The organism is Sorangium sp. So ce406 (assembly GCF_051474675.1).
Lineage (GTDB): Bacteria > Myxococcota_A > Polyangia > Polyangiales > Polyangiaceae > Sorangium > Sorangium cellulosum_G.
In genome coordinates this window covers 2,017,941-2,479,313 of record NZ_CP150340.1, presented here as the reverse complement: position 1 = coordinate 2,479,313, position 461,373 = coordinate 2,017,941, and the positions used below count along the sequence as shown (strand labels likewise).

At 72.3% G+C, this 461,373-nt stretch carries 368 protein-coding genes, 1 tRNA gene and 1 pseudogene (2 of these 370 running past the window's edge); 140 read left to right on the top strand and 230 right to left on the bottom strand.

What is annotated here, in order from left to right:
• A protein-coding gene (locus WME96_RS09290) for a PQQ-dependent sugar dehydrogenase (protein ID WP_437289785.1) crosses the window boundary here: on the bottom strand, positions 1-596 show its 5' portion. It extends 769 nt beyond the left edge of the window; only the first 596 of its 1,365 coding nucleotides appear in the window; it begins with the start codon at positions 594-596; the stop codon falls past the left edge of the window.
• Here WME96_RS09290 and WME96_RS09285 point away from each other — a divergent pair.
• Both WME96_RS09285 and WME96_RS09280 read left to right on the top strand, forming a co-directional pair.
• Positions 573-1,865 carry a hypothetical protein gene (locus WME96_RS09285; protein ID WP_437289784.1) on the top strand — a complete coding sequence of 431 codons (1,293 nt, stop codon included), beginning with the start codon at positions 573-575 and terminating at the stop codon, positions 1,863-1,865. The two genes, WME96_RS09290 and WME96_RS09285, sit on opposite strands and share 24 nt — an antisense overlap.
• 270 nt (positions 1,866-2,135) lie before the next feature.
• Positions 2,136-3,449, top strand: coding sequence for an inositol-3-phosphate synthase (locus WME96_RS09280; RefSeq protein WP_437289783.1), 1,314 nt, complete (start codon positions 2,136-2,138; stop codon positions 3,447-3,449).
• 84 nt (positions 3,450-3,533) lie between these two features.
• On the opposite strand, the gene WME96_RS09275 is transcribed toward WME96_RS09280, so the two are convergent.
• The 5 genes from WME96_RS09275 to WME96_RS09255 form a co-directional block, all read right to left on the bottom strand.
• Positions 3,534-5,492, bottom strand: a complete 1,959-nt coding sequence (locus WME96_RS09275; protein WP_437289782.1) for a DUF4215 domain-containing protein — start codon at positions 5,490-5,492, stop codon at positions 3,534-3,536.
• Between the two features lie 179 nt (positions 5,493-5,671).
• Positions 5,672-6,475: a calcium-binding protein gene (locus WME96_RS09270; protein WP_437289781.1), complete on the bottom strand. Its 804-nt coding sequence runs from the start codon at positions 6,473-6,475 to the stop codon at positions 5,672-5,674.
• Positions 6,476-6,710: 235 nt separating this feature from the next.
• Entirely contained in the window at positions 6,711-7,826 is a 1,116-nt protein-coding gene (locus WME96_RS09265) for a diacylglycerol/lipid kinase family protein (RefSeq protein ID WP_437289780.1), read from the bottom strand.
• A gap of 596 nt (positions 7,827-8,422) precedes the next feature.
• Positions 8,423-8,800 carry a hypothetical protein gene (locus tag WME96_RS09260; RefSeq protein ID WP_437289779.1) on the bottom strand — a complete coding sequence of 126 codons (378 nt, stop codon included), beginning with the start codon at positions 8,798-8,800 and terminating at the stop codon, positions 8,423-8,425.
• Positions 8,801-8,988: 188 nt separating this feature from the next.
• A complete protein-coding gene (locus WME96_RS09255; protein ID WP_437289778.1) occupies positions 8,989-10,506 on the bottom strand; it encodes an ATP-binding protein in 1,518 nt (505 codons plus the stop codon).
• Between the two features lie 99 nt (positions 10,507-10,605).
• Here WME96_RS09255 and obgE point away from each other — a divergent pair, with 99 nt between their 5' ends.
• Together obgE and WME96_RS09245 are read left to right on the top strand one after the other, a co-directional pair.
• Positions 10,606-11,628, top strand: a complete 1,023-nt coding sequence (gene obgE, locus WME96_RS09250) for a GTPase ObgE (RefSeq protein WP_437289777.1) — start codon at positions 10,606-10,608, stop codon at positions 11,626-11,628.
• Between the two features lie 414 nt (positions 11,629-12,042).
• The gene (locus tag WME96_RS09245) at positions 12,043-13,797 is read left to right on the top strand and encodes a hypothetical protein (protein WP_437289776.1); all 1,755 of its coding nucleotides are present in this window, start codon (positions 12,043-12,045) and stop codon (positions 13,795-13,797) included.
• Between the two features lie 49 nt (positions 13,798-13,846).
• On the opposite strand, the gene WME96_RS09240 is transcribed toward WME96_RS09245, so the two are convergent.
• On the bottom strand, positions 13,847-15,106 hold the full coding sequence (locus WME96_RS09240) for a S1 family peptidase (protein WP_437289775.1): 1,260 nt from the start codon (positions 15,104-15,106) through the stop codon (positions 13,847-13,849).
• 275 nt (positions 15,107-15,381) lie between these two features.
• Positions 15,382-17,436: a CotH kinase family protein gene (locus WME96_RS09235; RefSeq protein ID WP_437289774.1), complete on the bottom strand. Its 2,055-nt coding sequence runs from the start codon at positions 17,434-17,436 to the stop codon at positions 15,382-15,384.
• A 282-nt stretch (positions 17,437-17,718) separates the two neighbouring features.
• Between WME96_RS09235 and WME96_RS09230 the strand changes: the two genes are divergently transcribed.
• Both WME96_RS09230 and WME96_RS09225 read left to right on the top strand, forming a co-directional pair.
• Positions 17,719-19,011, top strand: a complete 1,293-nt coding sequence (locus WME96_RS09230; protein WP_437289773.1) for a hypothetical protein — start codon at positions 17,719-17,721, stop codon at positions 19,009-19,011.
• 152 nt (positions 19,012-19,163) lie between these two features.
• Entirely contained in the window at positions 19,164-19,802 is a 639-nt protein-coding gene (locus WME96_RS09225) for a Uma2 family endonuclease (RefSeq protein WP_437289772.1), read from the top strand.
• 52 nt (positions 19,803-19,854) lie between these two features.
• Here WME96_RS09225 and WME96_RS09220 read toward each other — a convergent pair whose 3' ends face one another.
• Entirely contained in the window at positions 19,855-20,736 is an 882-nt protein-coding gene (locus tag WME96_RS09220; RefSeq protein ID WP_437289771.1) for an NAD-dependent epimerase/dehydratase family protein, read from the bottom strand.
• 365 nt (positions 20,737-21,101) lie between these two features.
• On the opposite strand from WME96_RS09220, the gene WME96_RS09215 reads away from it, so the two are divergent.
• Entirely contained in the window at positions 21,102-22,493 is a 1,392-nt protein-coding gene (locus tag WME96_RS09215; protein WP_437289770.1) for a YecA family protein, read from the top strand.
• 120 nt (positions 22,494-22,613) lie between these two features.
• A complete protein-coding gene (locus WME96_RS09210) occupies positions 22,614-24,158 on the top strand; it encodes a protein kinase domain-containing protein (RefSeq protein ID WP_437289769.1) in 1,545 nt (514 codons plus the stop codon).
• A 101-nt stretch (positions 24,159-24,259) separates the two neighbouring features.
• Here the strand turns inward: WME96_RS09210 and WME96_RS09205 are convergent, their stop codons facing one another.
• On the bottom strand, positions 24,260-25,777 hold the full coding sequence (locus WME96_RS09205) for a phenylacetate--CoA ligase family protein (RefSeq protein WP_437289768.1): 1,518 nt from the start codon (positions 25,775-25,777) through the stop codon (positions 24,260-24,262).
• A gap of 95 nt (positions 25,778-25,872) precedes the next feature.
• Complete coding sequence (locus tag WME96_RS09200) at positions 25,873-26,910, bottom strand: NAD-dependent epimerase/dehydratase family protein (protein WP_437289767.1); 1,038 nt, start codon at positions 26,908-26,910, stop codon at positions 25,873-25,875.
• A 136-nt stretch (positions 26,911-27,046) separates the two neighbouring features.
• On the opposite strand from WME96_RS09200, the gene WME96_RS09195 reads away from it, so the two are divergent.
• The gene (locus WME96_RS09195; protein ID WP_437289766.1) at positions 27,047-28,042 is read left to right on the top strand and encodes an ATP-binding protein; all 996 of its coding nucleotides are present in this window, start codon (positions 27,047-27,049) and stop codon (positions 28,040-28,042) included.
• Positions 28,043-28,071: 29 nt separating this feature from the next.
• Here WME96_RS09195 and WME96_RS09190 read toward each other — a convergent pair whose 3' ends face one another.
• Both WME96_RS09190 and WME96_RS09185 read right to left on the bottom strand, forming a co-directional pair.
• Complete coding sequence (locus WME96_RS09190) at positions 28,072-28,677, bottom strand: hypothetical protein (RefSeq protein WP_437289765.1); 606 nt, start codon at positions 28,675-28,677, stop codon at positions 28,072-28,074.
• Positions 28,674-29,399: a thiamine phosphate synthase gene (locus tag WME96_RS09185; protein WP_437289764.1), complete on the bottom strand. Its 726-nt coding sequence runs from the start codon at positions 29,397-29,399 to the stop codon at positions 28,674-28,676. The genes WME96_RS09190 and WME96_RS09185 overlap by 4 nt, the downstream gene beginning before the upstream one ends.
• Before the next feature lie 122 nt (positions 29,400-29,521).
• Here WME96_RS09185 and WME96_RS09180 point away from each other — a divergent pair, with 122 nt between their 5' ends.
• Complete coding sequence (locus WME96_RS09180; protein ID WP_437289763.1) at positions 29,522-31,042, top strand: hypothetical protein; 1,521 nt, start codon at positions 29,522-29,524, stop codon at positions 31,040-31,042.
• Here WME96_RS09180 and WME96_RS09175 read toward each other — a convergent pair whose 3' ends face one another.
• From WME96_RS09175 to WME96_RS09105, 15 genes are all read right to left on the bottom strand, one after another.
• Complete coding sequence (locus WME96_RS09175; protein ID WP_437292293.1) at positions 31,043-32,605, bottom strand: acyl-CoA carboxylase subunit beta; 1,563 nt, start codon at positions 32,603-32,605, stop codon at positions 31,043-31,045. It lies immediately after the preceding gene.
• Between the two features lie 48 nt (positions 32,606-32,653).
• Positions 32,654-33,439 carry an enoyl-CoA hydratase/isomerase family protein gene (locus WME96_RS09170; RefSeq protein WP_437289762.1) on the bottom strand — a complete coding sequence of 262 codons (786 nt, stop codon included), beginning with the start codon at positions 33,437-33,439 and terminating at the stop codon, positions 32,654-32,656.
• Positions 33,436-34,374, bottom strand: a complete 939-nt coding sequence (locus WME96_RS09165) for a 3-keto-5-aminohexanoate cleavage protein (RefSeq protein ID WP_433934846.1) — start codon at positions 34,372-34,374, stop codon at positions 33,436-33,438. Before WME96_RS09165 ends, WME96_RS09170 begins: the two co-directional genes overlap by 4 nt.
• A 17-nt stretch (positions 34,375-34,391) precedes the next feature.
• On the bottom strand, positions 34,392-34,886 hold the full coding sequence (locus WME96_RS09160; protein ID WP_437289761.1) for a MarR family winged helix-turn-helix transcriptional regulator: 495 nt from the start codon (positions 34,884-34,886) through the stop codon (positions 34,392-34,394).
• Between the two features lie 279 nt (positions 34,887-35,165).
• A complete protein-coding gene (locus WME96_RS09155) occupies positions 35,166-36,509 on the bottom strand; it encodes an STAS domain-containing protein (RefSeq protein ID WP_437289760.1) in 1,344 nt (447 codons plus the stop codon).
• 68 nt (positions 36,510-36,577) lie between these two features.
• Positions 36,578-36,988: a hypothetical protein gene (locus tag WME96_RS09150; protein ID WP_020734190.1), complete on the bottom strand. Its 411-nt coding sequence runs from the start codon at positions 36,986-36,988 to the stop codon at positions 36,578-36,580.
• 34 nt (positions 36,989-37,022) lie between these two features.
• Entirely contained in the window at positions 37,023-37,514 is a 492-nt protein-coding gene (locus WME96_RS09145) for an ATP-binding protein (protein ID WP_233561296.1), read from the bottom strand.
• Positions 37,514-38,503: a PP2C family protein-serine/threonine phosphatase gene (locus WME96_RS09140; RefSeq protein ID WP_437289759.1), complete on the bottom strand. Its 990-nt coding sequence runs from the start codon at positions 38,501-38,503 to the stop codon at positions 37,514-37,516. The genes WME96_RS09145 and WME96_RS09140 overlap by 1 nt, the downstream gene beginning before the upstream one ends.
• A 48-nt stretch (positions 38,504-38,551) precedes the next feature.
• A complete protein-coding gene (locus tag WME96_RS09135; RefSeq protein ID WP_012234413.1) occupies positions 38,552-39,469 on the bottom strand; it encodes a slr1658 superfamily regulator in 918 nt (305 codons plus the stop codon).
• A gap of 24 nt (positions 39,470-39,493) precedes the next feature.
• On the bottom strand, positions 39,494-41,881 hold the full coding sequence (locus tag WME96_RS09130; protein ID WP_437289758.1) for a SpoIIE family protein phosphatase: 2,388 nt from the start codon (positions 41,879-41,881) through the stop codon (positions 39,494-39,496).
• Positions 41,882-41,927: 46 nt separating this feature from the next.
• Positions 41,928-43,037, bottom strand: coding sequence for a methyltransferase domain-containing protein (locus WME96_RS09125; protein WP_433934842.1), 1,110 nt, complete (start codon positions 43,035-43,037; stop codon positions 41,928-41,930).
• Positions 43,038-43,162: 125 nt separating this feature from the next.
• Positions 43,163-43,720, bottom strand: a complete 558-nt coding sequence (locus tag WME96_RS09120; RefSeq protein ID WP_433934841.1) for a hypothetical protein — start codon at positions 43,718-43,720, stop codon at positions 43,163-43,165.
• Positions 43,721-44,755: 1,035 nt separating this feature from the next.
• Positions 44,756-45,985, bottom strand: a complete 1,230-nt coding sequence (locus WME96_RS09115; RefSeq protein WP_437289757.1) for a tetratricopeptide repeat protein — start codon at positions 45,983-45,985, stop codon at positions 44,756-44,758.
• Entirely contained in the window at positions 45,982-47,544 is a 1,563-nt protein-coding gene (locus tag WME96_RS09110; RefSeq protein ID WP_437289756.1) for a SpoVR family protein, read from the bottom strand. Before WME96_RS09110 ends, WME96_RS09115 begins: the two co-directional genes overlap by 4 nt.
• A 6-nt stretch (positions 47,545-47,550) precedes the next feature.
• Complete coding sequence (locus tag WME96_RS09105) at positions 47,551-48,660, bottom strand: DUF444 family protein (protein ID WP_061605397.1); 1,110 nt, start codon at positions 48,658-48,660, stop codon at positions 47,551-47,553.
• Positions 48,661-49,024: 364 nt separating this feature from the next.
• On the opposite strand from WME96_RS09105, the gene WME96_RS09100 reads away from it, so the two are divergent.
• Together WME96_RS09100 and WME96_RS09095 are read left to right on the top strand one after the other, a co-directional pair.
• Complete coding sequence (locus WME96_RS09100) at positions 49,025-50,035, top strand: hypothetical protein (protein ID WP_437289755.1); 1,011 nt, start codon at positions 49,025-49,027, stop codon at positions 50,033-50,035.
• Positions 50,036-50,231: 196 nt separating this feature from the next.
• Positions 50,232-50,843, top strand: coding sequence for a hypothetical protein (locus WME96_RS09095; protein WP_437289754.1), 612 nt, complete (start codon positions 50,232-50,234; stop codon positions 50,841-50,843).
• A 156-nt stretch (positions 50,844-50,999) separates the two neighbouring features.
• Here the strand turns inward: WME96_RS09095 and WME96_RS09090 are convergent, their stop codons facing one another.
• The 4 genes from WME96_RS09090 to WME96_RS09075 all read right to left on the bottom strand — a co-directional run bounded on the left by WME96_RS09090 (position 51,000) and on the right by WME96_RS09075 (position 57,543).
• Positions 51,000-51,227 (bottom strand): hypothetical protein, encoded by a 228-nt coding sequence (locus WME96_RS09090; protein ID WP_437289753.1) that lies wholly within the window; start codon positions 51,225-51,227, stop codon positions 51,000-51,002.
• Between the two features lie 700 nt (positions 51,228-51,927).
• Positions 51,928-53,367 (bottom strand): carboxypeptidase regulatory-like domain-containing protein, encoded by a 1,440-nt coding sequence (locus WME96_RS09085; RefSeq protein WP_437289752.1) that lies wholly within the window; start codon positions 53,365-53,367, stop codon positions 51,928-51,930.
• A 391-nt stretch (positions 53,368-53,758) separates the two neighbouring features.
• Positions 53,759-54,301 (bottom strand): hypothetical protein, encoded by a 543-nt coding sequence (locus WME96_RS09080; RefSeq protein ID WP_437289751.1) that lies wholly within the window; start codon positions 54,299-54,301, stop codon positions 53,759-53,761.
• A 50-nt stretch (positions 54,302-54,351) separates the two neighbouring features.
• A complete protein-coding gene (locus WME96_RS09075; protein ID WP_437289750.1) occupies positions 54,352-57,543 on the bottom strand; it encodes a bifunctional [glutamate--ammonia ligase]-adenylyl-L-tyrosine phosphorylase/[glutamate--ammonia-ligase] adenylyltransferase in 3,192 nt (1,063 codons plus the stop codon).
• Positions 57,544-57,668: 125 nt separating this feature from the next.
• Here WME96_RS09075 and WME96_RS09070 point away from each other — a divergent pair, with 125 nt between their 5' ends.
• Both WME96_RS09070 and WME96_RS09065 read left to right on the top strand, forming a co-directional pair.
• Positions 57,669-58,409 carry a metallophosphoesterase family protein gene (locus WME96_RS09070; protein WP_437289749.1) on the top strand — a complete coding sequence of 247 codons (741 nt, stop codon included), beginning with the start codon at positions 57,669-57,671 and terminating at the stop codon, positions 58,407-58,409.
• 185 nt (positions 58,410-58,594) lie between these two features.
• Positions 58,595-59,527, top strand: a complete 933-nt coding sequence (locus tag WME96_RS09065; RefSeq protein WP_437289748.1) for a diguanylate cyclase — start codon at positions 58,595-58,597, stop codon at positions 59,525-59,527.
• Positions 59,528-59,669: 142 nt separating this feature from the next.
• On the opposite strand, the gene WME96_RS09060 is transcribed toward WME96_RS09065, so the two are convergent.
• The 3 genes from WME96_RS09060 to fni all read right to left on the bottom strand — a co-directional run bounded on the left by WME96_RS09060 (position 59,670) and on the right by fni (position 62,199).
• Positions 59,670-60,047, bottom strand: coding sequence for a response regulator (locus tag WME96_RS09060; protein WP_012234398.1), 378 nt, complete (start codon positions 60,045-60,047; stop codon positions 59,670-59,672).
• Positions 60,048-60,049: 2 nt separating this feature from the next.
• Positions 60,050-60,895, bottom strand: a complete 846-nt coding sequence (locus WME96_RS09055) for a GAF domain-containing protein (protein ID WP_433934827.1) — start codon at positions 60,893-60,895, stop codon at positions 60,050-60,052.
• Positions 60,896-61,119: 224 nt separating this feature from the next.
• Positions 61,120-62,199: a type 2 isopentenyl-diphosphate Delta-isomerase gene (fni, locus tag WME96_RS09050; protein WP_437289747.1), complete on the bottom strand. Its 1,080-nt coding sequence runs from the start codon at positions 62,197-62,199 to the stop codon at positions 61,120-61,122.
• Between the two features lie 195 nt (positions 62,200-62,394).
• On the opposite strand from fni, the gene WME96_RS09045 reads away from it, so the two are divergent.
• Both WME96_RS09045 and argH read left to right on the top strand, forming a co-directional pair.
• The gene (locus tag WME96_RS09045; protein ID WP_437289746.1) at positions 62,395-63,354 is read left to right on the top strand and encodes a hypothetical protein; all 960 of its coding nucleotides are present in this window, start codon (positions 62,395-62,397) and stop codon (positions 63,352-63,354) included.
• Between the two features lie 18 nt (positions 63,355-63,372).
• Entirely contained in the window at positions 63,373-64,665 is a 1,293-nt protein-coding gene (argH, locus tag WME96_RS09040; RefSeq protein WP_437289745.1) for an argininosuccinate lyase, read from the top strand.
• A 62-nt stretch (positions 64,666-64,727) separates the two neighbouring features.
• Here argH and rpiA read toward each other — a convergent pair whose 3' ends face one another.
• The 7 genes from rpiA to WME96_RS09005 form a co-directional block, all read right to left on the bottom strand.
• The gene (gene rpiA, locus WME96_RS09035; protein WP_437289744.1) at positions 64,728-65,426 is read right to left on the bottom strand and encodes a ribose-5-phosphate isomerase RpiA; all 699 of its coding nucleotides are present in this window, start codon (positions 65,424-65,426) and stop codon (positions 64,728-64,730) included.
• Between the two features lie 26 nt (positions 65,427-65,452).
• Positions 65,453-66,097: a phospholipase D family protein gene (locus WME96_RS09030; protein ID WP_437289743.1), complete on the bottom strand. Its 645-nt coding sequence runs from the start codon at positions 66,095-66,097 to the stop codon at positions 65,453-65,455.
• A complete protein-coding gene (locus WME96_RS09025) occupies positions 66,094-66,537 on the bottom strand; it encodes an acyl-CoA thioesterase (RefSeq protein WP_437289742.1) in 444 nt (147 codons plus the stop codon). Before WME96_RS09025 ends, WME96_RS09030 begins: the two co-directional genes overlap by 4 nt.
• A 6-nt stretch (positions 66,538-66,543) precedes the next feature.
• Positions 66,544-67,119 (bottom strand): DUF3501 family protein, encoded by a 576-nt coding sequence (locus tag WME96_RS09020; protein WP_061615957.1) that lies wholly within the window; start codon positions 67,117-67,119, stop codon positions 66,544-66,546.
• A gap of 27 nt (positions 67,120-67,146) precedes the next feature.
• Positions 67,147-68,523, bottom strand: coding sequence for a hypothetical protein (locus WME96_RS09015; RefSeq protein WP_433934818.1), 1,377 nt, complete (start codon positions 68,521-68,523; stop codon positions 67,147-67,149).
• Positions 68,524-68,671: 148 nt separating this feature from the next.
• Positions 68,672-69,100: a rubrerythrin family protein gene (locus tag WME96_RS09010; RefSeq protein WP_061615959.1), complete on the bottom strand. Its 429-nt coding sequence runs from the start codon at positions 69,098-69,100 to the stop codon at positions 68,672-68,674.
• Positions 69,101-69,183: 83 nt separating this feature from the next.
• Complete coding sequence (locus tag WME96_RS09005) at positions 69,184-69,732, bottom strand: Fur family transcriptional regulator (protein WP_437289741.1); 549 nt, start codon at positions 69,730-69,732, stop codon at positions 69,184-69,186.
• A gap of 368 nt (positions 69,733-70,100) precedes the next feature.
• Here WME96_RS09005 and rpsU point away from each other — a divergent pair, with 368 nt between their 5' ends.
• The 3 genes from rpsU (at position 70,101) to WME96_RS08990 (ending at position 71,902) form a co-directional block, all read left to right on the top strand.
• Entirely contained in the window at positions 70,101-70,325 is a 225-nt protein-coding gene (rpsU, locus tag WME96_RS09000; RefSeq protein ID WP_012234386.1) for a 30S ribosomal protein S21, read from the top strand.
• 214 nt (positions 70,326-70,539) lie between these two features.
• Positions 70,540-71,658 (top strand): glycosyltransferase, encoded by a 1,119-nt coding sequence (locus WME96_RS08995; RefSeq protein WP_437289740.1) that lies wholly within the window; start codon positions 70,540-70,542, stop codon positions 71,656-71,658.
• A 169-nt stretch (positions 71,659-71,827) separates the two neighbouring features.
• Positions 71,828-71,902 (top strand) — tRNA-Pro (locus WME96_RS08990).
• A 149-nt stretch (positions 71,903-72,051) separates the two neighbouring features.
• Here WME96_RS08990 and WME96_RS08985 read toward each other — a convergent pair.
• A complete protein-coding gene (locus WME96_RS08985) occupies positions 72,052-73,644 on the bottom strand; it encodes an amidase (RefSeq protein WP_437289739.1) in 1,593 nt (530 codons plus the stop codon).
• 86 nt (positions 73,645-73,730) lie between these two features.
• Between WME96_RS08985 and WME96_RS08980 the strand changes: the two genes are divergently transcribed.
• Complete coding sequence (locus WME96_RS08980) at positions 73,731-76,454, top strand: ATP-dependent RNA helicase (RefSeq protein ID WP_437289738.1); 2,724 nt, start codon at positions 73,731-73,733, stop codon at positions 76,452-76,454.
• Position 76,455: 1 nt separating this feature from the next.
• Here WME96_RS08980 and WME96_RS08975 read toward each other — a convergent pair whose 3' ends face one another.
• The 3 genes from WME96_RS08975 to WME96_RS08965 all read right to left on the bottom strand — a co-directional run bounded on the left by WME96_RS08975 (position 76,456) and on the right by WME96_RS08965 (position 79,058).
• Entirely contained in the window at positions 76,456-77,496 is a 1,041-nt protein-coding gene (locus WME96_RS08975) for a hypothetical protein (protein WP_437289737.1), read from the bottom strand.
• Positions 77,493-78,590, bottom strand: coding sequence for a bifunctional chorismate mutase/prephenate dehydratase (locus tag WME96_RS08970; protein WP_437289736.1), 1,098 nt, complete (start codon positions 78,588-78,590; stop codon positions 77,493-77,495). Before WME96_RS08970 ends, WME96_RS08975 begins: the two co-directional genes overlap by 4 nt.
• Positions 78,591-78,722: 132 nt before the next feature.
• Entirely contained in the window at positions 78,723-79,058 is a 336-nt protein-coding gene (locus tag WME96_RS08965) for an FmdB family zinc ribbon protein (protein WP_437289735.1), read from the bottom strand.
• Positions 79,059-79,348: 290 nt separating this feature from the next.
• Between WME96_RS08965 and smc the strand changes: the two genes are divergently transcribed.
• The 3 genes from smc (at position 79,349) to WME96_RS08950 (ending at position 85,325) form a co-directional block, all read left to right on the top strand.
• Positions 79,349-82,954 (top strand): chromosome segregation protein SMC, encoded by a 3,606-nt coding sequence (gene smc / locus WME96_RS08960; RefSeq protein ID WP_437289734.1) that lies wholly within the window; start codon positions 79,349-79,351, stop codon positions 82,952-82,954.
• Complete coding sequence (locus tag WME96_RS08955; RefSeq protein ID WP_437289733.1) at positions 82,951-83,532, top strand: hypothetical protein; 582 nt, start codon at positions 82,951-82,953, stop codon at positions 83,530-83,532. The genes smc and WME96_RS08955 overlap by 4 nt, the downstream gene beginning before the upstream one ends.
• A gap of 137 nt (positions 83,533-83,669) precedes the next feature.
• Positions 83,670-85,325, top strand: coding sequence for a hybrid sensor histidine kinase/response regulator (locus tag WME96_RS08950; RefSeq protein ID WP_437289732.1), 1,656 nt, complete (start codon positions 83,670-83,672; stop codon positions 85,323-85,325).
• 132 nt (positions 85,326-85,457) lie between these two features.
• Here WME96_RS08950 and dnaE read toward each other — a convergent pair whose 3' ends face one another.
• The 4 genes from dnaE to WME96_RS08930 all read right to left on the bottom strand — a co-directional run bounded on the left by dnaE (position 85,458) and on the right by WME96_RS08930 (position 93,012).
• Positions 85,458-88,805: a DNA polymerase III subunit alpha gene (gene dnaE, locus WME96_RS08945; protein ID WP_437289731.1), complete on the bottom strand. Its 3,348-nt coding sequence runs from the start codon at positions 88,803-88,805 to the stop codon at positions 85,458-85,460.
• Positions 88,802-90,682: a DinB/UmuC family translesion DNA polymerase gene (locus WME96_RS08940; RefSeq protein ID WP_437289730.1), complete on the bottom strand. Its 1,881-nt coding sequence runs from the start codon at positions 90,680-90,682 to the stop codon at positions 88,802-88,804. The genes dnaE and WME96_RS08940 overlap by 4 nt, the downstream gene beginning before the upstream one ends.
• Positions 90,683-90,695: 13 nt before the next feature.
• Entirely contained in the window at positions 90,696-91,490 is a 795-nt protein-coding gene (locus tag WME96_RS08935) for a recombinase A (protein WP_437289729.1), read from the bottom strand.
• 337 nt (positions 91,491-91,827) lie between these two features.
• A complete protein-coding gene (locus tag WME96_RS08930) occupies positions 91,828-93,012 on the bottom strand; it encodes a citrate synthase (RefSeq protein WP_437289728.1) in 1,185 nt (394 codons plus the stop codon).
• A gap of 275 nt (positions 93,013-93,287) precedes the next feature.
• Here WME96_RS08930 and WME96_RS08925 point away from each other — a divergent pair, with 275 nt between their 5' ends.
• Complete coding sequence (locus WME96_RS08925) at positions 93,288-94,577, top strand: citrate synthase family protein (RefSeq protein ID WP_437289727.1); 1,290 nt, start codon at positions 93,288-93,290, stop codon at positions 94,575-94,577.
• Between the two features lie 21 nt (positions 94,578-94,598).
• Here WME96_RS08925 and WME96_RS08920 read toward each other — a convergent pair whose 3' ends face one another.
• Both WME96_RS08920 and WME96_RS08915 read right to left on the bottom strand, forming a co-directional pair.
• Entirely contained in the window at positions 94,599-96,536 is a 1,938-nt protein-coding gene (locus WME96_RS08920) for a potassium transporter Kup (protein ID WP_437289726.1), read from the bottom strand.
• A gap of 67 nt (positions 96,537-96,603) precedes the next feature.
• Positions 96,604-97,272, bottom strand: a complete 669-nt coding sequence (locus WME96_RS08915; RefSeq protein WP_437292292.1) for a UdgX family uracil-DNA binding protein — start codon at positions 97,270-97,272, stop codon at positions 96,604-96,606.
• A gap of 154 nt (positions 97,273-97,426) precedes the next feature.
• On the opposite strand from WME96_RS08915, the gene WME96_RS08910 reads away from it, so the two are divergent.
• The 4 genes from WME96_RS08910 to WME96_RS08895 all read left to right on the top strand — a co-directional run bounded on the left by WME96_RS08910 (position 97,427) and on the right by WME96_RS08895 (position 103,125).
• Positions 97,427-98,173 carry a TetR/AcrR family transcriptional regulator gene (locus tag WME96_RS08910; protein WP_437289725.1) on the top strand — a complete coding sequence of 249 codons (747 nt, stop codon included), beginning with the start codon at positions 97,427-97,429 and terminating at the stop codon, positions 98,171-98,173.
• Between the two features lie 410 nt (positions 98,174-98,583).
• A complete protein-coding gene (locus WME96_RS08905) occupies positions 98,584-98,967 on the top strand; it encodes a hypothetical protein (RefSeq protein ID WP_437289724.1) in 384 nt (127 codons plus the stop codon).
• A 182-nt stretch (positions 98,968-99,149) separates the two neighbouring features.
• A complete protein-coding gene (locus WME96_RS08900; protein WP_437289723.1) occupies positions 99,150-99,815 on the top strand; it encodes a hypothetical protein in 666 nt (221 codons plus the stop codon).
• A gap of 223 nt (positions 99,816-100,038) precedes the next feature.
• Positions 100,039-103,125: a CheR family methyltransferase gene (locus WME96_RS08895; RefSeq protein ID WP_437289722.1), complete on the top strand. Its 3,087-nt coding sequence runs from the start codon at positions 100,039-100,041 to the stop codon at positions 103,123-103,125.
• Between the two features lie 5 nt (positions 103,126-103,130).
• Here the strand turns inward: WME96_RS08895 and WME96_RS08890 are convergent, their stop codons facing one another.
• The 3 genes from WME96_RS08890 to WME96_RS08880 all read right to left on the bottom strand — a co-directional run bounded on the left by WME96_RS08890 (position 103,131) and on the right by WME96_RS08880 (position 104,741).
• Positions 103,131-103,535 carry a gamma-glutamylcyclotransferase family protein gene (locus tag WME96_RS08890; protein ID WP_437289721.1) on the bottom strand — a complete coding sequence of 135 codons (405 nt, stop codon included), beginning with the start codon at positions 103,533-103,535 and terminating at the stop codon, positions 103,131-103,133.
• Positions 103,495-103,851 (bottom strand): response regulator, encoded by a 357-nt coding sequence (locus WME96_RS08885; protein WP_061619727.1) that lies wholly within the window; start codon positions 103,849-103,851, stop codon positions 103,495-103,497. Before WME96_RS08885 ends, WME96_RS08890 begins: the two co-directional genes overlap by 41 nt.
• A gap of 503 nt (positions 103,852-104,354) precedes the next feature.
• Positions 104,355-104,741, bottom strand: coding sequence for a response regulator (locus WME96_RS08880; RefSeq protein WP_437289720.1), 387 nt, complete (start codon positions 104,739-104,741; stop codon positions 104,355-104,357).
• A 506-nt stretch (positions 104,742-105,247) separates the two neighbouring features.
• Between WME96_RS08880 and WME96_RS08875 the strand changes: the two genes are divergently transcribed.
• Positions 105,248-106,900: a B12-binding domain-containing radical SAM protein gene (locus tag WME96_RS08875; RefSeq protein ID WP_437289719.1), complete on the top strand. Its 1,653-nt coding sequence runs from the start codon at positions 105,248-105,250 to the stop codon at positions 106,898-106,900.
• A gap of 28 nt (positions 106,901-106,928) precedes the next feature.
• Here WME96_RS08875 and WME96_RS08870 read toward each other — a convergent pair whose 3' ends face one another.
• From WME96_RS08870 to WME96_RS08855, 4 genes are all read right to left on the bottom strand, one after another.
• Positions 106,929-108,368, bottom strand: a complete 1,440-nt coding sequence (locus WME96_RS08870) for an adenylate/guanylate cyclase domain-containing protein (protein ID WP_437289718.1) — start codon at positions 108,366-108,368, stop codon at positions 106,929-106,931.
• Positions 108,365-110,395, bottom strand: coding sequence for a hypothetical protein (locus WME96_RS08865; protein WP_437289717.1), 2,031 nt, complete (start codon positions 110,393-110,395; stop codon positions 108,365-108,367). Before WME96_RS08865 ends, WME96_RS08870 begins: the two co-directional genes overlap by 4 nt.
• Positions 110,392-110,613: a Franean1_4349 family RiPP gene (locus WME96_RS08860; protein WP_437289716.1), complete on the bottom strand. Its 222-nt coding sequence runs from the start codon at positions 110,611-110,613 to the stop codon at positions 110,392-110,394. Before WME96_RS08860 ends, WME96_RS08865 begins: the two co-directional genes overlap by 4 nt.
• 128 nt (positions 110,614-110,741) lie before the next feature.
• The gene (locus WME96_RS08855; RefSeq protein ID WP_437289715.1) at positions 110,742-111,836 is read right to left on the bottom strand and encodes a geranylgeranyl pyrophosphate synthase; all 1,095 of its coding nucleotides are present in this window, start codon (positions 111,834-111,836) and stop codon (positions 110,742-110,744) included.
• Positions 111,837-111,973: 137 nt separating this feature from the next.
• Between WME96_RS08855 and WME96_RS08850 the strand changes: the two genes are divergently transcribed.
• A complete protein-coding gene (locus tag WME96_RS08850; protein WP_437289714.1) occupies positions 111,974-113,977 on the top strand; it encodes a C1 family peptidase in 2,004 nt (667 codons plus the stop codon).
• Positions 113,978-113,988: 11 nt separating this feature from the next.
• On the opposite strand, the gene WME96_RS08845 is transcribed toward WME96_RS08850, so the two are convergent.
• From WME96_RS08845 to WME96_RS08825, 5 genes are all read right to left on the bottom strand, one after another.
• The gene (locus WME96_RS08845; RefSeq protein WP_437292291.1) at positions 113,989-114,558 is read right to left on the bottom strand and encodes a TetR/AcrR family transcriptional regulator; all 570 of its coding nucleotides are present in this window, start codon (positions 114,556-114,558) and stop codon (positions 113,989-113,991) included.
• A gap of 593 nt (positions 114,559-115,151) precedes the next feature.
• Complete coding sequence (locus WME96_RS08840) at positions 115,152-115,598, bottom strand: NUDIX hydrolase (protein ID WP_437289713.1); 447 nt, start codon at positions 115,596-115,598, stop codon at positions 115,152-115,154.
• Positions 115,595-117,250: a transglutaminase-like domain-containing protein gene (locus tag WME96_RS08835; RefSeq protein ID WP_437289712.1), complete on the bottom strand. Its 1,656-nt coding sequence runs from the start codon at positions 117,248-117,250 to the stop codon at positions 115,595-115,597. Before WME96_RS08835 ends, WME96_RS08840 begins: the two co-directional genes overlap by 4 nt.
• Before the next feature lie 110 nt (positions 117,251-117,360).
• The gene (pcnB, locus tag WME96_RS08830; RefSeq protein ID WP_437289711.1) at positions 117,361-118,611 is read right to left on the bottom strand and encodes a polynucleotide adenylyltransferase PcnB; all 1,251 of its coding nucleotides are present in this window, start codon (positions 118,609-118,611) and stop codon (positions 117,361-117,363) included.
• 405 nt (positions 118,612-119,016) lie between these two features.
• Entirely contained in the window at positions 119,017-119,979 is a 963-nt protein-coding gene (locus WME96_RS08825; RefSeq protein WP_437289710.1) for a serine/threonine-protein kinase, read from the bottom strand.
• Positions 119,980-120,406: 427 nt separating this feature from the next.
• Here WME96_RS08825 and WME96_RS08820 point away from each other — a divergent pair, with 427 nt between their 5' ends.
• Complete coding sequence (locus WME96_RS08820) at positions 120,407-121,441, top strand: site-2 protease family protein (protein ID WP_437289709.1); 1,035 nt, start codon at positions 120,407-120,409, stop codon at positions 121,439-121,441.
• Positions 121,442-121,457: 16 nt separating this feature from the next.
• Here WME96_RS08820 and coaD read toward each other — a convergent pair whose 3' ends face one another.
• From coaD to WME96_RS08805, 3 genes are all read right to left on the bottom strand, one after another.
• The gene (gene coaD, locus WME96_RS08815; RefSeq protein ID WP_437289708.1) at positions 121,458-121,955 is read right to left on the bottom strand and encodes a pantetheine-phosphate adenylyltransferase; all 498 of its coding nucleotides are present in this window, start codon (positions 121,953-121,955) and stop codon (positions 121,458-121,460) included.
• Between the two features lie 5 nt (positions 121,956-121,960).
• The gene (locus tag WME96_RS08810; protein WP_437289707.1) at positions 121,961-123,319 is read right to left on the bottom strand and encodes a tetratricopeptide repeat protein; all 1,359 of its coding nucleotides are present in this window, start codon (positions 123,317-123,319) and stop codon (positions 121,961-121,963) included.
• Between the two features lie 109 nt (positions 123,320-123,428).
• A complete protein-coding gene (locus WME96_RS08805) occupies positions 123,429-124,325 on the bottom strand; it encodes a 3'-5' exonuclease (protein ID WP_437289706.1) in 897 nt (298 codons plus the stop codon).
• 332 nt (positions 124,326-124,657) lie between these two features.
• Here WME96_RS08805 and WME96_RS08800 point away from each other — a divergent pair, with 332 nt between their 5' ends.
• Entirely contained in the window at positions 124,658-125,323 is a 666-nt protein-coding gene (locus tag WME96_RS08800) for an HNH endonuclease (RefSeq protein WP_433934775.1), read from the top strand.
• Between the two features lie 68 nt (positions 125,324-125,391).
• On the opposite strand, the gene WME96_RS08795 is transcribed toward WME96_RS08800, so the two are convergent.
• Positions 125,392-125,841, bottom strand: coding sequence for a hypothetical protein (locus tag WME96_RS08795; RefSeq protein WP_437289705.1), 450 nt, complete (start codon positions 125,839-125,841; stop codon positions 125,392-125,394).
• Positions 125,842-125,957: 116 nt separating this feature from the next.
• Here WME96_RS08795 and WME96_RS08790 point away from each other — a divergent pair, with 116 nt between their 5' ends.
• Together WME96_RS08790 and WME96_RS08785 are read left to right on the top strand one after the other, a co-directional pair.
• On the top strand, positions 125,958-126,608 hold the full coding sequence (locus tag WME96_RS08790) for an AgmX/PglI C-terminal domain-containing protein (RefSeq protein ID WP_437289704.1): 651 nt from the start codon (positions 125,958-125,960) through the stop codon (positions 126,606-126,608).
• 28 nt (positions 126,609-126,636) lie between these two features.
• Positions 126,637-128,247: a hypothetical protein gene (locus WME96_RS08785; protein WP_437289703.1), complete on the top strand. Its 1,611-nt coding sequence runs from the start codon at positions 126,637-126,639 to the stop codon at positions 128,245-128,247.
• A gap of 370 nt (positions 128,248-128,617) precedes the next feature.
• On the opposite strand, the gene WME96_RS08780 is transcribed toward WME96_RS08785, so the two are convergent.
• Positions 128,618-128,998, bottom strand: coding sequence for a histone H1 (locus WME96_RS08780; RefSeq protein ID WP_129574168.1), 381 nt, complete (start codon positions 128,996-128,998; stop codon positions 128,618-128,620).
• Positions 128,999-129,484: 486 nt separating this feature from the next.
• Between WME96_RS08780 and WME96_RS08775 the strand changes: the two genes are divergently transcribed.
• The 3 genes from WME96_RS08775 to WME96_RS08765 all read left to right on the top strand — a co-directional run bounded on the left by WME96_RS08775 (position 129,485) and on the right by WME96_RS08765 (position 132,380).
• Complete coding sequence (locus WME96_RS08775) at positions 129,485-130,309, top strand: OmpA/MotB family protein (protein WP_061619936.1); 825 nt, start codon at positions 129,485-129,487, stop codon at positions 130,307-130,309.
• A gap of 10 nt (positions 130,310-130,319) precedes the next feature.
• Positions 130,320-131,255, top strand: a complete 936-nt coding sequence (locus WME96_RS08770) for a Ppx/GppA phosphatase family protein (protein ID WP_437289702.1) — start codon at positions 130,320-130,322, stop codon at positions 131,253-131,255.
• A gap of 618 nt (positions 131,256-131,873) precedes the next feature.
• Positions 131,874-132,380, top strand: coding sequence for a CarD family transcriptional regulator (locus tag WME96_RS08765; protein WP_012234339.1), 507 nt, complete (start codon positions 131,874-131,876; stop codon positions 132,378-132,380).
• Positions 132,381-132,543: 163 nt separating this feature from the next.
• Here the strand turns inward: WME96_RS08765 and WME96_RS08760 are convergent, their stop codons facing one another.
• Together WME96_RS08760 and WME96_RS08755 are read right to left on the bottom strand one after the other, a co-directional pair.
• Positions 132,544-133,053: a hypothetical protein gene (locus WME96_RS08760; RefSeq protein WP_433934767.1), complete on the bottom strand. Its 510-nt coding sequence runs from the start codon at positions 133,051-133,053 to the stop codon at positions 132,544-132,546.
• A gap of 86 nt (positions 133,054-133,139) precedes the next feature.
• The gene (locus WME96_RS08755; protein ID WP_437289701.1) at positions 133,140-133,658 is read right to left on the bottom strand and encodes a tRNA (cytidine(34)-2'-O)-methyltransferase; all 519 of its coding nucleotides are present in this window, start codon (positions 133,656-133,658) and stop codon (positions 133,140-133,142) included.
• Between the two features lie 304 nt (positions 133,659-133,962).
• Here WME96_RS08755 and WME96_RS08750 point away from each other — a divergent pair, with 304 nt between their 5' ends.
• Positions 133,963-135,027 carry a hypothetical protein gene (locus WME96_RS08750; RefSeq protein WP_437289700.1) on the top strand — a complete coding sequence of 355 codons (1,065 nt, stop codon included), beginning with the start codon at positions 133,963-133,965 and terminating at the stop codon, positions 135,025-135,027.
• Positions 135,028-135,118: 91 nt separating this feature from the next.
• On the opposite strand, the gene WME96_RS08745 is transcribed toward WME96_RS08750, so the two are convergent.
• The 3 genes from WME96_RS08745 to WME96_RS08735 are packed head-to-tail and all read right to left on the bottom strand — an operon-like array spanning position 135,119 to position 136,681.
• Entirely contained in the window at positions 135,119-135,538 is a 420-nt protein-coding gene (locus tag WME96_RS08745; RefSeq protein ID WP_437289699.1) for a hypothetical protein, read from the bottom strand.
• A complete protein-coding gene (rnc, locus tag WME96_RS08740) occupies positions 135,535-136,377 on the bottom strand; it encodes a ribonuclease III (protein WP_437289698.1) in 843 nt (280 codons plus the stop codon). The genes WME96_RS08745 and rnc overlap by 4 nt, the downstream gene beginning before the upstream one ends.
• Positions 136,378-136,387: 10 nt before the next feature.
• Positions 136,388-136,681 (bottom strand): 4a-hydroxytetrahydrobiopterin dehydratase, encoded by a 294-nt coding sequence (locus tag WME96_RS08735; protein ID WP_061620881.1) that lies wholly within the window; start codon positions 136,679-136,681, stop codon positions 136,388-136,390.
• 111 nt (positions 136,682-136,792) lie between these two features.
• Between WME96_RS08735 and WME96_RS08730 the strand changes: the two genes are divergently transcribed.
• Together WME96_RS08730 and WME96_RS08725 are read left to right on the top strand one after the other, a co-directional pair.
• Positions 136,793-137,422: a hypothetical protein gene (locus WME96_RS08730; RefSeq protein ID WP_437289697.1), complete on the top strand. Its 630-nt coding sequence runs from the start codon at positions 136,793-136,795 to the stop codon at positions 137,420-137,422.
• Positions 137,423-137,693: 271 nt separating this feature from the next.
• Entirely contained in the window at positions 137,694-138,500 is an 807-nt protein-coding gene (locus tag WME96_RS08725) for a hypothetical protein (protein WP_061620880.1), read from the top strand.
• A 76-nt stretch (positions 138,501-138,576) separates the two neighbouring features.
• Here the strand turns inward: WME96_RS08725 and WME96_RS08720 are convergent, their stop codons facing one another.
• From WME96_RS08720 to WME96_RS08705, 4 genes are all read right to left on the bottom strand, one after another.
• Positions 138,577-139,605 (bottom strand): peptidyl-prolyl cis-trans isomerase, encoded by a 1,029-nt coding sequence (locus tag WME96_RS08720; RefSeq protein ID WP_437289696.1) that lies wholly within the window; start codon positions 139,603-139,605, stop codon positions 138,577-138,579.
• A 33-nt stretch (positions 139,606-139,638) separates the two neighbouring features.
• Positions 139,639-140,172 carry a hypothetical protein gene (locus tag WME96_RS08715; protein ID WP_437289695.1) on the bottom strand — a complete coding sequence of 178 codons (534 nt, stop codon included), beginning with the start codon at positions 140,170-140,172 and terminating at the stop codon, positions 139,639-139,641.
• 145 nt (positions 140,173-140,317) lie between these two features.
• The gene (locus WME96_RS08710; protein ID WP_437289694.1) at positions 140,318-141,691 is read right to left on the bottom strand and encodes a metallopeptidase family protein; all 1,374 of its coding nucleotides are present in this window, start codon (positions 141,689-141,691) and stop codon (positions 140,318-140,320) included.
• Positions 141,692-141,780: 89 nt separating this feature from the next.
• Positions 141,781-142,914: a hypothetical protein gene (locus WME96_RS08705; RefSeq protein WP_437289693.1), complete on the bottom strand. Its 1,134-nt coding sequence runs from the start codon at positions 142,912-142,914 to the stop codon at positions 141,781-141,783.
• Positions 142,915-143,175: 261 nt separating this feature from the next.
• On the opposite strand from WME96_RS08705, the gene WME96_RS08700 reads away from it, so the two are divergent.
• From WME96_RS08700 to WME96_RS08690, 3 genes are all read left to right on the top strand, one after another.
• Entirely contained in the window at positions 143,176-144,558 is a 1,383-nt protein-coding gene (locus tag WME96_RS08700) for a sigma-54-dependent transcriptional regulator (RefSeq protein ID WP_437289692.1), read from the top strand.
• Positions 144,559-144,909: 351 nt separating this feature from the next.
• Positions 144,910-146,250, top strand: coding sequence for an AAA family ATPase (locus WME96_RS08695; RefSeq protein ID WP_437289691.1), 1,341 nt, complete (start codon positions 144,910-144,912; stop codon positions 146,248-146,250).
• Positions 146,247-146,885: a hypothetical protein gene (locus WME96_RS08690; RefSeq protein ID WP_437289690.1), complete on the top strand. Its 639-nt coding sequence runs from the start codon at positions 146,247-146,249 to the stop codon at positions 146,883-146,885. Before WME96_RS08695 ends, WME96_RS08690 begins: the two co-directional genes overlap by 4 nt.
• Before the next feature lie 941 nt (positions 146,886-147,826).
• Here the strand turns inward: WME96_RS08690 and WME96_RS08685 are convergent.
• Positions 147,827-150,640: a tetratricopeptide repeat protein gene (locus tag WME96_RS08685; protein ID WP_437289689.1), complete on the bottom strand. Its 2,814-nt coding sequence runs from the start codon at positions 150,638-150,640 to the stop codon at positions 147,827-147,829.
• 201 nt (positions 150,641-150,841) lie between these two features.
• Between WME96_RS08685 and WME96_RS08680 the strand changes: the two genes are divergently transcribed.
• Positions 150,842-151,657, top strand: coding sequence for an SDR family oxidoreductase (locus WME96_RS08680; RefSeq protein WP_437289688.1), 816 nt, complete (start codon positions 150,842-150,844; stop codon positions 151,655-151,657).
• Between the two features lie 10 nt (positions 151,658-151,667).
• Here the strand turns inward: WME96_RS08680 and hemH are convergent, their stop codons facing one another.
• Both hemH and WME96_RS08670 read right to left on the bottom strand, forming a co-directional pair.
• On the bottom strand, positions 151,668-152,570 hold the full coding sequence (hemH, locus tag WME96_RS08675; RefSeq protein WP_437289687.1) for a ferrochelatase: 903 nt from the start codon (positions 152,568-152,570) through the stop codon (positions 151,668-151,670).
• Between the two features lie 83 nt (positions 152,571-152,653).
• Positions 152,654-153,073, bottom strand: coding sequence for a hypothetical protein (locus WME96_RS08670; RefSeq protein WP_437289686.1), 420 nt, complete (start codon positions 153,071-153,073; stop codon positions 152,654-152,656).
• A gap of 172 nt (positions 153,074-153,245) precedes the next feature.
• On the opposite strand from WME96_RS08670, the gene WME96_RS08665 reads away from it, so the two are divergent.
• Positions 153,246-154,418 carry a hypothetical protein gene (locus WME96_RS08665; RefSeq protein WP_437289685.1) on the top strand — a complete coding sequence of 391 codons (1,173 nt, stop codon included), beginning with the start codon at positions 153,246-153,248 and terminating at the stop codon, positions 154,416-154,418.
• 24 nt (positions 154,419-154,442) lie between these two features.
• Here the strand turns inward: WME96_RS08665 and recO are convergent, their stop codons facing one another.
• The 5 genes from recO to tsaB all read right to left on the bottom strand — a co-directional run bounded on the left by recO (position 154,443) and on the right by tsaB (position 158,480).
• Positions 154,443-155,165, bottom strand: coding sequence for a DNA repair protein RecO (recO, locus tag WME96_RS08660; RefSeq protein ID WP_437289684.1), 723 nt, complete (start codon positions 155,163-155,165; stop codon positions 154,443-154,445).
• Positions 155,166-155,222: 57 nt separating this feature from the next.
• A complete protein-coding gene (locus WME96_RS08655) occupies positions 155,223-155,657 on the bottom strand; it encodes a helix-turn-helix domain-containing protein (RefSeq protein WP_061608668.1) in 435 nt (144 codons plus the stop codon).
• A 107-nt stretch (positions 155,658-155,764) separates the two neighbouring features.
• Positions 155,765-156,604, bottom strand: a complete 840-nt coding sequence (locus WME96_RS08650; protein WP_437289683.1) for a tetratricopeptide repeat protein — start codon at positions 156,602-156,604, stop codon at positions 155,765-155,767.
• A gap of 233 nt (positions 156,605-156,837) precedes the next feature.
• Positions 156,838-157,665, bottom strand: coding sequence for a Crp/Fnr family transcriptional regulator (locus WME96_RS08645; RefSeq protein WP_437289682.1), 828 nt, complete (start codon positions 157,663-157,665; stop codon positions 156,838-156,840).
• Positions 157,662-158,480, bottom strand: coding sequence for a tRNA (adenosine(37)-N6)-threonylcarbamoyltransferase complex dimerization subunit type 1 TsaB (tsaB, locus tag WME96_RS08640; protein WP_437289681.1), 819 nt, complete (start codon positions 158,478-158,480; stop codon positions 157,662-157,664). Before tsaB ends, WME96_RS08645 begins: the two co-directional genes overlap by 4 nt.
• A gap of 125 nt (positions 158,481-158,605) precedes the next feature.
• On the opposite strand from tsaB, the gene WME96_RS08635 reads away from it, so the two are divergent.
• From WME96_RS08635 to WME96_RS08615, 5 genes are all read left to right on the top strand, one after another.
• Positions 158,606-159,550 (top strand): hypothetical protein, encoded by a 945-nt coding sequence (locus tag WME96_RS08635; RefSeq protein WP_437289680.1) that lies wholly within the window; start codon positions 158,606-158,608, stop codon positions 159,548-159,550.
• A 120-nt stretch (positions 159,551-159,670) separates the two neighbouring features.
• Positions 159,671-161,080: a trypsin-like peptidase domain-containing protein gene (locus WME96_RS08630; RefSeq protein ID WP_437289679.1), complete on the top strand. Its 1,410-nt coding sequence runs from the start codon at positions 159,671-159,673 to the stop codon at positions 161,078-161,080.
• Positions 161,081-161,129: 49 nt separating this feature from the next.
• On the top strand, positions 161,130-161,402 hold the full coding sequence (locus tag WME96_RS08625) for a DNA gyrase inhibitor YacG (protein ID WP_433934740.1): 273 nt from the start codon (positions 161,130-161,132) through the stop codon (positions 161,400-161,402).
• Positions 161,399-162,274 (top strand): hypothetical protein, encoded by an 876-nt coding sequence (locus WME96_RS08620; protein WP_437289678.1) that lies wholly within the window; start codon positions 161,399-161,401, stop codon positions 162,272-162,274. Before WME96_RS08625 ends, WME96_RS08620 begins: the two co-directional genes overlap by 4 nt.
• Before the next feature lie 40 nt (positions 162,275-162,314).
• Complete coding sequence (locus WME96_RS08615; RefSeq protein WP_437289677.1) at positions 162,315-163,481, top strand: PrsW family intramembrane metalloprotease; 1,167 nt, start codon at positions 162,315-162,317, stop codon at positions 163,479-163,481.
• Between the two features lie 144 nt (positions 163,482-163,625).
• Here the strand turns inward: WME96_RS08615 and dnaJ are convergent, their stop codons facing one another.
• From dnaJ to WME96_RS08495, 24 genes are all read right to left on the bottom strand, one after another.
• Entirely contained in the window at positions 163,626-164,711 is a 1,086-nt protein-coding gene (gene dnaJ, locus WME96_RS08610) for a molecular chaperone DnaJ (RefSeq protein ID WP_063827017.1), read from the bottom strand.
• A gap of 153 nt (positions 164,712-164,864) precedes the next feature.
• Positions 164,865-166,127 carry a cell division protein FtsZ gene (gene ftsZ, locus WME96_RS08605; RefSeq protein WP_437289676.1) on the bottom strand — a complete coding sequence of 421 codons (1,263 nt, stop codon included), beginning with the start codon at positions 166,125-166,127 and terminating at the stop codon, positions 164,865-164,867.
• Between the two features lie 244 nt (positions 166,128-166,371).
• Entirely contained in the window at positions 166,372-167,691 is a 1,320-nt protein-coding gene (gene ftsA / locus WME96_RS08600) for a cell division protein FtsA (protein ID WP_437289675.1), read from the bottom strand.
• Positions 167,692-167,832: 141 nt separating this feature from the next.
• Positions 167,833-168,852, bottom strand: a complete 1,020-nt coding sequence (locus tag WME96_RS08595) for an FtsQ-type POTRA domain-containing protein (RefSeq protein WP_437289674.1) — start codon at positions 168,850-168,852, stop codon at positions 167,833-167,835.
• Positions 168,849-170,261 (bottom strand): UDP-N-acetylmuramate--L-alanine ligase, encoded by a 1,413-nt coding sequence (gene murC, locus WME96_RS08590; RefSeq protein ID WP_437289673.1) that lies wholly within the window; start codon positions 170,259-170,261, stop codon positions 168,849-168,851. Before murC ends, WME96_RS08595 begins: the two co-directional genes overlap by 4 nt.
• On the bottom strand, positions 170,261-171,475 hold the full coding sequence (gene murG, locus WME96_RS08585; RefSeq protein ID WP_437289672.1) for an undecaprenyldiphospho-muramoylpentapeptide beta-N-acetylglucosaminyltransferase: 1,215 nt from the start codon (positions 171,473-171,475) through the stop codon (positions 170,261-170,263). Before murG ends, murC begins: the two co-directional genes overlap by 1 nt.
• Positions 171,472-172,791, bottom strand: coding sequence for a putative lipid II flippase FtsW (ftsW, locus tag WME96_RS08580; protein WP_437292290.1), 1,320 nt, complete (start codon positions 172,789-172,791; stop codon positions 171,472-171,474). The genes murG and ftsW overlap by 4 nt, the downstream gene beginning before the upstream one ends.
• Positions 172,791-174,161, bottom strand: a complete 1,371-nt coding sequence (gene murD, locus WME96_RS08575; RefSeq protein ID WP_437289671.1) for a UDP-N-acetylmuramoyl-L-alanine--D-glutamate ligase — start codon at positions 174,159-174,161, stop codon at positions 172,791-172,793. The genes ftsW and murD overlap by 1 nt, the downstream gene beginning before the upstream one ends.
• Positions 174,162-174,165: 4 nt before the next feature.
• The gene (gene mraY, locus WME96_RS08570; protein ID WP_061609423.1) at positions 174,166-175,296 is read right to left on the bottom strand and encodes a phospho-N-acetylmuramoyl-pentapeptide-transferase; all 1,131 of its coding nucleotides are present in this window, start codon (positions 175,294-175,296) and stop codon (positions 174,166-174,168) included.
• A complete protein-coding gene (locus tag WME96_RS08565) occupies positions 175,293-176,891 on the bottom strand; it encodes a UDP-N-acetylmuramoyl-L-alanyl-D-glutamate--2,6-diaminopimelate ligase (RefSeq protein ID WP_437289670.1) in 1,599 nt (532 codons plus the stop codon). Before WME96_RS08565 ends, mraY begins: the two co-directional genes overlap by 4 nt.
• The gene (locus WME96_RS08560; protein ID WP_437289669.1) at positions 176,888-178,975 is read right to left on the bottom strand and encodes a penicillin-binding protein; all 2,088 of its coding nucleotides are present in this window, start codon (positions 178,973-178,975) and stop codon (positions 176,888-176,890) included. The genes WME96_RS08565 and WME96_RS08560 overlap by 4 nt, the downstream gene beginning before the upstream one ends.
• The gene (locus WME96_RS08555; RefSeq protein WP_437289668.1) at positions 178,972-179,325 is read right to left on the bottom strand and encodes a hypothetical protein; all 354 of its coding nucleotides are present in this window, start codon (positions 179,323-179,325) and stop codon (positions 178,972-178,974) included. Before WME96_RS08555 ends, WME96_RS08560 begins: the two co-directional genes overlap by 4 nt.
• On the bottom strand, positions 179,322-180,245 hold the full coding sequence (rsmH, locus tag WME96_RS08550) for a 16S rRNA (cytosine(1402)-N(4))-methyltransferase RsmH (RefSeq protein WP_437289667.1): 924 nt from the start codon (positions 180,243-180,245) through the stop codon (positions 179,322-179,324). Before rsmH ends, WME96_RS08555 begins: the two co-directional genes overlap by 4 nt.
• Before the next feature lie 20 nt (positions 180,246-180,265).
• Positions 180,266-180,724 (bottom strand): division/cell wall cluster transcriptional repressor MraZ, encoded by a 459-nt coding sequence (gene mraZ / locus WME96_RS08545; protein WP_437289666.1) that lies wholly within the window; start codon positions 180,722-180,724, stop codon positions 180,266-180,268.
• A 552-nt stretch (positions 180,725-181,276) separates the two neighbouring features.
• Positions 181,277-181,681, bottom strand: coding sequence for a cobalamin B12-binding domain-containing protein (locus WME96_RS08540; RefSeq protein ID WP_437289665.1), 405 nt, complete (start codon positions 181,679-181,681; stop codon positions 181,277-181,279).
• Positions 181,682-181,777: 96 nt separating this feature from the next.
• On the bottom strand, positions 181,778-183,946 hold the full coding sequence (locus WME96_RS08535) for a GYF domain-containing protein (RefSeq protein WP_437289664.1): 2,169 nt from the start codon (positions 183,944-183,946) through the stop codon (positions 181,778-181,780).
• Between the two features lie 75 nt (positions 183,947-184,021).
• Positions 184,022-185,689: a response regulator gene (locus tag WME96_RS08530; RefSeq protein ID WP_437289663.1), complete on the bottom strand. Its 1,668-nt coding sequence runs from the start codon at positions 185,687-185,689 to the stop codon at positions 184,022-184,024.
• A gap of 322 nt (positions 185,690-186,011) precedes the next feature.
• Positions 186,012-187,133 carry a tRNA guanosine(34) transglycosylase Tgt gene (gene tgt, locus WME96_RS08525; protein WP_437289662.1) on the bottom strand — a complete coding sequence of 374 codons (1,122 nt, stop codon included), beginning with the start codon at positions 187,131-187,133 and terminating at the stop codon, positions 186,012-186,014.
• Positions 187,130-188,251: a tRNA preQ1(34) S-adenosylmethionine ribosyltransferase-isomerase QueA gene (gene queA, locus WME96_RS08520; RefSeq protein WP_437289661.1), complete on the bottom strand. Its 1,122-nt coding sequence runs from the start codon at positions 188,249-188,251 to the stop codon at positions 187,130-187,132. Before queA ends, tgt begins: the two co-directional genes overlap by 4 nt.
• Positions 188,252-188,260: 9 nt before the next feature.
• The gene (locus WME96_RS08515; RefSeq protein ID WP_437289660.1) at positions 188,261-188,629 is read right to left on the bottom strand and encodes a response regulator; all 369 of its coding nucleotides are present in this window, start codon (positions 188,627-188,629) and stop codon (positions 188,261-188,263) included.
• A gap of 477 nt (positions 188,630-189,106) precedes the next feature.
• Complete coding sequence (locus WME96_RS08510; protein WP_061614168.1) at positions 189,107-190,462, bottom strand: sigma-54-dependent transcriptional regulator; 1,356 nt, start codon at positions 190,460-190,462, stop codon at positions 189,107-189,109.
• Positions 190,463-190,670: 208 nt separating this feature from the next.
• Positions 190,671-191,141, bottom strand: a complete 471-nt coding sequence (bfr, locus tag WME96_RS08505) for a bacterioferritin (RefSeq protein WP_433934716.1) — start codon at positions 191,139-191,141, stop codon at positions 190,671-190,673.
• Positions 191,142-191,333: 192 nt separating this feature from the next.
• Positions 191,334-191,546 carry a (2Fe-2S)-binding protein gene (locus WME96_RS08500; protein WP_081426611.1) on the bottom strand — a complete coding sequence of 71 codons (213 nt, stop codon included), beginning with the start codon at positions 191,544-191,546 and terminating at the stop codon, positions 191,334-191,336.
• 192 nt (positions 191,547-191,738) lie between these two features.
• Positions 191,739-192,503 (bottom strand): SDR family oxidoreductase, encoded by a 765-nt coding sequence (locus WME96_RS08495; RefSeq protein ID WP_437289659.1) that lies wholly within the window; start codon positions 192,501-192,503, stop codon positions 191,739-191,741.
• Positions 192,504-192,655: 152 nt separating this feature from the next.
• On the opposite strand from WME96_RS08495, the gene WME96_RS08490 reads away from it, so the two are divergent.
• Positions 192,656-193,078, top strand: a complete 423-nt coding sequence (locus WME96_RS08490; protein ID WP_437289658.1) for a hypothetical protein — start codon at positions 192,656-192,658, stop codon at positions 193,076-193,078.
• Between the two features lie 38 nt (positions 193,079-193,116).
• On the opposite strand, the gene WME96_RS08485 is transcribed toward WME96_RS08490, so the two are convergent.
• The 3 genes from WME96_RS08485 to WME96_RS08475 form a co-directional block, all read right to left on the bottom strand.
• Positions 193,117-193,785 carry a sigma-70 family RNA polymerase sigma factor gene (locus tag WME96_RS08485; RefSeq protein WP_437289657.1) on the bottom strand — a complete coding sequence of 223 codons (669 nt, stop codon included), beginning with the start codon at positions 193,783-193,785 and terminating at the stop codon, positions 193,117-193,119.
• Position 193,786: 1 nt separating this feature from the next.
• Positions 193,787-194,038 (bottom strand): hypothetical protein, encoded by a 252-nt coding sequence (locus WME96_RS08480; protein ID WP_061614075.1) that lies wholly within the window; start codon positions 194,036-194,038, stop codon positions 193,787-193,789.
• 84 nt (positions 194,039-194,122) lie between these two features.
• A complete protein-coding gene (locus tag WME96_RS08475; RefSeq protein WP_437289656.1) occupies positions 194,123-194,617 on the bottom strand; it encodes a hypothetical protein in 495 nt (164 codons plus the stop codon).
• Between the two features lie 262 nt (positions 194,618-194,879).
• On the opposite strand from WME96_RS08475, the gene ftsH reads away from it, so the two are divergent.
• The gene (gene ftsH / locus WME96_RS08470) at positions 194,880-196,700 is read left to right on the top strand and encodes an ATP-dependent zinc metalloprotease FtsH (protein ID WP_437289655.1); all 1,821 of its coding nucleotides are present in this window, start codon (positions 194,880-194,882) and stop codon (positions 196,698-196,700) included.
• A gap of 13 nt (positions 196,701-196,713) precedes the next feature.
• Here the strand turns inward: ftsH and lepB are convergent, their stop codons facing one another.
• Positions 196,714-197,448 (bottom strand): signal peptidase I, encoded by a 735-nt coding sequence (gene lepB, locus WME96_RS08465; RefSeq protein WP_437289654.1) that lies wholly within the window; start codon positions 197,446-197,448, stop codon positions 196,714-196,716.
• Positions 197,449-197,564: 116 nt separating this feature from the next.
• Here lepB and WME96_RS08460 point away from each other — a divergent pair, with 116 nt between their 5' ends.
• The 3 genes from WME96_RS08460 (at position 197,565) to WME96_RS08450 (ending at position 201,746) form a co-directional block, all read left to right on the top strand.
• Complete coding sequence (locus WME96_RS08460) at positions 197,565-198,341, top strand: shikimate dehydrogenase (protein WP_437289653.1); 777 nt, start codon at positions 197,565-197,567, stop codon at positions 198,339-198,341.
• 148 nt (positions 198,342-198,489) lie between these two features.
• Entirely contained in the window at positions 198,490-199,533 is a 1,044-nt protein-coding gene (locus WME96_RS08455; protein ID WP_437289652.1) for an arginine N-succinyltransferase, read from the top strand.
• A 125-nt stretch (positions 199,534-199,658) separates the two neighbouring features.
• Positions 199,659-201,746 (top strand): FAD-dependent oxidoreductase, encoded by a 2,088-nt coding sequence (locus WME96_RS08450; RefSeq protein ID WP_437289651.1) that lies wholly within the window; start codon positions 199,659-199,661, stop codon positions 201,744-201,746.
• Here the strand turns inward: WME96_RS08450 and WME96_RS08445 are convergent.
• The 7 genes from WME96_RS08445 to WME96_RS08415 all read right to left on the bottom strand — a co-directional run bounded on the left by WME96_RS08445 (position 201,735) and on the right by WME96_RS08415 (position 210,457).
• On the bottom strand, positions 201,735-202,469 hold the full coding sequence (locus WME96_RS08445; RefSeq protein ID WP_437289650.1) for an ABC transporter ATP-binding protein: 735 nt from the start codon (positions 202,467-202,469) through the stop codon (positions 201,735-201,737). The genes WME96_RS08450 and WME96_RS08445 overlap by 12 nt on opposite strands.
• Positions 202,470-202,476: 7 nt before the next feature.
• On the bottom strand, positions 202,477-204,204 hold the full coding sequence (locus WME96_RS08440) for an FtsX-like permease family protein (RefSeq protein ID WP_437289649.1): 1,728 nt from the start codon (positions 204,202-204,204) through the stop codon (positions 202,477-202,479).
• The gene (gene lysS / locus WME96_RS08435) at positions 204,188-205,870 is read right to left on the bottom strand and encodes a lysine--tRNA ligase (protein ID WP_437292289.1); all 1,683 of its coding nucleotides are present in this window, start codon (positions 205,868-205,870) and stop codon (positions 204,188-204,190) included. Before lysS ends, WME96_RS08440 begins: the two co-directional genes overlap by 17 nt.
• A 44-nt stretch (positions 205,871-205,914) precedes the next feature.
• A protein-coding gene (prfB, locus tag WME96_RS08430; protein ID WP_433937730.1) for a peptide chain release factor 2 occupies positions 205,915-207,058 on the bottom strand; the annotation gives its coding sequence in 2 pieces (ribosomal slippage) (positions 205,915-206,988 and positions 206,990-207,058; 1,143 coding nt in all).
• Positions 207,059-207,320: 262 nt separating this feature from the next.
• Positions 207,321-207,785, bottom strand: a complete 465-nt coding sequence (locus tag WME96_RS08425) for a hypothetical protein (protein ID WP_437289648.1) — start codon at positions 207,783-207,785, stop codon at positions 207,321-207,323.
• A gap of 284 nt (positions 207,786-208,069) precedes the next feature.
• Positions 208,070-208,606 carry a hypothetical protein gene (locus WME96_RS08420; protein WP_433934702.1) on the bottom strand — a complete coding sequence of 179 codons (537 nt, stop codon included), beginning with the start codon at positions 208,604-208,606 and terminating at the stop codon, positions 208,070-208,072.
• 108 nt (positions 208,607-208,714) lie between these two features.
• Positions 208,715-210,457, bottom strand: coding sequence for a DUF885 domain-containing protein (locus tag WME96_RS08415; protein WP_437289647.1), 1,743 nt, complete (start codon positions 210,455-210,457; stop codon positions 208,715-208,717).
• 95 nt (positions 210,458-210,552) lie between these two features.
• Between WME96_RS08415 and WME96_RS08410 the strand changes: the two genes are divergently transcribed.
• The gene (locus WME96_RS08410) at positions 210,553-211,710 is read left to right on the top strand and encodes a S1C family serine protease (RefSeq protein ID WP_437289646.1); all 1,158 of its coding nucleotides are present in this window, start codon (positions 210,553-210,555) and stop codon (positions 211,708-211,710) included.
• A 75-nt stretch (positions 211,711-211,785) separates the two neighbouring features.
• Here the strand turns inward: WME96_RS08410 and WME96_RS08405 are convergent, their stop codons facing one another.
• From WME96_RS08405 to WME96_RS08350, 12 genes are all read right to left on the bottom strand, one after another.
• Entirely contained in the window at positions 211,786-215,007 is a 3,222-nt protein-coding gene (locus tag WME96_RS08405) for an efflux RND transporter permease subunit (RefSeq protein ID WP_437289645.1), read from the bottom strand.
• Positions 215,008-215,050: 43 nt separating this feature from the next.
• The gene (locus WME96_RS08400) at positions 215,051-216,232 is read right to left on the bottom strand and encodes an efflux RND transporter periplasmic adaptor subunit (RefSeq protein ID WP_437289644.1); all 1,182 of its coding nucleotides are present in this window, start codon (positions 216,230-216,232) and stop codon (positions 215,051-215,053) included.
• Between the two features lie 594 nt (positions 216,233-216,826).
• Entirely contained in the window at positions 216,827-218,425 is a 1,599-nt protein-coding gene (locus WME96_RS08395) for a glycoside hydrolase family 57 protein (protein ID WP_437289643.1), read from the bottom strand.
• 112 nt (positions 218,426-218,537) lie between these two features.
• Positions 218,538-219,434: a hydroxymethylbilane synthase gene (gene hemC, locus WME96_RS08390; protein WP_437289642.1), complete on the bottom strand. Its 897-nt coding sequence runs from the start codon at positions 219,432-219,434 to the stop codon at positions 218,538-218,540.
• Between the two features lie 5 nt (positions 219,435-219,439).
• A complete protein-coding gene (hemA, locus tag WME96_RS08385) occupies positions 219,440-221,038 on the bottom strand; it encodes a glutamyl-tRNA reductase (RefSeq protein ID WP_437289641.1) in 1,599 nt (532 codons plus the stop codon).
• Positions 221,039-221,044: 6 nt separating this feature from the next.
• A complete protein-coding gene (locus WME96_RS08380) occupies positions 221,045-221,947 on the bottom strand; it encodes a cytochrome C assembly family protein (protein ID WP_433934694.1) in 903 nt (300 codons plus the stop codon).
• 187 nt (positions 221,948-222,134) lie between these two features.
• Positions 222,135-222,536, bottom strand: a complete 402-nt coding sequence (locus tag WME96_RS08375; RefSeq protein ID WP_061609196.1) for a hypothetical protein — start codon at positions 222,534-222,536, stop codon at positions 222,135-222,137.
• Positions 222,537-222,605: 69 nt separating this feature from the next.
• The gene (pssA, locus tag WME96_RS08370) at positions 222,606-223,424 is read right to left on the bottom strand and encodes a CDP-diacylglycerol--serine O-phosphatidyltransferase (protein WP_061614979.1); all 819 of its coding nucleotides are present in this window, start codon (positions 223,422-223,424) and stop codon (positions 222,606-222,608) included.
• 237 nt (positions 223,425-223,661) lie between these two features.
• Positions 223,662-227,189, bottom strand: coding sequence for a hypothetical protein (locus WME96_RS08365; RefSeq protein ID WP_437289640.1), 3,528 nt, complete (start codon positions 227,187-227,189; stop codon positions 223,662-223,664).
• Positions 227,186-228,358 (bottom strand): hypothetical protein, encoded by a 1,173-nt coding sequence (locus WME96_RS08360; RefSeq protein ID WP_437289639.1) that lies wholly within the window; start codon positions 228,356-228,358, stop codon positions 227,186-227,188. The genes WME96_RS08365 and WME96_RS08360 overlap by 4 nt, the downstream gene beginning before the upstream one ends.
• A 60-nt stretch (positions 228,359-228,418) precedes the next feature.
• Positions 228,419-229,213 carry a hypothetical protein gene (locus tag WME96_RS08355; protein ID WP_437289638.1) on the bottom strand — a complete coding sequence of 265 codons (795 nt, stop codon included), beginning with the start codon at positions 229,211-229,213 and terminating at the stop codon, positions 228,419-228,421.
• A gap of 192 nt (positions 229,214-229,405) precedes the next feature.
• The gene (locus WME96_RS08350) at positions 229,406-233,413 is read right to left on the bottom strand and encodes a protein kinase domain-containing protein (RefSeq protein WP_437289637.1); all 4,008 of its coding nucleotides are present in this window, start codon (positions 233,411-233,413) and stop codon (positions 229,406-229,408) included.
• A 384-nt stretch (positions 233,414-233,797) separates the two neighbouring features.
• On the opposite strand from WME96_RS08350, the gene WME96_RS08345 reads away from it, so the two are divergent.
• From WME96_RS08345 to WME96_RS08305, 9 genes are all read left to right on the top strand, one after another.
• Positions 233,798-238,138: a tetratricopeptide repeat protein gene (locus WME96_RS08345; RefSeq protein WP_437289636.1), complete on the top strand. Its 4,341-nt coding sequence runs from the start codon at positions 233,798-233,800 to the stop codon at positions 238,136-238,138.
• Positions 238,135-238,731, top strand: coding sequence for a hypothetical protein (locus WME96_RS08340; RefSeq protein WP_437289635.1), 597 nt, complete (start codon positions 238,135-238,137; stop codon positions 238,729-238,731). Before WME96_RS08345 ends, WME96_RS08340 begins: the two co-directional genes overlap by 4 nt.
• Positions 238,719-239,783: a tRNA (adenosine(37)-N6)-threonylcarbamoyltransferase complex transferase subunit TsaD gene (gene tsaD, locus WME96_RS08335; protein WP_433934683.1), complete on the top strand. Its 1,065-nt coding sequence runs from the start codon at positions 238,719-238,721 to the stop codon at positions 239,781-239,783. Before WME96_RS08340 ends, tsaD begins: the two co-directional genes overlap by 13 nt.
• Positions 239,784-240,089: 306 nt before the next feature.
• The gene (locus tag WME96_RS08330; RefSeq protein WP_437289634.1) at positions 240,090-241,121 is read left to right on the top strand and encodes a hypothetical protein; all 1,032 of its coding nucleotides are present in this window, start codon (positions 240,090-240,092) and stop codon (positions 241,119-241,121) included.
• Positions 241,111-243,060, top strand: a complete 1,950-nt coding sequence (locus tag WME96_RS08325) for a hypothetical protein (protein ID WP_437289633.1) — start codon at positions 241,111-241,113, stop codon at positions 243,058-243,060. Before WME96_RS08330 ends, WME96_RS08325 begins: the two co-directional genes overlap by 11 nt.
• Positions 243,061-243,071: 11 nt before the next feature.
• Complete coding sequence (locus tag WME96_RS08320; RefSeq protein ID WP_437289632.1) at positions 243,072-244,112, top strand: PEGA domain-containing protein; 1,041 nt, start codon at positions 243,072-243,074, stop codon at positions 244,110-244,112.
• 60 nt (positions 244,113-244,172) lie between these two features.
• On the top strand, positions 244,173-245,735 hold the full coding sequence (locus WME96_RS08315) for a PGRS family protein (protein WP_437289631.1): 1,563 nt from the start codon (positions 244,173-244,175) through the stop codon (positions 245,733-245,735).
• A 1,204-nt stretch (positions 245,736-246,939) separates the two neighbouring features.
• Positions 246,940-247,950 carry a PEGA domain-containing protein gene (locus tag WME96_RS08310; protein ID WP_437289630.1) on the top strand — a complete coding sequence of 337 codons (1,011 nt, stop codon included), beginning with the start codon at positions 246,940-246,942 and terminating at the stop codon, positions 247,948-247,950.
• A gap of 396 nt (positions 247,951-248,346) precedes the next feature.
• Complete coding sequence (locus tag WME96_RS08305; RefSeq protein WP_437289629.1) at positions 248,347-249,660, top strand: hypothetical protein; 1,314 nt, start codon at positions 248,347-248,349, stop codon at positions 249,658-249,660.
• Here the strand turns inward: WME96_RS08305 and WME96_RS08300 are convergent.
• The 4 genes from WME96_RS08300 to WME96_RS08285 all read right to left on the bottom strand — a co-directional run bounded on the left by WME96_RS08300 (position 249,655) and on the right by WME96_RS08285 (position 256,400).
• A complete protein-coding gene (locus WME96_RS08300; RefSeq protein WP_437289628.1) occupies positions 249,655-249,921 on the bottom strand; it encodes a hypothetical protein in 267 nt (88 codons plus the stop codon). The two genes, WME96_RS08305 and WME96_RS08300, sit on opposite strands and share 6 nt — an antisense overlap.
• 129 nt (positions 249,922-250,050) lie before the next feature.
• Entirely contained in the window at positions 250,051-252,306 is a 2,256-nt protein-coding gene (locus WME96_RS08295) for a protein kinase domain-containing protein (protein ID WP_437289627.1), read from the bottom strand.
• Between the two features lie 5 nt (positions 252,307-252,311).
• Positions 252,312-253,847 carry a protein kinase domain-containing protein gene (locus tag WME96_RS08290; RefSeq protein WP_437289626.1) on the bottom strand — a complete coding sequence of 512 codons (1,536 nt, stop codon included), beginning with the start codon at positions 253,845-253,847 and terminating at the stop codon, positions 252,312-252,314.
• Positions 253,848-254,075: 228 nt separating this feature from the next.
• Positions 254,076-256,400, bottom strand: a complete 2,325-nt coding sequence (locus tag WME96_RS08285; RefSeq protein WP_437289625.1) for a protein kinase domain-containing protein — start codon at positions 256,398-256,400, stop codon at positions 254,076-254,078.
• A gap of 417 nt (positions 256,401-256,817) precedes the next feature.
• Between WME96_RS08285 and WME96_RS08280 the strand changes: the two genes are divergently transcribed.
• Positions 256,818-257,159, top strand: coding sequence for a cupin domain-containing protein (locus WME96_RS08280; protein ID WP_437289624.1), 342 nt, complete (start codon positions 256,818-256,820; stop codon positions 257,157-257,159).
• A gap of 109 nt (positions 257,160-257,268) precedes the next feature.
• Here WME96_RS08280 and WME96_RS08275 read toward each other — a convergent pair whose 3' ends face one another.
• The 8 genes from WME96_RS08275 to WME96_RS08240 all read right to left on the bottom strand — a co-directional run bounded on the left by WME96_RS08275 (position 257,269) and on the right by WME96_RS08240 (position 268,739).
• Positions 257,269-260,205: a transglycosylase SLT domain-containing protein gene (locus WME96_RS08275; RefSeq protein WP_437289623.1), complete on the bottom strand. Its 2,937-nt coding sequence runs from the start codon at positions 260,203-260,205 to the stop codon at positions 257,269-257,271.
• A gap of 353 nt (positions 260,206-260,558) precedes the next feature.
• Positions 260,559-261,641: a chemotaxis-specific protein-glutamate methyltransferase CheB gene (gene cheB, locus WME96_RS08270; RefSeq protein ID WP_061605839.1), complete on the bottom strand. Its 1,083-nt coding sequence runs from the start codon at positions 261,639-261,641 to the stop codon at positions 260,559-260,561.
• A 93-nt stretch (positions 261,642-261,734) separates the two neighbouring features.
• Positions 261,735-262,676 carry a CheR family methyltransferase gene (locus WME96_RS08265; RefSeq protein WP_437289622.1) on the bottom strand — a complete coding sequence of 314 codons (942 nt, stop codon included), beginning with the start codon at positions 262,674-262,676 and terminating at the stop codon, positions 261,735-261,737.
• Positions 262,673-264,862 carry a HEAT repeat domain-containing protein gene (locus tag WME96_RS08260; protein WP_437289621.1) on the bottom strand — a complete coding sequence of 730 codons (2,190 nt, stop codon included), beginning with the start codon at positions 264,860-264,862 and terminating at the stop codon, positions 262,673-262,675. Before WME96_RS08260 ends, WME96_RS08265 begins: the two co-directional genes overlap by 4 nt.
• On the bottom strand, positions 264,859-265,350 hold the full coding sequence (locus WME96_RS08255; RefSeq protein WP_433934670.1) for a chemotaxis protein CheW: 492 nt from the start codon (positions 265,348-265,350) through the stop codon (positions 264,859-264,861). Before WME96_RS08255 ends, WME96_RS08260 begins: the two co-directional genes overlap by 4 nt.
• 56 nt (positions 265,351-265,406) lie before the next feature.
• Positions 265,407-265,943, bottom strand: a complete 537-nt coding sequence (locus WME96_RS08250; protein WP_433934669.1) for a chemotaxis protein CheW — start codon at positions 265,941-265,943, stop codon at positions 265,407-265,409.
• Positions 265,936-268,194, bottom strand: coding sequence for a chemotaxis protein CheA (locus tag WME96_RS08245; protein WP_437289620.1), 2,259 nt, complete (start codon positions 268,192-268,194; stop codon positions 265,936-265,938). Before WME96_RS08245 ends, WME96_RS08250 begins: the two co-directional genes overlap by 8 nt.
• Entirely contained in the window at positions 268,194-268,739 is a 546-nt protein-coding gene (locus WME96_RS08240; protein ID WP_437289619.1) for a response regulator, read from the bottom strand. Before WME96_RS08240 ends, WME96_RS08245 begins: the two co-directional genes overlap by 1 nt.
• Before the next feature lie 308 nt (positions 268,740-269,047).
• Here WME96_RS08240 and WME96_RS08235 point away from each other — a divergent pair, with 308 nt between their 5' ends.
• Complete coding sequence (locus tag WME96_RS08235) at positions 269,048-270,160, top strand: VWA domain-containing protein (RefSeq protein WP_437289618.1); 1,113 nt, start codon at positions 269,048-269,050, stop codon at positions 270,158-270,160.
• A gap of 139 nt (positions 270,161-270,299) precedes the next feature.
• On the opposite strand, the gene WME96_RS08230 is transcribed toward WME96_RS08235, so the two are convergent.
• From WME96_RS08230 to WME96_RS08220, 3 genes are all read right to left on the bottom strand, one after another.
• Positions 270,300-271,154: a DMT family transporter gene (locus WME96_RS08230; RefSeq protein ID WP_437289617.1), complete on the bottom strand. Its 855-nt coding sequence runs from the start codon at positions 271,152-271,154 to the stop codon at positions 270,300-270,302.
• Between the two features lie 126 nt (positions 271,155-271,280).
• A complete protein-coding gene (locus tag WME96_RS08225; RefSeq protein ID WP_437289616.1) occupies positions 271,281-272,135 on the bottom strand; it encodes a hypothetical protein in 855 nt (284 codons plus the stop codon).
• Positions 272,136-272,263: 128 nt separating this feature from the next.
• Positions 272,264-273,316, bottom strand: coding sequence for a hypothetical protein (locus WME96_RS08220; protein ID WP_437289615.1), 1,053 nt, complete (start codon positions 273,314-273,316; stop codon positions 272,264-272,266).
• Positions 273,317-273,538: 222 nt separating this feature from the next.
• On the opposite strand from WME96_RS08220, the gene WME96_RS08215 reads away from it, so the two are divergent.
• The 3 genes from WME96_RS08215 (at position 273,539) to WME96_RS08205 (ending at position 276,856) form a co-directional block, all read left to right on the top strand.
• The gene (locus tag WME96_RS08215) at positions 273,539-274,786 is read left to right on the top strand and encodes a putative DNA modification/repair radical SAM protein (protein ID WP_437289614.1); all 1,248 of its coding nucleotides are present in this window, start codon (positions 273,539-273,541) and stop codon (positions 274,784-274,786) included.
• Positions 274,783-276,267, top strand: coding sequence for a UdgX family uracil-DNA binding protein (locus WME96_RS08210; protein WP_437289613.1), 1,485 nt, complete (start codon positions 274,783-274,785; stop codon positions 276,265-276,267). The genes WME96_RS08215 and WME96_RS08210 overlap by 4 nt, the downstream gene beginning before the upstream one ends.
• A gap of 319 nt (positions 276,268-276,586) precedes the next feature.
• On the top strand, positions 276,587-276,856 hold the full coding sequence (locus WME96_RS08205) for a CVNH domain-containing protein (protein ID WP_437289612.1): 270 nt from the start codon (positions 276,587-276,589) through the stop codon (positions 276,854-276,856).
• 45 nt (positions 276,857-276,901) lie between these two features.
• Here the strand turns inward: WME96_RS08205 and WME96_RS08200 are convergent, their stop codons facing one another.
• Positions 276,902-277,867: a serine/threonine-protein kinase gene (locus WME96_RS08200; protein WP_437289611.1), complete on the bottom strand. Its 966-nt coding sequence runs from the start codon at positions 277,865-277,867 to the stop codon at positions 276,902-276,904.
• A gap of 100 nt (positions 277,868-277,967) precedes the next feature.
• The gene (locus WME96_RS08195) at positions 277,968-281,441 is read right to left on the bottom strand and encodes a nitric oxide synthase oxygenase (RefSeq protein ID WP_437289610.1); all 3,474 of its coding nucleotides are present in this window, start codon (positions 281,439-281,441) and stop codon (positions 277,968-277,970) included.
• Between the two features lie 566 nt (positions 281,442-282,007).
• Between WME96_RS08195 and WME96_RS08190 the strand changes: the two genes are divergently transcribed.
• A complete protein-coding gene (locus tag WME96_RS08190) occupies positions 282,008-282,913 on the top strand; it encodes a DUF5995 family protein (RefSeq protein WP_437289609.1) in 906 nt (301 codons plus the stop codon).
• On the opposite strand, the gene rlmN is transcribed toward WME96_RS08190, so the two are convergent.
• Positions 282,891-284,093: a 23S rRNA (adenine(2503)-C(2))-methyltransferase RlmN gene (gene rlmN / locus WME96_RS08185; protein WP_437289608.1), complete on the bottom strand. Its 1,203-nt coding sequence runs from the start codon at positions 284,091-284,093 to the stop codon at positions 282,891-282,893. The genes WME96_RS08190 and rlmN overlap by 23 nt on opposite strands.
• Positions 284,094-284,677: 584 nt before the next feature.
• Here rlmN and WME96_RS08180 point away from each other — a divergent pair.
• On the top strand, positions 284,678-286,330 hold the full coding sequence (locus WME96_RS08180; RefSeq protein ID WP_437289607.1) for a hypothetical protein: 1,653 nt from the start codon (positions 284,678-284,680) through the stop codon (positions 286,328-286,330).
• Positions 286,331-287,350 (top strand): hypothetical protein, encoded by a 1,020-nt coding sequence (locus WME96_RS08175; RefSeq protein ID WP_437289606.1) that lies wholly within the window; start codon positions 286,331-286,333, stop codon positions 287,348-287,350.
• Between the two features lie 125 nt (positions 287,351-287,475).
• Here WME96_RS08175 and WME96_RS08170 read toward each other — a convergent pair whose 3' ends face one another.
• From WME96_RS08170 to WME96_RS08155, 4 genes are all read right to left on the bottom strand, one after another.
• On the bottom strand, positions 287,476-288,012 hold the full coding sequence (locus WME96_RS08170) for a hypothetical protein (RefSeq protein WP_437289605.1): 537 nt from the start codon (positions 288,010-288,012) through the stop codon (positions 287,476-287,478).
• 254 nt (positions 288,013-288,266) lie between these two features.
• Complete coding sequence (locus WME96_RS08165) at positions 288,267-289,382, bottom strand: AAA family ATPase (protein ID WP_437289604.1); 1,116 nt, start codon at positions 289,380-289,382, stop codon at positions 288,267-288,269.
• 74 nt (positions 289,383-289,456) lie between these two features.
• Positions 289,457-290,266, bottom strand: coding sequence for an alpha/beta hydrolase (locus WME96_RS08160; protein ID WP_437289603.1), 810 nt, complete (start codon positions 290,264-290,266; stop codon positions 289,457-289,459).
• Positions 290,267-290,437: 171 nt separating this feature from the next.
• Positions 290,438-291,487 carry a CAP domain-containing protein gene (locus tag WME96_RS08155; RefSeq protein WP_437289602.1) on the bottom strand — a complete coding sequence of 350 codons (1,050 nt, stop codon included), beginning with the start codon at positions 291,485-291,487 and terminating at the stop codon, positions 290,438-290,440.
• A gap of 793 nt (positions 291,488-292,280) precedes the next feature.
• On the opposite strand from WME96_RS08155, the gene WME96_RS08150 reads away from it, so the two are divergent.
• The 8 genes from WME96_RS08150 to WME96_RS08115 all read left to right on the top strand — a co-directional run bounded on the left by WME96_RS08150 (position 292,281) and on the right by WME96_RS08115 (position 300,848).
• Complete coding sequence (locus WME96_RS08150; protein WP_437289601.1) at positions 292,281-293,120, top strand: SDR family oxidoreductase; 840 nt, start codon at positions 292,281-292,283, stop codon at positions 293,118-293,120.
• 10 nt (positions 293,121-293,130) lie between these two features.
• Positions 293,131-293,463: a hypothetical protein gene (locus WME96_RS08145; RefSeq protein WP_437289600.1), complete on the top strand. Its 333-nt coding sequence runs from the start codon at positions 293,131-293,133 to the stop codon at positions 293,461-293,463.
• Positions 293,464-294,600, top strand: coding sequence for an S-methyl-5-thioribose-1-phosphate isomerase (mtnA, locus tag WME96_RS08140; protein WP_437289599.1), 1,137 nt, complete (start codon positions 293,464-293,466; stop codon positions 294,598-294,600).
• 237 nt (positions 294,601-294,837) lie between these two features.
• Positions 294,838-295,974, top strand: a complete 1,137-nt coding sequence (gene lipA / locus WME96_RS08135; protein ID WP_437289598.1) for a lipoyl synthase — start codon at positions 294,838-294,840, stop codon at positions 295,972-295,974.
• Positions 295,975-296,120: 146 nt separating this feature from the next.
• Positions 296,121-296,690: a tellurite resistance TerB family protein gene (locus WME96_RS08130; protein ID WP_437289597.1), complete on the top strand. Its 570-nt coding sequence runs from the start codon at positions 296,121-296,123 to the stop codon at positions 296,688-296,690.
• A 191-nt stretch (positions 296,691-296,881) separates the two neighbouring features.
• On the top strand, positions 296,882-298,072 hold the full coding sequence (locus WME96_RS08125; RefSeq protein WP_437289596.1) for a thiamine pyrophosphate-dependent dehydrogenase E1 component subunit alpha: 1,191 nt from the start codon (positions 296,882-296,884) through the stop codon (positions 298,070-298,072).
• Positions 298,073-298,244: 172 nt separating this feature from the next.
• The gene (locus tag WME96_RS08120; RefSeq protein WP_437289595.1) at positions 298,245-299,219 is read left to right on the top strand and encodes an alpha-ketoacid dehydrogenase subunit beta; all 975 of its coding nucleotides are present in this window, start codon (positions 298,245-298,247) and stop codon (positions 299,217-299,219) included.
• 3 nt (positions 299,220-299,222) lie between these two features.
• Positions 299,223-300,848 (top strand): dihydrolipoamide acetyltransferase family protein, encoded by a 1,626-nt coding sequence (locus tag WME96_RS08115; RefSeq protein WP_437289594.1) that lies wholly within the window; start codon positions 299,223-299,225, stop codon positions 300,846-300,848.
• Between the two features lie 253 nt (positions 300,849-301,101).
• Here the strand turns inward: WME96_RS08115 and WME96_RS08110 are convergent, their stop codons facing one another.
• Complete coding sequence (locus WME96_RS08110; protein ID WP_437289593.1) at positions 301,102-302,004, bottom strand: leucine-rich repeat domain-containing protein; 903 nt, start codon at positions 302,002-302,004, stop codon at positions 301,102-301,104.
• Between the two features lie 1,553 nt (positions 302,005-303,557).
• The gene (locus WME96_RS08105; protein ID WP_437292288.1) at positions 303,558-304,685 is read right to left on the bottom strand and encodes an RNA polymerase sigma factor; all 1,128 of its coding nucleotides are present in this window, start codon (positions 304,683-304,685) and stop codon (positions 303,558-303,560) included.
• Positions 304,686-305,220: 535 nt separating this feature from the next.
• On the opposite strand from WME96_RS08105, the gene WME96_RS08100 reads away from it, so the two are divergent.
• From WME96_RS08100 to WME96_RS08090, 3 genes and pseudogenes are all read left to right on the top strand, one after another.
• Complete coding sequence (locus WME96_RS08100) at positions 305,221-305,397, top strand: hypothetical protein (protein ID WP_437289592.1); 177 nt, start codon at positions 305,221-305,223, stop codon at positions 305,395-305,397.
• A 226-nt stretch (positions 305,398-305,623) separates the two neighbouring features.
• Entirely contained in the window at positions 305,624-305,956 is a 333-nt protein-coding gene (locus WME96_RS08095) for a tetratricopeptide repeat protein (protein ID WP_437292287.1), read from the top strand.
• Positions 305,877-306,113 (top strand): annotated as a pseudogene (locus WME96_RS08090) (IS66 family transposase); the annotation flags it as partial. The gene WME96_RS08095 and the pseudogene WME96_RS08090, both read left to right, overlap by 80 nt.
• A gap of 143 nt (positions 306,114-306,256) precedes the next feature.
• Here the strand turns inward: WME96_RS08090 and WME96_RS08085 are convergent.
• Positions 306,257-307,276, bottom strand: coding sequence for an NADPH:quinone reductase (locus WME96_RS08085; protein ID WP_437289591.1), 1,020 nt, complete (start codon positions 307,274-307,276; stop codon positions 306,257-306,259).
• Positions 307,277-307,367: 91 nt separating this feature from the next.
• On the bottom strand, positions 307,368-308,348 hold the full coding sequence (locus tag WME96_RS08080) for an aldo/keto reductase (protein WP_437289590.1): 981 nt from the start codon (positions 308,346-308,348) through the stop codon (positions 307,368-307,370).
• Between the two features lie 60 nt (positions 308,349-308,408).
• On the opposite strand from WME96_RS08080, the gene WME96_RS08075 reads away from it, so the two are divergent.
• On the top strand, positions 308,409-308,999 hold the full coding sequence (locus tag WME96_RS08075) for a TetR/AcrR family transcriptional regulator (RefSeq protein WP_437289589.1): 591 nt from the start codon (positions 308,409-308,411) through the stop codon (positions 308,997-308,999).
• Positions 309,000-309,108: 109 nt separating this feature from the next.
• Here the strand turns inward: WME96_RS08075 and WME96_RS08070 are convergent, their stop codons facing one another.
• Positions 309,109-309,546, bottom strand: a complete 438-nt coding sequence (locus WME96_RS08070) for a hypothetical protein (RefSeq protein ID WP_437289588.1) — start codon at positions 309,544-309,546, stop codon at positions 309,109-309,111.
• A 591-nt stretch (positions 309,547-310,137) separates the two neighbouring features.
• Between WME96_RS08070 and WME96_RS08065 the strand changes: the two genes are divergently transcribed.
• Entirely contained in the window at positions 310,138-311,760 is a 1,623-nt protein-coding gene (locus WME96_RS08065; protein WP_437289587.1) for a DUF1552 domain-containing protein, read from the top strand.
• Positions 311,761-311,867: 107 nt separating this feature from the next.
• Complete coding sequence (locus tag WME96_RS08060; protein ID WP_437289586.1) at positions 311,868-313,034, top strand: hypothetical protein; 1,167 nt, start codon at positions 311,868-311,870, stop codon at positions 313,032-313,034.
• A 135-nt stretch (positions 313,035-313,169) separates the two neighbouring features.
• Here WME96_RS08060 and WME96_RS08055 read toward each other — a convergent pair whose 3' ends face one another.
• The 4 genes from WME96_RS08055 to WME96_RS08040 form a co-directional block, all read right to left on the bottom strand.
• Positions 313,170-313,922 (bottom strand): SDR family oxidoreductase, encoded by a 753-nt coding sequence (locus WME96_RS08055; RefSeq protein WP_437289585.1) that lies wholly within the window; start codon positions 313,920-313,922, stop codon positions 313,170-313,172.
• A 98-nt stretch (positions 313,923-314,020) separates the two neighbouring features.
• Positions 314,021-314,605 carry a TetR/AcrR family transcriptional regulator gene (locus WME96_RS08050; protein ID WP_437289584.1) on the bottom strand — a complete coding sequence of 195 codons (585 nt, stop codon included), beginning with the start codon at positions 314,603-314,605 and terminating at the stop codon, positions 314,021-314,023.
• A gap of 88 nt (positions 314,606-314,693) precedes the next feature.
• Positions 314,694-315,185 (bottom strand): SRPBCC family protein, encoded by a 492-nt coding sequence (locus tag WME96_RS08045; RefSeq protein WP_437289583.1) that lies wholly within the window; start codon positions 315,183-315,185, stop codon positions 314,694-314,696.
• Between the two features lie 83 nt (positions 315,186-315,268).
• Positions 315,269-315,757 (bottom strand): ArsR/SmtB family transcription factor, encoded by a 489-nt coding sequence (locus WME96_RS08040; protein ID WP_437289582.1) that lies wholly within the window; start codon positions 315,755-315,757, stop codon positions 315,269-315,271.
• Between WME96_RS08040 and WME96_RS08035 the strand changes: the two genes are divergently transcribed.
• The 3 genes from WME96_RS08035 to WME96_RS08025 all read left to right on the top strand — a co-directional run bounded on the left by WME96_RS08035 (position 315,756) and on the right by WME96_RS08025 (position 319,981).
• A complete protein-coding gene (locus WME96_RS08035; RefSeq protein ID WP_437289581.1) occupies positions 315,756-316,400 on the top strand; it encodes a glutathione S-transferase family protein in 645 nt (214 codons plus the stop codon). The genes WME96_RS08040 and WME96_RS08035 overlap by 2 nt on opposite strands.
• 354 nt (positions 316,401-316,754) lie before the next feature.
• A complete protein-coding gene (locus WME96_RS08030) occupies positions 316,755-318,179 on the top strand; it encodes a hypothetical protein (protein ID WP_437289580.1) in 1,425 nt (474 codons plus the stop codon).
• Positions 318,176-319,981, top strand: coding sequence for a prolipoprotein diacylglyceryl transferase (locus WME96_RS08025; protein ID WP_437289579.1), 1,806 nt, complete (start codon positions 318,176-318,178; stop codon positions 319,979-319,981). Before WME96_RS08030 ends, WME96_RS08025 begins: the two co-directional genes overlap by 4 nt.
• 96 nt (positions 319,982-320,077) lie before the next feature.
• Here WME96_RS08025 and WME96_RS08020 read toward each other — a convergent pair whose 3' ends face one another.
• From WME96_RS08020 to WME96_RS07990, 7 genes are all read right to left on the bottom strand, one after another.
• Entirely contained in the window at positions 320,078-320,662 is a 585-nt protein-coding gene (locus tag WME96_RS08020; RefSeq protein WP_437289578.1) for an O-methyltransferase, read from the bottom strand.
• A gap of 270 nt (positions 320,663-320,932) precedes the next feature.
• Complete coding sequence (mtnC, locus tag WME96_RS08015; protein ID WP_437289577.1) at positions 320,933-321,640, bottom strand: acireductone synthase; 708 nt, start codon at positions 321,638-321,640, stop codon at positions 320,933-320,935.
• Between the two features lie 7 nt (positions 321,641-321,647).
• The gene (locus tag WME96_RS08010) at positions 321,648-322,190 is read right to left on the bottom strand and encodes a 1,2-dihydroxy-3-keto-5-methylthiopentene dioxygenase (protein ID WP_437289576.1); all 543 of its coding nucleotides are present in this window, start codon (positions 322,188-322,190) and stop codon (positions 321,648-321,650) included.
• Positions 322,187-322,825, bottom strand: coding sequence for a methylthioribulose 1-phosphate dehydratase (locus tag WME96_RS08005; RefSeq protein ID WP_061619690.1), 639 nt, complete (start codon positions 322,823-322,825; stop codon positions 322,187-322,189). The genes WME96_RS08010 and WME96_RS08005 overlap by 4 nt, the downstream gene beginning before the upstream one ends.
• Positions 322,826-322,928: 103 nt before the next feature.
• A complete protein-coding gene (locus WME96_RS08000; protein ID WP_437289575.1) occupies positions 322,929-324,005 on the bottom strand; it encodes a glycosyltransferase family 2 protein in 1,077 nt (358 codons plus the stop codon).
• A 427-nt stretch (positions 324,006-324,432) separates the two neighbouring features.
• Positions 324,433-325,959 (bottom strand): protein kinase domain-containing protein, encoded by a 1,527-nt coding sequence (locus tag WME96_RS07995; RefSeq protein ID WP_437289574.1) that lies wholly within the window; start codon positions 325,957-325,959, stop codon positions 324,433-324,435.
• Positions 325,956-328,424 (bottom strand): FecR domain-containing protein, encoded by a 2,469-nt coding sequence (locus WME96_RS07990; RefSeq protein WP_437289573.1) that lies wholly within the window; start codon positions 328,422-328,424, stop codon positions 325,956-325,958. Before WME96_RS07990 ends, WME96_RS07995 begins: the two co-directional genes overlap by 4 nt.
• Positions 328,425-328,492: 68 nt before the next feature.
• On the opposite strand from WME96_RS07990, the gene WME96_RS07985 reads away from it, so the two are divergent.
• Together WME96_RS07985 and WME96_RS07980 are read left to right on the top strand one after the other, a co-directional pair.
• A complete protein-coding gene (locus WME96_RS07985; RefSeq protein ID WP_437289572.1) occupies positions 328,493-330,352 on the top strand; it encodes an OmpA family protein in 1,860 nt (619 codons plus the stop codon).
• Positions 330,345-332,264 (top strand): adenylate/guanylate cyclase domain-containing protein, encoded by a 1,920-nt coding sequence (locus WME96_RS07980; protein ID WP_437289571.1) that lies wholly within the window; start codon positions 330,345-330,347, stop codon positions 332,262-332,264. Before WME96_RS07985 ends, WME96_RS07980 begins: the two co-directional genes overlap by 8 nt.
• Before the next feature lie 99 nt (positions 332,265-332,363).
• Here the strand turns inward: WME96_RS07980 and WME96_RS07975 are convergent, their stop codons facing one another.
• A complete protein-coding gene (locus WME96_RS07975) occupies positions 332,364-333,647 on the bottom strand; it encodes a serine hydrolase domain-containing protein (protein ID WP_437289570.1) in 1,284 nt (427 codons plus the stop codon).
• Between the two features lie 1,973 nt (positions 333,648-335,620).
• Here WME96_RS07975 and WME96_RS07970 point away from each other — a divergent pair.
• The 6 genes from WME96_RS07970 to WME96_RS07945 all read left to right on the top strand — a co-directional run bounded on the left by WME96_RS07970 (position 335,621) and on the right by WME96_RS07945 (position 344,533).
• Positions 335,621-335,983: a hypothetical protein gene (locus tag WME96_RS07970; protein ID WP_437289569.1), complete on the top strand. Its 363-nt coding sequence runs from the start codon at positions 335,621-335,623 to the stop codon at positions 335,981-335,983.
• 600 nt (positions 335,984-336,583) lie between these two features.
• Positions 336,584-337,831 (top strand): hypothetical protein, encoded by a 1,248-nt coding sequence (locus tag WME96_RS07965; RefSeq protein WP_437289568.1) that lies wholly within the window; start codon positions 336,584-336,586, stop codon positions 337,829-337,831.
• A gap of 347 nt (positions 337,832-338,178) precedes the next feature.
• Positions 338,179-338,790: a GTP-binding protein gene (locus tag WME96_RS07960; protein ID WP_437289567.1), complete on the top strand. Its 612-nt coding sequence runs from the start codon at positions 338,179-338,181 to the stop codon at positions 338,788-338,790.
• A 439-nt stretch (positions 338,791-339,229) separates the two neighbouring features.
• Positions 339,230-341,020: a hypothetical protein gene (locus tag WME96_RS07955; protein WP_437289566.1), complete on the top strand. Its 1,791-nt coding sequence runs from the start codon at positions 339,230-339,232 to the stop codon at positions 341,018-341,020.
• A gap of 87 nt (positions 341,021-341,107) precedes the next feature.
• Positions 341,108-341,476, top strand: coding sequence for a molecular chaperone DnaJ (locus tag WME96_RS07950; RefSeq protein ID WP_437289565.1), 369 nt, complete (start codon positions 341,108-341,110; stop codon positions 341,474-341,476).
• A gap of 570 nt (positions 341,477-342,046) precedes the next feature.
• Complete coding sequence (locus tag WME96_RS07945) at positions 342,047-344,533, top strand: cellulose binding domain-containing protein (protein WP_437289564.1); 2,487 nt, start codon at positions 342,047-342,049, stop codon at positions 344,531-344,533.
• Positions 344,534-344,623: 90 nt separating this feature from the next.
• On the opposite strand, the gene WME96_RS07940 is transcribed toward WME96_RS07945, so the two are convergent.
• From WME96_RS07940 to ligD, 8 genes are all read right to left on the bottom strand, one after another.
• Positions 344,624-345,607, bottom strand: coding sequence for a rhamnogalacturonan acetylesterase (locus tag WME96_RS07940; protein WP_437289563.1), 984 nt, complete (start codon positions 345,605-345,607; stop codon positions 344,624-344,626).
• 131 nt (positions 345,608-345,738) lie between these two features.
• Positions 345,739-346,890, bottom strand: a complete 1,152-nt coding sequence (locus tag WME96_RS07935; RefSeq protein ID WP_437289562.1) for a hypothetical protein — start codon at positions 346,888-346,890, stop codon at positions 345,739-345,741.
• Positions 346,887-348,011: a tetratricopeptide repeat protein gene (locus tag WME96_RS07930; protein WP_437289561.1), complete on the bottom strand. Its 1,125-nt coding sequence runs from the start codon at positions 348,009-348,011 to the stop codon at positions 346,887-346,889. Before WME96_RS07930 ends, WME96_RS07935 begins: the two co-directional genes overlap by 4 nt.
• Positions 348,008-348,646: an RNA polymerase sigma factor gene (locus WME96_RS07925; protein ID WP_437289560.1), complete on the bottom strand. Its 639-nt coding sequence runs from the start codon at positions 348,644-348,646 to the stop codon at positions 348,008-348,010. Before WME96_RS07925 ends, WME96_RS07930 begins: the two co-directional genes overlap by 4 nt.
• A gap of 58 nt (positions 348,647-348,704) precedes the next feature.
• Entirely contained in the window at positions 348,705-349,937 is a 1,233-nt protein-coding gene (locus WME96_RS07920; protein ID WP_437289559.1) for an arabinan endo-1,5-alpha-L-arabinosidase, read from the bottom strand.
• A 287-nt stretch (positions 349,938-350,224) separates the two neighbouring features.
• The gene (locus WME96_RS07915; RefSeq protein WP_437289558.1) at positions 350,225-351,145 is read right to left on the bottom strand and encodes a hypothetical protein; all 921 of its coding nucleotides are present in this window, start codon (positions 351,143-351,145) and stop codon (positions 350,225-350,227) included.
• 83 nt (positions 351,146-351,228) lie between these two features.
• Complete coding sequence (locus WME96_RS07910) at positions 351,229-352,716, bottom strand: MDR family MFS transporter (RefSeq protein WP_437289557.1); 1,488 nt, start codon at positions 352,714-352,716, stop codon at positions 351,229-351,231.
• Positions 352,717-352,833: 117 nt separating this feature from the next.
• Positions 352,834-355,227, bottom strand: coding sequence for a non-homologous end-joining DNA ligase (ligD, locus tag WME96_RS07905; protein WP_437289556.1), 2,394 nt, complete (start codon positions 355,225-355,227; stop codon positions 352,834-352,836).
• Between the two features lie 340 nt (positions 355,228-355,567).
• On the opposite strand from ligD, the gene WME96_RS07900 reads away from it, so the two are divergent.
• A complete protein-coding gene (locus tag WME96_RS07900) occupies positions 355,568-356,821 on the top strand; it encodes a GAF domain-containing sensor histidine kinase (RefSeq protein WP_437289555.1) in 1,254 nt (417 codons plus the stop codon).
• A 67-nt stretch (positions 356,822-356,888) separates the two neighbouring features.
• Here WME96_RS07900 and WME96_RS07895 read toward each other — a convergent pair whose 3' ends face one another.
• Together WME96_RS07895 and WME96_RS07890 are read right to left on the bottom strand one after the other, a co-directional pair.
• Entirely contained in the window at positions 356,889-357,692 is an 804-nt protein-coding gene (locus WME96_RS07895) for an SDR family NAD(P)-dependent oxidoreductase (RefSeq protein ID WP_437289554.1), read from the bottom strand.
• Positions 357,671-358,246: a PadR family transcriptional regulator gene (locus WME96_RS07890; RefSeq protein ID WP_437289553.1), complete on the bottom strand. Its 576-nt coding sequence runs from the start codon at positions 358,244-358,246 to the stop codon at positions 357,671-357,673. The genes WME96_RS07895 and WME96_RS07890 overlap by 22 nt, the downstream gene beginning before the upstream one ends.
• A gap of 122 nt (positions 358,247-358,368) precedes the next feature.
• On the opposite strand from WME96_RS07890, the gene WME96_RS07885 reads away from it, so the two are divergent.
• The 3 genes from WME96_RS07885 (at position 358,369) to WME96_RS07875 (ending at position 360,993) form a co-directional block, all read left to right on the top strand.
• Complete coding sequence (locus tag WME96_RS07885; RefSeq protein ID WP_437289552.1) at positions 358,369-358,776, top strand: Smr/MutS family protein; 408 nt, start codon at positions 358,369-358,371, stop codon at positions 358,774-358,776.
• A 58-nt stretch (positions 358,777-358,834) separates the two neighbouring features.
• Positions 358,835-360,241: a sigma 54-interacting transcriptional regulator gene (locus WME96_RS07880; RefSeq protein ID WP_437289551.1), complete on the top strand. Its 1,407-nt coding sequence runs from the start codon at positions 358,835-358,837 to the stop codon at positions 360,239-360,241.
• Positions 360,242-360,354: 113 nt separating this feature from the next.
• Entirely contained in the window at positions 360,355-360,993 is a 639-nt protein-coding gene (locus WME96_RS07875) for a hypothetical protein (RefSeq protein ID WP_437289550.1), read from the top strand.
• A gap of 114 nt (positions 360,994-361,107) precedes the next feature.
• Here the strand turns inward: WME96_RS07875 and WME96_RS07870 are convergent, their stop codons facing one another.
• Together WME96_RS07870 and WME96_RS07865 are read right to left on the bottom strand one after the other, a co-directional pair.
• The gene (locus WME96_RS07870; protein ID WP_437289549.1) at positions 361,108-361,482 is read right to left on the bottom strand and encodes a hypothetical protein; all 375 of its coding nucleotides are present in this window, start codon (positions 361,480-361,482) and stop codon (positions 361,108-361,110) included.
• A 98-nt stretch (positions 361,483-361,580) separates the two neighbouring features.
• Positions 361,581-362,966 (bottom strand): MATE family efflux transporter, encoded by a 1,386-nt coding sequence (locus WME96_RS07865; protein ID WP_437289548.1) that lies wholly within the window; start codon positions 362,964-362,966, stop codon positions 361,581-361,583.
• A 432-nt stretch (positions 362,967-363,398) separates the two neighbouring features.
• Between WME96_RS07865 and WME96_RS07860 the strand changes: the two genes are divergently transcribed.
• Positions 363,399-364,895: a carboxypeptidase regulatory-like domain-containing protein gene (locus WME96_RS07860; protein ID WP_437289547.1), complete on the top strand. Its 1,497-nt coding sequence runs from the start codon at positions 363,399-363,401 to the stop codon at positions 364,893-364,895.
• Positions 364,896-365,242: 347 nt separating this feature from the next.
• Here WME96_RS07860 and WME96_RS07855 read toward each other — a convergent pair whose 3' ends face one another.
• Positions 365,243-365,611 carry a hypothetical protein gene (locus WME96_RS07855; protein ID WP_437289546.1) on the bottom strand — a complete coding sequence of 123 codons (369 nt, stop codon included), beginning with the start codon at positions 365,609-365,611 and terminating at the stop codon, positions 365,243-365,245.
• On the opposite strand from WME96_RS07855, the gene WME96_RS07850 reads away from it, so the two are divergent.
• Positions 365,592-366,527: a glycoside hydrolase family 5 protein gene (locus WME96_RS07850; RefSeq protein WP_437289545.1), complete on the top strand. Its 936-nt coding sequence runs from the start codon at positions 365,592-365,594 to the stop codon at positions 366,525-366,527. The two genes, WME96_RS07855 and WME96_RS07850, sit on opposite strands and share 20 nt — an antisense overlap.
• Before the next feature lie 94 nt (positions 366,528-366,621).
• Here the strand turns inward: WME96_RS07850 and WME96_RS07845 are convergent, their stop codons facing one another.
• The 9 genes from WME96_RS07845 to WME96_RS07805 all read right to left on the bottom strand — a co-directional run bounded on the left by WME96_RS07845 (position 366,622) and on the right by WME96_RS07805 (position 375,222).
• A complete protein-coding gene (locus WME96_RS07845) occupies positions 366,622-366,807 on the bottom strand; it encodes a hypothetical protein (protein WP_437289544.1) in 186 nt (61 codons plus the stop codon).
• A 190-nt stretch (positions 366,808-366,997) separates the two neighbouring features.
• Positions 366,998-368,665, bottom strand: a complete 1,668-nt coding sequence (locus tag WME96_RS07840; RefSeq protein ID WP_437289543.1) for an AMP-binding protein — start codon at positions 368,663-368,665, stop codon at positions 366,998-367,000.
• Complete coding sequence (locus WME96_RS07835) at positions 368,662-369,606, bottom strand: SAM-dependent methyltransferase (RefSeq protein ID WP_437289542.1); 945 nt, start codon at positions 369,604-369,606, stop codon at positions 368,662-368,664. The genes WME96_RS07840 and WME96_RS07835 overlap by 4 nt, the downstream gene beginning before the upstream one ends.
• Positions 369,603-369,929: an acyl carrier protein gene (locus WME96_RS07830; protein ID WP_061615764.1), complete on the bottom strand. Its 327-nt coding sequence runs from the start codon at positions 369,927-369,929 to the stop codon at positions 369,603-369,605. The genes WME96_RS07835 and WME96_RS07830 overlap by 4 nt, the downstream gene beginning before the upstream one ends.
• 216 nt (positions 369,930-370,145) lie before the next feature.
• On the bottom strand, positions 370,146-371,153 hold the full coding sequence (locus WME96_RS07825; protein ID WP_437289541.1) for a hypothetical protein: 1,008 nt from the start codon (positions 371,151-371,153) through the stop codon (positions 370,146-370,148).
• 110 nt (positions 371,154-371,263) lie between these two features.
• The gene (locus WME96_RS07820) at positions 371,264-372,310 is read right to left on the bottom strand and encodes a polysaccharide deacetylase family protein (protein WP_437289540.1); all 1,047 of its coding nucleotides are present in this window, start codon (positions 372,308-372,310) and stop codon (positions 371,264-371,266) included.
• A complete protein-coding gene (locus WME96_RS07815) occupies positions 372,303-373,151 on the bottom strand; it encodes a class I SAM-dependent methyltransferase (RefSeq protein ID WP_437289539.1) in 849 nt (282 codons plus the stop codon). The genes WME96_RS07820 and WME96_RS07815 overlap by 8 nt, the downstream gene beginning before the upstream one ends.
• Before the next feature lie 8 nt (positions 373,152-373,159).
• Positions 373,160-373,924, bottom strand: coding sequence for a class I SAM-dependent methyltransferase (locus WME96_RS07810; RefSeq protein ID WP_437289538.1), 765 nt, complete (start codon positions 373,922-373,924; stop codon positions 373,160-373,162).
• Positions 373,925-374,232: 308 nt separating this feature from the next.
• Positions 374,233-375,222, bottom strand: a complete 990-nt coding sequence (locus WME96_RS07805) for a transaldolase (protein WP_437289537.1) — start codon at positions 375,220-375,222, stop codon at positions 374,233-374,235.
• Positions 375,223-375,336: 114 nt separating this feature from the next.
• On the opposite strand from WME96_RS07805, the gene WME96_RS07800 reads away from it, so the two are divergent.
• Positions 375,337-377,292 (top strand): MutS family DNA mismatch repair protein, encoded by a 1,956-nt coding sequence (locus tag WME96_RS07800; RefSeq protein WP_437289536.1) that lies wholly within the window; start codon positions 375,337-375,339, stop codon positions 377,290-377,292.
• A gap of 80 nt (positions 377,293-377,372) precedes the next feature.
• Here the strand turns inward: WME96_RS07800 and WME96_RS07795 are convergent, their stop codons facing one another.
• Entirely contained in the window at positions 377,373-378,335 is a 963-nt protein-coding gene (locus WME96_RS07795; protein WP_437289535.1) for an alpha/beta fold hydrolase, read from the bottom strand.
• Between the two features lie 150 nt (positions 378,336-378,485).
• Here WME96_RS07795 and WME96_RS07790 point away from each other — a divergent pair, with 150 nt between their 5' ends.
• Positions 378,486-378,977 (top strand): LEA type 2 family protein, encoded by a 492-nt coding sequence (locus tag WME96_RS07790; protein ID WP_437289534.1) that lies wholly within the window; start codon positions 378,486-378,488, stop codon positions 378,975-378,977.
• 121 nt (positions 378,978-379,098) lie between these two features.
• Complete coding sequence (locus WME96_RS07785) at positions 379,099-380,136, top strand: M28 family metallopeptidase (protein WP_437289533.1); 1,038 nt, start codon at positions 379,099-379,101, stop codon at positions 380,134-380,136.
• A gap of 106 nt (positions 380,137-380,242) precedes the next feature.
• Here WME96_RS07785 and WME96_RS07780 read toward each other — a convergent pair whose 3' ends face one another.
• The 3 genes from WME96_RS07780 to WME96_RS07770 form a co-directional block, all read right to left on the bottom strand.
• The gene (locus WME96_RS07780) at positions 380,243-380,932 is read right to left on the bottom strand and encodes a nucleotidyl transferase AbiEii/AbiGii toxin family protein (protein ID WP_437289532.1); all 690 of its coding nucleotides are present in this window, start codon (positions 380,930-380,932) and stop codon (positions 380,243-380,245) included.
• Positions 380,925-381,122 carry a hypothetical protein gene (locus WME96_RS07775; protein WP_437289531.1) on the bottom strand — a complete coding sequence of 66 codons (198 nt, stop codon included), beginning with the start codon at positions 381,120-381,122 and terminating at the stop codon, positions 380,925-380,927. The genes WME96_RS07780 and WME96_RS07775 overlap by 8 nt, the downstream gene beginning before the upstream one ends.
• Before the next feature lie 388 nt (positions 381,123-381,510).
• Positions 381,511-382,215, bottom strand: coding sequence for a Uma2 family endonuclease (locus tag WME96_RS07770; protein ID WP_437289530.1), 705 nt, complete (start codon positions 382,213-382,215; stop codon positions 381,511-381,513).
• A 244-nt stretch (positions 382,216-382,459) separates the two neighbouring features.
• Between WME96_RS07770 and WME96_RS07765 the strand changes: the two genes are divergently transcribed.
• From WME96_RS07765 to WME96_RS07725, 9 genes are all read left to right on the top strand, one after another.
• Positions 382,460-382,750: a hypothetical protein gene (locus tag WME96_RS07765; RefSeq protein WP_437289529.1), complete on the top strand. Its 291-nt coding sequence runs from the start codon at positions 382,460-382,462 to the stop codon at positions 382,748-382,750.
• A 16-nt stretch (positions 382,751-382,766) separates the two neighbouring features.
• Entirely contained in the window at positions 382,767-383,648 is an 882-nt protein-coding gene (locus WME96_RS07760) for a galactose mutarotase (protein WP_437289528.1), read from the top strand.
• Positions 383,649-384,009: 361 nt separating this feature from the next.
• Positions 384,010-384,165: a hypothetical protein gene (locus tag WME96_RS07755; RefSeq protein WP_437289527.1), complete on the top strand. Its 156-nt coding sequence runs from the start codon at positions 384,010-384,012 to the stop codon at positions 384,163-384,165.
• 132 nt (positions 384,166-384,297) lie between these two features.
• On the top strand, positions 384,298-385,173 hold the full coding sequence (locus WME96_RS07750) for a HEAT repeat domain-containing protein (RefSeq protein ID WP_437289526.1): 876 nt from the start codon (positions 384,298-384,300) through the stop codon (positions 385,171-385,173).
• 84 nt (positions 385,174-385,257) lie between these two features.
• A complete protein-coding gene (locus WME96_RS07745; protein WP_437289525.1) occupies positions 385,258-386,145 on the top strand; it encodes a transposase in 888 nt (295 codons plus the stop codon).
• Between the two features lie 268 nt (positions 386,146-386,413).
• Positions 386,414-387,454 (top strand): polysaccharide lyase, encoded by a 1,041-nt coding sequence (locus WME96_RS07740; protein ID WP_437289524.1) that lies wholly within the window; start codon positions 386,414-386,416, stop codon positions 387,452-387,454.
• A 153-nt stretch (positions 387,455-387,607) separates the two neighbouring features.
• Positions 387,608-387,973: a DUF2089 domain-containing protein gene (locus WME96_RS07735; protein ID WP_061613587.1), complete on the top strand. Its 366-nt coding sequence runs from the start codon at positions 387,608-387,610 to the stop codon at positions 387,971-387,973.
• Between the two features lie 2 nt (positions 387,974-387,975).
• Positions 387,976-388,626 carry a YIP1 family protein gene (locus WME96_RS07730; RefSeq protein WP_437289523.1) on the top strand — a complete coding sequence of 217 codons (651 nt, stop codon included), beginning with the start codon at positions 387,976-387,978 and terminating at the stop codon, positions 388,624-388,626.
• A 172-nt stretch (positions 388,627-388,798) separates the two neighbouring features.
• Positions 388,799-389,881, top strand: coding sequence for an alpha/beta hydrolase (locus tag WME96_RS07725; RefSeq protein WP_437289522.1), 1,083 nt, complete (start codon positions 388,799-388,801; stop codon positions 389,879-389,881).
• A 353-nt stretch (positions 389,882-390,234) separates the two neighbouring features.
• Here the strand turns inward: WME96_RS07725 and WME96_RS07720 are convergent, their stop codons facing one another.
• Positions 390,235-390,666, bottom strand: coding sequence for a VOC family protein (locus WME96_RS07720; RefSeq protein ID WP_437289521.1), 432 nt, complete (start codon positions 390,664-390,666; stop codon positions 390,235-390,237).
• An 80-nt stretch (positions 390,667-390,746) separates the two neighbouring features.
• Between WME96_RS07720 and WME96_RS07715 the strand changes: the two genes are divergently transcribed.
• A complete protein-coding gene (locus WME96_RS07715) occupies positions 390,747-391,922 on the top strand; it encodes a peptide-N-glycosidase F-related protein (protein WP_437289520.1) in 1,176 nt (391 codons plus the stop codon).
• 12 nt (positions 391,923-391,934) lie between these two features.
• On the opposite strand, the gene WME96_RS07710 is transcribed toward WME96_RS07715, so the two are convergent.
• Complete coding sequence (locus WME96_RS07710; protein WP_437289519.1) at positions 391,935-392,471, bottom strand: hypothetical protein; 537 nt, start codon at positions 392,469-392,471, stop codon at positions 391,935-391,937.
• A gap of 121 nt (positions 392,472-392,592) precedes the next feature.
• Positions 392,593-393,837 (bottom strand): MFS transporter, encoded by a 1,245-nt coding sequence (locus WME96_RS07705; protein WP_061616390.1) that lies wholly within the window; start codon positions 393,835-393,837, stop codon positions 392,593-392,595.
• Positions 393,838-394,157: 320 nt separating this feature from the next.
• Between WME96_RS07705 and nrfH the strand changes: the two genes are divergently transcribed.
• The 5 genes from nrfH (at position 394,158) to WME96_RS07680 (ending at position 400,101) form a co-directional block, all read left to right on the top strand.
• On the top strand, positions 394,158-394,712 hold the full coding sequence (gene nrfH / locus WME96_RS07700) for a cytochrome c nitrite reductase small subunit (RefSeq protein ID WP_437289518.1): 555 nt from the start codon (positions 394,158-394,160) through the stop codon (positions 394,710-394,712).
• Between the two features lie 30 nt (positions 394,713-394,742).
• The gene (locus tag WME96_RS07695; RefSeq protein ID WP_437289517.1) at positions 394,743-396,281 is read left to right on the top strand and encodes an ammonia-forming cytochrome c nitrite reductase subunit c552; all 1,539 of its coding nucleotides are present in this window, start codon (positions 394,743-394,745) and stop codon (positions 396,279-396,281) included.
• 384 nt (positions 396,282-396,665) lie between these two features.
• Positions 396,666-397,982: a M28 family peptidase gene (locus tag WME96_RS07690; protein WP_437289516.1), complete on the top strand. Its 1,317-nt coding sequence runs from the start codon at positions 396,666-396,668 to the stop codon at positions 397,980-397,982.
• A 161-nt stretch (positions 397,983-398,143) separates the two neighbouring features.
• A complete protein-coding gene (locus WME96_RS07685) occupies positions 398,144-399,112 on the top strand; it encodes a TIGR03885 family FMN-dependent LLM class oxidoreductase (protein ID WP_437289515.1) in 969 nt (322 codons plus the stop codon).
• A gap of 146 nt (positions 399,113-399,258) precedes the next feature.
• The gene (locus WME96_RS07680; protein ID WP_437289514.1) at positions 399,259-400,101 is read left to right on the top strand and encodes an alpha/beta fold hydrolase; all 843 of its coding nucleotides are present in this window, start codon (positions 399,259-399,261) and stop codon (positions 400,099-400,101) included.
• A 227-nt stretch (positions 400,102-400,328) separates the two neighbouring features.
• Here the strand turns inward: WME96_RS07680 and speB are convergent, their stop codons facing one another.
• The 5 genes from speB to WME96_RS07655 form a co-directional block, all read right to left on the bottom strand.
• Positions 400,329-401,306 (bottom strand): agmatinase, encoded by a 978-nt coding sequence (gene speB / locus WME96_RS07675; protein WP_437289513.1) that lies wholly within the window; start codon positions 401,304-401,306, stop codon positions 400,329-400,331.
• Positions 401,307-401,323: 17 nt separating this feature from the next.
• Positions 401,324-403,444 carry a substrate-binding domain-containing protein gene (locus WME96_RS07670; protein ID WP_437289512.1) on the bottom strand — a complete coding sequence of 707 codons (2,121 nt, stop codon included), beginning with the start codon at positions 403,442-403,444 and terminating at the stop codon, positions 401,324-401,326.
• Positions 403,441-405,567 (bottom strand): substrate-binding domain-containing protein, encoded by a 2,127-nt coding sequence (locus tag WME96_RS07665; protein ID WP_437289511.1) that lies wholly within the window; start codon positions 405,565-405,567, stop codon positions 403,441-403,443. The genes WME96_RS07670 and WME96_RS07665 overlap by 4 nt, the downstream gene beginning before the upstream one ends.
• Positions 405,568-405,772: 205 nt before the next feature.
• Positions 405,773-406,744 carry a hypothetical protein gene (locus WME96_RS07660; RefSeq protein ID WP_437289510.1) on the bottom strand — a complete coding sequence of 324 codons (972 nt, stop codon included), beginning with the start codon at positions 406,742-406,744 and terminating at the stop codon, positions 405,773-405,775.
• Positions 406,745-406,850: 106 nt separating this feature from the next.
• Positions 406,851-407,543 (bottom strand): hypothetical protein, encoded by a 693-nt coding sequence (locus tag WME96_RS07655; RefSeq protein ID WP_437292286.1) that lies wholly within the window; start codon positions 407,541-407,543, stop codon positions 406,851-406,853.
• A 99-nt stretch (positions 407,544-407,642) separates the two neighbouring features.
• Between WME96_RS07655 and WME96_RS07650 the strand changes: the two genes are divergently transcribed.
• Positions 407,643-412,679, top strand: a complete 5,037-nt coding sequence (locus WME96_RS07650) for a sigma 54-interacting transcriptional regulator (protein ID WP_437289509.1) — start codon at positions 407,643-407,645, stop codon at positions 412,677-412,679.
• Between the two features lie 405 nt (positions 412,680-413,084).
• Here the strand turns inward: WME96_RS07650 and WME96_RS07645 are convergent, their stop codons facing one another.
• Positions 413,085-414,764, bottom strand: coding sequence for a hypothetical protein (locus tag WME96_RS07645; RefSeq protein WP_437289508.1), 1,680 nt, complete (start codon positions 414,762-414,764; stop codon positions 413,085-413,087).
• Between the two features lie 278 nt (positions 414,765-415,042).
• On the opposite strand from WME96_RS07645, the gene WME96_RS07640 reads away from it, so the two are divergent.
• The 3 genes from WME96_RS07640 to WME96_RS07630 all read left to right on the top strand — a co-directional run bounded on the left by WME96_RS07640 (position 415,043) and on the right by WME96_RS07630 (position 419,193).
• Positions 415,043-415,666 (top strand): hypothetical protein, encoded by a 624-nt coding sequence (locus tag WME96_RS07640; protein WP_437289507.1) that lies wholly within the window; start codon positions 415,043-415,045, stop codon positions 415,664-415,666.
• Positions 415,667-415,726: 60 nt separating this feature from the next.
• On the top strand, positions 415,727-416,728 hold the full coding sequence (locus WME96_RS07635) for a hypothetical protein (protein WP_437289506.1): 1,002 nt from the start codon (positions 415,727-415,729) through the stop codon (positions 416,726-416,728).
• 308 nt (positions 416,729-417,036) lie between these two features.
• Entirely contained in the window at positions 417,037-419,193 is a 2,157-nt protein-coding gene (locus WME96_RS07630; protein ID WP_437289505.1) for a substrate-binding domain-containing protein, read from the top strand.
• On the opposite strand, the gene WME96_RS07625 is transcribed toward WME96_RS07630, so the two are convergent.
• Both WME96_RS07625 and WME96_RS07620 read right to left on the bottom strand, forming a co-directional pair.
• Complete coding sequence (locus tag WME96_RS07625) at positions 419,144-420,217, bottom strand: hypothetical protein (RefSeq protein ID WP_437289504.1); 1,074 nt, start codon at positions 420,215-420,217, stop codon at positions 419,144-419,146. The two genes, WME96_RS07630 and WME96_RS07625, sit on opposite strands and share 50 nt — an antisense overlap.
• 94 nt (positions 420,218-420,311) lie before the next feature.
• On the bottom strand, positions 420,312-421,280 hold the full coding sequence (locus tag WME96_RS07620) for a LysR substrate-binding domain-containing protein (protein ID WP_437289503.1): 969 nt from the start codon (positions 421,278-421,280) through the stop codon (positions 420,312-420,314).
• 125 nt (positions 421,281-421,405) lie between these two features.
• Between WME96_RS07620 and WME96_RS07615 the strand changes: the two genes are divergently transcribed.
• Positions 421,406-424,579 (top strand): efflux RND transporter permease subunit, encoded by a 3,174-nt coding sequence (locus WME96_RS07615; RefSeq protein WP_437289502.1) that lies wholly within the window; start codon positions 421,406-421,408, stop codon positions 424,577-424,579.
• Positions 424,576-425,826: an efflux RND transporter periplasmic adaptor subunit gene (locus tag WME96_RS07610; protein ID WP_437289501.1), complete on the top strand. Its 1,251-nt coding sequence runs from the start codon at positions 424,576-424,578 to the stop codon at positions 425,824-425,826. The genes WME96_RS07615 and WME96_RS07610 overlap by 4 nt, the downstream gene beginning before the upstream one ends.
• 214 nt (positions 425,827-426,040) lie before the next feature.
• On the opposite strand, the gene WME96_RS07605 is transcribed toward WME96_RS07610, so the two are convergent.
• Positions 426,041-426,643, bottom strand: coding sequence for a hypothetical protein (locus WME96_RS07605; protein ID WP_437289500.1), 603 nt, complete (start codon positions 426,641-426,643; stop codon positions 426,041-426,043).
• A 390-nt stretch (positions 426,644-427,033) separates the two neighbouring features.
• Between WME96_RS07605 and WME96_RS07600 the strand changes: the two genes are divergently transcribed.
• Positions 427,034-427,999, top strand: a complete 966-nt coding sequence (locus tag WME96_RS07600; RefSeq protein ID WP_437289499.1) for an STAS domain-containing protein — start codon at positions 427,034-427,036, stop codon at positions 427,997-427,999.
• A gap of 75 nt (positions 428,000-428,074) precedes the next feature.
• Complete coding sequence (gene cynS, locus WME96_RS07595; protein WP_061617598.1) at positions 428,075-428,518, top strand: cyanase; 444 nt, start codon at positions 428,075-428,077, stop codon at positions 428,516-428,518.
• A gap of 30 nt (positions 428,519-428,548) precedes the next feature.
• Here cynS and WME96_RS07590 read toward each other — a convergent pair whose 3' ends face one another.
• Both WME96_RS07590 and WME96_RS07585 read right to left on the bottom strand, forming a co-directional pair.
• On the bottom strand, positions 428,549-429,619 hold the full coding sequence (locus tag WME96_RS07590; RefSeq protein ID WP_437289498.1) for an ABC transporter substrate-binding protein: 1,071 nt from the start codon (positions 429,617-429,619) through the stop codon (positions 428,549-428,551).
• Positions 429,620-429,657: 38 nt separating this feature from the next.
• The gene (locus WME96_RS07585) at positions 429,658-431,151 is read right to left on the bottom strand and encodes an MFS transporter (protein WP_437289497.1); all 1,494 of its coding nucleotides are present in this window, start codon (positions 431,149-431,151) and stop codon (positions 429,658-429,660) included.
• A gap of 184 nt (positions 431,152-431,335) precedes the next feature.
• Between WME96_RS07585 and WME96_RS07580 the strand changes: the two genes are divergently transcribed.
• From WME96_RS07580 to WME96_RS07570, 3 genes are all read left to right on the top strand, one after another.
• Positions 431,336-431,818, top strand: coding sequence for a hypothetical protein (locus tag WME96_RS07580; protein WP_437289496.1), 483 nt, complete (start codon positions 431,336-431,338; stop codon positions 431,816-431,818).
• Positions 431,819-431,994: 176 nt separating this feature from the next.
• On the top strand, positions 431,995-432,804 hold the full coding sequence (gene otsB, locus WME96_RS07575) for a trehalose-phosphatase (RefSeq protein WP_437289495.1): 810 nt from the start codon (positions 431,995-431,997) through the stop codon (positions 432,802-432,804).
• A gap of 97 nt (positions 432,805-432,901) precedes the next feature.
• Complete coding sequence (locus tag WME96_RS07570; protein ID WP_437289494.1) at positions 432,902-433,747, top strand: PPK2 family polyphosphate kinase; 846 nt, start codon at positions 432,902-432,904, stop codon at positions 433,745-433,747.
• 57 nt (positions 433,748-433,804) lie between these two features.
• Here WME96_RS07570 and WME96_RS07565 read toward each other — a convergent pair whose 3' ends face one another.
• Together WME96_RS07565 and WME96_RS07560 are read right to left on the bottom strand one after the other, a co-directional pair.
• Positions 433,805-434,692, bottom strand: coding sequence for an SDR family oxidoreductase (locus tag WME96_RS07565; protein ID WP_437289493.1), 888 nt, complete (start codon positions 434,690-434,692; stop codon positions 433,805-433,807).
• Positions 434,689-435,123 carry a GNAT family N-acetyltransferase gene (locus WME96_RS07560; RefSeq protein WP_437289492.1) on the bottom strand — a complete coding sequence of 145 codons (435 nt, stop codon included), beginning with the start codon at positions 435,121-435,123 and terminating at the stop codon, positions 434,689-434,691. The genes WME96_RS07565 and WME96_RS07560 overlap by 4 nt, the downstream gene beginning before the upstream one ends.
• A gap of 173 nt (positions 435,124-435,296) precedes the next feature.
• Between WME96_RS07560 and WME96_RS07555 the strand changes: the two genes are divergently transcribed.
• The 5 genes from WME96_RS07555 to ylqF all read left to right on the top strand — a co-directional run bounded on the left by WME96_RS07555 (position 435,297) and on the right by ylqF (position 441,767).
• Entirely contained in the window at positions 435,297-436,082 is a 786-nt protein-coding gene (locus WME96_RS07555) for an endonuclease/exonuclease/phosphatase family protein (protein WP_437289491.1), read from the top strand.
• A 274-nt stretch (positions 436,083-436,356) separates the two neighbouring features.
• Positions 436,357-438,108, top strand: a complete 1,752-nt coding sequence (locus WME96_RS07550) for a serine/threonine-protein kinase (RefSeq protein WP_437289490.1) — start codon at positions 436,357-436,359, stop codon at positions 438,106-438,108.
• Positions 438,109-438,270: 162 nt separating this feature from the next.
• Positions 438,271-439,965, top strand: coding sequence for a rhomboid family intramembrane serine protease (locus tag WME96_RS07545; protein WP_437289489.1), 1,695 nt, complete (start codon positions 438,271-438,273; stop codon positions 439,963-439,965).
• A 156-nt stretch (positions 439,966-440,121) separates the two neighbouring features.
• On the top strand, positions 440,122-440,832 hold the full coding sequence (locus WME96_RS07540) for a DsbA family oxidoreductase (RefSeq protein WP_437289488.1): 711 nt from the start codon (positions 440,122-440,124) through the stop codon (positions 440,830-440,832).
• Between the two features lie 35 nt (positions 440,833-440,867).
• Positions 440,868-441,767 (top strand): ribosome biogenesis GTPase YlqF, encoded by a 900-nt coding sequence (ylqF, locus tag WME96_RS07535; protein ID WP_437289487.1) that lies wholly within the window; start codon positions 440,868-440,870, stop codon positions 441,765-441,767.
• A gap of 58 nt (positions 441,768-441,825) precedes the next feature.
• Here ylqF and WME96_RS07530 read toward each other — a convergent pair whose 3' ends face one another.
• Positions 441,826-442,398, bottom strand: a complete 573-nt coding sequence (locus WME96_RS07530; RefSeq protein ID WP_437289486.1) for an NADPH-dependent FMN reductase — start codon at positions 442,396-442,398, stop codon at positions 441,826-441,828.
• Positions 442,399-442,804: 406 nt separating this feature from the next.
• Here WME96_RS07530 and WME96_RS07525 point away from each other — a divergent pair, with 406 nt between their 5' ends.
• A complete protein-coding gene (locus WME96_RS07525) occupies positions 442,805-443,728 on the top strand; it encodes a DUF808 domain-containing protein (protein ID WP_437289485.1) in 924 nt (307 codons plus the stop codon).
• A 25-nt stretch (positions 443,729-443,753) separates the two neighbouring features.
• Here WME96_RS07525 and WME96_RS07520 read toward each other — a convergent pair whose 3' ends face one another.
• The 8 genes from WME96_RS07520 to WME96_RS07485 all read right to left on the bottom strand — a co-directional run bounded on the left by WME96_RS07520 (position 443,754) and on the right by WME96_RS07485 (position 451,629).
• Positions 443,754-444,176 (bottom strand): DUF3037 domain-containing protein, encoded by a 423-nt coding sequence (locus WME96_RS07520; RefSeq protein WP_437289484.1) that lies wholly within the window; start codon positions 444,174-444,176, stop codon positions 443,754-443,756.
• Entirely contained in the window at positions 444,157-445,020 is an 864-nt protein-coding gene (locus tag WME96_RS07515; protein ID WP_437289483.1) for a HipA family kinase, read from the bottom strand. The genes WME96_RS07520 and WME96_RS07515 overlap by 20 nt, the downstream gene beginning before the upstream one ends.
• A 389-nt stretch (positions 445,021-445,409) precedes the next feature.
• Positions 445,410-446,501, bottom strand: a complete 1,092-nt coding sequence (locus tag WME96_RS07510; RefSeq protein ID WP_437289482.1) for a hypothetical protein — start codon at positions 446,499-446,501, stop codon at positions 445,410-445,412.
• A 329-nt stretch (positions 446,502-446,830) separates the two neighbouring features.
• Complete coding sequence (locus WME96_RS07505; RefSeq protein ID WP_437289481.1) at positions 446,831-447,271, bottom strand: hypothetical protein; 441 nt, start codon at positions 447,269-447,271, stop codon at positions 446,831-446,833.
• Positions 447,272-447,601: 330 nt separating this feature from the next.
• Positions 447,602-448,084 (bottom strand): hypothetical protein, encoded by a 483-nt coding sequence (locus WME96_RS07500; protein WP_437289480.1) that lies wholly within the window; start codon positions 448,082-448,084, stop codon positions 447,602-447,604.
• A 198-nt stretch (positions 448,085-448,282) separates the two neighbouring features.
• Complete coding sequence (locus WME96_RS07495) at positions 448,283-449,482, bottom strand: MFS transporter (RefSeq protein WP_437289479.1); 1,200 nt, start codon at positions 449,480-449,482, stop codon at positions 448,283-448,285.
• A gap of 72 nt (positions 449,483-449,554) precedes the next feature.
• A complete protein-coding gene (locus WME96_RS07490) occupies positions 449,555-450,634 on the bottom strand; it encodes a hypothetical protein (protein WP_437289478.1) in 1,080 nt (359 codons plus the stop codon).
• A gap of 449 nt (positions 450,635-451,083) precedes the next feature.
• The gene (locus WME96_RS07485; RefSeq protein WP_437289477.1) at positions 451,084-451,629 is read right to left on the bottom strand and encodes a dihydrofolate reductase family protein; all 546 of its coding nucleotides are present in this window, start codon (positions 451,627-451,629) and stop codon (positions 451,084-451,086) included.
• A gap of 411 nt (positions 451,630-452,040) precedes the next feature.
• On the opposite strand from WME96_RS07485, the gene WME96_RS07480 reads away from it, so the two are divergent.
• A complete protein-coding gene (locus WME96_RS07480) occupies positions 452,041-453,066 on the top strand; it encodes an NADP-dependent oxidoreductase (RefSeq protein ID WP_437289476.1) in 1,026 nt (341 codons plus the stop codon).
• A gap of 15 nt (positions 453,067-453,081) precedes the next feature.
• On the opposite strand, the gene WME96_RS07475 is transcribed toward WME96_RS07480, so the two are convergent.
• The 7 genes from WME96_RS07475 to WME96_RS07445 form a co-directional block, all read right to left on the bottom strand.
• Positions 453,082-454,335, bottom strand: a complete 1,254-nt coding sequence (locus WME96_RS07475; protein WP_437289475.1) for an outer membrane protein assembly factor BamB family protein — start codon at positions 454,333-454,335, stop codon at positions 453,082-453,084.
• A 27-nt stretch (positions 454,336-454,362) separates the two neighbouring features.
• The gene (dinB, locus tag WME96_RS07470; RefSeq protein WP_437289474.1) at positions 454,363-455,589 is read right to left on the bottom strand and encodes a DNA polymerase IV; all 1,227 of its coding nucleotides are present in this window, start codon (positions 455,587-455,589) and stop codon (positions 454,363-454,365) included.
• 67 nt (positions 455,590-455,656) lie between these two features.
• Positions 455,657-456,598, bottom strand: a complete 942-nt coding sequence (locus WME96_RS07465) for an alpha/beta hydrolase family esterase (protein WP_437289473.1) — start codon at positions 456,596-456,598, stop codon at positions 455,657-455,659.
• 686 nt (positions 456,599-457,284) lie between these two features.
• Positions 457,285-457,527: a hypothetical protein gene (locus WME96_RS07460; RefSeq protein ID WP_437289472.1), complete on the bottom strand. Its 243-nt coding sequence runs from the start codon at positions 457,525-457,527 to the stop codon at positions 457,285-457,287.
• 16 nt (positions 457,528-457,543) lie between these two features.
• On the bottom strand, positions 457,544-458,257 hold the full coding sequence (locus WME96_RS07455; protein WP_437289471.1) for a DUF1775 domain-containing protein: 714 nt from the start codon (positions 458,255-458,257) through the stop codon (positions 457,544-457,546).
• Positions 458,258-458,392: 135 nt separating this feature from the next.
• Positions 458,393-459,097: a response regulator gene (locus WME96_RS07450; RefSeq protein ID WP_061616861.1), complete on the bottom strand. Its 705-nt coding sequence runs from the start codon at positions 459,095-459,097 to the stop codon at positions 458,393-458,395.
• 16 nt (positions 459,098-459,113) lie between these two features.
• A protein-coding gene (locus tag WME96_RS07445) for a DUF4118 domain-containing protein (protein ID WP_437289470.1) crosses the window boundary here: on the bottom strand, positions 459,114-461,373 show its 3' portion. It continues 473 nt past the right edge of the window; the window shows 2,260 of its 2,733 coding nt (coding positions 474-2,733); its start codon lies off the right edge, out of view; it ends in the stop codon at positions 459,114-459,116.

The window sequence follows — 461,373 nt, the reverse complement described above, 5'->3', positions numbered from 1 at the left end:
ACGTTGCCGCGAGGGGCCGACGAGTAGTGGATCCAGAAGCGCCCGTTCCTCGCGTAGTCCGGGTGGAACGCGAGCCCGAGCAGCCCGCCCTCCGCGTTCGGCGCCGGGAAGAACACGCGCGATCGCGCGTCGAGGAACGGCGCCGGCTGGATGGCGCCGTCCTTGAGGAGCCGGATGGTCCCCGTCTTCTCGAGCACCAGGAGGCGCGCCGGATCGCCGGGCGGCCCGGCCACGTACGTCGGCTGCTCGAGCCCGCTCGCGACCAGCGTGAGCTTCAGCGGCGGAACGCCGCCGCACTTCGCCGGGCGAGCGAGCTCCGCGCCGGACGCGGCCAGCGCCGCGGGCGCGCCGCCCGTCGCCGCGGGCGCCGCAGGCCCGCCTTCCGGCGCCGCGGGCGCCGCGGGCGCCGCGCCGGTCGTCGCGGCACCCGCTTTGGCCGGCGACGCCGCGCCCCCTGCCGCGACCTGGCCGGTGGGGCCGCCCTCGCGCGATGCATCGGGCGGCCCCGCGACCTGCACGCGCCGCTCGCAGGCGGCTACACTGCCCGCGAGCAGGAGGCAGCAGGCGGCCCGATGGAACGCGCACGCTCTCGTCACGCAGGCAGCGCGCCCGACGGCGCGCCGCGGAATCCGTCTCTCGATCAAGCGGACACCTCCGTCTCCTCCTCCATCACGAGCGGCCGGCTCTGGCAAGCCGCCATCGCGTCGCTGCTGTTCGCGAGCGGCGGCTGCAGCGCGAAGGAGACGCCCCGGACCGAGCCCGTCCCCGCGCCCGACCGGCTCGACATGACGGCGCCCGCGGCCGCGCGCGGCGCCCGCGCGAGCGAGCGCCCCGGCGCCGGCTCGGCCGAGGCCCCCCCGGAGCTTCCGCCCTGCAAGGACGGCGACACCGATCCTCACGATCTCCGCTGCACCGGCCTGTACAGCGACTTCGGCGCGCGCACGCTCGCGGCGGGCGTCCGCGAGTTCAAGCCGGCCTTCGAGCTCTGGAGCGACGGCGCCGAGAAGACGCGCTGGATCTACCTCCCTCCTGGCTCGACCATCGATGTCTCCCGGATGAACGACTGGAGCTTCCCCGTCGGCACCAGGCTATGGAAGGAGTTCCGGGTGCCCGTCGCCGGCGCGGCCCGCCGGGTCGAGACGAGGCTCCTCTGGAAGACCGCGGAGGACCGCTGGACGCGCGCCACCTACGCCTGGTCGGAGGACGGCGCCCGCGCGCTCCAGGTGAAGGCCGGCGTCTCCCAGGTGCCCGGCACCGACGGCTACGCGATCCCCGCGCAGGTCGACTGCATCCGCTGCCATGCGGGCAAGACCGACAACCCGCTCGGCTTCGAGGCCATCCAGCTCGCCGCGCCGGAGGCCAGCGGCCTCACCTACGCCGAGCTCGTCCAGCGCGGCCTGCTCTCGACGGCCTCCGGCGGCGCGCTCCCCGACCCGGGCGCGCTCGACGTGCCCGGGAGCGCGACGGAGCGGCGCGCCCTCGGCCTGCTCCACGCCAACTGCGGGGTGTCGTGCCACCACCCGCTCGGCGTCGCGACGCATTTCGAGATGCGCCTCAACATCGACGCTGCCGGCCGGGTCGGCGACGCGCGCGGGACGCGCGTCTACCAGACGGCGATCAACCAGCCATCGAAGGTCCGCCCGCCCGGGGCGCCGCCGGAAGCGCGCTATTACCGGATAAGGCCCCTCGATCCGGATCGCAGCACCTTGCTCCGCGCCATGTCCCGGCGCGACGCGCCCGGCGCGCCGCCCGAGCAGATGCCGCCGCTCGCGACCCGCCGCGTCGACGAGGCGGGCGTCGCCGCCATCCGCGCGTGGATCGAGGCCATGACCCCCGCCGCCGGCTACCCGCCAGCCGCGCCCTGAAGACCCTCCCGCGCGCTGCGCCTCGCGCCCTACCGCCGCCGTCCGAGGCGCCGGGCTGAAGGGCGCGCAGGAAGCTGGCGAAGGGAGCGCGCAGGAAACGCTGTCGCGCGCGCGCCGCGCCGTGGTGATCACGCGCGCCTGGCCTCATGCTCCCGGCGGTCGCAGCGCCGCGCGACCGCGGCCGACGTCGCTCGCCGGGCGCACGGCACCGGCGGATGCGCCGCCTTGCCCGAGGAGCGCCCACGACCGCGACCGGGGGGAACACGTCACGTGAAGCAGCCGAAAGAGATCAAGAAGGCGGAGGGCAAGCTCGGGGTCCTGCTGCCGGGCCTGGGCGCCGTCTCCACGACGACCATCGCGGGCACCCTGCTCGCGCGTCGCGGCCTCGCGGCGCCGATCGGGTCGCTCACGCAGCTCGGCACGATCCGGCTCGGCCGGCGGACCGACGACCGCGCGCCCAGGATCAAGGATTTCCTGCCGCTCGCGACGCTCGATCAGCTCGTGTTCGGCGCGTGGGACATCTTCCCCGACAACGCCTACGAGTCGGCGCGCCACGCGGACGTGCTCGAGCGACGCCACCTCGACGCCGTCCGCGACGAGCTCGAGCGGATCCGGCCGATGCCCGCTGTGTTCTACCCGCAATACGTGCGGCGGCTCCACGGCAACCACGTGAAGAAGGGCGCGAGCAAGGCCGAGATGGTCGAGCAGGTCCGGGAGGATCTCCGCGCCTTCCTCCGCGGAAGCGGCGCGACGCGCGCCGTCGCCGTCTGGTGCGGCTCGACCGAGGTGCACATCGCGCCCGCCGAGGTCCACGCCTCGATCGCGCGCTTCGAGGCGGGCCTCGCCGAGGATCACCCGGCCATCTCGAGCTCCCAGATCTACGCCTGGGCGTGCCTCAAGGAGCGCATCCCGTTCGCGAACGGCGCCCCGAACCTGACGGTCGACTTCCCGGCCGCCTGGGAGCTCGCGAGGAAGCAGGAGGTGCCGATCGCCGGCAAGGACTTCAAGACCGGCCAGACGCTCATGAAGACGGTGATCGCCCCGGGGCTCAAGGCGAGGATGCTCGGCGTCGCCGGGTGGTTCTCGACGAACATCCTCGGCAACCGCGACGGCGAGGTGCTCGACGACCCGGAGTCGTTCAAGTCCAAGGAGGTCTCGAAGCTCGGGGTGCTCGAGCACATCCTCCAGCCGCACGCGCACGGCGAGCTCTATGGCAAGCTCTTTCACAAGGTGCGGATCGAGTACTACCCTCCTCGGGGCGACGCCAAGGAGGGTTGGGACAACATCGATCTCGTCGGCTGGCTCGGCTACCCGATGCAGATGAAGATCAACTTCCTCTGCCGCGACTCGATCCTCGCCGCGCCCATCGTGCTCGACCTGGCGCTCCTCCTGGATCTCGCGCAGCGCGCCGGGCTGCGCGGCACGCAGGAGTGGCTGAGCTTCTACTGGAAGAGCCCGATGACGGCGCCGGAGCTGTACCCGGAGCACGACCTCTTCATCCAGTCGATGAAGCTCAAGAACACGATGCGCTGGCTCATGGGGGAGGACCTCATCACCCACCTGGGCAACGAGTATTACGACTGATCGCGGGGCGACCGGGACCTCACGCCCCGCCGCGACGCCGCGCGTCGCGCAGGCGGGGTGGGATACCGGCGCTCGCGCCGGCGTTCACGGCGCGAAGGAGACGTCGAGCGTGTACGGTCCGGCGTCGGCCAGCGACCAGAAGCCGTCCACGAAGATGAACAGCGGGACGCCGCCGGTCACGTCGAGCACGAGCCGCTCGTCGACGCCGCCGGACTGGCGGTCCACGCACGCGAGCTCGGTGGTCGTGTCCAGGCAGCTCGACCGCACGTACAGCGCCTGGTCGGTGTCGGACGACAGCACCAGCGTGAGCGTGCCGTCGGCCGGGGGCGTGAACCGGTACACGTCCTCGCGCGCGTCCGGCTCGAGGCACTCGCCCCTGAAGGCGACCGTCCCGGTCAGCGTGTCGCCCGTGTTCACGCCGAGGACCGCCTCCCGCGCGCCCTCGCAGAACGCGGCGCAGTCGCTGGCGCAGCCGTCGGGCTCCTCGACCGCGTTGCACTGCTCGGGCCGGGTGAGGACGCCGTCGCCGCAGACCGCCTGCGTGAACGTGGAGCGCAGGGTGTAGGGGCCCTCGTCTCCCGGCAGCGCGGCGTCGACGACGAGGCTGACCGACTCGCCCGCGCCGAGGACGACCTCGATCGACTCGGGGAGCCCGCCGGGGCTGTCGTTCGCGCAGGCGATCTCGGCTCCCGGATCCGCGCACGCGCTGCGCGCGTGGAGCCCGTGGTTCGAGTCCGACTCGAGCACGACCGAGAGCGTGCCCGACTGTCCTTCGGGCGGCGTGAACAGGTACACGTCCTCGCGGCCGGCGCCCGCGCAGTCGCCCTCGAACGCGCTCGTCCCGAGCGAGGAGTCGCCCGAGACCTCCGGCAGCGCGGGCGGCGCTGCCGCGCACGCCGCTGCGGCGAGCACCGCGCAGGTGTCACGGCAATCGTCGTCGCTGCAATCGATGGCGGCGTCGCGGTCGTTGTCCTCGCCGTCCTCGCAGCTCGCCTCGTAGATCCTGCACAGGCCGGTGCGCAGGTTGCACCTGCCGCGCGTCGGGCACTGCGCGTCCTCGGTGCATGCCGGGCGGCAGCTCAGCGTCCCGTCGGCGGCGGGGACGCAGGCATAGCCAGGCCGGCAATCGCTCGACGTGCTGCACCCTCCGTAGCAGAGGTCGCCGTTGCTGCCGGTCGCGATGCAGACGCCATCGCCGGGGCAGACGCCGCCGGTGTACGCGCACGAGCTGATGCAGTAGCCGCCGGGCCACCCGTTCGTGGCCTCCCGGTTGCAGAAGTTGCCCGCGCACTGCGCGTCCTCGGTGCACGCCGCGCCGTCGGGCCGGTCGGTGCTTGCGCCCGCGCCCCCGGCGCCGCCCGAGCCTCCGGTGCCGCCCGCGCTCGCTGAGCCGCCGACGCCCTCCGAGCCGCCGACGCCGCCCGAGGCGCCAGCGTCGCTCGTGCCGCCCGCGCCCCCTGAGCCGCCGACGCCTCCTGAGGCGCCAGCGTCGCTCGTACCGCCTGAGCCGCCGACTCCACCCGTACTGCCTGAGCCGCCGACTCCACCCGTACTGCCTGAGCCGCCGACTCCACCCGTACCGCCTGAGCCGCCGACTCCACCCGTACCGCCTGAGCCGCCGACTCCACCCGTACCGCCTGAGCCGCCGACTCCACCCGTACCGCCTGAGCCGTCGACTCCACCCGTACCACCTGAGCCGCCGATTCCACCCGTACTGCCTGAGCCGCCGATTCCACCCGTACCGCCTGAGCCATCGACGCCGCCGGCTCCACCACTACCCCCCGTGCCCCCGGCACCACCCGCGCCCCCGGCACCACCCGCGCCCCCGGCACCCCCCGCGCCCCCGGCCCCCCCCGTGCCCCCGACACCGCTCGTGCCACCGCCGCCGCCGCCCGTCGCGCCGCCGTCGCCTCCCTGCCCTCCTCCCCCTGTCGCGTCCGCGCCGCCGTTGCCGCCCGTCCCTGTGCTCGCGCTCGGGGCGCCGTCATCGTCTCCGCATGCCGCGGCGCTCGCCGTCAGCCCCAGCATGAGAAGGCACGTCATCCATCGCAGATTCATCCGTCACTCCAGGCAAAAGGGGAGACTCGAATGTCGAGGGCGCAGAATGGTTGACCCCCTGCGCGGCGACATCTTCCGTGCAATTGCCTTTCGTGTGAACCCCCACCTCCGTCTTATTCGAGCTCCGTGGGTCCCTCACGGCGCCGCCCCCCCGGGCCGCCGCCTCACTGCCATCGCAGGTGCACGTCCACGACCGCGCCGGTCCGTGTCACCGCGCCGTCCGAGAACGTGAACGCGGCGCGCTCGACCTCGCAGTTGCCGCGCCCGTCGCAGCGCCGCTCGCGCCCGTACGAGAGCTCGATGGCGACGAGCCCGCGCGACGCGATCGGCTCGAGCTCGCCGGCGCTCGAGGCGCGGTTCGCGTCGCGGTCGCTCCAGAGCACGAGCCGCGACCATGCCTCGTCCCGCGCCGTGATCCGGCCGTCGCCGTCGGTGTCGAGCTCGCGCAGCGCGGTGAACCCGTTGTCCGCGCGGGCGCCGCTCGAGAGCACCGTCGCCGAGCCGAACAGCTCCTCACCGCCGTCGATCGCGCCGTTGCCGTCCCGATCGATCGCGAGCCACGGCGTCGCCGCGGTGGGCCAGTCGGTGGCGACCGTGGCCCCGAGCCCGGTCAGATCGAACGCGCCCGTCATCGCGGTCAGGTACTCGATCGGCCGCTGATCGAACGAGAGCACGAGCGGCGTGCTGCTGCTGCTCGACTGACACCCGGTCCAGGTCGGCACCCCCTCGACGTCCTCGCACTGCTCGAAGCCGCCCCCGCCGTTCGCGGTGCAGCTCCGGCTATCGCCGATCTTGCACGCCGCCTCGGCCTCTTCCTCGCCCTCTCCGCCCTCCTCGCTCCCCTCACCCTCCTCGCCTTCGAGCGCGCTCCCATCCGTCCCCTCGCCCGCCACGGAGGTCACTTCTGCGACGCACCCGACGCCGAAGGACATCGCCGCCAGGAGGAGCGAGAGGGAGAGAGTTCTCACGGAAACAGAATGAGCCATCAAGGATGTCGTGTTCATGGCACATCCCTTTGGCAAGCCGCACGCCAGCCGCTCGACGACGGCTAACTCGTTGAGAACACGTCAAACCGTCGATGGTGACCGCCTGCCCACACCGACAGGTCGTGCCGCTTTGTGCCAATCACACGGCGACCACGGACCAGCGTGTCTCACGAGCGTCAGATCGTGCCACTGGCCGCTGAGCCAGGCGAGCTCGCCGCTACCCCCGCGGCGGCGCGTAGAAATCCACGATCCGTATCGGCTCGGTCAGCCGCACCCGCACGCGCGAGCGCTCCCCGCGGACGTCGCCGCCGATCTGGAAGCTCGTCGCCGGGTCCATCTCGATCGTGACCTCGTCGACGAAGTAGTCGAACACCGTCTCCAGGTCGTCGAACTCCCCGTTCCAGATGCTCGAGAAGTTCCGCACGAACGTGAACGGCGAGATCATCGACACGCGGAGCTGCATCCGGTCCTGACGGTCGTCCGCGTAGGGGAACATCCGGAAGCCGAAGCCGTAATAAGGGATCGTCGACAGCGCCGCGATCTTCGCCGGCCCCTCGTAGATGACGCCGCCCTTCTTGATCGGCGCGCCGAGGATCGCCCCCTTCTCGCCGACGCGGATCGCGTCATTGCCCTCGTTGATGATGCGGCAGTGCGGCGTGCGCCGCACGAGGTAGCTCGGGATCGTCCGCGTCGTCGCCGCGACCGCGTACGCCACCGGCCCCGGCGCGAGCCGCTTCAGCGGGCCGCGCGCGAGCGCCGACTTCACCGCGTTGTAGTCGCGCAGCATCACCGCGTCGATCCCGAAGCCGCAGAACGGAGACAGGATGTCCTCGGCCTCCACGAGCCGCAGGTTCCGGCTGCCGGCCTCGGCGCGCAGCCGCTGGAGGTCGACCGCGAGCCCGGGCTTCGCGCCCGCGCCCCCCGACGCGCCGAGCACCCACGCCAGCGAGTTGCCCGTCCCGAGGCGCAGCAGCCCGAACCGCGGCAGCGGCAGCCCGCGCCGCTTCGCCTCGTTCACGACCGCCGTCACCACCACCGTGAACGTCCCGTCGCCGCCGCCCGTGAGGATCGTGCCGTAGCCCCGGTCGACCAGGATCCGCGCGATGCCCTCGCTCTCCTCCACCCGCCGCGACACGAACAGGTCGCCCGTGTCGAGGATCTGGTCGAGCGTCTCGATCACCTCCGCCGTCACGCTCTTGGCGTTGCCGTTCACCACCACAGCAATCCGGCTGCTCGCCAGGCCCCGCGGGATCTCGCTCGCTCGACGCGGCGCATCAGCAGGCGCGGCCTGGGGTACGTCATCGGGGCCGCGACCGGCGGGCGGAGAGCTCATGGACCGCGATCTACCACGACCGCCCCCCGCGCTTGCAGGCCGCGCGGGAGGGCGCGCGCCGGCGACGGGACGTCGCGAACGACGGGGACGACTGCCCGACGGCCGACGGGGCCGCACGCGGCCCTCACGGGACCACCGCGTCAGCCCCCGACGGGCCGTCGCTGTGGGCAAACCTGCTCCGTGCACCGCTCGTCCGGTGACCCACTTTTCGACAGACCCCATAGCGTGCGATGCTCGCTGGTTTTGGCTCTCGGGCCGATCTTGGGTCATGCTGGCATCGGGAAAGCGAAAAGCCTCCCCGAAACTTAGTGGACGGGGAGGTCGATTTTTTGGTAAGGCGACGACCTGTCGATCCAATTGGACTTGACAGCCGTGCGGGTCTTCCCCCGCGCGGGCGGCGCGCGCTTGTGGCGAAGGGCCGCGATGATCTCGTACCCAGCGGGGGACGCAGCGACATGCCGAAGATCACAAAGCAGGGCAGCTCCGACAAGGCGACGGGCACGAAGAAGAAGTCCTCTTCGAGCGCCAAGGGGGGCGCAGAAGCTCAGCTTGCGAAACCCGTGAATCCGGTAATCAAGGAAGACTCGAAATCTTCGTCAAGCGCCTCCAAGCGTAAGCTCGGCCTCCGCGGCGCCGCGCCGTGGGCGGCCCGGCACGCCGCGAAGCACGCCGCCGAGGCCCGGGCTCGGGCCGCCGAGCCGGCGCCCCCCGGCAGCGCGCGCGCGACCATCCGGGTGCCGAGCGGCGCGGAGGAGATCAAGGCGAAGATCGCCGAGCTCCACAACCAGACCCAGAAGATCCGCACGCTGCGCAAGCGGCTCGACAAGGGGTTCTTCGATATCGGGGTGGTGCTCGCCGAGATCCAGCAGCAGGAGCTGTATCAGGCGAAGGGGTACGGCTCGTTCGAGGCGTTCCTCGAGCGCGAGATCGATCTCGGCAAGCAGACGTCGTTGCGCCTCATCAAGGTCGCCCACGTCTTCCAGCGCGAGGTGGCGCTCGACTACGGCATGGACCGCCTCTTCGTCGCGCTCGCCGCCCTCGAGGGCGAGGCGGTGCCGAAGCCCGCGCCCTCCGCCATCCCCTCCGCCCCCGGCTCCAAGCCCCCCCCTCCCCCTGAAGCCCCCCATGCGCATCGTCGGCTGAGCGGCGCTCTCCCGCCCCATCAGATACCGGCGCCCCGAGGCGGGGTCGAGCCGGTGGGGGGGCGGGAGACGGGCTCGGCAACGAAGCGGGGGAGCCGCACGCGGACCGTGGTGCCCTCGGCCGCGCGCGTGTTCACCTCCACCCGACCCGCGTGCTGGTCGACGATCTTCCGGACGATCGCGAGCCCGAGGCCGGTGCCCGCCGCCTTCGTGGTGAAGAACGGATCGAAGATCTCGGCGAGGATCGTCGGATCGATCCCGGGGCCCGTGTCCGAGATCGACAGCCACACCTCGGTCGCGTCCCCCGACGCGCACGCGCGCAGGACCCCGCCGTCGGACATGACGTCCAGAGCGTTGACGACGAGGTTCAGGACCACCTGCTTGAGCTTCTCCACGTCGCCGAGCGCGAAGCAGTCGTCCCCGAGGTCGCGGACGACCTCGACGCGGTGGCTCGCGAGCGTCTCCGCCTCCAGGTCGAGCACGTCGCGCACGACGCGGGACAGGTCGACGGGCTCGCGGTGGGGGGCGCGCGGACGGGCGAGCTCGAGGAACTCGCCGAGGAGGCGGCCCAGGCGGGCGATCTCGGCCTCGACGATGCCGACGCGCCGCTTCATGGGCTCGCGGATCGCCTCGTCGGAGAGGCGGTCGATGCCGCGGCTGAGCAGGTGGAGCTCCAGGACCGCGGCGTTCAAGGGGTTCCTGATCTCGTGCGCGAGCCCGAGGGCGAGCGGGGCCATGGCGTTCAGGGCCTCGGCGTCGGCGGCGCGCCGCTCCAGGGCGCGGCGCTCGGTCACGTCGATGCCGATGCCATACACGAGGTCGGTCCTGCCGCCGCGCCCGCCGCTGCGGACGCCGGAGAGGTGCCAGCGGACCCGGCGGATCGCGCCCACAGCGTCCCGGACGCCGACCTCGACCTCGGCGGCGGCGTCGCCCTCGACGACGCCAAGGAACGACTGGTTGAACCGGCGCTGCTCGGACTCGTCGACGAGCGTCTCGCAGAACGGCATGCCGAGCGCGGCGTCGCCGCCCACGCCGGTCAGCGCGGACAGGCGCGGGTTGAAGAGGGCGACGCGGCCCTCGGCGTTCAGGCCGAGGATGAGCACGTCTGCCGCGTCGACGATCGCCCTGTAGCGCCGCTCGAGCTCCTCGCGCTCCCGCTTCAGCGAGATCTTCTCGATCGCCTGGGCCACCGTGGAGATGAGCTCCTCCGGCCGGAACGACTTGAGGATGAAGGCGAAGGCGCCGGCGCGGAGCGCGGCCATCGCGGTGTCGACCGTGGCGAAGCCGGTCACGAGGACGATCTCGCCGTGGGGGGCGGCGGCGCGGAGGGGGGCGATCAGCTCGAGGCCGCTCGCGTCCGGGAGCTTGACGTCGACCACCGCGACGTCGAAGCCGTCGCGGCGGGCGGCCGCGAGCCCCTGCTTGCCCGTGGGCGCGAGGGCGACCTCCACGTCGAGCTCGCGCGCGCCCTCGAGGACGTCGCGCAGATTTGCGGCCAGGCTCGTGTTGTCGTCGACGATCAGGATTCGAGCGCGCACCTGGGATCTCCTGGTCGAGCGGTCCGGCGGCCGACCCGAGGCGAGGGGCGGCCTTCCGCTGTGGGGTCTTTTCTGAATTTTATGCTATGAGCCGCCGTCATGCGGTTCGTCGATCGGTGCCGTCTGAAGGTGATCGCCGGGGATGGCGGCAATGGAGCGATCGCGTTCCGCCGCGAGAAGTACATCCCGTTCGGCGGCCCCGCGGGCGGCGACGGCGGCCGCGGCGGGGATGTCGTCTTCGTGGGCGACGAAGGCCTGTCCACGCTACTCGACTTCACGTACGCGCGCACGCTCGAGGCGGATCGAGGCGAGCACGGGATGGGCAGCGACTGCCACGGGCGCGCCGGCGCCGACCGCGTCGAGAAGCTCCCGGTGGGGACGCAGATCTTCGACGCCGAGAGCGACGAGCTGCTCGCCGACCTGACCGAGCACGGCCAGCGGGTCGTGGTCGCCCGCGGCGGCAAGGGGGGCCGGGGCAACCTGCACTTCAAGTCGCCGCACGACCGGGCGCCCCGGCGCGCCGAGCCGGGGGAGCCCGGGGAGGCGCGCGAGCTGCGCCTCGAGCTGAAGGTGCTCGCCGACGTCGGGCTGCTCGGCTTCCCCAACGCCGGCAAGAGCACGTTCGTCGCGGCCGTCTCCGCGGCCCGGCCGAAGATCGGCGACTACCCGTTCACGACCCTCACCCCGACCCTGGGCATGGTCGAGATCGGCGGCGGCGTGCGGTCGGGCGGGTCGAGCTTCGTGATCGCGGACATCCCGGGGCTGATCCCGGGCGCGAGCGAGGGGGTGGGGCTCGGCATGCAGTTCCTGAGGCACGTGGAGCGGACGCGCGTGCTCCTCCACCTCGTGACGATCGATCCCGGCGAGGACCGCGAGCCGCTCGCGGACTACCGGGCGCTCCGCAAGGAGCTCAAGAAGTTCAGCCCGGCGCTCGCGGAGCGCCCCGAGATCGTGGCGCTGACGAAGGCCGACCTGACCGACGTGCGCGAGGCCTACCCGAAGCTCAAGGCGCGGTTCGCGAAGGCGAAGGTGAAGCTCCACCTGGTCAGCGCCGCGACGGGCGAGGGCGTCCCCGAGCTGATCAACGAGCTCGCGGCGATCGTGCGCAAGCGCGAGGCGTGAGCGCCTGAAGGCCTCGCCCGGGCGCCCGGCCCGCGGCGAGGGGGGTCTCCGCGCGGGGTGGGGGCCCCGCCGAACTCGCCTGAGCCCTCACGCCTCCGGCAGAGCCGGAGGCGTGAGGGCTCAGGCTCAAACATCGGCCCATCCCCCACCCCGCGCGGAGACCCCCCTCGCCGCGGGCCTACCGCTCTACCTCGTCGTTCGATTTCATACGGCATCGGGCAGATATCCATCGGATATCGGCCCATCCCCACCCCCGCGCGGAGGCAGACACACCGTGTTGTCTCGTACGCGGACAGCCCACATCGCCTTTGGTTTTGCGGCCGAGCGGGCGCGCGCGCTGCCTGGACAAGCGAGGGAAGTTCGCGTCCACTTTTCCTTTCGGACTCTCGCGTCCTGTCAGGAGAGGAAGCCCCGATGCGCTGGTCGATCTTCAGCAAACCGTCTGCTCTCGCGTGGTGGTTGGCCCTCCCGGCGGTGCTCGGCGCCAGCGGGGCGGCGCGCGCCGATGTCGTGCAGCCGAACGGCACCGTCATCCCCGTGGTCCGTGAACGGTTGAGCGACCTGCTCAACGGATCGGCGAACAACGACGACATCGACGAGGGGATCGACGTCGTCGCCGACGCCGCGGTGGAGCCCCAGGTGTTCTCGCCGCTCTGCGAGTTCAGCGGCAGGTACATCGCCAAGGGGGGCGGCGCCAACTTCGCCGTCGGCTGGTACAACGTCGACGATGCCCGCAGCAACGACGACCCGCCGCTCTACATCTCCGTGGACAACGGGGCCAACCTCAACACGGCGGCGGCGGAGAGCGATATCCAGATCCTCTTTCCGTTCTCCACCTCTCTGCCGCCCGCCGAGACGCGCGAGCTGACGGCCGTGTCGATCCGGGAGAGCCCCGCGTACGCCGGCGGTCTGATCGGCTTCGTGCTGATCCCCAACCCGAACGGCACCGGCAACGGGAATGCCACGCAGTACCATTACACCGAGCACCGGTTCAACGTGATGTGCACGGAGTGCGAGACCCCGGGCCCCTGGTATTCGGATCTCATCTACCGGTCGAATGAGCTGCTCAACACCTTCTATCTCGGGTTCGAGGATCTCGACTTCCGGAACGCGGCAGGCGCCGCTGGGGTCAACGGCAACGATCTCGATTACGAAGACTTCCTGTTCCGCTTCTCGGGAATCACCTGCCCCGAGGCCGGCCAGCCGTGCGAGGTCGACGAGAACGTGGGCGCTTGCCGCCTCGGGATCTCCGATTGCGACGCGCAGGGCGCGGTGATCTGCACGCCGTTCGTGCAGCCCGGCAGCCAGGCAGAGCAGTGCGACGGCCTCGACAACGACTGCGATGACGTGATCGACGAGGAGGCGCCCTGTCCGGAGGACCAGGTGTGCAGCCGCGGCCGCTGCGTGAACCGCTGCGGCTCTGCGGAGTTCCCCTGCGAGGACGGGCTCGTGTGCGTCGAGGGCCTGTGCGTCGAGAGGGCGTGCGTGGACGTGATGTGCGAGGCGGGCGAGGTGTGCCATCAGGGCGAGTGCCGCGGCGCGTGCGACGGCGTTGTGTGCCCGCACGATCAGGTGTGCCGCGGCGGGCGCTGCCTCGATCCGTGCGAGGGCGTCCAGTGCAACGACGGCCAGGTGTGCGAGGGGGGCGTCTGCGTGCTCCAGTGCAACTGCCGCGGGTGTCCCACGAACGAGGGTTGCGACATGGAGTCCGGCCGGTGCGTCGAGACGGCGTGCGTGGGCGTCGCGTGCGAGGCCGGCACCTACTGCCGCGACGGGAGCTGCGTCGACGCCTGCGATGGGGTCGCGTGCCCCGCGGGCGAGCGGTGCGAGGCGGGCGCGTGCGTCGCCGAGCCGCCGGCGCCCACCACCGCCACGTCGGTCGGCGCGGGGCTCGACACCGTCACGTCGTCCGGCGCGGGCAACGCCGGGTCGGGAGCGGGCTCCGCGTCGGGCGCGGGCGGGGCGCCGGCCACGGGGTCCGGGGCGGGCGGCGGTGGCGAGGGCAGCGGCGAGTCGTCGGGCTGCGGCTGCCGCCTCGGCGCCGACACGCCCTCCGCGGGCGGCCTCACCGCGCTGCTCCTCGCCGCCGGCCTCGGGCTGCGCCGCGGGGCACGCCGCCGGCCGGCTCGCGGGCAGCGCCGCGCGCCCGGCGGTGGCGAGATGCGCTGAGGAGCCGCCGGGGCGCGCGGTTCGGCGAGCCGCGCGCGCGCGCTCGCTCCTACGGGCGCGCGACGGCGAGGCTCCGGGCCTTGTCGTCGAAGCCGTGGGAAGCGAGGTTCGCGTCTGCCGTGAAGACGCGCGACTGGGCCGAGTATTGCCAGAGCCCGTCGTAGAGCGTCAGCGTGAAGCCGGAGGGGACGCGGACGGAGCTGACCCTCTGGTCCCATGGGCTGCTGTAAAGGAGGGAGGAGCCGACGCCGTACAGGACCGAGGCGCCCGAGAACCCGGCGTTCTCGTACAAGGTGACAACGTCGAGCTGCGGGTCCGAGGCGTTCGCGACGACGAGGCTCGAGATGGTGTTGTCGAAGCCGGCGGCCACGAGATCCGTGTCCGAGGTGAACACGCGCGCCTCGCGCCCGAAGTTGTGGTCGATGAAGACAGTGACCCGGAGCCCAGCGGGGATCTTGATGGCGCTCGCGCGGTTGTCGCCGATGATCGTCGAGTTCCAGAGGTTGTGGCGGCCGAGCCCGAAGCCCTGCGAGATGCCGGAGAAGTTCGAGAGATCGTGGAGCACGACCTGGCCGCTGGGGTGGACGGTGGGGCCGCCGGCGATCGTCGCGTCGATCCACGCGCGGTGGCGCGCGACGTCGACGCCGAGGTGCCTCGCGTGCAGGTTCGTGCCGTCCTGCCCGTTCACGCCCGAGAACACGGCGACCTGACGCCCGTCGACGAACCACGGGCCGCCGGAGTCGCCGCTCCAGCCAGAGCCCGTCACGCCGGTCGCCAGGAGCTCCTCGTCGGAGTACCGGCTGTCGATGTGGAGGGTCGCCTTCTTGAGCGACGGCGCCATCACCAGCGGCGTGCCCTCGCTCCCCCAGCCGTAGGCCGTCGCGTCGCTCCCGATCGCGGTCGACGTCGCCTCGGCGAGCTGGACGAACGGGCCATCGGCGTCCTCGGTCAGGTGGAGCAGCGCGATATCGGCTGCGGCCGAGGGCACCTCGACGGCGTCGACAGCGACGCGCTGGCCCGCGAGGTACGTGTTGCTGCCGAAGCGAACCGCCGACGTCTCGCCCTCGTCCGCGATGCAGTGCTGCGCCGTGAGCACCCAGCGCGGCGCGACCAGGGTGCCGGTGCACTGGTAGAAGTCGCCCGTGCTCCCGCGCACGTCGAAGACCTGGACGGCCCAGGGGCTCGCCTCCGCGAGCTCACCACCGATGATCTCGGACGCGTGCGACGCGACCGGCTCGTCCGGCTCGTCGGCGCCCGAGCAGGCCGTGGAGAGGCTGAACGCAACACCGGCGCAGACCGCGAGACGCAATTGATGATTGATAAGCGCTTTTTTATTCATCGTATCTCCGCGTCGTGACGTCCAGAGTGTGCGCGATGCCTGGGGCGATACAAGGCGGCGTTCTGGAACGGCCGCGTTCGAGGAGTGGAACATCGAGAGGGCCCGATGCTCTGTTTGGTGTATCGGTACTTGTGCACCCGCCGCGGCGGCGCGCGGCGGTGAGGTCGCCCGGGCGGAGATAGAAGCTCACGCGCTGACCGTCTCGGTTCCTCGGGACGCTCGTCCCGTGCGCTCGCGTCAGCCGGTCACGGATCGCCGGACGTCGGGCCGAAGAGCTCGACGTCGTCGATCTCGATGGTGCCCGAGTCGACCTGGCCCCGGCCGAGGAAGCCGTTCGCGCCGACGCGGTTCATCTGCGGGCCAAAGGAGAGGCCGATGATCGACCTGAGCACGTCGTTCACGTCATCGCCCGGGTCGCGGCCGTCGTCGATGGCCCAGCCGGGGAGCGCCATGTCGGCGAACTTCAGCTCGATGAGCTGAGGCTCCGCGCTGAGCCGCACGTCCCACCCGTGACGGATGCCGGAGATCCCCTCGCTCTGCGCGGGGCTCTCGACGTCGAAGCGCAGCCAGCGCGCCCCGTCGGCGCGCGCCCGGAAGCGGACGCCCTCGAGCGACGTCACGTCGATGGGGCTCTCGGCGAGGGGCACCGCGAAGTACACGTACTGACCCCAGGCGTAGCCCTCGTCGCGGAAGTCGAAGCGGAGGAGCAGGCTCTGCGCGCCGTTCAGCGGATCTTCCTGTGTCAGCGACTGCACGGCGCCGGACGCGTTGTTCGTGGCGAGCAGCGTCCCGACGTACAGCCCGAGCGTGTCCGCGGCCTCGAAATCGTTGATCCCCGTCGCGGTGAACGAGAAGGGCACGAGGGGCGTGTCGCTGGCGAAGCGCGCCAGGCGCTCTCGCAGGATCGGCACCTCCTGCCTGAGCCGCTCGACCGCCGGCTCCCAGCCGGCGAGGCCCGGCCCGAGCGGGTCTTCCTCGACGGCATCGCGGATCAGCGCAGCGTACCTGTCGACCTGCTCCTCGATCCGCCCCTCGCTGAACGGCCCCTCGAGCAGCTCCTGGAGCGCAGCCCGATATCCCGCCGAGTCCTGGAGCAGGGCGCTGAACAGCGGGTCGCAGCTCGGCTGGCGCACCTTCTCGTTGCCCATGAACACCAGGAGGTCCGTGGGGCAGGTCGCCGGCGCCTCCGTCCAGCGCGGCACCTGGCCGAAATAGGTGCTGGGGCTGAGGGTCTGGTCGAGATCCCACGGGATGAGGCGGAATTTGCCCGAGGAGGGATCGTCGTAGATGAAGAAGTTGTGGTTGCCCGCGCCGCCCGCGTCGTCGACATAGAAGGTGGTGACGCCATCCCAGTTCACGATGGCCTCGTCGACGGCCATGTACCGCTGCAGTTGCTCGATGTCCGCCCACTGCGACAGCGCGGCGAGGCGCTCCGCGCCCTCGGCGGACGCGAGGTCGCTCGCGAACGCCACGAAGCGCTCGTGCGTCGCCTCGTCCTCGTTCGTCTCGAGGCGCTCCGCGTAGTAGCTGGCGTCGTCCGTGACCGGCCACGCCTCCTTGTAAAGAGCGCCCTCCGGCCCCTCGGGGAAGTTGCTCTCGAGGAAGGGGCCGTCGACGTCCTCGACCATCGAGAAGAGCCCTTGCGACTCGCCGTTCACGTGCAGCGTGGCCCACGAGCTCCTCGGGGCCGGAACGCCCATCTCCCGGTACAGGCCATAGGCGATCCGCTCGTGGAGCCTGGTGGGGTCCCAGGTCATCGAATGGAAGTTCAGGCGCTTCTGCTCGTGGAAGCGCTGCCCGTCGACGTACTCGTCGAACTTCACCTTCATGCTGAGCTTCGGGCAGGTGAGCCTTCCCTGCTCGTCGAAGCACATCTGCAGGGTGCCGTAGCCGCCCTTGAAGCGCAGGCCCACGACGCCCAGGCTCTTGCCCTTGTAGCAGGCCTCGGCCTCCACGTACTCCTCGTCGCGGGCGTTCGCCTTGAGCTCCGCCCAGCGCTCTTCCGGAAGGTGGAAGTCGAAGCGCGGGATCTCGTCCGCCGCGTACAGCTCGTCCGCGTCGCGGTCGGCCAGCGTGGGGTCCGCCGGCTCGCACGGCGGCGTCGAGACCTGCCCGCCGGCCCCGCCTTCGCCCGCGCCACCTTCCCCGCCAGCCCCGGCCCCCCCGGCGCTTTGTCCGCCGGCCCCGTCCCCGCCCGAGCCTCCCGTCCCAGCACCGCCGCCGGCGCCCTCGTCATCCCCGCAGCCCGCGCCCACCGCGGCAGCCGCCAGCACAAGCAACGTCCAAGTACCAAGCCTCATGCAACGCTCCTTCACCGGCCGCGACAGTAGTCGTGTCGTTCGCGCGCGTCGACGCTCGACATGCGCGCATGCGCCGACGCGCCGCCGCAGCGTCGCTTTCGTGCGCCGTCCGTGACATCGGCTCGGGGATGCGCAGCCCGCGCCCTCGCCGCGCCGCGGAGGAAAGTCCGAGCAGCGCCGCGCGATCCGGTTGACAAAACGGCGCGGAATGGCGTGTTGCGCTCGGGCATTTCGCGTTCGATGACAGACAGCAAGGGGCGCCTCCGCGGGAGGCTGAAGCGTGTGAGTGTCGGGCTCGCGGCGACAGCCGCGCTCCTCATCGTCGTCCGGACCGGGGCGTCGGGTTGGGGTCAGTCCCGGCTCCGGGAGTACCTGGATGCCACCCAGGCCGAATGGGACGCGGAGCGCGCGCAGATCCGCGAGCGCTCGCGGCCCGCCGGCGAGGGCGGCGCGCAGCAACGTTGCGGGGCGAGCTACGCGAGCCTGTCGGGCATCGAGATGCAGGCCCATCCCGAGAAGATAAAGCGAGCGATCGAGGCTGGGCCGGGCGCGCGGCCGTCCCCCGAGCTCCTCGCCGAGATCGAGCGGCACCGTCCGGAGATGGACGCATTCCGGCAGGCGGCGAGGTGCTCTCACTACGAGCTGACGGAGGACAGCGCGTGGGTCGAGTACGGCCCGGTGTGGCGGTTCATGTCCGTGAGCCGACTGGCCCTGATCGAGGGGCACGAGCTCGCGGCCAAGGGGGATGTGCGCGGCGCGCTGGACCGCTATCTCACCGTGGCCAAGGTCGGCGCGGACATGTCCGCGGGGTCGCTCATCGCTGGCCTTGTCGGCATGCAAAACGCGACGCACGCCTACCGCGCCGTCGCCGCGCTCGTGGCCGGCGCGCCCCGGCTCCACGCGGCGGAGCTCGCGGATCTGAATCAGGCGCTCGCGGAGCGAGGGCGCGACCTGCCGCTGCTCGCCGACGCGCTCCGGAAGGAGCGCCTGCGCCTCCGAAGAGCGGTGATGAGCCTGATCGATACGGGCGCCCTCCCCGAGCAGCTTCCTCCTGAGGTGCGGCGACCCATCGGCACGATCGCGCTCACGACGGTGCTCCCGGAGAGCGCCCTCGTAGGTCATGCCCTTCCCCGGATGGACGCGTGGCTGCGCGGCGCAGAGCAGATCGCGCGCGACGCGCAGCGTGATGTCTCCCGGTCCGCGCGGTTTCAGGAGATCGCGATCGACTCCCTCGCTGTCGACGCCACGGAGCTCAACCCCGCGATGAGCGCCGACGTTCTCCAGGACCTCGCGGGGCGCGATTGCGCCTTGCGGGCGTCGTATCTCATGGCGCGCGCCACCGTCGAGGCAGAGCGGGCGTATGCGGACGGCGTCTATCCGGAGGCGCTGCGGTCGCTGGCGCAGGATCCTTGTGGGACAGGCCCTCTCGTGTACCGCAGGAGCCCGAACGGCGAGGGCTACACGCTGTCCAGCGTCGGCGGCAACGGCAACGAGGACGGTCCGCGCGCCGCCGGCGGCATCCCGCGCGAGAGCGGCGGCATCGTGATCACCCGACGGGGAGCCAGCGTCCTGTAGCGCGCGACCTGGGCGGCATCCGGCCGCCGGCCGACACGTCCTGCGCGTCGGGTCGGCGCGTGAGCGCGGCACCGCGGCGCCTCCTGCCCGGGTGAGCCGACGCGCCCTCTCCTGACCAGGCGCACGGCGCGCGGGGGTGGTACCCTCCCGGCGTGAGCCAGCGCCCGTACCCGGAACCCCAGGCAGCGCGCCTCCTGTCCGTCGCGGAGTGGGCAGCGCTGCCGGAGGACGAGGCCGGTGAGCTCATCGATGGCCGGCTCGTCGAGGAAGAGATGCCCGACTGCGTCCATGAGCTGGCCGTCGCCTGGCTCATCCACACCCTGCGGGCATGGCTGTTCCCGCGCGGCGGCTTCGTCTTCGGCTCCGAGGTGAAGTACGCGCTCAAGCCGCGGCGCGGGCGCAAATCCGACGTGTCGGTGTTCCTCCCGACCTCCCGGAAGCCCCCGGCCCGCGGCGCCGTGGCGATCCCGCCGGACATCATGGTCGAGATCGTCTCGCCCTCGCCGCGGGACGGCCGTCGCGACCGCATCGAGAAGCTGGAAGAGTACGCGGCGTTCGGGGTGCGCTGGTACTGGCTGCTCGATCCGCAGCTCCGCACCCTCGAGATCTTCGAGCTCACGCGCGACGGGGTCTACGCGCCTCGCCTCGGCGTGAACGGGGGTCTGCTCCAGGAGGTGCCGGGCTGCGACGGTCTGACGCTCGACCTCGACGGGCTCTTCCGCGAGATCGATCAGCTCGACGCGGCGGAGGAGCAGGAGCCGCCGCAGGGCATCGTCGAGCGCGGGGAGTAGCAGCGAGGGCGGCGATGGGCGCTGCGCGGGCGGCGCGCACCTCACCCGTGCGTCAGCCGCGCTCGCGCGGGGCGCGCGCCGCGGCGACCGGAGACGGCGCCTGGGCCTCGACGGCCAGGCACGCCTCGAACCCCTCGCGGTAGCTCGGATAGAGCAGCGCCATGCCGAGGGCGCGCTTGATCTTCGCGTTGTCCACGGCGCGGTCGTGGCGGAGCGTCTCGTGCAGGTCCTCCCGCGGCGCGCCCGCCGGCATCTCCAGGCCGAGCCGCGCGCACAGCCAGCGGACGACCTCGATCTGCGGTACGGGCGCGTCGTCCGCGATCGGGAAGGCCTCGCCGGGCGCGGCGCGCTCCAGGGCCGCGAGCGCGAGGCGCGCGAGGTCCTCGACGTGGATGCGCGAGACGACGTTCCTGCCCTGCTGGTCGCCCTCGCCCGTCATGCGGAAGTCGCCGCGCAGCAGCCGCTGGTGCAGGCCGCGGCCGGGGCCATAGATGCCCGCCGCGCGCAGCACCACCGCGCCGCGCTCGCGGTACACGGCCTCGGCGGCGAGGCGCGCCGCGGCGCGGGGACCGTCGGCCGAGGTGGGCGTCGCCTCGTCGATGCGCCCGGTCGCGCCGCCGTAGACGGCGGTCGACGAGACGTACGCGACGGCGCGCGCCCGGCCGAGCGAAGGCGCGATCGCGGCGTCCGTGGCGCCGTCGGGCGGGAAGGCGACGAGCACGTCCGCGCCGTCGGGCACGAGCCGGTCGACGGCCTCGGCCGTGAGCGCCGGCAGGACGCGCACGTCGATGCCCGCCTGCGCGAGCTCGGCCGCGCGCTCGGAGGAGCGCGTCGTCGCGACGACGCGGCCGCCGGACGCCCTCCGCAGGCCGGCGACCACCGCGCCGGTGAAGCCGCAGCCGAGGACGAGGAGCGGGGGAGGACGATCTGTCATGGTCTTGGCGCTCTTCTACCAGCAAGAGGAGCCGACACGCAGCCTCGCGCGCGGGCCCCGCGCATGGAAGCTCGGCTCTCGTGTCCGAGGTGGAGCTCTCAAGCCCTGAAAGCGGCTGCTCGAGGCCCGAGCGGGCACTTTCAAGGCTTGAGGCGGGGTTCCGGGGCTCCCGGCGGGCGCCTTCAAGCCTTGAAAGCGGCTGCTTGCGCGCCGAGTCGGGATGTTCAAGCGTTGAAATCGCCGACTCGGCCTCCGGGTCGGCGATTTCAACGCTTGCAGCAAGCGTTGCGACGACCCGACCGCAGGAATCAAGCGCTCGCCGGCGCCGCCCCGGACGTCGTCCGCGGTAGGATCCGCCCGCGACCGTGGGACATCAACACCACTTCCTGTCCAGGCTCGATCGCGTCTCGCTCCCTCACGTCGAGCTCGCGCTCACGCTCTACCGCGATCACGGCCTCGTCCAGTACCTCCTCCGCTGCGCCAGGCTCCCCGACGGCGCTGAGCGGGTCGCGATCTCGCTCGACGATGCCGCGCACGGGCCGTTCCTCGTCGTCACGCGCGAGGGTCGCTTCGTGACCTGCCTCGGCGCCGGGATGCGCGCGGGCGACCTCCCTGTCATCACCCGCGGGCAGCTCGATGCGCTCATCGAGAAGGTCGCGGATCTGCGCGCGCGCATGGCCGCGGCGAGCGCGCTCGCCGGGCCGAAGGGGCACACGGCGCAGCTCGTCGACCGCATCTTCCACGCCGGCCCGGACCTGTCGCGCGAGGAGTTCGTGGGCATCTCGGCCTTCCAGCCGCTCTTCGGCTTCGAGTTCCTGCGCGCCTACTTCGGCGCGGTGACCGAGCTCGACGAGCTGCGCGGCGCGCTCCTCCGCGTCGAGCATCCGAAGCGAGCGCTGACGCCCGTGCTACGGCGGTACTGGGACCTGTTCTGGGCCATCGGGCACCTCGCGGTCCTCGCGTTCATGGACGGTCGGGCGCTCGTCGAGTCGCTCCCGGAGGAGCTCGATCTCTCGAGCTCCTGCCTCGCGTGGGGCGCCTCGCGCCAGGGGAGCGTCGCCCTCGCCCTGCGCGGCTTCTGGGGCGTCGCGAAGGTCGGCAAGGCGCAGCTCCGCGCCTGCAAGACGGCATTCGACGAGGCCGCGTCGCAGCTCCGGCTCGTGACGAGCGTCGGGAGCCTCATCGCGCTCGGCGCGGGTCACGCCAGGCTCCGCGCCGAGGTGCGCAAGGTGCTATCGGCGCGGCGGGATCTCTCGGGGGCCCATTTCCCGGAGTCGCTCCTCACCCTCTTCCAGACCACCGCCGAGGCGGCGCTCGACGAGCCCGAGTCAACGGCGATCGTGCAGCGGAGCCTCGGGGCGCGGATGGCCGTCTCGCTCAGCCGCGGGCTCGCCGCGGGCGACCCGCTGCGCTTCGAGCGCGAGGAAGACGTGCCCGAGGCGCTGGCGATGGCCCTCCCGGTGAACACCCGACAGGCGTTCGTCGACGACGCGGAGGTCATGGGCCTGATGATGCTCTTCATTCCCTGGACGGCGCGCGCCGAGCCGGAGCAGCTCTTCCTTCCGCGCGAGTTCATCCGCCTCGTCCATGCCCGCTGGTCGCCGGAGGACACGGTGCGGCTGCTCGCGCCGCTCCGCGAGCACTATCACCCGAAGATCCAGGCGCCCCGCCCGGAAGGACCGCCCCGCAAGGGCCCTTGCCCGTGCGGGAGCGGCGAGAAGTACAAGCGGTGCTGCGGGAAGACCGCGCTGCCCTGATGTGAATCCTCCGTGGACCGCCTGCGTGGTCGAGCCTCAGCGCCGCCTCTGGTAGCCTGGTCGGCGCGGAGCGGGCGGCGAGACGCAGCATGCTCGCCGCCGCAGCGACGCCCCCAGCGCATGGCGGTCAACGTCTTCATCTCCTACGCCCCCGCGGACCGGTCGCACCTCGAGGCGCTAGAGGCGCACCTCGCTGCCCTCAAGCGGCAGGGCCTGGTGAGCACGTGGCACCGCGGCCGGATCGGGGCCGGCGCGGCGCGCGACGAGTCGATCGCGGCGGAGCTCGCCGCCGCCGAGGTCGTGGTGCTGCTGGTGAGCGAGGCGTTCCTCGCCTCGGACAGCTGCTACGAGCGGGAGCTCGGCGGCGCGCTGGAGCGGCATCGCCGGGGGGCGGCGCGCGTGGTGCCCATCCTGGTGCGCGCGTGCGACCGGGAGGGCACCGCCCTGGCGGAGCTCCAGGCGCTGCCGCAGAACGGCGCGGCGGTGACGAGCTGGGCCAACCCGGATGAAGCGTGGCGGGACGTGGTCCGGGGCATCCGCGTGGCGGTGGAGGAGGCCGCCGTGAGCGCGCGATCGGTGGCGGGGCCCGGCGGGGCGTCGCTGACGAGCGCGCTCGCGGCGACCCTGCGCGAGGCCGACGAGTCGATCCGCGCGCTCGACAGGCAGATCGCCGCGGCGCAGAAGCGGCGGGTGCGGCTGCAGGCCGCGGGCGCGAGCACCGCGGAGGTGGACCAGGAGATCGTGGACCTCCGGCGCAAGCGCCGGGAAGGCGGCCAGCTCCACGTGGGCGAGGAGCTCAGCGACGGCCGGTACCTGCTGCTGGAGCGGATCGGCCGCGGGGGGTTCGCGACCGTGTGGCGCGCGCTCGACGCGGGGCGGGGCGACCAGCCGGTGGCGATCAAGGTGCTGCACCCGAACCTCGCGGGCGACGAGAGCCGGCGAGAGCGGTTCTTCCGGGGAGCGCGCGCAATGGCGGAGCTCGACCACCCCGGCGTGGTGCGCATCCTGGAGCCGAAGGGCGAGGACGGCGGCTGGCACTACTTCGTGATGGAGCTCGTCGAGGGCGAGGACGTGTACAGCGCGGTGATCGGGAAGGGGCTGCCGGCGGAGCGGGTCGTGCCGATGCTCCTCCGCGCTGGAGAGGCGCTCTCGTTCGCGCACGGGCGAGGCCTCGTGCACCGGGATGTTAAGCCGGCGAACATCCTGCTCGATGGAGAGGGGCTGCCTCGGATCACGGATTTCGACCTGGTCTGGGCGCGCGACACGACGGGGGGCACGAGGAGCGGCGCGCTGGGGACGTTCCTGTATGCGGCGCCGGAGCTGATGCACCGCCCGCAGGACGCGGATGTGCGGGCCGACGTGTACGGGCTCGGGATGACGGCGGTGTTCTGCCTGCACGGCGCGGAGCTGCCGCCGATCATGATGCGCTTCCCGGGGCGGGTGCTCGAGCGGCTGCCGTGCAACGAAGCGGTGCGGAAGGTGCTGGAGCGGGCGATCGAGTTCGAGGCGTCGGAGCGGTTCCCCGATGTGGCGGCGTTCTGCGCGGCGCTCAGAGGCGCGGCGGGGGGTGGGGGGGACGCGGAGCGGGAAGGCTCGAGCGGCGCAGGGGTGCTCCAGGGCGAGAGTTCAACGCCAAGGCGCAAAGACGCCAAGGCGCAAGAATAGAAATCCATTATTGCGCCTTGGCGCCTTGGCGCCTTGTCAAATCTCTCCTCTCGCGAGGCAGATCCCTGGCAGGATTTCTGCCCACGGAACCAGGTTTGGCGCTAATCCGCCTCACCCCCCGGCTTGCGCGTATACCGGTGCTTCACCCCCAGCGGGAAGTACTCCGGATCGCCCGCCGCCCTCAGCGTCACCCGCGGCGCGCGCTTCCCCGCCGGCACGTAGCTCCTGAACTCGCTGTTCAGCCGGACGAGGTGCTCCTCGATCGACCTCGCCGCCGCCTCGCGCCGCGCCTCGCTCTCCGCCTCTCCGGGCGCGAGCTCGACCACCACCGAGAGGTACGCATCCCTGTCCGCCCCCTCGCGGACCTCCAGCACGAACTTCCCGGTCACCCACTCCTTCACGCCGGGCTGCTCGATGCCCACGACCACGTTCTCCGGATAGATGTTGGCGCCGAAATAAGACACCGTGAAATCCGAGCGCCCGAACACGTAGACGAACGGCAGCTCGCGGGCGCCGCGCTCCCCGTCGAGCTCCCGCCGCGGGTCGAAGCCGAAGCGCGCGAGCGCCGCCATCATGTCCGCGTGCGCGTAGACGCCCCCGCTGTCGAGGATCGAATAGCGGACGAGCGGAACGCCGTTCTCGCCCGAGAAGAGAAGCATCCCCTCGCGCTGCTCGAAGAACCGCACGGCCGGGTCGTACTGCACCAGCGTCGGCAGCCGGTCCTGACCGAAGAGGGCGCGCGCGGCCTCCGGGTTGCCCGCGAGGAACCTGCGGATCGCGATGCTCAGCGGCGTCTCGTTGCCCAGCACGCCGGCGTCCGCCGTCCCGTAAAGAGAAGCCGAGTCGTGGCAGGGCGAGGTGGACCCGACGCGCTCGCCGACCAGCGTCCGCCACTCCTCGCTGAACACCTCCCCGGCCAACACGAGCTTGATCCGCAGCGGCGCCCAGTCGATCCCCCGCGCCCGGCCCGTGTCGATCACGTCCTTCAGGAAGGGCGGATAGCCGAGCAGGACGACCTGATCGAACGCCGGCCCCAGTTCGAGGACGACACCGTAGATCTCGTCCTTGTTGTTGCCCGGCGTGACCACCGTGATCGGATACCCCTTCGCCGCGAGGTGACGGCAGCACGCGGCCGTGTACATGCCGCCGACCCATGAGCCGAGCGCGAAGCACACGACCGCGAGCGTGCGGCGCGCGTCCGCCCGGAAGCTGTCGTGAAACACCTGCTCGAAGCGCCGCGCGACCGGGAGCTCGTCCGTGACGGAGCGAGGCCAGAACGTCGGCTTGCCCGTCGATCCCGACGAGACGGCGACCATGTCGCAGGACTCGACGCGTCCGCCGCGGCACAGGTCCGCGATCGGATGCCGGAGCACGTAGTTCTGCTTCGTGATCACCGGGAGCGCCGCGAAGTCCGCGGGGGTCCGGACAGCCGCGGGATCGACGCCGTGCTCGTCGAGGAAGCGGCGGTACGCCGGGACGGTCGCGGCGACCTCGTGGAACAACGCGAGCGCGCCGGCCGCCGGATCCGCCTCGCGGTGCCGCGACAGCGCCGCGTCGAGCGGCGTGCTCAGGAAGGCGTCGATGGCCGCCAGGACCCGCCTGGGCTCTACATCCTGCATCGCGAGATCTCCCCTCCTCCGGATGGTTCACGGCGAAGCGCGAGGACGGCGCGCGACCTCCCGGCCCTCCCGCCTTCCCGCAGGCCCAGCTTACCTCACGCTGGGTCGGCGTCCCCCACCCTGGCCTCACCGGGCAGCGCCGCCGCGAGCGAGCGCTCCTCGGCGCGCCGCTCGTACCCCGGCGGCGGATCGGACGGCGGGTTCGCGAGCAGCGACGTGATCACCGTCTCCAGCCAGCGCCGGAGCGGCGTGTGCTGGAAGCCGAGCTCCGCCCTCGCCTTCGCGGGATCCAGCATCGACATCCAGGGGTCGCTGAACGGCGACATCGCGACCGGGTCGATGCCGCGCGCCCGGAGCGCGGCCCGGTCGACCCGCGCGAGCCGCGCCGGCGCCCCGAGCAGCTCGGCGACGAGCGCGAGCAGCTCCGGGAGCGTCGGCGTCTCGTCCATGCAGAGGTTGTACGCCTGGCCGAACGTCGAGGGCACGAGCAGGAGCTTCACGATCGCCCTCACGACGTCGCCGCTGTACACGTGCCGCACGGGGTGCTCGCCGCCGTCCGGGACGAGCAGCGGGCCGCCGTCGAGCACGCGCGCGATGTACCGCTCGAGGCGGCGGTGGGGGTCGCGCTCCCCGTTCACCATCGGGATACGCAGCACGGTCGCGGGGAAGCCGTCGTCCCGCCACGCGGCCGCGAGCGCCTCCTCGCAGCCGCGCTTGTTCATGCCGTAGGCCCACGACGCGCGATCTTCCTCGTCCGCCGGCTCCGGGAGCAGCGGGCCGTCGTAGTCGCGCTCGCGCGACGGCCGCGGGCACCCCTCGCGGACGAGGTACACCGAGCCGGTGCTGATCATGACGTAGTGGCCGACGCGCCCGCCGCCGAGCGCCCCCACCGCCGCGCGGCCGTCCGCGGCCGTGTACGCGGTGAAGTCCACCGCGGCGTCGAACTCGCGGCCCCCGAGCGCCTGCTCGAGACCGCCGGCCGTGCGGTCGCACCGGATCCGCGCGACGCGATCACCGAACAGGTCGGGCGTCACGCCGCGGTTCAGGAGCGCGACCTCATGGCCCGCCGCGAGCAGGCGATAGACCAGGAAATGACCCATGAATCGAGTGCCGCCGAGCACGAGGACGCGCATGCGCGGCAACCTATCACCGCCGCCCGCAATGAGGGCATTGCGAGCCCGCGGATCGCGCCGCCTGCGGCGCCGAGCGGCCTCGCGCGCGGCGCGATCCGGGACCAGGTTGCGCCCCGGTCGTGCTAGATAGCGGGCCGTGCCGTTCTCCCACATCCTCGGCCAGGACACCGCGGTCGGCACCCTCGTACGCGCGCTCCAGACGGGCCGCGTCCACCATGCCTACCGCTTCGAGGGCCCGCCCGGCGTCGGCAAGGAGCTCGCGGCCGTCGCGCTCTCGCAGGCGCTCGTGTGCACCGCGGGCGACCCGCTCGGCTGCGGCCGGTGCGACGCGTGCCGGCGCGCGGCCGGGCGCTCCCCGGGGCGCCCCGCGTCGCCGCTCCACCCCGACGTGCAGTTCGTCGCGAAGAACTTCTACCCCGCGGCCGTCATCGGCCGGAGCCGCGACGAGCTGACCGAGATCTCGGTCGACCAGGTCCGCTCCATCGTGCTCGCCCACGCCTCCTACCCGCCCCACGAGGGGCGCGCGCGGGTCTTCATCGTCCGCGACGCCGAGGACCTCAGCGTCGGCGCCGCGAACGCGTTCCTCAAGACGCTCGAGGAGCCGCGGCCCGGCACGCACTTCATCCTGCTCACCTCCCGCGGCGACCGGCTGCTCAACACGATCCGCTCGCGCACCCTCCCCGTGCGCTTCGCCCCGCTCTCCGAGCCGATCGTGCGCGGCATCCTCCGCGATCACGGCGTTCCGGAGGAGCGGCACGACCTCGCGGTGGAGCTCGCCGCGGGCAGCGCCTGCGCGGCGCTCGAGCTCGCGGACGAGGAGCAGACCGCCTCGCGCGACGCCTTCGTGAAGAGCGTCCTCGCGGCCGCGGCCGCCCGGGACCTCGGGCCCGCCGTCGCGTTCGCGGAGTCGGTGGACCGCGACAAGGGCGCCCTCAAGGACGACCTGCGCGCGCTCAACGCCGCGCTCGCGCGCGAGGCGCGCGCCGCGGTCGCGGCCGATCCGCGCCGCGCCGGCCTCTCGGCCAAGCGCTACGCCGCGGTCTCCCGCGCCGTGGCGCAGCTCGAGCGCAACGCCTCGCCGAGCCTGGCGATGGCGTCGCTGATCGCGGAGCTGCGCAGCGTCATCAGCTGACGGGCGCCGCGAGGCCGCGAGGGTGGGCGTCAGCCCTCGCCGCCGCCGCCCAGCCGCTCGTAGCCGCCTTCCTCGATGCGCCGCCCGGCCCAGGCGTGGATGCGCCCCTCGCTCGCGAGCACCACGGCCGCGTCGTGCCCGCCCCCCTCGTACAGCGCGATGATCCCTGCGCCGCCCACGCGAGGCGCGCCCCGCCCCAGCCGCGCGAGCGCCGCCGGCAGCCGCGCCCGCCGGCGCAGGGTCATGCCGGCGATCTCGAGCGTCGCCGGCGGCTCCTCCGGCGAGTCGACCGCCGCGGGCGCGAGCCACAGGATCTCGCGCCGCGGCGCCGGGAAGGCCGCCACCGCCCGCTGCGCCGCCCCCTCGGGCGCGAGGAACACCACGGCCACGAGCTCGCCTCGCTCCCGCGCCACGATCGCGCCCGAGAGCCAGCGCTCCTCGCTCCCGGCCAGCACCACGTCGCCGAGCGCGAGCGGCAGCTCGTCCCAGAGCGCGTCCTCGGGCGACCGCGCGGGCGCCTCGGGCTCCTCCTCGCCGCCCATCCCCGCCTGCGCCTCGCGCTCGCGGCGCGCCGCCATGTAGCCCAACGTCGCCGCCACCGCCGCGGCGGCCGCCGCGAGCAGCGTGAGGCTCATCGCGCGCCCCCTCCGGGCGGCGCCGCCGGCGCGCCGGCCTGCGCGAGCGCCTCCTTGAGCGCCCTCGCGCGCGCGCTCACTTGCTCCAGGGCGCGCGACGCTGTCGCGCCCTCTTCGGGCAGCAGCGCGGCGATGATCGCCGCGGCGGAGCAGAGCGGGGCCACCTCGCGCGCCCTCTCCAGCGAGATGCCGCCGATCGCCACGAGCGGCAGCCCGGGCCGCGTCCGCTCGACCATGTCGCGCAGCGACGCGAGCCCATCGAGGCCGACGACGGCGTCCGGGCGCTCCTTGCTCGAGGTCGCGAAGATCGGCCCGACCGCGACGTAGTCGAGGTCGTCGAGGTCATCGCGCCGCCCTCGCAGCGCGGCCTCGATCTGCGCGGACGTGTGGGTCGAGAGCCCGACGCGCAGCGACGCGCCGGCGCGCAGCGCCAGCCCGCGCACCGCCGGTACGGGGAGATCGTCCTGGCCGACGTGCACGCCGTCGCAGCGCGCGAGCACCGCGAGATCGGCCCGGTCGTTCGCGAACAGGGGCACGCCCGCGCGCGCCGCGAGCGGCTGGATGGCGCGCAGGAGCGCGAGCGTGCGGCCCGCCCCGCCCCGCTTGTCGCGGAGCTGGATGGCCGCCGGCCGCGCGTCGAGGACGGCCTCGGCGAACGCCGCGGGCTCCAGCCCGCGGCGCGAGAGCGAGTCGGTGTCGACGATGGCGTACAGGCCGCGCATGACCACGCTTCGAGCGATGGGAGAGCGCCCGGGCGCCCCCGAGGGGGCCAGGCTCGCTGGCTACGCTAAGGTTGACGCCCCCAGAAAGAAAGCGGAAGCGTTCGCTCCCGAACGGATCCTCCATGCGCATACGTCTCGTCCGGATCGCCAGTCTGTTCACGTCGACCGCGTCGATCGCAGCGGCCGCGCTCGGGCTCGCGTCGCGCCCCGCGCTCGCGCAAGGGGGGTCGGGCCCCGCGCAGCAGGCAGAGAAGCCGAGCTCCGCCGCGCCGCAGGAGAAGCCGAAGACCGGCGCTGCTTCGCCGTCCGGGGGCGCCAGCGTCGCGGCGCCCAAGCCCAGCGCGGCCGCGTCCAGGGCGGGCGCGAAGAAGAAGGCCGCCGAGACGCCGCCCCTTGCGCCCGCGCCTGCGCGCGTGTGGCTCATCGCGCCGTCGCCGCAGGGACCGTGGACGCTGCGGATCGACAACCAAGGGGAGCGTCCGATGCGCATCCCGGCGGACGTCCGTCTGCTCCGCCTGGAGATCGACACGCTGAACAAGCGCACGAAGAAGACGGTGCGCTGCGCGGCGCCCGCGGGGCTCAAGCCGAGCGGCTTCCCGGAGCGGCGCGCGCTCCTGCTGGCGCCCGGCCAGTCCTACATGGAGCATTTCGACCCGCGCCTGCTCTGCTTCGGCAAGGACGAAGCCGCGCTCGCCGGCGGCTCGGTGGTGAGGACCTGGTACGGCTGGGGCCCGCCGCCGAAGTGGTCGAGAAAGGCGCCCGCGCCCCCGTTCGCCGCGGAGTCGACGGACGCTCCGCCGGCGTTCGCCCCGGCGCCCGGGCTCGCCGCGCCGACGATCGTGCTGAGCTACGACCTTCCCTCGAAGAAGGAGGCCGCCGGAGACCAGGACGGCGCCGAGCCGCCCCCGCGCTCGGGCGGCGAGCAGGCGCAGCCCTCGGCTGCAGCGGCTCAGCCGTCGGAAGACAAGGCGACTCGGCCCCAGGACGACAAGCAGGCGCAGCCCTCGGCTGCAGCGGCTCAGCCTCCGGGCGACAAGACGGCGCAAGCCCCTGCGGACCGGCGCGCTGGTGCGGGCGCTGGGCAGCCTGCCCCGTCGAGCAACGACCGCAGCGCCGGCTCGTCGGCCGAGCCCATCGTCGACGCCAACGCGCCTCGGTTGGAGGTCAAGAGCGACCCCTGGTCCGACGCGGCGAGCCCTCGTTCGATCGTCGTCCGGGTGAGCGCGAGGAACGCCGGCAAGCGCCCCATGACCGTGGCCATCCGGCCGCGGATGCTCGAGTTCCACGTCGCCGGTCCGAACGGCACGGCCGTGTGCGAGGCGTCCCCGCCGACCGGAGCGATCCCGCGCGACCTGTTCAGGACGTTGAAGCCTGGCGCGTCGGCCGACGTCTCGCTCCTCCTCCGGGAGGTCTGCCCTGACAACACGTTCGCCCGCGAGGGCCTCTACGAGGTCACGGCCACGCTGCACGCGAACGAGCCTGGCACCGGCCTCGGCATCGACGCCTACACCGCCACGATCGCCGCCGACACGCCGACGCTCCTCCGCGTGAAGAGCGCGCCGGAGCCGTTCTACGCCGCCGCGCCGCGGGCGGTGCCGACGCCGAAGCCCGAGCCCGCGGAGCAAGACGCAGACGAGGACTGACTACACCGGGATGATCCCCCGCTTCTTCTCCGGCCGCTCAACGCGCTTCTTCCGCGCGAGCTCGAGCCCCCACGCGATGACCCTGCGCGTGTCCCGCGGATCGATCACGTCGTCGACGAGCCCCCACCCCGCGACCTTCATCACGTCGATGTTCTTCTGGATCATGTCCACGATGCCCTGCTTCACCTCCGCGGGCGGCGGCGCGTCCCCGAACATCTTCTTCGCCGCGATCCCGAGCATCCCCTCCGGCCCCATCACGCTGATCTCCGCGCTCGGCCAGCCGACGATGAGGTCCGGCTCGTACGCGCGCCCGCACATCACGTAATACCCGGCGCCATACGCCTTCCGCACGACCACCGTGATCTTGGGCACCGTGGCCGCGGCCATCACGTGCAGCATCTTCGCCCCGTGGCGGATGATCCCCTCGTGCTCGACCTTCGAGCCGATCATGAACCCCGGCACGTCCTGCAGGAACACGAGCGGGATGTTGAACGCGTCGCAGATCTGCATGAAGCGCGCGGCCTTGTCGGACGCGTCCACGTCGAGGATGCCGCCCATGTGGCTCGGCTGGTTCGCCACGACGCCGACCGGCTGGCCGCCGATCCGCGCGAGGCAGGTGATGATCGAGCGCGCCCACCGCGGCTTCAGGTCGAGCCGCTCGCCGTGATCGACGATGGCGTCGATCAGCTTCAGCATGTCGTAGGCGCGCCGCGGGTTCTCCGGCAGCAGATCGAGCAGCGACTCCTCCCGCCGCTCGATCGGATCGGTCACCGGCAGGCGCGGCGGATCCTCGTCGCAGCTCGACGGGAAGAACGAGAGGTACCGCTTCACCGCCGCGAGGCACTCCGCGTCGCTCGCGTACTCCGCGTCGCCCACGCCGCTCTTCGTCGTGTGCACCTTGCTGCCGCCGAGCTCCTGCTCGGAGATGTCCTCGCCCGTCATCGCGCGCACGAGCGGAGGACCGCCGAGCGCCAGCGACCCCACGTCCTTGACCATCGGCACGAAGTCCGCGAGCCCCGGGATGTACGCGGTGCCCGCGGCGCCCGGCCCCACCATCGCGGCGACCTGCGGCACCACGCCGCTCATGTGCACCTGCTCGCGGAACAGGTGCCCCGAGCCGGCGAACAGCGAGATGCTGTCCGGGTGCATCGACCCGGGGTCGATGCGCGCCCCGCCCGAGTCGATGAACCACACCATCGGCCAGCGGCCGCGCAGCGCCATCTGCCGCAGGCGGGTCACCTTCTCCTCGCCCGTCTGCCCGATGCTGCCGCCCTTCACGGTGAAGTCGTACGCCGCCGCGCACACCATCCGCCCGTCGACCTTGCCGAACGCGCACACCACCGCGTCGGCCGGCGGCCGATCGCCCCCGTCCGGCCCGGCCGCGAGCCCCATCTGCGTGCCGTGCATCCCCACCTCGAAATGCACGCCGTCGTCGAAGAACGCCGCGAGCCGCTCCCGCGCCGTCATCTTCCCGCGGGCGTGCTGCTTCGCCACCCGCTCCTCACCGCCCATCCGCCGCACCTGCTCCCGGCGGGCCTCGAGGTCCTTCACGAGCTCTCGCATGTTCACGGGCCACCTCATCATCCTGCGCGCGTCGCCACCGCCGCGCGCCTACTTGCCCGACCAGCGGGGCTGCCGCTTCTCCAGGAAGGCCATCAGCCCCTCGCGCGCGTCGTCCGTCGCCAGGCACCCGGCGAGCCGCTCGCGCAGGAGCGGCAGCGCCGACTCCAGATCGAGATCGTCCTGCGCCGCGAACGCCTCCAGACCGAGCCGCACCGCGATCGGGCTCTTCGCCGCGATCGTGGACGTCACCTCGTCGACCGCCGCGTCGAGCGCGCCCGGCTCCACCGCCCTGTTGAGGAGGCCGCACTGCGCGGCCTCGTCGGCGTCGAGGCGCTGCCCGAGGAGCATCATCTCGAGCAGCTTGCGGCGGCTCACGTGCCGCTGCAGCACCGCCATGATCATCATCGGGAACAGGCCGACGTTGATCTCGGGCGTCCCGAGCTTCGCGCCGCGCGCCCCGATCGCGAAGTGCGACGCAGCGACGAGCCCGAGCCCGCCGCCGAGCGCGTGCCCGTTCACCCGCGCCACGATCGGCTTGCTCGAGTTCGCGAAGGCGAGCAGCAGGTCCGCGTAGTCGCCCTTCGGCGCGACCTGCGGCGCCCCCTCGGCGCCCGCCATCTGCGCGAAGTCGCCGCCCGCGCAGAACGCGTCCCCCGCGCCGGTCAGCACCACGCAGCGCACCGCCTCGTCCGCCATGCCGGCCTCGAGGGCGTCGAGCAGCTCGTTCACCATCACCGGCCCGATCGCGTTCTTGCGCCACGGGTTGTTCAGCGTGAGCCGCAGGATGCCCCCCGCGGACGCCGCCTGGATGACCGTGTACGCGCGCGCCGTCACGACGCCGCCCCTTCCGCCGCGCCGGGCGCGTCGTCCCGCCGCAGCCCCAGGATCTGCCGCGCTTCCTCGACGGTCGCCGGCCTGCGCCCCACGTCGCGCACCATGCGCACCGCGACCTCGCACAGCTCGCCGTTGCTGCGCGCCATCTCCCCGCTCGGCAGGTAGAAATGGTCCTCGAGCCCGCACCGCACGTTGCCGCCGAGGACGAGCGCCGCCGCCAGCATCCTCCACTGCCCGTGGCTGATCCCGATCACCTCCCACTCCGAGCCGGCGGGCATGATCTTGGTCTGGAGCTGGAGCGACTCCACGTGCGCCGGGATGCCGCCCAGCACGTTGACGATGAACGAGAACTGCAGCGGCGGCTTGAGGAGGCCCATGTCGATGAGCGGCCACACGCCCTGCGTGTGCCCGGTGTCGAAGCACTCGAGCTCCGGCTTCACCCCGGCCTCGTTCATGGCGGACAGGAGCTTGCCGATCTTCGCGTACGTGTTGGGAAACACCATGTCGAAGTCGAAGCTCTTCCGGGCGCGCGAGTACTTCGAGTAGTTCATCGTGCCCATGTTGAGGGCCGCGATCTCCGGGCGGCTCTCGCGAACATAGGCGCACTGCTCACTGACATCCTCGAGGATGGTGCCAGTAGAAAAATTCAAGATGACCGGACATCGCCGCCGCACCTCTTCCTTGATGCTGGCGAACACGGCCGGCGAGAACGTCGGCGAGCCGTCGTCGTTGCGCGCGTGGATGTGCACCGCCGCCGCCCCTGCCTCGTAGGCCCGCCTCGCCTCCTCGGCGATCTCGACCGGCGTGTACGGGATCGCGGCGCACTGCTTGCGGCTGGCGAGCACCCCTGAGAGCGCGCAGGTCACCACGCAGATATCGGGATCTCGCTCGTTCGGATTCCTCGGCTCCCCCGTGAACGTCGGCTTCTCTCTCATGGCCTCGGCCTCCCTTGTCACGTCCCGTCGCCGTCGATCTTCCGCTGTCCGCCCTGCCCCACCCGCGCGACCACCTGCTTCTGCAGCTTGGTGAGGATCCGGAGCAGGTCGCGCAGATCGGTCGAGCTCAGGCTGAGCAGCGCGCTCCGGAAGATCTCCATCGGCTCGACCTGGATCTCGCGGGCGAGCCGCGCCCCCTTCTCGCTGAGCCGGATGTGCACGACCCGCCGGTCGGCCTTCGACCGCTCGCGGCGGACGAGCCCTTCCCGCTCCATCCGGTCGACGATCCCGGTCACCGTGCTGTTCTGCGCGCGGATCCGCTCCGAGAGCGTGGACAGCGAGAGATCCTGAAACGACTCGAGCAGCTTGAGGATGGTGAGCTGCGGCCCGGTGAGGCCGAACCCGCTCGCCATCCCTTTCGTGAGCCGCCGCGACTCCGTGTAGAGATAGATGATCATCTCCACGATCGCGTCGATCTCCGGCCTGTCTGGCGTCGGCAGGGTCGCTGTCACGATGCTTCGTGTACGAAATATTCTCTCCTCAAGGTCCCGTCAAGCGCGAGCGCTCGCGCGTCCGCGAGTACCGAGCGGACACAACCACCCTTGATCACAGGCCCGCCGGCGAGGGAGCTCGTCGGACGGCGCCGGGAGGACTGTTGTCGGAGCCCAGATAACGATGCGTCTCCGGCATGCCACGCACGCCGGAGACGCATCGTTCAAGGCGAGTTCAGCCCTCCCGGCGCCGCGCGACGAGCTCCCTCCCCGGGGGCCGATCCCCTCGGAACCGGCTGCTTACCGCCGCCCCCGCCGCCGCTTCCCCTGCCGCCCGTCCGCCCGGATCTCCCGGATGCACCACCGCAGCGCCTCCTGGAGGTCACGGTGCACCTGGACCGACGAGAGATCGATCCCGAGCGACGACGCCGTCTGCGCCACCTGGGGCTGGACTCCGGCCACGACCCCCTGCGCGCCCAGGAGCTCGATCGTCTGCAGCATGCTGATGAGGTGCTGCGCCGTCGTGGAGTCGACCTCCTCGACCCCCGTCACCTCGACGATGGCATAGCGCGACTTCGTCTCGACGATCGTGTGCAGCAGCTTCTCCGTGATCTCGGAGGCCCGGTGTCGATCGATGCTGCCCACGAGCGGCAGCACGAGCACGCTGTTCCAGACCTGGATGATCGGGGTCGACAGCGTCTCGATCGCGGACTCCTGCCGCTCGATCACCGCGCGCAGCGACTCCTGCTGCTCGACCACGGCGCGCAGCGACTCCTCGGCGCGCATCCGCTCCAGCGTGATCGCGAACATCTCGCCGACGACCTGCAGCAGCGCCCGGACGCCCTTGTCCCACGCCCGGATCGACCGTACCGCGTCGATCCCCACGACGCCCACGAGCCGACCCGCGTACGCCGCCGGCATCCGCACCAGCGAGGCGATCCCGAGCTCCGTGAACGCCCGCTTCTCGCTCGCGGCCTCCTCCGGCAGGTCAGCCACGCGCGGCACGTCGCACACCTCGAGGCGGAACAGCCGCTCGACCAGCCACGGATACTCGTCCCTGGAGACGACGGCCCGCTCCGCGAGCAGCGACGGTACCCCGTCAGCGCACCACTCGTGCGTCTTCAAGAACCGCCGGCCGTCCTCCGAGAGCAGGAACAGGCTCGTCCTGTCGGCGCGCAGCGCCCTGCCGAGCTCCGCGAGCGCCGACTGGAAGCCGCGGTCGATGTCCGCGAGCTTCACGTTGATGAAGTGGGCCGAGATCGACGCGACGAGCATCTTCGTCTCGATCCGCTGCATCAGCGCCCGCTCGACGCGCTTCTGCTTCCCCACGTTGCGCGCCCAGGCGTAGATGAGCCCCTCGCCCGGCACCGACAGCAGCGACCACGACAGCCAGACGTAGAGGCCGCTCCTGCTCCGGCACCGGTTCTCCAGCCCGAGCGTCACGGGCCCCAGCCGGAGCCGATCCATCTGCTCCCGGGTCGCAGCGAGGTCGTCCTGATGCACCAGATCCAGGAGATTCCTGCCGATCAGCTCCTCGGTCCCCAGGCCGAGCGTGCTCTCCCAGGCGCCGCTCACGCGCAGGAACGATCCGTCGATCCGCAGGACGCAGAGCGGATCGGGACAGACAGCGAAGAACCTCTCCACGTCCGCTTCGTTCGCAGGTGCCTCCATCGCCTGTCGCCTTGCGCAGCCTCCGCTCCACCGTCACGGCGTCACGGCTCTTTGACGTCCTCGAACGTCGTCCGCGCGGCCACGTGCTCCTCGTTCAGGTTGAGCAGGATCGGCAGGGTCTCGTGCTGCCAGTCGTCGTCGAGGATCCGACGCACGGTCACCCGCCCGGGCACCAAGTTGTACACGGCGTCCACGATGTCCATGATGACGTAGAAGCCGTTCGAGTTGCAGAACCGCATCTTCACGAAGTCCATCACCGTGGACGTGATCGGATGCTGCGGGAGGACCCGCGCCAGCTCGTCGAGGTAGCTGGAGAGGTACCGGTACGGGTTGTCGATCCGGATAGCGCCCTCGAAGGTCAGGACGAGGCGGTTGTCGTCATCGAGCCGGGCGACCGACTGAAAGACGCTCAGCCCGCCATCCGTGATTTCTCCATAGCTGAGAGCCTTCATACGCGACCTTTCGTGGAAAACATACGCAGCCTTTTCAAGGGAAAGTAGCCTGGACGACGAGGATTCCATCGACGTACTGCGTCGAGAGATGGAATTTGTTCTCAGCAGTCAGCCGAATGAGGCCTAGGCCGCCCCTGCGCCGGTCGTTGCGCCGCTCGCGCACCGTCCTGGCGAAGAGCTCCCTCGGGTCCTCCGCGGCGAAGATCTCGTCGAATACCGCCTTGACGGTTCGGTACTCCTCCGGCGTGACGCGGTTGGAAACCTTGATGAGCAGCCGATCCGGGTCGATGCTCAGGTCGAGTCGCACCTCGCTCTCGCGCTCGGTCCCGTGCTGGATCACGTTGGTGACCAGCTCGGTGACCACCACGTTGACCTTCTGGCATATCCGCCTGGGATAGAACCGCACCAGCAGCGCGTCCAAAAAGTTCGCAAGCAGGCCGGCCACGTCGCCCGTGATGTGATCGATCGGAGAGATGTATATCGATGCACCGACCGACGTCTGCGAATGATTCTTCTCGGGCTTCATCAGGCGCACCTTCGCAGGATGATCAGTGTGATGTCGTCGGCGTCCGCCACTCGGAACCGCGTGTAGTCCTCGATGCACCGATCGAGGATGACCTGCACCGGCTCCTCGCTGTGCTTGACGACGATTTCGTTGAGACGTTGCACGGAATATATCTCCCCGCTCGCGTCCTGCGCCTCGAACATCCCGTCTGTGTACAAGGCGAGGACGTCATCCTCCTCGAACGGCAGCTCGAACTCGTGAAACGGCTTGATGCGCAGACCGATGAAGTTGCTCACCCGGTTGAACGAGCGAGGCGTCCCTCGACGGACCAGGAGTCCGTAGCCTCCGCCCGACACGTAGCGGAGGAATCGGTCCGTAAACATGACGAAGTTCACCGTCGCGTACCGGCGGACCTCCCGCAAGAACGAGTAGGCGCTCCGGTTCACCCAGTCCACGATCGCCCCCGGGCTGTCGAGCCGTTTGGTGGCGTGCGCGAACTGGGCCTTCAGAAACGCCATGATGAGCGCCGACGATACTCCGTGGCCCGATATATCGTAAACACCGATCGCGTGGCGCTCGCCGGGGAGATAGAAGAAGTCGTAGTAGTCCCCTCCTACCTGTGCGAGCTGCTTGTGGAAGATGGCCATGTCGAACGCCGACGCGATGGCCCCGCTCGCCTCCGGCAACAGCGCGCGCTGTACCTGCCGCGCCACCGCGAGGTCGTCGTCGATGGCCCGGTTGTACCCTTCAAGCTCGTTCTCAATGCTGGTCGCGTGCTCCAGGATCGCCTCGTGCACCAGGGAGAGGTCGTCGAAATCCAGCTTCAGCTTATCGACGTACTCCAGGAGTGCGTTGCAGCGCTCCATGAAGTCTGTGAAGTTCCCCTCGTCGCGTAGCAGTGTGTTCCACGCTTGCCGCTCCTTCACGATCGCCCTGATGGCATCCAGATTGTTCTGCTTCTGTATGAAGCCTCTGGAGTGCATCGAGCTGAGGTCCTTGGGTGCAGTCATGGATCGACCTGGACGCGATTCGGGTTGGACGGAAGATCCCATCCGATCTCAATCACAGAGTATCATCTCGAAGTTCTGGTTGAACTTCTTCAGGTTGGGCAGCGACTTCCCCTGCCACGGGATGGACTTCGACCCGCGGACGATGAGCTGGAGCTCGCCCTTCTTCCGGGTGGCGATCGCGAACTTGTAGAGGACGTTGATCCCCGAGCTGTTCAGGAAGTTCAGCGCCCTGACGTCGAGGGTGATGGTGGGCGGATTCGTGGCGAGGACCTTGTCGAGCAGCTCCTCGATGGGGGCGTACTCCGTGGTGCCGCCAAGACGAAGGATGCCCTCCAGGTACACCACCACCTCAGAGGGATCGTACCAAACCCGGTAGTTGCCACCTTTGATTTCCATTCTCGACCTTTCGTTCAAAATAGGAATCCTGGCCATCGTCTTGATGCTGAAGCTGTTGACCGAGATCGGGTCCAGCTTCCACCCAAGACTGACACCGTAATCATTCATGATGATCAGATAGCCGAGCCCCGATCCGGCGTTCTCCGCGTCCTCGGCGTTCGCCTCGGCCTGCCTCCGCAGGAGCTCCCCGGGATCCTCCTGCGTGAGCTCGAGGAGCTTCTCGCGCAACGAGGGGACAGCGGCGTTCGTGATCTGGTTGCTGACGAGGCACACCAGGTCCTCACGCCCGATGCCGACGGTCACGGTGATATCACCGTGCTGATTGAACTTGACGGCGTTCTCGACCAGCTCGTTCAGGACGTAACCGATGGCGCCTGAGACTTCGTCGCGGCTGATGAGCCTGTCCTCCCCGTCGATCTCCGGGAAGAGCTCGCCGAAGTACTCGGCCATGAAGTTTGCCGTCAGGTTACAGAGGCTCCATCTCACCGCGAACGAGTCGGGGTACAACGTCAGCGACATGTGCTCGCTGAACGAATCGTCTAAAGAGTAGACGCCGATGATTTCGCTCATGGTAATGCCCAGTCTCCCCCTTGCTCATACCCTCTTAATGACAAGTACCGTAATGTCATCATGGATCTTGTTGTAGCCAACGTGCGCCAAGACGTCCTCGATGATAGCGTCCTTGATCTCCTTGGAGTTTCTCTCGTGGTTCCGCGAGATCACCTGACACAGCCGGTCGATGCCGTACTGCTCCTCTTCTGAGTCCTCCGCCTCGGTGATGCCGTCGCTGAAGAGCGTCACGACGTCCCCAGCCTCCAGCGCCACCTCGATGCTGCCGATGAAATCGCTGATATCCAGATCGATGCCGATCGGCAACCCGAGCCCCATGGTCTCGACGCGATCGAGGGTCCCGTCCTTCCGGACGATGATCAGGTCCTCGTGCTGTCCGGTGAGCTGGAGCTTGCCGTCGCTGTAGTCGAGCAGGGTCAAGGACAGGTTCTTGTCCGAGCGGATGCGCTGGATGTTCTGGTAGATGACCTTGTTGACGATGCTCAGGAACTTCTTCGGATCCCGCTCGTTGCTCGCGAGCAGGGTCCGCACCGCCGTCTGGACCATCAGCATCAGAACGCCGCTCTCCAGCCCGTGGCCGGTGACGTCGCCGATGCCGATCTTGACGAGCCCGTCGCTCCGGAGCACGTCGTAGTAGTCCCCTCCGACCTCGTCGGCCGGGGCCATGTAGCCGGCGATGTCGAGGCCCGGGATCTCCTGGAGCTCGCTCGGCGCCGGGAGCACCATGAGCTGGAGCTGGCGCGCGACGTTCAGCTCGGCGCCGAGCCGGATGTTCTCCTGCGCGAGCTTCGCGTTCAGGTCGCTGATCTCCGCGTTCGCCTTCTCGAGCGCACGCGTCCTCTCACCGACGAGCTCCTCGAGGTTGTTGGTGTAGGCCTCGATCTCGCTCGCCATATCGTTGAAGGCGACGCCGAGCTGCCCGATCTCGTCCGCGGAGTTCACGTCGATGCGAACGCCGTAATCACCCTCCCGCATCCGCGTCGCGCCGCTCGAGAGCGCGACGAGCGCGCCCGTCATCTTGCGAGATACGAGGTAGACGCCGAGCATCAGCACGAGGAACGAGGCTATCGTGACGAGGATCTGCTTCGTGACGATGCTGGTCCGGCTCTCCTCGATGGCGCGCTGGGACGCGAGGAGCGACGCGTACAGCTCCTTCTTCGGCACGACGAACCCGAGCGTCCACTGCTGCGACTCGATCCGCGCGCCCGGACCGGCCCAGCTGTTCACCGGGGCGAGCCGCTGGAGAGCGATGATGTACGCCTCGCCGGCGATCATCCGTTCATGGTAGTCCACGTTGTCGTCGCTGGGCAGCGCGATCATCGCGACGGCGGGGTCGCTGCTGTCCTTGAGACGACGCTGGAGGACACCCACCCCTTCGCTCTGCCCCGCTCCGCCTTCGGCCCGGAGGCGCAGCGTCGCGACGCCGAGATCGTTCACGGCGAGCACGTTGCCATCCGCCTGGGTCAGGAAGGCGAAGCCGGCGTTCGCCAGGCGGACGTCCTTGATCGACTCGACGAGCTGCGCGAGGGTCAGGTCCAGCCCGAGCGCGCCTGCGAACTTGTCGCGCTCCTTGCTCCAGATCGGATGGAACGCGGTCATGATCATGCCGCCGCCGCCCGCGTCGTCGTAGGGCGCGGTGACCGTCGTCTGGACGGGACGGCTCTGTAGCCCGTTTGGCTCCTTCAGCCACTCGCTCCAGCTCTCGACGAGGCCGGGATAGAAGAAGTCGTACCACCTCTTCTCGTTGTGCCCGGGATAGAGCTTGTCGAACGTCCCTCCCATATCGAGGTAGGGCGCCACCCGGACAAACGGCTGCTCCGCGCTGCCGGCGTAATAGACCTGGAGCTTGTCGGCTCCGTACTTCTGAAACGACGGGAGGATGAGGTCGAGCAGCGCGGTCTTGTCCACCGCGCGCTGCGCGTCCGGCAGGATCTGGCCGTCCTTGCCGAGGTAGCCCCAGACGCCGACCACGGTCGGCTCGTCCGGGCCGTTCTGCCACCAGTTGCCCTTCTCGTTGTGGACGAGCTTGTCTCGAAAGAAATCCATGCTGGCGACCTTCGCGTGCAGCTCATCGAGCTGGTCGCCCTGGTCCACCATCGTCTGCACGATGGCGGCCAGCATCCTGAGATCGGCGTAGGCGTGGCCCAGCCGCAGGTTGACCTGCTGCGCCGTGTCGCCGAGGTGGTTCGTCAGATACTCGCGGTTCGCCTCGTTCAGACCGCCCTCTATCTCGCGGGCGGACTTCTGGCTGAGCTCATGCAGACCTTGCCGAGCGACGAGGACGTTCAGGAGGGCACCGAGCAGCACGCTGAACCCGGTGACCAGCATGAACTTCGTATTGAATTTCTTGAGCCCAATGAAGAAGCCGCGCCGCCGCGGCTCGTTCAGTGTCTCATGAGCAGGCGAGGTCACGTATGAGTATCTCCCACCGAAACGACTGCGGTTCTCACGAAACCACCTACATCATCTTCACTGGCTTGCGCCCGGAGCCCGCGTAGATGGGCCACGACGCCAGTCCCTTCGGGTTCGTGATGGTCGCCATGTGGACCTTCAGGCCAGCAGAGATCTCCTGATGAAACTCCGGAAGTGTGCCGGCCGTGGCCGCCATCTGGCTCGTCCCGTTGATCCAGCTCTCCACGACCCGGGCGAAGTCGTAGCAGTCCGTGTTCATGTTGGTGATGTCGATGAGGTTGATCTTGAGATCTTCGAGGCCGGCGTCCGTCAGCACCTGCCGCGTCTTCATGCCGATATCGAGATCCATGCCGACCATCTTGCCGAGCTCGAGGATGCGCTGGTAAGTCGCGCGGATGAGCTCGTGGTCGGGCCACCCGTAGTTGCACGACATCATCTCGTTCGTGATGTAGATGCGTCCGCCCGGCTTGCAGATGCGATAGAGCTCCTGCATGATCATCTCGGGCTGGTGGAAGACCTGAAGCGCGAGTCGGCAGGCCACGAAATCGAACGAGTTGTCGGGCAGGAGGAGGGTCGCGGCATCCCCGTACTGGTACTCCACATCCTCCATCCCGAGCCGCTTCGCCATCTCCTGGGCGTAGCGGAGCGATGGGCGGGAGTGATCGACGCCGACCAGGTACTCCGGCTTGAAGTCCTTCTGGAGCATCACGGCGAAGTATCCTAGCCCGCAGGCGATGTCCGCGATCCTCATCCCTGGCATGAGGCCGTGGTGCGGCAGTATCTTCCGCTCGTGCTCCCAGATGATCCGCTCTTGCAGGCGGAGCACGTCGATGAACTCGGCGTCCTCCAGCATCCGCTGGATCGGATAGAACGCCATGTCGTAGATCTCGACCGAGACGTTGGAGTAGATCTCCGCGATCACCTGGAACTTGCGGATGGCCCAGGGGATGACGCTCGAAATAATGAGCTTTATCTTGAGGTTAGGTCGCGCCTCGACCGCCCAGCGAACGAACCTGTTGATCTCGAGGAACGCGACGTTGTTCATGTACTTGAGACGCTTGAAGTCCAAGCACAGCTCGCCCCGCGCGCTCTTCGCTGCCGTCTCCAGCGTGCTGCGGATGGCCCTCATCTGATCGGCGCCAAAAGGTCGCAGCATGCCTGACAGCGCGACCTCCTGATCCGTCTGGTCGACGCGCATGCTGAAGGTGACCTGCGAGCGCCACGATGGAAGGCCGCTCGAGGAGGAAGGCGGCACGACGGATTCGCGACCGATCGAAGCAGTCATAATTCGTCTACCTCAGTGAACGGGAACTGAATGGCCAGCAGAAGCTGACCCCCGCCCGCGGGTTCGGTGATGCTGAGTTTGGAGCCGTATACAACCGCGAGTTCCAGCAGCCCAAGCGCCTGCGCATCGTCGTCCGGAACATCGTTCTCGAGCTGTTCTCGATACCAGGACATCGGGTCGGGCTGATTCACCAGCTGGACGGCGTGGTTGTAGAACTGCGCGCTCTGTTCGTTTACCGGGACCTCGGCCTCGACGAAGATATGACTCTGACTCTTCCGGAACCGTATCTGTATTTCGCCGCTTGGCCCGTGATTTCGATAGACGGCTTCGAGCAGCTCATTGAAGAACGTCGACAACAGGGTGGCATGGCGCTCGGGGTCGTCCTCGTTTGCACTGGCGTATCGCGCAAGGAAGTTGGCCAGCTGATGACAGTGGTTCCAACGTTTGCTAAAACCACCCACGGAGAAGTTCGCAGAGATGACCATACCGTCCGCCAGAGGAGCCGGCGGCGGTCGCAACGTCGGGGCTATGTCGGCCTGCTTGGAAACGGACATCAAAGCCTCGGGGGTTGGTTGACGAGTGAGGCACGAACGAGGTTACCCGGGTTCGGGGTGCCCCGTCGAGTGCATCGCGCGGTTTCCGGAGAGCGCCATCCGGGAGTTCAGACGGCAGAAACGTCAGCGGCCGCCCGGCCCGCTGCACAAGGTATGCCACCCGTCCTCAACATTTTTGTAATACGAATCGCACTTCTCGCGGGACACTGGACGCATGACCAGATTATCGAAGGGGGAGCGCTCTCTTCCAGCCAGCCGTACCGCGCGACGGTTTCGCGCTTATCCGGGCGAAACGGGCTCAGCTTCTACCCCGATGGGACACCATGAGTCCTCTCACGGCAGTCGGACATTTTGTCCACAGAGCACCCGCGGCAGACGCTGGATCTGTGGTTCCGATTACATACATCTCCCAGGGTCATCTCCGCCGAGCGCACGGTGGTTGACCATCAGATCATTTGGAACGGCTGGAGAGAGGTAATCGAAAGTTCATCGCTGCTGTCAACCCCTTGCCGCGCGCCGAAGGTGCGCTCAAGCATCGTGTGGTCCCGAGCGTCGCCGCGGGAGTACGGGGCGATGCGTGCGCTTACCTACCCGCCTGCCGGTGGCGCACCGGACTCCAGTGCGTCTCTCGGACGCGGATGCGGTATGCGGCCCTCTCGCGCGGGAGTCGGCATCTCGGGGGCGCGCGGCGCCGAGCGCCGCGCCGCGCAAGCGCCCGCCGCTGGGGCGCCGGGGGTCGTCTCGCATCCGGGGTCGCTCACGACACCGATGGTCCTGCAGCCCCCGTCCTCCCTCTGGCTGCCGCTCGATCGAGGGCGCGAGCCCGCGTTCGGCGGGAGCGGCCAGGTGGTGCGCAAGGTCGGACGCCGCAACGATTGAGCTTGACAAGCAGCCACGCAGACGACGCGTGTAGTCAGCATCGCGGTACCTGGGCGCGTCTGCTCATGGCCGCCGCGCACGGCGCCCGGCGCGGCTTGACCACGCGCTCGCGCTGCACGCGGCGCAGAGGCGGCTCGCGCAGCCGCGGCCTCCGCGTCACCTCGGCGCGGCGCCGCGCCGCTCGATCGCGTCGAGCTCCTCCATCACGGCCTTCACGCGCGGATCGGTGGGATCAACGGCGCGCGCCTTCTCGTACGCTTCGCGCGCGTCCCTGAGCTGTCCCGCCTGCGCCAGCGCGTTGCCCAGGTTGATCCAGGCGCTGCCGAGCTTGTCATCCAGCTTCAGCGCCTCGCGGTAGAGCGCCGTCGCCTTCTGCAGGTCGCCGCGGAGGTGGTGCGCATACCCGAGGTTCGATCGGTACGTGGCGCGGCTCGGGTCGCGCGCCACGGCGGCCTCGAGGTAGGGGATCGCTCGCGCAGGATCGTTCGCGGCGAGCAGCGCCGTCCCGAGATCGTTTTGCAGGCGCGCGTCCGCTGGCGACAGCCGCGCGGCGCGCTCGTAGGCGCGGATCGCGTCGGCCGTCTTGCCCGCGGCGAGCAGCGCTGTCCCGAGGTTCGCCTGCCGCTCGGCGTCCCCGGGCGCGAGCTCGGCGGAGCGCGCGAGCTCTCGGACAGCGTCCTGCAGGTTTCCGAGCGCGAGGTGCGCGACGCCGAGCGCCGAGCGCGCCTCGGCGTCGCTCGGCGCGAGCTCCGCCGCCCGCGCGAGCTCGCCGAGCGCCGCCTCGGCGCGGCCGAGGACGAGGTACGCGCGGCCGAGCTCGAGGTGCGCCGGCGCGTAGCCCGGCTCGAGCTTCACCGCGCGCTTCAGCTCCGGAATCGCGGCGAGCAGCGTCCTGTCGTTCGGCGCGCCGCCGAACTCCGCGGACACTCCCGCCCTGGCGATCGCCGCGCGCTGCGCGCCGACGATCGCCGCGGCGTCCCGCCTGTCGAGCTGCGCCGCCGCGCGATAGGCCTTCTCCGCGGCGACGAAGTCGCCCGTCGCGTAGGCGGCGTCGCCCTCCTCGAGCTTCCTGTCCGCCGCCGTCCCGGTGCCGCGCGCGACGCGCGGCGGCGGGCTCGCCGCGGCGGCCTCGCTGGTCGACGGCGCGTCGAGCGGGACGCCCGAGCCGGCCAGCGCTCCCGCCGGTGCCCCGCTCCCCGCCGGCGGCGCGGCGGCGCTCCCCGTCGGCTGCGCGGCGGGCGATGCCGGGGCGGGCGGCGGCGCCAGCGCAGGCGGCGCGCCGAGCGAAGCAGACCGCGCGGGCGCCTCCGAGGGCGGCGGCGCGGCGGCGCAGCCGGCGAGCGCGAGGAGCGCCGTGAGCCGGCCGATCGATCCGTTGGAGCTCACAATTTGTACGGCGTCATCGCGTGCTCCTTGCCATCGTACCGGAGCAGCACAGGCTTGTTATCCATCCTGGTCGCGACGCCGACGGGCCGCTTCCAGCACCGGACCAGCGCGACGAGCGTCTCGCGCGCGTAGTCGGCGCGCAGATCGAAGCCGCCGTGCACGTGCTCGAGCAGGAGCTCCCCGCGGTTGCCGTAGTTGGCGTCGACCACGCGGATGTACGGATCGCCGAAATTCGTGAGCTGGAAGAGGAGCTTCTCCTTCACCTCCTTGAACTCGCGGCTCTCGATCTCGAACCTGTCGTTCCGCCCGGAGAAGCCGAACGTGTACATCTTCTGGTCGATCACGAACTCCGGCGTCAGGAACTCGTCGATGAAGGTCACGTCGTTGTAGAGCGCGCGCACCTGGAAGATCTTCTCGCGGCCGAGGCCGAGCCGCATGTCCCAGGTGCGCTTCGCGTCGAGGTCGGTGCACTCCTCCCACTCGCGGCCGAAGCGGCCCTTGTTCCACCGGTCCTCGATGTAGCGATAGAGCTCCACGCCGACCTTGTACGGGTTGAAGCGCCCCGGCGCCGTCGCCATGACGCCGGCGTTGTTCTCGGCGTAATCGATGATCTCCGAGGCATCGAGGACCTTCTCGGTCATCATCTTCGAGTGCCAGTACGAGGCCCACCCCTCGTTCATGATCTTCGTCTGCCGCTGGGGTACGAAGTAGTAGGTCTCCTCGCGGATGATCTCGAGCACGTCGCGCTCCCACCGGTCGAGCGGCGCGTGGTCGAGCAGGAACTTGAGCACGTCCCGCTCGGGGCGCTCCGGGACCTTGCGCTCGGGCTTCTTCTGCTCCTGCCGCTTCTTCCGCTGCGCCTCGAGGATCTCCTCCGGGTTGATGAAGGAGTCCATGTACTCCTTCGCCCGGAGCTTGTACGTATCCATCGGCTCTTCGGTGGGCTCCTCGTCCTCCTTGGGCGCCGGGCGGCCGGTGAAGGGGGCCCACGGGTCGATGAGGTTCTCGAGCGAGAGGCAGTGGTCGATGAACGCCTCGACCTTGTTGATGCCGTGGCGCTCGATGTGGCGCGCCACGCGCGCGCCGTGGTTCGCCATCTTGTCGATCCACTTGCGGTCGGGATCGTAGTTCTCGGTCTTCCGCACGGGGTCGACGATCGGGCCGCGGTGGTCGAGGTCGGTGGACCGGAAGCAGAAGTTGTTCTTGAAGAAGTCGACGTGCGCGTACACGTGCGCCATCACGAGCTTCTGATCGGTGAGCGAGTTGCCCTCGAGCAGGTAGGCATACGAGGGGTTGTTGTTGATGACCATCTCGTAGATCTTGGAGAGGCCATACTCGTAGCTCTTCGAGAGCTGCTCGTACTCCATGCCGAACCGCCAGTGCGGGTAGCGGCTCGGGAAGCCGCCGTACGCGGCGATCTCGTTCATCTGGTCGTACGTCAGCATCTCGAAGATGACCGGGAAGAAGTCGAGCCCGTAGTCCCGGGCGATCTTCTCGATGCGCTCCTTCTCGGTGCGCAGGTAGCGGGGGAGCGCGGTGTTCAGCGCGAACTTGCTCATACCGCTCTACTTCCCCTTCCCCAGGAAATCCTTGATGCTGCCCACGATCGCGTCCTTGTCCCTGATCTCGCTCACCACGACCCGGTCGTCCTGCGAGAAGTGCTCTTTCAGGTCCTTGATGAACTGGCCCGACCCGTAAGGGCTCTCGACCTGCCCGTAGGCGAACATGTTGACCCGCGGCAGGATCTGCGTCTTCAGCACGTCCACGCAGGAGAGCGTGTCGTCCATCGACCAGTTGTCGCCGTCCGAGAAGTGGAACGGGTAGATGTTCCACTCGTCCGGCGGGTAGTCGTTGTCGATGATCTGCGAGCAGAGCTTGTAGGCGCTCGAGATCATCGTGCCGCCGGACTCGCGCGTGTGGAAGAACGTGTCCCGGTCGACCTCGCGGGCGATCGCGTCGTGGATGATGAAGCGCGACTCGAGGCCCTTGTACTGGCGGGTCAGCCACGCGTCGATCCAGAACGACTCGATGCGCACGATCTCCTTCTGCTCGTCGCCCATCGATCCGGAGACGTCCATCATGTAGATGATGACGGCGTTCGCGACGGGCTCGGTGATCGTCTTCCACGAGCGGTACCGCTTGTCGTCCGGGATCGGGACGACGACGGGCGCCGTCGGGCGGAACGTCCCGCTCGAGATCATCCGCTTCAGCGCCTCGCGGTACGTCCGCTTGAAGTGGCGCAGCGACTCGGGGCCGACGCGGCGGATGCCCGAGTAGCGGTCGTGGGCGTTCGAGATCTTGCTCTTGCCCTTGTCCTGGATGTCGGGCAGCTCGAGCTCCTCGCCGAGGATGCTGGCGAGCTCCTCCAGCGTGACGTCGACCTCGAGGAGGTGGTCGCCCTCGCCGCTGCCCGCCTGCCCTTGCCCGGGCTGCTTGTCGTCGGAGCCCCCCACGGGATCGCCGGGGTTGCCGTCGCCCTGCCCGACGCCGCCGCGCTGCTTGTCGCCGAAGCGGAAGCGCGGGATGTCGATCTGGGGGATGGGAATCGAGACGAGGTCCTTCCCCTTCCGCCCGATGAGCTCGCCTTGCGAGATGTACTTGCGGAGGTTCTCGCGGATGCGGCCGCGAACGATCTGACGGAAGCGCCCGTGATCCTGGTCGATCTTCAACGACACGCTGGCGAGTGTAGCATCGGAAGCGGTCTCCGGTCCGCACGTTCGGCGGGTCGCGCTGTCCGCCGTCCCACCGTCACGCCCGCCCGTCGCGGACTGCGCCCGTGGTAGCCTCCTGGACGTGCTTCCCCGAGCGGTCGATCTCCCACCCCCGCGGCACCCCTGAGGCACCCGTGAGCCCGACGACGCCGCGCCTCGGCGGCGCGCAGGACGGGGCGCCGTGCGCCGCCCCGGGCGACCGCTGCGCCGGCCGTGTACCGGGCGGGTCTGCCGCGGGAGCGGCCGGGACGGGGACGCGCGCGGCGCGGCCGACGGCGGCGGCATCTGGTCCTGACCGATGATGCGAGGCGCGATCGTGCGAGGCTCGATGGGAAACGGCTGCGCGCTGGCGCGGGGCGCCGCGCTCGCCGCGCTCGTCGCGATGACCGCAGCGCCGTCCGCGCAGGCCGCGCCGCCGGCGGCGCCGGCCGAGGGGGCGCCGCGTGATCTCGCGGTGGTCGGCCTGCTCGTCGATCTCGAGAAGATGGTCGAGGTGCAGCAGTCGCTCGGCTGGACGATCGACAGGTACGAGCTCGACGAGATCATGTCGCCCGCGCTGATGAGCGTGTGCTCGGCGACCCCGGAGACGCGCGTCGCCGCGCTCGCCGCGCTCGACCGGCGGATCCTCGAGCTCGGCGGGCCCGTGGAGGAGGCGTTCCGGCGCCGCGGAGGTGACCTCGACGAGGTCGCGGATCTCCTGTTCGCGACCCGGGTGCGCGCGCTCCTCGACGAGGCGATGCGCCGCGCGGGTCACGGCCGCGACACGCGCGATGCGCGCGCGACGTACGAGACATCGACCGAGTGCCCGTTCTGGCTCCGGCCCTCGCCGGCTTTCCGGGGGCGCGAGACCGACGCCTACCGGACGACCCTCAACCTGGAGGGCGGCGGCCTCGGGGCGCTCGAGGCCGCGCAAGGCAGGGTCCTGCTCGGCGCGGGCGGGTCGGCGCGGCTGCTGCTCGGCCGTGGGCTCGACGAGCGCTGGACGTTCCTGGCCGGCGGCGAGTTCGGCGGCACGGCGCAGTTCGAGCAGACGGAGACGAAGACCCGCTTCCCCATCAGCTTCACCGCCGCGCTGCCGATGGTGCTGCGGTATCACGCCCGCACCTGGCACTACGAGGGCGAGCTCGCCTCGCTCGCGTACTTCACCCAGGACGACCTCCGCGTGAGCCCGGGGCTGCGGCTCGGCGCGCTGGTCGGCGTCTCTGCCCTGCGGGTGCGCGGCATCATGCCGTGGGCCGGCCTCGGGATCGCGGTCGAGCACGTGCTGGAGACCCACCGGCGCCCCGCCCAGTGGAACCTCAAGACCGGCGCTCGCGTCGGCTTCGACTGGGGTTTCTGAGCGCGCCGGCGCGGTCTTCAGAGGCGATGTGCGGGGAGCCCGACGCGCAATAGGCGCCTCCGCCCGGGTGGGCTACAGCGGCTCCTGATTTCGATTCCGGTACTTCCCGCCGACTTTCCGACCGGGAAAGAGGAAACGCTGTGGCACCATGAGTCCACGAGCGAGCTCATGTCGAGAGAGCTCGGGGGAGGGCTCAATGCCGAGAGGCGAGACAGCGAAGGATACGTCCAAGCAGAGCAAGCGGGTCGGGAGCGGCGAGCGGGAGCAGGCTTCGACCGCGACGTCCCAGGGCGAGGTCGGTCGGACGGCGTCGGGCCGACGGACCCGGTCTGCGGCCGCGGGCGCGCGGAAGACCGCGGGCCCGACGCGGCGGGGGACCCAGGCCAAGAAGGGAGTGCGCAAGGCCGGCGCAGGCGCCGCGGCGCGGCCGAGCGGGGCGCGGCGCGCCGCGGGGACGGCGAAGAAGGCGGGCGGAACGGCGAAGAAGGCGGGCGCCGGGCAGGCGAGCCGGCAGCGGAGCGCCGCCGCGAAGAAGGCGGCCGCGACGAGGAAGCGCAACGCCGCCGGCGTGGCGGCGGGGCGCGCGCGCAGCACGGGGGGGCCGGCGGCCGGCGGCGCGCGGCAGACGGCGCGCAAGGCGGCCGGCGCGAAGCGGACGACGACGCAGCGCGGGGGCGCGACGAAGCCGCGGACCTCCGCCGCCCGCGCCGGGCGCGGCGGAGCGCAGCGGACGAGGGCGGCGCAGCCGGGCGCGCAGCGGGCGGGCCAGAAGCGCGCGACCGCCGGAAGGCGGTCGGCGGCCCGCTGAGCCGCAGCGTCGGGCGCGCCGCGCGTCGCGGAGCGCCCACCGCATCCTTTCCCCATCTCCCGTCCCAGGATGATCCGGCCGCTCGTCGGCGAGCGCCGTCGCGCCGGGGCTCGATCGGAGCGACTGGTCAGCAGGCGCCGCCGCGCTCGGGCTCGATCAGAGCGACGACGGCGCCGGCGAGGACATGGGCTCGCCCACCATGAGGATCACCCACGTGGCGGTGAGGAAGTGATACGAGGCCCCTCCGAGGCCCGCCACCGCCGACCGCGCGCGCGCGCGCCTCGCGCAGAGCGGGCAGCCCGCGTCGCCGCGCCGACCGATCAGGTACCGGCGCGACGACGGCGGCGGTGACGCAGGACAGACCTGAACTTCATCGCCCTCCATCACTCCGCACTTCCCCCCCATCCTGCTCTGCAGCGGAGGCGCCTCCGTGCGCCCGGTGCCCTGCGACGCCCCGCGGGACCGGGGCGCACGACCCTCCTCGCCAGGCCAGCCCTCGAGGACCCGACATGCGGCCGCTGACGTAGGGAGATGCTGGACCATCGTAGGCATGCTCCTTCGGACGATCCGAGAGCCAACGACCCAGGCGCGGAATGTGGCGCCGCACTGCGGCCGAGATTCATCCTAGCAGGATCCCGCGGCCACGCATGGATGACATTCCGTATCTGCGTGGTGCTTCCCACCGCGACAGCCTCTTGTCTTCGCTGTCGTGTCCCTGCGTATCTTGTGCATTTCCTCTGCTTGATCGGTATCGCAACGAGGTGCGCGGGAGCAGAGCGTCAATTGCGCCGGCAGCGTGAATCTACAGCACGGCGCGTACAATGGCGAGCGCTGGCGCTCCGCGCGTCAGGCGGGATTTTCCGGAGCGATGTTAAGGCATGTCCTGATGAACTCCGGCGCTCACCGCACCGGCGGGGCGGGGCCCGCCCACGCCCTCGGGGCGAGCGTCATTCCCAGGACGACTCCGGGAAGAGACGATGGATACCAGGAAAAGGCTGACGGCCGTCCTGTAACCGCGGGGCACCGCTCCGGAGCTGGCGCACCGGCATCAGCGATCCGGGGCTCGCGGCGCGCGCGGGGCGCGTCAGCGCGGGATGGGCTCCGGGACCGGCGGCGGCTCGTCGTCGGGCACGATGCACGCCGACAGGTCAAACAGCATGAAGAGCAACGCCTTCTCCTGAGGGGTCAGCTCCTCCGTGGAGCAGCCCTCCGGGAAAGGCGGGCCCGTGAGATCGCCCGCGGATACGTGGATGTCGGTGAACACGAGACGGCCGCACTGCTGGTCTTCCGGGACGCCGATGGGCGTGTTGAACGTGAAGTACTGGATCCCCGCCGGCTCGGGCTGATCGTAATAGATCCACCGGGTCGAGATCTCATCGTTCACGTCGTTCACCGTGTGCTGAGCCCCGTTGATCACGATCTGACCGTGCACGTCCGACGCCCCGACGTTGACGAGCCAGTCCGCCAGCGCTTGCCCCTTCGGGAGCGTGGTGTTCACGAGCGCCGTGAGCGGGCTCTCCGGGTCCTCGTTGAAATTGTCCCAGACCGCCGTGTCCGGGAACGGCGCCGGCCCGCGCTTCAGCCAGACGTTGTGCCAGTGGGACGCGAACACGCGCCCGCCGAGCGACGTGTAATCGAACAAGGCCTGGCGCGCGGTCTCGGGCTTGTCGTCGGCGTACGGATCGCCCTCGCAGGCGAGGATCACCATGTCGTACTGGCGCAGGCTGTCCACGGTCCCCCAGAGGCTCGTGGCCGGCGTGAACTCCGCGCCTTGATTCAGGCCGTCCGCATACTGCGTGGTCACGGGGTGCCCGGCGTCGCCGCGGCCCGCAAACAGGTTGATCCGGCCGGTCCCGGTCTCGGGCGTGAACTCGCTCTCCGAGATCCCGAGCTTGTGCAGCAAGCATTCGAGCGGATCGGCGCCGCCCGTGGTGAGGGCGATCTTCGGGATGTGCCCCTCCGCTTGATTGCGCGGCAGTCGGATCGTCCCGGCGTCGGTCGGTGTGTCCTCGCACCCCTCGACCGCCGGGAGGATGATCTCGCGCCGCCACTTGCCCACCTGAACGACGAGCGGGATGTTCTCGCCGGCCGGCACGTCCTCCAGGACGAAGTTTCCCTTGGTGTCGGTCAGCGCGGTCACGATCGGGGAGCCCGAGAGCGTCGCGCTGCACTGGTCGCAGGTCGCGCCGTCCGTGATCTCGTCGAGCGGCGCATTGGGCACGTAGACGATCACGTTATAGAGGGGCAATTTGCCAGAGGGGTCGTAGACCGTGCCGCTCACGGTGGTCTTCGCCTCGCCCTCGCAGTCGACCTGCTGGCATTCGAGGCCCTCGCACGGGCCCTCGCCGCCCGTGCCGGTCCCCCCGACGTTCACCAGGACCCCACCACCGATACCGAAATCGCTGCCGCCAGTCCCGTGTCCACCGCCAGGCCCCGCGCCGCCGGATGCCGTGGTCGCCGTGCCCCCCGTGTCGCCGCAGGAGCAGCCAGCCATGACGCCCGGCGCTACAGCGATCGCAGCCATCAAGACTCCCGCCTTGCCCGACCAAGTCAACATTTCGAGCCTCCCGGGCGCTGCCGGCAAACGTGCCCTGCTGCCGCCCAGTGTCTAGCGTAGGCCAGGGGCTAGAAATCGGGAAGTATGTCCGGCGAGGAGCAGGAATGAAGCGATGGTAGATCAGGGTAAGCCCTGATACCCCAAACTACCGACTCCGCGCAGGACGCGCGCATCGCGAGGTCGGACGAACGGAGTGTGATCTCCGCGCGTGCGACATGGTGTGAGCGACGATGACAGAGGGCTCGGGGCAACGGCGGCGGGCGCGCGGACGCGACGGCTGCGCCGCGCACACGCACGGGGGAGAGGGCGAGAGCGGCGGCCGCCCTGCTCCTCCGGAGCGGAGCCGCCGGGCGATTGGCTACTCCGGATTCGCGCGCGAAAGACCGAACCAGAGCACGGCGTGCCAGCGCTCGTTCCATCTCAGCAGCATCGGCCCGATCGCAAACCCGGGCCCCGCGGCGCGCAGCTCGTCCTTGAGGGCGCTCACGGGCCACGGGTTGCCGAACGCCCTCTCGCCATAGGTCAGCGCGAGCGTCGGCGCGCCGTCGAGCTCCGAGGGCAGGAGCTGCGCCTTGAAGCGCCACACCTTGCTCCCGAGGACCACGTTCGTGCCGGAGTTGCCCCCGTGGTCGAACTCATTGCCTTTCCAGGGCATCCAGCGCGACGCGAGCGCGGTGATCAGCGGGCGCGTCGCCATGTGAACTCCGGCCGTCGGGTGCAGGGCGAGCAGGCGCCCTCGCGGCGCGTCGCCGAGCTCCGCGGGATCGGCCGGCTTCCCCGCCTCGTAGAGCTGCCGCAGCGCGTCCGGGTGCGCGCCGACGAGGCTGTCGAGGGAGGTTGCCTGGATGTTGCAACGGCGCGCGACCGGCGGCGCTGCGTGCTGCTCGCTCTGGGTGGTCATCGTCTGGCGCCTGGCATTCCACCGCGCCCCGCGAGGGTCAACGGCAACCGTCAGCGCGCCTCGCCGGACGCGCTCGACTCCGGCGCCGCCTCGCTCCCGACGATGGCCTCGTACGCCGCGCGGACGCGCCCGGTGATGGCGCCGTAGCGCGCGAGCAGCTCCCGCGCCGACTCGGCCGCGGTGCGGCCCCGGATGCCCGTCCGCCGCGCGAGGAGCGGGACCCCGGGCGCGTTCTCCTCGAGGAGCTGCGAGGCGTCCGCGTGCACGATGCGGATCCGCTGCTCCAGCTTGCGCAGGAAGGCGTGGCCGTCCCGGAAGACCTCCGCGTGCTTGGGCGACAGGTACCCGGCCGAGGCGAGCGCGTCGATCGCCGCGAGCGTCTCGGTGGTCCTCACGCGCGGGTCGGCGCCGTGGCGCATCTGCAGGAGCTGCACCGAGAACTCGATGTCCGCGAGGCCGCCCCGCCCGAGCTTGAAGTCGCGCCGGCCGCGGCGCTCGTGCGAGAGCTCGCGCTCCATGCGGAGCCGCAGCCGGTGGATCTCCTCGGCGATCGGATCGAAGTCGTCCGCGTGGAGGTACGCGGCCTCGTGCGCGATCGCGATCGCCTCCGCCCCGAGCTCGGGATCGCCCGCCGCCGCGCGCGCCCGGATCAGCGCGAGCCGCTCCCAGGTCGCCGCGCGGATGTGCCGCGCCCCGGGCGACGACTCGGGCTCCGCGGACGCCGACGCCGTCGCGCCCGCGCGGCGGATGCCGTGATAGCGCGCGAACGAGTCGATCGACGTGACGAGCAGCCCCTGGCTGCCCGACGGGCGCAGGCGCGTGTCGAGCTCGTAGCCCGGTCCGGCCGCGTGCGACATGGAGATGAGCCGGATGATCTGACGGGCGCGCCGCGCATAGTACGTGCCGGGGTCCGAGCCTGGCCCGTGATCGCCGGCCGACGCGCGCGCCGGATCGAACAGGAAGAAGACGTCCAGATCGGACCCGTAGCCGATCTCGCGGCCGCCGAGCTTGCCCATCGCGATCACGGCGAGCCCCCGCACCGGCTCCCCCGGCGGCGTCCCCAGCGCGAAGCGCGTCGCGGCCTCCAGCGACGCGTCGGCGAGATCCGAGAGCGCGAGCGTCGCCTCGCGCGTGCCGACCTCGCCGCTGAGGTCGGCGAGGCCGACCTCGATCGTGACGCGCGCCTTGGCGCGCCGGAGCGCGGCGATGAGCGCCTCCTCGGGATCGTCGTCCGGCGCGGCCTCGCTGAGGCTCTCCTCGATGGTGTGCCTGATGACGTCGGCGCCCGGCGCGCCGCGCGCGAACAGGACGACGTCGACGAGCTCGGGGTACCTGACCATGGCGTCGCCGATGAACGCGCTCGACCCGAGCGCCTCGACGAGCCTGCGGAGCGCGCGCGGATCGTCGCCGAGCATGCGCGCGTAGACCGACGAGTGCCGGATGCGGGAGAAGCACAGCCGGAGGAAGCGCGCCGCTTGCTCGGGATCGGCGGCGTCGACGACCGCGGCGAGCAGCGTCTCCGCGAGCGACGAGGACGCCTCGCGGCTGCGCGCGCCGAGCAGGCCGTCCGGGTGCCGCGAGAGCTCGAAGAGGTCGTCGGCGACGTCGCGGAAGCGCGCGGCCAGCGAGGCGTGCGTCCCTGGCTCGATCGGCGCGGCGCCGGGCTGCGCGGCGAGCTCGGCCGCGGCGCCCGCGTCCGCCGCGGCGCCCGCGTCCGCCGCGGCGCCCGTGTCCGCCGCGGCGCTGGCGGCGCCCTCCGGCTCGCCCGCCGGGCCGCCGAGGACGAGCACCGCGTGCTTCGCGAGCGCCTCGGCGAAGGCGTCGCGATCGCCGCGGTCGAGCGCGGCCATCGCCTCGATCCACCGCGATGGCCGGGAGCTCCCCTTCGGCAGGAGCGACAGGAGCCGGGCCTTGATCCTACTCCGGCGCTGCTCGGTGTCGGCGAGGAACGCCGCGGCGTCCTTGAAGCGCAGCGTCCGGGCGAGGCGCTCCATCTCGGCCTCGCTGTCGGGGAGCAGGTGCGTCTGCACGCCGGTCGCGGACTGGACGGCGTGCTCCGCGCGCCGGAGCGCGAGGTAGCCCTCCACGAGCTCCCGCCCCTCGCGATCGGTCACGTACCCGAGCGTGCGCAGGCGCCGCAGGCCGTCGAGCATGCCCTGCGCGCGCGCCCGCGGCTCGCGCCCGCCCCAGATGAGCTGCAGCGCCTGCACGAAGAACTCCGCCTCGCGGATGCCTCCGGGGCCGAGCTTCAGGTCGCGCGAGGCGTCGTGCGAGAGCTCGACGCGGGCACGCTCGACGAGCTCGATCATGTCGACCGCGAGCTGCGGGTCGACCCGGCGCCGCCAGACGAACGGGGCGAGCACCCCGAGCGCCTCGGCGCCGAAGTCGAGATCGCCCGCGATCTCGCGGGCGCGGAGCAGCGCGGCGCGCTCCCAGAGGCGGCCGAACGACTCGTAGTAGCGCTCTGCCGCGGCCAGCGAGTTGACGATCGGGCCGCTGCGCCCCTCGGGGCGCAGCCGGAGATCCACGCGCCAGACGAAGCCGTCCTCCGTGACCTCCTCGAGCGTCGACGTGAGGCGGCGCGCGACGCGCGCCCAGAAGTCGTGCAGGGTGACCGAGACGGCGCGATCGCCGGAGGGGCCGACCTGCCCCTCGTCGGTGTCGTAGAGGTAGATGAGGTCCACGTCGGAGCCCGCGTTGAGCTCGTCGCCGCCGAGCTTGCCCATCCCGAGGACGACGAACTTCGATCGCGCGCCCGTCGCCGTGCGCGGCTCCCCGAACCGCGCGGTCACGGCCGAGACGGCCTCCGCGAGCGCGATCTCGATGGTGGCCTCGGCGAGCGCGGTGAGCTCGCGCGCGGTGTCGTCGACGTCCGCACCGCCCGCCGACGGCGGGAGCAGCTCGCGCAGCGCGATGCGGATCCGCTCGTCACGCGCCGCGCGCCGGAGCTCGCGGCGGACACGGTCGGCGTCCGAGACGTCGCCGACGCGGGCCCGGAGCCGCGCGAGGTACGTGGCGCGGTCGCGGGCGGTCTGGTGGCCCTCGGCCGCGAGCCGCTCCGCGATGTCCGGATTTGCCTCGATGACCGCGCCGATCGCGGGGTAAGCGGCCGTGAGAAGCGCCGCGATCGCGAAGGCCATCGTCCCGGGGCGTAGGCGAGGCGTCAGCCGCGCCGCGCGCTCCTTCACGCGTTGCTCATCGATCGCGTTCGCGATCTCCAGGAGCCTCGAGACCTGTTGCATGGCCGGAGGCTAGCAAGACCGTGGGGTCGCGAACGTCGGTTCCGCAGCGCCCGACCGGCAGTTTATCGCGCCCCGACCTCACCTCGCGCCTTGGCGGAGCCGCTCCCAGATCCTATGCTCGCCGGGTGCGATTGCTCTGCGTCTCGGATATCCACGGCCACGCCGACGCGCTCGCGGCGGTCCTGGCCACCGCCGAGCGCCGAGGCTACACCCAGCTCCTGGTCGCCGGAGATCTCTGCTTTCCCGGCCCGAAGCCGCTCGAGACCTGGCGCCGGCTCACCCAGGCGAAGGCGGTGTGCGTGCAGGGCGTATCCGACCGCGCCCTGGCGACGCTGGACATCCACAATGTCAGGCCACGAAGCGAGCACGAACGGGCGCGGCTCGACCGCCTGGCCCAGACGCGCACCGAGCTCGGCGAGCTGATCCTTGCCCGGCTGGCGCGGCTCGCCCCGACGTACCGCCTGCCGCTCGAGGACGGCGGCGAGCTCGTCCTGGTGCACGGCTCCCCTGCGGACCCGCTGGAGCCGATCTCCCACGACATGACGGACGAGGAGGTGCTCTCCCTCCTCGGCGACGATCCGGCGGACGTCGTGATCTGCGGTGGCTCGCATGTCCCGTTCGACCGCATGGTGGGCGGCGTGCGCATCATCAACGTCGGCTCGGTTGGCGAGGCGCCGTGCTCGATGCGGGGGGACGTGCGGGACGCGGATCGCGTGCGCGTGGGCGCGCGCCCTTCGGGCGAGCTTGTGCGCAGCGGCGGCGTCTCCACCTTTGGCACGGGGCACGCCGACGCGACGTTCGTCGAGATCCGGGCGGGCGAGCTCTGGGTCGAGCAGGTCGTGGTGCCGCTCGGCAGGGCCGCGTGAAGGCGCCTGCTCGCGGCAAGGCACCCCTGCGCGGGGAGGCGCCCGCGCGCGGGCGGGAGAGGCGCGCGCGGCGCGCGTGATGCGCGCAGACGCACGTCGCGCATCCTACCCGACACGGAACATCGCCTGCGCCATGCCCTCGCGCTTGAACCTGTTTCAAGGATTGAGGATCATCCTCAGGGAGCATGGGCAGCTACCACCCCGACGATGACTTCGAGGCCACGCGGGTGGCCAACGTTGGGGAACTCCAGAAGGAGCTCCCGGCGCGCTCGCCGAAGGACCGCGCCTACCTCATCGTGCTCGCCGGCTCGAACGTCGGCGAGATGTACCGGGTCGAGGGCGCCGAGATCGTGATCGGCCGGGCGTCCGGGGCGACCATCCGGCTGAACGACGACGGCATCTCGAGGCGCCACGCCCGCCTCCTCCAGATGGACAGCCAGGTGCTGATCGAGGATCTCAACAGCTCGAACGGGACGCTGGTGAACGGCGAGCACGTGACGCGCGTCGCCCTGCACGACGGCGACAAGATCCGCCTGGGTTCGACGACCGTCCTCAAGTTCACCTACCACGACTACCTGGACGAGTCGTTCCAGCAGCAGATGTACGATGCCGCGCTGCGCGACGCCCTCACGAAGGCCTTCAACAAGAAGTACTTCCTGGATCGGCTCGAGACCGAGGTCTCCTATGCGCGGCGGCACAGCGCGCACCTGTCGCTGCTCATGTTCGACGTCGATCATTTCAAGAGGATCAACGACACGTTCGGGCACCTCGCCGGCGACTACGTCCTCGCGAGGATCGCCAAGATCGCGAGCAACACGGTCCGGACGGAGGACGTGTTCGCGCGCTACGGCGGTGAGGAGTTCGGCATCCTGTGCCGCGGCGTGGCGCTCGAGAACGCGGGCATCCTCGGCGAGCGGCTGCGGCTCCTTGTCGAGGGGTCGGTCTTCGAACACGAGGGCGTCCGCGTACCGACGACGATCAGCGTCGGCGTCGCGGCGCACCCTGACATCCCGGTGCAGAGCGGCCAGGAGCTCATCGCGGCCGCCGACGAGGCGCTCTACGAGGCGAAGCGCACCGGCCGCAACCGCGTGCTCCTGAAGTTCGGCCAGAAGACCTGAGCCCGGAGCTCAGCGAGCATCGCGCGGAGCTCGACGCTGCGTGACGCGGCGGAGGCGCGCGCCCACGACGCCTTCCCGAGCAGGCCACGCGGGCGCTGCTCAGGCGGCCGGTACGCGCGCGCCCGCCGGCGCGGCGCGTGCCTCAGTCGATCTTGAGGAGCTCCTTCACCTTGGCGATCACCTGCGGCGCCTGGATGGGCTTCGTGATGTACGCGTTCGCGCCGAGCTGCAGCGCGCGCTGACGATCCTCCTGAGACCCCTCGGTGGTGATGATGATGATGGGGGTGTCCTTGTGGACCGGATCCGTGCGCACGCGCTTGACGAGCTTGAGCCCGTCCATGATCGGCATGTTGATGTCGGTGATGATCACGTCGTACTTGGTCGAGGCGAGCTTGCGGAGACCGTCGACGCCATCATCCGCCTCGGTGACGCGGAGGTTCTTCACGCGCGCCAGCGCGAAGACCAAGAGCTGCCGCATCATGGGCGAGTCTTCAACGATCAGACACGAGTACTCGGCCATGATCAGTCCTCCAGGTCCAGGAATGCCTGGACGCCGGGCACCTTCCGGCCGGCGTCGGTGAAGAGCCGCGCGTTGATGAGGGCGGGGGCGGCCTGGGCCCCGAGGAGCTTGAAGAGCTCGGTGTCCACGTTCACGAACTCCGTCTTTTGCGGGAGCGTGCTGAAGATCGCGATGACACCCACGGTGCGCCCGTTGAAATCGAGCGGGATCACTGCGGCGGGGTCCTCGATGCTCCCCTTGGAGACGTCCTTGGTCTCGTCGAAGAAGATTTCCCCCTTCGAGAATGCCTGGCCGACCGCGCCTTCGGTCACCGGCATGCGCGCGATCTCGTCCACGGCGACGCCTTCGCTCGCGATCGAGACGAGCTCCTTACCATCAGGAGACGCCAGGTACACGGAGAAGGCGCCCGCCCCGAGGAACTGCGCGAGCAGCTCCTTCAGGTTGCGCAGGACGTGGCGCACGTTGCGCGCCGCGTGGAGCTGCGACAGCGCGACGTACAGGTTCGCGAGGTTCGCGAGCTCCCCCTCCGCCTCCGAGTAGCGGCTGTTGAAGCGGTCGGACGCCGCCACCATCCGCACCGACTGCGTCACGAGGTCGCGCTTCTCCTGCTCGAGCTCCTCGATCTTGCGGAGCAGATCGCGGATGGCCGAGTCGCTGGCGAGGTGCGCGCGGAGCTTGCCGTTCTCCGACTCGAGCTCGGTGATCTTGTCGCGAAGGCGCTCGTTCTCGCGGAGGAGCTCCTCGGTCAGCTGCGCCCCCTTTCGGAAGAACTGCTGAATGAAGGCATCGCGCTCCTTCTTCAGGTCCTCGGGGGGACGATCGCTCTGACGCCCTTTTTTCTCCGTCATTTTATCCCGGGGTTCTCCAGAGCTTCGGACCGTATCATGCGGGGCTGACCGGACGGAAGCGTCGAGCGCGGCCCCCAGCCGCGCCCGGACTCTCCGCCGGAAGGGCCGGGAAGGGCGAGCGCCCGGCGCACCGCGGCCGTCACAGACGTCGGGGTGGGCCCGCTGGCCCTACCTCGGGGACGGGCTCCCCGCCTCCCCGGCCCACCTCCCCCCCTCTCCACTGCTTACGCCTTCTCCATCTGCTTCAGCAGCTTGGCCCACTGGCGCAGCTCTCGCCCGAGCAGCACCGGCGTCTTCCGGAGCGACGCGACGTCGCGCGCCCCGACGAGCAGCATGACCGCCCGGAGCTCCGCCTCGATGTTCTCGAGGTACCGCACCGCAGCGTCCCGCCCCCCCGATACGAAGGCCTGCAGCACCGGCCGCGCGATCCCGGCCGCATGCGCGCCGAGCGTGAGCGCGCGGGCGATGTCAAGGCCGCTCGTGATTCCCCCGGTCGCGATGATGGTCTTGAAGCGCGGACGGATGGCGCGGGCGATGAGCACCGAGGCGGCGGTCGGGACGCCCCACTCGCGCAGCGCCTCGCCGAGCGAGCGGGCCGCGCCGTCGGCGCGCGCCGTCTCCACCGCGACCCAGGACGTGCCGCCGGCGCCGGAGACATCGAGGTTGCGGACGCCCGCCCGGACCAGTCGGTACGCCGTCCCCGGACCGATCCCGCAGCCGGTCTCCTTCGCGACGACAGGGACGCTGAGGCCGTTCGCCAGCCGGCTGATCGCCTCCAGCGCGCCGGCAAAGTCGCGATCGCCGCCTGGCTGGACCAGCTCCATCGCGGGGTTCAGGTGAACGCAGAGCGCGTCGGCGCCGACCTGGGCGACGAGCTCGGCGACCGCCTCGGTCGAGAGGGATCGCGCCTGCACGGCGCCGATGTTCCCGAGGAGCAGGGCGGTCGGCGCGCGCTCGCGGACCTCGTACGTGGCCGAGGCGTCGCCGTTCAGCATCGCCCGCTGGCTCCCCAGCCCGAAGCCGTAGCCGCGCTCCTCGGCGATCTGCGACAGTTCCCGGTTGATCGCCTGCGCGCGCTCTGTCCCGCCGGTCATGGCCGCGATCAGGAGCGGCGCGCGGAGCCGCTTGCCGAGCAGCAGCACCGAGGTGTCGACGGCGTCGAGGGACAGCTCCGGCAGCGCGTCGTGGATCAGCTCGACCTGCTCCAGAAGCGTCGTCTTGGCCCGGAAGCCGACGTCACCCGTCGCGCAGAGCTCGATGTGATCGGCTTTCCTCTCGGAGATGTCCTTCGCCTCTTCCGTCATGGGGGCACAACTTTACGCGGTCGCTGACCGCCGTCGAAAGGGAAGTGCCATGGACGAAAAATCGCAACGAAAGGTCGAGGCCAGGCGCTCCAGGGGCTGGTAAGGAGCCGACGGGGTGCAAAACCCGTCGCCGGGCGCCCCTCGCCGCTGAAGCTACTGCGCGACCGGCGCGCGCCCGTGGCATAAAGTAGCCTCATGGACCTCCCGGACGAACCCCAGATCCGCTGGATCCTTCGGACGACCGCCGCCCTCCTCCAGCACGGCGCAGAGCCGGTCCGCGGCCTGGTACAGCCGACGGCCGAGTTCTTCCCGGATCCGTACGACGGCTCGCCGAAGACGGTGGCCGCCCTGATGGTGCGGGTGCAGGAGCACGCCGGGCTCCAGGATCTTCCGGTGGAGCTCGCGGTGGTCACCCCGGAGGGGCAGGCCAGCACCGTCAGCTGCTCGAGCGGCGCGTGCGGCGGGATGGCGCTGGACACGAAGCTCGAGCGGGTCGCCCGGCGCCCCGACGGCGGGTACCGGGTCGCCGTTTCCGCGGGCGAGCTCCGCAACCCCACGGTGCTCACGACCGCGTTCGTGCGCGCCGTGTCGTTCATGTTCCTGAGCGAGGCGGACGTCTTCGACGCGCTCGTGCCGCCGGACCGCGAGCCCGCCGTGGACCTCGCCGCCGTGCTGCTCGGCTTCGGCGTCCTCACGACCAACGGCTCGTACCTGTACGCGAAGGGGTGCGGCGGCGTGCAGGTGCACTCCGCGACCAAGATGCCGGTCGACGAGCTCGCGCTCGCGCTCGCCGTCTACTGCCGGCTGCACGACGTGCCTGACCGGACCGCCGCGCGGCACCTCGACGTGACGCCGCGCGCCCACTTCGACGAGTCCGCCGTCTGGGCCAGCTCCAACATCGCGCTCGTCCGCATGCTGCGGGCCGCGCCGGACCGGATCGCCGCGGACGACTACGCGATCGGCGAGTCGAGGAGCTGGCTGGCCCGCGCGCTCGGCTTCGGCAAGCGCCGGCCGGCGCGGACGGCGGAGGACGAGCTGCGAGAGCTCGAGCGAGCGCTCGCTGCCGGCGCGGCGAAGCCGCGATCCCTGGATGAGGGCAAGGCGAAGAAGCTTGCCGAGATCCGCGCTCTCGTGGACGAGAGCCTTGAGCGCTGAGAGAGCTGAGAGACCTGAATGAGCGTACGACTCTGGGACAAAGGGGGCGCGACCGACGCCCAAATGCTCCGTTACACCTCGCGCGACGACTGGCAGCTCGATCAGCGCCTGCTCGCCTACGACCTGCGGGCCACGATCGCGCATGTCCGCGGGCTCGCGCGCATCGGCGTGCTCAGCGAGGCGGAGCGCGACGCGCTCGTCCGGGAGCTCGAGATGCTCACGGCGCAGAACGAGGCCGGCGAGCTGCGGCTCACCGAGGACGACGAGGACGGCCACAGCGCGATCGAGGCCGCGCTGGTCGCCCGCATCGGCGACGCGGGCAAGAAGGTGCACACGGGCCGGAGCCGCAACGACCAGGTGCTCGTCGCGATGCGCCTCTACGAGCGCGACGCCCTGGACGAGCTCGCCGAGCACGCGACGGCCGGCGCCCGCGCGTTGCTCGAGCTCGCCCGGCGCGAGGCGGACACGCCGATGCCCGGCTACACGCACCTGCAGCGGGCGGTGCCGTCCTCGGTCGGCTACTGGGCCGCGTCGTTCGTCGAGGGGCTCACCGATGCGGTCGACGTCGTGCGGGCGACGCGGGCGCTCGTCGATCGGTGTCCGCTCGGCGGCGCCGCCGGGTTCGGCGTGAACCTGCCGCTCGATCGCGTCGGCGTCGCGCGCGAGCTCGGGTTCGCCGGCGTGGCCCTGAATCCGCTGGCCTCCCAGACGTCGCGCGGCATCATCGAGGCGCAGATCCTCGCGGCCGCGTGGCAGGTGGTCGCGGTGAGCCGCCGGCTCGCGTGGGATCTCAGCCTGTTCGCGATGAGCGAGCTCGCGTTCATCCGGCTCCCGGAGGCGTTCACCACCGGCTCCTCGATCATGCCGCAGAAGCGCAACCCCGACGTGGTCGAGCTCATGCGCGCGGCCTGCTCCGTCGTCCAGGGGGCGCTCGCCGAGGTGCAGTCGCTCGTGGCGCTCCCGTCCGGCTACCACCGCGATCTGCAGCTCACGAAGGGCCCCACGATGCGCGGCCTCGACGAGGCGCTCGCGACGTCGCGCCTCTTGCCGCGGCTCGTCGAGGGGCTCGCCTTCGACCGCGAGCGCATGGCCCGGGCGATCACGCCGGAGTGCTTCGCGACCGATCGCGCCGTCGAGCTCGCCGTGCAGGGCGTCCCGTTCCGCGAGGCGTACCGCAAGGTCGCGGCCGAGATCGCGGCGCTCCCCGCTGGCGACGCCGCGGCGAGCCTCCGCGCCCGCGTGTCGCTCGGCGCGCCGGGCAACCTCGCCCTGGACGACCTGGCCCGGCGGCTGGAGCGGCACGAGCGCTGACGCCGCGACGCGGGCGCTGGCGCCGCGGGCCCGCCCTCTCGGCGGAGGGGGCCCGCGGGTCGCTAGCGCTGCCGGCGGAGCTCGCGGACCGCTCCAGCGTCGGCCACCAACACGTCGGTCGCCATGTCGAGGAACAGGCCCGTGTCGACGACGCCGGGGATCTTGCGGATGCGCGCGTCGAGCGCCGCCGGCGCGTCGAGCGGGCCGAACGCGGTGTGGAGGATCCAGTTGTGGTTGTCGGTCTGGAAGGGGTACCCGTCCGCGTTCTTGCGGATCTCCGGCTTGCCCCCGAGCGCGGTCAGGTGACGCGCGGCCGACGAGCACGCGAAGGGCACCACCTCGATCGGGATGGGCACGCGCGAGCCGAGCTTCTCGACGAGCTTCTCGGGGGTCACGAGGATGATGAAGCGCGCGGCCTCGTAGGCCACCACGCGCTCGCGGAGGAGCGCGCCGCCGAGGCCCTTGATGAGTCCTAGATCGGGCGCGACCTCGTCGGCGCCGTCGACCGCGACGTCGAGGCGCTCGACCTCCTCGAACGGCACGATCGGGATGTTCTCGCGCCGGGCGAGCGCCGCGGAGCGCTCCGACGTGGCGACGCCCCGGATCTGCAGCCCGCCGCGGACGCGCTCCCCGAGGCGCCGGATGAAGGCCTCGGCCGTGCGCCCGGTTCCGAGCCCGAGCAACATCCCGTTGTCGATGCGCGCGAGCGCAGCGACGGCGACACGATCGAGATCAGCGGGGTCCAGCGCCGCGGTGCTCATGCGCAGCTCATCGACCATCACGGCCGCTAGCGCAACGGGATTTTTTGGATCTGATCGAGCGGTCCGGGGCAAAGCGGCCGCAACCGGCAGCCCTTGCACTCGGCGCCGGTCCAGATGGCGTCGAACGTGGCCTGCATCTCGTCGAGCAGGAGGTCGTCGTCGGTGAGCACGCCCGCCTCGAAGTTGCGCCGCCCCTCGCCCTTCGCCCCGAGCCCGGCGCCGGTGAGGTTCGCGGAGCCGAGGTACAGGAGCGCGCCGTCGACGGCGATCATCTTCAGGTGGACCCGCGGGCAGCGCCGCATCTCGATCGGCGGCCGGGGGCGGCGGCGGAGCTCGGCGCGGAAGGCGCGCGACGGGACGCCAGCGTGCAGCAGGCGTAGCTCGACCCCACGGGCGGCGAGCGCGTCGAGCAGATCGAGGAACGACATGTACCGGCCGCGCGCCCGCGCCCGCGAGCCGACCGGCGCCTCCACGCGCAGCTCCTTCACGTTGGCGGTCGCGATCCACACGGAGACGCGCGCCTTCGCGACGGCGCCCATCACCAGGGTGTCGTAGTGCGCCCGGTCGCGCAGGAGGGTCAGATCGACCCGCCGCGCGAGCTGGGAGCGCGGCTTTGGATCGTCGGCGGGACGCGCGCGCGGGCGCGGCGGCGGCCGCGGCCGCGCGCTCACACCGGGCGACCGGCGCCGGCAGGCGCCTGCTCGGGATCGAGGTGGGCGCCGAGCAGGGCGCGGACGTCCTCCGGCATCGGGACGGACGCGAGCTGCACGAGATCGGTGGTCACCACCGTGTGGCGGAGATCGGCCGACAGCACGCCGTCATGCGCGCGGATCATGCGGTACCTGAGCGTGGCGCTCCGCCGGCCGATGTGGACGACCGACGTCTCGATCCGGAGCGCCTCGCCGTAACGCGCCGGCGCCGCGTAGTCAGCCTCGACCCGCACCGCGGGCAGCCCGATTCGCCGCCCGAGGATGAGCCCGGCGTAGCCCCCCTCGAGCGGCGCGAAGAACCGCTCCATCGCCTCGTGCGCGTAGTTGAGGAAGCGCGCGAAGAAGACGATGCCCGCGGCGTCGACGTCCTCGAACTTGATCGGGCGCTCGAGGGAGACCATCGCGGCCTAGGAGAGATCCTCGGCGAGCCTGTCCAGGGTCGCCCTCCCGAGCGGCGCCTTCACCGTGTAGCGCGGATGCGCGACGACGATCGACGCCGCCGCCTTCCGCGCCTTGATCGCGGCCTGCGCTTCGGCCGGGAGGTCCACCTTGAGGTAGTGCACCGCCGTCGTGCGGTCCTCCATCGAGCCGTCGCGCTTGCCGATCGCCCGCGCGGTCACCCCGTCGACCTCGAGCGACACGGTGTCCTCGAGCCCGACGAGCTCGACGAGCATCTTGTCGCGCAGCGCCCGCTCGGGGATCTCGACGAAGAGCGTCAGGCTGAGCTGCCCCGGCCCCGGGATGAGATCGTTGTACGTCTCGATCTCGTGGAGGATGCCGCTCTCGCTCGTGATGCGCTCGGTGCGGAGCATCTCCTGGATCTGGAACAGCACCGAGTCCCGGTTCTCGAACACCGCGGTCAGGTGGTCGCCGATCCGCACCCGGCGTGGCCGCTTCTCCTCGATGATGCGGCTGCGGAACCGCTCACGGATCGCCTCGTATTCGCCGATCCCGAGCACCTCGTTGCGATCGATGGGACGCATGACGGCTCTTCTCCTTGACAACGACGGTCACGATTTCGGCGCGATGTACGAGGTCGGTCCGAGCCCGTAGGCGTGGGCGAGCGCCTCGACCGGGTGCAGCACCTTCGCGCCGTTCTCCTTCACCATCCTGAGGCCGGCGAGGGTGCAGTCGCTGACGATGACGTCCGCGTCCGCGACGCCGCGCACGAGCTTCGACGCGTACTTGCGGCCTGTCTCGTAGTGGGCCGCCTTCATACCCCACGTGCCGTCCACGGCCGAGCACTGCTCGACCACGCGCACCTCGGTGTCGGGGACGACGCCGAGCACCCTGGCGCCCGGGAAGCCGATCTTCTGCGCGCGCAGGTGGCACGCGGCGTGGTACGCGATCGTGCCGAGGCCCCTCTTGAACTCGCGGTTCAGCTTCTTCTCGCGCCCGAGCTGGACGAGGAACTCCATCATGTCGAGCGTCGCGGCCGCGACCTCGCGCGCCTCCGTCGTCTGCAGGTACTCGGGCCACTCCTTCTTCATCGTGTAGCCGCACGTCGGGCCGATCACGATGATCTTCCGCCCCATGCGCACGTGCGGGTGCAGGAGCGCGACGTTCTGCTTCACCTTGGCCATGAAGGCGTCGAGATCGCCGCCGTCGAGGTTCGGCATCCCGCAGCACGTCAGCGCGCCGTCGGGCGCGTCCTCCGGCTCGTCCGCGGAGGGGCAGCCCGGCACGTGCACCGCGTAGCCGTTGTGCTCGAGCACGCGGACCGCCGCCTCGGGGACGCCGGGCGTGTTGTACTCGCCGTAGCAGGTCGCGAAGAGCACCACGGACCCCTGCTTGCCGGCATCCGCCGCGGCGCTGTGCTCGGCGAACCAGGACGAGAACGGCTTGCGCGCCATCTCCGGCAGCGGGAACTCGGACGAGATCCCGGTCACCTTCTCCTGCACCTTGCGCAGCAGACGGCTCGCCTGCACGAGGTTCGAGAGCGGCGCGACGGCGCCGGAGCCCAGCTCGCCGATGAGCTGCGGCTCGCCGAGGATCCTGTCCACCAGCGGGATGCCCTCCCGCTGGGCGCGCACCGCGCGCTCGCGCGCGAGCACGCGCGGGTAATCCAGGAGCTCGTACGCGTGCTCGTCCGCGGTGTACGGGCACTTGATGTAGCAGAGCTTGCACTGCCAGCACTCGTCGCCGATCGCCTTGAAATCCTCGTAGGTGAGGGCCTCGGCCCCCTCGGCGACGCCGGCCTCGATGTCCCTGTCGACCCGCGCGAAGAGCTCGGGGAACGAGCCGCAGTACCCGACGCACATGCGGCATTCGTGGCAGATCTGGAACGTCCGCCGCAGCTCTGCCTCGAGGTCGCGGGGGTCGAGATATCGCTCGTCGTTCGGCGATGTCGCCGGTGGACGGTCTGGTGCACGTCGGATGACGCTCACGGGTCAGTTCCTCTCAACATCACGTGGGGTTCGTCGGCGGACGGACGGCTCACCGCGCCGCCTGACGGCGACGGCGCGTGCGCCCCGGATCGAGCCGCCGGCGGCTCGGCGCGATCCGGGACGCTCGCGCTATCTCCTCGGGCAAAGATCAGAAATCGAGCGACTGCAGCGCCTTCTGGAAGCGCCCCGCGTGGGACTTCTCGGCCTTGGCGAGCGTCTCGAACCACTCGGCGATGTCGTCGAAGCCCTCCTCGCGGGCCTCCTTGGCGAAGCCCGGGTACATCGTCTCGTACTCGTGGGTCTCGCCGGCGACGGCGGCCTTCAGGTTCTTCTCCGTGCTGCCGATCGGCAGGCCGGTCGCCGGATCCCCCGCCTGCTTCAGGTAATCGAGGTGGCCGTGCGCGTGGCCCGTCTCGCCGTCAGCCGTGTCCTTGAAGAGGCCCGCGACGTCGGGGCGACCTTCCACGTCGGCGACCTTTGCGAAGTACAGGTAGCGGCGGTTCGCCTGGGACTCCCCGGCGAACGCGTCCTTCAGGTTCTGGTGCGTCTTCGTGCCCGTGAGCTGCTTGTTGGCCATGATGTTCGCTCTCCTTGGTTGAACGGCTGGGACGATGAATCCCTGGTGGCCGCGCAGGTCAGCGCGCCGGCGCGGCGGTCCGGCTAGACATGTTCCGGGCGCCGCGCCCTGCGCGCCCCTGCACGGCGGAGTCGACTGGTCGCGTCGGCGCGCCCGGCGTCTCGCGCCTTCGCCTGCGCGGCGGCGTCTCCCTGGCTGCCCTTCGCGCACGCAGCGCAGATTCCCCGGTAGATCCGCTCGACGGCGCGGACCTCGAAGCCCGGCGCGGCCGGGAGCTGCGCGGGGACGCTCTCTCCCGATCGCTCCGCCGACGACGCGCCCGGATCGCGCGGCTCGCACGGCACGTCGCGGACGAGCCCGCAGCGATCGCACACCGCGTGGTGGTGCGCCGCCATGTTCGGATCGAACCGCGACGCGCCGGGGGACAGCGACAGCGCGACGCAGAGCCCAGCGGACGCGAGCGCGTCCAGCGTGTTGTAGACAGTCGCGAAGCTCATCGTCGGCAGCGCCGGCCGGAGCCGCTCGAACAGCTCCTGCGCCGTCGGATGGGTCGGATCGGCCGCGAGCTCGCGCACGATCGCCAGGCGCTGCGGCGTCAGCTTGAGCCCCGACGACCTCACGCAGGCGAGCATCGACGCGACCCTGGCGTCCTCCGCCACCCCCTCGCCGCCGAAGGCGGCCGCACGCCCCCGGGGAGGACGGGACGCAGAACCCTTCGGGGCAGGTGTTCGCGCGGCGGCCACGGCGAGATAGATACTTAGAAAGTTTCTCAATTGCAAGTCCTGATAATCGCGCCCTCGGACCGGACGGACCGGCAAAACCAGGCCGATCGGCCGGCGCCCCGGGCCGCGGCGCCCTGCTCCGTCCTGCGGGGATGACTCTTGCGAGGCTGGGGGGGCTCTGCCATAGTGCGCGCCCCGCGCTGCCGGCCCCCCGCCGGCTTGCATTTCCGCCCGCCACCTGGGCAAGTTTTTATCCCAGCAAGAGGACGCTTCGAGACATGCCGACAGACGCCATTCAGTGCAAACCGCTCGAGGTCGCCGTGGGCGACAAGGGCATCGAGCGCGCCATCAAACACCTCAAGAGGAAGATGGCTGCCGAGGGGATCCTCCGCGAGCTGAAGCGGCGTCGGCACTACATGAAGCCGTCCGTGAAGCGGCGGAAGAAGGCCTCCGAGGCCGCGCGCCGCCGCCGGAAGCGGTCCAAGATGGACATGGTCGCCTAGGACGACCGTCTCTCTCCCGAGCGCAACAGCCAAGACGCAGAAGACGCGCGAGGACGCTGGATCAAGCGTCCGCGGCGTGCTCTGCGTCTTGTCATTTTGTTCACGCTGTTCGAGCTGCTCGATCCGCCGCGCGGCGGCGTGATGCGTCCCCGGCCACGCGTCCGAGCGACGCGGGCGCGGCGCTCGCGATGCGCCCCGGCCTCTGAGGTTCCCGATGCGCGCCGTCGTGGTCACGACGTCCTATCCGATCAGCGACGAGGATCCTTCGGGCCACTTCGTGCGGTCGTCGGCGCAGGAGCTCGCGCGCAGCGGGGCCGAGGTCCACGTGATCGCCGCCGGGGGCTCGGTCCTCGACGCGCCGTCGCGGGACGGCGAGCTGGTCGTCCATCGGGCCGGAGGCGGCGCGCTGTTCGGGTGGCCGGGCGCCGTGGCGCGCGCGCGCGAATCGCCGCTCCGGCTGCTCTCCGCGGGCCCGTTCGCGCTCTCGGTGCTCGCGCGGCTCCGCCAGATCGGGCCTGTCGATCGCGCGGTGGCGCACTGGATCGTCCCCTGCGCGTGGCCGCTCCTGGTCGCCTCGCCCCGCGCGCCGCTCGAGGTGCGCGCGCACGGCGCCGACGTGCGGCTGCTCCTCCGCGCGCCGCGCGCGGCGCGGGCGTCGATCGTCGGCGCGCTCCTCCGGCGCGAAGCGCGCTTCATCTTCGCGGCGAGCGCGCTCCTCGACGCGCTCGCGGGCGCGCTCGCGCCGAAACAGGGGCGCGCGCTGCTCGGCGCCTCGCGCGTCGAGCCGCCCGCGTTCGACCTGCCGCCCGTCGCCGAGCGCGCGGACATGCTCCGGCGCGAGATCTTGCAGAGCCCGGGCGAGCGCGTCGCCGTCGTGGCGTGCCGGCTGATCCCGACGAAGCGGGTCGAGCTCGCGATCGCGGCCGCGCGCGCGGCGGGCCCCGGGCTGCGGCTCGTCGTGGTCGGCGATGGCCCGGAGCGCGCCGCGCTCGAGCGCCTCGCGCGGCGCGGCGGCGCCGCCGACGGCGTGAGCAGCGCAGGCGGCGCGGCGGTGCGCTTCACGGGCGCGCTGCCGCGGCGCGAGGCGCTCGCGTGGATCGGCGCGGCGGACGTGCTGCTGCACCCCTCGTCGCACGAGGCCGCCCCCACGGTGATCCGCGAGGCGCGCGCGCTCGGGGTGCCCGTCGTCGCGTGCGACGCGGGCGACGTGGTCGCGTGGGCCAGGGACGACGACGGGATCGTCGTCGCCGAGGGCACCGCGGACAGCCTCGCCGCCGCGCTCCGCGCCATCCCGTCGCGCCGCCCGGATCGCGCGCCCGCGCCGTTGCCCTGAGGACGGCGGCGCCTCGCGGAGCGATCCGTGGCGCTCGCATGCCCCTGCTCAACGCGGGACGCCCCCGTCCGGAGCGGGTCTGCGATGCGCGACGCGAAACCCTTGCAATTGGCAGGGCTTCGACTACGGTGCGCCTCGCTCCGCACCGAAACGAGGCGGCGGAGTGGCTCGGGGCGTAGCGCAGCCTGGTTAGCGCACTTGACTGGGGGTCAAGGGGTCGGTGGTTCGAATCCACTCGCCCCGACTGGTCCGGCGGAGAGATTCTCCGGCGGACCTTTCGGCTTTGTAGGGCTTCGGTGCTCGTTGACCGGGGTCGCGCCGGGGGACGGCGCCGCGGCGGTGTCGAGGCATCACCGTGTCGCCGGCGCCGCGCGGCGCCCGGACGTCACCGCGTCATCCGGCAAGCGAGCGCGGTGCGACCGGCGTGGTGGGCCGATCCGGCTCGCCGGCGAGCTCGTCCTCGATGGCGATCATGGCCGCCAGCACCACGTGCTCGCTGTAGGGGAAGCCGACGACCTGCACCCCGACGGGCAGCCCCTCGCTCTTCGCATCGACCTCGGCGGCCCGCTTCTCCAGCCGGTCACGCGGCCGCACGCGGCGCGCCTCCTCGGCCCGCACGCGGGTCACGGGGACGACGCCGGCCGGGAACTGCGCGAGGTTCCAGAGCATCGCGGGGCTGCCCGCGAGCACGAAGTCGCGCGACGCGGCGTGCGGCAGCGCCGGCGTCGCGTACGGCGGACAGAGCAGCACGTCGAGCGCCTCGGCGCGCATCGACGACGCGATCGCGGTGCGCGCCTCGCGCAGGGCGTGCGTGGCGCGCCAGAACTCGGCGACGGACTTCGGCCCGGTGACCTCGAGCAGGCGCTGGAGCCGCCGCTCGCCCGCGAGCCCGGCGACGCGCGCGGCGGCGCGCCGCGCGAACGGCGGGAGCGTGGCCATCGTGCGGAGCGATCGGAGCGCGACGTCGAGCTCCGCCCCCTCGCCGCCCTCCGCAAGCGCAAGCGCCGTCGCGCCGCCGTCCGCGGAGAGCGCCGCGAAGTACCCGTAGACCGCGTCGACCATGCCGGGCGGCGTGAACGGCACGACGGTCGCGCCCCGCGCGCGCAGCGCCGACGCCGCCTTCAGGACGGCGCGGGCGACGGCGGTCGATGAGGGCACCAGGCCGTCGTCGCAGTAGAACCCGACGCGCAGCCGCGCCACCTCGACGCTCGCCGGCTCGACGATCGGGAAGGGCGGCACGCGCACGTCGAGCTCGGCCATGGCCGCGGGATCGAGCTCGGAGACGACGAGCGCCAGGTCGCGGGCGCTCCTGGCCATCGGCCCGACCTGCGCGCGGATCGCCTCCTGCCCGAGCAGCGCCGAGTTGCTCCCCTGGTTGGTCCAGCGGTCGAGCGTGGGCTTCAGGCCTGCGATCCCGCAGCAATGCGCGGGGACGCGGATGCTGCCGCCGATGTCCGTGCCGATGCCGAGCGGCGACATCCCCGCCGCGATGGCCGCGGCCTCGCCGCCGGACGAGCCGCCCGAGCTATGGTCGAGGCTCCACGGGTTCGCGGTCTGGCCGAACAGGGGATTGCGCGACTCGTTGTACAGGAGGAGCTGCGAGACGTTCGTGCGCCCCAGGATCACCGCCCCCGCGCGGCGGAGCAGCGCGGTGACGGCCGCGTCGCCCTTCGCTCGATGGTCCCTGCGGGACGCGACGCCCAGCGTGGAGGCCATTCCGGCCATGTCGAGCGACTCCTTCACGGTGACCGGGAGCCCGTGGAGCGGGCCGCGGACGTCCCCGCGGCGGCGCTCGTCGTCGAGGCTGCGGGCAGCCGCGAGCGCCTCGTCGCGCAGCACCTGGGTGAAGGCGTGGAGCCGCGGGTCGAGCGCGTCGATGCGCGCGAGGTGCGCCCGCGTCAGCTCCTCCGAGCTGATCTCGCGCGCGGCCAGGAGCGCGGAGAGCACGGTCGCGGAGAGCTGGGTCGGATCGGTCGAGGCGCTCACGGTACCCGACGACTATCACAGCTCCGCGCGCACGAAGGATTGCTAGGCTCCGGGGCCGCGCTCCTCCGCGGTAGAGCACCGAAGCCATGCAGCCGCTGCCGATCGATCCGCTCCTCCCCGATCTCTGCGCCACCCTGCGCGCGCGCCCGAGCGTGGTGCTCGAGGCGCCGCCCGGCGCGGGCAAGACGACGCGCGTGCCCCGCGCCCTGCTCGACGCGGGCTTCGCCGAGCGCGGCGAGATCCTGGTGCTCGAGCCGCGGCGGCTCGCGGCGCGCCTGTCCGCGCGCCGCGTCGCGGAAGAGCTCGGTGAGCGCGTCGGCGAGACCGTGGGCTACACGATGCGCTTCGAGGAGGCCGCCGGTCCGGCCACGCGGATCCGGTTCGTGACCGAGGGCGTGCTGACGCGGCGGCTCCTTGTCGATCGCGAGCTCCGGGGCGTCAGCGCCGTGGTGCTCGACGAGTTCCACGAGCGGCACCTCACGGGCGACGTCGCGCTCGCGCTGCTCCGGCGCCTGCAGCGCGGCGCGCGGCCCGATCTCCGCCTCGTCGTGATGTCCGCCACGCTCGAGGCCGGGCCGATCGCGGCGTTCCTCGGCGGGCCGGCCGCGCAGGACGCTGTGGCGAGCGAGGCAGGAGGCGAGCGCGGCGCGCCGGCGACCGAGGCTGCGCCGGCCCCGATCCTGCGCGCCGAGGGGCGGATGTTCGACGTCGCGATCGAGTACCTGCCGGCGGCCCGGGTGAGCGCGTCGACGCACGCCGCCGGCGATCGCCGCGCGCCGGCGCACTGGGGCGACCGGACGCTCGAGAGCCTCGTCGCCTCGTCGGTGCGGCAGCTCATCGAGGATGGGCTCGACGGCGACGTGCTGGTGTTCCTGCCGGGTTCCGCGGAGATCCGGCGGTCGATGGAGGCGTGCGCGGCCCTCGCGAAGAGCGAGGACCTCCTGCTCCTGCCGCTCCACGGATCGCTGTCGCCGGCGGAGCAGGACCGCGCCGTGCGCCCCGCCGATCGGCGCAAGGTCATCCTCTCGACCAACGTGGCGGAGACCTCCGTCACCATCGACGGCGTCGTCGCGGTCGTCGACAGCGGCCTCGCGCGCGTGGCCGCGCACGCTCCCTGGTCGGGCTTGCCGACGCTCCGCGTCGCGCCGATCGCCCGCGCCGCCGCGGCGCAGCGCGCGGGGCGCGCCGGGCGCACGCGACCCGGCCGCTGCCTCCGGCTCTACACGCGCGGAGATCTCACCGCGCGGCCAGAGCACGAGGCGCCCGAGATCCGCCGGCTCGACCTCGCGGAGACGGTGCTCGAGCTATGCGCCGCGGGCGTCACGGATCTCGCGGGCTTCGGGTGGCTGGAGGCGCCGCCTGCCGCTGCGCTCGCCGCGGCCGAGGCGCTGCTCGTGCGGCTCGGCGCGCTCGACGAGGGGCGGCGCGTGACGCCGACGGGGCGGCGGATGCTGCGCTTCCCGGCGCACCCGCGGCAGGCGCGGATGATCGTCGAGGCCGAGCGGCGCGGCATCGCCGACGACGGGTGCACCCTCGCGGCGCTCGTCGCGGAGCGCGACCTCGGCGCGCCGGCGGGCCCGCGGGACGGCCACGGGCGGCGGAGCGACGCGCGGCACAGCTCCGATCTGCTCGCCGCGCTGCAGACGTTCGACGAGGCCGATCGCGCGCGCTTCGCGGCAGACCGGCTGCGGTGGCTCGGCATCGACCCGGCGCGCGCGCTCGCGGTGGAGCGGACGCGCAAGCAGCTCTCGCGGCTCGCCGACCACCGGAGCGCGGCGCCGCCGGAGACCGCGGAGGCGCGCGAGGTCGCGCAGCGCATCGCGATCCTCGCCGGCTACCCCGACCGGGTGGGGCGCCTCCGCCGCCCGGCGAACGCCTCGGGGCGGAGCGGGCGAGAGGTCGTGCTCGCCGCCGGCGGGACGGCCGCGCTCTCCGAGGCGAGCGTGATCGAGGACGTCGACCTCGTGGTCGCCGTCGACATCGAGGAGCGCAGCGAGGGGCGCTCGGCGCGCACGATCGTCCGGGCGGCGAGCGCGATCGAGGCCGACTGGCTGCTCGACCTCTTCACGGACGCGATCCGCGACACGACGGAGGCGACGTGGAACGCCGCCGCGGAGCGCGTCGAGGTCGTGCGCCGGCTCTCGTACGACGCCCTGGTGCTCGACGAGGCGCGGCCGACCACGGGCGCGGGCGGTCCGCTGTCGGAGGCGGCGGCCCGCGAGCTCGCCGCGCAGGCGAGGGCGAAGGGGTGGCGGGCGTTCGTGAAGGGCGACGCGCTCGAGGGCTGGCTCCTGCGGGTCGCGTTCGTCCGCGCGCACTGCCCGGACGCCAGGCTGCCCGACGTCGGCGAGGACGCGGTGCTCGCCGCGCTCGACGCGCTCTGCGCCGGTCGGAAGAGCTTCGCCGAGCTCCGCGACGCGGACCTGGCGGGCGCCGTGCATGGGTCGTTGAGCCCCGCGCAGGCGCGCGCGCTCGCCGAGCTCGCCCCCGAGTCGATCGTCCTGCCCGGCGGCCGGCGGGCGCGCCTCGAGTACACGGCGGACGCGCCGCCGTCGCTCGCGTCCCGGCTGCAGGACTTCTTCGGCATGGCGGAGGGGCCGCGCGTCGCCGGCGGGCGGGTGCCCGTGGTGCTGCACCTGTGCGCGCCGAACCAGCGCCCCGTGCAGGTCACGACCGACCTGTCCGGGTTCTGGGCGCGTCATTATCCGGCGATCGCCAAGGAGCTCCGTCGCCGCTACCCGAAGCACGCGTGGCCGGACGACCCCGCGCGCGCCGCGCCGCCCACGCGCGGGGCCCCTCGCAAGACCTGAGTCAGCGCACGAGCGCCGCGCTCCTCGCCGTCTCGGCGGCGGTGCGGAGGAGCATGCGCACGATCCCCTCGCCGAGCGGCAGCGTGAACGCGACGTCGCTCTCGCGCTGCGCCACCTGCATCGGGGGAACGGAGCCGTAGCCGAAGCCCCACGACGAGAGCAGGGTCGCGATCCGGGCGATCTGCTCGAGGTTGCGGAGCGCGACGGCGCCGTTCGCGGCGCTCTGCGGGTCCGTGTACGTGAGCGCGCCGGCGAAGTTGACGCCAGGCGGCTGGAAATTGCCGATGACGCGCACGTACTGGAGGCCCGAGAGGAACGGGAGCTGCCCTGCCGCGGACGCGACCGCGGGCTGGCTCGTGAGATCGCCGGCCACGGCGAACGACGCGTTCTTCGTGTTCAGGAGCTCGACCATCCACGACGGCACGGAGCGCTGCAGCTTGCTGAAGCGGAGCCGGTCGAGGGCCCGACGCATGCCGGTCTCGTTGCCCGTGAGGATCGTGTGCGGCGTCAGCACGACGAAGCCGACGTTGCCGGCAGTGAAGAGGTCGTTGTCGGCGTAGCGCGTCTTCACGAGCGGCGCGCCGATGACGGTCACGGTCCGGGCATCGGCGGCGCGGCGGATCGCGTCGACGTCGAAGGTGCCCTGCATGACCGCACAGAAGTCGGCGCCCTGCATCGCGTACAGGCCGCCATAGACCTTCACGACGTCGCGCGAGGGGACGAAGTTCGACTCCGGACCGAGCGGGAGCAGGCTCGCGACGATCTGGTTGACCTCGGCCCCCAGGCCGGAGGCGAACAGCGCGGCCGCGTCGAGGTAGCCGAGCATCACCGCGCCGCTCGGCAGGACGGCCAGGGGGTCGCGATCGATCGCGGTCGCGTCGATCTTCTCTCCGCCCACCAGGGCGAGGCTGTCGTCCGCGCCGCCGCAGCTGACGAGCGTCGATGTACCAGCGAGCGCCGCGATCGCGATCGCGCCCACCGCGCAGCGCCGGGCGACAGCGCCCCTGGAATGCAGCAGCATCCGCATCATCTCGATCGTCATCCAGCGCGCTCGTGCGGCGGGTCGGGGCGCTCCAGGGGGAAGGAGCCGATGATCTTCAGCATCTTGGTCTCGCGCTTCACGCCCTCGAGCGCCGCGACGAGCGCGCGATCCGTCGTGTGGCCGCTGACCTCGACGTAGAAGACATAGTCCCAGCCCTCACCGGGGACGGGGCGGGAGTGGACGCGCCGGAGGTTGCAGCTCCGCTCCTTGAAGTGCTGGAGGATGTCGTGGAGCGCGCCGGGCCGGTCGTGGACGCTGAAGAGGACCGCCGTGGCGTCGTGGCCCGAGCGCGGCGCGGGGAGCCGCGAGAGCACCGCGTAGCGGATCCGGAGCTCCCCCTCGTCGCCGACGTTCTCGCGGGCGACGCGGAGCTCCTGCCCGCCGGTGAAGCCGCGGGGGACGATGGCGGCGCTGCCCTCGTTCTCGGCCGCGAGATCCCAGGCGACCTGAGGGCACCGCACGTCGAGCACCAGGGCGCGCGGGTGCTGGAGCTCGAGGTAGTTCACGCAGGCCACGTGGTCCTGCGGCGAGCAGTAGACCCGCTCGACGTCGGCGAGGTTGCCGCTCCGGTTCACGAGGTCGAGCGCCTGCGCGAGCTGGCGCTCGCCGACGACCTTGAGATCGGCGCCGCCGATCGCCTGGATGGTCGGGAAGATCGGCCCTTCCTTGAACGACTCGTACGGGACCACGGCGAAGTCCGCGCGCGAGCGCGCGACCTCCTCGATGGCCGCGACGGCGCTGTCCGCGCGGACGAACTCGCCGCCGACGCCGAAGTGATCGTGCGCCGCGGTCCAGCCGTAGTCGCCCTCGGCGCCCAGGTACGCGACCCGGGGAGCGAGCTCGTACGCGCGCGAGGCCGCGTCGATGGCGACGAAGATCGGCCGGACGGCGCGGAGCGGGAACGGCGGCGTCACGGCACGCTCGAGCGCCTGGATGTGGGCGGCGTCGGCCGTGGGGGCGAACCGCGCCGTGCCCGTCCTCAGCTTGGCCAGCTCGTGCGCGATGCGCGCGCGGCGCTCGACGCTTCGCAGGATTTCTTGATCCAGCTCCGTGAGCTGCCGGCGGAGCTCCTCAAGTCGCTTTCTCTCATCCATCCCGGCCACCCTAGCACCGCCCCCGGCACAGGTGGACACGCAGCACTCCCGGCGCGAGCGCAGGGCTCTCCCCGCACGGCGCCGCGCCGCGCAGGGATGTCTACACCGCCGTCGCCGATCGCCGAGACGGCGTCAGGCCGCCGCGGAGGCGGACGACGCGCTGGAGTCGCTCTTGGTGCTGCTCGTCGACGAGGAGCCGCTCGATCCGGCGTCGGAGCTCGTCCCCTCCGACCCCGACGAGCTGCCCGACCCGCCGTCCGACTTCGCGGGCGGCTTGTTCGAGCCGGAGGCGTAGAGGTCGGAGTACCAGCCGCCGCCCTTGAGGATGAAGCCCGTGCCGCGCGAGATCTGCCGCCGGGCCGTCGCGCCGTGACACGACGGGCACTCCGTCAGCGGAGCCTCCTTGATGGACTGCTCGGCCTCCCATTCATGCGCGCAGGATGTGCAGGCGTATTCGTAAGTGGGCATGGCGTTTCTACTCCTCGAAACAACGCGAGGGATATGGCCACGTTAGCCACCTGTCAAGGCGGCTGCCAGGAGGGCGCGTTGCGCCGCGGACATCGCTCGTTTCGATCGACGCGCGTCGCCTCGCTGTCGCGTCACGCAAGACCTGGTCCCCGATGTTCGCGTGAGGAGACGGGTTTCCGGTCTTGCCGCGCGACGCCAGCGCACGTAGACCCCGGGGGATACCAGTCGTGACGGTACGTGGCGTGCTGTGACGATACGTTTAAGCTCGCCTGGCCGGTCCCGGGGACGTCATGCGCATTCGGAAGCTCGAGATCAGCGGGTTCAAGTCGTTCGTCGACCGGACGGTGGTCCATTTCGACACCGACGTGGTGGGCATCGTCGGTCCGAACGGCTGCGGCAAGTCGAACATCGTCGACGCGATCCGGTGGGCCATCGGCGAGCAGAGCGCGAAGCACCTCCGCGGTAAGTCGATGTCGGACGTCATCTTCAACGGCTCCGAGACCCGCGCCCAGCACGGGATGGCCGAGGTGACGCTCACCTTCGACAACAGCGAGCCCACGGCGGCGTCGCAGCTCCCGCTCGAGTACCGGGACTACGCGGAGATCGCGGTGACGCGGCGGCTCTTCCGCGACGGGACGAGCGAGTACCTCATCAACAAGACCCAGGTCCGGCTCAAGGACGTGACCGACCTGTTCCTCGGCACCGGCGTCGGCACGAAGGCCTACTCCATCGTCGAGCAGGGCAAGATCGGGCTCATCGTCTCGGCGCGGCCGGAGGACCGGCGGATGCTCATCGAGGAGGCCGCCGGCATCACGAAGTACAAGGCCAGGAAGAAGCAGGCCGAGCAGAAGATGGACCAGACGCGGCAGAACCTGCTCCGCGTGGGGGACATCGTCTCCGAGATCCAGCGGAACCTCGCGTCCCTGAAGCGCCAGGCGGCCAAGGCCGAGCGGTACGTGAACTACCGCAAGGAGCTGGAGGACCTCGTGCTCCACGAGGCGTCGCACAAGCTCCTCGAGATCACGGTGCTCACGCAGCGCGAGTCGATCGGCAGGGCCGAGCACGCCGAGCGCGCGCAGGTGGCGCAGACGGCGCTCGCCGCGCGCGAGGCGGAGATCGAGGTCACCCGGCTCGAGGCCCTCGCCTGCGAGGAGCGGGCCGAGAAGGCGCAGAACGAGGCGTTCGCGGCCGACAACCAGGTGCGCACCCACGAGGCGGAGATCGCGCGGGCGCGCGACCGCCTGCGGCACCTGGAAGAGCGGCTCGTCACCGCGGCCAAGGAGCAGGGCGAGCTCGAGAAGACGGTCGACGAGCTCACGAACGAGAAGGCGCAGCTCGAGGCGCAGCTCGCCGGCGTCGAGGAAGAGGAGGCGCGGGAGAGCGAGCTCGCGCTCGAGCAGCACGAGCGGCTCGAGGAGCTGCGCCACGGAGAGCGCACGGCCGAGCACGAGGTCGCGGCGCTGAGGCGGCGGGCCGGCGAGGCCACCGCGGCGGTCGCGGCCGCCGAGGCGTCGCTCGCCGGGTTCGACAGGCGCATGACCGAGATGAGCCAGCGGCGGGCGAAGCTGGAGGACGAGCTCGGGCGGCTGATGTACGAGTCCGAGGAGCTCGAGCGGCGGCGCTCGTCCCTGACGCGGAACGTGGCGGAGCTCGCGGACGGGAAGCGGATCTCCGCGGAGGAGCGGACGCGGCTCGACGCCGAGATGAAGGCGCTGCGGGAGCAGGCGGTCGCGAGCGACCGCACCGTGGAGCACGCGAAGAACGAGCTCGGGCAGCGGCGCAACCGGCTCCGCGCCCTCGAGGAGCTGCACGCCCGGCTGGAGGGCGTGGGCGCCGGGGTGAAGAACCTCCTCAAGACGAAGGACCCGGCGCTGCTCGGGCTCGTGGCCGACCGGATCGAGGCGCCGGCCGATCTGACCGCGGCGTTCGCGGGGCTGCTCGGGGACCGGCTGCAGTGCGCGGTGGTGAGCGACGTCGAGCGCGGGATCGCGCTGCTCGCGGATCTGTCGAAGAACAACCGCGGGCGGGCCAGCGTGATCGCGGCGCGGCCGGCGTTCGTGGCCGGCGCCGCGCGGCGGCCGCCGCGCGGCGAGGGCGTGCTCGGGCCGCTCGTGGACCGGCTCGTGTTCGCGCCGGAGGACGAGGCGCTGGCGCGGGCGCTCGTGGGGGACGCGGTGGTCGTCGAGTCGGCCGCGGTAGCGGCGCGGCTCGCTGCGGAGGGCGCGGGGTGCACGCTCGTGGCGCTCGACGGCACGGTCGTCCGCGAGGACGGCGTGGTGAGCGGCGGCTCGGGCGACGCGGTCGCGGCGGGCATGATCGAGCAGAAGCGCGAGATGCGCGCGCTGCACGAGTTCGTCGCGGCCAAGTCGGAGGAGGTGACGGCGCTGCTCGACGCGCAGCAGAAGCTCCGCCTGCGGATCGCCGAGGTGGGGACGGCGCTGGAGCGGGCGCGCAGCGAGGCGCACGAGGGGGAGCTCGCGCTCGTGACGGCCGAGAAGGACCTGCGCCGCGCGGAGGAGCAGCTCGCCGCGGCGCAGAAGCGCGAGGGCGTGGTGCGCTCCGAGCTCGAGGACCTCGCCGACAACCTCGACGCCGGCGGGAGCGAGCAGCAGGCGGCGCGGGACAAGCTCGCGGCCGGGCGCGCGGCGCGCGAGGCGGCGGCGGCGGGCCTCGAGCACGCCGAGCAGGTCGCGGCCGAGTGGCGCGAGCGGGTGCTCGGGCAGCAGTCGGTCGTGACCGAGCGCAAGGTGAAGCTCGCGCGCGTGCGCGAGCGCGCGGCGGCGGCGCGGGGCACGGTCGAGCGGCTCGCGCGGTCGTGCAACGAGCTCCGCGGCCGCATCGCCCGGCTCGATCAGGAGCGGACCGAGAGCGCGGTCGGCGCCGGGAAGGCCGCGGCCACGATCGTGATCGCGCGTGAGGCGCTCGTCCGCGCCGTCGCCGAGGCGCACGCGGCGCAGGCCACGCTGACCGAGGCGCGGCGCGCGCTGGACGAGGCGCGGCAGGCGCACGCGGGGCGCGAGGCCGACCTGCGCGGGCTGCGCCAGGAGCTCGCCGAGGTGACGGAGCAGCTCCGCAAGCACGAGCTCGCGCTGGAGCGGCTGCGGGTCGAGCACAACCACCTCATCGAGGGGGTGCGCGAGCGCTTCCGCGGGCTGGAGCTCGCCCGCGTGGTCGGCGACTACCACAAGCGGCCGCCGGTCGACGCCTCGCACCGCGCGCGCATCCAGGAGCTGACGGAGCTGCTCGACCGCATGGGCCCCGTCAACCTGGACGCCGTGCGCGAGCACGCCGAGGCCGAGGAGCGGTACACGTACTACTCGGGCCAGAAGGCCGACCTCGAGAAGGCGCTCGACGACCTCGAGAAGGCGATCGCCCAGATGAACCGCGAGTCGAAGCGGCTCTTCAAGACGACGTACGACGGCATCAACGCGCGCTTCAAGGCGCTGTTCCCGAAGATGTTCCGCGGCGGTCAGGCCGAGCTCAGGCTGACCAACCCCGATGACATGCTGGAGACGGGGATCGAGATCCTGGCGCAGCCGCCGGGCAAGAAGCTCGGGAACATCGAGCTCATGAGCGGCGGCGAGAAGGCCCTCACCGCCGTGTCGCTCATCTTCGCGATCTTCCAGTTCAAGCCGTCGCCGTTCTGCATCCTCGACGAGGTCGACGCGCCGCTCGATGAGGCGAACGTGGCGCGCTACAACGAGGCGATCCGGAGCATGACGAGCCACTCGCAGTTCATCCTGATCACGCACATCAAGCGCACGATGCAGTCGGTCGACGTGCTCTACGGCGTGACGATGCAGGAGCCCGGCGTCTCGAAGCTCGTGAGCGTGCGGATCAACGAGACGGCGAAGCGCCCGGAGCGCGAGGCGGCGCCGGCGGCGGCGGTGGCGTGAGCGCCGGATCGGGCGCGGAGCGGGCGGCCAGGCGGCGTCTGTCCCGCGGCGCCTCGGGGTTGCGGCACCTCCGCTGGGCCCGCGAGGTGCTGGCCACGCTCGAGGCGCACGTCGAGCGCAACCCGGCGCTCGCCGACGCCGATCGCGAGGCGCTCCGCGGCGAGGCGCGCGCGCTCGCGGCGTCCGTGCAGGCGCTCAGCGGGGCGGTGAAGCCGTACCGGGATTTCCTCGAGCGGACGCGGGTGCGCTACCGCGGGCACGTGCGCGTCGCGGAGCACCTGGTCCGGGAGGCCGACGCGGACGACGCAGGCGGCGCGGCCGAGGCGGCGCGCGAACGCCTCGGGGAGGCGCTGACGGAGCTCGCCGGGATGGAGGAGACGCAGCGCCGACCGCTCAAGGAGGCCCTGTCGGCGGAGATCGACCGGCTCCGCGAGGCGATGGCGCAGATGGACGCGCGCCTTGGGGAGCGGGTCTCCGCGGCGCTCGTCGAGAGCCTGTACCCGCCGCTCACGGACGACGCGTCGAGGGTCGCCGACGACGGCGATCCGGACGACGACGCGACGGCGAGCCCGCGCTAGCCGCGCGACGGGCGAGCGGCTGGCGAGGCCGGCGACGCGGCGAGGCGCGGGGCATTCGCGCGGCGACGGATCACCTGCCTGCACGCCGGGGTGGAGATGCGGTAAAGAGGCTGCGAACCCACGTTGAGAGGACGTCGATGGGCTGCGCGGAATCGGCCGCTATCCTGCTCCTCCGCGGGCGCGCCGCGGCGAGCGAGCGACTCGAGGCGCTCATCCGACGCCATGTACCGGACGTGGGCGTCACCTCGGACCCGGAGCGCGCGCTCGAGCAGTGCCTGCGCGAGCCGCCGCCGGTGCTCGCCATCGACTGGAGCGACCCGGCCGGCGCCGCGGCGCTCTGCGGCCGCGTGCGGGCGCAGCCCGGCGGCGAGGCGGTGATCGTCCTCGCGCTCACCGAGCGCGACGCGGACGTCGAAGGCATCCTGGCGGCGGGCGCGAGCGACGTCCTGCTCGTGGGCGTCGACGGGGACGGCGCGGGCGCTCGGGCGCGGCTCCGCGTCGCCCGCGCGCGCGCCGCGCGCGAGGCCGCCGCGCGCCACGCGCTCGCGCAGACGCAGGCCCGCCTCGTCCTCGCCGGCCGAATGGCGAGCGTCGGCACGCTGGCCGCAGGCGTCGCCCACGAGATCAACAACCCCCTCGCCTTCGTCATCACGAACGTCGACGCGGCCATCCGGCGCATCGCCTCGCTCGATCGACGGAGCAGCGCCTCGCGCAGCGGCCCCTGGGGGCGCGCTCACGTCGACGGCCGCGCGCCGTCGAGCGAGCTCTCCGAGGTGCTGAACCTCCTGGAGGACGCGCGCGAGGGCGCGGAGCGCGTGCGGCTCATCGTGCGCGACCTCCACACCTTCTCGCGCGCCGAGGACGACCGCCGAGGGCCGGTCGATGTCCGGCGGGTGCTCGAGTCCTGCGTCCACATGGCGATGAACGAGATCCGGCACCGCGCCCGCGTCGTCCGGAGCTTCGACGAGGTGCCGCCGGTCGAGGCGAACGAGCCGCGGCTCGCGCAGGTCTTCCTGAACCTCATCGTGAACGCCGCGCAGGCCATCCCCGAGGGGCTCGCCGAGCAGAACGAGATCGAGCTCTCGACGCGCTGCGACGCTGCGGGGCAGGTCGTCGTCGCGGTGCGCGACACGGGGACCGGGATCGCCTCCGAGGCGCTCGGGCGCATCTTCGATCCGTTCTACACGAGCAAGGAAGAGGGCGAAGGGCTGGGGCTGGGGCTCGCGATCTGCCACTCCATCGTCACGGCGCTCGGGGGGCAGATCGAGGTGGAGAGCCGCCCCGGCGAGGGGAGCACGTTCCGCGTCGTCCTCCCCGCCGCCGGGACCGGCGAGGCGCGCGCCCCGGCTGCGCCCGGCGACGACGCGCCGCGCTGGTCGCGCGAGGGCGGCAGGCTCGCCCCGGCCGAGCTGCAGGCGGCACCGCGGCAGCGGATCCTCATCATCGACGACGAGCCGCTGCTCACGCGGGCGATCGCGGGCACGCTCGAGCCACGGCACGAGACGACCGCGACCGCGAGCGCCCGCGACGCGCTCGCCCGGATCCGCGCCGGTGAGCGCTACGACGCCATCCTGTGCGACCTCATGATGCCCGATATGACGGGAATGGATTTTTACGCTTCGCTCGCGGAGCTCGCGCCCGAGCAGCAGCGCCGGGTCGTGTTCCTGACCGGCGGTGCCTTCACCGAGCGCAGCAAGGCGTTCCTGCAGCAGGTCGACGCCCGGCTGCTCCTGAAGCCGTTCGACGCGGCGACGCTGCTCTCGCTGGTCGACGAGGTCGTCGCGTCGCGCTGACGCGCGCGCTCCTCGACGAGGTCGTCGCGTCGCGCTGACGCGCGCGCTCCTCGACGAGGTCGTCGCGTCGCGCTGACGCGCGCGCTCCTCGACGAGGTCCTCCGCGCCCTGCGCCTCCGAGGGCGAGAGCGCTCAGTGATAGTCGCGCGACTTGAGCGCGACGTCTTGCCCGCTCGGCAGCTCCAGGCGCTCGAGCTCGCGCGCGACCACGTGGATCACCTCTCCCTGCCGCTCGACCCGCCCGGCGACGAGAAGGAGCGCGGCGTGCCGCGCCACATGGTAGTGATCCGCGAAGACCTGCTTCTGGACGATGACGTTGACGACGCCGGTCTCGTCCTCGAGCGTCACGAACGTCACGCCGCTCGCCGTCGCCGGGCGCTGGCGACCGACGACCATCCCGGCGACGCGCACGCTCTCTCCGTTGCGCGCCGCCTTGATCTCCTCGGCGGTCCGCACGCGCGCGCCTCCGCGGCGCCGCTTCAGCGCCGGCCGCAGGTGCCGCATCGGGTGGTCGTGCAGCGACAGGCCCACGCGCCCGTAGTCCAGCGCGAGCTGCTCCAGCGGCCTGAGCGGGGGGAGCCCCACGTCCCTGTCCTTCTCGATCGGCACGTTCTCGAAGAGCCCCTCCACGCGGGGCGCGCGCGCCCGCCAGAGCGCCTCCCGCCGCGCGGGCACCAGCGTCGCCAGGGCGCCCGCCTCGGCGAGCGCCTCCACCTCGTTCTTCTTCAGCTCCGCGCGCCGCACGAGATCCGGGAGGCTCTTGAACGGCGCGTCCTCGCGCGCCGCCACGATCGCCGCCACGGCCGCCTCGCCGAGCCCCTTCACGAGGCGCATGCCGAGCCGCAGCGCAGGGCCCGCCGAGGGCTCGGCGCCGGGCTCGAGGGCCGCGTCCCACGCGCTCTGCACCACGCACACCGGCCGCACCTCCACGCCGTGCCGCTGCGCGTCCTGCACCAGCGCCGACGGGCTGTAGAACCCCATGGGCTGGGCGTTGAGCAGCGCGCAGGTGAACGCCGCCGGGTGGTGGACCTTGAGCCAGGCCGACGCATACACGAGCAGCGCGAAGCTCGCCGCGTGCGACTCCGGGAAGCCGTACTCGCCGAAGCCCTGGATCTGCTGGTAGAGCATCTCCCCGAACTTCGCCGAGATCCCGCGCTCGGCGAAGCCCTGGATGAGCCGCCCGCGGTGCCGCTCGAGGCGCCCGTGCTTCTTCCACGCCGCCATGTCGCGGCGGAGCTGATCGGCCTCGCCCGGCGTGTAGCCGGCGCCCACCATGGCGATCTGCATCACCTGCTCCTGGAAGAGCGGCACGCCGAGCGTCCGCTCCAGGATCGGGTCCAGGCACGGGTGCGGCGACACCGGCGGCTCCTGCCCCGTGCGCCGGCGCAGGTAGGGGTGCACCATCCCGCCCTGGATGGGCCCGGGGCGCACGATGGCCACCTCGATCACCAGATCGTAGAACTTGCTCGGCTTGAGCCGCGGAAGCATCGCCATCTGCGCGCGGCTCTCGATCTGGAACACCCCGACCGTGTCGGCCCGGCCGATCGCCTCGTAGACCGCAGGGTCCTCCGGCGGGATCTGCGCGAGCGCCGCGATCGGATCGAACGCGGCGCCCCGGCCGGCGTGGCCCCACGGCCCCGCGGACGAGCCGCCCCGCTCCGCGTCGGCCGCGACGACCGCGGGCGCGGCCTCCCGCTCCGCATCACCCGAGGCCCCCTCGGGCGCGCCGTCCTGCTCCGCGCGCTCCGCGTGGACCACCGGCCCCCCGAGCGCTGCGTACCGATCCGAATGGATCAACGCGAGCGCCTTGCGGATCGCCGTCAGCATGCCGAGCGCCAGGACGTCGATCTTGAAGAAGCCGAGATCGTCGAGGTCATCCTTGTCCCACGGGATCACCGTGCGGCCCTCCATCCGCGCGGGCTCGACCGGGGCCACCCTGTGCAGCGGCTCCGACGACAGCACGAAGCCGCCGACGTGGATCGAGAGGTGGCGCGGGAAGCCCTCCAGCGCGCTCGCCATCATCACCGCCTGCCGGACGCGCACGTCGTCCGGATCGAGGCCGGCCTCGCTCACCCGCTGCTCGGTGATGTCCGCCTCGTGGTGGAGCACGAGGCCGCTCAGCCTGTCGACCTGGTCCGGCGAGAAGCCGAACGCCTTGCCCACCTCGCGGAGCGCGCTCTTCCCGCGGTAGGCGATCACCTCCGAGACCATCGCCGCCCGGTCGCGGCCGTACATCTCGTAGATCGCCTGGATCACCTCCTCCCGGCGCTCGTGCTCGAAATCGACGTCGATGTCCGGCGGCTCGTTGCGCTCCTCCGACAGGAAGCGCTCGAAGAGCAGGTTGGAACGGGCCGGGTCGACGGCGGTCACGCCGAGCGCGAAGCACACCGCGCTGTTCGCCGCGCTCCCGCGGCCCTGGCAGAGGATCTGCCGCGCGCGGGCGATCTTCACGACCTGCTGCACGCTGAGGAAGTAGGGGGCCACGCCGAGCTTCGCGATCAGGACGAGCTCCTTCTCGATCTGCGCGCGCACCTGGGGCGGCGTCCCCGCGGGGTAGCGGTCGCGGCAGCCCTCCTCGGTGAGGCGGCGCAGCGCCTGGTCCGACGTCTCGCCCGGCATGCAGAGCGCGTCGCTCGGGAAGCTGTAGCGGAGCTCGGACAGCGAGAAGCGGCAGCGGGACGCGACCTCCACCGTGCGCGCGATCCACGCCGGATGATCGCGGAACAGCGCCGCCATCTGCGCGCCGGACCGCACGTACGCCTCGGCGTTCGGCGCGATCCGCGTCCCGGCCTGATCGAGCGTGGCCTTGGTCCGGATGCACGTGAGCACGTCGGCGAGCGGCTTGCGCGACGGGTGGTGGTAGAGCGGGCGCGCGGTCGCCACCGCGCAGGCGCCGTAGCGCCGCTCCGCCGCGAGCGCCGCCGCGACCCGCTCGCCGTCGCGGCGGTCGAGGTGCTTCCAGGTCGCGACGAGCGCGCGCTCGCCGAACGCGTCGCGCAGCGCGCCGAGCAGCGGGCCGCTGACGGCCGCCGGCACGAGCGGATCGAGCGGCACGATCGCGGTGAGGCCCCGCGGCGCCGCCGCGATCGCCTCCGCCGAGATGCTCGCCGTCCCCTTCTCGCAATCGGCGTGCGCGATCGTGAGCAGGCGGCAGAGGTTCGCGTAGCCCTCGCTGTCCTCGACCAGCAGGACCACCGACGGCTGGACCTCCGGCGCGCGCGGCGCGGCGCGCTCGGCAGCCGCGCGCGGCGCGCCGATCGTCAGCTCGGCCCCGACGATCACCCGCTGCTCGATCTTCTTCGCCGCCGTGTGCGCGCGGACGCTGCCGTAGATGCCGTCGCGATCGCAGAGCGCGAGCCCCTCGAGGCCGAGCTCCTTGGCGCGGTGCACGAGCTCCTCGGGGTGCGAGGCGCCCTCGAGGAAGGAGAAGCAGGAGCGGCCGCAGAGCTCCACGAACGGCACCGACGCGCCGGCGCTCACGCGCACCACCCTTGCAGGAAGGCCTCTCCCGTCGCGCGGTCGACGTAGATCCACGCCTCGCCGCAGGAGCTCGAGCTCGCGCCGTCTCGGGGCCGAAGCTCACCGAGCCGCCCCGGGGCCCTGCCGGAGGGCGCTCCAGAGACCAGCCAGGCGCGCGCGTAGTCGCGCGAGGCCGGCGTGGGCGTCCACCACTCCACCGCGTCGATCCGCATCACGAAGGAGAGCCGCTCGATCGCGTAGAGGTGGCGATCGACCGCCACGATCGCCCCGCGCCCCACGCGGCCGAGCGGGATCGGCTGCGCGAGGAGCCGCGCGGGCTCCGGCGCCGGCTGCTCGGCGCCCTCCGCGCTCCCCGCCTGCTCCGCCGCGGACCGCTCCGCCGCGCCGCGCGCGCGGGACGCGGCGGACGGTCGCGCCATCGCCGCGTCGTCCTCGACCGGCACGAGCCGCGAGCGCGCCTCGGGGCGGTGCGCGTCGGCGATCTCCAGGACGCCCACCCGCTCGGCGCCGATCTCCGCCGAGAGCTCGGCCAGCAGCGCCGGCAGGCTGTCGGGATCGACCGAGCGGTCGCGCGACAGATCGAGCTGCACCTGGCGGGCGCGCGCGATCCGGGAGGCGATGAGGTGGACGCCCACCGCGGGCGCCGCGAGCTCGATCCGCTCGAGCTTCGCCTTGATGGGCCGGAGCAGGTCGCCCGCGTCCGAGAGGGGCACCGGCATGTCGACGTGGAAGCGCAGCGAGGGGCCGCGCTCGTCGTCCTCGAGGAGCGCGGCGTCGTCGTCCTCGCGATCGCCGAGCCGGAGCCGCGCGATCGAGCGATCGTAGGCGATCGCCACGTTGAGCCGCCCGCACGCCTCGCCGCGCGCGGCGAGCCGCGACGCGATCCGCGACGTCATGCCGCGCAGCACGAACAGGAGCGACTCGGCGTTCTCGACCGGCTCGTCGAAGAGCACCTCCTCCTCGATCAGCCGGGGCACCTCGTAGGGGAGGAGCGGCACGGGATCGCGGCCGGCGAGGAGCTCCATCACCTCGGTCGTCCGCGGGCCGAGCCGCGCCGCCACCTGCGCGCGCGGCAGGCGCGCGAGGTCCTCGACGCGGAGCACGCCGAGCCGGACGAGGAAGCTCGCCACCTCGCGCTCGACCGGGAGCGCCTGCACCGGCAGCGGCCCGATCGCCTGCGCCCCCTTCCCGGGCGGCGCGATCGGGGCCTCGGCCCCGCGACCGCCGTCCGACGCGTGCGCGCCGAACCGCGCGAGCGCCTGCGCGATCCGCGGCCCGTCCGCGATCGCGAGCCGCGCCCGGTGGCCGAGCGCCGCCACGCGCTCGCCGAGCTCGTCGAGCAGCGCCTCCTCGCCGCCGACGAGGTGCGACGCCCCGGTGATGTCGAGCCACACCGTGTCGTACGGACCGTCGCCCCAGGGGCTCCGCGCCGCGCTCGCGGCGCGCTCTCCGGCGCGGCCCGCCCGCGACGGCCTCGGCGCGCCGGCGCGCTGCGTCGCGCCCTGCTCGCCGAGCTGGATCGACGCCGTCGCCCCGAGCCCGAGCGCCACCTCGGCGACCCGGCCGAGCGCCGCGTCGATCTCGGCGAACGTCACCCGGTGGATCGCCAGGTGCGCGACCAGCGCCGCCGCCTCGACGACCTTCTGCCCCGGCCTCACCCCGTACCGCCGCGCCTCGTCGTCGACCACGTCGATCACCGCCACCGGCGCCGGCGGCTCGCGCTCGGACCGCGCGGCGAGCGCCGCCCGGCGCTCCTCGTCGCCCCCGATGATCACCGCGAGCGGCGCCTTCCCGCTCGGCGAGACCGGTCCGCGCTGCTTCACCAGCTCGCACGCGAGCTGCGGGAGCACGATCGCCACAATGCGCCTCACCGCCATCGCTCCTCCTCCCTCACACCCGCGACAGGGCGGGCCGGGGCTCGCTGCCCGCCGTCCGCTCGGCCTTCACCTTCGATCCCAGCACCACCGTCGTCGGCGAGGTCACGCGCCCGCGGCGGTCCTTGGCGACGCGGACCGTCAGCCGGTCCTCGGCGACCTGCTCGAGCTCCAGCCGCATCGCCACCGGCAAAGGCATCGGCCGCGCCGCCTGGCGGTCGGTGAGGAGCAGGACCGTCCCGTCGCTCCCCTCGGTCGCGAGGGCGAGCTTGCGCACCACGTTGACCCAGCGCGCGAGGTCCTCCTCGCGGCGCCCCGCCGCGGGCGCGCCCCGCTCCCCCTTCGCCGCGCCCTGGCCGAAGGCCCCGGGGACCCCGGCCACGTCGATCACGAGCACCGCGAACGCCCGGCTCATCGCCATCCGGACCGCGACCTTCGCGAGCATCTCCACGGGGGGCCGCGCCACGAGCAGCCGGCTCAGGTCGACCCCCGCCCGCGCGACCGCCGGCGCGAACAGCGAGCCGCTCGGGTCGATCCAGGCGCACCACGCCCCCGCCGTCGCGCTCGTCCCGCGCAGCCGGGCCTCCGCCTGCGCCGATGCGCACGCGGAGAGGGCGACCGAGGTGGACCGCCCGAGCCCCCGCGGCGCGGCGAGCTCGACCACGCCCCCGCGCGGGAGCCCCCCTTCCGGGAGCGCGTCGTTGATTTCCTGTAAAGTGAGCGGGAGCGTCTTGGCGCGCGCTTCGAACTCGGGGAGGGTATGGCGCAGGAGGTCCCGGGCGAGAGGAGCGGCAAGAGCGACGGGCGACATACTGAACACGATAACAGTACCCTCGCGGAGCTGCCAACTTTGCCGGACGAACAACGTCCTACCTGCGCGCGGCGCGTTCTTCTTTCGCCTTTCGCGGGCGGAGGAACGGTCTTCCCGGTGATCTGAGCTCGGAATGGATGGCAGGGCGACGGGGTTGAGTGGAATGCACTCGGCCATGCTTCAATAAGTCCGCCCCGCTGCGTGTCGACCTGGGACCGGCATCCTCCTGACGTGGATGGTGAGGGCCGTCGCCAGGACACTGGGACAGGCCAGGACGGCCGAGGCCGTCACCAGGACGGCGGGGCCAATGGCCAGGACGGCCATGACTTTTGCGCAGTCACCGCGGCGGAGCGGCCGCCACGGGGACGCCCCCGATGTAGCGGGAGCTCGGCCGGATCAGCCGCCCCACGCGCCGCTGCTCGTCGATGTGCGCGCACCAGCCGGCGGACCTGCCCACCGCGAAGGTCGGCGCGAACAGCGCGCGCGGCAGCCCGAGCGCGTCGAGCAGCACCGCCGTGTAGAACTCGACGTTCGCGCGCAGCGGCCGATCCGGGTGCCGCGCGCGGAGCGCCGCCTCCGCTGCCCGCTCGACCGCGCGCGCCAGCGCGAGCCGGGCTCCCCGCGCCCCGCCGGCCGTCCGCGCGAGCCGCTCGATCGCCCGCTCGAGCACCGCCGCCCGTGGATCCCGCACCCGGTAGATGCGGTGCCCCATGCCCATGATCCGCCGGCCCGCCGCGAGCTCCGCCTGGATCCACCGCTCCGCGCTCCCGGGCGACGGCGCGCCGCCCTCGCCCGCCGCCGCGCCGATCGCGTCCAGCATGTCGAGGACCGGCCCCGGCGCGCCGCCGTGGAGCGGCCCCTTCAGCGCGCCGATCGCGGCGACCACGGCCGAGATCGCGTCCGACCCCGTCGAGGTGACCACGCGCGCGGCGAAGGTCGACGCGTTCATGCCGTGGTCCGAGACCGTCACGAGGTACGTGTCGAGCTCGCGCGCCTCGGCCTCGCTCGCCGCCGCGCCCCGCGCCATCCGCAGGTAGTCGGCCGCGAGCCGGAGCGCCGGATCCGGCGCGACCGGCGCCTCGCCCGCCGCGCGCCGCGCCCACGCCGCCGCGAACGTCGCGATCGCCCCGGCGATCGCCGCCGGTGGCGCGTCGCTCCCGAGGTGCGCGACCGCGGCGCGGAGCGCGTCCATGCCGTCGCGCGCCTCCAGCGCGCCCCCGAGCCGGCCGAGGAGCGAGAACGCCCGCACCCTGCCCTCGCCGAGCGCTCCCCGGAGCGCCTCCCGCTCCGCCGCCGCGGGCAACGCGCCGCCCCAGAGCAGCCCGCACACGTCCTCGAAGGTCACCCCGCCGTCGCCGGCCAGCGCCTCGACGTCATGTCCGGCGAGGGTGAGCCTCCCCCGCTCCCCCTCGACCTCCGAGAGCCGCGTCTCCGCCACCACCACGCCCTCCAGGCCGCTCGCGAGCGGCGCCGCCACGTCCTTCATCCCGATCACCTCCACCGAGGACATGTTGGGCATCATGAATGGTTGATCAATCTTGATTGTACAATCAACCATGCACGCTATCGCAGCGCGTCGAGGTCGCCCCCGGCAAGCGGTCGTGAGACCAGCCCCTCCCGGGCTCACGTCGAGGGGAACGGAGGGACGCCTCGGACAGCGGCCGAGGGGCGCGCCGCGCCAAAAATCCCGAGATGGACCGAGGAGCGCGGTGCTAGGAGGGACAGAGGTCGTCCGGCGATCCTCGACCCACGGCGCCTCGATGGTGGACAGGATGGATCTGACGTTGATGGACTCTCATGGTTGATCTACCTGGCCCGGAGCAGCGGCCCTCGGCGTACGTGACCGGCGCCGAGGCCGCGGAGCTGCTCGGCGTGAAGCGGGAGACGCTCTACGCGTACGCGAGCCGGGGCGTGCTCCGGGGCGTGCCCGGCGGGCGAGGGCGCGCGCGGCTCTATCTCAGGGCGGACATCGAGCGGCTCAAGGCGCGGCACGACGCGCGCGCGGGCCACGGCCCCGTCGCCGCCGAGGCGCTCCGGTGGGGCGAGCCGGTGCTCGAGTCGGCGCTCACCGCGATCGGGCCGCGCGGCCCCGTCTACCGGGGCAAGGAGGCGGTCGCGCTGGCGCTCGCGGACGTGCCGTTCGAGGACGTGGCCGAGCTCCTGTGGACCGGCGAGCTGCCCGCGGGGGGCGCGCCGGCCGCGCGGCCGGGCCGGCTGAGCGTCCGGCCGGCGAAGCTCGCGGCGCTCCTGCCGGAAGGCGCGCCGCCGTTCACCGCGCTCGCGCTCGCGGTGCCCGCGATCGGCGCGCACGACGCGACCCGCCACGTGGGCGCGCCGTCGGGCGACGGGCGCATCCCCACGAGCGACGCGGAGCGGGCCCGGGCGCGCGCGCTCGTGCGATCGTCCGCGGCGCTCGTGGGCCTGGGGCGCGACGCGAGCAAGGTGACCGCCGCCCTCGAGGCCGAGGGGACGGCGCGGCGCCTGCTCGTCGCCCTCGGCGCAAACCCGTCGAAGAAGGCCGAGCGCGCCGTGAACCGGGCGCTCCTCGTGTCGGCCGATCACGAGCTGAACGCCTCGACGTTCGCGGTCCGGGTGGCCGCCTCCACCGGCGCCGACCTCTACGCCTGCGTCAGCGCGGGGCTCGCGGCGCTCTCCGGCCCGCGGCACGGCGGCTCCGCCGACCGGGTGGAGGCGCTGGTCGCCGAGGCGGGCCGACCCGAGCGCGCCGCCGCCGCGGTCCACGAGCGGCTGCGCCGCGGCGAGCCCATCGCGGGCTTCGGCCACCGGCTGTACCCGGACGGCGACCCCCGCGCCCAGCTGCTGCTCGACACGGCGCGCGCGCTCGCGCCGCAGAGCGCGGCGCTGCGCACCGTGCTCGCGCTGGTCGACGCGCTGCGCGACGCCGGCCACGATCCGCCGTCGCTCGACGTGGGCCTCGTCGCGATCGCGGCCGCGCTCGGCTTGCCGGCCGGCGCGGCGGCGGCGCTCTTCGCGGTGGGGCGCGCCGCGGGGTGGATCGCCCACGCGTTCGAGCAGCGGGAGGCGGGCTACATGCTGCGGCCGCGGGCCCGGTACACCGGCCCGTGATCGCCGCCGGCCGCGCTCTACCTAGAAATTGACCTGCATGCCGAGCTCGACGACCCGGTTCGGGGGCAGCCCGAAATAGGCCGTCGCCGGCCGCGCGTTCCGCGAGATGAACGCGAACAGCGCCTTTCGCCACCGGGACATCTTCGAGCTGCCCGTCGTCAGCAGCGTCTCCCTGCCGAGGTAGTAGCTCGTCCTCCCGAGATCGATGATGAGCCCGTGCCGCTTGCATCCCTCCAGCACCGACGGGGCGTTCGGCGTCTGCATGAAGCCGTAACACGCCGTGACCTGGTAGATGCCCTCGCCCCGCGGGATCACCGTCGTGCGCCGCTCCGCCGGCACCTCGGGCACGTTCAGCACCTGGATCGAGAGGAGCACCACCTGCTCGTGCAGCACCTGATTGTGCTTCACGTGGTGCAGCAGGATCGGCGGCGTGCCCTCCGGGCTCGACGCCATGAAGACCGCCGTCCCGCGCACCCGGTGCGGCTTCGTGCGCTTCACGTCCTCGAGGAACACGTCGAGCGGCAGGATCGCCGACTTGATCGCGGCCGCGAGGTGCTTGCGCCCCGTCTTCCAGGTCGTCATCACCGTGAAGGTCGCCGCCCCCATCACGATGGGCACCCAGCCCCCGTGGAAGAACTTGGCGCTGTTCGCCGCGAAGAACGCGAGATCGATCACCAGGAAGAGCCCGGCGAGGGGGAGCGACTTCCAGACCGGCCATCCCCACGTCTTCCGGGTGACCACGTAATAGACCACCGTCGTGATCCCCATCGTCCCGGTGACGGCGATGCCATACGCGGCCGCGAGCGCGCTCGAGTTCTTGAAGGTGATCACGAGCACGAGGCACGAGACGAGGAGCCCGCTGTTCACCTCGGGGATGTAGATCTGCCCCGCCTCGTCCTTCGAGGTGTGGACCACCGTGACGCGCGGGAAATAGCCGAGCTGCACCGCCTGCTGCGTCAGCGAGAAGGCCCCGGAGATGAGCGCCTGGGACGCGACGACGGTCGCCGCAGTCGCGATCGCCACCGTGGGGTAGAGCGCCCACGACGGGACCAGCGCGTAGAACGGGCTCGCCGCGGCGGTCGGGTCCTCGAGGAGCTTCGCGCCCTGGCCGAAGTAGTTGATGAGCAGCCCCGGCCAGACGATCGTGTACCAGGTGTACTTGATCGGCTCGCGGCCGAAATGGCCCATGTCGGCGTAGAGCGCCTCGCCGCCGGTGATGCAGAGGACGACCGCGCCGAGGATGAGGAAGCCGTGCACCTTGTTCTCGACGAAGAAGCTCACCGCGTACTCCGGTGAGACGGCCCGGAGCACGCCCGGGCTGTGGACGATCTCCTTCGCTCCCAGCAGCGCGAGCGCGAGGAACCAGACGAGCGTCACCGGCCCGAAGACCGTCCCTATCCCGGCCGTGCCGCGCTTCTGCACGAGGAACAGGGCGAGCAGCAAGGCGCACGTGATCGGCACGACCGCGGGCTTCAGGGTCGACGTCGCGACCTCGAGGCCCTCCACCGCCGACAGCACCGAGATCGCCGGGGTGATCACGCCGTCGCCGTAGAGGAGCGACGCGCCGAAGAGGACGAGGAGCACGAGCAGGCCGCGGCCGTCGCCCTTGCGCTCGCTGTTCGGCACGAGCGCGAGGAGCGCGAGGATGCCGCCCGCCCCCTCGTTGTCGGCCCGCGTGATGAACGTCACGTACTTGATGGTCACCACCAGCATCAGCGACCAGAACATGAGCGAGAGCACGCCGAGCACGTTGGCCGGCGTCAGCGCGACGTGGTGCGGGCTGGCCGGGCTGAAGCACTCCTTCATCGCATAGAGAGGGCTCGTCCCGATGTCGCCGTAGACGACCCCGAGCGCCGCGAGCATCAGCGGCCACATCTTCTTCGTGCCGTGGGCGTGCGCGGCCGAGGGGGTCGGCGCGCGTCGCTCTGCGCCCGGGACCGGCTGTGGGCTTGTGGTCATCGGGGCGAATCCTACTCCATCGCGAGCGCGCGCCGCGAGGAGGCGGAGCGCGTCGGGCGGCGACCGCTCAGCCGAGCGCGCGCGCCACCGCGGTGAGATCCTCGATGAAGCGGGAGAGCTCGGCTTGCCTGGAGGCCTCGTCCGGCATGCGGAGGATCGAGGCCGGGTGCACCGTCGCGAGCGTGCGCGGCGCGAGCGGCGAGGCGACGATCCGGCCGCGATCGCGCGTGACCCGGAACGAGCTCCCGAGCAGCGCCTGCGCCGCCGTCGCGCCGAGGCACACCACGATCTGCGGCTCCACCACCGCGATCTCTGCCGCGAGCCAGGGGAGGCACGCGCGGATCTCGCGCGCGTCGGGCTTCTTGTGGATGCGCCGCTTGCCGCGCGGCTCCCACTTGAAGTGCTTGACCACGTTGGTGACGTACGCCCGGCGTCGATCGATCCCCGCCTCCTCGAGCGCGCGATCGAGGAGCTGCCCCGCCGGGCCCACGAACGGCTTGCCGGCCAGGTCCTCCTTGTCGCCCGGCTGCTCGCCGAGGAGGAGCACGTCGGATCGCGCCGCTCCCTCGCCGAACACCGTCTGCGTGCCGCGCTCCCACAGCGGGCACGCCCGGCAGCCCGCCGCGGCCTCGCGCAGGCTCGGCAAGGAAGGGTGGCTGGGTACGAGCGCCTCCGCCGTTGTCGCTCCGGCCACGGCGTCACGCCCTGCTGCATTTCGCCTCGCCACGGTCACCATGGTTTCCTCGAGCTCACCGGGAGCATCGCTCATGCCAGCAGCTCGAGCGCGTTCGAACGCGGCGCGTCGCGAGGCGCACGGCCGAGCCGGCTTGACGGCCCATGACGGCCTTCCCATAGTGGCTCAGTCCCCGGACGTTGACCGACCAGTCAGAATGCCCCGCCTCGCCGATCGCCGCGCCAGGATCGAGTTGCTCCGCGCCGCCGAGGCAGCGTTCACCGAGCGCGGCCTCGCGGCGGCGCGGGTCGAGGACATCACCGAGCGGGCCGGCGTCTCGAAGGGCGCCTTCTACCTGCACTTCCAGAGCAAGGACGACTGCTTCAAGCAGATCGTCGAGACCTTCATCGCGCGCCTGGCCGGGTGCGTGGAGCCGCCGCCCATCGTCTTCCAGAGCGAGCGGGCGTCGATCAACGAGTACCTGAAGCGGGTCCTCGCGCACGACGTCGAGGTGCTCGAGTTCTGCTGGCAGAACCGGGCGCTGCTCAAGATGATGCTCGCGGGCGGCGGCGGAGCCCCCTACGCCTACCTGATCGACGAGTTCGCCCAGCGCGTCGCGCGCCAGGTGGAGAGCCGCGTCCGGTACGCGATGGATATCGGGCTCTACCGGCGCGATCTCGAGCCCGGCGTCATCGCCGCGCTCGTCTCCGGCGCCTTCGATCGCCTGGTGCGCAAGCTGATCGACGCGCCGTCGAGGCCAGACATCGGCGCCTGGTGCGCGCAGGTGCTCCAGCTCTTCACGCACGGCCTGCTCGCCCCGGAGGTGCGCGCCGTCGCTGACCCGTCGGTCATGGAGGCACCGCCGCGCAGCGCGCCGCAGACCACCGGCGCCGCGCCGGCCGCTAGCGCGGGCGGCGAACGCGGCGGCGGTGAGCGCAGGCGCTCCAGGGCCAAGGCGACCTGACGCGCGCGCCGGCTCACCCATGCGGCCGGCCTCGGCAGCCCTGGCGAGTCGCTGTCGTCGGATCAGCGCTCACGGCACCAGGATCTTCCCGATAGAGGCTGGGAGCGCCCGGCGCAGAATGAGGGCTTTTGTACAGGAAATCCCTGATGCGTGATTCCTCATCACCCTAGCGGTCGGTCGGGCGCCATCTGAGGTACAGCTAGCCGTCAACGGACTCCAGCTTCGGGACAGCCAGGGGGTGGGGTCGGGGAAGCGGAGGGCGCCGCTCGGGCGATCTCCGGAGGAGCGCAGCTACGGGGGCGGTCCTGATCGTTCAGCCGCGTCATGTCGGCCGCCGCGCGCTCCGGCCGATGACGGGCGCTCGCTGGGCGGTTCTCCGCCGGGAACGGGCGCTGTCGAGGGGGGGCTGCATGAGCACACGGTTCGGTTGCGATAGACGGTTGTTCCAGGAGCTGCTCCGGCAGACGTGCCGCTCGATTCAATGGAGCGCCGACGCCGAGCGGTCGATCGCGGAGAGGATCGAGATCGCCCTCGAAGAGCACGCGCTCCACGTCTGCACGCCGGACGTCGATCTGCGCGTCCGGCTGACCAACGACTTCGCGCTCGCCATCGCGATACGCGTGCTCTCCTTCGGGGACGACGCCGAGGCGTCGCTGAGCAAAGCCCTCTGTGACGACAGATCGTTGATGGCGGAGCTCGTGAAGGCGGAGTGGCAGCTCGTGCGCACCGCGTGCAGGACGGCCGAGCGGACCGCCGGGAGCCTGGTGTTGCTGACGACGGTGCCGGAGGCGTGAGCCCAGAGCAGCACGCGCCGCGGCTGCGCTCCACGCGCGCTCGACGAGGGATCCGCGGGAACGAGGACGACGGGTCGACCGCCTGCTCGACCGACTTCATGGGCGGGCTGAGCCTGAACGTTGATCGCTCAAGAGGAACGCTGAACACGGCATGACGCGACCGGGCCCACGAGGCGAAGCAGATGGCGCCCCAGATCAGCTACAGTATCTACGTTCGTTTCAGGGGCAGGCGGCTCGCGCTCATGAAGCACATCCGCTCGCTCGAGGCGGCGCGCTCCGCGCTGCTGGCGCTGCGGGCAGAGCGGTTCCACGACGCCGATCAGGTGTTCCTCGTCAACGACGGGACGAAACAGATCGTGGAGGAGGGGGGATGGGAGGGCGGCCCGGAGCCGGCGATGAACCGGGAGATCGGCGTCAGCATCCGAGTTCGCGCGGACGACCCGCGCAGGGAGCGAGCGCACGGCGCGGTGAGCGAGGCGGTCCGCGCGCTGCGGGGGGGCAAGGCGCCCGCGCTGCTCGAAGCGCACGAGGCCCCGGCGGCGCCCGTCGATCCCGAGGCCCGCGCGGACGACGAACCCCGGCGCGACGGGACAGAGCGGAGATGGTCCAGGATCGAGAGCCTGGAGCCCCCGCGCGCACGCCTGCGCCGCGCGATGGCGGCAGCTCGGATCGCCCGAGCGCGCCACGACGCCGCGCTGGAAGCCCTGAGCAGACTCCAGCCCGGCGGGAGGATGGACGAGATCACGCTGGTCGGGATCAGCGATTCCGCCCGCGCGGTGTCGGAGCAATCGACGCACATCCTGGAGCAGCTCGAACGACTCCTCGCGCGCCTCGAAGGCGCGAGTTGACCGGAGCGAGGTGCGCACAACGCCACTCCGCTCCTCTTCCTGCGCCCTCCCTGCCTCATGAAAGGTGGTTGAGGTCGTCGGACGCGATGACCAGCGCTCAGCGCGCACGAGAACAGCCGATGATCGCCCCGTTGACCGATCGCGCAACGCAACCATAGCTTCGTCGTCATCAGGTCGCCGCGGCTCCAAGGCACCTGAGAAGGAACCAACCGTTCCAGCCACAATGCCCGATCACAAGAAGTCACGCCGGACGCAACTCAGGGCAACGGCCCAGAGCGACGCCACGCACCTGCCGGGCAGGGCGGCGGCGCCGAGGCGCGCGATCGAGCCGTCCCGGGGCGCCGGCGCGTCGTCCAGAGCGGGCGAGCAGCACCTCGGGGGCGAGCTGCGCTGTCTCGTCGTCGGTGTCGTCGCAGCGGCCGGCGGGCGCGGCGCCGTCGCGGAGCTCCTCCGGCGGCTGCCGAGCCGAGATACGTGCCTCTCCCTCGTGCTGATCTACACCGCGGAGCCCGGGGAGACTCCGCTCCTCGAGCTCGCCATGCAGAGCAGCCCGCTGCCGGTGGCAGAGCTTCGATCCGGGATGAGGCTCATACCTGGTTACGTCCAGGTCCTCCCGCCGGACGCGCGAGCGACGCTGGACAGCGTGACCGTCGACGTCGCGCCGCGGGGCGACGGCGGCCCGAGCCCCGCAGACATCTTCCTGCGCTCGCTCGCGAGCGAGCTGGGCTCGAGCGCGGTCGCCGTCGCGCTATCCGGCGCCGGGAGCGACGGTGCCGTCAGCATGAAGGACGTGAAGGCAGAGGGCGGGGTCACGTTCGCGGAGGACCCGCGCACGGCCGACCGACCGGCGCTCCCGCGCAACGCCATCGCCGCCGGGGGCATCGATTTCATCCTCGGCGTCGAGGAGATCGCGGCGGAGCTCGTGAGGATGGGCCGCCCCGGACACGTGCTCGCGCCGTGGCTCACGCAGGGCCCGTCCCTCGGCGTCGACCCGGTCCTCGGCAAGCTCTTCAGGTTGCTGCACGCGACAGCGGGCGTGGATTTCAGCCACTACAAGAAGAACACGCTGAAGCGCCGCATCCAGCGGCGGATGACGCTCCACAGGATCGGGAGCCTCCAGGAGTACCTGGATCATCTGCAGGCGCACCCGGACGAGATCGAGGCGCTCTACCAGGATCTCCTGATCAAGGTCACGACGTTCTTCCGCGATCCGGGGGCGTTCGCCGCGCTGAAGACCCATGTGCTCCCGGTGCTCATGCACAACAGGCCACAGGACTCCCCTGTTCGCGTCTGGGTGCCGGGCTGCTCGACGGGCGAGGAGGTCTACTCCCTCGCGATCTCGCTGCTCGAGTTCCTCGAAGCCGACGCGGGTGACCACGCCGTCCAGATCTTCGGCACCGACCTGAGCGAGGCCGCGATCCAGCAGGCGCGGGCCGGGATCTACGTCGAGGGCCTGTCGATCGACGTCTCGCCCAGCCGGCTGCGCCGCTTCTTCGTCCGCGTGCAAGGCGGCTTCCAGGTCAACAAATCGGTCCGCGATCTCTGCGTCTTCTCGCGCCACGACGCCACGACCGCCCCGCCCCTCTCGAAGCTCGATCTGATCAGCTGCCGCAACCTGATGATCTACCTGGAGCCGAGCTTGCAGCGCCGGCTGCTGCACACGTTCCACCACGCCCTCAAGCCGACGGGCTTCCTGCTCCTCGGCTCGTCCGAGAGCATCAGCACGGTGCCCGACCTGTTCGGGATCGTGGACAGGACCCACAGGATCTTCTGCAAGCGCGCCGCGCCCGACGCGGCCTACTCCCTCGGACTCGCCGCGCCCGCCCTGCCGAGCGCTCCCGCGCCGAGGGCGGAGAAGGAGCGGTATCCCGAGGGGCTCGGCATGGACGCGGTGCGCAGGGAGGCGGACGCCATCGTCATGATGCACTACGCCCCTGCCGGCGTGGTGGTCGACGAGGACATGCAGATCGTCCAGTTCCGGGGCAAGACAGGGCCCTACCTCGAGCCAGCGCCGGGCGACGCCAGCCTGCACCTCTTCAAGATGGCCCGGGAGGGGCTCCTGCTCGGCCTCCGGGCCGCCATCGACGCGGCGATGAGCTCGTGGACGATGGCGCGGAAGGAGCAGATCAAGGTCAGGCTGGGAGAGAAGCTCCGCTACGTCGATATCGAGGTGTGGCCGCTCAAGGTGCGGCTCCCGCAGGGGCGCTGCTTCCTCGTCGTCTTCTCCGAATCGGGCGTGGCCAGGCTCGACGCGGGCAGCGACCCGCCCCAGGGCGCCCCCCAGAAGGACCTGGAGATCGTCCAGCTCCGGAGGGAGCTCGTCGCCACGAGGGAGTACCTCCAGTCGATCATCGATGAGCTCGAGGCGACGAACGAGGAGCTCCTCTGCGCGAACGAGGAGCTCTTCGCGAGCAACGACGAGCTGCACAGGATGAACGACGCGCTCGAGGCTTCGCGGGAGGAGCTCCGGTCGACGAACCAGGAGCTGGCGACCATCAACGAGGAGCTCCACAGCAGCAACGTCGCGCTCGGCCTCGCGAACGACGACCTGCAGGACCTACTCGACAGCGTCCACATCCCGATGATGATGCTCGACGCGGACCTCAGGATCCGCCGCTTCACCGGCGCCGCGGACAGGCTGCTCGGCCTCGCCGCGAACGACGTGGGCAGGTCCATCCTCGACGTGAAGCCGAGGGGTTGGGCCGACATCGCGCCGGCCGTCGCCGAGGCGCTCGACACGGGGAGCACCGTCGAACGACAGGTCGAGGATCGCGACGGCCGCACCTACGTGATGCGGGTGCGCCCCTCCCGGACCGCCGGGAACGAGGTCGACGGCGCGGTGATCTGCTGGCTGGAGGGCGACGCGCTGAGGCGCGCCGCGCGCGAGATCGCCGGCGCGCGCGATCGCATCTCCGCGGTCTTCGAGGTCCTGCGCCACCCGTTCCTCCTGCTCGACGGCGAGCTCCGGATCCGGACGGCCACCGGGCGCTACTGCGAGATGTTCATGATCTCGCTCGGGGAGATCGAGGGGCGGCCGCTCTCGGCCATCGACGCGGGCTGGAACACCCCGCAGCTCGAGCAGCGCCTCCGCGACGTGCTCCACCGCAGCGCCTCGCTGGTCGACTTCCGCTTCGAGGCCGTGCTCGCGCGCGTCGGGCGAAAGACGCTGTCGATCTCTGCCTTTCGGCTCCAGGCCGACGAGGGCGAGCTCCCGGCCCTGCTGCTCGTCGTCGAGGACAGGACGGGCGTCGAAAAGGACGACGCCGTGCCTCCGGGGCTACGTCCAGCGCGCCGCGCCGGCGCCGACTGACGCGCTCATCGCTGCTGACGTGTCCGCCAGTCCCCGGAGGCGATCCGGGGACACCCGCGCGCCTGGCTCGCGCGCATCAGGTACGCCTCGCACCGCGCGCCTCCGTCGAGCTCGATCGACTCCCGCTGGAAGAGGTCGGGGCACCCCTCGTAGAGATCGAGCGAGGCGAGCGTCTCCGGGTCGGGCTCATAGAGCTCGCCGAGGACCGCGGTCGAGCCCCCGCGCACGAGCGCCGGATAGGCGCCGAGATCGGCGAGCTCGAACGATCGGGCCGTGCGGGCGGACCCGAGGCAACGCGCGCGCCCGAGCAGCTCGTGCGAGCGCTCGCCGCGCATCAACGTGCCATAGACGAACAGCGGCATTGCCTCGTCACCGGCAGTGCTGTTCGACCGCAGCGAGGAGCTGATCAAGGTTGATCGGCTTCTTCAGGAACTGCGCCGCGCCGAGCGAGGACACGAACTCGTCGCGCCCTGTCGCCGAGATGATCACCACCGGGATCGAGGCGAGCTCCGGGTCTTTCTTCTGCTCTGCCCTGAACTGCCAGCCATCCATGATGGGCATCATGAGGTCAAGCAGGATGAGATCAGGCCTCGGATCCGTTCGGAGCGCGCTGAGCGCCTCGCCGCCGTGGGCGGCCGAGGAGACGGCGTACCCCTCCTCCTGCAGGAGCTCGGCGAGGGTCTCTCGAATATCCGGATCATCATCGACAACGAGGATCCTCTTCAAGGGAGTGGCAGGCACGGTGCATCAACCACTATGCGAAAGCCTGACGTCACGGCGAAACAGGGAAAGCCCTGAATCCCTGCTCGGGGGGCGCTTGATCGAGCTCGTTCTGCGGGGAAGGAGGCGCATGGAGGTCTCTCTGCGGTGATGGGCGCCGCGAAGGCGCGTCGGAGCGGCGCCCGCTCGTTCGTCGATGCCAGCGCGCCGCCGACGCCCCAGACACGCGTGGGGGGCGGAGACGTTCGGGCCGGACGGCGCTCGCAGGAGGAGTTCGGGCGTACGCATCGCGGTGGTCGGTCGTCGGCAGCAAGCCCGATGGTACAGCAGGGGAGCGCTCCAGCGAAGCCGCTCTCTTTGATCTGCGGCCAGCCAGGGTGAGCATGGCGCGGCGCGGCCACGCTCACCACGTCACGCCCTGTGATCGTACCACCGTCGCGCTGAGGCGCAGCAGCGCAGCCCGCCGGAAGGGCGCTCCGGGCGCGCCGACGCGGCACGAGCGGGCAGCGTCAACGCTCCTCTCCCGTGGCGGCGAGCACCACCCTCGCGAGGGTGCTCAGCAGCACATCGATGTCCACCGGCTTCGGGATGAGCGCGGCCGCATTCAGCCGCTCGGCCATCACCTGCACCTCATGCGGCAGGCGGGCCGAGAAGATCATGAGGGGAGAGGGCGTACCGAGCTGCGCGAGCTCGGCGACGAACCGGTCCGTGGTCATGCCCGGCATGGTCAAGTCGAGCAGGACCGCGTGGAAGCGCCGATCCGCGAGCGCGTCCAGCGCCGCGCGCGCGGTCGCGGTCATCTCGACCTCGTACCCTTCCAGCGTCAGGAGCTCCTCCAGCATCGCCGCAGTGTCAACGTCGTCCTCTGCAACCAGGATCACGTGCTTGCCAGGCATGGCTCCCCTCGCCTCTCCTGGGCAGCAGCGCCGTTCCCAGGACGGCGCGCCGCTCTCTCCCATGCCGGGGAGGAGCGACGTCGATGCGACGCGCCCCGCCAGCGACCCGCACAGCGCGGGGTTTCTCGATCATGCGCCCGGCGTGACGATCACCGGGCGAACCGATCCGCGCGCGCGCCGGAGCGCTCGCCGCGGCGCGCCACGTCGAAGATCGCCGACGAAGCGCGCAGCAGGGCAGACCGCCGCTTCCGCCGGTCCGGCACGTCCCATTTCCCCGCTCCGCCCCTGGCAGTATGAAAGCCCGATCGCGCTCCGGATGCAAGGAGGGCGGACCGGAAGCGCGAGCAAATAGAGAGCGCGAACGGACTCCCCGACAGGGGAGACACCCTGGTAGACTCCCATGGATGCCTGGCGAACGCCGCGTCGCGCTACTCGCGATGGAGCCAACCATGCCGGACGGAGGGGGAGCGCCGTTCAGTCATGGAATCCGTCGTGTCGAAGCCTCATTGCTCACCGATCCGGAGCTCGCCGGCGTACCGATCCACGTGATCGAAGCGCAGACGAGGGATCTCGACGCGTGGGTCGCCGAGGTCGAGACCGTGGACGCCGATGTGGTCGGCCTCGCCGCGCACGTCTGGTCCTTTCCCACGTTCATCGAGGTCGCGCGCCACCTGCAGCGCAACCGGCCAGGGCGCACGATCGTCCTCTGCGGCCCCCTCGCGCGCCCAGCGCTGTTCGCGCTCGCGCCCTGGCGTGACGCTGCCGCCAGCATCGACGCCCTCGTGCACGGCAACGAGCTCACGTTCCGGAACATCGTCCGCCTGAGCGATCGCTCCCCCGAGGCGCTGCGCGCCGTGCCGGGGCTGCACGTCCCCACCGCCGACGGCTGGGTCTCGACGGGCGAAGCGCCCTACGTGGCGCCCGACGAGCTCCCGTCGCCGATCCGGATGAAGCTGCTCCCGACCGATCGCATCGTCCCGCTCGAGCTCAGCCGCGGCGGCGTCATGAGCTGCCTGACCTGCGGCGTCTCGACCGGCGACGCCGGCGCCGGCGTCTTCTCGGAGGCCTACCTCGTCGAGGAGCTGAGCGCGCTGCTCGCCGCGGGCGCTCCGGGCGTCCAGATCGTGGACGCCCCGCTCAACCTGAACGCGGAGGCGTTCCGGAACCTCGTGGCCGCGGAGAAGCAGGTCGGCTTCTTCAAGCAGGCGGCGCTGATGGCGTCGATCGATCCGGAGCACGTGCACGACGAGCACCTCGAGTTCCTCCGCGGCGTCGCGCGCGTGTCGCTCGGCGCGCGGCTGCCGCCGCTCACCAAGGACACCGGCGACGGCACGCAGCGCCCCTTCCGCGAGTCGAAGTTCGCGAAGGTGATCGAGGAGCTCTCGACGTTCACGGACATCGAGGTGGACATCCTCCTCGGCCTCCCGGGCGACGGTCCCGTCACGTTCCGGCGCACGCTCGAGCGCGCGCGCGAGCTCCCGTGCAAGGTCCGCATCCTGCATAGCCTCGTCCTCCCGGACGACCTCATGACCCGCGCGCCCGCGTCGTTCGAGCTCCGCTTCGACCCGTTCAACTTGATGATGCGCTCCTGCCTCGGCTGGTCCGAGGACGCGCTGTCCCGCGAGCGCAGCCGCCTCATCGAGATGGCCTACCGCGAGGGCGGGGAGATCACGCCGGACATGTGGTCGTTCCCCGGGCCGCGCGAGATGCGGCGGCCGGCGATGCCGCTCGGGAGCGGCGTGGTCCCGCCGGGCGGGGAGATCCGGGTGGAGGGCGCGACGACGCTCGCGCCGGCAGGGCAGGACCTGCAGCGCGTGCTCGAGCTCGGCATCAAGGAGGCGACCTCCGGCGGGTGGACCTTCGTCGAGGCCTCGGCGCGACCGGGCGAGATCGTCGTCATCATGAAGACGCGCGACGGCGCGCTGGTCGTCGAGATGCGCCCCGCCTCGCCCACGGAGAACGCCTACAAGGTCGTGGACGGCGTCGCGTTCGGCTACCGCTCGCCGCGCGGCGTGAAGATGAGCGACGGCGCGCTCCGCCTGCTCGATCGCGTCCTCCAGCGCCTCCACGCGCCCGCGCGCACGGCGCTCGGCCTGTCGACCCAGGACGGCGGCCCCGGCTCGGCGCGGGTGCGGCGCTTCCGCGCGACCCCCTCGTGACGCGCCGCCGGCCAGGGACCTCCCCGGGCTACTGAGCGCCTTCGCGATCCGTGCTGCGCCACGCGGCCGGCGCGCGCGCGGCCTCGGCCCGCGGCGGGATCGACTCCATGCGGCGGGGCGCCCTGAGGAACTCTCGCCGGAGCTCCTCGATGCGCTGCGGCGAGATCTCCTGGTGGTCCACGATGTAGGGGTGGACCTGGCGGCTCTTGCCGCGGATGCTCAGGGCGCCGGTCGGCTGCGCCGGGATGCAGTCGTCGAGCGTCGCGTACGTCGCCTGGCAGATGATGATCTTGGAGCCGAGCTCCTTGTTGAACTGCTCGAGGCGCGAGGCCGTGTTCACCGTATCCCCGATGCAGGTGTACTCCATGCGCTGGAGCGACCCGATGTTGCCGGAGATGACGGTGCCGGTCGCGATCCCGACGCCCATCTTGATCTCCCCGCAGCCGAGGATCTGCCGCTGGTTCATGCGCTCGAGGGCCTGCACCATCTCGATCGCCGCGACCACGGCGCGCTTCGGCGCGTCCTCGACCGACAGCGGCGCGCCGAACACCGCCATCAGCCCGTCGCCGATGTACTTGTCGAGCGTGCCCCCGTAGCGGAACACGATCTCGACCATCTCCGTGAAGTACTCGTTCAGGAACGAGACCACGACCTCCGGCTCGACCGACTCGGTGAGCGGGGTGAAGTTGCGGATATCGGTGAACATCACCGACACGTGCCGGCGCGTCCCGCCCAGCTTGAGCCGCCCCGGATCGGAGAGGACGAAGTCGACGAGGTCCTTCGAGAGGTACCTGCCGAGCTCCTGCTTCTCGCGCTCGAGCCGGACGCGGGCCAGGGACTCCACCTCGGCGCGGAGGAGCAGGTTGCGCGAGATGCGGGCGATGATGCCGGCGACGACGCCCGGGAGCGCGATGAAGAGGATCTGCTGGCACTGGTCCGCGATGTTGATGGCGTTCTGGCCATAGACGGACACCGCGCTGATCGGGATCGCGCCGGTCCAGACCGTGGCCGCGAGCACGACCGCGTTGAACAGGGCCGACAGCCCCGCCGAGTACAGGCACGCCGCGAGGCTGTAGCGGAAGCCCGACATCAGGTTCCAGAGCACGTAGACCGTCGCCAGGTAGCTCGAGAAGTACTCGATCATCCCGGAGTGGTTCCGCGCCGTCGCCAGCGCCGTGAGCGTCAGGAGCGCGAGGTCGACGAAGATGCTCACGTACTTGAGCCAGCTCACGTAGACGTCGGGGCGCAGGCGGAAGAACGCGTAGAGCAGGAGCGAGTAGGCGAGGTAGCCGCCGATCTGGATCGCGAAGATCTGGTTGGCGGCCGGCGTGTTGACCGTCCACACGTGCGTGAACGTGTAGACGCTGAGCAGCGCGAACACGAACCGAACGTGGTTCACGATCTGCTCGCCGCGCATCTCCTGCGCCTGCATGATCCGCACGATCTCGGGCGATTTCTCGATGCTCATGCGCGCCGCTCCCCTCCGCGCCGCAGCCGAGACCGCGCCGCAGCGAACCCGCGCGCGCAGAGCGCGGTCGTCAGCGCCCTGCCCTGGTGGTGCCCCTCGCGGCCGTGCTTCATCGGCGTCCGGTAGAGCGGCTCGGCCGGCCAGGAGCCGTCCACGAGCTGGCGCTCGCCGAGGTTGCGCAGCCCCCGCTCGATCAGCAGCGGGTCCGGCGCCGCGGTCATCGCGGCCCCCTCGAGGCACGCAGCCGTGCAGAGCGGCGTCCCGAAGCCGCCGTCGAGCCGCTGCGAGCCGAGCATGCGCGACAGGACCGCGGCCTCGACCGCCTCGATCTCGGCCGTGCGCGGCGCGTCCGCTGCCCTCGCCTGGTGCTGCCGGTAGAGGCGCGCGAAGCGGAGGAACGCGAGGTCCGTGTACGAGTCGTCATAGAAGCAGGCGCCCTGGATGCCGTCCGGCGAGGCCGCGTCGAGCACGCGCCGCGCGTTCGCGTCGATGAGCCGCGCGAACCGCGTCGCGTCGAACGAGAGCAGTCCCGCGAGCAGGTTCAGCCGCACCGCCGAGCAGTCGTCGCCGGCCCACGCCGCGCCCGGCGTGGTCGGCCCCGCGGGCCCGCGGTAAAACCAGGTCGGGACGACGCCATCGTCGCCCACGTTGGCCAGCATGACCTCGATCCACGTCTCCGCCCGCTCCCGGGCGGCGCCCGTCGCCGCGATGAGCTGGAGGATGATCGCGAGGTCGTCCGCGTCCGGCGGGAGCTCGCGGAAATCGCCGAAGTAGCGGAGCTCGCCGGCCGGGATCTCGTCGAGCAGCGCCGCGGCGTCGGCGCGGACGTCTCGCCCGACCTCCCCGATCTCGATCAGCGCCATCAGGATCGTCGCCCGCACGAACCAGTGCCCCACGGGCTGCTCGCGCGATCCGAGCACGCCGAAGCGCTGCACTTCCCAGGACTCTTGCCACGGCGCCGCTTCCAGGAGGAACGCGACCGCCGCCCGCAGGTCCGCGTCGTCTGCCGGCGCCAGGTCGCCCTGCGCGCGCGGCGGCCCGAGCGCCGCGCCGGCGCCGATCACGTCGCGGAAGGACATCAGCCCTTCGAAGAAGCGGAGGCGCTCTCCGAGCGCGTCGACGAACTCGCGCTGCGCCTCGGCGAGGCCACGCTCGCTCGGGCGCGCGCGAGGAGCGCTGGCCGCGAGCTCGCGCGCTGACGCGAGCGCGCCCCGCACCCGCGCGGCGAGGGCGGCCCGGTAGGGGCGACCCGCGAGCAGGCCGTGGATCTCGCGCCGGCGCACCGGGGACGCGCGCTCGCCAGCGAGGGCGCGGAGCAGCGGAGGGGCGAGCTCCGGGTCGCGCAGCCAGAGCGCGAGGAGCGGCGTGAGCGTCGGCGCCGCGAGGTCCGGCGCCGCCGGGTCGAGCCAGAGGCGCACGAGCCCGTCGAGCAGCCAGATCGGCGCTGCCACCGCCTCTCCGAAGCGGCGGGCGGGCGCGGGCTCGTCGCCCGCCAGGAGCGCAGCCACCGTCCACAGGGCGACCGCCTCGCGCGCGCCGCCCGCGTCGCTGCGCGCGACCGCGCCGCCCGCGTCGCTGCGCGCGGCCGCGGCGCCCGCGGCCACCACCGGGTTGTGCTCCCACGACGCTTCCGCGAGCTCGGCCAGGCCGAGCAGCCAGCGGTGGACGCGCGCCTCCTCCACGTGCTGCGCCAGCAGGCGCCCGGCGAGCGCGCTGCGCGCGAGCGCGTCGGGAGCGCCGTCGACGCCGCCGGCCGCCACGAGCGCGACGGCGACGGCCGCATCACCCGCCGCCGCGGGCGACGACACACGCCCGCAGATCCGCAGGGCCCAGCCAGCCCAGGGGATGCTGCGCCCCGACGGCGCGCCCACGCCGCGCTCGATCGCGAGCGCCCCCCACGCCGCGTCGCCGCGCCAGAGAGCTCCCGCGCGCAGCAACGCTGACCAGGAGCGCTCGCACACCGCCTTGTCGGCGGGGTCGAGCCAGGGCCAGGCGGCGGTCGCCCCTGCGTCGGCGGCCAGCGTCACATACCGACTCCACCCTCGCGCGCCGCGGTCGCGATGGCCGCATCGACCGCTTCGGGCGTCGAGGTCGCGGCGTCCCGGATGCGCTGGAGCGTCTCCGGTGCGACCTCGTACCCCTCCGCCTCGATGGTGCGCTCAGGGCTCGCGAGGAGCTGCTGACGGAAGCTCGAATCCACAACGGCACGACCGATGAGCTCTGCCTCTGTTTTCTTCGCTGTCACGACTCCTCGCTTTCTCGCTCCGGAGGCTAGGAGACCTCCAAACGGCTAGCAAGTGGAAGCAGGCGCATCCTCGCGCGTTGATCAGATCAGTGCGACGGCGCGCGGGTTCGCGTCCGGACCGGCTCGGCTCAGCGCGGCGCGCCGGCGCTCGCGACCGGCTCGCCGGCGAGCGCGCTGAAAAACGCGAGGAATACCCGCCGCTGGATCTCGGCCATGTACTGCGCGCGCTCCTTGCAGAAGCGCACGGCCTCCGGTAGCTCGAGCGCCCCGGCGGCATCCTCGGCGCGAGCGAGCTCACAACGCGCCTCCTCCAGGATGGCGTCGAAGCCGCCGCGCGCGAACAGCGCCGCGCGCAGCGCCGTCGCGCCGCGCCCGTCCGTAGTGCGCCGGGGCTCGTCGTCAGCGCGCGCGGCCCCGCCCGGCCGCGGCGGCCCATCGCCGCTCGGCTCGACCTGCGCGCCGAGCCGGGAGAGCACGTACGTGGCATTCCCGATCGCGCGATCCTTCTCGGCGTGCAGCAGATCCGCGAAGAGCTGGTGCGCCGCGGCGAGCGCGGAGACGAACGTCTCGAGGGAGGCGAGGCGCTCGGGCCGCGACAGCGCGAACAGCGCCGCGGCGGCCGGGAGCACGAGCGGCCGAGAGCGGGCGAGCACCCGGTGGAACGTGTCGGCGTCGCGCGCGCCGCCGCCCCGGTGCAGCCGCCGTTCGAGGAGCATCGCCTCGCCGTACCCGAACCACACCTCCTCGAAGAGATCCCAGAAGGCGCTCCCGTCGGGGAGCGAGCGAGCGAGCAGCGCCTGATGTCGGGCGAACAGCGCCCCGGACAGGAGCACCGCGGCGCCGGGCTCACCGAGCCCTTCGTCGAGCAGATCGTCCTCGATCCGGACGTGCAGGTACCCGACCGCCGCCGCCTCGGCGAGATCGACGGCGAGCGGCGGAAGCCCTCGCGATCCGGCTCCCGGCGGTGGCGCGCCGAACCCCGTCGCGACCCAGAGCGGCAGATCGAGCACCGGGAGCGCCATGGGGTGCGAGAAGTAGCCCTCGCCCGGCTCGCCCTCGAAGAGCCTGAGGCGCGCGGCGAGCTCGTCGAACAGCGCGCCGAGCTCGCCTCCGAGCCGGCGTCGGAACGCCGCGATCCGCCGCAGCACCTCGGCCTCGAGCGACGCCTCGACGTCGCCCTTCGCGCCCTTGCTCCCTCCCGCTGCGCCTCCGTGTTCGCTCATCCCACCTCCGGCCGGCGCGGACGGCGCCGCCTCGCCCGACGCTACCACGAGCAGCCTCGTCCGCAGCGCAGGCGCCGCCGACTTTGCCATGAGCGAAGGCCGTGCGACACTCGGCGACTTCACGAGACGGAAAAACCATGATCGATTCCGAGCGTTTCTCCGAGCGTTACGGAGACATCACGACCGACGCTCGCGCCGACGTCCTCGATTTCCGGGACACCCTCTATCGCCCCACGATGGTGGAGGTGCCTCCGGTCATGCCGCCCGAGCGCTTCATGGACCACGGCGTTCCCGTGCTCGATCAGGGCAGGAACAACGGGTGCACCGGCTTCACGGTCGCCACCGTGGCCCACTACCTCCTGCGCAAGCGCAAGGTGTCCCCGGACTACGGGCTCGTGAGCCAGAACATGGTGTACACGATGGCGCGCCGTTACGACGAATACCCGGGCGAGGACGACGCGCGGGGCTCCAGCCTGAGGGGCGCCATGAAGGGCTGGCACAAACACGGTATCTGCGCCTACGAGCACTGGCCGTGGGACCCGAACGATCTCCACGGGACGCTCACGCCGGAGCGCGCGTCCGACGCGATGCTACGCCCGCTCGGCCTGTATCAGCGCGTGAACCACAAGGACCTCCCGGCGATGCACAACGCCCTCGCGGAGGTCGGGGTCGTCGCGGCCTCGGCGCTCATTCCGTTCAGCGGCTGGTACTACGGCACCCAGAAGAACGGCATCATCCCGGCGGTCGACAAGACGAACCCCTTCATCGCCCCCTGGGGAGGCCATGCCTTCGCGATCGTCGGGTATGACGCGGAGGGCTTCTGGCTCCAGAACTCCTGGGGCCTCGGCTGGGGCAAGAGCGGCTTCGGGCGGCTCTGTTATGACGACTGGCTCCAGTACGGCTTCGACGCGTGGGTCGGTCGGCTCGGCGTCCCCATCCGCCTGAGCCAGCCGCGATCGTTGCGCCCGCTCACGTCGGCGAGCCGGACGTTCGCGAGCCTGCGGCCGCACCTCATCAGCGTCGACATGCACGGGCAGCTCCAGCAGCGCGGCGCCTACGGCACGTCCTCGGAGGACGTCCGCATCATCATGGAAGAAGACTTCATGAGCGCGACCGAGAGCTGGAGGCGCCGCCGCCTCGTGCTCATCGCGGGCGGCGGGCTGCGCCGGCAGATCGACGCGATCAACCGGATGTCGCGCCTCCGGCCGAAGCTGCTCGGGCACGAGATCTACCCCCTCGAGCTCCTCTGGGAGACCGACCACTACCCGCGCCTGCTCGAGATCCTCCACCGCGCCACGGAGGGCCGCCGCCACGACGGCTACGATCCCCGGGCGTTCGGCTTCATGATCGACCGGCGCGACGACGCCCTGGAGCCGCTCGTCCGCCGCATGGGCGGCAAGGCCGAGTGGGATCGCATGAAGCTCGCCGCGGGCGACGCGACCATGGACGCCGATCACGGCGGGCTCCGCGAGATGATCGGCCGCCTCGCGTCGCTGATGGACAGGGATCCGAGGATCGAGCTCCACCTGGTCGCCCACTCCAGCGGCACGTTCCTGCTCGCGCCGCTGGTGCAGCTCGTCACCTCGGAGAAGGGCAAGCGGATCGAGGGGGGCCCGATGCGGGGCCAGCTCGGGCTCGGGCTCCCCATCGAGTCGCTCTCGCTGCTCGCGCCGGCGAGCGCCATCGACGCGTTCCGCGACACGTACATGCCCTCGATCAAGAGCGGCATGGTCCGCCGCTTCGCCCTGTTCACGCTCACGGACGAGGCGGAGCTCCAGGACCACTGCGAGGTGTACGGAAGGTCGCTCCTCTACCTGGTCTCGAACGCGCTCGAGCGGCGCCCGCGGGTGCCCGGGACGAGCGGCGTCTCGCTGCTCGGCATGGAGGCGGGGCTCCTCGATCCGGAGAACGCCGACGTCCTCGCGCTCCTCACCGACGACAGGGAGGAGCGGCACACCGTGTTCCCGAGGGCGGAGTGGATCAAGGGGCCCAACACGAGGCCTCCTCCCCACGGCTCCGAGGCGCGGCGGCACGAGGACTTCGACAACGACGCGACCACGTGGAAGTCCGTGATCGCCCGCATCCTCAACCAGCCCTTCGCGGATGGCCTGCCGCCGATGTCGGCGCGGGATCCGTGGTGATGACGCCCTTCTCACCCCTCCGGGCTGCGCGGCTCCACGGAGGTCACCTCGCGGAGGACCGGGGCGCCGAGCCGCTCGGACACGGGGGGCGGCGGCGCGATCGCTCCGCTGAGGAGGATCGCGAACGAGGCCCGGATCTCCTCGCCGAAGTCGATCCGGAAGAGGCTCATCTCCGGCCGGCTGCGGATGTCGCGAATCACGTCGCTGGGATCGCAGACCTGGCGCATCCCGATGAGCAGGGCGTACATGCGGATGAGGAGCGGACCGCCCTGTCCGGGGGCGAGCGACGGCAGGCATCGCTCGAGCAGCGCCCCGGTGCGCTCGACGTGCGCGAGCAGGGAGAGCTTGAAGCGTAGGGCGGCCTCGTAGCTGACGTTCTGCTCGAGGACGCTGTGCAGGATGGAGAGCAACCGCGTCATCGCGCCGCGCGCGACGAGGGTCGTCGACAGGATCGAGGCGATGCTGGCGGCCGCGTCCTCTCCGGACGCCGAGGAGCCGCCGCGGCGCCCCCGCGAGGCCCGAGCGTGCGACGCGCCCGCGACGCCCTGGGAGTCGCCGAGATGCGCGAGATGGATATTCACATCATCAAACCATTTCGCGAGCTCTTGATCAACGACGGCGAGGAACAGCTCTTCTTTGGTTGTGAAATACAGGTAGAGCGTACCTTTTGCGAGCCTGGTGCGCTCGGCGACCTGCGCCATGGTGACCTCGGGATACGGGGTCTCCTGGAACAGCTGCCAGGCTGCGTCGATGATGAACCTCCGACGCTCCTCTTTCTGTTCCTCCTTTCTCGCTCTCCGCGTTGAGCTCATAGACAGACCGGTTTACGCCGTCTGCACAAGATAAGCAATCCACACAATGCATCACACCGCATGTATACAAACTGACCAGCGCGTGTTGGTCGCGCGTATCAGTGTCGCTTGCCCCGCGCGCGATCGCTCCGCCGGACCGCCGTTATCGTAGAAGTAACCGCCCTCATCACATTTCACCGGCCGCGGTCACACCGATGCCGTGTACCCCGGCTGTCGCAGGCGCGTGTCGTGGCGACAGAGCAGTAAAATAACGTCGTTGCTGCGCGGCGCTCGGGGCTCGACGTGGAGAGTCGCTCTCTCGGCGCCACATCCCGCGTCCGCGCGGGCTGCGCCGGGTCGCGCTCTTCCTGAGTCGCGCCGTCTCAGCCCGCGGCTGCCATCGCCAGGGCCCGATGGATCACGCGGAGCGCGACGTCGGTGAGGCCATAGGCCGGCAGCTCGGCGGGAGGCACGAGGGCCACCTCGGAGGCGTCGTCGCCTGGAGAGAGGACGCCTCCGGTGGACTCGCAGAGGTAATCGAGGATCACGTAATGATAAGGAGTCGCCACGATCTCCACGACGTCCACGAGCGGGCCGACGCGGATCTCGAGGCCCGTCTCCTCGCGGATCTCGCGGGCGACGGCGTCGGCGAGCCGCTCACCGGGCTCGACGCGGCCGCCGGGGAGCGACCAGGAGCCCTCGAGCGGAGGGCGCGCGCGCCGGATGAGGACCACGCGCGGCGCGCCGGACGCGTCCGCGCGGCGCTCGATCACGACGGCGCCGACGGCCACGCGCGGGGGCTCCGGAGGGCGGCTCGGCGCGTCGCTCACGGAGCGGCCGTACCCGTGCGGCCGGCCTTGCAGCGGGCGTCGCCGGGCGTCGCCACCACGAGGTCGTACTCGCCGAGCGCGACGTCGCGCGGAACGATGACGGCGTCGTCGTAGCGGCCCCGATCGTCCGTTGACAGCGAGCCGACCGTCACGCCCTGCGGCGCCGAGCTCCCCGTCAGGATCACGTCGACGCGGACGTGGGCGCACGGCGCGCCGTTGCTGCTGACCTGCCCCTGGAGGCGGAGCGGGAAGCCGCGGCGGATGTCCTTGTCCAGCGCGGTCACGACCACGTCGGTGCGCTCGGCCGCGCGCTCGTTCGGATCGCTCGTGGGGGTGGGCGCCGGCGGCGCTGACGGCGGCGGCGCGGCAGGGCTGCTGCCGCTGCCGGCCGGGCCCGCGGGCCCCTGCTGCGCCTGCTCGGCGCGGGTCCTGTCTGCGAGGTCCTGGCCCGAGTCGCGCTGCTCCGGCCAGCTGTAGGGATCCGGCGGCGGCACATAGGGCGGGCGGCTCGGATCGACCTCCTGGTCCATGTTGAGGGCGGCTCCCCCCAGATCGACGCGGTGCCAGAGCGAGCCGTCGAACACCTCGACCCAGGCGTGCGCCTCGTTGACGACCATCCGCGAGGGGATCCCGATGTGCAGGGCCGTGACGAGGAACGCGAAGGCGCGATGACGGCAGACGCCTTTGCGCGAGAGCGCGAGATCGAGGTAGATGTCGCCGTGCCCCTTGGGCGGGTCGTCCGATGGGGCGAACGACCGGAAGTACTCGACCATCTTCTGCACGACGTCGCGCGGCCGCATCGCGGTCGAGATGCCGATCGCCTGCGCGACCTGCCGGAACGCCGCCTCGTGCGAAGCCTCCTGCGGCGCGCGGTAGCGCTCGAGCTTGGCCCAGTCGACGTCAGCGAACTCGCTGCCGAACGTCGCGCGGGCGATCGCGAGCTGCACGACGAGCCGGACGCGCGCGCTCTTCGTGCCGCGCACGAACCAGTTGTCGGCCCCGTCGCGCAGCACGACGACCGGGGTATCGGGGTTCACGTGCATCCTCACGAGCCGCGTATCCGGCCCGACCGTCGGGATCCGGACCGGCTCATTCGGCACGAGGTCGACCGCGATGTCCCCGTAGAACGCCTCGTCCCCGGCCGCGACCGTCGCGTCCGCCTTCACGGTCTTCAGGCTCCGATCGCGGACGACGAGCGAGTAGTCCGCCCTCACCGCGTCGTAGGCCTGGAGCCGCTTGAACGGCGCGGTCGCGGGGGAGAACGGATCGTCGTAGCGCTCGACGTTCGGTCGGCGGGTGTCTCGATCCGGCTCGTACGACGCCTCGGGTCCCGCGTCGGATCCGACGTTGCTGTAGACCTGCTGCTGGGGCGACGGCGGTCGCTGCGGATCCGGCGCGGTGGCCAGGCCGCTCGGCGTCTGGATCGCCGCCGGGAGCCCCCCGTCGAGCGTCGTCGTGGCGAGCGACACGTCCTCCGCGGGATCGGGCGCGATGAACTCGTGCAGCAGCGACCCCTGCGCGTCGGCGAGCGGCGATACGGCGCACGCGAGCGCGAACACGAGCGCGCTGCGCGCCCAGCCGCCGCGCCGGCGCCGGGACGCGGAGACATCGGGCGGAGGAGCGGGGTGCAGGCGCGCGGCCGGAGGGGACATCAGGGTTCTTTATGAAACCAGAAACCCCGGCGATGTTCCACGCCGGCCGGTCGATCGCCGTGGTTGGCGGTCACCCGCCGTCATGCATCGTCGCCACCGTCCATCACCGGTCAGCGCCGGTACTGCGGGGCGTCGGCGTGGTGGCGCCGCGGCTGCGGGGTCGAGCGTAGCCGGTCGATCGCCTCGGTGGACTCTCCGCGGGCGGTCAGCTCGGCCGCGAGCACGTCGAGGGCGGGCTGGAAGATGTCCGTCCGCGCGAAGCGGCCGGCGCGCCCGCCGGCCAGCCTCGGCAGGACGGCGACGATGCGCCGCATGCCGTCGGCGTAGCGGCGGGAGATCGCCAGCCGGTCGATGAGCGGCTCGAGGAAGTCGGCCACGGCCGCAGCGCGATCGCGGACGCCGTCGCAGGCCTCCTTCATCGGCTCGAGGAGCAGGAGCGTCCAGAGGACCGTGTCGTCGAGCGGCCGGTCCGCGGCGGTGCGCCGGTCGACGTAGTCGAGCACGCGCCAGAGGCGCTGGCCCGGGCCGTCGTCGCCTCGATCGTCGTAGAGCAGCGCCGAGACCTCCGGCAAGAGCACGTCGAGCACGCCGGTCTCCCACGCGAGGTAGATGGTGCGGCGCGCCTGGCCGCCGCGCAGGAGGCGCAGGATCTCCTCGGAGAGGCGCGGGCGCGCCGCGAGGGCGAGCGCGTCGCGGCAGTACACGACCGCATCGTAGACGTCGGGGGTGATCGCGAAGCCCAGCCGGCCCGCGAACTTGAGCGCGCGCAGGATGCGGATCGGATCCTCGCGGAAGCGCGTCTCCGGGTCGCCGATCGTGTGGACCACCTGGCGGCGCACGTCATCCATGCCGCCGACCCAGTCGAGGATCTGCCGCGCCTCCACGTCGTAGAAGAGCGCGTTGATCCGGAAGTCGCGGCGGAGGGCGTCCTCGTGGGCGACGCCGAACGCGTTGTCGCTCCGGATGAGCAGCTCGCTCCCGTCGTCGGAGTCCTCCTTCGGGTTGCGGCGGAAGGTCGCCACCTCGATGACCTTCCCGCCCTGGAAGAGGACGTGCACCAGGCGAAACCGCCGACCGATGATGCGCGAGTTGCGGAAGAGCTCGCGGACCTCCTCCGGCCGGGCGCTCGTGGCGACGTCGAAGTCCTTCGGGCGCCGGTCGAGCAGCAGATCTCGCACGCAGCCGCCGACCAGATAGGCCTGGAAGCCGTGGCGGACGAGGCGTCGAACGACTTTCTGGACGTCCGGATCGATCCGCGCCTCGTCGAAGACCACCTGGTAGCGACGCGGGGTAGGGATGTCCTCAGCGACGAGCTCGATCCGGAACGGATCCTCGTCGAGGGCGCCAGAGTCCGTCGGCATGAGCTCGCCCTCGGGCGGAGCGCGTAGCCCGGGGGCGCTGCGGCTCTCGTATTTCGGGAGTTCGGCGTCTTGGAACGCCGCTGTGCCGTTGTCAGGAGATGGGGTCGCGCGACCCATAATCAGAACCGAAAAAGCGGCCAGGCTGAGCCTGGAGGGAGTGGAGGACGACTGGCGCGCGATTCTGGGATTCCAGTTTCCCCTGGAGAACCGACCCGCGCTGATGAGGCCCGCGCCCGCGGACCCCCGAACCGTGCCGGCTCGCTCCCCTCGGCCTGGAGCGGCCTGACGAGCGGATCCGGCTGTCGCCCGGAACAAGAGATGCTAACGGCCGTCTAGCAGGGCTTCGCCGCGAGAGCAAAGCCGAGGCGCACGGAGGTCGACGGAAGCCTCCGGAGCGAGCGGGCTTCACGGCTTGGTGCCCCAGTGCCCGATCCCGGTGGTCAGCGGCGCGGCGGCGTCCGTCTGGGCAGCGAACGACGCCCCGGCGCTCGCCTCCGGCGTCGCGAGCAGCGCCTGCCGCAGCTCCGCCATCGACGGGAACCTGCCCCGTGGATCCTTCACGAGCGCCTTGCGCACGACCGCGTCGAGCTCGCGTGACATGAGGAGCCCCGGGTGCAACCGGTGCAGCGGCGGCGGCGGCTCGCGCCCGTGCTTCGCCGCGATCGCAGGGTACGGACCCTGGAACGGAACACGGCCCGCGAGCATCTCGTAGAGCACGATGCCCAGGGAGTAGACGTCGGCGGTGGGCGCCGCCGGAGCGCCGTGCGCCAGCTCGGGCGCCATGTACTCGGGCGTCCCGACGACGCGGGAGAGCAGCGAGGCGTCGGCGCCGTGGTCCTGGATGAACGAGAGCCCGAAGTCGAGCAGCTTGACGATCTCGCGCCCGTCGGCCGCGTGCACGAGGAACACGTTCTCGGGCTTCACGTCACGATGGATCACGCCGGCGCGGTGCGCAGCCTCGAGGCCCGCCGCGAGATCGGCGGCGACCCGGACCGCGCGCGCGGGGACGAGCGAGCGGGCGAAGGTCAGCGTGTCGGCGAGATCGAGGCCCACGAGCAACTCCATCGCGAAGCACGGCGTATCGCCCCCGCGATCGAGCGCCTCGACGCAGAGGACGTTGGGGTGCCGGACGCGCGAGGCCGCGGCGGCCTCCCGCTCGAACCGCGCGACGAGCAGCGGGTCGTCGCGGAGCTCTGCCCGCAGGACCTTGAGCGCGACGCGCGCGGGCGCGGCGTCGTGCGTCCTGCCGACGCGCTCCGCGAGGTAGACGTGCCCGACCCCGCCGCTGCCCAGGAGCTGCACGACGCGGTACCTGTTGCAGACGACTTTGCCCACGAGCGCTTCGGCGGCGACGCGAGCGGGAGGCATGGATCGATCGTAGCGCAGTCGCGCCCGCCGAAGGGCAGAGGCGCGCAGCGGCGCCGATGAAGAGAGCGCCGGCCGTCGTGACGCGGGCGCACGAACGAAAGGTTTGCGGCCGCACTGCCAGACGAACGCGGCGCGCGATGTCCCGCGAGAATGAGCCCAGCCGTCACGGCGACTCCGGTCGGATCGCCTGGCTCCTCCAGGCTCGCGGTGAACGGGATGACGCGCAAAGTCATCCATGCCCGCCCCCATGGCCTGGCCAGGCCGCCCGCGCGCCATCGTGGGCCGCGGAGCAGGACCGATCGGCGTGCCGCCGGCGTCTGCGCGTGGCGCGCTCCGGCGGCGCGACGAGCGGCGGGCGACCGGATCGAGCGCCGGTACGCGCGGATCGCTTGAGCGGCGGCGAGGAGACGGCCACGCTTAGCGGCGCATGACCGACGATCGTCGATTCTCCTCCCCGAGCACGCTCGACCTGGATGTAGAGCTCGCTCCAGCGGCGACGAGCTCCGCGGGGCCGAGCGCCAGGCCCGTGTCGCGGCCGGCTCCGCTCCGCTGGAAGAAGAACCTCGCGCTCTTCTGCCTGACGGTCGTCTCGGTGTTCGTCGCCGGCACCCTCTGGGCTCCGATCACGCCAGAGGACGACAGCGTGCTCTCCCTCGTGAAGGCGCTGCCGCAGACGTGGCCGTTCGCCGTGCCGTTCCTGGCGATCCTGCTGGCGCACGAGTTCGGGCACTATTTCGCGGCGCGCGCGCACAAGGTCGAGGCGTCGCTCCCCTACTTCATCCCGCTCCCTGTCGTGAGCCCGCTCGGCACGATGGGCGCGGTGATCTCGATGAAGGGCACGATCAAGTCGCGCAACGCGCTGCTCGACATCGGCGCCTCCGGGCCGCTGGCCGGCCTCGCGGTCGCGCTCCCGGTCCTCTTCGTGGGCCTGACGCACTCCGAGGTGCACGCGACGTCGGGCCCCGCGCTGCAGGAGGGGCGGAGCCTGCTCTATCTCCTGCTGAGGTGGCTCGCTGTCGGCCCGATCCCGGAGGGCCACGACGTCTTCCTCGGCCCCACGGCGATGGCCGGCTGGGCCGGGCTGCTGATCACGGCGCTCAACCTGTTCCCGGTCGGCCAGCTCGACGGGGGGCACGTCGCGTACGCGCTGTTCGGCAGGAGGCAGGACCGCTACAGCCGCGCCGCGCACTACCTGATGCTCGCGCTCTTCCTCGGCAACGTCGCGTACTTCACGCGGCACTTCATCGCCGAGGGATTGCCCGACGCGCTCCGCGCCGCGGTCGCGAACGGGCTGCCGTGGCTCACGTGGTTCGGCGTGGTCTACGCGATGCTGCGCGTGGGCGGCCGGGAGCACCCCCCGACAGAGCCCGGCGAGCTGTCGCCGGCGCGCAAGGCGATCGCCGTGGTGACGCTGCTCTTCTTCGTGCTGCTGCTGATGCCGACGCCGTTCGGGACCTACTGAAGACGACGGCCGCCTCTCAGGATTTCGCGGCGGCGAACTTCGCCCGGAGCGCGTCGCAGACGACGGCGGGCGCGTAGTGGCTGACGTCACCCCCGTGGCTCGCGATCTCGCGCACGAGCGACGCCGAGACGAAGCCGTAGTGGGTGCGCGTCGGCAGGAAGACGGTATCGACGCCGGGGAGCATGTCCGCGTTCGCGTGGGCGATCTGCAGCTCGTACTCGAAGTCGGTCGCCGCGCGCAGGCCGCGGACGATCACGCGCGCGCCGACCCGCTGGCAGTACTGGATGAGCAGCCCCTCGAACGAGTCGATCCGCGCGTTCGTCACCTCGCTCGTGGTATGGCGCAGGAGCTCCAGCCGCTCCGAGTAGGTGAAGAGCGGGTGCTTGGTCGGGTGCCGGCCGACGGCGATGATCACCTGATCGAACAGCTTCGACGCCCGCTGGATCAGGTCGAGGTGGCCGAACGTGATCGGATCGAAGCTCCCCGCATAGACGGCCAGCAGTTCCTTGGACATGGCGCTCACCGGTCCGGCGTCCGTCGGGGTGCGCCCGCGGGCGGTGCCGCTCCCGGAGCAGCTGCCGGCGGCGACGGCGCGGTCTGGGGCGCGGGCGCCTGCGGCGCAGGCGCCTGGGGCGCCGGTGAGCCGGTCTCGCCCGCCGGGGCGGGCGCCTGCCCTTCGTTGGCGGGCGCCGGTTCGCTGCCCCGAAGCACCTTGTTCATGGCGACGTCATCCTCGATCCACATGAGCCGACCGCCGTCGCCGAAGGTGATGCGGAAGAAGGCGAGCAGCCCCGCGCCGATCACCCCGTCCAGATCGAGCTGGAGCTGCTTCTCGACCGCTTGGAGCGGCGCCCCGTACACGCCCGGCACCTTCGGGATCTCCAGCGCGCCCAGCCGCAGCATCGGCACGACGCCCTGCTTCAGCTTCTGCTCCGGATCCTGCTCGACCCGCTTCAGCCCGTCGGCCTCGAAGCCGGCCTTCTTCCAGCCCTCCTTGTCGAGCGCGATCGGGAACGTCATCGACGTGTCGATGAGCATCGGCCCCTGCAGCATCTTGTCGGGGCCCACGCTGCTCCGCAGCACCATGCCGCCGCCCTTGATGAAGGCGAGGTCGACGCGCGTCGCGTCGGGCGGCGCCGGGGGGGAGAAGCTGCGCACCACGAACTGCCGGCCGCTGTAGTCGATGGTCGCGTTGAGGTGGCGGAGCAGGTTCACCCCGAGCAGCGCCTTCACCGGCGCGCCCATCTGCTTCGAGATGCCCGACAGGTCCTGCGTGAGCGCGGGCACGTCGTTGACCTGGAGCTTCTTGCCGAAGCGGAGGGAGACCCAGCTCGGCTCCTTGCGCGTGCTGCTGTCGAGGACCACCTCGCCCGTGCCGGTCGACACCATCGCGAGCGCCGACTCGCCGTCGATCTCGACCTCGACGACGAAGAAGGGCGCCGCCGGGCTGACGTGGGGCATCTCGATCGCCGCCAGGAGCGCGCCCGAGATCGTGAACGGCGCGCGCCCCGCCCCGCGCCGCGCCAGCTTGGCGATCGACTTCGCCCAGTCGTCGACCACATCGGGATCGTCGAGCATCGCCTCGAGCTCGTCCGCGGCGGCGTCGAGGTCGCCCTTGTACCAGAGCGCGCGCCCGCGGAGCCCGGCCGCCTCGGAGCCGGCGACCCCCTGGAGCAGGCGCAGCGCCTCGGCGTAGTCGAGCCGCGCCAGCGCGATGCGCCCCGCGAGCAGCCGCGCCTCGGTGTCGGTCGGGACGATCGTCAGCGCCTTCGCGACCGCGTCGCGCGCGTTGTCGACGTCGGCGGACTGGAACTCCTGCCGAGCGCGGGCGAGCCACTTCTCCGCCGCCGGCGGGCGGGCGGTCTCCGGGCCCATCATGGTCGAGCACGAGGCGAGGAGTGTCGCGGCAAGCAGGCCGCCGAGGCGAACAGCAAGAGGGGAGCGTCGCGTCGGCGCGGTACGGTTCGAGTGGATTCGCACGTGGATCTCAGGCCCTTCGCGCCGTGCCGTCCGGGGCGAGCTCTCCCGGCGAGATCGGCTCGATCGCCAGGATGCGATCGGCCCGTAGCTCACGACGGCTGCGCGACGGGAGCAGATAGCCGAGAACCCGGGGTGGGTCGAGGTCCGTTCGCACCCCCGTTACCCGTACCACGAGCTCCTCCGGCCCCCGGCGCGCCGGGCGGTACCGCATCCGCACGGTGGCGGAATGCTCGGCCGCGCGCACCGCCGCAGCGACCAGCGCCGGACGGGCGTGGCGCTCGCCGATCCGGACGTGCCACAGGTCGCGCGGCGTCCGCGGGGCGAGGACCTCCACGATCTTGCGGAACACGGCGCGCAGCGCGTGGACGTCGTCCTCGGCGCGGTGGGCGCGCTCGCGGTGCACGCCGAGCTCCCGGCACAGCGAGGCGAGGCTGTGGCTCGGCAGGGCGAAGGCCCGGCGCGAGAGGACCAGCGTGTCGAGGTAGTACGGGATGCGCTTCGCCTTGCCCGCCCGCGCGAGCTCGGCCTCGAGGAACGCGACGTCCCATGCGGCCGCGTGGGCGACGATCACCGCGCCCTCCATCACCTGCTCGATGCGATCGCAGAGCTCGGGGAACGTGCGCGCGCCCGCGAGCTCCCGCGGATCGATGCCGTGCACGTGCGCGTTGCCGAACACGTCCGGCTCGGGCCGCACGAGCGACGTGATCGCGTCCTCGCACGTATCCCCCCGCATCCGCTCGGCGCAGACCTCGATGACGCGGTCGCTCTCGGGGCGGAGCCCCGTCATCTCGAGATCGAGGAACACGAGCGGCGCGCGCTCGATCGGGTCATCCCAGGGCGACCCGGCGGGGGGCTCTGCGCCGGTCGTCCGCTCTGCCTCCGCTCCTTCGCGCTGCTCTGTCATCCGATCGGTTCCCCCCCGCGACGGCGCGACCCAGGGGGGCGGCCGTCCCTCGACATGGACGCGTCTTAGCGAAACCCGCGCCCGACCGAAAGCGCTCGCCGCGCAACGTCGGGCGGCGCCCCCTACCGCGGCGGGCGCCGGCCTCATCTCGCCGGCCGCGCGCCACGGAGGCGCGCTGGTCGCGCCAAGGGCCCCGCGTTTGCGGCGAGCCCCTAGGGGCGCAACGGGCGCGCCCCGCGCGGTCCCCGCGACGCGCCCACACACAGCACAGCAGGATTTCTGCCGCCAAGCGCCGGATGTTCACGGGAGCTTTCGTTGCTACACTCCCGGGCGTGCCGGACGGGGTAGCTACAGTCCCGGGGGGCTCTCCTCATGAAGAGCTCGATCTCGGCGACGAGTTTTCTGGGTTCCGCCGCGACCGCAAGGCCGAGCCGCTCGACCTCCCCGTCCTCGTGGTGAACCGCTTCTTCCAGCCTGTTCAGATCACGACGGCGCGCCGCGCTTTCCTGCTGCTCTTCGGCGGCGCGGCCCTCGCCATCGACGAGGCCGGCGAGCTCCACGATTTCTCGGCCTGGCGGAGCCTGCCGGTACGGGACAAGGACGACGGCCTCCCTGTGGTCGGCGGCTCGCTCCGCGTCCCGCGCGTCCTGCACCTCCGCCGCTACGAACGCATGCGGCGACCGACGATCCGACTCACGCGCAAGAACGTGATGCTCCGCGACGCGCACCAGTGTCAGTACTGCGCGCGCCGCCCGCCTGTCCGCGACCTCAACATCGACCACGTGCTCCCCCGGTCGCGCGGCGGCGAGGACTCCTGGGAGAACCTCGTGACCGCCTGCCGCACGTGCAACCTCCGCAAGGGCTGGCGCACGCCCGACGAGGCCAGCATGCGGCTCATCCGCCAGCCGGTGCCGCCGCGGTGGTCGGCGACCATGCAGATCCTGCTCGGGCTGCCGCACTCGTTCGATGAGTGGAGCCCCTTCCTCAAGGCCGGCTGACGCCCCTCGCCCGGCGCGCCGCGGCGCCGCCCGGAGCCGCCGGAGGCCGACGTCGACAGGGAGGCGGCTCACGGCGCCACGGTGATTCGCCCCTGCTCGTCGCAGTACGCGACCGCTCTCCACCCCTCCTCGGTGCAGAGGAAGAAGTCGCCGCAGCCGGTCCGGCACGATGCCTCCGCGCACGTCTCGGCGGCGTCGGCCGGGCAGTCCGGCTCCTGAAGCGCGGGCGCGCAGCCCGACGCCTCGCCGCTGCGATCGAGCGTCACGACCTCGCAGCCGTCGCCCGGCGAGCCCGCGCCCGCGTCCGCGTCCGGTTCGGGCTCGCCGGGCCGGTCGCAGCGCGCGGCCATCGTCCACGCCCCCTCGCGACAATCGTACAGAGCGCGGCACACGTCATCGTCGCACGTCCCCCCGCGGCCGAGCGGGCACCCTCCGTCGGGGATCTCCCCGCAAAGCAGCGGCTCGGCGATGGGATCGCAGCCTGCCGGCGCGAGGGCAGCGAGGGCGGCTCCGGCCATGAAAAGCAGCGGGATCTTCACGACAGCCGTGAGGAGAGCGCGGATTGTCGGCGCGAGGGAGAGAAAAACACGAGGCACCTCGCCTCCGCTCTGCCGAACCGTTTACTATGCGCGCCATGCGTCCCTGCGCCACCGCCAGCGCTGTGTTCACCGGAGTCCTCGTCGCCGCGACCCTGTTCGTGGCCTGCTCGAGCGGCACCGCCCCCCCCTCGCCGCCGGAGAGCGCGCCGCCCGGCGCTTCGCCCCCGCCCGCGTCGCAGCCGGCCGCTGCCGATCCGGCCGTCGCCGATCCAGGCGCCGCCAGCCCGGGCGCTCCCGCGCCGGCCCACGCGGACAGACCCGCGAGCCGCGGGAAGACGCCGGAGACGGTCGAGGACTGCAAGGCGATGGCCTCCGAGATCACGAACGACCCGCCGGACGGCGGGGTCGTGATGAACAACGCCATGACCTCCGCCGACGCCGGCTCGAGCGATCGTCTGCAGCCGCTCGTCGACGCGATCAAGGCACGGCGCGACGGCTTCCGCTGCTGCTTCGACCTCTACGCGCGCAAGCACCCGGGCGCGCAGGGCAGGGTCACGTGGCAGCTCAAGCTGAAGCCCGACGGGACCTTCGAGGAGGCCACCATCGTGCGCGACAAGAGCGACGTGACCGCGCCGCAGATCGAGTCGTGCATGGAGGAGCTCGCGAAGTCGATCACGTGGGCGCGCTCGCCGAGCGGCAAGGAGACGGTGCTGACCTACCCCTTCGATTTCAAGAGACGCAACTAGCAGCGCATCGCCGGCGAGGAGCACGTCTGTGTCGAGCGACGCTTCGGGGATCCTGCGCGGCTCGGGCTACCCCGGCCGCAACGCCTACGCCGAGCTGCTCCGCGACACGCGCGGCCTGCGGCGGGAGCAACAGCAAGCCCGCGAGGCGTGGTTCGCGCGGCTCGCGGCCGACAAGAAGGACGAGACGCTCTTCGAGCTCGAGATCCTCCTGAAGGGCGTCGCCTGCTTCGCGAACCCGCGGAACCACCCCGGCGCCGGGCGGCGCCAGACGATCGTCAGCCACGACTTCCACGAGCACCTCCAGCACGCCCGCGACGGCATGGCGCGCGTCGTCCAGCTCACGCGCACCATGCTCGGCGATCGCGACCGCGCTTTCGTCTTCCAGCGCTACCTGGAGACGGTGCTGCCGGAGGACACCGCGCGCACGCGCCTCCTGCACGCGACCATGGCGCAGGAGTCGCCTGAGTCGAGCCTCTTCGTGCTGCGGCACGGGTTCACGAACCTCATCGAGGTCGCGGGCGGGCTGCTCCGGCTGCCGCGGGTCAACTTCAGGCTCTTCTACGCGCACCTCGCGACGGCCATGCGTGAGATCGCGCAGAGCACGTTCTTCAACCCGCTCCACGCGCTCGAGTTTCGCCCCGAGTTCGACCGCATCGCGTCGACGCAGGTGCTCGAGCTGATCCACCGCGTGCCCGGCGAGCAGGCGCACCGCCTCGTGGCGCTCACGTTCCTCGCGCTGTTCCGGATGCTCCGCTACCTCCGGCTGCTCGACGCCATCGCGCTCGACCACTCGGATCACCGCGTCGCCGGGCGCGGCTACCTGGTGCTCGCCGTCCTGCGCAGCGACGCGCGCGCGCTCTCGAACTACCTCCGCCGCCGCGCGGGCGCGCTGCTCGCGGACAGCTTCGAGCGCGATCTGCTGCGCGTGCCCGCGAGCGAGCTCGTCGCGCGCCACGACGAGCTCGCCGCCGAGGGCCACCGCCTCCTCTCGACGAAGGCCGCGCTGACCGGGCTCGCCGCGAACCTGCGGCTCGAGATGCGCCGCGCCTTCGAGCACGACCTCCCGCCAGCCGACGCGCTGGTGAGCGAATCCGAGTACCGCCTCCGCCTCCGCGCCGTGTCGCACGGCCTCCGCCCCGCGCTGCAGAACGCGATCCTCTTCCTCGGCAGATCGCTCGGCGCGAAGCTCGAGGAGGGCCGCGTCTTCGACGACCACGCGGCGCGGCGGGCGACGAGCGATCGCCTCCGTCGCGACGTGTGGATGTTCGCCCAGATCGCCCGCGCGTTCGCGAGCAAGGCGCGCACCACCGGCCCCGCGCCCGATCGGTGGACGGGCATCGCGAGCTTCGCGTTCGTCCGCGAGTTCCTCTCGTACTTCCGGGCGATGGGCTACCCGCTGCTCCGCGTCGGCGACTACCCCCGCGTCGACGCGTTCGTCTCGGCGATGACGGCGCTCGAGGACAGCGACCTGCTCGACCCCCAGCGGCTCGACGCCGCCATCCGCGAGTGCGAGGCGTTCTTCGAGTTTCTGATGAAGCTGTTCGAGCAGATCTCGAAGCGCGAGGACCTCGCGGGCGTCCCGTTCGATCGCAAGGGCGCCGCGCGCGCCCTCCGGCTCTACCTCGGCGAGCGCACCTGAGCGCCCCTCTCGGCGCCGCGCCGTCGCTCCACCACCGACGCGCAGAGGAGATGGGCGAGGCTCCCGGCGCGCGCCCTACGACGGCGCGGGGCAGGTGAACGTACGCGCCACGCGGCGGTCCAGCGCCGCGCCGGTCCAGCGCCGCGCCCTGCGCGCACGCGCCGGTCGCGGTCGTCACGCGGCGGCGCCGTCGCGGGGACATCATCAACCCGCGCGCGCCCCCGGCCTGGACCAGCGCGCCGGCTCCGCGGCGTGCTCACCCTCGGGCGTCCTGTAGAAGCGACCTGTAGAACAGAGTTTCTCGTCGCGGCCGGCGGGCCCGCTCGCGGCGCCTCACCGGGTGGACGGCGCGAGGCGCGCCTCTTGCGCCTTATTCCGATTCGTCGGACGGCCCGGTGCTCGCAGGAGCCGGGGCCGGCGTGCTCTTGCGCGCGCCGCGGGAGCCCGCGCCCTTGGCCGGCGCGCGCTTGGCAGCCGCGCGTCCGCCTCGAGGCGCCGCCGCCTTCTTCGGCGCAGCCGCGCGCTTGCCGGCGGCCTTCGCCTTGCGCTTCGGAGCCGCCTTCTTGGCGGCGGGCTTCTTGGCAGCGGCGCGCTTCGGGGTCTTCTTGGCGGCGGCGCGCTTCGGGGCGGCCTTCTTCGCTGCCTTCCGCGCCGGCTTCTTCGCGACCTTACCGGCCTTCGCGGCGGCCGGCTTCTTGGCCGACTTCGTCACCTTCTTCGCAGGCTTCTTCGCGGTCTTCTTAGCAGCCATTGGAAATCCTCCTGCATTCGCCCCGGCCCGGCCCGGCGGACATCGCTCGACGTCCTCGCCACTACAATTTCCTCACCGAGGCAACAGATGTTGCACGACGTATATTGCCACGCATGGTGATGGTCAAGGAAAATCTTGCAGGCCCTAAACCGATGTATCCCATGTGTTCCAGGCAAACTGGTCCGCAAGCGTTGCGAGGGTAAACGCCGGATCAGGCCGTGGTGAAAAGAACCAGACCGGGTCGGACGTCGGATTTTCGTTGACAAGCTCCGGAATGTCTGTCTTGGCCCTCTCCGCTTCTCTCCGGCGACCGAGCGCCTGCAAGGCGCGGCAAACCGCGCCGTGGAGCTCATGGTCGCACGGAGCACCAGCGTTGCGCAGGCTCTAGAGAGCCTTGTGCGGCGCCATTCGCCTCGCTACCGTCGCGCCGCCTGCGCGGCGGTCGCCCCTCATGGGCCGGCGCCGCGCCGCTCTAGGAGGAAAGGTATGTTGGTTCGTCGCTCGACGTCGTGGTTGTTGCTGGGCGCAACGCTCCTTGCCGGCTCGGGGGCGCTCGGATGCGGCTACTCGGAGGAGGAGATGCAGGCCAAGGTCCGCGAGATCGAGGGCCTGAAGACCCAGCTGAGCGCCGAGCAGGCGCAGAACAAGAAGGCCAGGAGCGAGCTCGATGAGGCGGCCGCCCGGATCGAGCAGCTCAAGTCCCAGCTCAAGGCCGCGGGCGTGGACATCTCCAACCTGAACGCGAACCTCGAGCAGCAGGCCCGCGCGCTCGAGGACTTCCGCCGCCGCGCCCAGCAGCTCGAGGACATCAAGAAGCGCTTCGAGGTGCTGCGGGAGAAGCTCCAGGCCCTCACCAAGCTCGGGCTCAACGTGACCGTCCGGAACAACAGGATGGTCATCCAGCTCCCCGGCGACGTGCTCTTCGATTCCGGCCGGGAGACGCTGAAGAAGGAGGGCCAGGACATCCTGCTCAAGGTGGCCGAGGTCATCCGCAACGACGCCGGGCTGTCGGCGCGCTCGTTCCAGGTCGCCGGGCACACGGACAACGCGCCGCTCGCCGGCGGCCGCTTCAAGGACAACTGGGGGCTCAGCGTCATGCGCGCCCGCGAGGTGCTCGCGTTCCTGCTCCAGCCCCAGGACAAGGGCGGCGGCGGCCTCAAGCCCGAGCGGTGGAGCGCCTCCGGCTACGGCGACACCGACCCGGTGAAGGCCAACGACACCCCGGAGAACAAGCAGGCGAACCGGCGCTGCGAGCTCGTGGTGTTGCCGAACGTCGAGGAGATGCTCGACCTGAAGACGCTCACCCAGTAAGGCCTTCCGCATGAGCGTCGCGGCCATCGACATCGGGACGAACTCGGTCCTCTTGCTCGTCGCGGAGCGCCGAGGGGGTGAGCTCGTCGCGCTCGCCGAGCGCGCGACGATCACCCGCCTTGGCCAGGGGGTCGACGCGGCCCGCGCGCTCGCCCCGGAGGCCGTGGAGCGGACGCTCGCCTGCCTCGCCCGCTACGGCGAGGAGCTCAGGTCCCTGGGCGTCGAGCGGGTGGACGCCGTCGGGACCAGCGCCATGCGCGACGCCGCCGGCGGGGAGGCGTTCATCGCCCGCGCCCGCGACCTCATCGGCGTGGCGCCGCGCGTGATCTCCGGGCCGGAGGAGGCGGAGCTCACGTACGCCGGGGCGCTGACAGGGCTCGACCTGCCGGCCCGAGGTCCCAGGATCGTGTTCGACGTGGGGGGCGGCAGCACGGAGATCATCGTCGGCGACGCCGGCGGCACGGTGGAGCGGGCGGTGAGCCTCGACGTCGGCAGCGTCCGGCTGACCGAGCGTCACATCCGCGCGGATCCGCCGGCCGAGGCCGAGCTCGAGGCCGTCCGCGCGGACGCCCGGGCCGCCCTGGCGACGGTCCCGGCCGGGCCTCTGTCGGGCGTGCCCACCCTGGTCGGCGTCGCGGGGACGGTGACGACCCTCGCCGCGCTCGTGCGCGACGTCGTCCCCTACGACGGCGCCCGCGTCCACGGCGCGCGGGTCTCCGGGGCCGAGGTCGTGGCCATCACGTCCCGGCTCGCCTCCTTGCCGCTCGCCGCGCGAAGGCAGCTGCCTGCGCTGGATCCGGCGCGCGCCGACGTCATCGTCTCCGGCAGCGTGCTGATCGAGGAGCTCCTCGCGTGGGCCTCGAGGGTCGCCGGGGCGCCTGTCGATCTCATCGCCTCGGATCGCGGGGTCCGCTGGGGGCTGGCCGAGCGGCTCTGCCCTGCCTGAGCCCACCGGCTCGCTTGAACAGGGACGGACGCAGCCCCTCCTGGCCGTTGTGTCCGCCACATTTTCGCCTCATCCCACCCAGCTCAGGTCCGCCACCTCTCCCGGAGAGGCCTGCTCTGCCCTAAACTAGAGCGGCGGGCCAGCGTGCATTCACGCTGGTGCCTCCACTGGCACACACTGTGACCCCGCCCGATCCTGAGAAAAAAACCAGAATGATCACGCGACGATGGGTCAGCCTCGGGGATTTTCGTTGACGGTTCTGTGCTGGCTCACTAGAGTGCGCGCGCCTGGCGCAAACTGGCCCTTTTTCGAGAGGGCCGTTCCCCCAACTTCAATCCCTTCCGCCCGAAACCGTCCGCTTTCACCGCCGCTGCTCGAGATTTCACTGTGCACGCCTGAGCACCGACCCCTCGCGGGTCTTGGCGGTGGTGCTCGCGCTTGTGCTCGTACAGCGGTCTCGAGACGCGGTTCATGGTTTTTTTCTCGGAATGCGCGACGGTGTGTGTCGGTTCTGCGGGTCCAGGTTCAACCGCATGTGCAACGGCCGCTTCCCGGAGAGGATTTCGGGAAGCAGACGAAAAATAAAGAGACGGCGGGGTGGAAGGCAAAGGAGACGATATGCAGGCTCGTTCGGAGATCCAGTTCAAGGTGGGCGACAAAGCCGTCTACCCGGCCCAGGGCGTGGCCGAGGTGGTCAACATCGAGGAGAAGGACATCGCTGGCAACCGTCAGCGATTCTATGTTCTCCGCATCTTGGACACGGATCGAAAGATCATGGTTCCAGTCAGCAACGCGAGCGCGGTCGGCCTTCGCCAGGTCATCTCTGAACAGGAAATCCGGGAAATCTTCGACATCCTCCGCGAGCGCACCATCGCGTTCGACAACCAGACATGGAACCGTCGCTACCGCGGCTTCATGGACAAGATCAAGACGGGTTCGATTTACGACGTCGCGGAGGTGCTCCGCGACCTGTACCGCCTGAAGACGGACAAGCAACTCTCGTTCGGTGAGCGCCGCATGCTCGACACCGCCCGGACGCTGATCGTCAAGGAGATCGCGATCGCCCGGGGCCAGACGGAAGAGCAGGTGAAGACCGAGATCGAGGCGATCTTTCTCGCCAACTGAGGCGTTACCTCATGGCTAGCGGCCCTGCGGCCGCTGCCGATGGAGGCCGGCACTGCCGGCCTCCGGGCTTTTGTGGCTCCGATCTCCGGAGCCCACGGCGGGCTCGCGGCGTCGAGGCCGCGGCCGGCGCCCTACCCGGGGGGGCGGCCGCCGGTGGCTCCGCTCAGAGCTCGCTGCCGGGCCGCTTCTGTACGGGAGGGAGCGGTGGCAGCGCGAGATCGACACGCCAGCCGGCGTCCTCGTAGACGCAGGGCACCTGGACGCGCTCTCCCGGGAGCAGGCCGGCGACGTCCACGAGGGCATGGGCGCCGGCGATCTGGGCGACGTACCGCTGCGGCTCGAAGCGCAGGAGGAAGCGGGAGGGCGTGATCATCGCTTCGGGCGCGATCGCCTTGCCGGTCGCCGCGCTGTAGCGCTGCGCGCGCGCCGCCAGGTTGTCCCGCGCGCGGCGCGACAGAAGCTCGAAGGCGGCCTTGGCGTCGGCCGGATCGCCATGGAGCTGGCGCAGCCGCGCGACCAGCTCCCGGACGGCGCCGTCCGGGGTGCCGTTGGGAGGGCGCCTGCTGCACCCCGACGAGGCGAGCGCCGCGGAGAGCGCGGCCACCGCGACGGCGCAGCGCAGGCGCGCGGCCGCCCGTCCGCTGTGCCGCGCGCGCTGCCGGTGCGTCGTCATGCCGCCGGTCCCTTAGAACGACGCCCCGCCGGAGTCCACAGCGCGCGGCCGCCGGTGTCCGCCGCACCTCGCGGAGGAGCGCGCCTTCACGCCGGCGCTGCGCCCGCGAGCGCGCCCACCTGGCGGAGCGCCTCGTAGAGGACGATCGACACGGCGTTGGCCAGGTTGAGCGAGCGCACGGGGCCCAGCGTGGGGATGCCGAAGACGTCGTCCGGCATGCGGGCGAGGAGGTCGGGGTCGAGGCCCACGCTCTCCTTGCCGAAGACGAGGGCGTCGCCCGGCCGGAAGTCCGCGTCGAGGTAGCTCCGCGACGCCACCGCGCTGAACAGGCGCAGCCGCGCGTTCGGGTGCCGGTGGCGGAAGTGGGCGATGTCGAGGTGCTGCTCGAGCGTCACCAGGTGCCAGTAGTCGAGCCCCGCGCGGCGTACGCTCCGCTCGTCGATGCGGAACCCCAGCCTCCCGAGCAGGTGCAAGGGGCTCTGCGTCGCAGCCGCGAGCCGCGCGATGTTGCCTGTGTTCTGCGGGATCTCGGGCTCCACCAGCACGATCCGGAACGGCGGATCGAGCGGCGCCGCGCGGAGCCGGGGGCGACCATCCTTGAGCACGCCCTCTCTTTCGGCGACGCGCCCTCGCGGTGCAACCCCCTTCCGCGACGCAAGCCCCGAGGAGGGGTCGCGCGCGGCCTGGCCCACCGGCGCTCGCGGCGCGGCCCCGGTCGGGCAGCCGGCCCACGCGGCGCCACGCAAAAGGTGGTCGGAGCTGACGGAGGTGCCTCTGTTCGCTTGACGGCTGTACGAGCGGACACGTAGCCTCCCGCCTCGGAGACACGGAATGCGCGCATCGTGCTGGATTGCCTCGGCAATTGCCCTCGCGGGGGTGGCGTCATCCTCGCTGGCGTCTGCAGACTCCATGGATCCCGCGCTCGCGCGGCTGGTGCGCGAGCCGGTCCCTGGCGTCGGTGACGCTGCGGTGCCCTGCCGCATCACGGGGCCGGACAACGGCCTCTATTACAACCCCGCGTCGCGCTATCAGCGCTGCCAGACCGACGACGCCGCGTTCGCGAAGCTCATCGCGCAGTACGGCTTCGCGATCGCGCCATCGGCGATGCACTCGGCGCGGACCACGGGCTACGGCGGGTTCGAGATCGGCATCGAGGCCGATTACACGAAGATTGACAGCGAAGCGGACTACTGGCAGCGCGGCACGCAGGGGCCGCAGGATCCGGCGTCCGGGAACTTCTCCATCGAGAACCGGAGCCCGGACTCCTTCCTGCAGCACTACTCGCTCAAGGTGCGCAAGGGCTTCCCGTTCGGCTTCGAGCTCACCGGCGCCGTCGGGTTCCTCGCCAACACCAACATCGTCAGCGGGGGCGCCGACGTACGCTGGGCGCTCTTCGAGGGGTTCCGCAGAGGGATCCCCGCGATCTTCCCGGAGGTCGCCGTGGGCGGCAGCGTCCGGACGATCACCGGGACCGAGGAGTTCCAGCTCACGGTCGCCGGCGTCGACGCGCAGCTCTCGAAGCCTCTGCCGATCGGCGGGACGGTGGTCGTCACCCCGTACGCCGGCTACCAGTGGCTCTACATCTTCGGCGACTCGGGGCTGATCGATCTCACCCCGAACACCGACGCCGTGAACTACTGCAACTTCCGCGGGTTGAACTCGCCGGCGAACCCCGTGCAAGGGGCGGACGGCGAGACGCTCCCCCACGACGGCCAGCCCGTGTGCGCGGGCGGATCCCAGGCCGACTTCAACAACACCGTCGTGTTCGACGCCGTGCGCATGTCGCGCCACCGGCTCCATTTCGGAGCGCAGCTGCGCTTCCAGATGGTGAAGTTCGGCGCTCACTTCATCACCGACATCGTGAGCCCCGAGGACGCGAACCAGGGTGCAGACTACGAGATCAACGGCGAGAACAAGTTCGCCGGGCTCGGGTCGCAGTGGACCCTCGCGCTCGATCTCGGCGCCGTGTTCTGAGGCGCGCGGCGCGCGGCGTCCGGAGCCCGCGCGCTCGGCGCCGTGCTCCGAGGCGCGCGGCGCCGGGAGCCCGCGCGCGGTCCGGGTCGCGTCAGCGCTTCGGGCCCAGATCGGGCAGCGCGTAGCCGAGCTCGGCGAGGATGGCGCGGAACGCGCGGTCCTCGTTCCGCGCCACGGTGAGGTGCTCCATGAACTTCTTGAAGTTGCCCTGAGCGGCCGCGTCGGCGGCGCGCTCGCTGTTCTCGAGCACGAGCAGGAGGTGCGGGTGCGCCCTGGAGACGGAGGAAGGGCACTCCATCTTGCTCGCCACCTTGGCGCGCGCCTCGGCGAGCGCGTGCACCACCATGATGAGCTCCTTGTCGTGCGTGCGCGGCAGGAGCATGTCGCCCTCCCGGCGCGCCTCGTCGAGCAGCAGGCTCGCCCTGTCCAGGTAGCTCCCGGCCCAGGCGGGCAGCGCGACGAAGAGCGAGCAGAGCGCGAAGGTGAAGGCAATCAACAGGTGACGGATCATCGACTGGGTCCTCGGTCGTTCATGGGTGGCTCGGGGGACGCCGCGCCGGCCGGCGCGGCGTCCCTGCCCTCGGGCGCGCCTTCCAGGGCCTCGGTGGTCGCCCGTTCATCGGATGGGGTCGCAGGCTCCGGCGCGGCGCACGCCACGAGCGCGGCGCGCGCGGCCGCCTGCTCGGCCAGCTTCTTCGATCGGCCCCGGCCGGTGCCGATGACCTTGCCCTCGACCTCGACGGCGACGAGGAACGCGCGGTCGTGGTCCGGCCCCTCCGTGCCCATCAGCCGGTAGCGCGGCGATGCGGCGCCGCGCGCCTGCACGCGCTCCTGCAGCTCGCTCTTCGCGTCGCGCCCGAGCATGCTGCCGCTCGCGAGCTGGGCGAGCGGGCTCGCGACGATCTTCCGGCTCAGCGCGCGCGCGCTCTCGAAGCCGCGATCGAGGTACAGCGCCGCGACGAGCGCCTCGGTCGCGTCGGCGAGCACGTTGGTCTGGTCGCGCTCCCCGGCGACCTCCGCGCCCCGCCCGACCCGGAGCGCCGCGCCCAGCTCGACCCCGCGCGCCCAGGCCGCGAGCGCGTCGGTGTTGACCAGCGCCGAGCGCATCATCGAGAGCTCCCCCTCCCTGGCCCCCGGGAAGCGCTCCATGAGGAGCTCCGTCACGCACAGGCCGAGCACGGCGTCGCCCAGGAACTCGAGGCGCTGGTTGTCCACGCGCCGGCCGCCGCGCTGCTCGTTCGAGAAGCTCGGGTGCGTCAGCGCCTCCTCGAGGTGCGGCAGGTCGCCCTCCACGCCGAGATCCAGACGCCGCAGCAGCTCGCTCGGGAGCATCCCCAGCACCTTGCCCACGCGCGACGTCTCAGCCCGTGTTGAGGCGGTCGGTCAGCTCCGCCATCTCGAGGTCGAGCGCCGTCAGACCGCCGGCGTCATGCGTGGACCACGCGACGCGCACCTTGCCCCACGACAGCAGGATGTCCGGGTGGTGATCGCGGCGCTCGGCGAGGAGGGCGAGCCGCATCGCGAAGCCCACGCCGGTCCCGTAATCCGGAAACGAGTAGCTCCGCTCGATCCGCTCGCCCGCTCGCACCCAGCCCGGGTGAGCAGCGACGAAACCGGCGATCTCATCGTCCGGGAGCCGATCACGCTTGCCCATGGGGAGCAACTATGAGCTAAGCCCCGCCTCGGTGGAACCCCGAGTTGCGTCCCCGGGCCGCGCGCGCCGCTCGCCGCGCGCTCGCCCGCCGTGCGCTATCCTCCCGCGGCGATGACCGGGCTCACCGCCTGCCCCTTCTGTCGGGAGATGTTCGAGGCGAAAGAGGCCCGTACGTGCCCCGCCTGCGGTCTCCGGCTGGAGGAGCTCTCGAAGCTCCCTCCCTCGTACGACGCGCTCCACGAGGAGCCCGACGAGCCGCTCCCGCCGCACATGGAGCCGCTCCCGTGGACCTACGCCGGTCGCGGCCGGGGGGCCCTGCTCGCGCTCGCGGCCTTCGGCCTCGCGGCGTTCTTCGCGCCCTGGGTCCACGAGGCCGCGCCCGAGATCCGCGATCTCAGCGGCTTCGGTCTCGCGCGCAGGCTCGGGTGGATGTGGGCCCCCGCGGTCGCGTTCTTCGTGATGATCCCGCTCGTGCTGACGCGGAGATCGATCCACAAGATGCGCGGCGCCCGCGTGGCCGTCGCGTTCCTCGCCGCGGTCGCCCTCACCACGGTCGCGATGCGCCTGATGTTCACGCCGGCCAGCACGCTGCTCCGTCCAGTCCGCTTCACGTGGGGCTACGGGCTCTACGCGACCGGGGCGATCGCGCTCGCCGCGCTGATCACCGCGGCGCTCTTCGGAGGAAGGGTCGACGACCTCCCCACGGGACAGCAGCGACGGGGCGATGAGGTGCTGCACTGATCGCGCTGCCCGCGTGCCCGCGATGGCCGACGGCCGCGCTCCGGCATCGTGAAACGATCGGCGCCAGGGCTGACACCGATGCCATACCTGCCAGGACGAAGCGCCGCGGTGCGCGCGGGATGACGCTGAACGAACGACGCGACGAGGCGATGAACGACGCGGCGTGAACGACGGACGATGTACTCGCTCGGAGGCATCCCGGGTCGACAGGCCCGCTGGTGCGACGTAACCTTGGTAGGAGTGGCCTTTGTCCGCTGCTCGGAGGTGCGCGATGGCCAAGAGATCTGCCAGCGTACGCCGTGAGCCGGTGCGGGACGACGAGGCGTTCGATGTTCCCGCGGCGGTCCTCTGCGCGTGCTGCGGCCAGCCGGATTGCGCCGGCTGCGCCGCGGCGACCGACGAGGGTTCGGGGGTCGTCGCGATCATCCCGTGGGAGCGCCCGTTCGGCGGCGTCTGGTCGCGGCTCTGGGCCACGTCGAAGGCCACCACGCTGGGGGCCGAGACCTTCTTCGCGGCGCTGCCCGACGGCGCGTTCCCGGCGGCCATGCGGTTCGCCCTGCTGGCGGAGACGCTCGCGATCCTCTCGATGGTCGTCGCGCTCCTGCCCATCGTGGCGCTCGCGCTGCCGGGCCTGACGCTGGAGCTCGCGCGGAACCCGGCCGCGCGCGCGAGCGCTCTCCAGTGGCTCGCGATCGGCGTTCCAGGGCTCACCGTGTGGATGGTGCTCGCCCACGCGGTGCACGGGGCCGCCCTCGAGCTCGGCGCGCGCCGCCAGGGCGCCCGGCCGGAGCGCCGGCGCGCGCTCCGCTTCGGGCTCTACGCGTGCGGCTGGGACCTCATGGCCGGGCCGCTCGGCGCGCTGGTCATGCTCATCACGGGCGGCATCAAGGGCGCCGAGCAGATCCTGTCGGCGTCGCTCCGGGTACCGGGCAGGGCCTCCACGGCGCTGCTGCTGGGCGTCTACGCGCTCCCGCCCGAAGCTGCAGAGCGCGCTCGCCGCGCCGGGAGCATCGCCGCGCTCGTGGTCACCATCGCCTCCGGCTTCGCCGCCATCGCGATCGTCGTCGCGCTGAGCTGACCGCGCCTGCGGCGCTGGCGAGGCGACCGGCGGATCGAGGACATCGATCGCACCGATGCCGAGACGTCGGACGCGGTCAGCGCATGTCCTGGCGCGGCACGGGCGAAGGCGGGGGCGCGCCCGGGCGGCGGCCGCTCGCCAGGGTGCCCGGGCGCCGCAGGGGCTGCAGATCGCCCGTCGAGGTGATGTCGATCAGGTCGACGAGCTCGGGCGCATGGCCCGATACGTCCTGCGCCCGCAGGCGCTCGAGGAGCTGCTTCACCTGCGCCTCGGCCTTGCCGTGCGCGAGGATCTGGCGGATCGAGGGCGCCTCCTGCTCCAGCGAGCGGCTCACCGGCCTGCGGCTCTGCCGTCGCCACAGCACCGCGAAGCGATCGCCCTCCGCCACCGGCTCGGGCACGAGCTCCCCGTCCTTCACCCGGGCGGCAGCCTCGATGAGCCCCGGGTGGAGCTTCAGCCCCAGCTCCGCGGTGCTGCCGTCGGGCGCCACGAACCCGAGGTCGCCGCCGCGCAGGCTGGTCGCCTTGTCGAGCGATCTGTCGCGCGCGATGTCCTTGAAGCGCTGGGGCGACGGGTCCTTCTTGAGCTCGGCCAGGATCGCCTCGGCCTCCTCGCGCGTCGCGACGAGGACGCGCCAGAGCGCCACCATCGGCGGCGCGCTGAACTTGTCCCGGTTCGCTTCGTAGTAGGCGCGGACCTCCTCGTCGGTCACCGGAGAGCTCGCCGCCGCCTCCGCCTGGATCCGCTGCAGCAGGGCGGCGCGAAGGACGCCGCGGATGCGGTCCTGCACGTCGGCCCGCTCGGTGAGCTTCTGCGCGGCCGCCCCCTGGGCGAGGAGCAGCTCGCGCACCAGGACCTGGCTCACGAAGTTCCTCCGGATCTCGTCCGGCGTGCGGCCGAAGCTCTGGAGCTGAAACGGCGGGATCTGCGCGATCCTCCGCTCGACCTCCGCCGCCGTGATGACCTTGTCGCCGACGCGCGCCACCACCGCGTCCGCCGCGGCCGACGGCTGGGCCTCAGCGCGGAGCGACAGGCCGGTCGACGCCGCGCACGCGACCACGGTCGCGGCCGCTGCGAGGAGGAGCTTCACCGTTCTCGCGCGCATCGGAGCGGGTTATCCCCGCGCCGGCAGGCAAGGTCAAGCTGCGCCGCGGCGCGCCGTCTCGGCCGGCGCGCCGGTCGGGCCTCCCCGGTCGCCGCCGCGCAGCACGCCCGCCTTGCGCAGGGCGTGCGCGTCGAGCCCGACGAACCGGTACACGTCCGCGGAGAAGCCGTAGGCGCGGTGGAGGTGCTTCAGCCCCTCGACGAGCTCGGCGGTCACCTCGACCGGGGGCGGAGGCGGGTACGCCTTGCGGATCGAGGCGAGCGGCTCGCCCAGCTCCAGGAGCTCCTCGACGCGTGACAGCACGTCGATCGGCTTGAGCGCGCGCTTGCCGCGCCGCGAGACGCCCTCGGCCAGCTCCGCGAGCAAGCGCCGGCGCCGGCGCTCGGTGCGGCCATCCCCGGCGCGGCCACCGCCGCCCAGGAGCAGCTCGTTGAACCGACGCGCGGCCCGGCGCTTCTCGACCGCATCCGGACTTCCCCGGCGGTTCTGCGCATCGCCGTCCCGCTTGGCTGGACGTGGCGCTTTGGTGGATCCGGCCCTGGAGGCCGGCGATCTCTTCGTCTTCACGATCCTCGGCAGGAGCACAGCGGCGCTCGAGGAGCCGGAATTCCCCGGCACATCTTCTGGCTGTCCCCGGAGTATAGACAGCTCATCCTCTCGCTTCGAAGAAAGCGGCGAGCGCACGTCGCGCTCGCGCCGCGCGCGCCGGAGCTCAACGTCCGCCCTCACACCACGCCAGTGCCGTCCCCACGGCCGCGATCAGCCAGGCCGGCCACGTCGCGCGGAGGAAGCCGGCGACGTCGGCCAAGGCGCCGCGCCGCGCGCGCCGGGCAGCCTCGGCGTGGCCGATCCGGCGCAGGTTCTCGCGCTCGATCTGCTCGTGCTCCTCGTCGTCGAGGGGATCGCTCCCGGCGAGGTGGTGCAGGTGGTGCGTCACCTCGTGGTCGATCGTCTCCTCGATCTCCGCGTCGACGTCGAAGCCGGGGTCCTCGCGGGCCTCTGTTCGAAACGTCCGATAGAAGATCCGGATCTCCGGAGGACGGGCGATCCCGAGCTCGTCCGCGGGCGTCCCGGGCGTGTAGCAGCCGAGCAGCGGCTCGCCTCCGTCGTCGCAGGCCGGCACGCCCGCGTCGATGAAGAGGTCGATGTTCCGCACGCCGCGGGCCTCGTAGATGCGCTCCGCCGCCGCGCGGACGCGCTCCTCGAAGGCGTCGAGATCGGGGAAGGCGCGCCCCTCCCCGGCCGCGGAGCTCGCCTCCCCGGGGACGTCCGGATCCGCTTCGAGGGCGCGTAGAGGCGCGCGCGCGAGCTCCCGCTCGAGCGGCACATCGAGGTCGTTCCGGGCGCCGCAGGCCTGACAGCGGTGAACCGCGAGGAGCCGCGCGGGGTAGCGCGCCTCGTGGTAGAGGTCGACGATCGCCGCCCACGCTTCGTCCGACGCCCTGGCGAGCGCGTCGGCGATCACCGAGGCGCGCCGCTCGCGGCCGAGCGCCGCGATGCCCATGGCGACGACCAGCGACGGCGTGACGCGGAGCGCGCCGTCGCTGGACAGGCGGAGCAGCGGCATCGCCTCCTCGACGGTCCGCTCCACGAGCCGCACGCCGCGGCACACGGCGCGCCCGACGCGCAGCGCCGGGATCGGGTGCAAGGCGCCGAAATCGAACGGGCGATCGAGCTCGGGGTCGTCGAGCTCTCCGTCGGTGAACGGCCCGATCTCCAGCAGGCGCGACGGAGCGACCTCGAACGCGGCGCCGCAGTTCTCGCACGTGTACGCGCCGGGCTCCTCCGGCGTGACGCCGGCGAACGCGAGGAGCGCGCGCAGGACGTGGGCGTCTGCGAGCGGGAGGCCGAGCGGATCCAGCGGCGCGCCGCGCGCGTCGGCCAGGACCGACGGGCCTGCGAGGATCTGCACATCGCGCGCGCACCTGCCGGCCGGGGCGGGCGCGTCGCCGCCGCGGCTTCCGGGGGCGCCCAGGACGGCCGGCGCATGGGCGCGCGCGGCAGCGTCCGACAGGCGCACCACGTTGCCGGAAGGGAGGTGGACCTGCGCGGGGAGCAGGCGTGGCGCGGGCGCAGGATTCGGCATCGCTCGGCGGCCCTATAAGGGCGCGGGCGCGCGCCTTCCAGCGCGGCGCCTCCTCACCTCGCCTGTCGCCTCGCCGCGGCGAGGTCCCGTCAGGGGTCCTCGGGGGCCGGCGAGCCGCTGGAGGCGCCGTCGTCGGCCGGCGCAGACGAGCCCCAGGCATCGGGGTCCCTGTCCGCGCCAGAAGGGTCCCGCCCCGCGCGGCCGACGTCGAGCCCAGCGGCGTTGGCCAGCTCGGCCGCCACCACGGCGGAGAGGGAGCCCCCGCCGAGCGGAGCCATCCGCGGCGCGACGGTCGACGAGGGCGACGGCTCCGAGGACGTGCGATCGCGGCGGCGACCTCGGCCCATCACGGGCGCGCGCTCGCCGTCGCCGGCCGGATCCGGCGCGGCGGCGCCCTCGCGATGCAGGGTCGCGCGGAGCTGCATGCGCCCGAGCGACAGGCTCGCCGCGCTGGCGGGCGGCACGCTCGACGAGGGCTCCGCGCCGAGCGGCACGCCTTTCCCGAAATCGAGGTAACGCGTGATGGCCAGGGCGTAGATGAGCTTGCGCACGATCGGCTCCGGCGCGACCCCGGACCTGATGAGCGCCGGGAGCGTGGGCGAGGAGCTCTGGAGCACGTCGATCACGGCGAGCTCGCCCTCGGTGAGGCCGAGACGACCCGGCTCGAGGGCAGGGTGCAGCCGGAGGGGAACCGCCTCGATCCGCTCGAGCGTCCGCTGGAGCCGCGTCGAGCGCTCGCCATGCTCGCGCAGCCCCGCCCAGAGCAGCGCGAGCGGATCGACCTTCGCTGGATCGCCGCCCCAGTCGGCCAGCACGTCGAGGCCGTCGAAATAGCGGTACGTCGTCTCAGGCGGCAGATCGAAGAGCCGCACCATCCGCCGCACGAACTGGACCTGCGCGAGCCAGTCGAGCGTCGGGGAGTCGAGGCACCCCGAGAGCAGCAGCACATCGCCGAGGAGACCCCTCGTCGCGAGCGCATCCGCCAGGATCTCGGCGGAGATCACCCCCTCTTCGAGCAGGATCTCTCCGAACCGCGCGTAGCCGTCGCTCGGACGGATCTTGACGGGGGCCCCCCGGACGATCCGCACCGTGTGCTCGGCGCCCGTGGGCTCCAGCAGGATGAGCGCGCCGGTCAGCCGGTGCTCGACGGCATACACAAAGAGATGGGCGAACGGCGTGCGCTCCAGATCTCCTTCCGCCGTCGCGGGGCCGTCGGCAGACATCCCACGCCAAGCTATCATAGCGCCCGCGGGCCGGAGCCCCTTTCTCCGCGCACAGAGGCGCCGAGGCGGCGTGGATGTCGCGCTCGTCCTCGTGGAGCCGCGGGCGCTCCGGCGTCGGTGGTCGCCTTCGTTTCTTGCCGGTTCCGACGCGCGCTCGACGCATTCACTTCACCTCCGGGTGCGCGCGGCGGCGTCGGGGCGGGGCTCGCATACCCGGCCAGCACCCCTCCGCCGCGGCGGTTCCGCGCTACGGTGGCAGACATGCCGCGCGGACATGTGCTGGTGCTCGACGACGAGCGGGCGATCTTGACGACCCTGCAGAAGGCCCTGTCGCTGGAGGGCTACACGGTCGACGTCGCCGGCGGCGTCGGGGTGGCCGAGGAGAAGCTCGCGAAGCGGAGCTACGACATCGCGCTCTTCGACGTCTCGTTGCCCGACGGCGACGGCGTCGAGCTGCTCCAGCGGATACGCACCGCGGGGTCGGAGCTGCCGGTCGTCATGATGAGCGGCCACGCGACGGTCGACGCCGCTGTCCGCGCGACGCGGCTCGGCGCGATCGACTTCCTGGAGAAGCCGCTCTCGACCGATCGGCTGCTGCTCGTGCTCGACAACACGCTGCGTCTCGTCCGGGCCGAGGCCGAGGCGAAGGCGCTGCGGACGCAGACCGGTCAGGTCGGCGAGCTCATCGGGGAGAGCCGGGCGATGCTCGAGTTACGCGAGCAGATCGCGCGCGCGGCGAGGGCGACCGCGACGGTGTTCGTGACGGGCGAGCGCGGCACCGGCAAGGAGCTCGTCGCGCGCGCGATCCACGGCGCGTCGAAGCGGGCGCGCGGGCCGCTGGAGAAGATGAACTGCGCCGCGGTGCCGAGCGAGCTCATCGAGAGCGAGATGTTTGGCCACGAGGCGGGCGCGTTCACCGGCGCGACGAAGCAGCGACGGGGGAAGTTCGAGCGCGCGAGCGGCGGCACGCTGTTCCTCGACGAGGTCGGGGACATGCCGCTCGCGATGCAAGCGAAGCTCCTCCGGGTGCTGCAGGAGCGGGAGATCGAGCGCGTGGGCGGGCACGAGACGATCAAGGTCGACGTGCGCGTCGTGGCGGCGACGAACCGCGACATCGAGGCGGCGTGCCGCGAGGGGCAGTTCCGGCCGGACCTCCACGACCGGCTCAACGTGCTGCCGCTGTCGTTGCCGCCGCTCCGGGCGCGGCGCGAGGACATCCCGCTGCTCGCGCGGCACTTCCTCGCGCTCGCGACGCAGGCGAACGACAGGCCGGGGATGGCGTTCACGAGCGGCGGGATGGGGATGCTCGTCGCTTACAGCTTTCCGGGCAACGTGCGGGAGCTGCGCAACATCATCGAGCGGCTGGTGATCCTGACGCCGGACGACACGATCGACGAGGGCGACGTGAAGGTGTGCCTCGGCGGGCAGCAGGCCTCGATGAAGGGGGGGCTCTTCCGTCCGGGCGTGCCGTTCCGGGTGCTCGCCGAGGAGGCGGAGCGGGCCATCCTGGAGGAGGCGCTCGGCCATCACGGCGGGCAGATGGCCGCGACGGCGCGGGGGCTCGGGCTCGAGCGGAGCCACCTCTACAAGAAGTGCAAGGCGCTCGGGTTGCGCGGGGACAAGGGCGAGGCGGACGAGGAGTAGCCGGAGAGGGGGCCCTGCCGGGGGGCCGCGCCGAGGGGAGGGTCTGCGCGGCGGCCGCGGGTGGGCGCTCGGCCATCCGCCGAGGCGGGAGCGTGGAGCTTGCGCATGCACCACCGCCCGGCATGTCTCCCTTCGGGCCATGCCACCTGGGACGTTTCGTCGCGCGCCACACAAGGCGCGCCTGAGACGTGGAGCCCGCTGAAACCTTATGGCACCTCGGTCGGTGCTCGCCGCGCCCCCCCGCGGCCGCCGCGCAGACCCTCCCCTCGGCGCTTCGGGTGTCGAACGACAGGCGTACCGGCAGCGCGACACATGGCCTGGACCGCGGCGGGTGTGGTACGCGGAACCACGATGCTGCGATCGCTGCACCTGGAAGGCGTGGGGCCGGCCGACCGGCTCGACCTGGAGCTCGGCGAGCGGCTCAATGTGCTCACCGGCGACAACGGGCTCGGCAAGAGCTTCGTGCTCGAGGTCGCATGGTGGGCGCTCACCGGGACGTGGACGGACCGACCAGTGCTGCCGCAACCGGGACGAGAAGAGAACGCGCGCATCTCGGGAGAAGCCGAGCCAGGCACCAGCTCGGACCAGTTCGAGAGCAAGTACGAACGCGTTGCTCAACAGTGGGGCGACAGGTTCAGGCGGGACATGAGCCGCGGCTTGGTCACAACCCCCGCCGAAATCGATGTCCCCTCATGGGTGCAGGATACGGCTCCCGTGCTCTATATCCGAACGAATGGCGCGTACTCGGTCTGGGATCCGCATCGACAGAGCTTGCCAACGAACAGCCCCAAGTTTTACCCGCTGATAAGGGATCAGCTGAATCCCGTTCCTTACCTCTTCGAGGAGAACCAGGTCTGGGATGGCCTCAGGCGCGACGAAAAGCCGTTCTGCAACGGACTCGTCCAGGACTGGGTGACGTGGCAGCTCGAGGCGGCGGACGGCGACGAGGCTCACCCGTTCCAGCTCCTCTGTCGCGTGCTCGACCAGCTCTCCCACCCCGAGGAGAAGATGACCCCCGGCAAGCCGGTGCGGCTCTACCTCGACGACGTGCGCAAGTTCCCGACCGTTGCGTTGCCGTACGGCACGATCCCCATCGTCCACGCGTCCGCCGGAATGAAGCGGATCCTCGCGCTCTCCTACCTCATCGCGTGGTCCTGGTCGGAGCACGTCCAGGCGTCGCGCCTGATCGGCTGGCAGCCCTCGGATCGCATCGTCGTTCTGATGGAGGAGCCGGAGACGCACCTGCATCCGAAGTGGCAGCGTCACATCGTCCCCGCGCTGCTCGCGGTCCTCGGCGAGCTCGCCCCGTCGATGCGCCCGCAGGTGCTGCTGACGACGCACTCGCCCCTCGTGCTCGCGTCGATGGAGCCGCACTTCAGACCGGCCAGGGACAAGCTGTTCGTGTTCGAGCTCGACGGAGCCGACGTGACCGTGCGCGAGCTCCCCTGGGCGAAGCGCGGCGACGCGATCGGATGGCTCACCTCCCCCGTGTTCGGCCTCGAGCAGGCTCGCTCGATCGAGGCGGAGCGCGCCGTCGAGGCTGCCGAGGCGTTCATGCGCGGCGAGACCGGCGCGCTGCCGGAAGGGCTCAGGAGCGAGGAGGAGATCCATCGCGAGCTCGTACGCCTGCTGCCCGATCAGGATCGCTTCTGGCCGCGCTGGATCGTGCGCCGGGAGCGAGCGAGCGCGTGATCCCCTTCGAGCGCGCGCCTGAGCCGGCGGACTTCCACGTCAGCGTGCGACAGCCCGGGCAGCGGTGGCTCGCCAAGGGCGACGCCAGAAGCACGCCGGGCTACTGGCGGCGCGCTGCGCGCGACCTCCGGGCAGCCTTCAAGGACCTGTGCGGCTACACGGCGATGTGGCTGTCGGCGCCGGGGACCGTCGACCACTTCGTCTCGCGAGACGAAGATCGCAGCCTCGCCTACGAGTGGACCAACTTCCGATATGCCGCGGCATGGATCAACAGCAGCAAGAGCGCGCTCCGCTCCGATCAGGTCCTGGATCCGTTCGAGGTCGGCGACGGCTGGTTCGAGATCATCCTGCCGTCCTGCCAGATGGTGCTGACCGACCGGTGCCCGCCGGAGCTCCGTGATCGCGCGCAGACCATGCTGAAGCGGCTCAAACTCGGCGACGGCGAGAGCATCGTTTCGTACCGGCAGGAGTGGTACCGGATGTACTGCGAGGGAGAGCTCAGCCTGGAGGGCCTCGCCCGCAAGGCCCCCCTCATCGCGCGTGCGGTGCGGAAGCAGCGGGAGCAAGCAGCCGCCGAGCCGGCGCTCAGCGACGATGCCCCGCATTCCATGCAGGACGAAAGGTCTGGCGCATGACTGCTGCCGCGCCGTGAAAATCGGCCGCGGAGAAATGTTCACCCAGAAGCGTTTGCCCCCGACCGGCAGACGGCACACCTGAACCTGTCGCAACATCGCCGGCCAGGCTTCTCAGAAGGCGCTGTGCCATAAAGTAAGGAGGTACTGGCAACCGTTCCGGTCCCTCGAGGGCTCCCCGGCTGCCTCCCACGGACCGTTTCCGGTCCCTCGAGGGCTCCCCGGCTGCCTCCCACGGACCGTTTCCGGTCCCTCGATGGCTCCCGGCTGCCTCCCACGGACCGTTTCCGGTCCCTCGATGGCTCCCGGGCTGCCTCCCATGGACCGTTTTCGGTCCCTCGAGGGCTCCCGGGCTGCCTCCCATGGACCGTTTCCGGTCCCTCGATGGCTCCCGGGCTGCCTCCCATGGACCGTTTTCGGTCCCTCGAGGGCTCCCGGGCTGCCTCCCATGGACCGTTTTCGGTCCCTCGAGGGCTCCCGGGCTGCCTCCCATGGACCGTTTCCGGTCCCGCGAGGGCTCCCGGCTGGCTCTCCCGGACCGTTTCCGGTCTGCCGGCGGGGCGGGGACCACGAACTTCCAGCCCATCGCGCGGCGAATTGACCTGACACCACGTGAGCGCCGGAGGGGGTCTCCGCGCGGCAGGGCGCGGGTGGGCGCGGCGAGCACCGACCGAGGTGCCATAAGGTTTCAGCGGGCTCCACGTCTCAGGCGCGCCTTGTGTGGCGCGCGACGAAACGTCCCAGGTGGCATGGCCCGAAGGGAGACATGCCGGGCGGTGGTGCATGCGCAAGCTCCACGCTCCCGCCTCGGCGGATGGCCGAGCGCCCACCCGCGCCCTGCCGCGCGGAGACCCCCTCCGGCGCGCGCAGCCGGGATCTCCGTCCTCCCCTCGCCCCGAGCTCCGAGCTCCGAGCCCCGAGACCCGAGCTCCGAGCCCCAAGCCTCAATCCGGCATCGCCTGCGGCGCTGGCGGCGACGCCCCCCGCATCGCCTTCTGGTACTCCAGCGCCTGCTTCGCGTAGTCGTCCCGCTTCATCTTCGCGTAGGCCTTGGCGAGCTCCCCGTAGATCTCCGCCGCGTCCCCGGCCTTCGGCCCGGACAGGAGCGCGCTGTTCAGCTCGTAGATCGCCGATACGTGCCGCCCCGTGCGCGCCAGCGCCCGCGCGTAGAGCCGGTGGATCTCCGGATTGGCCACGTCGACGTAGATCGCGCTCTCGCCGACCTTGCGCGCCTCCTCCCACGCCCCGCGCTCCACGAGCAGCCGGAGCAGCCGCCGCCACACGCGGCGATCGTGCTGGTCGAGCAGCGCGAGCCGGCGCAGCGCCGAGAGCTCCCCCGCGGCGTCCTTCTGCCGGCGCGCGAGATCGTAGAGCCCCTGGAGCGGCTCGGCTTGCGACGGATCCAGGCGGGACGCCGCCTCGAGGTTCGCCTTCATCCGCGCCGCGTCCTTCTTCAGCTCGGCGAGATCCGCGAGCTTCATCCGCACGACGTAGCCGTCGTGGCCGTCGGCGATCATCTTGCTCAGGACCCTCGCCGCCTCGTCGGGCTTCTTCTCGGCGAACGCCGCCCGCACCTTGAGGTACGCGGCGTCCGGCTGCTTCGGGTCGACCCGGAGCGCCTCGGCGAGCACCGCCTCGCCCTCCTGTCGCTGCCCGTCCTCGAACAGCGCGAGCGCGAGCTCGACGAGCCGCTTCGCGTCCTTCGGGGCGCGGGCCGCCGCCTTGCGCGCCTCGTCGAGCGGCGGCGCGTGCAGATCGGGGACGTACTGCTTCTCGTAGCGCTCGAGGCGGGGCTTCAGCCACGCGCGGAAGCGCCGATCCAGCTCCTCGGTGCCGATGGCGAGGGACTCCTTCACGACCTCCGGCGTCCGCTTGCCAGCGGCCCACCGGGGCAGCATCGACACCACCTTCGGGAAGCCGAACTCCTCGACCATGAAGACCACGATCTGGCTCGCCGCGAAGTAGGCCATCGTCACGTCCTCGATGCTGTCGACGTGCGTGAAGGCCCGGTTGAACCCCTCGACCGCCGGGATCCTCCCGCCCTTCAGCGCGGAGAACAGCGCGGGATCTTCCTCGCGGTGCCACTCGGGCCGCCGCACGATCGTCTCGTACTCGCTGAGCCCCTCGGTGAACCAGCGCGGGACGTGGTTCTTCGAGAGCTGGATCGCGAAGACGTGCCCGAGCTCGTGCCACAGCACGTTCCCCCAGTTGAACTCCGCCGCCGCCGGGCTCAGCGCCGCCAGCGTCTGGCCGAAGCAGACGCCCTGGATGCCCACGTTCGGCAGGCCGCTCGTCCTCACGCTGAAGTTCTCCGTCGACGCGTAGAGCTCGATCGAGACCGGCACCTTCGGCGTGAAGCCGTAGCGCTTCACCATCGAGCCCCACGCCTCCTCGAGCATGCGCGGCACGTACCGCTCGAGGATCGGCTTCTCCTGCTTGTGATAGCGGACGCGGAACGTCTGCCCCTCGACGGTCACGTACTGGGTGGCGATGTCCTTCTCGTAGAGGTTCAGGGTGTTGAACACCCGCACGTTGAAGCGGTCCTTGTCCCACGCCTTCTGGAGCGCGACGAGGCCGCTCTTCTCGTCGCCGGCGCGGATCAGGTTCAGCCCGAGCGTGGCGTACGCCTTCGCATCGTTGGGATCGACCTTCGTCGCCTCCTCCATCATCTTGACGATGTCGTCGTAGCGGTGCTCCCACTCCGCGAACTCGCCGACGATCTGGAAGAACCGCGAGAACTCCGGGTTCAGGCCGAGCACCTTCGCCTTGAGGGCGTCGAAGCCCGCCGCGTCGTCGGCGAGGAAGCGGGCCGCCGCCTTGATCGAGAGCAGCTCCAGGTCGTTCGGGTTGACCTTGAGCCCGCGGTCCGCCGCGGCGTCCGCGGCGTCGATGTCCATGTCGCGGAGCGCGAGCCCGGCCCGCACGAAATAGGCCTCGGCGAGGTTCGGGTTCACGGAGAGCGCCTGCGCGATCTCGCTGTCGGCGCCGCCGAAATCCATCGCGCTGTCGAGCTTGACGCGCGCCATGGCGACGCGGACCAGCGGGTCCTTCGGGGCGAGCTTGAGCGCCTCCTTCACGACCTGCCCGCCGTGGCCGGGGTCGTACTTGTCGAGGAACAGCTCGGATCGCCAGAGCAACGTCTCCACCCGCTGCTTGCCGCCGACCTTCTCCGCCGCGTTGAACGCGTCGTTCGCGTCGCGCGCGCTCCGGAGCAGGTGCGCCGCGCGCCCGACCAGCGACATCCCCTCCGCGTCGCTCGCGGTGATCTTGTCGTCGTTGTAGTCGTCGATGATCGTCATCAGCGGCGCGCGCGCCTCGCCGCGCTTGCCCGACTGGATCAGGAGCTCGCCGAGCACGAGCCGCGCGCGGCGCGCCTCGTCTTCCCGCTCGACCTCGCGCGCGGCCGCGATCGCCTCGGCCATCTTCCCGCGGCGCGCGAGCGCCTCGGCCCGGAGCGGCGCGGCGGCGATCCTCGCCTCCTTGCCGATGGCGGCGGCCGCCTTCGCCGTCTTCGCGGCCTCGTCGTAGCGGCCCGTGAGCAGCTCGATCCGCGCCCTCGCGATCAGCGCCGGGGCGCGGTCCGCGCCCCCCTGGAGGGCGGCGAGCACCTTCTCGGCGCCGGCGTAGTCGCCTTGCGTGAGGAGCGCCTCCGCGCGCGCGAGCGAGGCGGGCGGCTCGGCGGAAGCGGGCGCCTGGGCCGCGCAGGCGGCGGCGACGAGGAGAGCGGAGAGAGAGCGGCGGATCGAGTGGCTTCGCATGACACCCCGTACGCGACCGCACGTGACCGTGCGTAACCCAGCGTAACTACGCGTGACTGTTGCGTGACCGCGCTGATGAAGAGCGGCGCCCGGCGAGGCCGGGCAAGCCGATCCTAGCCGAGAGAGGAAGGGCCGAGCATGAGCGAGCGCCCGAAGGCGCGCCAGGGCTGGCCCCCGCGCGATCGTGGTATGCGGGGGTCCATGGAAAGCGGGCTCGCAGGAAAGGTCGTGCTGATCACGGGCGCGTCGTCGGGCATCGGCGAGGCGCTCGCCCGGGAGGTCGCCCGGCGCGGCGGCCGGAGCGTCCTCGCGGCGCGGCGGACCGAGCGGCTCGAGGCGCTCGCGGCGGAGGTCCGCGCGTCAGGCGGCGAGGCGATCGCGGTCCAGTGCGACGTCACGCGCGACGGCGACGTGGAGCGCGCCGTCGAGGAGGCGCGCAAGGCGTTCGGCGGCCTCGACATCGCCGTCGCGAACGCGGGGTTCGGCGTGGCGGGGCGCGTCGAGGAGCTCTCGCTCGACGATTTCCGCCGGCAGCTCGAGACGAACGTCTTCGGCGCGCTGCGCACCGTCAAGGCCGCGCTGCCGGAGCTCAAGCGATCGCGCGGCGGCGTCGCGCTGATGGGCAGCGCGAGCGGCTACCTCGCGTTTCCCGGGATGGGCGCCTACAGCATGAGCAAGTTCGCGGTGCGCGCCCTCGCCGAGACGCTGCGCGGCGAGCTCCACGCCGATGGCGTCGCGGTCACGCACGTCGCCCCGGGGTTCGTGGCGAGCGAGATCCGTCGGATCGACAACCTGGGCACCCTGCGCGACGACGCCCGGGAGCCGGTGCCTCCCTGGCTCGTCATGCCGACGCCCAAGGCGGCGCGGCAGATCATGGACGCCATCGCCGCGCGCCGCGCCGAGGCCATCATCACCGGGCACGCGAAGCTCGGGGTGTCGCTCGCGAGGCACGCTCCCGGGCTCCTCAACGCGGCCTTCTCGCGGCTCGGGGGCAGGAGCAGGGGCGTTCGCCGCTGAGCCGGCCCGCCTACGGCGCGTCCGCCCCGAGCTCGCGCCGGACGAGCGCCTCCAGGGCGTCGATGAAGCGACGGCGCGTGTTCACGGCCGGCGCCCGCTCCAGCCGAGCGAGGCCTGCGTCCCGGGCCAGGACGTGCGCCTCCACGTCGAGATCGTAGAGGGTCTCGACGTGGTCTGCGACGAAGCCGATCGGCGCGATCAGCGCCTCGCGCGCGCCGCCCGCGGCGAGCCGGTCGAACGTCGACCGGAGATCCGGGCCGAGCCATGCATCGCCGGTCATGCCCTGGCTCTGGAAGGCGACGAGCACGGGGTTCCCCCGCGGCGCGACGCGGCGCTCCACCTCGGCGGCCATCGCGCGGAACTGGCGCTCGTAGGGATCGCCGGCCTCGATGATCCGCTGCGGCAGGCTGTGGGCCGAGAGGATGACCGCCACCTTCGCCCGGCTCTCCTCGGGGAAGCGCGCGAGCGCCTCGTCGATCACCTCGACGAACGCGTCGATCAGCGCCGGCTCGAGCCCCCACGCCGGCGCGCACCGGACCTCCATGCCGTCCAGCCTGGCGGCCGCGTCGCGCACGACGGCGTGGTAGACGTCGACGGACTGCGGCGCGAGCGGCAGCGAGACGACGCGCCGCACGCCGCGCGCGTGGAGCGCGCCGAGCACCTCCGCCGGATACGGGTGCCAGAGCCGCCCCGCGATCGCGACCGGGAGACCGAGCCGCTCGGCGAGCGCGTCCGCCTGGGCCTGCGTGATGCGCAGGAGCGGCGAGCCGCCGATCGTCTCGAAGCGGCGCCGCACCTCGTCGATCAGCTCCGGCGGGGCGGGCCTGCCGCGGCGAATATTGGATAGAAAGGCGGGCAGATCGTCGAGCCGCTCGACGGTGCCGTGGCAGCTCAGGAGGACGGCGGTGGTCACGGCGCCACTCTACATCGCCTCCGCGTGAACAGCGCGGCCGTCGCCAGCGCGCGGCCGCGGCGCGGCCGCTCGCCGGCAAAGGCTCACTTCGCGTCCCAGACAACCACGACGCGGTCGTGGCCGATGAGGCCGTCCTTCTTGCGAGCGAGGTGCTGGGCGACCACCCGATCGCCCGCGGCGTAGATCCGCACCTCCATGAACGCCAGCCCCTCGTCGGTCTCGATGCCGTCCACGATCTCCGTGGCGTCGAGCTGGCGCGACCACCCCGAGACGGGATCGTGGAAGAGCTCGCTCTTGAGGTGCTCCAGGATGGCCTGCCTTCCGCTGGTGACGCTGGGGTGGGCCGGTGGATTGCGGTTGCTCACCTGCTCGATGACGGCGTCGTCGGCGTAGATCCGGGCCAGCGCCTCGATGTCCTGGCCCCGCAGGGCGCGCTCGATCTCCGCGAGCAGTCCATCGCGCCCCCGGTGAGCCAGAGGTCGCGTCCGTGCCGAGCCTTCCATGCATGCTTGCATGGGACGCGGCGGCGCGGTCGTCGAGCCCGGACAGCGGCGCGCTCGCGGCGATCGCGGCGCACGAGGGCCGAACTCGGCGGGCCGCCACCCTCCGCCCCCGACGTCCCACGGCGGGTGGCGAGTTGCAGCGCCCGGACGGACGTGATGAATATGGTGGGTTATGACGCAGCGCCGCACGGTCGTGCTCGCCGATCTCCACCTCGTGCGCCAGACGCCGCCCGGCGTGACCGCCGACCTCGCGCGGTTCGTGGCAGCCCACCGGGGAACGCGCATCGTCGTGGCGGGCGATCTGTTCGACCTCTCGTCCGAGTCGCCGCGGATGCCCCGGCCGCTCGCGCTGCGCGAGGCGCTGTTCGCTCACCCGACCGCGCGGGCGGCGCTCGCCGAGCACCTCGACCGGGACGGCGAGCTCTGGCTCTCGGGAGGCAACCACGACGCCGAGGTCGGCGCGCCCGATTTCCCCGAGGCGCTGGCGGAGGCGCTCGGCGTGGGCGGCGAGGCGCGGGCCCGGATCCGGACGACGCCCTGGTTCTTCCGCGACGGGGCGATCCACATCGAGCACGGGCACCTGTACGATCCGGACAACGCGCCGGCTCACCCGCTCGTGGTCGGCGAGCGCAGCCTCGGCGTCCACTTCGTCGAGGAGTTCATCGCGCCGACAGGAGCGCACCGCTACCTGCAGGCGAACGACCAGACGCCGCTCCACCTGTTCCTGTCCGCGTTCACCTGGTACGGCCCCCGCGCCCCCTACGTCATCTACCGCTACTTCCACGCGGCGATCGGCGCGATGCTGAAGAGCGGGCCCCTCTACCGCGCGCGAGGCGAGGCGACGGTCGGCGCCGCGGTCGTCGAGCGCTTCGCGCACGAGCTCGGGGTGCCCCGCGCGATGGCCGACGAGCTCCTCGGACTCGCGGCCACGCCGACGCTCGAGAGCGCGGCGAGCACGTTCACGCGGCTGTACTTCGACCGCGTGATCGCGACCTTGTCGATGGGCGCGGGCATCGCGGCGCTCGGGCTCGGCGCGCGGGAGACCGGCGCCGCGGCGCTCGGGCTCGGCGCGCTGCTGATGGGCGTGAGCTGGGCGAACGGCCACAACCGGTACGCCGGCACGGTCGCGGAGCGGCTGGCCGAGAGCGCCGGCCACGTGGCGAAGGCGACCGGCGCGAAGCTCGTCGTGTTCGGCCACACGCACCGGGAGGCGCTCGGCGACGGCTACGCGAACACCGGGAGCTTCTCTTTCCCACGCAACGCGCCCGGCAGGCCGTATGTGGAGATCGAGGGGTCTCCGGAGGCGCCGCGCGCGGTGAGCCGCTTCTGGAGAGCCGTGGCGTGAGGTGACGCGCGGGATCTGCTGGCGCTAGCTCCCGCTCGCGTGCGCGGTGAGCGCGCCCTCGACGAGATCGAGCGCGATCGGGACGTCCTCTTCCGGGATCTCGGGGGCGTCGCCGAGCATCGCGGCGAGCAGGCGCTCTCGCGGCTCCGGCCGCAACAAGAGGGGCCCTCCCCCGCACGCCCGGCACACGAGGCCGCCTCGCGCCGGGTCGACCTGGGCCGACTGCGTCGCGTCACAGGCGCGCCCGCACCGGACGCACTGCGTGAGCTCGAGCCCCCAGCCGAAGGCGACCAGCAGCCGCAGGCCGGTCTCCGCGAGCAGCGCCTGCGGGGACGCCGACGAGGCGCCGTCGAGGCGGTCGAGGAGCCCGTTCAGCTCGTGCCAGGCCGCCTGCTCGGCGGTGTGCGCCGGAGCGATCTCGCGCACCCAGCGCAGCGCGCGCCCGGCGACCTCGAGGCGCGCGAGATCCCCCGCGAGCCGCAGGCGCGGGCGCTCGATCGCGGCCTCGGTGAGCTGGGCGAGCTCGGCGCCGGGCCGCACCTCCAGGGTCACGCGGAGCAGGTGCATCGGCTCGAGCGACGGGAATCGCTTCGCCGAGCGGCGCGCGCCGCGCGCGGTCGCGGAGAGGAGCCCACCCTGCTCGGTGAAGAGCCCGACCAGCAGGTCGGCCTCACCGAAAGGGACACGCCGGACCAGGAGCGCCTCGGTGCGGAGCCGCTCCGTCCGCGGACGAACGGATCGAGGCATGGCGGGTTCGAGGGTGACAGCGCGCGCCGCGACGAGCACGCGGCGAAAATTTGGCCCTCAGGTCGAGAGGGAGGTACGAGCCCTCGAGAGGGTGCCCTCCGACAGCTCCGGCGGCATGTCATGGCCGCGCGGACGGAGCACGATGCTGAGCGCCAGCGTGAACAGGATGAGCAGCAGCACGAACGCGATCGCGACCCCGAAGCGCCTGCTCTGCGTGCGGCGCGCGGGCGCTGCGATGGGCAGCGGCGTCACCAGCGCGATCCGGCGGCTGGCCGTGTACCGGGCCAGCACCTCCTCCATCGGAAGCGAGACGGCGCGAGCGTACGCCTTCAAGAACCCGCGGACGAACACCTCGCCCGGCAGGTCATCGAAATGATCGGCCTCGATCCGTTCGATGGAGATCACGGGGATGCGCGTGGCGCGGGCGACCTCCTCCACGCTCATGGCCCGGGCCTCACGCGTGCGTCTCAGGTAGCGTCCGATCGACTCCATCCCATTCCACCCATCGTCATTCGGTCGTCACTCTACTCACCCCGAGAACCGTTGCTCAAGCCCTAGCGCGCCCCGAAGTTCCTCTCGGAAGGAGAGGCGCCGCAGGCCTATTGCAACGTCTGTAACTGTGCAGCGCAGCGCTGCCCGACCGGCGTCGTCGCGGCGATCTCGCGGCACCGCTCGAGGTCGGCGCGCGCTTCGTCCAGGAGCCCCCTCTTCTCGGCGACGCGGGCGCGCGCATCGAACGCGTCCTGCAGCCGCCTGCACTCGGGCTGGTCGGTCTCGACCGCCCTGGTGAACGCCTCGCGCGCGAGATCGAGCTCGCCTCGCTTCTCGTAGGCGAGGCCGAGGCGGTACTGCCCCACGCAGAAGAGGGGCTGCGCGGCGACGGCGCGGCGGAGCGCGTCGATCGCCTCGTCGTTGCTGCCCTTGAGCAGGTACGCCCAGCCCAGGTTACCCCACGACTTCTCCGGCGAGGCGTAGAGGATGTCCTCGGTGAGCGGCTTGAGCACCGCGATCGCCTCGTCGTAGCGGCCCTGATGCACGAGGATGACCCCGAGCGTGTTCTTCGCGTCCCGCATCTCCGGGTTCGCCTCGAGGGCCCGCCGCGCCATCTTCTCGGCGCTGTCGAAGCGGCAGTCGCTCGAGCGCGCGTCGCTCGCGCAGAAGCCGAGCAGGATCACCGCGCCGAGATAGGCCGCCTCCGCGTTGTCCTCGTCGAGCGAGAGCGCCTCCTCGATGTGCCCCAGCGCCTCGCGCAGCCGGCCGTGCTGGAAGGCGTCGCGCGCGAGATCGTACTCCGCGACCGATCGCGCCTCGCTCGCCTGCGCCGCAGGCTGCGCGCCGCCGCACGCGGCGAGCGAGAGCGGCGCGAACGGCAGCAGAGACCCGAGCGACAGGACAACAGCCGCGCCGCGGATGCACCCCGCGCGGGTCGCTGCTGTCATGTGTCGCTGCGATGTCATGTGCGATTGGAGTCCGCTGCTGAGCAATGCCGCAGCGCGGCAGCACGTCAGGACGGGATGTCACCTGCCCTGCGGGGACCCCTGAGTAAACCAGGCCGCTGGTCACGTCAACCCGCGAATCCGCCCTGAAGACGCAGCGCGTTCTCGGAATCTCAATTCGGCTTCCCGCAAGCGTCGGGTCGGCCTAGGATGGAGAGCAAGGGGGCTCCCGCTCATCACTGTTCGCCGCGGATCTCGTCCTTGAGTCCGAGCAGGCTGAACAACCTCCGCAGCGCGTCGATGTCGGGGATCTCGAGGCGCTCGTCGGCGACGCGCAGGTACTGCCCCTCGCGGAGCTGCTGCACGGCGCGCTTCACGGTGTCGACGTCGAGGCCGACGCGGGTCGAGAGCTCCATCGGCGAGATCGCGAACGAGGCGCCGTTCGAGGAGGAGCCGCTCGCGGCGCGCGACTGCTGCGCGAGCTTGAGCAGCGCGTTCACGACCTTCGACTGCGTGTCGGTGAGCATCATGATCTCGATCTGGTCCTCCGCGTCGCGGAGCCGACCCACGAGCTGCTTGATGATGCGCAGCGCGACGGCCGGGTTGCGCTCGACGAGGTTCTGCAGCGTGCCCTGGTCGAGCGCGAGCGCGACGCCGCGGGACAGCGCGATCGCCGTCGACCAGCGCGCAGCGCCGCCGAGGAGCGCGGACTCGCCGAACAGATCGCCCGGCTTGAGGACCATCAGGCTGCGCTCGGCGCCGCGGACCTTCTTGATGAGGCGAACCCGCCCCTCCTCGAGGAGGTACGCCTCCGTCCCGGGCTCGCCCTCGCGGAAGATGACGTCGCCCGCCTCGAAGGGGCGGCCGAACCGGGCACGGAGCCGCTCGGGATCTGGCACCGACTCGGCCGGCTCCGCGCGGCCAGCGACGTCGTCGGGCTCCTCGGGCGCTCCGGCGACGTCGGGAGAGCGCGCGGAGTCCGCGGCCGCGGCGGGCTCCGCGTCGCTGGAGGCCTCGCGCTCCGCGTCGGGTGCGACGCCGTCCCCTTCAGGCGAGCTGGTCATCGGGGCGGAGTGTATCCCAGCTCGGCTGGCTTCGCGTCCGGCGCGCGCACGTAGAGCGGCTCGAGGAGCGCCGCATCGTGCTCGGTGACCGCTCGCCCGCGCTCGCCGCCCGCGGCGGCGGTCCGGAGCCGGTCGATCGCGATGCGCCCGATCCAGACCGCGTCGGGAAAATCCAGCGCCTCGCCGCGGGCGGCGAGCGGCCGGAGCGCCTCGATCTCCTCGGCGACCGCGCCGACGACGACGATCCGGCGCCCGGCGGCGAGCGCGGCGACGGCGTCGAAGACCGCGTCGCGAGGCAGGTGACGCGGCGGGCCCTCGGGCGGCGCCGCGGGCCGGTCGAACGCGGCGAGGAAGACCTCTCCCTTCTTGGCGTCGATCAACGGGACCAGCAGATCCCCTGGGCTCGCCGCGCCTGCGGCGAAGGCGGCGGCGGCCATCGCCTCGAGCGAGGTGACGCCGGCCGCCGGGACGTCCAGCGCGAGCGCCACGCCCTTGGCCGCCGCGACCGCCACCCGGACCCCGGTGAACGAGCCGGGCCCCACGTCGCAACCGAGCGCTCCCACCCCCGCGGCCGGCATGCCCGCGGCGGCGAGCACCTCGTCGATGACCCCGAAGATGCGCTCTGCGTGCCCGTGCAGATCGGCGTAGGTCGTCGCCGCGAGCACGCGCGCGCCTGCGTCCGGCGCCGACGCGAGGCCGGCGGAGCAACCGCCGCTCGGGAGCGCGGCGATCAAGGCCGGGCCGTCGAGGTCCGCGGCGTCGAGGAGCGCCGCGCTGCCGCGCGGGGTCGAGGTCGAGAGGGCGAGGAGCTTCAAGGCGCGCTCGGGAACGTTGCAGCCGCGGTGCTGTCTGGCAGAACCACGAGCCACGGGCAACGAGCTTCAGCGAAATGAGCGGGGCCGCGGCCCCTTCGTGTAACCCGAGGGCGGAGTGCGAGCCGATGCGCAATCAACGAGCGATGCTGCCGGCGCTCCTCGTCTCGGCGCTCGTCCACCTGGGCGCATGGGGGTCCGCGGGGCTGTCGCGGAGAGAGGCAGCGGCCCCTCCCGCGTCGCCGACGGAGGAGCGCGATCCCATCGACATCTGGACGGGGACCACCGCCGCCCTGCCAGGCAGCGGCGATTCCTCGCGTCCGGTCGACAATCCCAGCCGGCCGGACAGCGCCCCGGCCACGCGCGCTCCGGCCGATGCCGCCCAGCCGCCCGCGGAGCGCCGCGCAGAAGCCGACCGCGAGCCGGCTCCGCCCGCGACCGCCGCGCCGCGCCGCCAGGCAGCGCCGCGGCCCAGAGCGGCACCCCGGCGCGTAGAAAAGCGCGAGGAGCGCGCGGCCGACGAGCAGGCCGGCGCCCCGACGCGCTCCACGACCGCGCGGGCGAGCCCTGGCGCGGGAGAGGGCGGCGAGGGCGATTTCGGGGCAGCCGGCAGCAGCGCGGTGCGCAGCCTCGGGCGCGCCTTCACGAGGGCCATTCCGCCTGCATGCCAGGCGGATCCGATCTGGGCGACGCTGCCGCTGGGCAGCGCCGGCAAGGCGCGCATCGTGATCGACATCGACGACGCCGGGCACATCGCGTCGTGGCGTCCAGAGGGGGAAGAGCCGCTCGCTCGGCACCTCGGCAACCTGGCGAAGCGGACGATCGCGTTGCTCGGGAGCGGGACGTTCGCCGTGGCGCGCGGGGCCGTGACGGCGGGGAAACAGACCCTGGAGGTCAGCGCCGTCATCCGCGCCGGGGCGGATGACGGGGAGACGGGCGCTCCGGCCGATCTGGCGTGGCGCTTCGAAGGCGGCCACGGCAAGGCGTCGTTCGCCCAGCAAGGCGGCCGCCTCGTGGAGGTCGTCGTCCAGGTGGTGCGCACGGAGATCGCGCGAAGCGCGCCGCCCGGCTGAGCGCCCGGCGCCGCGCATCGTCCAGCCGGGCCGTCGCGTCACCCGCCCGCGCGCGAGGCGCCTTCCAGCGCGGGTCCTGGCGCTCCTTGCGGTCGCGCATCGAGGCTCTACGTCCGGCGCGTGGGATGGCTCCGCGCTGCCGCATGGGCGTGTGTCGGGTTCCTCGGAGCCGCATCGCCCGCCGCCTGTGGCGACCGGGCGGCCGCGCTCTCACCGCCTGCAGCGCCACACCGCGAGGCGAGCGCGCCGTGCTCGATCCTCCGCGCGGAGGCGCCGCTGGCCGCTGCCGCGCCGGCCCTGCCCGCGCTGATCGAGCAGGTGCGGCCCGTGGTGGTGACGGTCGCCACCCTGCGCGTCTCCTCGCTGCCGGACGGGCGCGCGACCCCGGGATTTCCCTTCCGGGGCGGCGCGCCGCGGGTGGAGCGGGCGATCGGATCCGGGCTCGTGATCGCCGCGGAGGGGCTCGTGCTGACGAGCGATCACGTGATCGGCGACGCGCTCGATATCGAGGTGCAGCTCTCGGACGAACGCGCCTTCGAGGCGAGCGTGGTCGGGCGGGATCCGATGCTCGACGTGGCGCTGCTGAAGCTGCTCGGCGCGGAGTCGCTGAGCGTCGCGTCGCTCGGCTCGAGCGCTCCGGTCCGGACCGGCGACGACGTCATCGTCCTCGGCAACCCGTTCGGGCTCGGGCCGACGGTGACCCGGGGCATCATCAGCGCGACCTCGAGGCCGATGGGCACGGGGAGCCTCGACGGCTTCCTCCAGACCGACGCCGCCATCAACCCGGGGAACAGCGGCGGGCCGCTCTTCAACGCGGCGGGGCAGGTGATCGGCATCGCGACCGCGATCCACGCCGACGGCCGCGGCATCAGCTTCGCCCTGCCGATCGACGAGGTCGTGGAGATCCTCCCCGAGCTGCGCGAGACGGGCCGCGTGGACCGCGGGCGCATCGGGATCACCTTCCAGGAGGTGAGCTCGCCGCTCGCGCGGGTGCTCCGGCTGCCAGGCCGGATGGGCGCGCTGATCACGGAGGTCGAGCCGGAGAGCCCCGGGTCGCGGCTGGGCTTCCAGCCCGGCGACGTGATCACCTCGCTGGAGGGGCGCCGCGTCGAGCATGCGCGCGAGCTCGCGCGCGCGCTCCGCCGCTCGAAGCCCGGAGACGAGGTGAAGCTCACGTACAAGCGCGGCGGCGCCGATCGGCGGGCCACCGTGAGGCTCGAGCGATCGGCAGCTCAAGAGCGTCCGAGGCCGCTCTTGCGGGACGATGGCGCGGAGAGGGGCGCCGAACAGCCGCCGCTCGGCGTGCTCGCGAGCGAGGCGCCGGAAGGAGCGCGCATCGAGTCGATCGCGCCGCAGAGCCCGGCGGCGGGCCACCTCGATGTGGGCGACGTGGTGCTCGAGCTGAACGGCGTGCCGGTGCGCGGCGGCGCCGATCTGGCCGAGCGCCTGCGCGCCGCGGGGCGCCAGGACCTGCTGCTCCGGGTGCGGCGCAACGGATCGGCCCGGTACGTCGCTGTCCCGGCGCGCTGAGCGAACGTCGCTCCCGCGCGCTCGGCTCGGCGCGCCGAGCGCGGGCTACATGCCCGCGATGGACGCTGCTACGTTACGCCGCATGGGAGCTTCGGCAGGCGCAAGGTGCCCAATTTGCCGCAAGTCGGCGGGGCCCAGGCCCGAGAACCCGGCCTTTCCGTTCTGCTCGCCGCAGTGCAAGCTGGTGGACCTCGGCCGCTGGCTCGAGGGCAGCTACCGGGTGCCTGGCCCACCCGTCTCCTCATCAGAGGATGCCGAGCCCCTGGAGTCGAGGGGACGGATGGACGGGCTCGACGGGAACATTCAGGAAGAGGACGAATGATCGCTCGCCGCGCGCTTTGTCTCCTCACGGTCCTCACGACAGCCACCACGGCGTCCCTCGCCGCGGCGCAACAGGGCCAGCCGGCCCCGGGGACCACGCCCTACGGCGCCGCCTCGACCCCCGGCGCCGCGCCTGCCCAGCCGAACCCCTACGACCCGTCGATGCAGGCCGGAGGGCTGGCGCCGCCTCCCCCGATGACGACGATCGAGCCGGAGCCCGTGCCGCCCGACGGCGGGACGGCGCGGCGCCTCGACGAGGCGAAGGAAGAGGACTCGGGGCGCGGGCTCGAGATCGTCTGGCTGAACTTCGAGGGAGGCTACGAGAACGTCGGCCTCCAGACGTTCAACATCGACGAGGACGAGTTCACGGCCGGGTTCATCTCGAGCGCGGCGAACGGCGGGGTCATCGGGGCCGGGGTCGGCGTCCGGCTCCTCTACTTCACGCTGGGCGCGCGCGGGAGGGTCGGGCTCTTCAACGACTGGCAGCTCTTCAGCGCCGGCGGCGAGGTCGGCATGCACCTGCCGCTCGGCAGGCTCGATCCGCACGTCGACCTGGGCTTCGGGTACGCGGGCCTCGGCAGCTTCAAGAGCGCGGTGCGCGGCGCGGCCGACGCCATCGCGATCCGCGGCTTCTACGGGAGGATCTCCGGCGGGCTCGACGTGTACCTGTCGCCGGTCTTCTCGATCGGCGCGAACGCAAGCTGGGAGCTCCTGGCGCTCACCAGGCCGGGGCTCACCTCCGCGCAGATCGATCGCATCAGGAGCGAAGCCGCCACCACGCCCCAGCAGGCCAAGGCCGATCTGCTCGCGGCCGAGGGCTCCAGCGTCGGCTCGGCGCTCGCCCTGACCGCGGTCGCCGGGCTCCACTTCTAGTGGCCGCCGAGCGAGCGTCGCCTCCCCCGCCCTCCCGCCCATGACCGCAGTCGACGCGCTCATCTGGCTCGCCACCGTCGCCGCGCCGCTCGGAGGACTGGCCGCGCTCCTCCTCGGGACCCAGCGGCTCTACGGCAGGCGCCGGTTCGTGGTGGGGACCGCGCTGCTCGGCGCGATCGCGTTCGTGCCAGCGCTGCTGCTCGAGGGCTTCCTCCAGCGCTGGCAAGGGCTCGACAAGGCCGCCGGCACGCTCGACGCCGTCACGCTGATCTACCTCTTCGTGGTCGTGGCGCCGCTGGAGCAGGGGCTCAAGGTGGCGGCGGTCGCGCCGATGGCCCGGCTGCGCACCGTCGACGAGCCGTTCGACGGGCTGGTCTACGCCGCCGCCGCGGCGCTCGGGTTCGTGTCGGCCCACAACGCCGTGTACCTCTGGGGCCGGCCGCTGTCGTCGATCGACGTCGTGCGGGCCGCGCTCGCCGTGCCGGCGCACCTCTTCTTCGCGTCGCTCTGGGGCTACGCGCTCGGTCGCGAGCGCAAGCGGCCGCTGGGAGGCCGTCGCTTCAACGCGGCGTGGCTCGCCGCGATGCTGCTCAACGGCGCCTACGACTACATCGTCTTCGCGTGCCGGCCGGTCGCGCTCTTCATCGCGGCGCCGATGCTCCTCGGCATCGGCTTCGTGACGTTCCTGGCCGCGCGCGATCTGCTCCGCCGGAGCGCGTCACCGCACAGCTCGCAGCGGCGGGAGCGCCGCTTCCTCCCGCACATCTCGCCGCCGTCGCTCGGCACGATGCGCGAGGCGCTGCGGCGAACCGAGCGGCCGCTGATGCTGAGCTGGATCGCCTTCGGCGCGCTCGTCACGGTCGGGGTGATGACCACCACGCTCGCCCTCGCGGTCGCGCTAGGCCATCGCTTCGGCGTCGATTTCGCCGCCGTGGATCGGGGCGACGCCTCGACCGCCGCGGCAGCGCCGCTCCTGCTGCTCGTCGCGGCGGCGATCGCGGCATTCCCCTTCGCCGGCTACCTCGTCGCCCGGGCCTCATCGACGGGCAGCGTCCTGGAGCCGGCCGCCTCCGCGGCGCTCGCCATCCTGGGCTCGCTGGTGCTGCTCGGCCTCGCCGCGCCCGTCGCCGTCGTGTTCGCGACCGCGCTCGCCCCCATCGCCTTCAGCCTCGCGTGCGCGGGCGCCTGGATCGGCACCACGCGCTGAGCGCGTCGTACCGATCGCGCTCAGCGCGCCGGTCACCCGGCGCCGCACCGCGGCGCACCAGCTAGAGGCGCGCCGCCACGCGGCGTGATGGGCGCGCCCCCCGTTCTCGCCGGTGCGGGACCCTCGTCCCGAGCCCGGCGATCGCTACGCCGTCGCCGCCTTTGCCGCGGGCTGGTGCTTCGCGACCTCGTCCTGGAACCTGCGGAGCAGCTCCTGCGCCGCGGGCGAGAGGTTCCTCGGCACCTCGACCTGGACGATCACCTGGAGCGCGCCGCGACCGCGGCCATCGATGCGGGGCGCCCCCTTGCCCTTCACCGAGATCACCTCGCCAGGCTGCACGCCGGCCGGGATCTCGACGTCGACCGCCGTGTCGTCCGGCAGGTCGATCTTCACCGTGCTGCCGAGCGCCGCGTCGACGAAGGAGACGGGCACCCGCGTGATGAGGTCGAGGCCGTCGCGCTCGAAGCGCTCGTCGGCGGCGAGATCGACGTCGACGTACAGATCGCCGGGTGGCGCGCCCTGGGCGCCCGGCATCCCCTGGCCGGGCACCCGCAACCGCTGGCCGCCGTCGATGCCGGCCGGGAAGTTGACCACGACCTTCCGCGTCTTCTCGACCGCGCCGAACCCCTTGCAGGCGGCGCACGGCGTCTTGATGACCGAGCCCTCACCCGAGCACTCGGGGCAGGTCTGGGTGAACATCACGAAGCCGCGCGAGGTCGAGACCTGACCGGCGCCGCCGCACGTGCCGCACGGCTTGCGCTTCGTCCCAGGCTTCGCGCCCGAGCCGGAGCACTCCTCGCACGCGACCGGCGTGCGAAGGACGACCTCCCGCTTGCAGCCGAGCAGGGCGTCGCGCAGCGAGAGCCGCTGCTGAACCCGGATGTCCTGGCCGCGCGCCGGGCCGCGCCGCCGGCGCTGCCCGCCGCCGAAGCCGCCGAAGAACTCCGAGAAGATGTCCTGGAAGTGAGAGAAGATGTCGCTGTCGGCCCCGGCGCCCATCCCCTCGAGGCCGGCGTGCCCGAACTGATCGTACCGCCGGCGCTTCTCCTCGTCGGAGAGGACCTGGTACGCCTCGGTGGCCTCCTTGAAGCGCGACTCCGCCGACGCATCGCCGGGGTTTCGGTCCGGGTGGTACTTCAACGCAGCCTGACGATAGGCCTTGCGAATGTCGTCAGGCGTCGCGTCTCGCGCGAGGCCAAGAACTTCGTAGAAGTCGCGCTTTTCACTCATGAATGGTGGACCGCCGCGTCGATCCTGCCCGACAGGGGGCATAGGCGCCGGCTGACCATAAGTCCTCGCCCGCGCCTGTCAACGCGCAATACAGCGTGAACGCCCAGGATGGGCCGTGGCTTCGCGAGGTCTTCCGTACGGGCCGAGACGCTGCTACTGGCCCCGGCGCTGGAACGCGGGCGTGTCCCAGTCGGAGTCGAGCGGGGGGACGAAGCTCGCGCGATCGCGCGGGCCGCCGCCTGCCGACTGGACCTGCGGCGCGGGCCGGCGGGTGGTCGGGTACGCGACCTCTTCATGACGGTGCGGCTGGCGCTGCGTCATGGGAGGAGCGCTCGGGGCGGAGCGCGCCGACATCGGGCCGGCCGCGGCGGCGAGCGACGCGCCGATCGAGTGCGCGGTCGCGCGGGGCTGCGCGGCGCTCGCGAGCTGGTGGGGGACCTCGGCGACGAGGTGATCGAAGCCGGTCGCGATGACCGTGACCTTGATCATCTCGCCCATGTTCTCGTCGATCGTCGCGCCGAAGATGATGTTCGCGTCCTCGTGCGCCTGCTCCTGCACGAGCGTCGCGGCCTCCTCGATCTCGCGCATCCGCATGTCGGGTCCGCCGACGATGTTGATGAGCACGCCCGTCGCCCCCTCGACCGAGATGTCGTCGAGCAGCGGCGAGCTGACGGCCATCTCCGCGGCGAGGCGGGCGCGGCCCTGCCCCTTCGCGCAGCCGGTGCCCATGAGCGCGCGGCCCATGTTCGACATGACCGTCTTCACGTCCGCGAAGTCGACGTTCACGATCCCGTTCTGCGTGATGAGATCGCTGATGCCCTTGATCGCCTGATAGAGGACCTCGTCCGCCTTGCGGAACGCCTCGACGAACGAGAGGTCCTCGTCGCCCAGCGAGAGGAGCTTCTGGTTCGGGATCGTGATGAGCGTGTCGACGTGCTCCGCGAGCATCGCCAGGCCGAGCTCGGCGCGGCGCGAGCGCTGCTTGCCCTCGAAGAAGAACGGCTTCGTCACGACGCCGACGGTGAGGCAGCCCTCCTCGCGCGCGAGCTGCGCGATGACCGGCGCGGCGCCCGTGCCGGTGCCGCCGCCCATCCCCGCGGTGACGAACACCATGTCCGCGCCCTGGATGCACTCCTTCACGCGGGTCACGTCCTCGAGCGCCGCCTTGCGCCCCTTCTCGGGATCGGCACCGGCGCCGAGACCGCGCGTGACGCTCGCCCCGATGTGGAGCTTGGTCGGCGCGAGGCTCGCGCCCAGCGCCTGGGCGTCCGTGTTGACGACGATGAACTCCACGCCCTCGAGGCCGAAGTTGATCATCGTGTTGACTGCATTGCCGCCAGAACCGCCACAACCGATGACCTTGATCCGGGCGTCGTACCCGGTGTGTTCGTCGGCAAACTCGATGGAGAAACTCATGAACTCCTCCCGGGGATGTACAGCTAGCCGCTCGGCCCGGCGCCGACCCCCGCGAAGGTCGAGCGGCACGGAACCCTAATGCGCGAGGACGTCCTCGCTCCGGACGGTGCTCAGAGGGGCGCCTCTTCCCCTGTGAACGCCGTTTTTCAAACCCTCTTGATTTCGTCTTCAAGAGGGATCGCCGGTGCGCTCTTCGACCCTCTCAAACCCAATTCTCTAACAACTTTCTCTTGCTACGTCATGCCTAGAATGCAGCTCGAAGCCAGTTCCAGAACCTCCCGCTCGACCTCTTTTCAATCGGCATTTCTTCGACGATTTCTCGGCGCGACTCGCGCTCACGGACCTTCTCGCGGCGGCTCTCGCCGCGCCCTGCGTGACCGATGTGGCCGACGTCGAGCGCGACGGGCGTGAGCGCGCGCGCCTGCGCGAGCGCGTTGGCGCCGTACTGCACGAGGCCCACGCCGGTCGCGTACTGCGGGCCCGCCACGAGCTGCGTGATGCCACGCACGCCGACCGGTACGCCGAGGCGCACCGGCATCCCGAGGATCTCCTCGGCGAACTCCGTCATGCCCTCCATGAGGACGCCGCCGCCGGTGAGCACCGCGCCGGCCGAGAGCTGCTCGAGCATCCCGGTGTCCTCGATCCGCTTGCGGATGACCGCGAAGATCTCCTCGACGCGCGGCTCGATGATGTCCGACAGGACGCGGCGCCCCGCCTTGCGCGGCATGTGCCCGCCGACGCCGGGGACCTCGATCTCCTCCTCGTCGCCGACCATGCGGCCGAGGGCGCAGCCGGCGTTGCGCTTCAGGCGCTCGGCCTCGCCCATCGGCGTGCGCAGCCCGGCGGCGATGTCCGCGGTCACGTTGTTGCCGCCCGCCGGGATCACGCTGGCGTGCGCGATGCCGCCGTCGACGTAAAGAAGCAGGTCGGTCGTGCCGCCGCCGATGTCGATGATGGCGACGCCGATCTCCTTCTCGTCCTCCGAGAGCACCGCCTCGGCGCTCGCGAGCGGCTCGAGTACCACGTCGGCCACGGTGAGGCCGCAGCGCTCCGCGCAGCGGACGACGTTCTGGACGCACGAGGTCGCTGCGGTGATCAGGTTCACCTTCACGCCGAGACGGACGCCGCTCATGCCGACCGGGTCGCGGATGCCGTCCTGGTTGTCGACCGTGAACTCGCGCGGCAGGACGTGGAGGATCTGACGATCGGCGTCGACGGGGATCGCCCGCGCGCCCTCGAGGACGCGCTCGACATCCACCCGCGTGACCTCGCCGCCCGAGACCGCGGCGACGCCGTCCGACTGCTGGCAGCGGATGTGGCTGCCCGCGACGCCGGCGTAGACGGTGCGGATCTCGACGCCGGCCATCGTCTGCGCGGCCTCGATGGCCTCGGCGATGGAGCGCACCGTCCAGTCGATGTTGCTCACCACGCCCTTTCGCAGGCCGCGGCACGGGACGTTGCCCACCCCGAGGATGGTGATCCCATCAGCGTCGATCTCGCCCACGACCGCCGAGACCTTGGTCGTCCCGATGTCCAGGCCGACGACGATCTCAGAAGTCTCCATCCGGCTCTTCATTGCGTGCACCACCTCATGCGGGGACGAGCCCCCTGCGCGTGTCAGGCGGGCACGACGCTGCCATGAGCCAGCGGAACCGGCCAAGTTTTGCTCGGCGAACGCCGGCGACGGTGACGACGACGGCGGCGCTCATTTCATCCTCACAACGACGCGCTCGGGGTGCGCGTCGTTGTCCAGGAAGATGACCGACGCGCTCGCCTTCCGCTGGGCGAGCTCGGTGAGCACCCGCGACGCCTGGCCGACCTTGTCGCGGTAGGGCGGCTGCCCGAGGTGGAGCGCGATCCCCTCCTTGCCGATGGTGACGACCACCGACCCGTCCCGTTCGATGTGGAGCTCCTGGATCGGGTAGCGGCGAGCGACGCCGGCGCGCGCCATGTCCTCGACCACGTCGAGCAGGCGCCGGACCGCGATGACGACGCCGGCGCGATCCCGCGCCACCTGCTCACCGGTGATCCCCGTGACGACGGGGAGGTCGACCGGATCGTCCTCGGCGAGCTCCTTGAAGAGCTCGCCGTCGCGCGTCGCGAGGTAAAGGTCGCCGCCGATCGCGACCAGGGCCTGCGCCTCCCGCTCGACGACGTTGACGTGGACGGTCGAGGGGAGCGTGCGGGTGACGGTCGCCTTCTCGATCCAGGGATCGGCGGCGATCGAGGCGCTGGCGAGCTCGAGATCGAGCGTGAAGATGTTCTTGCCCACCTCGATGCCGCCGGAGCTCGCCACCTGCTCGGCCGTGCGGCGCTGGACGCCGTCGACGAGCACCGTGCGGACGGCGAAGCGCGGGCTCGACACGATGTAGCGGCGCGCGCCCCACGCGACCGCGGTCGAGGCGACGAGCACGACGGCGGCGCCGGCGAGGAGCTGCAGCGCGCGGAAATGGCGCGACAGCGGCCGCGCGGGGCGCGCCGCCCCCGGCGAGCCGCCCTTGCCCGGCGGGCGCGGGGGGCGCACCGAGACGCTCGTCGCGGGCGGGGCAGGCGACTCGTGCGGCGGGGTCGTCGCGCGCACGCGCTCGTTCTTCGGCGCCGGCGCCGCGGCCACCGGCTCCGGCTTCGAAGCGCGCGCGGGCGCCGCGCGGTTGGGCAGCGCCGCGGCGGACGGCGACGACGCGCGGCGGCGGTTCGGCGGCGGGGCGCTGGGACGCTCGGTCATGAGCTGCCCTCCTCGGGCGGCAGCCCCTTGGCCTCGAGGCGCGCCTTGAGATCCCGCACGCACGCGTTCACGTCGCCCGCGCCGAGCGCGATGACCACGTCGCCGGGCCGCACGATCTGCTCGAGCGCCTCGGGGAGGTCGGCCTTGTCCGCGACGAAGCGCGCGTCGTGGTGCCCGTGCTCGCGGATCGACTGGACGAGGCGCTCGGCGGTGACGCCGGGGATCGGCGGCTCGCCCGCCGCGTAGATGTCGGTGACGAGCAGCACGTCGGCCTGGTTGAAGGCGCGCGTGAACTCGTCGAAGAGATCGCGCGTGCGGGTGTGGCGGTGCGGCTGGAACGCCACGACGATCCGGTGATCCTCGCCGGGGAACGCGCGCCTGGCGGCGTCGACGGTGGCGCGGATCTCGGCCGGGTGATGGCCGTAATCGTCGACCAGCGTGATGCCGCCGATCGAGCCGACGACGCTGAAGCGGCGCGCGACGCCGCCGAACGTGGCCAGCGCCTGCTTCGTGACGTCGAGCGGCACCTCGAGCTCGTCCGCGACCGCGATCGTGGCGAGGCAGTTCAGGACGTTGTGCGCGCCGGGCATCTTCACCGTGAAGCCGCCGAGCGGCTCGCCCCGGCGGTAGGCGTTGAAGCTCGTCTCGAGGCCGCGAAACTGGATGCCGCGCGCCGAGTAGTCGGACTGCGGCGAGACGCCGTAGGTCACGTGGCGGCGCGGGATGCGCGGGAGCAGGTCCTGGACGTGCGGGTGGTCGAGGCAGAGCACGGCGAGCCCGTAGAACGGGACGCGCGCGGCGAACTCGACGAAGGCGTCCTTGATGCGCTCGTGCGTGCCGTAGTGATCGAGGTGCTCGGGATCGATGTTGGTGACCACCGCGATCGTCGGCGTGAGCCGCAGGAACGATCCGTCGCTCTCGTCGGCCTCGGCGACGAGCAGATCGCCGGCGCCGAGCCGGGCGTTCGTGCCGAGGGCCGCCATCTTGCCGCCGACGACGACGGTGGGATCGAGGCCGGCGGCGCGCAGGACCGTGGCGACCAGGGACGTCGTGGTGGTCTTGCCGTGCGAGCCCGCGATCGCGACGCCGTACTTCACGCGCATCAGCTCGGCGAGCATCTCCGCGCGCCCGATCGCCGGGATCCCGAGCGCGCGCGCCTCGGTGAGCTCGGGGTTGTCGGGCCGGATGGCGCTCGAGTAGACGACGACGTCCACGCCGCGGACGTTCTCGGCGCGGTGGCCGATGTCGATCCGGACGCCGAGCGACGTGAGCCGCCGCGTCGTCGAGCTCTCCTTGAGGTCCGAGCCGGAGACCTCGAACTCGAGCGAGCGCAAGATCTCGGCGAGGCCGCTCATCCCGACGCCCCCGACGCCGACGAAATGGACGTGGCGAACGCGACCGCGGAACATCAGCCTGCCTCCTCCCAGCCGAGGGCAGCGCCGGGCGGCGCGGCCCCTCTCATCGCGGCGCGACGCGGCGCCTCCTCTGATGCGCGCTTCGCGCGAGCGCCCCCGATGGGGAAGCGCAGCGCGCGGTGGCGCGGAGCGCGCGCGAGCTCGAGCAGATCGGCGGCGACGCGCGCGGCGGCGTCCGGCGTGCCGAACGCCGCCGCGGCCTCCGCCATGCGGGCGCGGAGCGCCGGGGCGGCCGCGAGGCGGGCGAGCTCGCCCGCGATGCGCGCCTCGGTGGCGTCAGCCTGGGCGATGGCCACCGCGGCGGACGCCCGCTCGAGAGATTGCGCGTTCTTCATCTGGTGGTCGTCGGCCGCGAACGGGTACGGAATCAGGATTGAGGGGCGGCCCACGGCGCAGAGCTCGGCGAGCGTCGACGCGCCCGCGCGGGCGATCACCACGTCGGCCGCCGCGAGCGCCTCCGCCACGTCGTCGATGAACGGGACGACGCGCGCGTGCTCGGAGAGGCCGAGCTCGGCGTAGAGCGACCGTACGGCGGCCTCGCGATCCCTGCCCGTCTGGTGCACCACCTCGAGATCGAGGCCGCGCCCGCGCCCATGCGCGATCGCGCGCGGGACGATGTCGTTCAGCGCCAGCGCGCCCTGGCTGCCGCCGAGCACGAGCAGGCTGAGCCTGCCCTCGCGCGGAGCGTACGGCGCGCGGGCGAACGCGCGCCGGAGAGGGACGCCGAAGAGGCGCACGGTGCTCGGGCGCAGCGCGCGCGCCGCCTCCGGGAACGCGACGTACGCCCGATCCACGAGGGGCGAGAGGAGCCGGTTCGATAGCCCGAGGACGCTGTTCGGCTCCAGGATCGCGACCGGCACGCCGAGCGAGCGCGCCGCGAGGGACACCGGGCCGCCAGCGTAGCCTCCGAGCGAGAGCACCACGCGGGCGTCGAGCCGCTCGACGAGCCGCCTCGCCTCCGGGAGGACGCGGCCCGCGCGGGCAGCGCCGCGCACGAAGCCGGAGAGCCCACCTCCGCGGAGCGGCAGGACGTGGAGCAGCTCGAGGTCGTCGCCGCGCTCGCCCATCACGCGCACCTCGATGCCGCGCGCGGTGCCGACGTAGACCACGCGCGCCTCGGGTGCGGCGGCGCGGACGGCGTCGCCCACCGCGATCATCGGGAAGACATGGCCGCCAGTGCCGCCTCCTGCGATCAGCACGGTCGTCACGCGCCGCCCTCCTCGGCCGACGCGGCCACCAGGGCCGACGCGCTCGGCGCGTGCGGGACGGGCGACACACGCCCCTCGCCCCTCGCATCGGGAGCGACCACGGTCCGCGATCGGCTGATGCTCAGCAGGATGCCCGCGGCCGCGGCGTTCACGAGCAGCGACGAGCCGCCGTAGCTGAGGAACGGCAGCGTGAGCCCCTTCGTCGGGAGGATCGCCATCGCGACCGCGAGGTTCGTCATCGACTGCACGCCGAAGAGCGTCGCGATGCCGAAGGCCATGAAGCTGCCGTAGTCGTCGGCGGCCTCGAGGGCGATCTTCACGCCGCGCGAGACGATGACGAGGTACGCCGCGCAGAGGCCGACGATGCCGACGAAGCCGAGCTCCTCGCCGACGATGGCGGACACGAAGTCGGTGTGCGCCTCCGGCAGGTAGAGGACCTGCAGCCCACGCCCGAGGCCCAGGCCGAACACGCCGCCGGAGCCGAAGCTCATGACCGACTGGAACGGCTGGTAGGCGAGGTCGGCGCGGTTGTTGTCCATGTCGATCCACGCGAGGTAGCGCGCGTAGCGGTAGCCGCTGAAGCGCACGAGCGCGGCGCCGGCGAGCGCCAGCAGCATGGAGAACGCGGCGATGTACGGGACGCGCGCGCCCGCGACGAACAGCAGCGTGAAGGTCAGGAAGAGCAGCACGACGGCGCTGCCGAAGTCGGGCTGCTTCAGGCAGAGGAGCATCAGGAGCCCGACCACGATGAGGTGCGGGAGGAAGCCGACCGAGAACGACTTGATGCGATCGGCCTTCTTGGAGAGCGAGTACGCGAGCCAGAGCACGATGCCGAGCTTCGCCATCTCGGCCGGCTGCACGTGGACCGGGCCGAGCGCGATCCACCGGTAGGCGTTGCCCGCCTTGTGGCCGAGGCCCGCCACGCACGCGACGAGCATCCCCGTCACGGCGATGAGCACCGGGTACGTGAGGACCTTGAGCCGCCGGTAATCGATGCGGCTCGTGATCCACATCGTGGCGATCGAGAGGACGGCGTAGGCGGCCTGGCGCTTGAGGAAGAACTGGGCGTCCTTGTAGCGGACCGTCGCCTCGACCGCGCTCGCGCTGTAGACCATCACCACGCCGAAGCCGATGAGCGCCGTGACGACCGCCGCGAGGAGGGCGTCGACCGGGCCCGAGGGGCTCGATCGTACCTTCCAGAACGCCTCGGCCGCCGCCGCGACCCCGCCCGGCTCGGCCTTCTCCTGCTCCGGGGGACCGATGTGCCGGTTCCTGGGTGCATCGGCGCGCGCGCCGAACCCTCCGCGCCACGACATCACGACGCCACCTCCCCGGCGACCCCGCCGGTCGACCTCTGGAGCTCGCGGACCGCGCGGACGAAGGCGTCGCCGCGGTCCTTGTAGTCGCGGAACATGTCGAAACTGGAGCACGCGGGGCTGAGCAGCACCGCGTCGCCGGGCTGCGCGAGCGAGCGCGCGGCGAGCACCGCCTCGTCCATCGAGCTCGCCCGCGCGATCGGCAGGACGCCGCTCGCCGCGGCCGCGATGCGCTCCGCGGCCTCGCCGAGCACGACGAGCGCGCGGCCCCGGTCGCGCAGCGCGGCCACGAGCGGCGCGTAGTCGCCGAGCTTGTCGCGCCCACCCGCGATCAGGACGGCCTTCTGCTCGCGCAGGCCGGTGAGCGCGGCGACGGAGGCGCCGACGTTCGTCCCCTTGGAGTCGTCGTAGTAGCGGACGCCGTCGACATCGGCGACGAGCGCGGTCCGGTGCTCGAGCCCCTCGAACCGCGCGAGCGCCTCCGCGATCACCTCGGTGGGAGCGCCGAGCGCGGCGGCCAGCGCCACCGACGCGCAGGCGTTCGCGAGGTTGTGCGCGCCCGTGAGCCGGACGCGCTCCAGCGGGTAGCTCGCGCCCGCGACGCGATCGACGATCGCACCGCCGCCCACGGCGACGTCGGCGCGGGGGTCGCTCGCGCTGAACGTCACGACACGGGCGCGCCCCCGCGCCGCCTGCCGCGCCACGAGCTCGTCACCGAGCGGGACGACCGCGACGTCCTCCGACGTCATGCGCTCGAACGGGTTGCCCTTCGCGTCCGCGTACGCCGCGAAGCTCGGGTAGCGGTCGAGGTGATCGTCCGTGATGTTCAGCAGGGCATGCGCGCGGGCGTGCAGCGTCGGGACGCGCTCCGCCTGGAAGCTCGAGATCTCCAGGACGAGGACGTCCCACGCCTCGCCCACCACCTCGGCGAGCGGGGTCCCGAAGTTGCCGCCGACGAAGGTGCGGAGGCCGGCGCGCTCGAGCATCGCGCCCGTGAGCGCCGTCGTCGTGCTCTTGCCGTTGGTGCCCCCGACCAGCACGATGGGCGCCGACACGAAGCGCGACGCGAGCTCGAGCTCGCCGATGACCTCGCGCCCGGAGCGCTCGACGGCGTCGAGCGCGGGGAACGACGGCACGCCCGGCGAGACGACCACGAGATCGGCGCCCTCGAACAGCGCCGGGTCGTGCCCGCCCGGCGCGAGCACGACGCCCTCCGCCTCGAGCGACGCAGCCGCTGCGGAGAGCCGCTCGCGCGGCGCGCCGTCGTTCGCGATGACGCGCGCGCCGCGCTCCATCAGGAGACGCGCGGCCGCGACACCGCTCCGGCCGAGACCGACGACGATCACTGTTCGCCCGCGGACGTCCATCATGCCCTCAGCGCAGCTTCATCGACGCCAGGGAGACCAGCGCCAGGAGGATGGAGATGATCCAGAAGCGGACGATGATCTTGGGCTCCGCCCACCCCTTCTTCTCGTAGTGGTGGTGGATCGGCGCCATCAAGAAGACGCGCTTGCCGGTGAGCTTGAACGAGAGGACCTGCGTGATGACGCTGACCGTCTCGATGAAGAAGATCCCCCCGAGGATGATCGACAGGAGCTCGTTCTTGGTGAAGACGGCGAGCATCCCGAGCCCGCCGCCGAGGGCGAGCGAGCCGACGTCCCCCATGAAGACCTGCGCGGGGTACGTGTTGTACCAGAGGAAGCCGATCCCGGCGCCGATGACCGAGCCGCAGTACACCGAGAGCTCGCCGGCGGACGCGATCGCCGGGATGTCGAGGTAGGTCGCGAGCGAGAAGTTCGCGATCGACGCGCCGACGATGTACGCGAGGATGAGGTACGTCCCCGCGTTGATGATCACCGGGCCGATCGCGAGGCCGTCGAGGCCGTCGGTGAGGTTCACGGCGTTCGACGTCGCGACGACGACGAACACGGCGAACGGGACGTAGGCGTAGAGCGGCAGCTCGATCGGGTACTTCGAGAACGCGACGAACGGGATCGAGAGCCGCGTCCTGATCTCCGCCCAGTCCGGCGGGAGCTTCGAGGCGAGCAGGAACGTGTACGACACGGCCGCGCCGCCGATGAGCACCTGGCCGATGAGCTTGTAGCGACCGGGCAGACCGCCGCTGTTCCGCCGCTTGATCTTGAGGAAGTCGTCCAGGTAGCCGATGACGCCGTAGCCCGCGGTGACGGCCGTCGTCGCGAGGACGAAGGGGTTCCTGAGATCGGCCCACAGCACGGTGGGGAGCAGCAGCGAGAGCAGGATGAGCGCTCCGCCCATGGTCGGCGTGCCCGCCTTGATCTTGTGCGTCTCCGGCCCCTCGGCGCGGACCACCTGCCCGATCTGCTTGCGCCGGAGCTCGCGGATGAACCACGGCGCGAGCACGAACGTCAGCACCATGGCGGTGATCGTCGCCATGATCGTGCGGAACGGGATGTAACGCAGGACGTTGAGCCAGCTCAGCCAGCCGTAGTGGAACTTGAGCGGGTAGAAGAGCTCGTAGATCACGCCGCACCTCCGCGCGACTGCCGCGCGGCCATGGACCGCTCGCGGCGGGCGGCGAGCGCGCGGCGCGCCTCGTCGCGGTCGTCGAACGGCAGCGTGACGCCGCCGATGATCTGGTACGGCTCGTGGCCCTTGCCGGCGATGAGGACGAGGTCCCCGGGCTCCGCCTCGAGCACCGCGCGCTCGATCGCGCGCGCCCGATCGAGCTCCACGACGACGCGCGCGCGCCCGGCGGCGAGGCCCGGCAGGATGGCGTCGGCGATCGCGCGCGGGTCCTCGCTCCGTGGATTGTCGTTGGTCACGACGGCGACGTCGGCGCCGCGGCCAACGGCCTCCCCCATCTGCGGCCGCTTCAGCGGATCGCGGTCGCCGCCGCACCCGAAGACGCAGAGGACACGCCCCTCGCTGAGGGCGCGGACGCTCGCGAGCACCCGCGCGAGGGCGTCCGGCGTGTGGGCGTAGTCGACGAGCACGATCACGTCATCGGCGCCCGGCGTATCGCAGCGCTCCAGGCGGCCCGCGACCTGGATCGGCGACGAGAGCGCCGCCGCGGCGTCCTCGACGTCGAACCCGAGCAGGTACGCCACGGCGAGCGCGGCGAGCAGGTTCGAGGCGTTGTGCGCGCCGAGCAGGTGGGAGCGGATGGCGACCTCACCGGCGGGCGTGCGGGCGCGGAGGAAGATGCCGGTCGCGGTATGCGCGAGCTCGACGGGGGCGATCTCCGCCGTGTCCGGGCCTGCGCCAACCTCGGTCGAGTAGCGCGCGAGCGTCGACGCGGCCGGCCGCGAGAGCCCGCCCGGCGCGATCATCTCGACGAGCTTCCGACCGAACGGATCGTCGACGTTGATGACGGCGGCGCCGGGGCCGAGATCCACGAACAGGCGCGCCTTCGCCGCCGCGTACGCCTCCATCGTGCCGTGGTAGTCGAGGTGATCCTGCGTGAGGTTCGTGAAGACGGCGATCCGGAAGCGGGTCGCGTCCGCGCGCTTCGCCGCGAGCGCGATCGACGACACCTCCATCACGAGGTGCGTCGCGCCGCGATCGACCATCCCGGCGGCGACGCGGGCGAGCTCGTCCGCCTCGGGGCTCGTGTGCGACGCGGGGACGTCGAGATCGCCGAAGCGGTAGCCGAGCGTCCCGACGATCCCGGCCCGCCCGCCGCACCGATCGATGCAGGCCTGGACGAGGTGGGCGGTCGTGGTCTTGCCGTTGGTGCCGGTGATGCCGACGACCTCGAGCGTGAAGGTCGGGTGCCCGTAGACGACCGCCGCTGCCTGGGCGAGCGCGAGCGGCACGTCGGGCACCTCGACGCGGGCGGCGCCGAGCGTGTCGGCCGCGCTCCCGCGGGCGAGGATGACCGCCCGCGCGCCGCGCGCGACCGCCTCGGCGATGAACTGCTCGCCGTGCGCGCGCGCCCCCGCCCGCGCGACGAAGATGTCCCCGTCCGCCACCTTGCGCGAGTCGAGGTGCACGCCCGTCACGAGCAGGCCCGCGGCCTCCGCCGGCGAGAGCGCGGCGCCCGGGATCTCGCGCAGCACATCGCCGAGACAGAGCGCGAGCTCGGTGACGACGGCGTCTCTGGGGTCGCGCTCTGTCATGTGGGGGGCTCGAAGATGAGCTTCAGGGGCGATCCTTTGGGCAGCACGGTCCCCGGCGGAGGCTCCTGGCGGGTGAGCCTGCCCGTGCCCTCGACGCTCGGGTCGAGCCCGAGCGTCGCGGCGCTCTTCACCGCCTCGCGCTGCGGCAGCCCGGTGAGATCCGGGACGCGCAGCTCCCCCGTCTTCAGCGGCGCGGACGGCGTGACCACCGCGGTCGAGATCGGCGCCGCCGCGGATCGCGCCTCGTTCAGCACCTGGTAGGTGTTCGCCGCGATGTCTTCCCCCGACTGCTCGCCGATCTCCGACAGCTTCATCGGCACGCTCCCGCGCGGGGTGACGCCGAGATAGCGCAGCGCCATCTCGCCCACCCGCCGGAAGATCGGCGCGGCGACGGAGCCGCCGGCGTAGGTGCCGCCCATCGGCTCATCGAGCACCACCGCGATGACGAGACGCGGCTTCTCGGCCGGGATGAACCCGACGAACGACGCCACGTAGTGGGTGTCGGTGTACTTGCCCGTCGCGGGGTCGATCTTCTGCGCCGTGGCCGTCTTGCCCGCCACGCGGAACCCCGGGATGGCCGCCTCGACGCCGGTCCCGTCCCCCTCGGTCACCGCGACGAGCATCTCCGACATCATCCGGGCGATCTGCGCGGGCACCGCGTCGCGGCGCACGCGCGGCGAGGGCTCCGACAGCGTGACGCCCGTGCCGTCGGTGATCCGCTTGACCAGGATCGGCTCGAGCAGCCGCCCGCGGTTGGCGACCGCCGCCGTGGCCATCGCGAGCTGCAGCGTGGTCACGCTGATCCCCTGACCGAACGACGCCGCCGCCGTCTCGACCTGGACCCAGGGGCGGCCGCGCGGCCTGAGCACGCCCACCGACTCGCCCGGCAGCGGCACGCCCGTCAGATCGCCGAAGCCGAACCGGCGGAAGCCCTCGTAGAGCCGCTGCTCGCCGAGCCCGAGCGCGATCTTCGCCGTGCCGATGTTCGATGACTGGCCGAGGATCTGCGGGATCGTCAGCCACTTGTGCACGTGCGTGTCGTGGATCACGACGTTGTCGATCGCCATGTTCCCCTCCTCGCAGTAGATGGTCGCGCTCGGGGAGACGCTCTTCGCCGCGAGCGCGCTCGCGATGGCGAACACCTTCATCGTGGACCCGGGCTCGAAGCGATCGACGACGCAGCGGTTGCGCCGGGAGCCGGGGTCGCTCTGCGAGTAGTCGTTCGGGTTGAACCCCGGCGCGCTCGCCATGGCGAGGATCTCGCCGTTCTCGGGATCGACGACGACGATCGATCCGCCGAGCGCCTCGTACGTCTTCATCGCCGCCTCGAGCTCGCGCTCGGCGGTGAACTGGATGCCCTTGTCGATCGTCAGGTGGACGTTGTGCCCGGCGAGCGCCTGCTCGTCCGCGATCCCCTCGGAGAAGATGAGACGGCCCGATCGATCGCGGAGCCCGCGCACCTCGGACGCGTTGCCGCGGAGCTCGTGCTCGAGGCTGAGCTCGATCCCCTCCTTGCCCTCGCCGTCGGTGGCGACGAAGCCGAGCAGCGGGCCGGCGAGCTCGCGGTTCGGGTAGAAGCGGCGCCCCTCGCCCTCGATCACGAGCCCGCGCACCGGGTAGCGCTGCCGCCGCTCCGAGAGCGCGCGGATGTTCTCGACCTCCTGCTCGGAGATGCGGCGCTTGAGCCACGCGAAGCGGCGCCGCCGGCCGAGCTTCTCGGCGACCTCCTCGACGGGCAGCGAGAGCGCCTGCGCGATGCGCTCGGCGTACTGCTGGATCTGCGTCGGGATGTACTTCTCCTCGATGCCGCGGAGCATCTCGACCGCGTCCACCGAGACGCTGGGCACCTCCACGCTCTCCGCGAGCGGCGCGCCGTTCCGGTCGTAGATCGTGCCGCGCTTCGGCGTGATGTGGAGCCGCCGCTGGCGCTGCCGCTCCGCGAGGTCGTACCAGGCGTCGCCGTCCTCGACCTCGATGCGGTACGCGCCGGACACGACGCCGCCGAGGCCGAGCGCCATCAGGCCGCAGAGCAGGCCCATGCGGATGCGGATCCACCGCGCGCGCCGGGGGTCGAGGTTCTTCATTCCTGCCGCCCCTCGCCCGGCGCCGCGCTGCCCGTCTCCCCGCTCGCCGCCTCGCGATCGCCGGAGGGCGCCGCGTAGCCCCGCACCGGGATGACCCGCTCGGGCGGCGGCGGCGTCATGCCGAGCAGCGTGCGGGCGACCATCTCCACGCGCTGCGGGGTCTCGTAGCTGGCCGCCTCGAGCGACAGCACCCGCTTGACCTCGCGCAGCCGCGCCTGCTCGGCGCGCGCCCGCCCGAGCCGATAGCCGAGGTCGACCGTGCGCCCCCGCAAGGCGAGGTGCACGACGAACGCCGCCACCGTCGCGGCCACCGCGAGCGTCCAGAGCGCGAGGAACGGGCGCTGCGTCACGCGTGCGCCTCAGGGCGGCCGACGCGCCGCGCGGCGCGGAGCTTCGCGCTGCGGGCCCTCGGGTTGTCGGCGATCTCGTCGTCGCCCGCGGTCACCGGCTTCTTCGTGAGCGGCTGCCACACGTCCGGCTCGCGCAGCGCGCGCTTGACGATGCGATCCTCGAGCGAGTGGAACGCGATGACGGCGAGCACGCCGCCGGGCGCGATGATCCGGGGCGCCGCCGCGAGCAGCGCCTCGAGCTCGTCGAGCTCTCCGTTCACGGCGATGCGCAGCGCCTGGAACGTGCGCGTCGCCGGATCGACGCCGCCGATGCGCGCCGGCCCCACGGCGCGCACCACGGCGCGCCGCAGGTCGAGCGTCGTCTCGAGCTCGCCGCTCTCGGCCGCCTGCTTGATGCAGCGGGCGACCCTGCGGCTGCGGCGCTCCTCGCCGTAGCGGTAGATCAGATCCGCGAGCTCCTCGTCGCTGAGCCGCTCGATCAGCTCGAGCGCCGTCTCGCCGCGGCTCGAATCCATCCGCATGTCGAGCGGCCCCTCGGCGCGGAAGCTCATGCCGCGGGCCGGATCGTCGAGCTGCATGGAGCTCACGCCGACGTCGGCCACGAGGCCGTCCACCTGCGCGACGCCGAGGGCCGCGAGGTGCCGCTCGATCTCGGAGAACTCGCCGTGAACGTAGGTCACCCGCTCCCCCATCCGGGCGAGCCGGGCGCGCGCGATGGCGAGGGCGCGCTCGTCGCGGTCGATCCCGATGACCCGGGTGCCGGGCGTCTCGAGGATCGTCTCGGCGTGGCCGCCGGCGCCCAGCGTTGCGTCGACGTAGATGCCCTCGCTGACCGGCGAGATCGCGGCGAGCACCTCGCGGCCGAGGACGGTGACGTGCGGCTCGTCGCGCGGGCGGGGCGGCGGGGGGGGAAGGTGCATGGGGACTACATTGACGACGTTCATAGGCGGAACTGCTCCGCGATTGCGGTCTTGAAGCTCTGGAGCTCGACCTCGCTCATCTGCTGAGCGGCCTGCCACCGCTCCTTCGACCAGAGCTCGATCGTCTGTCCCATCCCCGCCCACAGCACGTCCTTGGTGAGGCTGGCGTGCTCGCGGAGGGACGGCGGGATGAGGATCCGGCCCTGCTTGTCGAGGTCGCACTCGACGGCCGCGGACAGGTAGCGGCGCCGGAACGCGACAACGTTGGAATCAAATTGCGGCAATGCTGCAATTTTGGCCTCCAGCTCCTCCCAGGCCTTCATCGGGTAGGCATGTAGGCAAGGGTCGAAGAGGGCCGGTGTGATGACCATGCGCAGGTCGTTCGCGGCCGCGAGCACGTCGCGAAAACGCGACGGGAGGCTCGTGCGCCCCTTCGCGTCGATCGCGTGCTCGAAGTGACCGCGAAACATCGTGCTCATCGACCCCAGCTGCGGCTGGCCTGTCCCGCCGAGGGCTTGCTGACGCGTTGCTGCACCGGGTGCGCACCGCGTCGTGACATTCTCTGCCACTTCTTCCCACGAAGCTCCGCCACGCTACGGAGGGAGGCGCCGAGTGTCAACAGATTGGGAGATTTCTGGACCCCGATGGCCACCTATGTAGGACATCCACTTTCATGGTCGCACCCATAAAAACCGCGGGGAATACCGCAACTTCACGGCCCAGCGCGGTCCGTGGGAGGAAGTGGGGAGTGTCTCGGGGGTGGTGCGGGCACGTCAGGCGAAGGTCTGGCAAGTTCGAAATGAAGCAAGGCGGATCGCCGCCGACGGACGCGGCCTTTCGCGCCCCGAACGGCGGAGGACCCCCGCGGTAAACCGGACGGGCTCAGCGGGTCAGCCGCCGGGGGAGGTCCGGTGGGAGCGGCGGATGGTGGAGGAGAGTGGGGAGACCCCCGGCGCCGGCGGTCAGCCCGGGGAAGCCCGGCCGGGGAGGCGGGCGGTGGGGGAGAGTGGGGAGACCCGCTGCCCGGGCGGTCAGCCGTGGGGGGTCACGTTGGTCTGGACCCACTCCACGATGCTCTTCAGGGTGGTCCCGGGGGTGAAGACGCCCTTCACGCCGGCGCTCTGGAGGCGCGCGATGTCCTCGTCCGGGATGATGCCCCCACCGAACACAACGATGTCCTCGGCGCCGTGCTTGCGGAGGGCCTCGATGACGGCGGGGAAGAGGGTGTTGTGCGCTCCGGACATGATCGACAGCCCCACGGCGTCGACATCCTCCTGCACCGCTGCGGAGGCGATCATGTCCGGCGTCTGGTGCAGGCCCGTGTAGACCACCTCGAAGCCCGCGTCGCGGAGGGCCCGGGCGACCACCTTGGCGCCGCGGTCGTGGCCGTCGAGGCCGGGCTTCGCCACGAGGATGCGGACTTTGCGCTCTGCCATGATCGCGTCGATTACCGCCTGCCCGGGCAGGCGTAAAGCGCAGCGCCCCGGCGATGCGGCCTCCCCTCCCCTGCGCCGACGCCGCAGGGGGCGCGCTTACTGGGCGGCGAACACGAACGGGATGGTCACCGGCGTGGAGCCCGACGAAGGGGGGAACCGCCAGGACTTGATCCGCGAGGCGATACAGCTCGACAGGCCGGGGTAATCCTTCTCCGACCCGGCGGCCGAGGCCGACTGGACGGCGCCCGAGGCGCCGATGACCACCGAGGCCGAGACGCGGGCCGTGGTGGACGCGTTGCGATCGCGCGCGTCGAGGGCGGGCTGCCAGCAATGGCGCCGGACGCTGGGACGGTTCCCCTCGACGACGCTGGAGATCTCCCCTTGAGAGAGCTGGCTCAGGCCAGCGCCGGCGCCCTGGCTGCCCGGCCCCGACGAGGGGCCGGGGACCCCCGCGCCGAACCCGGACCGGTCGAACGGCGCAGGGCTCGCCGAGGCGACCGGCTTTTCGGGCTGGGGGCGCTGGCTCGCGGCGCCGCCCGGCTTGCCCGGCGAGGCGACCTCGGGTTTGGCCGACGCGGTGTCGGCCGGCGGAGGTGCGTCCGGCTCGACGCTCGGCGGAGGCGGAGGGGCCGCTGTCGGCAGCAGGTCGGGCGGCTGGAGCTGCGGGACGGTCACGACCTGCACGGGCTGCGGCTTGGGAGAGAGAAGGACGTACGCGGAGACGCCGCCGAACGCCGCTGCCATGGCGATGAAGGCATAGGCGAGCGGGCTCATGCCCGACCGGCGCCTCGGCGCGACCGTCTCCACGAGGCTGCCAGGCGTGGCCACCAGGGGGGCGGGCTCCGCAGAGGCGAGCGCGCTCGCCGGCGCCGCCACCTGCGGCGAGGCGACCGCGGCCGGGCCGCCCGTGCGTGCCGCGCCGGAGGGCGGTCCGCCCACCGCCAGGCCGGCAGCGGACGCCGTCGCAGGCGGCGAGCCGCCCGCGGCCAGGCCCCCCGCGGCAAGACCGGCGCTGGCCGAGAACGGCGCCGCCAGCTCGGGCTGCGGCGCGGAGGCGACGTGGGCCGCCGGCGCGGTCGAGAAGGGGTCGGCGAGCACCGCGATCGGCGCGCCGCCCGCGGCTTGGGCCGCCGCGGCGCCCCCCGAGGCGCTCGGCCACGCGGCCGGCGCGCTGCCCGCCGGCGTGGCCGGCGTGACGCGCCCAGGGGACGTGGCCGGTGAGGTCGATGTGGCGGCCGTCCCCGCCGCCGTGAAGGCGGCGACCGAGCCGGCGACCGCCGGGGGCTGCTCCTTCACGCCGGGCGGCTCGGGCTCGCGCACCGCCGGGCGCGCTGGCGCGGCCCCGGCCAGCGGGGGGACCCTCGCCGAGGAGGGGACCTTCGTCGAGGGAGGGACCTGCGCTTGAGCGACCGAGAAGCCCGTGCTGCTGGTCCGACGCGCGGGCGTGGACACCCGGGTGGACTGGGCCTGGGTGACGATCTCGAGCAGCTCCGGGAAGTTCTTGAGCGGCAGCCACTCGTCGAACCCCTCGCGCCAGACGAGCGAGTCGCCATCCACGGCGCCCGCCTGCGCCTTCTCACGGATGACGGAGAGCCGCACCGGGCCGAGCGGGACACCGCCGACCCCGACGTACCAGTCCTCGCTCGACGTGGCGCGCGCGGTCGGCGCCTTGGCGAGCGGGCGGTCATCGGACATCGTCCGCTTGAACGCGCCGGCGACCCCGGACGGCGACGGCGTGGGATCCGCTCCCCTGGCGGCGGACGTGGCGGGCGCCGCGGGCCTCGCGGGCGCCGGCTGGGCGGGGCGCGCCTCCGGCGGCGGCTGCGGCGCGGTCGCAGGGCGCGGGCTCGACGCGGGCGACGCGCTCGACGCCGGCCGCGCAACGGGCGCGGGCACGGCGCGCGGAGCGACCGGAGGTCGAGGCGCTCCCCCGGGGCGCGGGAGGGGCTGCGACGCCGGCCGGGGCGGCGACGGCGCGGCGCCCTGGGCCGAGACCGGCGGCCTCGCGGGGCTCGCGGCGCGGGCGGCCGGCGCGCCTGTCCCGGCGGACGGCGCCTCCTCGCTCGAAGGGGCGAGGTGCGCGTCGTCGCCCGCCGCGCGCGGCGGCTCGACGGGGAGCGCCTGCGCCACGGAGCTCTCGGTGACGCTCGCGCTGACCTGAATCAGGTGGCCGCAGCGCCGGCACTGCATCCGTACCGACTTGCCGGCGACCTTCTCGTCGCCGATCTGGTACTTGGCCTTGCAGTTATCGCAGATGAATTTCATCCAGGAACGCGCCTGCGGGTTGGAATCCGCGCAGTCTACGACAGCTTGACCCCAAACGACATGGGGTAGGCGCGGTCAGAGCAACCCGAGCAGGTGCTCCTTGATGGATTGCCGCGTCGGGTCATCGGGCGCGACGCCCAGGGCGCGCTCCCACGTCTCGATCGCTTTGTTGCGGAACCCGGCCTTCTGGTACAGCACGGCGAGGTTTTTCAACGCCGGGAAGTGCTTGCCGTTGATGTGCAGGGCGGTCTCCAGCTCCTGGATGGCGTCGTAGAGCTGGCCCTGCTTGCCGTAGAGCAGGCCGAGGTGGAAGTGCAGCCGGTACGCGAGCGGGTCGATGGCCGTGCCCTCGCGCAGGTGCCGCACGGCCTTGTCAAAATCGCCGGCGCGGTACGCCGCGATCCCCGCGGCGAGGAGGCGCTCCGCCTCGGCCGAGATCCGGTCCTGATCGCCGCGGATCGAGCGCGCCTGCAGGGCGTTCTCCACGGCGGCGACGACGTCCGCGACGCGGAAGGGCTTCTCGATGTAGGCCTCGACGCCGTAGCTCGACTTCAGGTCCTCGGCGAACCGCCACCCGCGGTACACGGCCGAGATCATGATGATCGGGATGTGGCCGTAGCGCTGCGTTCCCTTCATGCGGCGGGCGATGTCGAAGCCGTGCACCTCGGGCAGCATGGCGTCGAGGATCATCACGTCGGGCGGATTCTCCTTGACCATGCGCAGGGCGAGGAGCCCGCGGTCGGCCTCCTCGACGCGGTACCCGCGCTCCTCGAAGATGCGGCGGAGCAGCTTCCGGATCTCGGGCTCGTCGTCGACGACCAGGATCGTTGTCTGATCGCCCTGCGGCGCCTTGCCCGCGCCCGGGAGCGACTCGACGACGGACAGATCGCGATCGGCGGTGCCGAAATCCGTGTCCGTGAGCTCGTCGGCCGCCGCCGCCCTCCGCATGGCGTCGTCGACGACGAGCGGCGGGCCCGCCGAGGAGATGCGCGCCGGCGAGGGGGCCGCGGGCGGGCTCGGCTCGTCGGTGAGATCGGCGAACGAGATCTCCGCGTCGTCGCGCGGGCGCTCCGGCGCGCGCGCTGGCGGGGCGGCGCTGGGCGCAGGTGGAGCAGGCGCAGGCGTCTGGGCCACCGTCGACGGGGGCACGGCGGACGGCGGACGGCGCGCCGGCTGCGCAGGCGCAGGCGCGGGCGCCGGCGCGGGCGGCGCCTCGGTCGTGGACGCGGCGGCGCCGAGGCCGGCGCGCTTCAGCACCTCGGGCGGGCACTTCGCGCCGACGTAGAACGGCTCGCCCTGCTCCTTCATGTCGTAGGCGGCCGCGATGGTCCGCACGAGAGGGCCCGCGAGCGCGATGTACGGGAAGACGCGCTTGCCGGTCACGAACTCGAGCTCGTCGATCACCTTCTTGTCGGCGGGCGCGGCCATGGCCACGAGGATGCGGTCCTCGCGCACGAGCACGGGCAAGAGCTTGTGCTTCGCGGCGATCTCGCGGGGCAGGATCGAGAGGTCGCTCAGCTTGATGCAGACCTGGTTGAGATCGATGCCAGGAACGCCGCTCTGCTCGGAGAGGGCCTTCAGCGCAGCGACCTCGGAGACGGTGCCGCTCTCGATGAGGTTCGTGGCGAGGGGGACCCCCTTCGCACGCGCCTCGAGGAGCGCCTGTTCGAGCTGGGGCTGGGTGACCGCCCTTTGCTGCAGGAGGATGCGTCCGAGCGGCTTCTTGTTGGCGTCTTGCGTCATTCCGCGGGCCGACTCCGAAGGCTAATGGACGAGGAATGCGCGGGCAAGCACGCGACCCGCGCGCAGAGACGGCCGTTCGGCTGGCACCACCGGCTCGGGCTCCTGGACCGGCGGCTCGAGCCCACGGCCGGGTCGAGCGCCCCCGAGGCACCGCCGGTGGCGCGCGGATGCGGGCGCGAGGCGCGAGGCGAACGGCCAGATCTCACCATCCGCTCATCGTACCCCGGAACCCTCGGGACAGCGCGGACGTTGCGCTCGCCGGCGAGCGCGCCACAGCGCCTGCTCCGGGCGCCGTGGAGGAGCCGATGGCGACGATGTAGGGTCACTCGCTCGCGTCGGGCGCGCCGAGCCACGCGCGGGCGAACGCCGCATACCGCCCCTCGGCGATGGCCGCGCGCGCCTCGCGCATGAGGCGGCCGTAGAGGTGCAGGTTGTGCTCGGTGAGCAGGCGCAGCACGAGGATCTCGCCCGCCATGTAGAGGTGCCTCAGGTACGCGCGGCTGTAGCCCCCGGCGCAGGTCGGACAGGCGCACGTCGGGTCGAGCGGCGACGGGTCTTCCTTGTAGCGCGCCTGCTTGATGACGATCTTGCCGTGCTGCGTGAGCGCCTGCCCGTTGCGGGCGTTCCGCGTGGGGAGCACGCAGTCGAACATGTCGACCCCGGCGCCGATCGCGTGGACCAGGTCGAGCGGCGTGCCCACGCCCATGAGGTAGCGCGGGCGCGCAGGGTCGAGGCGCGGCGCGATCTGCGCGACGACCTCGTGCATCATCGCGATCGGCTCGCCCACGGAGAAGCCGCCCAGGGCGAGCCCGTCGAACGGAAGGGCGCCGAGCTCCTCCGCGTGCGCCGTGCGCAGGGCGACCGAGGTGCCGCCCTGCACGATGCCGAAGAGCGCCTGCGTGGGGCGCTTGGCGGCGAGGCAGCGCTTCCCCCAGCGCGTCGTCAGGCGGCACGCCTCCTCGACCTCCGGGAGCGGCGCGCCGCCGGGCGGGCACACGTCGAGCTGCATCGCGATGTCGGCCCCGAGCAGCCCCTGCACCTCCATCGCGACCTCGGGCGTGAGCGCCTTGCGGGCGCCGTCGAGGTGCGATCGGAACACGAAGCCGTCCTCGACGAGGGTGCGCCGCTCGGCGAGCGAGAAGGCCTGGAAGCCCCCGGAGTCGGTGAGCATCGCGTGCGGCCACCGGGAGAACGCGTGCAGGCCGCCGAGCTGCGCGACGAGCTCGGGACCCGGGCGGAGCCACAGGTGGTACGTGTTGCCGAGGACGATCCTCGCGCCGGTCGCGGCCACCTCGGCGGGGGTCAGCGTCTTCACGCTGCCCTGGGTGCCGACCGGCATGAACGTCGGCGTCGGAACCTCGCCGTGCGGCGTGGAGAGCACGCCCGTGCGGGCATGACCGTCCCGCGCGAGCTCCGTGAACGAGAAGCCAGGCGTGCGGCTCATCGCGCGCTCGCCCCGCGGATCAGCATGGCGTCACCGTAGGAATAGAAGCGGTAGCCGGCGTCGATCGCCGCGCGGTAGGCGCGCAGCGTGCGCTCGCGGCCGGCGAAGGCGAACACCAGCGCGAGCAGCGTCGATCGCGGCAGGTGGAAGTTCGTCAGCAGCGCGTCGACGACGCGGAACTGATAGCCGGGCTGGATGAGGAGGCGCGTCTCCCCGGACTGCGCCCGCACGAGGCCGGCGCGCGCCGGATCCGCGGCGGTCTCCAGCGCGCGCACCACGGTCGTGCCGACCGCGACCACCGGCGCGCCGCGCTCGCGCGCCCCCGCGATCGCGGCGGCGGTCGCTTCCGGGACGGAGTAGACCTCGGCGTGCATGGCGTGCACGTCGAGGTCGTCGACCGTGACCGGCTGGAACGTGCCGAGGCCGACGTGCAGCGTGACGCTCGCGATCTCGACCCCGTTGGCGCGGAGCCGCTCGACGAGGGCGGGCGAGAGGTGCAGGCCCGCGGTGGGCGCGGCGACGGCGCCCGGGACGCGCGCGAAGATGGTCTGGTACCGCTCGCGATCGGACGCGTCGTCGCCGCGGCCCAGGTAGGGAGGGAGCGGGATGTGCCCGTAGGCGTCGATCGCAGCGGCGACGGACAGCCCTGCGGGCGAGGAGAGCTGCACCGTGAGCACGCCGTCCTCCGCGCGCTCCAGCACCTCCGCCACCAGCGCCCCGTCGCGCTCGAGATCGAGCACGGCGCCCGGGCGGATCGGCTTCGACGCGCGGCCCATGGCCCGCCAGCGCTCGGGCCGCGCCGCGCCCTCCGGAGGAACGGCGAGGTCGTCCCCGCCGGCCGGCGCCTCGTCCAGCCGGTGCAGCAGGAAGAGCTCCACCTGCCCGCCCGTGCCGCGCTTGTTGCCGAACAGGCGCGCGGGGACGACCCTCGTGTCGTTGACGATCACGAGCGCGCCGCGCTCGACGTACCGGTCGAGATCGCGGATCGCGGCGTGCTCGATCTCGCGGTCGCTGCGGCCGCGATCGACCAGGAGGAGCCTCGCGCCGTCCCGCTCCTCGGGGGGCCGCGACGCGATGAGCGCTTCAGGGAGTTCGTAGTCGAGCAGCTCGCAGCGCACGCCGCGCTACTAGCACGACGCGGGCGAGAGCACGCTCGTCTTGGCGCGGAGGAAACGACAGATCTCCCCCACCTTGTAAGGCTTGGGGACGAAGGCCACGGCGCCGCAGTCGGCGCGCTCGACCTGGCGCGCGGAGAGGTGATACGCGCTGGAAAGCACGACGCGCACCCTCGGGAAGGCTTGCCGGATATGGCGGGCCAGCTCGAGGCCGTTCAGGTCCGGCATCATCAGGTCGATCATCGCGACGTCGATCGAAGACGAGCCGAGGATGCGCAGCGCATCCTGGAACGAGGCCGCGAACGCGACCTCGAACCCCTCGACGCTTAGCCCGGCCGAAAGAGCGCGACGCTGGGAATTCTCACCGTCCACGATCAGCATGCGGGCCATTAAGCGTCCTCCTGCGGCGGTCGCCGCCATCTATTACGCCTACCGGTTTAGCAATCGCCGGGCCAAGTTACCGAATGGTCGAGTTGCGGTTTCCGACGCCGGAGTGAAACAGAAGAACACAGTCTACATCAGCCGCCCCATTGCACTAAGGCAAATCCCGACGCTCTTACATTGCAGGGATGCAATCCATCGTGGGCTAGCTGCCCTGAATTGCTGCTGAGTCAGGTGGTTTGCTCCGTCCGGCCGTATGTGCCGGATGAACCCGGGTCGATGGGCAGTTGCTGAGCCTGGTGGGCAGCAGGTGGCTCGGCCCGCGAGCACCGGCGCGATGAGCAGGGGGGTTCGCGCTTGCTGTACCCCGCGGATACGCGCTGCTGAGATTGGCTGGCAGCCGGTCGCGCTGCCCGGCACGGGCGGTCCGCTGCCCGGCGGAGCGCGTCGCGCTGTCCGGCACAGGAGAGAGCTGGCTCAGCCCGGCGGGTAGGTGATGGCCAGGCGGGTCATCTTGCGCCACAGCGTGGTCGCGCTGATCCCGAGCACCTCGGCGGCGCGCTCCCGGCTGCCGTCGCACTCCCGCAGCGCGGCCTCGATGGCCTGACGCTCGGCGCAGTCGACCACGTCGGCGAGCAGCCTGCCGCCGCCCTCGGGCGGACGCTTCGGCTGCACCGCGGCGGGGAGCACGTCGTCGACGCTGATGACGCCGCCGCCCGACAGGGCCACCGCCTGCTCCACCATGTTCTCCAGCTCGCGGATGTTGCCGGGGAAGTCGTACTGCGTCAGCGCCTCGACGACGCCGTCGGCTGCGCGCGCGCGGCAGCTCATCTTGCGGTTGTACTTCTCCAGGAAGAACTCCCAGAGGATCGGGATGTCCTCGCGCCGCGAGCGGAGCGGCGGGAGCACGAAGCGCGCGACGTTCAGCCGGTAATAGAGATCCTGGCGGAACCGCTTCTCCGCGACCGCGGTCAGGAGCTCCTGGTTCGTCGCGGCGATGATGCGCACGTCAACGCGGATCGGCTTGTTCTCGCCCACCCTGCGGATCTCGTTCTCCTGGATCGCGCGGAGCAGCTTCGCCTGGAAGGTGAGCGGGGTCTCCGCGATCTCGTCGAAGAAGAACGTGCCCCCGTCGGCCTCCTCGAACAGCCCCTTCCGAGCCGCGATCGCGCCCGTGAACGAGCCGCGCGCGTGGCCGAACAGCTCGCTCTCGAGGAGCGTCTCGCTGATCGCGGCGCAGTTCACCGGCACGAACGGGCGGTCCGCCCGCTTGCTGTTGGCGTGGATGGCCTTGGCGACCAGCTCCTTGCCGGTGCCGCTCTCGCCCGTGATGAGCACCGTCGCGTCGGTGGGGGCGACCTTCACGATCCGGCCCAGCACCTCGCGGACCGCCTGCGATCGGCCCACGATGTTCTCGAACCGGTAGCGCTCCTTGAACTCGCTGGCGAGCAGCTGCACCTCGCCGGTGAGCTTCCGGTTCTGGATCGCGCGCTCCACCTTCACGAGGAGCTCCTGCTCCGAGAACGGCTTCTGGATGTAGTCGAAGGCGCCGAGCCGCATCGCCTCGACCGCGCTCTCGATGGTGCCGTACGCGGTCATCACGATGACCTCGGTGTTCGCGTTCGACTCCTTCACCGCGCGCAGCACGCCGATGCCGTCGAAGCCGCCCATCCGGAGGTCGGTGAGCACGGCGTCGTACGCGCCCTTGGCGCCCAGGTCGGCCCCCTGGCTGCCGTCCGCCGCTTCATCGACGTCGTACCCGGCGCCACGCAGCATCATCGCGAGCGTGGTCCGCATGTTCCGCTGGTCATCGACGACAAGAATCTTCGACATGGATTTCCCCCGCCGTCCTCATCCCCCTGGTGGGACGAGGGCGGCGCGACGATCACGACCGACGCGCGCCGAGCTGGCGCAACACCGCGCGAGCGCGGTCGTCCGCGGCGTCTTGGACATGCGTCCAGCGTATCGTACGTCAAGCACGGCCCCTGCCGCCAGGAGGCACGCGGGGCGCCGGCGCAGCGGGGGCGAGCCCTACCCTGCCCTACTCGCGGATCTGCTGGGACAGGTAGGCCGTCTCCCCGAGCTTCTCGATCAGCCCGATTTGCGTCTCGAGCCAGTCGATGTGCTCCTCCTCGGACTCGAGGATCTTGGCCAGGAGCTCCTCGGTCGTGCGATCGCCCTTGTCGCGGCAGAGGGCGATCGCCGTGTTGAGCCGCTTGACCGCGTGGTACTCGAGCTCGAGGTCGCTCTTGAGCTGCTCCGGCACGCTCTGCCCGATGTGAAGCGTGTCCAGGCGCTGGAGGTTCGGCAGCCCCTCCAGGAAGAGGATGCGGTCGATGATCGCGTCGGCGTGCTTCATCTCGTCGATCGACTCGGCCCGCCCGTGCGCGGCGAGGGTGACGAACCCCCAGTGCTGGCACATCTTCGCGTGCAGGAAGTACTGGTTGATCGCGACGAGCTCTCCCGCGAGCACCTCGTTCAACGCGTCGACGATATCTTTCGCACCCTTCATCGGATCCTCTCGCGCTCGTGCCTGTCGTGCTCGCCCCGCCTCTCGGGGCGAGGGTGCGCCGGCGGGAGCGCCAGCGCCCAGGTCAAATGCGCAAGGTCGACGGAGGTGCGCAAGAAATTTCTAAGGAAACACGCAGCGACACCGGTCACCTCACCGGGGAAACCCGGGCGATGCCGGGCAACCCGCGGAGAATCAGGCTGCGCTGGAGACCGGCGCCATCGTCAGGCGGCGCGGCGTGGGAGCGGACTCACCATCGCCGACGAGCTTGGCGATCGTCGGGCGGCAGGAGCCGCACCGCGTCCCGGCGCCCGTGCATTCCATCACCTCCGAAACGGAGCAGGCCCCCTCGTTCATCGCTTCGCGAATCTCTCGGTCACAGACGCCCATACAAAGGCAGACGTACATGCAGACCCCCGGCTACGTTGACGGCCACGGTTGATATTGAACATAGCTTTCAATATCGACGCGTCAAGCACGAACGTCCTGCGGACGGATCGCCGGGCTGCCTCGCGGTCAGGAGCACGCTCGGGTCGAGCGCGTCGGCGGCGCTGGGGAAGCGCTGGAGGAGAGGGGCCGGCGGCAGGGCCGCCGGCGGCGTCACATCGTCAGGCCGCCGTCGACGTCGATGCAGCGGCCGTTGAAGTACTCGCACTCGATCACGAAGCGCACCGCCTGCCAGATGTCCTCGGGCACGCCGATGCGGCCGACGGGGATCATGGCGACCAGGGCGTCGCGGGCCTTCTGGTGCATGCCCTGGGTCATGGGCGTCTCGATCATGCCGGGGGCGACGGCGCCGACGCGGATGCCGAACGGCGCGAACTCGAGCGCCCAGGTCTTCGTGTTCGCCGCGAGCGCGCTCTTCGCGGCGGTGTAGTTCGACTGGCCGCGGTTGCCGTGGCGCGCGATGGAGCTGATGTTGACGATGACGCCCTTCTGCTCGGTCTCGACCATCTTCGCGACGACCTCGCGGACCATGAACGTGGCGCCCGTCAGGTTGACGTCGATGACCGCCTGCCACTGCGCGGCGCTCAGCTTGACGACCGCGCCCGTCTGGCGGTCCTTCTTGACGAGCAGGCCGTCCCGCAGGATGCCGGCGTTGTTCACGAGGCCGTTCAGGCCGCCCATCGCGTCGTGCGCGAAGCGGACGAACGCCTCGACCTCCGCCTCCGCCGCCACGTTGAACGGGCGAGCGTGGACCTTCCCGGGGAGCCCCTGGGCCGCCTCGACCAGCGACGCGAGCCCCTCCTCGTTCACGTCGCCCGCGGCGACCTGGCCCCCGTACTCCGCGAGCCGCAGCGCATAGTGGCGACCCAGCCCCTGGGCGGCGCCTGTGACGACAAACTTCGTGTCCTCGAGTCGCATGATCGCATTCCTCCAGGGATCGCTCCCGACCGCTGTCTCGGAGGCGCCGTCTACCACGAGGCAGCGCGGCGGCGGGAGGCGTTGCGGAGCGGAGATCCGCGCCGCCGCGGCGAGGCGCTTGCGCCGGGTCGCAGCGATGTTATTCAGCGCCCATGAGGTCGATCGCGCTCGCCGCCGCCGTGTGCGCCGGCACCCTGACGCTCGCGCCGGCCTGCGACCGCGCGCCCCCTGTTCCCGAAGCCTCGGACCCGACGGGCAAGGATCTCGTCATCGGCGCGGTCGTGGCGGCCGCCGAGAAGAGCGGAGGCATCCGCCTCTACAAGATCGTCGAGGTGGAAGACCTGCCCCCGCCGTTCGGACGTGATCTGCACATGATCGCCTACGATCCCAAGGTGCAGACCTTCCAGGAAGCCGCGGAGCTCCGCCGCAAGGGGAACATGACCGTCGCGAAGGACCACTTGACCGTCCGGCTCGTGAACTTCATGCCGCGCGATCACCGGGTGCTCAGCAACGAGCCGGTCAGCGACGAGGAGCGGGCCCCGTACATCCGCTCGTACCAGAGCCGGCAGCGCTAGCCGTCATCGCGCGTGGGACGCCGGCGCCTGCGGCGCGATCAGCGCGCCGCGCGGAGCCGATCGCCGAGGCGCTCGATGGCCTGGCTGTGCAGCCGGCTCGCCCAGCTCTTGCTGATCCCGAGATCCTGCGCGATCTGGTCGAAGCGCTCGCCGTCGAAGTAGTGGCGCTCCACGAGGGCGCGCTCGCGCTCGGGGAGCTCGCGGACGGCGTCGCGCACGACCTGCGCGAGCTGGGCGCGCGAGGCGCACTCCTCGGGGCTGTCCGCGGCGTCGGGGACGGCGGCGACGTCGCCGTGGGCCGAGACCAGGCCGAGCGCCATCGCGGCGGCGTGCCCGGCCAGGAGGCCGCTGAGCCGCGCGGCGTAGGCCTCCTGCGTGGCGGGCGCGTCGGCGTCGTCGTCCGGGCCGCGCCCCTCCGCGAACCGCGCCGACGCGGCGAGCGCGCTCGCGCGCGCGGCCGCGGAGCGCCAGCGCGTCTCCCGCCGGATGCCGTCGAAGATCGCCCACCGGATCTTCCGCTTGGCGTACGCCTCGAACGTGGACCGGCTCGGGTCGTACGTCCGCGCCACATCGAGCAGCGCCGGGTGCCCGAGCGCGACGAGGTCCTCGACCGGGATGCGGCGACCCAGGCGGCGCGCGATGCGCTTCGCGACCAGGTCGAGAAGGTGGATCCCCTCGGCGACCAGCCGGTCTTCCGGAGCGCGCACGCTATCCCGCCTTCGTCGCCCTGGCGCGGCCCGCGGCGCCGAGCACCCCGAACGCCCGCTCGCCGCTCTCGTCGACCTCGCGCGGATGCGCGCGCCGGAGCAGGCGGCTCGCCTCCTCGTCGTGCACCAGGACCTCCGCGAGCTGCTCGCGCATCCACGCGACCTCGTGCGCCGGCAGGCGGCCCACGTAAGGCGCCACGGCGGCGTCGACCTGAGCGGCGATCCAGGGGTCATCGAGGAGCGAGGCGTCCATGCTGGCGGCCATTATATCTGCACCGGGCGCGCCGTCATCTCGCGCGCAGCCGGCGCGCGCTCGGCGCGCGCCGCCGCGGGCGCCTCACCTGGCCGGCGGCGACCCGTTGAGGCAGTCCTCGAACGCCTTGACGGTCCGCGCGTCGAAGGCGCACTTGAGCGACCTGGGATCGACGTGCATGCCGACGTTCTGCTCGCACATCTGCGAGTACTGCTCGCCCAGCTTGGCCGCGACCGCGTCGATCTTCTTCTCGGTCTCGCCGCGCTGCTCCGCCGTGAGCTTGGCGCTCAGCGCCGCGGCCTGCTCCGTGCGCGTGAGCACCGTGAGCTGCTTGCCGAGCTCCACGCAATCGCCGTGCATGAGCGCATAGTCGTCAGGCACGGAGTCGTCGCGCCGCGGCGCCGCCGGCGGCGCCGCGGCGGGCTCCGCTCCCGGCGCGTCGTCGCTCAGGGCGGCCGCTGGCGTGGGCTCCACGGGCGGCGCGGGCTCCTCCTGCGGCGCGGGCGCGGGCTGCTCGGCCGGAGGCGGCGGAGCCCCCGCGCACCCGAGCAGCACCATCGATACAGGACCAGTGATCAAGACAAGAGCTCTCCCCATGCGACGAGAATTGATCGGTTCGCGCCGGGCGTCCATGCCGCGCCGGGCGCGCTCGGCGCTGTGGAGCCGTGCTGTGGAGCTGTGAATGTGAAGCTGTGAAGACGAGCGAACCGCCGCCTGCTCGCCCTGCTCCGGAGTTGCCCCGGAGGTGCACGAGCCGCTCTTGGCAGGCTCCGTGCAGGGCGAACGGAGGCGGCAGGCCCGGCTTGCCGGCGAGGTCGCCTGTCCGCGCGGAGGCGGGCACATGCGGTCTGTCTGGATTGTTCTCGTCCTGGTGCTCGGCGCGGCGCTGCTGCTTCAGGTGGTGGTCGCGTCCGACAGGCGCATTCCATACGCGCGCTTTCGCGCGCTCGCGGAGAGCGGAGAGCTCGCCGAGATCGAGATCCAGGGCGACGTGTACATCGGGCGAACGGTGCCCGACCTGAGCACGCACGCGCAGCGGAGCTACCGCACGGGGCGCATCGAGCAGACCGAGAAGGATCTGCTCGTCGACCTCGACCGACGCCGCATCCCGTACACGCGCGTCGCGGACGAACGAGGGCTCTTGCCGCACCTCTGGCTCGTGCTGCCGCTCGCCGGCCTGATCGCGCTGATCCACCTCGCGTCGCGCCGGACGACCGCGGCGGGGAACGTCCCGACCGCCGCGACGACGTTCGGCAAGAACAGGGCGCGGCTCCACGAGGAGCGGGGGTCGACGGCGACGTTCCGCGACGTCGCCGGCAGCGCCGAGGCGAAGGCCGAGCTCGGCGAGGTCGTCGACTTCCTCAAGGCGCCCGACCGCTACGAGAAGCTCGGCGGCCGAATGCCCAGGGGGGTGCTCCTCGTGGGCCTGCCCGGCACGGGCAAGACGCTGCTCGCGCGGGCGATCGCGGGAGAGGCGGGCGTGCCCTTCTTCAGCGCGTGCGGGTCGGAGTTCGTGGAGATGTTCGTCGGCGTCGGCGCCGCGCGCGTCCGCGATCTCTTCGCCCAGGCGCGCGAGCGGGGGCCGTGCATCGTGTTCATCGACGAGCTCGACGCGGTCGGAAAGGCCCGGGGGCCGGGCGGCTCGGTCGGCGGCAACGACGAGCGCGAGCAGACGCTCAACCAGCTCCTGACCGAGATGGACGGGTTCGACGCGCGCGCCGCGATCGTCGTGATCGCCGCGACGAACCGCGCCGAGATCCTCGATCCGGCGCTGCTCAGGGCGGGGCGGTTCGACCGCCGGGTGCACATCGACAGGCCCGATCTCACCGAGCGGAGGGAGATCCTCGCGGTGCACGGGAGGAAGGTGGTCCTCGATCCGGGCGTGGATCTGGACGCCATGGCCGCGCAGACCGCCGGGCTCGTCGGCGCCGATCTCGCGAACATCGTCAACGAGGCGGCGCTGCTCGCGGCGCGGCGCAGGGCGAGCGCGGTGGCGCAGGGCGACCTGGAGGCCGCGATCGAGCGCGGGATCGCGGGGCTCGAGCGGCGCGGGAGGCGGCTCGGCGCGCGCGAGAAGCGGGTGGTCGCCTACCACGAGGTGGGGCACGCGCTGACGGCCACGCTGCTGCCGACGCAGGACCCGGTGCGCAAGGTATCCGTGGTGCCGCGCGGGCCGGCGGCGCTGGGGTACACGATGCAGCAGCCGCGCGAGGACCGTTACCTGTGGAGCCGACAGGAGATCCTCGACCGGCTGGTCGTGCTGCTCGGGGGGCGCGTCGCCGAGGAAGAGGCCGTCGGGGATCTGTCGACCGGCGCGCAGGACGACCTCATGAACGCGATGGATCTCGCGCGGCGCATGGTGCGCGAGCTCGGGATGGGCCGCGGGGTGGGGCTCTCGGCGCTGGACCCGCGCCGGCCGCTGTCGTTCCTCGACGAGGCGCGGGGCGCGCCGCCCGGCGCGGGGGCGCGGGAGTGCAGCGACGCGACCGCGCGCGAGGTCGACGCGGAGGTCGCGCGCATCCTCGCGGACGCGGAGGCGCGGGCGCGGGCGATGATCCACGGGCACCGCGCGACGCTCGAGCGCATCGCCGCGCGGCTCCACGAGGTCGAGACGCTGAGCGGCGACGAGCTCAGGGCGATGATGGCAAACGGCGGGGCGTAGCGAGCGCGGGCGCTCAGTCGACGCTCAGCAGGGCGCGGGACAGATCGAAGCCCGCGGCGTCGTGGTGGTAGACGACCCGGAGCACGCGGCCGCGGAGGAGCTCCCGCGGCACCGCGCCCATCACCCGGCTGTCGAGCGACGCGGCGCGGTTGTCGCCCATCACGAAGAGGTGGTCCGCTGGCACCACGACCGGGCCGAACGCGGCGAAGTCGGGCTCGCCCGCGGCGTGCGTGACCCGGCCGAGGTGCTCCACCCGCGTGCCGTCCCCGAGCTGCTCGGTCGGCTGCGCCGCGCCGTCGACGTACAGCACGCCTGCCCGGAGCATCACCGTCTGGCCGGGGAGCGCGATCACCCGCTTGACGAGGAGGGTGGAGCCGCCGCGCGGATCCGCGAAGAGCACGACGTCGCCGGCGCGGGGCCCGCTGCGCTCGAGCACGTAGCCATCCACGAGCGGGACGCGGAGCCCGTAGGCGACCTTGTCGACCAGGATACGGTCGCCCGGCGCGATCGTCGGCCACATCGAGCCGGTGGGCACGTGGTACTGGTCCGCGAGCGTCGAGCGGCCCATCGTGAGGATCACGAGCGCCGCGACGACCTTGAGGAGGCTGCGCGCGAGCGGCGCGACCGTCTGGTAGGCGCGCCGCGCGAACGCGCGATCGGATCGAGGAATGAACAGATCGGCCTTGTCGGGCTGGAGGCACGCTGTCGCGACCTCCGCCGCGGGCCGGGGGGAGCCGGGCTCGCTCATCTCCGGCGGGGCTAGCATCCGCGCTCGAGACAGGCCAGCTTCGCCGCATGCACCGCTGTACTTCATCGACTGCACCATTCTCCCAGGGTCTGGGCCGCCTCACACTCTGCGGATCAATGTCGCGTCATCCGGTATCGACAGGGGCCGCGATGCACCTCGCCGGCTACCGCGCGCTGGGGCTCGATTTTACCTATATCCCTTTTGCGGTGACCGATGTTGAAGGCGCGACGCGCGGGATGCGGGCGCTCGGAATCCGCGGCCTCGGTGTGTCGATGCCCTACAAGCAGGCGGTAATTCCGCTCCTTGACGAGATCGACCCCGTGGCCGCGCGGATCGGCGCGGTGAACACCATCGTCAACGACGAGGGGCGGCTCCGGGGCTACAACACCGACTGGATCGGCGCGGTGCGGGCGCTCGAGGAGGTGACGCAGCTCGGGGGCGCGCGGGTGCTGCTCCTCGGGGCCGGCGGCGCGGCGCGCGCGGTCGCGTTCGGGCTCGCGGAGCGCGGCGCGGCGGTCACGATCGCGAACCGCGACATCGAGAAGGCGCGGCAGCTCGCCGCGGCGGTCGGCGGGACGGCGGCGCCCCTCAACGGCGCGGCGCTCTCGCCCGAGCACGGCATCCTCGTCAACGCCACCTCGCGCGGCATGGCCGAGGTCGACCCACGGAGCCCTGTCCCGGAGGAGGCGCTGCGGGAGGATCTGCTGGTCATGGACATCGTGTACAAGCCGATGATCACGGAGCTCGTGGAGGCGGCGCGGCGGCGCGGCGCGACCGCGGTTCACGGCGGGAGGATGCTCCTCCACCAGGCGGCGGAGCAGTTCCGGCTGTACACGGGGCGGGAGCCGCCGCTCGACGCCATGGACGAGGCGCTGCGCGCTCAGCTCGGCTGACTCGCGCGCCGCCTGCGGCCGCGCCGCGCTGTCCGAGCCAGATCCGCGGCCGGCGAGCGCGAGGCGACCTCTGTTGTACGCCGCGCGCGCCCCGCGCGCCGCCCCGGGGTAATGGCCAACGGCGTGCGCCACGCGTAGGCTTCTGCCGATGATCTCGTTCGAAATTCGCGCAGCCGTGACCGGCGACGAGGAGCAGCTCCTCGATGTCGCGCGCCACCTGAACTCGGTCAACCTGCCGAACAACCGTGACGCAATCCACGAGATCGTCGCCGAGAGCCACAAGAGCTTCAGCGGGGCGATCCAGGACCCGCGCCTACGCCAATACGTCTTCGTGCTCGTCGACCTGACGAAGGGCGGCAAGGGGACGATCGTCGGGACGTCGATGATCATCGCGCAGCTCGGGCGGCGCGGCGTCCCTTACATCTTCTTCGACGTGCTCGATGAGGAGAAGTACTCGGCCACGATCGACAAGCACTTCCATCACACCGTGCTGCGCATCGGCTACTCGTACAACGGCCCCACGGAGATCGGCGGACTCGTGCTCATGCCGGGCTACCGGCAAGGGCCGGAGCGGCTCGGCACGATGATCTCCTATGTTCGCTTCCTCTACATGGCCGCGCGTCCGGAGCTCTTCCAGGAAGAGATCCTCGCAGAGCTGATGCCCCCGCTCGAGCCGGACGGGACAAGCCACCTCTGGGAGGCGCTCGGACGCAAGTTCACCGACATGAGCTATGCCGAGGCAGACCTCCTCTCGAAGAAGAACAAGGAGTTCATCAAGGGGCTCTTCCCGGAAGGGACCCTCTACGCCTCGCTGCTGCCCGAGGACGCGCAGCGCGTGATCGGGAAGGTGGGCGCGCAGACTCGAGGGGTCGAGAAGCTCCTGCGCCGCATCGGCTTCCGCTATGCCCACCGCGTCGATCCGTTCGACGGGGGGCCGCACTTCACCGCCCGCATGGACGAGATCTCGCTCGTGAGCGACACGCGCCGGGCGAAGGCGGGACGCCCGTTCGCGCCGGGCCCGTCGGACCCGAAGGGCATCGTCGCGCTCGAGCGCCCCGACGCCCCCTATTTCCGCGCGGTCACCGCGAGCTTCCGCGATGAGGGCGCGCGCGGCCTGGCGATCGCCGAGGACGCCTGGCAGCACCTCGACCTGCAACCCCTCGCGCCGATCTGGGTCCTGCCCATGCCGTGATCACGGCCGGGGACGCCCGCGCGCTTCGTCCGGAACGCGCGGCGCCCGCGGCTCAGGCCGCCTTGCATTGTCACGATTCTGTTGCTACAGAATTAACAGAAGTCTCGCAGGAGGTTCGAACGGCGATGGCCCTGGGACTGGACCTCGATTTCAGGCGCTTGCCCGCGCTGGAGCGAAGGGAGCTCCGGGCCGGGGCGGCGAAGCAGGAGGAGCGCGGCGCCGAGGGCGCGTCGGTGGCAGCGGGCGGCGCGGGCGCGGAGCCCGGGCTCTCGGAGCGGGAGCGGCGCATCGCCGCCGCGCTCGCCGAGGCGGCCATGCCGCCCGGGCGTTTCCTCGAGGGCGCGGGCGCGGCCACCGCCAGCCGCCTCGCGGGCTGGCTCGGGTCAATCCCGCCGCACCTCGCGCAGGGGCTGCGCGCGGCGCTGTGGGCCATGGAGCTCGCCCCGGTGCCAACGCGGCTCAGGCCGCTGTCGGCGCTGCCGCTGGAGGAGCGGATGGAGGTGCTCCGCGGCTTCGAGCTGAGCCGCGCGCGGGCCCTGCGCTCGCTGCTCCGCGCGGTGCTCACGCCGCTCCGGTTCCTCCACTACGACCGGCCCGAGATGTTCCAGCACGTCGGCTGCCGCTACGAGCTGCCCACGGTGCGCAACGAGGAGCCACGCTGGCTGGCGCAGGTGACGGACGGCCGCGAGGTCGAGGAGGACCTGGAGCTCGAGTGCGAGGTGCTCGTGATCGGCACCGGGGCCGGCGGGGCGGCCGCCGCCTACGAGCTCGCGTCGCGTGGGCACGCGGTGCTCATGCTCGAGGAGGGCGACTACCACCGGCGGGCGAGCTTCACCGGACGGCCCGCGCGCGCGTACCGGGACATGTACCGCGATCACGGGCTCGACATGGCGGTCGGCAACGTGAGCATCCCGGTGTTCGCGGGGCGGGCCGTCGGCGGGAGCACGGTGATCAACTCCGGCACGTGCTACCGGGCTCCGGAGACCACCTTCGCGTCGTGGCGAGACGGGATGGGGCTGCCCGCGGAGTTCTCGTCCGATGGGCTCGCGCCGTACTACGAGCGCGTCGAGCGCATGCTCCAGGTCGCCCCGGCCGACCCGCTGCACCTCGGGGCGATCGGGCCGATCGTCCGGCGCGGCGCGGAGCGGCTCGGCCTGCGGCACGGGCCGCTCCAGCGGAACGCGCCGGACTGCGACGGCCAGGGGATCTGCTGCTTCGGCTGCCCCACCGGGGCGAAGCGCTCGACCGACGTGAGCTACGTGCCCGAGGCGCTGAAGCGCGGGGCGCAGCTCATCACCGCGGCGCGCGTCAGGACGATCGACATCGTGGCCGGGCGGGCGCGGGGGGCGACGGCGGTCCTCGGCGGCGACACGCGGGCCGGGAGCGGCGGCGGGCGGGCCAGGCCGGGACGGCGGCGGCCGCGGCTCGTGGTCAGGGCGGAGGCCGTCGTCGTGGCGGGGGGCGCGCTCATGACGCCGCTGCTCCTGCGCCGGAGCGGCGCGTGCCTGTCGAGCGGGATGCTCGGGAAGAACCTGTCGATCCACCCGGCCTCGAAGGTGATGGCGCTCTTCGACGAGCGGATCGACCAGTGGCAGGGCATCCCGCAGGGCTACCAGATCGACCACTTCGCCGACGAAGGGCTGATGTTCGAGGGAGGCTCGCTCCCGTTCGACGTCGCCGCGCTCGCCGTGCCGTGGACGGGGCACCGCTACACCGAGCTGATGGAGCAGTATCCGCACCTCGCGACGTTCGGGTTCATGATCAAGGACACGAGCCGCGGAGAGGTGAGGCCCGGGATCGGGGGCACGCCGCTCGTGCTCTACACGATGAACCAGGAGGACGTCGCGAAGATGCAGCGCGGGATCGAGCTGCTCTGCGAGGTGTTCCTGGCCGCGGGGGCGCGGCGGGTCCTGCCGCTCGTCGCCGGCTGCGACGAGGTGAACGGCCCGGGTGACCTGGAGCGGCTGAGGGCGCAGCCGATCAAGGCGGGGGACCTCGACATCGCGGCGTTCCACCCGCTCGGGACGTGCCGTATCGGGGTGGACCCGCGCTCGTCGTGCCTCGGGCCGGACCACCAGGCGCACGACGTCGCCGGGCTCTACGTGTGCGACGGGAGCGCGATCCCCTCGTCGCTCGGCGTGAACCCGCAGATGACCATCATGGCGATGTCGCTGCGCGCGGCCGAGCTCCTGAGCGAGCGGCTATCCGGCTGAGCCGGCGCGATAGCCGATGGCCGCGGCGCGCTCGCTGCCGATACGGTCGCTCTCGATGGCGCCGTCGCGCATGGTCACCACGCGCGGCATCGACTCGGCGAAGCTGAGGTTGTGCGTCACCACGACGATGGTGGTGCCGTGCTTGCGGTTCATCTCGAAGAAGAGCTGGTGGATCGAGTCGCTCGTCGCGGTGTCGAGGTTCCCGGTCGGCTCGTCGGCGAGGAGGAGCTTCGGCGACAGGACGAGCGCCCGCGCCAGGGCGACCCGCTGCTGCTCGCCGCCGGAGAGCTCCCCAGGGCGGTGCGTGGCGCGCTCGGCGAGCCCGACCTCGGCGAGGAGCGAGCGCGCGAGCGGCTCCATGTCACGGCGGGTCTTCCCCTGGATGAGGCCCGGCATCATCACGTTCTCGACCGCGTTGAACTCGGGGAGCAGGTGGTGGAACTGGAAGACGAAGCCGATCGTCCGGTTCCGGATCGCCGCGAGGCGCGAGCTCGGGAGGCCGGTGAGCTCGTCGTTGCCGAGGCGGATGCGGCCGCTCGTCGGGAGATCCAGCGTGCCGATGCAGTGGAGGAACGTGCTCTTGCCGGCGCCGGAGGGGCCCACGAACGCCACGACCTCGCCCTGGTTGATGACGATGTCGATGCCGCAGAGCACGTGGAGCTCGCGCCCCATGTGGACGAACGTCTTGCGGAGATCTTCGACGACGACGAGCGGAGTGGACATGGGATGATTACTCGTAACGAAGCCCGTCGACCGGAGAGAGCTTCGAGGCGGCGCGGGCCGGGTAGAGGGTGGCGATGGTGCAGATGATCAGCGCCGCCACCGCGACCATCGCATAGTCGGAGCCGTTCACGTTCACGGGCAGCCGGTCGATGTAATACACGTCCGGATCGAGCCGGACGCCGAACCAGGACAGGCCCGTGCAGCACGCGAGCGCGGTGCCGACGCCGAAGACCGTGCCGATGGCGCCGATGATGATGCCCTCGAGCATGAACACGCGCATCACGGCGTTGTCGGAGGCCCCGAGCGCCTTCAGGATCGCGATCTCCTTGCCCTTCTCCGTCACCATGAGGAGCAGCGTGCAGACGATGCAGAAGCTCGCGACGGCGATGGCGATGGACAGGATGATGAACGTCGCGATCTTCTCCAGCTTGAGCGCGCTGAAGAGGTTCCTGTTCATCTCCATCCAGTCGCGGACGCGGAGCACCGGGGGCGGCTTGCCGCCGTCGGGCACCTCGTCCGCCGCCGGAGCGCTCGCGGCGACCGCGGCCTCGACGGCCGGGCGCACCTCCTGCACCCGCTCGGGATCCGGGACCCGGATGTCGATGTGCGTGATCTTGCCCTCGAGGCTGAAGAACTTCTGCGCCTCATCCATCAGCACGTAGGCGTGCGTGACGTCGTACTCGTACATGCCGCTGTAGAAGATCGCCGCCACGCGGAACCTGCGGGAGCGCGGCATCACGCCGGTGGGGCCGAGCTCGCCCATGGGCGAGAGGAGCGTGATCTCGTCCCCGACGAGCACGTGGAGCGACTTCGCGAGCTCGCGGCCGATGATGACGCCCGGGTACACGCGCGTCTGCTGCTTGAGGTACTCGCGCACGGACGGGTCGACGTCCGTCGGCTGGCGAAAATCGGGCCCCTTGAAGTAGGGCTCCCCGCCGGGGCCCCGGCCGATGATCTCCTCGGGGGGCAAGCTCGTCAGCTTCTCGGGATCGCGCAGGTACTCGAACTTGCCGACCTCGATGTTGTTGACGAGATCGATGACCTGGCTGATCGAGTCGGGGTCGATGCCGCGCACGAGCGAGCCGGCCGTGTTCGAGGCGCTGGAGCCCATCGCCTCGCCCGCGACGACGGGCGTCGCGGCGCCGCCGCGCGAGGCGAGCGCGACGCGGACCCCCGTGAGCGTGTCCTCCCAGTCGCCGAACCCGCCGGGGCGGGTCGCGTCGATGACGATGTGCGCGTTGTTCCCCAGGATCTTGCGCTTCAGGTCGGCGCCGAAGCCGCCCATGATGCTCGTCACCGAGCAGAGCGCGCACGAGCTCACCGCCACGCCGGCCATCGAGAGCACCGAGATGACCGTGAGGAAGCCGCTCTTCGTGGCGCGGACGTGGCGCGCGCCCACGTAGGAGACGAAGCTCCGCCGCTCCAGGGCGTCGAGGATGACCGGGAGCAGCGCCGCGAGCGAGATGAGCAGGAAGATGACCCCGGTGCCGAGCGCGCCGAAGCGGACGAGCTCGTTCTTGAGGACGAAGGGCGTGGAGCCGCGGGTCACCGGGAGGCGGGCCGCCATCGTCGAGAGGACGCCGAACGAGACGCCCAGCAGGCCGCCGAACCACCAGAACAGCGCGCGCGGCAGGCTCGTCTTCATGCGGCGGACGCCGCGGATGACGAGCAGCACGCTCACCACGGCCACCGCGACGAGGAAGGCGATGTAGACGGGCTTAGGTATCAGCGGCACTCGCTTCAGGCCTCAGGAGGGGGAACAGGATGACGTCACGGATGGACGTCGCGCCGGTGAGGAGCATCGTCAGGCGATCGATCCCCATGCCGAAGCCCGCCGTCGGCGGGAGGCCGTGCTCCAGGGCGCGGACGTAGTCGGCGTCGTAATCCATCGTCTCCTCCTCGCCCCGCGACTTCTTGGCGACCTGCGCGCGGAAGCGCGCGTCCTGGTCCTCGGGATCGTTGAGCTCGCTGAAGGCGTTGCAGAGCTCGCGCCCGTCGATGAAGAGCTCGAAGCGATCGACCAGCGCAGGGTCGCTGTCCTTCTTGCGGGCGAGCGGGGAGACCTCGAAGGGATAGTCGATGATGAAGACGGGGACGCTCCTGTCGCCCGACTCGGTGCGGTAGTCCCTCGTCAGGAACGGCTCGACCACGTACTCGTAGGCGCAGAAGACGAGCTCGCCGGGCGACTCGCACTTCTTCGCGCCCGCGCGGAAGTTCGCCCAGTCGATCTCGCGCCCGCTCGCCTTCGCGGCCTTCGCCCACTCCTTGATCGGAGCGTCGTCCGCGGCGACGCGCTGCGGGACGTCCGCCGGGAGGCCCGACTTCGCGAGTGCGCTGGCGATCCCCTCGGCCATCGGGACGCGCGCGAAGCGCTCGAGCGAGAACGGGCGCTGCGCGGCCCACGCCGCGTGCTCGACCGGGAGCCGCTCGGCGAGGCGGGCATCGACGTGGCGGAGCATCGCCTCGGTCGCGTCCATCAGGGTCTCGTACGTCGCGTACGCCTGGTAGTACTCGATCATCGTGAACTCGGGGTTGTGCCGCGTCGACAGCCCCTCGTTCCGGTAACAGCGCGCGATCTCGTACACGCGCTCGAAGCCGCCGACCACGAGCCGCTTCAGGAAGAGCTCGGGCGCGATGCGCATGAACAGCTCGAGATCGAGCGCGTTGTGGTGGGTCTTGAACGGCTTCGCGGTCGCGCCGCCGACGAGCGTGTGCATCGTCGGGGTCTCGACCTCGAGGAAGCCGCGCGCGTCGAGGAACTCGCGGAGCGCGGCGACGATCGCCGTGCGGGCGCGGAAGACCCCCGCGACGTGCGGGTTGGCCACGAGATCGACGTACCGCATGCGGTAGCGCGACTCGACGTCCTTGAAGCTCGTCTTGGTCGGCAGCGGGCGGTAGGCCTTGGTGAGCAGCCGGAGGCGCTCGGCGCGGATCGAGAGCTCGCCCTTCTGCGTCGCCATCGCGACGCCGTGGGCCTCGACGAAATCGCCGAGATCGATGTCCTCGAGCCGCTCGAAATCGGCGAGGCTCCCCTGCTCGCAGTAGAGCTGGAGCTCGCCGGTGCGGTCGCGCAGCCGGACGAAGGTGACGCCGCCGAACGAGCGCACGAAGAGGACCCGGCCCGCGACGCGGAACGGGATCGGCTCGACGCGCGCCGGATCGTAGCGGTCCGCCGTCGGCGCGGCTGTCCGCTCCGGCGCCGCGCCCTCCGGCCTGGGCTCGGCCGCGGCGCGCGCGCCGTCGAAGCGGGCGCGGACGGCGGCGAGCTCGGTGAGCGGCTCGCCCGCGGTGACATCGTTGGCGAACGGGTTCTCGCCACGGGCGCGGAGGCGCGCCGCCTTCGCCTTGCGGGTGGCGATCAGCGTCTCCTCGGCGCGCGCGGCCTCGGCGGCTTCCTTCATGAGCCGCTCGGTCTTCCTGTCGTTCGGCTTGTCTTTTTGCTGGCTCACGGAGCGTCGTCCTCCGCGACGGCGCCGCCCTTCCGGAGCGAGCCGCCCGCCGCGGCGAGCAAGTAGGCCTCGATGAAGCGATCGAGATCGCCGTCGAGGACGGCGTCCACGTCGGTGGCGTCGGTGGAGGTGCGGACGTCCTTGACGAGCCGGTAGGGCGCGAGGACGTAGTTCCTGATCTGGCTGCCGAAGTTGATGGCGCTCTTCGCGGCGTTGTAGGCCTGGACCTCGGCCTCCCGCTTCTGGAGCTCCATCTCGTAGAGCTTCGCCTTGAGGACCTTCATCGCCATCGCGCGGTTCTGGTGCTGGCTGCGCTCGGCGCGGCACACGATGTTGAGGCCGGTCGGGATGTGCCGCAGGCGAACGGCGGTCTCGACCTTGTTCACGTTCTGCCCGCCCTTGCCGCCGGCGCGCATCGTCGTGATCTCGATGTCCTTCTCGTTCACCTGGATGTTGATCTCGTCGTCGCTATCCGGGGTGACCTCGACGGCGGCGAACGCGGTCTGACGCGTATGATCGGCGTTGAACGGGCTCATCCGGACGAGGCGGTGGACGCCGGCCTCGGAGCGGAGATAGCCGTAGGCGGCGTCGCCGCTCACCGTGAAGGTGACGGCGTCGATGCCGGCCTCGTCGCCGTCCTGGTAGTCGATGATCTCCGTCTTGTAGCCCCGGCGCTCGCAGAAGCGCAGGTACATGCGGAGGAGCATGGACGCCCAGTCCTTCGCGTCGGTGCCGCCGGCGCCCGGGTGGATGCTGACGATGGCGTTGCCGCGGTCGGCGGGGCCAGACAGCATGCGATCGAGCTCGGCCTTGCGAAGACGCGCGGCGATGGCATCGGCCTGCGCGTCGGCGTCGGCGATGACGCCCTCGTCGCCCTCGGCGGCGCCGAGCTCGAGGTACTCCGCGAGATCCTCGATCTCGCGACCGAGCTTCTGCGCCATCTCGAGCTTCGCCTCGACCTGGGCGCGCTTGCGGAGGACGACTTGGGCTTTTTCCTGATCGTTCCAGAACCCCGGCGACAGCGTCGTCTGGGTCAGGTCCTGAAGCATCCGTTCGAGCTTAGGGACGTCAAAGATGCCCCCTTAGCGCCTCAAAGCGCCGTTTGATGTCCAGGACTTTCTCGCGGGTCTCGGAGAGCATGGCCGGGGATCTATTCGATCCGGGCGGCGATCGCCAGGAGAGACAGCCGCGCGCTCACGGGGACGGCGGAGGCCCCGCCGCAGCGCCGGCGGCGCCCTGCGACGCGGCGCGCGACGAGACCGGCCCGCGTCGAGCGCTCCCCGCGCGCAGCGGTGTGGCGCGCATGACCCGGCGCCGCCGATTCCCTGGGCCCTGGTCCCGTCACCGCTGGACGTGGCGAGGCGGCGCGAGCTTCGCGCTGCCCATCAGCGGGACAGGGCCCTCAACCCGCAGGAGCTGTTCTCCGGAAAGCACGACGGATCCCGGGCCAGATTCGCGGAGCTCTCCACGCCCGGAGCGGTCCTTCGACGGCGTCCCTGATGGTCTTCACGGAGACAACGGGCGGTGACGCAGGGGTGCTCAGCGCGCCGTCGAGGTAGCGGGCCAGGAGCTCGGTCAGGGCGACGGCCGTGATCGCATTGGAGAAGAGACCGGCGACCGGGACGAGGCCGAGCGTGAAGTTGGCGAAGAGCCGCACGGCCGCTCCGCCCCAGATGATCTTGCTGACCTGGAGCCACGGGGCGGCGAGGAGCGACACGCCCCGGTGCCGCGTCAGCGATACGGCAAAGTGGTAATGAATTGGAACCACGATCAGCTCATCTGCGCCGGGAATGGGCTGCGTGATGAAGCTCGTCACCGCGGCCACGGCAGAATACTTGTTGGTCATCCGGCGGATCTTCGGTTCCATCAGCCAACTATACGGCGCGGAGCCAGCCGCCGGGAGGCCGGGAGGAGCCTGTCGATGTGAGGCGCGAGGCGCCAGATCGAGGACGGATCACGCTTGCCCCGGACGAAGCACAGGAGTTCCGTGCACCGCCTCGTCGTGCGGGATCTGCCGGTTGCACGGGAGAAGGGCGATGGGAGATCTCCACGAAGAGCGGTGATGCGATCCGTGAATGGATCCCATCGCGAGGAGACAGGAAACACCGCTCCCGATCTCCCGCCTCCTTGTCTCGGCGGCCTCCCGAGTATCTACGGATCGAGCCCTTCCCTGCACGCGCCCCTGAGCTCATCGAGCGCGGCGACGAGCGAGGCCCGCTCGCTCCGCCAGGCCGGCGACGCGTCCTCGGCGTCACGCCGGCGGAGGTGCTCGCGGGCCTCGTCCCAGAGCGGACGGGGAGGCTCCAGCGTGGGCACGCGCTGGCGCACGGCGTCCGCGAGGCGGACCACGCGCTCGACGCGGGACAGCGCCTCGCCGAGCGGCACCTCGCCCGCCTTGCAGCGCCGGAGCAGGCCGCACTCATAGCTGCTGCACACCGAGAAGCGCGTCTCGTAGACGGTGCACTTGCGGTCGAGATGGCAAGGGCACGGCAGCCTGAAGGCGTCGTGGTACTGGTTGCAGGCGAGCGGCAGGCGCAGCTTCTCGGCGAGCGGAAGCTCGTGCTCCTCGAGCGGCGCGATGTCGAAGAGCAGCCCCGTGCAGCACAGGCCGCACGCGGTGCAGAGGTCCGAGCCGCTCGGCTGCGCCTCGGGGGCGTCGCTCGCTGCGCTCGCTGGAGGAGAGCTCACCCGCCTCGATTGGCACGCGCATGGCCCGGCGTCGAGCCATGAGGCCCGGCCAGGGCCACCCGGCGCCCCGGAACGAAGGCACGGCCGTGGAGCCGGGCGAAGCGCCGCTCAGGGCGCGGCGTCGTCCGCGTCGTCGCCGAGGACGATCTCGCGCAGGTGGTCGAGCCCGACCGATCCGGAGCCGATCACCCTCGCGTGGAACGCCTTCAGATCGAAGGCCTCGCCCTGCCGGCGCCGCAGCTCCTCGCGCAGCTCCAGGACGACCCGCTCGCCGACCTTGTAGCAGATCGCCTGTCCAGGCCAGCCGAGGTAGCGCGTCGCCTCGCTGTGCGCGTGCTCCGGCGTGAGGAAAGCCCGGCGATGCAGGTACTCGACGGCGGTCTCGTAGCGCCACGGCTCCCCGGCGCGGAGCGGGGCGCGCTCGGGGATCGGCAGACCGAGGTGCATGCCGATGTCGAGGACGACGCGGTAGGCGCGGGTGAGCTTGCCCGAGAGCATCCCGAGCACGTAATCGGGGCGCTCGAAATACCCGAGCTCGTACATCAACTGCTCGGCGTAGAGCGCCCACCCCTCGGCGTGACCGGAGTTCACCACCAGGAAGCGGTGGAGCCGGCTCAGCCGATCATCGAGGTACACCTGGAGCCCGCACTGCAGGTGATGGCCGGGAAAGCCCTCGTGGTACGCCGTGGTGATCTCCTCGTAGAGCGGGAACACGCGCTTCGAGCCAGGGGCATACCAGATGGTGCCGGGCCGCTTGAAGCCGTCGCTCGGGGGCACGTAGTACGCGCCGAGCGCGCCGCCCGGCGGGGCCATCTTCACGTCGATGTGGCGGATCGGCGCGGGGATGTCGAAATGCACGCCGTCGAGCTCGGCGAGCGCCTTGCGCTGGCGCTCGGACATGGTGCGGAGGAACTCATCGGGGCCTGGCGCGCACCGGGCCGGGTCGGTCTCGAGCACCTGGATCACCTCGGGCAGCGACGCGCCCGGAAGGATCTCGGCGGCGAGGCGGGCCATGCGGGCCTCGATCGCGTGCACCTCCGACCACCCCCAGGCGTAGGTCTCGATCGGGTCGATGTTCGCGCCGAGGAAGCGGCGCGCGTGGCGCAGGTAGCGCTCCTCTCCCACAGCGTCCTCGGCGCGGGCGCTGGGCAGGTACGTCTGCTCCAGGTAGCCGGCGAAGGCGCCGAACGCGGCGCGCGCCCGCTCGGCGCCGGCGGCGAGGCGCGCGCGGCCGGCGCCCGTGGCGAGCCCGGAAGCCTCGTAGGCGGCCGGCAGCGTGAGGAAGAACGACGCCTCGCCCGCCTGGTAGCGCGCCTGCTCGATGACAGCGCACACCTGGCGACGCGCGGCGACCTTCCCCGTCCGGCGCCCCTCCTCCAGCGACGCACGGTAGCTGTCGCAGGCCTGCGGCAGGCCTTCCAGGCGCGACGCAACAGCGTCCCAGCCGGCGGCGCTCTGGAGGTCCATGAGGTCGAAGACCATCCGGAGGTGCTGGAACGCTGACTCGATGTTGTTGAGGTCGCGCAGGTGCTCGTCGTGGCGGAAATCGTCGAGCCGCTCGTCCAGGTAATCGGCCATGACACGGCGTGCGAGGCGGCCCCACCGCGCCTCCGGTCCGCGAGGAGGCGGCAGCGCCCGGAGCCGCTCCTGGAAGGACGCGACCGTGGAGGCCCAGGACGCCGCGCCGCTCGGGCTCCAGTCGTTCCACGCGCCGTCGTCGCACGGGAGGCCCGCCAGGGTGGCATGGGCAGGGCACTGGGCAGCAAAGGCTGCGACGAAGTCGTCGCTGAGGGCGAAGATCGGATCGCGCGCGTCGTGGTTCTGGCTCACCGCGACAGCATATGCGGTCACGCCTCAATTTTCTCCGGGCGCGCGAGACGATCCGACGGGTCTTCGTTACGCTTGGTGGTGGGTGACCGCTCCTGAGCGGCGCCCCGGGGAGCGACATGAATCACCGCAGCCTGCCAGGCGAGCTCCATGACGACGACCGGCGCCCCTGCGCCGCTCCTCCTTCCCGCCACCGGCCCCCGCGACGACCCGGCTGGCCGCGGCTCTCCGGGCTCGTCGCCGCGGCGGCGCTCGCGGCGCTCGGCTGCGGCGCGGGCTCATCCGGCCAGCCGGCGGCTTCCGCGTCGCAGCCCGCCGCCGTGATGACGCCCGCCCAGATCGCGGCGCGCGCCACGCCGGCGGTCGTCACGATCCGCGGCGACGGCTCGCTGGGCGCGGGCTTCCTCGTCCGCGAGGACGGCTGGATCGCGACGAATTTCCACGTCATCGCCGGGATGCCGGATCTCAAGGTCGTCCTCTGGGACCAGAGCGAGCACCCGGTGCTCGAGGTGCTCGCGTTCGACGAGGAGCGCGACCTCGCGATCGTCCGGATCCACGCGCCGCGGAAGCTCCCGCTGCTGCCCCTCGGCGACAGCCTCGCGGTCCGCCCGGGCGATCCGGTCGTCGCGATCGGCCATCCGCTCGGCCTCGCCGACACCGTGTCGAACGGCCTCGTGAGCGCGGTCCGCGTGGTCGACCCCGCGCTGACGCTGCTGCAGATCTCCGCGCCGATCGCGCCGGGCTCGTCGGGCGGGCCGCTGTTCAACGAGCGCGGCGAGGTGATCGGCGTCGCCGCCGCGGTCGCGACGCAGGGGCAGAACCTCAACTTCGGCGTGCCCGCGGACTACCTCAAGAAGCTGCTCGTGCGCCCCGATCCTGTCCCGCTGTCGACGTTCGCGGCCGAGACGGCCGAGGAGGAGCGCGCGCTCCCGGCGGTCAAGCGGTCGGTCCCCCACCACGCCCTCACGGTGCTCCGCGGCTGCACGGAGGGCGATCTCCTCGTGCTGGCGCGGACGATGGACGGCGCCATCCAGGTCGGCTCGCCGCTCTACAACGAGGGAGATTTCGCGTCCTGCTATCACATCTACGAGGGAGCCGCGCTCGACATGGAGCGCCGGCTCGGCCGCGCGTGCAGGGGCCCGAAGCAGGCGCTCGCCGAGGGCCGCCGCAAGGCCGCCGGGCTCGACGACAACGCCGCCCAGGCCTGGGCGATGCGCGACGCGTTCGACGGTCTGCTGGATGTGATCTTGCGCAAGGTCAACGGCGACGCCGAGTGAGCGTCGCCGCGCCGCGGTCGCTCCGGGGGGCGGGCGCGGCGCGCCGCGGCCCCGGAGCGCAGCCGGTCGGTGCGGTCAGTCGAGGTGGGCCTGCGCCGGCCGGCCTCCCTCGTGCGCGACCGCGACGCGCGCCGCGGCGCCGTGAGGCTCCGCTGCGACGGGCCCCGCGCCGGGCGGCGCAGCGCCGCCGGCCCCGCGCGGATCCCCCTGGTCGTCGCTGCCCCGCATGAAGGGCAGGACCCGCTTGAGCCACGACGAGGCATCGTCGAAGAGCGAGTAGGCGACCGGCGTCGCGAGCAGCGTCAGGAGGAGCGCCAGCGTCTGCCCGCCGATGATCACGAACCCGGTCGCGCGGTTCGTCCCCGAGCCGGCGCCGCTCGAGGCGACCAGCGGGATCATGCCGGCCACGAACGCGAGCGTGGTCATGAGGATCGGCCGGAGCCTGTCGCGGTTCGCCTCCAGGATGGCCTGCGCCCGCGGCAGGCCGTGCTCGCGCAGCTTGATGGTGTGGTCGATCTGGAGGATCGAGTTCTTCTTCACGACGCCGAACAGCACGACGATGCCGAGCAGCGAGAAGATGTTGAGCGACTGCCGGAAGATGATGACCGCGATGAACGCGAACGGCACCGTGAGCGGCAGCGACAGGAGGATCGTGATCGGGTGCAGCCACGACTCGAACTGCGCGGCGAGCACCAGGTACATGAACACGAGTGACAGGAGGAGGGCGACCAGGAAGCTCCTCATCATCTTGACGAGCTCCTTCGACGCGCCGACCGGACCGGCGGAGTAGCCGGACGCGAGGTTCATCTGCGACACGGCCTTGTCGAGCTCCTGGACGACGGTCTGCTGCGAGTGGCCCGCCTCCAGGTTGGCCGTGAGCATGACCTGCCGCTGGCGGTTGTAGCGCTCGATGCGCGACGGGCCGGTCCCCTCCGCGAACGTCACCACGTTGTCGAGCGTGACGGCGCCGAGCTTGGTCGAGGGCACCGTGATCTTCGCGAGGCCCTCCTTGTCGGAGCGGAAGCTCGACAGCGCGCGCGCGCGCACCTCGTACTGCTCGCCGCCCTCGTTGTAGGTCGACACCTTGTACCCGCCCACGAGCAGGCGCAGGGTGCTGGCCACGTCGCCGACCTGCACGCCGAGATCGGCGGCCTTCTTGCGGTCGATGATCACCCGGATCTCCGGCTTGCCGACGAGCAGCGACGTGTCCGGGTCGACGACGCCCGGCATCGCCTTGAGCTTCTCCAGCAGCGCGTCGGAGTACTGCCCGATCCGCTGGAGGTCGGGGCCCTGCACCTGGTAGGCGATCTGGGCGCTCTGGCCGCCGGAGAACGCGGGCACGGGGCCGATGTTCGCTCGGAGCTTCTCCGCGTCGAACTTCGGCTTGAGCTCGCGCCGGGCGCGGTCGATGAGGTCCTGCTGGGACAGATCGCGCTCGCCCGCGGGCTTGAGCTTCACATAGATGTTGGCGAGGTTCGGCGTCTTCTGCGGGTCATCGCCGATCGTCGTCAGCGTGTAGAGCACCCCCGGGATCTTCTCCAGGTCCGACGCGAGCCGCGTGGCGATGACGCGCGTCCCGTCGAGGCTCACGCCCTCGGGGGCGCGGATGCTCACCTGGAACTGCGACTCGTCCTCGATCGGGAGGAAGTTGAACTTCGCGAGGCCGCCCAGCACCGGGATCGAGAAGAGCGCCAGGAGCGAGGCGAGCACGATCACCCAGCGGTGCGCCATCGACCAGCGGAGCAGCGCCATGTAGCCGCGCTCGATCGGCCCGTAGAAGCGCGACTCCTTGGAGCTGTGGCCGGCGTGCTTCTCCGGCTTCTTCAGCCACCGCGCCGACAGCATCGGCGTCAGGGTGAAGCTCACGATCAGCGACACCAGGATCGAGAACGCCATCGTGAGGCCGAACGAGTTCAGGAAGCGGCCGACGATGCCGCTCATGAACGCGACCGGGACGAACACCGCGACCAGCGAGAGCGTCGTCGCGAGCACCGCGGGGCCGATCTCCCGCGTGCCCTGGAGCGCCGCCTCCCACGGGCTCACGCCCTTCTCCTCGATCCAGCGGTAGCAGTTCTCGAGGACGACGATCGCGTCGTCGATCACGATGCCGACCGCCAGGGTCAGCGCGAGGAGCGTGATCCCGTTGAGCGTGAAGCCCGCCACCTTCATCAGCGCGAACGTGGAGATGATGCTCGTCGGGATGGCGATCGCGGAGATCATCGTGCTGCGGGCGTTCGCGAGGAACAGCGCGACGATGATCGCGGCGAGCAGCGCGCCGAGCACGAGGTGCTCCTTCACGGCGTTGACGGAGTTCTTGATGAACTCCGACTGATCGCGCGCGATGACGATCTGGTAGCCCGCGGGGAGCCGCTTCTCGACCTCGGTGATGCGCGCCTTGAGCCCGTCGATGACCTCGACGGTGTTCGTCCCGCTCTGCTTGCGGATGCTGAGGAGCACGGCCGGGTCGAGGCCGCGGAAGCCGGCCGACTCCGGCTCTGCCATGCCGTCCTGGACCTCCGCGACGTCGCCGAGCCGGACGGAGTAGCCGTCGCGGTTCGCGAGCACGATGTCCGCCATCTGCTCGACCGACTGCACGCGGCCGCGCGTCCGCAGCGTGAGCGCCCTGCCCCCTTGCTCGATGCGGCCGGCCGGGATCTCGACGTTCTGGCTCGCCAGGGCCTGGGCCACGACGCCGCCCGTCAGCGAGTACTTCTCGAGCCGCTCCGGATCGATCCAGATGTTGATCTGGCGGCTGCGGCCGCCGATGACCAGCACCTGGCCGACCCCGGGGAGCGACTCCAGCTCGCGCCGCAGCGTCTTGTCGGCGAACTCGGTCACCTCGCGGACGTTCGCCTTCGGGGACGAGATGGCGAGCGTGAGGATCGGGGCGGCGTCCGGATCCAGCTTGCCGACGACCGGCGGCTCGATGCCCTCCGGGAGCTCCGCGAGGACACCCTCGACCTTGTCCCGGACCTCCTGCGCGGCCACGTCGACGTCCTTCTCGAGCTGGAAGGAGATCATGACCTGGCTCAGCCCCTCGACCGAGACCGAGCGCAGCTCGTCGATGCCGCTGATGGTGTTGACCGCGGACTCGAGCTTGTCGGAGATCTCCGTCTCCACCTCCTCGGGCGCCGCGCCGGGGAGGATCGTCGTCACGACGATGAACGGGAACTCCACCTTGGGGAACCGGTCCACGCCGAGGCCGAAGTAGGAGAACGCCCCGAGCACCGTGAGGAGCAGGACGATCACCGAGGCGAACACCGGCCTACGGATGCAGATTGCCGCGAGCCATTGCATGGTCGCTACCTTTCTTCAGTAATGAGACGCCGGTGCGCTCGGCTCACTGCGCCGCAGCGACCTCGATGCCGTCCGCGAGCTGGTCCACGTTGTCGATCGCGACCTCTTCACCCTCGGTGAGCGGGCCGATGACCTCGACGAGGCCCTCGATCTTGCGGCCCGTCTTGACCAGCCGCTCGGTCACGCGATCGCCCGACCGCACGAACACGCGCGCGCTCGTCCCGGAGGAGCCGACCGCCGCCTCGGGCACGAGGAGCGCCGTTCTTGACTCGCCGGTCAGCGCGAGCTGGCCTTGCGCGAAGAGCCCCGGGCGGAGCTTCCCCTCGCTGTTGTCGAACTCGGCCTCGACGGGGAGCGTGCGCGACGCCTCCTTGAGGCTCGCGCCGATCCGCTTCACGACGCCCGGGAACAGGCGACCCGGGAAGGCGGCGACAGAGACGCTGACGGGCTTGCCGATCTCGATCTGCGCGATGTCCGCCTCGGGCACGTCGATGCGGAGCCGCAGCGGGTTGTCGCGGACCACGACCGCGACGACGCGGCCGGGGCCCGCGAACTCGCCGACGCTGATCCGCTTCTCGGAGACGGCGCCGTCGAACGGCGCCCGCACCGTCGTGTCGGCGACCGACTTCGAGGCGAGCCCCGCCTGCGCCTGCGCGGAGGTGAGCGCGGCGACCGTCGCGCGGATGCCGTTGACCGCGGCGTCGTACTGCGCGGCCGCGTTCTGGGCCTGCGTGCGCGCCGCGTCCCAGGTCGACTGCGCGACGGCGCCCTGGTCGTAGAGCTGCTTCACGCGCTCCGCCTCGGCCTTCGCGAGCTCCATGCTCTGCTTCGCGGCGCGGACCTCGGGCACCTGGTCGGGATCGATCCCCTTCGGCGACGCCCCTTCCTGCAGCGCGAGCTTGGCGCGGGCCTGCGCGACGGCGGCGGAGGCCGCCTGCGACTGGAGCGCGGCGTTGCGCGCGTCGAGCACGACGAGCGGGTCGCCCTTCTTGACCCGGGAGCCCACGTCGACCGCGACGCTCAGGACCGAGCCGGCCACCTGCGTGGCCACCTCGCTCGTCTCGTCGGCGACGAGCGTGCCGCTGATGTCGAGCGTCTGCGCGAGCGGGCGCGCGGTGACCTTCCCGAAGCGCACGGCGGGCTTCTCGCGCGGCGCCGCGGTGTCGCGCGCCGGCGACGCCTGAGTGCCAGCGTCCGAGTTGCGGCAGGCGGTCAACGTGGGCACCGCGAGGGCCGCGAGCAGCGCCGCGACGAGGGCGGCGCGGGAGTGATTCGAGGCGACGCTACGAGCGCCGAAAACCCGTCGAGCGATGGGGCGCTCGGGTCCGCAAGGAGGATGTGTCATGGGGAGTTCGCCCGGTTTCTTGCCAGCGCCTGCCGGTGCGGTCCAGGAGCAAAGCTGGCGGGCACCACAGTAGGGTGCTGACCCGCCGGTCATCAAGGGGGTGCTCCGGGCCATGTCTACGTCCGCCTCGCACTTCATGCCGCCCCGCCCGAGAAAAACGTGCTGCGCGGCGTTCTCAGGGTTGCTTCGGCCCGCGTTCGGCAATGAAACGGGAAAGTGAATGGCCGGTCATGTTCCCGAAAAACAGCGCCGGAGGCGCTGAAAGACGGGCAGAGAGGCGCCGGGGGGCCGACGGACGAACCGCCCGCGCCCGCCACGGATCGGGCGATCGCTGCGCCCGGGAGCCTGTGGTCAGCCGCCACGGCGAGAATACCGCCATAGAATAATTCAACTCGGGTGGAATGACGGTTCCCGGGGAGAGGCTCTGTGCGTGGGCCACGGGTGCAGGGGTGAGGCGGGGTGAGGGAGAGCGGCTCAGCGCCACGGATCGAAGGCGTCGCGGAGCCCGGGGCCCGTGAGCTCGGCGAGGAAAGGGTCGAGCGCGCAGACGGCGTCGAGCCAGGCGACATCGGCGGCCGCGGCCGAGGGCTGCAGGGCGAGGCCCGCGAGCCGGCGCGATCGGGCCGCGTGGGCGCGGGCGCGCGCCTCTGCGTAAGAGACCATCTCGCCCGCGGACATCATGAAGGCCCAGTCGCTCGATTGAAGGAGGAGGAGCTCGCGGACCGCCTGATCCAGCGCGCGGCCGGGCAGGCCTCCCGCGTCGCGGCGGCGCGAGAGCGCGTCCAGCACCGCGCGCTCGGCGTGGTGGGCGTGACGCCACAGCCGCGCCGCGCTCGGGCCGGTCCAGAACGCGCCGAACCCGCCCTCGCCCCACGTCGAGGCGGCAGGCTCGACGACCTCCGCGGGCGGGTGGCGCTCGAGGTAGGCGCCGAGCGCGATCGGGACCGCGCGCGTCGAGGCCGCGAGGCCGCGCAGGGCGTGCTCGAGGAACTCGGGGCCCTCCAGCCACCAGTGGCCGAAGAGCTCGGCGTCGTACGGGGCGACAAGGATGGGCGGGGCGGCGGCGCCGCGGATCGACGCGAGCGCGGCCTCGCGGCGGGCCACGAACTCCGCGGCGTGCGCGCGCGCCTGCGCGGACGCGCGGACCGGGTCGTAGGGCGCCTTGTCGGGGCCGGGCCCTGTCACGCGGTGGAGCTTGAGGCCGGTCATGAGCCGGACGCCGTCGGGGCCGATCTCGCCTTCGAGCTCGCGCTCGGGCAGGTCGAGCCCGACATCGCGGTAGAACTCGCGGTAGGCAGGGTGGCCCGGGTAGCCGGCGTCGCGCGACCAGACCTCGCGGGCGCTGTCGCGGTCGCGCCCGAAGCACGCGACGCCCGACGGCGAGAGGACGGGGACGGCGGCGCCGGCGGACGCGGGCGGCGCGGCGAGCGTCAGGGCGTGGGCGTCGAGCACGGTGAAGCGGACGCCGGCCGCGGCGAGCTCGGCGTCGATGGGCGGCGCGTAGGCGCACTCGGGCAGCCAGAAGCCGCGGGGCTCGGGCGCGCCGGTGAGGGCCGCGAAGGCGCGGCGGCCGAGCCGGAGCTGAGCCCGGATCGACGCCGGCGTGGGGAGCAGGCCGGGCAGGTAGGCGTGCGTCGCGGCCGTGGTGAGGAGCTCGACGCGGCCGGCCCGGGCGTGGCGGACCAGGGCGCCCGGGACGTCGCCGCCCAGCGCCGCCCAGGCGCTCGCCGCGTCGGCGAGCCGCGCGCTGTAGAACGCGGCGGCGTGCGCGAAGCCGCTGCCGGCGAGGCGGGCCTCGACCCGGGCGGCGAGCGCGGTGAGCCGGCGGAGGTGGTCCTCGAACCGGCGCAAGAGCAGCTCGTCGCGCAGCATCGCGAGGAGCGGCGGCGAGACGGAGACGGTCAGCGGGGCGACGACGCGATCGGCGGCGAGGCGATCGAGGACCCCGAGCAAGGGGAGGTAGCACTCCCAGAGCGCCTCGAAGAGCCAGCGCTCCTCGAGCGAACGGGCGTGCTCGGGGTGCCGCACGTACGGCAGGTGGGCGTGGAGGACGAGGGCGACGTAGCCCGGCATGGAGCGCTGGGCGGCGGGAGACCGCCGGCAGGCCCTCGTCTCGCATGGACAGGCCGGCGTGGAAAGCGCGGGGCGGTCCGGAGGTCGGAGCTCCGGAGCTCGGCTGGGCGCCTCAGCCCTGCTTGAGCTCCGCCCCGAGGTCCTCGCCGAGGCGCGCTGCCTCGCGCAGGTCGCCAGGCCACGCGACGCGACGCTCTGCCCGGCGCAGGCGGGAGCCGTCCGGCTCGGCGAGGAGCGCGCGCAGCCAGAGCGCGTCGCCGTCTCGCACCGCGTAGGCGGCCACCGGGGTCCGGCAGCTGCCTTCCACGGCGGCCATCACGGCGCGCTCCGCCGTGACGCAGGTCGTGATCTCGCGGTCCGCGAGCGCCGCCAGGACGTCGCGCACGGTGCTGTCGTCCGTGCGGCACTCGATGCCGAGCGCCCCCTGGCCGATCGCCGGCAGCGACACCTCGGGCGACAGCACCTCCGTGGCGCGGTCCGCGAGGCCGAGCCGCTTCAGGCCGGCGAGCGCCAGCACGATCGCGTCGAACGCGCCGTCGACCACCTTGCGCAGCCGGGTGTCGACGTTGCCGCGGACCGGCTCGATCTGGAGGTCCGGGCGCGCCTCGCGCAGCGCGACAGCGCGGCGGAGGCTCGACGTGCCCACCCGGGCGCCTGCCGGCAGCTCCGCGAGCGGGGCGCCGCTCCGGGTGACGAGCGCGTCGCGCGGATCCTCCCGCGCGGGAATGCACGCGAGGCACAGCGCCGGGGCGATCTCGGCGGGGACGTCCTTGATCGAGTGGACCGCGAAGTCGGCGCGCCGATCCAGCAGCGCCTCCTCGAGCTCCTTGATGAATAGCCCCTTGCCGCCGATGTCCTGGAGCGATCGATCCTGGGTCCTGTCGCCCGAGGTCACCACCTCGAGCTCGCGGAGGGTGAGGCCGGGCACCGCCGCCTCGAGGGAGCGAGCGAAGGCGCGGGACTGGGCGAGGGCGAGCGCCGAGCGGCGCGTGGCGAGGGTGAGCTCCATGTAGGTCACGCTCCTTTTAACCCAGCCGCGCGCACGGCCGCGGCTTGATTCGCGACCGCCAGGACGCTGGCCTCGGCGGGCTGGGGGCGCGCGCCGGGCTGCCGGGCATAGTGGCCGTTGTCCTCCGCGGCGTGGGGGCGCGGCCCGGCCTGCCGGAGCGCGGGGTCGCCGCTGCGGTCGCCGGAGGCGGGCGGCTCCGCCCCGCGGGCGGACACCGGCGTGCGCCGATCGTCCGCGGCGTCGCGCAGCTCCCCCTCGGCGATCGCCCGGGCGACGCCGCTGTCGATCGGGGCGTCGTCGATGTCGAACAGCTCCCGGAGCGAGTCGACGTGCTCGGCGACGCGGGGATCGCCGGCCAGCGCGCGGAGACGGGTGGTGGGCACGTGGAGCAGCTTGTTCGTGGCGGCGTCGATCATGAGCGCGAGCGCCTGGCGCTCGGCCGGGCCGAGGTGCCGGAGCTTGCCGGAGAGGCTGCGCTCGACCTCGGCGGCGAGGATGGAGCGCGTGCGGGACCGCAGGCCCACGATCGTGGGCGTCAGGGCGCGCTCGAGCGTCCACGCCTCGAACGCCTGCGCCTCGTCCACGACGATCGCCTCGGCCCGCGCCGCCTCGGCGGCGCGCCCCTCGACGGACTGCGCCACGATCTGCGAGAGGTCGTCGACGTCGTACAGGTAGACGTTGTCGAGCTTGTTGACGGCCGGGTCGATGTCGCGCGGGACCGCGATGTCGATGAGGAAGAGGCTCCTGCCCTTCCTGGCCTTGCGGGCCCGGCGGACGAGATCGAGCGTGACCACGTAGCTCGGGCTCGAGGTCGACGAGACGACGATGTCGGCCTCGACGACGGCGCGCTCGAGCTCGGCCCAGGGGCGGGGCTCGCCGCCGACCTCGCGGGCGAGCGCGGCGGCGCGCTCCGGGCTCCGGTTGACGACGACGAGGCGGGCGCCGGCGCGGACGAGGAGCTTCGAGGCGGCCTCGGCCATCTCGCCGGCGCCGATGAGCAGCGCCGTGTGGCCGGCGAGATCCGTGAAGATCTGGCGGGCGAGATCGATGGCGACGCTCGAGACCGAGACCTGGCCGGCGCCGATCGCCGTCTCGGTGCGCACGCGCTTGCCGACCTTGATCGCGCGGTGGGCCGCGCGGCCGAGCCGGGCGCCGAGGGTCTTCGCGCCGCGGGCGATCTCGATGGCCTCCTTCATCTGGCCGAGGATCTGCGGCTCGCCGACGACCATCGAGTCGAGCGAGGCGGCGACGCGGAAGAGGTGGACGACGGCATCGCTGCCGACCCGGCCGGCGAGGTGGCCGCGGACGGCGTCCCCGCCGATGCCGACGAGGACCGAGACGGCGGCGCGGAGCGCCTCGTTGTCGAGCGAGAGCTCGTCGTCAGGCGACGGCGGCGCGCCCCCGGCGCGGGTGAGGCCCGGCGCCGGCTGCCGCGGTGAGGCGTAGACCTCGACGCGGTTGCAGGTGGAGAGCACGAGCGCCTCCGCGATGGCGGGGTGTCCGGTGAGGCGCGCGAGCACCTCGGGGAGCTGGTTCCGCCCGATCGCGAGCCGCTCGCGCACCTCGATGGGCGCGGTCTTGTGGGAGAGCCCGACGAAGATCAACTGCCGCTAGCCTCCGAGCCCCGCGGCGGGGCGGACGAGATAGATGACGAGCACCGCCGCGGCGCAGGCGAGCCCCGCGATGGTGCCGTACGCCGCGCGCCGGCCGCGCCAGCCCGCGGCGGCGCGCAGGAGCAGCACGAGCGCGATGAGGAGCCAGGTGGCGTAGCCGAAGATGGCGCGCATCACCTCCTCGGTGTTGCCCATCTCGAGCTGGTGCGCCCAGTACGTGCCCGTGACGATGCCGAGCGTCAGCAAGGGGAAGCCGGCGATCAGGAAGCGGTGGACGGCGCGGTCGAGGGTGTCGAGCGGCGGGAGGCTCCCCATGCGCTCGACGTGCCGCTTCTTCTTGAGCCGCTTCTCCTGGACGAGGTAGAGCGCGGCGGAGGCGCCGGCGAGCAGGAAGAGGGCGATGCCGAGCAGGTTCGCCATGACGTGGGCCGCGATGAACAGCGGGCTGAGCTTCGGCTCGGGGTGCGGCTTTCCGAGGAAGAAGGTGCCGAGCAGGAAGGCGAGCCCGAGCGGCCCGATGAGCAGCCCGAGCGCGTCGATGCGGAAGCGACGGCGGGCGACGAGGTAGACGGCGATCGCGAGGAGGGACGCGACCGAGAGCATGAAATGAACGGAGTGGACCGGGCAGACGCGCGCGACGAAGCTGGCGAACGTGACGTAGGTGGCGTGCCCGAGGGCGCCGAGGCCGAGCAGCAGGGGCGCGTGCCGCGAGGGAGGCGCGGCCGCGGCGCTGGGCCGCGCGGCGGGATCATGGTGGTGCCCGGCGCCGAGCCCCGCGAGATCGGTCGCGGAGGGGAGCCGCGCGCGGCTGCGGGCGACGTCGAGGAAGAAGAGGGCGCTCGCGGCGCCGTAGAACAGCAGCGCGAGCACAAAGCTGATCCCGGAGAGGACCTCGGGCATGGCCCCCGTTATAGCCTGCCTCACCGGGGATGGCCCGCCGGCCGCAGAGGCCGCGGCGTACTCTCGTAAGAACGGGCCCGACAGCGCAGAAGAGCCGGGCCGAGCGCCCCGGAGCTTCCGCTGCCGGCGCGTCGCCTCCGCCGAGGGCGCTCCAGCAGCGGCGCCGCCGCGGCGCGATGCGACGCGGCTACATGTCGCTCGTCAGGAACGCGGCGAGGAGCTCCTCGTCGGTGGTCAGGCTGCTGTTGGTCGCGGTCGCCGCCGGCGCGGCCTTGCGGTGTTCGGCGAACGTGCCCACCGGCGCGCCGATGAACCCCGGGATCACGTCGTAGGCGTTGTCGCCGATGATCATGGATCCCTCGAGGATCTCCGCGCCGAGCTCCCGGAGGAAGGCGCGCGTCTTGACCCTGCCGAGGACCTCGTGGATGTCGGCCGAGCCGGTCACCTCGCGGAGCACGCGGATCGCCTCGATGATCTTGTAGCGGCGCCCCTCGGTCTTGATCAGAAGCTCGTCGTTGTTCAGATCGACGCGGTCGCTCGCGATCCAGTCGTCGAGCGCGGCCTGCGGAAAGAACACGCGGTTCTTCATCGCGTCCAGTCTACTCAAAAACAGGCCCGAGCGGTGGGACCGCGACGGGCGGGCCGGAGAAGACGGGCGTCAGGCCGCCGGGGGCACCCTGGGCGGAGGCGCCGAGTCCCGCGGCAGGCCGCGGAGGCGCGCCGGCAGGTGCCAGAGCGACTCGAAGATCCCGAGCAGCACGTAGAAGCCGAGCAGCCACACGAGCACGAACGCCGGCTGGAGCTGCGTCGATATCACCGCGCTCGACCCGATCGCGAACGCGACGAAGAGCACCGTCCGGACGTTGAGGCGGAGATCCTTGAACGAGCGGAACCGGATCGTCGAGACCATCAGCAGCGACAGGATCGTCGTGGTGGCGAGGATCGCCGACGCGTAGCGCTCGCCGCCGATGGCGCCGGCGGCGGCGTGGTTCGCGACCACGATCGAGACAAGGATCCCCGCCGCGCCCGGGATCGGCAGGCCGACGATGTACTTGGAGGGCTTCGTGGGCTTGCCCGCCTCGCCCATCGAGAGGACGTTGAAGCGAGCCAGCCGGACCGCGCCGCACGCGGTGAAGAAGAACGAGACGAGCAGCCCCGCGAGGTCGAAGCGGTGCAGCGTCCACTGGTACACGAGCATCGACGGCGCCACGCCGAACGAGACGATGTCTGCCAGCGAGTCGATCTGCAGGCCGAAGGCGCTCTGCGTCTTCGTCATCCGCGCGACACGCCCGTCGAGCGTGTCGAAGAACATCGCGAAGACGATCAGCAGCGCGGCGCGGTAGAAATCGTCCTCCGACTGCGCGGTTGCCGAGCGCCGGATCGAGTCAAAGCCGCAGAATATCGATGAGAGCGTGATCAGGTTCGGAAGCAGGAACAGCGTCTTCCTGAGCTCGAACCGCCGTCGCTTCCGGATCATGCCGCCTCCCTTTCAGGCAGGCGAGGCTATCGCCGTGGAGACCACGAACGCAAGCGCCGCGGCATGGACGAGAGCCGTTGGAAGCTTACCGCGAGCTCGGATTCGAGAGCGTTTCATCGCACCCTCTGCTGCATTTCATTCATCGCGTCGGATCGGTCTGCGGCCGAGCGCCGCATCGACCGCTCCGCGGCATGCTCATCGGCTCGACCGCTCAGCGGCCCCATCACCGCCGACCGCTCAGCGGTCGGGGCGCGCGGTGGCAGGCTCGTTCCATACCGCCTCCGGCACCTTGGCGCCCGGATCGAAGCGGCACGCCATCGGGCGCACCTCGACGGCCACGCCGCTCGCCGCGGACGAGCCCGCGGCGGCCCGAAACAGCCACGAGCGCGCGAGATCGCCCGGGACAATCGCCGAAAGAGGAGCCCGCCCGATCGATCTCGCCTCCCAGCCGGCCACGCACGGCGCGGCAGGCGTGCCGTGGAGCACCGCGGACGAGGTCAGGAGCACCATCGCCTCGGTCGCGCCAGAAGAGCCGGCGGCGTCGGTGACCAGGACGGGGTGGCGCGTGCCCGGGAACAGCGCGTCGCTCCCGAGGAAGAGCGGCGCCTCGTGGCGCGCGGTCGCGGCGCGCTCGGCGGCAGAGCAAGGGCGCGGTACATCGCCGAGGTCGAGCGGCGTCGGGATCGGCTGCGCCGGGCCGAGCGTTCCATCCCCGCGGAAAGGCTGGAAAATCGCCCACGCCACCCCGTGCCCTGGATCGGCGACGAGCGTCGTGACGCCGATCGATTTGCCGGCGTAGGTCCAGTCCGTGTGCACGACGCGATCGCGCCCCGGCGGCGGCGCGACCGTCACGGCGTCGATCGCCCACGCGGCGCCGGGATCGGGCGGGGTGGCCCCGCCGGGGGACGCCGGCGCCGAGCGATGCGCGAGCAGCATCGTGGTCACCGGGCCGTTCGACGCCTGCCGGACCATGCCCACGCCGACAGGCTGGCCGTCTGCGAAGACGGCGTCGGCGCGCACGTCGAGGCTGCCGCGGGGGCCCGACTCGGGCCAGGGCGGGAACTCGAAGCGCTGGAGCCTGCCGGAGGGCTCGTAGAAGAACGTGAGCGCCGAGTGCGCGCTGCCGGAGTGCGGGCGGACGAAGAGCCCGCGCATCGAGACGGAGAGGAGCGCGGGATCGAAGAAATCGTCGGGGGGCGGCGCGGGCGCGCGGCGCGGCGGCGCGCCGGGCTGAGGGCGCGCGCCGGACGACGGCTGGCGCGCCGCGTCCGGGACGACCTTCACGTCGCCGAGCTCGAACGGGCCGGCGTCGGGGATCACGCCGCGCCCCGAGGTGCCATCCATCCAGTTCTCCCAGGCGACCTCGACGTTGCGCATCGGCGTGCCCGGCTTCGCCGCGCCGCCGGGGAGCCGCACGCGGGCCGCGGCGTAGCCTTCCATCTGGGTGGTGATGTTGGTCGCGACCCGCGCCCTGCCGAGCCCCGACGGCACGGCGGGCAGGAGCGAGCGCGTGACGACGCGCGCCTCGCCGGCGCCCGACTCGGGGAGCATCGCGGAGACGACGTCGACGGCGCCGCTCGGCGCGCGCGTGAGCAGCGACCAGACCGACCGGCCGCGCAGGAGCTCGTCGGCGTCGGGCAGGCCGAGGCCGCTCGAGTCGACGTGGTCGATGCGCGTCCACTTCGAGGACGGCAGCGTCTCGCAGACGATGGGCGTGCGCGCCGCGGGCTGGGCGCGCGGCGCGAGGTCCGGCGCGCGCGGCGGCGCGCCCTCGGCCTGGCCGCCCCAGCCGACGCGGGTCGCCACGTCGCCGAAGAGGCAGCCGCTCGCGCCGCACGCGATCGCGACCGGGGCCTGCGCGAGCTCGCGCGAGAGCGCCAGCATCTCCGGGAGCTCCGCCCAGCTCACGCCGCCGTCGAGCGACTCCCAGAGCGCCGCGACGTCCTCCGCGCCGGCGCGCGGGGCGCGGGTCGCGAGCGCGACGACGCGCCGACCGAAGCCGGCGAGCGCCGCGCCCTCGGCCGGCGGGACCGCCGCCGTGAGCACCCGGCCGTCCTCGTCGGCGGTCAGGTACGTGAGCGCGCCGCGATCCGAGAGCAGGAGGCCGACGGCGCCGTCGTCCGCGGGGCGCAGCGCGCTCTCCTCGACGATCTCGAGCCCCTCGGACGAGGGGCCGTCGCCCGACCCGCCCTCGGCGTCCTCGGCCTCGGCGTCCTCGTCCGGCGGCGCCGGCGCCGTCGCGGCGGTCGCGTCGAGCGATCGCGGCGCGAACGTCTCGCCGCCGTCGTGGGAGACGAAGAGCGCGAGGCGCTCGTCCTTGCCGCGGTAGCCGAGGAAGTAGGCGGAGCGCCCGTCCGTCGAGAACGCGGGCAGCGCGGCCGGGGCGCTGAGCGTGGGGGCCGCCGTGAGGGCGACCGTCGCGCGGGCGTCGTCCCCGGCGCCGTCGTGGGTCAGGAGCAGCGGCGCTGTCGGCTTGCAGCCGCCGGCGCCGTCGCTCGGCTTGCAGACGCCGGTCAGGAGCGCCGCGCCCTCGGGCGCCACGGCGACGCCGACCTGGTCGATGTCCAGCGTCTCGAGCGTGGCGGCGGGCGACCACGTGCCGCCGCCGTCCTCGCTGCGGAGCACCCGCGCGAGGATGCGGTCGCCGTCCGGCTCGGAGCACACAGCGACGATGCGCCGGCCGTTCGCGCCGTTCGCGCCGAGCTTGATGCTCCCGCACTCGCCCGTGCCCGGCAGGGGCGCCTCCCTGAGCGGGCCCTCGATGGGGCCGCTCGCGAAGCGCCACGGCGCGCCGGCGTCGTCGGGCCGGACCGCTTCGAGGTAACGACCGCCGGTCATCGCCGCCCGCCCGAGCCACACCGAGGAGGCGGACGGGGCGCGCGGGGCCGCGACGGCGAGCTCGACGTCGGCGCGCGGGAGCACCGCGGCGCTGCGCGAGAACGCGGGCGCGCGCCGCGGATCCCAGGTCGCCGATGCGAGCAGGCCCTCGGCGAGGAGCTCGCCGCCGAGGACGCCGACCCGCGAGAGGCCCATGGCCGGGAGCGGCGCGCGCGACCAGGTCGCGCCGCCGTCCTCACTCGCGAACAGCGCCTCGGGCAGCGCGAGCGCGAGCGCCCGGCCGCCCTCGGCCATCGCGACGCCGAACGCGCGCGGCGGCGGGGAGCCGCCCTGCCCCGCGGCGCCGTCGAGCGGGACCGGCTTCCAGCCGAGATCCTCGCGCCATCGGAGCACGCCGCCGCCCCGGGTCACCCCGAGCAGCGCGCCGCCGGCGCCCGCGACCTGCGCGAGCGGCTCGGGCGGCGTGAGCGTGCGCGTGAACTGGCCGAGCGGCGAGGAGGCCTCGTAGATCGCCCCGCTGGTGCCGACGAACATCCACGAGGCCGGCGAGCGCCGCACGATCGCGGTGAGCTCCTCGGGCGCAGGCGAGGCGCTGGTCCTGCCCTGGCCCGCGCAGCGCGCGGCCGACGCGGTCGCGGGGGCGGCCGCGGGCGCCTGAGGGTCGGGCGTGACCGTCCAGCGCTGGCCCCCCTGGACCACGACGACGCAGCCAGCGCCCGCGGGCGCCCACGCGACGGCGGCGTCGGGCGCCGCGGGGTGGTAGCTCCAGCGCGCCGGCGAGGTGTAGGCAGCGCCCGCGATGTCCGCCGACGGGACGGCGGCCTCGACAGGGCGGGGCGGCTGGGCCGGGGCGCCGGAGCAGCCGGCGAGCGCGCACGCCGACGCGAGGGCGACCGGCGCGCGGGTCCGCGACGGCGGCGCTGTCATTCGACCCAGCGGGCCACGAACAGGTTGGTCTCGCCCGGCTTCTCGCCGTACCGGTTCGAGGCGAAGACGACGTGCTCGCCGGTCGGCGAGAACATCGGGAAGCTGTCGAAGCCCTCGTAGAAGGTCACGCGCTCGACGGGCGGCACGCCGTCCGCCGACGGGGGCGCCTCGGAGTCGACCAGGTAGAGGTCGAAGTTCGGCATGCCGCGCGCGCCCTGCGGGGTGCTGAAATCCGAGGCGAAGAGGATGCGCCGCGAGTCGGGCAGGAAGTAGGGCGCGAAGTTGGCGCGGCCGTTCCTCGTCACCGCGCGCGGGTTCTGCCCGTCGGCGCTGGCGACGAAGATCTCGAGCGCGCTCGGGCGCACGAGCCCCTTGGCGAGCAGCGCGCGGTAGTCGTCGAGCGCCGCGCCGGTCGGGCGGCTCGCCCGCCACACGAGCTTGGTGCCATCGGGAGAGAAAAATGCACCGCCGTCGTAACCAGGCGTGCTCGTGATGCGGCGGACGTCGGAGCCGTCGAGCTTCGCGGTGTAGAGCTCGATGTCCCCGTCGCGGTTGCTCGTGAACACGAGGCGCGAGCCGTCGAACGCGACGGTGGCCTCGGCGTCGTAGCCCTTGCCCTGGATGAGGGGGCGGAGGTCCGAGCCGTCGACCTTGGCCGTGTAGATGTCGAACTCGTCGAGCGGCCAGACGTACCCCTGCGAATGATCGGGCTTCGGCGGGCACGCCTCGCCGGCGGCGTGGGTGGAGGCGAAGAGGACGCGCGCGTCGGCCGGGACCGCGGGCGCGGGGAACAGGAAATAGCCGCAGGTCGTCTTGCCCTGGCCGTTCGAGACCCGGCGGACGTCGCCGCTCTCCAGGTCGATGACGTACTGCTGGTCGCACTTGTTGCCGTCGCGGGTCGACTGGAACACGAGCTTCTTGCCGTCGGGCGACCAGTACGCCTCGGCGTTCTCGCCGCCGAAGGTGAGCTGCCGGAGGTCGGCGAGGTGCTTCTCGCGCGGGTCGGCGGCGACGCTCTTGCCGGCGCGGACGCGGAACGGGAGCCACTCGGGCTTCGCGGTGGTCGTCGCCTCGGGGATCTGGCCGAGGGGCTCCTTCGGCCGGGGTTCCGGGGAGGCGCAGGCGGCGAGGAGCAGGCAGGCGAGGACGGCGGTCGGCCTTCGGTTCATGGCCGCGCGACTCTAGTACGAAAGCGGGGAGACGTCGCGCGCGCCGCTACGGGCGGGAGATCACTGCCGGAAGATCGTCACCGTCGTCGGAGTCGTATGGCCACCGCCGACGCAGTTGGGGAAGCTGCCGTCCTCCGTCGGTCTGCCGCAGAGATCATCGCATTCACCGAGGACGTCGATGATGCAGCCCGACGCGTCCACCCCCGTCCCGCCGCAGACGCGGGAGATGAGCGTCGACCCGGGCGACCTGCACGCGAACCGGAGCGGCTCCGGGGCGAAGAGATCTCCGAAATAGGCACCCTCCCGGTGAGGGAAGCTCTCCCGCTCCGCGGCGTCCGCCTCGAGGGCCTTGTTCTTGCCCCGCATCGAGATAGGGATGCTCTCCCCGAGGTGGTTGACCCTGGCCAGCATGCAGGCCGACACCCATCCTTGGCAGCGCGCGTTGCATTGCCCACGCGCGCGGCCCCACTCGGGCGCGAGGCCGACATCCCCCTTGAACACATGCTCCTGGCCGTCGAGCGACACCCGCACGGCTTGCCCCGCCGGGAGCGCGCAGCCCGCCACGTAGGTCAAGAACTCGCGCGCCAGAGGATCCCGCAGCGCGCTGAGGACATGGCTGCTGCCCGCGATCCCGTCGTTCGTCAGCGGGTTGCCCGTGAGCGCCTCGGTCGCGAGCCGGTCTGTCGTGAGGGCGCTGGCCTTCAGCGCGTTCTTCGTGAACGCGTTCTTCGTGAACGCCTCTTGCGCAATCTCATCGACATACTCCTCCGGAGACTCAGCGTCGCCGACACAGGCCGGCAAACAGACGCTCAGCAGGCCCAGGATCGAGGTCGCCAGTTCGAGTTGATTTCGCATAGCCCCCTCAGCACGAATGAAACATGCATCAGGAGTTTCCTCAATCAATTTTCAGGCAGAATCTTAGAATTCTGCGCCTCCGCTGACGTCGTGACGACAGCGCAAGAGCAGTAGGACAGGCGCGCTCGTGGGCCTCCTGCGGACTCCGGGAGAGCCGCAAGCAGGGAATCCTACGTACGGCCGATCACCGGATTACGGCGATTCGTGTTCGCCGAGCCACCGCGCCGCGAGCGCGAGCGTCTCGCCGTTGTCGAGCGCGGAGAGGAACCGGTCCCGTAAGCGAGGATTCGAGATCTGCGCGGCGCGGGAGAGCACGCTGCGGCGCGCCTTCGCGATCGCGGCGAGCGCCTCGGCCTGCTGGCCGCTCGCGAAGAGGGCCTCGGCGCGGACGAGCCGGATCAGCGACTCGCCCTCCTCGACGGCGCCGAGCGACTCGAGCAGGGAGAGCGCCTCGCCGGACAGCGCGAGCGCCTCGTCGGCGCGGCCCTTCCGGAGCAGCACGCGCGCGGAGAGGGCCCACGCCGCGGCGCGCAGCGGCGGCGCGCTCTGCAGGAGCTCCGCCGCTGCGAGGGCCTCGGCCTCGGCGGCGGCGAGATCCCCGGCGAGCAGCGCCGCCTTCGCCAGGTAGGCGCGGGCGACCCCCTCGGCCCTCGGATCGCCCAGCCGCTGGAACGTCGCGATCGCCTCCGCCTCCAGCCGGCGGGCCTCGTCGAGATCGCCGCGGGCGATCATCACGCTCCCCAGGTTGCTGCGGGTGAACGCGGCGAGGTCCGTGAGCTCCATCTGCTCCGCCGCGCGCAGCGCGGAGCGAAGCGCGGCCTCGGCCCCGTCGTAGTCGCCGAGCTCCATGGTGATGGCGCCGAGGTTCACCCGCAGCGAGCAGGCGTTGCGGCGATCGCCGCTCCGCTCGAACACCGCGAGCGCCGCCTCGACGCCCTCGAGGCAGGCGCCGGGGTCGCCGGAGGTCATCGCGCGGATGGCGCGCGCCTCGTAGAGCCTGGCGAGCACCTCGACGTCGAGCAGCCGGCCCTCCGCCTCGCTGCGCTCGAGCGCCTCGATGATCCCGTCCGCCGCGGCGTAGCGGCCGCCGAAGACGAGCCAGTGGGCCCCCTCGACGAGGCAGATGTCCCTCCTGGTCAGCGCGCCGCCCTGGGGCGACGCGCCGCGCGCCGCCGTCACCCAGGACTCGACGCGGTCGAGGGCGCCCTGCTTGCCGGCGGCCATGATCACCTCGGTGACCGCGGAGTACCAGGACGGCGAGCCGGGCTCGAAGAGCGCGGCCGCCTCGAGCGCGCGCTGCTCGGCCGCCGCGAAATCGCCGCGCCAGACGCGGGCCTCGGCCTCGACGAGGAGCAGCCCGCCCGCCTCGGCGCCGGACGCGCCGCACGCGAGGCCGCGCCCGGCGTGGCCGATCGCGGCGAGGAGATCGTTGCCGCGCAGCGCCTGCTCGGCCGCGCGCCGGTACCACGCCGCCGCCCGCCCCGGCTCGGCGCCGCGCTCGAAGTGCTCCGCGAGCTCCGCCGCGTCGCGCTTCCCCTCCCCCTCCAGCCACTCGCCCGCGAGCCGGTGGCCGAGCTTCCGGTCGTAGTCGGTGAGCGCCCCGTACGCCGCCTCGCGGACGAGCCCGTGCCGGAAGCTGTACTCGGGCTCGTCCGCGCCCGCCTCGCTCGGCGGGCCCTGCTCGCTCGCGTCGCCGTCGCTGACCGGCGGCGCCTCGCGGGCCTCGGCGTCGGCGGCCATCCCGCGCGCGGATGTCGACGAGAGGAGGCCGGCGCCGCGCGCGCCGCCCCGGCCGGGCTGTCGCCGCGGGACGATGACCTCGCGCTCGACGAGCTCGGCGAGCCGGTCGCCCACCTCGGCGTCGGCGCCGCCGAGCAGCGCGGCGACGCCGCGGGAGCGGAAGCTCTGGCCGAAGACGCTCGCCGCCCGGAGGACGCGCCGCGCCTCGGGATCGAGCGCCTCGAGCCGCGCCTGCACCATCGCGAGCACCGTCTCCGGCAGCGCGGCGCCCCGGCCGTCCGCGGCGGCGCGGATCTGCTCCTCCAGGAAGAAGGCGTTGCCGTCGGCGCGCTCGACCAGCGTGGCGACGACGCCCTCGGAGACGGCGCTGCCGAGCGCCTGGCGCACGAGCCGCTCGCTCGCGCGGCGCGAGAGCCCCGTGAGCTCCACCTCCTGCACGCCGCGGCCGGCCCACAGCTTCGGGAACATCTCGCGCACCTCGGGCCGGCCGAGCGCCAGCACCATGAACGGCGCGTCGCGCAGGTTGCGGAGGGCGCTGTTGATCATGGCGACCGTGGGCAGGTCGCCCCAGTGCATGTCCTCGAGGACGAGCAGCACCGGCTGCGCGGCGCACTCGGCCCGCAGGAACTCCTCCCAGACGAGGTGGAGCTGGTCGCCCATGAGCATGGAGCTCCGGCGCGCCGCCCGGAGCGCCTCGCTCGCCTCGTCCGGGAAGGGCGCCCCCACGATCTCGCCGAGGAAGGGCGCCATGCGCTCGCCGTCCTCGCCGTGGCGCGCGAGGCGCTCGCGGATCCTGCGCTGCACCGCCGCGGCGGGCGCGCCGTCGGCGACGCCGAGCGCGCGCCGGAGCACCTGCGCCAGCAGCCCGAAGGCGGAGCCGGCGCTCATCGGGTCGCCGCGCGCGATCCAGACCTCCATCGGCTCGCCGCGCGCCCGGAGGCGCCGGAGCAGCTCGCTCCGCAGGCGCGATTTGCCCAGGCCGGCGGGGGCCGTGACAAGCACCGCGGAGGGCGTCTGCTCCTCGATGCACTGGACGAACGTCGCCTCGAGGAGGGACAGCTCACGGTCGCGGCCGACGCACGGCGTGGGCTTGCCGAGCAGGCGCGGCACGGCCTCGAGGTCGTCGCGCTCGCCGCGCAGGAGGTGGCCGGCCTGGTCGGCGCCGACGTCGAACCGCGCGCCGAGCAGGCCGGCCGTGACCTCGTCGATGCGGACGACGCCGGGCCGCGCCGCGTCGCCCGCGAGGAGCGCGGCGGCCTGATCGATGAGCTTGCCGATCGGGGAGCGGGCGGAGATCTCGGTGCGCCCCGCGACCAGCGCGACGGGCGCGCCGCCGAGCAGCACCTGCATGGCCAGCGCGCAGCGCGCGCCGCGGGCGGCGAGATCGGTCGGCGCGACGGCGCCGGACAGCACGACGACGGGCGAGCGCGACTCGATGATCTCGAGGCGGCCCTGGTGGCGCTCGGCGAGGGCGCTGAGCGCGCGCACCCGGAGCGCGTCCTCGCCCTCGGACCGGGTCGCGTCGCTGTCGAGCGCGCCGTCGCGGGCGAGGAGGAGGCAGATCATCCGGCGCTCGCCGGTCGTGAGCTCGGGGGTCGGGCCGCCGAGGGGCAAGGGCACGCGCCGCGAGCCGGGCGCGAGATCGCCGAGCGACGAGAGCTCGGCGGCCACGGCCGCGCCGTCGCGGGGGCGGTCGCGCGGGGCCTTCGCGAGCATGCGGAAGACCAGGTCGTCGATCGCGGCGGGGATCTCGCCGCGGAGCTCCCGGAGCCGCGGGGGCTCCTCGAGGAGGACCTTCACGAGCACGGAGAGGCTGTCGTTGCCGACGAACGGGGGCCGGCCGGTGAGGCAGCGGTAGAGGACGCAGCCGAGGGCGAAGACGTCGGCGCGGGCGTCGATGGCGACCTCGCCGCGCGCCTGCTCGGGGGCCATGTAGCCGGGGGTGCCGAGCATGACGCCGGGCATGGTGAGCTCCTGGCCGGCCTCGGCGACGTGCGCGACGCCGAAGTCGAGGAGGGTGACCTCGTCGACAGAGCCGCCGACGAGCAGGAGGTTGCTCGGCTTGAGGTCGCGGTGGACGATGCCGAGCCGGTGGAGGGCGCCGAGGGTGGACGCGACGCGCACGCCGAGCGCGAGGCTCTCGGGGACGGTGAGCGGCTCGCGGAGGAAGCGCTCGGCGAGGGTCTCGCCGGAGAGCCACTGCATGGCGAGGTAGGGGTCGCCGCCCGCGGTCGTGCCGTGGGCGACGTACCCGACGATGCCGGGGTGACGGAGCGCGGCGAGCGCGTGGGCCTCCCGGAGGAAGCGGTGCGTCTCCTGGGGGCCCCTGCGCTGGAGGACCTTCAGCGCCACCGGCTCGCCCGTGAGGCGATCGCGGGCGCGGAAGATCTGCGCCATGCCGCCGGCGGTGGCATGCCCCTCGATCTCGAAGCGGTTGCCGACGAGGTCCCCTGCAAGCATCAGCACCACCCCCGCCGCGGCTCAGGGAGCCGCATCGCTCGCCTGTGCAGCGCGTCGCGAGCCCATCGCAGTGGCCCAGGATAGCCAGAACCCGGAGCTTTCCAGACAGCAAATGTTGCTGTGAGCGAGGCAACGACGACAGGCTCTGTGGAAGGTCTGTCGAGCGGCTCGCAGGAGCAGGCCTTGCTTTCGTTGAACCTGAGGAACCTGAGAGCACAGGCGGCTGTCCCCGGCCGCATTCTGCCCATCAAGCGCTCCGCCGGGGTGGCAGGAGCCACCTGCCGAGCCTACCCGCCTGGCGACCGTCCCCCGGATCGCGCGCCCTGTCGAGCCCCCGCCCCCGCTCGCGTGGCCCCCCGCGCACCGTCGATCTACCCTACCCCGGTGCGTTCCCACGTTCTGGCCGGCTGCCTCGCGGTCCTGATCCCCGCGGCCGCGACGCTCGCGATCCCGCACGCCGAGGCCGCGGACTTCGATCCGTCCGGCCGCGGCAAGCGGCCCAAGCCGAAGCCCCCGAAGGCCGGCGGCAGCAAGCCGGGCGCCGCCGCCAGGCCGCAGCCCGGACCGCGGCCGAAGCCCGGACCGCGGCCGCAGCCCGCCGAGCAGCCGCAGACGAAGCCCGAGGCGCCCGAGGCCGGCGATGGGAAGCGGAGCGGCCCGTCGAACGACGCGCTGATCGCACGCTACACGGCGATCGTCATGAGCCAGCCGAGCGCGCCGTTCCCGCTCCAGCGCCTCGCCCAGCTCTACCGCGAGCGCGACGGGAACCTGAAGAAGCTCGCCGAGGAGTTCGAGCGCCGCGCGGCGCAGCCCGGCGCCGACGCCTGGGCCTCCAAGGTCGTGCTCGCCGGCATCTACAAGCAGGACGGGCGCTACGACGACGCCATCAAGACGTACGAGGCCGCCATCGCCGACCGGCCGCAGGACCCGGCGGCGATGATGGCGCTCGCCCAGCTCGAGGCCGACCGCGGCGACAAGGCCCGCGCGCGGGCGCACTACGAGAAGGCGCTGCCGCTGCTCAAGGTGCCCGCGGACGTCGAGCAGACCCGGCGCACGCTGCTCGCGCTCTGCCTCGACCTCTCGGATTTCCAGGGGGCCAAGGCACAGCACGACGCGCTCGTGAAGAACGCGCAGGGCTCGCTCTTCGTGAAGGCGGAGCTCGGGCGCGAGCTCGCCGCGCGCGGGCACCACGCGCGCGCCGAGGCCGAGTTCCGCGAGCTCGTGAAGTCCGCGGCCGGCGACAACCGCGCGCTCGCGCCGGCGCTGCGCGACCTCGGGCAGTCGCTCGCCCGGCAGAAGAAGATGGACGAGGCGATGGCCGTGCTGAAGCGGGCGTTCGCCATCGCCGGCAGCGCCGCGGGCGTGCGGGCCGAGATCCTGCTCATCATGACCGACGCGTTCCGCGCCGAGGGGAAGCTCGCGGAGCTCATCGCGATCCTCGAGGCCGAGCGCGGGCAGGACTTCCAGCGGCTCGCCACCCTGGGCGCGCTGTACGAGGAGACCGGCGACGTCGAGAAGGCGATCGCGATCTACAGGAGGGCGCTCGCGCTCGACGGCAAGCACATCGACACGCGGCTCCGGCTCGTGCACCTGCTCCAGACCGCCGGCGACCTCGACACGGCGATCCGCGAGTACGAGCTGCTGATCAAGGCGGCCCCGAGCAACGCGGACTTCGTGTTCGAGCTGTGCGAGACGCTCATCCAGCGGGGCGACCGGCCCAAGGCGCTCGCCCTGCTCACCCAGCTCGAGGGGCGCGTCGCGAACGAGCCCGAGACGCTCGCTGCCGTCGCCGACTTCTACGAGCGGGTCGAGGAGAAGGACCGGGCCCTGCGGGTGCTCCAGCGGCTCGCGGCGGCCGGGGGCGGCGATCCGAGCCACCTCGTCGACCTCGGCGACAGGTACTTCCAGGCGGGCGACAAGAAGAAGGCGCTCGAGACGTGGGCGCGCATCAAGCAGGTCGTGCCGAACCGGGCGCGCGCCGCGGCCACCCTCGGCGAGGTGTACCTCGACCACGACATGGTGGCGGAGGCGCTCGCCTCGCTCCGGGAGGCCGCGCAGCTCGAGCCCGCGAACAGCCGTTACAAGAAGGCGCTGGCGATCGCGCTGGAGCGCACGGCGAGCTCGCTCGGCAACGCGGGGCCGCGCTACGTCGAGGCGCGCGAGCTCTGGGAGCAGCTCCTCGCCGGCGCGGGCAACGACAAGCTGCTCGCGCGCGAGGCGCGGACGCACATCGTCAGCCTGTGGTCGCTCACCCGCGAGCTGCCGAGCCGCGTCGCACCGCTCGCCGCGCGGTTCAACGCGAGCCCGCCCGATCTGGACGCGGGGCGGCTGCTCGCCGAGGTGCAGCGCAAGCTGCACCGGCTGCCCGACGCCGAGGCCACGCTCCGGAGGCTCGTCCAGGCCGCGCCTGGCGACGAGGACTCGCTGCTCGCGCTGGAGCGCGTGCTCGTGCTCCAGCAGAACCTCCTCGGCGCCATCGACGTGCTCGGCAAGCTCGTCGAGGTGAACCCGAAGCGCGCCCGCGAGTTCTACCAGCGCATGGCGCAGTACGCCGCGGAGCTCTACCGCGACGACGACGCGATCCGGTACGCCGCGCGGGCCGTCGAGCTGTCGCCCGAGGACGCGAGCGGCCACCAGAAGCTCGGCGACATGTACCGGCGGCGCCAGGACTTCCCGCGCGCGATCGCGGAGTACCGGCAGGCGCTCGCGAAGAACGACCGGCTGTTCCCTGTGTACTTCGACCTGGCCGAGCTGCTGCTCACCGCGGGGCAGTCCGACGAGGCCGACCGGCTCTTCCGGCGGGTGGTGCGCGCGTCGAACGACGAGGAGCTCGTCGCGCGCGCGGCGCGGATGTCGATGCAGGTGAACCTCGGCCGGGGCTCGCTCGAGGTGCTCGAGCGCGAGCTCTTGCCGGTCGCGGTCGGCAACCCGCAGAAGCCGCTCTACCGGCGGCTGCTCGTGGAGCTGTACGGGGCGATGACCTTGCCGCTGATGCAGAAGGTCCGCGCCGAGGGCCGCGGGGCGAGCGCGGGCGCGCGGGCGGAGCTCGCGAAGATCGGCGCGCGCGCCGTGAAGCCGCTGCTCGACGCGCTCGCCGACGAGAAGGAGTCGCAGCAGAAGATCGCGATCGAGGTGCTGGCGTACGTCGAGAACAAGAGCGCCGGGCCTGCGCTCTACAACTTCGCGATCGGGCAGGCGGACAAGGGCCTGCGCGCCCGCGCGATGATCGCGTGCGGCGCGCTGCGCGACCCGGCGATGCTGGAGCGCTACGAGCAGATGCTCGCGCCGAGGGACGCGGCGGCGAGCGTGCTGCCGAACGACGCTGTCGCTGTCGCGGCGACCTGGGGCGTGGCGCGGCTCGCGGCGGGCGGCGGCCGGCCCGCGGCGAGGGCGGAGGCGCTGCTCGCGCGGCTCCTGTCGTCGCCGGCGCCGGAGGTGCGGGCGCTCGCCGCGGTCGGCCTCGGGCTGACGCACGACCGCAAGCACGCCGCGGCGCTGTCCGCCGTCGCTAGGGCGCCCGAGGCCGGCTCGATCCCCCGCGCGGCGGCGGTGAGAGCGCTGGGCGAGCTCGGGGGCGGCGGCGAGGGGCCCGCGCTGTTCATGTCGCTCGCCGACTCGAGCGAGCCGGAGCTCCGCCGCGCGGCGCTGATCACGCTCGCGCGCCTGGGCAGCGGCAGCGGCGCCGGGCCGAAGGGCGGCAGCGGTACGGGCGAAGCGGAGGCGCTCGCCGCCGGAGGGGCCGCGCAGGCGATCGCGGCCGGCGCGTTCTCGTCGGACGAGGGGCTGCGCGCGGCCGCGGTGTCGGCGGCGGTCGCGCTCACGCGGCGGGTGTACCCGCGCACGCGCGAGCCGCTGCCCGTGCCGGACGGGACGCTGACGGTGAAGGACGTGCTGGCGGGGCTCGATCCGGACCCGTTCGGCCCCGAGGACCGCGCGGCGGCGCTCGTGGCGCTCGGCCCGGCGCTCCAGAGGGCCGCTGTCGCCGCGGTGGCGACGTCGCCGGAGCGGGCGCTTGTCGTCGCCGACGCGATCCTGTCGCGCGGCGCGCGCCACGTCCCCGACGTCGCGCGCGGCGCGGGCGCGACCGGGGCCGGAGGCGAGCGCGCCGGAGGCGGCGTGGCGCTCGGGCTCGCGCCGTTCACGGACGGGCGGGCAGAGCTCGCCCCGGAGCTGAAGAAGCAGGTGGAGGCCGCCGTGGAGGGGATCGCGGCCGCGGTCGTGGGCGGGTTCGTGGCGCTCGTGCGGCACCCGGCGATCGAGGTGCGCACGCGCGCGGTCGAGCTGCTCGCGACCCGGCCCGAGCCGGAAGCGCAGGCCGCGGTGGTCGACGCGCTCGGCGATCCGGAGGAGAGCGTGCGGCGGGCGGCGCTGTCGGCGCTCGGCGCGGTGAAACACGGGCCGACGATCGCGGCGGTCTCGGGGCTGCTGCGGAGCTCGTCGAGCTGGCCGCTGCGCGTGCGCGCGGCCGAGGCGCTGGGCCGGCTCGGCGCGCCGGGCGCGGGCGGGGCCGGCGCGGGCGCGGGCAGGCCGAGCCAGGTCGCGGAGACGCTCGGCGCCGCCGCGCGCTCGGACGCGTACGCCCTGGTCCGCGAGGCGGCGGCGCGCGCCCTGGCCTCGGCGGACCGCGCGGCGGCGGCGCCAGTGCTCAAGCAGCTCGCGGCGCGCGACCCCGAGCCGCGCGTGCGCCAGGCCGCGGTCGAGCTGATGCGGAGCGCCGCGCCTTGAGCAGCGGCGCCCTGCCCGGGTCGCGGCGCGTCGCGCTGCGGCTCGCGCCCCGCTTCCTCGTCCTCGCCGGCGCGATCACCGCGGGCGGGGCGGCCGGCTGCGACGACGTGAGCCGGTTCTCGACGGCCGAGGGCGAATCCTACTGCGGCGCGGTCACGCTGGGCGGCGCGTTCCGCGCCGGCCTGAGCCCGCGGGTGCAGATGCGGCTGTCGCTCGACGCGGACGCGCTCGACGGCCCGGAGCCGCCGGGCGCGCTGTGGACCTACGAGGCGCCCGACGCCGCGATGCCCGAGCGGCGCCTCCTCGACGGCGCGCCGCTCCGGCCGATCGGCGCGCTCGCGCACGATCCGCTGTCGCGGCTGGAGTTCGGGGAGGGCCGGGAGCGCAACGCGATCTACGCGGTCAGCGCGTCGGATCCGGGGGCGGAGTCGCTGCTGGCGATCCTGTCGCTGCGCACGGACGAGTCGGTGGAGGTCCGGCTGCTCCGGCCGGGCCAGGCGCCGCTCCCTTCGGGCGAGGCGCCCGCGGCGGGGCAGCGGCAGGTGTTCGGCAACTTCAGGCTGACGCGGCGGACGGGGACATGCGGGTTCTAGGGATCGAGACATCGTGCGATGAGACGGCGGCGGCGGTGGTGACCGAGGGCGGCGACGTCCTCTCGGACGTCGTGCGCAGCCAGGTGGCGCTGCACGCGCCGTACGGGGGCGTCGTGCCCGAGGTCGCGGCGCGCGATCATGCGCGCGCGGTGGTCCCGGTCGTGCGCGAGGCGCTGGCGCGCGCGGGCGTGGCGGCGGCGGACCTCGACGGCGTGGCGGTGACGTCGCGGCCGGGGCTCGCCGGCGCGCTGCTCGTCGGCCTGCAGGCGGCGAAGGGGCTGGCGTGGGCGGCGGGCAAGCCGCTGGTCGGCGTGGATCACCTCGTCGGGCACCTGCTCGCGGTGTTCCTGCGGCGGGACGGTGCGCCCGCGCCGGAGGAGCGGCCGGCGTTCCCGTACGTGGCGCTGCTCGCCTCGGGCGGGCACACGGCGATCTACCGGGTGGACGGGCCTTCGCTCGGCGCGATCCGGGAGCTCGGCGCGACGCGCGACGACGCGGCGGGCGAGGCGTTCGACAAGGTGGCGAAGCTGCTCGGCCTCGGGTATCCGGGCGGCCCGGTGGTCGACCGGCTCGCGGCCGAGGGGGACGCGGCGGCCGCGGCGGAGGCGGTGCCCGCGGTGATGGCGCGCAAGGAGTCGCTGGAGTTCAGCTTCTCGGGCATCAAGAGCGCGGTGGCGCGCCACGTGGCGAAGCGGGGGCGGCCGGAGGGGCAGGCGCTGAACGACCTGTGCGCGGCGTTCCAGGGGGCGGTGGTCGACGCGCTCGTGCAGAAGACGGTGCGGGCGGCGCGGTCCGAGGGGGTCGAGCGGGTGGTGCTGGCGGGGGGCGTCGCCGCGAACCGGGGGCTCCGGGCGAAGATGGCGGCGGCGTGCGCGCGGCGGGGGCTCGCGCTGTTCGTCCCGCCGTTCGCGAGCTGCACGGACAACGGGGCGATGATCGCGTATGCGGGCGCGCTGCGGCTCGCGGCCGGGGAGCGGGACACGCTGGATCTCGCGCCGGAGACGAGGACAGCGCTGCCGCGGGTGACCCGCAAGGGCGGCGGCCCGCGGTGAGCGGGAGAGGCCGGTAGCGGGGCTTGGCGGAGAGGCGGCGTGGGCCGGAGAGGCGGCGTGGGCTGCAGGGCTGGGATCCTCGCGGGTGCTGCGGGATGGGAGCTCTGTGAGGCTGCGGTGTGTGGGGCCATGCGGGGCGGTGCAGGGATGGCTCGTGGCGGGGATTACCTCGGACTTGTACGCTGCGGCGAGCCGTGGTCTGATGAGATCTCAGGATACAGGTCGGCCCGCGCTGGCCGTTCTTCCGGCCGCACGGGACAGGCCAGCTTGGGAGAGCCGCCCGGCGGGGCGCGAGGATTGTAAGCCATGCAGGTTGTTCTACCGATCGTGCTCGGGTTGATTGCGGTGGCGTGCGGCGCAGGCGCCGTGTTCCTGCTAATGCAGGCCACGCAGCTCAGGCGGCAGCTCCAGGACGCGAACCAGCACATCGAGGCGCTCCGGCAGGCCAAGAGCCAGCTCGATCAGATGCGGGCGCAGTTCGGGCAGGTCCAGCAGGCGCTCGACATCGCGAGGAGCGAGGACCGGCAGAAGGTCGACTGGCTCGACGCCCAGCAGAAGGAGATCGACTGGTACAAGGCCGAGCTCGAGAGCCGGCCGAAGATCACGCAGAAGCGGTACAAGATCCTGACGCTCGGCATCAAGTGGACCGGCAAGACGTCGCTCACGCTCAAGTGGGCGAATCCGCTCGTGGATCTCGGCACGCTGCAGGGGACGAAGATCGAGCGTTACGAGCGCACGGTGAGCCACGTGCTCACGAAAGAGGTGCTGACGGAGCACGTGTTCGAGATCGGCGACTGGGGCGGCGAGCACATCGTGGACGCCCAGCAGGAGCTCATCATGGAGGAGATCCATGGGCTCTTGATGGTCGTGGATCTGGCGGGCAAGGACGGGCAGAAGCTCGAGCCGGCGCGGATCCAGGAGCAGCTCCGGGAGTTCCAGGCGCAGTCGCTGCAGTTCTTCTTCAGCCCGAAGACGCTGGCGTCGTGCAAGGCGGTCGTGCTGTTCATCAACAAGTCCGATGTTCTGTCCGGGACGCCGGCCGAGGTGGAGAAGGAGGCGCGCGGGTATTACAAGCCGCTCATCGACAGCCTGGAGCGGTACAAGAACAACATCGATATTCGGGTGCTGGTCGGGTCGGCGAGCTACGGGCACAGCACGCATCACCTGTTCTCGCACTTCGTGGAGAGGATCCTCCCGAAGAACGCGTATGACCCGCAGCTCTTGCAGCGGATGAAGCAGGACATGGGCCCGAACCCGGCGCTGGCGCGGACCGCGCAGCTCCCTGCCCCGCAGCTCCCGCAGCCGCTCCCGCAGCAGGTCAGGCCCAATGTACGGTAGCGAGGGCGCCTCGGGGTATGTGATCCCGCGGTACCGCGCTCCCGGGGACGCGCCGTGGTATCACGTGCTGCACGGGAACATCCCGGGGCATCAGATCGACTTCATGTACTGCCCGGAGGTGCCGCAAGGGCCCCTCACGACGACGCACTTCAGCCACCTGGCGCGGCTGATGAAGTACATCGAGCCTGCGACGGGGGCCACGCATGCGTTCGCGATCGGGAACCTGTCGCGCGACGACACGCAGCACGAGCCCGGGCATGGGGCGGTGGGTCTCATCTTCGGGTTCCGGATCGGCGGGACGCTCGACCACGCCGGGCGGGGTAATCCGCCGTTCGCGCACGGGCTCGTCGCGGTGGATCGGGACCTCGGGTATGCGACGCTGCTGGAGGCTTCGGCGACGTTCTACCGGCACGTGATGAACGCGACGGAGGTCAACTCGTCGGCCGGCATGTTCTACCGCGAGTACGTGGCCGCGGTGCGGGACGCGCCGGAGCGGGTGGCGCACGTGCTGGAGCGGTACGTCGAGGAGTACGGGGACCTGCCGTACCTGCGGCGGAGCGGCGCGACGTGGGACTGGAAGGTCGACGACGGGGCGGCGCCGAAGCGGGTGGTGATCGTGCACAAGCACGATGAGCCGTTCGGAGCGATCGCGCATGCCGCGGCGAGGATCGCGACGGTGCTGTACCGGTCGAACATCAAGTGGACGTCGATCACGAGCGGCCGCGAGGCGGATATCCCGGGTGGGGTGTCGGTGCGGTTCGTGAGGGAGCGCGACATCACGATGGAGGACCGGAACGGGGTGCTGCTCCGGATCGAGGATGTCTCGGAGGACGAGGGGGAGATCGCGCGGGGGATGTTCGGGGCGCGGCCGCAGGGCGAGCTGGAGGAGAAGCCGCAGTTCGGCGGGTGGCGCGAGCGGTTCGCGGCGCAGCAGGGCGGGGCGGCCCCGCCGGGGGCGACGCGGGGGTATGGCGCGGCCGCGGGCGCCGGTCCGACGATACCGGTGCCGGCGGGGGCGCTGCTGGAGATGGATCGGCGGGCGGCGGCGGGGGCGCCGCCGTCACAGCGGGCCGTGGGGCTCCGGTGGAATGACGCGCACGCGCCCGGCAGGGCGGGCGGCGGGTTGGCGGAGGCGGGAGCGGGCGCTGCGGCGGGGCTCGGGGTGACGGGGGCGGCGGGCGGGCCGGTGTCGGTGTCGGCGGCGCATCAGGTCGGACCGAAGGGGACGCTGGTCATCGACACGGAGAAGCTTCTGGGGGGCGCGGCGCTGTCGGCGGGGGTGGAGGCAGGGAGCACGGGACCCGTGCGGATGGGGCAGGCGGGCCTGGGGAATGCCGCTTCCGGGCAGCCAGCGGGCGGCGCAGCGGGGATGGCGGCGAGCGGGGCGTGGAGCGCGCCGGCGGCCGGGGCGCCGTTGCCGGGCGGGGGCGCGGGGGAGGAGCGCGACGAGATCCCGGTCATCGTGGAGAAGCCGGCGGCGTCGCGGAAGTGGATATGGGCCGTCGCGGGGCTCGGCTTCGCGGCGGTGGCGGGCGCCGTCGCTGTGCTGGTGACGCAGAGGGTTCCCGGGGTGGGGCCTGCCGTGCCAGACGCGACGGGCGCGGACGTGACGCCGCCGCCCTCGGGGAGCGCAGCGCCGCCGGGGCCGAGTACCGAGGCCAGCGGGGCGGCAACCGGCGCGGCGGCGACCGGCGCGCCCTCCGCGACGGCGCTGCCGTCGCCGTGGGCGCTGCCGGCAGAGACAGCGAAGCCGCAGGCGGGGCAAGAGCAGCCGCAGCAGGACGAGCCGCAGCCGAAGACGCAGCCATCGGGGCGGACCAGGAACACCAAGGCGGGTGGGGCCGCGACGGGGCGCTTTGAACCGAAACCCCGAGGGGGTAAGGTGCCCGCGTCGAGCACCGCCGAGCCGCCTCTCCCCGAAGGGAAGCCAGACTTCTGATGACTCTGACGATGACGAAGCGTCCGCTGCTGTGGGGCTTGGGCGTGGCCGTGGCGTTGATGGCGTCGACGGCCGGCGCACAGCAGGCGGCCACGCAGGCCGCCGCCGAGGAGACCGACGCGCTGACGGACAAGGCGCGACAGCTCTATGAAGAGGGGCGACAGGCGGCAGCGGCAGGCAAATGGGCCGATGCGCATGCGTCGTTCCTCGCGGCGTGGGCGATCAAGCCGCATTACCAGATCGCATCGAACCTGGGAGTGGCCTGCCTGAAGCTGGGCAGGAACCGCGAAGCGGCAGAGTACCTGACGCGGTATCTTCGCGAGGCGCCTGCCACCAAGGTAAAGGAGCGGCAGAGCGCGGAAGCCTCATTGAGGGAGGCGCTCACGAAGGTCGCGTCCGTCACGTTGCAGGCGGCGCCGCAAGGGGCCATGGTGACGGTCGACGGGACGGCCGTGGGGAAGGCGCCGCTCGCGGATCCTGTGTTTCTCGACCCGGGGAAGCATGAGATCGGCGCGAGGCTCGACGGGCACGTGTCTGTGACACGACCAGTCGTCGCGGCAGCGGGCGGGACCGACAAGGTGGTGCTCCAGCTCGAGCGCACGCCAGCACCTCAGGTGGTGATGGGTCCCGGCCCCGTGGGGACGACGGCGCCAATCCAGCGGCAGGACAACGTGCGGACGGTGGTGCTCGTCGGGGGTGGCGTCGTGGCCGGCATCGGCGTGGGTGCAGGCGTGCTCTTCACGGTGCTCGCCAACGGGCGGGCCAGCGACGCTAGGCAACTGAGGGCCGAGCTCATCGCCGAAGATGAACGAGGGGAGAAATGCCCCGCGGTGAATCCGACGAAGTGCGCAGATCTGAGCGCTGCGGTGGACGCCAGGGTAGACCACAGCAACTCGGCGTTCTGGAGCTTTGTGGCGGGCGGAGCGGTCGGGATTGGCACGCTCGTCTATGGCCTCGTGACGATGGAATCTACCGGGCCAAGCCGGAGCGTACAGGTGACGCCCCTCTGGGGGCCGCACACGGCCGGGGTGTCTGCCAGCGGATCTTTTTGACCTTACCAGAGTCGACAGGGAGAAGACTGCACCATGCGCCGCCGTGCCCACCTCGCTTCCATGGTCCTTCTAACAGCGATGGCCATGGGCGCCACTCACGCTGGATGCATCGACTTTCCGTTTCCGCAGGGCGACTCGAGCGAGAAGTACTATGGGGCTCCTGTCGAGAATCCAACGCCTGGGGGGTGTGACCCCAGCGACCCCGCGACCTGGACCGCAGCAGAGACCTGCGGCGTGTTCGTATCGGACGGGCAGGGTGACGACGACAACGACGGCACATCCCAGAAGCCCGTAAAATCTCTTGCGAGAGCGCTCATCCTCGCAGAGGCCAGGTCGAAGCGCGTGTATGCGTGCCACGAGGAATTTGATGGGGCGGTCGAGGTGCCAGCCGGAACAACGCTGTACGGTGGCCTCACATGCGACAAAGGCGAGGATGGCCTCGTCTGGCAACGGGTGGACGACAAGACACGAACGACCATCACGGCGCCAGCGGGGACGATCCCGCTGAAGATCACAGGACGGAATAGCCAGAAAGTCGTTCACCTGGAGAATGTCGATGTCATAGCAAGGTCGATCCCGCAAGGTGGCTCGGCGGAGCCAGGGATGTCATCGATCGCCGCAGTGGCAGAATCCGTGAGCCGGGTAGAGCTGAGGCACTGCACGCTTGAAGCCGGGGATGCGGCACCTGGGCTCGACGGAGAGCCGTACGAGAAATCTGCCAGGGCGGGGGCGAACGGCAACCCAGGGAAGGATGCGTGCACGGATAGCACCGTCGACGGCGGCGACTCTCAAGCGAATGATTGCGGCACACCGGAAGACACCGATGACTCCATCGGCGGGGCCGGCGGTGTGGGTCGATCTGCCAACGGTAGCAGTGGAGATCACGGGAGCCCTCGCCGTACTGTGTTGAACGGCGGCGACGGCCAAGAAGGAACGACGGCCTGTACCTCCGGCACGGCAGGTGAAATGGGTACCGACGGCCAGCCGGGCAACGGTGCCGCAGACGACGGCAGCATCACGCCCGAGGGTTACATCGGTGTTTCCGGCGGTCCCGGCACTCCGGGCACCACGGCGCAAGGCGGGGGTGGCGGGGGCGGCGCTCGCGGTGTTCCGACCACGACGACCAGTCCGGCTCGTTCGTGCCCAAGTGGTATGCCGCCGCTTGGTGGTGCCAGCGGAGGTTCTGGCGGCGCGGGCGGTTGTGGCGGGGTCGGTGGCAGAGGCGGCGGTCCGGGCGGCGCGAGCATTGCCCTCATTAGTATCCGCTCCGGGCTGTCCTTCGATGACGTCACGATCAGGACCGGCAACGGGGGCAAAGGCGGCGACGGTGGCCCTGGACAGGACGGCGGAGCCGGAGGAAAGGGCGGCCCGCGGGGGGAAGCCCCTGAGGAGTCGAGCAACCTGCTCCACGGATGCGACGGGGGCCCGGGCGGCGCTGGCGGCAAGGGCGGTACAGGCGGCGGAGGACGCGGCGGTCACTCCATCGGAATCGCATTCCAGGAAACAGCACCCGTTCTGCAAGGCGTAGTGTTCGAACTCGGCGCAGCCGGCGTTGGCGGCTCCAGCAGCGATGACAATCACGCCGGCGCGAGCGGCGCGAAGGTTGATAGATTCGAGTTCTAGCGAGGGTTAGCTTGGGTCTGGTCCTCCCCCGGCCATCGACGCCTTCTTCCACCGGGCGCTGGCCCGCGACCGGACCCACCGGTTCAAGACCGTCCGCGAGATGGTCGCCGAGTTCGCGCGCATCGCGGGCGCGCCGACGTTCACGACCTCGATCTCGGACGCCCACGGCCCGTTCCATCCGCCGCCCGCCGGCTTCGTCCCGGGCACCGCCACATCCCTGCCCGGAGGGCGTCCGGGGCCGGGTGGCACGCCCCCCGCCGGGCCGCTCCCTCCGGTCCCGCCGTCGCTGGTGGATCCCGTCTCGGCGGGCACGCTGACCGGAGCGCTCGATGCCGCCAAGCCGTCCGGCGGACGCCGTTCACGCCGTTCCTCCGCGCGGACTACATGGGTCATCGTCGCGGGCGCCGCGCTCAGCGCGATCGGCGTGACCATGGGAGCGCTCTACGGCCGGTACGCTGAACAGCCCTCCCCGACAGGTGCCCAGGCGACCACCGAGATCGCTGCCGCCAGAAACGGGACGACCGGCGACGTTCCGTCGTCGACCGCCGCAAACCCTGCCAATCCCCCCTCGGAGTCGTCGAGCGCTGCACCTCGCGTCGAGCCCGCGCCGGTCATGGACGCGGGCGCGGACGTGGCCGCGGACGCGGCAGCGCACGAGCCCGCTCCGACCAGCTCGCCGCTTCCCGGTCCCACGAGCACGCCGGCTGCACGTCCCACGAGCACGCCGGCTGCGGGCTCTACCAGCAGGCCGGCTCCGCGTAGTACCAGCGCGCCAGCCGTCGATATCTACGCCCCCGCAGCAGCCACCGGCACGCAACCGCGGGTCCGCCCCCCGGCCGACACCACAGCCCCCCGGCGAACGCCGCCGCAGCCCTCGGGGGAAAAGAAGCCGGGATGGGGGATCTGAGCGGGACCTCAGGGAGGCAACCCGCCCTCTCCGGCACTCCGGGCGCTCTTCTTCACGTTCACGCGCGACACCGGGCAGAACCGCTGCGATGCCGTCGCCGCAGCAGCGCGGGACGCTGCGGCACCGCTGCACCATCGCACCCCGTGCGGAACGGGACCACAAAAGCTTCCGTCACCGCTCGGAAGGGGTACGGTTCGAGCTCCAGGGTGGGTAAAGTGCTGCGGTAACCTTCTGAACCGCAGCTCCCTGAGCAACGCCGGACTTATCATGACGACGAAGCGCCCGCTGCTGTGGACCTTGAGCGTAGCCATCCCCTTGCTGGCGCCCGTCGCCGGTGCACAGCAGGCGGCCCCTCGGGCCGAGACGCAGGAGAGCGACGCGCTGACGGACAAGGCGCGCCAGCTCTTCGAGGACGGGGTGAAGGCGGCCAAGGCGGGGAAGTGGGACGACGCGCATGCGGCGTTCCTCGCGGCGTGGGCCATCAAGCCGCACTACCAGATCGCCTCGAACCTGGGCGTGGCCTCCCTCCGGGTGGGCAAGCCCCGCGACGCGGCCGAGTACCTCACGCTCTACCTCCGCGAGGTCCCCGCGACGAAGGTCCAGGAGCGGCAGCGCGCGGAGGCGTCGCTCCAGGAGGCGCGGGCGCAGGTCGCGGCCGTCACCGTGCGGGTCGCCCCGGACGGGGCCGAGGTGACGGTCGACGGGGCGAGCGTCGGGCGAGCGCCGCTCGCGGATCCCGTGTTCCTCGATCCGGGCCGGCATGAGGTCGGCGCGAAGCTCGACGGGTACGTGCCGCAGGCGCAGCCGGTCGCCGCGACCGCTGGCGGCACGGAGACGGTGGTCCTCGAGCTGAAGCGCGCCCCGGCGCTCGACGGGGCGCGAGCCGGCGCTGGCCCGGATATCCCGCCGGCGCCCGGGGCGCCGCGGGGGGGCGGGAGGACGGCGGTGCTCGTCGGGGGTGGGATCGCGACCGGCGTCGGCGCCGCGGCGGGCGTGCTCTTCACGGTGCTGGCCAACAACAGGGCCGGCGAGGCCGAGCGGCTGAAGAATGATCTGACCACCGGAGGTCAGAACGGGTGCACGAACACGCCCCGACCGGCGGCGTGCATGCAGCAGAGCGAGGCGCTGGACGAGAGCGCGCGTTACAGCAACGTGGCGTTCTGGAGCTTCGTCGGGGCCGGGACGGTCGGCCTCGGGACGTTGCTCTATGGCGTCGTGAGCCGGCCATCGGAGCCTGAGGCTCGCGTGCGGGTGACGCCCACGGTGGGCATCCGCGACGTGGGGCTCTCGGTTGGCGGGGCGTTCTGACGACGGTGACCTCAAGACGACGGAGAATGGATGATGCCTCGGACTGCTCGTACCGCCGCGCTGCTCGTCCTCGGGACCATGGCCGCCAGCCTCGACCTGGCCGGCTGCTTCCCGTTCGCGCTCCACGATGATTGCGAGCACAAGCCCATGTACTGTAGCGAAAACGGGGGCGGTACAGGGGGAGCGGGCGGCATGGCCGCCGGAGGGACGACCAGCTCGGGGACAGGCGGCGCAGCTGGGACCGGCGGCGCAACTGGGACCGGCGGCGCAGGCGGAGAGCCGACGCCGGTGGGGTGCGTGCCCAGCGACGGGCAGAGCTGGACAGCTGACGAGAGCTGCGGGGTGTTCGTGTCGGCCACGGGGAGCGACGACGGAGCGGGGACGCCCGACGCGCCGGTGAAGACGCTCGCGCAGGCCATCCAGCTCGCCGTGACGAAAGAGGATGAGGCCGCGCGGCGCGTGTACGCGTGCGCCGAGACGTTCGAGGAAGCAGTCACGGTGAGCGCGGGCGTGACCATCCATGGTGGGCTTGATTGCAAGGCAAACTGGCGATGGGATGGTGAGAAAAAGACGGTCCTCACGACGTCGCCCGGCGTCGTGCCCCTGACGATGCGCGCTGTGGGCGACACGGTGCGCCTCGAGGATGTCCGCATCTTCGCTCCGGAGATTGATCCGAGCGACGCAGGAAAGTCCGCGATTGCGGCGATCGCCGATCGCTGCAAGGTCGCTCTGGTTCGTTGCACCGTCGAGGCGGGCAATGCGGCGCCCGGGGCTTCGGGGGCGGCTCCTCCTGCGCAGCGCGGGCCAGGCAACGACGGCCCCCCTGGCGGTAACGCATGCTCGGCGGAGACCGTGTCAGCCACAGCGCCGCTGCCCAATGATTGCGGCACACCGGATACCTCCGATGACTCGCTCGGCGGGCGGGCCGGGAACGGCTTCGGCGACCGCGGGGGCGTCGGCACCAGCGGCTCTCCCGGCGAGATGACGAATCCCAACGCTGGCAGCTACGATGTCGCAAGCAACACGTGCAGCAACGGCCAGCGAGGTAGAAATGGTGATCCCGGCGAGCCAGGCGGAGGGGGACGCGGCATCGGCCAGCTCTCCAGCATCGGGTACACCGGTGTACGTGGCCGCGACGGCAACATCGGGAAAACGGCCCAGGGCGGCGGGGGTGGCGGCGGCTCCCGCGGGCATACTTCATGTCCTGGTCTCAACAATGGCGGAGCCAGCGGCGGCAACGGCGGCGCTGGCGGTTGCGGCGGTGCAGGCGGGAAGGGCGGCTTTCCTGGGGGATCCAGCATCGCCCTGCTGAGCCTCAACGCAAAGCTCACGTTCCACGAGGTCCTCCTGATCGCCGGTAAGGGTGGCAAAGGCGGCGATGGTTCCGACGGCCAGACAGGCGGACCGGGCGGCAGCGGCGGGACAGGCGGAATGCGCGGGCGCTATATGAACGGCGACCTGATCGACGGCATGCAGGATGGCTGCGCCGGCGGACCGGGAGGCCTGGGAGGCACCGGCGGCAAGGGCGGCGGCGGTCAGGGCGGCCATTCCCTCGGCATCGCCTTCCAGGGCACCCCGGATACCCTCCCGTCCCTCGACGGCGCCACCGTACAACGCGGTGCGCCTGGCGCCGGGGGCGAGGGCAGCAGCGACGCGTACGATGGTGATGCGGGGCAGGCCAGCGACCTGCTGGACTTCTCGACTCTATAGCGCGCGCTCCGACGCCATAACCCCTGCGGACGTCTTCCGCCTCGGTGTCGACCGGCGATCCACCACGTGCGGCAGGCGCCCGGGAAGCGCGCCGCACGACTGCGCCTCGCGCAGGAGCCGCTTCCGCAGCGACGGGTCGGGCCGCGCGATCACCTTCAGCGCCACCTCGCGCCCGGTCGCCTCGTTGGTCGCGGCCCAGACGACCCCCATGCCGCCCTGCCCGATCTTGCGGCTCAGGCGGTATTTTCTGGCGAGCAGCATGCCCGGAAGCAGCTTGTACGCCTCGATCAGCTCCGATATATGCCCCCGCGTCCTACTGTGTGCGCGGGCTTACCATTGCCCCTGCGCGGGTGGAATCACGGCGCCACGCGCCCGCCCGCCTGGCACCGCTCAGGGGGCGTAAGGGTCCTTCTTCCTCGCCTGCTCCCGCAGGCAGTTCGTCCGGATGAACCCCGTCTTCCCCGCGCAGGGATCCGGAGCCGGCCGCCGGGCCGCGGGCTGCTGCGCCGATCGCGACGGCGCGGCCGTCGGCTGCACGGGAGCCTTCACCCCGGGCTGCGCCGCAGCGACGGACCGCACCGGCGCCGGGGCCGGCTGCAGCGCCGGGGTCCGCGGCGGCGCCGCGGCCAACGACACCGCCGGCGCCGCCGGCTGATTCTGCTCCGCCACCGCGGGCTCCGCGCCTGCGGGCGCCGCGCCCGCCGCGCTGTTCGCCGCGCCCGCCGCGCCGTCCGCCACGCCCGCATCCGCCCGCTCGTCGATCCCGGGCAGCTCCGGCGCAGCCGACGCCTGAGGCACAGCCGTCGTCGCCGTCGGCGGCGGCGCCTCCGTCGGCCTGGCGGCGGTCACGTCGGCCTCGACGCCGGCCTCCGGCAGCACCTCAGGCGCGGCAGCGCTCTCCGCGGGCGCTGGCGAGCGCAGCGCAAAGAAGAGCACCACGCCGAGCAAGCCAGCCGCGCCGGCGGCCAGCGCCGCCAGGACCGGACGAGGGGGAAGGCGATTCCAGATGTCCTGTCGTCGCGGCGCCGTCGCCGGCACCGACGGCATGGGGAGCGGCGTCGGTCGCGCTGCCCACGGCGACGGCTGCCCCGGCTGCACCGCCCGGCTCACCTCCGGGCTCGGCGCCAGCGGCGCGGTCGCCGATTTCCCCGGCTCATCCTGGCTCCACGCCGGCGCCGGCGGCGCGCCCGTCCCGGGCTCCGGGGCCGGCGGCATGGCATCGAAATCGAGCTTCTGGGTCAGCTCGGCGTTCCACACCGGCTCCGACGCCGCGCTGCCCCTTGGCGACAACGGCGCCTCTGCCGGCGACCCGCTGGGCATCCGCACCGGCGGCGCCCCTCCCGGCCCCGCGCTGCCCATCGGCGAGAACGGCGCCACGCCGAACCCCGCGTTCGCCACGGGCGACAGCGGCCCCCCCGGCGCCATCTCGCCCGGCAGCGGCGTCCCCGCCCGCATCCCCGCGCCGCCCAGCGGCGCCATCGGCGACAGCGGCGACAGCGGCCCCCCCGGCGCCATCTCGCCCGGCAGCGGCGTCCCCGCCCGCATCCCCGCGCCGCCCAGCGGCGCCATCGGCGACAGCGGCGCCCCCGTCGGCATCTCGCCCGGCAGCGGCGTCCCCGCCCGCATGCCCGCCCCGCCCCTCGGCGACAGCGGCGCCCCCGCCGACGCCGCCCCGGGCAACCCCGGCACCTCCGCCGGCGGCATCGGCCCGCCGGCGATCCCGCCGATCCCGCCGATCCCCCCGCCCCCCACCGCGGCGCCCGCCCCCACGCCCGGCCTCGCGCTCCCGCCCGCGCCCGCGTACCCGTCGAGCAGCTCCGCCACCTCGGCTGCCGACCCGAGCCGCTCGTCCGGATGGCGCGCCATGCACCGCGCCACGAGCTCCACGACCCCGGGGTCGATCCGCCGTACGTACCGGGAAATCTTCGGGATTTCCCCCGTCAGGATCCCGGTGAAGACCGCCCTCGCGTCCCCCTGGAACGGGCGCATGCCGGTCAGCATCTCGAACAGCACCACCCCGAGCGCCCAGATGTCGGCCCGGTGATCCACGTTCGGCTCCGCCCTCACCTGCTCCGGGCTCATGTAGAGCGGCGATCCGACAGCGCCGCCCGTCGCCGTGCGGACGCCGTCGTTCACGGCGAGGTTCTTCGCGACCCCGAAATCGAGCACCTTCACCACCGGCTCGTCCGCGTCCGGCTCGCGGTGCAGGAAGATGTTCGCCGGCTTCAGATCGCGGTGGACGATGTGCAGCGCGTGCACCGCGGACAGGCCCCGCGCCACGTCGCGCCCGATCGACGCCGCCACGTCCACGTCGAGCCGGCGCCGGCGCTGGAGGAGCTCCGCGAGCGTCTCCCCGGTGAGGAGCTGCATCACCAGGAAGGGCTCACCGAAGTCGGTCTCCCCCATGTCGTACATGTCGATGACGTTGCGGTGCCGCAGCGCCCCGCCGTTCCGCCCCTCCCGCTGCAGCCGCCGCCGGAGCTCGGGATCCGGACGGTGAATCAGCTTCAGCGCCACCTCGCGCGACGTGGACAGGTTGAGCGCCGCCCACACCACACCCATGGATCCCTCGCCCAGCCGCCGCACCAGCTTGTACTTCTCGGCGATCACCAGGCCAGGAGCGATCTGCGTGAAAGACTTCGACATCGAGCTCAGCAGGGTTGTTCGAGGCGCAGCACGACGGCGCGCGAGATCTCGTTATCTACCGCCAACCAAAGGACGCCATCGAAGGTAGCACGCCCCGCGCCGCGCTCCCCCGCGCTCTCCACGCCGGCGCGCAACAGGAGGTACCCCGCGGCCATGCCGATCCCCACGAGCAGCGCCGCCGCGAGCACCGCCATCGCGACCCACACGACCGGCGACCGGGCAGGCTCAGGAGACGATCGCCTCGGTGGAGGGATCGGTTCGAGGGGCACGGTGCCACCGAACGGCGTCGCCGGCCTCGGCGCGGGCGCGCTCGCGATCGGAACAGCCGGAGACGACGCCAGCGCCGCCCGGTGGACGTCCGCCTGATCCGGGGTGAGCTTGATCGTCCCGTGCTCGCCCAGCAGAGGATGGCTCGACATCGACCTCCGCTGCGCCGGCGTCACCGCGCCCCCGCCCGCCGGAGGCGGCGGTACCGGCGGCGCGCCCGCGCCTCGCGGCGATGCCGCCCCGTGCCCGTGCGGGGCCTGCAGATGGGCCATGGACAGCGGGAGCGGCGTCGTGGTCGCCGGCGCCGGTCCAGACGAAGCCCCGCCCCACGACCCTCTCCCCAGATGCTGCGGTATCTCATGACGCAGCTCCGGCGACGACCCCGGCGGCGAGGCGACGCGCGGCGGCGCCGACGGCGTGACGAACGACTCGAGCGCCGCCGCGACCTCGGCCGCCGAGCGCGGCCTCCGCTCGCGATCGCGCTGAAGACACTGCGTCACCAGGGCGTCGAGGCCGGGATCGATCTGCCAGACGAACTGCGACACCGACGGGATGTCGCCCTGGAGCACGTTCCTCAGGAGCTCATGCGCCCTGCCCTGGATCGGCCGCCGGCTCGTGAGCATCTCGAACATCACCACGCCGAGCGCCCAGAGATCCGCGCGCGGGTCGATGTCGGCCTGCGCCCGCACCTGCTCCGGGCTCATGTACGCAGGCGAGCCGATGAGGATGCCTGTCGCGGTCCGCATCTGCTGAGGCCCGGTGATGAACTTGCTCACGCCGAAGTCGAGTATCTTGACGACGTAATTGCTATCGCCAGGCTCGGTGTGGAGAAAGATGTTGGACGGCTTCAGATCCCGGTGGATGATGCCACGCTCGTGCGCGGCGGAGAGGCCGCGCGCGATGTCCCGCGCGATGCGCGAGGCCTCGGGGACCTCCAGCTTCCGCTTGCGCTTGAGAAACGACGAGAGCGTCTCGCCGGAGAGCAGCGGCATGACAAGGAAGGGATCGCCGCTGTCGGTCTCGTCAGCATCGTAGATATCGACGATGTTCCGGTGGCTCACGGCGCCGCAGGCGCGCGCCTCCCGCAGGAGCCGGGCGCGGAGCTCCGGATCGGGCCGCACCAGCAGCTTGAGCGCCACCTCGCGCGAGGTGGCCTCGTTGTGCGCTGCCCAGACGACGCCCATCGCGCCCTCGCCGATCCGGCGCAGAAGGCGGTATTTGCCGCAGACGAGCGCACCTGGCGGCGGCGCGGCAGGAGGCGAGGGAGACTGCATGGAGTGAGCTCGCGTGAGGGCAGATGCAGTGGCAGATCGAGGGCGGTTGGGAAGAATTGTCGCAGGTGAGGCAGCGCACCGTCAAGCAAAGGCGTGGGCGGGGCGCCCCGCCCTTGAGCACGGCATGCGTCCAGCACACGTGTTCGTCACCGCCGCGACGCTCGAGGCCAACGCGGCGACGACCGTGGCTCCGGAAGGTGTAGTTGGATGGATCCGCCGAGAGATCGGCTATTTCTTGAGCCTCGCCTCGCACTGCTTCCGCTCGAGAAACCTCAGATGAGCGCACGAGGCCGCCGGCGGCTTCGCCGGCTGCGACGTCACCAGAGGAGACGGCTGCGTCCGGATCGGCTTCGCGCTGCTCGCTGTCCCCGCCGCCGCACCCGTACCACCGCTCGGCGCCGCACCCGTACCGCCGCTCGGCGCCGCGCCCGCGCCGCCGCTCGGCGCTGTACCCGTACCGCCGCTCGGCGCCGCGCCAGCGCTGTTCAACGGAGCGGCGCTCGGCGCCGGCGGCACCTCGGGCGGCGCGGACGCCGGCGGCGCCTCCTCGGGTCGCGCCGGGGGCGCCTCGTTCGGCGGCGGCGATCCCCCGCGCTCCGGCAGCGCGCCCGTGTCCCCGCCGGCGCTGTTCACCGGCGGCGCCTCGCTCCCGGGCTCCTCCGGCGCGGCGTGCGACGGCCCGCCGGACCGCATCGCGATGAGCATCCCCACCAGGATCAGCGACACGGCGGCGGCCGCGATCGCCAGCGTCGCGGCCGTCCGCCGGCGCCGCTGATCCTCCTCGTGCGGGGGGGCGTCCTGAGCGCCCTGCGCCCTGTACGCGCCGGTCTGATGGACCGACGGATGGTTCGAGACGAGCGGCGTCGTCGACGAGCTCCCCGCCTGCGCCGACGTGCTCGACGCCGCGGCGGCGCCCGTCGCCGTGGTCGCGCCCGGCCTCGAGTCCGAGGCGCCAGCGCCCGCCTCCGCACCGAGCTTCACGGTCGACTCCGCGACCGAGCTCGACGGAGCGACGTAGCTCCCGGAGCCCGGCGCAACGGCAGGACCGCCGGCGCTCGCCCCCGCCTTTCGCTCCGGTACCGACGGCGCGCTCATGCGCACCGTGCTCCCCCACGGCCCGCGCTCCGGGATCCCCCCCGGCGCCGGCTGCGCCGCGCCCGCCTGCGCCAGCCCAGGATGCGCCAGCCCGGGCGCTGCAGACCCCACGGCCGACGGCAGCGGCGTCACCAGCGCAGCTGCGGCAGGCCCCGCCGCGGGATACTGCCCCGACCCCGCGCGCTGCCGCGCCGCCCCGGCCACCTCCGCGCTCCCGCGCGTGATCGGCAAGGTCGGCATGTCGTCGTCCCACGGGGCACGGCCCGCAGACGGCGGCGCCGTGAGGTGCGGAGAGCTTCCCTGGCGCTGCGACACCGCCTGCCCCGCGCTCATCGGCGACACCCCGCCCGCGCCCGGCTGCCCCGCGATCATCGACGGCACCCCGCCCGCGCCCGGCAGCTCCTGCACCGGCACCGGCGCACGCGGCCCCCCGCCGAGCAGCGCCAGCGGCAGCGCGCCCGCGCTGCCCGGGCTGACCGAGAGGGGATCCGCGATCGACGCCGGCGCAACGAGGCCCGCGCCCGCGCTCCCCGACCCGGGCTGCGCCGCCGCGCCGCCGGCGCCCGGCTGCGGCCACGGCGCGTCCGCCGTCTGCCGCAGCGCCGCGTCGGCGCCCACGCCCCGCGCCGCGTACCGGTCGAGCAGCGCCGCGACCTCCGCCGCCGAGCCGATCCGCTCCGATCGCTCGCGCCGCATGCAGCGGGCGATCAGATCGACGAGGCCCTGGTCCACCCGCCTCAGGTACCGGGACACGGTGGGGATCTCGCCCGTCAGGATCCCCATGAACACCGACTGCGCGTCCCCCTGGAACGGGCGCATGCCGGTCAGCATCTCGAACAGCACCACCCCGAGCGCCCAGATGTCGGCCCGGTGATCCACGTTCGGCTCCGCCCTCACCTGCTCCGGGCTCATGTAGAGCGGCGATCCGACAGCGCCGCCCTGCACCGTGTGCAGGCCGTCGTTGACCGAGAGGTTCTTGGCGACCCCGAAATCGAGCACCTTCACCACCGGCTCGTCCACGTCCGGCTCGCGGTGCAGGAAGATGTTCGCCGGCTTCAGGTCGCGGTGGATGACGTGCATCGCGTGCGCGGCCGCGAGGCCCCGCGCGACGTCGCGCCCGATCGACGCGGCCACCGGCGGCTCGAGCTTGCGCCGCCGCGCGAGCAGCTCGGCCACCGTCTCGCCCGTGAGGAGCTGCATCACCAGGAACGGCTCCCCGGCCTCCGTCTCCCCCATGTCGTAGATGTCGATGACGTTCCGGTGCCGCAGCGCCCCGCAGTTCCGCGCCTCGCGCTGCAGCCGCAGCCGGAACTCGGCCTCGGGGCGGTGGATCAGCTTCAGCGCCACCTCGCGCGCGGTCGCCACGTTCACCGCCGACCAGACGACGCCCATCGCGCCCTCGCCGATCTGGCGCACGAGCCGGTACTTCCTGTCGATCAGCACGCCGGCTGAGAGCAAGGTCGGACTCTTCGGAGACGACATCAGCGACTTCCCGGCAGCGCGGCGCGCCTGGCCCTCACGGAGCGCGCCCGGAAGACCGCGTCAATCAGCGCCGCTCCGGTGACAGGGCCGCGCTCCCCCTGCCCCCACCGCCTCGCGCTCGCCCCGTGCGACCCATCCTGCGCGCGCTCCCGCGCGACATACCATCCAGATCCCAGGTCCACGGGACGCGCCTCCAGTGAGATCCATCCTACAGGAGTTCGGACCAGCGGGATACGTTCTCTGCAACGAAAGACCGACGAGCAAAGACGGACGAGGAAAGAGGGAGAAGCCCGATCCGCGTCAGCGAGGCTCGCACCCACGATCGCGCCCGCGCTCCTGGCCAGACCAGGCGAGTGACCGGACGAGTCGATCGAGGACGAAAGCGAGGCGCACATGGGCGACACAACCATCATGAAGGTCTCCTCCGGCCGCTCCCCGAGAGGGCAGATGGGACAGAAGTACCTGGCCTCCGGAGTCCAGGTCTCGATGCGACTCTGGGAGCGCGAGCCGCCCGGCGAGGAGAAACAGCCGACCGTACGCGATTATGAGACCGTGGGGTTCGTGATCGAGGGGCGAGCCGAGCTGCACCTCGAGGGGCAGATGGTGCGCCTCGAGCCCGGCGACTCGTGGACGGTGCCTAAAGGGGCATCACATTTCTACAAAATCACTGAACCGTTCACCGCGGTCGAGGCGACCAGCCCGCCGGCCAGCGTCCACGGGCGGGACGAGACCTGAGAAAACACGCCGGCGAGACCCGATCTCGACGCGGGGTGGTCTCGGCTCCACTCGACAGCTCCCCTCGACAGCCGAGCTCGCTTGAGCTCGGCTGCCGTGCCACGCGACATCACAGGGCGGTGCCGCCGCCCGTCGCGGGCTTCTCCTTGTCCTGCGCGCCCTTGGCGCGCCCCGCCGGGGTCTTCTCGTCCGCGCCGCCCGGCGCGGGCTTCTTCTCGCCCTCGGGAGCCTTCTTCTCCTCCGCCGCAGCGCCGGCCCGATCGCCGGTGGCCGCCGCGCCCGCGCCGCCGGGCTTCTCCCCGGCGCCCGCCTCGGCCTTCGCGCCCTCGGCCCGCGCCGGCTTCGTGGCGCCCGCGCCGGACTCGGTCTTCCCCTCCGCCTTCGCCGGCTTCGTCTCCGCGGCCCCGTCGGCGGCCTTCCCTTCGGCCTTCGCCGGCTTCGTCTCGCCCGCGCCAGCCTCGGCCTTCGCCGGCTTCGTCTCGCCCGCCCCCTCGGTGGCCTTCCCTTCGGCCTTCGCCGGCTTCGTCTCGCCCGCCCCCTCGGCGGCCTTCCCTTCGGCCTTCGCCGGCTTCGTCTCGCCCGCGCCAGCCTCGGCCTTCGCCGGCTTCGTTTCGCCCGCCCCCTCGGCGGCCTTCCCTTCGGCCTTCGCCGGCTTCGTTTCGCCCGCCCCCTCGGCGGCCTTCCCTTCGGCCTTCGCCGGCTTCGTCTCGCCTGCGCCTGCTGCGGTCCCGGACGTCGCCAGCACCGCCGGCTTCACCGGCTCGGCCGCCGCCGCCTTCTTCACTGGCTCGACCGCTGCCGCCTTCACCGGCTCGGCCGCCGCCACCTTCTTCACCGGCTCGGCCGCCGCCGCCTTCACCGGCTCGGCGGCCGTCGCAGGCTTCACCGGCACGGCGGCCGCCGCCTTGTCGCCGTCGTCCACCGCGCCCGCGGCCTGGGCCGACGCCACGCGGACGTCGTCCTCGCGCGGCTCCACCGGCGGCGGATCGTCCCGATGCGACGTCGGCACGTACACCACCAGCCGGTCGCCCGGCATCAGCACGCTCCGCCGCGAGCGCTGGTTGATCCGCTCGAGGCTGCCCACGCTCAGGCCGTACCGGGTCGCGAGCGTGCTGAACGAGTCGCCCTCGCGCACCGCGATCTCGATGCGCTTGCGACCCTTCAGCCCCTCGAAGTGGGCGAAGAACTGCTCCGAGCCGACCTCCATCACCCGCGCGTCGGCCTCGTCGAGCAGGAAGACCCCCTCGTGGCGCTGCGATCTCGGCACGAAGAGCTGGAGCGTCATGCCCTCGTGGAGCGACGCCCCGGGCGCGAGCGTGTTCCAGCGGCAGATCTCGTCCGGCGTCACCGACAGCACCGCCGCGAGATCCCGGAGCGCGTCGCCCGCGACCACCCGGTAGAACACGCGCCGGCGACCCTCGTACGAGAAGCGCTGCGCCGGGACCACCACGACCGGCTTCGCCTCCGACGACAGCGGCGCGCCGTTCGCGAGCAGGTGCTCCGCCGCCGCGACGCCGACGCCCTCCGCCGCCGGCACGAACAGCAGCGTCCCCGGGCGCACCGGCTCGCCCGCCCGCAGGCCGTTCAGCGACTGCAGCGTCCACCGCGTCGTCCCGCGGAACGTCGCGATGTCGTCGAGCGACTCGCCCCAGCGCACCAGGTACCGCTCGAGCTTCGGCTCGCGCTCGAGGAGCTTCGGCATCGACTTCGCCGCGCGCGCCCCGGCGCCCGCCGGCACCCGGATCTCCCAGCGCGCCTGCTCCTTCGCGTCCACCGGCGAGGGCGGCGTGCGCTTCGCCACGAGCTGCGGGTTCAGCGCCTCGATCTCCGGCGACCCCGCCCCCGTCGCGGCCGCCACCGACTGGAGCGACACCCCGGAGCCGAGCGAGATCTTGTCGAACGTCACCGCCGGGTCGAGCTCGAGCTCGTCGCAGCCGAAGACCTTCAGGTTCCGCGCCACGATCGCGATCGCGAGGATCTTCGGCACGTAGAGCGCCGTCTCGAGCGGCATCCCCGCCTCGAGCCGCGACAGCTCCCAGAAGTCGTTCGTGTTGTACTTGCGGATAGAGGCGAGCAGCCCGCCGTACCCCATGTTGTAGGCCGCGAACGCGAGCTCCCAGCCGCCGAAGCGCCGCCGCAGATCCGAGAGGTACCGCGCCGCCGCGAGCGTCGAGCGCTCCGGGTCGAGGCGCTCGTCGATCCACCGGTCGACCGTGAGGCCGTAGATGCGCGCGCCCTCGGGCATGAACTGCCAGAGGCCCGCGGCGCCGGCCGGGGAGTGGATGGTCGGGTCGAAGCCGCTCTCGACGAGCGACAGCCAGAGGAGGTCCTCCGGGAGCCCCTGCTCGCGGAGGACGCGGCGGATCGCGGCGCCGTAGCGGCCGCTCTTCTTGATCCAGGTGGCCACGGCCGAGCGGCCGCGCGGGTCGTCCTTGTAGTACTCGAGGTAGCGCACGACCCGGCCGTCCCAGCGGACCGGGATCTCGGGCAGCTCGAGCTGCCGCAGCCAGGAGATGTCGCGGGTCTCCTCGGCCTGCACCGGCGCGGCCGTCAGGCCCGAGGGCGGCAGGCCGGACGCCTCGAGGCGCGGCTCGCCCGCGCCGAGCAGGAGCGTGCCGTCGACCGGCCACGCAGGGCCGGCGGTCGGCGTGGCGCCGGGGAAGAGCGCCTGGTCGATCTCGCGCATCGTGCGGAGCTCGGGCGACTCGGCGACGCTCGCCCCCGCCGGGGTCGCGGTGCCCGCGATGACCCGCCGCGCCGCCTCGTCCGGGGCGCCGGGCTCCCCCGGCTTGCGCGCGATCTTGCCCGCGCCCTTCTTCGCCGGCTTCGACCGCGCCGCGGGCTTCGCCGGCGCCTTGGCGGCCACGCGCTTCGCGCCGCCCTTGCCGCTCGGCGCCGCGGCGCGCGCCGCCGGCTTTGCCGGGGCAGGCTTCTCCGCCTTGCCGTCGGCCGCCCCGTCCTTCTTCGCCTCGGCCTTCGGCGGCTCGGCCGCGCTGGCCGCGGGCGCAGCGACGCCGTCGAACGCGACGCCCGAGAGGGCGGCCATCCAGACAAGACAAACAAGCCTGCGTGCGGCGCGTCGGATCCGCATGTCAGCGACCGACCTGTCTCACGATGCGCCCGAGGGGTCAACTTTGGCAGTCAGCCGGGAACCGTTGCAGTGCCAACGGTTCAGGTGGCTGGAGCACAAAGCAGAGGCATGTGTGATGAAGGGAGAGATTTGAACCACAGAGGCACAGAGGGCACAGAGGAAAGAGAGAGCAGAGGGAGAGAGAGCTCGGAGCGCTCCGATCGCAGGGCGCTCTCCGATCGGAGGGGGGCAGAAAATTCTCTCCCTCTGTGCCCTCTGTGCCTCTGTGGTTTTATTTTCTCGGGGTTCTCGAGGAACCGCCGCGCCCGCTACGAGAGCAGCGCGATGAAGTCGCCGATCGCCGTGAACGGCAGGCTCTCGTTCACGACCCCCGCCCGCACCGCGGCGCCCGGCATGCCGTAGACCACCGCGGAGTCCTCGCTCTCGGCCACCACCGTGCCCCCGGCCGCGCGGATCGCCCGCGCGCCGTTCACCCCGTCGTCGCCCATCCCCGTCAGGATGATGCCCACCGCGCGGCTGCCGCCCACCTGCGCCACGCTCCGGAACAGCCGGTCCGCGCTCGGCACGTAGCGATCGCCAGGGGCCGGCGCGCCCACCCGGATCCGGATGTCGCCGCTCAGGCCAACCCCGCTGCCCGGCGTCACCGCGATCTCCATGCACATCCGGCCCGGGCACACGTACGCCTTGCGGGCCACCACCTGGTCGCCGTTCTGCGCCTCCACGACGCGGAGCCCGCCCTTGCGATCGAGCCGCTCCGCGAACGTGCGCGTGAACTTGTCGGGCATGTGCTGCGCGATGAGGATCGCGCCGGGGAAACGATCCGGGATCCGGTTGAAGATCTCGAGCAGCGCCGTGGGGCCGCCGGTCGAGGAGCCGACCGCCACGAGGTGGCGCAGGGAGACCCCGAGCCGCGACGGCTCCTGCGCCGCGCGCTGCGCCGTGGGCTGCGACGCGCGGGCCGGCGCCGCGGCCGCCGGCATCGGCGAGCGGGGGCGGAGGTAGCGCACGAGCAGGACCTTCTGGATGATCTCCCGGCGGATCTGCGCGTCGGCCGTGAACTGCCGGTCCGGCTTCGCCACGAAGTCGACCGCGCCCAGCTCGAGCGCCTTGAAGACGTTCTCCTTGTGGCTGTAGCTGGAGACGATGATCACCGGCGTGGGCTGCCGCGCCATCAGGATGCGCAGGAACGTGAAGCCGTCCATGCGCGGCATCTCGAGATCCAGCGTGATCGCGTCCGGCCTGAGCTGCGCGGCCTGGCGGAGCGCGTCGTCGCCGTCACCGGCCTTGCCCACGACCTCGATCTCGTCGCTTCCGCTCAAGATCTCGGCGATGTTGCGCCGGTTGTACGCGGAGTCGTCGACGACGAGCACGCGCAGGGGAGCGAATGTCATGAGCGCAAAACCTTCCGCCGGAGGTTCATTCTAGCCCACCCGGGGCGCCATGGGACCACCCGTCGCCTGTACAGCATCGACTTCCTCGGCGCCTCATCCGCCCTCCTCTCCTGCCCCCCCGCCGGCCCCCCCACGTTCGGGGCCCCCCCGCTCCGGCGAGCCCTCCGTGAGCCCGAGACGCAGCGTGGCCGCCGGCTTGCGGTACACGAGATCCTCCCGGAGGTGCACGATCTCGAACGCGGTCGTGACGTTCAGCAGCGACTCGGAGTGGCCGAGCAGGAGGAACCCGCCGGGCGAGAGGCGCTCGTAGAAGATGTCGATCACCCGGCGCCGCGACTCCTCGTCCAGGTAGATGAGCACGTTGCGGCAGAAGATGACGTCCACGCGCCCGACCACCGCCGCGCGCGACGAGTCGAGCAGGTTCAGGTGCCCGAACTGGCAGAGCGACCGCAGCTCGTCCACCACGTGGAACCCGTCCGGCCGCTCGGTGAAGTACCGCCGCTTGAGCTCGGGGGGCGTCACGCGGAAGGACGAGGCGCCGTACACCCCCTTGCGCGCGGCCACCACGCAGCGGCGCGAGATGTCGCTGCCGAAGACGCGGACCTCGCGGCGATCCGCGGCGCCCGACTCCCGCACGGTGATCGCGATCGAGTAGACCTCCTCGCCCGTCGAGCAGCCCGCGCTCCAGATCGACAGCCGGCTCTTGGCGCCGCCGGCCTTCACGATCATCGGCACGATCTCGGTCGTCAGCGCGCGGAGCTGGTAGTCCTCGCGGAAGAAGTACGTCTCGTTGACCGTGATGAGCTCGATCGCCTCGTCGAGCTCGGTGCGCCCGCGGCTGTGGAAGCGCAGGTACTCGTGATACTGCGCGAACGACGAGAGGCCGAGCACCACGATCCGCTCGCGGAGCCGGCGCTCCATGGACGTCCGCGCCTCGGGCCCGAACTGCAGCCCGCAGTGCTTGTTGAACAGATCCCGCAGCCGCTGGAACTCGTCGGGCAAGAGGCGGATCTCGTCGTCCCGCCGCCGGTTCACGGCACCTTCCCCGACGGCGGCCCGCCGGACATCCCCGGAGTGGACACGGCGCCCTCGCCGACCTCGATCGAGACGGGCGCGCTCAGCCGATCCCCCGCGTCGCTCCAGGGGGGGTCCGAGCGGAACGGGGCGCCGCCCTGAGCCGCGGCCGCGACGAGCTCGGGCTCGCCCGAGGCGCGCACCAGCCCGAGCAGCTCGCGGGCGCGGGCCCGCTCGCCGCCGGCAGGATCGGCGTCCGACAGCGACGCGTACAGGCGGCCCAGCGCGCGCGCCGCCGCCAGGCGGACCTCCCGCTCCTCGTCGGCCAGCGAGAGGCTCAGCACGTCGAGCGCCGCGACGCCGGCCGCCGCGGCGACCGCGGTCACGGCCGCGCGGCGCGCGCGCACGTCGCCCGCCGACGCGGCGCTCCTCAGGAACGCGAGCTCCTCCGGATCCGCCGAGCCGAGCGCCTCGATCACGATCGCCGCGGCGAGGTGCGTCCGCTCGGCCTGCATGAGCTGCCGCGCGAGCGCGCGCGCCGCCTCGGGGTAGCGCTCGGAGAGCCCCGCGAGCGCGCTCTCCGCCGCGCGCGCGACCGGCAGCGAGATGGCGCGCGTCTGCGACACGACGAGGTCGAAATCGTCCGCGGCCCCGATCTTCGCGAGGCCGTAGAGCGCGCTCGTCGCCACGAGCGTCGAGGGGCTCTTGACCGACCGGCGCACCGCGCCGAGCAGCTCGTCGAGCGACGGATCGGCCGCGGCGTCCGGGGCAGGCCGCGCCGGGTCGCCCGCGCGCCCGCGCTGCTCTGCGATCGCGACAGCGCCGTCGATGAGCGCGGCCGTCGCGTCGTCGAGGCCCTCCCAGAGATCCGGGTCGGGATCGACGTGGCGCTCGAGGTAGGCGAGCACCGCGGGCAGCGCCTCCTCGCCGAGCAGGCCGAGCGCGCGCTGCGCCGTCTCGACAAGCGCCGGCTCGATCATCGCCTGCACCGCGGCGTCGGCCGCGCCCGGCGCGCGCGCCATCGCCGCGAGCACGAGCGCCTGCGCGCGACCGCTCACCGGATCGGCGCCGAGGCCGCGCCACGACGGGGGCTCCGCGCCGCCGGGGCCCAGCGCGGCGGCGGCCTGCACGAGGCGGGCGCCCACCTCGAGCGGGGCCGCCCGGAGCGACGTCACGACGTGCGACGCGAGCGGCCCCTCCGCGAGCCGCGCCAGCGCCCGCACGAGCTGCGCGAACGCGCCGCCGCGCGCCGTCGCGAGCGCCGCGCAGAGCGCCCGCGGCGCCTCGGGGCTCTCCGCGAGCGCGGCGGCGACCAGCGCCGACGAGCGGAGGATCGGGTCGTCGATGAGCGGCGCGAGCACCCGCCACGGCACCGGCGCCTCGAGGCCGTTGAGGCCGTTCAGCGCGGTCAGCCGCACGAAGCGATCGCGGTCGGCGAGGCGCTCGTAGAGGATGTCCGTCACCCGCTCGCGCGCGATGAGCCCCATCCCGGAGATCGCCTCGATCGCGCTCTGGCGCAGGTTGTCGTCCTTCTCCCCGAGCGTCGCGTAGAGCGCGTCGAGCGCCGCCGGGTCCCGCGTGCGGCCGAGCGCGTCGACGACCAGCTTGCGCTCGTCGCCCGCGAGCTCGCCGAGGGCGCCGACGAGCGCCGGCGTGGCGTCGCGGCCGCAGTAGCCGAGCACCTCGATGGCCGCGTTCCGGAGGCCGACGTCGTCGCTGGTCCGCAGCGCGTCGAGCAGCGCCCCGACGAGGAGCTGCGGTGCCGACGGGCGCTCGCCCTCGGCGGCGGCCGGGCGGTCGCCCTCGGCGCCGCGTTGCGCCGCGGGCGGGCGGTCGCCCTCGGCGCCGCGCTGGGCCGCGGACGGGCGGTCGCCTTCGGCGCCGCCCTGGGACGGCGCGGCCGATGACGACGCCTGGATCAGCCGGTGGCAGGCGTAGGTCGCCTCCTTGCGGACGCGCCAGTCGGGATCGCCGAGCGCCCGGAGCAGGAGCGGCAGCGCCTCCGCGACGTCCGCCCGGCCGAGCCGCGCGGCCCCCTGGCGGCGCTCCTCGGCGTCGTCCGCCGCGAGCGCCGCGGCGATGGCCGAGATCGGCATCGGCGTGCTGCGCACGCTGGGCGAGATGGACTCGGGCTCGGTCGGCCAGGCGCCCGCGTCGCTCACGCGCGGGTCGCTGTACGGACCCAGGTCGTCGAAGGCGCGGCTCACGGGGCCTCCAGGAGCGCGCCGGACGCGGCGAGCGCGAGGGCGAGCTCGATGAAGCGCCCGACGTCGAGCACGAAGATCATCCGCTCGTCGTGCGTCGTCACGCCCACGATGCCGCGCAGATCGCTGCTGCCGCCCACCGGCGGCGTCGGGCGGTAGTCGCCGCTCGTCCCGAAGACCTCCGTCACCGCGTCGACGACGAGCCCGACCGTGTGCGTGCCGACGTCGACCAGGATCCACTTGGTGCTGCGGCTCGGCTCGACCGGGGGGAGCCCGAAGCGCACGCGGAGCTCGATCACGGGCACCACCTCGCCGCGGTGATTCGCGACGCCGGCGACCTCGGGCGGCGTGTGCGGCAGCGTGGTCACCGACAGCGGGTTCACGATCTCGCGCACCCGCGTGATGTCGATCGCGTAATGCACGTCGCCGACCACAAAGCCGACGAGGCTCTTCTGCGGGTCGGGACGGCTTCGCTCTCCAGTTAACGGCATCTGAGCCTCCGAGCGCCCGGGCTCTTCGAGCCGCCCGGGCGCGGACGAATCGTCCCTTAGGACGCGAGTATGGCCTGCAGGTCGAGCAGGATGATCACGCGCGGCTGCGCCTCGCCCTGGGCGCCGTCGGACGCGGTCGCCCCGTGCATGGGCCGGGCGATGCCGGCGATGTAGCCCGCGACGTCGCCGCCGAGCGCCGTCGCGGCGTGCTCGATCTCGGCGTCGGCGAGCCGGTAGACCTGCTGGACCTCGTCGACGAACAGGCCGAGCGTCTCGCCGTTCGCCGCGTCGACGAGCAGGATGCGCGCCCGGCGCTGCGGCGCGCCCTCGTGCAGCCGCATCCGCCGCCGCAGGTCGATGACGGTCACGAGCTGCCCGCGGACGCTGACGATGCCCATCGTCGAGTCCGGCGCGCGCGGCACCGGCGTGAGCGGGGGCGGCTTCAGGATCTCGCGCACGAGCGACACGGGCGCGGCGTAGGTGTCGCCCGCGAGCGTGAACGCGAGGTACTCGGTCCGCGGGCCGGTCGCCTGCGCGCGCGAGTTCCGCTTCGACACAGGGACGCGGGCGTGCCTTCGGGAGAGGTTAGCCATGGGTGCTCCGCGGATCGTTGCGCTGCCGGTCCCCGCCGTGGAGGATCTCCTCGATGAGCGCCGGGGCGTCGAGGACGAGCGCGATGCGCTGGTCGCCGAGCTCCGTGGCGCCGGAGAAGCCGCGCACCGACGAGAGCGACGGGCCGAGCGCCTTGATCACGACGTCCTGCTGGCCGATGAGCGTGCTCACGACGAGCCCCAGCCTGCGCGCGCCGACCGACGCCACCACGATGTACTTGCGCTTGCTCCCCTCCCGGAGCCCGAGCGTCGCGCGGCCGTCGGACCCGCGCCGCCCGCCGACGGCGGGCCGCGCCGCGGAGCCGCCGCGCGCGCCGCCGAGCAGGCCGGCGATGCGCGCGCTGAGCTCCTCCTCCTCGTTCAGGCCGAAGAGCCGCGCGAGGTAGCAGAGCTGGAGCGTGCTGTTGCGCAGCGTGATCATCTCGCGGCCGTCGATCTGGCGCACCGTGGCCTCGTCGAGCGCGACCGCCTCCTGCACGTTGGTCAGCGGGATGGCGAAGAGCCTGTCGGCGACGCGGACGATGAGCGCGCTGATGATGGCCAGCGTGATCGGCAGCGTCACCGTCATCTTGGTGCCGATGCCGGGCTCGCTGTGCACGTCGATGACGCCGCCGAGCTTGCTGATGTTCGTCTTCACGACGTCCATCCCGACGCCGCGCCCCGAGATCTCGCTCACGTCGGTCTTCGTCGAGATGCCCGGCTGGAAGATGAGGTTCAGGACCTCGCGGTAGCTCGTGGTGCGCGCGTCCTCCGGGGTCATGACCCCGCGGCGCAGGGCGGCGTCGAGGAGCTTGTCGACGTCGATGCCCTTGCCGTCGTCCTCGATCTCGATGACGACGTGGTTGCCCTTCTGGAAGGCGTTCAGCGCGATCGTGCCGACCGCGGGCTTGCCCACCGCCTCGCGCACGCTCTTCGACTCGATGCCGTGGTCGATGGCGTTGCGCATCATGTGCATGAGCGGGTCGCTGAGCTCCTCGACGATGAGCTTGTCGACCTCGGTCTCGGCGCCCGTGATGACGAGGTTCACGAGCTTGTCGGCGTCGCGGCTGATCTGGCGGACGACGCGCGCGAGCTTGTCGAAGACCTGCCCGAGCGGGACCATCCGGACCTCGAGGATGCCCGCCTGCATGGCGGCGAGGTGCCGGTCGAACGTGCGCTGGAGCCGGTGGAGGTCGAGGCTCAGCTCGCGCTCCGTCGGCGCCGCGCGGAGCCGCTCGACGAGGCGGCCGAGCGCCGATCGGACGAGGGCGAGCTCGCCGACGATGTTCATCAGCCGATCGAGCTTGTGGATGTCGACGCGCACCGTCTGCGCGACGGAGCGGATGGAGCTCAGCTCTCCCTTGCGGTTGCCGCGCGCGCTCGACGGCGGGCTCGCCGCCATCGAGCCGGTCAGGTCGACGGCGCGCGACACGCCCGTGGGCGCGCCGCCGCGGAGCGCGGCCGACATCGACGGCATCCCCGGCGGCGCGACGCGGCCGTGCCCGTTGTTGTTGCGCCGCGGGATCTCCTCGACCGCGGCGCCGGCCTGGTGCAGGGCGCGCTGGAGCTCCTCGAGCGGCGCGCGCGACGCCATGAGGATGTCGAGCTCGATCGAGTCCTGGTCCGCGCCGGCGCCCGTCGGCAGGTAGGTGATGATCTCGCCGTACGGCTTCGCGGTGATCTTCAGGTCGTCGAGCGCCTGGTCGATCGTGGCGAGGTGGAATTGCACGCGGAGCCGGAACAGGGTCATCCCGCTCGCGATGTTCGTGCGCAGCCGGTGCTCCTCGTACTCGGTGAGCACGGAGAGCAGCCCCGGATCGAGGTCGTAGTTGTCGTCCGGGAGGCCGGCCGCGCTCGGGCCGGCGTCCTGGTGGAGCTGGCGGAGGAGGTCGTCGACCTCGGGCATGGGCGCGTCGCGCCCGTCCTTCTCGTTCTGGAGGATGCGCCCGTAGAGCTCGACGCTGCGGAACAGCAGGTCGAGGACGGACGCGCTGATCTCGATGCGGCCGAGGCGCAGGTTGTCGAGCAGCTCCTCGAGCTCGTGCGACAGGGTGGCCATCCGGGTCGCGCCGAAGAGCCCGGCGAGCCCCTTCAGGGTGTGGACGGCGCGGAAGACGTCGTTGATGACGTCGGGGTCGATCTTGTTGGTCCGCACCGCCTCGTCGAGCGCGAGCAGGTCGCGCCCGAGCCCCTCGACGATCTCCTGCGCTTCCGAGAAGAACTCCTCGCGCGCGCGATCGCCGCTGTCCACCATCAGCCGCCGCCTTCCTCGCCGGAGCCGGGCTGCTTGGTGCGGGTCACCGGCTCCGTGGCGCGTTCGGGCGGCGGGGAACGGACGTCGCCGGCGAGGCCCGTCAGCGGGGCGTCGCCGGCGAGCTCGGAGACGTCGGTGTCACCGTCGGCGGCGCGCTGGGCGCGCCCGTCGAGGCAGGCGACCACCGCGTCCCGCAGGGCCTCGGGCGTGAACGGCTTCGGGAGGAAGAGGTCCGCGCCGAGGCGGAGCCCGCGCTGGATGTCGCGCTCGGCCGCCTGCGTGGAGATGATGAGGATGCCGACGCGCCGGTAGCGGTCGCTCTGCCGGACGAAGCGGATGAGCTCGAGCCCGTTGATGTCGGGCATGTTGATGTCGGTGATCACGAGGTCGAACGCGCCGCGCGGCAGGAGCCGGAGCGCGTCGAAGCCGTTCATGGCTTCCACGATGTCGACGTCGCCCGCGAGCCCCACGACGCAGTCCTCGAGCGTCGAGCGTACGTACGCTCGCATTGCCGGCGAGTCCTCGACGATCAGGATGCGTGCCATGCGGCGACAGGGTAACGGAAATCCGCTGGGTAGGAGCAACTCGCTGACGGCGGGGGGCGCCCGGCGCGCTCCTCGGAGGTGCGCCGGCCTATGTACGGCGGTCTCCTTCCCGCTGTAAACCGGCGCGGTGGCCCCCGGGCGCGGACCGGCGAGGCGGCCGCGGGGGACGCCGCGGCGGCGCCGCCGGCCGTGGAAGCGGCGCTCCCGGCCCCCGCCCGGCCGTGCTCGGCCGGCGCGCCCGCCGCCAGGCAGCCTGCCTGCGCGCAGCGAATTGACACGGCGGCGCCCGATGCGCGCTAATCCCGCCCGTGAAAACTCTCCTTTGTTCTCCAGCGTTCCGGATCCTGCTCGCCGCCCTGTTCGCGCTCTCGAGCGTGGCCTGCGGCGGCGGACTGCGGGTGACCCGGATCAACTCCGCCCAGAAGAAGCCGAACAACGTCTGGGTGTTCTTCAGCGTCGACGCCGGCGAGGACGAGCCGGTCGGCGGCCTGACGGCCGCCGACTTCGAGATCTACGAGGACGGCGACCTCGTCTCGACGTTCGAGAGCAAGCAGACCATCCAGAACCCCGAGGTCGCGGCGGTCATGTACACGATGCTGCTCGTCGACATGAGCGGCAGCATCACCGAGTCGGGCCAGGCCGACGCGCTCGTCGACGCCGCGCAGTCGTTCAGCGACCGGGTCGGCAAGAGCCAGAAGGTCGGCGTCTACGCGTTCGATGGCGAGGCAAAAATCCACTCCGTCGTCCCGTTCACCGAGGCGCAGGGCTCGGTCCAGGGCGGCCTCGAGGGGCTCCGGAGCTACAAGCCCAAGGACACGTCGACAAACCTCCACGGCGGCGTGGTCGAGGGCGTCCGCGAGCTCAAGAAGCAGCTCGACAAGGACCGGCGGCCGCTCAAGTTCGGCACGCTCGTCGTGTTCTCCGACGGCACCGATCGCGCGAACCGCGTGAGCCGCGAGGACATGCTCAAGGAGCTCGACAAGGAAGAGTACGAGAACTACCAGATCTTCGTCGTCGGCGTCGGCGCCGAGATCGAGAAGGCGCGGCTCGACGAGATCGGGCGCGACGGGACCGAGCTCGCGGCGGACCAGGCCAAGGTCAAGGAGTCGTTCGACAAGATCGCGGCGAAGATCGAGGCGCACATGAAGCGCTTCTACCTGTTCTCGTACTGCACGCCGGCGCGCGCGGGCGAGCACGAGGTGGAGATCAAGGCGATCCGGAAGGATCCCTCGGCGTCGGGCTCGGTCTCGTGGAAGTTCAACGCCGACGGGTTCGGGCCGCCGCCGGAGTGCGATCCCAACACGCCGCCGTCGTTCGATCTGAAGGCGACCGCGCCCGCGGTGGACGGCGACGGCAACGGCGGCGGCGGCGCGAAGGCGAACTTCAAGGCGAGCGCCGGCGTGAAGGTCGAGGCGAAGTGACAGGCGTCTCGGCCGCGCATCGCGGCGCGGCGCCGCGAACCGGCTGCGCCGTCCGGCGAGCCTGATTCACCGGGGCGCGCGTCCCGGCGAGGCGCGCCTCCCTCCCCCAACTCCCCACTCCCCCACTCCCCCACCGCGCTCACGCGCGTGAGCTCGGCAGCGTCGCCTGCGGGGGCGCGGCGCGCGCGGCGTGCAGGGTCCGCCAGACGGTGGCGCCGAGGATGACGGCGCCGCCCACGGTCGACCAGAGCCCTGGGCGCTCCCCGACGAAGAGGAGCGCCCAGACGGGGTTGAGCACCGGCTCCACCAGCGCCAGCAGGGAGGCCTCGACGGCCGGCGTGTGGCGCAGGCCGCGGCTGAACAGGACGTAGGACAGGCCGATCTGCACCGCGCCCAGGAACACGAGGAGCGCGAGGTCGAGCGGCCCCGGGCGGGCCGCGCCGCCGAGCGCCATCGGCAGCGCGCCGAGGCACGCGAGGAGGTTGCCCCAGACGAGCACCACGGGGTTGTCGTCCGGGGTCGCGCGGAACGCCATCACGCTCAGCGCGAACGCGAGCCCGGAGAGGAGCGCGAGGGCGTTGCCGAGGAGCTGTCCGGCAGAGAGCTGGTCCAGGAAGAAGAGCCCGAGGCCCACGATGAAGACGGGCGCCGCGAGCTTCTCGCCGCGCGAGGGCCGCTCGCCGAGCAGCCAGGGGCTGAGCAGCAGGACGTACACGGGCGCGGTGGACTGGAGGAAGATCGCGTTCGCGGCGGTGGTCAGCTTGGTGGCCAGCACGAACAGCACCATGACGGCGGCGTAGATGGCCGCGACCGCGAGCGCGCGCCGCGAGGGCCAGCGGCGCGCGCCGGGCATGGCCAGGCCGAGCGCGAGCGCCGCGACCAGCGCGCGGCCCGAGGCGACCTGCCACCCGTCGAGGGAGATCAGCTTGATGGCCGCGCCTCCGGTGGACCAGAGGACGGCGGCGGCGAGGATCATCAGGCGAGCGCGGACCATGAGGGTGCGGGCGCCGAGCCTAGCGGAACATGGACGCGATGCTCAGGGGGCGCCCAGGAGAGAACGTCTCGTCTCCTGGCGCCCTGACGGTTCACGATCCCCCTGGGCCGTGAGCCTGGCAGTCGGTCAGCGCGGCGGCTCGGGGATGAACTCGGCGCCGAGCCGGAAGATCAAGAAATCCCTGATGACGTTGCTGCTGCCGCCGGGCCACAGGAACGGGCTGCCGGTGGTGCGGCTCGGGTTCCACTCGTACCACATCCACCGGGCCCCCTCGTCGATGCCGCAGACGATCGGGAACTCGTTGCCGGGCTGCGGGTCGTCTCGGGGGGTGTCGTTCGCCTCGCCGAACACGACATGACCGCGCTCGGACACCTCCGTCGTCACCCAGCCGCCGCTTGTCGTCTGCGGATCCAGATCTCCACCGTTGCAGCGCGCGATGTGCTGGTTGACGGCCTCCAGCGTCGGCCCGTGCGAGCCGAGATCGTAGTCCTCGCCGGTCGCGCAGACCTCCCACGCGCCGTTACCGGTGAAGACGGGCTCGGCGCCCTCGCGGAAGAACTGGCCGATCACGCCCTGCGTCGTGAGGATGTCGGCATAGGTGACGATGTAGAGATAGTTTCCGGCGTCGGCGGACCGGGCCGGCACCGTGTACGACTCGGGCCCGTGGCCGACGGGACAGGAGAAGATCTCGTCCGCGAGGAGGTTCTCGACGCCGCCGAAGTAATTCAGGAGCTTGTCGCCGGTCCCATAGCCGAAGCCATAGGCGTTGTCGGCCGTGATGATCACGCTCACGTCGGTCGAGAGCCCGCTCCCCCCACCGACCCCCCCGGCGATCTCACCGAGGTCGTTCCCGCCACCACCCCCCGCGCCCCCGGCGCCGCCGGCGCCGGAGCCGACGGGATCCCCGGTGCCGGCGTCCGAACACCCGGAGCCATGAAGCGCAACAGCGAAAGCCAGAGCAGGAACGAGACGTAGGTGCATTGCACAAGGATCGGCGAAGTCGCGCCGTGCGTAAAGCCCCACCGGGACGCCCGCTCGAGGCATACCGGCGTCTCGCGCCAACCGCGCTGGCCTCGACGCGCGGGCGCCGACAGGCCCGCGCGCGCCGGTCAAGGCACGATCTCCCGGATGCTTCCCTTCTTGTACAGGAGACCGCCGGGGCCTACCCCGTCGCTCCGGAAATAGACGCTGAGGTTCGGTTTGCCGGTCTCCGAGCCCGGGCGGGTCGGCTCCCGGGTGAGCCGCATCGCGGGATCGATCCCCGGCTGACAGGGCTCGCCCCCCACGCCGAAGTCGGTCCCCTGGTCGACGTGCTCGTGGATCTTCACCCAGGCGCCGCCGTTCGCGCCGTCGGTCTCATCGATCCAGAGCTCCTGTTTCACATCGCCGTTCGGCAGATCGTAGACGAGCTGCTTGTAGCCTATCCAGACCTGCTCCGGCATGCCGCCTTCCCAGTACGTCTTGCCCAGGATGGCCGTCGAGGCGGGGTGGCTCGTCTCCTTCTCGAAATCGACCTTGCCGTCGTAGCGCATGCGGGCAGCGATCCCTCGCGTATCGCACCTGTTGACGTCCTCGTCGCCGATCGTGCCGTGGTTGGTGCGCGCCATGGCGACGAGGCCTCCATAAGGTGTCCCGTCGTCGTCGGCGCGCAGGAAATACACGGTCACCTCGACGTCGGTCCACGGGTCGGCGAGCGCGGGATCGTGCACGTACATCCGCGGGACGTCGCCGCTGATCTCGAGGATCCCCTGGCCGTCGGTGTCATAGGAGGCATCGCCATGGTCGGCGTCGAACCAGGCGTCGGCCGGGTCGATCCCCGAGAACGTGCGCGCGACGCCGTTGTCCCATGTCGAGAACCACGCCTTTCCGGAAGGCAGCGTCGGCCGCAGCATCGCGATCCCGAACCGGTCGATGAGGGCCGCGTCCCCGCCCCCGGCGCCGGTCGAGCTCGACACCTCGGCGCTGCTCGATGCAGACGAACCCTCGCCGGCGCCGCCGCCGAGACCGCCGTTGCCCTCGCTGCTGCCGAGACCGCCGCTGCCGCTGGCGCCGCCGAGGCCGCCTGACCCGGACTGGCTCCCCACCGCGGGAGCGCCATCGTCGCCGCAGCCGGCGTGGCTCGAGCCGACGACAGCCGACATGAGGACGACTGCGTTCCTCAAGAAAGTTCGCATTCCTCCGGAGTAACACACGACGGTCGGGGCGAGCGAGCATGAACGAGCCGACTCATCTGTCGACTCATCCGTCGCGCGCAGCGCGTCACGAGGCGCATCGACACGGACGCGATCACGACGGCCACGCGGCCGAAAGCCGCTTGCCTGACATGCGTTTTCCCCGCGCGGGCCTTGCCAAGAGGGGCGGAGTCCCCAAGGTTGGTCCGGTTCATGGAGCTCAAGCGAAAGCTCGCGATCCTCGCGGACGCCGCAAAGTACGACGCTTCGTGCGCGAGCAGCGGCTCCCGCCGCCCCGCTCTGCCGCAGGGGATCGGCAGCACGGAAGGTATGGGCATCTGCCACAGCTACACGCCGGACGGCCGCTGCGTCTCCCTGCTCAAGATCCTGCTGACGAACGTCTGTATCTACGACTGCCAGTACTGCGTGAACCGCCTGTCCAGCGACGTGGAGCGCGCGAGGTTCTCGCCCGGGGAGGTGGTCGCGCTCACGCTCGACTTCTACCGGCGGAACTACATCGAAGGGCTGTTCCTGAGCTCGGGAGTCCTCAAGAGCCCTGATTACACGATGGAGCAGCTCGTGGCGGTCGCCCGGTCGCTGCGCGAGGAGCACCGGTTCGGCGGCTACATCCACCTGAAGGCGGCGCCCGGCGTGTCGCCCGAGCTCCTCGACGTGGCCGGGCGGTACGCCGACCGGCTCAGCGTCAACGTCGAGCTGCCGACGCAGCGGGATCTCGCGGCGCTCGCGCCCGAGAAGACGATGCCGGCCATCGAGGCCGCCATGACGGAGATCCACGCGCGGATCGTCGAGGCCCGCGACGACCCGAGCCCGCGCCGGCCCGCGTTCGCGCCCGCGGGGCACAGCACGCAGATGATCGTGGGCGCGACGCCAACGAGCGACCAGGAGATCCTCGCCACCGCCTCCCGGCTGTACACCGCGCACGGGCTGCGGCGCGTCTACTACTCCGCGTTCAGCCCGATCCCGCACGCCGACGCGCGGCTCCCGGCCGAGTCGCCGCCGCTCGCGCGCGAGCACCGGCTGTACGAGGCGGACTGGCTGATCCGGTTCTACGGCTTCTCCGCGGGCGAGCTCCTCGGCGCGGCCTCGCCCAACCTGGATCTCACGATGGATCCGAAGCTCGCGTGGGCGCTCGCGCACCGCGAGTTCTTCCCTGTCGACGTGAACACGGCGCCCCGGGAGGCGCTCCTCCGCGTGCCCGGGCTCGGGGTGCGGACGGTCCACCGCGTGCTCGCGATGCGCCGCCACCGCGCGGTCCGCATGGCCGACCTCACGCGGCTCCGCGTCCCGGTCGCCCGCGCGGCGCCGTTCCTTGTCACGGCCGACGAGCACCGCAGCGCGGCGCGGGACCTCGACCGCGCCGGGCTCTCGCAGCGGGTCCGCCCGCCGGCGCAGCTCGGCCTGTTCGAGGCGCGCGAGGTGGCGCGCTCCGGGGAGCTGTGATCCGCGCGCCCATCCCGCCGACGTTCGAGGCCTTCCGCGACGCCGCCCGCGCGCTGCTCGCCCGCGAGGCGCCGCCCGAGGACGTCCTCTGGGAAGACGTGGCGGCCGAGGGCCAGGGCGTCCTCTTCGGCGCGGCGCCTGCCACGTCCGACGACGCGCCGGCCGCCCCCGTCAGCGCCGCGCCCGCCGCGTCCGACGACGCGCCGCGCCCACGCGTCCCCGCCGCCTACATGCGCCTCGCGACCGCGGTCGCCTGCCACCGCGACGCGGCGCGGTTCGCGCTGCTCTACCGCGCGCTGTTCCGCCTGACCCACGGCGAGCCCTACCTGCTCGAGCTCGCCGCCGATCCCGACGTGGCGCGGCTGCGCGCCCTGGAGCAGGCGGTGCGGCGCGACGTCCACAAGCTGCACGCGTTCGTGCGCTTCCGGCGGGTCGAGGACGAGGGCGGCGGCGAGCGCTACGTCGCGTGGTACCGCCCGGACCACCGGATCGTGCGCCTGGGCGCGCCGTTCTTCGAGCGGCGCTTCCCGTCGATGGCGTGGTCGATCCTGACCCCGGACGAGTCGGCGCACTGGGACGGCGCCGAGCTCCGCTATGGCCCCGGGCTGCCGCGCGAGGCGGCGCCGCGCGAGGACGAGCTGGAGGAGCTGTTCCGCACCTATTACCGCGCGATCTACAACCCCGCGCGGGTGAACCTCCGGGCGATGCGCGCGGAGATGCCTGTGAAGCACTGGAGCACCCTCCCGGAGCTCTCGGTGATGAGCGAGCTCGTGCGGGACGCGGCGTCGCGCGTCGACGCGATGCAGACGAGCCGCAGCGGGGCGGCGAGCGCGGCGGAGGCGTACGTGCCCGGCTCGCGCGCGCTCCCCGTCCTCCGCGAGGCGGCGGCGTCGTGCCAGGCGTGCGCGCTGTGCGAGCGGGCGACGCAGACGGTGTTCGGCGAGGGTCCGGCGGACGCGGCGCTGATGCTCGTGGGGGAGCAGCCCGGAGACGAGGAGGACCTCTGCGGCCGGCCGTTCGTCGGGCCGGCGGGGCGCGTGCTCGACGAGGCGCTCGCCGGAGCGGGCCTGTCGCGCGGCGGCATCTACGTGACGAACGCGGTGAAGCACTTCAAGTGGGAGCCGCGCGGCGAGCGCCGGCTGCACGCGAAGCCCGTCGGCCCGGAGATCCAGGCCTGTCGCGCCTGGCTCCAGGCGGAGGTCGAGGCGGTGCGGCCGCGCGTGATCGTGTGTCTCGGCGCGACGGCGGCGCGCTCGTTCCTCGGCGGTCGGTTCAGCGTCACGCAGAGCCGCGGCCAGGTCTTCAAGACGCCGTGGGCGGAGTCGTGGATGGCGACCTACCACCCGGCGGCGCTCCTGCGCATGCCGGACGAGGCGGCGCGCGCGGCGGCGCGGGCGCATTTCCAGGCGGATCTCGCGAAGGCGGCGAGCTTGCTCGCGGGCGAGGAGCACGGGAGCCGACAGGGGCGCAGCGAACGCTAAAGTACCTGCCCATGTCGACGACGGTCCGCGCTGAGCTCAGCGGCCCTTCGATCGACTCGATACATCGTGGAAGGCAGCAGAGATCGGACCACAGAGGCACAGAGGGCACAGAGGACAGAAAAAAGAGGATGAAAAAGCAGAGGTCTGATTATTTATCTCCCTCTCTCCCCTCTGTGCCCTCTGTGCCTCTGTGGTTCAATTCTTCCCATTCACCCCTCACCCCCTCGCCGTTCTGGCAGGATTGCGCCCACGGCGCCCCGGCCCCATGAGCTCAGCAACGCATCGCCCCGCAAAGCGCTGCGCCAACCTGGGGGGAATCATGAAGAATTCGCTCGTCGCGCTGGTCCTCGGCGCGCTCTCGTTGTCCACCGTGATGTCCAGCAGCGATGTGGCGGAAGCGCAACGCCGGCCACCCGAGGGCTCCTACCTCAGGACGTGCAGGGACGTCCGGATGGAGCGAGGCACGCTGTTCGCGAGGTGCCAGGACCGGAGGGGGAACTTCCACAGGACGCGCATGGTGGACTTCCGGCGGTGCCGCGGAGACATCATGAACGACAACGGTCAGCTCCGCTGCGCCGGCCGCCGCTGACGCGCGTCGCAGCCGGACAGGGCGCCCTCCGCGAGGAGGGCTCCCTCAGCGACGCGGAAGCGGGGCCCCCGCCGGGATCCGCCCCTCCTCCACGGCCACCACGTACGGCGGCAGCCGGCCGGCCCGCACCGCGCGGACGTCGGCGCGCATCGTCGCCGCGTCGGGGTAGCGCTCGGCCTTGTGGAACGCGAGGGCGCGATCCACGACGTCGCACACCTCGGAGGGCACGGCCGGCGCGCACGCCGCGAGCGACGGAGCCCGCTCCGTCGCCGCGGCGATGAGCAGGCGCGCGTCGGCGACCTCGCCGTGGATCGCGCGGCCGGAGAGCAGCCGGAACATCGTGGCGCCCAGCCCGAACACGTCGGTCCGGCCGTCGATCTCGCGCACGTTCCCCGTCGCCTGCTCGGGCGCCATGTACTCGCTCGTGCCGAGCGCCACCCCCGTCTTCGTCGCCGTCTTGTCCGGCAGCTCCCCCATGCCGAACGGGAGCGGATCGAGCACGCGCGCGATCCCGAAATCGAGCACCTTCACCCGCCCGTCGTACCCGATGTGCAGGTTCTCGGGCTTGATGTCCCGGTGGACCACGCCGTGCGCGTGCGCCACGACCAGCACCTCGAGGACCCGCTCGGCCAGCGCCAGCACCTCGCCCGCGGGGAGCACCCCCGCCCGGGCCATGCGGTCGAAGACCGTCTCGCCCTCGAGCACCTCCATCGCCAGGTACGCGGCGCCGTCGTCCGCGACCCCCGACTCCAGCACGAGCGGCAGCCCCTGGCAGAGCGGGCCGACCGCGGCCAGGGCGCTGCCGATCGGCCCCTCGCGCAGGAACCGCTTCCGCAGCTCGTCGATCTGGCTGAGCGACGGGTGAAGGACCTTCACCGCCGCGACCTGCCCGTCGGCGCGCCGGCCGAGGAAGACGCTCGCCATCCCGCCGCCCCCGAGCACGCGCTCCACCGTCCAGGTGCCGATCCGCGTGCCGACGCGCTGCGCCGCGAGCTCCTCGTCGTCCATCATCACGCGCCCGCGAGCCTACCAAGGCAGCCGCTGGAGCGGTCGGGAAAGTCCCGCTGACGCCCTGGAATCCCCCCCTCCCGCGCCCGCCGAGGCGCTCCCGTCACCCCTTCTGCGGCTTCCACGCGTCGTCCTGATAGAAATAGTTCGGCTTCAGGATCTTGTTCTCCATGTTGGTGTGGAACACCGCCATCGTCGACGCCGACATCGGCGGGACGATCCACGTCCAGTCCGCATAGACAGGGCGCCCGCACTCCCGCTCCTGCTGCTCGAACTTCTTGAAGTACTCCGACAGCGCGTGGTGATCGAGGATGCGCACCTTCGCCTGCCGGAACGAGTGCAGCACCGCGATGTTCAGCTCGACCAGCGCGGCGTCCTGCCACAGCGTGTCGCTGCGCGACCGGTCGAGCCCGAGCCGATCCGCGATGAGCGGTAGCTGGTTGTACCGCGTCACGTCGCTGAAGTTGCGCGCGCCGATCTCGGTCCCCATGTAGAAGCCGTTGAACGGCGCCGCCGTGTACTGCACCCCGCCGACGTCGAACGCCATGCTGGAGACCGCCGGCAGCGCGTGCCACTTCAGCCCGAGCTCGGCGAACCACGCGTGGCGCGGGTGCACGATGGGCACCTCGAGCACCCGCTCCCGCGGCAGCTCGAACCACCGCGGCCGGGCGTCGCCGATCTGGACGATCAGCGGTAGCAGGTCGAAGCGCGTCCGCTCCCCGCCCGGCCAGCCCAGCGCCAGCGCCTGCTCCGTCAGCTCCACGTTCGCCGGATCGCCGAGGACACCCCCGTCCGGCAGCCGGTAGCCCGCATACCGGACGAGCTGCCCGTTCCAGATGCGGATCCGCGGCTCGCCCGGCCTGAACACCGACATCATCGCCCGGATGTCGCCCCCGTTCGTCGCCAGGTCGAGGTGCTCGACCAGCGCCCCGAAGATCTCCTCCTCCGTCTTCAGGTGACGCAGGTCGCGCACGTGCAGCGTCGACCAGAAGAAGCGCCCGATGCACCGCGAGCTGTTGCGCCACGCCAGCCGCGCCCCGTACGCCAGCTCGTCGGGCAAGTGCGCGTACGTCCCGGTCTTCTCCAGGCTCGCCCGCACATCCCGCCAGCGCTCCTCCGCGGCGGAGGGCACCCCGAGCTCCGCGTAGCACTGGCGCAGGAACGCCTCGGCCTCGGCCAGGACCGCCGCCGGCGCCGTGGGCGTCAGGTGGAAAGAGCCGTGCTCCACGGGGCAGACCCCGCCCGCCGCGCCCGCCGCGCGGGCCGCGCCGGCCCGCCGGAGCGGCATCGGCCGGATCGCGCCCCCTGTGTCGACGTTCGACGTGAACAGCTCCCGCTGGATCGCGTCCTCCGGCCAGCCCGCCGCGCGCAGGTGCTCGTGCGCGTCGCGCATGAACCCCTCGGGCCCGCACACGAGCGCCCGCGACCCCGGCCGGTAGGGGTACAGCTCGGCCACGTCCCCCCGCGACAGCCGCCCCTCCGCCTTCGTCGCGCGCAGACGGAACGCGACGCCGGGCGCGCGGCCGGCGATCGCGCGCAGCTCCTCCTCGAAATAGAGGAAGTCCGCCGCGTGCGACGCCGACCAGTCCAGCAGGAACCCCCGCAGATCGGCGCCGGCAGCTCGCCCGTCGAGCGCCCGCAGCATCGCCATCGCCGGCGTCACGCCGATCCCGCCCGCGAGGAACACCACCCGGTCCACCGGCGGCCCCGGCAGGACGAAGCTGCCCCGCGGCGCCGAGGCGCGCAGCAGCGAGGCCGCGGCGCGCTCGCACAACCACCGCGAGAACACCCCGAGCTCCTCGCGCTTCACCGTGATCTCGTACTCCCCGCCGGCGACCGCCGGCGCCGAGAGCGTGTACGCGCGCGCCACCCAGCGCCGATCGAGGTAGCCCTGCACGAGCACGTGCTGCCCGGGCACCGACGCCACCGGCGCGCCGCCGACAGGCGCGAGCTTGACCTGGAAAATTCCACGAGAGAGCTCCTGCGCCCCCTTCACCTCGGCCTGCACGAGGCTCGACCCGCCGAACATCTCCTCGATCGCCGGGACGCACCCGCCGCAGATCTGGCCCGCCCGCGTCCGCTCCGACAGCGCGGCGCGGCTCTCGCACCCGGCCTCGATGAGGCTCGAGATCTGCCCGCGCTTGACCCCGGCGCAGTTGCACACGACCTCCTCCGGCTCGAACAGCGCCGCGGGCTGGTCGAGCTTCAGCTCGCCGAGCTCCCGGAAGGTCGCGAGCTGCCAGCCGGGCAGCGGGGCGCGCGCCATCAGCAGCCGCATCGCGGACGGAAGGTCCTGCCACTCGCCCTCGACGTGCACCCCCACGAGCTGTCCCTCGGAGACGAGCAGCGCGCGGCGCTTGTCGCGGTCCCCGCACACCACCCACCGCAGGCTCGCGGGCGGCGCGTCCAGCCACCGCGCCGAGACGCCGCTCCCGTCGAGCGCGCGGGAGAGCGCCAGGATCCGGCCGCTGCCGTCCACCACCTTCGAGATCGCCGCCGCCTTGCCGGCCAGCGCGCCCATCACGGCGCTGCTCTCGACGATCCCCTCGCGCAGGGAGAGCAGCCCCTGCCCGGGCAGCAGGTGGACGTTCACGTAATCGAGCGCGCGCCGCTCAGCCCATGCGTCGACGCTCGCGGGCGGCAGCTCGAGCCAGGCCTCGTCGGCCCCGCGGGCCCCCTCGGGGATCCCTTCCCTCGCCAGGCCCGTCCAGCCCTCGATCAGCGCCTCGGCCGCCGCCTTCCGCAGCCCCGTCCGGACCAGCGCCGCCACCGCCGCGTCGGCCGGCGTGTCCGCGTACCGGATCTCGAAGCTGTCCTCGCGGAGGAGCTGCTGGACGAGGTTGTCGAGCCGCCCCCGCAACCCGGCGGTGAACTCCTCGAAATCGATCGCCCCGTCCCCGGTCGTGTCCGCCGCGTGGAGCAGCGCCCTCGCCTCGTCGGCCGGGACGCCGAGGCCGGTGAGGTACGGCAGGATCTCGTCCTCGCTCAGCGCGCGGTTGTGGTCGCGATCGATCTCCTCGAACCGCCGCCAGGCGAAGCGCTCGCTCGCGAGACCGACCCGGACGGCACGGGACAGCGCGGCCGCCACCTGCGCGCCCGTACACGCGGCGGGACCGCAGACGACGGGCGGCGCGGCGCCGGACTGCTCGAGCGCGCGCTGCGCCATGCGGGCCACGTCGGCCGGCGCCACCCAGGGCAGCGCGCCGTCGCCGAGCGGCAGCGGCAGGGTGCGACGGAGCCGGATGTCGTCGCGCCAGAGGTCGAGGGCGCTGAGCAACGGTCCGTGAGAGACGACGGTCAGCCTCTGACCGGTGCCGCGGAGAAATGCCTCAGCGTCGCGAATCTGCCGCCCCACGCCGGTCGAGGCAGGAAGGTACGGCGCCACCCAGAGGAGGTGTGACGCGCCGCTCTCCCTGGCCGACGCGAGGAGCGTGCGCGCCGCGACGAGGGGGTACGCGAGATCCGCGGTGCTCAGCACGAGCGCGATGGCCGGCTCCGCGGGCTCGAACGGCAGGGCCTGGAGGAAGGAAGCGAGGTCGTTGGTCGGCTCGGAGCAGACGATCTTGAGGAAGCTCATGGTGCTCGGCGGTGGCGGCCGCAGGGGAGCAGCGGCTCTCCCCGCGCGCCGGTCGATGGACGGGATGCGCCGCGGACGCGCGGATCGCTCCGTCCAGGATACGCGGCAGCGCCCCGCGGGCCGAGATTCCAGATGCAAGCCCGAACGCCGCACCCTGTCGCGTCAAGTCGTCGAAACGGCGCGCGGCGTCAGGAGCTCCCGCATTTTTCCTGAAGGGAATCCGTCTGCGCGTAACAATCTGCCTCATGGGGCACTTTGGCGCGCTGGTCAGCTTTCTCACCTTGTCGGGAGATGCCGTCCATGTAGCCACTCCTGATCGGTCGCGTTCTGGATAGCCGCTGACCCTCGCCGTAGATCGAGCGCCCTCACCCGGGTGTTCCGGCGAGCGATCTTTGCTGGATTTGCGGGAAATTCGCCTCGATCGCGCGGGGCGCACCGACGCGGCCGCCCCGGTCGGCGCGCGCTCGAGCTCCGCGCTGCGCGCTCCGACGTGGTGACGCGGAGTGTACGACTGCGAACCGGACATACGGGCACGATCCTTGAATTCGCTCGCTCAGAGCGCAGCCATGAACACCCTTACTTCCGAGCGGCCCCTGGCGATGATGAGCAAGCAGACGCGGTCGTCGGCCGCGTGCCGTCCCGCGATGGACACCGCGCGTCACGCCGTCCTCGAGGGTGTGACGATGAAGCCCGTGAACGTCGCCGAGGCGCTTGTCGCCCTGGAGACGGTGGCCGCGCGGCTGCGCGAGGAGAACGACCCGCGCGCGGTGTTCCCGGACGTGTACGCCGTGATCACGCGCCGCGTGAAGGAGGCGGTGATCGACGGCACGGACGACAGGTTCCTCGAGCCCGCGTGGATCTCGCGGCTCGCCGGGATCTTCTGCGAGTACTACCTGAAGGCGCTCGCGGCCTCGCTGGACGGGCGCTCCACGGGCGTCGAGGCGTGGGACGTGGCGTTCCAGTGCAACAGCGCGCGCGGGACGGCGGCGGCGGTGCACGCACTCCTCGGCATCAACGCGCACATCAACTACGACCTGGCCCTCGGCCTCTACCAGAACATCGTCCAGCACGGCGCGGAGCAGGACGCCCGCCTCCTCGCCCGCTACCGCCACGACCACGACCTTGTGAATGAAATTCTCGCGGCGGCGATGCCGGAGATCTTCGCGATCCTGAGCGAGCGCTACGGCTGCCCGCTCGCCCGGATCGCGACCGTGACCCGGGACGTGCAGCGCACGGTCTCCAGCGCGGTGCTCTTCATGCTGAAGATGTGGCGCGACCGGGTCTGGGACGACCTGCTCTCCCTGCTCGCGCAGAAGCGTGAGGCGGACCGGCGCGCGGTGGTCGCGCGCATGAACCAGCACGCCGGGAAGGTCGCGCGCACGTTCGCGGCGGGCAACGGGGCGCTCCGCGCGGTCGTGCCGGGCGCCGCGGGGCTCCGGAGCGCCGCCCTCACGCTGGCGATGGCGGCCTGAGGCGGGCGATCCCGGCGAGCTGCCCGCAGGCGCCGCCCACGTCGCGCCCGCGCGGCCGACGCACCAGCGTGGTCACGCCGTGGCCGGACAGCCGCGCGACGAAGGCGTCGAGCCGCGCCGCGGACGGCGGGCGGAGCGCCGGATCGGGGCCGGGGTTGCACGGGATGACGTTCACGCGGCACCGGAGCCCGGCGACGTACGCCGCGAGCAGGTCCGCGTCCTCCGGGGCGTCGTTGTAGCCGTCGAAGAGCACGTACTCGAACAGCACGCGCCGGCCCTGCGGCAGCGATCGCGCGAGCGCCTCCTTCAGCGCCGCCATCGGGAACCGCGCGTTCACCGGCATGATCGCCTGCCGCCGGGCGTCGTCCGGGGCGTTGAGGCTGACGGCGATCTCCGCGCGCGCCTCGCGGAAGAACGGCTCGATCTTGTCCGCCACCCCGACGGTGCTCACGGTCACGTGCGACGGCGCGAACCGGAACGCGCGCGGGTCGGTGAGCAGCCGGATGGCCTTGAGCACCTCGCCGAGGTTGTCGAACGGCTCCCCCATGCCCATGAAGACGAGGTTCCGGAGCGGCGCGCCGCCGCGCTCGGCCGCGAGCGCCCGCGCGATCCGGACCTGATCGACGATCTCGCCCGCGGCGAGCTGGCGCGCGAGCCCGAGCCGCCCCGTCTCGCAGAAGGCGCACGCGCGGGCGCAGCCGACCTGGCTCGAGACGCAGAGCGTCGTGCGGGCCGGCCCCGGGATGAGCACCGACTCGATGAGCGCGCCGTCGTGCGCGCGCAGGACGAGCCGGAGCGTGTCATCCGTCGAGGGCGCCTGCTCGGCGATCTCGAGCGACAGACCGGGGTCGAGCGCGAGCAGCGCCTCGTGCGCCCACGCCCCGACGCCCAGGGCGGCGAGCGCGGGCGCGTCCCACGCCGGCGCGGGCGCCCCCGGCTCCGCCCCGAACGCGTGGCGCACCACCTTGCCGGCGACGGCGCGCGCCGCCGACGCCGTGCCGCCGGCCTTGCAGAGGAGCTCGGCGAGCGAGGCCGCGTCGTGGTCGGCGAGCCGTACGCGCGAACGTGGGACGCGCGCGCTCCTCCGGATCAGCGGGCGAGCGGCGACCTGCGCCGGCGCCGGCGGGTCGCCGGCGCGGAGGGCCGGCGCGATCTCCTCGGGGATTTCCGGAACGCGCATGCGCACCAGCTAGCACGCCCCGCGCGGCGCCGCGCGGTCCAGCGACCGTCGCCCGCCGTCCATTCCCCTCCATGTCGTCGCGTGTCTGTCAACGAGAACCCGCGAATCGGGTCAGGATCCGCCGCGCATGGACGGAACCTGCGCGTCGCCTGGGGCCATCGGGTGACCAACCTGTGGACAACCCTGTGGACCGCCAAACCCGGCTCAAACGCGTGATTTTTGGGTTGCGGATCGGTGCCGGAGGAGGGAGTTTAGCCCCCGGAAGTTCTGCGGCGCGTCGGGCCGCGGAGTGCCCGAGATCGCAGAAAATCGGTGGCATCGGTGTGGACGGCGCGTCCATGCCCGGGTCGGCTGTTGCCGGCGCCGGGGCTTGGAGGAGCTGTCGCCGCGCGAGCAAACGAGTGACCGGGCAGCTTCCTTGAAGGCGCCAGGAAATTCGTGCGGGCTTTCCACAAGCTGGGAACAACCTGTGGATTACTTGCCCGTCCTGCGCCCTCGGCGGGCGCCGTTCGCGCGAGCGGGAGGCCGGGTTCCGGAGCTTTTGTGAAGCTCGTGGACACACCGGTGGGCTACGTTGCGGGCCGATGCCCGTACGCAACGGCCCCGCTTCCTGCGCGCCGCGCGCGCTGCTCGCGATCGCTGCGGCCGGCCTCTCCGGGTGGCTGACCGCGGGTGCGGCGGCCGCGCAGGCGCCGCCGCGGGACGCGCAGGCCGAGGCGGCCCTGAACGAGGCGATGGGGACCGACTACCTCGAGACCCGGTTCGATCAGGCGGAGCGCAAGCTCCGGGCTGCGATCGACGCCTGCGGCCCGTCGGGCTGCTCGCCGGCGATCAAGGCCCGGCTGCACGTCGCGCTCGGGACGGTGCTCGCCCAGACCAGGAAGGAGCTGGGGGACGCGCGCGACGCCTTCGCGGACGCCCTCCGCGTCGATCCGTCGGCGAAGCTGGACCCGCGCCTCGCGACGCGGGAGGTCTCGTCCGCGTTCGAGCAGGCGCGCGCCGCGACAGGCGTCGGGGCCTCGCCGACGTCCGGCGTGCCCGACGCGGCCGGCGCGCGGCTCCGGATGGATCCGCCGCCCGAGCAGCGCGTCCGCACGCCCGTCCCTCTTTATGTGGAGGTCCCGGACGACCTGCTGCCCAGCGTGAAGCAGGTGACCGTCTGGTACCAGCCGCCCGGCGGGGACGAGTTCCGCCCGCTGGTCATGAAGAAGCTGCGGGGCCAGGGGTTCGGCATCAACGTGCCGTGCGAGGCGCTCGGGCGGGAGGGGCCGCTCCGCTACCACGTCGCGGCCGTCGACGGGGACGGCGCGATCCTCGCGAGCGCGGGCGCGCGCGACGCCCCGCTGACCACGCAGATCAAGGCGAGCCTCACCTCGGCGCCGCCGCGCTGGCCCGGCCACGCGCCCCCCGCGACGTGCGCGGCGCCCGAGAAGGAGCGGCCGCCGCAGTGCCTCGACGACCGGCAGTGCAGCCGGGGGCTCGCCTGCGTCGGCGGCGCGTGCGTCGCGCGACCTGCGTCGGGCGCCGCGGCCGAGGGCGCGCCGGAGGTCCGCAGGAACTGGGTCGCGCTCACCTTCTCCCCCGACGTCGCGCTGTTCTCCGGCCGGGACGTGTGCGCGGTCGGGTCGCAGGCGAGCGACCATTACGTCTGCCTGCGCGGCGACGGGACCCGGTACGACGGCACGCCGACGCCGGGCGTCGCGAACGACGTGAACCTCGGCTTCGCGCTCGCGACGCTGCGGGTGGCGATCGCCTACGATCGGCTGGTGCTCGACAACCTCACGGTCGGCGGCCGCGTCGGCTTCGCCGCGGGCGGCACGACGGGCGGCGGCGCCTCGTTCCTGCCGCTCCACCTCGAGGCGCGCGCGCAGTACTTCCTCACGGCGCGGCCGTTCGAGCAGCTCGGCGCCCGCCCGTTCGTGCTCGCCGCGGCCGGCGTCGCGCAGGTCGACGCCGAGGTCGACGTGCACGTCCTCGAGGACGCGGCCGCGTGCGGGGCGGATGCCGACATCACGAGCCCGTGCACGAGGCCGGGCCGGAGCGGTCGCCTCGAGCCCCGGCAGCAGACGCTCGCCGCGACCCGGCAGGCGGGCCAGGGTTTCGCGTCGGCCGGCGTGGGCGTCGCCTATGCGCCGATCGACGCCGTATCGCTCAACCTCGCGCTCCGCGCGGGGCTCACCTTTCCCGCCGTCACCGCCGTCCTCTCTCCCGAGGTCGGCTTCTCCCTGGGGTTCTGAATGGCCGATCCGTCGGATCTGCGCCGGGGCGCGACGCCGCCCGGCGCGCTGCGCAACCCGAAGATCGAGGCGGCGATCGAGCGCGCCGCGCAGCTCGGCGATCCGGCCGAGCTGCTCGCGCTGCTCGATCGCAGCTCCGGGCTCCCCGCCCGGCGCGGCGGCGGGCGCGCGCCCGGCCCCGATCTCGGCCCGAACGCGCCCCTGCCGCGCGTGAACCTGGATCTCGCCCGCGCGGTCGGCGCGGCGATCGCGGACCGCGGCGCGACGGCGGAGCGCCTCCTGCGGGCGCTCTGCGCGAGCGGCGAGGAGTACGCGCTCATCGTGGCCGCGCAGGCGCTCGCGTCGCTCGCGACGCGGGAGGCGCGGGAGGCGCGGTCGGGGAGCGCCGCGGGCGCGGGCGGGGCGGGCGGAGCGGGAGGTCGGCAGCGCGGTCGCGGGGCTCGCGGCTCCCGTGGCGGGCTCGATCCGCTGGCGGAGCTCGAGCAGATCGCCGAGGATCCGCGGCGCCTCGTGCGCGACGGCGTCGTGGCGGCGCTCCGCGCGGTGATCGCGGCGCGGGGTGACGCGGCGATCGGCGAGCTCTCGTCCTGGACCGACGGTTACCTGCAGGCGTACGTCGCGCTCGAGGCGCTCGCGGAGCGCACGCTGCTCACCGGGCTGTCGGCGGGCGCGGAGGTGGTGGCGCGGCTGGAGGAGGCGTTCGCGATCTCGGATCTCTCGCCGCGCGCCGACGAGCGGCTGCAGGGGCTGCGCCTGCTCCGGCAGGGGATGCCCGCGCAGATCGCGACGTTCGCGGCCCGCTTCCCCGAGGTCGTGCGCTGGCTCGAGGAGAAGACGCAGGCGGAGCGCCCCGAGTCGCGCGACGTGGTGGCGCAGGCGATCGCGGCGCTCCGGAAGGGGTCGTTCTCGGACGCGGAGACCGCCCGGCTCACCGCCGCGCTCTCCGCGAGCGCCCCGCCGCCGCGCGACGCGGCGCGCATCGTCCAGGGGACGCGCAAGCGGAGCAAGGGGCGGCGGTAGAGGGGGGTGCGCAGCCCATGCGGTCGCGCGCGGCGCGGCGGCTGGGCTCGTGCAGGTGCGTCAGAGTCGCCAGCTCCTGGATCGAGGAAAGGACATATACCCAGCCGAGAGCTGCGGTGTCCGGTTCAGCGTTGGCGATCGTCCTGCGGCCGCGGATCACCGAGCAGCGGCAGGAGCGTTTGCTCGAGTTCGTGCGTGTAGGCGCGCAGGCCAGCCCGCGCCCCGTTCTGCTCGATTTCCTCGAGCGGTGTTTCCTTCCAGCACCGCTCCCAGGCCTGGTACGCGTCCCCATGGGCCCCGAGGAGCGCCTCGCATACCCGCTTCGCGTCTCGCTTGTCCGCCCCTCGATTCGCGCTGAGCCGCTCGGGTTGGATGATGGGGTTGAATCCGAGCCTCTTCCGCTCTTCGCCATGTTGCGCCTGCCCTGGGGCCAACCAGGATGCGGCTCCGGCGATCACCCAGGCTTCGCTCTCGGGGTGCGGCGCCGCGACGATGACCTTGAAACGGGGCGGAGCGTCTCGACCGCGCGCCCCGTCCCGGAGCCGCTCGCGGACCTCCTCGTCGCCGTCGGTGTCGTGCACGAGAAAGAGCGCATCGATGCGCGGCACGTCCGGCGACGTCGCTTCCATCTCCGCCGCGACGGCGACCGCCTTGTGCGCCATGGCTCGCTCTGCCTTCATCCCGAGCCCGTGCACGCGGATCGAGCGCTCCTCCGCAAGGCGCTTCACCTCCGCCCAGCGAGACCACGCCTGCCCAGCCCTGAACCCGCTGAAGCTCCGCTGCATGGCGAGCGTACCCTCGTCAGCCCAGAGATCTCTCAGCCACTCGGCACCACGCTCGGCGACCACGCGGTCCGCCAGATCGCGGGCGAGCCTCTGCCCCAGCTCGTCCTCGGCGACGATCACGAATCGCGCGGTCATGCCCCGGCCACCCACCCTTCGCCCTCGGCCGTCCACAGTTCACCGCTGGTGAGGACTTCGAGCGCCTTCGCTTTGGGGTGCTCCGAGAGTCGCCGCGCCGCCACCCGCCCATCGGCGCCCCGGCCCAGCACGACCACCTCGTCCGGCCCGAGCGCATCCACCAGATAGGGCGAGTGGCTCGTCGCGATGATCTGCGCCTCGGGTGCTGTGGCCAGGGCCGCGTGCAACATCCTGATGAGATCCTGCTGCGCCTTCGGGTGCAGCGCCCGCTCGATGTCGTCCAGCAGGAGCAGGCGCGGAGCGGCCGGGCCATACAACGTCGCGAGGATACCCAGCACGATCATGGTGCCTTCGCTTGCTGCGTGCGCGGGCAGGCCCTCCGCGTCCACGAAGTCGAGCACGAGCTCGTCCGCGACCGCAACTGTCTTCTCCTGCGCGATGACCATCTGCCCCTCAACCTTGATCGTCCGCGGCACCAGCCGTTCAATCCGCGTCCGTTTGAATCCGATGCCTCGCAGGGTCGGCACGATCCGACAGGCGGCGGCCTCGAGCTCTTTGAAACGCGCAGTCGAGGTCAGCTTCATGACTGAGAGCACGGTCGCGAGACCATACCCATCTTCCTGTAGGCTTGGCACCTCTTCCGCGCTGATCGATGGCTCGGAGAGGCGCCTCGAATCGAGGCGGAGTGTCGCCGCGCTGCGCAGCACGCGACCTAGGTCCGACTCCCTGGGAAAAACGCTTTCGTTAGCGTCCAGCTCATCAGGCTCTTCGTCATCGTCCAGCTCATCAGGCTCGTCTGATTCGATCTCTATGAACCTATCCGACGTACGGAACCAGATCCTCCGGGCGGGGGCGCCCTGCCTGCGTCCTGCGACCTCGATGCTCATCGGCTCCGTGGCACCACGGCGCACTAACCATCGCAGGTCGTGTTCGCCAAAGAGAACCGATTCTTGCGATCCACCGGCATCGATCAGCCGACCGAGCAGCTGCACCGCCTCCAGCACGCTCGACTTGCCCGCCGCGTTCGGCCCGATGAGCACCGTGAGCTGCTGGAGCGGGATCCGCGTCGCCGTGTGCGCCCTGTACTCGTGGAGCGAGACCTCGGTCAGCATGGGGCGCCAAGCATACCGCCACTGCGGAGGAGATGCCTCAGCGATGACGGCGCCCCGGGATCCCGCCCGGCCGATCAGGCAGCCTGCTGCGACCCCTCCTGCGCCCCCGCGCCCCCCGGCTGCTCCCTGGCCGCCTCGGCGAACAGGAACTGCAGCGCTCCCGGGGCGCGCCGGCGCCAGGCGTCCTCGCTGTGGGTCCCGGCCTCGTCCGGGCAGAAGAACAGGTTGGCCTCGCCGTAGCCCCGCCCGCGCAGGTGCTCGACGAGCCGCGCGGCGTCGCGCAGCACCGAGCCGTCGTCCTCCTGGGCGCCGGCGTCGACGTACAGCCGCGAGCTCGCCGGGACCGGCTGCGCCGCGATGACATCGAAGATCTTGCGCTCCGCGAACCAGAGCGAGGGCGACATGCACAGCGCCGCCCCGAGCACGTCGGGGCGGCGGAAATGGGCATAGAGCGCCGCGAGGCCGCCCATCGACGAGCCGCCGATCGCCGTGCCGGCCGCGTCGCGCCGCACCGGGAAGCGCTCCCGCACCGCCGGCACGATCTCCGAGGTCAGCCAGCCGAGGACGTCGTCGAGCCGCCCGTCGCTGCCGTCGCCCGGGAAAGGCGACAGCTCGGTCAGCCGCTCGCTCCCGCCGTGATCGATCCCCACGAGCACCGGCGCCACGAGGCCCCGATCCGCGAGCTCGCGCACCGCCTCGTGGAGGTGCCAGCCGCCGCTGAAGGAGGGATCGTCGTGAAAGACGTTCTGCCCGTCGAACAGGAACAGCACGGGGGAAGGCTCGGCGTTCGCGCCCTCGCTGGGCAGGTAGACGCGGATGTTGCGCTCCCCCTGAAAGCCGGGAATCCGATACGGGCCGAGGAGATAGATGATGTGTTCAGCCATGTCTGTTTTCGAAGCCGGCCCGGCATGTAGCAATCGCCGGGCCGCGACGTGGCTGACGCGCTCACCGGGGCGCGCGGCGCGGATCGGGTGGGCTGGCACCCGGACCGCGCCGTACCGCTGTAGCGGAACGCCTCACGCGTGACAGGCTGCTCCGAGCAGGCGCGCTGCGGCTCAGTTGCAGCTCGCCTCCGAGCTGCCGCCGAACACCGTGGTCCAGTAGGACCCGTAGGTCCCGCCGCCGGTCGCCCGCCCGATGCCGATCACCTTGAAATTCGATCCGAGCATGTTCTTGTTGTGGCCGTCCGAGTTCTTCCACTGGTCGAACGTCCCCTGCGCCCCCGAGTTGCCGGCCGCGATGTTCTCGGCCATGGCGGTCCCCCCGCAGCCGAGCTCATAACAGGCGTTGCACATGCGGGTCCAGGGCGTCCGGCCGTCCTGGCTCGAGTGAGAGAAGTAGTTGTTGTCGCGCATGTCCTCGCTGTGCCCCTGGGCGGCGCGGTTCATCGAGGTGCAGGCCGAGAGCGCGCCGAGGCCCTTCTCCGCGCGGTACTGGTTGATGAGGCGAAGGAAGGCCTGCTCCTCGGTGTCGAGCGGCGTGGTGCTGGGCCCCGCGCCCTGGCACGTCTGGCAAGCGCCGCAGTCGCTCGCGCAGCTCGAGCAGTCCTCGCCCGCGCCGCAGACGCCGTTACCGCAGACCTCGGCGCCCGTCGAGCCGCCCTCGCCCGTCGAGCCCCCCTCGCCCGTCGAGCCCCCCTCGCCCGTCGAACCTCCGCCGCCGCTCGTCGAGCCGCCCCCGCCGCTCGTCGTGCTGCCGCCCGGCGCGGGGGCGCACGCCGCCTGGACGTAGAGCCGCTTCGTGGTCCTCCTGCACGGATCGCCGAAGGTCGCGTTGTTCGCCGGCACGGTGCAGCTCGACTGCCCGACGCACGCGCGCTCCACCACGGCCTTCGACGTCGAGGCGTTGCACGAGGTGGCCTGGAAGCCGCCGCAGACCCCTCGAGGTCGGCCATAGCTCGCGAATTCGATCGCCGTGATCACCTCCCCCGCCGGGCAGGAGAGCGTGACGTCCGAGTTCTCTGCAGCGGTGTCGCAGACCGCCCCCGCCACCGGCTCGGACTTCTGATCAGACAGCTCCTCGTCGACGCCGGTCGAGCCCAGACAGCCCACGGCAGAAACACCAGCGATGAAGGCGAGGACGAGCGTCCGATGCAAAGCACTCATTTGAAGGCTCCTTGTTCTGTGAGCCTGTCCCGGCCCGGCTCGCACCGGCGTCGCGGCTCACGCCGACAGACACGCCAGGGCGCCATCGCCTCGACAGGCCACCCAGTACAGCGTTGTTCAGGGGGCCGAACAGCGCCCTGCGCGTCTCAGCGCAGCGCAACGCCTCCCTCAAGTTCGCGCTCAACACGGTGTCACCTGAACCCGGCCATGTCCAGAGACGAAACAATCAAGCACGCATGATTTACCGCTCCATCGCTGGATCTTTCCAAAAGCCGTGAAACCGATCTACGCGTGACTCGACGAGAGAGGATTTCTTCACTCCGAGGTCGGCGCGCAGCAGGGTGCCAGTGGGATACCCCATCTCCCTTGAGCCGAAGGGTGGGTGTGCGTGCTCCGAGGGGAGACCCGCGGCCGAGCGGTCGCCCGGCGTCAGCAAAGCCACGTGAGCGACCGCGAAGCGCGCTGTCAGGCGCGTCGCGTCCGGCCTTCGGCGCGCGCCGCGCGGCCGGCGTCGCGGCCCCGTGCGCCGCTCGATGCGCTCTCTCGCGGCGCGGCCCAGCGCGCGGCGCGGCGCCTCGGTCTCTGCGAGCTCCCTGACATCCCGGCCTGGCACCCCGGTCATCGCGAGGCCGCGTCGTCGCGCGGCCGCGCGGCGCGCCCGATCAGCGCCCTCGGCCGCTGCCGTCCACGGCAGAGCCTGGCCCTGCGCCTCGCTCCGCTCGCGACGGCCGCCCGGAGGGGCGAAAACGCCGGGACGCCCCCGCGCTGGCGCATGTGCTATGACCGCACTCCCATGCGCCTCAAAGACCGCGTTGTCTTCATCACCGGAGCTTCCCGCGGCATCGGGCGGGCCGTCGCCCTCGCCTGCGCGCGAGAAGGTGCGGATATCGTCGTCGCCGCGAAGACGGAGGTCGCCGAGAACCCGCGCCTCCCGGGCACGATCCACGATGTCGCCCGCGAGGTCGAGGCGCTCGGCCGCCGCGCCCTGCCCCTCAAGCTCGATGTCCGCGACGACGAGGCCTGCAAGGCCGCCGTCGCCGCCGCCGTCGAGCGCTTCGGGCGCGTCGACGCGCTCGTCAACAACGCGGGCGCGCTCTGGTGGGCCGATGTCGTCGACACGCCCATGAAGAAATTCGACCTCATCATGGGCATCAACGTGCGCGCGTCGTTCGCCCTCTCGCAGGCCGTCCTCCCCCAGATGATCGCGCAGCGGTACGGCCATATCATCATGATGTCGCCCCCCGTCGACGCCGCGTCGTGCGCCCACCACGGGGCCTATGCCGTCTCGAAATTCGGCATGACGATGATCGCCCACGCCATCGCCGAGGAGTACGCCGAGCACAACGTCACGGCCCACGCGCTCTGGCCCGCCACGGCGATCGAGAGCTACGCGACCATGAACTTCGGCCTCGGCGGCCCGGAGCTCTGGCGCAAGGCGGACATCCTCGCCGACGCGACCCTGGCGCTGCTCTCGCGCGAGCCGTCGGCCCGGCCCGGCAAGGCGTGGATCGACGAGGCGCTGCTCCGCGACGAGGGCGTCACCGACTTCTCCAGGTACCAGTGCGTGCCCGGCGTCGAGCCGCCGCACTTCCCCTTCTCGGCCATCCCCAAGGCGACGACCACCAGGAAATGAGGCGCGAACCGTGAGCCGCGACGACGACGACGAGAAGCGCCCCGGTGCCGGCGGCGGCATCGATCCCGGGCCAGAGCTCGCCGCGGTCTTCGACGACCTCGAGACCTTGCTCAAGAACGGCGACGTCATCTCCGCGCTCACCTCGCGCGGGATCAACGCCAGCATCGCGCTGCTCGCCGCCCACGCGCTCCGCGCCTACCTGGCGGACCGCAAGGCCGACGCGGCCGAGGACTTCGCGACCGTCGCCGAGGAGATCCGCGGCCGGCTCGCCGCGAGCGCCGAGGGGCCGGGGACGGACGGGGGATCGCAGGGGGAGCCGTCACGCTCGAACGGGAGGCGCTGAATGATCACGAGCTTCGAAGCAGAGCAGAGGTCCCAGGCGGCCGACGGCGCGCGGGCGACGCCGCCCTGGGCGCCGGCCGCGGCCATCTCCGGCGCCGACTACTCGGCCGTCGAGCTCGCGCAGGGCGACGACCGCGTGTTCCTCCTCGAGCAGCGCGAGCTGCCCGAGCGCGAGCGCTACGTGACCGCGACCGACGTCGCCGGCGTCGCCGAGGCCATCCGGTCGATGGTGATCCGCGGCGCCCCCGCGATCGGCATCGCCGCCGCGTACGGGATGGCGCTCGCCGCGCGCGCCGCGCGCGGCGAGGTCGCCTCCGGGTACGTCGCCGCCATGCGCGCCGCGGGAGAGCACCTCGCCGCCGCCCGGCCCACCGCCGTGAACCTCGGGTGGGCGGTGCGGCGCGCCGTCGCCGCGGCCCTGGAGCACGCCGGGCGCCGCGGCGAGGAGCGCGCGCGGGAGCTCGCCGCGCTCGCGCGCGAGATCCACCGCGAGGACGTCGCCGCCTGCCACCAGATGGGCCGCGCCGGCGCGGCGCGCCTGCCCGAGTCGGGCACGGTCCTCACGCACTGCAACGCCGGCGCGCTCGCGACCGGCGGCTACGGCACGGCGCTCGGCGTCATCCGCGCCGCGATCGCCGAGGGCAAGACGATCCGCGTGCTCGCGTGCGAGACCCGCCCGTACCTCCAGGGCGCCCGCCTCACGGCCTGGGAGCTCCAGCGCGACGGCATCCCCGTCGAGGTGATCTCCGACTCGATGGCCGCGTGGTTCATGCAGAAGGGCGAGATCGGCGCGGTCGTCGTCGGGGCCGACCGCATCGCGCGGAACGGCGACGTCGCGAACAAGATCGGGACCTACGGCCTCGCCTGCCTCGCGCGCCACCACGGCGTGCCGTTCTACGTGGCCGCCCCCTGGAGCACGATCGACCTCGCGACCGAGAGCGGCGCGTCGATCCCGATCGAGGAGCGGAGCCGCGACGAGGTCGCCGTCGTCGGCGGTCGCCGCGTCATCCCGCCCGGGGTGCCCGTCCGCCACCCCGCCTTCGACGTCACCCCCGCCGAGCTCGTGACCGCGATCTTCACCGAGCGCGGCAAGCTCACGTCGCGCGAGATCAGCCGCTCCGTGCCGCCGCCCGCCTAGCACCTCGGGCCGAGAAATTCTGCCAGGGCTCTGCCTCGCGAGCGGAGAGGGATTTTCAACGCCAAGGCGCCAAGGCGCAAAGACGCAAAAAGACAATAATTTCATGCCTTTTTGCGCCTTTGCGCCTTTGCGTCTTGGCGTTGAAATCTCTCCGGCTCCTTGGCCGGGCTCCTGGCGCGTGGGACCAGGTGCCGTCCAGCTCGCGCTCCCCCGCCGCATGGGCTAAGGACAGCCCTGATGGCGCAGTTCTCGCCCAAGCCCGAGTGGCTCAAGGTCCGCGCTCCCGGCGGTGACACCTACCACCACCTCAAGGAGACGTTCCGCAAGCTCGATCTCCACACGGTCTGCGAGGAGGCGCGCTGCCCGAACGTCGGCGAGTGCTGGCGCGAGGGGACGGCGACCGTGATGCTCCTCGGCGACGTGTGCACGCGCGGCTGCCGCTTCTGCGCGGTCACGACCGGCGACCCGCGCGGCGCCGTCGACGTGCGCGAGCCGGAGCACGTGGCCCGCGCGATCGCGCGGCTCTCGCTCCAGTACGTCGTGATGACGATGGTCAACCGCGACGACCTGCTCGACGGCGGCGCCGATCACGTCGCGCGCACCGTGAGCCGCCTGCACGCGCTCCGCCCCGACCTGCTCATCGAGACGCTGGTCGGCGACTTCCAGGGGCACATGAGCGGCGTCGACACGGTGGTCGACGCCGGCCCCGACGTCTTCGCCCACAACGTCGAGGTCGTCCGCCGCATCACCCGCGTCATCCGCGACGTCCGGTCGAGCTACGACCAGTCGCTCGCCGTGCTGCGGCGCGCGAAGGAGCGCCAGCGGCGCCTCGCCGCAGACGCCGCCGAGCGCGGCGCGCCGGCGCCGCGGCGGCTCACCAAGAGCTCGATCATGGTCGGCATCGGCGAGACCGACGACGAGGTGCTGGAGGCGCTCCGCGACCTGCGCGCGGCCGGGGTGGACATCGTGACCCTCGGCCAGTACCTGCGCCCCTCGTCGAAGCACGCGCCCGTGCAGCGGTTCGTCGAGCCCGCGACGTTCGCCGCGTACGAGCGGGCGGCGCTCGAGATGGGCTTCCTCTACGCGGCCAGCGCGCCGCTCGTGCGGTCGAGCTACAAGGCCGCCGAGGTCTTCGTCCGCAGCCTCATCGACCGCAACGACGCCGCGCTACCCGACGGCGCCGCGTCCGTCGGCGCCGACGGCGTCGCCGACGCCGCGCAGGTCGAGGCGCTCCTCGAGGAGCGCCTCGCCGTGGCGCGGCGCGAGGCCGCCCGCCTCACCGCGGAGCTCGACCCGGACGAGCCCCGCCCGCTCGACCCCGCGTCCACCAGCTCCGCTCGCCTAGTTCCCGCCGCCTCCCTCGTCCGCCGCTGAGCGGCCGATGGACGTGCGTAGCCACGGCGGAGGCTGAACAAATTCACCGCGCTGGGGGTTGCGGGCGGGGGGGCGCAGCACCAAGCGCCTTGACGCTTCCCGGCGATTGGCCGAGCGTGACCTACGCAGGAGGGTCCGACACCACGATGTCCGCTCCCATCGACAGGCGCCCAGGCGGCGTTGCTCCAGGCGCCCCGCGGCTCGGCTCGGAGGCGCCGCGCGCGCGCGTGGCGTCGATCCTCTCCCAGGCGGCGAGGGCCTACAGCGCGCGCCCGCCCATCGAAGACATCACGATGCCCACCGGCTTCGATCCGGCCGCCGTGGCGCTCTTCGAGACGATCATCGAGGCCTCGTTCCTCGTCGCGAACGCCGACGGCCACTTCGACGACGACGAGCGCGCGCGCTTCCAGGCCATCGTCGTCGACGCCTGCCAGAACCTCGTCCACGAGAAGCAGATCGAGGCGCTCATCGCCGACCTGTGCGAGATGCTCGCCGAGGACGGGATGGAGAAGCGCGTCAGCATGGTCGCCCGCACGATCGGGCGGACCGAGCACCAGCGCGAGGTGCTCCGCGTGGCGGCGTACATGGCGCACGCCTCGAGCGGCGTGAGCGCGCCGGAGCGCGGCGTGCTCGAGCTGCTCGCGCGCGGGTTCAAGCTCGACATGACCGCGGTCGACGAGGCGATCACGCAGGCGGCCGGGCACGTGGGCGTGTAGCCGGGACATCCGCGGCGCGACGTGCGGCGCGCGACGTGCGGCGCGGGAGGATGCGCGCGCGCTCGCCGCGGCGAGTCAAACGGGAGGCGCGATCGCTGCGACGAGTCAACGTCGCGCGCACAGCGAATGAGCGAACGCAGCGTCTCGGCACTGGTCTCGGGCAGCGCCTTTGATTAGTGTCCCGCGAGCCGATGAGCACCGCGACGTACTCCACCGACCGCCCGCCGAACGTCTCAGGGGCAAGCCTGGAGCCGCAGGCCGCCGTCGCCCGGCACCCGCTCGACACGTGTGCCGACGACGTGATCAAGGTCCTGCGCGACGACGGCTCGCTCGACCCCGCGCACGACCCGAAGCTCGACCCGTCGGAGGTCGTCACCCTCTACAAGACCATGGTGCGCGTGCGCCAGCTCGACGAGCGCCTCGTCGCGCTGCAGCGGCAGGGGCGCATCGGGTTCCACATCGGCTCGCTCGGCGAGGAGGCGGCGATCCTCGGCAGCGTGTCCGCCACGCGCCCGCAGGACTGGGTGTTCCCGTGCTACCGCGAGTTCGGCGCCGCGCTCTGGCGGGGGCTGCCGCTCCAGCGGTACATCGACAACATGTTCGGCAACGCGAACGACACGGTGAAGGGGCGGCAGATGCCGGACCACTACACCTACCGCGAGGGGCACTTCGGCTCGGTGAGCTCGCCGATCGGCACGCAGATCACGCAGGCCGTGGGCTTCGCGTGGGCCGCGAAGCTGAAGCGCGACGAGCTCGCCACGCTGGTCTACTTCGGCGACGGCGCGACGAGCTCGTCGGATTTCCACAACGGGCTGAATTTCGCGGGCGTGTTCAAGGTGCCGGTCGTGTTCTTCTGCCGCAACAACGGCTGGGCGATCAGCGTGCCCACCGAGCGCCAGACGTCGAGCAACACGTTCGCGTGCAAGGGCGTCGCGTACGGCGTCCCCGGCGTGCGGGTCGACGGCAACGACCTGTTCGCGGTCGTGAAGGTGACGCGCGACGCGATCGCGCGCGCCGCGGCCGGCGAGGGCCCGACGCTGATCGAGGCGATGACGTACCGCCTGTCGGGCCACTCGACGAGCGACGACCCGAAGGCGTACCGCCCCGACGCGTGGCTCGATCCGTGGCGGCGGCTCGACCCGCTCGCGCGGCTGCGGCGGCACCTGGAGCGCACCCAGGGCTGGACCGAGGCGCAGGATCGCGAGATCGAGGCGGCGGTCGACGCCGAGGTCAAGGCCTGCATCGCGGTTTCGGAGAAGGTTGCGCCGCCGTCGCTCGACTCGATGTTCGAGGACGTCTACGCGGAGCCGCCGTGGCACCTCGTCGAGCAGCGGGAGCAGCTCAAGGCGGGCCCGAGGCCCAAGGGCCACGGCGGCCACTAGGGCGCGTGCGGGCGCGGCGTGGACGACGGCGTCGTCGGCGGGGCGGCTCGCCTTCCGGCGCCGGTGAGGCCGGGGTGGCGCCGCGGCCCGCGATCGACGGGGTCCCCAGGGGAGCGGGGGCGCCCGTGAGGTAGCACTCCCACCTTCTGGCCGAGAGACGGAGACGAAGAGCATGCCTCAGATGAACATGGTCCAGGCGATCAACGACGCGCTACGCCACGAGATGCGGCGGGACGCGCGGGTCGTCGTGCTCGGCGAGGATGTCGGCAAGGTCGGCGGCGTGTTCCGCGTGACCCAGGGCCTGTTCGACGAGTTCGGGGACGACCGGGTGATCGACACGCCGCTCTCCGAGGGCGGCATCGTGGGCGCGGCCATCGGCATGGCGCTCTACGGCCTGGTGCCGGTCCCGGAGATCCAGTTCGCGGATTTCATCTACCCCGCGTACGACCAGATCGTGTCCGAGCTGGCGAAGTACCGGTACCGCTCGGGGGGCGAGTACCCGTCGAAGCTGGTGATCCGCACGCCGGTGGGCGGCGGCATCCGCGGCGGGCACTACCACTCGCAGTCGCCGGAGGCGCAGTTCATCCACGTGCCGGGCCTGAAGGTCGTGTGCCCGTCGAACCCGGCGGACGCGAAGGGGCTCTTGCTCTCGTCGATCCGGGATCCGGATCCGGTGCTGTTCTTCGAGCCGAAGCGCATCTACCGCGCGGCGAAGGGCGACGTCCCCGAGGGCGACTACACGGTCCCGCTCGGCAAGGCGAAGGTGGTCCGGCCGGGCTGGCACGTGACGCTCGTGGTCTGGGGCGCGATGCTCTACGAGGCGCTCGACGCCGCGAACCAGGCGGCCGCGCAGGGCGTCGAGTGCGAGGTGATCGACCTGCGCACGCTGTGGCCGCTCGACATCGACACCGTCATCGACTCGGTGAAGCGGACGGGCCGGGTCGTCGTGGTGCATGAGGCGCCGAAGAGCTGCGGCCTCGGGGCCGAGCTCGTCGCGCTGGTCAACGAGAAGGCGTTCCTGAACCTGGAGGCGCCGCCGCTGCGGGTGACGGGCTTCGACACCCCCTTCCCCTACACGCTCGAGAACGAGTACCTCCCGCTCTCGCATCGTATCCTTCCGGCGATCCTAGAGACGGCGAGGTACTGACGCATGGGCAAGTACGAGTTCAGGCTTCCGGACATCGGCGAGGGCGTCACGGAGGGGGAGATCGTGACCTGGCTGGTCTCGCCGGGCGACGTCGTCGCCGAGGACCAGCCGATGGTCGAGGTGATGACCGACAAGGCGACGGTGACGATCACGTCGCCGCGCTCGGGCCGGATCGTGGAGACGCGGGGCAAGGTGGGCGGGGTCGTCCCGGTGCACTCGGTGCTCGTGGTGTTCGACCTCGACGACCGGCCCGCCGCGCCGTCGCCGGCGTCGGGGACGGGGACACCGTCGCCCGCGTCGGGGACGGGGATGCGGCAGTCCGCGGCGAAGACGGGCCCCGCGGAGCCTGCGGCGACGGCGGTCGGCGACATCCGGGAGGACTTGCCGGGGATGAACCTGATGGCGCCGTCGCCGGCGCCGGCCGCGTGGATGAACGGCAGCATGGGCGCCGGCGCGGCGGCCTATTTCAACGAGAAGCCGCTCGCGACGCCGGCGACGCGCAAGCTGGCGCGCGATCTCGGGGTCGACCTGCGGCGCGTGCCGCCGACCGGCCCGGGCGGCCGCGTGACGAAGGACGACGTGCGGGCGCTCGAGGCGCCCGAGGTGGAGGCCGAGACGACGCCGCTGCTCCCTGCGATGGCGCCCAGGGCGGCGGCGCCCGGGGGCGCGGGGGCGGCTCCGGGGGCGCGGGGCGCCGGCGCGGCGGGCGCGCGGGGCGTCGGCGTGGCGGGCGCGCGGGGCGAGGGCGGCGCCGGCGCGGCGAGCGCCGAGGCGCGCGCGGCGGACGCCGGGGCTGCGGTCGAGCGCGCGAGGGCTGCGGTCGAGCGCGGGGCGGCGGCTGCGGCGCCCGAGCTGCTGGAGGAGGACCGCGGGCGCGGGGCGGCGCGGCCCGAGGGGGAGCGCGCGCGGGGGCTGCCCGGGGCGCCGGGCGACGAGCGCGTCCCGCTGCGGGGCGTGCGCAAGCGGATCTTCGAGGCGATGTCGCGGTCGAAGCACACGGCGGCGCACTTCACCTTCGTCGAGGAGTGCGACGTCTCCGCGCTGAAGGAGCGCCGCGCGCGCCTGCGGCCGCTGGCCGAGAAGGAGGGGGTCAAGCTGACGTTCCTGCCCTTCTTCGTGAAGGCCGTTGTCGCCGCGCTCAAGAAGCACCCGACGCTGAACAGCACCTTCGACGAGGCCTCGCAGGAGATCGTCGTCAGGAAGAGCTACCATATCGGCATCGCGTCCGCGACGGAGGCCGGGCTCATCGTGCCGGTGGTGCGCGACGCGGATCGCCGGAGCGTGCTGGACATCGCGAAGGAGATCGCGCGGCTCGGCGAGGACACGAAGTCGGGGCGGGTGAAGCCGGAGGATCTCGGCGGCTCGACGTTCACGATCACGTCGCTCGGCCAGCAAGGTGGCCTGTTCGCGACGCCGATCCTGAACTTCCCCGAGGTCGCGATCCTCGGGATCCACCAGATGAAACAGAAGCCGGTGGTGCGCGACGGGCAGATCGTCATCGGCGAGGTGATGCTGATGTCGCTGTCGTTCGACCACCGGATCATCGATGGTCACGTGGGGGCGGCGTTCGCTTACGAGATCATCGGGTATCTGGAGGATCCGGATCGGCTGTTCCTGGAGATGAGCTGAGCTGGACGAAAGGCCCGGCCGCCGGGCCTTGCACCGCGTCGCCCGACCCTCATCGCGCGGCCGTGGTGGCCGAGCTTGCTGGCACCTCGAGCCGCGCCGTCGCCCTCGGCGATGAGGGGACGGCGAGCTCAGGATGACGCGCATCGGGGGAACGACACCGCAGACAGGACGGGCCCCGCCGCGGAGCTGCCGGAGGATGGGTCCCATGCTCCTTCGGCGCCGCGCGGCTTCGTGCGACGCGGTGAGCGGGGCGTCACGGACACAGCGAGACGATTTCCGCTCCGCGCGCCCTGAGCGCGGTGATGTTGCTCGCCTGAGCGGCACAGTCGATCGGGTTGCGAAGCAAGACCGCGGCGCTTCTTTTGCCGAAATCCGGGTTGGCGACGAGGGGCGTCAGATCGGACACCGAGTTGTCCGAGAGGAGCAAAAACCGCAGTTCGGGCAGGGTGGACAGGGGCGAGATGTCGCTGATCTCGGCGCCGAACGCCTGGAGAGCGTTCAGCGCCCGGAGGCCTGACAGCGGCGCGAGCGTCGAGATGGGGGAATAGCTGAGATCAAGCCGGGTGAGCCGGTTCAGCGACCCGAGCGGGCCGATGTCGCTGACCTGGGTTTCGAAGAGCGACAGGTACGACAGGTTGGTCAGCGAGCCGAGGGCAGTGACGTCCGAGATGGGGTTGTTCCCCAATTGCAGCTCCTCTAGCCGGATGAGCGAGGAGAGCGGCGTGATGTCCTCGATCCCGTTGCCCCACACGCTCAGGCCGCGCAGCTCCGTGAGCGAGGACAGCGGCGCGAGATCTGCCGCGTGATTGCTCACCAGGCCCAGATGCGTGAGGGAGCGGACGCACTCGAGGCCGGAGAGGGAATGGATTCCGCGGGCGTTCAGGTTGAGGCTCCTGATCGACGCAACGTCGGCCGGGAGGATCGGGCCCTCCGGCTTCGCCACGGCCGTGCGCAGCGCCGCTTCGAGCGCCGGATCGACGAACTCGAGGGGTCCAGAGCACGCCGCGGTGGCGCTGCCGCCTGCGCCACCACCGCCGCTGGCGTCGCCGCCTGCGCCGCCGCCGCCGGTGGCGTCGCCGCCTGCGCCACCGCCGCCAGGGGTGGCATCGCCGCCGCCGGCGCCGCTGCCTATGGCATCGCTGCCGGCGCCGCCCACCCCCTGATCCTCCCGGGGGTCCGTCCACCCGCCCACGCCGTCCCCTGACGTGGAGTCCGTGGGATTCTTCGCTCCAGTCGAGCCGGGCACCGGATCGACGGCGACCGATCCACACCCAATACCCGTCGCTCCTGCCAGGAGCGCGATCCCCAACCATCGTTCGATACGATTCAGGCTGTACATATCCCCTCACGTTGCGGAAGAATCGACAGAGCGCCCCCACGCCGTCGCCGCCGGCTCCCCCCGATCCCGCGCCTGGGGCGCTGCTCGAATCGACGGCCGGCTCCGCCTCACGGACCTCACCGCATCCGGCGGGGGGTCGATGGCAGGGGCCAGGATCAGCAGAGAAGCGATGAAGCGCGTGGTGCGACCTCCGCCTTGCAGGCTAGGTCCTCGCCGCAGGACCGCCCCTTAATCCGTTCTTAAAGCGATGCGCGCGCTCTCCTCCGCAGCGCCCCGCGCTTCCCCATCCATTGCGCAGGCCCCCGCCCCTGCGTTCCCACGCCCTGCTGCGCGGCCCTGCTTGCCTGCTGCGCTGTCCTCGCTTCCCTGCTGCGCGGCCCCGGCGTCCCTGCTGCGCGCCCTCGTCGCCCTGCTGCGCCGCCCGGCGCCCCTCCTGCGCAGCCCCGGCGCCCCTCCTGCGCAGTCCCGGCGCCCCTCCTGCGCAGCCCCGGCGCCGTCCTGCGCAGGCAATTACGTGTCCTGCGTCACAGTCGCGCGGCTCCTGCGCCGCCGCCGGTGCCCTCCTGCGCGCCCCCTTTGGTGTCCTGCGCAACCAGCGTCCAACGCCTGCGCATCGCCGTCACCCCTCCTGCGCCGCCTCGGTACCCTCCTGCGCGGTCCCGGTACCCTCCTGCGCATGCCAGGACGTGAACTACGCAACACTTTCCCCCTCCTACGACGGAGGTCGCGCGCTGGCTCAACGGCATCGCGGTCAACCCGGCTTCGCACTATCACGCCAAGGCTTCTCAGCGGCGCGAGGCAGGACGTCCTTCTTTTGGCGCTCACGCGCTTTGGCAGCTATGACCCTTCGCGCGGCGGGCTCAGGTCGCTCCGATCGCGCCGGGGCACACGGAGCTTCGCGAGCCACCGGGAAACGCGCCGGGCCGTCTCCTCCTGGAATAGCTGGTGGAACGCGTGCGCCCGTTCGCGGCCCGTCGCCGGCCTCGCCGCGTGCTGCCGAGATCCGGGCCGAGCCGCCGCGTGCGCCGCGACGCGCGGCGCGCCGGGTGCGCTCGGACGAGCCGCCGTGTCGTGTCGCGCCACAGGGGCCGACTCCCCGGCGATGACGCGTGTTCCGATAGAATGCATGATCGCCCTCGTGGGGGCAGCGCCAGGAGATCCATGGCTCGCCTCCAGGTGAAACGTGAGTGCTCCGCGCGAATCCCACGCCGCGCGCGGACACGACCGCTCCTGAGCGGGCGTCACGCGCCGAGCGACGCCCGCTCAGGAGGCGCTCGATCTCCCAGGGCGCGGCCACGCACCACGGTGGTCCAGCGCCGCCATCGTCACGAAGGCCGCCTCGCGCTCAGCGATGGCCTGCTGCGCGGTTCTCACCTGAGCTGGCCCAGCAGCGCTTCGCGTTCCCTCGCCAGGCGGCCGCGCGGGAACCTCCGCCCGTGCTCCTCCAGCAGGCGCCGCGCCTCGACGAGCGACACGACATCACCGGCCACCACGGCCGTCCGCGCGCGAGCGACCAGCCCTCGCTCGCGGGAGCTGATCGCCTGGGGATGCGCCGCTGGCCGGCGTGGCGGCGCGGCGGCAGCGGCCGGGGACGTCACCGCCCAATCCGGCGTCGTCGGGGTCGTCGCCGCCCCGTGCAGCCTGGGAGAGATCGTCACCGACTCATCCGGCGCATGGCCGACGAGCCCCATCTCGGTGGGATCGCGCCTGGCCTGCACGGTCGCCGGCCCGGTCGTCCTCCTGGAGGCGAGGGGGGTCATGGCGGTGCGGAGCGGCGTGACGGACTCCATCGGGCCCGTGGCCAGCGTGCCGAGCGCCGCCAGCGCGCCGAGCGCGGCCGCACAGGCGATGGCGAAGCCTCGTGCCACCCAGCGCGCGGGACCACCACGCCGAAAGGAGCGCCGCTCCAGCAGCTCCAGCAGCCAGGGCGGGAACAGCACGGCGCGCAGCCGGCGAGCGCCGCGACCTCGTTGCCTCGCTTCCCAGCGCGCCGCCGCCGCTTCGAACTCCTCCCAGGCGCGGCGCAGGCGACTTCGCGCGGTCTCCAGCGGGATCTCCTGCTCTCGGGCGACGTCGGCGATCGGCCGCTCCAGGAGCTCGCAGGCGATGAAGACGCCGCGACACCGCTCACCGATCTGATCGATGAGCTGCCGCACCAGCGCCGCCTCCTGGCGAGCGATGGCGTGATCCTCGGGGCTCTGGCGCTCGTCCCAGAGCGCCGCCTCGTCGAGGCCCGTGAGCGCCTCCTCGCGCCTGCGCGCCGCCCGCCGGTGATCACGGGCCGTGTTCAGGACGACGCTGTCGCGAAAGGCGCTCGGGTTCCTGGCCGATCGGGCCTGCTCTCGCTTCTCCCACAGCCGCACCGTCGCTTCCTGCATGACGTCGTCGAGGTCCCGCGAGGGCACCCCGACATGGCTGACAAGCGACCTGACGCGGGCGGCGTTTGCCTCAAGAAGGCGGCGGAAGGATACGGAAAAGCCTGTCCTTGGTCGATGAATCCGTGCACATGGTCGCGGCCGGGCTTCGCGAGCGAGCGCGTCGAGCTCGCCAAGCCGCGCGCATGAGGCCAGGACGCCGCGAGCAAGCGATGACTCGCGCGGTCGGCCGCGGAGGATCTCGCCTCGTTGGGCTCTGGGTGAGCAGCTCGACCGTGGCGGCGATGCCCCTACACGCCAGACACAAGGATCGATATCATCGCCGTCTCCTCGGAGCGCGAGAGCTTGCGTCCCCCATCGTGGCGTTCAGCTCAAGCTTATCAGTACTCGGCGCCTCGTTCTTGACGTCATCTCGGGCGCGCTACAGGTCCTCAGTCTCAGCAACGACTCCGATGCCTTCGCACGCTGCACGAACGGTAGCCTTATCCAGCAGCCCGGAGCGATAGCAGCGCAGCAAGAACCGATAAGCCGAGGCGCGAACTTTGCCTCGGGCAGCTTCCATCTGCTCCGACGGGATCCTGGTAGGCGCTGGTGGCGTCTGTGGGCCGAGCTCGCAGCGCCCTCCGCAGATCGGGCAGTACCCCGAGACCTTTGTTCCATGCGCCTTGACCCACCCGACCTGGGCGTCGCGAAGGCGACGAAACCGCTGTGGGTACTCATCGATCGTGCGCAGGGCGTGGGCAGCCTCGTCCAGCCAGAAGTCCAGGTTGGCGGCCTGCCCGGCGAGCTGGTGGACATTCGAGTGTGCGAACCGTTCGAGCTGGTCCGCAAGTAGCTCAGCTCTCTCAACGCTGTACACCATCCAGAACCTCTCGATGCCCCGCCATCGAAGACCTACTGCCCGAGAACGATGAGCCGATGAAACCGCGCACCGGAGGCCGAGCGAGGCGCGGGAGCATGTTGCCACGGCCCGTGGCCTCGATCCATCGGACCCCGCGCCCCTCCGCGGCCTCGCCGCCGTCGAGCGGTACCCTGATCGCGACGATCGCGCCGTCGAGCTCCTGACCCAGGCGCTCGCGCTGACCCTGGAAGACGTCGCGACGCTCGTCGCCCTCGGCGATGCGCACCTCGCGCGCGGCCGCGTCGACGACGCCGAGCGCTGGGCGCGCGCCGCGCTGGAGGCCGAGCCTGAGCACCCCGACGCGCTCGTCCTCATGAGGCACCTGCTCCTCCGGCGCGGGGACGTGAGCGGCGCGCGCGAGCACGCGGTCTGGGCGGTCCGCACCGAGGTTAGCAATCCGGACGCGCTGAGGCGAAGGGGGCGACGCGCGAGCCGCGGTGGCGCTCTCGTACTTCAAGGCCACCTACCGCATCGAGGCAGCCTGGAAATCTGAGGCGCTGTCCGCGGCAGCGCGTCGGGCACGCCGGCAGGAGCTGTCGATTCCCCTTATCGACGAGCTGTATCCGTGGATCCCCGAACTGCATCTGCCGCTCGTACCAGGTACGCCGCTCTACATCTCACCCCAGTACGCCATCAATCAGGAGGCAGCGGCAGGCGACGATGCCCTCACCAGTCCCCTCCCCTGCCTACGCTGGACGCGGGCCGCCATCGCCCCGCGTCCAGCATCGTCGACGCCGGCGAGAGCCGCAAGGGACCACGCCCATGGCCGTTGCCGGGCAATCACGGCCGAACGTCACGACGTGACGTCCACCAGGACCTTGCCGACCGCGCCGCTCTCCACCGCCCGGTGCGCGTCGGCGGTGCGGTCGAGCGGAAAGCGGACCAGCGGCAGGCCGTGCTCCTCGCCGACCGGCAGGGCGCCGCCGCGGACGGCGGCGGCGACGTCCTCAACGGCCGCGGTGCGCGCCTCCGGACCGGCCGTGTAGAGCACCAGGAACTGGAATCGTGCGTTCAGCACCATGTTCCGCAGCACGTCCAGCTCGACCGGCTCGCCACCGTCGTTGGCGTAGGTCGAGATCGTGCCGCGCGTCCGCAGCACGGCCAGGTCCAGCGCGAGGTTCGCGCCGAGCGCCACCTCGGCGACGATGTCGACGCCGGCCGGGGCGATCTTGCGGATCTCGGCGGCCGGATGGCCCTCGCGATAGTTGATCACGTGGTGGGCGCCGGCGGCGGTGGCCAACCGGGCCTTCGCCGGGCCGCTGATCGTGCTGATCACGGTGGCGCCGGCCCATCGGGCGAGCTGGATCACCGCGTGCCCGACCGCCCCGGCCCCGCCCGCGGCGAGCACCACCCTGCCGTCGAGCGCCCCGGGCCGCAGGCGGCGCGGCCCGTCCTCGGCGACGGTGAGCGCGCGGTGCGCGGTGAGCGCGGGGACGCCGAGGGAGGCGCCGACGTCGAAACTCACCTCGTCGGGCAGCGGCACGGCCCGCTCGGCGGGCACGACGGTGAACTCGGCGGCGGTGCCGGTGGGCCGCCCGGCGGCGGCCATGAACAGCCAGACCCGCTGGCCGACCCGGCTCTGGTCGACCCCCTCACCGACGGCGTCGATCACGCCGGCGCCGTCGAGGTGCGGGGTGACCTCGGAGAACCGCTTGGGGTGGGCGGCGCCGGAGCGAGCCTGCCAGTCGGTCGGATTGACCCCGGACACGGCGACACGGACGCGAACCTCGCCGGGGCCGGGCGCGGGCAGGTCACGGTCGACGAGCTGAAGAACGTCGGGGCCGCCGTTGTCGCGGTAGATGATGGCCTTCATGATCCGTCCCTGAAACCTGGTAACTGAGGGTTTCCCGGCGCGGCCGGGAGGTCCGTCACGGTGTCCGGCGTGTGGTCGCGACCCGGGTCGCTCAGCGCGCCGCGTACTTCATGACGAACGAGGGATACCGATCGCCGACGATCGCGCCCGGCGCGAACGCAGCGTCGAGCTGCGCGAGCTCGTCCGGGGAGACGCGCACGTCGAGCGCCAGGAGGTTCTCGTCGAGCCGCGCGCGCCGGCTGATACCGACGAGCGGCACGATGTCGTCGCCGCATGCGCGCAGCCACGCGATGGCGAGCTGGGCTGGCGTGCAGCGCTTCCGGGCGGCCATATCGACGAGCGGGCGAGCGGTGCGGACATTCTGCTCCAGTGCGTGTCCTTCCATCCGCGGCGCCACGAAGTGCGCGCCAGGGCTCGGCGCCGTCGCGCCGCTGAGCAGCCCGTCGGCGAGCACGCGGTAGGCGACGATGCCAATCCCGAGCTCGCGCGCGGTCGGCAAGATCTCTGCTTCGATGAAGCGGCACGCGAGCGAGTACTCGATCTCGAGCGCGGTGATGGGGTGCACGACGTGCGCGCGGCGCAGGAGATCTGCGCCGACCTCGGACACGCCGACGTGACGGACTTTGCCCTCGCGCACGAGGTCGGCGATGGCGCCGATCGTCTCCTCGAAGGGCACGTCGGGATCGGGCCGCCCGGGCTGGTAGAGGTCGATCTCGTCGACGCCGAGGCGCTGGAGCGAGTAGGCCGCGAACGTCTTCACCGTGGCCGGGCGGCCGTCCATCCCGAGGAACTTCCCGCCCGGGGTACGCAGCATGCCGAACTTCACGCTCACGAAGGCCCGGTCGCGCCGGCCTTTGATGGCGCGCCCGATGAGCGCCTCGTTGTGCCCCATGCCGTAGAAATCGGCGGTGTTGAGCAGGTTCACCCCGGCGTCGAGCGCCGCCTGGATCGTGGCGACGCTCTCGGCGTCGCTGCCGGCGCCTCGGCTGGGCGACATCCCGCCGCAGCCGAGGCCCAGCGCGCCGACGAGCGGACCGTTCTTGCCGAGATGCGTGCGCGGTACCATGGGCATCGTTCAACCCTCCTCGACCCCCTCAATATTAGAGCGAACGCTCTATCAATGGGATCGCCCATGCGCACTGTCAACCCCGACCAGCACGAAAAGAAGCGTCGCGAGCTCCTCCGCGCGGCCCAGCGCCGCTTCGAAGCCGAGGGCGTGCAGGCCTCCATCGCGAGCATCTGCGCCGAGGCGGGCGTCAGCCCTGGGCACCTCTACCACTACTTCCCGAGCAAGGAGGCCATCCTCGAGGGGCTCTTCCAGCTCGTGCTCGACGAAGCATCCACGCACCTGTCGGGTGACGTGCAGGACGCGCGCGACCTCCCCGCGCTCGTGGCCGACCTCTACAGCGGGAAGGGGCCGTCCCTCCTCTTCGACCTGCTCGCCGAGTCGCAGCGCAACGCCGCGATCGCGGATCGGCTCCGGCGCCACAGCGCCGAGATGAAGCAGCTCCTCGCGAGCGCGATCGCGCGCGGACAGGCCGCCGGCCTCGTCGACGACACGGTGCCGCCGGCGGCCCTCGCGACCATGCTGCTCGCCGTGCTGGATGGCAGCAAGGCGATCCGGCTGCGCGATCCAGCCGTCGACCGCGGCCACGCGCGCGAGATGCTTCTCGCGCTCGTGTCGCGCGTGCTCAGCAACCGGCCCACGTGCCCAACCTCATGAGATAGCAGGGCCGCGCGTCGACGAGCACCGCGGCCCGGCCTCCCTCACCCATCTCGAGGGCCAACCAGCTCGTGACTCACTGGCCCGCGAGCTGGTCAGACCGACACCCTCACCAGACGCAGCGGCCGCCCGAGATGCGCTGGCCCGACTCGCAGCAATGGATGACGCTCGAGCCCGTGTCCCGCTGGGTGCAGGAGTGCGAGCCGGGGATGCTGCTGCCCGAGCACTGGAGCCCCGAGCCGCACTTCGGGACGCACGTGTTGTTGACGAGCCCGTACCCCGAGGGACAGCAGTAGAGCCGAGGGCCCGAAGGGTACTGTTCGCACTGGGGCGCGCCGCTCGCGAACGCCCACTGGCACACCAGCCCGCCGCCGCACACCGACAGCTCGTCCGCGGCCTCCCCCGTCGGCTCCGCCGCCGCCTCCTCGACCTCGGCGACAACCCCCTCGTCCGCGATCGGCTCGTCTGCGGGCGGCGCGATGCAGCCCATCGAGGCCGCCAGGACGCCGGAGATCGCCAACAACCCTGCACTCATCATCTTGCGCATGAGATACCTCTCTGTTCGGGGAGCGCGCCCGCGCTCCCGGAGCTCACAGCGATACGCCGGCGCGGCCAGCGGGCTTCACGCCCGCTCCGCGCGGCGACGCGAGGAGCCGAGAGCAAGGCGCGGGCCAGTCCGAGATGCCGAGAGATGCCGCGGAGCGCAGGGCGCGCCGGAGCGACTCGGCAGAAATTGCGTAGCTCTCTTCGAGAAGAACGCAGATGTTGCCCTGGCGAGGCAAACGCTGCTCAGCGCAGCGCTGGACGCAGACCGCGGCAGCGACGGGCCAGCACGGGGGCGCCCTCTCCCCACGCGCGACATGCAGTGCTCAGCAGGATCGCGGGCCCGCTCCGCGGGATCTCCGGTTCCGGCGACGCAACGCTCGTCGCGTCGCGCCCGGCGCCCGCGCCGGTGACGCGCCGTCAGGGTCCCGGCAACCTCGGTCGGGCTCCCGGGAGATGGCCGCGGGCGGCGGCGCCTCGCTGCTCCCGGGCGGAAGAGTGATCGAGACCGGCCGACGCGGGCATTCAGAAGGCGTTCCGAGTGACAGCCGGGCGTTTGCATCGAGATTGGGGAAATACGACCATGGCAAAGCGCGTGAGCCGAAGAATCTTCCTCCGGGGGCTGGGCGGCGCTTGCGTCGCAGCGCCGTTCCTCAGCTCGATCGCCGACCGCACCGCAAAGGCCCAGCCGGCCACGCCGCCGAGGCGGCTGATCGTGATGTACACGCACTATGGCTGCATCACGACGCGGTTCTTCCCGAGGAAGTCGCACGGCCCGCTCACCGCCGCGGACCTCGAGACGACGACGCTCAAGCACCTGACGCCGTACGTCGACAAGCTCCTCATGCCCCGAGGCATCCGCGCGATGAACGAGTGGACGGCGAAGATGGAGCGGGGCCAGGGGAACGATCGCCACTTGCAGGTGAACGCGTCGTTCTTCACGTGCCACCCGGTCACGCCCAACAGCGACGATCCGTTCAGCTTCGACCAGGCGACGAAGTTCAACGCCAGAGCGACCGGTCCGTCGCTGGACCACGTCATCGCACGACAGCTCAGCCCGGAGGGCGAGCCGCTGCTCATGCAGGTGGGGAACTTCCGCGACGGTACGTCCTCGGCGATCTCGTACTCGGCGCCCGAGACCGTGTATTCGGGTCTGGGCGCGCCGGCGGCGATCCTGGCCAAGCTCACGGGCCTGTTCACAGACCCCCTCCCCTCTCCGGACACGTACAAGGCCATCCGCGGCAAGAGCATCATCGACCTCGTGCGGGACGATCTCGACACGCTCGCGCGCTTCGACATGAGCCACGCGGACAGGAACAAGCTGGAGGCCTGGAAGACGCTTCTCCACGAGACCGTGAGACCCGTCGCTTCTGCGCAGTGCGACGCGTCCCTCGCCACGGCGCTCGGCGCGACGCAGGAAAACGTCGACCTGGCGAGCACGCGCCCGAGCGCCGACGACGTGCTGACGCGGCGAATCTCGGACAGTCTCGACGGCGCGGACCTCTATTCGAACCTCGCCGTGCTCGCGGCCGCGTGCAACGCAACCCCCGTCATCTTCCTGAAGTACCCCCCGAACTTCCTTTTTCGGGGGCTCGGCCTGACGATGGAGAGCGCCAGTCTCTCGTATCGCCTGGGCAATGCGGGCATGCAGGGCACCTGCGTCACGGGTGTGATCGACATGCTGCTCAAGATCGACGACTACTATGCGAGGAAGCTCGCCCACCTCGTCGAGCAGCTCAACCGCATCGACGAGGGCGACGGGACGCTCCTCGACAACAGCGCTGTCGTATGGTTCCAGGACGCGTCGGACGGCTGCGCCCGCAACCTCAACAACCTGCCTATCGTCCAGGTCGGCAGCGCCGGCGGCTATTTCAAGACCGGCTGGGCCGTGAACGTCGAGGACGGCTCGCCCGATCTCACGACCGGCAACAGCGAGATCGTGTGTGCCGACGGCGCTCCGAACGAGGTCGACGGGACCACCCAGGCCACGGGGACCGACCCGTCGCTCGCGAACGCGCCGATCAACAAGTACTTCTGCAACTTGATGAACGCCCTCGGGGCCACGGCAGGCAGCGACGGCTTCCCGGCGCCGGGCGGTTCGGAGCCGGTGACCCACTTCGGCATGTACGACCGCACGGAGGACTTCATCGGTGGCGGGATCAATCCCCCCACCATCCACGATCCAGGCGAGTTCGCCGCCCTCAGGGCGAGCTCCTGAGCGGTCTCGTTCCGGGTAACGGAGGGTTGATGATGCCGGTGCACAGCAGGCGGGTTTGGTATTGGGCGCCGATCGCGGCGGCAGGGCTCGTCGCAGCAGGAGGCCCGTTGGCTTGCGGCAGGACGATCCCTGACGCTCCAGGCGTCGCGGGCGCCAGTGGAGGGGGAAGCTCCTCCGAGGTCGACGGTCCCGGGGCGGCCGGGGACGGGGCGACTGGAGGAGGCGCTGGAGGACGTGGCGCGGGCGGAACCACGGGCAACGGCCCTGGCGCGGGTGGCCTGCTCGACTCGACCGGGTCGAGCGGCGGCGGCGCGGCAGCGAACTCGGGCGGCATGGACGCGGGCGCCACGAGCGGCGGGGCTCCGGGTGGAACCGGCGGCAGCGGAGGGGCGCCCGCGGAGCTGGACTGCGCCACGGCGCGGCCCAGCTCGAGCTCGCTCGATCTGAAGCACCAGGTCGATGTCGACGACTTGCCGCCCATCTCGGAGGTCCAGGGGGACCTGATGCTCAGCGAAGGGGTGAACCGGCTGCAACGCCTCGGCTGTCTACGCCACGTCACGGGCACGGTCACCATCCGGTACACGCGTAGCCTCGCCACGCTCGAGGGGCTCGAGCGGCTCGAGTCCATCGCGGCGGGCTTGACGATCGAGAACAACGATGCGCTCGCGAGCACGACGGGGCTTCAAGGCCTGAAGACCGTGGGGGGCGCGTTGATCATCGATTCGAACATCCGCCTCACCGACCTGAGCGGGCTCGAGAGCCTGACGACGGTGCGCACTGGCGGCATCCGGATCGAGGACAACCCCGCCCTGGTGAGCCTCGCCGGGCTGCGCAGCCTGACCGCCACGGGCACAGTGACGCTCAAGTCCAACGCGGCTCTCGAGAACCTGCAAGGCCTCGGCGGCCTGAGTCAGCTCGCCAACCTCCTCGTCACCGGCAACGCGAAGCTCGGGAGCCTCGAGGGGCTCTCGGCGCTCGAGACGATCTACCAGGATCTCAACATCGTGAACAACCCCGTGCTCACTTCCCTCGATGGGCTCTCTGCGCTCCGGGCGATCGAGCAATATCTCATCATCTCGAACAACCCGGAGCTCACCCGCATCGATGCGCTCTCTTCGCTCGAGCGGATCCACCACGGCCTCGAGATCACGACGAACCCGAAGCTCCCCACCTGTGAAGCGGAAGAGCTCCGCGAGCGGACCGGCGTTCCACGAGCGACCCTGATAGACAACGACGACACGGCGACGTGCCCCTCGGCCGAGCGTTTGCATTGAGGCAGGGGAATACGACCGTGGCAACGCCCATCAACCGAAGCATCTTCCTCCGGGGGGCCGCTGGCGAACATCTTCGGAATCCTCACGCACATCGACGGCATGGCGGAGTCACGAGGATGACCGCGCGCCCCCCGCTCACGCCGAGAAGCCGCCGTCGATGGTCAGGCTCACGCCGTTGATGTAGGTCGACTCGGGCCGGGCGAGATAGGTGACGAAACGCGCGATCTCGTCGGGATCGGCGATGCGCTTCTCGGGGCTCGCGTCGCGCACCCAACCGACGTGCGGACCGTCCGACGGGTTCATGTCGGTCGTCGTCGGGCCGGGTTGGACATTGATGGCCGAGATGCCGCGCGGCGCGAAATCCCACGCCAGCCCGCGCACGAGCCGCGCGACCGCCGCCTTCGTCATCCCGTAGACGGCCGAGCCGGCGCCCATCGCGCGCTCGGCCGTGTTGCTCCCGATGACCAGGATCTTCCCGCCGCGCGGGAGGTGGCGCGCAGCGGCCTGGGCGGCGACGAACACGCCGCGCACGTTGACGGAGAGCATCCTGTCGAAATCCTCGAGGCGGTACTCGTCGGCGTTGCCGAAGATCAGGACGCCGGCGTTGTTCACCAGGACGTCGAGCCCGCCGAGCGCCGCCGCGCCCTCGGCGATCGCGCGCTCGAGCGCGCTCGCGTCGGCGCTGTCGGCCTGGAGCGCGATCGCGCGCCCGCCCGCGGACGCGACGGCCGCGACGAGCTCTCGCGCTCGATCCGGCCTGCTCACGTAGGTGAAAGCGACCGCCGCGCCGTCGCGCGCGAGGCGCCTCACGATCGCGGCGCCGATGCCCCGCGACCCGCCGATGACGATCGCCTTCTTCCCTGCGAGCGGCCCCGTGTCGTCGTTCATGTTCAGCTCCTTTGCATCGTGCGTTGTCATTGTCGTTTTTGAACAATCAGTCCAAAATAGCGCGCGGCGATGGCGCGAGCCGAGCGGGCGCCGCGCGTTCAGCGCGGGCGCAGGCTCTGCACCGCGAAGGCCGCGACGTCGCGGAGCGCTTCGGCGCTCGCGCCGGCCTTGGCCTGCACCTTCATTCCGCTGAGCGTGGCCGCGAGGAAGCGAGCGGCCGCGCGGCTGTCGATCCCGCGGCCGATGTCGCCCCTCGATCTGCCCTCGTCGATGGCGTCCTTCAGCACGGCCTCGAGCAGCGCGGCGCTGGTCGCGGTGAGCGCGCGCACCTCGTCATCGTCGCGGGCGAGCTCGCACACGGCGTTCACGCCCATGCAGCCGAGCGATCGCGCCCCGTCGCGCGCCTCGGCGAGCTCGACGAGGACACGCTCGATCGCCGCGAGCGCCGTCGGTCCGGCCCGGAGCCTCTTCATGATCGCGGCGACGCCGTCGGCGTTGTAGGCGCGGAGCGCCTCGAGGAACAGCCGTCGCTTGTCGCCGAAGGTGTCGTAGAGGCTCTGGCGGCCGATCCCCATCGCGCGGACGAGATCCTCGGTCGAGGTGCCGGCGAAGCCCTTCTCCCAGAAGACCGGGATGGCGCGCCGGAGCGCCTCGTCGCGATCGAACTCCTTGGGACGGGCCACGGAGACAGCATGACGATTCTGGACTACAAAGTCCAGAACTATCGTCAGCCCTTCGCGAGCCCTGCTCTACATCACGCGCTCGCCGTGATCACCGCCCCACCTGGCAGCCGGGGCCGGTCACCTCGTGCATGGGCTCTCCCGAGGCCAGCGCCTCGAAGCGCGCGAGCAGCGAGGGCCAGCCGCCCTCGAAGCGGGCGCGCAGCGCGGCGGCGTCCTTCGGCACCCGCTCCCAGCCGCGGTGCTCGAGCTCGACGCGCGTGTGCGCGCCCAGCGCGAGGAACAGGACCTCGACCTCCTGCGCCTCGCTCGCGGCTCGCCCGGGGTGCCAGGTGATCACGAGCCGGCCGGGAGGCTCCCAGGCGAGCACCGTCCCCCAGAGGGTCTCGCTGCCGTCGCTCCCGCGCTCGTACACGCGGCCGCCGACGCGCTCCTCGATCGCGCACGAGACCGCGGGGCTCGCGCCGGCCGAGCGCGCCGCGAGAGGCCACCACGACGAGATGCGCCGCGCGAAGAGGTCGAACGCGGCGGCCGGATCCAGCGGGACGATCAACGAGCGACGGATGGGCGGGAGCACGCTCACCGCGCGCCTCCCGCATGGACCGCGGCGCCGCCCCGCGCGCCTCGCGTCGGCGAGCCGGGCGGCCTTGCCGTGACATCTGACATTCAGTGCCTCCTCTTTCGCTCGGCCTCCTCGACGGCCGCAGCCTGGAACGCGCCGAGGACGTCATCCCAGAAGCCCTCGATGTACGAGCGCAGCGCGGTGAGCCCCCCGAGATCGACGCCGTAGAAGTTCTGGCGCCCGTTCTTGTGGCAGCGCAGGAGCCCGGCCTCCTGCAGCACCCGCAGGTGCTGCGAGACCGCAGGGCGGCTCACGCTCACCGTCTTCGCGATGTCCCCCACCGACAGCGGGCGCCCGCGCACCCGCTCGAGGATCTGTCGGCGCGTCGGATCCGCGAGCGCCGCGAGCACCTGGCCTACCGGGTCCACACCGTAAGCATGCGCAAACGCCTCCACCACGGCAAGCAGAAATGGCTTGACCAGCGGGACGACATTGGTAAGTTGTGACTTACCAATTGGAGTGGCCCGTCGACGTTCGTGCGCCGCCTTGGCGGTGACGTCGAGGCCGCTCCCCTTGTCTGAGGAGCTCGCCATGACTGCCCTTGTCGTCCACGGAACGCCCGGATCGTCGTACACCTGGAGCACGGAGATCGCGCTCGCCGAGAAGAACGTCCCTTACGAGCTCGCCGCCGTCGCCTTCGGGGCGCACCGGGTGTCGCCGCACCTGGACAGGCACCCTTACGCCAAGGTCCCCGTGATCGAGCACGACGGCTTCACGCTCTACGAGACGCAGGCCATCCTCCGGTATGTCGATCAGGTGTTTCCGGGCGAGCCGCTCCAGCCGAGCGATCCGCGCGAGGCCGCGCGCATGAACCAGATCGTCGGCATCGTCGATGCGTATTTCTGGCGGGCGGTCGGCCCTGGCATCCTTTATAACCGACTCTTCCCCGAGTCCTTGCGCGGCGGCCCGCCCGACGAGAAGGCCGTGCAGGCCGCCATCCCCGTGGCGCGGACGAGCCTCGCGCAGTTCGATCGGTTCCTCGGCGACCGCGCGTACCTCGCGAGCGAGCGGTTCACGCTGGCCGACATCATGGTCGTGCCGCTCGTCCACTACCTGCTCCTCACGCCCGAGGCGGCGCTCCTCGAGCCGCACCCGCGCCTCCGCGCGTGGCACGAGCGGGTCGTATCCCGCGAGAGCGTGCGCACGACGGACAAGAAGCCCTTTCGAGCGAGCTGACGGCGGAGATCGCGCCGGGCTGCCCCGCGGCGGGTGTGCCGTCGCTCGACGACATGAAGGCGATCCAGGACACGGCGCCGGCGCGGCGGGGAGCCGGCGGGCGGCGCGGAGTCCCACAAGGTGGTTGGCGAGCGACCGCGGTGTCGGACGGCGCTCGCGGTGTAGGTCTCTCGCGCTCCGATCGAGAGCGCGGGAGGCGCTCGCCGCGATAGCCCCTTGTGCCACCGTCTCTGATTCTGGCAGGCTCATCCCTGTCGCCTCGCGGCGGTGTCCTCGCCTGCGATACGCCCGCTCGCGCGGCGAAGCGCGGCGTGTTCGCCGGGATCCGCGCGATCGGGGGAGCGAGGGTGGGGCATGGGAACAAGCGTCGTTGTCGAGATCGAGAGAGCGATCCGCTGTGCCGCCGTGCTGCTCGGCGTCGCCGCGCTGGGCGCGTGCGGCGCGGAGACACCGCCCTACGACGACCTGCCGCTGCGCGACGCGCTGAGCGCCGCGCCGGAGGTCCTCGCGGCCTTGCCCGACGAAGCCCTCCACGACCTCGCCGTGCGGCTGGAGGAGGCGCACCGCGCGGCGGGCGGAGAGACGGCCATCGCCGACGCGGAGATCGCCAGCGTCCCGGCGCTCGTCCGCAGCGCGGACGCGGCGCGGGAGGATCGGGGCGAGGACGCGATCGTCCTCGGCGCCCTCGAGCCCTCCGCAGAGGGGTTCGTGCTCCGCGCCTCCTCCGTCGCGTCCGCCGCGGCGGAGCGCGGGCGCGAGGGGCCGCTCGATCGGCCCGTCCTCGCGGGGGAGCCGGCGTCGCCGGAGACCGCGCGGCTCGAGGAAGCGGCGCTCGACGGCCGCGCCGGCGTCGTCCTGGCGGAGCTCGCGCGGCGCGCGGACGCGCGCGACCTCATCCGCGTCACCGGCCTGCCCGCGGGCGTGGTCGCCCTGGATCGTACGGTGTACGTCAACGCCGCGTGGCTTGTCGCGCTGGGCGCCCTCTCGCCCCCGGACACGCCCGCGCGCCTCGCCTCCCCGGGCGGCGACGTCGCGATTGTCACGGGGCCCCGGATCGAGCCGAGATCCGTGGACGCCAACCCCTACCACCTCCCCGGGTCGATCGCCGAGTGCGCCGCCGGCGTGCGGGACGTGTGCACCTGCGCCGTCGGCGGGTCTTGCGACCATGAGCGCACGGACCCGGCCTTCGCGGATGCCCAGGCGGAGTGCGCGTGGGTGAACGCCGACGCGCTGAACGCCGAGGCGCTCTGCGTGCTCGCGCTGATGAGCATCGAGGGGGTGAAGGAGTGCGTCTATTCCGCGGGCAGCGCGTGCGCCGCGCTGCCGATCGCGGGCCGCGAGGGCGCGCTCGCGTTCGCCGCCGACGATGGCTGCATGACCGTGCTCGACCGCTGCCTCCAGTACGGGAGGCCGACCGGACCGGCGGTCATCCCCAGCGGCGCGCCGAGCGGCACGACGGACTCCAGCGGCTGCAACGGCGGCAGCGGCTGCGGCGGCGGCTGCAAGGGCTGCAACGAGGACGTCGCGGGCTGCAACCAGAACTGCAGCGATTGCAACCAGAACTGCCGTGACTGCAACCAGAACTGCCGCGATTGCGACGAGAACTGCAAGGACGGCGATCCCTCGGCGGGCACCGGCTCGGGCGCGAGTTGCAAGGTGAGCGCCGGCCGGCGCGATCCGGGAGGTGGCCGCGCGGGCGCGCCGTTGCCGCTCGGCGCCGCGTTCTGGTGGGCGGTGCCCGCGGGCTACATGCTGCTGCGCATCCGGAGGCGCGCGTGAGCGGCGCCGTGATGCTCTGGCTCGGGCGCCACGGGCTGCCGCCGTGGCTCGCGCCGACGTACGCGGTGATGGTCGCCGTCGCGGGGCTCCTCGGCGCGGCGGCGTTCTTCTGGCTCGTGCGCCGGGACCGGGGCGACCAGGCCGTCGAGGGCCGCGCGCTGCTCGCGGGGTACGTCGCGGCGCTGCTGGGCGGCCATGTCTTCGAGGCGCTGCGCGCCGCGCCCGAGGCGCTCGCGCGGGGCTCGTGGGGTCCGATGCTGCACGCCGGCCGCGCCGCCTACGGCGGGCTCATCGCGGGCGTCGTCGTCGCGGTCCTGGTGCTGCTCCGGCGCGGCGCGGCCGTGCGCCCGTTCCTCGACCGGCTCGTCCCGGGGCTCGGGATCACCTACGCCTGCGTGCGCACGGGGTGCTTCCTCGCGGGGTGCGACTACGGCCGCGTCACGGCGGGCGCGCTGGGCGTCCGGTTCCCCGCGGGCAGCCCCGCGGCGGAGGATCACGCCGCGGCCGGCTGGGTGCCCCTCGGCGCGCCGAGCCTGCCCGTGCACGCGACGCAGCTCTACGAGGCGGCGCTCGGGGCGCTGGCGAGCGGGATCGCCGCCTTCTGGCTGGCGCGGGGGCACCGTGACGGCCGCGCGTTCGGGACCTGGCTCGCGCTCTACGCGGCGGGGCGGTTCGCGATCGAGCTCCTCCGCGGCGACGCCGGGCGCGGCGTTTACGGCGGGCTCAGCACCGCCCAGCTCGTCTCGCTGGCGCTCCTGGTCGGGCTCGCGGCGGCCGCCCTGTGGGCTTGCCGTGGGCGCCGCGCTCCAGCCACGGCGGCCGCGCTGCTGTCGCTCGCCTCGCTGGGCCTCGCCGCGGGCGACGCCGCGGCCCAGCCGGCGCCCCGCGCAGCACCGACGGCGGCTCCGCCCGCGGGGGCGGGCGCAGCGCCTGCTGCGACGCCGCCGCCGGCGCCAACCCCGTACCCGCCGCCGCCCGCAGGGTACCCGGCGCCAACCCCCTACCCGCCGCCTCCAGCAGGCGGATACCCGGCACCCTACCCCTACCCCTACCCGGCGCCAACCCCCTACCCGCCGCCTCCAGCAGGCGGATACCCGGCACCCTACCCGCCGCCTCCCGCCGGCGCATACCCCGCGCCCTACCCGCCGCCTCCCGCCGGCGCATACCCCGCGCCCTACCCGCCGCCTCCCGCCGGCGCATACCCCCCGCCGTCGCATCCCCCGCCCGCAGCCGGCGAACAGCAACCGCCCGCGGCCGTCGAGCCGCCGTCCGGGCGCACGCCGGATTCGTCCCCGGAGCCCGCGGCCGCGAAGCCGGGGACGAACCCCCAGGTGGAGGCCAATGCGCGCCGGATGGCGCTCTCGGTCGGGCTCTCCGGCTACTTCGTCCCGGCGCGATTCGCGGTCGAGGACGGGGTGTCTCTGGATCTCGGCGCCGTGGCGCGCGTCCCCGTGAGCGATGCGCGCCGCTTCGAGATCGGCGTCGAGCTCCGGGGTCTCTTTGCGCCCGACGCCGATCAGCTTGCGATCGGCGTGCCGCTCCGATTCACGATGGGGGTCGGCCCGCACGTCGAGATGTCGGTCGGGATCACGCCGGGCTACCACCGCATCTTCTTCGAATCACCCTACTTCGAGAGCGTGGGCGCCTTCGGTGCGCGCTTCGCCTGGGGGATCCAGTTCCCGATCGGCGCGCACCTGTTCGTCGGCCTCTCTCCCGCGAGCTTCCTCGTGCTCGGGTCGGACGACGTCGATGCGCTGGTCGCGTACGAGCCCGGGCTCTGGGTCGGCACCGGACTGCTCTGAGGAATGGAGCAGCTCGATCTTCTCATCGAGCACGCCGACGAGCTTGTGCTCGCTGTCGGCATGACATGGCGCTGCCCTGGCGGCCGTGGCCGGTGCCTAGGCGCGCTCGACTCTCGTGGCGACGATCAGCCCTGACGACCAGCAAAGTTTGGTCGCCACGAGATGCTCATGCCGCTCGAGGGTGGCGATGAGCTCCGCCACCTTGGGGGCGTGTCCATCCGGCCAGTTGGGCTGAGGCAGCAGGTCATCGATGACGTAGAGGCCGCCGGGCTTGAGCAGGCTCAGCGCCTCCTCGAGGGCGTGGAACTTGCCCGGCCATGTATCGGCGAAGATGAAGTCAAATCGCTGCTCCTGGACCGAGCGCAGGAAGGCCTCGCCATCCATGTTCTTGAGCGTCAGGCGGCGGTCGCCTCCGAGGTGCTGCCGCGCCACGGCCTGGACCTTCTCGTCGCTCTCCACGGAGGTGAGCGTGGAGCGAGAATCCATGCCGTCGTGGACCCAGCAGGTCGAGATCCCTGTGCCGGTGCCGAGCTCGAGAAAGGCGCCGGACTTGGCGGCTGCGAGCGTGCGCAGGAGCGCCCCTGTCTGTCTGTCGCTGGCCATGTTGAAGCCGATCTCGGCGCTGGCCCGCTCGATCTCGTCGAGAAGAGCAGGCGGGTTCAGGTGCTCCAGGTCCTTCATGAGAGGCTCCTTCTTCGTTCGAGTGCTACCCCAACACCTCTCTCCCGTACCGACCGAGAGAGCCAGCGGGGGAGGGAGTGCGTCGCGGGGGGGCGGCGGGGCAGGCCCCCACAAACCCGAGCGCCGGCCCGCAGCGCAGCGACTCCCTCCCAGATCGCCTCCCCGGCTCACGAGGCAATAGCCACCAAAAGGCGCGAGTTTGTGGGACCGCCCCGCCGCCCCCCCGCGACGCACTCCCTCCCCCGCTGGCTCCGCTGCAGCCGGCTGGACCTACCCCACCGCGATCTCGTCGAACCTCTCCGCGACCACGTGACGCCCCCCCGCGTCCCGCGCCGTCCCCGGCCGGAGGATCTGCGCCGTGCGCATCCCTGCCGCCGCCGCCGCGTCCAGCTCGGCCACCACGTCCGACAGGAACAGCACCTCCCCCGGATGCACCCCGAGCGCCTCCGCGATCCGCTGGTAAGCCGCCGCCTCGCGCTTGGGCCCGGTCGTCGTGTCGAAGAACCACGTGAACAGCCCCGCCAGATCCCCCGCCGTCGTGTGCCGGAACAGGAGCTCCTGCGCCTCGACCGAACCGGAGCTGAACACCGCGAGCGTCACGCCGCTGCCTCGCCACCGCCGCAGCGCCGGCTTCACGTCCGGGTAAACGTGGCTCCGCAGCCCCCCCGACTCGTACGCGCTGCGCCAGATCTTCCCCTGCAGCACCTTCAGCGACGTCTCCTTGCGATCCTCGTCGATCCACGCCAGCAGCGCCGCCGCGAGCTCTCCGTCGCTCACGGCCTCCTCGCGCGCGCCCCGCTCGCGCGCGACCGCCCCGCGCGCCGCCTCGACCTCGGGGGAGCCGGCGTGCGCGGACACGTACCCGGCCAGGTCCCGCCGCGCCACCGAGAACAGCGTCTCGTGGACGAACCGCACGTCGGTCGTGGTCCCCTCGATGTCGACCAGCACCGCGCGCGCAGGGATCGCGGCCACGCTCATGCCTCCCTCACGCCTCCAGCCGCGGGAAGCGCGACGCGATATCGGAGCCCGTGTGCTCGGCGACCCACCCCTTCGGGTCGGAGAACCACCGGATGCAGGTGAACGACGGCGACGGCCCCATGTCGAACCAGTGCCGCGTCCCGGCCGGAACGCTGATGAGATCGCCCTTCTCGACAAGGAACGCGAGCACGCGCTCCCCCTGGTGGATGCAGAACATCCCTCGCCCCTCGACGAAGAAGCGCGCCTCGTCCTCGGTATGGATGTGCTCGTCCAGGAACTTCCGCCGGAGCTCGGCGTGGTTCGGGGTGTCCGGCGAGACCGAGATCACGTCCGCCGTGACGAACCCGCACGCGTCCGAGAGCCGCTTCACCGGGCCGGCGTACGCCTCGAGCACCTGCGCCGGCGCCGTCCCCGCGGGCAGCGGGCGCTCGGCGGACCAGCGCTCGAAGCGGATCTGCGACGCGGCGGCGACGCGGGCGATGTCCTCCAGCGCCGTGTACTCCTCGGCCTTCGTCGGATCGCTGTCCCGGTAGACCCGCAGCAAGCTCATGAGATGCTCCCTTCCAGCAGCGCGCAGTCGAGCATGAACTCGAGCGCCTCGATATGGCGGCTCGTCTCGGTGGTGTCCGCTCCCCACGTGTAGAGCCCGTGGCCGGCGATGAGATAGCCGTGCACCGGCGGGTGCGCCGACATGAACGCCTCGACGTCCTCGGCGAGCTTCCGGATGTCCTGCGTGTTGACGAAGACGGGGAGCAGCACCGTGGCATCGTGCGTCGTCGTCCCGGAGAGCGCCTTCGCCACCTCGTAGCCCGCGAGCGTCACGTATCCCTCGTGCGCGCACCGGCGCGACAGCACCGTCGCCGCCCGCGAGTGGGTGTGCGCGACCGCGCCGATGGCGCGGGAGCGCCGGTAGAGCTGGCAGTGCAGCGCCGTCTCGGCCGACGGGCGCCCCGCGGACGGCCCGGTCAGGCGGCCTTCCAGGTTGACGACGACGATGTCCGACAGGCCGAGCGCGCCCTTGGGCCGCCCGGACGCCGTGATCGCGAGCGTGTCGTCTCCGAGCCGGGCGGAGAAGTTGCCGCTGGTGGCCGGCGTCCAGCCGCGCTCGCTGCACCAGCGGGACAGCTCGATGAGCTCGGTCGCGACCGAGGAGAACGAGGCAAACGACGTCCGGCGCGCGCTCACCGCGCGACGATACCAAACGCACCGCGGCCGATCAACGCGCCCGCCCGGCCGCTCGAGCCGCGGAGTCCGGGGAGTGGCTCGCTGTCCGCGCCGCCCGCGCCCCTCACGGCGCCGGCAGGCGCTCGGCCTCGCGCCGTCCAGCGCGGTCTCGCGCGCCGCGGAGCAGGCCGGCCCAGAACCCGAGCCCGTGCGCGGCGTGCAGCGCGGGGAAGATGCCGCAGAGCAACGGGAAATCGCGGGGCGAGCCGCGCAGCGCGAGCCGGAGCGACTCGGCGACCACGAGCGCGGCATAGGCGAGCGACGCGAGCGCGAGGGCCGGACGGACGGGCGGCAGGAGCGCGGAGGCGAGCGCGAGCAGCGCGAACGCCGTCACCAGGAAGAACGGCAGCACAGGCCGGAGCGACAGGAGCCTCCGTCGGCAGCGCAGCGTGCGCGCGCGCCCCGCGCCGTAGGCGAAATACTGGCGCGCGAGCGCCGCGAAGGACGACCGCGGGTAGTAGTAGGCGACGATCTCCCGGGAGAGGTAGACCGCGCCGCCGGCCTCGATGATGCGCTGGTTCAGCTCGGCGTCCTCGTTGGTGATGGCGTCCGGGTCGTAGAGGCCGGCGATCTCGAACGCCTCGCGACGGAACGCCCCGTTGAAGACGGACTCGACGAACCCTTCCCGCGACGGGTCCCGGTAGGCCGAGCCCCCCACGCCGAGGGGGCTCGAGAGCGCCGCGCAGAGCGCCCGCTGGAACCCGTTCCGGTGGCGCGCCCGCGCCGCGCCGCCCGCGTTGAGCGCGCCGGTCCTCCGGAGCGCCGCGACCGACGCAGCGACGTAGTCGTCGGCGTAATCGGCGTGCGCGTCCATGCGGACGATCACCTCGCCACGCGATCTGCGAATGCCGATGTTCATCGCCGCGGCCTGGATCCGGGCGGGGTTGTGGAGGAGCGTCACCCGCGGGTCCTCCGCCGCGACGCGCGCGACGATCTCCCGGGTGCTGTCGACCGAGCCGCCGTCGACCACGAAGATCTCGAGCAGATCCGCCGGATAGCGTTGCCGGAGGGCGCCGCGGAGGACGTCCTCGATGTAGCGCTCCTCGTTGTAACAGGGAATGACGATGCTGCACCGCGGCTGCTCGGCGAGCGGCCGCAGCGTGAGACGCCCGCCCCGGGGCGCGCTCGCGGCTGGATTCATGGACTCCCCCTCAGGGACTCTCGCGGGCCGCACCGGCCCGACGCCTGGCTGCGGAGGTGGATACAAGTGAGAGGCCAACAGGTCTCGATGGGTCGGCCCGGAGCAAACTGCACTGCGCTCCAGGCTCACGCCGGAGCAAGGAGGAGAGCGAGCGGGCGATGTCGAGGGGAGAGAGACGGCGAGAATCGATGTCGATGGCCGGGGTTCACCCCATGACCAGCGTCCACGCCGCAGACACTACCGTGTCACCGAAGCCGGCCCAGGCCCCGTGATGGAAGAGAATTTGAACCACAGAGGCACAGAGGGCACAGAGGGGAGAGAGAGAGAAGATATATATCTTCTTCTTTCTTCTTCTTTCCTCTGTGCCCTCTGTGCCTCTGTGGTTCAAATTCTCTCATGAACCAGGGACGCACGCGGGCGACTGGTACTAACGTCCCCGGCGCACCACCCGCGCGATCTTGCGCGACAGCACGTCCGGCGCGATCGGATAGCGCGCCACATCGGCCGCGCCCGCCGCCACGAGCGCGTTCATCCTCTCGGAGGAGAGCCCGGCCGCGCACACCACCGCGCGCACCCCGGGCGCCGCGCGGCCGAGCGCCTCGAGCAGCGCGCACGCGGCGTCCACGTCGGCGCCGGCGTCGATCACCGCGACGCCGAGGCCCGACTCGGCCAGCGCCGCGGCGTCGGGCACCTCGGCGAGGTGGATCCCCTGCGCGTCGAGCCCGATCTCGCACGCCTCGCTGAGCCCCTGCCCCGCCGGCGCGATCCGGAGCAGCGCGACCGCTTGCTCCGGCGCAGGCTCCTGCCGCGTCGCCTCGCTGTCCGGCCACGCCGACGCGCGCTCGCCCCGCCCCTCGACCGGCACCTCCCCCTTGCGCCCAGGCAGCCGCCGCGCCTCGGCCTCCCGCGACAGCGCCTCGTCGAGCCGCGACCGCGCCGCCGCCGCGCTCTCCGGCCGCCGCTCCGGCAGCTTCGCCAGCAGATCCAGCCGGAGCCGCTCCAGGAGCGGCGGGACCGGCGGCGCCCCGGGCGGCCGGACCAGGGGCGGCGGGATCGAGAACATGTGCATCGCCATGAGCTCGACCGCGGGCAGCCCGGAGAATGGCGGCTTTCCTTGCAGCAACACCGTAAGAATACAGCCACACGCGTAGAGATCGGAGCTCGGGCCCACAGCGAGCGAGCGGCATTGCTCGGGGCTCATGTACTCCGGGGTGCCCGCGATCATGTCCTCCGACGTGAGCGTCGGCCCCGCGTCGAGCGGGTCGTCGAGGTGCGCCAGGCCGAAATCGACGACCTTGGCGACGCGCTGCCCGTCCTGCTCCGCGAGCAGCACGTTCTCCGGCTTGAGGTCGCGATGAACGATGCCGCTCGCGTGCGCGGCGCCCACGCCGTCGAGGATGTCCGCGAAGATCGACGCCACCTCCGCGAGGTCCGGGAGCTCGCGCGACGCCCGGAGCCGCGCGGCGAGCGACTGGCCCTTGAGCAGCTCCATCACGAGGTAGATCACCCCGTCGTCGTCGTCCTCGTCGCCCCCGAGGTCGAGCACCTTGACCACGTTCCGGTGCACGAGCCGCGACGCGGCGCGCGCCTCGCGGAGGAACCGCCGCCGGCTCTCCGGCAGCGTCGCGATGTACGGGTGCATCGTCTTCACCGCGACCGGAACGCCGAGGAGCACGTGCTCCGCCTCGTAGACCTCCCCCATCCCGCCCGCGCCGAGCAGCCGCACGAGGTTGTACTTGCCGCCGAGGACCCGCCCGACGCCCGCCCGCGACGACGAGCCCGCGCCGGGCTCGTCCGAGGGGAGCGTCTCCGCCGCCGCGACGCCCCCGGGTGGACCCCCTGGCGGCGGGACCATCACGGTGGCCGGCAGGCGCGTGTGCGCGCCCTTCAGCACGGTGCGGTCATCGCCCGCGCCTCCGTCCGGCGGCCGTCGCGCGCCGTCGCCCCCGCTCACGGCGGCGCCTCGCGGAGGCCGACCGCGATCTGCGCGGTCACCGGCCCCTCGCCCGCCCCGCGCCACGGGCTCACCCGCACCGACAGCGCCCCGAACAGCGCGCCGCCCGCCTCCGCGCCCGCCGACAGCGCGCCGAGCACGTCGTTCGCGCCGCCGTCGCGGTGCACGAGGTGCAGATCCAGCGCGCCGTGCAGCCGGAGCCACGGCGCCGCGTCGGCCGTGCCGCCCGCCACCAGGAAGCCCTGCGCCGGCGGCGCGGCCAGCTCGCCGCCGCCCGCTGCGCTGCCCTCGCCCGCCGCGCTGCCGTCGCCGCCCGCCGCGCTGCCCTCGCCGCCCGCCGCGCTGCCCTCGCCCGCCGCGCCGCCCTCGTCCGCAATGCGGATACGGGCTCCGGCGTTGACCACCCAGGTGAGCCGGCCCGCCGCGCCGCCGAGCGCGACGCCGGGCTCGACCCGGACGGGCGGGACCGCGTCGGCCAGCGGCACGCCGAGGCGCAGCGTGGGGCTGAGCTCGAACGCCGCGCGGCCGAGGCGCACGACGCGGAAGCGCGCGCCGAGCCAGCCGGCGCTGCCCGCCGCCTCGCCGTCGCCGGCCGGGCTCGAGCGGAGCGCGACGTCGAGCCCCAGCGGCCCGATCGCGCCGCTCGCGCGCACCTGGCCCGCGGCGACCCAGCCATCCCCGACGCGCGACGCGGCCGCGCCCGCGGCCACGACGGCGGGCGGCGTCGGCCCGAGCCAGAGCACGTCCGCCACCGCGGACACCGGCAGCATCGGGACGTACGCGCCCAGCACGGGCAAGACCGGGGGCGCCGGCGCCGTGGCCCCCGGCGACCCGGCCTTCGCGGCAGACAGATCGACCTCGCGCGTGCCGAGCACCCCGCCGCGGCCGTCGGCGACGTCGAGCCGGACGCGCAGTGGCTCGCCGGGGCGCGTCGCCTCGGGGGGCAGCGGGATCCGCGCGGTCAGCGCGCCCCCGCGGTCGCCGCCCGTGAGCGCGGCCGAGCGCACCCCGCCCGGCAGGTGGGCGATGAGCCGCGGTGCCACCCGCTGCGCGACGTCGATCCCCTCGAGGCCGTCGAGCTCGACCCGCGCCTCGAGCGCCGCGCCGTCCGCCGCGCGCGAGGCCTCGATCGCCGCGCCCACCGTCGTATACCGGACCGGGAGCGACGTCACCGCGCCGGACGCGGCGCCGCCGCGCTCGCGCAGCCGCAGCTCGCGCGGGGCGCGCTGGAGCAGGTCGATGCGCTCGGGGACCGGCCCGAACGCCCCCTCGTCGATCGCCAGCTCGAGCGCCGGCGACGGCGTGAGCTCGACGATCCCGTACGGGTTCGCGGTGATCTCCCCCGCCGACGGGGCGACGCCCCCGGCGGCGCGCGCGGCGACGAGGTGGAACCGGCGCACCGCCCCGACGCCCAGGTACTCCTCGCGATCGATGACCCGGACGCGGAGGAAATAGGCGCCGGCCGGCATCTTCTCCGCGCGGAACGACACGACGTCCGGCTTCACCTCCTCGCGGGCGACGAGGTCGTTGAACTCCGGGTCGCGCGCGACCTCGACCCGGTAGCCGGCCGCCTGCGGCGCCGGCTTCCAGGACGCCGACAGGACGCCGAGCCCGGCCGGGGCGAGCGCGATCGGCGCGACCTCCGCGGACGTCTGCTCCGTCCACTCCGGCCGCGGCGGCAGCGGGCGCGGGCGCGCGGGCGGCGCCCTGCCCACGAACCGGGTGCCATGGTCCTTCGGGACCACGACCGAGAGGCCGCCCGAGGTGACGTCCGCCTTGCCGTCGAACACCGCGACCGTCGTCCGCTCCCCGCGCCGCTGCACCACGGTGTCGCGCGACGACGCGCTCACCCGGCCGCCCCCGCTCGCGACATCGACCGTCTGGCCGCGCAGCGCGGCGAGCGCCGCCTTCACCTCGCCGTCCGAGAGCTCGACGGCCGCAGGCGGCGTCGTCGACACCCTCGTCCGGCTCGCCGTACCGTGGATGACGACGAGCGTATTCGGCGCGAGCAGCACCCGAGTCCGATCCACAAACTCGATATCTGCGCGCCCCTCGTCCAGCGTGTTGACGCTCGAGTTCGCGATCAAGGGCATCCCCGGAGTCGCGGGCGACCAGGCGCCGCCAGCCGGGCGCGCGCGCACGTCAGGGCGCATCGCGCGGATCTTCGCGTCCGGGATCGACGTCACCTCGGCGGGGAGGACGAGCGTGAGCCCCTCGGCGAGCGTCGCGCCCGGGCCGCACGCGACGCGGTTATATCGCTGGATCAAACCAACATGGCTGGACGAGCCGTAGAGGACCTTCGCGATGTCATCGCAGGTCTCTCCGCGCTGCACACCCCACTGGATGACCGCCTCTGGATATCCGGGCGTCGGCTCTCTGCCGCTCGCCGCGCCGACGTAACCAACGTGGCTGGCGCAACCGAGGAGCACCGCGATAGCGACGGACAGGCCATTTGACGATGCCACGCCCGCGGCACGCTACCGGATCGAGATCGGCGTTGCAAGGGACCAGGCAATGGGATACGAGCAGACCGATGGCGTATTGGTCGGCGCGCGTCATCGCGCCCCTCCTGGCCTCCCCGCTGCTCGTCGCCGCCTCGTTTTCCAGGCCGGCGGCGGCGCAGGAGGCCACCGCGCTCGACAGGCTCGCTCCCGCGCCCGCGGGCGACGGGCTCTCCACTGTCCCTTCTGCCGGTGTGTCGGGCGAGCTCCGGCCGGCGGTCGGACTTCTGCTCTCGTATTCTCATCAACCGCTCAGCGTGCGCGGGACAGAGCCTGGCGACGGGGCGGCAACGTGGGTGGACCGGCAGGCGATCCTCCATGCGCTCGCGAGCGTCGAGCTCCTGCGCCGGGTCAAGCTCGACCTCGACGCGCCGTTCGTGCTGGATCAGGGCGGCGCGGCGCCCGCGATCGGCGACATCCGCGTCCCGGCGCCCGCGGGCGGCATCGCCGTGGCCGATCTCCAGGTGGGCGGACGGGTGGCGCTGATGCCGCAGGAGGGGCTCCGGCCGGCGGCGGCGCTCGGGCTCTCGGTCTGGCTGCCGACCGGCGACGAGGCGGCGTTCTCCGGCGCGGGCGCCGTGCGCTACGCGCCGCGGGTGATCGTGGGGGCGGAGCACCCGGGCTTCCGCTGGGCGGCCTCGGCGGGGGGCCGGTTCCAGCAGGCCTCGGGGGACAGCCTGACCGGCAGCGAGGTCTTCCTGGCCGCGGGCGTGGGCGTCAGCAAAGGCCCGCTGCAGCTCGGGTCGGAGCTCTCGGTCTGGGCCGCCGCCGGCGACGCACGGGCGGTCGAGGTCCCCGGCCGCGCGGGCGCGGAGGGCGTGGCGATCGAGGTCCCCGGCCGCGCGGGCGCGGAGCTCCTGCTCACGGCGCGGTGGTCGCTCGGCCCGCTCACGCTCGACGCGGGCGCCGGCCCCGGCTTCGGCAGGCTGCCCGGCACGCCCAAGGCGCGGTTCTTCGCGGCGCTCGGCATCGCCGCGGACGTCGTGCCAGCGCCCGCCGCGGCGCCGGCGGCCACCGCGGCCGCGCCGGCGGGGCCGGGCGGCGATCGCGGCGGTGCGGCGCGGGCGGCGGCGCCCGTCGCCGACCTCGACGGGGATTCGGTCCCCGACGCGGAGGACGCGTGCCCCCGGGTCATCGGCGAGGCGCGCCCGCCGGCCGCGGCGCCGGGGGCGCGGCCGGCCTTCCGGCGCGGCTGCCCGCCGGACCGCGACGACGACGGCATCTACGACGTCGACGATCGCTGCCCGGACGTGCCGGGGGTGAGCAGCGCGGCCGCGGACGAGGTGGGAGCCGCGCCGGAGGGACCCGCGAATGCGGGGTCCCAACCCACGTCCGAGAGACCCGCGAATGCGGGGTCCCGCCCTACGTCCAAACACGGCTGCCCCGCGGACACGGACGGCGACGGCATCCCCAACGCGGCGGACGCCTGCCCCTACGAGCGCGGCAAGCCGAGCGAGGATCGCGCGACGCACGGCTGCCCGTTCGCGGTGCGCATCGAGGGCTCGCAGATTGTCATCCTGCAGCAGGTCCAGTTCCCGACCGGCAGGGCCGAGATCGAGCCGGAGAGCTTCGAGCTGCTGTCCGAGGTCGCGGCGGTCCTGGAGGAGCACCCCGAGATCGCCCGGGTCGCGGTGGACGGCCACACGGACAACCAGGGCGCGGATCAGGCGAACCTGAGGCTCTCGCAGCGCCGCGCGCTCGCCGTGGTCGCGTGGCTGACCGCGCACGGCATCGACGCCCGCCGCCTCGAGGCGCGCGGCTTCGGCCCGCGCCGCCCGATCGCCGACAACCGCACGCGCGAGGGCCGGGCCAGGAACCGCCGGGTGGAGTTCCAGATCCGCAAGCGCACGGACGAGGGCGCGGCCGGCTGGAAGGACGGCCCCCTTGACTGACGCGCCGGGCGCGCGCGGAGGCCCCGGCGTGAGGGCGCTCTCGCTCAAGACGAAGGCGATCGCGCTCTTCACGGCGATCGCGCTCGTCCCCGTGGCCGCCGCCGTGGCGCTGCTCGCCGACGTCAACCAGCGCGCCGTGCGCACGTCCGAGGAGAGCCTGCAGGCGGCGATCCTCTCCGAGGTGGCCTCGGCCTCGATCCAGCTCGTCCGGGATGTCGAGAGCGACGCGGTCGCGGCTGCGGCCATCTTCGGCCACGCGGCGGGCGGCGCGATCCGGGACGAGGACGCTGTCGCGTCGGTGCGCGCCCTGGTCTCGACGCGCGCGCTGATCGACGCGGTGCGGCTGGAGGTGCCCGACGCGGGGATCAGCACCGTGATCCGCAAGGCGTCGACCGGCGCGGACGTGCCCGCGGCGCCGCCGGCGCTGCGCAGGCTCGCCGATGAGCACGGCGTCGGCTTCGGCGTGGTCGGTCCGGCCCGGGGCCTGCTGGTGGCCCGCGTGCGGTTCCCCGGCGAGGCCGCGGGCGCGGCGGGCGCAACCGACGCGGCGGGCGCGACCGCCGGCGCGGCGGCCGGCGGCGCGGCGGCCGCCGACGCGGCGGCCGCCGACGCGGCGCCGGGCAGCGGCGCGGCGCCGCCTTCCCCGCGCGGGCCGGCCGGCTACGTGGTCGCGCCGGTGGGGCTCGACGCGCTCGAGCGCGACCTGGCCGCGATCGCCCAGCGCCGCTTCGGCGGCCGCGACGTGCGCCTGCTCATCGCGGGGCACGATCGCCGGGCGATCGCGGCGTTCGGGGTCCCGGGCGCGGCGCCGGGCAGCGACGTCTCCGCCTTGCCGCTCTGGGGCAAGCTCCCCCCGGCCGCCGTCTGGACCGAGAGGATCAGCGTGCTCGCCCCGCACGACGAGGGCGACCAGCGGATGATCGGCGTCATCGAGACGCTGCCCGACCTCGGCTGGGCGGTCGCGATCTGGCGCCCGGAGCCGGTGGCCTTCGCGGCGCTCGACGAGATGCGGCGCCGCGGCGCCGCCGTCGCCGCGGGCGCGCTGCTGCTCGCGATCGCCCTCGCGGCCTTCGCCGCCCGGCACGTGACGCGCCCGATCCTGCGCCTCGTCGCGCAGGCGCGGCTCATCGGCGCCCGGCGCTGGCGCGAGATCGCGCTCGGCGACGCGCAGCCCGCCCGGCGCGACGAGATCGGCGAGCTCACCACCTCGCTCCGGCGCATGGCGGCGGACCTCGAGCAGGGCGAGGCCGACATCGCGCGCGAGGCGAAGCTCCGCGGCGACCTCGGCCGGTTCATGGACAGGGCCGTCGTCGACGCGATCGTCCGCGGCGAGCACCCGCTCGCCCTCGGCGGCAAGCGGGCGGCCGTCTCGGTGCTGTTCGCCGACGTCGTCGGCTTCACGCCGCTCGCCGAGTCGCGCGACGCCGAGCGCATGGTCGCCCTCCTGAACGAGCTCTTCTCGATGCTCACCGAGATCGTGTTCCGGCACGGCGGCACGGTCGACAAGTTCATCGGCGACTGCGTCATGGCGGTGTGGGGCGCCCCGCTCCCGCAAGAGGATCACGCGCGCCGCGCGCTCGCCGCCGCCGAGGACATGATGCGCTTCCTCGAGACGGCGAACGAGGAGTGGCGCGAGCGATACGATATCGAGATCCGCCTCGGCGTCGGCGTGAACTCCGGAGAGGCGATCGTCGGCAACATCGGCTCCGACAAGCGGATGGAGTACACGGTGATCGGCGACGTGGTGAACGTCGCCTCGCGGCTCGAGGCCATCGCGGCGCCGAACCAGGTGCTCGTCTCCGAGGCGACGAGGCTCCTCGCCGGCGACGCCTTCCCCCTGCGCGCGCTCGGCGAGCGCAACCTCACGGGGCGCAAGACGACCACGGCGGTCTACGCGCTCGATCCTGGCTGAGGGGCGGGGCGCGCCCGCCCGGTCTCCTCCGGGGCGCAGGCCGGCGGGGCTGCCGCGAGCGACCGGGCGACGCCGCGCCGGGCGGCGCGGGCGAGCAGGTCAGTGGTGCACGGCGTTGATGATGCCGTCGAAGAACTCGGCGCAGCCGACGGCGTCGAGCATCCGGCTCCAGTGGAGCCCGTCGAACGGCTGCGGCAGGCCGTGGTTCGTCAGGAGGACGCCGATGATCTCGTGGTCCGGATCGACCCACATGAACGTGCCCGCGCCGCCCGCCTTGCCGTACGAGCGCGGCGACAGGCGCATGCCGCCGTTGGAGAACCGCCTCGTCCAGAGCTCCCAGCCGAGGCCCTTCGGGGTCAGGAGGAGGTTCTCGATGGGCGAGGTGTCGGTCGCCGCCTCCGTCACCTGGGGCGTGTTGTTCCGCTTCATGCGGCGGACCAGGTCCGGCCGCAGGATCTCGGCGCCGCCGTAGGCGCCGCCGTTCAAGATCATCTGGCAAAAGACGGCGATGTCCCTCGCCGTGGAGAAGACGCCGTCGCAGCCGGTGACGCCGCCCAGCGCCCAGTCCTGCTCGTCCTGCACCTCGCCCCGGCACAAGTGACCCCGGAGGTCGGAGTACGCCGTGGCGGCGACGCGCTCGTGGAGCGCCGGGGGCGGGTTGTACATCGTGTCGTTCATGCCGAGAGGCCCCCAGATGCGTGTGTCCGCGACGGTATCGAGATCTTGCCCCGCGGCGGCCTCGATCATGCGTCCGAGGAGGCGGTAGGTGAGGTCGCTGTAGAGCACCGACGTCCCGGGCGCATACTCGAGCGGCGTCTCGGCCATGAGCCGCCAGACCGTCTCCTCGTCCGCGACGTCCAGGAACTGGTTGTCCACCGGCAGACCGGCCGAATACCGGAGCATGTCGTGGACGGTGATGGCCCCCTTGCCGCTCGCGGCGAACTCCGGCAGGTACCTGGCGACCGGAGCGTTCAGCGCGATCACGCCCTCCTGGACGAGCGCGAGCGCCGACGCCGCCGTCGACAGCACCTTGGTCATCGACTGCAGGTCGAAGATCGTGTCGAGCGTCACCGGCTCATCGACGCCGGCGACCTTGGCGCCGAACGCCCGATGACCCACGACGACTCCATGGCGCGCGACCAGCGCCGTGGCGCCGGGGAAGAGTCCATCGCTCACCCGGCGCTGGATCCGCGCGAAGACGTCCTCCAGCCGATCCGAGCTCATGCCCACGTCTTCGGGCCGACCCGCGGTGAGCGTGGTGCAGTCCACGCCTCTCCAGGCATCCGAGCTGCCGAGCGCCGGCGCCGTGGCTGCCACCATGGCGAACTGGGTCATTCCTTGCAAGAACTGCCTGCGGTCGAACGCGCGTCGTTGTTCGTTCATGGCTCTTCCAACCTTGCTTTCATCAAGAACAAAGGATTCCACGGCGTCGCCCCGGCAGCGCCGGAGGCTTATTCAGCGTGGGCGTCCGTCGCGATGAATGGCAACATGTACGCCAGCGCTGCACGTTTCCCCTCCCACGTTCTGCGTCGCCAACAATACCTGCTTTCGCGCCGCCTTTTCAGCCGAGAGGCCGGGCGCGCCGCGTCCAGTTGAGTTGGCACGACGGGAATCAGCGCGCAATCGATTGCGGGATGACGCAAGTGGATGTGCGCTCGTCTCGACATCCTGGACGACCGCGGACGGCCGTGGACGAATGCGCAGCACGGTTCCGACCGCGCTTCCACGCGGCGGTGGACGCTCTCATTCGAGCGTCGCGCCGCGGGCGCTGCCGCGCCATCCGGCGGCGCGCCCGCGCCGCTGGATCGACGCGGACGGGACCTCTCGACGTGCGCCCCACGAGGTCAGACGGCCACCGCGAGACGAGGCCTCCACGCGAGCTGGCGCGAGGGCCGCCCCACGATCTGCCCACCACCCCGTCTGCCGCGCTCATTCACCGGTTCTGGTTTGTCTCCTGCCAAACAGCTCTCGTGGCTGCGTGGCCACGTGAACCAAGTGGAGAGCAGCGCGACGGCTTCGCTGCGATAGCACGATGTCGACGAAGCTGGCTCTCGCGGTGCCGCCGCGCGCCGCGCTATCCTCAGCCCCTTTCGCCGCTTGCCGAGGTCGGGTGCCCGACCCGCGCCGAGCACGCGGCTCCCCGGGTCAGCGGTCCGAGAGGACCGCGCCGCACCAGCGACCGCCGGTGCTCCGCTGCCAGGCCGGCATGCCGGAGCATGCACCGACGTGCTCAGGATGCTCCTGCATGCCGGAGCATGCACCAGCGTGCCTCAGGACGCCCCTGCATACTGGAGCATGCACCAGCGTGCCTCAGGACGCCCCTGCATACTGGAGCATGCACCAGCGTGCCTCAGGACGCCCCTGCATACTGGAGCATGCACCAGCGTGCCTCAGGACGCCCCTGCATGCTGGAGCATGCACATGCATGCTCCAGTATGCGGCAGACTCCCGCGGAGACCCATGCTGCCCCGCGACGTCGACCGGTCCCTGGCAGATCGAGAGACGAGCGCCGCCGATCGCGATGGCGTTGGCGCGCCGCGCAGGCGTCCGATGCGCGGCGAACCCCGCGTCGTACATGGACATTTAACGATGAGCCCGCCGGGGGACGGACGGGCCATGACGTGAAACGACCGCCGTTCACTGACGTATCTTAAACGACCGTCGTTCACCAGAATCGCATGACGCGACGCGTGCCCGCTTGCCAGCAAAACCTTTCATGTTATCATGCCTATCGAGACAGACAATCTCCAATCGCGCTACGCCGACACCCTGCCTACCTCGCGTAGCCTATTGTCTCAGTGTGCCCATGCAGTGAGGCGTGCCTGTCGTCCCGGCTACAGTGCCAGACGACAGAATCGACAGCAGAGATAAACTTCTTCACAGATCCCCGACGTCGGCCGCGACTCTGTGCTTGGCACCATCCGTGAATAAGCACCGATGCGAAGACGAAACGGTCTTCGACAGAGCGCGTGAGCGCCGGAGCAACACCAGACATAAATAAGCATCGGAGATGGCGCGTATGCCGCTACGCATCGCGCGCCGCGCGGGAGGGCTTCTTCAGCGAGGCTCGCCCGGCACAACCGTGCTGTTCGAAGCCGGCGCGAGAGCGTCGGATGGCGACCCCAGGTCGAGATCGATCGATACGGACGCGCGCATCGGACGACCCGAGCCGCCCGAGCACACGATCGGTTGGATGGATTGGTGACAGGCTGTTGACCGACGTTCAGCGTTCGAAGCAAACAAAGCTGACTGAAACCCCCAAGTTCGAGGACAAAACGAAAATGAAGTCGCTCAAGTCTCGCGTTCTCTCTGGCGTTGGCGCTGCTCTCGTTGCCCTCGGCCTGTCGGCCCCCGCGATGGCGTCGTATACCACGCCGGACAGTGGAGATATCGATCTCGTCCAGGGGCACACCTTGACCGGCCTGATCAACATCCTCGTGGGCGACGTCACGGCTCTCCTGGGTGTGGACGTCATCGATGACGTCAAGATCGTGGACGTCGCGGACGTTCTCAACAACTCCGAGGTCGGGATCTTGAACAATGTGCTGAACAACGTGCTCGTGAAGCTTCAGATCCTCAACATCCAGAACGTGCTGAAGGACGTCGACGTCGCCAACGGGCTCAAGGTTGGTGACATCCTGAGCGACAACGACATCGATCTCAAGGATGTCGTCGACGTCAAGATCGAGGACAACAAGCTGCTCGTGTTCTACAAGTAGAGCTGACCGCGCGACCCCCCGCGGAGCGCTGACAGCAGAGAGAACGAAGCCCGGGAGGTCGGCCGCCTCCCGGGCTTTGCTCGGTCAAGATGACCGACAACCCGGTCATTCCGACCGCTCAGCGCGGCGCGCCGCCTCGCCCGAGGGCCGCGAAACCCGGGCGGTCGCCGCCTGGCCTCCGGGGTGCTCTCGCGCGCTCCCGTGGTCCGCTCGCCCCGCGGCAGCCCCCCTCGGGCCGCCCGGCCGACATCTCCCTCGGCGGGGCGACGCTGCCCGTGGGGGCGCCGGTGCTCGCGCTCGTGGCCTCGGCCCACCGCGACGAGCCGCAATACCCCGATCCGGATCGGCTCGATCTGCGCCGTGCGCCGCCCGGTCTCCTCGTCGTCGCGGTTCATCGCGGGTTGACCCGCGTCAAGGCCCCTCCCGCCTGCCCCGCTTGACAGGAGGATCGCTCGCGCTATCCTCGTCGCACCGGTCAGGAACAGGATCCGTCATTCCACCGACCGCCGAGTCATGACGGGCCGCGCACGCGCCAGGCGACGATGGACCTGAGAGTGTCCCTGATCCCCACATGGGATCATCGGGTGATGAGGTCGCGCCATGCGAAAGGCGGAGATTGAGGCCCTGGTGCGCGCGCACCGGGGCCGTGCCCGTCCCGTCGCGTTCTTTCATGTGCTCCGTCAGCCGTCGCTGGAGCCGGACGATCATGCCTTCTTGTCCGAGCACATCGACGAGCTCGGGACATCCGATCTCCTGCGCTGGAGAGCGCGCTGCGAGAGCGGGTTCAGCGGTCCGGTGATCCGGCAGCTCGCGCGGCTCGCGATCAGGGATCCAGCGCACTTCCAGCACGAGGTGCTGAGCGTGCCGCGCCTCGTGCTCGACGAGGAGGAGTGGATCGAGCTCTCGGATCTCGTGCGCGGGAAGGTGCCGGCTGCGATCTACGAGCGCGTGCTCGCGCGTTGCCGGCGCGAGCCTGTCCAGTGGGCCGGGGAGTTCGTCCTCGCGCCCAAGGTCCACAAGGGGCTGCCGCCGCTGCTCGACGGGGACGAGCTCGACGGCCTCGGCGCGGAGCGCCCCGCGCTGCGCGATCTACCGGTCCCGAAGATCCTCGCGGCGAGGCGGGCCGGGGTGATCTCGCTCGACGACGCCGCGCTGGCCGCGCTGGCGATGGAGCGCGCGCGCCTCTCGGACGAGGACTGGAGCGTCGATATCCCCCGTTTCCCCGCGGTGCTGAGGGACGCGATCCTCGAGAAGGCGCGCCGGACGCCGCGGGGCGGGGAGCGGGCGAACCTGCTCGGCTGGCTCGAGGCGCACGGCGTGGCGCGGGCCGCGCTGATGGATGTCGCGCTCGGGGCAATCCGGGCGGGCGGCGACGCGTATCCCCTGCTCTCCTGGCTCGCGCGCCAGCTGACCACGCGGGCGGCCTGGGACAAGCACGGCCTGGAGACGCTCTCCACGCTGATGTCGAGGCGCGCCTTCTCGGAGATAGGCGAGCTCGTGACGCTCGCCTGGAGCGAGGCCAGCCAGGGCGGCAAGGACGTCTCCCGCGGCTTCCTCGAGGCGATCCAGGTCGCCTTCGCGCTGGTGCTCCTGGCGATGGCGCGGGAGGCGCTCGCGGCGGGTCGCGAGCCGGGCGCGACGGCGGCGCTGTCAGCGCTCGCGTGCCTCGACCCGCCGTCGCGCGTGAGCCGCGCGGTGCACGAGCTCCGGCGGATCCCGGGCGCGAGCCCGGACGTGGCGGAGCTCATCGCGGTGAACGAGCGGCTGGTGAAGCACAGCGACGCGCGCGAAGCCTCCCTGGAGGGCTTCGTGGCCGCCCTCCACGCGATCGCCGACGCGTCCGCGTGATCGCCGCGGGCGCGGCGGCGGCAGCGGCAACGCAGCTCGCCGCCGGCCGCGCGTGACGTAGCGCGGAGATCGCGCGGCGGGGCGCGCCGCGCGCGCTGCGCCGGGCGCGCCCCCGGCGCAGCGCGCGCGGCCCGGGGACTCGTGGGGGGAGCGGCCGTCGCCTCCCCCCGACGCGGGGTCGATCGCGGCGACCGCTTCCAGCGCGGGGGCCGCTGATCGCCTTCGTTTACAGCGCGTCGGACGGACGTTGCCATCGCTTTCAATGCGATGTCGCCCGTTCGACATCCGTTTCAATGCGGGGACCGGCCATGCCTCCCCTCGAACGTCGACTCTGGAGGAGCACGCCGATGGCGTTCATCAACTATGCGAGCCGGGAGATCTACTGCAAGATCGTCTATTACGGGCCCGGGCTCGGCGGGAAGACGACGAACCTTCAGTACGTGTACGATCGGACGGTCCCGAGCGCCAAGGGGCGGCTCATCTCGCTCAAGACCGAGAGCGATCGCACGCTGTTCTTCGACTTCCTGCCGCTCGATCTCGGGGGGCTGTCGGGCTTTCGCACGCGCCTCCAGCTCTACACGGTGCCGGGCCAGATCTTCTACAGAGCGAGCCGGAAGCTGATCCTGAAGGGGCTGGATGGCGTCGTGTTCGTGGCGGACTCGCAGCGCGCGCGGCTCGACGCGAACGTCGAGTCGATGGCCGATCTCTGGGACAACCTGGCCGAGGAGGGCCGCTCGGCCGGTCGGCTGCCGCTCGTCGTCCAGTACAACAAGCGGGATCTCGACGGGATCGCCGATGTCGCGGAGCTCCGCGCGCTCCTCAACCCGGGCGGAGCGCCCGAGTTCGAGGCCGCAGCGGCGAGCGGCCGCGGCGTGTTCGACACCCTGCGGGCGATCGCGAAGCTCACGCTCAAGGAGATGGAGCGCGGACACCGCTGGAACGGAAAACCCAATGCCTGAGGACCGAGGCAGAGGCCCATCGCGTCCAGGTGCGCCCGTGTACAGGCCAAGGCGCCGTGTGGTGGCGTTGCGGCAACGCCGAGAGATCACCGCCACCGCCGCCCGCCGCGATTCTTCTTGACGCATTCTCGCCTGGCTGAAAGCGTGGCCTGGATCGTGGGGGAACCGTCGCCAGCAGAGCGTATCGCGCCAGGTCATCTCGGCGCCGACGCGCTGCTCGCGCGGCTCCTGCCCTGATTGAGCAACCCCTCGCACAACCGCGCTGCGCGACGCCCTGACGCCGCGGCGGCGCGCGCGTCGATCCCCTCGGTTTCCTCGATCTTTCGCCGGCTCACCGCGGCCGATGGCCCCGGGCACATCAGTTGCCATGGGCCAGGCGCGCTCGCCCGAGCGCCCCGCTCCGGGGCGGTCCGGGCAGGGCCCTATCGGGGAAACCACCATGAACAGGGTAGAGACGAGAGCATTCTTCTTTGGCATCGCCGCAGCGCTGGCCGCGTGCGGCGACGATCGGATCGAGGCGCCCGCCGGGCCGGAGATCGGCGAAGGACAAGAGGCGCTGTACGGAGACCTGAACACCAGCTCGTGCACGCTCGCGCAGCGCGACGTCCTCGTGGAGGCTCACCAGGCCGGCCGCCAGATCGCGCTGACCAAGGAGTTCGACGCGTGCCTGCGTTACCGGATGATGGAGTGGTACAAGCCCTGCTACGAGGGCAGCGACGATCCGTTCGCGAACGAGCCGAGGAGCACGCAGTACACCAGAGCGCGCGACATCATGCGCAGCGGCAACATGGCCGACGTGACCGTCACGTGCGACGACCTGGACAACCACAACGGCTTCGCGGCGTACGATCGGTACGGCGACTCCCACGAGCAGGTGCGCGTCGACAGGGGCTACCTGGACGGCGTCGCCGCCCTGGGGATCAACGACTACGAGCGCGCGGACGTCGCAGGCACGATCTGGCACGAGGCGATGCACCAGCAGGACTATCGCCACGATAGCTGCGGTTACCCGAGCGGCGAGTACGAGCAAGGGTTCCACAGCGTCCCGTACATGGCCGATCGCTGCATGCGCTCGGCCGGCATCCTCGGCCGCGCCGTCGTGTCCACGGACGAGGGCCGCGCCCAGGAGCTCGGGATCGGCCGCCACCGGGCGAGCCTGGGGCACCTCGACGGCGTGGGCGACAACAGCATCGCGCGCGTGCGCCTGCCGCCCGCGAGCCGCATGCGGTATTGCTTCGACGAGGGCGCCAGCGGGACGGGCAGCGCCTGCGCGACCATCGAGAACCCCACGATCGAGTACGGGGGCGCGCACGTGGTGCCCGCCGCCTTCCGGGACGCGATCTCGTTCGTCGAGATCGAGCCGCTGGTGCTGCTCTTCAGCCAGCCGGATTACCGCGGCAGCGTGTCGGCCTTCCGCTACGGGGAGCACCGCGCCAACACGGGGGATTTCTCCGGGGTCGGCAACGACAGGGCGCGCTCGATCTACGTCCCGCCGGGCGCGCGGGTGCGCGTGTGCACGGACGAGGGCGGGACGAGCGGGCACGGCTTCGGGACGTGCCGGTTCCACGATGAGCCGACGACCACGGGCGTGCTCGCCGGCATCTCGTACGCGGAGGTCGTGCCCGTGGTGACGGCGTTCACGGAGAGGGACCTCTACGGCGCACGCGCGAGCTTCGGGGCCGGTCGCTGGGCCGGCGCGGCGCTCAACGCGATCGGCGACGACCGCATCGTGTCGCTCGTCGTGCCCCAGTCCCTCACGGCGCGCGTGTGCAGCGAGGCGGCCGGCACGGGCGCGTGCCAGAGCCACACGCGCACCACGTTCGACCTCGGGGCCGGCCTGGCGGGCGCGGCCTCGTTCCTGGAGGTCACGCCCGCGCTGCTCGGCACGTCCACGCTCAGCGTGGTCCGCGCCGCAGGCAGCGGCGCAGGCCGCGTGGTGAGCACCCCGCTGAACCTCGATTGCACCTCGAACTGCTCGGCCGCGTTCCCGACGCGCAGCGAGGTGTTCCTCCTCGCCTCGTCGGCGGGACACGACGTCGTGTTCACCGGGTGCGACAGCGTCCTCGGCAACGGCTGCTTCGTGACGATGACCGGCGCGAAGACGGTGACGGTGAAGTTCGTGCGGAACAACGCGGACCGGTGCCACGACGCGTGCGTCGACCTCTGCAAGGAGGACGGCCAGATGCCGCCGAGCCAGTGCGACGAGGCGTGCACCGCCGAATGCCTGTAGCCGCGTCGGTCCCGCTCGCCTGGCGCAGGGGCGCGAGAGCGCGAGAGAAAGCCTGCACGCGCACACGAAATACAGTACACCCAGTCGATGGTAGAGACGTGCGGCATCTGCGGCGGCGACGGTCGGATCGCCAACTCGTTTGGAAACACGACCACGTGCCCGAGCTGTCACGGCTCCGGGCGGCGGTCCGACGAGGGAGGCTTCCGCGACGTCACCAAGACGAAGGCCTCGCACCACCGCCCGACGAACGTGGCCGCCGTCGTCGCGAAGCAGACGTGGCCCGCGACCCGCGAGGGCGGCCAGCTCGCGAACGAGGTGCGGGCCTGCTCGACCGTCTCCAACGAGACGAAGGCGAAGCTGACGCGCGAGATCATCGAGCACGAGGGCAGCCACGGCACGTGCACGCAGACCTTCCTCAAGAAGATCCGCAAGCAGATCCGCCCGCCGGCGGCCTGACCCCCGGCGCACATCGCGGCTGCGGGGGCTCGTCGGGATCGCGCTGACGTCGGGCATCGGGCAGGCAGCCTCGTCCAGGTGCGCCCGTGGCGCTCGTAGGGGCGACCCACTGGACATCTGTCCACAGACTGTGGATTTCTTGTGGATGGCTCGCCCCTCCAGGTCACGTCGGCGGTGGGCTGCCCGCCGCCCGGTCCGGCTCTCCGGGAGGAATCCACGGGTCCGGAGCAGACCGGGCAGCGCCACGGATGCCGGTGGGTGAGCACGGTCGCTCGACGTCGAAGGGATGTCGGGACACCGGTGGTGGCGTGGGTCTCGTGAATCCCCGGAGTCATCGCGTTGCAGCGGGATGATCACGCGTTCTCGTGCGCCGCAAAAACTCCGATCCACCGAGAAGCGCACAGGTTTCTGGAGTTCTGGTGATTGGTTCCGGGCTGCCCGGGCATCTTGAGGGTCATTGACGGATCCTCCGTCGCCGGGGACAGGCGACCGAGGAGCCGCTGGCCCTTGGGACCTGGTTTTCTTTTCGCGGATCGCCTCGTGCGCCGCGTGCCTTGAAAGGATCTTTCCATGCGAGCTTGCTTGTCGGCAGCAACGGCCACCGCCCTCGTGCTCCTCGGAGCGTGCGTCCTGGAGGACGCTCACGAGCCTCAAGGAGAGCTCGAGCAACAAGAAGACTGGGATCAGCCGCTGACCGGCGACGGGCTGACCGCGACGCTGACGTATGCTTCGGACTGGGGGAACGGGTACTGCGCCGACGTGACGATCGAGAACACGGGGCCGGCAGACACCACGACGTGGCGCGTGGTCCTCACCATGAACGGCTCCTCCGTGACGAACGCCTGGAACGCCAGCACGACAACGAGCGGATCGCAGCTCATCGCCACCCCCGCCGCCCACAACGCGACCCTGGCCCGTGGTGCCTCGACGAAGTTCGGGTTCTGCGCCAACGCGAGCGGCCCCTCGCAGCGCCCTGCGCTCGCCAGCGTGACAGCGGGCGGCTCGGGCAGCAGCAGCTCCAGCGCCAGCAGCAGCTCCAGCGCCAGCAGCAGCTCCAGCGCCAGCAGCAGCTCCAGCGCCAGCAGCAGCTCCAGCGCCAGCAGCAGCTCCAGCGCCAGCAGCAGCGGTGCGGGCGGTAGCGGCGGCGCCAGCAGCAGCAGCAGCAGCAGCGGCGCGGGGGGCTCCGGCGGCTCCGGCGGCGCGGGCGGCGCGGGCGGCGCAGGCGGCAGCGGCGGCGCCGCCCCGAGCGGGCACTTCCAGATGGAGGACCTCGATCGCGGGGTGGTCGCCGTCAAGGTGGCGGGCGGCGTCTACGTTGGCTGGAGGATGTTCGGCTACGAGTACGACCCCGCGAGCCCGAGCGCGATCTCGTACGACGTGTACCGCAACGGGAGCCGCATCGCGAACGTCACCAACAGCACCAATTACCTCGACGCCTCCGGCACGACCGCGTCGACCTACACGATCAGGGCGGTCGTGGGCGGCGTCGCCCAGGCCGCCTCGCCCGCCGCGGCCACCTGGGGCCAGAACTACCTGCGCATCCCCCTCTCGGCGCCCGCAGGCGGGACGACACCCGCGAAATGCGACAACGCGGGCGAGAGCTACTCGTACGCCGCCAACGACGCCAGCGCCGGAGACCTGGACGGCGACGGACAGTACGAGATCGTCCTCAAGTGGGATCCCTCGAACGCCAAGGACAACTCCCAGGCCGGCTGCACCGGGCCCGTTTACCTCGACGCCTACAAGCTCGACGGGCGCAGGCTCTGGCGCATCGACCTCGGGAGGAACATCCGGGCCGGCGCGCACTACACGCAGTTCGTCGTCTACGACTTCGACGGCAACGGGAGCGCGGAGGTCGCGGTGAAGACCGCTCCCGGCACGCGGGACGGGACGGGCGCGGCCCTGAGCAAGGGCCCCGCGGCCTCCGACGACGACGCGGCGGACCACCGGAACGCCGCGGGCTACGTGCTCAGCGGGCCCGAGTACCTGACCGTGTTCGGCGGGAGCAACGGCGCGGAGCTCGCCACCGTCGCCTTCGACGTGGCGCGAGGGACCGTGTCCTCGTGGGGAGACAACTACGGCAACCGCGTCGATCGGTTCCTCGCGAGCGCAGGGTTCGTGAGCGACCTCGGGAGAGGCCAGGACGCGAGCGGCAGGCCGGCGATCCTGATGGCCCGCGGCTACTACACGCGCGCCACGATCACCGCCTGGGGGTTCCGCGACGGCAACCTCACCCAGATCTGGAAGGCCGACAGCAACGCGAACACCGCGTACACGGGCCAGGGCGCCCACTCCATGGCGGTGGCGGACGTCGACGGCGACGGCGCCCAGGAGGTGATCTACGGGGCCTCCACGATCGACAGCAACGGAACCCGGAAGTGCTCGACCAACTTCGGTCACGGCGACGCGCTGCACGTGAGCGACTTCGTCCTGTCGCGCCCGGGGCTCGAGGTGTTCATGCCCCACGAGGACGGCAGCAAGCCGACCTACGATATCCACGACGCGAACACGTGCGCCGTCCTCTGGCAGGGGCCGGTCACCGGGGCCGACACCGGGCGCGGCGTGGCGGCCGACGTGCTCGCGAGCAACCCGGGCGCCGAGATGTGGACCAACTCCACGGGAGGGCTGCTGTCCACCACCACCGGAGCGCGCGTCGGGGCCCAGCCCGCGTCGGCCAACTTCCTGATCTGGTGGGACGCGGACGAGCTGCGCGAGCTGCAGGACAAGACGTCGATCACGAAGTACGGCGGCAGCTCGCTGCTGAGCTGCAGCCAGTGCGCCTCGAACAACGGGACCAAGTCGACGCCGGCGCTCACGGCCGACCTGCTCGGTGACTGGCGCGAGGAGATCGTGTGGCGCGAGTCCGACAACTCGGCGCTGCGGATCTACACGACCACGGACGTGACGACGCGGCGGATCTACACGCTCATGCACGATCCGCAGTACCGGATGCAGATCACCTCGGAGCAGACCGCCTACAACCAGCCGCCCCACCCGAGCTTCCACATCGGCGGCGGGATGGCGGCGCCCCCGAGGCCGGACATCCACGTGCGGTGACGCAGGCCGCGCAAGGCGGGCAGGTCGCCCCGCGCGAGGCCGCGGCGCGGCCCGCCCGCCAGCGCAGGAGGGCATCCCCCCCGGGCGCCCTCACTTCCGGTACTTCGCGAGCAGCAGGCCGGCGTCCGCGGTGCCGTCGGCCACGAAGCCCGCCATCACGCGGGCGCCGGTCTCCTGGAAATGGGTGCCGTCGACCGAGCCGTCCGCCCGGATGAGGAAGAAGTCCTCGCCCGCCGCCACGCAGCCGATGGAGCGCAGGTGGGCGAGCGTCATCTCGTTGAGATCGATGACGGGCACGTCCAGCTCGCCTCCGAGCTCCCGCATCGCCTGCGAATGCGCGGCCAGGCCGTTGCCGAACTCGTGGCTGTCCCCGGTGCAGGAGCGCCGCGGGGGCGGGGTGACCAGCACCGGGATCGCGTCGCGCGCCTGCGCGCCCTCGATGTACTCGGTGAGGTACGATTTGAAGTCCGTCGCGGGGTCCAGATAATAAGGAATGGTCGCGCCGTCGTGCTCGTACGTCGCGTTCCTGTTGCTGTCGTTGGTGCCGAACTGGACGAGCAGGTAATCGCCGCTCTGGATGTCGTCGAGGATGTCGGCCAGGCGGTCCTCGTCGATGAAGCGGCGCGCGGTCCGGCCGCCGATCGCCCGGTTCTCGATGCGCACCCGCGCGTCGAAGAACTCGCCCAGAAACTGACCCCAGCCCGCCTGGTGAATGGGGCTGTTCACGTACGTCTGCACCGTCGAGTCGCCGGCGATGTACACCGCGACGTCGGGCAGCTCGGCGCTGCCGCCGCCGCCCGAGCCGCCAGCGGCGCCCGTCGGCCCTCCGGCCGCGCCGGCGCCGCCCTCGCCCGCGCCGCCGGTGCCCGTGACGCTGGCGCCCGGGTCGCCGCCTGCGCCCGTGACGCTGGCGCCCGTGTCGCCGCCGGTGCCCGTGACGCTGCCGCCCGTGTCGCCGCCCGCGCCCGTGACGCTGGCGCCCTCCGCTGCGCCGGCGCCGTGGCCCGCCGCCCCGGCAGCGCCGTCGTCGGCGCTGCATGCGGTCACGAGGACCGCCGAGAGCAGCGCGCGCAAGGGAATCGAAGATCTGTCAGATAGAAGGGAAGGTGCGCGAAACATCGAGTCTCTCCTGCTGCATGTTGAGGATCGCGATGAACGGAGGCGTTCGGCCGGCCTGAGTCCCCGAGGGGTGAGGCGCGCGGGCGTCAGAGCTCGATGCCGAGGAGCACGCCGGGCCGGAGCCGGTAGCGCGAGAGGACTGTCTCGGTCCCCTGCTCGAGCGACAGGTCGTAGCGGACGCGCGCGGGGTCGAGCTCGGCGAAGAGCTCGGCGAACATCCAGAGGTCCCGGCCGAGCGGGAGCCGGGCCACGAGGCCGGCCGCGAGCACGAGCGCGTTCGAGGCGCTCGCCGCGGCAGGGACGAAGCCGGGAGCGCCGTCGCTGCCCGGCCGGGGGGTGGCGTCCACGCGGTCGACGCCCGCGCCGAGCCGCGCGCCGAGCTCGAGCGGCGTCGCGCCCGGGGCGAGGGCGTGGAGCCACGAGGCGTCGGCGCGCAGCGTGATCGTGCGGAGATCGAGGCCGATGCGCGGCTCCTCGTAGCGGCGCTCGAACTGGTACTGGAAGCGCGCGTCGAGGGCGAGCCGGTGCGGGCCCCAGCTGCGGCCGAGCGCGACGCGCACGCCGGGGCCGTGCGTGAGGCCGACCTCGGCCGAGTGCGCGGCCACGCCGTAGAAGGCGCCGAGCTCCAGCGCGCGGCGCGTCGCCGCCGGGACGGCGGGGGCCGCGGCGTCGGGGGGCGGCTCGGGGGCCGGCGCCTGGCGAAGGAGGAGCGCGCGGGCCTGCGCCCGGTCGAGCGAGGAGCGCGCGTCCTCGCGCAGCGACCGGAGCGAGAGCTCCACGACCTGCGCCACGGACTCGCGATCGAGCTCGTCGAAGCGGCCCGAGAGCTCGATCGAGCGCACGAGGAAGCGATCGGCCACGGGATCGGTGAAGTAGAGGGCGGCCCGGCGCGGGTCGCTCAGGTCGATCCAGCACGAGAGGGCCACGCCGGAGACGGCGCGCGTCGCGAAGAGCGCCGTGGCGTCGAAGCGCGGCGCGGCCCGGAAGCGGAGGGTGAAGGCCGAGAGCGCCTGGGACTCGAGCGCCGTCCGGATCGCGCCGAGGTCGCCCTCGGCGCCCGTGAGCACGACCTCCACGACCGGAGCGCCGGGCGACGCCGACGACGGCGCCGCGGGGACGGCGCCGGTCGGCGCGGCCGCCGCCGGGGCGGCGCGGCCGCCGTCGGCCCGCGCGCGCGCCGCGGAGAGCGCGACCGCGGCGGCGAGGCCGATCCAGAGGGGCGCGCGCGTCGCGATCACCCGCCCAGCTCGGCGAGGCGGCGGCGCGCGTGCTCGGCGTACGGCGAGCTCGGGTGCTCGCGGAGCAGGCGCCGCCAGGTCTGCGCCTCGTCGCCGGCGCGACCGAGCGCCCGCAAGGCGCGCCCGCGGCCGTAGAGCGCCTCGACCGCCAGCGGGCGCGCGCCGGCCACGCCGAGGTACCTGTCGAACTGCGCGAGCGCCGCGGCGGCCGAGCCGCCGTTGAGGAGGAGGCTGCCCAGCGACACGAGGGAGAGGGTGGCCTCGGGCGACCCCGCGAAGCGCTTCTGGAGCGCGCGGTAGAGCTCGATGGCGCGCTGGGTGCTGCCGGCACGCCGCGCGTCGTTGGCCTCCCGGAAGAGCTGCTCCGCGGTCGAGGACGCGGCCGCGCCCGGCCCGCGCGCGGCCTCCGCGCCTGGCCCACGCGCGGCCTCGGGCGGCCGCGGAGCGGGCGCCGCAAGCTCCGGCAGCGCCGCTCCCCCGGGCGCCGGTGCGCCGTCCGGCGCGGGAGGCGCGGCCTCGGACGGCGCGGCCGCGGATGGCGCCGGCGGGCGCGCACGGGACACCACCGCGCGCAGCGACGGCTCCACCCGGCGGGCGCTCGGGCCCGGCGCCGGGCGCTCCACCAGCGCGGTGGCCGCGGCGGCCACCCCGCAGAGGAGCACCGCGGCCGCCGCGTAGAGCCAGGCGCTCCGCCGCCAGCCCGTCTTGTGCCGCCCGGCCATGCCGCTCCCGGGCAGGGCGACGTCATCGCCGCGCCGGACGTCGTTGTCGGGTCGCACGGGCGCGCTCTCCGGCCACGCCGGCGCGCCCTCCCGCAGCACCGGCGCGCTCTCCCGCAGCGCCGGCGCGCCCACCGGCCACACGGGCCCGTCCGCGCGCAGCACGTCGTCCGGCGCGCCTCCGTCCCCGGCCCTGCCGATCGCGACGCTCGCGATGCGCGCGAGGAGCTCCGCGTCGCCGGGCTCCGCCGCGCCCACGGCGTCGAAGTCCTGCGCGAGCACCCAGCTCATCCGGCACGACGCGCACGCGCCCAGGTGGGCGTCGAAGGCGCGCCGGTCGGGCTCCGTCGCGACGCCGCGGCGCACGCGCGTGAGGAGCTCGCTCCGGCAGTCCACGTTCATGGTTCCCTCCCCCGGAAGAGCTCGGCCAGCTTCGCGTTGTTGGCGAGCGCGCGCCGCAGCGCCTCCTTGCCGAGGCGGAGCCGGCTCCAGACGGTGTTCGGGGAGACGCCGGCGAGCGCCGCGATCTCGTCGACCGTGTGGCCGAGCACGAAATGAAGGGCGAGCGCCTCGGCGGTCGCCTCCGGCATCCTGTCGAGCACCTCCAGCACCATCTCGCGCCGCCGGGTCGAGACCACGTGGGCGAACGGCGACGGGCCGCTCTCGTCCGCGGCCGCATCGACCGGCGCGTCCGGCTCGTCGTAGCGCGCGCGCACGCGGAGGCGCCGGCGCGCGCCGAGCGCGGTCATGAGGGCGACGCGGTTCGCGAAATGGACGACGGTGCACTCCGCGCGGAAGGACGGCAGCGCCTGGAGCAGCGCGAGGACGGCTTCCTGCGTGACGTCCTCGACGTCGGGGTGACGCGGGCCGAGCACCTTCCTCACCGTCCGGAGCATGGCCCCGCCGAGCTCGGTGATGAGGGTGCGGATGGCCGCAGGATCACGCGCCGCCGCGGCCCGAGCGAGCCCGAGCAGCTCGTCCGCCCTCGAAGGCGCTCCCTCCACCGGCGGCGGGAGGTCGGTCGCGGGCTTTCGCACGTCAGCGACGATGCACGAGGGCAGAAGTCCTGGTCAAGACGCCCCGCCGGATCGTCTGTCACGGCCCTCCGGAGATCGGCCAGCCGCCGCTGTCCCACGCGAGATCCGAGATGCGCAGCGTGGGGGCGCCGTTCGCTTCGGCGTTGTACGCATGATAGATGTTGTAGGCCCGGTCCTTGGCGAACAGGACCGCGTTGTGCCCGGGCCCTCGCCACCGGGAGCTCCCCTCGACAAGGAGGGTTCCGCCGCCGGACGTCATCGCCTTGCCCGCCCTGTCGACGTACGGGCCGGTGATGCTCGTCGCGCGGCCGACGACGACATTGTAGGTGCTGTCGACCCCGCGACAGCAGGAGTCGAACGAGACGAACAGGTAGTAGTAGCCGCAGCGCCGGACGATGAAGGGCGCCTCGAGGGCGCCTGCGGCGTCGGGGCGCGAGGCGAGGGCGTGGAGCTCCCCGTCGGCCCGCTCCCCCGACGCGGTGAGCTTCACCATCTTGATACCGGTCCAGAAGCTCCCGAACGCGAGCCACGGCGTGCCCTCCTCATCGATCGCGACGTTCGGATCGATGGCGTTCCATTCGTCCCGCGTCGCGCCGGTGTTCGAGCAGATGGCGGCTCCGCGGTCCGTCCAGGGCTCTGCCGAGTCGAGCGAGGCCTTCGTCGCGTGCCCGATGCACGAGCGATTGCTGCCGAACGTGGAGGCAGAATAGTAGAGGTGGTACGTGTCCCCGAAGCGGGAGATATCGGGCGCCCACAGGTCGGTCACGCCCGGCACCCGCTCCGCGAGCCAGGCGGGCCGCGCGTTGAACACCCGACCGGCAGATTGCCAGTCGAGGAGGTCCGAGGACGTCTTCATCGGGAGCCGGTCGCCCGTCTGGAAGAGGTAATAGCGGTCGCCGGCCTGGATGACCGACGGGTCGTGGGTCCCGAGGTCGCCGGACAGGCGCAGCGCCCCGGGCGGGCTCGATGGGTCGTGGAGCGCCTCCGCACACCGGTCGCCGCCCCCGCCGGCGCCGCCGCTCGCTCCCTCGCCACCAGCGCCGCTGCCCCCAGGGCCGCCGCTTCCCCCGGCGCCGCCGGTCCCTCCCTCGCCGCCGGCGCCCCCCGTGCCGGTCGTCGCCTCCGCGCTGCTCACGGCGCCGCCGGTGCCCGCGGTCGAGGACGCGCTCGCGCTGGTGGCGCCGGTCGTGCCGCCGCCCTGCCCGCCAGCGCCGGGGCCCGCTCCCGGCGTCTCCTCGCCGCAACCCGCGAGCGACGCGACGACGCCGATCAGCAGGCCCCATGTACGCACAGACCCGCACCGTCGCCACGACCGGCAAAGCAGAGGATGCATCGAACCTCCTGGAGATCTCCTGGTACCGCTTTCCCACGTGGACCGGAGCGCCCGCAATCAATCATGGGTCGCTCAAATTTCGCGTGAGGTTCTGAGCATTCGCACCCGGAAAGAATTTTACATCAGCACAGGATGCCGCAGATCCACGCGTCGTGAGCTTCCGGGAGGTGTCTTGCCGCCGCCTCGTCCGGCGCCGCGAGCGGGAGCTACGTCGCTCTCCGCGCCGCGCGAGATCAGGAGTCCGATCAAGGCGCGGCGCGCCGGGCCTCGTAGAGGTCGGCGACGCCGGTCCGCGTCGATGCGAAATACAGGACGGAGCCGTCCGGTGAGAGGTGCGGATCGGTGTCGCGCTCCCCGGGGAGGCTCACCGGTTCCTCGAGCGGCGCTGCCTCCTCGAACGCCGCTTCGGCGCTTGCCCGCCGCGCCCAGAACAGGTCTCCCCCTCCCGCGCGGCTCGATCGGAACAGGATCTGCTTGCCGTCGTCGAACAGGAATGGGCCGCCCTCGTCGCCTGGGCCGTCCAGCCCGGCGAGCGGGGCGAGCGCGCTCCAGTCGTCCTCGGGGCTTTCGCGCGATGCGATCGCGAGGTACGTCTCCGCGTCCGCGGGCGTGACGCCGGTCACGACCAGGAGCCCTGCGGGGTCGACGTGAGGGCCCATCACCGTGGCGCCCTCGACGGCGAGGGCGCCCACGTGCGCTGGCGTTCCCCACGGGTCGTCCCGGCTGGCGCGCTCGGCGAGCCAGATGCCCTCCGGCTCGCGCCTGCTGTAGAACCAGATCAGGAGCCCATCCCCGGAGACGCAGGGGGTGTCCTCGATGCTCTCGGCCAGGTTGATGTTCTCCACGACGCGCGGCGCGTCCCAGGGCGAGCCCACCCCTGCCCGCCGCGACGTCCAGATGTCCCGGTTCCCCCCGCGATCGGACATGAAATAGATCTCGAGCAGATCGTCCGTGAGGGTCGGGTCTTCCTCCCTGGAATCGGAGTTGAGCTCGGTCATCGCCGCCGGCGGCTCGAACGTCGGCTGCTCCGGCGCGCTCGCCGCCCCGCCCCCGCCCTGCCCGGGCGCGAACATGCCGATGACGAAGCGCTGATCCCCGCACCCCGCGCCGCCGAGCGCGAGCCAGAGGCCCCACGCCGCGGCGCTCCCCTGGAAACGCCAGCTCATCGATCCCCGCTCACGTCCCGGAACCATGGCCCGGATTCACCCCCGTCGACAACTGCAGGACGCCGCGGAGGTGGCCAGCGATCTCACCCGATGCCGGCCTCGCTCGGCGGCGCCACGACCTTGTCGTCCCCGGCCTGGAGGGGCACACGCGGAAACCACAGCGCGGCGATGAACCCGACCACGCCCATGGCCGCGATGATCCAGAACACCGTGGTGAGCCCGGACGTGAGCGCCTCGCCGAGGTGCTGCACGATCGACGGATCGAGCCCGCGCGCCCCCTCCGCGGTCAGGAGCCGGCTCGCGGCGTCCGCGGGGATCGACGGATCCTTCGCGAGCTGCGCCGTCAGGACGCCGCCCATGACGCCCACCGCCACCACGCCGCCGAGCAGGCGGGAGAACATCGTGCTCGCTGTCGCGATCCCGCGCTGCTCCCACGCGACGCTGCTCTGCACCGCGATGAGCAGCGCGACGTTGGACAGCCCCATGCCGACGCCGAAGACCAGCGTGGTCGCGCGCAGCATCAGCGGCGTGTCGTGCGCCCCGCCGATCGCGAGGGCGAGGCCCGCCAGCGCCGTGAAGCTGAGGCCCGCCCAGATGAGCGGGCGGAAGCCGACCCGGGGGATGAGCCGCCCGCCGATCGCGCTCGCCACCGGCCAGCCGATCAGCATCGGGGCGATGGCGCTGCCGGCGTCGGTGGGCGAGCCGCGGAGCACGCCCTGCACGAAGAGCGGCACGAACGTGATCGTGCCCATCATCGCGCCGCCGAGGATCGCGCCGGCCACGTTGGAGATGAACATCACGGGGCGCCGGAAGAGCGGCAGCGGGATCATCGGCTCGGGCGCCCGGCGCTCGACCGCGAAGAACGCGGCGAACAGCGCCGCCGAGGCGACCGCGGCGATCAGCGTCGTCCCCGCGCCCAGCCGCCCCGTGGCGAGGAGCAGCGCGACGACGCCGGCGGACAGGAGCGCCGCGCCGAGGAAGTCGAGCTCGTGGCGCCGCCTGTCGATGCGCTCGTGGAACGCGGTCGCCACGAGCGCCATGGACGCGAGGCCGAACGGGATGTTGATGTAGAAGACCCAGCGCCACGAGAAGTAGTGCACGATGAGCCCGCCCACCATCGGGCCGATGATGCCGAACAGCCCCCACGCGGCCCCGAAGACGCCCTGGATCCGCGCGCGCTCGTTGAGGTCGAAGATGTCGCCCGAGATGGTCATCGCCATCGGCTGCATGGCCCCGGCGCCGGCCCCCTGGAGCGCGCGGAAGGCGATGAGCTGCGGCATCGAGCGCGCGGCGCCGCTCGCGATCGAGCCGATCAGGAAGACGGCGATGCCGAACAGCATGACCGGCTTGCGGCCGTAGATGTCGGACAGCTTGCCGCAGATCGGGACCAGCACCGACGAGGTGAGCAGGTAGGCGGTCGTGACCCAGGCGTACTGCTGAATGCCGCCGAGATCGCCGATCACGGTGGGCATCGCGGTGGCGACCACGGTCGACTCGAGGGCGGCCATGGCGAGGGACAGGATCAGCCCGACGACGGTCAGGGCTCGGTGGGTCTTGCGTTCTGAAGCCATTCAGTTGGCGGGCTTGTGGTGTCGAGCAGCCCGGGCGGCAAGCGTGACACCGCGCAGCGCCGCGCGTCGAGGCGGAAGGCGCGGCGGCGCGGCGGCGCGGACCGCCCGCTCGCCCGCCTAGGCCCGGATCCCGAGCGCCCGCAGCATCGCGGGCGTGATCTTCTGTCGCACCTTCCCGTAGCGCGCCCAGGGGTCCGCCTTCAGCGAGCCCAGGCGCTCGGGCAGGTTCCTGATCGTGAACTGATCCGGGCGCACCTCCGGCCCGAGCTCGTCCCAGGAGAGCGGCGCCGACACAGGCGCCCCCGGCCGCGCGCGCGTCGAGTACGCGGCCACCGACGTCGCGCCCCGCGTGTTGCGCAGGTAGTCGATGAAGATCTTCCCCTTCCGCTGCGCCTTCGAGACCGCGATCGTGTACCCCTTCGGGTCGCGCCGCGCGATGTCGCCCGCCAGCGCCTTCGTGAACGCCAGGCACTCGTCCCAGCCGCTCACCGGCGCGAGCGGCACCACGATGTGGAACCCCTTGCCGCCCGTCGTCTTCACGAAGCTCTCGAGGCCGAGCTCGTCGAGCCGCTCCCTGAGCAGGAGGGCCGCCGCGATGACGCGCTCCAGCGACACCGAGGGATCCGGGTCGAGATCGAACACCACGCGATCCGGCAGCTCGAGCTTCGAGACCGTCGAGTTCCACGTGTGGATCTCGAGGATGCCCATCTGCGCGAGCGACACCAGCGCCTCGGCCGAGTCCGCCACGAGGTACTCGCCCGCCTTCGTCTTCTCCTGGATCGTCACGCGGCGGAGCGCCGACGGCCCCCACACCTTCGAGTGCTTCATGTAGATGCACTCGCGCTCCGCGCCCTCCGGACAGCGCACCAGCGTGAGCGGCCGGTCCTTCACGTGCGGCACCATGCGCCCGGCGATCGACGCGTAATAGCGCGCGAGCTCCCGCTTGGTGATCCCCTGCTCCGGATACAGCACCTTGTCCGGGTGCGACAGGCGCACGCCCAGCACCGAGTCGACCTCTCCGTCGTCCGCGCCCTCCGCCGCGGCCGCGCGCGCCCTCGGCACCTTCCCGGGCGCGGCGCGCGCGCCGGCGCCGCGCGCCGGCTTCGTCTTCGCCTTCTTCTCGGGCTTCTCGGGCGTCTCCGGCGCCCGCCCCGCCGCGCCGCCGCACGACGCGACGACCCACGCCGGGCCGCGGCCGGGCGTGTAGGGCGCGTCGACGCGCTTCGAGACGATCCCCTTGAGCGAGAGCTGACACCCCTTCTGGAGGACCTCCTCCCACGATCCCTCGACGTGGTCGGCGTAGCGCAGCGCGCCCGCGCCCGAGGAGCCGAGCAGCCTCTTCAAGGCCTGCTTCCTGGCCGAGAGCGGCGACGCCATGAGGTCGCGGCCCTCGAGGTACAGGAGATCGAAGACGAAGTAGACGACCTCGCCCTCCCGGGAAGCCGCCCTGGCGCTCGACGGCGGCGGGGCCGTGGTGCCGTCGCGCCGGAGCGCCGCGACCTCGCCGTCGAGCAGCGCGCTCTTCAACCCGAGCCCCGCGATCGCCGCGGCGATGTGCTCGAACCGCCCCTCGACGTCCTTCCCTCTCTCGTCCACGAGCCGGACGCGCCCGTCCTCGACCCGGGCCATGATCCGGAGGCCGTCGACCTGGATCTCGTGCAGCCACCCCTCGCCGTCCGGCGCGCCGCGCGCCTTGCCCTTCGCCTTGCCCGCGGGCAGGCGCTTCGGCATCTGCGGCCGCACCTTCTCCGGCATCGCCGCCTCGCGCGCGCCCTCCACCCGCCCCGCGGCGCGCGCCGGCCCGCCCCGCGCGCGGCCCCCGATCGACGCCTGCTTCTCCGCAGCCTTCTCCGCGCGCTTCTTCGCCGCCTTCTCCGCGCCCTTCTCCGCGCCCTTCTCCGTACGATTCGACTGCCACACCCGGTCCTTCGCCGCGGCGATCTCGTCGAGCTGCCTGCCCGTGGCCACGCTCTCGGGGCGGGCGTCCACGATGCTGTAGTCCTTCGCGGGGCGCGCCTCCGCGTCGTTCTCCTTGATGAGGAGCCAGCTCCGCCCCTCGTCGTCATCGTACCGCCCGCGCGTCCTCACGAGCGTGAAGCCGCCGCGGAGCTTCTCGCCCCGCAGGAGGAACTTCAGCTTTCCGGCGTGATACCCCTTGTGGGGATTCTCGACCGGGACCCACGTGCCCCGGTCCCACAGGAGCACTGTCCCGCCCCCGTACTGCCCTCTCGGGATGATCCCCTCGAAATCGCCGTAGTCGAGTGGGTGATCCTCCGTATGCATGGCCAGCCGCTTGACCTCGGGGTCGAGGCTCGGCCCCTTGGGCACCGACCAGCTCTTGAGCACCCCCTCGAGCTCGAGCCGGAAGTCGTAATGCAGGTGCGAGGCGGCGTGCTTCTGGATGATGTAGGTCCGCTCCTCGGCGTCGGCGGGCGCGGCGGCGACCTCTTCTCCCCGCGGCTCGGGCGTGATGGAGAAGTCGCGTTTACGCCAGTACTCGCGCAGTCCCATACGTCAGGATAGCAGACGTGGCGCCCGCTGCAGCCCAGGCGCCGAGTCCGCTCCGCCGAGGTGGGGGTGCGCGGCCGCTGTGCATCGCGCTCCTGGCGCGGCATCCCGGGCCGGCGCCGCGCCCGGCGCGCAGGCGGAGTGAGCTTGACGACGCGCCGCCCGTGGCCGATACCCCTCAGGCGTGGGTTGCTGCGCGCCGGGGCGACCAACCAGCGCCGTCCAGGCCTGGCCATCGAACGACGGCTTCGTCATGAAACGAGAATCCCCTGCCCCCGACCCGACTCACGCCTTCGTTGGCGAAAGGCGCGCAATCGAGCCGGCCACAGAGAAAGTAAATACCATGTCCGCAATGGAAGCCTCCTCGAAGGAAGGCAGGCTGATGGTGACGCTCGAGCGCCTGCTGGAGCTCCCGGCAGCCGACCTGAGGCAGTCGCTCAACCAGGCGAGTGAGCTCCTCGCCACCGCACTCGACGCCGACAAGATCGACATCTTCCTCTTCGACCCCAGCAGAAAGACGCTGAGCGCCTTGGGCACGAGCAACACGCCGCTCGGCCGGCTGCAGCGGTCGCTCGGCCTCGACGTCCACCCGGTCGCCAACGGCGGCTCGATCTCCGACGTCTTCAAGACCGGCGATCCCCACATCACCGGGCACGCGGACCAGGTACCAGGCGAGCTGCCCGGCGTGGTGAACGAGCTCGGGGTCCGGTCTCACATCGCGGCCCCGCTCGTCGTCGACGGCGAGCGGCGCGGGGTCATCTCCGCCCAGTGTGCCAAGCCGGAGTTCTTCTCCGACGACGATCTCCGCTTCCTCGGCGCGGTCTCGCACTGGATCGGCGCCCTGACGCACCGGGCAGAGCTGGTCGAGCAGGTCACCTCGGCCGCGCTCGCGCAGGGCCGGCGCCAGGCCGCCGAGGAGCTGATCACCGTGCTGGCGCACGACCTGCGGAACTACCTGGCGCCGCTCATGAGCCGCCTCGAGCTGCTCCACCGGCGCGCGGAGCTCGACAGCCGGGCCGACGACCTGCGCGACCTCGACCGGGCGACCTACTCGATCGAGCGGCTCGGCCAGCTCGTCTCGGATCTGCTGGACGTCGGGCGCCTCGAGCAGGGGCTCTTCGAGATCGCGCCCGCATCCATCGATCTGGCGGCGCTGGCGAGGGACACCGCCCAGACGCTCGGGACGCCGAGCGTCGACGTCCGCGTCGAGGGCCCGGCGGAGCTCCACATCGTGGCCGACAGGGCTCGCCTCCGGCAGGCGCTGGAGAACCTCGTCAGCAACGCGCTCAAGCACTCGCCCGCGGGGAAGTGGGTTCTCATCAAGCTCACCAGCGAGCTGCGCGCCGGGGAAGAGTACGTCCACATCGACGTCGTCGACCACGGCGCCGGCGTGCCGCCGGAGCTCCTCCCCAGGATCTTCGACCGCTTCGTCACCGGCGGGAGCGCGTCGGGCGTCGGCCTCGGGCTCTACCTGGCCAGCAGGATCGCCGCCGCCCACGGGGCCACGTTGACCGTGAACTCTCCTCCCGGCGGCGGCGCGACGTTCAGGCTGAGCTTGCCCACGAGCGGACCTCCCGAACGGCTCGACGAGGCGTGACCGGCAGGGCGAGGCCAGAGGGCGCCATCACCTCGCGCCGAGGCCGGGGCGACGGGCGCCTCGCCGCCTAGTCCGCTGCGCGGAGCCTGTCGGCGCTCTTCGCCCCGGCGCGCAGCCCGATGTCCTTCATGATGCGCGCGGCGAGGCCGGGCGCGATCCGCTGGAGCACGAGCAGGCTGCGGTTGGACGCGCCCGCGAGGAAGCTTCGCCGGTCCCGGCGGAGCGTCTCGACGAGCTGCTCGGCCACCCACTCGGGCGCGAAGACCTGCGGCCCCTCGAGGGGCCAGTCGTTGCCCGCGGCGGTGCTCGTGTGCGGGGGCGCAAATACGGTCACCCGGACGCCGCGCCCCTCGAGCTCGCCGCGCAGCGACTCGGAGAAGGCGACGACCGCGGCCTTGGCCGCGCAGTACGCCGCGGCGGCCGGCATGGGCACCCACGCCACCGTCGAGGCGATGTTCACGACCGTGCCCGAGCCCTGCGCCAGCATCGCCGGAAGGACAGCCCGCGTGACGCGCTCCATCCCGAACACGTGGACGTCGAACATCGCGCGCGTGAACGCCCCGTCCGTCGACTCCCACAGCGACAGTCTGCCGCCGTTGCCGGCGTTGTTGACGACGACATCGATACGCCCGAACCGCTCCAGGATCGACGCCACAGCCGCCCCGACCGAGGCGTCGGACGTGACGTCCATCGCGACCGCCACGGCGCTCCCTCCCTCGCGGACGATGCCGTCGGCCTCCCTCGACAGCGCGGCCATCGACCGCGCCGCGAGGACCACCCGCGCGCCCTCGCGGGCGAGCGCCCTCGCGCTCGCGAGCCCGATGCCCGAGGAAGCGCCCGTCACGATGATCACTTTGCCTTTCGGTTCCATCTCTTCTGTCCTCCTCGTTCCGCCGACAGCTCGCAGCGGGCGCGCTCGATCCACCGGAGCTCCGCGTCGCACCACGCGAGCCCGTGCTCGATGCTCAGCCGCCACAGGTCTCGCTCGCGCGAAGAGCGCGCGAGCGAGAAGATGCGCTCGTCCTCCAGCCTGCCCTCGTAATCGATCTTCGTCACCTCGATCTCCCGGGCGTACCTCGCCAGGATGTCGTCGAGCTTCCTCGGGGGCACCTGCGCCGCGAACACCAGCTTGAGCAAGAGCGGGTGCCGCAGGAGGAGCGGATCGAGCGGCTCCTCGAGCCACGCCTTGAGCGCCGCGCGGCCGGGCTCCGTGAGCGAGTACACTTTACGATCGGGCTTGCCGTCCCCCGGCATCGTCGTGGCCTCGACGAGCCCCTCGCGCTCCAGCGCGTGCAGCTCCCGGTAAATCTGGCTCTGGGTCACGGACCAGAACGACCGCACCGACCCGTCGAACCGCTGTTTCAGCGTGTAGCCGCTCGTCGGCTCGAGCGAGAGGAAGCCCAGGATGGCGCCGCGGAGGGACATGACACACGAATCATAGATCACACGTGATATATGTGCAATGTGTCCTATGGGCGGAGGCGCCGCCCGGAGCGGCGTCGTCGCCGTCCGGTGGCGGCCGGCGCGGGCTCGGCTACACCGCGCGGATGCTCCGCCGACTCCTCGCCTGGCTCGCTGGCGCGCCCTCGCCGCGCGCGCCCGCGTCCCCCGACACCGCCGACGACGCCGGGCCGCCGGAGACCGACCCGCCCGGAGCGCGCGGCGGGGACGACATCGTGGTCATGCCGATCGAGGACGCGATCGACCTGCACACGTTCGCCCCGCGCGACGTCGCCTCGGTGGTCGAGGAGTACCTCCACGAGGCGCAGCAGCGCGGGTTCCGCGAGGTGCGGATCATCCACGGCCGCGGCAAGGGCGTGCAGCGCCGCATCGTCCAGAGCGTCCTCTCGCGCCACCCGGCCGTGGACGGCTTCCGCGACGCCCCGGCCTCGCGCGGCGGCTGGGGGGCGACCGTGGTGTGGCTCAAGGTAGCCGCCGGCGACGCCCCGTCCTGAGCCGACCACAGGCCACTTGGCGCAACAGCGGTCTCCGACGTCAGGTAAGATGGCGCGCATGCCGCGCCCCCCCGCCACGCCCGACGACGCCGACCTCCCCGGCGTCAACGCCGTCACGGAGCCCAGCACGAAGGCCGAGGTGGTGGCGGTCCCCCGCCTCGAGCTCTGCGTCGAGCGCGAGGCGGGCAAGCCCGCGAACCGGTCGATGGTCCTCGACGGCGACTTCATCCGCGTCGGCTCCCACCCGAGCAACGATCTCGTGCTCGCGGACCGCGCCGTGTCGCGCTTCCACTGCATCCTCGAGCGCGTCCGATCGACCTTCCGCCTCACCGACGTCGGGTCGCGCAACGGGACCTACATCGCGGGCGTCCGCGTGCGAGACGCCGACGCCGTCCTGCCGGAGTGCCGCATCGAGCTCGGCGAGTCGGTGGTGCGCATCCGCGACGCCGACGCCGTCGCCGAGACCGAGATCGCGCGCGCGCCGAGCTTCGGGGCGCTTCAGGGGCTGTCGGTCCCGATGCGGCGCCTCTTCCCCATGCTCGAGCGCGTCGCGAAGAGCGCGCCCGACGTGCTCATCGAGGGCGAGAACGGCACCGGCAAGGAGGTCATCGCCACCGAGCTCGTCCAGCGCAGCGCGCGCGCCCACAAGCCGCTCGTCATCGTCGACTGCGGCGCCATCTCGCCGAACCTCATCGAGAGCGAGCTGTTCGGCCACGTGCGCGGCTCGTTCACCGGCGCCTCGCGCGACCGCGCCGGCGCCTTCGAGGAGGCCGACGGCGGCACCGTCTTCCTCGACGAGATCGGCGAGCTGCCGCTGGAGATGCAGCCGAAGCTCCTCCGCGCCCTCGCCTCGCGCGAGGTGCGCCGGCTCGGCGAGGGCCGCGTGCGCAAGGTCGATATCCGCGTCATCGCCGCCACCAACCGGCGCCTCGAGCGCGAGGTGAACAGCGGCAGGTTCCGCGAGGATCTCTATTACCGCCTCTCGGTGCTCACCGTGCGCGTCCCGCCGCTCCGGGAGCGCAAGGAGGACATCCTCCTGCTCGTGCAGTGCTTCCTCAACGAGCTCGGCGCCATCGACAAGATGTCCCTCTTCCCCCCCGAGGTGATCGAGGAGATGAAGCGGCACGACTGGCCCGGCAACGTGCGGGAGCTCAGGAACTACGTCGAGCGCCGCGTGGTGCTCGGCGACGGCGCCGCCATGGGGGCGACCGCGCAGGACGAGCGCAGCGCGGCGCCCGCCGCGGCGGCCGCGCCGGCGGCGCCGGCCGCCGCCAACATCGAGATGCCCTTCAAGGAGGCGAAGGACGCCATCATCGACAGGTTCGAGCGGGACTACCTCGCCGCCCTGCTCGAGTGGTCGAACGGCAACGTGAGCCGCGCCGCCCGCAAGGCGGGGCTCGACCGCATGTACCTCCACCGCCTCCTCCAGCGGCACGGGCTGCGCCGCGCCGCCGCCCTCGACTGAGCAGCGCCGCGCCACACCGGACCGCGGCGAGTTCCAGGCGGTCGCGGCGATCGGACAGGGCGCCACCGCCCCGCACATGTCACAGTCGCCTCGCAATGGCGCGACCCGTCCGTGTGCGCAACCTCGCAAGATCCCTGAACGTTTCGGAAACGGAGCTGCTCGTCTGGCTCGCGGAGAACGCGCCCGCCGCGGACCTGCGGCACCCCGCGGACTTCCTCCCCGCGGACATCGCGGGGCGGGCGCAGCAGGCGCTCGGCCGGGCGCCGCCGCCGGCGCCCGAGCCGGAGCCGGTCGAGCGCCGCTGCGCCGAGTGCGCCAAGCTGCCCCCGAAGCCCGGCGTGCGCCTCGTCGAGGCGGGCGCCGATGCAGTTTGCGACATGTGCGGCAGCTCTGCGAACAAGCGGGCGGCGCTCGCGATGATCGGGGCGTTCCACGCGCGCGGGCTCCGGCGGCTGCTGGTTGTCGGCGGGGGGCCGGGCACGGCCGAGGACCTGCGCCAGCTCCTCGCCGGCGAGGTCGACATCCGCATCGTCGACGGGGAGGGCCACCGCAACGCGACCAAGGCCGACGCCGATCTCCGCTGGGCCGACGTTGTCGCGGTCTGGAGCTCGACGATCCTCTCGCACAAGGTCTCGAAGCTCTACACCGACCAGCGCGCCGCGTTCCGCGACAAGCTCGTCACGGTGCCGAGGCGCGGCGTGGCCGCGCTCTGCATGGCCGTGGCCGAGAAGGTGAGCACCCCGCCAGCATAGGTGCCTGTCTCCCGCCTTGTCGGCCACACGCCCTTCTGCCAGGCCGCTCCAGTTCTCTCGCGTGTTCCGGGCGCCTGGCGGGCGCTCCTGGCAGCCCCGCGCGGCCTGCGCCCGTCACCCCGCGCCCGCCTCGCCGGTCGCGCCCTCGTCGGGCCAGCTGCTCTTGTGCTCGGCGCTCGACTCCAGGTTCAGCGGCTTGCTCTCGTCGAGCACGCCGGGGATCGCCTCGTTGCTCGACCCGCCCCCGCGCGGCGTGTCGACCGCGTCCGCGTCGCCCTCGTCGACGTCCTCGCCGCGCGCCGCCTGCTCGCGCCCTCCCGGGGCGCCGGCGTCGCGCTGCGGCGGTGCCTTCTGGCCCGCCGGCGATCCATTCTGCCCCGCTCCGCCCTGGTCACCCACGGTGCCCTCGGAAATTCCACCGTAGCCAGGCGGGCTGGCAGCCGGGCTTTCCGCCGCTCGTGCTTCCTTCTTGCGCTCGTCTTGAGCCATGGCGTGTCTCCTTCGCGCGAGGTTGCAGCAAGCGACATGCCACCTCGAACGCGGAGACAGATGAGGAGTGGAGTTGGCGGGAACGGGAAGAGGAGCGATCACGTGGGGCGGCTGTGCATCCGCACGCGGCGGAGGGTGCGCCGCGCGTGGGGCACCCAGCCGCGGAGGTGCCAGCGCACGGACATGGCGATGCCGCGGACCCACTCGTCCGCGGCGTAGGCCACCCAGACGCCGGCGAGGCCCCAGCCGAGGCGGACGCCGAGCAGCCAGGAGAGGCCGACGGCCACGGCGAACATCGAGAAGACGCCGAATCCGACCGGGAAGCGCGCGTCGCCGGCGGCGCGCAGGCCGTTGATGACGACCAGGTTGATCGTGCGGCCCGGCTCGACGAGGAGGTTGAGCCAGAGCAGCGTGGAGCCGGTGGCGATCACCTCCGGATCGCTCGTGAACAGGCCGAGCAGGCGGGGGCCGACCAGCGCCGTGGCGAGCACCACGGTCACGCACACGCAGAGCCCGATGGCGAGGCCGCCGCGCACCTGGCGATCGGCGCCGTGCAGCTCGCCCGCGCCGACGCGGTGCCCGACCACGATCTCCGTCCCGAAGCCGACCGCCATGGCGAAGAGGAGCAGGAAGTGCACGATCTGCATCGTGTACGTATGGGTGGTGAGCGCCGTCTTCCCCATGTCGGCGACCATGGCGAGGATCATCATGAAGCTGATCCGATAGACCACGTTCTCGCCGGCCCCCGGGAGGCCGATGTGCAGCATCTCGCGGAGGCGATCGGGGCGAATGCGCCAGAAGTCGTCGAGGGTCGGGCGGATGCCGAGACGCGCGATCCACATCTGCCGGTGCATCCAGAACGAGAGGATGCGCCCGATGATGGCGGCGAGCGCGAGCCCGTTCATGCCGAGCCCCGGCCACCCGGCGAAGCCGAACATGAGCGGCAGGCTGAGCGCGAGCTGCACGACGTACATGACGACGATGAGGCGCAGCGTGTCGCGCGTATGGGTGTGCGCGCGCAGCACCGAGCCCATCGAGAAGTTCACCGCGTCGAACGCCAGCATCACGCCGACGGCCATCAGGTAGGGCTGCGCGATCGGGAACAGCGACGGCGGCAGGCGCATCAGCTCGAGCAGGGGCCGCGCGCCGATCGCGATGACGGCGCAGCTCACGACGCCCAGCCAGACATTGGCGGCCAGCGACGCCCGCGCGACGTGCTCCGCGCCGACGCGATCGCGCGCGCCGAGGTACTGAGTGACCACCACGCTCGCGCCGACGCTGACGAAGCGGAAGGTGATCATGAAGGTCAACATGATCTGGTTGGACAGCCCGTACGCGGCGGCGGCCTCGTCCGACAGGCGGCTGACCAGCCACACGCCGAACACCCCGACGAGCATGTGCAGCAGGTGCTCGCTGAAGATGGGCCAGGTGATGTCGAGCAGGCGGGGGCGAGGAAGAGACGGAGCAGGAATGACCGATTGCAAGGCGCCGCATCCTACTCTGCCAGAGCGCGTCTCGCCATGACGGAACGCGGCTGAGTGAGAGCGATTCCCACATCGCGCGCTGTTCGCCGCCCGCGCGCCCTCGCTGGCGCGCTGGCGGTGGCGCGGCGCGGCGGTCGTGTTTCATGGCCGAGTCGGCCGGACGCGGCCGGGGCGGTTGTCGCCTGTCCGCGCACGGCCCGGCCTGCGCGGGATCCGCCGACACCCGAGCAGCGCGCGACACGCGCGGCGCGGCGGTTCGCCCGGGCGGCGGTGAGGCTGAAGGGGAGAGCCGCGTTCACAGGAGGTGAGACGGCAAATCGTGTTCCTGCTCGCAGCCTTGCAGGGTTATCCCTTCCCGGCTCCCCCTCGCCTCGATTACCCTGGGAATGGGCGGAACAGGGCAGACTCGCCCCTCCGCGCCTGGAGGCTCGAATGGGGAGATTGCATAGCAGCGCAGGATGGCTCCTGGCGGCGGCTGCCATGGCGCCGGCGGTCATCGCCGGATGCTCTTGCGGCGATTCCGGCGGGACGCTCGGAAATACGTCCGGCGCCGACCCCGATCCCGGCGCCGGCGCCGGCGGGGCCGGGCAGGGCGCGGGGAGCGGACTCGGGGGGATCCCTCTTTATCCGGAGACCGGGGGATCGGGGGTCGGGACCGGGTGCGAGGGGCTCGAGTGCCAGCAGATCGCCTGCGAGGGCGGTCGCAAGACCACCGTGAGCGGCACGGTGTACGCGCCTGCCGGCCAACTCCCGCTGTTCAACGTGATCGTCTATGTCCCGAACAGGGAGCTGGACCCGATCACCGACGGAGCGAGCTGCGACCGGTGCGGCGTGACGCTCTCCGGGGATCCGATCGCGACCGCGCTGACGGACACGAGGGGGCGGTTCGTGCTGGAGAACGTGCCCGTCGGCGAGGACATTCCGCTCGTCGTCCAGCTCGGCAAATGGCGGCGCCGGATCACGCTTCCGCGGGTGGAGGCGTGCGTCGACAACCCGACCGACGACGGGGAGATCCGGCTGCCGCGGAGCAAGGCGGAGGGGCATATCCCGAAGATCGCGCTGACGACGGGGGGCTCGGACGTACTGGAGTGCCTGCTCTACAAGATGGGGATCGACGCGTCGGAGTTCACGCCGGAGACGGGCGACGGGCGGGTGAACCTGTTCACGGGGCGCTCCATCGAGGGCGACACCGCGACGAGCCGATACCGCGACGGGCTGAACGACGGGGCCTACTTCTCGACGGCGCGGCAGTTCTGGCGCTCGCTCGACAACCTGAGGCAGTACGACATGGTGATCCTGTCGTGCGAGGGGTCCGAGTTCGAGGACGACAAGCCGGAGGCGGCGCTGCAAGCGATGTTCGACTACGCCTCCGCCGGGGGGCGCGTGTTCGCGTCGCACTGGCACAATACCTGGCTCCGGCGCGGGCCGGGACGATTTCCCGAGACGGCGGACTGGGAGGAAAAGCCCGATCCCAAGGACGGGCTCCCCGTGCTGGTGGACACGACGTTCCCGAAGGGCGAGGCGCTCCGGGACTGGCTCGTCACCGTGGAGGCGTCGAAGAACCCCGGGCAGATCGAGATCGAGGATCCGCAGCACTGGGTCAACTCGGTGAACGAGGAGATCGCGACGCGGTGGCTATTCAACGAGCCCAATTCCCTGTTCAACGCGAAGGCGGGGGTCAAGTACTTCACGTTCAACACGCCGATCGGCTCGCCGGAAGAAGAGCAGTGCGGCCGGTTCGTGTACACGGACATCCACGTGGCGGCGACCGACCTCGCCGGGCCGCCGTTCCCGAGCGGGTGCGAGGGTCGCGACGGGGAGCTCCACGAGCTGACGGCGCAGGAGAAGGCGCTGCTCTTCATGCTGTTCGATCTGTCGGCGTGCATCACGCCGGACGACGAGCCGCCGCCCGTGCCTGTGCCCAGATGACCGCGCTCGCGACGGCGCGCGGGAGAAGAGGCGATGGATGCGCGGTTGACCAGGGTGGTCACCCGACCACCAAGGGGAACACCGTAGTCTGCGTGGATCCATGCGGTCCAGACGCCGCGCGCAGGGCACGGACGCAGCGCAGCAAGCGCCCGCTCGCTGCGCGCGAGGGCTGGCACGCGTCTTGCGGAAAAATTTCAATTGCTTGCACACCACAGCTCGGCCAGATCGGCGCCCGTGAAGGCTCCGCCTCGCGCCGCGACGGTGGCCGACGGCCGCCCATCGTCGAGAGACATCTCGTATCGCAAGGTGTGCCGGACAACATTTCCAGAGTAAATTCAGTCTCTTGACTATGCTGACGCAGAGGGCTTGCCATGGCGCTGGACTGCCCTTTTAATGCCGCGCCATCCGGAACTTCCCTTGGAGGACATGATGAAGAGCGTTTCGCTTGGAGGTGTGCTTGGCAGGTCGACGTGGTCACTCGGCCTGGCGGTGGTTGCGTTGCAGGCAGCCATGATGATCGGCTGCGGTGACTCGTCGACGGACGACGGCGCGGGCGGCGCGGGCGGCGGCGGGGCGACGACGGGGTCCTCGGCGACGACGGGGTCCTCGGCGAGCTCGACCACCACGGGGACCACGGCGACGACGACGACGACCACGGCGACCTCGGCGAGCTCGACCACCACGGGGAGCGGGAACATGACGACGACGACGAGCACGAGCTCCGGGATGGTGCCCACGGACGGGACGCCGGTGGAGCGGCACGGGCAGCTCCGGGTCATGAACGGCAACATCGTCGGTGAGCACGGCTCGCCGGTCCAGCTCAAGGGCATGAGCCTGTTCTGGAGCCAGTGGAGCAACTACTACAACGCCGATGTCGTCAACTCGGTCGCGGACAACTGGAAAGCCACCGTCATCCGCGCCGCGATGGGCATCGAGAACGAGGGCGGGTACCTCGAGGACCAGGGCGGCCAGAAGGCCAAGGCGAAGACCGTCGCCGACGCGGCGATCGCGAAGGGCCTCTACGTGATCCTCGACTGGCACGATCACAACGCGCAGGACCACCTGGAGCTCTCGAAGGCCTACTTCCGCGAGGTGGCGCAGACCTACAAGAACGTGCCCAACGTGATCTTCGAAGTCTTCAATGAGCCGCTCAACACGAACAGCTGGTCCAACGTGAAGACGTACGCCGAGGCCGTGATCGGCGAGATCCGCGGGCAGGGCGCCAACAACCTCGTCATCGTCGGCTCGCCCAACTGGTCGCAGGACGTGGACATCGCCGCGGACAACCCCCTCCGCGATCCGAACGTGGCGTACACCCTGCATTTCTACGCCAGCACGCACAAGGGCTTCCTGCGCGACAAGGCCCAGCGCGCCATCGACAAGGGGCTGGCGCTCTTCGTGACCGAGTGGGGCACCTGCTCGGCCGACGGCAACGGCACGCTCGATCTCGGCGAGTCGCAGACCTGGCTCAACTTCCTGGACTCGCACAACATCAGCTGGGCCAACTGGTCGCTGGGCGACAAGAACGAGGCGTGCTCCGCCCTCAAGCCCAGGTCGAACCCGACGGGCAACTGGACCGACAACGACCTCACCGACTCGGGCAAGTGGGTGAAGGCGAAGATCGCCGAGTGATCCCGCGCGCGGGTCCCCGGGCGCTCGCCGCGGGGACCCGCCCTTCCCGCCGCGAAGCGCAGGGCGCCTGTCGAGCGCGCGCTCGCCGCGCCGCTCACCCGTGCTCTCGTTGGCTCTCCACGGACAGGGGCCGCCCGGCACAGAAGGGGCACTGGTCGTCCGAGCTCCAGTCGTCGTCCTCGAGGCCGAGCGCCCGGATCTGCTCCAGCTCCCATGCGCGCGCCTCGGGCGAGAGCGGGGCGGGACAGGTGGACCTGTGGTCTCTCGGGCGACTCAACATGGACGTTCCCGTTCGGTTGTGCTCCGGAGAGCGACTCCGGGATTTATCGCGCGCAGCCCTGCGACGCCCGTGAAATCGGCCGGATCACGGCAAGTCTGTCCATCGTTGAGGAGAACGAAAAAGCCCCCTCCCGGACGGACCATCGCCGGACCGGCACTCCCCCCCTCGAGCGCCGGTGCGCAGGCGTCCTTCAGCGCATCGCCCGCACCCGCTCCGCCACCTCGCGCCGTCGCAGCTTCCCGCTCGTCGTCTTGGGCAGCTCTCCCGGCGGGACCAGGACGACCTGGTCCACGGTGACCCCGCTCGCCCGCAGCGTCTCCCTCACGCGCTCCGCGAGCCCGGCGTGCTCCGAGGCCTCGGCCCGCGTCTCGGCGACCACGTAGACCGACTCGGTCTGGCGCTCCTCGACGTACACCCCGACCGCGACGACGCACCCGGCCCGGATGCCGTCGACCCGGGACGCGATCTCCTCGATCACCGCGGGGATCATCGTGTGTCCGCCCTTGATGATCACCTCCTTCTTCCGGCCGGTGACGAACAGCGTCCCGCGGTCGACGAACCCGAGATCGCCCGTGCGCAGCCACCCGTCGGACAGCGCCTCGGCCGTCGCCTCGGGCTCGTTGAAATACCCCTCCATCACCGTCTCCGAGCGCACCTCGATCTCCCCCACCGTGCGCTCGGGCACGGGGGCGCGCCCGGCGTCCACGATCCGGAGCTCCGTGCGCGGGATCGGCCTGCCGACGCCGACGAGCTCCAGCGAGAGGGGCCCCGGCGCGGCCTCCTCCACGCGGCCCTCGCGCTCGAGCAGGCCGCGGTCCACCGTGAGCACGCGCGGCGGGGCGAGCAGGTCGGGGAAGGTCACGGCGACCGTCGCCTCGGCCAGCCCGTAGACGGGGAAGAACGCCTCGACGCGGAAGCCGCACGGCGCGAACGCCTCGCCGAAGCGGCGGAGCAAGGCGGGGGAGATCGGCTCGGCGCCGATCATCGCGCACCGCCACGCGCCGAGGTCGAGCCCCGCCTCGACGGCGCGGCGGGCGAGCCCGATGCAGATGGAGTAGGCGCTCGGCGGCCCCAGCGAGATGACGCCCCGGATGCTCGACATCTCCGCGAGCCACGAGAACGGCCGCGTCCGGAACTCGAGCGGCGAGAGCATGTGCACGGGAAAGTCGTTGAAGAGCGGGAAGAGCAGCCCGCCGACCAGCCCCATGTCATGGTGGAGCGGCAGCCACGACACGCCCCCCGCGCCCTCGCCGCGCACCGGGAGCCGCTGGCTCATCGCGTCGAGGTGCAGCATCAGCCGCTCGTGCGGGATGACCACGCCGCGCGGGTGCCCGGTGCTCCCGCTCGTGAGCTGGATCAGCGCGGGGCCGGGCGCGCCCTCGGGATCCGGCAGCGAGCCCGCGGCGGGCGCGTCGAGCAGCGGCTCGGCCGCGAGCTGCAGGAGGTCGTCCGCCCCGCCCTCGCCCTGCGCGAAGCCGAGCAGCGCGGACGAGACGACGAGCGCGCGCGCGCCGACCCGCGCGGCCGTCCGCCGGAGCTCGCCGAGGAACGCCGCGACGTCCGTGAGCCGGTAGGGCACCCCGACCTGGATCGGCACCGCGCCGAGCACCCAGACGCCGAAGAGGCACGGCACCGCCACCTCGACGTCCGTCACGAGCAGCAGCACGCGGTCGCCCGGGCGCACCCCCGCCTCGAGGAGCCCCGACGCCGCCGCGCACGCCCGCCGCCAGTACTCCGCCCACGACCAGCCGACGAACTCGCCCTGCTGCTTGTGGTAGAACCCGAACCGCTCCGGCGTCGCCTCGGCGCGCGCCCGGAGCAGGCCCGCGACCGTCCGCGCAGAGGGCCCGCGGCTCACGGCGCGCGCCCCGGCTCGGGAGAGGGCGCGACGCCGAGGCGATCGCGGCCGCCGTTCTTCGTCGCCACGATCATGTACTCGAGCGCTGTGCGGCGCGCGAAGGAGAGCCGGCCCACGGTCATGTACGTCTGGAGCAGCCGCGAGAAGCCGGGCGCGCGGGCGTCGATCCGGGCGCGGTTCGCGCGCACGTTGTCGATCCACCGGGCGACGGTGTGCACGTACGAGCTCGTGAGATCCTCGACGCGCCGGACGTCGAGGCCGGCCTGCTCGATGAGCCCGAGCTCCTCGGCGAGCGAGATGAGGCGGCAATAGCCGAGCGCCTGGACGAAGATGTACTGCGTGGCGGCGCTCTCCCGGTCGCCGCGGGCGCGCGCCGGGAAGTAGCAGTCCGAGATGAGCAGGCGGCCGCCCGGGCGCAGCGCGGCGGCGATCTTCTGGTGGATCCGCTCGCGGTTGTGCATGTGGACGATGCTGCCCACGAAGAGCACGGCGTCGAGCGACTCGGGCTCGAGGTCGACGTCCTCGATGTGCGCGAGATCGATGCGGACCCGCCCGGCGACGCCCGCGCGGTCGGCGCGGCGGAGCGCCTCCTGCCGCTGCTTGTCGCTCAGCGTGACGCCGCGGAAGCTGCCGCCGGTGTGCTCGGCGAGATAGATGAGGTTCGAGCCCCAGCCGCACCCCACGTCGAGGACGCGCTCGCCGGGCTGGATGTCGAGCTCGCGACGGACCCAGTCGTATTTGCGCGCCTGCGCCGCCTCGAGGCTCTCGCCGGGATCGAGGAAGATGCCCGTCGCGTAGGCCAGGCGGCTGTCGAGGACCAGGGAGAATATCTCCGGGTCGTTCTGGTAATGGGCAGCCACCTCCCGCCGCTCGTGCTCCCGCTGCTCCTCGGGCGTCCGGGCGGCGGCCTCGCGCTCGGCGCGCGTGCGCGGGGCGATCACGGCGCCCCTCCCCGGCCGCCCCGCGCCGCGAGCTGCGCCTCCACGAAGGCGATCACGTCGCCCACCGTGCTGATCTGCGCCTGATCGGGCGCCGCGAAATCGGGCGCCACGATCTGGAATCGCTCCTCCAGCGCGACGTTGACCTCGATGAGCGCCAGCGAATCCACGCCGAGGCCGCTCTCGAGCGACAGGTCGGGAGTCACGGCATCGACGCTCATTCCACATCGCTCTGCAATGATGGCGCGGACCTCACGGGCGATCTCCGGATCTCCCCCGCCCGCCACCTGCGGCTGCTTGCCCAGCGCCGCCTCGCTCTTGTTCATGCGCTCTCCTGCTCCGGTTTCGGCGCGCGCGACCTTCAGCACGCCAGCGAGAGGAACTCCACGCAAGCGCGGGCCACGGCCGTAATAGGCCGTACCATGATTGCCATTGGTCGTCCATCAAGGATGAGCACGCTCGCCGGCGCCCGCGGCGCCTCGATCTCGGCGAGCGGCGCCGCTCAGCCGCCGAAGTCGCCGAGATCGCCGTCGACGCGCCGGTCAGTCGCCGAAGTCGCCGAGATCGCCGTCGAACCCGCCGCCGTCATCGAGGCCGCCGCCGTCATCGCCCCACGGATCGCCGTCGTCTCCCCCGTCGTCCGCGCCGCCCGCGTCATCGGCGTCGCCGCCGCGCTCGCTGTCGTTCAAGAGGCCAGGATCCGCCGCGGCCTCCTGCGCCGTGCCGAGCGGCACGCCCATCGGGCTCACGAAGAGCACGTGAGGCGGCATCATCATGTGCATGAACGACGAGATGAGCATCACGTCCAGCATCATCCCGAGCGGGCTGGGCGGATAATAGACAAGGAACGGGTCATAGGCCGGGTGCGTGGGACTCGAAGGCTGCGGCGCGGCCGCGCCGTCGCCCGAGGGCGCGTGCACGACGCGCGCGTCGGCGTGCTGCTGCGTCACGTTCGCCTCCGGCATCGACGCCTTGAGCGCGCCCTCGAGCCGCCCGACGAACGACTCGAACTGCAGCCGCGCCGCCTCGAACAGCGCCGGATCCTTCGCGAGGGGCTCGACGCGGCGGCGGTAGTCGTCCGCCGACTCGCCGGCTCGCGGCTCGAGGTCCCGCACGCGGCCGCCGACGGAGATGATCCCCGTCGGCTCGTCGTCCGCGTGCTCGGTGCGCGCCCGCGTCTCGATGACGAGGTGCAGCCCCGCCTCCTCGTGCTCGGCGGCGAACTTGAGCTCCTGAAAGCCGCGCCCGAACACGGCGGAGTGCTCGGAGAGCGCGAGCACGAGATCGGGGAGGTCGTCCGGCTTGCCGTCGGTGTCCTGGAAGATGACGGTATCGTCGATGACAAGCGAGAGGGCGTTGCCGATCCCGAGCTGACCGAGCGCCCGCCGCACCTGGTCGACCACGGCCGTCGCCTCGAGCTCGACGCGCAGGCGATCGGTGTCGAGGTCCACCGTGGCGCCGAAGCCGCGCTTCAGCCGCTCCCAGACGGTGGGGTTGCGCTGGATGATGCTGCCCTTGAGCGAAACGTGGATCTGTCCGATGAGCCGCATGCGCGCTACTTAGCACCGGCGGGGCGATCCAGGGCGCACCAACGCCGGGCCGGCGCCGGACTGGCCACCGGGCCGCCGCGCGGGCGCCACCGGGCCGCCGCGCGGCCGCGTCAGCCGAAGTTGAACCGCTGGGCGACGCGCTTGTACGCCTGCTCGACGACGCGGCGGGCGTGGTGGATGGCGTTCGACTGGGGGAACTGCAGGGAGGGCGGCGCGCCCTCGTCAGTCTCGGGCGCCGCGTCGGCGAGCCGGCGCGCGAGGGCGCCCACGGTGTCGACCTCGAAATCCCTCGAGTTCTCCTTGAGGAAGCGGCAAAGCCCGCGCAGCCGCTCCACGTTGAGCCGGTTCGGGTAGCCGCGGCGCTCCGCCGCCGAGTCGAGGAAGTAGAACTCGAAGGAGTGGGTCACCAGCGTGACCTCCTTCACCCCGAGCGCGCGATAGCGCAGGAGACAATGCTTGATCTCGTCGAGCGTCACCGCCGTGATCTGGAGGTGCCTGAAGCGCTTCGTCGGCTCGATGAAGTTCGTGACCGGCAGCTCGTACACCCCGCGTTCGGGCGTCTCGAAGAGGCCGAGCCGCGCGCCGGGATACTGCATCTTGCAGTTCTTCGTGAAGTAGCAGGGGTTGTAGTTGCTGCTCAGCACGAGCCCCGCGAGCTTCATCGCGCGCCAGGTGTCGTTGTTCGCGCCGAAGTTGCCGGCGCGGTAGCCGAGCAGCTCGCCCGCCGGGACGCCCGCGCGCACGAGCAGGTCGCGCCCCTCCAGGAGCAGCCGCGTCTGCTCCTCGACCGGGTAGTCGGCGATGTCGTCCGAGACGCGGGGCTCGCCCCGGGAGTGCCAGTCCGCGCGCCGCTGCACGGGGTGGACGTGGAGCTGCACGTCGTGGCCGCGGCCGTGGAGCGCCTGGCACACGTTCGTGAGCCCCTCCATCCCGAAGCTGTACGAGCCGATCGCCTCGACGAAGAACGTCCCGCGCTGCCCGTACGCCTCGAGCTCGCGCATGATGAGCTCGATGCCGAGGGGGTCGCGCTGGTTGACGAAGCGGCCCCAGATGCGGAGGTCGTAGCCCATCGCGGGAGAGACGTTGTCGCCCGTGATGCGCTCTTCGGCGCACTCCACGTCCACGGTAATGTATACCCGCGTCCTCCCGTCAGCCATCGCCTGTACCTCCCTCACCGCGCTTCTGAAGAACCATCGTGATCGTCGGCGCCACGTAGCCCACGTGCATCCCGAGCGGGCCGAGCACCCGGTTCGCCCCGGAGAAGGCCATCAGCTTCGGCCGGGACATGCCCATCTTGGCCTTGAGGTCGACGATGAGCCGGCCCCGATCCTGCTGCGATATGTCCGCATAATCGCCGAACCCCCGCCGGAGCTGCCAGGGAAACACGCTGTAAATCGACCTGCCCGGGAAGAGCGGGCGCAGCGGGTGAGGCACGTAATTCATGAGCACGCGGCCGCTGTGCTGCTCGACCGGCCAGAGGCGGTTGCTCGTGCCCAGGATGACGATGAACCCCCACTGCTGGAGCACCCGGTCGATCTCGCGCTGGACGGCGCCGAGGGTCCCGGGCGGGATGTACTCGAGCACGCTGTTGCACGAGACGAGCTCGAACTCTCCGTCCGTGAACGGCATCGCGGTCGTGTCGGGGACGTGCAGGACGCGCACCTTGTCCGCGAACCCGTGGCGCTCGGCGTTCAGCTGGCTCAGCTCGACGTACTGGGGGTCGACGTCGATCGCGGTCACGTCCGCGCCCAGGGCGGCGAGGACGACCGCCGTCCCGCCCAGGTGGCAGCCGAACTCGAGCACCTTCTTGCCGCGGACCGACGTGAAGAGGTCGTCGAACGCGTGGCGGCTGTGCCGCCACTCCCACTCGACGTACCCCCCCACCCACACGTCATCCGGATCCCAGCCGTGGCGCTGCGCGCAGTCGCGGAAGCGACGGTCGGCGTCCGCGTCCAGGACAGCCGGCGGGGAAACGACGGGTTCGGTCGGCTCGGTCATCGGGGAGGTCAGGCGTCCGACGCGCTCACGGCCGGCGCCGGTGCCCTGTAGATGGCGAAGAGGAAGGGGGAAAACCAGGGGTTCGTCTCGCCGGGGACGACGCGGCGCGCGAGCACCTTGGTGGCCGCGACGAGCTTCCGGGTGACACGCCGCGCCAGGAGCGGCGCCTCGTCGTCCAGCCAGAAATCGAAGTGGCCGCCCGTGTAGCGCGCCTGGACGATCTCGGCGCCGTGGCGGCGGGCGGCGGCCTCGAGGAACGGCAGGTTCATGATGCGGGTGTTGTGACCGTTCAGGTTCTTGCGGTCGAACAGCCAGTGGAGCGCCTTCTGCCCGCCGGCGAAGTTCGGCATCCCCACGACCACGGTGCCTCCCGGCTTCACCAGCTCGAAGTGCCGATCCATCACGGACGCCGCGTCCTCGAAGTGCTCGATGAACCCGAAGGAAGCAACAATATCGAATTTTTCCGCGGGTTTCCAGGAGAAGAAGTCCCCCTTCTCGATCCTGCCGACGCGGATGCCGCGCTTCGTGAGCTCGTGCTCGACGATCGCCGGGTCGCAGGCGTAATCGAGGCCGTACGCCGTGTACCCGTGGCGCCCGCAGAAGTCGGCGAGGATGCGGCCCGGCGCGCACCCGATCTCGAGGAACGACAACCCCTCTCCGCGCGGCAGGAAGGGCGCGACGTCGTCGTAGATCTCGCAGCCGCCGCCCAGGTCGTCGGCGTCGACGTAGCCCTTCCAGTGGTTCTCCCAGTACTCCTGTGACGTGAGCCTCAAGCGCCGCCTCCTCGATGACGTGCGCCGGGGACAGCTCCACCGGCGACCGGGATAGAGAACCGCGTCGGGCCGCGCTCGCCGTCGCGCGCGGCCCGATGCGGCCCCGAGAGCAATCCAGGTTCAGGAATCCTAGAAGACCGCGAGGGCCGCACGCAAGCGAGCCCTCCGCCTTCTTCCATCTCCAGCGTCTCGCATCTCCGGCGCGGCGCGTCTGCGGCGAGGCGCGAGCGCGGCGCGCGGGACGGGGCGTCGGGCCCGTCTCCGCCGGGCCTGGGCGGGCCCCGCGCCCGCGCGCGCCTCGCCCGACCTCAGGACGCGGCCGTCTTCTGGAGGCGCTCGCGGAGCAGGACCTCGAGCGCGGCGAGCGCCTTGGCGAAGCCGTCGATGCCCTCGCTGAGCTTGTCGTTCGCCATCCGGTCGGCGGTGTGCATCGCGCGGAACGTCGCCTCATCCATCGTGATCTTCTCGATGTTCATGGCGCGCGCGGCCGCGGGGTCGAGCTTCCTCGGCAGCTCGCCGCGCGCGGCGGAGAGCTCGGCGAGCAGCTTCGGCGAGATCGTCAGGAGGTCGCAGCCGGCGAGCTCCTTGATCTCGTCGATGTTGCGGAAGCTCGCGCCCATGACCTCGGTCTTGTAGCCGTGCTTCTTGTAGTAGTTGTAGATCTTCGTGACCGACACGACGCCCGGGTCCTCGGCCGGCGCGTAGCCCGTGCGGCCCGTGTCCTTGAGGTACCAGTCGAGGATGCGCCCGACGAACGGCGAGATGAGCGTCACGCCCGCCTCGGCGCACGCGATCGCCTGGTGCAGCCCGAAGAGCAGCGTCAGGTTGCAGTGGATGCCCTCCTTCTCGAGGACCTCCGCCGCGCGGATGCCCTCCCACGTCGAGGCGATCTTGATGAGGACGCGCTCGCGCGAGACGCCGGCCTCCTCGTAGAGGCGGATGATGCGGCGGCCCTTCTCGATGGTCGCCTGGGTGTCGTAGGAGAGGCGCGCGTCGACCTCGGTCGAGACGCGGCCGGGGATGATCTTGAGGATGCGCAGGCCGAAGTCGACGGCGAGCCGGTCGAAGGCGAGGCTCACCGCGTCGCCCGGCTCGCCCCCGCGGGCCGCCTCTTTCTGGGCCCACGCGAGCGCGCCGCCCACGATGTCGGTGTACTCGGACATCTGGGCCGCCGCGGTGATGAGCGACGGGTTGGTCGTCGCGTCTTGCGGGCGAAACTTCTCGATCGAGTTGATGTCGCCGGTGTCCGCGACGACGACGGTGTACGCCTTGAGGCGCTCCAGCAGGTTCTGGTCCATGGCGCCATTGTACGAGCAGCCGGGCAGGACGCCTCCAGGCTTTCGTGACCATCGTGTGAGGAGCCGCCCCTCCCGCTGGAAGCACGGCCGGGGGTGGCCTATGGACAGCGCCCCGTGGAGCCGCCCCCCACCTCCGTCGCGCAACGCGTCCTGTCCGCCTACGACGACCGCCTGTCGGTCCTGCGCGCCGAGGCAGGCGCGCTCGAGCGCCGTTCGAGGACGTTCTCGGTCCTGCGCGGGGTCTCGTTCGTGGCCGCGGCCGTGTCCGGGGGGTACGCGCTCTTCGGGGGCGTGCCGCCGTGGGTCACGTACCTCGCCGGGGCGGTGACCGCGGTGTTCCTCGGGCTGCTCGTGGCGCACGCGCGCCTCGTCACCCGGATGACGGAGGTCGAGCAGCGCATCGGGCTCCACGTGCGCGGCAAGCGGCGCGTGGCCGGCGATTTCGCCGATTTCCCGGAGCGGGGCGACCGCTTCGCCGCGCCGGACCACGATTACGCGGGCGATCTCGACGTGTTCGGGCAGGCGTCGCTGTTCCAGCTCCTCGACGTGGCCCAGACCGGCGAGGGGGAGGCCACGCTCGCGGCCTGGCTCACGGAGCCCGCGCCGGCGCCCGAGGTGGCGGCGCGGCAGGAGGCGGTGCGCGAGCTCGCCAGCCTCGGCGCGTTCCGCGAGGACCTCGCCGTGGTGGGCATGCAGGCGGGGGCGCGCGGGCGCGAGGCCGCGCCGCTCATCGCGTGGGCCGAGGCGCCCTCGGCGCTGATCGGCGACGGGGCGCGCGCCGGCGGGCTTTCGGTGGGCGCGCTCGTGACGGCGGCGAAGGTGCTCGTGCCGCTGACGCTCGCGCTGCTCGCGGCGCCGCGGCTCCTCCCTGCGGCCGAGCTCGGCCTGCTGCGCCACGCCTGGCTCCTGCCGCTCGGCGCCCAGTTCGTCGTGCTGGCGATGCTGCGGCCGGCGATCGCGCCGATCATCGCCGCGGCGTCGTCGCGCGAGGCGCCGTTCGCGCGGTACCGGCCGCTGCTCGCGCGCATCGAGCAGCAGGCGTTCTCGTCGGCGCTCCTGAACGAGCTCAAGGCGACGCTCGCGGGGCCCTCGGGCGTGCTCGCCTCGCGGGAGATGACGGCGCTCGAGACCCGGGTGGGCTACGCGGACCTGCGCCACAGCGGGCTCATCCACCTGGTCGCCGACATCTTCCTGCTCTGGGACGTGTGGTGCGCGCTCGCCCTGGAGCGGTGGAAGCTGCGCGCGGGCCGGCACGTGAAGGCGTGGATGCGGACGCTCGGGCAGGTCGAGGCGCTCGCGAGCCTCGCGACGTTCGCGCACGAGAACCCCGACTACGCCTACCCCGAGGTGCGGGACGGCGCGCCCCGCTTCACGGCGACGCGCCTCGGGCACCCGCTCCTGCCGCGCGACCGCCGGGTGACGAACGACGTCTCGCTGGAGGGCGCGGGCGCGGCGCTGCTCGTGACGGGCTCGAACATGTCGGGCAAGAGCACGCTCCTCCGCGCGATCGGGGTGAACGCCGCGCTCGCCCTCGCGGGCGCGCCGGTCTGCGCGTCGTCGCTGGCGCTGTCGCCGGTCCGCGTCCGGACGAGCATGCGGATCAAGGACTCGCTCGAGCACGGCGTCTCGCACTTCTACGCCGAGCTGACCCGCCTGAAGCGCGTGGTCGACGGGGTGAACGCGGGCGAGCGGGTGCTGTTCCTGCTCGACGAGATCCTCCACGGCACGAACGCGCGGGAGCGCCAGATCGGGGCCAGGGCGGTCGTGCGCCACCTCGTGGAGCAGGGGGCGATCGGCGCTGTGTCGTCCCACGACATGGGGCTCGCCGTGCTGGAGCAGGAGACCTCGGGCCGCGTGCGCAACATGCACTTCGAGGAGCTCGTGGTCGATGACAGGATGACGTTCGACTACACGCTGAAGCCCGGCGTGGTGACGAGCGCGAACGCGCTGCGGCTGATGAGGATCGTCGGGATCGACCTCGACTTCTCGGAGGGCGGGATCGAGGCGGCGCCGGCCGCGGGGGCGCCGGCCGCGGGCATGCCGGCGGCGACCGCGACCGCGCGGGAATGATCGCGGCGCACGGCCGCGTTGCGGGCGCCGTGCCGACTGAAGCCTGCTTCTACGCGAGCGACAGCGAGCTGATCATCCCGCTACGTCGCAGCCTGACCCGTGCCCTGCTCCAGCGGCACGGCGCGCTCCCCGGCGACGCCTGACGCGGCCGGCGCGCCGGCGGCCGCCGGCGCCGCCGCGCCCGCTCCCCTCGCGAGCACCCCCTCGGCGAACGCGGCGATCCGCGCGGCGAAGCGGCGCGGGTCGTCGACGTGCGGGCAGTGGCCGACGCCCTCGGGCTCCTCGATCTCCGCGTGCGGCGGGAGGTGGCGCCGGTAGTACTCGAGGTTGGCGCTCGGCATCAGGCGGTCCGAGCGGCCCCAGATGAGCAGGATCGGCATCGAGAGCGAGCCGAGCTGCTCGGGGGTGAAGGCGTGGTCGCACCGGGTCGAGCTCGTGAAGGAGACGATGGTCTCGCGCGCGAACATCCGCATGACGTCGCCGGCCACCAGGGGGGTGAACCAGGGGACGCGGTGGTAGAGGCGCGCGAAGAACGCGCGCGCGTCGGCGCGCGATCGCAGCTTGAACGTGCCGAGCAGCGCGGCGAGCTCGGCCTGCTCCATGCAGGCGCCGGCCGGCGACGCGAGCGCCAGGGCGCGCACGCGGTCCGGCGAGCTCAGCGCGTAGTTCACGGCGACCGCGCCGCCGAGCGAGTTGCCGACGACGATGGCGGGCTCGTCGAGCTCGCGGTCGAGCAGCTCGTTCATGGCGGCGCTCAGGCACTCCGGCGTGAACGCCGACGCCGGCGTCGCGCTCCACCCGTGCCCCGGCGCCTCGGCGGCGATGACGCGGCGGGCGCGCCGCCGGAGGCGCTGCAGCACCGGCGCGTACGGGAGCGCCGAGGAGCCGATGCCGTGGAGCAGGACCACGGTCGGGAGCGGGCCGGTGCCCGCGGCATCGTAGAGGTGGAGCTTGCAGACCGACGTCTCGACCCAGCGGCTCTGCACCCCGGATCTGTTCAGCGCCCTCTTGGCGAGGCGCTCGGCGAGCGGGAGGATGCCCATGAGCCGGGCATAGCAGATCGACGAGATCCCGGCGCGGGCGGAAGGCGGCGGAACGGGCGGCGGAAGGGCGCGCTGCTCGGGCTGCCGAGCGCGCGGCGCTGCGCCCGATTTCCGTTGAGATCCATGGGATTCCGCGCCACATGTCGTCGCGTGCGATCGCTGCTCCTCGCCGCCGCCGTTACCCTGGTCGCGTGCTCGCGCCCCGAGCCGCCGACGCTCAAGCCCGAGGCCGCCGTGGTGACCGCCATCACCGCCCAGGGCATCGACTTCCGGGTCCAGATCCAGGCGTACAACTCGAACGGCATCGACCTCACGACGCGCTCGCTCAAGGCGAACGTGGTGCTCGACGGCAAGTACGACGTCGGCACGGTCACCGTGCCCGCGCCGCTCAAGCTGTCCGCGAAGCAGTGGACGCCGATCCAGGTGCCGCTGTCGGTGAAGTGGCAGGATCTCACCAGCATCGCCGCGCTGGGAGCGCAGCGCCGCGGCGTCCCCTACCAGGTGAACGGCACGGTCGCGATCGGCGGCGAGACGCTCAACGTGGACCTGCCGTTCCGCCTCGCGGGGACGATCACGCACGAGCAGCTCATGGCGGCGATCGGGAACTCGCTGCCCGGCCTGGGCCTCCCGGGCCTGCGCTGAGCGAGCGCCCGGGCGCTCACCTCTCCTCGGTCGCGATCCCGCGCGCGCGCCGCTGCCGCGCGATCCCCGCGATCCCCGCGATCGCCGCAGTCGCGCGGATCGCCGTGGTACGCTCGGCGCGATGCCGGACATGCAAGCGGTGGTGGGGGAGCTCTGCTCGCCGCGGTGCGCGGGGCGCCGCCCGGGGACGAAGGAGGGGGCGGCCGCGCGGGCGGTCGTTGTCGACGCGCTGCGCGCCGCCGGGCTCGATCCGTTCGAGCAGGCGGTGCCGGGCCTCGGCGGCGCGAACGTCCTCGCCACCCTGGAGGGGGATACCGATCGGTACACCCTCGTCGGCGCGCACTTCGATCACCTCGGGAGCCTCGGACAGCAGATCTTCTGGGGCGCGGACGACAACGCGGCGGCGGTCGCGATCCTCGTCGACGTCGCCCGCGCGCTCGCGGCCGCGCGCCCCGCGGGCCGCGGCGTGATCGTCGCGGCGTTCGACGGCGAGGAGCCGCCTCACTTCCTCGCGGGCACGATGGGCTCGGTGCACTTCGCGAAGAGCTCGCCTGTCCCGCTCGATCGCATCGACATGATGGTGTGCATGGACCTCGTCGGCCACGCGCTCGGTCCGGAGGGCACGCCCGACGAGGTGCGCCGGTCGCTCATCGCGCTCGGGGCCGAGCGGAGCGCGGGGACGGCGGCGCACGTCGACGCGATCGCGCGCGCCGAGCCCGGCGTGATCGTGCGGCGGGCGGACGCGGAGGTGATCCCGCCGCTCTCCGACTACTTCGCCTTCTGGGAGCGCGAGGTGCCTTTCCTGTTCCTGACGTGCGGGCGATCGCGCGTCTACCACACGCCCGAGGACACGCCGGAGAAGCTCGATTTCGCGAAGATGGCGGCGACGTCGCGCTGGATCGAGCGCTTCGTGCGCGAGACCTGCGCGCGCCCGGAGCCGCGCGTCCCGTTCCTGCGCGGCGCGCGCGACGACGCCTCCTCGCTGCGGCTGCTCGTGGAGCTGGCGGGCGCTCTCGAGGAGCTGGCGCCCGAGGCGCGGCAGGGGCGGCGGGCGGCCGAGGCGCTGCTCGCCGCGTGCGACCGCGAGGGCCGGCTCCCCGAGGCCCGGCGCCACGAGGCGCAGATGCTGCTGGGCATGCTCGAGGCGGGGCTCGCGTGAGATGACGCGACCCATCGGCGCTCCAGGCGGCGAGGCGCCCGACAGGCTTCGGTCCAGGTAGACGTTGTCTGTCCTGGATGCCAGCCGAGCGGATCATCTCGGCCGCTCATCGTTCGTCAGTGCATCGCTCGACCCTCGCCTCGACCACGGCCCTCGCCTCAGGTGTCACGCTCAGCGCCTCGAGCGCTCGCGCGCGCCATTCGGGCCGGTCGCGTAACCTCCGCAGCGCGCGGTTCCACGCGTCCTCGACCGAGGGCCCGTAGGCCTCGCGCGCCTTGTCCCAGGCGACCTGCGGCAGCTCGCCGAGACTGTGCTCGAGCAAGATGAGATCGATCACGTCACGTCCCAGCGCCGCGTCGTCGAGGAAACGGTCCTCGTTGGCGAGGAGCTTCTCGGCGACGAGATCCTCGTCCGTGAGGCGCGCGACGGGCAAGGCTGGGTCGTCGACTCCGGCGAGGTCGATCCTGCCCTCGCTGACGATCTCGAGCTTGAGCGGCGCGCCGGCCACGTCGAGCACGACGCGGATGCCATAGCGATCTGCGCGCAGCTCGCGTCGCACCGTGACATCGGAGGTGAAGAGCCCGCGAACACCGGCCTCGTAGACGCGGTGCCGCATCATCCTGTATCCCTCACGTGAGGCGCAGAGAAAGTCGACGTCGCGCGAGAGCCGGAACTCGTCGCAGCGGAGCGATATCGCCGTTCCGCCAGCAAACCAGCACTCGGCCTGCTGTAGAAGGCCTGCGTCTAGAGACGCGAGCAAGTCGAGGATCCGCCGATGCTCGTCTCGCTCAGCCATGAAACACGCCTCGGCCGTAACGGGCGACGAGATAATCGAAGAACCGCCGCTCGTGGTCGTTCATCGAGGCGCGGTCGACCCACTGCCGGTTCGCCTCGTACAACGCGAGGGCTTCCTCCTCCGTGATTGCGTGATCCTCCCTGTTCCAGAGGAGCAGCCGGAGCTGCTCGAGATCCTCGCCGACGATCATGGTTCAAGGATAGCGAAAGCCCCGATCGTTGCACTCCCGGCAGAGACGAGCTCGCAGCGCCGCCTCGCACGTACCGCCCGAGAGCGCACCGCCCGCGGGATCCAGGGCTGGGCCATGGCATGGCCGTGGATCCGCGTCGGACCAGGCGGCGAGGTCAGCGTCCATCGTCGATCTACGGCCTGTCCCGCGGGCCTGTCCCGCGCCACGGGTGACGCGCCCGCGCGGCGGCCCTCCTGCGGCTGAGCGCGCCGCCTGCGTGGCATGGTCCCGCCCCGCTCCTGTCGCCAGCCCATCCGCGGACGAGGGCGCAGCGCGCAGGGCCGTCCAGGGGCGCGTCAGGAGGGTGTCAACACCGAAGCCGACGAGCTGCCTCAGGTCGGCTCGGACGTCACGAGAGCGGACCGAAGCGCTTCTCGTACGCCGCGAGCTTGTCCGCGAGCGTCTGTGCCCGCTCCTCCGCCGCGCGGGCCTGCTCCTCTGCCGTGGGAAGCGCGCGCCCCTCGGCGTCGAGCCACCGGAGCCATCTCCCTTTGCTGCCGAGATACAAGCCTTCCCGCACACCGAGACGCAGCCCGAGCTGCTCGCTGACCAGCTCGCCCTCCGCGCTGGAGGTCATGGGCTTGTAGCTGCGAGAGCCGATGTCGAGCACATGGCCTTCGAGCACGCTCTTCATCGGGTCGAACAGGAAGTACTCTGGCACGCGCAGCACCTTGGCGTAGATGCGCATCTTCTCGCCGCGGTCCACCGACTCGGTGCTCTCGGAGAGGAGCTCGATCACCACATCGGGCGTCCTGCCGTTCTCTTGCCACACCACCCAGGACTTCCTGTCCCGGCGCACCGTATCGAGCACCACGAAGACGTCCGGCCCGCGGAAGTCGTTCTTCATGGTCTGGAGCTCGCTGAAGTAGATCGCCATGTTGCCGCTGACGTAGACGTCATCGCGATCTTTCCAGAAGAGGTCCAGCGTCTCGATCAGCAGCAGCATCTGCTTGCGGTGGCGGTCGCTCTCCATGGGCTCACCATCGTCGTGGGGGAGCTCGTCCTCTCCGGGCGGCGGGATGGGGATGAGCGAGGTCTCGCTGGCGTACGGCATGGGCTTCCTCGACGCGATCCTACCAGGTTCCCTGGGCGCCGCAGCCGTGACGACGGGAGGCGGCGGCGGCCCCGCGCCGAGGCGCGCGCGGCTCGCGCCCGGCGCGCCGCGCGCCCGCCTGCCCTGGGTCCCGGCGCTCCCGGTTGTCTCGGGCCCGAGGAGCCTGCAGAATCGGCGCGGAGCAGACGCCCGTGCCCGTCCACCCCCCCGCCGCGGCGCCGCCGCCGCCCGAGAGCGCCCCCCGATGTCCGGCGGCCTGATCTTCCACGACGGCGGCGGCGGGCCCGTCGCGCGCTGCGCGCGCTGCGGCGCCGAGGCGGCGGGGCCGTGCGCGCGCTGCCGTTCGCCCGTGTGCGGCGATTGCTGCGTGCTCACCGAGGGCGGCGCGCGGGTGTGGGCGATCTGCCTCGCGTGCGAGGACCGCGGCGGCCGCTCGCTGCGCCGGGGCTGGGCGACCGTGCTCGGGTGGATCGCGCTGCCGATCGCGGCGCTCGCGGCGCTCGTCGCGTTGCTCGAGTGGCTGCAAAGGAAATGAAAGGACCGGAGGCGTCATGTTCAGCGTGAAGCAAATCGAAGGCGCGATCCCCACCGTCGAGCTCGCCGACAGCGACGCCGCGAGCCGCGCTGTGCTGGCCCCGGCCCGCGGCGGCATCCTGACCGGGCTGACCGTCGGCGGTCGCGAGCTGCTCTACCTGGATCGCGCCACGTTCGACGATCGCGCCGCCAACGTGCGCGGCGGCAACCCGGTGCTCTTCCCCTCGCCCGGCAAGCTCGCCGGCGACGCCTGGTCCGCCGCCGGCGCGGCGGGCCGGATGCGCCAGCACGGCTTCGCCCGCACCCTGCCGTGGTCGCTCGACGACCATGGCACGCTCGCGTCGGGCGGCGCCTACGCGCGCCTCGTCCTCCGCTCGAGCGAGGCGACGCGCGCGCAGTACCCCTGGGATTTTCGCGCCGAGTTCACCTACACGCTGCGCGGCAGGGCGCTCCGCGTCGATCTCCGCATCACCAACGAGACCGGCGACGGCGCGCCGCCGATGCCGTTCGGGGCCGGGTTTCACCCCTACTTCGCCGTCTCCCAGGCCGACAAGGCCCGGGCCACGATCGAGACGCGGGCGACGCGCGCGTTCGACAACACGACGAAGCAGGAAGTGCCCTTCTCCGGCTTCGACCTGACCCGGCCCGAGGTCGACCTCCACCTGATCGATCACGGGTCCACCGAGAGCGCGCTCGCGATCGAGGGCGAGGCCGGGCTCCGCATCGCGGTCCGCGGCTCGCCCGAGTTCACGCACTGGGTCGTGTGGACGCTGCAAGGCAAGGACTTCGTCTGCCTCGAGCCGTGGACCTGCCCCGGCGACGCCCTCAACACCGGAGAGCGCCTCATCCAGCTGCCGTCGCGGCAGACGCGGTCGCTCTGGGTCGAATACTCCGCCTGAGACCCGCCGCGGAGATCTCGTCTGTCGCGCTCCGGCACGACGCGAGTCCCCTCTTCCCGACAGAGCACGTTAACGCCGCTCGAAGCGCCCCGGCGCAGCCATTCGACGCGCGACGGCAATCCTTACCGCATGATGGCTGGCAATCGTTGCCATGACGGCAAGGCTTGCCACGCGCACGCCGGCCCGGCGCGCGAGATCGCCTGCGGGACGCCCGCTCCGCGCGGCGCGTGGCCCGCTCTCCTCGAAAAGCCCCTTCGGACGCAGGGCGGCACGTCCGTTGCGATGAGGCTCGGTCAGCCGGGCGCGCCGGTGGCGGCCTGGGAGCCGTCGAATGAACCATCGCAATCAAGGAGATACGAACGTGAAAAACAGCGATTTTCTTCTCGAGGACCTGGAAGAGACCATCGTCCCCGCCGACATGGGCGCCCCCGTGCTCAACATTCCGGTGCTCGTCATGATCGTGATCTTCGCCACGCCGGTGCTGACGATCCGGCGCTTCGCCACGGTCGCAAAGTAGGTCGCGGCCACCCGCGCCGGGGGGCGGGCGCGATCACGCGGCCCGCTCCTCGGCGCGGTCTTCCTCCGCCTGAACGATCTCGAGGGCCTGCGCCCTCGACCTCTTGCCTGCTCCTGAAAGGACGATTGTGTCATGTCATCAGCCATCGTCGATCTGGTCCTCTGGCGGGCCGAGCGCGTCCCTGCGCTCGGCGCTTTCCTCCGCGATGTCTCCAATGAGCTGTCTTCCGGCGGTCCTGGCGCGTTCCTGGCCTGCGGTCCGATCTTCGAGGAGCTCGTCCAATCGGACGCCGTGAGGGACCTCGTCCGCGCCGAGATCGAGCGCGCCGCGGAGGACCCGCTCTATGCCCCGCCGAGCACCTCCGAGGCCATGAGCATCGTGGATGTGCGCGATTTCTGCCTGCTCCTCAAGCGCGTGCGCCCCGCGACGCCGGGGGAGGAGCTCCAGAGCCTCTCGGAGCACGTCTACGCGGGCGTCGTCGGCCCCGGCCGGCTGGGGGTCGACATCTACGGCGAGGCGCCTGGGTACAACAACGAGGTCTTCGATCGGACGCGCCGCCTCCGCGCGGAGGGCGCGCTCTCCCTCGGTCCGGGGGAGGTCGCCGGGTTCATCTCGGGTGAGCACGTCGTGCAGTTCGACGGTCCCCCCGAGGGGACGCTCGCGCTCTTCTTCATGTCCGGCGCGGTCCAGCGCCTGCGGTGGGTCTACGACGCGAGCACCCTCCAGGCCGTGCGCGCGCACGCCTGCAACCGCGACGAGTCGCGCCTCGAGTTCGTCGCCGCCGCGCTCAGCGAGCTCGGCGCCACGGAGGCGATCCCCGCGCTCGACAGGCTCTGCGCGCACCCCGCCCACTTCGTCCGCTGGAGCGCCCTCCGGAGCCTGCTCCGGCTCGATTTCGACAGGGGCATCGCCCGCCTCACCGAGGCGCAGGACGACGACCACCCGCACGTGCGCAACGGGGCGAAGCGCGCGCTCGCCAGGCTTGAATCCACGAGGACCGAGGCCTGACCCGGCCGCGGCTCGCCCTGACGCGCCCGAGCGCATGGGTCCCGACGAGGGACATGCCGGGGCCTGGAGGATCACGGAGGAATCATGAGCATCACCCTCGCAACCGACAACGACGACATCTTCGAGCTGGCGCAGTACATCGAGCACATCGAGGACAACGTCGATCTCGACGATCGCGCCAGCGTCATGGCATCTGCCCCGGCGCTCCGCGCGCTGGCCAACAACAGGTCGTTCTTCGTTCGCAAGCTGAACGAGGACCTGGCGTCGCTGAGCAGCTTCCAGTCGTTCAACAGCTACACGGCGCAGACGATGCTGCTCGGCACGGGCCGCGGCTTCCACGTCCGCGCCAACATCTGGCTCCCCTGCGATGAGAGACCGCAGGTCCGCGCGTGGCAGGAGCAGCTCTTCGTCTACGGGCTGCCCCACGATCACAACTTCGACTTCCTCACGGTGGGCTATCACGGCCCCGGGTACTCCACGGATCTCTACGAGTACGACCGCAGCTCGGTCCTCGGGATGCCCGGCGAGCGGGTGGAGCTCGTGTCCCGCGGGAAAGCCACGCTCGAACCCGGCAAGGTGATGTTCTACCGCGCCTGCCGCGACGTCCACGCGCAGCTCCCGCCGGCCGCGTTCTCGATCTCGCTCAACCTGATGATCGAGAGCCGGAAGAACGCGCTCCTGGATCAATACATCTTCGACCCGGAGCAAGGCGTCATCCGGGGCACGGTTCAGACGGGCACGTCGCGCTCCTTCCTGTTCGAGCTCCCGCGCTACCTCGGCGACGACACGACGAGGTCCACCCTCGAGCGGCTCGCCGCCGAGCACCCGTCAGGCCGCGTCCGCGCCGCCTCGCTCGAGACGCTCTGCGCGCTCGAGCCCGGCGAGGCCGAGCGGATCTGGCGGCGATCGCTCGACAGCGAGCACCCGTTCGTGCGCGCGGTGGCCGGAGAGAAGCTGCGCCTCGCGAGCTGAGGTGTCGTGGCGCGCGCCCGCGGCGTCGCGGACACGCCGCGGACACGCCCACGCAGCGGCACAGCGTGGCCCGGCGCGCCTCCGGGGCGCTCTGCGCGCCGCGCGGTTCACGGTTGACGCCCGGCCGGGAAAAGCGTGGAATCCGCCGATGACTTCTACAGCACATCTTACCGCACATCGACCCCTGCTTGCCCGCTGCCGAGCGCTGCTCGGGCGGCGGCCGCGCTTCCTCTCCGCCTTCTCCGCCTTGCCCGCCGCCGCGCTGGCGATGACCGTCACGACCGGCGCTGCCGCGGCGCCGGTGTGGACCGGGGACTTCGAGACCGGCGACCTGTCGCAGTGGAGCACGAGCCTGAACGGCGAGCGCATCTCCGTGGTGACGTCGCCTGTCCTGCAGGGCACGCGCGCCGGGCAGATCCAGCTCACCAACGACGCCAGGTGGCCCAACGGCATCAAGCGCGTCGAGCTGAACCACAAGCCGGCCGCGGGGCGCACGGCCGAGGGCAAGGAGACGTATTTCGCCTGGAGCTTCTATCTCCCCGAGGCGCTCGCGGCGGACCCGCCGACGCAGATCGGGTACTGGGAGTCCGACGCCACCTACAATCAGATGATGTCGTTCGAGGTCACGGGGCAGAACATCAGCTTTGCCACCCGCAAGCCCGCGAACAAGGTGCACTGGCAGGCGAACGGCGCGGTGACGCCCGGCGTGTGGCACCGCATCGCGCTGCACGTCCGGTGGTCGACGAACCCGAGCCAGGGCTCCGTGGACGTGTGGTTCGACGGCGAGCAGGTGGTCACCGCCGGCCAGGCGCAGACCCTCGCCGACGGCAACGCGCATTTCACGCAGATCGGCCTGCTGCGCAACCCGGCCGAGTTCACGGACAGCCCCATCATCGTCCTCGATGACGCGGTCGAAGGCGACACGCTCGACGACGTGCGTCCCGCGCTGCCCTCCTCCGGGGAGGGCGGCGCCGGGGGCGCGGGCGCCGGGGGTGCGGGCGGCGGCGAGAACACCGGGGGCGCGGGCGCAACGACGAGCAGCAGCGCCAGCGGCAGCGGCGGCGCGGGCACCGGCTCGGGTACCGGCACGGGCGGCGGCGACGCCGCGACGAGCGGCTCGGGCGCGTCGACGTCCGCCGCTTCCGGCGCCGGCTCCACCGGCTCGGGCGGGACCGACGAGACGGACGACAAGGGCGACGAGGGCGGCTGCAGTTTCCGCGTGGCCGGGTCGCCGGCGGCGCCCGGGTCCCTGGCGCTCGCCGGCCTGGTCGCCGCGCTCGCGTTCGCGCGGCGGCGCAGGCAGCGCTGAGCCGGGGCGCGGGGCCGGGCGCTCGCCCGGCTCACGCCGCCCTCCTCGCGGCCGGAGGGCCCAACCCTCGGCTCAACAAAATGAATTCACGAATCAATTTTTGTTAGCATCGCATTGACAAAATTGAGCCCGGATCGATACTAGACGTATCCCGTGGCAAGATTTGTCGTTCGATGCCCGAGCTGCGACGGCGAGCTGCGCGCGACGCGGCTCGGCTGCCAGACCTGCGGAACCAACCTGGATGGTCAGTTCGAGATCCCGGCGCTGCTCCAGCTCTCGCCGGACGATCTCGCCTTCGTGACAGCGTTCGTGCGCTCGTCGGGGAGCTTGAAGGCGATGGCGCAGCTCCTTCAGGTCAGTTACCCGACCGTGCGCAACCGGCTCGATGAGGTCATCGGCCGGCTCGAAGCGCTGGAGCAGGGGGTCCAGAAGCGCCGGCACGAGATCCTGGACGCGCTCGAGAATGGGCGGCTCTCCGCGAAGGAGGCGGAGGAGGCGCTGCGAAAGGTGGGACTATGAGGATGACCACGCCCGACGAGAGAGTGCGCGCGCTCGTGCGCGACAACGTCATCCAGCCCGCGGAAGGCGAGCGGCTGCTGGCCACCCTGTCCCCGCGGCCCTCCCGGAGCGGGTGGCGGCTCGCGCTGAACCCGTTCGAGCGCTTCGGCGGCGGGGTCGCCGTCGGGGCGGGGCTCGCCGTCGCCGCGCTGAGCCTCGCCATCACGCGGCTCGGCGTCCGATTCGATGGCTTCCTCGATCTGCACGCGTCGCCGGGCGCCGTCTCGATCGGGACCTCGCTCCTCGAGCAGGTCGTCGCGTGGCCCGTGCCCGCCCTGCTCTTCTGGTCGTACGCGCGCCTCCTGCGGCGCCGCGTGCGGCTCATCGATTTCGTCGGCGTGACCGGGCTCGCGCGCGCGCCGCTCGCGCTCGCGGGGCTCGCGCTCGGCCTGCTCGCCCCCGAGGCGCCGGCCGGCGCGGCGCCGAGGCTCACGCCCGAGCTGGCCGCCTTCGCCGTGGCGGCGACGCTGTGCCTCGTGTGGTTCTTGACGCTGCTCTATCAGGCCTTCAAGAACGCCTCCGGCCTGCGCGGCGCCGCGCTGACCGCGGGGTTCATCGGCCTCGTGATCGCCTCGGAGATCATCTCGAAGGTCGCGCTCGCGCACCTCGGCTGATCCGGCTCCCCGGCGCGCCGCGCGGCTCGCGCGGCGCGCGCTCATCCGTGCTCGCCTGGCGGCGAGGGCGCAGCGGTGCGCTCGCGTCGCGCTGGACAACCCCGGCGGCGAGGGCGCAGCGGTGCGCTCGCGTCGCGCTGGACAACCCCCTTGCTCGTTCGGAGGACTCGTCATGTCGTTGCGATTCCGTCTCGTGGGCTCGGCGCGCCGCGCCGGCTTTGCTCTTCCCTGCGCGGCCGCGCTCGCGTGGTCGCTCCTCGGCGCGGGCTGCGGGGCCGGTGAGGGCGCGTCGCCTCCCGGCGGAGGCGGCCCGCTCCCGGACGATGGAGGGTCTCCGGACGCGCCGGCCTGTCCGGAGGCGGCCAGCGTCGATGTCACGGTGGAGAACGCGCGCGGCGCGCTGGCGGGCACGCTCGAGGTGCCGGCCGGGTGCGGGCCGTTCCCTGCGGTCGTGATCATCCCAGGGTCGGGATCGACGGACCGGGACGGCAACCAGGCCGCCGCGGGGCTGCTCGCGGGCTCGTACAAGCTCCTGGCGGAGGCCCTCCGGGACAGGGGCATCGCGTCGGTCCGCTACGACAAGGCGGGTATCGGCGGGAGCGTCTCCGCGGCGCCCCGCGCGGAGCAGGAGATGCGCTTCGAGATGGGCGCCGACGACGCCGCCCTGTGGGTGGAGAAGCTCCGCGCGGACGGGCGGTTCGCGACCGTCACGGTGGTGGGGCACAGCGAGGGCTCGCTGCTCGGCATGCTGGTGGCCGCCCGGACCCACCTCGACGGCTATGTCTCGATCGCCGGCGCGGGGCGCCCCATCGGCGATGTCCTGCGCGAGCAGCTCGCGGGCGCCCTCCAGCAGGACGAGGCGCTGCTCGAGGCGGCGAACGGGATCCTCGACCAGCTCGAGCTCGGGCAGCCCGTGGAGGACGTGCCGGCGTCGCTGATGAGCGTGTTTCGACCCAGCGTGCAGCCGTATGTCATCTCGTGGATGAAGTACGACCCCGCGGCGGAGATCCAGGCACTGGCGGCGCCGGTCCTCATCGTCCAGGGGACGACCGACATCCAGGTCAAGGTCGAGGACGCCGAGCTGCTCGCCAGGGCGCGGCCGGACGCGGAGCTCGTCGTTGTCGAGGGGATGAGCCACACGCTCAAGGCCGCGACGCTCTCGGCTGCATCGCAGAACGCCGCGTACAGCGATCCGAGCCTGCCTGTCGTGCCGCGGCTGATCGAGGCGCTCGAGGCGTTCATCCCGGCGGAGTGACGCGGCCGCGCGACGGGCAACGGCGGAAACACGACGGTAACGTGAGACGTCCAGTTCCGCGGGGCAGAAATCCTGCCAGGGATCTGCCTCGAAGACGAAGAGAGATTTCAACGCAAAGGCGCAAAGGCGCAAAGGCGCAAAGGCGCAAAGGCGCAAAGGCGCAAAGGCGCAAAGGCGCAAAGGCGCAAAGGCGCAAAGGCGCAAAGGCGCAAAGGCGCAAAGGCGCAAAGGCGCAAAGGCGCAAAGGCGCAAAGGCGCAAAGGCGCAAAGGCGCCCAAATGCATGAATTCTTTGTAGTTTTGCGCCTTGGCGCCTTTGCGCCTTGGCGTTGAAATCTCTGTCCGGATCCCTGTCTACAGTTCTTCGTAGTACCGCGCTTCGAGCGTGTTTCCGTCCGGATCCTGGAAGTAGAACCAGTGCAGGGTGGAGCCCCGCGCGCCGAACGAAGGGCTGCTCGTCGTGTGCATCGCCACGTCGGCGGCGGTGAGCCTGGCGGTCAGGGCCTGGAACTCGTCGCGCTTCATCGCGAAGCAGACGTGGTTGATGGGCCTCCCGGCGGCGGAAGGCTTCACCTCGCCGGTGTACTTGCGGATGGACTCGGCGGAGGCGATCGGCATGAGGTCGAGGATCGAGACCTCCGACAGGCGGACGCTCGGAAACGAGGCCTTCCCCACCCGGAACTCCTCGGCGCGGACGCTTGGGAGCCCGATCACCTGGGTGTAAAATTCAAGCGCCCGCAGCGGATCCTCGACCCAGAGGACGATATGATCGACGTGGAATGTCATGGCGAGGCGTATGCTACCGCGGCAGGCCCCACGCGGGCCACGGTGGAAGACTCTCCACCAGGCATGACCCGGAGGATCTCATGTCGGGTTCACATCACGCGCGACGCGCCCTCGCCGGGGCGCTCCTCACGGCGGCCATGGCGGGAGGCTGCGGGAAGGACGCTGCACAGCCGCTCGGAGGAACGCAGCCGGGAGCCGGAGGCGCCGGCGGATCGGGCGGCGCCGGCGCCCCTGACGACGGGGAGGTGTCGACGCCGCCCGCGCCGCCTTACGTGATCGAGGCGTTCGCGAAGGACCGGATCACGAGCGACGCGAGCCAGCCGAACTTCCAGCAGGTGAACGCGGAGCTCGAGCTCCGGGACGGGCCGTTCGCGAGCGTGAAGCTCGTCGTGGACCTGGAGACCACGTGTTATCCCTTCGAGAGCTGGCAGGACAACCCGCCTCCGGAAGGCGAGAGCTGGCCTGCGGACTGCGACGCGTTCGACAGGAACTTCGAGTTCTCGCTGGACGATCCGGAGGACCCAGCGGTCGGGCCGCCCGGGATCGAGCTCGTGCGCGCGATCACGCCGTTCGGAGGGCCGCTCCACCTGGAGGTGGACATCACGGACGTGGCGAACGGGCTCGCCGCCGGCAAGCACCGGCTGAAGGCGGTGATCCCGACATGGTCCGACGCGAGCGGTCAGGTGAGCGGCTCGAACGGCGGTTGGACCGTGAGCGCCGTGATCGAGGCGGTGCCCGGGCCTCCGCCGCGGAAGGTGCTGGCGGTGATCCCGCTGTTCAACGGCTCGCAGACGACCGCGGACGGGCCGGGGCCGCTCGCCGTGCAGGTGCCCGAGGGGACGGTGAGCTCGCGCGTCGAATACCGCGTGACCGGCCACGGGGGCGGCGAATCCGGCTCCGGGTGCATCGGACCGGCAGAGGAGTTCTGTCGCAGATACCACACGATCCTGGTGGACGGGGGTCCTCTCGAGAAGATCTCGCCCTGGCGGACGGACTGCGAGGCGCTCTGCACGCGCATGCACCAGGGGCCGGCGGATGGCGGGTTCGATTACTGCCTGGAGAACCCGTGCGGCGCGATCGAGAGCGTGGAGGCGTCGAGGGCAAACTGGTGCCCAGGGAGCGAGTCGCCGCCGTTCCTCTGGGACGCGGAGGCGCTGCGGGTGCCGGGGGAGCACACGCTGGAGTGGAGGATCTCGACGGTCGCGGAGGGCGGCGTGTGGAGGATCTCGGCGACGTATTTCGCGTTCGGCGAGTAGCGTCGCCTCGGCTCACGTGGACTGGCTGAAGCGCGCCCGGATCGGCGCCGGGCTCTCGCAGATCGGGCACGCGTCCGCGCGCTCGGCGATCTTGCCGCAGTCCTTGCAGTCGACGCGGTAGCCGTGGAACCCGGGGTCGTGCAGCTCGACGCTCGTTTGCGCCCTGTCCGCGCGCTTTCCCTCGTACTTCACGCGCGCTGGCACGAAGGCGATGAAGCGCACCTCGATGTGCTCGCACCGCGGGCATTGCTCCGGCACGGGATACGCGTTGGTCGTCGTGAGCCCGCGCGCGAGGCCGCCCTCGTCGTGGCACCGCGGGCAGCGATCGTCCTTGAAGAGGAGGTGCTTGCACGCGCCGCACGCGACCTCGTACAGCCCGTCGACGAACATCTCGCCCTTGTAGACCCACTTGACCGGTCCGACGGGCTCGCCCTCCATGAGCGGAACGAGCGCGTCGACATACGAGCGCAGGTGCAGCTCTCGCCCCCCGCACGAGGGACACCCCGCCTCGACCATCTCGGAGAACGCGCGCTCGGAGAGCCTGCTCATATCGCTGCCTTCTACCACGCCTGGAGCGCCGCGCGGAGCCGGCCGACAATCCGCAGCCAGACGTCTGGCCATCCACGGCCAGACGTCTGGCCATCCGTAGCCAGACGTCTGGCCACGGCCCCTACACCCGCGCCGTCTCCTCGAGCTCCTTGCCGCGCGTCTCCGGCAGGAGCCAGAGGATGAGCGCCAGCGCGAGCAGCGGGAAGATCGATGTCATGGACACCGCAGGTCCCCAGCCGATCTCCTCCGCGGCGAGGCCGACGGCGACCGGAGAGAGGATGTAGCCGATGCGGCCGAGCAGGTTGTTGGACCAGGCGATCGCGTCGCCCCGGAGGTTCGTCGGGAAGAGCTCGGTCATGTACGCGTTCAGCACGGGCAGCACCCCGCTCGCGCCGAAGATGGCGAAGACCAGCGCGAACGTGAGCCCGGCGCGCGTGCCCAGCGAATAGGCGCCGAGCACCCCGGCCGCCGCCAGCACATAGAGGATCACCGCGCCCCTGCGGCGGCCCACCACGTCGAGCAGCTTGCCCGAGACGAAGATGAGCGGCATCGAGACCACCGCGGCGAACGTGATGCTGGCGCCCACCTCGGCGTCGGTGAAGCCGCGCTCCCGCAGCGCGAACGTCTTCCAGAACGTCACCGCGTTCTGCGTGCAAACGTACGTCAGACCCCAGATCAGCGCGAGCTGCAGCATCCGCGCGCGGTACGGGGAACGCCAGATGCGCGTGAACGGCTGCGCGCCCTCCCCCTGCCGCTCGGCCGCCGCCTGCTCGAACCGCGCCGTCTCGCGCAGGCCGCGGCGGGCCACCGCCATGACCAGGAGCGGAATCCCGCCGACGAAATACACGCTGCGCCAGCCGTACGAGGTCGACAGGAGCAGCGGCACGACCCCGGCGCACACGATCGAGCCCAGGCTCGAGAACGCCTGGATGACGCCGATCACCATCCCGCGCCTGTCGCTCGGGTACTCCTCGGCCGCGACCACCATGCTGACCGCCCACTCCCCGAGGAGGAAGATGCGCGCGAGGAGCTGCAAGACAGCAAAGACATAGACGTTCGGCGCGAACCCCGTGAGCACCGAGAGGACCGTGTACCCCGCGATGGTGACCGTGAGCACCCGCCGGCGGCCCCACGCGTCCGCCTTGCGCACGAGCAGGTACGCGATCATCGTCCCCGCGTTGATGAACCCGACGAGGAGCCCCTCGTGGCGCGCGGCGAGGCCCATCTCCGCGCCGAAGTTCGGCAGGATCTGCGTGAGCGCCAGGAAGTCGTAGCCCTCGAAGAACGAGGCCACGCTGAGGAACCAGAACAGCCGCCGCTGGTACGGCGTGAACGGCGTCTTCGAGGCCGGGGCCGCTGTCGTCATGTCACCTGTTCCCTCCGCCCGAGCGGGCGCTCGTCGACGCGATGACCGGCGGCGTCGAGGTCGAGCTGGCGTGCAGATCGCGCGGGGCGTTCACGAGGGCGTCTCCTCGAGGCTCACTAGCGCAGCCGGGCCGCGGCGGGAACAGCCGCCCCCCGGACGCACGCGCCAGCGCGAAACCTGCGCCTCCGCGCAAGCGCTGCGCGCGCCCCGAGCGCGCGCCTCGAGCCGAGTCGATACGCCCGCGTCACATCGTCGCGCCGTCATCCATCGCTCCTGCCAGGCGCGTCGTGGCACCTGGCTTGCAAACCGCGCGGCGACCGATGACCCGGCAGCCGGACCGCGAGGCAGAAGGGGAAGTACCGCGAAGCACGCCGATCGAGCCCGCCGCCCCCGAGCGCGCGCGCTCCGGGTGGCGGTGGACATGGACCCTGCCCCTCGTGCTGTGCGTCGCGGTCGGCGCCGCCGTGGGGCTGGGCGGCTACACCTTCGTGTACGCGAAGGGCGCTTCGTACCTGCAGAACGATCCGTCGGCGTGCGCCAACTGCCACATCATGAACGAGCAGTTCGACGGGTGGCAGCGCTCCAGCCACCGCGCCGTGGCAGGATGCAACGATTGTCATGCGCCACACACGGTCGTGGGGAAATATGTCACGAAGGCGACCAACGGATTCTGGCACTCGTTCGCCTTCACGTCGGGGCGCTTCCCGGACCCGATCCGGATAAAGCCGAGCAACCTCCGCGTCACCGAGGAGGCCTGTCGCGGGTGTCACGAGGACATCGTTCACGCGATCGACAGCGCGCACGCGAGCGACAGCGATCACCGCGGCGCGCTCTCGTGCGTGCGCTGCCATCAATCGGTGGGGCACCTGCACTGAGGCGCGCCCGCCGCTCGAGGGATGAACAGGATGACGGAGCCCATGGACGAAGGATCCACGACCAAGAGCCCGCGGCGGCCGGCGCTCCGGCGCTACCTGCCGCTGATCGCGATCGGCGCGGCGGTGGCCACCGGCGGGATCGCCGCGCTGCTCGTCAACATCTTCGAGCACAAGCAGGAGGCGAAGAACCCGTTCTATCGCGTCGTCGAGCTTGACGACACGATAGACGACCCGGCGGTCTGGGGGAAGAACTTCCCCATCCAGTACGACAGCTACCGGCGCACGGTGGACCAGAAGCGCACGCGCTTCGGCGGGAGCGAGGCCGTGCCGCGCACGCCCACCGAGGCCGATCCGCGCAGCGTGGTGGCGCAGTCCAAGCTCGAGGAGGACGGGCGGCTGAAGACGATGTGGGCCGGCTACGCGTTCTCGCGCGACTTCCGCGAGGAGCGCGGGCACGCGTACATGCTCGAGGATCAGGTGTACACCGAGCGGCAGATCGCGACGAAGCAGCCGGGGACGTGCATCCACTGCCACGCTTCGGTGTACGTGCCGTACAAGAAGCTCGGCGGCGGCGACCTCATCCGCGGCTGGGAGGCGATGAACCAGATGCCGTTCCCGGAGGCGCGCAAGCTCGTGACGCACCCGGTCTCGTGCATCGACTGCCACGATCCGCAGTCGATGCAGCTCCGGGTGACGCGGCCCGGGTTCCTCGAGGGGATCCGCGCGCTCAAGGCGTCGCAGGGCCAGGAGAACTACGACGTCAACACGATGGCCACGCGCCAGGAGATGCGCTCGTACGTCTGCGGCCAGTGCCACGTGGAGTATTACTTCAAGGGGCCGGAGAAGCGGCTCGTGTACCCGTGGGCGAAGGGGATCAAGGTCGACGAGATCTACGCCTACTACGAGGAGAACGGCCACGCGGACTGGACGCACGCGGAGTCGGGGGCGAAGGCGCTGAAGGCGCAGCACCCGGAGTTCGAGATGTGGAATCAGGGCGTCCACGCCCGCTCCGGTGTCGCGTGCGCGGACTGCCACATGCCGTACCAGCGGGTGGGCGCGGCGAAGGTGAGCGATCACCACATCCAGAGCCCGCTGCTCAACATCAACCGCGCGTGCCAGACGTGCCACAGGTGGCCCGAGGACGAGCTCCGTCAGCGCGTGGAGACGATCCAGGAGCGCCATTTCGAGACGCGCAACCGGGCGCTCGACGCGGTGACGGCGCTGATCGGGGACATCAAGCGGGCGAAGGAGGCGGGCATGTCGGACGAGGCGCTCGCGGGCGCGCGGGCGGCGCAGCGGAAGTGCCAGTTCTTCCTGGACTTCGCCGAGGCCGAGAACTCGTCCGGCTTCCACGCCCCGCAGGAGGCGATGCGCATCCTCGCGTCCGCGATCGACACCTGCCGCAGCGGGCAGCTCGCGCTCCGCGACGGGGCGCCTCCCGGGGCCGCGATCGGGGCGCCAGCGGCGCCCACGGGGTCGGCGGTGCCATCGGGATCCGCGGTGCCGGCGGCGCCGGCGGGATCGGCGGCGCCGAGCGCGACCGCAGCACCCACATCGGGCGCTCACTAGACCATCGTTCGGCTGAAGAGAAGAGAGATAAACCACAGAGGCACAGAGGGCACAGAGGAGAGAGAGAGAGAGAGACAGAGAGATTCAAATCTTTCTTCCCTCTGTGCCCTCTGTGCCCTCTGTGCCTCTGTGGTTCAATATCTCTGTTCTCTCGAACCACTCGGCGCTCCAGCCAGGTGATCGCGCCGTTCACGCGAACAGGACGAGCGGCCTCTTCCCAGGCCATCTCCGGCCCGACGAGCTGGGCCATGATTGGCAGCGACAACATTCAACTCTGTGGTCTTCCATCCATCCGATGGCGTGAGAGGCGCCGGCCTCATCGCGAGATAGTTCTTGGATCCTCGAGGTGAGATCCGTAGGGTGGCCCCAAAAGGGGAAGACATCATGGCTCTACGCCTTCATCGCACCTGGGCCACGGCCGCGGGATGTGCGGTATTTGCGTTGCTCTCGGCCTCGTGCGCCGACGGAGATCCGACGGCGCCGGCAGCTCAGGAGATTCATGTCTCGCTGGTGGGCAAGGGCACCGTCACCACGTTCCTGAACCGCCTCGCCACGCCGGAAGGCCAGGTGGTCGTGACCCGCGCCGCCGTCGACGGCGCCCGGCAGAGCATCGCGCTGAAGGAAGAGCACGACGCCTCGCTGCACCTCGTCGAAGGACCGCTGCCCGACGCGGCGCTCCCGGGAGAGAGAGCGCGCCTCGGCGGGTTCGCCGTCGTCGCCGTGCCGACAGGCCGAGAACCGCACGACTGGCTCGGATCGGACCTCCCTTACGCGGAGCCGATCGCAGAGCACGAGACGGTCGTCTCGAGCGCGCCGCGAGCGAAGCGCGCCGCGGCTCCGGGAGGGCAGCGCACGGCGTTCGAGGGAGAGACGCCGGACATCACCATCGACGCCGCGTTCCTCGAGGCGCGGCTCAAGGAGCTCTCGGGCGCCACCCCCGTCAACCTCGGGGGGCGGTCGGTCGTCATCCGCGAGCGCGGCTCCGAGAACGGGCGCTCGCTGACCCGCACCTGGCTGCGACAGCAGTACCAGGCGCTGGGGTTCACCGTCCAGGAACACACCTATCGCAGCGGATGGAGCCAGGGCGTCAACGTGACCGCCGACAGGGCCGGCGCCGACCCGTCACGCCTCCTCATCCTCTCGGCCCACTACGACTCGGTGAGCAACGCCGGGGCCGACGACGACGCCTCCGGCATCGTGTCGTCGCTCGCCATCGCCCGCGCGCTCAAGGACACACCCCTGAACATCGGGCTCCGCATCGTCGCCTTCGACCAGGAAGAGGACGGGCTCCTCGGCTCGAACGCCTATGCCCGCATGCTCGACGGCAGCGGGGAGCTCGCGCGGGTCGTCGGCGTCCTCGACCTCGAGATGACAGCCTACGACTCGAACAACGACGGGCATTATCACATCATCCACTGCGACGAGAACACCTCGGCCGATCTCGGCGCCTCGGTCGAGGCCGCGGCGACGCGAGCGGAGCTCGACCTCGTGCGGGTCGAGGCCTGCACGAACCGCAGCGATCACGCGGCGTTCTGGCGCTACGGGGCGCCGGCAGTCGCCGTGTCGCAGGACTTCTTCGGCGGAGACGGCAACCCCTGCTACCACGCGCGCTGCGACACCGTAGATCGCCTGAACTGGGACTACATGCGCCGCCTGACCCAGGCCGTCGGGCTCGCCGCGGCCAGCATCCTGACCAGGTGACGAGAGGCCGCCGCTCGGCAGACGAGCGGCGGCTGCGCTCCACAAGGCCCTCCCTGGCGCGGCGATTGCTCCGACACGCGGGCACGCTGACGCGCTGGCACGCTGACGCGCCGAGGCAGCTCGGCCGGAGCCCGGCGCGCCGCGAGGAGCCCGACGGACCCATGCGGAAGCTCTCGATCGGCTACCACGCGTCTCACGAACAGCTCGCCCCCTCGGCCTTGCTCCGGCACGTGCGCCACGCCGAACAGGCCGGGTTCACGGCGGCGATGTGCTCGGACCACTTCCACCCCTGGAGCGAGCAGCAGGGCGAGAGCGGCTTCACCTGGTCGTGGCTGGGCTCGGCGCTCCAGGCCACGTCGCTGTCGTTCGGAACGGTCTGCGCGCCCGGGTACCGCTACCACCCGGCGGTGATCGCCCAGGCGGCCGCCACGCTGGCCGAGATGTACCCGGAGCGCTTCTGGCTCTCGATCGGGAGCGGGGAAGCGCTGAACGAGCACATCACGGGGGAGAAATGGCCCGATCACGCCGAGCGGACCGCGCGGCTCGAGGAGTGCGCCGAGGTGATCCGGGCGCTGTGGCGCGGCGAGACCGTGACGCACCGGGGCCGCGTCGTGGTGGAGGGCGCGAAGCTCTACACGCGCCCCGCAACGCCGCCGCTCCTGCTCGGCGCGGCCATCTCGCCGGCCACCGCGGAGCGGGTCGGGCGCTGGGCCGACGGGCTGATCACGGTGTCGCAGGGCCGGGAGCAGCTCCGCGAGGTGGTGCGCCGCTTCAGGGAAGGCGGCGGCGAGGGCAAGCCGATGGTGCTCCAGACGAAGATCGCCTACGACGCCGACGAGGGCGCCGCGCTCCGCGAGGCGCACGCGCAATGGCGGACGAACGTGCTGCCGCCGCGGCTCCTCGCGTGCCTGGTGATGCCCGAGCACTTCGACGCCGCCGCGTCCTTCGTGCGGCCCGAGGACGTGGCCGCGCAGGTGCGCGTCTCGGCCGACGTCGAGCGGCACGCCGCCTGGCTGCGCGAGGACGCCGAACTCGGCTTCGACACGATCCACGTTCACAACGTGACCCTGAACCAGCGAGCCTTCATCGACGTCTTCGGCGAGCGCGTCCTGCCGGCGCTCACCAGGTGACATGGCGGCGAGGCGAGCCCGGCAATAGCGGTGGTCGCCGGCCACCGCCGCCGGAGCGGCGCGCGGCGATCTGCCCCACATGGTGCTTTCTGCCGGCCATGGGAGGTCTGGCGCGGCGCCGCGGTCTGTGATTTCACTCGATCACGATGAGAGTACAGACTGGCGACGTGCGGCTGTTCTTCGATGTGGAAGGGGCGAAGCTCGTCCCCGAGGGGCCCGCGATGCGAGAGCGACCCACCTTGATCCTGCTGCACGGCGGGCCGGGCAGCGATCATACCGAGTTCGTGCCGTTCGGCTCCGCGCTCGCCGACGTGGCGCAGGTGGTCTATCTGGATCACCGCGGCTGCGGGCGCAGCGATCGCAGCGGGCCCGAGCGGTGGAACCTGGAGACGTGGGCGGACGACGTGCGGGCGTTCTGCGAGGCGCTCGAGATCCAGCGGCCCGTGGTGCTCGGAAACTCGTTCGGAGGCATGGTGGCGCAGGCGTACGCGGCGCGATACCCGGATCACCCGGGGAAGCTCATCCTGACGAGCACGACGGCGAAGCTCCGCCTCGATCGCATGCTGGGCGTCTTCGAGCGGCTCGGGGGCGCCGAGGCGGCCGACGTCGCGCGCCGGTTCTACGCGGATCCGACGCCCAATTTCAGCGACTACATCCGTGTCTGCCTCCCGCTCTACCGCCAGTCGCCGCCGGACGAAGGCGCGTTCGCCCGCGCGGTGCTCCACCTCGACGTGGGCGCCTATTTCGTCGCGGGTGAGATGCAGACCTACGACCTGCGCGCGGACCTCGCGCGCGTCCGGTGCCCCACCCTCGTGCTGTCCGGCGATCTCGACCCGTTCGCGACGACCGAAGACGCGCGCGATCTCGTGGCCGCCTTGCCCCGGGAGCTCGTCCAGGCACGGAGCTTCCCCCGCGCCGGGCACGCGGTGCTCGCCGACGCGCGCGACGAGGCGCTCGCGGCGATCCGGGAGTTCCTGAGCGCGCCCTGAGCGACGGACGCCGGAGCCGCGGGCGCCCCGCGGCCGCCCGCAGCCGTGACAGGACAAAAAAAGAGCGCCCATTCGACGGCGGGGGGGGGAAGCCGTCACGGGCGCTCTGGTCTACGGACTTAGCAGGATGCGGGCCAGGGTCATCCTTCAGGCTTTCCCTGGGTTTTCCCTGAGGCAAACGCCCGACGCCTTTCATTCGTGAGATCGGCGCTTGCAACCATGCTAGCTCAGCCGCCCTGAAGGCGGGGCGATGCGCCCGGCCGGCGCGCGTACAGGATGAGGTGCTCGTAGGCGATGGTCGCGGCGGCCAGCGCCGTGATGCCCGCGTGGTCGTAGGCCGGCGCGACCTCGACGACATCCATGCCGACCACGTCGACGCCCCCGAGCCCGCGCAGGATCTCGATCGCCGTCGCGGTGCTGATCCCGCCGCAGACGGGGGTGCCCGTGCCCGGCGCGAAGCTGGGATCGAGGCAGTCCACGTCGAACGTCACATACACCTTGCGCTCCCCGACGACCTCCCGGACGCGCTGGATCAAGGCCGCGGCGCCGTTCCGGTGAATCCAGGGGGCGTCGAGGATCCGGAAGCCGCGCGTGTCCGGGTTGTGCGTGCGAATCCCGATCTGCACCGAACGGGCCGGATCGACGAGGCCCTCCCGGGCGGCGTGGAAGAACATCGTGCCGTGATCGATCCTCCCCGCGTCGTCGTCGGCGCCCCACGTGTCCGAGTGGGCGTCGAAGTGGATCAGCGAGAGCGTGCCGTGCTGCCTGTGCAGCGCCCTCAGCACGGGCAACGTGATGAAATGGTCGCCGCCGATCGACAGCGGCGCGGCCCCGCCGCGGAGGATCCCGGCGATGTGCGCCTCGATCGCGGCGGGGACCTCCATGGGCCGAGCGTAATCCCACGCGCCATCGCCGTAATCGACGACCGCCAGCCGCTCGAGCGGGTCGAACTCGCAGCCGTACGGGCGATCCCAGGCGAGCTGGGCAGACGCCTCGCGCACGGCGCGGGGACCGAAGCGCGCGCCGGGGCGATGGCACGTCGCCGTGTCGAGCGGCAGCCCCGTGACCGCGACGTCGACGCCCGTCAGATCGCGCGAGTACTTCCGGCGCAGGAACGAGAGGGCGCCCGCGTACATCGGCTCGGACGAGGCGCCGGTGAGGGACTGGGCCGTGAACGCGTTGTCGCCGCGGGTACGAATCGCCATGTTGCCTCGCTCGCCTGTCAGCCCGCACGCCGCGTGAGCTGGTGTATCGCGGCGGCGAGCGACTGGAAGATGGATATCCCTTGCAGCTCGATCCCGAGCTCGACCATGCTCTGCGCCATCCTGGGCCCCACCCCGACCAGGCTCACCCGCGCCCCGAGCAGCCGGGTCGCCTGCGCCGTCTGCACCAGCGCCGCCGCCGTCTCCGCGTCGACAAACGGCACGCCCGTCACGTCGAGCAGCACCCACCGGGCGCCCTCACGCGCCACGCCCGACAGCACCGCTTCCATGATCTGCCGCGCCCTCGCCCCATCGATCGCGCCGATCAGCGAGATCAGCAGCACCCCCGGGAGCAGCGGTATCACCGGACAGCCGAGCTCCCGCACCGTGCTCGACAGCGCGCGCTCGCGGTCGTACGCGGCGGCCAGCATGTCGCGCTCCGCGTGCAGCGCGGCCTCCATGTCGTGGCGCTCGAACGCCGCGACCAGGAGCGACACCCACATGGCCACCGGCTGGAGGTTGTCCGCGAAGCTCTCGACGTGCAGCCCGCCGAGCACCAGCGCCCCCCAGTCGCGCCGCCCGCTCGTGAGCGGGACCATCACGAGATAGCCGCTCGGCTCGTCCGGAGAGGCGGCCGCGAGCAGCTCGGGCGGCGGAAAGAGGCCAGCCCGGTACCGGCGCCCCACGAGCGCGGCCGCGCCGGGATCGCTGGTATGCACGCTGTCGATGATGAGCTCGGGCTCGTGGGGATCCCGATCGTTCGCCCAGAGCGCGAGGCAACCGACGCGCACGGCGGTGTGCCGCAGCCACAGCAGCCGCTCGTCGAACCACGCCGGCCCGGGTGAGAGGAGCCTGCTGATGTCCATGTTGGCGCGGACCAGCCGCTCGAGGCTCCTCACGCCGCGCCGCTCGGACGCCGCGAGCGCCCGCTGCTGCGCGAGCCGCGCGCGGTGGAGGAACGTCTTCACCCGGCGCGCGACGTCCGGCGCCCTCGCGCCGGCGAGCTGTCGCGCGGCGGCCTCCTCGACCTGGCCCACCACGGCGAGGAGGACCTCGATCCGATCGCTGTACGCGACCGCGGCGGCGAAGGCGCGCTCGAGCTCGATGACCTCCGGCATCTCCGCCCCGGCGAGCGCCGCGCCGAGCCCCCGCGCGATCACCTCGGCCTCGGGCCAGACGGGGGCCCGCTCGCCGGGCTGCAGGTGCGTCGGCCCCTCCAGCACGGCGTTCATCCGCCCGAGCAGGTCGCGCTGCCACTCGCCCGGGTCCGCGACGGCCCCCTGCGCGGGCAGCAGGGCCTCCCACGCAGGGCTCCCGCACGAGCGCCGCACCACCAGCTCGGCGGGGACGCGGGTCACGAGCTGCTCCGGGGCGCGGCCCTCGATGAGCTCGACGATCCGCTCGACGGCCATGCGCCCGAGCAGCTCGGGGCCCTGCCGCATCGTGGTGAGCGGCGGATCGCAGTGCTGCGCGAGGCTGATGTCGTCGAACCCCACCACCGCGATGTCCTCGGGCACGCGGTAGCCGCACGCCCGGATCGCGTGGATGGCGCCGATCGCCATCTCGTCGTTGCCCGCCACGATGGCGTCGCAGAGCTTGCCGTAGCGCTCGAGCAGCTCCTTGAGGCGCCGCTCGGTGTACACGATCGTGCACTCGCGGAAGCTGGAGAGCAGGTTGAGATCGGCCTCGAGCCCGCGCGCGCTCAGCGCCTCGTCGAACGCCGCGCCCCGCTCGATGAAATCGGCCGACGTCGCCTTGCCGATGTAGGCGATCCGGCGGCGGCCGAGGCCGATGAGGTGATCGATGAGGCGAAGGGTCGAGGCGTGGTTCTCCGCGCGCACGACCGGGCAGCGCGCGCCCAGCGCGGGCGCGCAGAAGATCACGGCCGGCGTCCCGCCGGAGATCAGCTCCTCCAGGCCGTCGATGGTGTACATCGCGATCCAGCCCGCCACCAGGTGGAGCCCTGCCCCGCGCTCGACGATGGACCGAGGCGACCCGTAGCTCAGGAGGAGCTGATAACCGCGCTCCCGCGCGGCGCGGTGCATGCCGGCGAACGCCATGGCGTTGAAGGAGTTGTCGAGATATACCGAGGCGACCCCGATCACATTCGACGTGCGCTGGTCGACAGGCCTCGCCGTCATTCCGGTCGGCTCCTCGTGAGGTGGCTTATCGCGGCGGCGAGCGACTGGAAGACGGCTATCCCTTGCAGCTCGATCCCGAGCTCGACCATGCTCTGCGCCATCCTGGGCCCCACCCCGACCAGGCTCACCCGCGCCCCGAGCAGCCGGGTCGCCTGCGCCGTCTGCACCAGCGCCGCCGCCGTCTCCGCGTCGACGAGCGGCACGCCCGTCACGTCGAGCAGCACCCACCGGGCGCCCTCACGCGTCACGCCCGACAGCACCGCTTCCATGATCTGCCGCGCCCTCGCCCCGTCGATCGCGCCGATCAGCGAGATCAGCAGCACCCCCGGGAGCAGCGGTATCACCGGACAGCCGAGCTCCCGCACCGTGCTCGACAGCGCGCGCTCGCGGTCGTACGCGGCGGCCAGCATGTCGCGCTCCGCGTGCAGCGCGGCCTCCATGGCGTGGTGCTCGAACGCCGCGACCAGGAGCGACCCCCACATGGCCATCGGCTGGAGGTTGTCCGCGAAGCTCTCGGTGTACAGCCCTCCCAGCACCAGCGTCCCCCAGTCGCGCTGCGCGCTCGCGATCGGGAGCATCACGATATGGCCGCCCGCTTCTGCCGGCGAGGCGGCGTCGAACAGCTCGGGCGGCGGGAAGAGGCCGGTCCGGTACCGGCGCCCCACGAGCGCGGCCGCGTCGGGATCGCTCGTATGCACGCTGTCGATGATGAGCTCGGGCCCGCCTGGCCCGTGATCGTCCGCCCAGCGCGCGAGGCAACCGACGCGCACGGAGGTGTGCCGCAGCCAGCCCAGGCGATCGTCGGCCCACATCTCCTTCGAGGCGAGGAGCCCGGCCATGGCCATGTTGGCGCGGACCAGCCGCTCGAGGCTCCGCGCGCCGCGCCGCTCGGACGCCGCGAGCGCCCGCTGCTGCGCGAGCCGCGCGCGGTGGAGGAACGTCTCCACCCGGCGCTCGGCGTCCGGCGCCGGCGCGCCGGCGAGCCGTCCGGCGGCGGTCTCCTCGATGTGGGCCACCACGGCGAGGAGGACCTCGATCCGGTCGCTGTGCTCGACGGCGCTGTCGAAGGCGCGCTCGAGCTCGGCCACCTCCGGCGGCTCCTCCCCGGCGAGCGCCGCGCCGAGCCCCCGCGCGATGACCTCGGCCTCGGGCCAGACGAGGGGCCCGTCGCCCGGCGGCGAGAGCGCTGCCCCCCCGAGCAAGGCGTCGAGCCGCCGGGACAGGTCGCGCTGCCAGTCGCCGCCCGGCGCGTCGAGCTCCTCCGGCGCGAGCAGCCCGGCGTCCCACGCGGCGCTGCCGCACGAGCGCCGCACCACCAGCTCGGCGGGGACGCGGATCACGGGCTGCGGAGGCGGGCGGCCGTCGAGCAGATCGGCGAGCACATCGACGGCCATGCGACCGAGCAGCTCGGGGCTCTGCCGCACCGTGGTGAGCGGCGGATCGCAGTGCTGCGCGAGGCTGATGTCGTCGAACCCCACGACCGCGATGTCCTCGGGCACGCGGTAGCCGCGCGTCTGGATCGCGCGGATCGCGCCGACCGCCATCTCGTCGTTGCCCGCCACGATCGCGTCGCAGAACTTGCCGTCGCGATCGAGCAGCTCCCCGAGGCGCCGCTCGGCGTACAGGATCGTGCAGTCATGGAAGCTGGAGAGCAGGTTGAGATCGGCCGCGAGCCCGTGCGCGCTCATCGCCTCATCGAACGCCGCGCCCCGCTCGACGAAGTCGCCCGACGTCAGCTTGCCGATGTACGCGATCCGGCGGTGGCCGAGGCCGACGAGGTGATCCACGAGCCGGCGGATCGAGTCGTGGTTCTCCGCGCGCACGACGGGGCAGCGCGGGTCGATCGCGGGCGCGCAGAAGAGCACGGCCGGCGTCCCGCCGGAGATCAGCGCCTCCAGGCCCTCGGTGGAGTACATCGCGATCCAGCCGGCGACCAGGTGGAGCCCCGCCCCGCGCTCGGCGGCGGTCCGGGGCGGCCCGTAGTACACGAGCAGCTGATACCCGCGCGCCCACGCGGCGCGGTGCATGCCGGCGAACACCGCGGCGTTGAAGGAGTTGTCACAGAAGAGCGACGCGACGCCGATCACATGCGAGGTGCGCTGTTCGACATGCCTCGTCCTCATCCCGGTCGTGTCCTCACGCGCGCCCCCTCGGGCGAGCCTATCACCGGCCTCGACGGAGCGAGCGGAGAACTTTGATGGGAGCGGGCGGGCTCTCTCGGCGTTCGCGCGCGCCGGCGCGACGCGCCTCGGGTGCGCGCATGTGATTCACCCTGTACGGGCGTGCGAGCGCGGCCGACGCCCGCCTCGGGCGGCCGCCGCGACGCGGTCAGGAGCCTTGACGCGCGTGCCCCGGGGGGAGCTCTGGATCGAGGCAGCCGCAGCCACACTCGTTGGTGAAGGCCGTCTGCCCCTCCTCGCAGCTGAACAACATGACGGCGCAGCGGGCCGGATCGTCGGACACGTAATGCACGTTCGGATCGCTCGGATCCGGACAGGCCAGCTTCTCGGGGCCGACGCAGCCGCACCCGCACTCGTTGACGAACTGACTCTGGCTCTCCGCGCAGATGAAGTCGATGAGGTGGCACTCCTCGATGTCGTGGGAGACATACCGCACGTCCGGATCGCTCGGGTCCGGGCAGGCCGGCGCCTCGGGGCCGACGCAGCCGCAGCCGCACTCGCCGCCGAACAGCGTCTGCGGCGGGGAGCACGCGAAATCGAGGAGCTCGCACTCCCGCGGATCGTGCGACACGTAATGGACCTCCGGGTCGGCCGGGTCCGGGCAGGCCGGCGCCTCGGGGCCGACGCAGCCGCAGCCGCACTCGTTGACGAACTGCCTCTCGCCCTCCGCGCAGATGAAGTCGATGAGGTGGCACTCCTCGATGTCGTGGGAGACATAGCGCACGGCCGGATCGCTCGGATCCGGGCAGGCCGGCGCCTCGGGGCCGACGCAGCCGCAGCCGCACTCGCCGCCGAACAGCGTCTGCGGCGGGGAGCACGCGAAATCGAGGAGCTCGCACTCCCGCGGATCGTGCGACACGTAATGGACCTCCGGGTCGCTCGGGTCGGGGCAGGTCGGCGCCTCGGGGCCGATACAGCCGCAGCCGCACTCGTCGGAGAACAGCGTCTGCGGCGGGGAGCAATCGAAGTCGATGAGGGCGCACTCCTCCGGATCCTGGGAGACATAACGGACCTCCGGATCGCGCGGATCCGGGCAGTCCCCGCCGCTCACCTGGGGGTCGCAACCTAGCTGTCCGAGGATCGCGGACACCGAAAGAATCCACAAGGTATGTGCTCGCATGTTCATCTCCATGGGTCTTGTCACGAGAGTGCTGGACGTGGGGACGCGCCCCTCCAGGACGCCGCTTCCGGGCCTCCAGGAGGGGGCCTGTGAGCTTTCGGTCGAGTCAGGGCACGCCGCGGCCGAACAACGTCACCGCGCGCCGGGTGACCGCGGGAGAGGACACCTCGATGAGCAACACCTCCTCGTGCAGGCCGGGCGCGCTCGACCGGAGCTCCACGGGGACGTCGCGGCGCTCCCCGGGCGCCAGGACCACGGGAGCCGACACTTCCCCCACGCCGATATCGACGGCCGGCGCGCGGAGCGCGATCGCGTCGATGACGAGCGGCTCCGCGCAGTCGTGCTCGAGGCGGAGGACGCCTGTCGACACCGCGCCGACCGGGGTGTCGGGCAGCTCGAGCTCCGGCGCGACGTCGAAGCAGTCGGAGAGCGGGCGCGGCGCGCGCTTGAGGACGCCCTGCGTGACGACGAGATCCGCCGGCGCGGAGCGCTGCTCGCCGCGCCGCGCCTGGACGCGCACCTCGTCGCCCAGGGATGCCTCCAGCCTGAGGGCGAAGCTCCCGTCGGCGCCGACCTCGGCGATGACGGGCGGCGCGGCCTTGTCGAGGCTCACCGCCCAGACCTCGTCGGCGTTCGTCGCGCTGCCCGGTCCGCCGGCGAGATCGACGGTCCACGCGTCGCACACCATGCAGATGTCGGCGATCACGTCGCCGAGCTCGGGCGCGGCGGGCGGCTCCGGGATCGGGTTCACCCCGCACCCGGCCACGCACGCCACCAGAAGAACCGCGAGCCAGCGCATCACGCCGCCAGGCTGTTCAACAGCCGTGCCAGCGCGACAGCGCGGATTTCCGGAGGCTCCGGTCGATTTGTTTGTACCGTTCTGTTCCACTCTGCACCGATGGTACAGCCCGGCATTGCGCCAGGGGCCGTGATCGACGGCCGCTACGACGTCGTGCGCGCGCTCGGGCGCGGCGGGCTCGGCTCCGTCTTCGAGGCGCGCGATCGCCTCTTCGAGCGCGACGTCGCGCTGAAGGCGCTGCGCTTCGGCGGCCTCGACGTCGCGCGCGCGGTCGAGGCGTTCCGGCGCGAGTTCTCGCTGCTCTCGGGGTGCGCCCACCCGCGCCTGCCGCGCGCGTACGACTTCGCCCGGACGACGTGCGGCGGCGCGCCGCTCACGTACACCACGGCGGAGCTCATCCGGGGCCGGACGCTCGCGGAGCACGCCCGGGGGCGCGCCTTCCGCGCGGCCCTTCCCGTCCTGCTCGACGCGCTCGACGCGCTCGGCTGGCTCCACGGCGCGGGCATCGTCCACGGCGACTTCAAGCCCGACAACGTCCTCGTGCGGGACGACGGCGCCGGCGTGCTCATCGACCTCAGCGCGGCGCGCCGGATGCGCGCGGCGGCGGGGGACCTCGCGGGCACGGCGCGGTTCCTCGCGCCCGAGCTCCTCCAGGGCGCCCCGCCGAGCGCGCGCTCCGACCTCTTCGCGGTGGGGCGCACGCTCGAGGACCTGTTCCCGCTCCTCTCCGGGGCGCCCCCCGCCGCCGCGCGCCGGCTCGCGGAGCGGCTCACCGCGGCGGATCCGGCCAGCCGGCCCTCCGGCGTCGAGGAGGTCCTCGAGGCCCTCTCCGCCGGCGGGCTGCCGCGGCGCGCGCCCGCGGTCGTCAGCGAGCCGGGCGAGATCGTGGGGCGGGAGCGCGAGGTCGAGGCGTTCGGCGCGGCGCTCGAGGCGCTGCTCCGGGGCGAGCGCGGGCCGCGCGCCGTGGTGGTCACGGGCGAGGAGGGCGCCGGCAAGTCGCGGCTGTTCCGCGAGCTCAAGTGGCGCGCCCAGCTCTGCGCGGAGGTGGTCGAGGGCGCGCCGCGCGGCGAGGACCCGGTGCGCGCGCTCCTGCTGCGCGCGCTCGGGCGCGCCTCGCTCCCGGCCGGCGTCGACGCGCTGCTCGGCGCCCGCGCCGAGCTCGCGCGGGCCGGGTCGGTCGACGCGCCACCGGCTTCCGCGCCGCCCCCTCCAGCGCCTGCACGCCGCCCGCGCGTGCTCGCGATCGACGACGCCGACCGGCTCGGCGCGCACGACCGGGCGCTGCTCGAGGCGCTCGTGCGGGCCACCGAGCCGACCGACGCCCTCCTCTGGCTCATCGCCTCCGCCGATCCGCTCGACCGGCTCGACGTGCGCCCCGGCGCGGCGGTCGAGCTCCCGCTGGGCCCGCTGGACGAGGCCGCGGTGCGGGTCTGGACGGCGCCGCTGGCCACGGCGGCGCGCGTGGCCGACCTCCTGCGGGCGAGCGGCGGCCGCCCGCGGGCGCTCAAGGAGCTCTGCGCCGCGCTCGCGCAGCGCCGGCTGAGCGAGGCGGAGCTCGACGGGTTCGTGCACACGACGGGCACGCCGGAGCTCTGGCGCCGCCGCCTGGCCGCGCTCCCGCGCGACGAGGCGCGCGCCCTCGCGGCGCTCGCGGTCGCGGACCGGCTCGGGCCCGACGCCGCCGCGGCCCTCGGCGTGGGGCGCGCGGCGCTCGACGCGCTCGAGGCCGCGGGGCTCGCGCGCCTCGACGGCGACGGCTTCCGCCTGGGCCAGCCCGGGCAGGCGAGGGCGCTCTTGCCCCTGCTCGACGCAGAGGTGGTGCGCGGGGTCGCGCGGGCGCAGGCAGCGCACCTCGGCGGCGCCGGCGAGGGGGCGATCGCCCCGGCGCTCCGCAGCGAGCGCGCCGCGGACAGGGCGCGGGCGCTCGCCCTGGCGGGCGACCACGAGGCGGCGCGGCGGGCGCTGCTCGCGTCCGAGCCGATGTTCGAGTGGGCGCCGCGCGCCTGGGTGCGCGCCGCGGACGCCGCCTGCGCGGCCATGCCGGCGGCGCGGACGCTCGTGGCCGCCGCGTCGGCGGTCGAGGCCGCCGGCGACCCGCGGCGCGCGCTGTCGCTGCTCGCGCGGGCGAGGCGGAGCGGGCCGCCGCCCGACGCCGGCGCGGAGCTCTCGTACCGGGCGGCGCGCTGCTACGAGAAGCTCGGCAAGGTCGCGCGGGCGCTCCGGCAGCTCGAGCGCGCGCGCGCCCTGGCGCGCGGGGCCGTCGACGCGCGGCTCGCGAGCCTGTCCGCGCGCTGCCTCCTGCGCCTCGGCCGCTACGACGAGGCGCGGCGCGAGGCCGAGGGCGCGCTCGCGCTCGCGGAGGCCGCTGCCGCGCCGCCGCCCGGCGAGGCCGCCGCGCTGCCGGCCGGCGAGGCCGCCGCGCCGCCGCCCGGCGAGGCCGCCACGCCGCCGCCCGGCGAGGCCGCCGCGGAGCTCGCCGAGACGCTGGGCCTCGCGCTCGGGTACCTGAGCGACAAGGCCGGGGCGCTCCGCAGCCTGGCGCGCGCCGTCGCGCTGCGGCCGGCGTCGGGCTCGCCCCGCGCCCGCGCCCGCGCGCTGAGCTACCACGCGCTCCACGCCTACCGCGCCGGCGACACGGCCCTCGCGGCGCGCGGGTTCCAGGAGGCGCTCGACCTGGCCGAGGCGGAGGGCCTCGGCGACCTGCTCGCCACGGCCGCGCTCAACCTGGGCACGGCGCGGCACCAGCTCGGCGACTGGGGCGCGGCGCTGCGCTGCTACGAGCGCGGGCTGCGGGCGGCCATCGCCTTCGCCAAGGAGCGGACCGAGGCGACCCTGCGCTTCAACCTCGCCAAGCTCCACGCGGACATCGGCCTGCTCGAGCGGGCCGAGCTCGGCGTCGCCCGCCTGCGCGCGCCCGTCCCCGACCTGCGCGCGCCCGTCCCCGAGGAGATCGCCGCCGCGGCGCTCGGGCTCGCCGCGGAGATCGCCGCCGCGCGCGGCGCGCTCGGCGAGGCGGCGCGGCTGATCGAGCAGGCCCGCGCGGGCCACGCGGCGCGCGGATCGAAGCGCGAGGCGTGCGAGGCGGCGCTCCACGCCGCGGAGATCGCCCTCGCCGCGCGGGACGGGGCCGCGGCGGGCGCGCGCCTGGCCGAGGCCGCGGCGCTGCTCCGGGAGGCCGACGCGGCCGATCTCGCGCTGCGCCACGCGACCGCGGGCGCGGAGCTCGCGCTGGCCCTCGGCGACGCGGACGCGGCGCTCGCGGAGGTCCAGCGGGGCGCGGGCCTCGTGGCGCGGGTCTCGCAGCTCGAGCTCCACGCGCGGCACGAGGAGGTGTCCGCCGAGGTGCTCCGCCTCCGGTCGGCGGCGGCGCTGGCCGAGCGGCACCGCACGGCCGCGCTCGAGTGCTGGGAGCGCATCGGGAGCACGCTCCCCGCGGAGCTCGCCGAGGTCTTCTGGCGGCACCCCCGGCGGGCCGCGCTCCGCGGCGGGCCCGCGCGGGCGGCGAGCGCGGGCAGCGCCCGCCTGGAGCTCGTGCTGAGGCTCCTCGAGATCAACCGGCGCCTGAGCTCGACGCTCGACGCGGAGGAGGTGCTCCGCCTCGCCATGGACGCGGCGATCGAGCTGACCGGCGCCGAGCGGGGCTTCGTGATCCTCGCCTCGCCGGCGCCGGCGTCCTCGCCGCCGGACGGGCGGGCGAAGGTCAAGCTCGAGGTCGCTGTCGCGCGGAACCTCGATCGCGAGCGCGTGGGCAAGAGCCAGCTCAAGTTCAGCCACGGCATCGCGAAGCGGGTGGTCGAGCGCGGGGAGGCGGTGCTCACGGTCGACGCGCTGGCCGACGAGCGGTTCCACGGGAACGCGTCCGTGCACAGCCTGCGGCTCCGGTCGATCGTGTGCGTGCCGATCCGCGCGCACGGCGCGGTGCTCGGCGCCGTCTACCTCGACAACCGGTTCCAGCGCGGCAAGTTCGCGGAAGGAGACGCGGATCTGCTCGGCGCCTTCGCGGACCAGATCGCCGTCGCGCTGCACAACGGCCGGCTGATGGCCGAGCTCAGGGACCGCACGCGCGCCCTCGAGGAGGAGCAGCGCCGGGTCGCGGAGCTCATGCGCTCGCAGGCGGACGAGATCGAGCGGCTCTCGCACGAGCTCGAGCGGAGCCGCGCCGACGCCCGCCGCGATTTCCCGGAGATCGCGGGGAGGAGCGCCCCGATGCGCGCGGTGCTCGCGCTCTGCGAGCGCGTCGCGGACAGCGACGTCACGGTCACGGTGACGGGCGAGAGCGGCACCGGCAAGGAGCTCGTCGCGCGCGCCCTCCACGCGGGCGGGCCCCGGCGGGAGGGGCCGTTCGTGGCGGTCAACTGCGCCGCGCTGCCCGAGGCGCTGCTCGAGTCGGAGCTCTTCGGCCACGTGAAGGGCGCCTTCACCGGCGCCGTCCGGGACCACGGCGGCCTGTTCCTGGCCGCGCGGGGCGGGACGCTCTTCCTCGACGAGCTCGGCGAGATGCCTGTCGCCCTGCAGGCGAAGCTGCTGCGCGCGCTCCAGGAGCGCACGATCCGGCCGGTGGGGTCGGACCGGAGCATCCCGGTGCCCGACGTGCGGATCGTCTGCGCGACGAACCGCGACCTGCGGGAGGAGGTCGCGCGGGGGCGCTTCCGCGAGGATCTCTATTACCGGGTCAGCGTCATCGAGATCCGCCTGCCGCCGCTGCGCGATCGCCCGGACGACATCCCGGCGATCGCGCAGGCGATCGTCGAGAAGCTCGCGGCGCGCCACGGCCGCCCGGCCTTCCGGCTGTCCCGGGGCGCGCTCCGGCGGCTCACGTCGTACGGCTGGCCGGGCAACGTGAGGCAGCTCGAGAACGTGCTCGCGCGCGCGTGCGTGCTCGCGCCGGGCCCGGAGATCGGCCCGGCCGACATCCAGCTCCCGTCGGCGGCCCCGGCGCCGCGGGGCCGGTCGCGCGCCGAGTACCGGGACGCCGAGGAGGAGCGGATCCGCGCCGCGCTCGAGCTGTGCCGCTGGAACGTGTGCGAGGTGTCGCGCAGCCTCGGGATCCCGAGGACGACGCTGTACCGGAAGCTCGAGCGCTACGGGCTGCTGCGCCGCGAAGGAGGCGAGGGGCGCGCGGGCCGGACCGGGTGAGCGCCGCGGGGCACAGGGCCTGCCGGTGTCCGGAGAGAGATTTCAACGCAAAGGCGCAAAGGCGCAAAGGCGCAAAGGCGCAAGTCAGATCGATGGATTGCGCCTCTGCGCCCATGCGCCATGCGCCATGCGCCATGCGCCATGCGCCATGCGCCATGCGCCATGCGCCATGCGCCATGCGCCATGCGCCATGCGCCATGCGCCTTTTCAATCGCTCTCCGGGTCCCTGGCGCGAGCTTCGAGCGCCTCTGGATCCTGGCGCATGAAACCACAAATGGGTTGAAACCGCTCGAAAGAGCAGAGATTCGAACCGCCAAGACGCCAACGACGCCAAGATCTTGTTCTCCTCTTGGCGTCCTTGGCGTCTTGGCGGTTCATTTCGGGTCGATCGACGTGATCGGTGCTCTAGTCCCAGACGCGCACCACCATGAGGCCGAGGCCCGAGCGCTTGCCCACGGCCACGATGCGGCCGTCGCGCTGGACGGCGACGGCGCGGAGGTAGTTCGCTTCGGGGTGGTCATCGAGCACGACCGCGCCCGAGGTGCCGAACCCGGGATCCATCGTGCCATCCGGCAGGAGCCGGAGGATCTTGGCCCTCAGGCGCGAGGCCGGCGTCCCCCCCGAGGCCGCACCCAGGATCTTGCCGTCTGCCTGGATGGCGACGCCAAAGGCTCGCGTGTACTGGGCCTCGCCCGCGCCGGCCCTCACCATGCCGCCCTCGCCGAACGTGGCGTCCGCGGAGCCATCGGCGTTGAAGCGCGCGAACGCGTACATGTTGACGCCGTCGAGCGCGTAGCCCGCGAGGACGGGCTTGCCGTCCCCGCCGAGGGCGAGATCGGTATCGGCGTACGGCGTGGCGTCGAGGTAGGCGACGCCGCCGGTCCCGAAGCCCGGATCGAAGTTCCCGTCGCGGTCGAGCCGCGCCGCGAGGAAGGCCGGGTCAGCGGTCATCTGACTCCCTCCGACCATGATGTGATCGCCCTCGTCGAGAGCGAGGGCGTGTAACGGGCGCTCATCCATCGAGATGATGCCGAAGCTGCCGAACCCCTCATCGAGGTCGCCGGCGGAAGAGAACCTCACGACGACACCTCGGTTGCCGGAGCCGACGCCGACAGCGATGATCGCCCCGGAGGTCTGGACGCAGACGTCGAAGCCCTCCGAGCTGCTGATCGATGCCGGACCGAGCCTCGCGACCCCGCTCGCGCCGAAGGCCTGATCGATTCCGCCGCTCACGTTGAACCGGACGATCGCAAGCTGGCCGTCTCGCGTCCCCACCGCGAGGATTCGCCCGTCCGGCTGCAAGGCCAGCGACGAGACCGAGCCCCGTTGACCGACGACGAGGCCCCCCGTGCCGAAGTCGGGATCGAGCGCGCCGCTCGGCAGGAAGCGCGCGAGCCCCCACGTCTCGCCCTCGACCCCGGCGACGAGGATCTTGTCGTCCTGCTGCACGACGACGGCGCGCGCCTCGTGGGCCGTCCCGCTCGTGGCGATGCCGTCGCCGTCGAACGACTGATCGAGCGCCCCCGGCGGGTCGGCGACGAGGAGGGAGACCGGCGCTGCGCGGTCCTCCAGGCCAGCGGCGCTGGCCCGGAGCGAGGGCGCGGCGCCGCCGACGGTCGCGAGCGGGTCGGCCGCCACCGTGATGACGCCGGTGGTCTCGCCGCCCGGGACCACGACCGGGCTGGCGGTGACCCCGCTCGGCAGATCCGCCACCGAGAGCGCGACGTCGCCCGCGAAGCCGCCCGAGCGGTCGACGGTGACCGTGAGCTCCGCCGAGCTGCCGCGCGCAACGCGCACCGCCGGCCGGTCGAGCGCGATGGAGAAGCCCGGCTGGGGCATCCCCCCGCCGCTGCCATGCGCAGGCCCGCCGCCGGCCCCTCCTCCGCCGGCCGCACTGACGTCCTCGCCGCCGGCGCCCCCGGCGCCGTCGCGCGAGACGTCGTGAATGCCGAGGATGCTCTGACAGCCAAGCGCGAAGCAGGCCGCGGCCGCCCCCACGAGGCAGGCCGCGCGGGCGTGCCGGGCGCCTCGCGAGGGCCAGATCAGCGCGCTGCCGGGTGCGGGCTGCGCGGGCGGAACGATCATGGCGGCAGGCTATCACATCGGCCCTGCGCTCCTCCCCGACCCCTGGCGCGCACGCCGCCGGCCGTCCCCCCACGCCCGCGCGCACGCCGCCGGCCGTCCCCCCACGCCCGCGCGCACGCCGCCGGCCGTCCCCCCACGCCCGCGCGCACGCCGCCGGCCGTCCCCCCACGCCCGCGCGCACGCCGCCGGCCGTCCCCCCACGCCGACGCGCACGCCGCCGGGCGAGCGTGCGCCGGCTCGCACTGTACATCTGTTCATTCATCTGCTAGCCGACAGGCATGCGCTCCCGCAAGGCCGCCGCCGTCGTCGTCGAAGAGCTGCCGCCGCCGTCCGAGGACCCGCCGGTCGACGCGATCCCGCCCGACGACACCGCGGCGGACGAGGCGTTCTCCGCCGCGGGAGGGCCGCTCTCGCTCGATCGGATCTGCATCGACTGCGGCAGCAGCGGCGGCGGCGGGCACGACGGCTGCGCGCACCGCGAGCGCGCCCGCTTCCAGGCGCCCTCGCGTGCGGCGCTCGAGCTGGTCGCGCGCCTGCGCCGGGCCGCCGCCGAGCACCGGGCCGCGGCCCGCGCCCTCCGCGCCCTGGTGACCGCCGAGCACGCGCGCGGCCGCGCCGAGCTGGAGAGGGCCGAGCCGGAGCCTGTCGATCCCCCGCAGCCCGAGGCGGCGCCGGAGCCCCACGCGCCGCCCCCGCCCGCCGCCGCATCGCCGGAGCCGGACGAGCCGCCGCCGGCCGTCTGCCCGCGCTGCGCCGAGCGGGCGGGCGAGCGGCCCGAGAGCGAGCCGGCCGAGGCCGGGGCGCCGCCGCGCCGGCCGAAGCGCAGGGGTCGGGTGATCGTCGAGCAGCAGGCGCTCCCCTTCGCGAGCGACGCCGAGCAGCGCCCGCCGCACGGGGCGTGAGCATCGGCCGAGGCCCTGCGGGAGGAAGCGGGGATACGGGCTGGGCGTTACGCTGCGCCGATGTCGCTGAGCCCGTCCCGCGCCTCCCGGCTGCGCGCCGGCGTCGGCGCCCTGGGCGCCGCGCTGCTATCGCAGCTCGCCCGCACGGGTGGAGCTTTGCGAGCGCGCGGTCCCATCCATTGCGCTCCGTTCAGCGAGCGCGCCGCGCCGCTCGCCACGTTCGCCGTCGACCGGCGCGCTGGCGCGGTGCGCTGGTGGGACAGGGCCGTTCCGCGGCCGATGCGCGAGTTCCTCGCCGCACGCGAGGAGTCGCCGAGAGCGGCCGTCTCCGCGCTGGAGAAGCGCTTCATCGACGACGCCATCGACTGGGGAGGTGCCGTCAAGCTGCGCGTCGACGGCGAGACGGCCACGCACCTCCGCGTGTCCGTGCTCTCGTCCGATGGTCGTCGACGGCTCGCGCGCTTCCACGTCGACAGGCTCACGCGCGAGCCCTCATGGGACGACGGCGGCGAGGTCCGCGAGTACGGGGCGTTCAAGGCGAGCTGGTACACGGACCATCACCCCGCGGTCGCCGCGCTCCGCCAGGTGCTCGAGTGGAAATGGGCCGGCGGCGATGCGCTCGCGCTGGAGGCACCCCGCGGCCACGTCTTCGATCTCATCGCGCGAGCCGACGAGACATGCTCCCCGGCGAGCACCCTGTGCGCCACGGAGCGATTCCGCGTCGATATGCGGCGCGGCGCGGCGATGTGGCACGACGGCAAGTCCTACGTGCCCATCGAGCGCTTTCTCCAGGACCTCGAGCAGAAGGCGCAAAGAGCCGTCCTCCTGGCCAGGGCCTGGGCGCTGAAGCAACGAGGGCCCGCCGGCGCCTCCTGTATCGCCTTCCGGCCCGAGAGCGTCGACAGGGCGAGGGCGCACGTCCGGATGCACCTCGCTCCGCCGTGCAACACCTCCCCCATGTTGATGACGCTCGCCTGGTACTTCGTGGATCTGCGCACAGGCAAGGTGTGCTCGTTCGAGGACGAGACGTGCGCGTCGAAGGCCGGACAGGAGAGGCCATGACATCGTCCAGCGGGGCTCCGGCCCCATGAGGTCGGCCGCCGAGGTGCCCTCGCCAACGCACGAACGGTGCTGACAAACGAAGCCATCCGTCCGATACTCGCGCCGCTTGCCGCACAGCACCGCTATCAGCAAACGACCGGGGACCGGACGTGAGAGCGCGGGAACGCGGGAGACGACGAGGGCGCGCTCCCGCCGCGAGCGCGCCGCAGCGCCGCATGGCCGGGCGTGGGCCTCGTGCTACCCATCTCCGCTCGTGATCGCGGCACGACGGAACGTCGAAGCCGAGGACCACCGAGGATCCTGCCACCATGTCGCTCGATAGAGCCATCGGCATCATGTGCCCCGACATCTGGGGTACGTATTTCTGCGAGCTGCTCGGCGGTATCCAGTCGGCCGCCGCGCGCTCCGGATACCGGGTGATCGCCATCAAGTCGTCCCCGCGGTACGTCCACGAGCTGAAGCTCGCGCGAGACCAGATCGACGGGTGGATCGCGCTGATCGATCCCACGGATATCGAGCGCTTCCTCGACGACGGCCGGCCGGTCGTGACCCTCAGCACCTGCGCCAGGGACGCGCGCTGCCCCCACGTCTTGCCCGACAACCACGGCGGCGCCCTGGCGGCCGTCCGTCACCTGATCGCGCACGGTCACCGGCGGATCCTCTTCGCGGGCAACATGGCCCATGACGACATCCGGCAGCGCTTCCAGGCCTACCGGGACGCGCTGGACGAGGGCGGGATTCCGTTCGACCCCGCCCTCGTCATCGAGCTCCCGAGCAACGAGCGGGCGAGCGGGCGGCTCGCCGTACAGCGCGTCTTCGAGGCGGGACTGTCCTGCACCGCGCTGTTCATGGCCACCGACCAGGGGGCGCTCGGCGCCCTCGACGCCCTCGCCGAGGCAGGCGTCCGCGTCCCCGAGGACATGGCCCTCGTCGGCTTCGACGACATCGAGGCGGCCAGGTACGCCTCCCCGCCGCTCACCACCGTCCGCCAGCAGTTCGACTGGCTCGGCAGCACCGCCGCCCAGCTCCTCATCGATCTGCTCGCCGGCCGGGATGTCCCGAGCGCGGGGCACATCGGGCCGACGACCCTTGTCGTGCGCCGCTCCTGCGGCTGCTCGCCCGCGCTGGCGCAGGGCGAGCCGGCGCCGCCCGGGGGCGCCGCCGGCGAGGCCGACGCGCTGGCCCGGGATCTGGTCGCCCTCGCGAGCTTCTCGACGACGCTCGACCGGAGCGCGGCGCCGCCCTCCGACGCCGATGCCTGGCCCGGGGTGGCGGAGGTGGTCCTCGGGCTCCAGGCCGCCGTCCAGGGCCGGCCCGGCCCCGCCGCGGCGGCGCTGGAGCGAGCGTGGCGAGAGGCCGTGGAGCAGATGCCCGACATCGACCTGCTCCTCGCGATGGTCGATCGGCTGGAGCGAGCAGGCCGGGCGATGCTCGACGGCGCGGGCGACGCCGCCGCCGCGGAGCGCGTCGCGGCGTACGTCCGGGAGGCCCGGCGCGCCATGATGCGGAGCCGGGTGGCGGTCGAGACGGCGCGCGCCGACTACCTGAACGGCCTGCTCGACATCAACCTCGTCATCCGGGAGACGCTGCTGGAGCACGCGGGCGGCGGCGGGAGCAAGCTGAGCTGGCTCTCCGCGGTGCAGATGAGCTGGGGGTGCCTCGCCGTGTGGGAGGCGCCGGCGGACGCCGGCCCCGTGCTGCGGATCGTCGAGAGCTCCTGCCCCGGCGACGAGGCCGCCTCGCCGGCGCCGGGCACGCGCGTCGCAGCAGCGGAGTTCCCGCGCGGCGACTGGCTGCCTGCCGCGGTCCAGTACGACGGCGACCATGTGATCCGGCTCATCCCGCTCCGCAGCGAGGACGAGGATCGCGGCGTCATGGCGGTCTGCGCGCCGGTGAGCAGCCCGCTCGGGCTCGATCACCGCGACATGGCCGTGTGGGTGGCGATGCTCACCGCGGCGTTCGAGCGCGCGTCGCTCATCGAGTCGCTCGTCGAGCAGGAGCGGCAGACGCGCGCCGCCTACGAGCGCGAGCACGCCCTGGCCGACGCCGTGCGCCGGCTCGGGTGCCCGGTCATCCCCCTCGACGGCGGGGTGCTGCTCGTGCCGCTCGTCGGCGCCATCGATCTCGGGCGCGCGCGCCAGGTGCTCGAGGTGGTGCTCACGGAGATCAGCCGCCAGGAAGCCGACGTCCTGCTGATGGATATCACCGGCGTGCCCTTCGCCGACCTGCAGGTCGCCGAGTCGCTGATGAAGACGGCCCGCGCCGCCGTCCTGCTCGGCGCCGAGGTCATCGTGGTGGGCATGCGGCCGCAGGTCGCGCAGGGCTTCACGCAGCTCGGCGTCGACCTCGAGGGCATGACCCTCCACTCGACGCTCGGCAGGGCGCTCTCGGCGCTGCGCCAGCGCCGGGCGCTCGCTACCGAGGCACCTCGGTCGGAGCGCACGTCGACACGCCCGCGCCGATGATCCGGGGCGGCAGGTCGTCCCTCACGAGGACGGGCGGGGCGCCGGAGCTCGGGCTCCACCGGTGGACGCTCGACCTGCCCGAGCCGACCGCGTCAGGGCTGGAGAGGAAGAGCCAGAAGTCGCCTCCCCAGGTCGCGAACGCCCAGCTCGCGCCCTCCTGGATGGCCAGGCCGGGCAGCGGCGTTTGCGAGCGCGTGGCGCCGGTCGCTTTCGTGTATTCGCTGAGGAACGCCGTCTCCCCCGGCGCTCCCCTCTCGAACCCGAAGAGCCGGCCATCCCCCGTGCCGGTCAGGTCCGCGTCGCCGCCCGCCCCGCCGCCGACGAGGGTGACCGTGTGGCGCTGCGTGTCGAAGACGCCGAGCGTCCGGACAGCCCCCTCCTCGGTTTTCCCGTTGAGCCACGCCTCGCGCACATAGAGCGTCTCCCGGCCAGGGACGCCGTCGGACGCGAACGCCATGCCGAAAGCGCGGAACAGGTCCACGGGCTCTTTCCTGAAGGACGTCTGTTCGCAGCGGCCTGTCGCGATGTCGAGGCGCACGACGTACCCGTTGACGTCCAGGATCCAGGCGAAGCCGCTCTGATCGACCGCCATCGAGAGGGGCCACACGTTCGAGGCCAACGTGCCGTCCTCGTGGGTGACGGGGCAGTCGAGCTCGCCGATGGGCCGGAGCTCGCTCGAGGCCGGGTGGAACGAGAAGAGCTCGGCGTCCCCCGTGACCACGTAGATGTGATGCGCCGTCAGTTCGGAGCACGGACCGGGCCCGCTGCTGACCGGCGGTGGGATCCACACGCCCTTGCCGAGGCCGCCCCCTGCGCCATCCCGGCCGCCCGGCTCGCCCACGTCCCCCTCGAACACGTCGCCCGGCTCGCCCGCGTCCCACGCCGGCGTGCCGCCCGCGCCGCCGCTCCCGCCCTCCCCCGCGCTCGCGCCCGAGACGGGACCGAGCGTCGTGCCGCGCGCGCACGCCGCGAGCGATAGAGAGAGCACACCTGCGGAGGCGACGGCGCGGAGAGCTCGCAACATATCCACCCTTCGGAGGAGGTCCCGATGCTGCGAGTACGTGGCGCCCGGGCGGGGGCGCCATTTGAAATTCGACGTCCGGTCGCGCGCGGCGCCGCTACTCCTCGGTCCCCGGCCCCGCCGCGGCGGCCCCGCGGGCGCGGCCGCGCGGCGCGCCCTCGCGCGGCGCGCGGCGCGCGGCGCGCGGCCTGTCGACGCCGACCCGCCGCACGAACGCAAGGAACTGCCCGAGCGTGGGCGAGGCGTCGTCGGCGCGCCAGGCGATGAGGAGGTCGGTCGACGGCGCGCCCACGATCGGCCGCAGCGCGAGCCCGGAGCGCCGGATGTTCTTGATGGATTCCGGCAGGATGGAAACGCCGAAGCCCGCCGCCACCAGGCTCAGGATGTCGAGGTGCAGCGCCTCCTGCACGATGCGCGGCGAGAAGCCCGCCTCGCGGCAGAGCCCCATCACGAGGTCGAAGAAGGCCGACCCGCGCTGGCGCGGGAACACGACGAACGGCTCGCGCGACAGGAGCTCGAGCGGGATGCGCTTGCGCCCGGCGAGCGGGTGATCGGCCGGCAGGGCGACGACGAGCGGCTCGCGCCGCACGCGCTCGGCGGTGAGCCGGGCGTCGTCGAGCGGCGCCCTCACGAAGCCGACGTCGATGCGCCCGTCCTTGAGCGCCTCGATCTGCTCCTGCGGGGGCATCTCGCGCAGCGCGAGCTCCACCGACGGGAACTCCGTGCGAAAGGCGCGGACCAGCTCGGTGATGCCGCTGTAGGCGAGCGACGACAGGTACCCGACCACGAGCCGCCCTGTCTCGCCGACGCTCGCGCGCCGGGCCTCGTGCACCGCGAGCTCGAGCGCGTCGAAGACCCGCCGCACGTGGGCGAGGAAGACGGCGCCCGCCGGCGTCAGCTCGACGCGCCGCCGCGAGCGGTCGAAGAGCGAGAACCCGAGCTCGGACTCGAGATCCTGGATCTGCCGGCTCAGCGGGGGCTGCGCGATGCCCAGCCGCCGCGCCGCGCGGCCGAAATGCCGCTCCTCGGCGACGGCCGTGAAGTACCGGAGGTGGCGCAGATCCATACCTTGAAGGTATCGTGTGATACGAAATAATAGATTGGACGAACGTCTCGGGCACCCTAAAAGCGGAGCCTGCTCCGGGCGTCCCCCCCGGCCGGGGCGCTCCGGAGGGGGACGGGAAGTCGCCCATGTGGCTCGTCCGAATCGCGCTTCAACGCACGTACACGTTCATCGTGATGTCGATGCTGATCGTCATCCTGGGCGTGTTCACGATCACCCGGATGCCGACGGACATCTTCCCCGACATCGACATCCCGGTCCTGTCCGTCATCTTCAACTACGGCGGCCTCCCTCCCGAGGAGATGGAGAAGCGCATCGTCAATAACTACGAGCGCTTCCTCACGACCACCGTCAACGACATCGACCACATCGAGAGCCAGTCGCTCACGGGCATCTCGATCATCAAGATCTTCCTCCAGCCCGGCGCCAGCATCGAGGCCGCCACCGCGCAGGTCACGGCGGTCTCGCAGTCGGCGATCCGCATGATGCCGCCCGGCATCAGCCCGCCGCTCATCATTCGCTACAGCGCCTCCAACGTGCCCATCCTGCAGGCCGCGCTCGAGAGCGAGTCGCTGAGCGAGCAGCAGCTCTTCGATTACGCGGTCAACTTCATCCGCGCGGACATCGCCACGATCCGCGGCACGCAGATCCCGTACCCGTACGGCGGCAAGCAGCGCCAGATCATGGTCGACATCGACCCGCAGCGCCTCTTCGCCTGGGGGCTGTCGCCGCGCGACGTGAACGCCGCCCTCGGGATGCAGAACGTCATCCTGCCCTCCGGGACGGCGAAGATGGGGGAGAACGAGTACCCCGTCATCATGAACAGCAGCCCCGAGGCGTTCGAGGAGCTCGGCAAGCTGCCGCTCAGGACCGTCAACGGGACGACCGTGTACCTCCGCGACGTCGCGAGCGTCCGCGACGGGAGCTCGCCGCAGACGAACATGGTGCACGTGGAGGGCAAGCGCAGCGTGCTCCTCAGCGTGCTCAAGAACGGGAACGCGAGCACGCTCGACATCACCTCGCGCATCCACGCGACGCTGCCGGCCACGCTGGAGAAGCTCCCGAAGGAGCTCAAGGTCTCGCTGCTCTTCGACCAGTCGATCTTCGTGCGCGCGGCGGTCGACGGCGTCGTGCACGAGGCGCTCATCGCCGCGGGGCTCACCGCGCTGATGATCCTGCTGTTCCTCGGGAGCTGGCGCAGCACGCTCATCGTCGTCATCAGCATCCCGCTCTCGATCCTCGTCTCGATCATCGCCCTGAACGCGCTCGGCTACACGCTCAACGTGATGACGCTCGGCGGGATGGCGCTCGCGGTCGGCATCCTCGTCGACGACGCCACGGTGGCGATCGAGAACATCCACCGCAACCTCGGGCAGCGGAAGCCGTTCATCCGCGCCATCATCGACGGGGCGCAGGAGATCGCCGTCCCGGCGCTCGTCGCCACGCTCTGCATCTGCATCGTGTTCGTGCCGGTGGCGTTCATCACCGGCGCCGCGAGGTCGCTCTTCGTGCCGATGGCCCTCGCGGTCGTCTTCGCCATGCTGATGTCGTACTTCCTGTCGCGGACGCTCGTCCCGACCCTCGTGCGCCTGCTGCTCGAGCGCGAGGCGGCGGAGCACGCGCAGGGCCACGGCCATGGAGGCCCGAAGAGCCTGTTCGGGCGCGTCTTCGCCGCCTTCAACCGCGCCTTCGACCGCCTGCGGGCGGCCTACGGCGGGTGGCTCGCGTGGGCGCTCGCGCACCGCGCCGGGTTCGTCGGCGTGTTCCTCGCGTTCGTCGCCGCCTCGGTCGCGCTCGTCCCGCTGCTCGGCCGCGACTTCTTCCCGAGCGTCGACGCGGGGCTCATCAAGCTCCACGTGCGCGGCGCGCCGGGCACCCGCCTCGAGGAGAGCGAGCGGCACTTCGCCCGGATCGAGCAGACCATCCGGGAGGTGATCCCGCCGGGCGAGATCCGCACGATGCTCGACACCATCGGGATCCCGGCGAGCGGCATCAACCTGTCGCTGAGCGAGGGCGCGCAGATCTCGTCGGCCGACGGGCAGATCTTCATCGCGCTCGAGGAGCACCACCGGCCGACGGCCGACTACGTCCGGCAGCTCCGCGCGAAGCTCAACGCGACGTACCCCGACACGACGTTCTTCTTCCTCGCCCCCGACATCTCGACGCAGGTGCTGAACTTCGGCCTCGCCGCGCCGATCAACGTCCAGGTCGTGGGCCCGATCGGCAAGGAGGACGACACCCTCGCCGTGGCGCAGCGGATCGCCGATCGCATGGAGAAGATCCCGGGCGCGGTCGACGTCCACCTCGCGCAGGTGCCGGCGAGGCCGCAGCTCCGGATCAACGTCGACCGCACCATGGCCGACCAGATGGGGCTCACCCAGCGCGACGTGGCGAGCGACGTCCTCGTCTCGCTCTCGTCGAGCGGGCAGACGTCGCCGACCTACTGGCTCGACAAGCGCGGCGTGCAGTACCTCGTCGCCGTGCAGACCCCCCAGCACGCGATCGGGTCGATCGACGACCTGAACGCCACGCCGCTCTCGACCGGCGACGGCCGCCCCCAGCTCCTGTCCAACGTCGCCTCGCTGTCGCGCAGCACCGGCCCGGCCAACATCACCCACTACAACGTCGCGCGGACCTTCGACGTCCAGGCGAACGTCGACGGCACCGACCTCGGATCGGTCGCGGACGCCGTCGCGCGCGTCGTCGACGAGCTCCGGCCCGATCTGCCGCGCGGGACGAAGGTGACCATCAAGGGGCAGGCGGAGAGCATGGAGTCCTCGTTCCGGGGGCTCGGCTACGGGCTGCTCTTCGCGGTCGTGCTCGTCTACCTGCTGATGGTCGTGAACTTCCAGTCGTGGCTCGACCCGCTGATCATCCTGATGGCGCTCCCGGGCGCGATCGCGGGCATCGCGTGGATGCTCTTCCTCACGCACACAACGCTGAGCGTGCCCGCGCTCATGGGCTCGATCATGTGCGTCGGCGTCGCGACCGCGAACAGCATCCTGGTCGTGACGTTCGCGAACGACCAGCGCAAGCTCGGCCGCGACGCGGGCGCCGCTGCGCTCGCCGCGGGCATGACGCGCCTCCGGCCGGTGCTCATGACCGCGCTCGCGATGATCTTCGGCATGCTGCCCATGTCGATCGGCCTGGGCGAGGGCGGCGAGCAGAACGCCCCGCTGGGCCGCGCGGTCGTCGGCGGGTTGATCATTGCAACGAGCAGCACGCTCTTCTTCGTGCCCGTGATGTACAGCATCCTCCGGAACAAGGCGCCGGCCAGAGACCCGCTCGCAGAGGACCTATGAGCCCCCCCGATCCCCCTGCCCCCGCTCCGCCCCCGGGCCCTCCGGCCGACGACCTCGGGTTCCAGCTCCCCCCGCCCGCCGTGATGACGCGGACGCGCGGCGTCGCCCTCGGCGTGGGCGTGCTCGTCGTGCTCGGCGCGGCGTTCGCCTCGTCCTACCTGCCCCGCCGGAGCGCCCGCGCCGCGCTCGAGGAGGGCGTGCGCGCCGGCGAGGGCGCCGCCCCGCGCGTGGCGGTGATCGCGGCGCAGCCGGTGTCGAGCGACCGGGCGCTCGTCCTTCCGGGCAGCGTCCAGCCGCTCGAGGAGACGGTCGTCTACCCGCGCGTGAGCGGCTACGTGCGCAAGTGGCTCGTCGACATCGGCGACAGGGTCGAGGAGGGGCAGGTCCTCGCCGAGATCGACACGCCCGAGCTCGATCAGGAGCTCGCGCAGGCGCGCGCGCAGCTCGTGCAGGCGAACGCGGGCCTCGTGCAGGCGAAGGCGAACCGCGACCTGTCGATGTCGAGCGTGAAGCGCTACGAGCAGCTCGTGCCCGCGGGCGTGGCGCCGCAGGAGGAGCTCGAGCAGCGGCAGGGGCAGGCGCACGTCGCCGAGGCGAGCGTCACCGTGGCGCAGGCGGCGATCGCCGCGCAGCAGGCGAGCATCCAGCGCCTCCTCGACCTGAAGAAGTTCGCGAAGGTCGCCGCGCCGTTCGCCGGGACGGTCACCTCGCGCACGGTCGATCGCGGCGCGCTGGTCACGGCGGGCAACGCGACGCCGCTCTTCAAGATCTCGGCGACCGACCCGGTGCGCGTCTTCGTCGGCGTCCCGCAGGACGTCGCGCCCAGCGTGCGCGTCGACGCGCCCGCGAAGGTCACGGTGCGCGAGTTCGCGGGGCACCCGTTCCAGGGCACGGTCGCGCGGACGGCCGGCGCGCTCGACGCGGCGACCCGGACGATGAACACCGAGGTGCGGGTGCCGAACCCCGACGGCAAGCTCCTCGCGGGCATGTACGCGGAGGTCTCGCTGACGCTCCCGACGCCGCGCCGCGCGCTCGAGATCCCGGCGACGTCGCTCTACAACGACGCGAAGGGGCTCCGCGTGGCCGTCGTCGACCCCGGGGACAAGATCCGCTTCGTGCCCATCGCGATCGAGCGCGACACCGGCGCGACGCTCCATATCGCGACAGGGCTCGACGGGAGCGAGCGCATCGTGAAGCTCGCGAGCGCCGAGCTCGCCGACGGGATGGCCGTCGAGGTCATTCCGTGATCGCCCGCCGCCGCCCGGCGCGCGGGCGGCGTGGCAAGGGCAGAAGTCCTGCCAGGGATCTGCCTCGCGAGAGGCGAGATTCAACGCAAAGGCGCAAAGGCGCAAAGGCGCAAAAGCGCAAAGACGCAAAAGTGCATGAAATGATTGATTTTTTTGCGCCTTGGCGCTTTTGCGCCTTTGCGTTGAATTCTCTCCTCATCCCTGGCGGGCGGAACTAGTCGGCGAAGTACGCCGGAATGTCGATGAACTCCTGGGTGAACAGCGCCCTGAAGAACTCGATGTCGGTGCCGGGCTCCAGCTCGAGATACCGGGTGTACTCCAGCACGGTCTTGTTGCCGCAGGCCCGGGTCAGGTCCCCGAACGCGTAATACTCCTGCATGCCGAGCACAGGCTCCACGAGGCGCACGAGGATCTGCTTCTCCGTCTCGGAGCGATAGATGATCTCCTCGACGAGCGTGTCGGCGCCCGCGCTGAACTGGAAGCGCGACGGGATCGTCTCCGGGCCTCCGCCGTCCAGCCACATGAACGTCGGCGCGAGGTCGGGGAGGACGGCATCGACGAACCGCTCGATGTCGCGGAGCACCGGCCAGACCTCGCCGATCGGAGCGTCGATCAGCACCCGCTGGTAGCTCAGGACCTGGTTTTCTCCGATGGGCGTGAACACGAACACGCTCTCTGTGTCTTCGTGGCAGGCGACCTTGCGCGCCGCGTTGTCGCCCGCGCCCGGCGCGCGGTCGTTTGCGGCCGCGTTGCCTGTCCAGAGCAGCGCGGCCATGCAGATCGCGAGGACGGTCGAAAGGCACGTGGTGGCTCTCATTTCAAGCTCCTCTCGGTAACCTGGGGAGATGGCGGTTCGTTCGTCGGCGCGGCGCCCGAGGCGTCACGCGCGCGATCCAGTCCGCGAGGGATCTCGCGCTCGCGAACGTCCTGGACGCTCGCCGGCCAACCGGAGCAGCCTAGCAAGCTCAGCACTACGCCGTCGAGCGGAAAACCGACAGCGCCTTGCCCCGCGCATCGCACGGCGGGCTCTGCAGCGCACGGCGCACGCTGCGCCGATGGCGCCAATTTACACCAGGCGAGCGCTCGCCTACGATCCCCTCACAGCAGCGCCACCGCTGGCGTGACAGGCACCCACGTTTTCACGGCGAGCGAGGGAGCACCGGCGCCTCACAGCATCAGAGCTCGCGTCAGCGCCATGGGTGAATGCATGATCGAAGAGACAGCTCCTGCAGGTGCCTCCACGCCCGAGAGCGCGGAGCAGCGGATAGAAGCGCTGGAGAAGGCGCTCGCGAAGGCGCAGGCCGAGCTGGCGGACATGAGGTCGACCTACCAGAGCCTCCACGACATGCTCATGCATGCACGCACACCCATCTGCATGTGGCGGGGCGACGACTTCGTGTTCACCCTCGTGAACGAGAACTACTGCGCTTTCTTCCCGGGGCGTCAGCTCCTGGGCAAGCCGCTCGGCGAGGCGCTCCCCGAGGCGGTGGAGCAAGGGTTCCTCGGTCTGCTCGGCGAGGTCTACCGCACCGGCAAGCCGTTCATCGGCAACGAGCTGCCCGTGAAGGTGCTCAACGCCGAGAAAGGCGGCGAGGAGCAGCGCTGGTTCAACGCCGTGTACGCGCCCGTCCGCGATGGGACGGGGGCCATCATCGGCGTGTGCCACTATGGCGTCGACATCACCGAGCAGGTGCAGGCGCGGCAGGCGGCGGAGGCGAAGGCCGACGAGCTGCGGCAGAGCGCCGAGCTGATCGCGGCGCAGCAGGAGACGATCCGCGCCCTGGGCACGCCCCTCCTGCCGCTGGCGAACGACGTGCTCGCGATGCCGCTGATCGGGCCGATCGACAGCCGGCGCTCCGAGCAGATCCTGGAGGGGCTGCTCCAGGGGGTCGCGAAGGTGGGCGCCTCGATGGTGATCCTCGACGTCACCGGCGTGGAGACGATCGACACGCAGGCCGCGAACGCGCTGGCGCGGGCCGCGCAGGCGCTGCGGCTCCTCGGGGCCCGCGTGCTGGTCACCGGCATCCAGCCGCCGATGGCGCAGGTCCTGGTGGAGCTCGGCGTGGATCTGGGCGGCATCGCCACCTACAGCACCTTGCAATCGGGCATCTCGGCCGCCATGAGCGGCAGAAGGCTGCCTGGAAGTCCGCGGGGCGGCGCGGGCGCGCGGTGAGCCGGCGCGGCGCTCACCTCGAAAGTTCATCGTCCGGAGCGCTCCGCGAAACATGGCCCTTCGTACCGTGGCGCCATGACGCGCATGGAGCTGGTCGAGCAGATCGTCGCGGCGAAGCTGGAACGGAAGCTGACGTGGAGGCAGATCGCCGAGGCGGTGGGGCGCAGCGAGGTGTGGACCACCTCGGCGCTCCTCGGGCAACAGAGCATGAGCGCCGACGAAGCGGCCTCGGCCGGCAAGCTGCTCGGCCTCTCCGCGGAGGCGGTGCTCCTGCTTCAGGTGCCGCCGTCCAAGGGGTCACTCGGCCCGGCGCTCTCCACGGACCCGCTCATCTACCGCTTTCACGAGATCGTGCAGGTGTACGGCACGACGCTGAAGGAGCTGATCCACGAGAAGATGGGCGATGGCATCATGAGCGCGATCGACTTCGAGATGAGCATCGACAAGATGCCTGATCCGAAGGGCGATCGCGTGAGGGTCGTGATGCACGGCAAGTTCCTGCCCTACCGCAAATGGTAGCGGCCGACGCGCGCGGACCGGGACGCGCCGTCACTGGACCGGCGTCGCCGCGAACGGGTTGAGCTGGTTGGTGTACAGGTCCTCCGGCTTGATCTGGCCCTCCTTGATCTCGCCGTCCTTCACCAGCCAGTCGATCCAGATCTGGTATTCCTTCGCCGACAGGAGCCCCCCTTTGCCGGCGACGCCCATGCTGGTCCAGTACTTCACCACCGACGCGTCCTCGTTGCGCTGCCGACGCTCGATGATGCTCCGCAGGCGGTCGACCGCCTCGTCGCGCGGGGCGGCGCGCGCCCACTCGATCGCGCGCGCCGCGGCCTCCACGAGCTTGCGGGCGCTGTTCGGGTTCTCCCTCAAGAAGCGCGTCGTCAGCACGTAGCTGCCGGCGGTGAACTCGCCGAACAGCTCGAAGTCCGAGAACAGCGCCCGGATGCCGCCGCGCTCGAGCGCCTTGTCGCGCAGGACGTCGCCGAGGACCGCGACGTCGACCTGCTTCTGCCGGAGCGCCTGCTCCGCGCTCACGGGCGGCAGCACCACCAGCGTGACCTGCGCGATCTCGGCGCTCGTCAGCCCCTGGCGCGACAGGTACTCCTTCAGCATGAGCTCGTGGTGCGCGCCGAGCGTGTTCATGGCGACCTTCTTGCCGAGCAGGTCCCGCGCGGTCTTGATCGGGCTGTCCTCGGTCACGTAGAAGCCGCTCCACCGCTTCGCGTCGACCCCGTAGCTGCCCACCACCGCCCGGAGCGGCGCCCCGGCGGCGATCAGCTTGATCACCGCGCCGTTGAACGCGTGCCCGACGTCGGTGTCGCCGGTGACCACCGTCTGGATGTCCTGCGGCCCGCTGATCGTGTTGCCCACGTAATTCAGCGTGATCGGGGCGAGGTAGCCCAGATCCTCCGCCAGCTCGAGCACCGAGACCGTGCCGGCGAACCCCTGATGCCGCAGCTCCAGCACCTCGTAGCCGCCCGCGGCCCCCTCGCCGTTGCCCGGGCCGCCGCCCGGCTCGGCCTTCGAGCAGGCCGCGAGCGAGAGCGCCGCGCAGAGCGCCGCCACGATCGAGCGGCGGGCGACGGTGAATCGAGATGTCGTGTGGGGATCGCGCATGGCTCGTACCTCTGCTCCTCGCGTCTTCTGCTGGGTCGCTATTCGGCGGCCGCGGGCTCGGTCGATGTCGAGGGCACCGCCACCGCGCCCGACGTCCTCCGCGCCATGGCGAGGAGGGCGCCGAAGAGCACGGACAGGAGAAGGAACATGGCCTGGAGCCCCAGGGTCCGGCCCACGAGGCCGCCGACGGTGCTGCCGAACAGCCCTCCTGACGGCCCCACCAGCGCGTGCAGGCCGGCCACCTTCCCCCGCCCCACCCGCGCGCCGATCCGGGCGATGCGGGTGAGGTTCGCGATCTGCAAGAGGCCGAGGCCGAGCCCGAGGATCAGGCCGCCGGCGCGGAGCGGGGCGAGATCGCGCGACAGGCCGAGCAAGAGGAGCGCGCTCGGGACGAGGACGAGGCTCGCGAGATAGACGCGCTCGTGCCCGACCCGGCCGACGAGGCCGCCCAGCGAGAACAGCGCGAAGATATAGGTCACGCCCTGCCACGCGAGCAGCCCGGAGGCGTCGGCCGCCGTCAGATGAGCGACGGTGACGCCGATGGGGATGATGAAGAACATGAAGAACGAGTTGACCGACTGGGCCGCAAACTCGATCAGGCACACGCCGCGGAGCTCCATGTCCCGCGCGAGCAGGGCGAGATCGGACCGGACGCCGGAGAGGCGGAGCGCGCGCCCGGGCGCGGACCGCGCCGCGTACCGGCCGAAGACGAGCGGCGACATCAGCACGGTGACCAGGAACGAGAGCCCGATGAGCTGGTAGGTGCCCGCGAAGCCCATCGCCCTGGTGAGCCCGGCCGCGAGCATGGGGCCGAGGAGGAACATGCCGATCATGTGGGTCGCGCGGTACCAGCCGGCCTTGCCCTCGCCCACCGTCTCGAGCTGCTGCATGAACACGGTGCTCAGCGACACGAAGCGCATCGGCATGAAGAAGCTGATCGCCGTCGTGAAGATCAGCAGGAACACCGGCGAAGGGACCGCCGGCAAGGCGATGTAGAGCGCCCCGGCCACGAGGCTCCCCAGCACGAACAGCCGCGAGGGCCCGAAGTGATCGACGAGGAGCCCGATGGGGATGCTCATGAGCAGCACCCCGATGCTCTGCGATCCGGCGATCAGCCCGAGGAGCGCCTCGTTCGCCCCGAGTTCCATCGCGTACAGCGTCGTGGTCACCTTGGCCACGCCGACGCTGATGCCCATGACCGAGGAGAGCGCCGCGAACACCAGAAGAAAGCGGTTCTTGTCGATGAAGGAGCGCAGTTGGACCTCGGGAGCCGGCTCGGATCGGGCCTGTCGCGCCGGCGCCTCGCGCGCGGGCCGCAGCGCTCCCCGCGCAGCAACACCCATGCCGCGTCGTCCTTCGCGCGAGGGCGGCGCCTCCGGGGGCACGCTGCTGCCCTGGCAACAGCCGGTGATGATCGGCTGCTCCGGCACGAGCAGGCCCCCACCGCTGCGCCGCGCCGGCTCCACCGCGCAGCGCGGGCGTCGCGCGCGGAAGCGGCCCTCCCGGCGCGCCAAGCCGGTACGCTCACGCAAGAAATTTGCATACCGCATCGCGCCCGGTCGAGACTGCCGCGCGCGGCGGTGTCCATGGCGTGAGCCCCGGGGCCACTGGCCGCTTCGCAACGTGGCATGGCGGCGCGAGCAGCACGCTTTGCACGGGGGTTGTCCTCGCTTTGTTGTTGCTCCCGTCGTTTCCAGGGTGGTACTGGTCCACGGCATGAAATTCCCCGCGATTCATGTGTTGATTGCATCATTCGCGCTCTCTGCGACCGCCGGGTGTGGCTTGAAGCCGTACGGCGACGTGCGCGTCGTGAGGAGGACCAAGGTCGGCGGTGAGCTCGCGATCCTCGGTGACCGCGAGGTGGCCATGCAGAAGGCCAACACCACGATGGCCACGACCTGCGGCGGCCCCGAGAGCTTCGAGATCGTCGAAGAGGGCGAGACCGTGGTGGGCGAGGAGTCCACGTCGGAGTCCAGCGAGCAGCGCGAGAAGGACTTCTTCGGCCCGAAGCGGCGGAAGCAGGAGAGCACCAGCACGACGCAGAAGACCGAGTGGCGCGTGAAGTACGAGTGCAAGAAGGACGAGCCGGCCGCCGAGAAGGCGCCCGCGGACGAGGCCGCGCCTGCGGACGACGGGTCGGGCGCCGTCGAGGGCAAGACCGAGGGGCGCCGCGTTCACGAGGTCATCATCCGCTTCTGACGCGGGTCTCCGCGCGGCGCGCCTTCCAGGACACGAGCGCCAGCGCAGCGCTTCATGACGTCGTGAAGGGCCGAGAAGGCCGGCCCTGAAGACGTAGTCCAGATCACAAACACTCCGGAGCGCTGGCGGCTTGAAATCGCTTTCCTGAAGCCGCTCGCGGTAAGATCCGGAACAGCATGGACGTTAGCCAGTTCATCGAGCGCGCGGCGGCCGCGCCGTCGTTGCTTCTCGCGACCGACTTCGACGGGACGATCGCCGAGATCGCCGCGGTCTCGGGCGAGGCGGCCGCGGCGCCTGTCGCGCTCCAGGCGCTCCAGGCGCTCTCGCGCGCGCCGGGGACGGCCGTGGCGATCGTCACGGGCAGGACGATCCACGACGTGACGGCGCGCACGGCGGCCCTCGATGCGGTCTGGCTCGTGGGCGAGCACGGGGCCGAGATCGCGGCGCCGGGCGGGGCGCTGGTGTACGAGGCGGAGGCGCCGGTCGAGCTGCTCGACGCGCTGGAGCGCGACGCGGACGAGATCGCGCGGCGGGTGCCGGCGTTCTGGGTCCAGCGCAAGCGCTGCTCGATCGCGCTGCACTGGCGGCTCGTCGCGGCCGAGGACCGGCCGGCGGCGTTCGCCGCGCTCGAGGTGTGGGCGGGCGCGGCGCGGCGGCGGGGGCTCGAGGTCATGGACGGGCGCAGCATCCACGAGGCGCGGGACGCCGCGCACGACAAGGGCGGCGCCCTCGCGTTCCTGCTGGCGCGGCTGCCGCCGGGGACGCTGGTGGTCTACGCGGGCGACGACACCACGGACGAGCCGGCAATCGCTTATGCCCGGGCGAAGGGGGGCGTGGGCGTGTACATCGCATCGTCGGAGCGGCCGGTGCCGCGGGTCCAGCCCGATCTGACGCTCGATGAGCCCGAGGCGTGGAGTGCGCTGCTCCGGGAGCTCGCGGCGCGGCGCGGCGGGCTCGTCGGCGCGGCAGCGCTGCGCTCGGCGTGAGCGGGCGCTGAGCGGGCTCGCCAGCGAGCGCGCTCTGCCGGCGCGCCCGTGACGCGCGGTGGCGAAGGGCGCGGAGGGATGGTGTACGCTGACGCGCATGCCCATCACGCGACTCACGAAGCCCGATTCGAAGTTTCGCCTGGACGATGTCTCGACCGACCCGCCCCGCGACGCGAGCAAGCAGGAGTCGACCGAGCGGCTCCACGAGCTCGGCAAGGAGCTGCTCGAGCTGCAGGAGCTCATGTGGGGGGCGCGGACGCACAGCGTGCTCATCGTCCTCCAGGGCCGCGACGCGGCCGGCAAGGACGGCGCGATCAAGAACGTTGTCGGCGCGCTCAACCCGCGCGGCGTCTCGGTGAGCTCGTTCGGCGTGCCGACGAAGGAGGAGCGGGAGCACGACTTCCTGTGGCGGATCCACCGGCAGGCGCCGCGCGCCGGGGAGTTCTCGATCTTCAACCGCTCCCACTACGAGGACGTGCTCGTCGTGCGCGTGCACGATCTGGAGCCGAAGTCGCGCTGGGGCGAGCGCTACGACCACATCAACGATTTCGAGGAGCTCCTGGCCGAGCACGGGACCATCGTGATCAAGTTCTTCCTGCACATCAGCAAGAAGGAGCAGGAGAAGCGCCTCCTGGAGCGCGAGGAGAACCCGTCGACGGCCTGGAAGCTCAACGTGAACGACTGGAAGGAGCGGGAGCACTGGGACGAGTACACGGAGGCGTACGAGGACGTCTTCCAGCGCTGCTCCTCCAAGCACGCTCCCTGGGTCATCGTCCCGGCGGACGCCAAGTGGTACCGCAACATCGTTGTCGCGGAGACGGTGGCCGAGGCGATGCGGGAGCACCGCGACGAGTGGCTGGAGACGCTGGATCGGAGCGGGAGGGCGGGGCGCGAGGAGCTCGAGCAGTATCGGAAGTCGAAGGGAGTCCGGCAGAAGGGGTGAGCGGTCGGGGCATGGCCCCCGGGGCGCGGCGACAGGGATGGATCCGAAGACGCGGGATCAACCGTCGCTTTGCCGGCCCGCCTGCACGCCCGCCAGCGCCTCGAACCAGGCGCGCAGCGGGCGCGTGCCGCGCGCCGGAGCCACCGAGTCGGACGCCGTGACGGCCGCCACGAACTCGAGCAGATCCGACAGCCGCGGGTGGAACCCCGCGAGCAGCACGCTCGTCGCCCGGAACACCCCCGCCGGGACATGGACGATCTGCCCCTTCTTGCCCACGGCGTCGAACGCGAGCCGCATCACCTCGTCGCGGGTCATGACGTCGGGCCCGCCCACGGGCACCACGTCAGGGCCCCCGGCGAGCACCTCGGCGAGCGCCTCCGCGACGTCGACGGGGTGCACCGGGTTGGTCCTCGCCAGGCCGTCGCCGACCACCACGCCGAGGCCGGCGCGGGCCATCGTGATCATGTCGTTCAGCGCGGTGTAGATGCCGGTGGGGCGCACGAACGAGAACGCGAGGCCCGAGGCGCGAATCCGCTCCTCCATCTGGAGGTGCGCGGCGAGATAACGGGTGTGGGCGTAGCCCGGCCCCGGCTGCGCCGAGAGGTAGACAAAGCGCCTTGTCCCCGACCGCTTCGCGGCCTCGAGCAGGTGCGTGTTCGCCACCACGTCGACGTCGTGATAGCTCCTGCGCTCGCGCAGCGACATCGAGACATTCGCGCCGAGGCAGGAGACGAGGACATCGATGCCGTCGAGCGCGCCGGCGACCGCCCCCGGCGCCGCGGCGTCGGCGACGACGACCTCGGAGGCGAGGCCATAGATGCGCGCGGCGTTCCCCTCGGCGCGGGAGAGGGTGCGCACGAAGTGCCCCCGGGCGCGGAGCAGGCGCAGGAGCTCGAGGCCGACCGCGCCGGTGGCGCCGGCGAGGAGGATCCGCTGCACGGTCATCGATTCACCCGGACCATCCGCACGTGCGGTATGCCCGCCTCGTCGAAGATCGGCCCTTCCTCGATGAATCCGAGCTTGCGGTAAAACGGCGCGGCGACGACCTGGGCGTCCAGGACCAGCGCGCGCGCCCCCTGCGCGGCCCCGATGCGGATCGCCTCCTCGAGCAGGCGCCGCCCGAAGCCGGCGCCGCGGAGGTCCTTCCGGACGGCGACGCGGCCCACCTTGAGCGCGTCCCCGTACGGCACGATCCGCATCGTCGCGACGACCTCCTCGCCCTCCAGGACCACGTAGTGCTGCGCGCCCTCGTCGAGCTCGTCGACCTCGATGTCCGCGGGCACGGCCTGCTCGACGACGAAGACCTCGTGGCGCAGGCGCAGCGCGCCGGCGTACAGCGGAGAGTCGCTGCGGATCGGGAGGATCTCGGTGCTCATCTCTTCGGCTCCATTTACATCACGTACGTCCGGCGTACGTCCTACAGCCCAGAGGCGGCCCCGCGCTCGGGCCGCGGGCGCTTCGTGCGCTGTGCGCTGTCACGAACGCCGCGTCCACCGGATTCAGCAGGCCCTGGAGCCGCTCCACCACGACGAGCTAGCCTGATCCCGACATGAAGATCATGACCTTCAACATCCTCTTCGGCGGCGAGGACCGCTTCGACGCGATCCTCGCGATCGTCGCCGCCGCACGCCCGGACCTGCTCGTCCTCCAGGAGTGCGTGGGCTGGGAGGAGGACGGCGCCCGGCTCCGGGCCGTCGCGGAGGCGATCGGCGCGCCGGCGGGCGAGCGGCACGCGGTGTTCGGCCGCGCCAACCCGCGGCCGAACGGCCGGCGCAACCACGTCGTCGTCGTCAGCCGGACGCCGCTCGCGCAGGCGCGCGTGCACGCGCCCGAGACGCTCGCCCACTGCCTCGTCGAGGTCGAGCTCTCGCTCGCCGGCGAGCCGCTCGTTGTGCTCGGCACCCACCTCAACGCCGGCAGCGAGGACCGCAGGATCAGCGAGGCCCGCTGGCTGCTCTCCCTCGTGCCGCCCGCCCGGTTCGCCGCGGGCCTCTGGGCGCTCGTCGGCGACCTCAACGCGCTGTCGCGGCGCGACCCCTACCCCGCCGACCTCGACGCGCGCCTCGCGACCGCCGGCATCGAGAAATACGGCAGCCCGCCGCGATTCGACACGATGGACACCCTCGAGGCGTTCGGCTGGACCGACGCCCTGCTCCTCCGGCCGAGCTCCCCGCGCTGGGCCACCGCGCTGCGCGGGCGCGCCGGCGCGCAGGTGGAGACGCGGACCGACTACGTGCTCCTCTCACCGCGGCTGTCCGGGCGGCTCTCGATGGCCGACGTCATCGACGTGGGCGCCGCGTCCGATCACCACGCCGTCGTCGCCGATCTCGCCTGAGCCCACGCGACCCGCCGCCGCGCCCGCGAATCGCGTCGCGCGCCGCCCACGCTCCTCCGCCCACCCCTGATGTCCCCCGGAGCAACAGCGAAGCACGCTTCGAGCAACAGGCATGCATCGTTGCGGCGAGGTCGAACCATGGCGACATCACTGTAACAAGATACCTCGCTCGACGTGATGATCCTCTCAAGCGGCGACCGATAGCGCTCGATCGCCCACATCGCCGCGTGACGCGCGCGGAGAGCTCCGCTACGCGATCTTTTCGGCCTGCGCCATGGACTCACCTTACGGCCTGCACGCTGGGAGCATCATCGGCGGCGATTTCGAGGTCGTGCGTCCGCTCGGCTCGGGCGGGATGGGCAGCGTCTATCTCTGCCGCCAGCGCAGCACCGCGCGCCAGCGCGCCGTGAAGGTCATGCACCCGATGCGCGCCGGCGACCCCGAGCAGCGCCGCCGCTTCGAGCAAGAGGCGCTGGCCCCCGGGCTCATCGGGTCGCCGCACATCGTCGACGTGCTCATCGCCGGGGTCGACCCGGCGTCGAGCCTGCCCTACCTCGCGATGGAGCTCCTCCACGGCGAGACCCTCTCGGCCTGCGTCGCGCGCAGAGGCCCGCTCCCGATCGCCGAGGCGCGCCGCGTCCTCGACCAGCTCGGGCGCGCCCTGGAGGCCGCGCACGACGCGGGCATCGTCCACCGCGATCTCAAGCCCGAGAACGTCTTCCTCGAAGACGCCGGCGACGGCGCCCCGCCGCGGGTCAAGCTCCTCGATTTCGGCATCGCCAAGATCATCGACCAGGCGCGCGACTCCATGACGGGCGCCGTCGGCACGCCCCTCTGGATGGCCCCCGAGCAGGCGGGCATGAGCCACGCGGCGCTCCCCCAGAGCGACGTCTGGGCCTATGGGCTCCTCGCGTTCTTCGTCCTCACGGGCGAGGTCTTCTGGGAAGGCCGCGGGCTACCGGCGCTGCTCCGGGAGATCGTGCTCGACCCCATCCCCGCCGCGAGCCGGCGCGCGGCCGAGCGCGGGCTCCCGCCGCTCCTCGCGGGGTTCGACGCATGGTTCGCCCGCTGCGTCGCGCGCGACCCGTTCGCCCGGTTCACCAGCGCTTCCACGATGTGGCCCGCCCTCGAGCGCCTCCTCGACGCCGCCGCGCTCTCGCTCCCGGACGGGCCGCCCGCGCCCGGCGCCGCGGAGGCGCGCCGCCGCAGCGGGCCCCCGCGACCGGGAGCCTCCTTCGGCGGCACGGGCGGGGAGCAGACGCAGCCGCCGAGCCACGCCCACAGCAAGACCGTCGCTGTCTCGTGCTTCCAGGGCAACGACGATCGCGCGGCGGCGGACGCTGCCCCCCTCGCCGGCGCGGCGGCGGGCGCTCACCCCCTCGACGGCGCGGGCCGGCTGGCGGCGCAGGACGAAAGCCGCGCTGCAGACAGGCAGCCCGGGGATCCGGAGCGCGCGCGGCCAGAGTCCGCCTACCCGGCGCCCCCCGCGAGCGCGGCGCTGTACCGCGGCCAGGGCAACGGCGGGGCGACGGAGCCGATCCTCCACGCGATGGATGACGATCACTGCGTGGCCACGTGGAAGGGCGTGCTCTTCCAGATCTGGCACCGGCACACGACGCCGGCGGCGGTGCGCGGGGTCCGCAGCGTCCTGCGCGAGCACGGGGGCGGGCTGCAGGCGACGCTGGTCATCCTCGAGGAGAACATGATCCAGGTCGGAAAGGAGGCCCGGCTCGCGCTGGCGGAGCTCTCCAGGGAGCTCGCCGCCCACGGGATGTACGCGGCGCTGGTGTTCGAGGGGCACGGCTTCAAGGCGTCGCTCGTGCGCAACGTGGCCATCGAGTTCATCCTGCTGAGCCGCTCGCGGCTGCGCTACGAGGTCTTCAGCACCGTGAACGACGCCGTCGCCTGGATGATGCGCAACAGCCCGAAGCGCGACTGGGTCCGGGAGCTGCCAGGCGTCACGGAGGCGCTCCGCCGCGGGACGGCGCCGGACGCGACGCAGGCGGTCTCCGCGTCCTCGCGCTGAGATCGAGGGTCCCGAGGCGCTCGGCGCGGCGCGCCGGGCGCGCTTCGCGATCCTGCCCGCGCGGCCTTTCGGCTAGGCTCGCGGCGCGACCGCCGCAGGGCCGCGCGCGCGGCGCGGCCGCCCGCAGCAGGAGGAGACGACAGCTTGGTGGAGCTTCCGCACATGGAAACTGGGACCGGGGACGAGACGGCGGATCGGCACGGACGCCTGCTCGCCGCGCTGGTCGGGCGGGGCGACCTGGTGCTCCTCGGCAGCGACGCGGGCGTCTCGGAGCTCGTCGGGCGCGCGGCGCCCCTCCGGCTCGTGCTCGTCACGGCGGCGGACGGCGCCTCGGCCGATCAGATCCGCGCCCGGATCGAGCCCCTGGTGAAGGCGACGCGCCCCGGAGGGCCGCCGACGCACTTCGTCGTGGTGGGCGGCGACGCCGCCGCGGGCCGGGCCGCGCTCGCCAGGGCGGCGCCGCTCATCCAGCCCGTGCGGATGGGCTTCCACCACGTCGACGCCGCGGGCGCGCTCGCGCGCGTCAAGGGGCAGGCCCTGCCGGCCCTCGAGGAGGCCTGCGCGCGCCTCGCCGAGGTGGGCTCGCTCGACCCCGAGGCGCTCGACCGGGCGCTCGCGGAAGGCCGGGCGCTCGCGCAGCAGGAGCGCGCGATCGTCGACCGCCTGACCGGCACCCGCCGCGTCACCGTGGCCATCATGATCGCGTGCGCCGCGCTCCTCGCCGTGAGCTACGCCTTCGGCCCCGGCACGCACGAGCTGGCGCTGTGGCGCATGGGCGCGAACAGCGGTGAGGCGGTGCGCCGCGGGGAGGTCTACCGGCTCCTCGCCTCGGCCTTCCTGCACGCCGACGTGGTGCACCTCCTCGTCAACATGGTGGCGCTCTGGTCGCTCGGCCCGATGCTCGAGGCGCTCCTCGGCCCGCGGCGCTTCCTCCTGCTCTACGGCGCCTCGGCGCTGGGCGGGTCGATCGCGAGCGCGAGCGCGAGCGCGTTCGCGGAGGGCCGGTGGGGCGTGGGCGCCTCGGGCGCGATCTGGGGCCTCATGACGGCCGGCATCGGCATCGCGCTCCGGCCCCACGGGCTCCTGCCCCCCGCGATGATCGCGCAGATGCGCAGCCGCGCCTGGTGGCCGCTCGGGCTCAACCTCGTGTACAGCCTCCAGCCCGGCATCGACCTGCTCGCGCACCTCGGCGGCGGCGTCGTCGGCTTCGCGCTCGTCGTCACGGTCCTGCCCCGGGGCCTCACGCCGGTCGAGCAGCGCGCGCGCGAACGTCCCTCCGACGCCGAGCCGAGGCCGCGGCCCCTCCTCACGGCCGCGGCCGCCCTCACGGGCGCGGCGATGGCGCTGTCCGTGGTGGCGGCGCTCGCCGCCGGCCGCCCCTGGGAGCTCGCCGCGCCGCCGGCGCTGGAGCGCACCGCGGTCGCGGACGTCGGCGTCGCGCTGGACCTGCCGGAGACGCTCGCGAGGACCACGTCCGTGGAGGAGCTGGACGGCCTCCGCCTCCACAGCTACGGGCGGCTGCCCGAGACGCCGATGATGTTCCAGCTCGCCGTGCTCCCGCGCCCGGACGGGATGACGCCCGATCAGATCGACGAGCACCTCGAGCAGGGGCGCAAGGCGCTCGACGCGGAGCCGCCGGAGGCCGCCGTCACGAAGAGCCGGGCGACACGCCTCACGCTGGGCGGAAGGCCGGCGCTGAGCGTCCGGCACAAGCACGAGAACGGGTTAGAGCTGGTGACCTACGTCGTCGCGCTCGAGGACCGGGACGTGCTCCTCAAGGCCTACGTGGCGGCGGATCGGCCGGCGTCCTGGGCCGGTATCGAGGACAGGGTGGCAGCGACGCTCGCGCCGCAATGAGGCGCGGCGGGGCGCGGCCGGCATCGCAGGCGAACGACGGGCGGAGACCTGACCTGTGGAACAGCTGCTTTCGCGCTCTCGCCGGGTGCGCTCCTCGCGTCAGCAGGCGCCGGACGCGCCTGGCCGGAGGCGCCGCGGCGACCTACCATGACCGCCATGAAGGAGCTCCGTATCGAGGTCTGGTCCGACATCGCGTGCCCGTGGTGCTACGTGGGCAAGCGCCGGCTCGAGGCCGCGCTCGCCAGGTTCGCGCACCGGGATGCGGTCGAGGTCGTCTGGCGCGCGTTCGAGCTGGATCCCGCGGCGAAGCGCGTCCTCGACGCCCAGGTCTCCTATGCCGAGCGGCTCGCCAGGAAGTACGGCACCTCGGTCGCCAGGGCCGAGGGCATGATCCGGCAGATGACCGAGGTGGCCGCGGCGGACGGGCTCGAGTTTCATTTCGAGAAGGTCCGGCCCGGCAACACCTTCGACGCGCATCGCGTGCTGCACCTCGCGGCCGAGCGCGGCGTGCAGGACGCCGTGAAGGAGCGGCTGCTCCGGGCGTACATGATCGAGGGCGAGGCCATCGGCGACCCGGAGGTGCTCGCGCGCCTCGCCGGCGAGGCGGGGCTCGACCCGGCCGAGGTCCGCGCGGCGCTCGCGAGCGACGCCTTCGCGCGCGAGGTGCGGGCCGACGAGGCCGAGGCGCGCGCGATCGGCGTCACGGGCGTCCCCTTCTTCGCGGTCGGCGGGCGGTACGGCGTCTCCGGCGCGCAGCCGGCGGAGGCCCTCCTCGGCGTGCTCCAGCGGGCGTGGGACGAGGCGGCCGCCGAGCCCGAGCAGGCGCTCGCCGAGGGCGCCGCCTGCGGCCCGGACGGGTGCGCCTGAGCCACGGCGCGTGGTAGAGCTGCGACAGGCGACCGATGTCGATTCAATGGTATCCCGGCCACATGACCAAGGCTCGGCGCGCGATCGCCGAGTCGATGCCGTCGCAGGACGTCATCATCGAGGTGCTCGACGCCCGCATGCCGCGGGCCAGCGAGAACCCCGTCGTGGCCGAGCTGCGCGGCCAGAAGCCGTGCATCAAGGTGCTGAACAAGAGCGATCTCGCGGACCCAGCCGTCACGAAGGCGTGGCTCCGTCACCTCGAGGCGGAGCACCCGGCGCCGTCCGGGGGGGCGCCCGCCGGCGGCCAGGTGCTCGCGATCGCGATCTCCGCGAGCCAGTCGTCCGAGGCCCGGCGCCGGATCCCGGAGCTCTGCAAGCGCCTCGTGCCCCCCAAGAACGGCCCTGGCAAGGTGGTGCGGGCGATGATCGTGGGGATCCCGAACGTCGGTAAATCGACGCTGATCAACACGCTCATGGAGCGCAAGGTGGCCAAGGTCGGCGACGAGCCCGCGGTCACGAAGAGCCAGCAGCTCGTCACCCTGAAGAGCGGCATGGCCATCTCCGACAACCCGGGGATCCTCTGGCCCAAGATCGATGACGAGGCGGCCTCGTTCCGCCTGGCCGTGGGCGGGGCCATCCCCGACACGGCGATCGATTACCAGAGCGTCGCCCACTTCGCGGCAGGGTACTTCCTGCGGCGCTATCCGGAGCTCCTCGCCGCCCGCTACAAGCTGACGGATCTCCCGACCACGGCCGCCGCGCTGATCGAGGAGATCGGCCGCCGCCGCGGCTGCCTGCGCGGCGGCGGCGCGGTGGATCTGCACAAGGCGTCGGACATCCTGGTCCACGACTTCCGCGCCGGCCGGCTCGGGCGCATCAGCCTGGAAGAGCCGCCGGGGCTGGAAGAGCCGTCGGGCATCGAGGAGAGCGCCTGAGCGGCGCCGCGCAGGCGCGGTCGGTCCAGCCGATCTCCCCGCGGCGGCGCCTCCGTCGCTACGCCGCCCGCTCGGACGCGGCGCGCTTCGCGTCGACGATCGCGCGAGCGAACCACAGGTAATCGTCCAGGAACCTCGCGGTCGACTTCTCGATCTGCTCGCCCTTCGCCTGGAGCGACTCGTCGAAGGCGTCATGCACCTCCGGGACGAGCAGCTTGATGGGCAGCGGGAAGGCTCCCAGGCTCAGGATCACGTGCTGGAGCTGGGTCGACGCGTTGATGCCCCCCAGCTTCCCCGCCGAGACCGCGGCCACGCCGATCGGCTTCTTGTTGAACTCCTCCCAGAAGTAGTCCAGGGCGTTCTTCAGCACGCCGGAGAAGCTCCCGTGGTACTCCGGCGTCACGAACACCAGCCCATCTGCCTCGTGGAGCCGCGCGCTCAGGCCCTGGATCCTCGCCTGGAGCTGCGGGTGACGGCCGGCGCGCTCGTCCAGGATCGGCAGCGAGCTCTCGGCCAGATCGATCAGGTCCGTGGCGACGCTCCTCTTTTGCAGCTCCCTCTCCAGGTGACGCGCGACCTTGTGCGACTGCCTTCCGCTCCTCGTACTGCCGAGCAATATGCCTATCCTCATGACGGCCTCCTCCGACCTCCAGATGCGATCAAGGTAAGCCGCGGTGTCCATTCTGTCGGATCACGCGCCAACGCATTGGACAGTGTCCAATCGGTCGTCAGGGCGCGCGCTGGCGGGCCGCGTCGCCCGGCCCACGTCGACGACGCGGCAGGCCGCGGCCGGCGGGCCGGCGCCCGCAGCCGGTCGGCCGCGGGGCATCCCGATCGGAGCGCCGCGCGCCGCGCGCCGTGCGGTCGCGCGCCAACGCCCCGGCCGAGCCGCGCGTGCTAGCCTCGCCGGTCGACGTGAACGTCCAGGATCTTCGACCCGGCGACGGCCGGCGCCCGCTACCATGCGGGCCGCGGCGGACGCCAGGGGCGACGCCGCGACGCCATCCACCCCATCCCTTCGACGAGGACCTCACTCCATGGCCGGAAGCAGCCTGCTCGCCCTGATCGACGATATCGCCACCGTGCTGGACGACGTGGCCGTGCTGACCAAGGTGGCCGCCAAGAAGACCGCCGGCGTCCTGGGCGACGACCTGGCGCTGAACGCGCAGCAGGTGACCGGCGTCACCGCCGACCGCGAGCTGCCGGTCGTGCTGGCCGTGGCCAAGGGCTCGCTGATCAACAAGGCCATCCTGGTCCCGGCGGCGCTGGCGATCAGCGCCGTCGTGCCCGTGGCCATCACCCCCCTGCTGATGCTCGGCGGCGCCTTCCTCTGTTACGAGGGGTTCGAGAAGATCGCCCACAAGCTGCTGCACACCGAGCACGAGGACGAGGCCCGCCGCGCCGAGCGGGTGCAGGCGATCACCGATCCGAAGATCGATCTCGTGGAGTTCGAGAGGGACAAGATCAAGGGCGCGGTGCGCACCGACTTCATCCTCTCGGCCGAGATCATCGCGATCACGCTGGGCACCGTGGCGGCCTCGCCGTTCGGCACGCAGGTCGCCGTGCTGACCGGCATCGCCCTGGTCATGACCGTCGGCGTCTACGGGCTGGTCGCCGGCATCGTCAAGCTCGACGACCTGGGCCTCTACCTGAGCCGCCAGAGCAACCCGGGACAGCAGTCGCTCGGCCGCGGCATCCTGAAGGCGGCGCCCTGGCTGATGAAGGCCCTGTCGGTCGCCGGCACGGCGGCGATGTTCCTGGTCGGCGGCGGCATCCTCACGCACGGCGTGCCGATGCTGCACCACCACATCGAGGGCATGACCGAGGGCGCCGGCCCCGTGCTCGGCGCGATCGTGCCGTCGCTGGCCAACGCCGTGGTCGGCGTCGTGGCCGGCGCGGTGCTGCTGGGGGTCGTGACCGCCGTGAAGAAGGCGCTGGGCCGCGACAAGGACGACCACTGAGCGCGGCCGCCGCTCAGCCGGCCGCTCAGTCCGGCAGCACCAGCGCCGCGAGCAGCCCGTCGAGCGCCGTGGCCGGGTCGGCGCAGAGGCCGGCGTGGACGCGCGAGGGCTGGACGATGGTGCTGGCCGGGGAGACCACCCAGCCGAAGCGCTCGGCCTGCGGGAGGCCGGCGACGTAGCCGCACGCCGCGTCGCCCGCGCAGACGCGGCGGACGAAGTCGAGGTGGCCGCGGACCGCCTCGAGGTCGAGGGCGGGCCACAGGGCCAGCAGGCGCCGCTCGTCGAGCTCGGTCCGCGCCTCGAGGAACCCCCGCGCGCGGCAGAAGAGGACCACCCCGACGTTGACGCGCTCGCCGCGCTCCACGCGCGGGACGACGCGCAGCACGGCGTAGTCGAAGGCGTCGGCGGCGCCGCGCGCGCGCGGAGGGCTAGCGCCGGGTGCGGGCATCGAGCGCCTCCTCGACGAAGCCCCGCGGCGACGCGAGGCGGTGGGTGAGGTACGCGGCGTACTTCGCGCGCCGCGCCTCGGCGCTCGGCGCGGCGGAGGGCGGCGGCGCCTCGCCCTCATCGAGGCTGTGAAACGCCGAAGCCCGCTCGCTGACCGGCCGGGTCGGCGGCTCCGGCTCGACCAGCCACGCGTCCGGGATCGCGGCGACGATCGTCGCGATGCGCTCGGGCGTGAGCCGGGCGCCGAGGGCGGCGTCGACCGCGGCGATGTCGCGGGCGAACGGGAGCAGCACGTGGCTCTTGATGAGGGGGAACCGATCGGGCGCGTCGGCGAGCGGGTCGGTCGCGTCGGTCCAGGCGTGGTGGACGTAGAGCGCCGCGCCGTGGTCGATGAGCCAGAGGCGGCGGTGCCACAGGAGCAGGTTCGGGTTCTTGGGCGTCCGGTCGACGTTGCTCACGAAGGCGTCGAACCAGACGACGGCCGACGCGAGCGCCGGGTCGATCTCGGCGCCCGCGAGCGGCTGGAACGCGAACGAGCCGGGCAGGTAGTCGAGCGCGAGGTTCAGGCCGGCGCTCGCCGAGAGCAGGTGAGAGAGCTCCGGGTCCGGCTCGGCGCGCCCGAACTCCGGGTCGAGCTCCATGAAGACGATCTCCGGCACGGGCAGGCCGAGCGCGCGCCCGATCTCGCCGGCGACGAGCTCCGCGATGAGCGCCTTGGGCCCCTGGCCGGCGCCGCGGAACTTCACGACATAGAGCCCGTCGTCGTCCGCCTCGACGATCGCCGGGAGCGAGCCGCCCTCACGGAGCGGGGTGACGTAGCGGGTCGTGTGGACGGTTCGGATCATGCGGACCTTGACTGGCTGCGCGAGGCAGCTCGGACCGAGTTCTACATCAAGACAGGCCTCGTCATCGCGGATGGCGACCGCCCGACGCGCGCCTTCGTGGCCGCGCAGGGGGTCAATCCGATCTGGACGCCGATCGTCGCCTGTCTCCTGTTCGCAGGGCTCCTGTTCGCGGCGCCCCCCGATCCGGCAGGCGCCGACGCGCGCCGGTCCGGCGGATCGCACGGCGACGCCGCGGCCAGCACCGACGGCGGGCGCGCAGTCACATCAGGTGAAACAGGGAAGGTGGATCGAGCTGGGTCGCGCCTGAAGGCGCCCGGGAGGCTCGTGAAGGCGGGCCGGGCGCTCGCTCCGCGCAGCAGCGCGAGGGCGAGCGCCGCACGCGTCCTGGTTCACTCGCCGAGGTAATCCACCCTGGATCCCGGCACGGTCATGTAGTCACCGAGCAGCAATCCCTGCAGGTCGCTCGTGAACTCGAACGGACCGACCACATGAACGACCTCGCCGCTCGCGCCGCCGGCGCCGCCCTCGCCGCTCGTGCCGCCGGCCCCGCCGACGCCCGTCGTGCTGCTGGCGCCGCCCTCGCCGCTCGTGCCGCCGGCGCCGCCAGCGCCCGCCGTGCTGCCGGCGCCGCCCTCGCCGCTCGTGCCGCCGGCCCCGCCGACGCCCGTCGTGCTGCTTGCGCCACCCTCACCGGTCGTGCTGCTTGCGCCGTCCTCGCCGGTCGTGCCGCCGGCCCCGCCCTCGCCGCTCGTGCCGCCGGCGCCGCCCTCACCGCTCGTGCCGCCGGAGCGCGTGACGGTGATGGAGTCGATGTAGACCACGGTCGGATTGGCCCAGGGCCCCTCGGTGCCCGCATCGACCTTGATGCCGATGCGCCTCACCGCGGCCTTGTCGAACGTCGCGTTCGCCGCAGCGGCTTCATCGACGTTGATGGTGAGCTCCGTCCACTCGCCGAGGTCGCTGAGGTTCGTCCACGCCCAGGGGACGCCCGCCCAGTTCTGCGCACCGCCGTTCTGGACGTACGTCTGCACGCCACCGCCGGTGGCGGCGTGAGCCTTGACGCGGAACGTGACGATCGCGCCGGTCAGGTCGATGAGGTCCGGATAGTCGAACTGGAACAGCGTCCCGGTGCTGGCCGCTGTGAGGGGCACGGCCAGCCGGGCGCAACCCGAGCAGCTCTCCTCGGGGCCGGGACCGATGTCCGGCGTGCCACCCGCGCCACCGCCGCCCTCGGCCGCGCCGCCCGCGCCTCCGCCGCCTTCGGCCGCACCCCCCTCACCGCCTCCGCCGCCCTCGCCGCCGGACCCCGAGCTGGCCGAGCTGGAGCTCGTCGAGCTCGCCGACGTGCTGGAGCTGGAAGAGGTGCTCCCGCCGGCCCCGCCGGCGCCGCCGCTGCCGCCGCCGTCGTCATCGCCGCAACCCGCCATGGCGAACGCGCCGAACAGCAATCCACACACCGCCAAAGAAAGACCTGATCTCATCGCACCCTCTCTCTAATCTGTCCCACGCGGGCCGCGCGGCTGAGATCGCCGTTCGCTGTGTCTGCTCTCGCCGTACCCGAGCTCGCTCTGAACCCGCCGCGCGTGCGCGACGTTATCCCGAAGCCGGAATTTTCTCAACGGCGCAGGTGGATGTTTCCGAACGGGAAGGGGCGCTCCGCGCGCCGGGCGATCATCGATCGTCGGCCTCGCCGCGAGCGCGGGAGGTGCGCCGGAACACAGGCACAGAACGACAGGTGAGGAGTCCGGCCTCGAGGGCGGCGCGGCGCGGCGGCGCGTAGATCGACCGGCGCCGCGGGGACGAGCGTCGCTCAGGCCTGCTCGACGTTCTGCAGCGGGCCGCCGGCCGGGCCGAACCCGGCGTCGACCGCCCCCGCGGCGCCCGCGACCGGCGCGGAGAACGCGGCGCGCTCCGCGGCGGGCTGGCCGGGCGGCGCCGCGCCGATGTCCCCGCCGACCACGCCGATCTCCTCGTCGAGCGCCGCGTCCCGCTGCGCCTCCCGCTGCCGATCGCGCGAGACGACGACCTCCGCGACCGTCCCGACGAGCGTGCCGATCACCGAGCCGGCGACGACCCCGGGCGGGCCGGCGATCGCGCCCACCGCCGCGCCCGCCGCGGCCCCCGCGAGGGCCCCCGCGGCGGCCTTGGCCAGGCCGGAGGCGTGCGGGGGGACGCCCGCGGGCAGCGGCTCATCGCGCCAGCGGCGCGCCTGAAGGTCGTTCTCGAAAGGTTCAAACGCGGTGTCGTGCATGGCAATCACCCTCGCAGAGCCCGAAGCCTCCCGCCTCGCGGGGGCGGCTCGCGGCTGTTCCGTCGTGTCCGTGGTCCTGGGTCCTATCGAGTCAAAGCACGCATCGTGCCGGCTCGCCCTCACCGGGAATCGCGCGCCGCGCCGCGCTTGCTGCGCCCATTGCGCCGCCACGGCGCGCGCGCGTGGAGCATTTCGCCTCAGGCGAGCGATCGCTCGACAGGCTGCTCCGGCGCGGTCCCTCGCGACGCGCCCCCTGCGCCGCGAGCGCCGTGGAGAACGCGCCGCCCGGCGCGCGGCGCAGCCCCCCAGGCCCCGGTCGCGCTCCCGAGCTCAGCGGCCGCCGGACGACGGGGCCGCGGTGGGATGGAGCAGCATCATGGCGATCGCGATGACGTAGAACGACAGGCCCACCAGCAGGAACGCGATGGCGACGCGGTAGATCGTGGTCTTGCGGTCCCGGTACGCGAGCGAGACGAGGAGCCATTCGCGCATGTCGCCGCCCGGCTGCTGGGTGAGCCAGCGGATATGCTGCACGCCCCAGACGATCAGCGTGGCGGCGAGCAGCACGATCGCGACCCCGGCGATGATCAGCCCCTGCGCGGCGCGGCTGGTGCCGGCGATGAGGCGGCCCGAGAAGCCGGTCGTGGTGATGACGATACCGCAAAGGCCGATCAGCACCTGGGCACGGTTATGGAGGACGGCGAACTGCCGCTCCAGGATGCCGTGGATGGCGTCCCAGGACTGGCCGACGAGCTCGAGGATCCGGTCCGCCTCTTCCTCTCGCGCAACCTTCTCTTGCGCAACCTTCTTCATCGCGGACGCCGTAGCACTCCGCCCGGCGGCGGGCGATGCGGTCGCGCCGTCGGCCAAAGCACGTGGTTCCCGGCGCGGCGCAGCGCGATGAGCCATGGAGGCTGTCCGCGCGGCCCAGGAGAGGAGGCGCTTGATGAACCGGCAGATGTCGAGATCGGCCTGAAGCGCGGCCGGGCTCCTGGCGCGGAGCGGCGCCGGTCATGCGCTGGTCACCGGGCCTGACGGCGGCGCCGCGCGGGCGCGGAACAGGGCGAGCGCGAGGAGCGTGAGCGCCACCATGAGCGCGCCCGCGACCCACAGCACGGGGCGGTGCCCGTAACGGTCGACGCCCATGCCCACGACGGGCCCGAGCAGCACGAAGGCGATGCGGAACAGGAAGCTGCGCAGCGAGACGCAGCTCGCGCGATCGTCGTCGGGCGCGAGCCGCTGCTCCTCGTGGTGGAGGAGCGGCATGTGCAGCCCGCGCACGAACGTGAGCAGGAAATAGAAGGCGAATCCGAGCGCGTGATGGGAGAGCGCGAGGCCGAGGTACCCGGCCGCCACCAGGGCGAGGCACGCGAGCAGCGTCCCCGTCATGCCGAGGCGGCGGCCCGCGCGCTCGCTCACCATGGCGCCCAGCGCGGTGGTGAAGCTCGCGACGGCCCACATGGGGCCGATCCACGCGACCTCGGCGCCGGACTCGGTCGCGTACAGCGCCATGAGCCACGTCGGCAGGTACGCCGCGAGCGCGAACGCCACGCCGAGCAGCATCACCGCGCGCAGGTCGGCGCGCCTGACCAGCGAGTCGCGCACGATCGCGCGCATGCGGCCGAGGTGGTCCTCGACCCGCGGCTGCGCGCGCCGGGTCTCGCCGAACCGCAGGGCGATACCGAGCGCGACCACCCAGCATACGAGCTCCATCACGAACGGCAGGCGCGACCAGCGCGCGTAGAGGAAGCCCGCGAGCAGCGCGGCGGCCCCCGAGGAGATCTGCGCCGCGGAGCGCATGCGGCCGTACCAGCGGGCGAACTCGTGCTCCCTGCCCTCCTCGCGCAGCGAGTCGTAGAGCAGGGCGGCGTCCGCCCCCGAGATGAGCGAGAACCCCACGCCGAGCACGAGCTCCGCCGCCAGCACCGACCACAGCCCGCGCGCGAGCGCGTAGAGCAGCCACCCGATCACGATGGCGCCGCTGCCGAGCACGAGCGCGCGGCGATGCCCGAGGCGATCGGCGATGTAGCCGGAGGGGAACTCGAAGAGCGCGATGCTCAGGCTGAAGAACGCCTGAACGCTCATCATCGTCGCCACGCTCATCCCGATGTCCCTGGTCCAGAACAGCGGGAAGATCGCCGTCGGGAACATCGCCGAATGCGCGCCGTAGTAGGCGCAGATGAGCCAGGGGTTCTGCTTGACCGACGGCATGACGAGGGCGCGCGAGTCTACGCGATCCCGGGTCCGCGAGGTCCCGGTCGCAGCATCCTCGCGCGCCCGGGTTCACTCGGCGATATGGAGCAACGTCGAGCCTGCCACGGGCATGTAGAAGATGTTGATCACCATCGGCTCCACGCTGGTCGTGAACTCGAACGGCCCGACCACATGAGTCACGTCTTCGCCGGGGCCGCCGCCCTCGCCGCCCGCGCCGCCGGTGCCGCTCGCGCCGCCTTCGCCGCCTTCGCCGCCCGCGCCGCCGGTGCCGCTCGCCGCGCCCTCGCCGCCCGCGCCGCCCGTGCCGCTCGCCGCGCCCTCGCCGCCCGCGCCGCCGGTGCCGCTCGCGCCGCCTTCGCCGCCGGTGCCGCTCGCCGCGCCTTCACCGCCTGCGCCGCCCGTGCCGCTCGCGGCGCCTTCACCGCCCGCGCCGCCGGTGCCGCTCGCGCCGCCTTCACCGCTCGTGCCCCCGGCGCCGCCGGCGCCGCCAGCGCCGAAATTGCCGTTCGTGCCTCCGGCATTGCGAGCAGCGCTCGCGCCGGCGGGCCTCGTGACGGTGATGGAGTCGACGTAGACCACGGTCGGGTTGGTCCAGGGCCCCACGTCGCCCGCCGTGACCTGAACGCCGACGAACTTCACCACGGTGCGGTTGAAGTTGGCAGACGTCGGGGCCAAGGCATCGACATCGATCGTGAGGTCCGTCCACTCGTCGAGGTCGGCGACCGGATTCCGTGTAAATCCGATGTTCGCCCACATCAGCTCGCCCCCGTTTTGCACGAACGGCTCGACGTTGCCGTTGGTGCCGGCGTGGTTCTTCACGCGGAAGGTGACGGTGGCGCCCGTCAGGTCGACCGGCTGGGCGAACTCGATGAAGTACTGCGTCAACTGGCCCGCGCTCGTGAACGGTATGGAGAGCCGCGCGCAACCAGGGCACTGCTCGCCCGGGTCGACGGTGCCTCCGCCCGAGCCGCTGCCAGACCCCGTGCTGGTCGAGCTCCCGGTCCCGCTCGTCACGCCCGACGACGTGCTGGAGCTGGAGGAGCTCCCGCCGGCGCCGCCGCTGCCGGAGGTGTCATCGCCACCACAACCCGTCATGGCGAATGCGCCGGCAAAGAGCCCGTACACCGCCAGTGAATGAACTGTTCTCATTCCAGCCCCTCCTTCGATAAGCCTCGCGGGGCCGCGCACCGCAGCCGCCGTTCACCGTGGCGGCGCGCACCGTGCCCGAGCTCCTCGGCGCCAGCCCCACACGCACGACGTTATCCTGGACAGAGGAGCTTCTCAACAGTCTGTACACGTGAATCTTTCGTCAGGAGCTCAGCGCGCCTGGCGAACAACAACGCTGGCGCCGCTACACGTGCGGCAGCCACATCAGACCACCTGTGGAGATAAGCCAGGAGCGGCGCGCCAGCCGGCGCCGGCGTCCGAGCGGACAGGGCCGCTCGATCATGACGTGATGACGCCGCGGCCACGGCGGCGTCATCACGGGGCCTCGCCGGAGCGCCGGACTCAGACCCCGCCCGACGAGGACGCCGCGGTGGGGTCGAGTCGCATCATGGCGGGTCGAGCTCGGCCCGCGGATCGCCGCGGGCGATCCGTCACGCCGCGCCCCCGTACTTCACGTCATACGTCAGGAGGACCACGCCGTTCGCGTACGCCTTCGATTCCAGGAGGGCCAGGGCGACCTTCCTGGTGCTGCCGCCGAAGAGCCGGACTCCATGGCCGAGGAGGATGGGATTCAGCTTGACGACGAGCCGGTCGACGAGCCCGTGGTCCAGGAGGAAGCCGGCGAAGGCGCCGCCCCCGCAGAGATAGATGTCCGTGCCGTCGCGCTCCCTGAGCCGCTCCAGCGCCGCGAGCTCGTCGCGATCGACGACGTGGACCTCCGCGCCCTCGTCGAAGCGCAGGGTCTTCGAGAAGATGTAGTGGTCCATGTGCGCGTAGGCGCGCTTCCCCGGGACGAGGCCGTGATCATAGCCCCACTCGTACGTCTTTCTCCCCATCAGCACGGTGTCGTAGCCCTTGAGGCGCTCGACGTAGTCCGCGGCGTGCTCACCTTCCATCAGGAAGCCGTCGACCGAGCCGTCCTCGTGCGAGATGAAATGGTCGAGCGAAACCGCGACGTCATACACAATCTTTCTCATACGAATCCTCCTTCAAAACCTGCCCTGTTCGCGCCCGGATCACATGGCGACGGCGAGCCGGACCGACCGCGCCGCGAGCACTCCGGCCCGGCGCTCCGGCGGCCTCGGGAGACGTCCCTTCAGCGCGCCGCCGTCGTCGCCCCCGCTGCTCGTCACGGCCTGCGCGCCGGGAGCCGATCGTCCACGATCGCGCGCGGCGCACGCAGCGACAGGCGCGGTGCACGCGGTGGACGGCTCACCTCGAACGGCCGAGTGACGGAGCGACGGAGTCAGCGAGGGGTGGTCATGAGCGACGCGGGTGAGGCGTCGCCGGCGACCGTAGCATGGGTCGGCGCGCTCGCCTACCGGCTCGGTCGGTTGCCCTGCTCATGACGCGCTGGTAGCGTCGTCGCCATCCGAGGAGAAGACATCATGCAGAGCGACGTGAATCGGTGCTGGCGCCTGGCCTCTCGCCCCGTCGGAATGCTCAAGGACAGCGATTTCACGTTCGGCGAGGAGCCCGTCCCCGAGCCGAAGGCGGATGGCGAGATCCTCGTCCGCACGCTGTACCTGTCGGTCGATCCCACACAGCGGATCTGGCTCGACCGCGACTCGTACATGCCGGCGGTCCCGATCGGCGATGTCGTCCGCGCCTTCGGTATCGGCAAGGTCGTGCGCTCGAACAGCCCTGGGTTTGCCCCGGGCGACCTCGTCCAGGGCCTGCTCGGCTGGCAGGACTACGCGGTGCTGGCGTCCGGCAAGGCCGCCCTGGTCCCGGCGACGAAGCTGCCGCCCGGCACCTCGCCCGAGCTCGCGCTCAGCGTCTTCGGCGTGACCGGCCTGACTGCCTACTTCGGTCTGCTCGACGTCGGCCGCGTCCAGCAGGGGGAGACGGTGGTCGTCTCGGGCGCGGCGGGCGCGACCGGGATGATGGTGGGTCAGATCGCGAAGCTCAAGGGCTGCCGCGCGATCGGCATCGCGGGCGGCCCGGAGAAGTGCGCGTGGCTGACAGGTGAGCTCGACTTCGACGCCGCGATCGACTACCGGTCCGAGGACGTCGCGGCCCGGCTCCACGAGCTCTGCCCTTCCGCTATCGACGTCTACTTCGACAACGTGGGCGGCGCGATCCTGGACGCCGCGCTCGCCGAGCTCGCGATGCGCGGGCGGGTCGTCCTCTGCGGCGCGATCGGCGACTACAACGCGTCCGAGCTGCCGGCCGGCCCAAGGAACTACCTGAACCTGCTCATCCGGCGCGGCCGGATGGAGGGGTTCATCGTCAGCGATTACTTCAACCGCCTGGGCGAGGCGGTCTCCGATCTCGGCGCCTGGGTGAGCTCGGGCAAGATCAAGAACCGCGTCGACGTCCAGGAAGGCATCGAGAAGGCGCCGGCGACGCTCAACCGCCTGTTCACCAGCGCGAACGTGGGCAAGCAGCTCCTGAAGGTCGCCGATCCGTGAGGCGTCACGCGGCGCTCAGAACTCGGTGCCGATCGTGTACCTGAGCTTCCCCGTCTTCAGCGAGAACACATAGAGCGCCGTCCACGTGGCGTAGAAGACGTCGTTCGCCGACGTCGAGATCCCGAGCGAGACCTGCGACTTCTTGTGGATCTGCACGTCCCAGAGCCGCGTGCCGGTGCCCCCGTCGAAGCAGGCGAGGCGCGTCCCTTCGCCGTGATCCTTCATGTCGTAAGGGACGACCAGCATCCCCCCCTCGTAGGCCGCCTCGTCGACCCCGGAGTCGCTCGTGGTGAGCGGGTCGACGCCGGGCACCACCGTCTTCCAGAGGATCGTCTTCTTGTCCACAGCGGCCACCATGCCGATCCGGCTGCCCTTGCTGCGGTTGCCAAGCAGGAACCTCGGCCCGGGCCCGCTCGCGACGAGCGCGCGGTCCACCGACATTCCCTCGACCTCGTGCGACCTGGGCAGCCCGAGCTCGTCGAAATCGGACCAGCTGACGAGCTGATAGCCGGGCGCCTCGTCCTTGTTCGAGCTCGGGGCCACCTTGCACGCCGCGTCCTTCGCGAGCGCGCGCTTCGCCCCGCTCGCCGGATCCAGCCCGTGCTTCGCGTCGTCGACCGTCTCGACGACGATCACGCCGCTCCCCTGGCACACCCGCCGCGCCTTCTCCCCGAGCGGCACCGACCATGACGGCGTCCCGGTGCGCAGATCGTAGGCCTGCGCCTTGCCCAGCGCGTCGACCGAGATCACCCGATCGAGGACCACCGCGCGCCGCGCCTCGTGCGTCGTCGCGTCCTTGGCGAGGGCCGCCGTCCTCCAGATCGGCTTCCCGTCGCGCCCGTCATAGGCCCCGATCCACTCCTCGCCGGCGGGGACGCTGCTCTTGCCGATCACGTCCGGCGCGCCGTCGCCGTTCACGTCGGCGATCATCGGCCGATCGCTGAAGTACGTCCTGGGTCCCACGCCGAGGAGCGGCCGAGCCCCTGCGCTGGATCCCCCCGTCGCGCCCCACGCGACGAAGCCGGCGATCGCGCCGGCCGCGACCATGCCGGCGACGGCCGCCGTCACCGTGACCGCCGCGGCGTTGCTGGGCGGCGGGGCGACCCGGACGACGTGCATTCCCTGCGGGATCGGCGCGGTGGTCGGCCTCCTGCCGCGGTCGATCAGCGAGCGCGCGCCGCAGTACTGGCAGGCGACCGCGTCCATCCCCGGCTGGATCGGCAGCGGGGCGCCGCAGCGGGGGCATCGGGTGTCGACGATCCTTCCCATCGTTCCACTCTACACGAGCTCCGCCGTCTACTTCCTCTCTCGCGCGCTCCCGCGCGCCCCGGGGACGGCGCCGCGCTCGCGCGGAGGCTCCTGCGAGCGCGGCTGCTCCAGCAGGGCCGCGCGCGTGATCCCTTTTCCCCCAAAGCGCTCGGCCACGTCCGCCACGACGCCTTCCAGGCGCCGGCGGCGCTCGGAGGCGACCGGGAACAGGCTCAGGGTCGGGCTCTCGGTCTGGCGGGTCAGGTCGCCCGCCGCGATGCCGACGAGCCGCACCGGCCGCGAGAGGTCGAAGCGCGAGAGGAGCCCCTTCGCGCAGGCGTAGATCGAGTCGGTGTCCGCGACCGGCTCGCCCAGCTTCGTCTGGCGGGTCCGCAGCGTGAAGTCCGAGTACTTGAGCTTCACCGCCACCGCGCGGCAGGAGAGGCCCGCCTTGAGCAGGCGCCGCGCCACGCGGGCCGAGAGCTCGAGCAGCCAGCGCTCGATCGGCGCCCTGCCGAGCAGGTCCTCCTCCACCGTCTCCTCCGCGCCGATCGACTCCGCCGCGCGGCCTGGGACGACCTCGCGCTCGTCGATCCCGGCGGCGAGGAGCCGCACGTGCTCACCCCACGCGGGGCCGAGGAGCTCGTGCAGGCGCGGCGCCGGGCAGCGCGCGAGGTCGCCGATGGTCGCGAGCCCCGCGCCGCGGAGGCGCTCGGCCGCGCGCGGGCCCACGCCCCACATGCGCTCGAGCGGCAGCGGCGCGAGGAACGCGGCGACGTCGTCGGGGACGACGACGAGCCCGTCGGGCTTCCGCAGATCGCTCGCGATCTTCGCGGCGAACTTGCACGGCGCGACCCCGGCCGAGGCGGTGAGGCCGATCTCGCCCTGGATGGCGCGCTTGATCCGCGCCGCGATCGCCTCGCCGTCGCCGAAGAGCGAGCGGCTCGCGGTCACGTCGAGGAAGGCCTCGTCGAGCGACAGCCCCTCGACGAGCGGCGTGAAGCGGCGGAAGATCGCGAAGACCTGCGCGCTCACCTCGGCGTAGCGGGCGTGCCGCACCGGCACGACGACCGCCTGCGGGCAGCGGCGGATCGCCTCGGCCATCGGCATGGCCGAGCGGGCGCCGGAGGGGCGCGCCTCGTACGAGGCGGCCGCGACGACGCCGCGCCGCGAGGCCCCGCCCACGAGGACGGGGCGGCCCCGCAGCGACGGGTCGTCGAGCTGCTCGACCGACGCGAAGAACGCGTCCATGTCGATGTGGAGGATCTGGCGCATCGCGGCGGGCGCGATTGCACCCCGGGCTCGCGCCGGGATCAACCGGCCGCGACGCGGCGCGCGGGGCTCACTCGAGCGACTGGAAGAACCGCCAGGCTCGCCCGCCCGCGCCGGACGGCACGGAGTGACCGCCGGGGTGCGTGCAGTACACGAGCGGCGTGCCCTCGTTGCAGCCTTGATACTCGACGCACCCGTTGCCGAAGGCCGCCGACGGCATCGTGGTCGCCTCGCAGCCGTTCCGGCCGCGCCAGAAGTCGCGGGTGGACTGTCCCAGCGCGGGGGTCACGGTCCCGTCGGTGTCGCCCTGCGTTTGAATCACCGCGTGCGCGGCGCTCGCGTCGCCGCACATGGGCTGGGATCCATTGGGGCCCCACCCGGCGACCGGAGCGAGACCGCGGAACTCGGAAGCGCGCTCGCAGCCGAGCGTGTTCGTCATGAAGCCACCCTGGCTGAACCCGACCGCGAAGACGCGCTTCGTATCCACGCAGTAGTTCGACTTGGCATGCTCGAGCATGGCATCGAAGAACGCCAGGTCGGCGTCCAGGCGCGCCCGGTTGGCGCTCGGCGGCGGACCGCCCCAGTTGGAGTCCGCGGTGCCCCACTGCGATTCGGTGCTCGGAGGCGTGGATCGCCCGCTCGCCGGCAGCCCCTGCGGGTAGATGAGCAGCGCCTGGTCGTCGGTCTCCTGGATGAGCTGGAACCCGCTGTTGTCGTGCGCGGCCCACACGTTGTTCATGTTCAGGCCGTGGATACCGAAGACCAGCGACAGCGGCTTGTTCGGGTCGTAGTTCTCCGGCACGTACATCAGGTAATAGCGCGTCACCCCGCCGACCATCAACGTCTGCTGGGTGCGGGGGTCGGGGCGCGTCGCGGGCCTGCCGCAGCCCATCGAGCCGCTGTCGTCAGCGCCCGTCGAGCCGCCGCCGCCGGCCGAGTCGCCGCCCGCGCCGCCCGCGCCGCCCGAGCCGCCCATGCCGCCGGAGCTGCTCGCGCTCTCGGACGTGCTCACGCTCCCGCTCCCGCCGGTACCTCCGCTCGACGTCGAGCTCACGCTGGAGCCGCCGCTGGCGCTCGTGGTGGCGCCAGAAGACACACTACCGCCGGGGTCGACGGGATCCGGGTCCGACGAGCAAGCGGACAGCCCCATCGCCACGCCCGCAGTGAGAAGAACGCTCAGGCTCAATGCACATTGACTCATCGCGACACCACCTCGTAACTGTCGATCGCCGGGGCCCGGGCGATCACGGGACCTGAGAAGGCCCGGCTCCGCCCTCACCGGCAGCGTTCCACGAGGCGCATCCTCAGCGTGAGGTCGTGTATTGTGAACGCTCACATTGGCGATGTCAACGCTCGTCGGCGCGGCCGCGGATACTCTCGATCCCTGGAGGAGACAACGCGGACAGCGCTGCCCCAGCGCGGCGCGTCAAGAGGAGCGGACGTCGGACTGCAATCATGGCCGGACCGTCCAGTGACATTGACAATGTGAACGCTCACAGACAGCGATCTCACTCCATCCTGCTTCACCCTTCAACGATGGTCGAACTCTTCCCCTGCCCGCCGCCGGGGAGCGACACCGCGCACATTGTCAACCTGGTCACGGAGATCGATCCCGAGACAGGCATGCTGCTGCCGGAGTCGACCATCGAGTTGGCCTGCGCCCTTCCGGAATCAGGGGCGAGCTCGGGCGGCGCGGCGCTAGCGGACCGGCGGCTTCAGATCGTCGGGCAGCCGGCTGCCCGGCGGCCGCGGCAGCTCGGGCGGGCGGTCGAGCAGCGAGGGCGGCGTCGCGGCGTCGGACCCGGCATCGGGCGGCGAGGTCGGGCCGGGTGAGCTTGCGTCGGGCCCGGCGCCCGTGCTCGAGCCCTGCAAGGGCGAGAGCGTTTCGTTGGAGCAAGCGCAGAGCGCGCAGGCGGCGATCAGGGGGAGCCACGCTCGCATGGTCTGACTCCTCGGCTCAGTACTTGACCCAGATCTCGGTGCCGGGATGGATCATCGTCAGCACCTCGGTATCCGGCTCCGTCATGATCAGGCTCTGGGTGCTCGGGTTGGGGCTGTACGCCGCCTTCCCCGCCCAGACGATGAGCGCGTCGTTGAAGACCGAGAGATCGTGAACGTGCTCGTTCACCGTGTACTTGTTCCACCCCGGCGCGCGCGGCGGCAGGATCGACAGCGCCGGCGCCGGGAGCGCGGCCGGGGCGCCCGCGTCCGCGCCGTGGCTGCCGTGCTCGGTGGAGGTGTCCACCCACTCGGCGATCGTCTCGGTGCCGTCGGCGGTGCGGCAGGTCTGGACGGTGGGGAAATACAGGGTCTTGAACGGCGTCTCCGGGACCTTGAACCGCAATGTCAGCTTGTAATAGCTGGTGTCCGCCGGGAGCACGTCTGCCAGCGGCTTCGTCCAGACGACCGCCGTGACGTTGCCCTCCGCGTCCTTCTCCAGGGCGGCCTTGCCGAACGTGCTGTCCATCGGCCGCACCGACGTCACCCCCGCCGGGATCTGGACCTTCACCCGGTAGGTGTCCGCGCCGTCGCAGCCGTGGCCCACGCCGAAGCTGGCCTCGTGGGTGGCGCCGGCGAAGGCGGGACCCGACACCGAAATGTGCGCGTGCGCGACCGTCGCCGTGAACAGCGAGCCTGCAACGATCAGGCAGCTCTGCAACGCTCTCTTCATCTCAAGACCTCCACCGAGAAAGTTCGAGCACTCTAGTGAGGCCTCCATCCCCTGGAAATGCGACCTGTTGTCGCAGCGCTCCCCGACAGCGCCGCGCGCGGTGGGCTGCCATGGACGCACCGGAGGGGTGATCGCTCAGGCCGCCTTCAGCCGGTAGCCGACGCCGGGCTCGGTGATCAGCATCTGCGGCCGCGCGGGATCGCGCTCCAGCTTGTGCCGGAGCTGCGCCATGTAGACCCGCAGGTAATGCGTCTGCCCCGCGTACGCGGGGCCCCACACCTCGCCGAGGAGCTGGCGATGCGTCAACACCTTCCCCGCGTGCCGGATCAGCGTCGTGAGCAGCCTGTACTCGATGGGGGTCAAATGGATCTCCTCGCCCCCTCGCAGCACGACCCGGCGCGCGAGGTCGACCTCGACGTCCTGGACCGCGAAGCGGTGGCCCTCCTCCTTCGCTCCGCGCGCCGCGTGGGCGGCGTGGCGCAGCGCCACGCGCAGCCGCGCCAGGAGCTCGCCCGCGCTGAAGGGCTTGGTCAGGTAATCGTCGGCGCCGCCGTCCAGCGCGTCGATCTTGTCCTGCTCCTGACCACGGGCCGACAGCACGATGATCGGGACAGCGCTCCACTCGCGGAGGCGGCGGGTCACCTCCAGGCCGTCCATGTCCGGCAGCGCCAGATCGAGGAGCACGAGATCCGGATTGCGCGTCGTCGCCTGGGCGATCCCCTCGCCGCCCGTCTCCGCCTCCACGAGCCGGTAGCCGCGGGCCGCCAGCATCGCGCGGAGGAAACGCCGCATCTGCGGCTCGTCCTCGATCAGCAGCACGAGGGGGGACGCGTCCGACATCCGTCCGGCCACGCTATCAGGCGCCCGCCGGCGCCGGCAGCTCCAGGGGGGCGACGTCCGGCGGGCGGCCCTCGATGGGCAGCGTCACGCGGAAGATCGCGCCCCCGTCAGGCCGGTTCTCCGCCGTGATCCGCCCGCCGTGCGCGGCCACGATGCCGCGGCAGATCGTGAGGCCGAGGCCGAGGCCCTGGCGGCCGTGGCCGCGCCCCCGGTGGAACTTCTCGAAGATCGCCTCCTCCTCGCCCGGCGATATGCCCGGACCGCGATCCTTGATCTCGAGCATCGCCACGTCTCCCTCGGTGAACCCCCGGATCGCGATCGGGCTGCCGGCCGGCGAGTACCTGAGCGCGTTCTCGAGGAGGTTGATGAGCACCTGCTCGATCAGCACCCCATCCATCGGCACGAGCCCCGTCGCCCGGCCGAGCTCGATCGAGACCTGCCGTCCCTCGAGGTGCTCCTCGACCCGGTTCAGCGCAGCCCCGACGACCTCCTCGAGCGGCAGCCACTCCTTCTTGACCGCGAGCGCCCCGGATTCCAGCCGCGTCATGTCGAGCAGGTTGCGGACGAGGCGCTCCAGCCGCTGCGCTTCCTCCAGCACCGTCTGGGTCAGCTCGCGCCGGGCGGACGGGTCGAGCGCCGGCCCATCGTCGCCGTCGTCGAGCAGCGCGCCGGCGGCGCCCGTGATCGTGGCGAGCGGCGTGCGCAGATCGTGCGAGACGGAGCTCAGGAGAGCGTTGCGGAGCTCCTCCGCCTGCGCGTGGAGCTGGGCTTGCTGGGCTTGCTTCGCGAGGAGCGCGCGCTCCAGCGCGAGCGCCGTCTGCGTGGCGAAGGCGCCGAGCAGCTCGCGCCGGCCCAGGTCGAGGAACGACGATGTCGAGCGCGGGCGGACGCTGAGGACGCCGATCGGCCCGGAGGAGCCCTGGAGCGGCAGGTGCATCGCGGCCGCGCTCGGGAGGGTGTCGGTCCCGGCGCCCGCGGCTCGGCCGCGCGCATAGGTCCACTCCGCGACCGCCCGCTCCTGCTCGCTCCCGGCCAGATCGTCGGCCGTGCCCGCCCGGACGGCGAGCCGCCCGTCGGGGCCGGGCAGGAGGACGGCGGCGTCCGCCTCGAACACGTCGCGCACGTGGCGCGCGGCCGCCAGGCTGAGCTTGTCGATACCGCGCAGGGCGGTCAGCTCCCTGCTCATCGCGTAGAGCGCCGCGGTGCGCTGCTCGCGCTCGCCGGCGCTCTCGCCCTGGCGACGGATGCGCGCGGTGAGGCTGGCGATGACGAGACCCACCCCGAGCATGATGGCGAACGTGAGGAGGTACCGGAGATCGCCGACCGCGAGGGTCAGGTAGGGCCTTACGAAGAAGAAATCGAAGGCGGCGACGCCCAGCACCGACGCGAGCACCGAGGGCCCGGCGCCGAAGCGGGCCGCGACGAAGACGACCCCGACCAGGTACACCATGATGAGGTTCGCCAGGTCGGAGAACGGGTGCATGAGCCACGAGACGAGCGTGCAGAGCACCACCACGCACCCGCTCAAGGCGTACGCCGCCGGCCTGGCCGGGCGCCGCTCCGGCAGCCCGGGCTCCGGCTTCTGAGCCTCCGCCGTCCCCTGGATGACGTGGACGTCGATGTCGCCGCTCTGGCGCACGAGATCGTCGAGCAGCGAGCCGTAGACGAAGTCCTTCCATCGGGGGTGGGTCGGCTTGCCGACGACGATCTTGCAGACGTTGTGGCGCCTCGCGTACCGCAGGACCTCCGCGGCGACCTCCGCGCCGTGAAGATGGACCGTGCTGGCGCCGAGGCGCTCGGCGAGCGCGAGGTTCCGGTCGACCCGCTCGCGATCGGCCTGGGAGAGCCGCGCCTGGGCGGGCGTCTGCACGTAGACCGCGTGCCACTCCGCCTTCAGGCCGCCGGCCATCCGCCGCGTCGCCCGGATCAGCCGCGCCGACATGGGGCTCGGGCCCACGCAGACGACGATCCGCTCGGCGACGGCCCACGTCTTCTGGATCCCGTGGGCGCGCATGTAGCCGCGCATCTGGCCGTCGACGCGCTCGGCGGTGCGCCGGAGGGCGAGCTCGCGCAGGGCGATGAGGTTGCCCTTGCGGAAGAAGCTGCTCGCCGCCCGCTCGATCTGCTCCGAGAGGTAGACCTTGCCCTCGCGCAGCCGCTCGAGGAGGTCGTCCGGGGGCAGGTCGATGATCTCGATCTCGTCGGCGCGCTCGATCATCGAGTCGGGCACCGTCTCCCGGACCACGACGCCGGTCACCTGCGCCACCACGTCGTTC

Excerpts from the sequence above, each read along its gene's own strand:
- WME96_RS09285 (WP_437289784.1), top strand. The coding sequence starts at position 573 with ATGGAACGCGCACGCTCTCGTCACGCAGGCAGCGCGCCCGACGGCGCG.
- WME96_RS09275 (WP_437289782.1), bottom strand. The coding sequence starts at position 5,492 with ATGACGTGCCTTCTCATGCTGGGGCTGACGGCGAGCGCCGCGGCATGC.
- WME96_RS09265 (WP_437289780.1), bottom strand. The coding sequence starts at position 7,826 with ATGAGCTCTCCGCCCGCCGGTCGCGGCCCCGATGACGTACCCCAGGCC.
- obgE (WP_437289777.1), top strand. The coding sequence starts at position 10,606 with ATGCGGTTCGTCGATCGGTGCCGTCTGAAGGTGATCGCCGGGGATGGC.
- WME96_RS09245 (WP_437289776.1), top strand. The coding sequence starts at position 12,043 with ATGCGCTGGTCGATCTTCAGCAAACCGTCTGCTCTCGCGTGGTGGTTG.
- WME96_RS09235 (WP_437289774.1), bottom strand. The coding sequence starts at position 17,436 with ATGAGGCTTGGTACTTGGACGTTGCTTGTGCTGGCGGCTGCCGCGGTG.
- WME96_RS09220 (WP_437289771.1), bottom strand. The coding sequence starts at position 20,736 with ATGACAGATCGTCCTCCCCCGCTCCTCGTCCTCGGCTGCGGCTTCACC.
- WME96_RS09210 (WP_437289769.1), top strand. The coding sequence starts at position 22,614 with ATGGCGGTCAACGTCTTCATCTCCTACGCCCCCGCGGACCGGTCGCAC.
- WME96_RS09205 (WP_437289768.1), bottom strand. The coding sequence starts at position 25,777 with ATGCAGGATGTAGAGCCCAGGCGGGTCCTGGCGGCCATCGACGCCTTC.
- WME96_RS09200 (WP_437289767.1), bottom strand. The coding sequence starts at position 26,910 with ATGCGCGTCCTCGTGCTCGGCGGCACTCGATTCATGGGTCATTTCCTG.
- WME96_RS09190 (WP_437289765.1), bottom strand. The coding sequence starts at position 28,677 with ATGAGCCTCACGCTGCTCGCGGCGGCCGCCGCGGCGGTGGCGGCGACG.
- WME96_RS09185 (WP_437289764.1), bottom strand. The coding sequence starts at position 29,399 with ATGCGCGGCCTGTACGCCATCGTCGACACCGACTCGCTCTCGCGCCGC.
- WME96_RS09180 (WP_437289763.1), top strand. The coding sequence starts at position 29,522 with ATGCGCATACGTCTCGTCCGGATCGCCAGTCTGTTCACGTCGACCGCG.
- WME96_RS09175 (WP_437292293.1), bottom strand. The coding sequence starts at position 32,605 with ATGCGAGAGCTCGTGAAGGACCTCGAGGCCCGCCGGGAGCAGGTGCGG.
- WME96_RS09165 (WP_433934846.1), bottom strand. The coding sequence starts at position 34,374 with ATGAGAGAGAAGCCGACGTTCACGGGGGAGCCGAGGAATCCGAACGAG.
- WME96_RS09150 (WP_020734190.1), bottom strand. The coding sequence starts at position 36,988 with ATGAAGGCTCTCAGCTATGGAGAAATCACGGATGGCGGGCTGAGCGTC.
- WME96_RS09145 (WP_233561296.1), bottom strand. The coding sequence starts at position 37,514 with ATGAAGCCCGAGAAGAATCATTCGCAGACGTCGGTCGGTGCATCGATA.
- WME96_RS09140 (WP_437289759.1), bottom strand. The coding sequence starts at position 38,503 with ATGACTGCACCCAAGGACCTCAGCTCGATGCACTCCAGAGGCTTCATA.
- WME96_RS09135 (WP_012234413.1), bottom strand. The coding sequence starts at position 39,469 with ATGAGCGAAATCATCGGCGTCTACTCTTTAGACGATTCGTTCAGCGAG.
- WME96_RS09125 (WP_433934842.1), bottom strand. The coding sequence starts at position 43,037 with ATGCTGCGACCTTTTGGCGCCGATCAGATGAGGGCCATCCGCAGCACG.
- WME96_RS09120 (WP_433934841.1), bottom strand. The coding sequence starts at position 43,720 with ATGTCCGTTTCCAAGCAGGCCGACATAGCCCCGACGTTGCGACCGCCG.
- WME96_RS09110 (WP_437289756.1), bottom strand. The coding sequence starts at position 47,544 with ATGAGCAAGTTCGCGCTGAACACCGCGCTCCCCCGCTACCTGCGCACC.
- WME96_RS09100 (WP_437289755.1), top strand. The coding sequence starts at position 49,025 with ATGGGAAACGGCTGCGCGCTGGCGCGGGGCGCCGCGCTCGCCGCGCTC.
- WME96_RS09095 (WP_437289754.1), top strand. The coding sequence starts at position 50,232 with ATGCCGAGAGGCGAGACAGCGAAGGATACGTCCAAGCAGAGCAAGCGG.
- WME96_RS09090 (WP_437289753.1), bottom strand. The coding sequence starts at position 51,227 with ATGGAGGGCGATGAAGTTCAGGTCTGTCCTGCGTCACCGCCGCCGTCG.
- WME96_RS09085 (WP_437289752.1), bottom strand. The coding sequence starts at position 53,367 with ATGGCTGCGATCGCTGTAGCGCCGGGCGTCATGGCTGGCTGCTCCTGC.
- WME96_RS09080 (WP_437289751.1), bottom strand. The coding sequence starts at position 54,301 with ATGACCACCCAGAGCGAGCAGCACGCAGCGCCGCCGGTCGCGCGCCGT.
- WME96_RS09075 (WP_437289750.1), bottom strand. The coding sequence starts at position 57,543 with ATGCAACAGGTCTCGAGGCTCCTGGAGATCGCGAACGCGATCGATGAG.
- WME96_RS09065 (WP_437289748.1), top strand. The coding sequence starts at position 58,595 with ATGGGCAGCTACCACCCCGACGATGACTTCGAGGCCACGCGGGTGGCC.
- WME96_RS09060 (WP_012234398.1), bottom strand. The coding sequence starts at position 60,047 with ATGGCCGAGTACTCGTGTCTGATCGTTGAAGACTCGCCCATGATGCGG.
- WME96_RS09055 (WP_433934827.1), bottom strand. The coding sequence starts at position 60,895 with ATGACGGAGAAAAAAGGGCGTCAGAGCGATCGTCCCCCCGAGGACCTG.
- fni (WP_437289747.1), bottom strand. The coding sequence starts at position 62,199 with ATGACGGAAGAGGCGAAGGACATCTCCGAGAGGAAAGCCGATCACATC.
- WME96_RS09045 (WP_437289746.1), top strand. The coding sequence starts at position 62,395 with ATGGACCTCCCGGACGAACCCCAGATCCGCTGGATCCTTCGGACGACC.
- argH (WP_437289745.1), top strand. The coding sequence starts at position 63,373 with ATGAGCGTACGACTCTGGGACAAAGGGGGCGCGACCGACGCCCAAATG.
- rpiA (WP_437289744.1), bottom strand. The coding sequence starts at position 65,426 with ATGAGCACCGCGGCGCTGGACCCCGCTGATCTCGATCGTGTCGCCGTC.
- WME96_RS09025 (WP_437289742.1), bottom strand. The coding sequence starts at position 66,537 with ATGGTCTCCCTCGAGCGCCCGATCAAGTTCGAGGACGTCGACGCCGCG.
- WME96_RS09020 (WP_061615957.1), bottom strand. The coding sequence starts at position 67,119 with ATGCGTCCCATCGATCGCAACGAGGTGCTCGGGATCGGCGAATACGAG.
- WME96_RS09010 (WP_061615959.1), bottom strand. The coding sequence starts at position 69,100 with ATGGCCAACAAGCAGCTCACGGGCACGAAGACGCACCAGAACCTGAAG.
- WME96_RS09005 (WP_437289741.1), bottom strand. The coding sequence starts at position 69,732 with ATGCTCGCCTGCGTGAGGTCGTCGGGGCTCAAGCTGACGCCGCAGCGC.
- rpsU (WP_012234386.1), top strand. The coding sequence starts at position 70,101 with ATGCCGACAGACGCCATTCAGTGCAAACCGCTCGAGGTCGCCGTGGGC.
- WME96_RS08995 (WP_437289740.1), top strand. The coding sequence starts at position 70,540 with ATGCGCGCCGTCGTGGTCACGACGTCCTATCCGATCAGCGACGAGGAT.
- WME96_RS08980 (WP_437289738.1), top strand. The coding sequence starts at position 73,731 with ATGCAGCCGCTGCCGATCGATCCGCTCCTCCCCGATCTCTGCGCCACC.
- WME96_RS08975 (WP_437289737.1), bottom strand. The coding sequence starts at position 77,496 with ATGACGATCGAGATGATGCGGATGCTGCTGCATTCCAGGGGCGCTGTC.
- WME96_RS08970 (WP_437289736.1), bottom strand. The coding sequence starts at position 78,590 with ATGGATGAGAGAAAGCGACTTGAGGAGCTCCGCCGGCAGCTCACGGAG.
- WME96_RS08965 (WP_437289735.1), bottom strand. The coding sequence starts at position 79,058 with ATGCCCACTTACGAATACGCCTGCACATCCTGCGCGCATGAATGGGAG.
- smc (WP_437289734.1), top strand. The coding sequence starts at position 79,349 with ATGCGCATTCGGAAGCTCGAGATCAGCGGGTTCAAGTCGTTCGTCGAC.
- WME96_RS08950 (WP_437289732.1), top strand. The coding sequence starts at position 83,670 with ATGGGCTGCGCGGAATCGGCCGCTATCCTGCTCCTCCGCGGGCGCGCC.
- WME96_RS08940 (WP_437289730.1), bottom strand. The coding sequence starts at position 90,682 with ATGGCGGTGAGGCGCATTGTGGCGATCGTGCTCCCGCAGCTCGCGTGC.
- WME96_RS08935 (WP_437289729.1), bottom strand. The coding sequence starts at position 91,490 with ATGTCGCCCGTCGCTCTTGCCGCTCCTCTCGCCCGGGACCTCCTGCGC.
- WME96_RS08930 (WP_437289728.1), bottom strand. The coding sequence starts at position 93,012 with ATGATGCCCAACATGTCCTCGGTGGAGGTGATCGGGATGAAGGACGTG.
- WME96_RS08925 (WP_437289727.1), top strand. The coding sequence starts at position 93,288 with ATGGTTGATCTACCTGGCCCGGAGCAGCGGCCCTCGGCGTACGTGACC.
- WME96_RS08920 (WP_437289726.1), bottom strand. The coding sequence starts at position 96,536 with ATGACCACAAGCCCACAGCCGGTCCCGGGCGCAGAGCGACGCGCGCCG.
- WME96_RS08915 (WP_437292292.1), bottom strand. The coding sequence starts at position 97,272 with ATGGTGACCGTGGCGAGGCGAAATGCAGCAGGGCGTGACGCCGTGGCC.
- WME96_RS08910 (WP_437289725.1), top strand. The coding sequence starts at position 97,427 with ATGCCCCGCCTCGCCGATCGCCGCGCCAGGATCGAGTTGCTCCGCGCC.
- WME96_RS08905 (WP_437289724.1), top strand. The coding sequence starts at position 98,584 with ATGAGCACACGGTTCGGTTGCGATAGACGGTTGTTCCAGGAGCTGCTC.
- WME96_RS08900 (WP_437289723.1), top strand. The coding sequence starts at position 99,150 with ATGGCGCCCCAGATCAGCTACAGTATCTACGTTCGTTTCAGGGGCAGG.
- WME96_RS08895 (WP_437289722.1), top strand. The coding sequence starts at position 100,039 with ATGCCCGATCACAAGAAGTCACGCCGGACGCAACTCAGGGCAACGGCC.
- WME96_RS08880 (WP_437289720.1), bottom strand. The coding sequence starts at position 104,741 with ATGCCTGGCAAGCACGTGATCCTGGTTGCAGAGGACGACGTTGACACT.
- WME96_RS08870 (WP_437289718.1), bottom strand. The coding sequence starts at position 108,368 with ATGAGCATCGAGAAATCGCCCGAGATCGTGCGGATCATGCAGGCGCAG.
- WME96_RS08855 (WP_437289715.1), bottom strand. The coding sequence starts at position 111,836 with ATGAGCGAACACGGAGGCGCAGCGGGAGGGAGCAAGGGCGCGAAGGGC.
- WME96_RS08850 (WP_437289714.1), top strand. The coding sequence starts at position 111,974 with ATGATCGATTCCGAGCGTTTCTCCGAGCGTTACGGAGACATCACGACC.
- WME96_RS08835 (WP_437289712.1), bottom strand. The coding sequence starts at position 117,250 with ATGTCCCCTCCGGCCGCGCGCCTGCACCCCGCTCCTCCGCCCGATGTC.
- pcnB (WP_437289711.1), bottom strand. The coding sequence starts at position 118,611 with ATGCCGACGGACTCTGGCGCCCTCGACGAGGATCCGTTCCGGATCGAG.
- WME96_RS08825 (WP_437289710.1), bottom strand. The coding sequence starts at position 119,979 with ATGCCTCCCGCTCGCGTCGCCGCCGAAGCGCTCGTGGGCAAAGTCGTC.
- WME96_RS08820 (WP_437289709.1), top strand. The coding sequence starts at position 120,407 with ATGACCGACGATCGTCGATTCTCCTCCCCGAGCACGCTCGACCTGGAT.
- coaD (WP_437289708.1), bottom strand. The coding sequence starts at position 121,955 with ATGTCCAAGGAACTGCTGGCCGTCTATGCGGGGAGCTTCGATCCGATC.
- WME96_RS08810 (WP_437289707.1), bottom strand. The coding sequence starts at position 123,319 with ATGATGGGCCCGGAGACCGCCCGCCCGCCGGCGGCGGAGAAGTGGCTC.
- WME96_RS08805 (WP_437289706.1), bottom strand. The coding sequence starts at position 124,325 with ATGACAGAGCAGCGCGAAGGAGCGGAGGCAGAGCGGACGACCGGCGCA.
- WME96_RS08795 (WP_437289705.1), bottom strand. The coding sequence starts at position 125,841 with ATGGCCGGAGCCGCCCTCGCTGCCCTCGCGCCGGCAGGCTGCGATCCC.
- WME96_RS08790 (WP_437289704.1), top strand. The coding sequence starts at position 125,958 with ATGCGTCCCTGCGCCACCGCCAGCGCTGTGTTCACCGGAGTCCTCGTC.
- WME96_RS08780 (WP_129574168.1), bottom strand. The coding sequence starts at position 128,998 with ATGGCTGCTAAGAAGACCGCGAAGAAGCCTGCGAAGAAGGTGACGAAG.
- WME96_RS08775 (WP_061619936.1), top strand. The coding sequence starts at position 129,485 with ATGTTGGTTCGTCGCTCGACGTCGTGGTTGTTGCTGGGCGCAACGCTC.
- WME96_RS08770 (WP_437289702.1), top strand. The coding sequence starts at position 130,320 with ATGAGCGTCGCGGCCATCGACATCGGGACGAACTCGGTCCTCTTGCTC.
- WME96_RS08765 (WP_012234339.1), top strand. The coding sequence starts at position 131,874 with ATGCAGGCTCGTTCGGAGATCCAGTTCAAGGTGGGCGACAAAGCCGTC.
- WME96_RS08760 (WP_433934767.1), bottom strand. The coding sequence starts at position 133,053 with ATGACGACGCACCGGCAGCGCGCGCGGCACAGCGGACGGGCGGCCGCG.
- WME96_RS08750 (WP_437289700.1), top strand. The coding sequence starts at position 133,963 with ATGGATCCCGCGCTCGCGCGGCTGGTGCGCGAGCCGGTCCCTGGCGTC.
- WME96_RS08745 (WP_437289699.1), bottom strand. The coding sequence starts at position 135,538 with ATGATCCGTCACCTGTTGATTGCCTTCACCTTCGCGCTCTGCTCGCTC.
- WME96_RS08735 (WP_061620881.1), bottom strand. The coding sequence starts at position 136,681 with ATGGGCAAGCGTGATCGGCTCCCGGACGATGAGATCGCCGGTTTCGTC.
- WME96_RS08730 (WP_437289697.1), top strand. The coding sequence starts at position 136,793 with ATGACCGGGCTCACCGCCTGCCCCTTCTGTCGGGAGATGTTCGAGGCG.
- WME96_RS08725 (WP_061620880.1), top strand. The coding sequence starts at position 137,694 with ATGGCCAAGAGATCTGCCAGCGTACGCCGTGAGCCGGTGCGGGACGAC.
- WME96_RS08720 (WP_437289696.1), bottom strand. The coding sequence starts at position 139,605 with ATGCGCGCGAGAACGGTGAAGCTCCTCCTCGCAGCGGCCGCGACCGTG.
- WME96_RS08710 (WP_437289694.1), bottom strand. The coding sequence starts at position 141,691 with ATGCCGAATCCTGCGCCCGCGCCACGCCTGCTCCCCGCGCAGGTCCAC.
- WME96_RS08705 (WP_437289693.1), bottom strand. The coding sequence starts at position 142,914 with ATGTCTGCCGACGGCCCCGCGACGGCGGAAGGAGATCTGGAGCGCACG.
- WME96_RS08700 (WP_437289692.1), top strand. The coding sequence starts at position 143,176 with ATGCCGCGCGGACATGTGCTGGTGCTCGACGACGAGCGGGCGATCTTG.
- WME96_RS08695 (WP_437289691.1), top strand. The coding sequence starts at position 144,910 with ATGCTGCGATCGCTGCACCTGGAAGGCGTGGGGCCGGCCGACCGGCTC.
- WME96_RS08685 (WP_437289689.1), bottom strand. The coding sequence starts at position 150,640 with ATGCGAAGCCACTCGATCCGCCGCTCTCTCTCCGCTCTCCTCGTCGCC.
- WME96_RS08680 (WP_437289688.1), top strand. The coding sequence starts at position 150,842 with ATGGAAAGCGGGCTCGCAGGAAAGGTCGTGCTGATCACGGGCGCGTCG.
- WME96_RS08670 (WP_437289686.1), bottom strand. The coding sequence starts at position 153,073 with ATGGAAGGCTCGGCACGGACGCGACCTCTGGCTCACCGGGGGCGCGAT.
- WME96_RS08665 (WP_437289685.1), top strand. The coding sequence starts at position 153,246 with ATGACGCAGCGCCGCACGGTCGTGCTCGCCGATCTCCACCTCGTGCGC.
- recO (WP_437289684.1), bottom strand. The coding sequence starts at position 155,165 with ATGCCTCGATCCGTTCGTCCGCGGACGGAGCGGCTCCGCACCGAGGCG.
- WME96_RS08655 (WP_061608668.1), bottom strand. The coding sequence starts at position 155,657 with ATGGAGTCGATCGGACGCTACCTGAGACGCACGCGTGAGGCCCGGGCC.
- WME96_RS08650 (WP_437289683.1), bottom strand. The coding sequence starts at position 156,604 with ATGACAGCAGCGACCCGCGCGGGGTGCATCCGCGGCGCGGCTGTTGTC.
- WME96_RS08645 (WP_437289682.1), bottom strand. The coding sequence starts at position 157,665 with ATGACCAGCTCGCCTGAAGGGGACGGCGTCGCACCCGACGCGGAGCGC.
- WME96_RS08635 (WP_437289680.1), top strand. The coding sequence starts at position 158,606 with ATGCGCAATCAACGAGCGATGCTGCCGGCGCTCCTCGTCTCGGCGCTC.
- WME96_RS08625 (WP_433934740.1), top strand. The coding sequence starts at position 161,130 with ATGCCCGCGATGGACGCTGCTACGTTACGCCGCATGGGAGCTTCGGCA.
- WME96_RS08620 (WP_437289678.1), top strand. The coding sequence starts at position 161,399 with ATGATCGCTCGCCGCGCGCTTTGTCTCCTCACGGTCCTCACGACAGCC.
- WME96_RS08615 (WP_437289677.1), top strand. The coding sequence starts at position 162,315 with ATGACCGCAGTCGACGCGCTCATCTGGCTCGCCACCGTCGCCGCGCCG.
- dnaJ (WP_063827017.1), bottom strand. The coding sequence starts at position 164,711 with ATGAGTGAAAAGCGCGACTTCTACGAAGTTCTTGGCCTCGCGCGAGAC.
- ftsZ (WP_437289676.1), bottom strand. The coding sequence starts at position 166,127 with ATGAGTTTCTCCATCGAGTTTGCCGACGAACACACCGGGTACGACGCC.
- ftsA (WP_437289675.1), bottom strand. The coding sequence starts at position 167,691 with ATGGAGACTTCTGAGATCGTCGTCGGCCTGGACATCGGGACGACCAAG.
- WME96_RS08595 (WP_437289674.1), bottom strand. The coding sequence starts at position 168,852 with ATGACCGAGCGTCCCAGCGCCCCGCCGCCGAACCGCCGCCGCGCGTCG.
- murC (WP_437289673.1), bottom strand. The coding sequence starts at position 170,261 with ATGTTCCGCGGTCGCGTTCGCCACGTCCATTTCGTCGGCGTCGGGGGC.
- ftsW (WP_437292290.1), bottom strand. The coding sequence starts at position 172,791 with ATGTCGTGGCGCGGAGGGTTCGGCGCGCGCGCCGATGCACCCAGGAAC.
- murD (WP_437289671.1), bottom strand. The coding sequence starts at position 174,161 with ATGATGGACGTCCGCGGGCGAACAGTGATCGTCGTCGGTCTCGGCCGG.
- WME96_RS08565 (WP_437289670.1), bottom strand. The coding sequence starts at position 176,891 with ATGACAGAGCGCGACCCCAGAGACGCCGTCGTCACCGAGCTCGCGCTC.
- WME96_RS08560 (WP_437289669.1), bottom strand. The coding sequence starts at position 178,975 with ATGAAGAACCTCGACCCCCGGCGCGCGCGGTGGATCCGCATCCGCATG.
- rsmH (WP_437289667.1), bottom strand. The coding sequence starts at position 180,245 with ATGCACCTTCCCCCCCCGCCGCCCCGCCCGCGCGACGAGCCGCACGTC.
- mraZ (WP_437289666.1), bottom strand. The coding sequence starts at position 180,724 with ATGAGCACGATGTTTCGCGGTCACTTCGAGCACGCGATCGACGCGAAG.
- WME96_RS08540 (WP_437289665.1), bottom strand. The coding sequence starts at position 181,681 with ATGGCAGAGCGCAAAGTCCGCATCCTCGTGGCGAAGCCCGGCCTCGAC.
- WME96_RS08535 (WP_437289664.1), bottom strand. The coding sequence starts at position 183,946 with ATGAAATTCATCTGCGATAACTGCAAGGCCAAGTACCAGATCGGCGAC.
- WME96_RS08530 (WP_437289663.1), bottom strand. The coding sequence starts at position 185,689 with ATGACGCAAGACGCCAACAAGAAGCCGCTCGGACGCATCCTCCTGCAG.
- tgt (WP_437289662.1), bottom strand. The coding sequence starts at position 187,133 with ATGAGCCGCACGCCTGGCTTCTCGTTCACGGAGCTCGCGCGGGACGGT.
- WME96_RS08515 (WP_437289660.1), bottom strand. The coding sequence starts at position 188,629 with ATGCTGATCGTGGACGGTGAGAATTCCCAGCGTCGCGCTCTTTCGGCC.
- WME96_RS08510 (WP_061614168.1), bottom strand. The coding sequence starts at position 190,462 with ATGTCGAAGATTCTTGTCGTCGATGACCAGCGGAACATGCGGACCACG.
- bfr (WP_433934716.1), bottom strand. The coding sequence starts at position 191,141 with ATGAAGGGTGCGAAAGATATCGTCGACGCGTTGAACGAGGTGCTCGCG.
- WME96_RS08500 (WP_081426611.1), bottom strand. The coding sequence starts at position 191,546 with ATGTACGTCTGCCTTTGTATGGGCGTCTGTGACCGAGAGATTCGCGAA.
- WME96_RS08495 (WP_437289659.1), bottom strand. The coding sequence starts at position 192,503 with ATGCGACTCGAGGACACGAAGTTTGTCGTCACAGGCGCCGCCCAGGGG.
- WME96_RS08490 (WP_437289658.1), top strand. The coding sequence starts at position 192,656 with ATGAGGTCGATCGCGCTCGCCGCCGCCGTGTGCGCCGGCACCCTGACG.
- WME96_RS08480 (WP_061614075.1), bottom strand. The coding sequence starts at position 194,038 with ATGGACGCCTCGCTCCTCGATGACCCCTGGATCGCCGCTCAGGTCGAC.
- ftsH (WP_437289655.1), top strand. The coding sequence starts at position 194,880 with ATGCGGTCTGTCTGGATTGTTCTCGTCCTGGTGCTCGGCGCGGCGCTG.
- lepB (WP_437289654.1), bottom strand. The coding sequence starts at position 197,448 with ATGAGCGAGCCCGGCTCCCCCCGGCCCGCGGCGGAGGTCGCGACAGCG.
- WME96_RS08460 (WP_437289653.1), top strand. The coding sequence starts at position 197,565 with ATGTCGCGTCATCCGGTATCGACAGGGGCCGCGATGCACCTCGCCGGC.
- WME96_RS08455 (WP_437289652.1), top strand. The coding sequence starts at position 198,490 with ATGATCTCGTTCGAAATTCGCGCAGCCGTGACCGGCGACGAGGAGCAG.
- WME96_RS08450 (WP_437289651.1), top strand. The coding sequence starts at position 199,659 with ATGGCCCTGGGACTGGACCTCGATTTCAGGCGCTTGCCCGCGCTGGAG.
- WME96_RS08445 (WP_437289650.1), bottom strand. The coding sequence starts at position 202,469 with ATGTCCACTCCGCTCGTCGTCGTCGAAGATCTCCGCAAGACGTTCGTC.
- lysS (WP_437292289.1), bottom strand. The coding sequence starts at position 205,870 with ATGAAGGAAGCCGCCGAGGCCGCGCGCGCCGAGGAGACGCTGATCGCC.
- WME96_RS08425 (WP_437289648.1), bottom strand. The coding sequence starts at position 207,785 with ATGGAACCGAAGATCCGCCGGATGACCAACAAGTATTCTGCCGTGGCC.
- WME96_RS08410 (WP_437289646.1), top strand. The coding sequence starts at position 210,553 with ATGAATCACCGCAGCCTGCCAGGCGAGCTCCATGACGACGACCGGCGC.
- WME96_RS08405 (WP_437289645.1), bottom strand. The coding sequence starts at position 215,007 with ATGCAATGGCTCGCGGCAATCTGCATCCGTAGGCCGGTGTTCGCCTCG.
- WME96_RS08395 (WP_437289643.1), bottom strand. The coding sequence starts at position 218,425 with ATGCCGGGCTACGTCGCCCTCGTCCTCCACGCCCACCTGCCGTACGTG.
- hemC (WP_437289642.1), bottom strand. The coding sequence starts at position 219,434 with ATGGAGCTCACCCTCGCCACGCGCCGCTCGGCGCTCGCCCTCGCCCAG.
- WME96_RS08380 (WP_433934694.1), bottom strand. The coding sequence starts at position 221,947 with ATGCCCGAGGTCCTCTCCGGGATCAGCTTTGTGCTCGCGCTGCTGTTC.
- WME96_RS08375 (WP_061609196.1), bottom strand. The coding sequence starts at position 222,536 with ATGAAGAACCGCGTGTTCTTTCCGCAGGCCGCGCTCGACGACTGGATC.
- pssA (WP_061614979.1), bottom strand. The coding sequence starts at position 223,424 with ATGATCCGGAAGCGACGGCGGTTCGAGCTCAGGAAGACGCTGTTCCTG.
- WME96_RS08365 (WP_437289640.1), bottom strand. The coding sequence starts at position 227,189 with ATGACAGCGCCGCCGTCGCGGACCCGCGCGCCGGTCGCCCTCGCGTCG.
- WME96_RS08360 (WP_437289639.1), bottom strand. The coding sequence starts at position 228,358 with ATGAACCGAAGGCCGACCGCCGTCCTCGCCTGCCTGCTCCTCGCCGCC.
- WME96_RS08355 (WP_437289638.1), bottom strand. The coding sequence starts at position 229,213 with ATGCGAAATCAACTCGAACTGGCGACCTCGATCCTGGGCCTGCTGAGC.
- WME96_RS08350 (WP_437289637.1), bottom strand. The coding sequence starts at position 233,413 with ATGCTTGCAGGGGACCTCGTCGGCAACCGCTTCGAGATCGAGGGGCAT.
- tsaD (WP_433934683.1), top strand. The coding sequence starts at position 238,719 with ATGCGGGTTCTAGGGATCGAGACATCGTGCGATGAGACGGCGGCGGCG.
- WME96_RS08330 (WP_437289634.1), top strand. The coding sequence starts at position 240,090 with ATGCAGGTTGTTCTACCGATCGTGCTCGGGTTGATTGCGGTGGCGTGC.
- WME96_RS08325 (WP_437289633.1), top strand. The coding sequence starts at position 241,111 with ATGTACGGTAGCGAGGGCGCCTCGGGGTATGTGATCCCGCGGTACCGC.
- WME96_RS08320 (WP_437289632.1), top strand. The coding sequence starts at position 243,072 with ATGACGAAGCGTCCGCTGCTGTGGGGCTTGGGCGTGGCCGTGGCGTTG.
- WME96_RS08315 (WP_437289631.1), top strand. The coding sequence starts at position 244,173 with ATGGTCCTTCTAACAGCGATGGCCATGGGCGCCACTCACGCTGGATGC.
- WME96_RS08300 (WP_437289628.1), bottom strand. The coding sequence starts at position 249,921 with ATGCTGCTCGCCAGAAAATACCGCCTGAGCCGCAAGATCGGGCAGGGC.
- WME96_RS08295 (WP_437289627.1), bottom strand. The coding sequence starts at position 252,306 with ATGTCGAAGTCTTTCACGCAGATCGCTCCTGGCCTGGTGATCGCCGAG.
- WME96_RS08290 (WP_437289626.1), bottom strand. The coding sequence starts at position 253,847 with ATGCAGTCTCCCTCGCCTCCTGCCGCGCCGCCGCCAGGTGCGCTCGTC.
- WME96_RS08280 (WP_437289624.1), top strand. The coding sequence starts at position 256,818 with ATGGGCGACACAACCATCATGAAGGTCTCCTCCGGCCGCTCCCCGAGA.
- WME96_RS08275 (WP_437289623.1), bottom strand. The coding sequence starts at position 260,205 with ATGGCCGCCCTCTCGGGCGTCGCGTTCGACGGCGTCGCTGCGCCCGCG.
- cheB (WP_061605839.1), bottom strand. The coding sequence starts at position 261,641 with ATGACATTCGCTCCCCTGCGCGTGCTCGTCGTCGACGACTCCGCGTAC.
- WME96_RS08255 (WP_433934670.1), bottom strand. The coding sequence starts at position 265,350 with ATGCCGTTAACTGGAGAGCGAAGCCGTCCCGACCCGCAGAAGAGCCTC.
- WME96_RS08250 (WP_433934669.1), bottom strand. The coding sequence starts at position 265,943 with ATGGCTAACCTCTCCCGAAGGCACGCCCGCGTCCCTGTGTCGAAGCGG.
- WME96_RS08245 (WP_437289620.1), bottom strand. The coding sequence starts at position 268,194 with ATGGTGGACAGCGGCGATCGCGCGCGCGAGGAGTTCTTCTCGGAAGCG.
- WME96_RS08240 (WP_437289619.1), bottom strand. The coding sequence starts at position 268,739 with ATGGCACGCATCCTGATCGTCGAGGACTCGCCGGCAATGCGAGCGTAC.
- WME96_RS08230 (WP_437289617.1), bottom strand. The coding sequence starts at position 271,154 with ATGGTCCGCGCTCGCCTGATGATCCTCGCCGCCGCCGTCCTCTGGTCC.
- WME96_RS08225 (WP_437289616.1), bottom strand. The coding sequence starts at position 272,135 with ATGCACCTACGTCTCGTTCCTGCTCTGGCTTTCGCTGTTGCGCTTCAT.
- WME96_RS08215 (WP_437289614.1), top strand. The coding sequence starts at position 273,539 with ATGGAGCTCAAGCGAAAGCTCGCGATCCTCGCGGACGCCGCAAAGTAC.
- WME96_RS08205 (WP_437289612.1), top strand. The coding sequence starts at position 276,587 with ATGAAGAATTCGCTCGTCGCGCTGGTCCTCGGCGCGCTCTCGTTGTCC.
- WME96_RS08200 (WP_437289611.1), bottom strand. The coding sequence starts at position 277,867 with ATGATGGACGACGAGGAGCTCGCGGCGCAGCGCGTCGGCACGCGGATC.
- WME96_RS08195 (WP_437289610.1), bottom strand. The coding sequence starts at position 281,441 with ATGAGCTTCCTCAAGATCGTCTGCTCCGAGCCGACCAACGACCTCGCT.
- WME96_RS08190 (WP_437289609.1), top strand. The coding sequence starts at position 282,008 with ATGAACACCCTTACTTCCGAGCGGCCCCTGGCGATGATGAGCAAGCAG.
- rlmN (WP_437289608.1), bottom strand. The coding sequence starts at position 284,093 with ATGCGCGTTCCGGAAATCCCCGAGGAGATCGCGCCGGCCCTCCGCGCC.
- WME96_RS08180 (WP_437289607.1), top strand. The coding sequence starts at position 284,678 with ATGCCCGTACGCAACGGCCCCGCTTCCTGCGCGCCGCGCGCGCTGCTC.
- WME96_RS08175 (WP_437289606.1), top strand. The coding sequence starts at position 286,331 with ATGGCCGATCCGTCGGATCTGCGCCGGGGCGCGACGCCGCCCGGCGCG.
- WME96_RS08170 (WP_437289605.1), bottom strand. The coding sequence starts at position 288,012 with ATGGCGCACAAGGCGGTCGCCGTCGCGGCGGAGATGGAAGCGACGTCG.
- WME96_RS08165 (WP_437289604.1), bottom strand. The coding sequence starts at position 289,382 with ATGCTGACCGAGGTCTCGCTCCACGAGTACAGGGCGCACACGGCGACG.
- WME96_RS08160 (WP_437289603.1), bottom strand. The coding sequence starts at position 290,266 with ATGGCTGAACACATCATCTATCTCCTCGGCCCGTATCGGATTCCCGGC.
- WME96_RS08155 (WP_437289602.1), bottom strand. The coding sequence starts at position 291,487 with ATGAGTGCTTTGCATCGGACGCTCGTCCTCGCCTTCATCGCTGGTGTT.
- WME96_RS08150 (WP_437289601.1), top strand. The coding sequence starts at position 292,281 with ATGCGCCTCAAAGACCGCGTTGTCTTCATCACCGGAGCTTCCCGCGGC.
- mtnA (WP_437289599.1), top strand. The coding sequence starts at position 293,464 with ATGATCACGAGCTTCGAAGCAGAGCAGAGGTCCCAGGCGGCCGACGGC.
- lipA (WP_437289598.1), top strand. The coding sequence starts at position 294,838 with ATGGCGCAGTTCTCGCCCAAGCCCGAGTGGCTCAAGGTCCGCGCTCCC.
- WME96_RS08130 (WP_437289597.1), top strand. The coding sequence starts at position 296,121 with ATGTCCGCTCCCATCGACAGGCGCCCAGGCGGCGTTGCTCCAGGCGCC.
- WME96_RS08125 (WP_437289596.1), top strand. The coding sequence starts at position 296,882 with ATGAGCACCGCGACGTACTCCACCGACCGCCCGCCGAACGTCTCAGGG.
- WME96_RS08120 (WP_437289595.1), top strand. The coding sequence starts at position 298,245 with ATGCCTCAGATGAACATGGTCCAGGCGATCAACGACGCGCTACGCCAC.
- WME96_RS08115 (WP_437289594.1), top strand. The coding sequence starts at position 299,223 with ATGGGCAAGTACGAGTTCAGGCTTCCGGACATCGGCGAGGGCGTCACG.
- WME96_RS08100 (WP_437289592.1), top strand. The coding sequence starts at position 305,221 with ATGCGCCTTGACCCACCCGACCTGGGCGTCGCGAAGGCGACGAAACCG.
- WME96_RS08085 (WP_437289591.1), bottom strand. The coding sequence starts at position 307,276 with ATGAAGGCCATCATCTACCGCGACAACGGCGGCCCCGACGTTCTTCAG.
- WME96_RS08080 (WP_437289590.1), bottom strand. The coding sequence starts at position 308,348 with ATGCCCATGGTACCGCGCACGCATCTCGGCAAGAACGGTCCGCTCGTC.
- WME96_RS08075 (WP_437289589.1), top strand. The coding sequence starts at position 308,409 with ATGCGCACTGTCAACCCCGACCAGCACGAAAAGAAGCGTCGCGAGCTC.
- WME96_RS08070 (WP_437289588.1), bottom strand. The coding sequence starts at position 309,546 with ATGCGCAAGATGATGAGTGCAGGGTTGTTGGCGATCTCCGGCGTCCTG.
- WME96_RS08055 (WP_437289585.1), bottom strand. The coding sequence starts at position 313,922 with ATGAACGACGACACGGGGCCGCTCGCAGGGAAGAAGGCGATCGTCATC.
- WME96_RS08035 (WP_437289581.1), top strand. The coding sequence starts at position 315,756 with ATGACTGCCCTTGTCGTCCACGGAACGCCCGGATCGTCGTACACCTGG.
- WME96_RS08040 (WP_437289582.1), bottom strand. The coding sequence starts at position 315,757 with ATGGCGAGCTCCTCAGACAAGGGGAGCGGCCTCGACGTCACCGCCAAG.
- WME96_RS08030 (WP_437289580.1), top strand. The coding sequence starts at position 316,755 with ATGGGAACAAGCGTCGTTGTCGAGATCGAGAGAGCGATCCGCTGTGCC.
- WME96_RS08020 (WP_437289578.1), bottom strand. The coding sequence starts at position 320,662 with ATGAAGGACCTGGAGCACCTGAACCCGCCTGCTCTTCTCGACGAGATC.
- mtnC (WP_437289577.1), bottom strand. The coding sequence starts at position 321,640 with ATGAGCGTGGCCGCGATCCCTGCGCGCGCGGTGCTGGTCGACATCGAG.
- WME96_RS08010 (WP_437289576.1), bottom strand. The coding sequence starts at position 322,190 with ATGAGCTTGCTGCGGGTCTACCGGGACAGCGATCCGACGAAGGCCGAG.
- WME96_RS08000 (WP_437289575.1), bottom strand. The coding sequence starts at position 324,005 with ATGAATCCAGCCGCGAGCGCGCCCCGGGGCGGGCGTCTCACGCTGCGG.
- WME96_RS07985 (WP_437289572.1), top strand. The coding sequence starts at position 328,493 with ATGGCGTATTGGTCGGCGCGCGTCATCGCGCCCCTCCTGGCCTCCCCG.
- WME96_RS07975 (WP_437289570.1), bottom strand. The coding sequence starts at position 333,647 with ATGAACGAACAACGACGCGCGTTCGACCGCAGGCAGTTCTTGCAAGGA.
- WME96_RS07970 (WP_437289569.1), top strand. The coding sequence starts at position 335,621 with ATGGCGTCGTATACCACGCCGGACAGTGGAGATATCGATCTCGTCCAG.
- WME96_RS07965 (WP_437289568.1), top strand. The coding sequence starts at position 336,584 with ATGCGAAAGGCGGAGATTGAGGCCCTGGTGCGCGCGCACCGGGGCCGT.
- WME96_RS07960 (WP_437289567.1), top strand. The coding sequence starts at position 338,179 with ATGGCGTTCATCAACTATGCGAGCCGGGAGATCTACTGCAAGATCGTC.
- WME96_RS07955 (WP_437289566.1), top strand. The coding sequence starts at position 339,230 with ATGAACAGGGTAGAGACGAGAGCATTCTTCTTTGGCATCGCCGCAGCG.
- WME96_RS07950 (WP_437289565.1), top strand. The coding sequence starts at position 341,108 with ATGGTAGAGACGTGCGGCATCTGCGGCGGCGACGGTCGGATCGCCAAC.
- WME96_RS07945 (WP_437289564.1), top strand. The coding sequence starts at position 342,047 with ATGCGAGCTTGCTTGTCGGCAGCAACGGCCACCGCCCTCGTGCTCCTC.
- WME96_RS07930 (WP_437289561.1), bottom strand. The coding sequence starts at position 348,011 with ATGAACGTGGACTGCCGGAGCGAGCTCCTCACGCGCGTGCGCCGCGGC.
- WME96_RS07915 (WP_437289558.1), bottom strand. The coding sequence starts at position 351,145 with ATGAGCTGGCGTTTCCAGGGGAGCGCCGCGGCGTGGGGCCTCTGGCTC.
- WME96_RS07910 (WP_437289557.1), bottom strand. The coding sequence starts at position 352,716 with ATGGCTTCAGAACGCAAGACCCACCGAGCCCTGACCGTCGTCGGGCTG.
- ligD (WP_437289556.1), bottom strand. The coding sequence starts at position 355,227 with ATGGGACTGCGCGAGTACTGGCGTAAACGCGACTTCTCCATCACGCCC.
- WME96_RS07900 (WP_437289555.1), top strand. The coding sequence starts at position 355,568 with ATGTCCGCAATGGAAGCCTCCTCGAAGGAAGGCAGGCTGATGGTGACG.
- WME96_RS07895 (WP_437289554.1), bottom strand. The coding sequence starts at position 357,692 with ATGGAACCGAAAGGCAAAGTGATCATCGTGACGGGCGCTTCCTCGGGC.
- WME96_RS07890 (WP_437289553.1), bottom strand. The coding sequence starts at position 358,246 with ATGTCCCTCCGCGGCGCCATCCTGGGCTTCCTCTCGCTCGAGCCGACG.
- WME96_RS07885 (WP_437289552.1), top strand. The coding sequence starts at position 358,369 with ATGCTCCGCCGACTCCTCGCCTGGCTCGCTGGCGCGCCCTCGCCGCGC.
- WME96_RS07880 (WP_437289551.1), top strand. The coding sequence starts at position 358,835 with ATGCCGCGCCCCCCCGCCACGCCCGACGACGCCGACCTCCCCGGCGTC.
- WME96_RS07870 (WP_437289549.1), bottom strand. The coding sequence starts at position 361,482 with ATGGCTCAAGACGAGCGCAAGAAGGAAGCACGAGCGGCGGAAAGCCCG.
- WME96_RS07860 (WP_437289547.1), top strand. The coding sequence starts at position 363,399 with ATGGGGAGATTGCATAGCAGCGCAGGATGGCTCCTGGCGGCGGCTGCC.
- WME96_RS07850 (WP_437289545.1), top strand. The coding sequence starts at position 365,592 with ATGACGACGACGACGAGCACGAGCTCCGGGATGGTGCCCACGGACGGG.
- WME96_RS07845 (WP_437289544.1), bottom strand. The coding sequence starts at position 366,807 with ATGTTGAGTCGCCCGAGAGACCACAGGTCCACCTGTCCCGCCCCGCTC.
- WME96_RS07830 (WP_061615764.1), bottom strand. The coding sequence starts at position 369,929 with ATGAACAAGAGCGAGGCGGCGCTGGGCAAGCAGCCGCAGGTGGCGGGC.
- WME96_RS07825 (WP_437289541.1), bottom strand. The coding sequence starts at position 371,153 with ATGCGGCTCATCGGACAGATCCACGTTTCGCTCAAGGGCAGCATCATC.
- WME96_RS07820 (WP_437289540.1), bottom strand. The coding sequence starts at position 372,310 with ATGGCTGACGGGAGGACGCGGGTATACATTACCGTGGACGTGGAGTGC.
- WME96_RS07815 (WP_437289539.1), bottom strand. The coding sequence starts at position 373,151 with ATGACCGAGCCGACCGAACCCGTCGTTTCCCCGCCGGCTGTCCTGGAC.
- WME96_RS07805 (WP_437289537.1), bottom strand. The coding sequence starts at position 375,222 with ATGGACCAGAACCTGCTGGAGCGCCTCAAGGCGTACACCGTCGTCGTC.
- WME96_RS07795 (WP_437289535.1), bottom strand. The coding sequence starts at position 378,335 with ATGGGCATCCTCCCGCTCGCCGAGCGCCTCGCCAAGAGGGCGCTGAAC.
- WME96_RS07785 (WP_437289533.1), top strand. The coding sequence starts at position 379,099 with ATGCCGGACATGCAAGCGGTGGTGGGGGAGCTCTGCTCGCCGCGGTGC.
- WME96_RS07780 (WP_437289532.1), bottom strand. The coding sequence starts at position 380,932 with ATGGCTGAGCGAGACGAGCATCGGCGGATCCTCGACTTGCTCGCGTCT.
- WME96_RS07775 (WP_437289531.1), bottom strand. The coding sequence starts at position 381,122 with ATGATCGTCGGCGAGGATCTCGAGCAGCTCCGGCTGCTCCTCTGGAAC.
- WME96_RS07770 (WP_437289530.1), bottom strand. The coding sequence starts at position 382,215 with ATGCCGTACGCCAGCGAGACCTCGCTCATCCCCATCCCGCCGCCCGGA.
- WME96_RS07765 (WP_437289529.1), top strand. The coding sequence starts at position 382,460 with ATGTCCGGCGGCCTGATCTTCCACGACGGCGGCGGCGGGCCCGTCGCG.
- WME96_RS07760 (WP_437289528.1), top strand. The coding sequence starts at position 382,767 with ATGTTCAGCGTGAAGCAAATCGAAGGCGCGATCCCCACCGTCGAGCTC.
- WME96_RS07750 (WP_437289526.1), top strand. The coding sequence starts at position 384,298 with ATGTCATCAGCCATCGTCGATCTGGTCCTCTGGCGGGCCGAGCGCGTC.
- WME96_RS07745 (WP_437289525.1), top strand. The coding sequence starts at position 385,258 with ATGAGCATCACCCTCGCAACCGACAACGACGACATCTTCGAGCTGGCG.
- WME96_RS07740 (WP_437289524.1), top strand. The coding sequence starts at position 386,414 with ATGACCGTCACGACCGGCGCTGCCGCGGCGCCGGTGTGGACCGGGGAC.
- WME96_RS07730 (WP_437289523.1), top strand. The coding sequence starts at position 387,976 with ATGACCACGCCCGACGAGAGAGTGCGCGCGCTCGTGCGCGACAACGTC.
- WME96_RS07725 (WP_437289522.1), top strand. The coding sequence starts at position 388,799 with ATGTCGTTGCGATTCCGTCTCGTGGGCTCGGCGCGCCGCGCCGGCTTT.
- WME96_RS07720 (WP_437289521.1), bottom strand. The coding sequence starts at position 390,666 with ATGACATTCCACGTCGATCATATCGTCCTCTGGGTCGAGGATCCGCTG.
- WME96_RS07715 (WP_437289520.1), top strand. The coding sequence starts at position 390,747 with ATGTCGGGTTCACATCACGCGCGACGCGCCCTCGCCGGGGCGCTCCTC.
- WME96_RS07710 (WP_437289519.1), bottom strand. The coding sequence starts at position 392,471 with ATGAGCAGGCTCTCCGAGCGCGCGTTCTCCGAGATGGTCGAGGCGGGG.
- WME96_RS07705 (WP_061616390.1), bottom strand. The coding sequence starts at position 393,837 with ATGACGACAGCGGCCCCGGCCTCGAAGACGCCGTTCACGCCGTACCAG.
- nrfH (WP_437289518.1), top strand. The coding sequence starts at position 394,158 with ATGACCCGGCAGCCGGACCGCGAGGCAGAAGGGGAAGTACCGCGAAGC.
- WME96_RS07695 (WP_437289517.1), top strand. The coding sequence starts at position 394,743 with ATGACGGAGCCCATGGACGAAGGATCCACGACCAAGAGCCCGCGGCGG.
- WME96_RS07690 (WP_437289516.1), top strand. The coding sequence starts at position 396,666 with ATGGCTCTACGCCTTCATCGCACCTGGGCCACGGCCGCGGGATGTGCG.
- WME96_RS07685 (WP_437289515.1), top strand. The coding sequence starts at position 398,144 with ATGCGGAAGCTCTCGATCGGCTACCACGCGTCTCACGAACAGCTCGCC.
- WME96_RS07680 (WP_437289514.1), top strand. The coding sequence starts at position 399,259 with ATGAGAGTACAGACTGGCGACGTGCGGCTGTTCTTCGATGTGGAAGGG.
- speB (WP_437289513.1), bottom strand. The coding sequence starts at position 401,306 with ATGGCGATTCGTACCCGCGGCGACAACGCGTTCACGGCCCAGTCCCTC.
- WME96_RS07670 (WP_437289512.1), bottom strand. The coding sequence starts at position 403,444 with ATGACGGCGAGGCCTGTCGACCAGCGCACGTCGAATGTGATCGGGGTC.
- WME96_RS07665 (WP_437289511.1), bottom strand. The coding sequence starts at position 405,567 with ATGAGGACGAGGCATGTCGAACAGCGCACCTCGCATGTGATCGGCGTC.
- WME96_RS07660 (WP_437289510.1), bottom strand. The coding sequence starts at position 406,744 with ATGCGAGCACATACCTTGTGGATTCTTTCGGTGTCCGCGATCCTCGGA.
- WME96_RS07655 (WP_437292286.1), bottom strand. The coding sequence starts at position 407,543 with ATGCGCTGGCTCGCGGTTCTTCTGGTGGCGTGCGTGGCCGGGTGCGGG.
- WME96_RS07650 (WP_437289509.1), top strand. The coding sequence starts at position 407,643 with ATGGTACAGCCCGGCATTGCGCCAGGGGCCGTGATCGACGGCCGCTAC.
- WME96_RS07645 (WP_437289508.1), bottom strand. The coding sequence starts at position 414,764 with ATGATCGTTCCGCCCGCGCAGCCCGCACCCGGCAGCGCGCTGATCTGG.
- WME96_RS07640 (WP_437289507.1), top strand. The coding sequence starts at position 415,043 with ATGCGCTCCCGCAAGGCCGCCGCCGTCGTCGTCGAAGAGCTGCCGCCG.
- WME96_RS07635 (WP_437289506.1), top strand. The coding sequence starts at position 415,727 with ATGTCGCTGAGCCCGTCCCGCGCCTCCCGGCTGCGCGCCGGCGTCGGC.
- WME96_RS07630 (WP_437289505.1), top strand. The coding sequence starts at position 417,037 with ATGTCGCTCGATAGAGCCATCGGCATCATGTGCCCCGACATCTGGGGT.
- WME96_RS07625 (WP_437289504.1), bottom strand. The coding sequence starts at position 420,217 with ATGTTGCGAGCTCTCCGCGCCGTCGCCTCCGCAGGTGTGCTCTCTCTA.
- WME96_RS07620 (WP_437289503.1), bottom strand. The coding sequence starts at position 421,280 with ATGGATCTGCGCCACCTCCGGTACTTCACGGCCGTCGCCGAGGAGCGG.
- WME96_RS07615 (WP_437289502.1), top strand. The coding sequence starts at position 421,406 with ATGTGGCTCGTCCGAATCGCGCTTCAACGCACGTACACGTTCATCGTG.
- WME96_RS07610 (WP_437289501.1), top strand. The coding sequence starts at position 424,576 with ATGAGCCCCCCCGATCCCCCTGCCCCCGCTCCGCCCCCGGGCCCTCCG.
- WME96_RS07605 (WP_437289500.1), bottom strand. The coding sequence starts at position 426,643 with ATGAGAGCCACCACGTGCCTTTCGACCGTCCTCGCGATCTGCATGGCC.
- WME96_RS07600 (WP_437289499.1), top strand. The coding sequence starts at position 427,034 with ATGATCGAAGAGACAGCTCCTGCAGGTGCCTCCACGCCCGAGAGCGCG.
- cynS (WP_061617598.1), top strand. The coding sequence starts at position 428,075 with ATGACGCGCATGGAGCTGGTCGAGCAGATCGTCGCGGCGAAGCTGGAA.
- WME96_RS07590 (WP_437289498.1), bottom strand. The coding sequence starts at position 429,619 with ATGCGCGATCCCCACACGACATCTCGATTCACCGTCGCCCGCCGCTCG.
- WME96_RS07580 (WP_437289496.1), top strand. The coding sequence starts at position 431,336 with ATGAAATTCCCCGCGATTCATGTGTTGATTGCATCATTCGCGCTCTCT.
- otsB (WP_437289495.1), top strand. The coding sequence starts at position 431,995 with ATGGACGTTAGCCAGTTCATCGAGCGCGCGGCGGCCGCGCCGTCGTTG.
- WME96_RS07570 (WP_437289494.1), top strand. The coding sequence starts at position 432,902 with ATGCCCATCACGCGACTCACGAAGCCCGATTCGAAGTTTCGCCTGGAC.
- WME96_RS07565 (WP_437289493.1), bottom strand. The coding sequence starts at position 434,692 with ATGACCGTGCAGCGGATCCTCCTCGCCGGCGCCACCGGCGCGGTCGGC.
- WME96_RS07560 (WP_437289492.1), bottom strand. The coding sequence starts at position 435,123 with ATGAGCACCGAGATCCTCCCGATCCGCAGCGACTCTCCGCTGTACGCC.
- WME96_RS07555 (WP_437289491.1), top strand. The coding sequence starts at position 435,297 with ATGAAGATCATGACCTTCAACATCCTCTTCGGCGGCGAGGACCGCTTC.
- WME96_RS07550 (WP_437289490.1), top strand. The coding sequence starts at position 436,357 with ATGGACTCACCTTACGGCCTGCACGCTGGGAGCATCATCGGCGGCGAT.
- WME96_RS07545 (WP_437289489.1), top strand. The coding sequence starts at position 438,271 with ATGGAAACTGGGACCGGGGACGAGACGGCGGATCGGCACGGACGCCTG.
- WME96_RS07540 (WP_437289488.1), top strand. The coding sequence starts at position 440,122 with ATGAAGGAGCTCCGTATCGAGGTCTGGTCCGACATCGCGTGCCCGTGG.
- ylqF (WP_437289487.1), top strand. The coding sequence starts at position 440,868 with ATGTCGATTCAATGGTATCCCGGCCACATGACCAAGGCTCGGCGCGCG.
- WME96_RS07530 (WP_437289486.1), bottom strand. The coding sequence starts at position 442,398 with ATGAGGATAGGCATATTGCTCGGCAGTACGAGGAGCGGAAGGCAGTCG.
- WME96_RS07525 (WP_437289485.1), top strand. The coding sequence starts at position 442,805 with ATGGCCGGAAGCAGCCTGCTCGCCCTGATCGACGATATCGCCACCGTG.
- WME96_RS07520 (WP_437289484.1), bottom strand. The coding sequence starts at position 444,176 with ATGCCCGCACCCGGCGCTAGCCCTCCGCGCGCGCGCGGCGCCGCCGAC.
- WME96_RS07515 (WP_437289483.1), bottom strand. The coding sequence starts at position 445,020 with ATGATCCGAACCGTCCACACGACCCGCTACGTCACCCCGCTCCGTGAG.
- WME96_RS07510 (WP_437289482.1), bottom strand. The coding sequence starts at position 446,501 with ATGAGATCAGGTCTTTCTTTGGCGGTGTGTGGATTGCTGTTCGGCGCG.
- WME96_RS07505 (WP_437289481.1), bottom strand. The coding sequence starts at position 447,271 with ATGCACGACACCGCGTTTGAACCTTTCGAGAACGACCTTCAGGCGCGC.
- WME96_RS07500 (WP_437289480.1), bottom strand. The coding sequence starts at position 448,084 with ATGAAGAAGGTTGCGCAAGAGAAGGTTGCGCGAGAGGAAGAGGCGGAC.
- WME96_RS07495 (WP_437289479.1), bottom strand. The coding sequence starts at position 449,482 with ATGCCGTCGGTCAAGCAGAACCCCTGGCTCATCTGCGCCTACTACGGC.
- WME96_RS07490 (WP_437289478.1), bottom strand. The coding sequence starts at position 450,634 with ATGAGAACAGTTCATTCACTGGCGGTGTACGGGCTCTTTGCCGGCGCA.
- WME96_RS07485 (WP_437289477.1), bottom strand. The coding sequence starts at position 451,629 with ATGAGAAAGATTGTGTATGACGTCGCGGTTTCGCTCGACCATTTCATC.
- WME96_RS07480 (WP_437289476.1), top strand. The coding sequence starts at position 452,041 with ATGCAGAGCGACGTGAATCGGTGCTGGCGCCTGGCCTCTCGCCCCGTC.
- WME96_RS07475 (WP_437289475.1), bottom strand. The coding sequence starts at position 454,335 with ATGGGAAGGATCGTCGACACCCGATGCCCCCGCTGCGGCGCCCCGCTG.
- dinB (WP_437289474.1), bottom strand. The coding sequence starts at position 455,589 with ATGCGCCAGATCCTCCACATCGACATGGACGCGTTCTTCGCGTCGGTC.
- WME96_RS07460 (WP_437289472.1), bottom strand. The coding sequence starts at position 457,527 with ATGCGAGCGTGGCTCCCCCTGATCGCCGCCTGCGCGCTCTGCGCTTGC.
- WME96_RS07455 (WP_437289471.1), bottom strand. The coding sequence starts at position 458,257 with ATGAAGAGAGCGTTGCAGAGCTGCCTGATCGTTGCAGGCTCGCTGTTC.
- WME96_RS07450 (WP_061616861.1), bottom strand. The coding sequence starts at position 459,097 with ATGTCGGACGCGTCCCCCCTCGTGCTGCTGATCGAGGACGAGCCGCAG.